The organism is Stenotrophomonas lactitubi, assembly GCF_002803515.1.
Lineage (GTDB): Bacteria > Pseudomonadota > Gammaproteobacteria > Xanthomonadales > Xanthomonadaceae > Stenotrophomonas > Stenotrophomonas lactitubi.
Genome location: NZ_PHQX01000001.1, coordinates 3407812 through 3860842 on the forward strand (window position 1 = coordinate 3407812; position 453031 = coordinate 3860842).

Consider the following 453031-nt stretch of genomic DNA (forward strand, 5'->3'; position numbering starts at 1 on the left):
GGCCGAGCATCAGGCCGACGCCGTCGAACTGTGCGAAGCGCTCCAGCCGCAGGGGATCCTGTGGCAGCCCCCAGCCGACCATCGCCATCGCTGCCAGGCAGTACGGCACGATCTGCCAGAACGCCCAGTGCCAGCCCACCTGCTCCACCCAGAACGCGGCCAGCGGGGTGCCCATGCTCGGCCCGAAGGTGGCAGTCAGTGCGTAGGCGGCCAGGCCGTACAGCTTGATGCCCGGCGGCAGGAAGCGCAGCGCCACGCTCATCAACAGCGGCGGCAACGCGCCACCGCACAGGCCCTGCAACGCGCGCAGCACCAGGAAGGTCTGCAGGTTGGGTGCCAGCGGGCACAGCACGCCCAGCACCATGAACCCGCCGATCATCGCCAACGCGAAGCGGCGCAGCGAGAAGGTGGCCGCGCACCACGGTGCGAATGCCATCGCGCTGACCGACATCGCGCTGTACAGCGCCACGATCCAGCTGCCGTCATCGACGCTGAAACCCATCGCCCCGCGGATGTCGGCCAGTGCGACCTTGGTGACGTTCTCGTTGAAGCCCGACACCAGCACCGCCAGCAGCACACCGCACAGCCCTACCAGGATGCGCCGGTCGAGCCCGGGTGCGGCGACGGGCCGGGGCGCTGCCGACGCCGGCAGCACGGCGGCGGGCGTGCTCACTGCCGGCCGCCGATCCGTGCAGTGCACGGCATATGTGGAGTCATTGGATTGCGCTCAGTGAAACTATCGGGAGCGCAGTCTAGAAAGGCCGTTGCCTGCGAAAAATGGCGTGTCCGGCATCGCAGGCGTGCGTCCGGCGCACGCCTGCAGGCGATCAGTGGCGGGCCGCCTCGACCGAATCGCACATCACCTTGATCGCCCGCCGCAGCCACTGGTGCGCCGGGTCGTTGTCCATGCGCGGGTGCCAGGCCTGCACCAGTGCCACGGTGCGTACCGGCACCGGCAGCGGGAACATGCGCAGCGGCAGGCCCATGTGGGTGATGCGGTCGAGCATCACGCTCGGCATCTGCGGCAGGACCAGGTCTGAATCAGCAGCAGCGAAGATCGCACCGTGGAAGGTGGGGATGACCACCGCCACCCGCCGCTGCAGGCCCAGCACGGCCAGTTCCTCGTCGATCGGGCCGTGCGCCAGCCCGCGCCGGGACACGGCGATATGGTCGCAGGCCGCGAAGCGCTCGGCACTGATGTCGCCGTCGAACAGCGGATGATCCTCGCGTGCAGCGCCCAGCAGCGAGGTGGTGAACAGGTGCTGCACCTTGGTTTCCGGGCTGTGCTTGCCCGCCGTACTGATGTACAGGTCGATCCGCCCCTGCACCATCGCATCGTCATCGGTATCGCCTTCGGGCACGAAGCGCAGCATGCAACGCGGTGCCTGCTGGCGGAACACCTCACGCAGGCGGCCGCCATAGCTGCCGATGAACACATCATTGGCGCGCACGCTGAACGTGCGTTCCAAGGTGGCCATGTCGACCTCGCGGCCGGCATTGAACACGCGGTGTGCCTGCTCGATCACATCGCGCACCTGCTCACGCAGTTCCAGCGCGCGGGGTGTGGGGGCAAGGCCACGGCCGGCGCGCACCAGCACCGGATCACCCAGCGCCACGCGCACCCGGCCGAGGGTACGGCTCATCGCCGGCGCACTGAGATTCATCCGCCGCGCGGCGGCGGCCACGCTGCATTCGTCGATCAGCACATCCAGTGCGAGCAACAGGTTCAGGTCCGGCAGGGGCATGGCAGTCTCCCGTAAATGCGATGACTCTACTGCAATCCAAACCAACCAGAGTTGCGTCCTGCGCACGCATTGACTGCGGCGCACGGCATGGGTGCGCGCGACGACATGCGCGACCATCACCGCCCTGCAAAGGAGCTTTTCATGTTCAACACCCTGCTGGTCGCACTTGATGGCGGCCCCCAGCACGACCGCGTGCTGGACCTGGCCGCCGCCATGGCCGGCCCTCGCAGCCGCCTGCACCTGCTGTGCGTTCTCGATCCCGAATTCGCGCTGGCAGCGGATGCCACTGATGCCGACCGCCGCGAATATCCCGCCGCCGCCCGGCAGCAGGCACATGCCGAAGCCGTGCTGGCCGACGCCCTGGCCGAGCTGCGCGAGCGCGGCGTGGACGCCATCGCACAACTACCGTCCGGCGACCCGGGCGAAGTGATCAGCGCGCAGGCGCGCCGCCTGCAGTGCGACCTGATCGTCATCGGCCACCGCCATCTGTCACGCCTGCAGCATCTATTCGAACCCTCGGTCGGGCAATGGACCATCGACCATGCGCCATGCCCGGTGCTGGTGGAAACCCGCGATCCGTAGGTACTCCCGGCATGGCCTCACGTTCCCCTGTATTTCCCACCCGCGTGAGTTATCGCGCCTTCGGCCGTCAGTTCAGTCGCGGCGAACAGGTCCTGCTGGCTGCACTGCGGCAACTGGGCGACCCTGCGCAGCAGGCCGAGGGCCTGCGGCAACTGGCCGCCCTGGGCCTGGATGCCGAAGGTTGCGACGCCTTCCGTGAACTGCTGCCATTGCTGGCCACGCCGCATGCACCGATCGAACTGCTGCCGGCCGGGTCGCCCTTCATTTCCGCCAGCGAACTGGACCTGCTGGTCTGTCTGCTGCGCATTGCGCAATGGCGGCACGCACGCCCACGCGAGGACGATGTGCTGGCGCCGCTGCGTCGCCAACTGGCATGTTGTGCGGCGGCGGTGCACGCCACGCCGTTGATATTGCGGCAACGGTCGCTGTCACCCGTGGGCCTGCGCCTGCTGGATCCGGCCGGGTGGCTGCGCCAACGCTGATCGGCCGCGCACCTTCCTGCCGCGGCGGTAGTCCAGGCGTGCTAACAGTCCAGCGTGTCGTGCGCGCCCCCGTGGTCGTCCAGCACGTGCGCGTGCAGGATCACCCGGTTACGGCCTGCACGCTTGGCCGCGTACAGGCCCGCATCGGCATCGGCCAGCAGCTGTTCGGCGCTGGCCAGCGCCGGCGGATGCAGGTAGCCCACACCCACGCTGATGCTGACCGGGCCTTCCGGCAGCGGCAATGCTTCCACCGCCTCGCGCAGGCGCTCGGCCAGTGCCAGCACACCCGACAGCGGGCTGCCGGGCACGATCACCGCGAACTCCTCACCGCCATAGCGCGCCACGCTGTCGGCCGCGCGCCCGGCGGTGGCCTGCAGCACCGCAGCCACCGCCTGCAGGCAGCGGTCGCCGGCGGGATGACCGTGCTGGTCGTTGAATGCCTTGAAATGGTCGATATCCACCAGCAGCAACGCCATTTCGCTGCCGCTGCGGCGCGCACGGTTCCATTCGGCCAGCAGCAGCGTATCGAACTGACGGCGATTGGCGACGCCGGTCAGGCCATCCTGCCGCGCCAGCTGATCAAGACCCGCCTGCCGTTCCAGCAGGTCGATCTGCAGCAGGGTGCTGCGCAGGCCGAAGCCCAGTGTCGCCACCACGAAGCCAGTCACGGCCAAAGGCCGCGCGTGATCCACCACCAGAGTGCCGACCACCAGCAGCAGCAAGGGCAGGATGATCGGCCCACCCGCCTGCACCAATCGCAGCAGGCGGGGATGCAGCACGAAGCCCGGCGCAGGTGCCTGACGCAGCGCCAGTACCGCCAACAGCAGGAACGGCAGGTCGATCAACAGATCGTTGTAGGCGCCGAACGACTGTTCGGAGGTGTAGTGATTGATGTAGAACGCCAGCAGCAGATATGACAATGCGTACAGCGCCAGCGCGCGGTAGAAGCTGCGCCGTTCAGGCGCGTCGCCGGCGACCCAGCGCACCACCGCGAAGCCGGCGATGCACAGGTTCTGGATGTCGAACATGCGCTGCATGTGGGCCATCGCCTGGTCATCGATGTCGATGCGGTCGGCGAAGGACTGGGTATGCACGAAGAACAGCACGCCCAGCAGCGCGGCCATCACGCCGTCGATCAGGCTGATCATCCGGCGTTCGCGACGGGCGCGGGCCAGGATGAACACCAGCGGCACGCCGTACAGCACATACAACAGCAGGCTGGCGCGCGGGGTGATGTCGGACCGTCCGGCCCCCAGTGCGTCGGCCATGTTGAAGGCCATGCCACCGGCCCAGAGCAGCAGCGCGATTGCAGTGGCCCGCCAGCCCAGTGCAGCGCGGTCGCGCTGGCCACGCCACAGGCAGGCCGCGGCGGCCAGCAGAGGCGCCGCGGTCAGGAACACGAACGATCCCCCACCGGCCGTACCCGGCCAGAACGCCACGACCACGCCATGGCAGATCACGAACATCAGCGCCAGCACAACCAGCATGCATCCCCCATGCGCAAGGCCGTATGGCGGCACGATAGCGCGCCGCCACGCCACAGCGGCGTGATCCGCGTTGGAAAAGACGGATACGCGACAGTGGCAGCCGTCTCGCGAAATGGTTGCCCGGCGACGCTCGCGGGCCAGCCGGGAAGCCGCCCGACAGCCGCGACCTGTAAAATGCGAAAATCCCTCCCCATCCTGGCGAGCGCCTCCGCGCCGGCCACCCCAGATATCCCGTGAAAACCCCCGAAGGACTGCGCGCGCTGATCGACGACGGCGTGATCGATGAAGTGCTACGCCCGCTCAAGAGCGGCAAGGAAGCGGCCGTGTACGTGGTACGCAGCGGCAACGAGGTGCGCTGCGCGAAGGTCTACAAGGACATGGCCCAGCGCAGCTTCCAGCAGCGCGTGCAGTACCAGGAAGGCCGCAAGGTGCGCGGCAGCCGTGAGGCGCGTGCGGTGGGCAAGGCCAGCAAGTACGGCCGCAAGCAGCAGGAAACGGCCTGGAAGAACACCGAGGTGGACTCGCTGTACCTGCTGCGTGATGCCGGCGTGCGCGTGCCCGAGCCATACGGCTACTTCCACGGCGTGCTGGTGATGGAGCTGGTCACCGATGCCGACGGTTTCTCCGCCGCCCGCCTGGGCGAAGTGGAACTGGAGCCCGAACAGGCCCGCCAGTTCCACCAGACCCTGGTCCGGCAGGTGGTGCGCATGCTGTGCTGCGGCCTGATCCATGGCGATCTCTCGCCGTACAACGTGCTGGTCGGTCCCGATGGCCCGGTGGTGATCGATTTCCCCCAGGTGGTCAGTGCAGGCGGCAACAACGCCGCGCGCAGCATGCTGCTGCGGGACGTCAACAACCTCACCGCCTACTTGGGCCGTTTCGCCCCTGAACTGCTGGACAGCTGGTATGGCGAGGAAATGTGGGCGCTGTTCGAGGCTGGCAGCCTGCTGCCGGACAGCGAGCTCACCGGCACCTTTGTGCACGATGAATCTACCGTCGACCTCGACAGCGTGCGCCACGCCATCAACGATGCGCGCGAAGAAGCCCTGATCCGCCAGCAGGGCCGTGAAGCGGCGGAAGAAGACGACGACGTATAAGCGCCACGCCATGTGTGGCGGCTCGACGCTACGGACAAGCCAGAGCAGCCGAGCGTGGGCTCGGCTACAGGGTCAGGCCTTCAGTGCGCGCGCGTGGTGGGCGATGTGCTCGCCGATGAAGCTGGCGATGAAGTAGTAGCTGTGGTCGTAGCCCGGCTGCAGGCGCAGGCTCAGCGGATGGCCGGCCGCTTGGCAGGCCTGCTGCAGGCGCTGCGGCTGCAGCTGGGTGTGCAGGAACTCATCGCCCTCGCCCTGGTCGACCAGCAGCGGCAGGCGCTCTCCGGCGTTGGCCACAAGCTGGCAGGCATCCCACTGCGACCAATCGGCCGGGTTGTCACCGAGGTAGGCGGTGAACGCCTTCTGTCCCCACGGCACGTGACTGGGCGCGACGATCGGCGAGAACGCCGACACGCTGCGGTAACGGCCCGGGTTGCGCAGCGCGATCACCAGTGCACCGTGGCCGCCCATCGAATGGCCGCTGATGCCCCGCGCATCGGTAGCCGGGAAGTTCGCTTCGATCAGCGCCGGCAGTTCCTGCGCGACGTAGTCGTGCATGCGGTAGTGCTTCGCCCACGGCGCACGGGTGGCGTTGAGATAGAAGCCCGCGCCCTTGCCGAGGTCATAGCCCTCGGCATCGGCCACGTCATCGCCGCGCGGACTGGTGTCCGGGGCGACGATGATCACGCCGTGCTCGGCCGCGTAGCGCTGAGCCCCAGCCTTGGTGATGAAATTCTGCTCGGTGCAGGTCAGCCCGCTCAGCCAGTACAGCACCGGCAGCTTCTGGCTGGCGGCCTGCGGCGGCAGGTATACGGCGAACTGCATGTCGCAGCCCAGCGTGGTGGAGTGATGGCGATAGACGTCCTGCCAACCGCCGGCACAGGCGCGGTGTTCGATGCGTTCCATGATGTTCTCCTGCGCGGCGCGTCAGCGCACGCGTGCTTCTGGTAGATGCCGACCTTGGTCGGCTTATCCACGCACGGCGTGGATGCCTTTGTTGATCAGTTCATCCAGCTGCGCCAGCAAGCGCAGCAACGGCTCGACGCCAGGCTGGCCATCAAGATTGCGATATGCCGCCGCTGCCACGTTGCTGCGCGGCGGCCACTGGCCATCAGCGCGGGCCTCGTGCAGACGCGGCAGGAATACCTGCCCCAGCCACTGCTCGAACGACATGCCATCGTCGCTGCCGAAGGCCGAGGTCACCGCACGCGGTAGCCCCACTTCACCCACGACCCAGCCCAGCGCGCGCAGCGCCTGCTCGATCGGGGCCACCAGAGCCGCGCGCGGGTCTTCCGCACGCGGCCGGCGCAGGGCATCCAGCCAGCCCATGACGCGCCTCAGTAATGGACCACCGAACGGATCGACTTGCCTTCATGCATCAGGTCGAAAGCTTCGTTGATCTTGTCCAGGTCCATGGTGTGGGTGACGAACGGCGCCAGCTCGATATCGCCCTTCATCGCGTCTTCGACCATGCCCGGCAGCTGGCTGCGACCCTTCACGCCGCCAAACGCGGTACCCATCCACTTGCGGCCGGTGACCAGCTGGAACGGACGGGTGGAGATCTCCTGGCCCGAACCGGCTACGCCGATCACCACGCTCTGGCCCCAGCCGCGGTGCGCGCATTCCAGCGCCGCACGCATCACGTTGACGTTGCCGATGCACTCGAAGCTGTGGTCCACGCCCCAGGTGGTCATTTCAACAATGACCTGCTGGATCGGCTTGTCATGATCCTTCGGGTTGATGCAGTCGGTGGCGCCGAATTCGCGGGCCAGATCAAACTTGGACGGATTGGTATCCACCGCGATGATGCGGCCGGCCTTGGCTTGGCGCGCGCCCTGGATCACGGCCAGGCCGATACCGCCCAGGCCGAACACGGCCACGCTGTCGCCTTCCTGCACCTTGGCGGTGTTGTGTACTGCACCTATGCCGGTGGTGACGCCACAGCCGAGCAGGCAGACATGCTCCGGGTTCGCATCCGGGTTGATCTTCGCCAGCGATACCTCGGCAACGACGGTGTATTCGCTGAAGGTCGAGCAGCCCATGTAGTGGTAGATCGGCTCGCCGTTGTAGCTGAATCGGCTGGTGCCATCGGGCATCACGCCCTTGCCCTGGGTGGCACGCACCGACACGCACAGGTTGGTCTTGCCGCTCTTGCAGAACAGGCATTCACCACACTCGGCGGTGTACAGCGGAATCACGTGGTCGCCCGGCTTCACGCTGGTCACGCCCTCGCCCACTTCCACCACGATGCCGGCACCTTCATGGCCCAGCACCACCGGGAACAGGCCTTCCGGATCATCGCCGGACAGGGTGAACGCATCGGTGTGGCAGACACCGGTGTGGGTGATCTTGACCAGCACTTCGCCCTGCTTCGGCGGGGCGACGTCGATCTCGACGATCTGCAGCGGCTGGCCGGGACCAAAGGCGACGGCGGCACGGGATTTCATGATGGCACTCTCCAAAAAGGCTTGCGGAAAACAGGATGCGCGGCGCTGTGTCGCGCCGTCGTTCATTTCAGGTACGAGCGGATCAACGCGCTCATGTCGCGCACGCGTTCGGCGCGTTGTTCATCGGACGCAGCGGGCTGGCCGAACTCCTCGCGCAGGTGCGCTTCCATCACTTCGGACATCAGGCCGTTGACCGCCCCGCGGATGGCGGCGATCTGCTGCAGCACCGGCCCGCAGTCGGCGCCGGCTTCCAGCGCGCGGTCCAGCGCATCGCACTGGCCGCGGATGCGGCGTACGCGGGCGAGAACCTTCTTTTTTTCTTCGGGGGAGTGCGGCATGGCAGGCCGGCCTCGGAACTATACTGGGGGATAGTATACAGAAGCCGATCCGTACCTCAATCGAAGACGCCCTCTGCGGCCAGTCGGCTCAGCTCCTCCACCACGTAACGCACCTTCGGCCGCAGGTGCCGCGTCTGTGGCCACAGCGCGTGAATGTCCACGTGGTGCTGCATGCAGTGATCGAGCACCGACTGCAGCGCGCCGGACTCGAGATGCCGGCGCACCAGCGATACCGGCATCTGGCAGATGCCCAGGCCAGCCAGCGCGCCTTCGATCACCGCATCGCCATCATTGAGCTGGTAGGTGCCGCTGGGAATGAACACCCCCTGGGTGCCCGCGTCTCCCATCCGCCAGGCCACGGGCTGTCCATGGCGGTAGCCGACGATGCTGCGGTGTGCATGTAGATCGTCAATGGTCCGTGGCGTGCCATGAACCTGCAGGTAGGCCGGCGCGGCGCAGGTCACCAGCCGCTGGCTGGCCAGCTTGCGCGCGACCAGGTGCTCGGCGTGATGCAGGCCGCCGAAGCGGATCAGCAGGTCGATGCCTTCCTCAAGTGGGTCGACGAAGTGATCGGTGAAGGTCATCGTCAACTGCAGGTCCGGATACTGCTGGCACATTTTCAGCAGCACCGGCAGCACCACCAGCCGCCCGAACGAGGACGGCATGTCGATGCGCAGGCGGCCGCTCGGCAGATGTGCCGCCGAGCCCAGGCAGGCTTCGGCTGCCGCGATTTCATCCAGCGCCGCCGCGCAGGAGGCGTAGTAGGCCTCGCCATCGGTGGTCAGCGCGATGCGACGCGTGGTGCGATGGAACAGGCGCACACCCAGCCGCGCTTCCAGCCGGGCAATGGCCTTGCCGACCGCCGAGCGCGAGATGCCCAGGGCATCGGCCGCTTCGGTGAAGGTGGCCGAGCGCGCCGTGGTGACGAAGGTCACCAGGCCATTCAACGATTCGACGGGGAGCATCGGCAGACTCGCTCATTGGGGAAAGATATTCCCGCTTGTCGGGAAATTTACCGCCTTTATGTGCCTTCATGTCAACTCCATCATGGTGCTGTCGCGCCGTTGGCGCCCCTCCCCGCACCGAGATGACTGACATGACCGCCCCCCTGTTCCGCCCGTTCGACCTCGCTGGACTGCCCCTGCACAACCGCATCGCGATGGCGCCGATGACCCGTGCCCGCAACCCCGGCGCCATCGCCAATGCACTGACCGCGCAGTACTACCGTCAGCGCGCCAGCGCCGGCCTGATCATCAGCGAAGGCACGCCAGTGTCGGCGCAGGGCCAGGGCTACATCGACGTGCCGGGCATCTGGTCCGCTGAACAGGTCGCCGGCTGGAAGCTTGTCACCGACGCCGTACACGCTGCGCAGGGCGCGATCTTCGCCCAGCTGTGGCACGTCGGACGCATGTCACACAGCTCGCTGCAGCCCGACGGCGGCCAGCCGGTGAGCGCCGGCACGCGACCGGTGGCGAGCGATCCGAAGAACACCTCGTTCGTGTATCTGGATGACGGCAGCCGTGGCCATGCCGATCCGACGCCGCCGCGCGCGCTGCGCACCGACGAAGTGCCGGGTATCGTCAGCGACTTCGTACGCGGCGCTGAAAATGCCATCGCTGCCGGCTTCGATGGCATCGAGCTGCATGCCGCCAACGGCTACCTGTTCGAGCAGTTCCTCAACCCGATCACCAATGATCGGCAGGATCTCTACGGTGGTTCACTGCGCAACCGCGCACGGCTGATCCTGGACACCGTGGATGCGATGGCGCAGCGGATCGGTGCACAGCGGATCGGCGTGCGCCTGGCGCCGAACAGCCAGACTTTCGACATGCCGGCCTATGCAGAGAACGAAGCCACCTATCTTTACTTGGCCGAAGAGCTTGGCAAGCGCGGGCTGGCGTATGTGCATCTGAACGACAACTACCTGCGCGGCGCGCCCGTCATCGGCGAGGCGTTCCTGAAGACTTTCAAGCAAACCTACGGCGGCACCGTGATTCTCGCCGGTGGGCTCACCCGTGAGCGTGCTCTGCGACTGGTCGAAGATGGCATCATCGACCTGGCCGCGTTCGGCCAGCCGTTCATCGCCAACCCGGATCTGGTCGAGCGCCTGCAGCGCGATGTGCCGCTGGCCGTACCCGATCGCAGCACCTATTACGGCGGTGGCAGCGAGGGCTACCTCGACTACCCGCTCGCACAGTAGATCCACGCCATGCGTGGATGCCGCGCCTTGATCCCGCCGGGCCACGAGTGCATCGTGGCCCGGTCCGGACTCGGTCCTGCCCCATGAACTGCTCAGCGGCCTCCTTCATCGTCAACCTCGACGTCCCCGATCTTGCAGCGGCCGAGGCGTTCTACACCGAAGCTTTCAGCCTGAGGATCGGCCGCCGCCTGGGCCCCGGCGCACTGGAACTGCTCGGCGGCCCCACGCCGCTATACCTGCTGCAGAACGACGCCGGCAGCGCAGCGACCGAAGACGGCGACGTGCGCGATTACGAGCGACATTGGACGCCCGTGCATCTGGACTGGGTGGTCGCCGATATCGACGCTGCGCTTGCCCGCGCCGTTGCAGCCGGCGCTTCTCTTGAACAGGCCGTGCGCGAACACCGCTGGGGAAGAATCGCCGTGCTGGCCGATCCCTTCGGCCATGGCTTCTGCCTGATCCAGTTCAGCGATGCAGGCTATGACGCCCTGCTGGAGTAGCACCCGAGTTCACCACGGCAGTGGCACCGCCTCGTCATTCGCGCGTTCTCCGTAGTACAGCGACGGCAGCAGCCGCGACAGGAAACTGAACTCGGTATAGCAGTGCTTGAGCAGTCCCAGGCCGATCGCATCGCTGGCGTCGCGCTGCGGATCTTTGCTGTCCAGGCCAAGCACGAAGCGACTGCGCAGCACGCAGCCGAACGGTGTATCGCGCGCGACGTGCAGCATCTGGCCATCGCAGGGATCACCGTGCGCGTCCAGACGAACGTGGTCACCAAAACCGATGCGCGCGGCGATCACCGCCGAGACATCGCCGGCATCCTGCGCCGCCTGCAGACGCTCGGGTGTGAGCAACGTGCGCGGATCGTGGAACTTCAGGCGTGCCGCCACCGGCGGGATGTCGGCCAGCGACTCGACGGCCTGGATGCTGGCGCCATGGTAGCTGCGCCCACGCTGCCAGGCCTCGTCCCAGCCACGGTGCTCGACGTGGTCCAGCGGGTGCCACCAGCGGATGTGCTGGGTGGTCTCGAAGAAGGTGAACCACCAGTCCAGCATGCGCCCCTTGCAGCCGTGAAGATCGGTGCGCACCGCGACCAGCAGGGTGCCGTCCGCGCGACGCTGGATGCCGGTCTCCAGGTGCATCGGTGCCGGATCAAGCAGGTCGTGGTGGTCCAGCCAGGCGTGAGCGTTGGCAACGGTTTCCATGGTGAATCCCTCGGGAGATGAGGATCGGACAATACGGAAACGCACATCGTTTCGCAATTATCGAAATGCGCTAGAATGTGCGCAATGACCGCTACCGCCCCGCCCGATCTGATCGCTCCGCCCCGTCGCCGCGGCCGTCCTGCACGCCCAGAGGCCGACGTCCGCCATGCCGTGCTGCAGGCGACGCTGGATCTGCTGCTGGCGCAGGGCTACGAAGCGACCACCATCGAAGGCGTCGCCGCGCATGCCGGCGTGGCCAAGAAGACGGTGTACCGGCATGCCGGAAATCGCGACGAACTGGTGGGCCTGGCAGTGCGCGAGTGGACCGATGGCTTCGCACCACAGCTGCAACGTGATGCCCGCCACGCCGAAGACGTGCTGCCACTGCTGCACGACATCCTGCAGGCGGTGTGCGCGCAGGCATTGTCAGCACAGGCGGTGCGGGTGTTCCGCCTGTTGACCACCGACTTCCCGGGCAAGGACGCGCTGCTGCGGGCCTACCTCGACAACGGCATCGGCCGCGGCCGTGCGCTGCTGGCGGACTGGCTGCGGCGGCAGCAGCAGCGTGGTCTGTTGCGCGCCGGTGATCCAGAACGGATGGCGCGCCTGGTGCTGGCCATGGCCGTGGCAGAACCTCTGCGCGAGCGCGCCATCGGCGTGGTTGCCGAAGACGCATCGGTGGATGCGCACCTGCGTGACTGCCTGCAGTTGATGGAGCCGATGCTGCAGGCTGCGTAGCGTGGCGTCATCCACGCATGGCGTGGATCTACTGCCAGAAGGTGGAGGCCGACCGTTGGTCGGCACTCATCCATCGCGCCGCAGGAAGGACCAGGCAGTAGAGCCACGCCATGCGTGGCTTGGTATCCATGCCGTGCACCCGCGCAGCTCAATCCCGTACGTACGGCATTCTGCTGTCCATCCGCTCAAAGCCGACCAGCGGCTTCAGCAATGCCTGTACGTCCTCTTCACTGATGCCACCGCCGGCAATGTCATCCACGCGCGCGAACAGCGCTTCCAGCGCAGCCACCTGATCCCCACGCAACCAACCGCGATGAGTGGACAGCCAGGCCTGCAGGTTCGCACCGATATCGCCTTCCGACAGCAGCGAATCATCTTCCTCCAGTTCAACCACCGCTTCGGCCATCTTGCGGAACAGGAAATCCTGGAGGTTCGCCGCCACCAGGTCGGCGCGATCATCGTCGTGCCAGACCAGCAGTACCGGCGGCTCAGCGAAGCCTGGTGCGTTGGTCCAGAAGCAATAGTTGTCGCCGGCGCCGGTGCGTGCGAACGGCAGCAGCTTCAGGTCTTCACGCAACGGGTTGTAGTGATCTTCGGCAGTCAGGTCTTCCCAGGCCGCGCGCAGTTCATTGGGCTCGATCGGTTCGTACTCGCTCGCGTACAGCAGCACTGGCGGCTGTGCCTGTACCTGTGGGAACACCTCACGGTACCAGCGCGGCCCCTGTTCGCCCCAGCTGAATTGGTTGCCTGCGACGAGCTGGTGGAACAGCGGCGGAAAGGCTTGGCTGGAGGCCTGTTCGAGATCGGCGAGCGTGCTCATGGACGTCCTTGTTGGATGAGGGTGGTTACCTTAGCGCGTGCCTGCGCCATCCACGCATGGCGTGGATCTACTGCGGAACGGCATCCACACATGGGGGGAGTCAAAATGGGCATGCGGCGATGGTCAGTAGATCCACGCCATGCGTGGATGCGGCCCACCCCAATTCATTCGCGCAACATATCCACGAACGCGCGCAACGCGCCGGGCATCTGCCGCTGCTTCGGGTAGTACAACGCGAACCCGGCAAACGGTTCGCTCCAGTCTTCCAGTACCGCCACCAGTCGCCCATCGTCCAGGTAAGGGCGCGCGGTGTCTTCCAGCACATAGGCCAGGCCGATGCCATCGAGCACCGCGCCAACCACGGTGCCCTGCTCGCACAGCGTCAGCCGCCCCGGTACGTCGATCTCCAGGGTCTGGCCCTCGCGCTCGAACTGCCACTTGTACAGATGGCCGCTGGCGAAGCGGAACCGCACGCACTCATGCGCGGCCAGGTCGCGCGGATGCTGCGGTGCCGGCCGGCGCCGCAGGTACTCGGGCGAGCCGACGATCAAGCCGCGCAGCGGCGGCCCCATCGGCACCGCCACCATGTCCTCGGGCACGAACTCGTGCAGGCGCACGCCCGCGTCGTAACCCTCGGCGACGATGTCGACCAGACCATCGTTCTCGGTCAGCTCCACCCGTACATCCGGATGCGCGTGCAGGAAACGCGCCAGCCGCGGCCCCAACTGGGTCGCCACCGCCGCCCGCGTCGCATTGATCCGCAGCAGGCCGGCCGGAACGGCGCGGAAGTGATTCATTTCTTCCAGCGCATCGTGCACCTGGCCCAGCGCCGGCTGCAGGCGCTCCAGCAGCCGTTGTCCGGCCTCGGTCAGGGCCACGCTGCGGGTGGTGCGGTGGAACAGGCCCACCCCCAGCCGTTCCTCCAGCGCGCGGATCGCATAGCTCACCGCCGAGGTCGACAGGGCCAGTTCGGCGCCGGCGCGGCGGAAGCTGCGGTGGCGGGCGACCGCGGCGAAGGCGGCCAGGTGGGACAGGTTGTCAGTGGCCATGATTGTGCAGTCTGCCTTGATGAATCATGCCGATATATGCGCTTCTTACCTTGCGGTACGGGGCGTATTGTAAAACGCCTTTCGACAAACCCGCCAAGGATTCCCCATGTCCCTCGCCCGTGGTTACGCCGCCCATACCCATACCGACCCGCTGGTACCCTTCGAGTTCGAGCGCCGCGCGGTCGGCCCGAACGATGTGCGCATCGAGATCCTGTACAGCGGCATCTGCCATTCCGACCTGCACCAGGCGCGCGACGACTGGGGTGGCTCGATCTACCCGATGGTGCCGGGCCACGAGATCATCGGCCGCGTTACCGAAGTCGGCAGCGAGGTCACCCGCTTCAAGGTCGGCGACCACGCCGGCGTCGGCTGCATGGTCGACTCCTGCCGCCACTGCGATGCCTGCGAACACGATCTGGAGCAGTACTGCGCCGAAGGTGCCACCTGGACCTACAACGGCCGTGAACGCGCCGTCGGTGCCCCGACCTACGGCGGCTATTCCGACCATGTGGTGGTCGAGCAGCGCTTCGTGGTCAAGGTCTCCGAAACGCTGGACCTGAAGGCCGCCGCGCCGCTGCTGTGCGCCGGCATCACCACCTGGTCGCCGCTGCGACACTGGAAGGTCGGCCCAGGCCAGAAGGTCGGCGTGATCGGCCTCGGCGGCCTCGGCCACATGGGCGTGAAGTTCGCCAAGGCACTCGGCGCGCACGTGGTGATGATCACCACCACCCCGGAAAAGGGTGCCGACGCCAAGCGCCTGGGCGCCGACGAAGTGCTGGTCTCGCGTGATGCCGCGCAGATGAAGGCACATGCCGGCAGCTTCGACTTCCTGCTCAACACCATCCCGGTCGGCCATGACACCAACCCGTACATGGGCCTGCTCAAGCGTGAGGCGACCATGTGCCTGGTCGGCGTGCTGACCGAACTGGACCCGCCGCTGACCGGTGGCAGCGTGATCTTCGGTCGCAAGCACCTGACCGGCTCGGCGATCGGCGGCATGGCTGAAACCCAGGAAATGATGGACTTCTGTGCCGAGCACGGCATCGTCAGCGATGTGGAGATGATCGACATCAAGAACGTCAACGAAGCCTGGGAACGCATGGCGAAGAATGATGTGCGCTACCGCTTCGTGATCGACATGGCGACGATGAAGAACGCTGCCTGATCCAAGTCGGTTGTGGAAACGAAAAACCCCGGCAATGCCGGGGTTTTTTTGGTAGTGCCGGCCGCTGGCTGGCTACCCCATGCATCTGCCGGCCAGCGGCCGGCACTACCGCAAGGCGGTCAGTAAGCAAACTCGCGGAACACCGGATCCACATCGCCGTGCCAGCGGCCATGGAACAGCGCCAGCTTGCGCTCGGCCGGAGTCAGGCCGGACTCGACGATTTCCTGCAGCACGTCCAGGAACTTGCTTTCATCCTGGCCATCGGCATTGCGCGCCGCACGGCGCTTGAGGCCTTCCACGGAAATCTTCACCGCTTCGCGCGCCAGGTCACGCACGGTGCCATTGCGGAACGGCAGGTTCATCGCATGCTTGGGCACCCCATCACGCAGCGCATGGCGTTCAACCAGGCTGAAGTCGCGCACCAGGTCCCACGCTGCATCCAGTGCGGTGTCGTCGTACAGCAGGCCCACCCAGAATGCCGGCAGCGCGCACAGGCGGCTCCACGGGCCGCCATCGGCACCGCGCATTTCCAGGTACTTCTTCAGCCGCACTTCCGGGAACGCGGTGGTGGTGTGGTCCGACCAGTCGCGCAGCGTCGGCAGCTGGCCCGGCAGCACCGGCAGCTTGCCCTGCATGAAATCGCGGAAGTTCTGCCCGCTGGCATCGTGGTAGATGCCGTCGCGGTAGGAGAAATACATCGGCACGTCGAGCAGGTAGTCGACATAACGTTCGTAACCGAAGCCATCCTCGAACACGAAGTCGAGCATGCCGGTACGGTCGGCGTCGGTGTCGGTCCAGATGTGCGAGCGGTAGCTGAGGTAGCCGTTCGGCTTGCCCTCGGTGAACGGCGAGTCGGCGAACAGGGCGGTGGCGATCGGCTGCAGCGCCAACGACACGCGGAACTTCTTCACCATGTCCGCTTCGCTGGCGTAATCCAGGTTCACCTGCACGGTGCAGGTGCGGGTCATCATGTCCAGGCCCAGCGAACCGACCTTGGGCATGTACGAACGCATGATCTTGTAGCGGCCCTTGGGCATCCACGGCATTTCATCGCGCGTCCACTTCGGCTGGAAACCCATGCCGAGGAAACCCAGCTGCAGCTCGCCGGCCACCTGTGCCACTTCATTGAGGTGGGTACCGGTTTCCACACAGGTCTGGTGGATGGTTTCCAGCGCCGCACCGGACAGCTCCAGCTGGCCCGCGGGCTCCAGCGTCACCGAGGCGCCATCACGCAGCAGGGCGATGGTATTGCCGTTTTCCTGCACCGGCGTCCAGCCGAAACGGACCAGGCCGTTGAGCAGTGCTTCGATGCCGCGATCGCCGTCGAAGGTCGGCGGACGCAGGTCATCCAGGCGGAACCCGAACTTCTCGTGCTCGGTACCGATGCGCCACTGCGAACGGGGCTTCTCGCCGGAGGCGATCTCCGCCACCAGTTGCGAGCGGTCGGTAATGGGCGTATCGGCGACGTGGCTGGGGCTCGACAAGGGGGTGGCTCGCTGGACGGTGGCAGGGGATGTGGGGCTGGGAGCCTTGCATCGCAAGGGCGCACTATAGCGTGGCGGCTCGTTACGTCATGCGACGGTGACGGGTTTCAGCATCCTACCGACACCCTCTTGACCCTCGTACACTCAGGGTCATGAGCCGCCATTCACGACATCCTGAACTGCATCGCGCCGATCGCGTCGGCTGGCTGCGTGCCGCCGTGCTGGGCGCCAACGATGGCATCGTCTCGGTGGCCGGCCTGGTGGTCGGTGTGGCCGCCAGCGGCGCCTCGGCCAGCACGATCCTGGCCACCGGTGTGGCCGGTACCGTGGCCGGTGCGATGTCGATGGCCGCCGGCGAGTATGTGTCGGTGCAGACCCAGGCCGATACCGAGAATGCCGATCTGGCGATGGAGAAGCGCGAGCTGCACGAAGACCCGCACAGCGAACTGGACGAGCTGACCGCGATCTATCGCCACCGCGGCCTGGAGCCGGCGCTGGCCCGCCAGGTCGCCGAGCAGCTGACCGCCCACGACGCGCTGGGCGCCCATGCGCGCGACGAACTGGGCATCACCGAGGAACTGCGCGCGCGACCGTTGCAGGCCGCACTGGCTTCGGCCGGCGCCTTCACCTGTGGTGCTGCCCTGCCGGTGCTGACCGCACTGCTGGCACCAGTACAGAACGTCGCCACCGCCACCACGGTAAGCACGCTGGCCGGCCTGTGCCTGACCGGCGCGATGGCGGCACGTGCCGGTGGCGCGTCACCGACGCGAGGTGCCCTGCGCGTGATGTTCTGGGGTGCGCTGGCGATGGCGGCTGCAGCTGCGGTCGGCCGCCTGCTGGGCGCGCACGTCGTATGACCGGCATGCCCCCCACCGCCACCGCCCTGCTGGCGGAGATGGCCAGCCTGGCCGGCTGCCAACGCGCCGAAGGCTACGCCTGCATCACCGCCCGCCGCGAGCATGGCGCCAGTTCGGTGGAGATACCGCAGCCGCAGTTCGCGATCCTGCTGGAAGGCCGCAAGCAGGTGCGTACCGCACACCAGTCACTGACCTTCGTCCCGGGCGACATCCTGCTGATCACCCAGCGCTGCCGCATCGACGTGGTCAACACACCCGACCCGCAGACCGGCCGCTACCTCAGCGCGATCGTGCCGCTGTGCACGGAAGTGCTGGCGGCGGCGCGCACGCTGTGGAGCGAAGCCTTGCCGACGGCCGGACCGGCGCTGGCACGGCAGGCGTTGAGCGATCACGCCACGGCGCTGCGCAGCTGGCGGCAGTCGTTGCAGGATGGCCGCTACAGCGAAGCACGGCTGGCGCTGGCCACGCTGGTGCTGGCGTGGTGCCGGCAGGGCCACGGCAACCTGTTGTTGCCGCACGCACCGACGCTGGGCGAACAGATCCGCGACCGCATCGCCGCCGAACCGGCACGTGACTGGCAGTCACGCGACGTTGAAGCACACTTCGCGCTGAGTGGCGCGACCCTGCGCCGGCGGTTGGCGGCTGAGGCCACCAGCCTGCGCCAGCTGCTGACTGAAGCGCGCCTGGCCCACGGCATGCAGTTGCTGTACACCACCGATCTGCCGCTGAAGACCGTGGCAGCGCGCGCGGGGTATCGCTCTGCAGCGAGCTTCAGCAAGCGCTTCGCCGAGCAGTACGGGCTGGCTCCCACCGATATTTGAGGGTTGTTCGGCAGGGCTGCGCCCTGCACCCGCAGAAGCAACGGCAACAGCCGAAGCAACAGCAACAGCGTGCATTCCGTGGGATGGCGGGGCGGTGTCGGAGTGCGGGGACGCCGCAAGTACGTCCCTGTAGGCTTGGCAGCCGCATCCATGCGGCTGACACCCCGCACTCCGACACCGCCCCACCCCTGACAGTTTCCCGGTGACCCAGTAGATCCACGCCATGCGTGGATGATTTCCTCCAATTCCATTCGATTCATTTCGATGATTCCGAATTGAATTCGAAGAGCATCCACCCATGGCGTGGATCCAAGGTCGACACCCACCAAGAGCAGGTCATGCCATTCCAACAGATCGCGGGAATCTGTCGAAGGCGGGGTGGGTCCGGTTGCGGGGGTGTCCGCGGCATGGATGCCGCGGCCAAGCCCCCATGGATGGGTTTACGGCGTCCCCCGCAACCGGACCCACCCCGCCATCCCACAGGAAACCCGGCTTTTGACGTTGACGTTGATGTTGATTCGGCGGGTGCAGGGCGCAGCCCTGCCGATAACCCCCCTTTGAGCATTCCGCGCAGTGGTTTGAGCGCCGCACGCACGCGCAACGCGGCACGCTGTGCGCACCGGGCCTGCCCATCACTCATCGAGAAGAACCGCCATGACCCTGCGCCACCTGCCGCTGCGCGCCGCCCTGCTGCTGGCCCTGTCCTCCCTGCCGCTGGCCGCGCTGGCCGAGGCCACCTCGCCCGCTCCCACCCAGCAGGTGCCGGGTGTGCAACACCAGCGCATCGGTGCGCTGCAGGTCACCGCCCTGTTCGACGGCGTGGTCGCGCTCGGCCGGCAGGAAGTGGTCGATGTGCCGCCAACGCTGGTCAGCCGCCTGCTCGAAGGCCGCTACGTGCCCGAAGACAAGAACGGCCTGCAGACCGCGATCAACGCCTTCCTGGTGCGCCAGGGCAAGCACCTGACCCTGGTCGATGCCGGCACCGCGCAGTGCTTCGGCCCTGACCAGGGCCAGGTGCTGGGCAACCTGCGCGCGGCAGGTGTGGACCCGGCCGAGATCGATGAGGTGCTGCTGACCCACGCCCATCCCGATCACCTGTGCGGCATCCTCGATGCCCACGGCAAGCCGGCCTATCCGAATGCGACGGTGTGGTTGTCCAAGGCCGATGCCCGCTACTGGCTCGACCCGGCCAGCGAAGCCACGGCGCCGCAAGGCGTACGCTTCGCCTTCGCGCTGGCACGCAATGCGGTGGCGCCGTACCAGGCGGCCGGTCGCCTGCAAACCTTCCAGCCTGGCGACGCCCTGCCGGGCCACGCGGTGGCGATGGATACCCACGGCCACACGCCGGGGCATGTGTCCTATCGCTTCGACAGCCAGGGCCAGTCACTGCTGGTGTGGGGCGACGTGCTGCATTTCCATGCAGTGCAGTTCGCGCACCCGGAAGCGGCATTCGAGGCCGATTCGGACCGCAAGGCGGCTACGGCCAGCCGTCGCAGCGTGTTGCAGGAAGCCACCGCCAAGGGCTGGTGGGTCGCCGGCGCGCACCTGCCCTTCCCCGGGCTGGGTCACGTGCGCAGCGAAGGCAAGGCCTATGCGTGGGTACCGGCGGAGTTCTCGCCGTTGAAATGACGCCGTGTAGAGCCGAGCCCATGCTCGGCCATCAGGGTCTCGCCGCGCTACGCGCGGCAGCCGAGCGTGGGCTCGGCTCTACAAAAGTGTCGCCGGGCAAGGCCCGGCGCCCTGTTTCTTATTCCAGCCCCAGCCAGCCGCCGATGATGCCGCGGGCTTCATCCACGCCGGTACGGGCGGCGCCGGAGAACACCTGCACGCTCACCGTATCGCCGAACGACGAATGAAGTTCCTTGCGCACTTTCTGCAGGGTCTGCATCTGCTGGCTGCGGCTCAGCTTGTCGGCCTTGGTCAGCAGCGCATGCGCCGGCAGGCCACGCTGCACGGCGTAGGCCAGCATCTGCCGGTCGTAGTCCTTCAGCGGATGGCGGATGTCCATCACCACCACCAGGCCCTTCAAGGCCTCGCGGGTGCGGAAGTAGCGGTCGATGAAGGCCTGCCAGTGCGCCTGCAGGTCCAGCGGCACCTTGGCGTAGCCGTAACCGGGCAGATCGACCAGATGGGCGTCCGGGGTGACCTGGAAGAACACCAGCTGCTGGGTCCGGCCAGGCGTCTTGGAGACCCGGGCCAGGCTGTTCTGGCGGGTCAGCGCGTTGAGCGCGCTGGACTTGCCGGCGTTGGAGCGACCCGCAAAGGCCACTTCGGACCCTTCATCGGGCGGCAGCTGCCCCATGTTGTGGGCAGAGAGGTGGTATTGGGCGCGTTCGATGAGCAATGACATGCGCATAGGATCGCATGTTGCGGCGCCGCGCGCCCGGCCCGCGGGCCTCCTGCGGGAAAATGCTGCACTGCTGCGTTGACCGTGTACGGAAACGGCGTTGATAATCCGGGCGATGCCGGCCGCCGCCGCCCGGCCGGTCCATACGGAGCTTCAGCATGCGCCACGCTCGCGTTCTTGCCGTATCCGCCCTTGCTACTGCCGTTGTTGCCGCTGCTGCCTTTGCGCAGACCACGCTGACCCCGCTGCCCGACAACGGCCCGATCAGGACCGCCTCGCTCGAGGTGGATTTCAGCAAGACCACCTGGGGCGATGCCAAGGCCGGCCAGACCAAAGCCACCGCGTGTGCCGCCTGCCATGGTGCCGATGGCAATTCCACGGTGGAGATGTATCCCAGCATCGCCGGCCAGAGCGAGCGCTACGTCGCCCAGCAGATGGCCCTGATCGCCAACGGCCAGCGCAGTTCCGGCGCTGCTGTGGCGATGGTGCCCTTCGTGCAGAACCTCACCCCGCAGGACATGCGCGATATCGGCGCGTTCTTCGCCACCCAGAAGGCCAACGCCGGCATCGCCGACGACACGCTGGTGGCCGAGGGCCCGTACAAGGGCATGAAGTTCTACCAGATCGGCCAGCAGCTCTACCGCGGCGGCGACGCCCAGCGCGGGCTGCCGGCCTGCATGGCCTGTCATGGCCCCAGCGGTGCCGGCAACCCGGGCCCGGCCTACCCGCACATCGGCGGCCAGCACGCCAGCTATGTCGCCCGGCGCCTGCAGGAATACCAGGCCGGGCAGACCAACGAGACCGACAAGGCGCACTTCCAGATCATGGCCACGGTGGCGCAGAAGCTGACCGAGCAGGAGGTACAGGCCCTTTCCAGCTACCTGCAGGGCCTGCACAACAAGGCCGACGACCTCGCCGCCGAGGGCGCTTCGACGCGACCGGCTGCCGCCCCCTGACCGCCACTGGTCGGCGCGGGTCGCCACGACGGCCCGCCGCTGCGGTATGTTTCCTTCACGCCGGCGGCTGCGCCGGCGTTGTCATTTTCAACGGAGATGCGTGTCGATGAGGTTGATTCCCCGCCTTCTGCTGTCCCTGCTGGTGCTGCTGCCGTTGGCGGCCTGCGCCGCCACCCCCGCCAACGCCCCGCTGGTCGAAGGCAAAGACTACGAGCGCATCGCCCAGCCTGGCCCGTTCCAACCGCTGGCCGGCAAGATCGAAGTGGTCGAGGTGTTCGGCTACACCTGCCCGCACTGCGCCCATTTCGAACCGCAGTTGGCCGCCTGGGCCGCCAAGCTGCCGGCCGACGTGCGCTTCACCCCGGTCCCGGCCGCCTTCGGCGGTGCCTGGGATTCCTGGGCCCTGGCCTACTACGCCGCCGACGAAGTGGGCGTGGCCAAGCGCAGCCACGCCGCCGTGTTCAAGGCTCTGCACGAAGACGGCACGCTGCCGATGCAGAACGTCTCGGCCGATGAGCTCGCCAGCTTCTACAAGGCCTACGGCGTGACCCCGGAGCGCTACACGCAGGCCCTGCGCGGCGAGGCGGTACAGAAGAAGGTCGATGCCGCCCGTGCCTTCGCCCAGCGCACCCAGGTGCCGGGCACCCCGGCCATCATCATCAATGGCCAGTACCTGGTCCGTGGCAAGAGCTTCGACGACCAGCTGCGCATCGCCTCGGCGCTGATCGCCCAGGCCCGCGCCGCCCGCGGCCGCTGAACCAACACACACCATCGACACGGCGCTGTCGCCGCCGCATGTCATCATTTCCCTCTGGCCGGCGCCTGACGCCGGCCCCACCTTTCCAGATGCTGGAGACGTTTCCATGAAGACCCGTTTCGCCGCCCTCGCCCTCGCAGCGCTGCTGCCGATCCTGGCGGCCTGCAAGGCCGACGATGGCACCGCCAACACCGCCGCCCCGGCAGAACCGGCCGCGACCCCGGCCAGCACCGAACCGGCCGCGCCGGTCGCAGGCAGCGAAGCCGCTGCACCGGCTGCCGAAGGTGACAAGACCGCCGCCAGCACCGCCCCTGCCCCGACCACCGCCGCGCTGACCGGCCCGGCCCCGGTGGAAGGCGCCGACTACCAGCTGATCCCGAACGGCCAGCCGTTCCAGCCGGCCGCCGGCAAGGTCGAAGTGGTCGAGATCTTCGGTTACGTCTGCCCGGCCTGCGCCGCGTTCCAGCCGCTGGTCGGCCCGTGGAAGGCCGGCCTGCCGAGCGATGTGAACTTCGTCTACGTGCCGGCCATGTTCGGCGGCACCTGGGACAACTACGCCCGTGCCTTCTACGCCGCACAGACCCTGGGCGTGCAGGAGAAGACCCACGAAGCGCTGTACTCGGCCATCCACTCGCAGAAGACCCTGAAGGGCGAGCGCGGTGCCGACTCGGTGGATGACATCGCCAAGTTCTACGGTGCCTACGGCGTCGATCCGAAGCAGTTCGCCGCCACCATGGGCAGCTTCGCGGTCAATGCCAAGACCAACTCGGCCAAGCAGTTCGCCCAGCGCAGCCAGATCAGCGGCACCCCGTCGATCATCGTCAACGGCAAGTACCTGGTGAAGGGCAAGAGCTTCCCGGACATGCTGCGCATTGCCGACCACCTGATCGCCCGCGAACGCGGTGCGGCCCAGGCTCACTGATCAAAGAGACGTTTTCCCGGCCGTGACTTCCCCCACAACACGGACCCTGCGTTTGCTGACGGCCAACATCCAGGCCGGCTCAAGTACCCGCCGCTACAGCGACTATGTGACCCGCAGCTGGTCACATGCGCTGCCGGCGGGTCGCAAGCGCAGCAGCCTTGACGCGATTGCCACTTTGGCGCGCGGTCATGACATCGTCGGCCTGCAGGAGGCCGACCCGGGCAGCCTGCGCTCGGGCTTCACCAACCAGACCCATTACCTGGCCCAGCGCGCCGGCTTCAATTACTGGAGCCACCAGCCGAACCGGCGCATGGGCGGCGTTGCCTCCAGTGCCAACGGCCTGCTGAGCAAGCTGGAACCGGTGGAAGTGCAGGACCACGCCCTGCCCGGCCGCATCGGCGGGCGCGGCGTGCTGCTGGCCAAGTTCGGCGATGGTCGCGATGGCCTGGCCGTTGCGGTGGCCCATCTGTCGCTGGGCGCAGGCTCGCGGATGGCCCAGCTCGGTTTCATCGCCGAGCTGTTGTCGGACCATCCCAATGCGGTGCTGATGGGCGACTTCAACTGCCTGGCCGAACGTCCGGAAATGCAGGTGCTGTACCAGAAGACCCGCCTGCAGCCGCCCGGCTGCATCGTGCCGACCTTCCCCAGCTGGCGCCCCGACCGTGCCATCGACCACATCCTGGTCAGCAGCGGTCTGCAGACCCGCAACGTGGAAGCGGTGCCGGCCGCGTTCTCCGACCATCTCGCCCTGGCGATGGCGATCGACGTCCCCGCCGACGCCCTGCGCTAACGCTTCTGGTAGGTGCCAACCTGGGTTGGCACGCTGATCCGGTGGGTGCGGACAGCTGCTCGTGTGGGTGCGGACCGTTGGTCCGCACGCTCTCTCCGCCGGGCATCGCCCGGCGCTACCCCGCCTGCGCCACCGGCACCTTCAACCGCCTTGCCGTCATCGTGCTGCCCACCGAGGCCAGCACCGTGCAGCCGATCGCCAGCCACTGCAGTCCATGCAGGTGCTCGTGCAGCAGCAGCATCGCCCACAGCGCGGCCACCGCCGGTTCCATGCTGATCAGGATCCCGAAGGTCTCCTTCGGCAGGCGCTTGAGCGCCATCATCTCCAGTGACATCGGGATCGCGCTGGATACCAGCGCCACCACCAGCCCGGCCAGCAGGATCTTCGGCTCCAGCAACGCCGCCCCCGCATGCACTACGCCCACCGGTACCACCACCAGCGACGCGGCCAGCAGCCCCAGTGACACCGAATGCCCGGCATGCAGGTGGCCGGCGCGCTTGCCGAACACGATGTACAGGCCCCAGCAGGCCGCCGCGCCCATGGCGTACAGCACGCCCACCGGGTCCAGTGCCGGGCCGCCGCCGATCGGCAGCAGCAACAGCAGCCCTACGGCCGCGCAGCCCACCCAGAGGAAATCGATCGGCCGCCGCGACGACAACATCGCCACCGTCAACGGGCCAGTGAATTCGATGGCCACCGCAATGCCGAACGGGATCGTGCGCAAGGCCATGTAGAACAACAGGTTCATCAGGCCCAGGGTGAGGCCGTAGCGCAGGATGGTGATCGCATCCACGCGGCTGGTCTTCCAACGCCATGGCCGCCAGAACAGCAGCAGCAACAGCGCCGAGAAGCCCACGCGCAGCGCGCTGGTGCCCTGCGCACCGATCAACGGGAACAGCTGCTTGGCGTAGGAGGTACCGATGGCCAGTGCGGTGACCGAGCCGAGCACCGCCAGCGCCGGCAACATCGGCGCGATTCGAGAAGTCTGCATGCCGCCAGTCTATTGCGCCGGCGGCGAGCACTTGGCTCAATTGACGGCCCGTCCGTGCAACTTCTGCTCACCATGGCCACCGCCCCCGTGCTGGACAGCTTCGACCGCGCCATCCTCGCCCTGCTGCAGCAGGACAACACCCTGCCGCAGCGGCAGATCGCCGAAGCCGTGCACCTGTCGACCCCGGCCGTGCAGCGGCGGATCAAGCGCCTGCAGGACAGCGGCGTGATCGCCGCCAATGTGGCGGTGATCGATGCCACGAAGATCGGCCGGCCGCTGACCATCATCGTCGAGGTGCGCGTGGTCAGCGAACAGCGCGAGAAGGTCGCCCCGTTCCGCCGCCGCGTGCAGGACGACCCTGCCGTGCAGCAGTGCTACTCGATCACCGGCGACGGCGACTTCCTGCTCCTGCTCTCGGCGGCATCGATGGAAGAGTACGAGGCGATCACCGAGCGCTTGTTCGGTGCGGATGACAACATCGAGCGCTTCCGCACGTCGGTGGCGCTGGGCACGTTGAAACGTGGCTTCGACGTACCGTTGGTAGCGCTTCTGTAGAGTCGAGCCATGCTCGACTGCTTTTCCCTCGCGTATCCCCAAGAACCGAAGCAGTCGAGCATGGCTCGACTCTACGTTCGGAGACCATGAATACATCGCACTCGCCCGCCCATCGCCTGCGCCGCTGGCTCCTGCGTGGCGCCATCCTGCTGATTTTGGTCATCGCGGCGATGGCCTTCTGGAACAGCCCATGGGCCGCCGCACCGAAGATGCTGTGGACGCTCTCGCGCATGCCGCCGGCCACGCAGCTGCCGGTGCCGGTGGAAGGCGTCCGCCCGCGCCAGATCGCCGATACCTTCGGAGCACCACGCGGGCGCGACCGCACGCACGCGGGCATCGACATCTTCGGCAAGCGCGGCACGCCGGTGCGCAGCGCTACCCCCGGCGTCATCGCCGACATCCGCGACAGCGGCCTCGGTGGCCGCCAGGTCTGGGTCATCGGCCCGGGACGCGAGCGCTATTACTACGCGCACCTGGAAGACTGGGCCGATGGCCTGGCGCGCGGACAGGTAGTGCAACCCGGCGACCTGCTCGGCCATGTCGGCGACAGCGGCAACGCCAAGGGCACGCCGCCCCATCTGCATTGGGGCATCTACGGCGCCGATGGTGCCCGCGACCCACTGCCGCTGCTGCAGGGGCAAGACATCCGCTGACTGCGGCGCGGGCCTCGCCTTGGATCCGCCCGTTCATTATTTGTAAATAGGAATAGTTCGTATTACCATTTCTTTCTTTCGTTTCCGGTGGTGCCAGGACGGCCTGCCCGCCCTTCCCCTACCCGTAGCGCCTCGCCTCCTGGATGCCGGCCGAACGCGCGTGCCCGTCCAGGAATCCCCCGATGATCCGTCCCGCCTTCCGTCCCCTGCAGCCGCAGCGGCTGTCCGCCGCCGTGTTCGCCGCACTCTGCGTGGCCGCCGCCCCGGCTGCCTTCGCCGAAACCGCCGCCGATCCGACCACCCTCGACAAGGTCGTGGTGAAGGGCGAGCGCGCCGAAGGCTATTCGGTGCGCCGCACCTCGGCCGGTACCCGCTTCGACCTGGCGCCGCGCGAAATCCCGCAGTCGGTCAGCATCATCAGCCACCAGCGCATCGAAGATCAGAAGCTGGATGACATCATCGACGTGCTGGGCAACACCACCGGCGTGACCAGCACGCAGTCGGACAGCGAGCGCACCGAGTTCTACGCGCGCGGCTTCTACATCGACAGCTACCAGTTCGATGGCCTGCCCACGCAGATGGTGCAGAACTGGAGCTACGGCGACTCCGGACTGGACCTAGCCCTGTACGACCGCGTGGAAGTGGTGCGCGGCGCCACCGGCCTGCTCAGTGGCGCCGGCAATCCGTCGGCATCGGTGAACCTGATCCGCAAGCACGCCGACAGCGCTGAGTTGACCGGCAGCGTGTCGGTGAACGTCGGCAGCTGGGGCCGCACCCGCACCACCGTGGACGTGGGCAGCGCGCTCAACGCCAGCGGCACTGTGCGCGGCCGTGTGATCGGCAGCTACCTGGACACCGACGCGCAGATGGACCGCTACAACCAGCGCAAGACGCTCGGCTATGCGGTGATCGATGCCGACCTGACCCCCGATACCCAGCTCAGCGTGGGCTACGACTACCAGCACAAGAAGGCCAGCGGCGCGACCTGGGGCGGCTTCCCCATGTGGTACGCGGACGGTAGTTCAACCCACTACCCGACGTCGTTCAACCCCTCGCCGGACTGGACCTACTGGGACACCACCAGCAAGCGCGCCTTCGCCACCCTGCAACACGCGTTCGGCAATGGCTGGAAGTTCAAGATCGGCGCCACGCATGATCGCACCCAGGCCGATGACAAGCTGTTCTATCCGTCCTACACCGCCTTCGACAAGACAACCGGCGCGGGCGTAACGCCGATGGCTGGCTTCTACAACACCGAGCGCAAGGTCGATGGCATCGACGGCTACATCGATGGTCCGTTCCAGCTGTTCGGTCGCGAGCACCAGTTCATGGCCGGCCTGAGCTACAACAAGCGCGAGTTCGCCAACTACGGCGATTTCCAGATGGGCGGCCCGGGCTGGAACCCGTTCGATACCTACCTCAACTGGACCGGCAACATCCCCCAGCCGAACTGGAATCCACTGGCACTGGCCAGCGAAGGCACCATCACCCAGAAGGCCGGCTACGTGGCCGCGCGGCTGTCACTGGCTGATCCGCTGAAGCTGATCGTCGGTGCGCGCTACACCGACTGGAAGAGCGAAGACGAAGGCAATGATCGCTCGCACAAGGTCACCACGCCGTACGCCGGCCTGGTCTACGACATCAACGACACCTACTCGGCGTACACCAGCTACACCGAAATCTTCCAGCCGCAGACGCTGCGCAACAAGCAGGGCAGCTACCTGGATCCGGTCGATGGCAAGAGCTACGAAGTGGGCGTCAAGGGTGCCTGGTTCGACAACCGCCTGAATGCCTCGCTGGCCGTGTTCCGCATCGAGCAGGACAACGTCGGCCAGGCCACCATGGACAAGGTGGACGGGCAGCAGAATGAAACGGCCTATGTCGCCGCACGCGGCACGGTCAGCCGTGGCTTCGAGTTCGAGTTGAACGGCGAACTGGCACCGGGCTGGAATGCCACGTTCGGTGCGTCGCGCTACGTGGCCAAGGACATCAACGACGCCGACATCAACACCAACCTGCCGCAGACCGCGCTGAAGCTGTTCACCAGCTACACCCCGCAGTCGCTGCAGGAACTGACCGTCGGTGGTGGTGCCAACTGGCAGAACCGCATCTACTACGCGGCGCCGGTGGTGGGTCGTTTCGAACAGGAAGGCTATGCGCTGGTCAGTGCGTTCGTGCGCTACCGCATCTCGCCGGAATTCAGCGTGCAGGCCAACCTCAACAACCTGCTGGACAAGAAGTACTACTCGCAGATCACCGGCTACGGTGCGTATGGCGATGGTCGCAACGGTTCGCTGACCTTCACCTGGTCGTTCTGAGCAGGCGCGGGGCACGATCGCCCCGCACCTGTAGAGCCGAGCCCATGCTCGGCTGCCTTTCGCAACGTTGTGGGCGATCGATCCGAGCATGGGCTCGGCTCTACATCCACATGGGGACGCCGGGCTGAGCCCGGCGCCGTCCCTTCATCAGAACCGCAGGTCCGCGCGCAGGTACCAGTAGCGGCCACGCGGAATGTCGTAGGTCGAGGCGTCATAGCCGTTCAACGAGCACGACAGGCAGATCGGCGGATCCTTGTCGAACACGTTGTTCAGGCCGGCCGTCAGCTGCAGCCCCTTCATCCAGTCGATCTTGTAGCCCACCTGCGCGTCATGGAAGGTGGTGGCCGACAGCGTGTTGGTGCCGGCGGCCTGGTTGCTGCACACCGGGAATGCCACGGCGTCACCGCAGTCTTCGGTCAGTTCGGAAATGTGGCGTACCGTCCAGTTGGCACTCCAGTTGTCCAGCGTCCACCCGATGCTGGCGTTGCTGGTCCATTCCGGAATCGAACTGTCAGCCACTTCCACGCCGGGCTTCTGCGGCTGCCGCTGGCCGGCCGCACCGGTGGCCTCATAGCGACCGACGAACGTGTTCTTCCATCCCAGCTTGAACTGGCCAATCGAACTCTGCGGCAGGGTCCAGAACAGGTCCACATCCCAGCCGTCGGTCTTGATCGAACCCAGGTTGGTCAGGCGGTTGTTGAAGCTGCTGACCGCACCGGTGCTGGCACGGGTGATGCCGTCGCAGTAGATCGGGTCCAGCGTATCCACGCACAGGTCCAGCTGGGTCTGCGCGTTGATCGCCTGGATCGCGCCATCGATGTTGTGGCGATAGAAGGTCACTTCCACGTCGAAGCGCTCCGACCACGTCGCATCGTTGCCGAACCAGGGGCTCCACACGAAGCCGGCACTGAAGCTGCGCGACCGCTCCGGTTCCAGCTCGCGGTTGCCGCCGGTGGTCACCGAGATCTGCGAGTTGGCCTGCTGGAAGCCGGTCGGCACGCCCAGCGAGGCACAGTTGGCCGCACTGCCGCGCGGCGGTGTGCCACCCAGGCCCACCGAGCAGGGATCGAACAACTGCAGGTCGGCGCGCGCAGCCGAACCGTACAGCTCACCGATCGACGGTGCGCGGAAGCCTTCGGCATAGGTGGTACGCAGCACGAAGTCATCGGTCACCTGCCAGCGCAGGCCGTACTTGGGCGTGAACTCACCGCCGAAGGTCGAGTAATCCGAGTAGCGGCCGGCCAGGCTCAGGTCCAGCTTCTTGCCCAGTGCCGAGTCGGCGAAGATCGGCACGCTCAGCTCCAGGTACGCTTCGTTGACGTCGTAGGAACCGGACGTCGGCTGCGACGGTACGCCGTTGTAGTGGCCGATCACCGTCAGCGGGTCAGGCTGGTACGAGCCTTTGTACTTGCGGTGTTCGAGGCCGGTGGCGAAGGACACCGGACCGGCCGGCAGGGTGAACAGATCGCTGGACAGGTTGGCGGTGAACAGGCTCAGTTCGTTCTGGCTGCGGTCGCGCACCACCGGCTGGATCCAGCGCAGCATGTCCGGGGTGATCGAGCCTGCGCCACCGAAAATGTTCAGCGGCACGCAGCCCGGCGTGGCCGCGCACACCGCCGGATCGCCCAGCGCCATGTTGACGTTGTAGATGTTGTAGCTGCCGTAGTTGGTCTGCTCGGCCTTGTTCTTGCTGTACATGCCGTTGACGTCCCAGTACCAGCTGCGGTCGGCCGCCTGGAAGTTGCCGACCAGGCCGGTGGCGAAGTACGTGGTATCCACCTGCTGCTCGAACACGCGCGCGCCACCTTCCACCGGGCGGCGACCGATCAGGCTCATGTTGCCCGATGACACCAGGTCGAAGCCGAACGGGTTGTACGGGTTCAGTGCCGAGACCACGATGTTGTCGGCCAGCGGATTGCCGGTGGCGCCATCGGGGCCGAAGAACAGCGGCTCCGGGCCGGCCTGGTTGGTCGACTCGCGGCGGTTGCCCAGTGCCTTGACGTACCACTGCACGTTGTCGGTGATGTCGAAACGGAACTGGCCAAACAGGCCCTTACGCTCCGATGGCGTCAGCACCATGTTGTATTCGGCGAAGTTGAAGCGGTCGGCGCTGGTGAAGCAGTGGTAGTCGTCGGTGCGGTTGCAGCCGGCGCTGCCGTCGTAACGCGGGCTGCTCACGCCGGTGTTGGGCACGATGTCCTGTTCGGCACCGGTGTTGGGATCGACGAAGGCAAAGCGCCCCTGCGGAATGCCGCCGCTGCCGAAGGCCAGGCCGGTGCCGGGGATCGGGAAGCGCGACTGCTCGCGGTCTTTCGCATACACCGGGTCCTGCTTGGTCCAGCTTGCCCCCAGGAACAGGCTGTAACGGTCGCCACTCTTGCCCCAGGCCAGGTCCACGCCCTTCTGCGTGCCATCGCCCTTGCCGTACTGGCCATAGTTCAACGTCACCTGGCCGCCATCGAAGTCGCGGCGGGTGATGATGTTGACCACACCCGCGATGGCATCGGAGCCATACAGCGACGACGCACCGTCCTCCAGCACCTCGATGCGCTCAACGATCGCCAGCGGAATGGTGTTGAGGTCGGTGGCCGAACCCACGCCCGAGGCCGAGGATTCGTTGACCCAGCGGATGCCATCGACCAGCACCAGTACACGCTTGGCACCCAGATGACGCAGGTCCACCTGCGCCGAACCCGCGCCGACGCCACTGCCGTCGGGCGGGAAGCCGAAGTTGCCCGACGAATTGAATTTGGCATTGAGCGCCGAGCCCGATCCGGTGAGCTGCTGCAGCACTTCACCGATCGAAGTCAGACCGGTGCGTTCAATATCGGCGCGATTGAGGGTCTGGACCGGCACCTGGCCTTCCACTTCAGCGCGCTTGATGCGGGTGCCGGTGACCTCGACGCGATCCAGGTCGGTGGTGGTCGATTGGGCGGCAACACCCATCGGTGCCAGGGCGGTCACGCACAGCGCGACGGCAACCGCCAAGGGGCGGTGGTGCAGGTAATTCATTCGCTCTCTCTCCAAAGGAATGTCGGGACATGGACTGCCGCGCTCCCCCCTGCATGGCGGCAGCGTCTCCTTTGTAAACAAGCGGTAAAGATCGCGGCGTGATGCCCGACACTCTTTCACGCAGATTTGACGATTCTGAAAGCAGATAACGTCATTTCGCTGCGTATTCACCGAAGGCCGCGCTGACCAACGGTGCCTTTGTAAGCGCCCCTGCGCGAGTGCGGCCCTCCATCAGGAAGGCCGCACCGGTGACTCGCTCACTGCACGAACGCGATGCGTTCCATGCCGGTGGCCTCGGCGGCGGCCAGGATCTTGGCCATGCCGTCGTACTCGGCCGACGGATCGGTGCTGATGCGCAGCTCCGGCAGGTTGCCGGCATGTTCGCTGGCCTGCGCCTGCAGGCGCGACTGCAGATCGCCGATGGCCATCGGCAGCCCGTCCCAGCTCAACTGGCTGGACGCATCCAGGCGCAGCTCGATCGGCGGCGGTGGCTCGGGGCGATCCACCACGCGATCGGTGGCCTGCGGCAGCTGCACGTTGATCGGCCGCGACAACATCGGCGCGGTCACGATGAAGATGATCAACAACACCAGCATCACATCCACCAGTGGCGTGACGTTGATGTCCGCCAGTGGGCCGCTTCTTCCTGCGCTACTGAATGCCATGTGCCGCTCCCTGCAGCAGGGCCGGTCGCCCCAGCCCAAACCTACGCCGGGCAGCCGCCCTCGCGGCAGTGCGGATCACATCATCATTCAGCTGTCGTTGTCCTCTGCTGCCGTGTACGCAATGAGAAACTGAATTCAGCCACTGCCCGCTATGCTGGTCGCCATGACCCGACGATCTTCGACCGCCCTGTCCCTGCTCCCGCTGGCCACCACGCTGCTGATCGGCTGCGCGAGTGCCCAGTCCCTCGATGCCCAGAACGCCCAGTTGAAGGCCGCCATCGCGGCCGCCGAACGGGGCCAGTTCGATCCCGGCCAGGCCGCTGCGCTCAGCCGCCATCCAGCGTATGGCTGGCTGGAATTCGCCAATCTGCGGCGCAACATCGACACCGTGGATACGGCGCAGGCACAGGCCTTCCTCAAGCGCTACCAGGGCCAGGCCGTGGCCAACAGCTTCCGCAGCGCCTGGCTGCCCTCTGTGGCGCGCCGGCAGGACTGGCCGACGCTGCTGGCCAACTGGGTGCCGACCGACAACCTCGGCCTGCGTTGTGCGCAGCTGACGGCGCGCCAAGCCACCGGCAAGGTGGACCCGCAGTGGATTGGCGAGGCACAGGATCTGTGGCGCAAGAACGGCAAGTCGCTTCCCGACGCCTGCGACGCCGTGTTTGCCGTGCTGCAGGCGCAGGGTGGCATGAGCGATGCCCTGCGCTGGGAGCGCATCGATGCCGCTGCCGATGCCCAGCAGCCGGCGGTGATGCGTTCGGCCGCACGTGGCCTGCAGGCGGGCGACCTCGCGCTGGCCAACACCTATGCCGCCTTCGTCGACAAGCCCAATGCCAGTGCCCTGAACTGGCCGCGCAACGAGCGCAGCCGGCGCATCGCCACCGATGGCCTGGCCAAGCTGGCCAAGGCCGACCCGGACGCCACCGAACAGCAGCTGCCGCAGTACGCGCAGGCGTTGGGCCTGAGCGCCGAACAGCAGGGTCAGGTGCGTTACCAGATCGCCCTGTGGACGGTGGCGTCCTACCTGCCCGACTCTGCCCGCCGCTTGAATGCCGTACCCGATGCGGCCTACGACGAACGCCTGCACGAATGGCGCGCACGCGAAGCGATGTCGCGCGGCGATTGGCCGGCGACGTTGGCAGCGATCCGCAAGATGGGCCCGACCCAGCGCAACGATTCGCGCTGGCGCTATTTCGAAGGCCGCATGCTGGAAAAGACCGGCCAGGCACAGCAGGCGCAGCCGCTGTTCCGCGAAGCCGCACGCGCGCCTACCTTCCATGGCTTCCTGGCGGCGGACAAGCTGCAGCAGCCCTACACCCTGTGCCCGTGGAAGCCCAACGACAGCGCGCAGGCGCAGGCCGTGGTGGCCCGCGATCCGGCCATCCAGCGCGCGATGGCGCTTTACCAGATCGACCGCGCCGGCTGGGCGGTGGCCGAATGGAACAACGCACTGTCGCGCTTCGATGACACCCAGCGTCGCCTCGCGGTGCGCGTGGCGCAGGACAACGGCTGGTTCGACCGCGCGGTGTTCTCGCTCGGCAAGCAGAAGCAGGAGCAGCGCCTGTACGACCTGCGCTTCCCGCTGCACCACGACGCCACGATCCGTCGCGAGTCGGCGCGCAATGCGCTGGACCCGGCCTGGGTGGCCGCTGAGATCCGTGCGGAAAGCGTGTTCAGCCCGCGCGCGCGTTCGCCTGCCAACGCCATGGGCCTGATGCAGGTGCTGCCGGCGACCGGTGCTGGTGTTGCCAGGTCCATCGGCCTGACCGGCTACGGCGGCGCTGACAGCCTGTACGACCCGGACACCAACATCGCCATCGGTACCGCGTACCTGCGGCAGTTGATGAACAAGTACGAGGGCCTGCCCTACGTGACCATCGCCGCGTACAACGCGGGCCCGACGCCGACCGCGCGATGGCAGACCCAGCGCCCGGGCTTCGATCCGGACCTGTGGATCGAGACCATCAGCTACAAGGAAACGCGCGAGTACGTTGCCCGCGTGCTGGCCTTCAGCGTGATCTACGACTGGCGACTCAATGGCGACGCACTGCCGCTGAGCGACCGCCTGATGGGCCGCCTGGTGGACAAGCGCAAGAGCTTCACCTGCGCCGCCGACGCCGACCAGGGCGGCGATTGATCGCACGAAGACGGTAGCGCCGGGCCATGCCCGGCGGACGCCGCGATGTATCCCGCCGGGCATGGCCCGGCGCTACCGTGCCATCATCCCCCACATGAAGATCTATCTTGTCGGCGGCGCCGTGCGCGACCGCCTGTTGCAGCGCCCTGCCGGCGACCGTGACTGGGTCGTCGTCGGCGCCACGCCCGCGCAGATGGAAGCGCAGGGCTTTACCGCCGTGGGCCGCGATTTCCCCGTCTTCCTGCACCCGAAGACCGGCGAGGAGTACGCGCTGGCGCGCACCGAACGCAAATCCGGTCGTGGCTACCGCGGCTTCGTGGTCGATGCCGATCCGGCGGTGACGCTGGAAGAAGACCTGCAGCGCCGCGACTTCACCATCAACGCCATCGCCTGCGATGAAGACAGCGGCGCGCTGGTCGATCCCTATGGCGGCGCGCGCGACATCGAGCAGCGCGTGCTGCGCCATGTCGGTCCCGCCTTCGTCGAAGACCCGCTGCGCGTGCTGCGCGCGGCGCGCTTCATGGCCCGCTTCGCCTCGCTCGGCTTCACCGTCGCGCCGGAAACCATGGAACTGATGCGCGAGATTGCCGCCAGCGGCGAGCTCGACGCACTGGTGCCGGAACGTGTGTGGCAGGAACTGCGCAAGGCACTGGTGTGTGAGCGCCCGTCCGCGTTCCTGCGCACCCTGCACGACGCGCACGCGCTGGGCCCGATACTGCCGGAACTCGAAGCGTTGTACGGCGTGCCGCAGCGCGCGGAATTCCATCCGGAAGTCGATACCGGCATCCACCAGGAAATGGTCAGCGACATGGCCGCGAAACTCGCACCCGGTGATGATCTGGTCGGCTTCGCCGCACTCACCCACGACCTCGGCAAGGGCCTGACCCCGCCCGAGGAATGGCCGCGCCACATCATGCACGAACAGCGCGGCATCAAGCCGCTGAAAGCACTGTGCGCGCGCCTGAAGATTCCGACCGAGCACCAGCATTTGGCCGAGGCCGTCTGTCGCGAGCACTTGAACGTGCATCGCATCGACGAACTGCGCGATGCCACCGTGCTGGAACTGTTGGGCCGCTGCGATGCACTGCGTCGACCGGAACGGGTGGCCCGCATCGCGCTGTGCTGCGAGGCCGACAAGCGCGGCCGGCTGGGTTACGAGGACAGCGACTACCCGCAGGGCGAAACGCTGAAGCGCCTGCACCGGGCAGCGCTGTCAGTGCAGGCGCGTGACCTGGACACCACGCACCTGAAGGGGCCGGCCATTGGCGAGGCGCTGGCCAAGGCGCGTGTACGGGCGATCGCCGCCGCCCGCTGAAGCATCTGGTAGTGCCGGCCGCTGGCCGGCAACCACAGCTTTATCAGTGCGCCATTCCACGCGTGATCGCCGCAGCACGTTCCTTCAGCTGCGCCACCGCGTCGGGGATCATCTCCATGCCCACGTCCAGGCCCGGGTTCAGCACCAGGCCGACGCCCTCGCCGATGCCCGACAGCAGCGCATGCACCGCGATGGGCATGGCATGGGCGAACTGCGGCAGCTGCTCGTGCCAGATTTCCGCGCGCTCGGGCGCAGTGAACACCGCGAACATCGGCTCGCCGCCTTCGCTGGTCAGCACCAGCGGCGAAATGCTCTCGTCCCAGGCGCCATCTTCACCGATGGCCTTGTCCAGCAGCACGAACACCGGCGCGGTCAGCAGGCCGTCGAGGAACTGCGAGGCCGTGAGGGTTCCATCCTGGGCCTGCAACAGGCGCACTTCCAGATCGTTGGCGGGTTCGAACGGCGTTTCGTGGTCCATGGTCGGTTCCGGTACGTGATTGCTGGCTGCAACTTTAGCAGGCCGCGTCCTCAACCACCGTGCCCTTGCCGCCACATCCACCCTGCCACTGCCAGCCCGGCCACCACCACCAGCATCACCGGCAGGCCGAAGCGGTGTCGCCACGGGATCGGCACCCCGCCCAGCTGCTGGTCCATGCTTTCGGTATCCAGCACCCAGCCGTGTTCGCAGCCGGTGCAGGCCAGCTCGTAACGACGCTGGTAGACGAAGCCGAACAGCAGGTCGATGCGCGCCATCTTGTAGCGCAGCTGCGGGGCAAATTCGGTTTCAGCCTGGCAGCGCAGGCAGTGGTGCGCTTCGGTGGGGCCGACAATCAGCACCCGTTCGTGTTGGCCAATCAGCAGCATGGTTCAGCCTTTCCTGCAGGCGGGCTGGGCCAGCAGCCAGGCTTCGGCCGTATCCACCGTGGCGGCATCGCCGACGGTGGCCTGGTCCGGTGCGATCTTCCGCCCGTCGCCATTTCCATTGCGATCGCGCATGACGCTGGTGGTCAGCACCAGCGCGCTGCCGTCCACCAGCCGGCGCACCACGTTGGCAGTCGATACGCCCGCCGTGGGCTGGCCGAAACTGCGGGTCTGCGCGCGGCCGCGGAACGCCAGAACGGTCGCCTCACCGGAACTGGCGGTGCGCGGGCCGGTCAAGACTGCCACCGGTGCGCCAACAAGGCTGGGTAGATAGCCGGGCTGGCCGAAATCCAGACGCGTCGCCTCGCCCATGCGCACGCCACTGGCGGTGGTCTGCCACCGTACCGGACCGTCGGCGGTCTCGAATGATCCCACGTCCTCGATGCCCATCGCCGAGGTGCGCAGCAGCGGCGCAACGCCCAGCAGCATCGGCCACATGTTGCCGCCGGTGTTGTCGCGCAGGTCGACGATCCAGCCACAGCGAGACGTGCTGTCCTTTTCACGGATGATGTTCTGCCAACGCACCGCACGCTGGATGTTCTGCTGCTGCAGCTGCTGCGGCGGCGCACTGGGGTCGGCCGCATAGCCCTCGATCAGCACCTGGCCGATACGCGGGTCACGTTGGTGCGTGGCGTCGCTTTCGCTGCGGGCGACGGCGCTGGCATTTTCCTTGGCGAAGCGCTGCACACGTTGCTGCTGTCGTTGCGGAGTCATCCAGGTGCCGTGACCGCCTGAACTGCGGCCGATGGCTTCGGCCAGCACGGTCCGAACCTTGGCGGAATCGCCCTGCGCGTCCTTCAACCGCGTGCGCGTGGCTGGCCAGTCGACCCTGCTTCGGTACAGCGCCTCGCGTTCGAGCATGTCCAGCAGCTGTGCCTGCGCGGCGGGTGATGGGATCTCGATGGTGTCGGCCGCAGTGGCAGCGGTCGCTGCCAGCAGCGCGGCGATCAAGGCGGCTCGTGCCGGCAGTCCCTTGCTGTTTCGCATCGACATCTCCCTGTCGTTGGATGAAGGCGAAGCATAACGCCTCGGCCGTCGCGCGACGTGTCGCATCAGGCACATCAGGATCGGGCTGCGATTTACAACTTTGCCCATGTCGGCGCGGCGGCAAACGCGCGAAGGTCGCTGTGCCAGCGCCACCTGCGCTGGCCGGGATTGGCGTCCCGAATCAATGAGCAAAGATGACCGATTGCCTCGCTGCAGGCACTCGCGACAATGCACCACCTGCCGGTCCATGGCGGGCGGTGCGTGGGGACCCTTGGGTCCGTCGGCTTCTTCTTTGCTCTTGACCGGCACGCCAACCCGCACCGCCCGCCACCTTGCATCCCGCAGGTGGCCTTGCCTTATGAGGTTGTTGCCATGACAACGCTCTACCCCACCTATCCGCGCCTGCACACATTGCTGGGCGATGCACTGCCCGACCTGCAGCTGTCCAACGCGACTGCCGAGGCGTTGGAAGACGCGCTGACCGAAGCCGAGGAAGCCGCTCCCACGCCGGCCTTTTTCAAGCGGTTACGCGACGTCACGCGCTGCCACGCCGCCGACGGCGAGCCGTGGACGGAACTGCGCATCACGCCGGCGCGTGCCCGCGATCTGGCCTGCACCACGCGCTGCCTGCTGGCGTTGTCGGCATTGGGTGGCGTGTTGCTGGCGACACAGACCGCGCGTGAACTGGACGACGCGGAGGCGCAATGCCCGCCGCTGACAGAGGAAGGGTTGCTGCATGCGGTGCAGCTGCTGGCCGATCACGCAGGTACGTTGCTGGGTCGATCGCCGTTGTGATGCAGGTGTGTGGGAATTGATTGACTGCTGCCAAGGCGTGCCGACCAAGGTCGACACCTACCAGGGCGGGTCATGACGCCGGTGAGATTCGTGTCGACCAAGGTCGACACCTACCAGAGCGGGTCATGGCGTCGGTTGGATTTGTGCCGACCGAGGTCGGCACCCACCAAAGCAGCCAAAGTGGCGGGCGTCACCAATCCGCGCGCAGGCCGATGTTGCCTTCGATGATGCGGCGCTTGCCGTTGTCGCTGCCACCCACCTCGCGGGTGTAATCGGCCACGGCATATGCGCTGATCGTGCGGTTGAAGCGCCCGACCACGCCGACACCGGCTTCCAGTGCGCGTGACCGCTGCGAATTGATGATCGCATCGCTGTCGAACAGGATGCGGTCCTCGCCCGAACGGCCGTGCCAGTAATTCAACTTGAAATATGGCTGCCAGCCGTTGTCAGCCAGTTGGTAATCACCCGCCAGGCGCAGGCCGACGCGGCCGGTCCAGGCGTTGTCGTTGTCGAAGGAAACGGTGGACACCAGATCGCGCTGGTCATCCAGCGAACTGCGCTGCCAGATCACCTGTAGTTGCGGCTCCAACCACCACGATGACTGCCCGACCTGCAGCAGTGGTTTGCCCGCTTCCAGCGACAGCGTGGTGCCATCGCCCTTGAGGTCGATGCCCAGCCCGCGCGACGAACGCGTGCGGCCGTCGTAGCGGCTCTGCATCGCCACCGCGTCGATGTAGCCGCCACTGCTGTCAGTCAACGTCCAGTACAGGCCTACGTGCTTGTCGTCCAACCGGCTCTGGCCGACCAGCACGTTGTCCCAGCCCACGGCCAGGCCGGTGATCCTGCCATCGGCGCGGGTGCGGCCGACGAACACGCCGATCTGGTTGCGATGGTTGTCGGCGGCAGCGGCCCATACGTCCAGGCCCGCCTGCACGCCCATCACGTCGCCATCGAAGCCGGGCCGTGCATCGCCCTTCCAGTGGATCTCGCTGCTCTGCCCCACCAGCCGCCCCCACGCGGTCCGGAACGCGCCCTGGCTGTACAGCAGGCGCTGTTCGCCCTGGCGCTCGTGGAAGGTACCCAGGCTGGCCAGCGAGGTCTCACGCAGCAGCGGGGGCACCACGGCGTAGGCAGCGGTCTCCAGGCGGTACAGCGGCACCAGGCCGTTCTCGTCCGGCGCGGCGGGTGTTGCTCCCGCACTGGGCGGCGGCGCACCGGTGCCGGGCAGGCTGCCCCCGGCCACCGGCACGTCCGGCACCGGTGGATCGCTGGGCGGCGCCACGGGCGGCGGTTCCGGCGGCGGCGGCGGTGGCGCGGTCTCACCGGCGGTCAGGTTCGGATCGATGGCACCTTCCGGTGGCGGTGGTGGTGCCGGGGGAATCGGCGGCGGCGGTGCGACCGGCGGTGTCGGCGGCGGCGGTGGAACCACTTCGCCGCCACCGTTCGGCGCGGGGGCCGGCCCGGCCGCAACTGTCGAACGCAGATACCAGTTCTCACCGGTACCGGCGCTGACGCCGCCCTTGAACAGGAAATACTCGTAGGCGCCGGCCGAGACCGGTGCGAACAACGAGAACGCACCGGGCGCCGTGGTGGCACCGTTCAGTGCCTGCACCACCAGGATGCCATCGACCAGCGTGGCTGCCCCGCTGCCGCCCGCGTTGAGGATGCCGATGCCGGTGCTGCCGGTGGCCGTGCCGCCATCGATCACCAGCCGGTCGCTGGTGGCGTTGTCCGCCGCCAGCACGGTACGCAGGTACAGCCCGCCGCCATCGCCACGGTAGTTGCCGCGCACGGTAAATACATCGCCCGGCGCGGAGCCGGTCAGATCGATGCGCCCGGCGTTGACCACATTGACCAACGCGCTGCCGCTGAATGGACGCACTGCATGCGTCCCGCTGCCTGCATAGATCGTGCTGGTGTCATCCAGGGTGAGTGAACCAGTACCGCTGACACTGTCACCGAGCACCAGATCACCATCGAAGGTGAGCTCGGTGCTGCTGGCCAGGCTGATCGCTTCCCAGTTCTGGAAACGCGCGACGCCGCTGCCTTTGACGTTGCTGAAGCTGAGACGATCATTGCCGCTGCCGCCGTCGAACAGCGGCACCGCGCCGATGTTGCCCTGGTTGAGGTTGCTCAGCGTGGCCACGTCGTCATCGGGGCCTGCGTCGATGGCGCCGTACACGATGCCGCCGCCGTTCCAGTTGAAGGTGTCGTTGCCGGTGCTCAACAGCACCTGGCCACGCACGGTGCCATCGGTGATGGTCACGCTGTCATTGCCGCCGCTGACACTGATGTTGCCGCCGATATAGGCGGTGCCGGAGATGATGATGGTGTCGGTGTCGAAGCCGGTAACCACGTTGCCGTCGACGGTGCCGCCGGACATGTCCCACAGGTTCTTGTCCAGCTTCATGTTGACGCGGCCAATGCGGCCGCCGGTCATCCACGCCTGGTCGCCGTCTTCGAACGCGCCGACGATGCGGCCGCCGCTCATGCGGAAGGTATCGATGTTGTCGCCCTGCTGCAGGGCACCGATGGTGCCGCCGGTCATGACGAAATCATCGCGGCCACTGCCCTGCGTCACCAGTCCGGTGATGGTGCCGCCGTTGACGGTCAGCTGGTCATCACCGCTGCCCTGGTCGAGGCTGTCGAGCGTGCCGCCGTTGAGCAGCAGCACGTCGTTGCCGTCGCCCTGCTGCACGGCGCCGGTGATGCTGCCGGCCAGCATCTGCAGGCGATCGTTGCCGGCACCGAACTGCACGCCGCCGGTGCCGCCGCTGATGGTGCCGCGGTTGACTACGCTGCTGTCGCCTGCACCTTTGAAGGCGATGCCCCAGCCAGCGGCAGCACCGATCTGGCCGTCGTTGACCACGCCGCTGCCCCCCTGCAGATACAGCGCGTACCCCTGTGCCGAGGAAATGCTGCCACTGGCGGCATTGTTGACCGTCACCATCGCATCGGCATTGATGCCACCGGCGGTGCCGCTGCCGACGGTGCCGCTGGCGGCGATGCTGCCCTGGTTGTTGATGGTGCCGCCGGCCGTAGGGGCGACGTAGAGGGCGTTGGCGTTGCTGGTACTCAACTGCGCACCGCTCTGTACATTCACGATAACGCCGCTGGCTCCAGCACCAAGGGTGACCGGCGTTGCATCGGGGTTGGGCGCGGCCGCGCTGCAGGTAACGGTCTGCCCGGCGACGGGGGCGGGGGCATCACATCCCGCCCAGACTGCCGGGGCGGCCAGGGCGAGCAGCGACGGCGCCGCCAGGATCTGTAGCAGGGAAACGGTCAAACGGCGCCGGCGGAACCCGGGCGGGACGACATGGAACATACGGCACTCCTGGGTCGTGGGATCAGGAACTGCGGAGGCTATGTACGGCGCTGCTGACGCAGTCTGCCCTGCCATGAATGGTTTCGATAGGTGAAATTGCAGGCAAGCGGTCACGTTTTTGATGTGAAATCGGGAAGTGCTCACGCGGCCCGCATATCGATGAATGCGTTCACCATCATTGCCCCGCCAAGAGCATCCACGCATGGCGTGGATCTACTGCAATCCTGGCCCAGTAGATCCACGCCATGCGTGGATGACCCCGCAAACCCAACAGCCCAGCAGATCCACGCCATGCATGTATGACCCCGCAGGCCCCACCAGCCCGGTAGATCCACGCCATGCGTGGATGGGCCGTTCGCTACGACCTTTGCGCGCTCAGATCTTCAGATAAATGCGACGTCGGTCCAGCCACCACGCCACGCCCCACCACAGCGCAACGAACACCAACGCCTGCAGCATCGAGGCCAGCTCCAGCGCCTGCGGCATCGCCACGGCCAGTTGCTGCCAGACCCATCCCCAGGCGCCGGTCGCCAGCAATATCACCGACATCACCGAAGCCCCCAGATAGGCGGTGATCGCATTGACGCCGAAGCGCCGGCCCAACGCCGGCCACCCCTTGCGGTCGATCAGCACGTGACCCAGCCACAACGCCAGCGCGGCCAGGCCCCCGGTCCACAGCACGTAGCTGGGCGTCCACAGCTGCTTGTTGAGCGGCAACACCGTCGTCAGCAGCAGGCCGAGCACGGCGGTGATCGCACCCAGCGCAGCCAATGCACCGGCGCGGCCACTGCGCAGCAGGCCGCCGGCCAGCAGGCCCAGCACGGTGCTGGCCAACGCGCCGAGGCTGCTCAGCAATCCTTCCGGGTCATGGCCCAGACCGGTATCGGCCTGCCATTGGTAGATCCATGGCGCGAACAAGGTGGTATCCAGACGGCTGGCCGGGTTGGTCCAGGGCGCAAGGTCACCCACGCCCAGCAGCAGCGCGGTGTAGCCGACCAGCAACGCGACCAGCACGGCCGCCTGCACGCGCGGACGCGCATACACCGCCAGCACGCCCACCACTGCCGCGCACAGTGCGATGCGCTGCAGCACACCCCATATGCGGAAGTGGTGCGTATGCAGTGCCCACCACACCAGCAGGTGCAGCAGCACGCCGGCAATGGCGATGCGCAGTGCGCGTTCCAGCACGCCACGTGCAAGTGCCGGCCATGCCCCTGGATCCAGCGCGCGCGGTGCGACGCTGAACGCCATCGACACACCCACCAGGAACAGGAAGAACGGGAACACCAGGTCGGTCGGTGTGCAGCCGTGCCATTCGGAATGGCGCAGCGGTGCAAACACCGCACTCCAGTCACCGGGGTTGTTGACCAGCAGCATCGCCGCCACGGTCATGCCGCGCAGGGCGTCGATCGAGCCCAACCGGCGTGGCGGCGTGCTGCTCATCGTCAAGCCGCCTCGTACTGGCCGGCGATCCACGTACCACGCACCTGCAGCGCATCGTCCAGCAGCACCAGGTCGGCCTGGTAGCCCTCGGCGATGTGACCCAGGCGGTCATCGACATTGAGGAACTGCGCCGGATAGGTCGAGGCCATGCGCGCTGCTTCAGCCAGCGGCTGGCGCAGCAGCTGCACGGTGTTGCGCACGGCGGTGGCCATGTCCAGCGCCGAACCGGCCAGCGAGCCGGCCGCGTTGCGCACTACGCCATCGATGGCAGTGATGGTTTCGCCATACAGCACGTAGCTGGGATCGTCGGCACCTACCGGCGGCATCGCATCGGTCACCAGCAGCAGGCGGCCACGCGGCTTGGCCGCCAGCGCCACGCGCAGGCTGGCCGGATGCACGTGCACGCCATCGACGATGATGCCGAGCCAGCTGTCGCGATCTTCCAGCGCCGCGCCGACCGCACCGGGCTCGCGCCCCTGCAGCGGCGACATCGCGTTGTACAGATGGGTGAAGCCACGCACGCCGGCATCAAGGCCGGCACGGATCTCTTCATAGGTACCGGCGGTGTGGCCAGCGGCGACGATCACCCCGCGTTCAATCAACGCGCGGATGGTCTCCAGCGGCACGCGCTCCGGCGCCAGGGTCAGCAGGGTTACGCCGTTGTCCAGCGACGACGCCAGTTCGATCTCTTCCGCGTCCGGCACGCGGAACTTGCTGGCATCGTGCGTGCCTTTGCGCGCCGGTGCGATGTACGGCCCTTCCAGGTGGATGCCGATCACGCCCGGCACGCCCTGTGCGATGGCCTCGCGCATCGCAGCGATCGCCTCGCGCATCACACCGAGGTCATCGCTGATCAGGGTCGGCAGCATCGCGGTGGTGCCGAAGCGGCGATGCGCACGCGCAATCGTGCGCAGCGACGCCACGTCGGGCGTGTTGTTGAACAGCGCGCCGCCACCACCATTGACCTGCACATCGATGAAGCCCGGCAGCAGCCAACCACCACCCAGGTCGACCTGCTCGTCGGCCGTGCCCAGCTGCGGCGCAGCGTCGGGCAGCAGCGCGCTGATGTGGCCGTCTTCGATGACCACCGCAAGATCGTCGCGAAACTCATCGCCGGCAAGAATGCGGGCATTGCGCAGCACGGTTGCCATCACACCGTCTCCGTAACCTTGTTCAGATGCGGCGGCAGGTCCGGGTTGAAGCCGCGGCGCAGCGCCAGCGCATTGATCGCGCGGTAGAAGCTCTGCACGGTCAGCAGCGGTGCGCACAACGGATGCGGCGCAGCGGCGACGGGCAGGTTGCCGCCGGCACCAGCCAGCCACACCTGGGCGCCACGTGCGGTGAATTCTTCAGCCACGGCGCGGGTACCGGCACCGGTTTCATCAGGCTGGGCGAAGGCCAGCACCGGGAAGCCGCGATCGACCAGCGCCATCGGCCCATGCTTGACCTCGGCCGAGCTGTAGGCCTCGGCGTGCAGGCTGCAGGTTTCCTTGAACTTCAGCGCGGCCTCCTGCGCCGCGCCGAGGCCCAGACCACGGCCGAGCACGAACAGGTTGTTGGCCTCCACCAGGCCATCGGTCACTGCGCTCCAGTCGCACTGCCAGGCCTCGCGCATGGCATCGGGCAGCAGGTCCAGGGCATTGCGCAATGCGCTGTCCTGCTTCCAGTACGCTGCCAGCTGCAGCAGCGCGGACAACGAGGCGAGGTAACTCTTGGTCGCCGCCACGCTTTTCTCCACACCGGCATGCAGCGGGATGACCGTGTCGGCAAGCTGTGCCAGCGGCGAATCCTCGACGTTGACCAGCGCCACCACACGAGCGCCAGCAGCCTTGGCAGCTTCGGCATTGCGCAGCAGGTCCGGGCTCTTGCCGGACTGCGAAATGACGATGAACAACGCACCGCGCAACTGCAACGGTGCGGCATAGACCGAACCCACCGACGGCGAGGCCGAGGCAACGACCAGGCCCAGCTGGGTTTCCAGCAGGTACTTGCCGTAGGTCGCGGCATGGTCGGAACTGCCCCGTGCGCAGGTCACCACGAACGGCGGCGGTGCAGCGCGCAGGCTGGCTGCCAGCGTTTCCATCACGGCATGGTTGCGGGCGAACTGGCGGGCAACGACGTCGGCCGCTTCGGCGGCCTCGGCGAACATCAGGGTGGCAGTAGGGTCGGACAGCGACATGGCAGGCTCAGGAAGGATCGGAAGGAAGGGGACGGGCGGCGGCAGGCCGCATCGGTGCGGTCGAGCCGCGCACCACCAGCTGCGGCACGAAGCCCTGGTTGTGCAGCGGCGCCGGCGCATCGTCGTAGGCGTCACTGCGCAGCTGCGCGATCAGCAGACGCGCGGCATGGCGGGCGATGTCTTCGGTGGCCTGCTTGGCGGTGGTCAGCGGCGGCCACGACTGGCGCGAGAACGGGCTGTCCTCGAAGCCGGCGATGGACAGGTCGTAAGGCACGTTCATGCCCGCCGACTTCGCTGCGGCCAGCACGCCGGCGGCGATTTCATCGTTGGAACCGAAGATGGCAGTGGGCGGTTCGCGCAGTGCCAGCAGGCGCCGCGCACCGCGGAAGCCGTCATCGAAGGTGTAGTCGCCCTGCACCACCAGATGCTTGTCCACGGTCATGCCGTAGTCTTTCAGCGCGGCCTCGTAACCGGCGTAGCGCTCGCCCGACGACCGGTGCGAGGTGCCACCCCAGAGGAAGCCGATGCGCTGGTGACCCAGCTGGATCAGGTGTTCGGTGATTTCGTAGGCGGCTTCGCGGTCGTCGACGAACACGCAGGCGCCGTCGGCCGGATCTTCAGTGGCCGCGATGATCCGCACCAGCTTGATGCCACGCGCAGTGAGCGCCTGGATCAGATCGCGACGTTCGGACATCGGTGCGGTCAGCACCAGCCCGGCCAGGCGCGAGCGCTGCACCCAGTCGGCCAGTTCATCGGCCAGCAGCGGCGAACTGGAATCGCACGGATGGATCTGCAGGCCGAAGCCGGTTTCACGGCAGGCGGCGAGCACGCCGTTCTGCACGCCGATGATGTGGTACGGGTTCGGGTTGTCGTACACCAGCCCGATCACGAAGGTGGTGCCGCTGCGCAGGTTGCGCGCGGAGGGATCGGGTTCGTAGTCGAGCTCGGCGATGGCACGCAGCACCCGCGCACGGGTGGCCTGCATCACCGAGGGCTCGTTGTTGATCACCCGCGACACCGTCTTCAGCGAGACCTTGGCCTTTTCGGCAACGTCCTTGATGGTCGCTCTGCGCATCGGCTTTTCCTGGGGTTGGCTGCCGTCCATCATCGCCGATCAGCCCTTGTCCTGCGGCAGGCCGACGCGATGGCCGACCACCGAGTAGAACAGGATGTACAGGTAGCACGGCACCATCAGCAGCAGGAACACCAGCTGGAAGTCGATGTGCTGCTTGAGCACGGCGAACAGCTGCGGAATGATCGCGCCGCCGGCGATGCCCATCACCAGCAACGCCGAACCGGTTTCGGTGAAGCGGCCCAGGCCACGGATCGCCAGCGGGAAGATCGCCGGCCACATCATCGCGTTGGCAAAGCCCAGCAGCGCCACGAAGGCGACCGACACATAGCCGTGGGTGAAGAAGGCGCCCAGGCAGAACACCACGCCCAGTACCGCGGAGACGGTCAGGTAGCGCGACTGCGAGACCACCTTCGGGATCAGCAGCAGGCCCACCACGTAGCCCACCAGCATCGCGCCCAGGGTGAGCGAGGTGAACATCTTGGTCTGGTCCAGCGGCAGGTCGAAGCCATGACCGTAGGTACCGATGGCATCACCGGCCATCACTTCCACGCCGACATAGACGAACAGGCACAGCACGCCCAGCCACAGATGCGGGAACTGGAAGATGCTGCTGCGCTCGGCCTTGCCCGGTGCGCCGGCCGGGGTGGCATTGGCCTCGGAGGCCTTGATTTCAGGCAGCGGCGAGAACAATACCGCCACCGCCAGCACCACCAGCAAGCCGGCCATGGCCAGGTACGGCGCGTGGATCTTGGCGGCGAATTCGTTCAGCAGCTGCGCCTTGGTCGCTTCATCGGCAGCGGCCACCGTGGCCGACAGATCGCCGATGCCATGCAGCACCACCGTGCCGATCAGCACCGGCGCCAGCATGCCGGCGATCTTGTTGCAGATGCCCATCATCGCGATGCGCCGTGCGGCGGTTTCAATCGGGCCGAGGATGGAGATGTACGGGTTGATCGCGGTCTGCAGCAAGGCAAGTCCACTACCGATCACGAACAGGCCACCGAGCGCGCCGGGATACCAGCGCTGGGTGGCGAATTCACCGAACAACGCCGCACCACCGGCCATCACCAGCAGGCTCAGGCTCAGGCCCTTTTTCATGCCGGTGCGGCGCAGGATCCACGAGGCCGGCAGGGCCAGGAAGAAGTAGGACAGGTAGAACACCATCAGCACCAGGAAGGCGCCGACCTCGCTGAGCTCGAAGGCGAGTTTGACGAAGGTGATCAACGGGCCGTTGAGCCAGGTGAAGAAGCCGATCAGGAAAAACAGCACGCCGACGATGGCGATGGACGAGGCCACGTTCGGGCGTGCGCTTGCAACGGGGACGGCTGACATCAGGAAGGCTCCTGCGGCGACGGCCGCAGAACACGGCGTCGGAGAGTGGCTGGGAACAACGTTGTCACATTCTTTCGGTGGACGACGACCGTTTGTCAACTTCCATGCACGGCCCACCACACCGGATGCTGCACTGCGCAAGCCCGCTGCACGGCCATCCGCTGAATGCGCTTCGCCCTTGAAGCCCCTTGCTGCAACGGTTCTGCCATGGATGCCGCACTCACGCCATGTAAACGTTTACGGCGATCTGCATTCGCTGCGGCGCAGCAACGAAAGTGTCACGAACTCGTTGACATCGTTGTCAACGCGGTTACAGACTCCGCCCCAATCGCCGGCTTCATCGTTGCCCTTCCCGGGGCCGGCCCCACCTGCTGCAGGAGCCCGCGTGACCGCCAGCCATCCCGCCCCGGCCCATGTCCTGTCCCGCGTCGCGCCCTCGTTCCTGGCTGCCGACGTTGGCGGCACCCATGTGCGTGTCGCCCGGGTCCAGGCCAGCGGCGACGATGCCCATCCGGTGCACGTGCTCGATTACCGCAAGTACCGCAACGCCGACCATGCCGGGCTCAGCGCGATCCTCGCCGACTTCCTGGCCGAAGGCCCGCGCCCGTCGCACTGCGTGGTCGCCACCGCTGGCTATGCCCGCGAAGACGGCACGGTGATCACCGCGAACGTGCCATGGCCGTTGTCGGCCCGGCAGATCGAGGCCGACGTCGGCCTGCAGCGGGTGCACATCGTCAATGACTTCGAAGCCGTGGCCTATGCAGCCGCGCAGGTCGATGCCAGTGGCGTGCTGCACCTGTGTGGCCCCGACAGTGCACCGCGCGGCCCGACCCTGGTGGTCGGCCCCGGCACCGGCCTGGGTGCAGCGTTGTGGATTCCCACGGTCAACGGCCCGGTGGTACTGGCCACCGAAGCCGGGCAGCCGACCCTGGCCGCCAGCACCGAACTGGAAATGGCGATCGTCCGCCACATGCAGCGCGACCGCGCGCATGTGTCGATCGAACATGCGATCTCCGGCCCCGGCCTGATGAACCTGTACCGCGCGATCTGCGCACTGCAGGACCAGGCACCGGCGCTGGCCAGCCCCGATGCGGTCACCGCTGCGGCGATGGCCGGTAGCGATCCGCTGGCTCGGCAGGCGCTGGATGTGTTCTGCGGCCTGCTCGGCAGCACCATCGGCGACATGGCCCTGTTCTATGGCGCCCACGGCGGGGTCTACCTGGCCGGTGGAATCCTGCCGCAGATCCGCGAGTACCTGCGTACCAGCACCTTCGTCGAACGCTACCTGCAGAAGGGGCCGATGGGCGAAGCGCTGGCACGCATCCCGGTGAAGGTGGTCGAACACGGACAGCTGGGCGTGATCGGCGCTGCCAGCTGGTACCTGCTCCACGCCGACGCCTGAACCTGCAAACGGCTTCAACGCAATCGCAGCACGCAGTACGTGGCACGCCAATGCCCGGGACATCGCCGCCGCCCCGCGCACGTCATCGCAACCGCAATCCCATATCGCCGCCGGCATCCAATCGAGTGATGAGGAGAGACATCATGAATACCCGCAAGACCTTGCTTTCGGCCGCCATCGTCAGCTGCATCGCCTTCAGTGCGCATGCGCAGCAGGCCGCCCAGACCGCCACCGATCTGGACACCGTCACCGTTACCGGTATCCGCGGTTCGATGGAAAAGTCGCTGGACACCAAGCGCGAAGCCAATGCGCGCGTGGAAGTGGTCACCGCCGAAGACGTGGGCAAGCTGCCGGCGCACAACGTTGCCGACACCCTGCAGCGCCTGCCGGGCGTCAACATCAGCTCGTCCAGCGCCGATGAAGGCGGCTTCGACGAAGCCGACCGTGTCAGCCTGCGCGGCACCAGCCCCAGCCTCACCCAGACCCTGATCAACGGCCACACCGTCGGTTCGGCCGACTGGTTCGTGCTCAGCCAGGGCAACAACGTCGGCCGCAGCGTCAGCTACTCGCTGCTGCCGTCGGAACTGGTCAGCTCGGTTGAAGTGAACAAGTCCTCGCAGGCCAAGCTGCAGGACGGTGGTACCACCGGTACCGTCAACATCATCACCCGCAAGCCGCTGGAATTCTCCAAGCAGTTCACTGCGGAAGGCTCGATCGGCATGGTGCGTTCGGACCAGGCCAAGTCGAACGACCCGCAGTACTCGGCATTGTTCAACTACAAGAACGATGAGGGCACCTTCGGCGTGATGGTGCAGGGCTTCAGCCAGAAGCGCGAACTGCGCCGTGAAGCGCAGGAAATTCCGGGTGGCTTCTTCCAGATCGGCGCCAAGGATCCAGTGGCGCTGACCAATCCGGACCTGATCGGCGTCAACGTTCCCGGCCTGCTGGGTTCGACCCTGTTCGAACAGACCCGTGAGCGCAAGGGTGGCCTGGTCTCGCTGCAGTTCAAGCCGACCGACACCCTTACCCTGGGCTTGAACGGTTTCAGCTCCGAGCTGGAGGCGAACAACTACAACCGCAACTTCATGATGTTCGGCAACAGCTTTGCCAAGGTGCAGGCGCCGAACCCGGGCTATGTGGTCAAGGATGGCGTGCTGACCAACGCCACCTATGCAGGCGTGCCGGGCACCAACTACGCGGTGTACGACATGATCTACCGCGAGTCGAAGGCCAAGTCGAGCTACGTCACCTTCGATGCCGACTGGCAGATCAGCGACAGCCTGACGGCCAAGTTCCAGGCCGGCAGCACCAAGGGCACCGGTGAGACTCCGCGCCAGTACATCGCCGAGGTCACCGTGGGCAGCGGCGGTGGCGCCAGTTGGGCCACGCACGGCAGCGGCTCGCCGATCGACTGGAACGTTGGCGGCGACCTCTCGCCCAACGGCGTGACCAGCTTCGGCACCTGGGGCAACCAGCAGGTCACCGCCGAAGACAAGGAGAAGTGGGCCACGCTCGACTTCAACCAGTACTTCAACGACGGCGGCGTGCTGAGCTCCATCGACTTCGGTCTGCGCTTTGCCGACCACAAGCGCGAAGCGCTGTCGCCGGAAGGGGCAACCCCAGGTGACATCTGGAGTGCGCTGAAGAACGGTGCCACCTCCAACTATCCGAACGGTTTCGCTGGTGATATCGGCGGCACCTTCCCGCGCAACATCTGGTACTTCACCCCGGGTGCGCTGAAGGATGCGGTGACCAACAACTCCACCTGGCTGGCGGGCAACGACGGCCCGACCGGTCGCCACAACTACGGTGCCGAGTGGCAGGTGAAGGAAAAGAACTTCGCCGGCTACGTGCAGGCCAACTTCCGTGGTGACTGGTGGAGCGGCAACCTGGGCCTGCGCTACGTCAACATCAAGCAGGACATCAATACCTACAACGCGGTCAGCAATGCCGCCGATGCGGACGTCAGCAGCCTGTTCGGCATGTGGGAACGCGTCGCCTTCCAGAACAAGCGCAACCGCGTGCTGCCCAGCGCCAACATCAAGTTCGACCTGGACGACAACCTCGTGCTGCGCGTCGCCGCTTCGCAGACCCAGACCCTGCCCGACTACTCGGCACTGGGTGCATCGTCCTACGGTTCGGATCTGAACCGGACCGGCGGTGGCGGCAACCCGAACCTCAAGCCGACGCTGTCCACCAACCTGGATGCGAACCTGGAGTGGTACTTCATGCCGCGCGGCCTGCTGTCGGTCGGCGCTTACCACATGGACCTGAAGGACTACATCGCCTTCGACGTGGTCTCGCGCCAGCTCTACAGCGAACTGACCAACCGGCTTGAGACCTACCAGATCTCCACCCCGATCAATGCCGACGGCAAGGTCACTGGTGTGGAAGTGGCCTACGAGCAGCCGATCGGCGAGTACTTTGGTGTCAACGCCAACTACACCTACGCCAACGGCACGACCGCCCACACTTGGTCGGACGGCTCGCACAACCTGCTGGGCACCTCGAAGAACACCTACAACGTGGGCGCATACTTCGAGAACGAGCGCTTTGGTGCACGGGTCAGCTACACCCACCGTTCCTCGTTCCTGATCAGCCTGTCGGGCACCAACCCGTACTACCAGGATGACTTCGGCACGCTGTCGGCGTCGCTGAGCTTCAAGGCCACCGACTGGCTGAGCATCAGCCTGGATGGCCTGAACCTCAACAACCCGACCTACAAGTACTACCAGACCGCGGCCATTCCGACCTCGTTCTACAGCAACGGTCGCCAGTACTACCTGAACTTCCGCTTCAAGTACTGATCCAGCGGCAGTTTCATCGCCGAGTCGTGCACGCACGCCGGGCCTGGGTCATTCCGGGCCCGGCGTTTTTCATGTATAGCGAACATCGCACCCGATCCAAGGAGTCCTTCCGATGACGAAGCCCACCCGCGCCAGGATGCGCAGCCTTCTGTTGCTGGGCAGCCTGCTGGCCGCCCTGCCCGTGCTGCCGGCACTGGCCGCCGATGCCCCGGCACTCGATACCGGCCCCGGCCCGCAGCTGCGCGCCGGCAGCCTGATGTTGATTCCCGCACCGGCCAACGTGCAGCGCGGCAACGGCGCGGGCATCACCGTTGGCGCGGGCACCGTGCTGCACGCCGAAGGCGAAGCCGCACAGCGTGTCGCTGCACAGTTCGCCGATCTGCTGGCGCGCAGTGGTGGGCCGCGCCTGGCGGTGGCCAACGGCAAGGCCGCCGCCAAGAGCGGCAGCATCCGCTTCCAGATCGTGCCGACCTTCCGCGACAGCGGCGAGGGCTACACGCTGGAAAGCACCGCGCAGGGCGTGGTGGTGCAGGCCGGCAACGAGACCGGCCTGTTCTACGGCGCCACCACCCTGGCCCAGCTCGCCACCGGCGGCAGCAACGGCGTGCTGCCGGCTGTGCAGATCCAGGATGCGCCGCGTTTCAGCTGGCGTGGCTTCATGCTCGACTCGGCGCGGCACTTCCAGAGCCTGGACGAGATCAAGCGCGTGCTCGATGCGATGGCCGCGCACAAGCTCAACACCTTCCACTGGCACCTGACCGACGACCAGGGCTGGCGCATGGAGATCAAGCGCTACCCGAAGCTGACCGAAGTCGGCAGTTGCCGCCTGCCAGCCGGTGACGGCGGCATAGATCCGATCAGCGGCAAGGAACATCCGTACTGCGGCTTCTACACGCAGGACCAGATCCGCGAAGTGATCGCGTACGCGGCCGCGCTGCATATCCAGGTGATTCCGGAGATCGATGTACCCGGCCACGCCACCGCTGCCATCGCTGCCTATCCGGAACTGGGCACGATCGATACGCCACTGAAGCCGTTGAGCGAATGGGGCGTGTTCCCGAACCTGTTCAACGTCGAGGACGACACCGTCACCTTCCTGGAAAACGTGCTGGAAGAAGTCATCGCCCTGTTCCCGGCCAAGTACGTGCACGTGGGTGGCGACGAGGCAGTGAAGGACCAGTGGGAGGCCTCAAAGCAGGTGCAGCAGCGCATGCGCGCGCTCGGCATCAAGGATGAGATGGCCATGCAGAGCCACATCATCAAGCGCCTGGAAACCTTCCTGGAAGAACACGACCGCCGCCTGATCGGCTGGGACGAAATCCTTGAAGGCGGCCTGCCGCCGCAGGCCACGGTGATGTCCTGGCGCGGTACCGAGGGTGGGCTGGCCGCGGCCAGCGCGGGCCACGATGTGGTGATGTCGCCGGTCAGCCACCTGTACCTGGATTACCTGCAGACCGCCTCGCCGAACGAGCCGCCGGGCCGGCCGACGCAGGTGAACCTGGCCAAGCTCTACAACTACGAACCGGTGCCGGCAGAACTGGCCGCCGACAAGCGCGGTCACATCCTCGGCCTGCAGGCGAACATGTTCACCGAGCACACGCGCACCTACGCGCGTCTGCAGCACAACCTGTTCCCGCGACTGGCCGCCGTGGCCGAGACCGGCTGGAGCACGCCGGAGCATCGTGATTTCCGCGACTTCCTGGCCCGTCTGCCCTCGCAGCTGCAGCGCTATCGGGCCTGGGGACTGGCGTATGCACAGACGCCGTTTGAAGTGGGCGTGGCTTACACCGATGACCGCGCGGCGAACACGGTGACCGTGTCGCTGGCCAATCCGCTGGGCTATGAAGTGCGCTACAGCAGCGACGGTCAGCCGGTGACCGCGCAGTCGCCGCTGTACCAGCAGCCGTTGACGTCCACGCTTCCCGCGACGGTGCAGGCGGCTGCGTTCTACCAGGGCCAGCCACTGGCTGCGAAGCCGACGGTGACGTCGTACACCGCGCAGTCGCTGCTGTCGCGGCACAGCGAAGAACTGCGCAGCTGCGTGGGCGAGAAGGGCCTGGTACTGCGCCTGGAAGACGATGGTCCGCGCGAAGGTGCGCGTGCGGTGTTCACCGTCGACATCTTCCAGCCGTGCTGGCGTTGGCCGCAGGCACAGCTCGATGGCATCGGCAGCGTGGAAGTGCGTGCGGGCCGCATTCCGTACTACTTCCAGCTGGCGCACGACGAGCCGAAGCGACGCTTCGAAAAGGCCCGGAGCGCGCACGGCGAAATGCTGATCCGCCGCGGTGACTGCACGGGCAAGGTACTGGCACAGGTGCCGCTGCCGGCGAAGACCGATGCCGATGGCTTCGTGACCCTGCGCGCAGCGCTGCCGAAGGGCACCTCGGGCAGGGGCGATCTGTGCATCAACTTCACCGGCGACACGCGCCCGGCGATGTGGGTGCTGGATGAGGTGACGCTCCGGTAGCTGCCAACCTTGGTTGGCGCTTTGCGGCCGGATCCACGCATGGCGTGGATCTACCGGTCGACGTCAACCTTGGTTGGCGATGGGGAGGTTAATCCACGCATGGCGTGGATCTACCGGTAGGTGCCAACCTTGGTTGGCACACCTTTACCCCCGCCAGCGCAGCAGGATGTCGCGCAGCGGGGTCAATGCGGTGGCCATCCCCGCCAACACGCCGATGGTGTTGGCCACCGCATCCATCGGATCGGCCATGCGGTTGCTGGTCAACGCGCCCTGCGCAAACTCGATGCCGATGCCCATCAGCACCAGGCCAGCCGCCACCCACAGCAGCGGACGGCCACGCCGGAACAGCTGCACCGCGCTGCCGGCCAGGATGAAATAGGCCAGGAAGTGCTCACCCTTGTCGCTGTTTTCCGGCAGCGGAATCGGCGGCGGCGGAATCAGGCAGACCACGATCACCGTCAGCACCGCCAACACCCACAGCGCGCTCCACAGGCGTGGCCGCCGCAGCGGCTTGATCACCGGCAACGCTGCACTCACAGGCGCCAGCTCAGGTCACCCAGTTCGAACGCCGGCTCGAAATCAACGTCACGCTGCAGGCCAATGACCTGGAAACGCTCGCCCATTTCGGTCGGCAGGGTCAGCTTCTTCACCTGGTCGCGCAATTGGATGCGGCCCACTTCATCGGTGCGCTCCTCGGCCAGGGTCAGCACCTGGTCCAGGCCGTTGCCGAGCAGGAAACTGGCCTGGCTGCAGTAACCGGCCAGTTCGAAACCGCCGTGCAGGCCGGCCTCGGCCATGGCGGTGAAATCGACCGATGCGGTGATGTCCTGCAGGCCCGGCCAACGATGGATCTCGTTGTGCACGTGGTGGCGGTAGAACGCGCGTACGGTGCCATCATCGCGCTCTTCCTGGTAGAACTCGCCCCGGTTGTAGCCGTAATCCACGAACAGCATCGCGCCACGGCGCAGGCCGCCGGCCACTGCCTGCAACCAGTACGGCAGCTGCGGCAGCACCTCGGAACGGTAGCCGTCGGCAAAGGGCTTTTCCAGGTAGCGTTCAAGATGGCGCACCGCGCCGTTGAGCAGCAGGTCGGCCGGCTGCGCGCCACGGATGAAGTTGCCCTGCCCGTCCAGTTCGACGGTCTCCTCGTACACCTCGCCATCCTTGATGAGGAAGCGCGGTGTCGGCAGCGCATCGATCACCTCGTTGGCGAACACCACGCCGTCCCAGTCGTCCTCGAACGGACGATCCAGCCATTCCACCCGGCCGGCCAGCTCGGGCGGCAGGTTCTGCTGCAGGCGTTCCTGCTGGCGCTGGCGCAGGTCCGCGCTGGGTTCGAGGATCGCGTAGCGGGCCGGCAATGCGTCCAGCTCGGCCAGGCGCAGCAGCACCGCCTCGGCGAAGGCGCCGGTGCCGCCACCCAGTTCCAGCATCCGCGCCTGTGCATCAAGCTGGCCGAACACCGGCGCCAGTGCATTGGCCACGCTGCCGGCGAACAGGCTGCCCAGCTCGGGTGCGGTGGTGAAATCGCCACTGCCGCCGAATTTGCTGGCACCGGCGCTGTAGTAACCCCAGCCCGGCGTGTACAGGCACAGCTCCATGAAGCGGGAGAACGGCATCGCCCCGCCCTGTGCGAGGATCTCGGCACGCAGGGCGGCGGCCAGCTGGTCGCTGTGGGCCAGGGCATCGGCTTCGGGCAGGGGGAAGGTAGGCTGCATGGCGTCTTCGAATGCGGTGACAATGGTGCACAGGATAGCCGAGCCTTGGAGGACCCTCGATGAGTGACACCGCCCCCGTGGCCCTGATCACCGGCAGCGCGCGCCGGATCGGCGCGGCCATCGCCCGCCAGTTCCACGCCTGTGGCTGGTCGGTGGTGCTGCACGCCCATACCTCCAGCGCCGAACTGCAGCAGGCCGCCTTCAACCTGGACAACGAGCGCCCCGGCAGCGTGCTGGCGTTGCAGGCCGACCTGCGCGACGCCGACGCCCTGGCCGATCTGGTCGAGCAGGCGGTGACCCACTTCGGCCGCCTCGATGCGCTGGTCAACAACGCCTCCAACTTCTTCCCTACCCCGCTCGGCCAGGTCACCGCCGAGGCGATGGACGAGCTGTACGCGGTCAACGCGCGCGCACCGCTGCTGCTGGCCCAGGCCGCCGCGCCGTACCTGCGCCGCCAGCACGGCTGCATCGTCAACCTGACCGACCTGCACGGCACCGACCCGATGCCCAACCACATCGCCTACACGATGGCCAAGGCGGCGCTGGAGATGGCGACCCGCTCGCTGGCGCTGGAACTAGCGCCGAAGGTGCGGGTGAATGCAGTGGCGCCCGGTGCGATCCTGTGGCCGGAACAGGGCAAGGACGATTTCGCCCGCGAGGCGCTGCTGGCGCGCACGCCGCTGGCGCGGATCGGCACGGTGGAGGAAATCGCCGAAGCGGTGTACTGGCTGGCGGCCGAGGCCAGCTTCGTCACCGGCCACACCCTGCGCGTGGATGGTGGGCGTACGGTGAGTTGATCGTTCAGCCACCCATGGGGTGGCTCTACAGTAGAGCCACCCCATGGGTGGCTGCGTCGGGTCAATCCAGCGCGTCGGGGTCCAGCTCGACCGTCTCGAACGCTTCGCCAAACTGCTTGTGCGCGCGCCACAGCGTGGCCAGGTCCAGGCCGCTGACCGGATCGATGAAACCCGGGGCGATATCGGCCAGCGGCTTCAGCACGAACGCATGCTTCAGTTCCGGGCGCGGAATGCGCAGATGGCCGGGGCCTTCCACCACCAGGTCGCCATAGAACACCACATCGACGTCCAGGGTCCGGTCGGAGAAACGCGGACCGCTGCGGTCACGACCGTGCGCATCTTCCAGTGCATGCAGCCAGTCATCCAGCTGCTGCAGCGGCAGGTCGGTCTCGATGGCAACGCCGTTGTTGAGGAAGGCCGGACCGTCGAAACCGACGGCGGCGGTGCGGTAGGCGGCAGACACCTGCAGCGCACCAAAGCGCTCGCGCAGGGCCGCCACCGCAGCGTGGAGGTAGCGGCGGGGGTGGACGTTGCTGCCCAGGCTCAGGAGCACGGTGGTCATGCGGTTCCGGTGACGGCAATCAGGTGGAGCGCGGGCATGCCATCGTCACAACGGCCTGCCTACAATCCGGGACGCATATGATAGGGCACCGACATGACCTATTGCGTTGGAATCGAGGTGGACGAGGGCCTGGTCTTCGCCGCCGACACCCGCACCAATGCCGCGCTGGACGATGTCCGCGTGCACCGCAAACTGCACGTGTTCGAATATCCCGGCCAGGCCGCCTACGTAGTGATGGCCGCCGGCAACCTGGCCACGACGCAGTTGCTGGTGTCGCGGCTGAAGCGCGATGCCGACGAGCGGCGCACGCCGAACCTGCGCGACATGGCCCATCTGTTCGAGGCCGCGGCCTACGTCGGCTCCCTGCTGGTGGACAGCCAGGTGCAGAGCCAGCACACCGAACACGGCCATGACGGGGTGAACACCCAGGCGACGCTGATCTTCGGCGGGCAGATTGCCGGCGAACAGCCTGGCCTGTACATGGTCTACCCGCTGGGCAACGCCATCGCTGCCTCGCCGGAAACGCCCTATCTGCAGATCGGTGAATCCAAGTACGGCAAGCCGATCCTGGACCGCATCCTGACCCCATCCACGCATCTGGAAGACGCCGCACGCACGGCAATCGTTTCGCTCGATTCGACCATCCGTTCCAATCTGTCGGTGGGCCTGCCAGTGGACCTGGCGCTGCTGCGCGCCGGCGAACTGCGGATCAGCCAGCAGCTGCGGCTGGGCGCCGATTCAGCGCTGTACGCCGACATCCATCAGAACTGGTCGCGGCGGCTGGAACAGGCGGTGGAAAGCCTGCCACGGTTTCCGTGGGAAACGACGGATCGCCCGGGCTGAAACGCCGCCGCTGCACACCTGTAGAGCCGAGCCCATGCTCGGCTGAGGCAGCCGATGCAGACAGCAGCCGAGCATGGGCTCGGCTCTACGGCGTTCCCTCGACGTCAGCCCAGCGCGTCGGCCACCGCGCGGAACACCTGCTGCATCTGCAGCGGCTTGCGCAGCAGGTGTACCTCGATGCCTGCAGGGAACACATCTGCCGGCATTTCCCCGGCAGCATCTTCCAGCACCAGCGCCGGGCCGCGGTAGCCGAGCGTGGCCATCTCGCCCAGCAGCTGGCTGGCCGACAACAGCTTGGAGCCGGCATCGGCAATCACCAGCGCCGGCATCGCTTCCTGCTGCATCCAGCGCAGCGCGGCCGGGCCATCGGAGGCCAGCTGCAGCTGGTAGCCCTGGCTGGACAGCGCATTGCCCAGCAGCGAAAGGCGCGTGGCTTCACCATCAACCACCAGGATCGACTGGCCACTGCCCAGCGCCACCAGTTGTTCGATCGGTTCGCCGCCCTCGGCGCTGGCATGCATCGGCAAGCGCAGCTCGAAGCAGGTGCCCTGCCCCAGCTCGCTGTTGACGTGGATGCTGCCACCGGCGCCTTCAACGATGCGCTTGCAGGAAATCAGGCCCAGCCCGGTGCCATCGGCCTTGGTGGTGAAGAACGGATTGAACAGATGCGACATCGTGTCCGCATCCATGCCGGTGCCTTCATCGACCACCGCGATGCGCAGCCAGTCCTCGCCATCGCGCTGGCCGCCATGGCTGGCGGTCAGGCTCAGGTTGCCGCCATCAGGCATCGCCTGGATCGCGTTGAGCGCCAGGTTCAACAACACCTGCTGCAGTTCGGTGTAGTTGGCATCGACCACCAGCCCCTCATCCTCGACCACAAGGTCCAGGCGGACGCCATCGGGCACGTTGCTGCGCAACAGCAGCGCCACGGCCTGGAACAGGTCATCGATGTGGATGCGCTCGCTGGCCTTGCGCGACCCGCGCACGAACGACAGCATCGATTCGGCCATCTCATGGCCACGGCGACCGCACTCGGCGATCACATCGGCCAGGTGGTGCAGTTGCGGATCCTGGGTACGCGCCTTAAGCAGGTCCGGCATGATCAGCAGCGGCTGCAGAATGTTGCGCAGATCGTGGCTCAGGCCTGCGGCCAGCAATGACAGGCTTTCCAGCCGCTGCGCGCGCATCAGCTCGGTTTCCACCCGCGAGCGCTCGATGGCGCTGCGTGCCTCACGCACCGCGCGCGCCACGGCGGACGGCAGGCGTGCCGGCTGATGCTTGATGATGTAATCGTTGGCGCCCTTCTGCAGGGCCGCCACCGCGTTCTCCTCACCCATGGTGCCGGAGACGAAGATGAAGGGCACCTCCGGCAACGCGTCGCGCACGATGCGCAGCGCGTCGTCGCCGGAGAAGCCAGGCATGCTCAGGTCGGACAGCACGATGTCCGGCTGGAAGCGCGCCAGCGCATGGCGCAGGTCGTCCGCACTCTCGACACGCTCGAACGTGGCCTCAAGGCCTGCATCGAGCATCTGTTCGGACATCAGTTCGGCATCCTCGGGGGAATCTTCCACCAGCAGGATGCGCAATGCGCCGAGTGCGGGACCGGTCAGGGGCATGGGCTTACTCGATCTCCGGAGCCTGGTTGATCAGTGCCCAGAACTTGCCCAGGGTCTGCACTGCGCCGAAGAACTGGTCCACGTCCACCGGCTTGACCACGTATGCGTTCACGCCCATGTCCCAGCTGCGGGCCAGGTCGCTTTCCTCGCGTGAGGAAGACAGGATCACCACCGGCAACCGCTTCAACTCGTCGTGTTCGCGGATCTGTCGCAGCACTTCCAGGCCATCCATGCGCGGCATCTTGATGTCCAGCAGCAGCACCGCCGGCAGGCCTTCTTCGCGGCTGGCGAAGGCGCCACGGCGCAGCAGGTAATCCATCACTTCCACGCCGTCTTCGACGTGCACGATGGGATTGGCGAGCCGCGCTTCCTGCAGCGCATCGATCGCCATTTCGGCGTCGGCCGGGCTGTCTTCGGCAAGGAGGATGGTGCGCAGCGTCGTCATGCGATGGGGCCCTGTTTGTCCGCGTCGAGCACGGGGGGAAGATAGAAGTGGAAGGTGGCGCCGGCATCTGGTGCGGCTTCGGCCCAGATGCGGCCGCCGTGGCGGGTCAGCACCCTGCGTACGCTGGCCAGGCCGATACCGGTGCCCGGATAGTCGCTGGCCTTGTGCAGGCGCTGGAAGACGCCGAACAACTTGCCGGCGTAGGCCATGTCAAAGCCTGCACCATTGTCGCTGACCGTGAACTGATGACCGCCATCGGGCTGCTGCTGGTAGTCCACGCGGACCTTCGCCGGCTCGCGGTTGGCCGAGTATTTCACCGCGTTGCCCAGCAGGTTCAGCCAGACCTGGCGCAGCATGTTTTCGTCGCCCACCACGATCGGCAGCGGCGCGATGCTCCACTCCACCTGATGCGCATGGCCGCTGCTCTCGGCTTCGCTCTGCACGTTCGCGTCGAGCATCGCGCGCGTATCGGCCACCAGCGATTGCATGTCCACGGTCTGTTGGCGCATCGCTGCGCGGCCCAGGCGCGAATAGACCAGCAGGTCATCAATCAACGTGGCCATGCGCCGCGCTGAACCGGAGATCACCCCCAGGTAGTGCTGGCTCTTCTCGTCGGCCGCCTCGCCCAGGTGGCGCGACAGCTTGTCCGAGAAACCGGCGACATGGCGCAGCGGCGCGCGCAGGTCGTGCGACACCGAGTAGCTGAACGCTTCCAGCTCGCGGTTGACCTCCGAGACCTGGGCAACCTTGCCTTCCAGCTGCCGGTTCAATTCTTCAACGCGTGTCTGCACCGCGCGCTGCACGGTCACATCGCTGACGGTCAGCAGCACCACTTCGTCGTCGGTGTCAGGCAGCGGCATGCGCCGCGCGTTGAGCAGCATGTAGCGGGACATGCCGTCGGCGCCGCGTTGTTCGTGTTCGAAATCCCACAGCTCGCGGCCGCGCAGCAACACATCGGCCAGCCGCTGGCGAACCACCGGGTCACGCCATGCGCCTTCGCCTACGTTCTCCAGCAGCAGGCCATCGGCGCGCTCATCCTGCAGCCCGTACAACTCGGAGAACGCGGGATTGTGCAGCTGCACGCGCAGCTCGCGATCCAGCAGCACGATCGGTTCGCGCACGGTCTGCAGCACCGACGCCGCACGCGCAGCGGCGCGCTGCGACTGTCGCTCAGCCTGCAGGCGGCGGCCAATCTGTCGTTGCAGCAGCCACAGCACCAGGCCGAGCAGCGCCAGCTGCACCAGCAGCGAGCTCCACGAGACGAAGTTGGTCTGCCGCTTCTGTCGCTCCGCCTGCGCGGCGCGCTGGGCCAGCAGCGCTTCCTCGCTGGCCTGCAGTTCTTCCACCAGGCCGCGGATCGGGTAGCGCGTGCTCAGGTCCTGCACCAGCTCGCGCTGATCGCTGTTGGGTTCAGACTTGGCCAGCTCACGCGCAACCCCCATACGGCCTTCCAGCATCGACTGGATGCGGCCGATGCGGATCAGCTGGTCGGGATTGTCGCGGGTCATCCGGCCCAGTTCGGCCAGCTGCTCGGGGATATCGTTGGCCTTGGCCATGCGCTCGCGCAGGCCCGGCGCATCCACGCCCTTGGACAGCGTCAACGCAGCCGATTCGATGTCACGCACGTCGGTCTGCAGCTGCTGCAGGGCCACAGTCACCTGCTGGGTATGGGTCACCCAGCCCATGGCCAGCTCGTTGTCCTGCTGCAGTTTGCGCAGGGTCAACCACGGGACCACGATGATGGCTGCCGCTGCCAATGCCAGAGCAGGCAGTCGCCAGCGATCCCAGATGTCATCACTGAAAACCAGCGCCATAGTTCCTCGTCAGCTCAACTGCGGGAGTGCGATCCGGACAGGATCGGCCGCAGCGGAACCGGCAATATAGCGCAGCCGGTCACATCTCTGGGGTAATCGGTCCATCAGGCGGGCCGCCCACCCGCACGCGTCGAGCAGGCCCGACGCTATAAAACAGGGGCGCCCCCGTGGGAGCGCCCCTGCTGGCAACCTGCGGTGTCGATCAACGCTTGGCGGCACTGACCTTCAGCGCGGCGGCATCAACGCGGGTCACGCCCTTGATGCCCTTGGCGGTGGCGATGGCCTTGTCATGCTCGGCCTTGGTGGCGACGGTGCCGCTCAGGCTGACCACGCCATTGACCGTCTCCACCTTCACTTCGGTACCCGGCACATTGCTGCTGGCGAGCAGATCGGCCTTGACCTTGGTGGTGATCCAGCTGTCGGTGACCGGCTCGTTGGAATCATGGCGGTCGGCATGGGTCATCGCCGAATGATCGGTTTTCGGCGGGCTCTTCGCTGCAGCATCCTGGGCGAAAGCGGCCGAGGAGGACAGCGCCAGGCCCAGGGTGAGGGCGGAAGCCAACAGCGTGCGGGTCGTGGTGCTCATCGTGTGGTTCTCCTACTGGTTGGTGCGCCCAGTGTCGCCAACTGCTTGTAGTGCAGGCGTGGCGCTGCGGTCATGCTCACGTGAATGGGCACACCTGGAGCGGGAATCGTTCAGCTTCCGGGCGCGTAGTCATCTCGTTTACCCTGAGGTTCCTGTCCTGCACTTCCCGATCCGCGCGGAGTCTTCCCATGCGCCCCGAGCTGCAACTGGCCCTGATCGGCTACGGCCTGGCCGGCCGCGTCTTCCACGCCCCGCTGATCCGGCACACGCCGGGGTTGGCCCTGCACAGCGTCGTCAGTTCGCAGCGCGATACGCTGCTGCGCACCTTCAGTGACGTCCACATACGCGCTACCGCGCAGGAGGTCTTCGATGACCCGGCGGTGGATGCGGTGGTCATCGCTACCCCGAACGAACAGCACGCGCCGTTGGCCATCGCCGCGCTGGCCGCCGGCAAGCACGTACTGGTCGACAAACCGTTCGCGGTGAACGTGGACGAAGCCGAGCAGGTGCTGGCTGCAGCGCGCAGCGCCGGACGCATCGCCACCGTGTTCCAGAACCGGCGCTTCGATGCGGACTTCCTGACCCTGCAGGCACTGCTTGCCGACGGCACGCTGGGTGACATCGCCGAATGCCACGCCCATTTCGACCGCTACCGCCCGCGGGTGCGCGAACGCTGGCGCGAGCAGGATGGGCCGGGCAGCGGCCTGTGGTACGACCTGGGGCCGCACCTGCTGGACCAGATGCTGGTGCTGTTCGGCTGTCCGCAGGCGATCGATGCGGATCTTGCCGTGCAGCGCGAAGGCGGCAGCGGCGTCGACTATTTCCATGCGGTACTGCATTACCCACGCCATCGCGCGATCGTGCATGCCGGTTCACTGGTCGCTGCGCCTGCCCCCCGTTTCGCCGTGCATGGCACGCGGGCCAGCTGGATCAAGCACGGCCTGGACGTGCAGGAAGCGCAGCTGCGTCGCGGCGTCGCGCCAGGCGCGCCGGGATGGGGCATCGATCCGCACCACGGCGAACTGCTGCACTGCGATGCGGAGGACAACGTGCAGCGCAGCACCGTGGACAACCTGCCGGGTGACTACCGGCGCCTGTATGCCGACTTCGCAGCGGCGATGCAGGGCGAGGGTGAGCCGACGGTCAGCGCGCAGCAGGCGTTGCAGGTGATGCGGTTGCTGCAGGCGGGGATGGACAGCGCGCGCGAAGGGCGGCGGGTGCGGGTGGGGTGATCGGCAGGGTTGCGCCCTGCACCTGCCGAGGCAACGGCAACGGCAACGGCAAAAGCTGGGCTGCTGAGGGATGGCGGGGTGGGTCCGGTTGCGGGGGACGCTGCAAGTACGTCCATGTAAGCTCGGTCGCCGCATCCATGCGGCTCACGCCCCCGCAACCGGACCCACCCCGCCTTCGACAGGTTCACGCGGCTGTTGGTGGGTGTCGATCTTGGTCGACACAGCATTGCCTGCTCTGGGTGGGTGTCGACCTTGGTCGACACGGCATTGCCTGCTCTGGGTGGGTGTCGACCTTGGTCGACACGGCATTGCCTGCTCTGGGTGGGTGTCGACCTTGGTCGACACGGCATTGCCTGCTCTGGGTGGGTGTCGACCTTGGTCGACACGGCATTGCCTGCTCTGGGTGGGTGTCGACCTTGGTCGACACGGCATTGCCTGCTCTGGGTGGGTGTCGACCTTGGTCGACACGGCATTGCCTGCTCTGGGTGGGTGTCGACCTTGGTCGACACGGCATTGCCTGCTCTGGGTGGGTGTCGACCTTGGTCGACACAGTAGATCCACGCCATGCGTGGATCTACGTCAAACCGGTACTTACGACTTCTTGATGGCGTGGCCGCCGAATTCGTTGCGCATTGCCGACAGCAGACGGTCGGTGAACGAGTTCGACTCGCGCGAACGCAGGCGTTCAAGCAGGGACAGGGTGATCACCGGCGCCGGTACGTCCAGCGCAATCGCTTCGGCGACGGTCCAGCGGCCTTCGCCGGAATCCTCCACGTACGGTGCGATGCCATCCAGCGAGGGGTTGCGCTTGAGGGCTTCGGTGCTCAGATCCAGCAGCCACGAACGCACCACACTGCCGTGGCGCCAGACTTCGGCCACCTGGGCCAGGTCCAGTTCCATCTCCTGCTTGCGCTCCATCAGCGCGAAGCCTTCGGCGTAGGCCTGCATCATTCCGTACTCGATGCCGTTGTGGACCATCTTGGTGAAGTGGCCTGCGCCGGACGGGCCGACGCGCGCCCAGCCGCGGTCCTCGGCCGGTGCTAGCGTGCGCAGCAGCGGTGCGATCTGTTCGACCACCGCTGCATCGCCACCCACCATCAGGCTGTAGCCTTCCTGCAGGCCCCACACGCCGCCGCTGGTGCCACAGTCCACGTAGCCCAGGTCATCTTCGGCCAGCGCCTTGGCGCGACGGATCGAGTCCTGGTAGTTGGAGTTGCCACCGTCGATGACGACGTCACCTTCGGCCAGGTGCGGGCTCAACTGGCCCAGTGTCTGGTCCACGGTCTCGCCGGCCGGCACCATCAGCCACACCACGCGCGGCACCGGCAGCGCGGCCACTGCGGCGGCCAGCGAATCCACCACCTCCAGGCCGGCCTCGGCGGCGCGCTGGCGGGCGCCCTCGCCCGGGTCGTAGCCGACCACGCGGTGGCCACCGCGGTGCAGGCGCTGGGCCATGTTGGCACCCATGCGGCCGAGGCCGATCATTGCAATATCCATTGTTTCACCTTCAGTTGGGGTCTAGGGTCAGGCTGCCTGGCCTGCCGGTGGCTGCGCAGTGGCGCAACTGCGCCTCGCGCCAACGCCGGTAGAGCGTGGTATGCAGATTGTGCAACGCCAGATCGATGGAAAACGGCGTACGCGGATTGCGGTCGAGCAGGCGGATGACGTGGTAGCCGACAGGACGTATACCGCGTGGGTGCGCGTAGATCACGAACTGCTGGTAGAACGCATCGTCCAGCAACTGATCCATCTGCTGCACGACGTCACGATAGCGCGGGGCCAGCTGCTCACGCAGCACCGGATCGCGCTCGTACAGCAGCCGCTCGAAATAGCGTTGACCGACGCGCGGAATGCCCTGCGCCAGCTGCCACAGGGCACGATTGCGCTGGTCGTACCAGGCCAGGCCGCCGTGCGCGGCCAGCGCCTGCGCGGCACCCTCGCCCACCTCCACCACGACGAAGTTCTCCGCCTGGTTGCTGAGATCGTCCAGCGTGCCTTTGTCGAATACGTGTTCGATGAAGCCAGGCAGTCCGGCGAATGCCTGCCGCCCCATCGCCGAGGTGCGCACGGCCTTGCCGTCGGCCAGGAACTGGCCGGCCTGCGCGCCCAGCAGGATGCTGTCGGTGTCGTGCAGGCCAAGGAAGGTGCCGATGGACAGTTCGTCCGCAGTGAACTCCGCATCGAAGGCCGCATCGCCGTACAGCTCGCGCTGCGTGGCCAGCTGCGCGACCTGACGGCCGACACCGCACTCGGCGCGCACGTGCCCGGTGTAGAACGCATCCAGTGCGCGGCTGTTGCTGGCAGCCGGTACATACCCACGACCGAAGCTGCGCACCCGCTGCCAACCCTGTGCCGGGGCGCCGCGTGCGCCAAAGCCGATCCAGCCCAGCTGCACACCGGTGAAGCGGAAGGATTCATTGTCCTGCAGTGCCTGCGTAGCGCGTTGCACGGCACCGCCCAGTTCAAAGGCGTAGGCACAGACCGTGGCCGGGTCGTCCAGCAGCTGCTGCAACAGAGCCTGCCGATCGGCGTCAGCCATCGTGTCCGGCCAACGCACGCGCAGATCACCGGCCGCCTGCGCCTCGGCCAGCGAGGTTCGCGTACAGACCGGCCCACCGTGTACCTGCGGCGCGGTGATCGCGGTGGTTTCAAAGCGCCACCCCAGCCGCTGCAGCAGGCCCTGGGTGCACTCGGCCGTAGCGGCCAGCGCGCTCAGGGGCCAACCCAGCAGCAGGGCCCATGCCATCACCCTGCCGCGCACGTTCAGCCCTGGTCCGTCGCTGCCGGCACTGGTTCGGGCTCGGGCCCGGCCGCAGGCTGCGGCGACGCGGCCGGTTGCGGTTGCGGCTCTGCTTTCGCTGTCGCCGGCAGGTACTGCTGCAGGCGCTGGAAGAAGCGCCGATAGAACTCGGCATCGGTGATCGTGCTGCTGGCCACTTTCACCAGCGAGTCGTCATTGCTGCCGAACGGCAACGACACCGAGCCCAACGCGCCCACGCCGACACTGGCCGAGGTCGGGCTCTTCTTCAGCGCATAGCGATCCTGCACGGCGCTGACGAACACCAGCGCCTGGCTGCCACGCGGCGCGCACGAGATACGCAGCACCAGTTGTTCGTGGTCATCCTCGCGCGGCTGGAAATTCTTGTTGCCTTCCACCTGCGCGTCGTCGGACCGTGCGATGGCATAGCCCTGGCTGAGCAGCGTGCGCCGTGCCGCCTCGCAGGCTTCGGCCGGACGCCCATCGACGGTGCGCGAGAACGTATCCCCCGAATCGAAAGACTCACGCAGCACTGTGCTGTCGGCGGCGCGACCACCACAGGCGGACAATGCCAGGGCACTGGTGGCGGCCAGCAGGGAAGCAGAAAGAAGGGAGGCCCGCATGGGTACTCCTGCGAAGACGGTAACCCTGAGGGTAGCCCCCTGCCCGTGTGCACCGGGTCGAAAACACCGGCCCCCTCCCCCACCGTTGTTCCCGGTTCATGCAAAAAGGGGACGGAGGGGATTAAGTCGTTTGTGCTACTAACGACTTAATCCCCTCCGTCCCCTTTTTCACTCAATCAGTCGGCCCAGCGGCCTGCGGCGGTGGACTGCGGCAGCACCTGTGCCGACAGCGGACGGTCGGCCTCCAGCAGGTTCACTGCGTCGGCCAGGATCGAGGCCGATTCACGCAGCAACGGGTCCGGGCGCTTCTCGGCGGCCTTCTCGCGGGCGGCATCCTTGACGATGTCGCGCTCGTTGCCGGTCAGGCCGTCATCGCTGCTGTCATCGGCCAGCGGGTCCAGGGCCAGGCCCAGTTCCTTGCGTACGATCTGGCGCTGCTTGCGCTGGGTGTCCTGGCGCTCGCGCTCGGCACGACGGGTTGCTTCATTCAGCGAGACGTACTTCTTCGCTGCTTCGGTACGGAACTGCTCCACGTCCTCGTTCCACCACTGGAACTCCTTGTCGGTGGCGATACGCGCGTCGTGGCGCGTTTCCAGCTTGGGCAGCAGCGGCGCGAAGTTGCCGTACTGGGTGTGCGGCACTGCGGCGATGCGGGTCCACGGCAACGCGTTGTCGTAGGTGCTCTCGCCGAACTCGGTGGCATCGACGCTGGCCGGGAACGCCAGGTCCGGCACCACACCCTTGTGCTGGGTGCTGCTGCCACTGATGCGGAAGAACTGGGCGATGGTCAGCTTCACCTGGCCAAAGCGCTGGGTTTCGCCGCTCGGCCAACGGTCCAGGTCGACGATGTTCTGTACGGTGCCCTTGCCGAAGCTGGTTTCACCGATGACCAGGCCGCGACCGTAGTCCTGGATGGCACCGGCAAAGATCTCCGACGCCGACGCCGAACCACGGTTGATCAGCACTGCCAGCGGGCCATCCCATGCCACGCCCTGGTTGCGGTCGCTGTTGACGGTGACGCGGCCACCGGATTCGCGCACCTGCACCACCGGACCCTGCTCGATGAACAGACCGGTCAGCTCGATGGCTTCATCCAGCGAACCACCACCGTTGTTGCGCAGGTCCAGCACCACGCCGTCCAGCTTGTCGGTCTTGAAACCAGCCAGCAGCTTGGCCACGTCGCGGGTGGCCGACGCATAGTCGGCGGCGTTGCGACGACGGCCTTCGAAGTCCTGGTAGAAGGTCGGCAGCTTGATCACGCCAACCTTGCGTGCCGGCTCGCCATTGGTGGCCGGGATGGTCATGGTCTCGCCCTTGGCGGCCTGTTCGGCCAGGCGCACCTTCTGCCGGGTCAGCACCAGGGTGTGGTGCTTGCCGTCGACGCCGGCTTCGGCCGGAATGAATTCCAGCTTGACGTCGGTGTCCTTGGCGCCACGGATCTTGGCCACCACATCATCGATGCGCCAGCCGATCACATCTTCCACCAGCCCGGACTTGCCCTGGCCGACACCGACGATGCGGTCACCCGGCTTCAGCGTGCCATCCACAGCCGCCGGGCCACCGGCGATGATCTCGCGGATCACCACCACATCGTCCTGGCGCTGCAGCTGCGCGCCGATGCCTTCCAGCGACAGCGACATCGCCTGGTTGAAGTTCTCGGCGGTACGCGGGGTGAAGTAATCGGTGTGCGGATCAACCGCGCTGGTGTAGGCGTTCATGAAGAACTGGAAGGTGTCTTCGCCCTTCAGTTCGTTGACCGACTTTTCCAGGGTGGCGTAGCGCTTGTCCAGCGTCTTGCGGATGTCATCGGACTTCTTGCCGGCCAGCTTCAGGCGCAGCCAGTCGTTCTTCACCGACTTGCGCCACAGCTCGTCGAGTTCGGCATTGGAAGCGGCCCACGGCACCTCCTTGCGGTCGTACTCGAAGCGCTCATCGGTGGTGAAATCCGGTTCCTGCTTCAGCAGCTTGCGCGCATAGGCCACACGCTCGCCGACGCGCTGCTTGTAGATCGCGAACACCTGGAAGGCCGGCTCCAGTTCGCCGCCGCGGATGGCATTGGCAATGCCGGCCTGGAACGGTGCGAAGCGGGTGATGTCGGCCTGGGTGAAGTACTGCTTGCCGCCGTCCAGCGTCTCCAGGTAGCGCTTGAACACATCCTTGGAGGTGGCTTCATCGAGCGCACGCGGGCGGTAGGCGTAGCGGCTGTCGGACAACAGGCCGTACACCAGCTTGGAGGTGGTCACCTGATCGGCGGTGGCGGCAGCCGGCAACGCCGGTGAGTCGGCCTTGGCCGCCAGCGCCAGCGGCGCGACCAGCGCCAGGGCCATCAGGAATGCGGGGGCTTTGAATTTCATTGACGTGCTCGAAGGCGCCTTGCCAAGGGGGAGACTGCAGGGTGTTCAGACACCGCGACAGTGCCGAAAGTTGCCGGGTTTGTCACCCGCCCACATTCGGTGGAAAACCAGCCTAGCGGGGCCGGTGTAGCAAATTGTGAATGCAGGCGAAGGCGTGCGGACCAACGGTCCGCACCCACCGTGGTGGTGGTGACACCCATCGGTAGCGCCGGGCCATGCCCGGCGGCAACCGCTTACTGGACGCCGGCGCCCTTGGCCTGCACGTCGGCGTGGTACGACGAGCGCACCATCGGGCCGGAGGCCACGTGGCTGAAGCCCAGCTCGTAACCGTAGACTTCCAGCGCCTTGTAGTCTTCCGGCGTCCAGTACTTCAGCACCGGATGGTGATGCGCGGTCGGCTGCAGGTACTGGCCGATGGTGATCATGTCCACGTTGTGCGCACGCAAGTCGCGCATGGTGGCCTTGATCTGTTCGAAGTCTTCGCCCAGGCCCAGCATGATGCCCGACTTGGTCGGCACGTCAGGGTGCTGCGCCTTGAAGTTCTTCAGCAGGTTCAACGACCACTGGTAATCGGCACCCGGGCGCACGTTGCGGTACAGGTCCGGCACGGTTTCGATGTTGTGGTTGAACACGTCCGGCGGATTCTGCGCAAGGATCTCCAGCGCGCGCTCCATGCGGCCCTTGCCGCGGAAGTCCGGGGTCAGCACTTCGATGCGGGTGCCCGGCGACTTCTCGCGGATGGCGGTGATGCAGTCGACGAAGTGCTGGGCACCGCCGTCGCGCAGGTCATCGCGGTCGACGCTGGTCACCACCACGTACTTCAGGCCCATGTCGGCCACGGTCTGGCCGAGGCTGGCCGGCTCGTTGGCATCGGGCGGCTTCGGCCGGCCGTGGGCCACGTCGCAGAACGAGCAGCGACGGGTGCAGACCTCGCCCAGGATCATGAAGGTGGCGGTGCCGTGGCCGAAGCATTCGTGGATGTTCGGGCAGCTGGCTTCTTCGCACACGGTCACCAGACGGTTCTCGCGCAGCTTCGCTTTCAGGTTCTGCACGGCATTGCCCGAAGGAATGCGCACGCGGATCCAGGAGGGCTTGCGCAGCACCGGCACGTCGGCGAACTGCACCGGCGAGCGGTTGATCTTGTCCCCACCCATCTGCTTGACCCCGGCCTGCAACGGCGCGGTGGACGGAAGCTCGGCCTGCACGATCTGCAGGGAAATGGTGCGGGCAGTGGTTTCAGTCATGGCGTTTCCGGGGGCGGTCAGGCGGCCGCAGAGAGATCAGGCAGTTCAGGCACGGGCTGCAGCAGCAGGCCGAACTGGCGGGCCAGGTGGTCCAGCAGCACCGGCTTGACGGCGTCCATCCCGGACGGTCCGCCCAAGTCTAGCACCGTGGTCACCTGCAACCCCTCGTAACCACAGGGGTTGATGCGGTGGAAAGGATCCAGGTCCATGGCCACGTTGAAGGCCAGGCCATGGAAGGTGCAGCCGCGACGCACGCGGATGCCGAGCGCGGCGATCTTGGCGCCGCCGACATAGACGCCCGGGGCGCCGTCGAGCCGTTCGGCACCGATGTTCCACTCGGCCAGCGTGTCGATGATGGCCTGTTCGATGCGGCACACGTAGTCGCGCACGCCGATGCCCAGCCGCGGCAGGCGCAGCAGCGGGTAGATCACGATCTGGCCGGGGCCGTGGTAGGTCACCTGGCCGCCGCGATCGACGTGGACCACCGGGATCTCGCCCGGCGCCAGCACGTGCTCGACCTTGCCGGCCTGGCCCAGGGTGAACACCGGATCGTGCTCGACCACCCACAGCTCGTCGAGCGTGTCGTCGTCGCGCTGGTCGGTGAAACGCTGCATGGCGTGCCAGACCGGTTCGTAGGGCTGGCGCCCCAGTTCACGGACCACCGCCGGGCGCGGCGGACGCGCCTCGGGGGCCGCCGCTTCGGCAGGGCAGCTGACGGCTACACCGTCCACTTCACTTCCGGGTGGTCGCGCAGGGCCTGGTGGGCCACGTCGTACTGTTCACGGTTCTCGGCCCGGAAGACCAGGCGCACCGAGACGTACTTGCCGTTGGACGAATGCTTCCAGCTGATGCGCTCGTTCACCACGTCAACGCCAGCAGCCAGCAGCAGGCGGGGGAGTTCATGCTCCAGGCCGCGGTTGGCCGGGCCCATCGCGCTGAGCTCGAACTGACCGGGGAACTGGAAGCCGTGTTCGGGATTGTCGGACTTGATTTCCATGCGCCCATTATCGGGCCGCAGGGCAACAAACCCAAGAGTATTCATATAGGCCGGCGGCACCGCAGGCGGGCCGCTGCGTTGCAGCTGAACATCCATTCAGGCCCGGACCCGGGTCTCAGGGCCCCCGCGCCCATCCGCGCAGCTGCCCCTGCGGTAACCAATTGTGTCGATCAGACAATGTTGTTTTCGGAACAGACAAGTGATCCCAGCGCGCTCGTTCCATCACATCGCCGGGAGTACCGTGTCGTTGCATAAAACGACAGACAAAAGCCCCCTTCCCCATGATCATCCCATCCATGCGCTACCTCGCATCCTTTGGATTGTCCGGCCTGCTGGCCACCGCCCTCCCCCTTTCCGCCTACGCAGCCGAGCAATGCGGCCCGGACGCGATGCGCGAGCATCCGCCGCAGGTCAATTTCCGCGTCGACAACGACCTGTTCGGCGGCCGCCACCAGGACCAGGGCTATACCAATGGCGCCCAGCTGACCCTGGTCTCGCCCAACCTGGTCGACTACACCGATGACCCCTGCCTGCCGCGCCTGGCGCGCTGGGTGAACAGCCACCTGGAAGCGCTGCACCCGGGCAAGTTCGAACAGCAGAACATGATCTTCAGCCTGGCCCAGGGCATCTTCACCCCCACCGACCCGACCCGCAGCGACCTGATCAAGGATGACCGGCCGTATGCCGGCGTGCTGCTGGTCAGCTTCGGCTTCAACGCGCGCAGCGGCGATCGCCTGCAGACCACCCAGCTGTCGCTGGGCGTGGTCGGGCCGTGGGCGCAGGGCAAGCAGGTGCAGGACGCCGTGCACAGCGTGCTGGGCGATGAGAAGTTCAAGGGCTGGGACAACCAGCTGCACAACGAACCGGTGTTCATGCTGACCCACGAGCGCATGCGCCGCTGGCCGGGCGATGCCAGCATCAATGCCGACGGCTGGGGCTGGGATGCGATCAGCCACTACGGCGGTTCGATCGGCAACCTGGAAACCAAGGCGAACCTCGGTGGCGAAGTGCGCTTCGGCTGGAAGCTGCCGGACGATTTCGGCAGCACGCCACTGCGCCCGGCGGGTGAGAACACCGCACCGACCCGCGGCGGCAAGCCGTCCGGCTGGTCATGGCACCTGTTTGCGACCACCGATGCAGCGTGGGTGATCCGCGATATCACCCTGGACGGCAACACCTTCCGCAACAGCCACAGCGTGGACAAGCGTCATGTGGTCGCCCAAGGCGGTTATGGCATCGCGGTGATGCGCGGCCGCTGGAAGTTCGCGATGGCGCGCTACCACAGCACCCGCGAATTCGATGGCCAGCGCCAGTCGCCGGTGTTCGGCAGTTTCACCGTCAGCCGCTCGCTGTAAGCAATCGGGCTGGTAGTGCCGGCGGGATTCATGCGGAGCCGGCATCCCGAAACAGAAAAGGCCGGCATTTGCCGGCCTTTTCCGTTCACCGCAGCACGCTGCAGATCATTCCGATTCCCACCACATCCAGAAGCTGTCCCACAGGCGCTTGAAGAAGCCGGCCTGCTCGACCGCAGCCACAGCCACCAGCGGCGCTTCGGCCACCAGCTTGCCATCCAGGGTGACCTTGACGGTGCCGATCTGCTGGCCAGCGGTGAACGGCGCTTCCAGGGTCTTGGGCACGTCGATGCTCGGCTTCAGGTCGTTGTAGCGACCGCGCGGCACGCTGACCAGCATCGGCTGGGCGACGCCCAGCTGCACCTTGTCGGTGGTGCCCTTCCATACCTTGTGCTCGGCCACGGCCTTGCCCGGCTCGTACAGGCGGTGGGTTTCGAAGAAGCGGAAGCCCCAGTTCAACAGGGCCAGGCTGTCATCGGCGCGCTGCTTTTCCGACTGGCCGCCCAGCACCACCGCGACCAGACGCTGGTCACCGCGCTGGGCCGAACTCATCAGGCAGTAGCCGGCCTCGGACGTGTGGCCGGTCTTGATGCCGTCCACGCTGCCATCGCGCCACAACAGCAGGTTGCGGTTCGGCTGCTTGATGGTGCCGACCTGGAATTCCTTGATCTTGTTGTACGCGTAGGTTTCCGGGTAATCGCGCACCATCGCGCGACCCAGCAGGGCCAGGTCGTAGGCGCTGCTGTGATGGCCCGGGGCGGTCAGGCCGTGGGCGTTCACGAAGTGCGAGTTCTTCATGCCGATCTTGGCAGCGTAGCTGTTCATCAGCGAAGCGAAGGCTTCTTCGCTGCCGGCCACGTGCTCGGCCAGGGCGATCGCGGCGTCATTGCCGGACTGGATCGCCATGCCCTTTTCCATGTCTTCCAGGCGTGCAGTCTGGTTGACCGGGAAGCCGCTGTAGCTGCCGTCGGTGCCGGCGCCACCTTCGCGCCAGGCGCGTTCGCTCATCATCACCTGGTCGTCCGGACGGACCTTGCCGTTCTTGACCTCGGCGGCGATCACGTAGGACGTCATCACCTTGGTGATGCTGGCCGGGGCCAGCTGTTCATTGACGTTCTCACCTGCCAGTACCTGGCCGGTGGCGTAGTCCATCAGCACCCAGGCCTTGGACACGCTGGGTGCGGGCGCCGGCGGCGTGGCCACGGTGGCGGGGGCAGCGGCGGCGGCAGGCGTCGGGGTGGCCGGGGTCGGCAGCGGCGTCTGGGCGGAGGCCAGGCCCACCACCAGGGTGGCGGCCAGGGCAGTGGCGGCGGAACGGAAATTCATGGGACAGCAGGCTCCAGGGGACGGCCGGAAAATGAAGGATGGGGCGAGGTGGCCATTGTAAGGCCGGGGTGGCAAGGGCCGGCAGCACCGGCCCGGGCGGAATCAGTCCTTGACGATCTGTGGCGAGCCAAAGCCCAGACCCGAGATGCGCCCGGCAAGTTCCGCCGCGCTGGCATGGTCGCTGGCGGGAACCCGCAGGCGCCACAGGGTACGACCACCGGCAGCGATGTCGCTGATGGTGGCACCGACGATACCGGCGGCGTTGAGCTGGCCCATCGCCCGGTTGGCATTGTCGCGGTTCGAGAAGCTGGCGACCTGCAGCATCACCGCGCCCACTACCTTCTGCGACAGGCTGGGGCTGCTGGTCGGGGCCGGGCTGCGCGGCATGGCGGTGGCCACGACCGGCGCGGCGGGACGCGGTGCGGGTGCGCTGGGCGGCAGACTGCTGACCGCCACCTCCGGCATCGTGCTGACGGCGGCCTGGGTGGTGGCCGGCTGGCCACGCGCCGGTGCCCCATCAGCAGGCAGGCGGTTGACCAGGCGATCGATGTCGCTGTCGGCAACCGCGCGTGCGGCAGGTGCGGGGCGTGCGCTGGCGACAGCAGCAGTGGCCGCCGCCGCTTCAGCAGCACGGCGTTCGCGGCGCGACGGCTTCTGCGCCATCAGGTTGGTTTCACCCGGCTGCACCGCGCGCACTTCCACGTTGCCGGTACCGCGCTGGGTGATGCCCAGGCGCACAGCGGCGGCATAGCTGAGATCGACCACGCGGCCATCGTGGAACGGACCACGATCATTGACGCGCACGATCACCGATTCGCCATTGTCCAGGTTGGTCACGCGGGCGAAGCTGGGCAGCGGCAGCGTCTTGTGCGCGGCGGTGAACTGGTACATGTCGTAGACCTCGCGGTTGGAGGTCAGGCGGCCGTGGAACTTGGCGCCGTAGTACGAAGCGGTGCCGCGTTCAACGTAGTTGCGGGTGTCGTCGAGCACCTTGTACTGCTTGCCCAGCACCACGTAGGGCGATTTGTTGCCGATCGCCGAGCGGTCTTCATTGGTGACCAGCGGCTCGGGAATGCAGGCCACGTTGGGCACGTAACTGGGCGTGGTGTCTTTCACGCCCGGCTTGTACAGGCCACCGGCGGTGTAGTTGCCACGGGTGGACATGTCCTCGGTGGCGGCCGCGTACGGCGAGCCCTCCGGACAATGCGCCGGACGCCCGCCCTTGCCCTGCACCACCGTGCCGGACGGCTTGCCACCATGGCCGGCGGTCGCCGGCTTTTTCGGCGCGCTGCTGCAGGCGGCCAGCGCGAGGACGATCAATCCAGGGACCAGCCATCTGATGTTCATGCCGGGGGCAGCTCCTGTCCGGCAATGGCCTGCGACAACTGGAACACGGCCATCGCGTACATCTTCGAGAGGTTGTAACGGGTGATCGCGTAATAGTTCTGGAAGCCCAGCCAGTACTGCTTGCCGGTGCTGCCTTCAAGCGTGATGGGGGTGGCGGTGGCGCCCGGCTGCACCGGTGCGCTTGGCTGGTAGCCACGCTGGGCCAGATCGGACAGCGACCAGGTGGGCATCCACTCGGTCGGGTTGAACTCTTCGTGGCCGGCAGCGAGCGTGGCAGGCACGGCAACGTGGCCGCCGCGCACCCAACCGCCCTTCTTCACGAAGTAGTTGGCGATGGACGAGAACACGTCGTCGTAGCTGGTGAACAGGTCACGGCGACCATCGCCGTTGCCGTCCACCGCGTAATCCAGATAGCTGGAGGGCATGAACTGGCCCATGCCCATCGCGCCGGCATAGCTGCCCTTGAGCGTGGTGATGTCCAGCTTTTCCTCGCGGCCGAGCTCGAACAGCTTGGCCAGCTCATCGCGGAAGAACAGCTCGCGGCGCACTTCGCGTTCCAGCTTGGCCGGGTCGCCACTGCGCGGGTAATAGAAGGCCAGCGTATACAGCGCATCGAGCACGCGATGGCTGCCGGCATTCTTGCCGTAGCTGGTTTCCACGCCGATGATCGCCACGATCACTTCAGCCGGTACGCCAGTGCGCTGCTGCACACGGTCCAGTTCAGCGCGATGCTGGGCAAGAAACGCCTTGCCGCCGTCGATGCGCGCCTTGCTGATGAACATCGGCCGGTATTCGTTCCACGGCTTGACCCGTTCTGCCGGCCGCGACATGGCGGCGATGATCGGCTGGCGCACCTGCGCCTGGTCGAGCACGTTGCGGATCTCGTCGGGCTTCAGGCCATAACGCTTGGCGGTGTCGGCAATGAATTTCGCGCGCGCGGTTTCGAACGGCACCGGGGTGAGATCGACCGGCGCAGCCGTGGCCGCCGTCGCTTCCGGCGCGGCTTCGGCCGGGCCGTGGGGCTTGGCCGCCGGGTGGCGCGGCGTACTGCTGGCCTGGGGCGAAGTCGGTGGGGACGTCGGCTGGGTCGCACAGGCGACCAGGCCGAGGGTGAGCATGCAGGCCAGAGAACGTCGAATCATCACCGCAGGTTAGCAGGTCATGGATGAATTAAAACCCCTAAGACCATGAATCACAACGATTTGCTCGCGTTCAGCGAGAAATGTGAAGACGTCGTGATTGACCTGCCCCATTCAGGCAGAGGTTGCCGGTTGCGTCCCCATCCCCGCAGACGCAACCGGCCGCCGGACCCGGTCGGTACCTGCGCGGCTGCCGCTCCCCAGTGGCAGTGCTCCGCGCTCCTTGTACCTGTTGGATCAGTACTGCTTTCCCATCCGACGCCCCTCGCGCTGCATCAAAGACGGCGCGCCATGCCGAACGGGCCGCCATTGTGCAGGCCGATTGCGACAAGTCCATTGATCAGGATCAACGCGGCGTCAAAATGTGAATTGGCGCCCACTTTTGATGGAACTTCGTCAGCGGCCATGCTGCTGTGCGGCGTTGTGGGAACGATTACAGAAATGCGCTTGCGCAGATTCATGCGTGCATCGGCGGCGAAGGTCGGCGAACGGCGCAGCCCCTCGTGGGTGGCCGCAAAGCGATTCATGGGGGGGCCGGGTAGATGGACTGCGCAGGGGCCGCTGCAAGTACGTCCCTGTAAGCTCGGTCGCCGCATCCATGCGGCTCACGCCCCTGCGCAGCCCATCTACCCGGCCACGGACACGTTCCTGTGGCGTCCACCCACGCAAAGAGAAAAGAAGAGCAAAGAGCAACAGCGGGTCGCTTCGCTCTGAGCCGGGTCGGCCACGCTGCTTTTGCTTTTGATCTTCTTTTTCTTTTCCGTGGGCTGGCCGTACTCGGGAACTGTCAGGGGCCGGGCGGGTGGGCTGCGCAGGGGTGTCTGCGGCATGGATGCCGCGGACAAGCCCCCATGGATGGGTTTACGGCGTCCCCTGCACAGCTCACCCGCCCGGCCCAATCGATGAATCGCATTGAGCGGCCCACCCGCGAGGGGCTGCGCCGTTGGCTGGAAAGCTACGCGTGTACCGGCCGGTACCCGCGCACCGCCATCACCAGACCGATGCCGGCCAGCAACGACACCGCCGAGGTGCCGCCGTAGCTGATCAGCGGCATCGGAATACCCACCACCGGCAGCAGGCCGGAAATCATCCCGCCGTTGACCAGCACGTACACGAAGAACGCCAGGCCCAGGCTGCCGGCCAACAGCCGCGCGTGCGTGTCGCGTGCCTGCACCGCGATCGACAGGCAGCGCCCGACCACGAACAGATACAAGGCGAACACCGTCACCACGCCGATCCAGCCGAATTCCTCGGCCAACACCGAGAACGCGAAATCGGTGGTGTACTCCGGCAGGAAATCCAATGTCGCCTGCGTACCGTGGCCCCAGCCACGCCCCTGCAGGCCACCGGAACCGATGGCGATGCGCGACTGCAGGATGTTCCAACCGGTGCCCAACGGATCAGCCGCCGGATCCAGGAAGGTCAGCACACGGTTCTTCTGGTACTGCCGCAGCAGCCCGAACCACGCCAGCGGCGCCGCCACCGACACCGCACTCAGGCCGGCCACCACCCAGCGCCACTGCAAGCCAGCCAGCAGCAATGCAAATACGCCACTGGCCGTCACCAGGGTAGCGGTACCGAGATTGGGCTGCATCAGGATCAGCACCGCTGGCACCCCGATCAATACTGCTGCCGTCAGCACCGTGCGCGGTGACGGCGGCAGCGGCTGACGGTGCAGATACCAGGCCATCATCAACGGCAGGCTGAGTTTGAGCAGCTCCGAGGGCTGCAGGTAGAACACGCCGAGGTTGAGCCAGCGTTGCCCGTATTTACCGGTACCGATCACATACACCGCCATCAACGGAAGCATCGACAGCGCATAGATGGCAGGTGTCCACGCGCGCAGGCGCAGCAGCGAGACCCGCGACAGCAGCCACATCGCTAGCAGACCCATCGCAAAGCGCATCGCCTGCCCTGCCACCGGTCCGTTCACGCTGTGCAGCACCGCAAGGCCCGCACCCATCAGGATCAACAACGCCACCAGCAACGGCAGATCGATCGTGCGCACTGCCTCACAGCAGCCGCCAAGCATTCGTTTCCATTTCACCCGTGGCACGGTAGCAACCGGCGCTTTCGCGAAGCTGTCAGCGCTGTTTGTCGCTATCGACACCGCGCGTGGCGGATGCCTTTGGCCTGCGGATTTTCCGGGTTTCAAACAATTCTGATTGGAGCCGCAAGGGCCCCGTGCACATCATGTAGTGCCACCGACAACGGGTGGCACGGGACTCCAATCCCGTTGACCCAAGTGTTGTTTACGCTTGCCAGCCGGCGTCGCTTTCTCCTTGTTGAGCGGCGTCGGCTGGCAATCCGTCCGTGCGTCTTTGGCGGACGGTGCGTGGAGGGCCTTGTGCCCGCCGGCGCTTTCACACTTGGTCACCGGTATTGGAGCCACGCATCGTCCGCCACCCTCGCATGCACGTGGGGTGGCCCTTGCCTACCGCACAAGGATGCCGCCATGTCCGCTTCCACCTACCCGTACCTGTTCGCGACCTTGGGCGAGGCCGCCCACCAGCTGCCGGACGACATCGCCCGCGCACTGGAAACCACGCTCACCGCCACGCAGGCCGCCAACAGTCCAGGCAACCCTACCCTGCTGGACTGCCTGCAGCGCATCCGTCAGGTTGAAGCGGCGGATGGTCAGCCGTGGCCACACAAGGGGCGAACGCAGGCGCAGTGCATGGCGATGGCACGCATCGACCGCGCCAATGCCGGGCTGACCTTCCTGCTGGAACTGCTGCACGCCAGCGAACGCGTGCGCGTGGACGGCGACGACACGCAGCACCTGGGTGACGACGCCCGCGAAGGGCTGCTGCTGGCCTGCCGAGGCCTGTCGGAATATGTGGATGTGCAGCTGCAGGCGGCGTGATGCGTGCATTCCTGAGCCGAGCATGGCTCGGCACTACAAAGAGCGAAGCGACCCGCTTCTGCTCTGCTTTATTTCTCTTTGCGTGGGTGGCCACCGCAGAAAACTGTCGGGGTCCGTGCCGGTGGGGGGCGCAGGGGTATCCGCGCCATGGATGGCGCGGCTAAGCCTACAAGGACGTATTCACGGCGTCCCCTGCGCCCCCCACCGGCACGGGCCAACGCATGAAGCCCGCCGTTGATCGGCCACCCACGAGGGGCTGCGCCGATGGCTGGAAACTACCCATACCCGCCATGCACCGGATTGTGACGACGCACCGCCATCACCAACCCGAACCCCGCCAGCAGCGACACCGCCGACGTACCGCCGTAACTGATCAACGGCATCGGCACACCCACCACCGGCAGCAGGCCCGAGATCATCCCGCCGTTCACCAGCACATAGACGAAGAACGCCAGCCCCGTTGCGCCGGCCAGCAACCGCGAGTACGAGTCGCGCGACTGGTTGGCGATCCACAGGCAGCGCCCGATCACCACCAGATACAGCGTCAGCACCAGCGCCACGCCGATCCAGCCGAACTCCTCGCTCAGCACCGAGAACGCGAAGTCCGTGGTCTGCTCGGGAATGAAATTCAGGTGCGACTGCGAGCCTTCGCCCCAGCCCTTGCCATCGAAACCGCCGGAACCAATGGCGATCTTCGACTGGATGATGTTCCAGCCCGCGCCCAGCGCATCCATCTCCGGGTCCAGGAACATCATGATGCGGTCCTTCTGGTACGGCCGCAGCAGCCAGAACCAGGCGACGGGTGCGACCGCGGCCACACCGCCCACGCCCAGCCCCACCCACCACCACGGCAGGCCGGCCAGCAGCAGCACGAACACACCACTGGCGGCGATCAGCACGCCGGTGCCGAAGTCCGGCTGCAGCATCACCAGCCCGGTCGGTACGCCGATGATCACCATCGCCACCAGCACCGTGTTGAAGCGCGGCGGCAGCGGCATCTTGTGCAGGTACCAGGCCACCATCATCGGCAGGCTGACCTTGAGCAGCTCGGCCGGCTGCAGGTAGAAGAACTTCAGGTCCAGCCACTGCCGGCCGTACTTGCCCGTGCCCAGCACGAACACCGCCAGCAACGGAATCATCGAGATGGCATAGATCAGCGGCGTCGCCGAGCGGATGCGCAGGATCGGCACCCGCGAGATGCCCCACATCGCTGCCAGGCCCACGGCAAAACGCACGCCCTGCGCCATCACCAGGCCATCGCCGCCAGCACTCTTCAACGTCGCCAGGCCGATCACCATCAGCGCGCCCAGGGCGAGGCACAGCAGCCAGTCGAGGCTGCTGAAGAACCGCTGCAGCATTTCGCCGGCCCAGCGCAGGAACTCCTTCATCGCGCAGCCTCCGCAGCAGCAGTCGGGCGCGTGCCGGCCGGCACGGTTGCCGCAGAAGGCGCACCGGGCGCAGGTGCCGGCACAGGCTCCGGCGCAGGAACACCGATCAGTACCGGATGCTCGGCCAACTGCGCGGCGGCGATATCGCCGGCCTGGCGTGCGCCCACGTCTTCATTGTCGAAGGCAGTCGCACCGATAGCAGTAGTGCCGCGCTCGCTGTCCAGCGGCTGCATGCCCTCAGGCATCTTGCCCAGCAGCCAGGCATCGAAGATCTTGCGCGCGATCGGTGCGGCCGCCGCGCCGCCATAACCGCCGCCTTCCACGGCGATGGCCAGCGCGATCACCGGCTGCTCGGCCGGCGCGAAGCCGACGAACAGCGCACGGTGGCGCAGGTGCATCGGCAGGCTTCTGGGATTGACCGCGGCGGTGCCCTTGCGGCTGACGACCTGCGCGGTACCGGTCTTGCCCGCCATCGTGTACGGCGCGCCGGCCGCCATGCGTGCGGCGCTGCCGCCGGGAAGCATGGTGGCCATCATGCCTTCGCGCACCGCCTGAAGATTGTTCGGGTTGGGGCTGACCGGCTTGCTCGGGCCGGGCTCTGTCGCCACCCAGTCGCTGTCGAAACCAGCACGCTGCTGCATCACCAGATGCGGCGTGCGCAGCTGGCCATTGGCCAGGCCGCTGACACCACGGGCCAGCTGCAGCGGGGTGACCTTCCAATCGCCCTGGCCGATGCTGATGTTCACCGTGTCGCCGGGATACCAGGCTTCCTTGCGGCTCTTCCGCTTGTAGGCCGGCGACGGCAGGATGCCGGAGATCTCGCCGGTCAGATCGATGCCGGTCGGCTGGCCGAAGCCGTAGTACTCCATGTAGTGGTCGAACCGCTCGATGCCCAGGTCCAATGCCAGCCGGTAGTAGTACGTATTGACCGACTGCGCGATGGACTTGCGCAGATCGGTCCAGCCGTGACCGCCACGGTGCGAATCGCCCCAGCCACGCGAGGTGCCGGGCAGGTAGAACATGCCGGTCGACAGCACCTTGTCCTCCGGACGGCGAACGCCCGAATCGAGGCCGGCCAGGCCGATCAACGGCTTCAGGGTGGAACCGGGAGCGACGCCGCCGAGTACCAGTCGATTGAACTGCGGGCGCGACGGGTTGTCGTTGAGCGCCTTGAAATCGGCATGCGAGATGCCGTTGACGAACAGGTTCGGGTCGTAGGACGGCAGGCTGACCATTGCCAGCACTTCACCGGTTCGCGGGTCCATCGCCACGGCCGAGCCTTCCTGATCGCCGAAGGCGGCCACCATCGCCCGCTGCAGGTCGGCGTCGATCGACAGACGCAGGTCGGCGCCGGACTGTGCGGCGACACGGCCGATGGTGCGGATCGCGCGGCCCTGCACGTTGGTCTCGACCTGCTCGTAGCCGACCTTGCCGCGCAGTTCCTGCTCGTAATAGCGCTCCAGGCCCGACTTGCCGATGTGGGTCAGCGCGGCATTGCCTTCGCCGAGGATCTCAAGATCCTTGTCGTCCACGCGGCCGACGTAACCGATGATGTGCGCGAACAGGTCGCCATAGGGATAGCGACGGGTCAGGTACGGTTCCAGCTCGACGCCGGGAAAGCGCCAGCGGTCCACGGCGAAGCGCGCCATTTCCTCATCGCTCATGCGCAGCTTCAGCGTGACCGGCAGGAACTTGCGGCGCGCCTTGCGCGACTTGTTGAACGCTTCCAGTTCTTCCGGGCTGATCTGGATGATCTTCGCCAGCCCTTCCAGGGTGGCATCCATGTCCTTGACCTTGTCCGGGGTGACATCCAGGCGGAACGCCGGCACGTTCTCGGCCAGCAGGCGGCCGTTGCGGTCATAGATCATGCCGCGCCCGGGCACCACCGGCCGCGGCTTGATGCGGTTGGCTTCGGATCGGGTGGCGTAGATGTCGTGGTCCAGCACCTGCAGCTTGAAGTACCAGCCGCCCAGGCCCAGCAGGCAGACCAGCACGCCGAAGAAGCCCAACGCCGCGCGGCGCCGGAACTGTTCGGCTTCGGCGTGCGGATTCTTGACCTGGCGGCGCGGCAGCATGGCTCAGCGCCCGCGCTTGCCGAAGCGCACCGCATCCAGCAGCACGAACACCAGCGGCCACAGGCCCATGCCGAGCAGCGGTGCCCACCAGTACGACCACGGCAGGGTGGGCTCGCCCACCATGATGTGGACCAGCGCGCTGACGATGCGGTCGTTGAACAGCAGGCCGCCGATGGCCAGCATCTGCTGCGACATCGGGAAGAAGCGGATGCGCGCGCGGAAGCGCTGCAGGATGAAGGCCAGCATCACCAGCCGCAGCGCCTGTTCGCCCAGCACGCCGCCATACAGCAGGTCGGCGACGACGCCGCTGGCGAAGGCGATACCGAGGCCGACGCGCTCGGGCGCTTCGATCACCCAGTAAGCCAGCACCAGGGCCAGCCAATACGGACGCAGCGGCTGCAGCAGCGCCGGCAACGGCAGCAGGCCCAGCAGCAGGGCCACCACCACGCTGGCCGGCAGCACCCAGCGGTTGTCGCGAAGGCGGCTCATCGTTGCGCCTCCGGTGTGGTCGGCTGAGGTTGAGTTTGCTGCGGTTGCCGGCCAGCGGCCGGCACTACCGTGGAGCCGGCTTGGGGAGAGCCCCCCTCTTGTTGAGGGACGCGCGCCGAAGGCGCGGGGGTGAGGTGGGATGCGGGGGCAGCCGGCCTCGTCGCAGACGAGGACGGTTGCTGGCCAGCGGCCGGCACTACCGGGGTGGGCTGCGTACCTGCAGGCGTGGTGCCGCTCGGCAGCGCGGTGGCATCGGCAGGGCCACCGGGAGCACCCTGTTCCATCTGCAGGCGCAGGTTCGGCGGAATGCGGATCGCAGCGCCGGGGCGCAGCAGCAGGACATCACGGCCGCGATCAAGCTGCGCGGCCGGCTTCAGTTCCCCCACCAGGAAGGCATGGGTATCGTCCGGGCGCAGCCCGGTGATGGTGCCGACCGGGAATCCCGCCGGGAAGCGACCGCCAAGGCCGGAGGTGACGATCTCATCGCCTACTTCCACGCCGGCGCTGAGCGGGATGTCGCGCAGTTCCAGCTTGTCGCCGCGGCCGTAGACGATCAGGCGCACGCCATTGCGGGCCACGGTCACCGGCACCGCGTGGTCGGGATCGGTCAGCAACAGCACGGTGGAGCTGCCCGCGGTCACGCTGATCACCTGGCCCATCAGGCCGCCGGAATCGATCACCGCCTGGCCGACGTGCACGCCTTCGCGGCTGCCGGCGTCCAGCACCAGGCGCTGTTTGACCGGGTCCAGGTCGATGTCCAGGATCGGCGCCAGCTGCACGTCCAAACCACTGCGCTCGGCCACGTTCAGCAGTTCGCGCAGCTGCGCGTTGTCCAGCGCGGCGGTCTGCAGACGGGTCAGGCGGGCGTTGGCCAGCAGCAGCTGGTTGCGCAGTTCGCGGTTCTCGGTCACCAGCTGGCCGTGGCTTGCGGCGGTATCCCGCACCTGCCCGCCGAGCTTGCCGGGCAGGCCGGCCAGGGCCCACACCGGCTGCACCAGGCTGTTGGCCTGCTCGCGCAGACGCGCCAGCCAGCCGGCCTGGTCGTCGAGGACGATCAAGGTGATTGCCAGTGCGAGATAGGCCAGCAGCCGTAGCGGGCTGGCGGCATCACCGGATCGGGAAGCGACGGGAGGTCCGGCGTAGGGCGGCACGGCAGCGATTCAACTGGCAGAAGGCGGAAGGGAAACACGCGGGCGCCCCGCCGGTGCCGACCCGCCGATGTGGCGGGCCGCACCCCGGAGGGGCGCTGCGGGCGCAGGCAGCCGGGACGGCTTATTCCGGCGCAAAGAACTCGTTGCCGTGCATGTCGACCAGTTCCAGCGCACGACCGCCACCGCGGGCCACGCAGGTCAGCGGGTCGTCAGCCACCTGCACGTGCAGACCGGTTTCCTCGGAAATCAGGCGGTCCATGTCGCGCAGCAGGGCGCCACCACCGGTCAGCACGATGCCGCGCTCGGCGACGTCGGCGCACAGTTCCGGCGGGGTCTGTTCCAGTGCCAGCTTGACCGCGCTGACAATGCCCGACAGCGGCTCGTGCAGCGCTTCAAGCACTTCGTTGGAGCTGATCTTGATCATCTTCGGCACGCCCTCGGCGAGGTTGCGGCCGGAGATTTCCATCTCGATCGCTTCCGCCTGCGGGTAGGCACAGCCCAGTTCGACCTTGATGCGCTCAGCGGTGGCTTCACCGATCAGCATGCCGTGGTTGCGGCGCACGTAATTGGTGATCGATTCGTCGAAGCGGTCACCACCGATGCGCACCGAAGCGGAATAGACGATGCCGTTGAGCGAGATCACCGCCACTTCGGTGGTGCCGCCACCGATGTCGATGACCATCGAGCCACGGGCCTCGGTGACCGGCATGCCGGCGCCGATCGCGGCCGCCATCGGCTCTTCGATCAGGAACACGTCACGGGCACCGGCCTCCTCGGCCGATTCCTTGATCGCGCGGCGCTCGACCTGGGTCGAGCCGGCCGGCACGCAGACCAGCACGCGCGGGCTCGGGCGCAGGAAGCGCGACTTGTGCACCTTCTTGATGAAGTGCTTGAGCATCGCCTCGGTGTAGGTGAAGTCGGCGATGACGCCGTCTTTCATCGGGCGGATGGTGGTGATGTGGCCCGGGGTACGGCCGAGCATCTGCTTGGCCTCGGCGCCAACGGCTGCCACCGACCGGGTACCACCAATGGCGCGATCCTGGCGCACCGCGACCACGGACGGCTCGTTCAGCACGATTCCCTGCCCACGCACATAGATGAGGGTGTTGGCCGTGCCCAGGTCGATGGACAGGTCATTGGAGAACATGCCGCGCAGTTTCTTGAACATCTGGGAGTTGATCCTGAGGGGTGTCGCGCCCAACGCGGGATGGCGAAAAAATGGGCAGAAATCGAGGTCGACAAGCCTAGCAACCTGCCTGCCGCCGAGCAAGGAGAAATCCAGCTGAACCCGCGCCTTCACAGGCTTTCGGCCTGATCGGGCATCACCCGGTTCTGGCCCTGAGCGGCACCAGCGGGTAACCTTTGCGCCGTCGGGCGCCCAAGGGCGCCGTTTGCTTGCCTGCCGAAGTGGGCCGGCCCATCCCAAAATTCACCGCATAGGCTTACATCGATGTCCGCTCTGATCTGTGGTTCTCTTGCCTTCGACACCATCATGGTGTTCCCGGACCAGTTCAAGAATCACATCCTGCCGGACAAGGTGCACATCCTGAACGTGTCGTTCCTGGTGCCGCGCATGCGCCGCGAGTTCGGCGGCTGCGCCGGCAACATCGCCTACAACCTGCACCTGCTGGGTGGCGATCCGATCCCGATGGGCACGGTGGGTTCGGACTTCGGCCCGTACCGCGAGCACTTCGATGCACTGGGCATCGACCTCACCCGCGTGCGCGTGATCGATGAGCTGTTTACCCCGCAGGCGTTCATCACCACCGACCACGACAACAACCAGATCACCGCCTTCCACCCGGGCGCGATGATGCGTTCCTACGAAAACCACGTGCGCGACGTGCCGGGCGTCAGCCTCGGCCTGGTCGGCCCGGACGGCCGCGAAGGCATGATCCAGAACGCACTGGAATTCCACGAAGACGGCGTGCCGTTCATCTTCGACCCGGGCCAGGCCATGCCGCTGTTCAATGGCCCGGAACTGCGCGAGTTCATCGAGCAGGCCGATTACGTGGTGGTCAACGACTATGAGTCGAACCTGCTGCAGGAACGCACCGGCTGGAACGAAAAAGAGATCGTCAGCCGGGTCAAGGCCTACATCACCACCCGCGGCCCGAAGGGCGCGGTGATCCACACCCCGGAAAAGAGCTACGACATCCCGCCGGCGCACGAGCGCCGCGTAGTCGATCCGACCGGCTGTGGCGACGCCTTCCGCGCCGGCCTGATCTACGGCATCCAGAAGGGCTTCGACTGGCTGACCATCGGCCGCATGGGCAACCTGATGGGCGCGCTGAAGGTCGAGCACCCGGGCACCCAGAACCAGCGCTTCACCTTCGATGAGTTCAACGAGCAGTTCAAGCAGCAGTTCGGTTACGCGCTGAGCGTGTAACCAAACTGCCCGCGCACCCGCTCGGTGGGTGTCGACCTTGGTCGACACGCTGCGCCCTGGTAGGTGTCGACCTTGGTCGACACTGCCGGCCAGCGGCCGGCACCGCTCTGGTAGCGCCGGGCCATGCCCGGCGGCTTTCCGACCAGACACCTTCGGCTCCGGATGCAGCCCGCGCTGCGCGCTCGCCGGGCATGGCCCGGCGCTACCCCCGGCTCAGGGCTTGGCCTTCTCCGGCAAGCGGTACAGCTCTTTTTCGTAGGCCAGCGTGCCCCACATCGCGTAGGCATGTGCACGCCTCGCCAGTTCCGGCCGCAGTGCCTGCGGCTGCAGCTGGTCGCTCGCAGGATCGTAGCGGAAGCCCTGCGCGGGCTTGTCCGGCTGCAGGATGGCCACATCGTTGCCCTCCATCCACGCCAGATTGCGGTCGTACTGCATCAGCGCGCGCCCCGGCTGCAGCCGCTGCAGGTCGGTCAGGTCCTGTCCCACCGTCGGGGTCGGATCGGCAATGCCCAGCAGGGACAGCAGCGTCGGCGGCAGATCAATCTGGCTGACGATGCGGGTATCGCGGCGCGCCTCGATGCCGCCGCCGAGGATCAACCCGGGAATATGGAAGTTGCCGATCGGCACCATGTTCTTGCCGAACACCCGCGAATCATGGTCGGCCACCACCAGGAACACGGTGTCCTCCCAGTACGGTGAGGCCATCGCCTTGCGGAAGAACTCGCCCAGCGCGTAGTCGGCGTATTTGGCGGCGTTGTCGCGGGTCTGTTTCGGCTGCTCGTACAGGTCGATGCGGCCGTCCGGGAACTCGAACGGATCGTGGTTGCTGGAGGTGAACACCAGGCCGAAGAACGGCTTGCCCTGCGCTTTCAGCTGCCGGAACTGCTGGTCGGCCTGGCCGAACAGGTCTTCATCCGACGCGCCCCAGGAACCGACGAATGCCGGCTTGCGGTAATCCTTGCGATCCACGATGCGGTTGAAGCCATTGGCGAGGAAGAACTCGCGCATGTTGTCGAAATGGCTTTCGCCGCCGTAATAGAAGCCGGTGTCGTAGCCATGCCGCCCCAGCACATCGGCCAGGGTGAAGAAGCGCTGGCGGCTGGCGGGCAGCTTGACCACCGATTCGGCCGGCGTCGGCGGGAACCCGGTCAGTACCGCCTCGATGCCGCGCACCGAACGCGTGCCGGTCGCATACAGACGCTCGAACGCCCAGCCCTGTGTGCTCAGGCGGTCGTAATTGGGCGACAACGGCCGTCCACCGAGACTGCCGATGAACTGCGCGCCCAGGCTTTCTTCCAGCACGATCACCAGATTGCGCGGCTTGCCCTGATACTGCGGCGGACGCAGCGCCAGGCTCGGCAATGCGTCGGAGACATACGCCGATGCCGGCAGGCCGCTGCTGGCGCGCAGTTCGCTGACCACCTCGGCCAGCGGCAGGTCACCGTAGACGCGCGAGGTTTCGCTGCGGGTCGCCAGCTGCCGCGCGGCATAGCCGACGGTGTACAGCGAATTCAGCGGCAAGGCATTGATGGTCGGGTCGGTCGAGAACGCCACCAGTGCCGGATTCAAGGGCCGATGACCCAGGCTGGAACGCACGCCCAGCGCCGCCAGCAGCAGCACCAGGAACGCCAACGGCAGCCGCCACAGCCATCCCGCTTCGACTGCGACCATCGGGCTGTTGCCGACCCAGCGCCGCGACCCGCGAAGCAATGCCCAGAACAGCACGACCACCGCGGCAACTTCGATCACCACGGCCAGCAGATGGCCGCGCAACAGCGTCATCCCGACTTCTTCGGGATAGATCAGATATTCCAGGAACAGGCGATTGGGGCGCAGGCCGTACTCGGCCATGAAGCTCGGCGTGGCCAGCTCCATGAACACCAGCAGCACGCTGGCCAGGATCAGCCACCACCGCAGCAGATGCCGCCACGCGCGGCCCACGCGTCCTTCCAGCGGCAACAGCAGCGCCAGCACCGCCGGGATGCCGTACAGCAGGCACAGGGTCGACACATCCACCCGCAGCCCCTGCAGGAACACCGTGGCCCAGCCGTCAGCAGCACTGACCCGCGCGGCGTGCCACAGCGCCAACCCCAGTCGCGACAACGACAGGGCGACCAGGCCAAACAGGAAGAAGGCGGCAATCGGACACAGACGCCGGTACAGCGACACCCACACAGCTCGGAGCATGAAAGGAATCCAGAAATGGAGCAAAGGACACCCACGCCCCATCCTTGGCAGCGGGCCACACCGGACAACGTGTTACCCGACACAACCACCAGCGCAGCGAAACCACTCGCCGGCACCTTCAACGCCTACTGCGGCTTCGACCAGGCCGCGGCAGTGAGCGGCGACGGTTCCCCAACCGCCTCCGCTTCACCCCCGGCCGGGCATTCGCAGAACGTCCAGCCGGCCTCGCACAATACACTGTGATGACAGTCGAGAGTTGACCGCCGTGGCGGGGCCCAGATTCCCGCCACAGCGCGTACAGGGCGCCGCGCTAGCCTCGCCAGCGCTCCAGCACCGCCGCGCAATCGGCCAGGTGCCAACAGGCCATGCCGGGCCACGGGTTGTCCGGGGCATTGACCAGCAGCGTGCGACTGCCCGCCGCGCGGCCGCATTCCAGATCGAAGCGGTAGTCGCCCACCATCACCACCTGCGAAGGTTCCACCTGCCAGCGCCGCAGGAAGTACTGCAGCCCGGCAGGTGAAGGCTTCGGTTCGGCCTCGTCGCGACCGATGATGTCGTCTTCGGCAAATACGTCGCCCAGCCCGATCGCCTGCAGGGTGACCTGCGCGAGGCTGCGCACGTTGCGGGTCAGGATGCCCAGACGGCAACCGGTGCCCTGCAGCGTGCGCACCAGCGCCACCGCCCCCGTCGCCGGCTGGGACGCAGCGGCCAACGCGCGCTCGTGCGCCAGCAGCCAGGCATGCTTGGCGCTGGCCTCCGCGGCTGGCAACCCGGCCAGGTGGGTGAGGATGTCATCCTCCTGCGGAATCGCCAGTTCGCGCTTGATCCGCGCGAAATCATGCACCGCCACGGTCAGCGTGCCATCCATGTCGAACACCCAGTGGCGGATCGTCGACAGCGCCGGCGCAGCCACCCGTGCATTCACGGTCAATGCCACCACGCCGGCATGCGGCTGGCATCCACGCCACCGGTCTCGAACACGGCCGTGCGCGTGCCACCGGCCTTGACCGGGAATTCGATGCTGATCGACTTGCCCTTGGCTGCCAGCTTCCACAGCGCCTTCTGGTCGGTGATGAACATGGCGATCGCCTCGTCGGTCTTCGGCCGCCATGCCGCCATGGAGATCGGCTTGCCACCGTCCACCGTGACCTTCACCGTGCACTGCGGGCAGCGGAAATCGCCGGCCTGCAGCACCAGGTAGGCATGACGCTTCCATTCGGGATGATCGCGGAACACCAGCTGCACCGGCTTGGCGCCGCTGCCATCCACATCCACCCGTTCCTTGCTGAAGATCTGTGCCGACACCTGGTTGCCCTTGCTGCCGACCGGAATCTGGTTGTACTGCCACAGCCCCTGCATGCGGCGCAGATCGCGCGCGGCATCACCCTTGGCCTTGACCTCGTCGAAGCCGGCGGCGATGCGCTCGGCGGCGGCGGTGTCCTTGTACTGGTCCAGCAGCGAGGCGCCATGCAGGCGCGCGCGCTCCCAGTCCTGCGCGGCCACGGCCATGTCGTACTGCTTGGCAACGTCTTCGGCCTTGGCTTCCTTCTGCGCCTGCACGGCGGCGGCGGCGGCCTCCTGCGCCTTGCGTTCTTCCTCGGGGTTGCTGCAGGCGGCCAGGGCCAGGGTGCAGGCGGTGAGCAGGATCAGTCGTTTCATGGCGGAGTCCTTTACGGGTGCATCCCGATTCTATCGGCAGCGAAAAGCGGATACAGCAACGGCGGGTTTCCCCGCCGTTGCTGGTGAAGCAGTGTCTGGGTTGCCGGCCAGCGACCGGCACTCCCGTTTACTTTGCTTCCGCCTTGGCCAGCATGTCCTGCACCGAGGCGGTGGTGATCGGGTGGTAGCCCGGCTTGGCCTTTTCGAACGCCTGCTTGGCCAGCTCCAGACCCTTCGGGGTCTTCACCAGTTCGGCGTAGATCGGCAGGATCAGCTTGCGACGACCGACACGCTCGATGAACGCAGCCGCCGCTTCATTGGCCTGCTCGTAACCGCTGCGGATGGTCAGCGGGTACCAGCGCATGGCGATCTCGCCATTCGGGGTGCCGGTGAAGTGGAACGCCTTGTCCAGCGTGGCCAGCTTGTCCAGCGGCTGGGTGGCGCCCAGGCCGTCGATGAAGCGGACCCACTCCTGGGTGCTCCACTCGGCGATCACCTGGCTGCTCGGCACGGTGCCGGCGCTGGCGAAGGCGATGCGCGCGGTATCCACGCTGCTGAAGTTGCGCGACTGCGCCTTGGCCGCGAACGCCGGAATGCCCGGCTCGTCCAGCCACGCCTTCAGTTCGGCTTCGGTGACCGCCGACGGATTCTTCGGCAGCAGGTTCTTCTTCAGGTACTCGACGAACTGGTCAGTGTTGGCGCTCTGGAAAGCGTGGTCATCGAACCAGCCGCGCAGGAACGGATCGAAGGTTTCGCGGCCGAAACGCTGTTCCAGGAATTCCAGGAACCACGAACCCTTGACGTAGGCCACCTGGCTCAGGGCTTCGTCCGGGTCACGCTCGTTCAGCGGCGGCAGCGCCAGCGCCTGGTCGGCCGGGCTCATGTCCTTCACTTCGGCCAGCAGATCGGTCTGGTCGATCTGCTTTTCCATCTCGGCCATCTCCTTGCCGTACAGGGCTTCGGTGATGCGGCCCTGGACGTAGGTGGTGAAGCCTTCGTTGAGCCAGATGTCCTTCCAGCTGGCGTTGGTCACCAGGTTGCCCGACCAGCTGTGTGCCAGTTCATGGGCGACCAGCGAGACCAGCGACTTGTCGCCGACGATCACGGTCGGAGTGGCGAAGGTCAGGCGCGGGTTTTCCATGCCACCGAACGGGAACGACGGCGGCAGCACCAGCATGTCGTAGCGGCCCCAGCGGTATTCGCCGTACAGCTTTTCGGCGGCACCGATCATCTTCTCGGTGTCTTCGAATTCCTTGGCGGCCTTGTTGACCATGGTCGGCTCGGCCCAGACGCCGGAACGGCCGGAGATCGGCTCGAACACCAGGTCGCCGGCGGCGATGGCCAGCAGGTAGGACGGAATCGGCTGCGGCATCTTGAAGGTGTAGTCACCGTCACGCGCGGCCTTGGGATCGTTGTCGGCGCTCATCAGCACCATCACGTCCGGGCGCGAGACCACGTGCGCGCTGTAGGTGAAGCGCACGCTCGGGGTGTCCTGCAGTGGCACCCAGGAACGGGCGTGGATCGCCTGCGACTGGCTGAACATGAAGGGCAGCTTCTTGCCCTCGGTCATCGACGGCGCCAGCCACTGCAGGCCCGACGCGGTCGGTGCGGTGTGGTAGGTCACCTCGACCTTGGCCGGCTGGTCCGGGGTTTCGATGGTCAGCTTGCTGCCGAACACCTTGTCCACCGGGGCCAGCACGAACTGCAGCGGGCTGCGCGCGCCGTCGGCGGCGATCGCTTCGACCTTGGCGATGCTCAGCTCGCGGGTGTCCAGCACCAGCTGCTTGGCATCCTTCTGCTTCCATTCCAGGGTGTAGGTGGCGGTGCCGCCGATCTGCTTCTGGTCGAAGTCCAGCTTCAGATCCAGCGCGATGTCCTTGACGACGACCTTGTCCGGCTCGGCGTACGAGCTTTCATCGTGGCTGCGGTTTTCGGCGTTCACGGGGGCGGCGGGAGCCTTCTGGGCAGTCGGAGCGGCGGCGGGTGCGGCCGCCTCCTGGGAGCAGCCGGCGGCCAGGGCCACGGCCAACGGAAGGAGCATCAGCGGATTGCGCATGAATCGGGACCGTTACGGGGATCAAACCCCAATGGTACCTCTCCCCCGGCCGGGAAGCGTTGCGCGGTGCGGGGTAATGGCGGCGGGCGCGCGGTGGGGGCCCATGCCGACCAAGGTCGGCATCTACAGGTAGGTGCCAACCTTGGTTGGCACGGATCCATCACCGCTCGCGGCGGGCGTGTGCCAACCAAGGTTGGCACCTACCAAAGCGAGGCTTACAGCTTGTAGCCGGAGTGGATCGAGACGATGCCGCCGGTCAGGTTCTTGTAGTGGCAGCGCTCGAAGCCCGCCTGCCCCATCATCGCCTTCAGCTCTTCCTGCGGCGGATGCTTGCGGATGCTCTCGGCCAGATACTGGTAGCTGTCCGAATCGTTGGCGAACAGCTTGCCCAGCTTCGGCAGGATCTTGAACGAGTGGAAGTCGTAGATCGGCTTGAACCAGTCCGCGGTGACTTCGGAGAACTCCAGCACACGGGCCTGGCCGCCCACCTTCAGCACGCGGAACATCTCGCGCAGGCCGGCGTCCTTGTCGGTCACGTTGCGCAGACCAAAGGCGATGGTCACCAGGTCGAAGCTGTTGTCCGGGAACGGCAGGGCTTCGGCGTTGCACTGTACGTAGTCCAAGCCGAGCACCAGGCCGCGGTTGGTCAGGCGGTCACGGCCGACCGACAGCATGCCGGCGTTGATGTCGCCCAGCACCACCGAACCCTCGGCACCGACCCGCTCCTTCAGCAGCGCGGCGATATCGCCGGTGCCACCGGCCAGGTCGAGCACGCGGTCACCCGGCTTCACCTGCGCGGTGGCTACGTAGTAGCGCTTCCATGCCCGGTGCACGCCCATGCTCATCAGGTCGTTCATCAGGTCGTAGTTGCGCGCGACCGACGTGAACACCTGGCCGACCAGCTTCTGCTTGTCCTTGGCGTCAACGTCGCGGAACCCGAAATGGGTGGTACCGGATTTGTAGGGGGATTCGCTCATGCCCCCGATTATCGCACCGCAGGGCCCCTGCGGGGAACGCTGGCCGTATCATGGCGCCCCACGACCTACCGGAGCCCCGCATGATCACCACGCCCGACTACCAGGCCCTGTTGCAGACCGCCATTGCCGAAGCCCGCCAGGGGTTGGCCGAAGGCGGCGTGCCGATCGGCGCGGCGCTGTACCACAACGACGGCCGCCTGCTCGGCTGCGGCCACAACCGCCGCGTGCAGGAAGGCGACCCGTCCGTGCATGGCGAGACCGATGCCTTCCGCAAGGCCGGCCGCCAGCGCCGCTACCAGGACACCATCATGGTCACCACCCTGGCTCCGTGCTGGTACTGCTCGGGCCTGGTGCGGCAGTTCAACATCGGCACGGTGGTGGTCGGCGAATCGCGCACTTTCCAGGGCGGCATCGACTGGCTGCGCGAAAACGGCGTCAACGTGATCGACCTGGACAGCCAGGAATGCGTGGACCTGTTGGGCGGTTTCATTGCGCAACATCCGGAAATCTGGAACGAAGACATCGGCGAATGAGCATCCGCCACGGCTGATGAGCCCGCCTTGATGAACGCTTCAGTGCCGGCACACCCTTGTGCCGGCAGCGTCTGCCTGCTTCAACGTGAACTGCTGCGCAGTCAGCTGCGTGCAGTGCACACGCGCCACTAACATCCTGCTGCGCTGCCACGTCTAGGGTGGAATGCAACCGGGGCCCCCGCCCCGGCTTGGAGCCGACCATGCAAGCGCATGCGGTACGTCCTCCCAGCGACCCGGCCCTGGCCGCGATCTGGGACCGACTGCAGCAGCAATACGCACTGCACCAGCGCAGTGCCCCGTTCTGGAGCGCCTACCAGGACATGCAGCAGGATCTGCTGCTCGATCATCCCCGCGACCTGGTGCGCCTGTGCAATGCGATGGCGGGCATGGCCGAACGCCTGGGTGCGGTTGAACACGCACAGCTGCTGCGCCATCGCCACGCTGGCTGCACATCGCGCTGACGCGGCATGCACCACCGTCCGGGCCAGACTGTAACGGGCCCCCACTCCCTTTCACCTTCAACCGATTGGATCGTCATGCACGCTGAAGTTCCCGCCATTCCCCCGGTCATCAATGTCGATGCGGAGCTGGATTACTGGCGCCGCCAGCACGCCGATGGCGCACTCGCGCACACTTCGTTCGGCACCTATGTGCCGTGGATCAAGTTCGCCTGTGATTCGCTGATCACCCAACCACGCGCCAGCAATGCGCAGCGCGATGAGCTGTTCCAGACCCAGTACGCCCTGCAGATCATGCCGCGCCTGACCGAAGCACAGGCCCGCGAATTCGTCGAACGCTGCTGGCAGCACGTCTACCTGGCCAGCCCGGTGCGCAGCCAGGAAGCACCGCGCCTGCGCGCCTGAGCCCACGCTCGACTGCACGGCACCTGCACGGCCACGTGCCGATGATCGTCGTCATTCCAGTGGAACGATGACGATGAGCGCAAGGAACCTGTTCAATACGATCGCCAAGAAGGCCGCGGCCGCCACCGGCTCGCCGTGGACCTTCCTGGCCGCGGTGGCGATCGTCGTGCTGTGGGGCATCAGCGGCCCGATATTCAAGTTCAACGATACCTGGCAGCTGGTGATCAACACCGGCACCACGATCATCACCTTCCTGATGGTGTTCCTGATCCAGCACACGCAGAACTCGGACACGGCGGCGATGCAGATCAAGCTGGATGAACTGATCCGCGCCACTGCCGAGGCCAACAACGAGCTGCTGGACCTGGAAGAACTGGACGAAGAGCGTCTGGAAGAGATCCGCGCCGAGTACGAGAAGATGGCGCGCGAAGCCGGCGACGCGCTGACGCGGGTACGCTCCTGCCGCACCGAGCGGCGGGATGACGAAGCGGTGTGACCGGTAGTGTCGGCCGCTGGCCGGCAACTGCACGATCTCCGATGATCCCGACCTTCGGGTAGCGCCGGGCCATGCCCGGCGAGCGCGAAGCGCGGTCTGCTTCAGACACCCTGAATGTCGGGCGGAAGAGCCACTGGGGAGGGCCCGGCGCTACCGGAGTGCCCACACACGGATGGCATCCCACCTGCGCGCAGACTGGACGATCCCCACAAGAATCAGTGGCGATTACCGATACGAGCAGACACGTTGTTCCCACAGACTGGCTTCATGTCCAGTCGTCATCTCGCCCGTGGCCGCGATTCCCGGGTCGATAGCTGCTATGTGCTCACCACTGTCGTACGGCAGCGGCGTCGGGTTTTCGAAGACCCCGACCATGCCGCATGCCTGCTGGAAGCGTTGCGGTTCGTGGAACGTGCAGGCATGAGCCACTCCTATGCCTGGGTCATCATGCCCGATCATCTCCACTGGCTGGTGCAACTGCGCAGTGGAACGCTTGCCCGACTGATGGGAACGGTGAAGTCACGCAGCAGCCGACAGTTGGGGCAACAGTTCGGCGTGGATACACCGCTTTGGCAGCCCAGCTACTTCGACCATGCGGTGCGTCATGAGAAAGCCTTGAGACGTCACGCTCTCTACATCCTGGGCAATCCCATCCGAGCGGGACTCACCGACCAGTTGGATGAGTATCCATTTGCGTGGTGCCGCTGGCCAATGCGGTAGCGCCAGGCCATGCCCGGCGAGCGCGCAGCGCGGTCTGCTTCAGGCGCCCTGAATATTGGGTGGAAGAGCCGCCGGGCATGGCCCGGCGCTACCGGAATCAGCGCGGCTTACCCGCGCTCGTGCCAGCCGCCGCCCAGCACCTTGTACAGCGTGATGCGGTTGGACTGCTGCGCCAGCTGCGTCTGCAGCTGTGTCTGCTGCGCGTTGTAGGCGGTACGACGTGCATCCAGCAGGGTGACGAAGCTGTCCAGGCCGGCGTCATAGCGTGCCTGCGACAGACGGTTGGCCTGCTCGGCCGCTTCCACCAGGCGCTGCTGCGAGGCGGCCTGCTCATCCAGGCTGACATTCAATGCGAGCGCATCGGCGGTTTCGCGGAAACCGCTCTGGATCGATTTTTCGTACTGCGCCAGCGCGATATCGCGATCGGCGTTGGCCACTGCCAGGTTCGCGCGCAGCTTGCCGCCCTGGAAGATCGGCAAGGTGATCTTCGGCAGGAAGCTCCACACCCGCGTGCCGCTGTCGAACAGGCCCGACAGTTCACCCGAACCACTGCCGATGCTGCCGGTCAGCGAGATGCTGGGGAAGAAGGCGGCGCGTGCGGCACCGATGTTGGCATTGGCGGCCAGCAGCTGATGTTCCGCCGCCATGATGTCAGGGCGCTGCAGCAGCACGTCGCTGGGCAGGCCGGCCGGCGGCGGTGCCAGTGCAAGCACCTGCGGCGCGATACTGTCCGGCAGCAGTGCCGGATCCAACTGGCCGCCGGCCAGCAGCGCCAGCGCGTTGCGGTCCTGGGCCAGCTGCCCGCGCAGACGCGCGGCATCGGTGCGCGCGGTCTCGACCAGGGTGCGGGTCTGGGTCAGTTCCAGCGCCGAACTGCCGCCACGCTCATGGCGTGCTTCGGCCAGACGCAGCGAATCTTCATAGGTCTTCACCGTTGCTTCGGCGATCGCCAGGCGCTGCTGGTCGGCACCGTAGGTCAACCACGCGGTGGCGGTCTCGGCCACCAGGCTCAGCTGTGCATTGCGACGGTTGGCGGCTACAGCGAAGTACTGCTGCAGCGCGGCTTCACTCAGGTTGCGCACGCGACCGAACAGGTCCAGTTCGAACTCGGCCACGCCGACGCCCGCGCTGAACTGCTCGGTCACCGGCACGTCGCCGCCGCGGCGGTCCATCTGCCCGGTCACGGCCACGCCCGGCACGCGGTCAGCGCGCTGCACGCGGTACTGGCCACGCGCCTTCTCGACGTTGAGCACGGCCACGCGCAGGTCGCGGTTGTTGTCCAGCGCCTGGCCGATCACCTGCTGCAGGCGCTCATCGGTGAAGAAGTCGCGCCAGCCGACCGCGGCCGCATCGGCCACTTCGCCCTGTGCGGCTTCCGCCGGCCACTGCGACGGAATGGCCGGGGCCACTGCGGTGTTCTTCGGCGCCAGGGTGCCGCACGCGCTGAGCGCCAGCGCGGTGGCGAGGGATACTGCAAGAGAAGAGAATTTCATAGCGACACCTTGGGGGTCACGGTGGTAGCGCCGGGCCGGGCCCGGCGACTATGCGGTGAGGCATTCGCCGGGCATGGCCCGGCGCTACCGGTTGTCATCACTCGGTGGCTTTGCGCTTCTTGAACACGCGCTGCACCACGACGAAGAACAGCGGTACGAAGAACACGCCGAGCACGGTGCCAACCACCATGCCGCCGAGCACGCCGGTGCCGATCGCCTGCTTGGCGCCGGAGCCGGCACCGCTGGAGATCGCCAGCGGCAGCACGCCCATGCCGAAGGCCAGCGAGGTCATGATGATCGGACGCAGACGGTCGCGGACCGCGTGCATCGTCGCTTCGATCAGCCCCGCGCCCTTCTCCAGATGCTCCTTGGCGAACTCGACGATCAGGATCGCGTTCTTGCTGGTCAGTCCCACCGTGGTCAGCATCGCCACCTGGAAATAGATGTCGCGCTCCATGCCACGGAAGGTATTGGCCAGCACCGCACCGAGGATGCCCAGCGGCGCCACCAGCAGCACTGAGGTCGGCACGCTCCAGCTTTCGTACAACGCGGCAAGACACAGGAACACGATCATCAGCGACAGCGTGTACAGCAGCGGCGTCTGCGAGCCCGCCTGGCGCTCCTGGTAGGACATCGCCGTCCACTCGACGCCGAAGCCCGCCGGCAACTGCTTGGCCAGCTGTTCGATCTCGGCCATGGCATCACCGGACGCCACGCCCGGGGCCGGTTCGCCCTGGATTTCGGTGGCCGACACGCCGTTGTAGCGTTCCAGGCGCGGCGAACCGTAGTCCCACTGCTTGCTGGCGAAGGCGCTGAACGGAACCATCTCACCCTTGTCGTTCTTCACCGACCAGAGATCGAAGTCCTCCGGCACCATGCGGAACGGCTGGTCAGCCTGCACGAACACGCGCTTGACGCGGCCGCGATCGATGAAGTCATCGATGTACGAGCTGCCCCACGCAGTGGCCAGGGTGGTGTTGATCTGGTCGATCGACAGGCCCAGCGAGCTGGCCTTGGCCACATCGATATCGATGCGGAACTGCGGAGTGTCTTCCTGGCCGTTCGGACGCACGTTGGCCAGCTTCTTGCTGCCGGCCGCCAGGCCGAGCAGCTGGTTTCGGGCCGCCAGCAATGCCTCATGGCCCTGGCCGCTGTTGTCCTTCAGGAAGAAGGTGTAGCCCGAAGCCGTACCCAGCTCCGGAATGGCCGGCGGCGGGAAGGCAAAGATGAAGGCATCCTTGATCTGCCCCAGTGCAGCCATCGCACGTCCGGTGATCGGCATCACGCCATTGTCGGCGTCACGATCCTTCCAGTCCTTCAACTTGACGAAGGCCATGCCCGCGTTCTGGCCCATGCCGGCGAAGCTGAAGCCCTGCACCGAGAACACCGATTCGACCGCACCCTTCTCGTTTTCCATGAAGTGCTTTTCGAGCGCGGCGATCGATTCCAGCGTGCGCTCCTGGGTTGCGCCCACCGGTGCCTGCACCAGCGCCATCAGCACGCCCTGGTCTTCATTGGGCAGGAACGAGCTGGGCAGGCGCACGAACAGCACGCCCATCAGCAGGAACAGCGCAGCGACGATGCCCATGAACCGCCACGGGCGATGCAGGATGCCGCGCACGCCGCGCTGGTAGCTTTCACTGGTACGGTCGAAGCCGCGGTTGAAGCCGTTGAAGAAGCGACCGGCGAAACCGCGATGGGCGACATGGTGCTCGCCCTTCTTCAGCGGCTTGAGCATGGTCGCGCACAGCGCCGGCGTCAGCACGATCGCCACCAGTACCGACAACGCCATCGCCGACACGATCGTCGCCGAGAACTGCCGGTAGATCACACCGGTGGAGCCACTCATGAAGGCCATCGGCACGAACACCGCCGACAGCACCAGGCCGATACCCACCAGCGCACCGGTGATCTGGCTCATCGACTTGCGGGTGGCTTCCAGCGGCGACAGGCCCTCTTCGGACATGATGCGCTCGACGTTCTCCACCACCACGATGGCATCGTCCACCAGCAGGCCGATGGCCAGCACCATCGCGAACATGGTCAGCATGTTCACCGAGAAGCCCAGCACCGACAGCACGCCGAAGGTACCCAGCAACACCACCGGTACGGCGATGGTCGGGATCAGGGTGGCGCGGAAGTTCTGCAGGAACAGGTACATCACCACGAACACCAGCACGATCGCTTCGAGCAGGGTCTGCACCACGCCCTTGATCGACACGCGCACGAACGGGGTGGTGTCGTACGGGATCTCGGCCTTCAGGCCGGCCGGGAAGAAGCCTTCCAGTTCCTTCAGGGTTTCATCGACACCGGCCGCGGTATCCAGCGCGTTGGCGCCGGTGGCCAGGGTGACCGCCAGGCCGCTGGCCGGCTGACCGTTGTAGCGGGTGACGAAGTCGTACGACTCGGCGCCCAGCTCGACGCGGGCAACGTCGCCCAGGCGCAGTTCGGCACCGTCCTGCGCGCCGCGCACGATGATGTTGCGGAACTGTTCCGGGGTCTGCAGGCGCGACTGCGCGTTGATGGTGGCGTTGAGCTGCTGGCCCTTCACCGACGGCGCACCACCCAGCTGGCCGATGGCCACCTGCGCGTTCTGTGCCTTCACCGCAGCAACCACTTCCGGCACCGACATGCCGTAGGTGTGCAGTTTGTTCGGGTCCAGCCAGATGCGCATGGCGTACTTGCCACCGAACACCTGGATGTTGCCCACGCCCGGCACGCGGCTGAGACGATCCACGACATTGGAACCGACGTAGTCGGCGATGTCGTTGGCGTCCATGCTGCCGTCTTCGGACACGAACGCGATGACGTTCAGGAAGCCCGAGCTGGACTTGGCCACGTTGATGCCCTGCCGCTGCACTTCCTGCGGCAGCAGTGGCATGGCCAGCTGCAGCTTGTTCTGCACCTGCACCTGGGCGATGTCGGGGTTGGTCCCGCTCTCGAAGGTCAGGGTGATGGTGGCCTGGCCGTTGGACGAGCTGTTGGAGGAGAAGTAGATCAGGCCATCAAGGCCCTTCATGTTCTGCTCGATGATCTGCGTCACCGAGTCTTCGACCACCTTGGCCGAAGCACCCGGGTAGCTGGCGCTGATTTCCACCGCCGGCGGTGCGACGTTGGGGTACATCGAGATCGGCAGCTTGAACAGGGCCAGGCCGCCGGCGAGCATGATGATGATCGCGATGACCCACGCGAAGATGGGTCGATCGATGAAGAAACGTGCCATGGGGTTCTCCGCTTACTTCGCGCCTGCGGCCGCAGCTGCAGGTTGGGCGGCGGCCGGCGTGGCCGGGGCGACGCCCTGTTCGGTGGCATTCACGGGCATGCCCGGGCCGATTTTCTGCAGGCCTTCGACGATGACCTTGTCACCGGCCTTCAGGCCGTCCTCGACCAGCCACTTGTCGCCGACGGTGCGGCTGACCTTGACCGGGCGCACTTCGACCTTGTTGTCCTTGCCGACCACCATCGCGCTGGTATCGCCCTTCGGATCGCGGGCGATGCCCTGCATCGGCACCAGCACCGCGTCGCTGCGCACACCGCCGCCGATCACCGCGCGCACGTACATGCCCGGCATCAGCAGGCCGTCGGGGTTGTCGACCTTGACCCGCAGGGCGAAGCTGCCGGTGGCCGGATCGACGCTGACTTCGGAGAACTCCAGCGTGCCCTTGTGTTCGAAGGTGCTGCCGTCTTCCATCAGGATGCTGACCGGCGTCTGCTGGTTGTCCTGCAGGCGGCCGGCGGCCAGTTCGCGGCGCAGCTGCAGCAGCTCGGCCGAGGACTGGGTGAGGTCGACGTAGATCGGGTCCAGCTGCTGCACGGTCGCCAGCGCAGTTGCCTGGCCGGCGCTGACCAGCGCGCCCTGGGTGACGCTGGACTTGCCGATGCGGCCGCTGATCGGCGCGGTGATGCGCGCATAACCGAGGGTCACGTTGGCGGCATCCAGTGATGCCTTGGCGGCGCCGACATCGGCCTCGGCCTGCTTCTGCGCGGCCACGGCGTTTTCCAGATCCTGCTGGCTGACCGCGTCGACCTTGGCCAGCTCGGTGATGCGCTTGGCACTCAGCCGCGCCGCATTGGCGGTGGCTTCGGCGCGGGCCAGCTGTGCACGCGCACTGTTGGCCTGGGCGCGATAGCTGGCGTCCTCGATCTGGTACAGCGGCTCGCCGGCCTTGACCATCCCACCCTCGGTGAACAGCCGCTTGGCGACGATGCCGTTGACCTGCGGGCGCACTTCGGCCACCAGGAAGGCATTGGTGCGGCCCGGCAGCTCACGGGTCAGGCCGACGGTTTCGGATTTCAGCGTGACCACGCTGACCTGGCCCGGCCCCTGTTCGGGCGCCTGGGGTTGGCCGCCGCAGGCAGCGACGGTGGCAGCGATCGCCAGCGACAACGCGAAGGGTCGGATTCGGCTCAGCAACATGATGGGAATGGCTCTTGAAGGGAGGGATCTCAGCAGGTGCTGATACGACGGACCCTCCCCTTGCAGGAGTGAAGACCGCGCGAACAGCGCCCACCCGGGTGGAGTGGGAGCCAGGACAGGCCTGCCACGCACACGACGGGAATGATGGGAAGGAAATATACATACATGCGTGTTTGTTTGTAAAGCGGTACAATTCAGCCACGTTTCACCTGCACCCGTACCCGCTCATGGCCCGCAAGACCAAAGAGGACACCCAGGCAACCCGCGAAGGCATCCTGGATGCCGCCGAAGCCTGTTTTCACGAACACGGCGTGGCCCGCACCACGTTGGAGATGATCGGTGCCCGCGCCGGTTACACCCGCGGCGCCGTGTACTGGCACTTCAAGAACAAGGGCGAGGTGCTGACCGCGATCGTCGAGCGGGTGCACCTGCCCTTCATGCAGGAGCTGGAGCGCACCTCCACCGACCAGCGCGACACGCCGGTGCATGACCTGCGCGCGGTGATGATCCATTCGTTCATCGAGCTGTCCGAGGACGAGCGCCTGCGCAAGACCATGGAGATCATGCTGCGCAGCGATGCCTCGGCCGACACCAGGGTGCTGACCGAACTGCAGCAGAGCGGTTTCCGCGACGCCCTGGACCGGATGGAACGTGCCCTGCGCCGTGCACAGGACCTGGGCCAGCTGCGCGACGGCGCCGATCCGAAGATCGCCGCGCGCATGCTGCACGCCACCGTGCTCGGCGTGCTGCATGGGGCGATGGTCGAGCCGGACCTGATGGACCTCAAGCGCGATGGCATGCTGGCGCTGGACATGACCCTGGCCGCCTACGTGAAGGAAGGCGTGTTCGTACCGGGTTCGGTGCCGGAGCCGCTGCCGGAGCGGTAGATGCCGACCTTGGTCGGCATGCCATTTGTATGCCGACCAAGGTCGGCGACTACCAGAGCAACGCACCTCAAAGAAAAGGCCGCCTTTCGGCGGCCTTTTCGCATTCCCGGTTACAGGATGTAACGGCTCAGGTCCGGATCCTGCACCAGCTCACCCAGGTGCGCATCGACATAGGCACTGTCGATGACCAGGGTTTCACCATCGCGATCCGGCGCTTCGTAGCTGAGCGAATCCAGCAGTCGCTCCAGCACGGTGTGCAGGCGACGCGCACCGATGTTCTCCTGGCGCTCGTTCACCTGGAACGCGATCTCGGCCAGGCGGTCGATGGCATCGGTGGTGAAGCTGACCTTGACGCCTTCGGTGGCCAACAGCGCTTCGTACTGTTTGGTCAGCGCAGCCTTCGGTTCGGTCAGGATGCGCACGAAATCCGCCTTGCTCAGCGCACCCAGCTCCACGCGGATCGGGAAGCGGCCCTGCAGCTCGGGGATCAGGTCGCTGGGCTTGGCCAGGTGGAACGCGCCCGATGCGATGAACAGGATGTGGTCGGTCTTGATCGTGCCGTACTTGGTGGACACGTTGGAACCTTCCACCAGCGGCAGCAGATCGCGCTGCACGCCTTCGCGCGAGACATCACCGCCAGACGAGCCTGCGTCACCCCGCTTGGCGACCTTGTCGATCTCGTCGATGAACACGATGCCGTGCTGTTCGCAGGCTTCGATCGCGGCGGTACGGATGTCGTCCTCGTTGACCAGCTTGCCGGCTTCTTCTTCCTGCAGCAGCGGGCGCGCGGCCTTGATGGTCAGCGTGCGCTTATGCGCCTTGGCGCCACCGCCGAGGTTGGCGAACATCGACTTCAGCTGCTGGCCCATTTCCTCCATGCCCGGCGGGGTCATGATGTCCATGCTGACGTTGGCGGTCAGGTCCAGCTCGATCTCGCGATCGTCCAGCTCGCCGTTGCGCAGCATCTTGCGGAACTTGATGCGGGTCTCGTTGTCCTGGGCCGACGGTTCGTTGCGCGCCGCCTCCGGGTCGAAGCCGATGCCACCGCTGCGGCGCGGCAGCAGCGCATCGAGGATGCGGTCTTCGGCGCGCTCTTCGGCCTGCGTGCGCACGCGCACCTTGGCCTGCTCGCGGTACAGCTTGACGGCGGTATCGGCGAGGTCGCGGATGATCTGCTCAACGTCCTTGCCGACGTAGCCGACTTCGGTGAAGCGGGTCGCTTCGACCTTGACGAACGGCGCGTTGGCCAGCGTGGCCAGGCGGCGCGCGATCTCGGTCTTGCCGACGCCGGTCGGGCCGATCATCAGGATGTTCTTGGGCATGACCTCGTTGCGCAGCTCGGGCTGCAGCTGCATGCGGCGCCAGCGGTTGCGCAGGGCGATGGCGACTGCGCGCTTGGCGTCATGCTGGCCGACGATGTGCCGGTCCAGTTCCTGCACGATCTCGCGCGGGGTCATGGTGGCGGAGGAAACTTCGATCTTGTGCGGCATGGGTGTGCTCACGAATTCGTTGTCGGTAGCGCCGGGCCATGCCCGGCGGATCGGGAATGCCTATGACGGTTCCCCGTCACAGCTCCTCGACCACCACGTTGCGGTTGGTGTAGATGCAGATGTCGCCGGCGATGTTGATCGCTTCACTGGCGATGGTGCGTGCGTCCAGTTCGGTGTGCGCCATCAGCGCGCGTGCAGCGGACAGTGCATACGAACCACCGGAACCGATGGCGATGATGCCGTCCTCCGGCTCGATCACATCGCCGGTGCCGCTGATGATCAGCGAGGTTTCCTTGTCGGCCACGGCCAGCAGGGCTTCAAGCTTGCCGAGGCGACGCTCGGTGCGCCAATCCTTGGCCAGCTCCACCGCAGCGCGCTGCAGCTGGCCGTGTTTTTCCAGCTTGGCTTCGAACAGCTCGAACAGGGTGAAGGCATCGGCGGCGGCACCGGCGAAGCCGGCCAGCACCTGGCCATCGCGGCCGAGGCGGCGGACCTTGCGTGCGTTGCCCTTCATCACCGTGTGGCCGAGGGTGACCTGGCCGTCGCCGGCAATGGCCACGTGCTCGCCGCGACGAACGCAGACGATGGTGGTGGCGTGGAAAACGGTGGGATTCTGACTGGGGTCCATGCGGCCTCCGATAGCTGTTCACGGGACATGGGGACAGCCGCCGAAGCGATCAAGCCCGTGCCGATAGCTGCCGTTCAGCGCTTGGCCTGCGAAGGGCGGTCCGGATTCGGCTCAATACCCCATGCCACGTACCAGTCTTCGCCCTGGGTTTCGATGGGGTGCTGGGTGCGGCCTGAGCCGTTGCCACAGGCCAGTGCGTCGGCGGCGCAGTAACGGTCGCAGCCCCAGCAGATGCGCTCGGGGTGCTTGGGACGCAGCGGAATGGGCTTTGCCATGGTCGGTATCGCTTCGTGGCCTGCGGCCACGATGCGCCGGTCGCCGCTACGCTGCCCTGATCCAGATCAAGCGGCGGCCGTTCCGGTAGCGCCGGGCGATGCCCGGCGGCTGTGCGGTCCATGTGTCGTGCATGCGACGCAGCCCGCGCTGCGCGCTCGCCGGGCATGGCCCGGCGCTACCCCCCCTTGTCTGGCGGGTCTTTGCGGCGCTTCGCGCGCGGATGCGCCGCATCGTAGACCTTGGCCAGGTGCTGGAAATCCAGGTGCGTGTAGATCTGCGTGGTGGCAATGTCGGCATGGCCGAGCAGTTCCTGCACACCGCGCAGGTCGCCGGAGGATTCCAGGATGTGGCTGGCGAAACTGTGCCGCAGCATGTGCGGGTGCACGTGCTTGAACAGGCCTTGGCGCTGCGCCAGCTGGCGGATGCGGATCTGCACCGCGCGCTGGCTGATCGGCCCGTTGCGGCCGGGGAAAACCGGTGTAGCGGCACCACCACCGCTTTCGCTGCGCCAGGCCAGCAGCGCCTCGCGTGCCGGCTTTCCGAAGGGAACGCGACGTTGCCGGTTGCCCTTGCCCATCACGTTGACCAGGCCACTGGCGAAATCCAGGTCGCGCCAGGTCAGCGCACAGACTTCGCTCAAGCGCAGGCCGGAGGAATAGAACAGTTCCAGCAGCGCGCGGTCACGACGGCCCAGCTCGCCTTCCGGTTCCAGCTCAACCAGCTGCACGGCTTCGTCGGCGTCGAGTACCTGCGGCAATCGTCTCGGTGCGCGCGGTGCCTTCAGCGTGGCTGCGGGGCTGGCCTCGATACGGCCATGCTTGAGCAGCCAAGCGTAAAAGCTGCGGCAGGCCGACAGCCTGCGCTGCAGGCTCTTGGCCGACAGGCCACGGCGGTGTTCGTCGGCAACGAACTGGCGCACCGCGTCGATATCCAGCGCCTCCACGGCCACGCCGCGGGGTTCGGCCCACACCGACAATGCGTCCAGGTCGCGGCGGTAGGCATCGAGCGTATGCGCTGACATCCGCCGCTCCACCTGCAGGTGCTGCAGGAACGCCTGCACCGCGCTCATCGTCGTCGTTTCCTGCTCAATCCGCGAAGCGCTTGAGCCCGGTCACCAGCGCCTCGCCCATCATCCGCAGGAACAGCGTGCCCATGCCGGGATAGAAACGGTTCGGATCGTGGCTGCCCACCGCGATCAGGCCAACGCCCGGCAGCGGCAGCAAGGCGGTGGTCTGCACTTCCTCACTGCGCGCGCCGTACAGCACCGCGTTCTTGTCGCTGTGCAGGCGGCCACAGATCGGCTCGCCATCCTTCAGGCAGTCGCGGAACGGGCCCAGCTGCGCATCATCGGCAGCCAGCACCTGCAGCCACTCGGCCTGCTCCAGCCCGGCTACCGGCGCATGCACGACCAGCCGCACCAGATCGCCGGCGAAGTCTTCCTGCAGTGATGCCGCCATCGCACGCAGCGTATCGGCGGCGTTGTCCTGCTTCATCAGGGCCAGGGTGAGCTGATGCGTGCGCACCGCCAGCCGCTCGTTGACCTGCGCGGTCGCGCCCAGGTCGGCCAACCGTCGCGCCAGCTCGCGGTTCTTCTCGCGCAGCACTTCCAGCTGGTAGCTGGCCAGCGATGCGGTCGGGCCGTCATCGCGTGGCACCACCAGGGTCAGCGCCAGGTCCGGGAACTGCTTGAGGAAGCCCGGATGACGCCGCAACCAGGCGGCGACTTCATGGGCACCGAGCTTGTCGACGGTCTCAGTCATGCGATCCACTCCCCTTCGAAGACGAATGCGGTCGGGCCCGCCATCACCACCGGCTGGCCATCGCCCGGCCACTGGATGCGCAGGTCGCCACCGGGCAGGCTGATGCGCGCATCGCGCTGCAGGCGGCCGCGATGCATCAGGGTCACCGCAGCCGCGCAGGCGCCACTGCCGCAGGCGAGGGTTTCACCCACGCCGCGCTCGAACACGCGCAGGCGCACATGTTCCGGGCCCATCACCTGCGCGAAGCCCACGTTCACCGACTTCGGGAACGAGGCATGCTGCTGCAGCAATCCGCCCACGCGCTCGACCGGTGCGGCGTCGACCAGGCCCACTTCGATCACCGCGTGTGGATTGCCCATCGACACCGCCGCGAAGCGCACGGTCTCACCCTGCAGTGGCAGCAGGTATTCCTCGCGCGGGTGGGCGAAGCCGATCAGCGGCACCTGCGCCGGTTCGAACAGCGGCACGCCCATCGCCACCGCGTACTGGCCATCGCCGAGGACATCCACGGCGTGGCTGGCCAGCGGGCTGTCGATCACGAAGCGATCGCCCTGCGCACTGCCCTCGCGTACCAGCCAGGCAGCGATGCAGCGCGCGCCGTTGCCGCACTGCTCGGAATTGGAACCATCGGCGTTCCAGATGCGGTATGAGGCGACCGAGCCTTCGGCGCGCGGCGGCTCGACGGTCAGGATCTGGTCGCAGCCGACGCCGGTATGGCGGTCGGCCAGGCGTGCGGCCAGTTCCGGGGTGGGCGGCGGGGTGCCGTCGCGCAGGTCGATCACTACGAAATCGTTGCCCGCGCCGTGCATCTTGCTGAAGCGCAGGCCGTTGCTACCGGCCTTACTCATTCCCGTCGTCCACCTTCTTGGCCGGGTCCGGGGTTACCGACGGACTGCCGTCACCGGTGCTCTGGGTGGCAGCGGGCGTGGTGTCGGCATCAGCGGCCGGTTCGACGGTTTCTTCCACCGGCACCGGCTTCTGCGGCAGCACCAGCGGGCCCTTGTTGCCGCATGCGGCGAGGAACAGCAGCGAGGCCGCTGCCAGCGGAATCAGGATGACATTGCGATGGGGGATGTTCATGCCCCGAGTATAGCCATTGGCGGCTGAGCGGTTGGTGCAGGGTGCCGCGCCACGCATCCGCCGGGCATGGCCCGGCGCTACCGCAATCCGGCACCCGTGGTAGCTCCGGGCCATGCCCGGCGGCAGAGATCAATCGGCCGGCGGCAGCGGACGGGTCCACAGCCAGATCGCCACCACGGTCATGCTGCCGATGGAGAACCACTTCACCCAGGCCACCGGCACGCACCACAGCATGATGCCGGCACACACCGCCATGGTGATCGTGGCCATCCATTTGCCGTAGCGGCTGACCGCACCATGTGCCTGCCAGTTGGCGATGGCCGGGCCGAAGCGCGGGTGCTGCAGCAGCCAGCCGTGCAGGCGCTCGGAGCCGCGCGAGGCGGCCCAGGCCGAGATCAGGATGAATACGGTGGTGGGCAGCCCCGGCACGAAGATGCCGACGATGCCGGTGCCCAGGCTGGCATAGGCCAGCAGCCACCACGCCCAACGGAACCGCACCGGCCGGGTGGGCGCTGGCAGGTTCTTGGTGGCGGGCGGTTCGGGCAGGCTCATCGCGCAAGGATACCCAGCGCAGGTGGCGGCGGCGATATCACCGCCGCCACGATGCGTCATTCCGTCGCAGCGCCGGCAACCGGCGTTTCGATGCCCAGCTGCTGCAGCACGAACGCATACGACTCGGACAATTCGCGGTAACGCTGGAAGCGCCCGGACTTGCCGCCGTGGCCGGCTTCCATGTTGGTGCGGAACAGGATCGGGAAGTGGCCGGTGTTGTCATCACGCAGCTTGGCCACCCACTTGGCCGGCTCCCAGTACTGCACCTGCGAATCCCACAGGCCGGTACCCACGAACAGCGACGGATAGGCCTGCTTTTTCACGTTGTCGTAGGGCGAGTAGGACAGCATGTACTCGTAGTACGGCTTCTGCTCGGGGTTGCCCCACTCGTCGTACTCGTTGGTGGTCAGCGGGATGGTCGGGTCGAGCATGGTGGTGACCACGTCCACGAACGGCACCTGCGCCACCAGCACGCGGTAGTCCTGTGGCGCCTGGTTGGCGATGGCGCCCATCAGCAGGCCACCGGCACTGCCACCAGACGCGGCGACACGATCCTTCGCCGCCCAGCCCTGTGCAACCAGGCCACGGGTGACGTCGATGAAGTCGTTGAAGGTGTTCTGCTTGTGCAGCAGCTTGCCGTTTTCGTACCAGTCGCGGCCCATTTCCTGGCCGCCGCGGATGTGGGCGATGGCATACACCACGCCACGGTCGAGCAGGCTCACCGCAGTCTGGTTGAAGTACGGGTCCATCGACATGCCGTAGCTGCCGTAGGCGTACTGGAACAGCGCGCCGGTGCCATCCTTCTTGTAGCCCTTGCGATAGACCAGCGACACCGGCACCTTCACCCCGTCGCGCGCGGTGATCCACACCCGGTCGGTCTCGTACTTCGAGGCGTCATAGCCGATCACCGGCTGCTGCTTCAGCTGGCGACGTTCGCCGTTGGTGGTGTTCAGTTCGTACACCGTGGTCGGCGTGGTCATCGACGTGTAGACGTAGCGCAGCCAAGTGGTGTCAGCCTCGGTGTTGTCGCCCAGGCCCATCGAATAGGCCGGTTCGTCAGCCTTCACGTAGTCGTTGCGACCGTCCTTGAACAGCAGGCGGATGCGCTCCAGGCCTTCGGAACGTTCGGCGATGGCGGTGTAGGTATCGAACAGTTCGAAGCCTTCGATGAACACCGCATCGTCATGGGCGATCCAGTCCTTCCACTGCGCGCGCGAGGTGGCATCGGTCGGTGCGGTGACCAGCTTGAAGTTCTTCGCACCATCGTTGGTGCGGATCACCCAGCGGCCGTCGTAGTGGTCGGCGTCGTACTCCACGTCGCGCTGGCGCGGGGCGAGCACGGTGAACGTGGCCGGGTCGCTGGCCGGCGCGTAGCGCTCTTCGGAGGACACGGTGCTGTGCACGCCGATGGTGATGAAGCGATCGTCTCGGGTGCGGCCGATGCCCATGTAGAAGCTGTCGTCCTTTTCTTCGTAGACGACGGTGTCGGCACTGGCCGGGGTGCCCAGCACGTGCTTCTTCACCCGCACGGTCAGCAGGGTTTCCGGATCGTTCTCGACATACAGCACGGTGCGGTTGTCGTCGGCCCAGACCAGGTCGCCGGAGGTGCCGGTGATCGTGTCCGGCAGCACCGCGCCGGTGCGCAGGTCCTTGAAGCGGATGACGTACTGGCGGCGGCCCACGTCATCATCGGCCCAGGCCAGCAGCTGGTTGTCCTGGCTGACCTCCATCGAGCCGACGCTGAAATAACCCTTGCCGGCAGCCATCGTGTTGACGTTGAGCAGGACTTCCTCCGGCGCGTCCATGCTGGCCTTGCGGCGCGCATGGATGGGATAGTCCTGGCCGGTTTCGTAGCGGCTGTAGTACCAGTAGCCGCGCTCGCGCGCCGGCACACTGGCATCGTCCTGCTTGATGCGGCCGACGATCTCGCCGTACAGCGCATCCTCCAGCGGCTTCAGCGGTGCCAGCAGCTGGTCGGCATAGGCGTTCTCGGCCTGCAGGTAGGCCAGCATGGCCTTGTCCTCGCGCTTGTCGTCGCGCAGCCAGTAATAGTCATCGTTGCGGGTCGCGCCGAACGGCGCCTTGACCACGTGCGGACGCTTCTCAACATCCGGCGGAACGGGCGGGGTGGCGGCGGTAGCGGTGCTGGTCATCAGGCTCGCAAGCAACAGGCAGAGAGTGGATTTCATGAAATAAGGCTCCTTGATCGGCAATGCAATGGCGTCCTTGCGCCTGAGTCTGGGTTGCAGGGGGGCTGCGGGCAACCCTGCGGATCGTCATGGTGCGCGCCGGTAGTGCCGGCCGCTGGCCGGCAACCGCAGCAGACTGTTCATCCCGAGGTTGCCGGCCAGCGGCCGGCACTACCTGGACCGGCGGCGTACCATGTGGCCATGAGTACCCTGCCCCACACGCCGGGCTACAGCCGGCGCAGCCACGAAATCGCTCCCTTCCATGTGATGTCCCTGCTGGCCCGCGCTCAGGCGCTGGAACAGGCCGGTCACGATGTGATCCATCTGGAGATTGGCGAACCGGACTTCACCACTGCCGAGCCGGTCGTGCGTGCCGGCCAGGCGGCGCTGGCCGCCGGCCACACCCGCTACACCGCCGCACGCGGGCTGCCCGCCCTGCGCCAGGCGATCAGCGGCTTCTATCGCAGCCACTACGGCCTGGATATCGACCCCGAACGCATCCTGGTCACGCCGGGCGGCTCCGGCGCGCTGCTGCTGGCCAGCAGCCTGCTGGTCGACCCGGGCCGCCACTGGCTGCTGGCCGATCCCGGCTATCCCTGCAACCGCCACTTCCTGCGACTGGTGGAAGGTGGCGCGCAGCTGGTGCCGGTGGGACCGGAAACGGCCTATCAGCTGACCCCTTCGCTGGTGCAGCAGCACTGGAACGCCGACAGCGTCGGCGCGCTGGTGGCATCACCGGCAAATCCCACCGGCACCGTGCTGTCAGCCGATGAACTGGCGGCACTGTCGGCGTCGCTGCATGCGCGCGGCGGCCACCTGGTGGTCGACGAGATCTATCACGGCCTGACCTATGGCCTGGATGCAGCGAGCGTGCTGCAGGTGGACGACAGCGCGTTCGTGCTGAACAGCTTCTCCAAATACTTCGGCATGACCGGCTGGCGACTGGGTTGGCTGGTGGCGCCGCCGGCGGCAGTACCCGACCTGGAGAAGCTGGCGCAGAACCTGTACATCAGCGCCTCGAGCATCGCCCAGCATGCAGCCCTTGCCTGTTTCAGCGAAGAGGCGATGGCGATCTTCGAGCAGCGCCGCCAGGCCTTCCAGCAGCGCCGCGACTTCCTGCTGCCGGCCCTGCGCGAACTGGGCTTCCGCATCGAAGTGGAGCCGCAGGGTGCGTTCTACCTGTACGCCGACGTCAGCGCGTTCACCGATGACGCGCAGGCGTTCTGTGCGCACTTCCTGGAGACCGAGCACGTGGCATTCACCCCGGGCCTGGATTTCGGTTTCCATCGATCGAACCAGCACGTGCGCCTGGCCTATACCCAGGAAGTGCCGCGGTTGCAGGACGCGGTGGACCGTATCGCGCGCGGGTTGAAACATTTCCGGTAGCGCCGGGCCATGCCCGGCGAGCGCGCAGCGCGGCAAGGGAGCCGCCGGGCATGGCTCGGCGCTACCGTGCAACGAATGCCCAACGAAAAACGCCGCCCGAGGGCGGCGTTTTTCATTTCATCATTTACCGCCCAACCGCTCCCACAGGAAGCTGTAGGCCAGTGCGGACATGTGCGCGGCCTGCGCGTTGTTGGCCGCACCGCCATGACCGCCTTCGATGTTCTCGTAGTAGGTCACGTCCTTGCCGGCATCGATCATCTTCGCGGCCATCTTGCGGGCGTGGCCCGGATGTACGCGGTCATCGCGGGTGGAGGTGGTGAACAGCACCGGCGGGTAGCTCTTCTTCGCGTCGAACAGGTGGTACGGCGAGAAGGTCTTGATGAACTCCCAGTCGCTGGTGTCCGGGTTGCCGTACTCGGCCATCCACGACGCGCCGGCCAGCAGGTGGCTGTAGCGCTTCATGTCCAGCAGCGGAACCTGCACCACCACCGCACCGAACAGCTCCGGGTACTGGGTCAGCATGTTGCCGGTGAGCAGGCCACCGTTGCTGCCGCCCTGCACGCCCAGGTGCTTGGCCGAAGTGATCTTGCGGGTGACCAGGTCCTGGGCAACGGCGGCCATGTCTTCATAGGCCTTGTGACGGTTCTGCTTCAGCGCCGCCTGGTGCCAGCGCGGGCCGTACTCGCCACCACCACGGATGTTGGCGACCACGTACACGCCGCCCTTCTCCAGCCAGGCGCGACCCATGCCACCGGAATACGCCGGGGTCAGCGAGATCTCGAAGCCACCGTAGCCGTAAAGCAGGGTCGGGTTGGAGCCATCGAGCTTCATCGCCTTGTCGTGCACCACGAAGTACGGCACGCGGGTGCCGTCCTTGCTGGTGGCGAAGTGCTGTTCGATGACCTTGCCGTCGGCATCGAAGAACGCCGGCATGGTCTTCAGCACTTCTGGCGCCTTGCCGATGTCGGCGATGGCCAGGGTGGTCGGGGTCAGGTAGTCGGTGGCGGTCAGCCACACTGCATCGCTGTCATTGCTGTCGACCGCACTGACGCCGAGGGTGCCGAAGGCCGGCGCACCGACGAAGTCGCTCTTCTGCCAGCCCTTGGCGGTCGGGGTCAGCACCGACAGGCGGTTCTTGACGTCGTCCAGCACGTTCAGCACCAGGTGGTTCCTGGTCCACGAGGCACTGGCCAGCGAGGTGGTCGCGGTCGGGGTGAACAGCACCTCGAAGTCGCGCTTGCCAGCCAGGAAATCATCCAGCTTGGTCACCAGCAGTGCGCCGGAGGCGTAGGTCTTGCCACCCACGGTCCACGGATCGCGCAGTTCCAGGGTCAACCACTGCTTGTGCAGGCCTTTCTCGGCCGAGTTCGGCGCGTCGATCCTGGTCAGCTTGCCATCGTCGCCGCGCAGGTAGATCTCGTTGTTGTAGAAGGCCAGCGTGCGGCTGACCAGGTTGCGCTCGAAGCCCGGGGTGTCATCGTGCATCGCCGCGATGTACATGTCTTCCGGCTTGCCTTCATAGACCAGGCTGGCCGTGGACATCGGCGTGCCACGCTTCCACAGCTTGGCCACGCGCGGGTAACCGGAGGTCGTCATCGAACCGGTACCGAAGTCGGTGTAGACGAACACGGTATCGCGGTCGATCCAGCTCAGGCCGCCCTTCGATTCGGGACGGAAGAAGCCGTCCTTGATCCAGCTCTTGCTGGCCAGGTCGAACTCGCGGGTGACATCGGCGTCGGCGCCGCCGCGCGACAGCGCGATCAGGCAACGGCTGTAGTCCGGACGCAGGCAGTCGGCGCCGTGCCAGACCCAGTTTTCGTTCTCGGCCTTGTTCAGCGCATCCAGGTCGAGCACGGTCTCCCAGGTCGGCGAGGCCTTGCGGTACTCGGCCAGGGTGGTACGGCGCCACAGGCCGCGCTCGTGCTGCTTGTCCTTCCAGAAGTTGTAGTAGTAATCACCGATCTTCTGCACGCCGGGAATCTTGGCGTCCGAGTCGAGCACCTCGCGGATGCTGGTCTCCATCTGCTTGAAGGCCGGGGTCTGCGCCAGGCGCGCCTCGGACTTGGCGTTCTGTTCCTTGACCCAGGACAACGGCTTGTCGCCGGTGACGTCCTCCAGCCAGGCGTAACGGTCGGTGTCTTCAGCGGCCACGGCGGTACCCACCGAGGCAGCGGTCATCATGCCGGCCAGCAGGCAGGCGGAAGCGAATCGTGACATTGCAGCTCCAGGCAGTCATTAGCCGTGGAACGCTAGCATGGATGACCGGGGCCGCCCCCGTGTCGAAGGTCAGGCCGTGGCGGTGTGCGCCTTGCGCGTACGTGGCTGGGAGCGGCGCCGGCCCTGCCCAGTGTCGCGTCGCAACCAGCGCAGCGCTGCCCGCGTGGGCAACGGGCAGCGCAGCAGGGCCCACCAGGCCGCCAACGGCATGCCGACCAGCCACAGCGGCAACCAACCCAGCCAGGCACTGCTGCCGCGCGCGGCCGGCCACACCAGCACCACGGCCAGCCCGGCCAAGGCGAGCTGCGGCACCACCCGCAGCAGTCGGGGATCGCTGCGTTCGCTGACGCGTTCAGCTGGAAGGCGGTGGCGGGGACGTGTGCGCATGCGGATTCTCCGGTGGTCGATGCGGGCCAGCTTGGCTGCGGAGCTTCTCACCGGCTGCGACACCATTGACGGATGGCGTGCACACAGTGACCATGCGCGGGCAAGCCCACTGGAGCCCGCTCCCGCATGACCTCGATCCGCCCGCTCTGCGCTGTGTTGCTGGCCCTGTCCCTGGGCGGTCCGGCAGTGGCTGCCAATTCCCCACCGCCATCCCGCAACAGCGCCGCGGAAGCCTCTGCAGACGGGGCGATCGACCTGCAGCGCTTCATGGGGACCTGGTACGTGATCGGCCGCGTGCCGAACTTCATCGAACGCGGCCACGTCGCCAGCGTCAACCAGTACGAGCTGCGCGAGGACCACAAGGTCGCCATCACCTATCGCTACCGCGATGGCTTCGGCGAGCCCCTGCAGGAAATCCGCGCGCGTGCCAGTGTCGATCCCGACAGTGGCAACCACGGCTGGCGCACCTGGTTCTACCGGGTCGTGCCGACCCATTCGCGGGTGCTGGAAGTGGCGCCGGATTATTCCTGGGCGCTGATCGGCTACCCGGGGCGCGAGATGGCCTGGATCTTCGCCCGCACGCCTGACATGGACAAGGCGCTGTACAAGGACCTGGCCGAACGCCTGCGCGACGAGTACGGGGTGAACACAGACAAGCTCAAGCGCGTGCCGCAGCACGCCGATCAGGTCGGCAAGCTGGGCTACGAAGTGCCGAACGTGCGTTGAGACGCCGCCGCCGGGCATGGCCCGGCGCTGCCGCGCGAACGTTCCGGTAGCGCCGGGCCATGCCCGGCGGAAGCCCCAGTTATCTGCGGCTGTAATGCGCGACCAGGCGGTCGCCCAGCATCTGCAGCAGCTGCACCAGCACCAGCAGCAGGACCACGGTGACCAGCGCCACGTCGGTATGCGAGCGCTGGTAGCCATCGCGGAACGCCAGGTCACCGAGGCCACCGGAACCGATCGCACCGCCCATCGCAGTGAAACCGATCAGGGCCACGGTGGTGACCGTCGCACCGGCAATCAGGCCCGGCCGTGCTTCAGGCAGCAGCACGCGGGTGACCAGCTGCCAGGTGGTGGCACCCATGGCCTGGGTCGCCTCGATCACGCCACGATCCACTTCACGCAGCGCGGTTTCCACCAGGCGCGCATAGAACGGCGCAGCGCCGATGACCAGCGGCACGATCGCGCCACGCACACCCAGCGAGGTACCCATCATGAACAGGGTCACCGGGATCAGCACGATCATCAGGATGATGAAGGGCACCGAGCGCAGCAGGTTCACCACCAGCGCGAGCACGCCGTAGGCGAACGGCCGGCGCTTCAGCTGTGGCGCACCGAACAGGTACAGCAGCACGCCCAGCGGCAGGCCGATGGCCAGGGTCAGTGGCAGCGAACCGGCCAGCATCAGCAGAGTGTCGATGGTGGCCTGGCCGATGTCGGCCCACTTGCCTGCATCCAGGTGGCGGAAGAAGCCGCCGGCAGTGGCGATGATCATCGACGCAGTTCCTCAACGTGCACGCCGGCAGCCACGAACGCGGCCTGCGCGGCGGACTGGTCACCGCCCACCAGGGCGACGATCAGCTGGCCATACGGGGTGTCCTTGATCCGGTCGATACGGCCGGAAAGGATGTTGTAGTCGACCCCGGTCTGCCGCGCGACGCTGCCGAGCAGGGGTTCGTAGGTGTCAGCGCCGAGGAAGGTCAGGCGTACGACACGACCACCGACAGCGTCGAAATCGCGGTGCAATGTGCCCTCGTCCACCTGCTCCGATTCGCTGACGAAACGGCGGGTGGTCGGGTGCTGCGGATGCAGGAACACCTTCGTCACCGGGCCGGTCTCGACCAGCTGGCCGGCATCGAGCACAGCCACGCGGTCGCAGACGCGACGGATCACGTCCATCTCATGGGTGATCAGCACGATGGTCAGGCCCAGTTCGCGGTTGATCTTCGACAGCAGCGCCAGCACCGAGGCGGTGGTCTGCGGATCGAGCGCGCTGGTGGCCTCATCGCACAGCAGGATCTGCGGGCGGGTGGCCAGTGCCCGAGCGATGCCCACACGCTGCTTCTGCCCGCCCGACAGCTGCGCCGGGTACTTGTCCGCATGCGCCTGCAGGCCGACGGTCTGCAGCAGTTCGGCCACGCGCGCATCGATCTCGGCCCTCGGCGTTCCGGCCAGTTCCAGCGGGAAGGCGACGTTGCCGGCCACCGTGCGCGAGGACAGCAGGTTGAAGTGCTGGAAGATCATGCCGATCCGGCGGCGCAGCGCGCGCAGGCCCTCCGGCTCCAGCGCGGTTACGTCTTCACCGGCGATCAGCAGACGACCACCGCTGGGCTCTTCCAGGCGGTTGATCATGCGGATCAGCGTCGATTTGCCCGCTCCGGAATGGCCGATGATGCCGAACACCTCACCAGCCTCGATGGTCAGGTCCAGCGGCTGCAGCGCGCTGACCGCGCGGCCGGCAACGGCATAGGATTTGTGCAGGCGCTGGAACTCGATCACGGGATCAGCTCACCGGGAGGGCGATGGAAGGGGGCGTGCAGCCTACCAGCGCCGGCGCTCGCGCGCCCGCGCCATGGGCCAGAATGTTATTCCTTTTAGTTCTAAGATTGCCGTGAACCCGCGCAACCGGTAGTGCCGGCCGCTGGCCGGCAACTGCAGCGGCCCTTCCGGCGCAGGGGTTGCCGGCCAGCGGCCGGCACTACCCCCGGTTCAGGGATGGTCCAGCGGTTTCGGCGGTTCCTGCCGGTTCACCCGCTCGCGGTGCAGCAGATACAGGCCCGAGGCGACGATGATCGCCGCGCCCGCCCAGGTGTAGCCATCCGGCAGCTGCCCCCAGAACGCCAGGTCCCAGCCGATCACCCAGACCAGGCCGCTGTACTCCAGCGGCGCGATCATCGAGGCCTCACCCAGCTGGAAGGCCTTGGTCAGCGCGATCTGGCCCAGCGCTCCGGCCAGGCCCATGCCGGCGATCAACGGCGCATGCGCCATCTGCAGCGGCACCCAGCCGGGAATCGCCAGCAGCCCGGCACCGATGGCCATGATGACCAGGAACCAGACCACCATCGACTGCGAGGTATCGGTGCGGGTCAGCAGGCTGACGGTGATCGCGGCGATGGCATAGGCAGTGGCAGCGGCCAGCACCATCAGGCCCGGCACCGAGATGAAACCACCCACGCCCGGCCGCAGCACCACCAGCACGCCGACCAGGCCGATACCGATGGCGACCCAGCGCCGCGGCCCGACCCGCTCGCCCAGCAGCGGCACCGACAAGGCAGCAATCAGCAGCGGCGCGACGAAATAGATGGTGTACGCGGTGGACAGCGGCAGGTCACGCAGGGCGAACACGAAGCAGCCGATCATCGCCATGCCCAGACCGCCGCGCAGCAGGTGCAGGCCCCAGCGACGCGGGATCAGTGAGCGTGGCCCGGCACTGGCCAGTACCCAGACCAGCACGAAGGGCAGCGACGCCACACCCCGCAGGAAGGTCACCTCCAGCGAGGGATAGCTGGCCGAGAGCTGCTTCATGCCGGCGTCCATCAGCGAGAAACAGGCGACGGCGGCGACCATCCAGGCCACGGCGCGCGAAGGGGAGCGTTGCAGGTTCATGGCTCATTATCACCGACCGCGGGCGTTGCCGCCGCGACCGGCACGATAGAATGACCGCCACTGATTTCTGCGGAGTAACGCCCATGCCTTCCTTCGACGTTGTGTCCGAAGTCGACACCCACGAACTGACCAATGCGCTCGACCAGGCCAACCGCGAGCTTGCCACCCGCTTCGACTTCAAGGGCGTGGACGCCAGATTCGAGCGCGAGGGCGAAGTGATCACCCAGTCCGCACCGAGCGAGTTCCAGCTCAAGCAGATGAACGACATCCTGCGCGCACGCCTGGCCGCCCGCAGCATCGACGTGCTCAGCCTGGAATATGGCGACGTGGAAACCAACCTGGCGCAGGCCCGGCAGAAGATCACCGTCAAGCAGGGCATCGAGCAGAAGATCGCCAAGAAGATCGCTGCGGCGCTGAAGGAAGCCAAGCTGAAAGTGGAAACCCAGATCAACGGCGACAAGCTGCGGGTGATGGGCAAGAAGCGCGACGACCTGCAGGACGCCATCGCCGTGCTGAAGGCCGGCAAGTTCGAACTGCCGCTGCAGTTCAACAATTTCCGCGATTGATCGACGCCGGGGTGTAGCGCCGGCCCCGGTTGCCGGCCTCACTCGCGCAGCAGTCTGTACAGCGTTGTCCGCGAGATTCCGAGTTGGCGTGCAGCGAGGCTGAGGTTGCCGTCGGCGGCACGTGCGGCGCGGCGCGCTGCATCGCGCTGCTGGTCACGCAGTGGCGCCGCCTGCACAGGCGCCGCGGCCGTAGCCGGCGAACGCGACCGTGCAGCGCGCGGTGCCTGCAGATGCTGCAGATGGACCGCACTGCCCTCGCCCAGCCGCACCCGATGCGCAGGACCGGGCTGCAGCAGTCGGCGGCGCTGTGCGGCGCTGGCGCCGGCAAACAGCGTGTCCAGCGAAAGCAGCGGCAGCGGCCCACGCCGTGGCAGTCCGAGCAGACGCCGGGCGACGCGGTTGGCGGCAAGCAACTGGCCGTCTTCCTGCACCGCCAACAGGCCCTGCAGCGGTGATGCCAGCCAGCGCGGATCATGCTGCACCGCCAGCAGGTGCACATCGCTGAGCGTGTGCATCAAACGGTTCTCGATGGCCAGCGCCGCCTGCCGGAAATAGCCCTGCAGCACTGCCGGATCGCGTTCCCCCAACCCGGTGATGTCGATCGCACCGCAGACCTGCCCCTGCAGGTCATGCAAAGGCTCACTCAAGCAGAACACGGGGGCGAACCGCTGCAGATAGTGTTCGTTGCCACGTACCAAGGCGGGCAGGTCGTCGGCCAGGCTGACCGCAGGCGCGGTGGTGCCGATCTCGGCCTCGCCCAGCCGCCGGCCCACCTGGATCGGCCGCAGCAGCGGTGCATCTTCCAGGCCATGGGCGCGATGCACGATCACCATGCCCTCGCGGTTGGCGCAGAACATCGTCCATCCCCGCGCACCGAACGCAGACCACAACTGCTCCAGCTCAGGCTGCACGCAACGCGCCAGGCGACGGTCGTCGCGGGATTCCAGGTGGTGGCCGTTGCCCTGCAATGGCGGGTAATACGGCTCCTGGCCGGGACGCACACCGGCCGCATGCGAACGCTGCCAGGACTGCTGCAACGGCAAGGGCAGCATCGCCAGCGACTGCACATCGCCCTCGGCAAAAGCGGCACGCGCCGCCACCAATTGCTGCTGCCCGACTGTCGTGGCCATCATGGACGCAGAGTACACCCGCGCACGCAATGCCCGCGTTACGTCCCGGCAACGGAGCGTTTCCGTTTTCGTCAGGCATTCATGTGTCGACCAAGGTCGACACCCACCAACAGCAGCGGAGATCTGTCGAAGGCGGGGTGGGTCCGGTTGCGGGGGTGTCCGCGGCATGGATGCCGCGGCCAAGCCCCCAGGGATGGGTTCACGGCGTCCCCCGCAACCGGACCCACCCCGCCATCCCACGGAATACCCGCTTTTGCCGTTGACGTTGACGTTGACGTTGATTCGGCGGGTGCAGGGCGCAGCCCTGCAAACCCAGCCCACCCCACCCTCACCTCACGCCGCGATCCGCAGAATCGGCTTCAGGGTAATGCCCCGCGTACTGTCCTCGGCCGCCTGGTTGATCTGCTCCAGTGGATAGAACTTCACCAGCCTGTCGAACGGGAAGCGCCCCTGCTGGTACAGCGTCACCAGCTGCGGAATGAACACCTGCGGCACGCTGTCGCCCTCGACGATGCCGCGGATGCTGCGACCACCCAGCAGCAGGTTGTTCACATCGAAGCTGGCGGTCGTGCCCAATTTCGGCGCGCCAACCACGCCCATCATGCCCAGCCCGCCCAGCGCCTCGATACCTGCGGAGAGAACCTCCGGACGACCGGTGGATTCCAGCGCGAAATCGGCGCCGCCACCAGTGATCGCACGCACGGCCTCGATCACATCGGTCTCGCGGCTGTTGACCACGTGGGTGGCACCCAGCTCCATGGCCAACTGCAACCGTGAGGGCACCACGTCGATGGCGATGATGGTGGTGGCACCAGCGACCTTGGCCGCCATCACCGCGCTCAGGCCGACCGCACCGGCGCCATAGCTGGCGAAGCTGCTGCCCGATCGCACCTGCAGCGAGTTGAGCACCGCACCGGCACCGGTCTGGATCCCGCAGCCCAGCGGGCCGAGCAGCTCCAGCGGCGCATCGTCAGGCACCTTGATCGCGTTGATCTCGCGCGCCAACGCAAACGTGGCAAACGACGACTGTGCGAAGAAGTGATCGTGCAGCGGCTGGCCCTGTGCATCGGTGATGGCGGTATGGCCGTGGCCATCAACGCCACCGAAGTTCAGCGCGAAGAAATCGCGGCAATACGCACCATGTCCACCACGACAGGGATTGCAGTGGCCGCACTGGCCGTAGGTCAGCACCACGTGGTCGCCGGCCTTCAGTTCACGCACGTTGGGGCCGACCGCCTCGACGATGCCCGCGCCCTCATGGCCCAGCACCGCCGGCAGCGGCACTGGATAGTACTGGTCACGCACGATCAGGTCGGTGTGGCACAGGCCGGTCGCCACGATCTTCACCAGCACTTCGTCGTCCTGCGGGCCGCGCAGGCGCGCCTGCTCGATGACGAAGGGCTGTTCCTTGCCGCGCACCACGGCGGCGGTGATGTCACGCGATCCACTGTTGCTGCTCATCGTTGCGTTCTCCTCGATCAGATCGGATAGGCCGGGGCTTCGCCCTTGACCGTCATCCATTGCCACTGGGTGAATTCCTCCACGTTGGCCGGGCCGCCGATGCTGGTGCCGTTGCCGGACGCCCCTACCCCGCCAAAGGGATTGATGACCTCATCGTTCACGGTCTGGTCGTTGATGTGCAGCAGGCCGGTACGCAGGCGCTCGCCCAGCTTCAGCGCGCGGCCGACATTGCGGGAAACGATCGCCATCGACAGGCCGTACTCGCTGTCATTGGCCAGGCGCACGGCTTCGTCGTCGTCATCGAACGGCACCACCACCGCCACCGGCGCGAAGATCTCTTCGTTGAACGCCGGATTGTCCGCGCTGACGTTGCCGAGCACGGTCGGTGCGAAGAACAGGTCCTGGTAGGTGCCGCCGGTTTCGAGGGACGCACCGGCCTTCACTGCGTCGTCGACCACACGCGCTGCATGGTCGCGCTGCGCGGCATTGATCAATGGCCCCAGCGCCACGTCCTCGCGTGCCGGGTCGCCCACCTTCAGCGACTTCGCCTTGGCCACCAGCTTCTGCAGGAACGCCTGATGGATGCTTCGCTGTACCAGCACACGGCCGGTGGCCATGCAGATCTGACCCTGGTGCAGGTACACGCCCCAGGCGGTGTTGGCCACGGCCAGATCCAGATCGGCATCGTCGAGGATGATCAGCGCGTTCTTGCCGCCCAGCTCCAGTGACACTTTTTTCAGATGCTTGCCGGCGGCTTCGCCGACCTTGCGTCCCGCCGCCGTCGAGCCGGTGAACTGGATCATCGCCACATGCGGATCACTGGTCAGCGCGGCACCGGCGGCGCCGTCGCCGGGCAACATGTGCAGCACACCCTGCGGAAGACCTGCTTGCTCGAACAGGCGTGCGATCACCGCACCACCGCACACCGCCGTGCGCGGATCAGGCTTGAGCACCACGGCATTGCCGAGAGCGATGGCCGGGGCCACCGCGCGCATCGCCAGGTACAGCGGGAAATTGAACGGTGAGATCACCCCCACCACGCCGAGGGGACGACGCCGCGCCAGATTCAGCCTGCCGGGCTCGGACGGCAGGATTTCCCCCACGCTGCGCGAAGGGAGTGCGGCGGCCTCATGCAGTGCCTTGATGGTCACCTTGGCCTCGAAGCCGGCCTTCAGGCGGGTGGAGCCGCTTTCGCGGACCATCCAGTCGACCAGCGTGTCGATGTTTTCCTCGGCCAGGCGCGCGGCCTTGCGCAGCACCTCGGCGCGCTGTTCGTATGGCGCCGCCGCCCATGCCTGTTGTGCCTGCGCCGCAGCGGCTGCAGAGCGCGCGACCTGCGCCGCGTCGGCCAGGCCGATCTCACCAAGCGACTGCCCGGTGGCGGGTTCGATCACCGGCTGGCGCTGTGCGGCAGCGCTCCATTGACCATCAAAGAAGGCGCCTGACCAGAGTGTGTCCGGCAGCCATGGGGAAGATGCAGTCATGTGAAGTCCTCCTGTGTCGTGCCGCCATTGCACGCCTGGCCCGCTGCGTCGGCAATCGGCCATTGGCGTGATATCGGCAAGGGATTGAATCGATGGGAATTTCCAGCATCGCCGTTGTCCAGTTCCTGCACAGTGAACGGCGCCCCCGCACCGGCACGCCTACAATGGCCACCCACGCCAGCCGATGCGCCCGCCATGACCGACACCCCCCTGCCCACCGATGACCCGATCGCCGCCACCCGCCTGTGGCTGGAGCGCATCGTCATCGGCCTGAACCTGTGCCCGTTCGCCAAGGCGGTGTACGTGAAAGACCAGGTCCGCATCGTGCTGAGCGACGCGACCACACCGGAAGCCCTGGTGGAAGAACTGGCCGAAGAACTGGTGCTGCTGCGCGACACGCCGGCCGAGCAGATCGATACCACCCTGATCGTGCACCCGCAGGTGCTGACCGACTTCCTCGACTACAACGACTTCCTCGACAACGCCGATGCGGCGATCGAGGCGCTGGACCTGCAGGGCATCCTGCAGGTGGCCAGCTTCCATCCGGACTACCAGTTCGATGGCGTTGCCGCCGATGACGCCAGCAACTACACCAACCGCGCGCCCTTCCCCACCCTGCACCTGCTGCGCGAAGACAGCGTGGAACGCGCGGTGGATGTCTACCCGGACCCGGACGTGATCGTCGAGCGCAACATCCAGACCCTGGACCGGATCGGTGTTGAGGGCTGGCACCGTCGCCTGCGCGGTGACGACCTGTCATGAGCACGGTACCGCCGATTGCCACCTGGCCGGTTGCGCCGCTGCACGGCAGGGTCGTGCTGGTCACCGGTGGTGCCAATGGCATCGGCCGCGGCATCGCCCAGGCGGTGCTCGGGGCCGGCGGCCGCGTGCTGATCGGCGATCTGGATGTGGAGGCAGGCCAGGCCTGCCTTGCCGAATGGCAGCGCGGCGATGATGCGGCGTTCCAGCGGCTGGACATCACCGACGAAACCAGTGTGCGCGGCTTCATCGCGGTGGCCCTGCAACGCTTCGGCCGCATCGATGGCCTGGTCAACAATGCGGGCATCGCCGGGCCGCACGGCACCCTGCTGCAGGACATGGACTGGGAAGAATGGCAACGTCGGCTTTCGTCGCTGCATGGTGCGTTCCTGTGCAGCAAGCATGCTTTGCCGGCGCTGTCGGTCGATGCAGGCGCGATCATCAACATCACATCGACCCGCGCCTGGCAGTCCGAACCGCACAGCGAAGGCTACGCAGCGGCCAAAGGCGGGCTGGTGGCCTTCACCCATGCGCTGGCGATCAGCGCCGGACCGGCGGTGCGGGTGAACAGCATCAGCCCCGGCTGGATCAGCACCGATGCCTGGCAGGCACCGTCGCGCCGGCACGACCCGCAGTATTCGGCCAGCGACCATGCCCAGCACCCGGTGGGTCGGGTCGGGCAACCGGAGGATATCGGCGCGCTGGCGGTATACCTGCTGTCCTCAATGTCCGGCTTCAGCACCGGCCAGGATTTCATCGTCGACGGCGGCATGACCCGGAAGATGATCTACGCCGAGTGATCCCGGGCCACGACACCCGGTAGATGCCAACCTTGGTTGGCATGGTTCCCGTGCCAACCAAGGTTGGCACCTACCAGGGCATCAGGCATCGATTTCCAGTAGATCCACGCCATGCGTGGATGACGGTAGCGTACTCACGCCATGCCGGAATGCCGCAGCAGCGCATCGATCTGCGGCGCACGGCCGCGGAACGCCTTGAAGTTCTCGGCGGCCGGACGACTGCCGCCACGCGACAGCACCTCGTCGCGGAAACGCGCGCCGGTTGCAGCCAGCGCCTGCGGCGCTTCCTCGAACGCGGCGTAGGCATCGGCGCTCAGCACTTCGGCCCACTTGTAGCTGTAGTAACCGGCAGCATAACCACCGGCGAAGATGTGGCTGAACTGATGCGGGAAGCGATTCCAGCTCGGCGGATGGTTCACCGCCACTTCCGCACGCACGCGCTCAAGCAGTGCCAGCACGCTGTCCTGCGCTGCTTCGAACTGACTGTGCAGCAGCATGTCGAACAGGCCGAACTCGAGCTGGCGCACGGTGGCCATGCCGCTGTGGAAATTGCGGGCGGCCAGCATGCGCTCGTACAGCGCGCGCGGCAGCGGCTCGCCGCTGTCCACATGCGCGGTCATGCCCTGCAGGTGCTCCCATTCCCAACAGAAGTTCTCCATGAACTGGCTGGGCAGTTCCACCGCATCCCACTCCACGCCGTTGATGCCGGCCACGCCCAGCTCGCCGATACGGGTCAGCAACTGATGCAGGCCGTGGCCCATCTCATGGAAAAGCGTGGTCACTTCGTTATGGCTGAAGGTTGCCGGCTTACCGTCGGCACCACGGCCGAAGTTGCACACCAGGTACACCAACGGCGTCTGCACGCTGCCATCGGCGCGCTCGCGGCGGTTGCGGCAGTCATCCATCCACGCGCCGCCACGCTTGCCTTCGCGGGCGTACAGGTCCAGGTAGAACTGGCCCACCAGAGTGCCCTGCGCGTCCACCAGGCGGAAGAAGCGCACGTCCTCGTGCCAGACCGGCGCGCTGTCTTCCTGCACGCGCAGGCCGTACAGCTGTTCGATCACCGAGAACAGGCCGCCCAGCACCTTGGGTTCGGTGAAGTACTGCTTCACTTCCTGCTCGGAATAGCTGTAACGCGCCTGCTTCAGCCGGTCGGCGGCGAACGCCAGATCCCAGGCCTGCAGGCTGTCGATACCGAGATGCTCGCGGGCGAACTGCTCCAGCTCGGCACGGTCCTTGGCCGCGAACGGCTTGGCGCGCGCAGCCAAGTCACGCAGGAAGCCCAGCACTTCGGCGGGGTCCTTGGCCATCTTGGTGGCTACCGAATAGTCGGCGTAGGAATCAAAGCCCAGCAACGCAGCCAACTCGGCACGCAGTGCAAGGATGCGATCGATGTTGCCGCCGTTGTCCAGTGCATCGTCGCCGAACTCGGAAGCGCGCTGCGCGCTGGCGCGGTACAGGATCTCGCGCAGGTCGCGGTCCTCGCCCCAGGTCTGCACCGGCAGGTAGCACGGCATCTGCAGGGTCAGCTTCCAGCCCGTCGTGCCGTCCTTCTCCGCTGCCGCGCGTGCAGCGGCCTTCACGTCGTCCGGCACGCCAGCCAGACGCGCGGGGTCTTCGACGATCAGCGACCACGCATCGGTGGCATCGAGCACGTTCTGCGAGAACTTCGCCGACAGCGCCGACAGTTCTTCCTTGATGGCGGCGAAACGCTGCTGCGCGTCCGCATCCAGCTCGGCACCGCCGAGGCGGAAATCACGCAGGGTGTTTTCCAGCACCTTGCGGCGCGCCTCGTCGAAACCGGCCGCTTCGGTGCTGGCAGCCAGCGCCTGGTACTGGCGGTACAGCGCCAGATTCTGGCCCAGCGCACTGGCAAAACGGGTCACCCGCGGCAGGTTGCTGTTGTAGGCCTCACGCAGCTCCGGCGTGTTGACCACGCCCTGCAGGTGGCCGACCAGGCCCCAGGCGCGCCAGAGGCGTTCGGTGGCGTCGTCCAGCGGGGTAACGAAGGTCTGCCAGCTGACCGGTTGCACCTGCTCGGCAGCGCTGACCGCCGCCTCGGCCTGCGCCAGCAGCACGTCCAGCGCCGGCGCCACATGCTCGGGGCGGATCGCCTCGAAGCGCGGCAGGCCGGAAAAATCGAGCAGGGGGTTGGCAACGGTCACGGCAGGTCTCCAGAGTACGGGCCCGAAGGTGCGGGCAGCCAGATCGATATGGCGCTTGCCGGGCTCGCAGACAAGGGGCGGCGGGCCATTGTTCACGTCGGCCTTACGGCCGTCGGCTGAAGCTTGTTGCGCGGGGGAGACCGCAGCGGAACGTGTCGAGGAGGCCCCACATGGAAGGTCTGGCTCCAGCTCCATCCGCAGTACGTTCATCATCGCTGGCGCTGTCGGCCAGCCCGACCGAACTGGCCTGGATCGCCGCGCTGTGCGATGCGGGCGACGATGCGCCGCGCCACCTGCAGCAGCTGCAGGCACTGCAACACCAGGGCGGCAGGTTCAGCGACGAGCAGGAGTGGTATCCGTTCGAGGTGATCGAACGCGGCGCAAGCCAGGTGCAGTCAGGGCACGAGCGCGAGTTCGTCATCTGCGTGCTGCTGTGGCTGCAGGCACTGGCGCAGGGCCGGGCCAGCATCCTGGACCCGCGCCTGCACCTGGACGACCGCGCCGTGGAGATCGAGGCCCTGCCCGATGCCCTGCGCGATGTGGTGCTGGATGCGTTCACTGCGGCCGGATATTGATCGGGGTGCGACTCACCGCCGCGCTCGCCGGACACGGCCCGGCGCTACCGGCTCGGCGTGACCGATAGCGCCGGGCCATGCCCGGCGGAAATGTCGGCCGGTTACAACGCTTCCAGGCTGCACCACGGCAATCCAGGCAGTCCCTGCCCGGCAGCTGCCGCCGCTACCTGCGCGTCGGCGGTTTCCACATCGATTCCCTGCCGCACATACCAGGCGGGGTCGTAATAGCTGTGCGCGTAGCGATCGCCGCTGTCGCACAGGATGCTGACGATGCTGCCCTTGCGGCCAGCCTCGCGCATCCACTGCGCGGCCTGCAGCACGCCGATGAAATTGGTACCGGTGGAGCCGCCGACGCGGCGCCCCAGCTGCCGGCTGACGTGGCGCATCGCAGCCAGGCTCAAGGCGTCGGGCACCTTCACCATGGCGTCGACACTGGTCGGAATGAAGCTCGACTCCACCCGCGGCCGGCCAATGCCTTCCACCCGCGAACCGCCGTTGCAGGTCATGCCGCGCCACTCGTTGCCACCGGCCAGGGCGGCCTGGTAGCCGTCGAAGAACACCGAGACTTCCGGGTCCGCACACAGGATGCGGGTGTCGTGCCGGCGATAGCTGACGTAGCGCCCGAGCGTTGCGGCAGTACCACCGGTGCCGGGGCTGCACACGATCCAGTCCGGAATCGGGCTGGGCTCCTCGGCCATCTGCTTGAAGATGGATTCGGCGATGTTGTTGTTGGCACGCCAGTCGGTGGCGCGCTCGGCATAGGTGAACTGGTCCATGAAGTGGCCGCCGGTTTCGCGGGCCAGCTTTTCCGAATCGCAGTTGAGGTCGCAGGCGCGCTCGACCAGATGGCAGCGGCCACCGTGGAACTCGATCGCCGCGATCTTCTCCGGCGACGTCGTGGCCGGCATCACCGCGATGAACGGCAGGCCCAGCAGTCGCGCGAAGTAGGCCTCGGACACGGCGGTGGAGCCGCTGGACGCTTCGATCACCGGCCGCCCTTCGCGCAGCCAGCCGTTGGCCAGCGCGTACAGGAACAGCGAGCGCGCCAGCCGATGCTTGAGGCTGCCGGTGGGATGGCTCGATTCATCCTTCAGGTACACCTCGATGCCATCGAACCCGGGCAAGGCCAGCGGGATCAGGTGGGTATCGGCGGAACGGTTGAAATCGGCTTCGATCTTGCGGATGGCGGCGGCCACCCATTCACGCTGCGACATGGCGGGCAATGGTCATCAGGACGGAACGGTGCGATCCGGCCATTGTACGTCGCGGTGCCGTCAGCTGCCGGCCCGTAGAATGACGCCCATCCGGCCGGCAACGGCCCTGTCTGAAGGACCTCCCCCATGACCATTCCCGCCCTGCGCGATGTCCCCGGCGTCGCCGCCCAGGCCCCGGCCGAAACCACCGGCTTCGTCTTCAACCACACCATGCTGCGGGTCAAGGACGCCACCGCCTCGCTGGACTTCTACACCCGCGTGCTCGGCTACCAGCTGATCGACAAGCGCGACTTCGCCGAAGCCCAGTTCAGCCTGTACTTCCTGGCCTACGTTCCGGCCGGCACCGTGGTGCCGGAAGATGACAACGCCCGCCGCCTGTGGATGGCCGGACTGCCGGGCGTGCTGGAACTGACCCACAACCACGGCACCGAGACCCAGGACGGCGCGGTCTACCACGACGGCAACAGCGACCCGCGCGGCTTCGGCCACATCTGCGTGTCGGTGCCGGACATCGAAGCGGCCTGCCAGCGCTTCGAAGACCTGGGCGTGACCTTCCAGAAGCGCCTGACCGACGGCCGCATGAAGAACCTCGCCTTCATCAAGGACCCGGACGGCTACTGGGTCGAGATCATCTCCAACGCCTGACCCAGAAAGGGGCACAATTCCGGTAGCGCCGGGCCATGCCCGGCGGCCTTGAGCAGGCCGCGCTGCGCGCTCGCCGGGCACGGCCCGGCGCTACCGACTCCGCCCCCTTTTTTGCGAGGTTCGTATGGAAACGATGGAACTGCACCGTGGCCGCCTGATCGACCACATCCAGCTGGTCGTGCGCGATCTGGCTGCCAGCCGCCGCTTCTATCAGGCGGTGTTCGACACGATCGGCATCCCGGTGGCCGGTGAAGGCGATGACTACTTCTGGGCCGACGAACTGTTCATTTCCAGCGCCAGCAGCGAGGCCGCCGCCGGCCAGTTGACCGGCCGCCACCACCTGGCGTTCCAGGCCCGCGATACCGCCACCGTCGATGCTTTCCACAGCGCTGCGCTGGCGGCTGGCGGGAAGGACAACGGCGCGCCCGGCGAGCGCCCTTACCATCCCGGCTACTACGGCGCCTTCGTGCTCGATCCAGATGGCAACAACATCGAGGTCGTCTACCACGGCCCGGCGAACTACAGCGCCGATTCGGTCAAGGTCAGTTTCTGATTCCTGCGCTACGCGCTCGCCGGGCATGGCCCGGCGCTACCAACGAAGAAGCCGGGCAATGCCCGGCTTCGTCTCATCGCACTGCGCAGGCCTCAGTGGGCCGCCATGTAGATGTCCTGCAGCACGGCCTTTTCCAGCTCCAGCTCGCCCAGCAGGTTCTTCACGATGTCACCCAGGCTGAGGATGCCGACCAGCGTGGCACCATCGGTAACCATCAGGTGGCGGCGACGCGAGTAGGTCATCAGGGACATGGCCTGCTTCAGCGTGGCGTCCGGCGCAATGCCTTCCAGGCCGGTGGACGGCAGGCTGGAAATCACCCGTCGGCCGGCCTGCGGACCATCATCGGCCAGGCTGCGGACGATGTCCTTTTCGGAAATGATGCCGACCGGGGCATCATCCTTCATCACTACCAGTGCAGCGATCCTGTTCGCGCTCATCTTGTGCGCGGCGGCACCGATCGTGTCTTCCGTGTCGATGGTGATGACAGCTTCTTTCTTGGATTGCAGGAGCTCGCGGACGTTCATTCTTGTTTCCTGGTGCAGGTCACTCAAGTCAAAAAAGTGTGCTCTGCCGATTCGCCCCCTCCCCGGGAACAGACCCTTCAGCGCACGTCTGGCGCACTTTGCCGGATCTGGCATTTCGCCAGCAGGCGGGCTAGGTGCTGCAACGCGAACGAGGCGGATTCAACGGCTCAACCCGGATCTCGGTCAACTTGATTCTACGACTGCGTCCATCGGTCACTAGCGGCATCGATGGGACAGATTGTCGTGGGAACCGGCCAACGATCCAGAGAATGGCACCGTGGGTGAAACCGCCGCTGAATGCTGCTTGCAAGGAGCCCTAAAGTTTGCCGATTGCCAACACCGGTCTTCACCCTGGGCGGACATGCTTCTTGCCACGAAGCATCAGACTGCCAGCCGCACAGGCAAGCATGGCAATGCCTGCCACAAGGAAGGCATCGCTGTAGGCCAACAGCAATGCCTCACGATGAACGATCCTGTCGAGGATCGCGAACGCCTGCTGCCGTTCCAGTGCATGTCCGTTGCCGAACAGAGCGGTGGCGCTGTCCATGGGGGCTTTGGCCAGCATCCTGACCAGCTCGACCACGCGCGCCTGGGTAGCTGGCGCGAAGGACGTGACCGATTCCCCGATGTGCAACGCATGCAGTCGCTCCCGGGTCACGATGAACTGACTGGCCACGGCGATACCGATCGCGCCACCCACATTGCGCACCATCGAGAACACGCCTGCCGCCGAGCCGAGCTCAGTGCGTTCCAGCCCTTCCACGGCCATCACACTGAGTGCGACCACGATCAGCGATTGGCCGATGCCACGCACGATCAACGACGGCACGATGACGTTGCTTGCCGCGTTGGCATCCAGGTGGATGTTCATCAGGCAGCCCACCGCCATGATGACGAAGCCCAGCACGATGACGGTCCGCACGCTGGTGCGCTTCATCAGCGGCGGCGTGGCGAAGGACATGATGAACTGCACGATGCCGTACGGAATCATGGTCAACCCGATCTGGCGCGCGTTGTAACCATGTACGTCGGCAAAGTAATTGGGAATGAGGAACACCACACCGAACACCACCGCGCCGAAGGTGAACTGCATCAGGCTGGCCAACCCGAAGTTGTAGCGGGAAAGCAGCCGCAGGTTGAGGAACGGCTCGCTGCGGCGCAGCTCGATGGCGACGAACGCGACCAGGCCAACTGTGGCGATGAGTGCTGCCTCGATGATGAACGTCGAAGAGAACCAGTCTTTGCGACCGCCCTCCTCCAGCATGATCTGCAGCGCGGACAAGCCCAGGGCCATGGCGATGATGCCGCCCCAGTCGCCGGTCCGGAACCTGTGCAGCGCCATCGGCTGCGGCCGGATCGACCAGCCGATGGCAGCCAGCAGCAGCAGGCCGGGCGGCACCTGCAGATAGAAGATCGCCCGCCACGAATAGACATCGGTCAACCAACCGCCAAGCGATGGCCCCGCCGCCTGCGCCACGTTGTTTGCTATGGCGAACAACGCCATGCCAAACGGATGTTTTGATGATGGCAGCTCGGTCACGATGAGCTGGAACGAGAGCGGTATCAGCACACCACCGAACGCGCCCTGCAGCGTGCGCGCCAGGATCATCGCGTTGATGTTGGGTGCGATCGAGCAGGCCATCGAGAAGAGCACGAAGCCTGCGGCCCCCACCATCAGCACGCGGCGCACGGTGAAGACCGATGCCAGCCAGGCCGCCAGCGGAATGACGATGATCTCCGCGACAAGATAGGCCGTGGTGATCCACGACCCTTCCTCGAAAGTGGCACCCAACGACCCGCGCACATCCGGCAGCGACGCATTGGTGACGTGCACGTTCATACCCGCCATGAAGCAGCCAACCACGCCACCGATCACCGCGACCCACGCACGCAGTGATACTGCATCCTCGGCAGGGGTTGCCATGGTGGCGCTCATGGCGCGCGATCCGTGCGTGTGTCGATGGCCGCCACCACCGACATCCCCGGCCGCAGGAACGACAGCTTCGCCTGGTCGGCATCCACGGTGATACGCACCGACATGCGCTGGACGATCTTGGTGAAGTTTCCGGTCGCGTTGTCGGGCGGCAACAGCGCGAACTGCGCGCCGGAGGCAGGGGCGAAGCTTTCCACGCGTCCCTTCAAGGCGCGTCCGCCGAGTGCATCGACCTCGATCTCCACAGGCTGGCCCGGCGCCACGCGCTCCAGCTGCACCTCTTTGTAGTTGGCGACGATGTAGATCTGGTCCGGCACGATCGCCATCAGCGGTGCGCCGGCACCCACGTAATCCCCCATCCGCAAGCTGCGTTGACCGACCGTTCCGGCCTGCGGTGCACGGATCACCGTGTGTTCCAGGTCAAGGGTGGCAAGGGCCAGACCTGCCTGAGCCTGCACCAATGCACCCTGCGCCTGGTCAAGCGCGGCGCTCGCGCGCTCACGCTCGGTCACCAGTACCCTGGTGTAAGCCGTGCTCGCAGCCACCGCAGCGCGCGCAGCATCCGTGTTCGCTGCAGTGCGCTGTGCGCTGGCATCTGCGGCTTCCAGGTGCTTCGCATCCGATGCCTGCTGGTCGGCAAGCAGACGTTCCCGGCGATAGGCCTGGGCGGCCTGACGGAGATCTGCCTGGTGCGCCCGCAGATCTGCGGCAGCAGCGGCAATCACGCTCTGCTGCCGCGTGCTCTGCGCGTCGAGGTTGGCGATGGCAGCCTGCTGCGCCCTTACCTGCGCCGTCGCCATTGCGACCGCGCCTTCGGCCTGGGCCACGCGCGAGCGATAGTCCCGATCGTCCAGCGTGGCCAGAATCTCACCCTCGGCCACGTGCTGGTTGTCACGTACCCGGACCGTGGCGATGTAGCCAGCGATTCGTGGATTGACCGTTACGATGTCGGCCCTGACGTAGGCGTTGTCGGTGCTGACCTGGAAGCGGCCTACCGTCCACCAGCGCAGGCCGGCACCGCTGCCGGCCAGGACGAGCAGCACGAGTGCGCCGATGACCATGGGCCTGCGCTTCATCCGCAGGAGGGAGCGGGGCGAACGGACGGGTGCGCCGCGTGGAATGTCTGTGTCTGTCATGTCGTCTGTCGGGGGAGTGCGGGGGAAAAGGGTGAATCAGCGCGCGGCGTCATCGCTGCGGGTGATGGTGGGGAGATGTACGGCAGGCGCCTGCTCCCAGCCGCCACCAAGCGACCGGAACAACGCAATCTGGTCGGCGGCGATCTCCGCCTCGGCGGAGGCGGCCATGGCCTGTGTCTCGACATCGCGGCGCTCCGCCTCGAGCACGTCCAGCTCGCTCGCCGCACCGGCGCGTCGGCCCACCTGCGCCAGTCGAAGTGCCTCACCGCTCTGCGCGGCAGCTGTCTTCAGCGCAGCGTGCTGACGCAGTGCTGCCTGGTAGGTCGCCAGCGCCTGTTTCACGTCCTTCAAGGCGGCCAGGATCACCGCATCGAAACGCGCAAGCGCGGCGTGCTCCTGCGCTTCGGCATCGGCGATCTGCGCGCGCGCCGCGCTGCTGTTCGGGAAGCGCCAGGACAAGGCCGGGCCCAGGTTCCAGGCGATCGACCCCTGATCGGTCAATCCGCCGGGCCTCGGCGCCGAACTGGCCACGGTGCCCAGAATGGAAACCGTGGGGTACAGGCTCGCGGTAGCCACGCCGATCCGCGCGGTGCTGGCTTCCAGCCGGCGCTGTGCCTCCCGGATGTCCGGCCGTCGCTGCAGCAGCGCGGAGACATCACCGATCGGAAGCGGAGTAGCAAGCTGCGGAACCGCGACGCAGCTGGCTGCGTCTGCGGGCAGGTCGTCCGGCGCCCTCCCGGTAAGCACAGCCAGTGCATACAGGGCATTCTGCCGACCGGCCTCCAGCGCGGGAATGGCAGCGCGGGTCTGCTCGACCAGCGCAGCGGCACGCGCGACATCCAGTGATGTCGCATCCCCCGCATCACGCTGGGCCGTCTTCAGTGCCAGGCTGCGACTGACCAGGGCAAGCGAGCGGCGGGCAATGTCGGCGCGCGAGGCGTAGCCACAACTGTCCACGTAGGCGCGCGTGGTTTCGGCGGCAACGACGACCCGCACGCTGTCTTCGGTGGCCTGGATCGCCTCGGCATCTGCCCGCGCCGCCTGGATGGATCGGGCAATCCGGCCAAACAGATCCAGGCTCCAACCGGTTGCGAATCCCGCGCCGTAACGTTGCCCGGTGCGGACTTCGGTCTGCTCCAGTGCGGCCGCGATCTGGTCGCTCATCGTGCTGCCATAGCCGACATCGCTGGACACCGCAGTGGTCGGCAGCCGATCGCCCTCGCGTTCGCGGAGCACCGCGTAGGCGGACCGCAGGTTGGCCGACGCAACCCGCAGATCGCGATTGTTCTCCAATGCCTGGATGACCAGCGCATCCAGCGTGGCGTCGCCATACAGGCGCCACCATCGGGGCACGGCGGGCGCGCCCGTGATCGCGTCGTTGTCGACGACAGTCATCGGCGGCAGGGCGAGGGTGGAACGCGGCGAACTGCTGGGACCGACCGCGCATCCACACAGTGCGGAAGAGACCAGAAAAGACAACAGCAAAGGACGGAAGACAATCATTGATGGGGTACTTGGGGTGGCATGTGCCCAGGACACACATCACATCACCCGCCACGCTGTCCTTCTCCCGCCTGCCGGACTACCATCGTCTAGATATGGACAGAAAACGCACAGTCAGGGCGTGCCACGCAACCGAGCGCCCCGTTGCGGCATTGGCCACCCGACATCCTCACGGCGAACACATTGCCGCGCACCGCCATGCGCGCGCGCAGTTGATCCACGCGCTGACCGGGGTGTTGACAGTCATCAGCGCAGAGGGAAGCTGGGTCGTGCCATCCGGCAGGGCCGTGTGGATGCCAGAGAACGTGGAGCATCGGATCCGCATTGCCGGAGATGTCGCGATGCGGACGATCTACGTTGCACCTGGGATACGGCCGGATCTTCCCACCGGTTGCGAGGTCATCGAGGTCTCCGCGCTGCTGCGCGAGGCCATCGTTGCTGCCACCGGCATACCGCTGGACTATCGCGATGGCGGGCGGGACCACCGCATCATGGAGCTGATCCTGGACGAGATTGAAGTGGCACCGCGGCTTGGGCTGCACGTTCCACTACCGCGCAACGCACATCTGCTGCGTCTGTGCGAATGGATGATCGCCGAGCCTGCCGAGCCTGTAACGCTGGACGATCTGGCCGCACGGATGCACGTCAGCGGGCGGACGGTGGCACGGCTGTTCCACCGCGAGGTCGGGATGAGCTTCGGCGACTGGCGGCGGCGGATGTGCCTGCTGCTCAGCCTGCCCCGCCTGGCCTCGGGGGCATCCATCCTGGAAGTGTCGCTGGAGCATGGCTATCTGAGCCCCAGTGCCTTCTCGGCGATGTTCCGCCGCTCGCTTGGAGTGTCACCCACCGAGTACCTGGTTTCCAAAGCATGAACCGCGCAGACTGATTCGACGTATTCCCTGCAGTGCGCACCGCCGAAGCGTCTGCTCTTGCCGGTGGCGTCCAGTCTGGCCGGTGTGGATGATGCGGGCCGCCGCCGTCTGCTCCAGTCGCCAGCCGTCCGGATTGTCAAGGCGATATCGAACCACTGCAGAAACGCAGAAGGGCGAGGGCAACCGCGCCCTCGCCCCTCGTTCTTGATCAGCACGTCGTGGAATACACCGTCGTTCAGGCGGCCTGAGGCTTGCCTACTCCATACAGCGAACACGTCGCGGGCAGCACATCACCCGCCAGCCACGTCCGGCCTTATTCCACCGTAACGCTCTTGGCCAGGTTGCGCGGCTTGTCCACGTCGGTGCCGCGTGCCAGTGCGGTGTGGTAGGCCAGCAGCTGCACCGGGATGGTGTGCACCACCGGGCTGAGCACGCCGGCATGGCGCGGGGTGCGGATCACGTGCACGCCTTCGGACTCGTTGAAGTTGCTGTCCTGGTCGGCGAACACGAACAGCTCACCGCCACGCGCACGCACTTCCTGCATGTTGGATTTGACCTTCTCCAGCAGGCTGTCGTTGGGCGCGATCACCACCACTGGCATGTCTTCGTCCACCAGCGCCAGCGGCCCGTGCTTGAGCTCACCGGCCGGGTAGGCTTCGGCGTGGATGTACGAGATTTCCTTCAGCTTGAGCGCGCCTTCCAGGGCGATCGGATAGTGCAGGCCACGGCCCAGGAACAGCGCGCTGCTCTTGCGTGCGAAGCGCTCGGCCCATGCGGCGATCTGCGGTTCCATGTTCAATGCGTGCTGCACGCTGCCCGGCAGGAAACGCAGCTGCTCCAGGTAGTCCGCTTCCTGTGCGGCATCAACGCGGCCATGCAGCTTGCCCAGCACCACGGTCAGCTGGAACAGCGCGGCCAGCTGGGTGGTGAAGGCCTTGGTCGAGGCCACGCCGATCTCGGCGCCGGCGCGGGTGTAGCAGACCAGTTCGCTGGCGCGCGGAATCGCGCTTTCCGGCACGTTGCAGATCGACAGCGTGTGCTTGTGGCCCAGCGACTTGGCGTACTTCAGCGCTTCCATCGTATCCAGCGTTTCGCCGGACTGGGAGATGGTCACGATCAGGTGCTTGGGATTGGCATACGCGGCGCGATAGCGGTACTCGCTGGCGATCTCCACGCTGCACGGCAGGCCGGCGATGGCCTCGATCCAGTAGCGCGCGGTCAGGCCCGAGTAGTAACTGGTACCGCAGGCCAGGATCTGCACGCCCTCGATGCCCGACAGCACCGCTTCGGCATTCTTGCCGAACAGTTCGGCCGGGAAGCCACCGGCGTCGATCGCCGCTTCGATGGTGTCGCCCAGGGCGCGCGGCTGCTCGTGGATTTCCTTCTGCATGAAGTGGCGGTACGGGCCCAGTTCCAGCGAGGCCAGCGAGACATCGGAGAGATGCACATCGCGCTCGATCGGCTGATCGTTGCCGTCGAAGATGCTCACCCCATCACGGCGGATCTCGGCGGTGTCACCCTCTTCCAGGAAGATCACCTTGCGTGTGGCCGACAGTACGGCCGACACATCGGACGCCACGAAGTTCTCGCCCTCGCCCAGACCCACCAGCAGCGGGCAGCCCATGCGCGCGCAGACGAAACGTTCCGGCTCGGCACGGCTGATCACGGCCAGTGCATAAGCACCGGTCAGTTCCTTGACCGTGTGCTGCAGCGCGACCAGCAGGTCATCGCCGTTCTTCAGATGGTGATGAATCAGGTGGGCGATCACTTCGGTGTCGGTCTGCGACTCGAAGGTGTAGCCCAGCGCGCGCAGCTTCTCGCGCTGTTCTTCATGGTTTTCGATGATGCCGTTGTGCACCAGCGCCACGCCATGGCTGATGTGCGGATGCGCGTTCGCCTCGGTGACACCGCCATGGGTGGCCCACCGCGTGTGGCCGATGCCCAGGCTGGCAGTGAAGCCTTCGGCCTCGGCAGCGGTGGCCATTTCAGAGACACGTCCGGTGCGGCGCACGCGGCGCACGTCAGCGCGCTCGGCATGGTCGATCACGGCGATACCGGAGGAATCGTAACCACGGTATTCCAGTCGCTTCAGTCCTTCGATCAGGACCGGCACCACATCCCGTTGGGCGATCGCACCTACGATTCCACACATGTCACGCATTTCCTTGAAGACGGTCGGCGCATTCTAGCCTGCGTGTCCGCCAGCCCCCCCTCCTGTCCGCTTAATGAAAGTGTCCGGAAAGGTGTCCGCGGACACCCGGACAGTAGTGACGCCTCTGCAAATCATTGATGGAAAAGGAAATAAAGTTGGCACGCTGTGTGCTTTGTGTAGGGCACCACTCTGGCACCACCGACAGGCACGAACCCGATGATCCGCGACACCTCCGCCCAGGACCAGATCGTTTCCTCCGCTGCGGCCAGTGCTCCCAAGGCCGCATGGCACCGTTACCGCTGGCCGGCGCTGGCCGGCATCGCCCTGCTCGCCGGCATCGGCTGGGCCGTGCATGCCTGGTCCAACGCCAGCCGCTCGTTCGACAGCAGCCGGGTGCGCGTGGCCGAAGTGCAGCGCGGCGACCTGGTGCGCGACATCGCCGCCGACGGCCGCGTGATCGCCGCCAACAGCCCGGTGCTGTATGCGATCTCGGGCGGCACCGTCGACCTGAAGGTGGTCGCCGGTGACGTGGTCAAGAAGGGCCAGGAGCTGGCGATCATCGACAGCCCCGAGCTGCGCAGCAAGCTCGCCCAGGAGGAGGCCACCCTGGCGGGTCTGGAAGCCGAGGCCAGCCGCGCCAACCTGGATGCCACCCTGGCCCGTGCCAAATCGCGCAAGGAAACCGATCAGGCCAGCATCGAGCGCCAGGCCGCCGACCGCGACCTGCAGCGCTACCAGCGCGGCTTCGATGGCGGTGCGGTGCCGCAGATCGATCTGGCCAAGGCCCAGGACACCCTGAAGAAGGCCGACATCAGCCTGGCCAATGCCACCACCGATGCGCGCCTGCAGAGCCAGGGCGCGGATCTGGACGCACGCAACAAGCGCTTGCTGGCCGACCGCCAGAAGGCCGTGGTGGCCGAAGTGCAGCGCCAGGTCGATGCGCTGACCCTGCGCGCACCGTTCGATGGCCAGGTCGGTCAGGTGCAGGCTGTGCAGTCCACCAACCTGGCCGCCAACGCGCCGGTGCTGGGCGTTGTCGACCTGTCCAAGTTCGAGGTCGAGATCAAGGTGCCGGAAAGCTTCGCGCGCGATCTGGCGATCGGCATGCCGGCGCAGCTGACCGGCGGTAATGGCCAGCCGTTCCCGGGCGAGATCAGTGCGGTGTCGCCGGAAGTGGTCAATGGCGAAGTCAACGCACGCGTCCGCTTTGCCGCGGCCCAGCCGGAAGGCCTGCGTCAGAGCCAGCGGATGTCGGTGCGGGTGCTGCTGGATACCCGCAGGAATGTCATGAAGGTCGAGCGCGGCCCGTTCGTGGAACAGGGCAACGGCGTGGCGTACGTGATGGATGGTCGCACCGCGGTGCGCCGTCCGATCGAACTGGGCGTCAGCAGCCTGGGCGAAGTGGAAATCAAGTCGGGTGTGCAGCCGGGGGACCGCATCGTGGTCTCGGGCAGCGACCTGTTCAAGGACGCCGAACGCGTCTCCGTCAACTGACAACCCATACATCCTGGAGAGAGGACACCCCATGTACATGCTCGAAATGCGTTCGGTCGCCAAGGTCTTCCGTACCGAACAGGTGGAAACCCACGCGCTGCGTTCACTGGAACTGCAGGTCAAGGAAGGCGAGTTCGTCGCCGTCACCGGTCCGTCCGGCTCCGGCAAGACCACTTTCCTCAACATCGCCGGCCTGCTGGAAACCTTCACCAGCGGCACCTACATGCTGGATGGCCAGGACGTCAGCAAGCTTGGCGATGATGCGCGCAGCCGCCTGCGCAACCAGAAGATCGGCTTCATCTTCCAGGGCTTCAACCTGATTCCGGACCTCAACCTGTTCGACAACGTGGACGTGCCGCTGCGCTACCGCAAGATGAGTGCCGGCGAGCGCCGCGAGCGCATCGAGAAGGCGCTGAGCCAGGTCGGCCTGGGCTCGCGCATGAAGCACTACCCGAACGAACTCTCCGGCGGCCAGCAGCAGCGCGCGGCGATTGCCCGTGCCCTGGCCGGCAGCCCGCGCCTGCTGCTGGCCGACGAACCGACCGGCAACCTGGACACGCAGATGGCGCGCGGGGTGATGGAGCTGCTGGAGGAGATCAACGCCGCCGGCACCACCATCGTGATGGTCACCCACGACCCGGAACTGGCCGCGCGCGCGCAGCGCAACGTGCATATCGTCGACGGCCAGGTCACCGACCTGGTGCGCGAGCCGGTGCTGGCCACCCCGCGTCGCATCGTCGCCGTCAACGAGTGAGGGCACGACCATGTTCGCCTACTACGCCCGACTGGCGGTGCGCAGCTTCCGCCGCAACAAGGTACTGACCGCGCTGATGGTGGTAGCCATCGCGCTGGGCATCGGTGCTTCGATGACCACCCTGACCGTGTTCCATGTGCTGTCCGGCGATCCGATCCCGGACAAGAGCGACCGCCTGTTCTACGTACAGGTCGATCCGCGCCCGCGTTCGGGTTACCTGACCGGCGAAGAGCCGGAGACCCAGATGACCCGTTTCGATGCCGAAACGCTGCTGCGCGAGAAGCGTGGTGAGCGCCAGGCGATGATGAGTGCCGGCGATGTGACCGTCGAGCCGGAAGGCAGCACGTTGAAGCCGTTCAACATCGATACGCGCTGGACCTCGTCCGATTTCTTCCCGATGTTCAACGTGCCGATGCTGTATGGCCGCGCCTGGACGGCCAGCGACGATGACGGTCGCGCTCGCGTGGTGGTGCTGTCCAAAGTGATCAATGACAAGCTGTTCCAGGGTGCGGACAGTGTCGGCCGCCAGGTCCGTGTCGATGGCCATTCGCTGCGCGTGATCGGCGTGATGGACACCTGGAATCCGGAACCGCACTTCTTCGACCTGACCGTGGGCAACTACGGCCGCGAAGAGGATCTGATGATGCCGCTGTCCACCGCGATGGACCTGAAGTTCGGCAGCAACGGCAACATGAACTGCTTCCGCGACGGCGCTCCCGGCGACGACAGCAATTCGATCAACGCACCGTGCACCTGGATCCAGTACTGGGTGGAACTTGATCCGTCCAAGGCCGAGGACTACCGCCGCTATCTGGTCAACTATTCCGACCAGCAGCGGGCTGCCGGCCGGTTCGAGCGTCCGGCCAACGTGCGCCTGCGCACCGTGATGGAGTGGCTGACCTTCAACAACGCGGTGCCCAGCGACGTTCGCCTGCAGATGTGGCTGGCCCTGGGTTTCCTCGGTGTGTGCCTGGTCAACACCGTCGGCCTGCTGCTGGCCAAGTTCCTGCGCCGCAGCGGTGAAATCGGTGTGCGTCGCGCACTGGGCGCCAGCCGCGGGCAGATCTTCCTGCAGTGCCTGGTCGAAGCGGGTGCGGTGGGCGTGGTCGGTGGCGTGCTCGGCATCGGGCTGGCGCTGCTGGGCCTGTACGCGGTACGCCAGCAGCCGGTGGACTACGCCAAGCTGGCCCATCTGGACGGCAGCATGCTGCTGCTCTCCCTCGGCCTGACCCTGCTCGCCAGCATCGCTGCCGGCTTCCTGCCCGCCTGGCGCGCGATGCAGGTCACCCCGGCCATCCAGCTCAAGTCGCAGTAAGCACGAGAACGAGGACTTCCCATGGACATCCGCCCCATCCTCAGCACCCTGCGCCGGCACAAGACCGCAGCCGCATTGATCGTGCTGGAAATTGCCCTGACCTGCGCCATCGTCTGCAATGCCCTGTTCCTGGTCACCCAGCGCGTGGAAAAGATCAGCCAGCCCAGCGGCCTGGTCGAGAACGAACTGGTGATGGTCCGGGTCAACGGCATCGGCAAGCAGACCAACGCCATGGCCCGCACCAACGAAGACCTCGCGTCGCTGCGCGCGATCCCCGGCGTGACCAACGTGACCAAGGTCAACCAGCTGCCGTTCCGCCGCAACTCGAGCAACACCAGCATCTCGCGCGAGCGTGACCAGGAACGCCCCACCGCCTTCGTTTCGCTGTACATGTTCAGCGAGAACGCTTTGCCGACGCTGGGCCTGCAGCTGGTCGCCGGCCGCGACTTCCTGCCCAGCGAGTACATCGACTACGAGGAGGCGCAGAAGAATCCCAAGCCTGACCGCGCCGCGCCGGTGATCATCAACCAGCAGGTCGCCGCCAAGATGTACCCGGACCAGAGCGCGCTGGGCAAGACGTTCTACATGGGCAACCAGGGCCTGCATGTGGTGGGCGTGGTCGCCCACCTGGCCACTCCGACCGACTACAACGACAACAGCACCCTGTCGATGATGCTGCCGGTGCGTACCGACTTCACCCGCGGGCCGTACATGCTGCGGACCTCGCCGGAGCGCCGCGATGAAGTGTTGAAGGGCGCGCTGGCTGCGTTGGAGCACAACGACCCCAATCGCCTGGTGCGCGAGAAGCTGACCTACCAGGAACAGCGCGCCGACTACTTCAAGAACGACCGCTCGATGGTCGGCCTGCTGGTCACCGTGTGCATCGCGCTGCTGGTGGTCACCGCACTGGGCATCGTCGGCCTGGCCAGCTTCTGGGTGCAGCAGCGCAGCAAGCAGATCGGCATCCGCCGCGCATTGGGCGCCACCCGTGGGCAGATCCTGCGCTACTTCCAGACCGAGAACTTCCTGCTGGCTACGTTGGGCATCGTGCTGGGCATGCTGGCGGCCTACGCCATCAACCTGGCGCTGATGAACATGTACGAACTGCCGCGCATGCCGCTGCTGTACCTGCCGCTGGGTGCGGTGCTGCTGTGGATGCTGGGCCAGATCGCGGTGTTCGGCCCGGCCCGCCGTGCCGCTGCCGTGCCGCCGGCCGTCGCCACGCGGGGGGCGTGAGATGCGCGCCGGCCTGCTGCTGGTGTTGTTGGCCCTGCCGCTGCCGGTGCTCGCCGGCAGCAGCAGCTCGCAGACCCTGCAGTGGCGCCAGGACGATGCGCGGCTGGCACTGCGCTCGACCGAGGGCGTGGTACGGGTGGATGCGGCCAGCCCGGAAGCGCGCTTCGGTGTGCGCAGCGGCGACCGCATCCTGCGCGTGAACGATTCGCCGGTGCGGCAGATCGAGCAGCTCGCCGACGCCATGCAGGCGGCATCGACGGCCACCGTCTACCTGCTGCTGCGTCGCGATGGCCGGATGCTCACCGTGCCGGTGAACGTGGCCCAGTGGCGCCCCGCGTTGGCCCCTCCACCACCGCCTCCGGCTCCCCCGCCGCCGCCCCCGCCACGGCGCTGAGGCCCGGCGGCCCCTGCGCCGCCATCGGTTTGGCTATGCTTGGTGGGTGGCGCCGAAAGCTCCGGCGCCATCCGCCCTTTTCCGTGCGCGGCGCCGACGCTTTCCGGCGCTTCCCTGCCCTCCCAGAAGCCGCCGAATGCCCGCGATCCTGATCATCGACGACAACGCCAGCGTGGGAACCGCGCTGGACGTGCTGTTCTCCCTGCACGACATCGACACCCTGCTGGCGCAGAGCCCGGCCGAAGGGCTGGCGCTGCTGGAGTCACAGGCGGTCGACCTGGTGATCCAGGACATGAACTTCAGCGAGGACACCACCTCTGGCGAGGAAGGCGAGGCACTGTTCGCGCAGATCCGCGAACGCCACCCCGACCTGCCGGTGATCCTGCTGACTGCGTGGACCCACCTGAGCAGTGCGGTGGACCTGGTCAAGGCCGGTGCCGCCGATTACCTGGCCAAACCCTGGGATGACCGCAAGCTGCTGACCACGGTCAACAACCTGCTGGAACTGTCCGAAGCGCGGCGCGAACTGGACCAGCGACGCCAGCGCGAGCAACGCCAGCGCCATGCACTGGAAGACAAGTACGCGTTGTGCGGCGCGGTGTTCGCCGACCCCGCCAGCGAACGGGTGATCGCCCTGGCCTGCCAGGTCGCGCGCTCGGAGCTGCCGGTGCTGATCACCGGCCCCAATGGCGCGGGCAAGGAGAAGATCGCGCAGATCATCCAGGCCAACTCGCTGGTGGCCAAGGGCCCGTTCGTTGCAGTGAACTGCGGCGCCCTGCCCTCCGAACTGATCGAGGCCGAGCTGTTCGGTGCCGAGGCCGGCGCCTATACCGGCGCCAACAAGGCGCGCGAAGGCAAGTTCGAGGCGGCCGATGGCGGCACGCTGTTCCTGGATGAAATCGGCAACCTGTCGCTGGGCGGGCAGATGAAGCTGCTGCGCGTGCTGGAGACCGGGCGCTTCGAACGCCTGGGCTCCAACCGCGAACGCCAGGTCAAGGTGCGCGTGGTCAGTGCGACCAATGCCGATCTGCCGGCGATGATCCGCGAGGGTACGTTCCGCGAAGACCTCTACTACCGGCTCAACACGGTGGAACTGACGCTGCCGCCACTGGCCGACCGCCCCGGCGACATCGTGCCGTTGGCCGAGCATTTCCTCAGCATCGGCAAGCCGCTGTCCAGCGCGGCGGCCAGTGCGCTGCAGCGGCATCTGTGGCCGGGCAACGTGCGCGAGCTGCGCAACGTGATCCAGCGTGCCGAACTGCTGGCCACCGGCAACCGCATCGAGGTAGCCGATCTCAACCTGCCGCGCGCGCCTGCTGCGCCGCGCCCGACGCCGAGCGCCGGCAATGATCCCGACCGCGCACGCATCGAAGAAGTGCTGGCGCGCAACCACGGGGTCATCGCGCAGGCGGCCAACGAGCTTGGACTGAGCCGGCAGGCGCTGTACCGGCGCATGGACCGTCACGGCATCCCACGCGAATGAAACGACGCTCCTTCACCTTCCGCCTGTTCCTGCGCCTGCTGCCGGTGCTGGCGTTGTCTGCTGCGCTGCCGTGGCTGCTGGCCTACTGGATGGACCATGGCTGGGTGGTGACCACGGTCTCCACGATCATCCTGCTGTCATTGATGTGGTGGACGCTGCGCCGCGCCACCGCACCGGTGCGCTCGTTGATGCGGGCGCTGTCCGGGACCACCAGCAGCTACCGCGACGGTGAGTACAACTTCGGCATCTACTGGCCCGGCAACGACGAACTGGGTGACCTGGTGCAGGCACACCGCGAACTGGGCGAGGTGCTGCGCGCACAGCGCCAGGGCCTGGTGCAGCGCGAACTGCTGCTGGACACCATGGTGCAGAACACACCGGTGGCAATGCTGCTGATCGCTGCCGGTGGCGATGGCATTTCCCGCGTGGTGTTCTCCAACCTGGCGGCGCGCAAGCTGCTGCACGGCGGCTGGAAGCTGGAAGGCCAGCGCATGGAAGACGTGCTTGAACAGTTGCCGGTTGAACTGCGCGATGCCATCGGCCGCGGCGGCGACAGCCTGTTCGCGGTGAAGTCGGAACACGAAGACGGCGTGGAGGGAGACGAGGACGACGAACAGGTCTATCACCTCTCGCGCCGCGCGTTCCAGCTCAACGGCCGTCCGCATGACCTGCTGCTGGTACGCCAGCTCACTGCCGAACTGCGCCGGCAGGAAGTGCAGACCTGGAAGAAGGTGATCCGGGTGATCAGCCACGAGCTCAACAACTCGCTGGCGCCGATCGCATCGCTGGCACACTCCGGCGGCGAACTGGTCAAGCGCGAACGCTTCGACCGGCTGCCGGAGATCTTCACCACCATTGAAGACCGCGCACGGCATCTGGAAGGCTTCATCCGGGGCTACGCACGTTTCGCCAAGCTGCCGCAGCCGCAGCTGCAGACCGTGCACTGGGCGCCGTTCCTGTCCAGCCTGTGCCAGCAGATTCCGTTCACGATGGAGCGTGAACTCGACGAGGAGCTGAGCAGCCGGATCGACATCGCCCAGTTCGGCCAGGCCCTGCTCAACCTGCTGAAGAACGCGCACGAGGCCTGCGCCGAAGCAGATCCGCCGAACGACGACGTGCAGGTGCAGCTGACCCGGCTGCCGCAGTGGTTGCGGCTGGATGTGCTGGACCGGGGCAAGGGCATGAACGAGCAGGTGCTGCAGAATGCGCTGATGCCGTTCTATTCGACCAAGCGCAATGGCACCGGGCTGGGGCTGGCACTCACCCGCGAGATCGTCGAGGCGCACGGCGGCAGGGTATCGCTGCAGAACCGCACCGACGGCGGGCTGTGCGTGTCGATCCTGTTGCCGGTGGGGTAGGTTTGTTCTTCCTTCTTCTGTTGATGGCTGAAGGTTGATCATTGTTCATGGGTGTCACTTTTCTTTTCGCGCGAAAAGAAAAGTAACCAAAAGAAACGCGCCGCCGGTCCGCGAGCCGTCGTGCTGCGCACGCCGGTACCCTGCGCTCCTCGGTCCGTCGAGGGACGGCGCGGGAACTCGCTTCGCTCAGACACCCGCGCCTCTTCGCCCTCGCCGGCCCTGCGGTGCTCGGCTCGCTTCAAGGCGGACTCGAGAAGCAAAGCAAAAGCATCCACGCATGGCGTGGATCTACTGGGTGCAGCTGTGGGGTTTGACTTGGGGCCGCCTTGAAGCGAGCCGAGCACCGCAGGGGAATCAGGGGCGAAGAGGTGCCGATGTCTGAGCGCAGCGAGTTCGGCACCGGCCCCTGATTCGCCGAGGAGCGCAGGGCACCGATGCGCAGCATCGGCTCGCGGCCGGCGGAACGTTTCTTTTGGTTACTTTTCTTTGCGTACAAAGAAAAGTGACACCCATGAAAGATGAGCAACCATCAGCAATCAACAGAAGAAGCAAAACTAAAGCACCCGTCGCATTGCCACCCGCAGGTGCATCGGGAATCCCAATGCGGCCTCCTCGGCCATCACCGCTCGCAAGCCCGCGCTCCACTCTGCCTCCGGCAGCACCTTGAATCCTTCGCTGGCATAGAAAGCCGCATTCCACGGAACATCGGACAACGTGGTCAGCACCGCCCCCGGATAGCCAAGCGCCTTGGCCTCGGCGAGTGCATGCCGCAGCAACGCTCGGCCATAACCACGCCGCGCGTGGCCGGGATCCACATCCATCTGCAGCACGTGGAAATCACCGTCGAGCGCACCGCCCAGCAGGTAGCCGGCGATGCTGCCATCGGCGCCGTCGATGACCCACAGCTGGTCACGCTGCAGTCCAGCCTGCAGCGTGAGCAGATCCAGTCCATGACCGGCGAACACCGGGTACGCCTCATGCCCGCGCAGCAGTTCGCCCGCACGCTGTTCGATGCGGGGCAATGCGTCGAGTTCGCCGACGCGCGGTGGCCTCGGCTCAGCTTTTCTTGATGGGACGCTGCCAGCCATCGATCGTTTCCTGGCGCGCACGGGCCACGGTCAGCTTGCCGTCCGGCGCAGTGCGGGTGATGACCGAACCTGCAGCGATCGTCGCCCCTTCACCGATCAGCACCGGCGCCACCAGCGAACTGTTGGAGCCGATGAAGGCGTTGTCACCGATGGTGGTGGTCGACTTGTTCACGCCGTCATAGTTGCAGGTGATGGTGCCCGCACCGATGTTGACCTTGCTGCCGATCACCGCATCGCCCAGGTAGGTCAGGTGGTTGGCCTTGCTGCCCACCCCCAGGGTGACTTTCTTGGTTTCCACGAAGTTGCCCACGTGCACGCCATCGGCCAGCACGGTACCGGGGCGCAGGCGCGCGAACGGGCCGATCTGTGCCGCCCCCTCGCTGACGACACCTTCGACATCGCAGTGCGCGCGCACCTCGGTGCCCGCGCCGAGCGTGACGTCCTTCAGCCGGGTGAACGGACCGATGGTGACGCCATCGCCGAGCACCACCTTGCCTTCCAGGATCACATCGACATCGATCATCACGTCGCTGCCGACGATCACTTCACCGCGGATGTCCACCCGCGCCGGATCCCGCACGCGCGCGCCCTGGATGCACAGCGCACGCACTGCGCGGCGTTGCCAGGCGCGTTCCAGCTGCGAGAGCTGCCATGGATCGTTCGCGCCTTCCGCGTCCTGCGCATCGGCCACCAGGGCCATCTCCGCCGGAGTGAACTCACGGGCGGCGAAGGCGAACACATCGGTCAGGTAATACTCGCCCTGTGCGTTGCTGTTGGACAGCTGTGACAGCCAACGGCGCAGCGCGGTCGACTCGGCAGTGATGATGCCGGTGTTGATGATGCGCACCCGGCGCTGTTCGTCATCGGCATCCTTCTGCTCGACGATCGCCCCCACCTTGCCTTCGGCATCGCGCAGCACGCGACCATAGCCGGTGGGATCCTCGACATCGGCGACCAGCACGGCCAGCCGGCCCGGTTGCGCCAGCAGATCGCGCAGGGTCTGCGCACGGATCAAGGGCACATCGCCGTACAACACCAGCACCTGCGCGGCATCGGGCACCTCCGGCATGGCCTGGGCAACGGCGTGGCCGGTACCCAGCTGCTGCGCTTGTTCAGCCCACAACAGGTCCGGCTGGTCAGCGAAGTAGTGTCGCACCTGGTCCCCACCGTGGCCGTACACCACGTGGATGGCAGCCGGCTGCAGTTCGCGCGCCGTGGCGATCACATGCGCCAGCATCGGCTGACCGGCAATCGGCTGCAGTACCTTGGGCAGCAACGACTTCATGCGCTTGCCGGCGCCAGCGGCGAGGATGATCACGTGCAGGGGTTGGGTCATGGAGAGGGGCCACGCAGCGGCGGCAATCTGAGGACTGGCTGATAGGATAGCCGAGCTCTTTCCCTGCCTGACGTGAACCGTGAATTCCTTGAAGGAACGACTTCTCAATCTGCTGCCCTGGATGGGCCCACTCCTGCTGCTCATCGGCCTGGCCATCACGCCACTGCTCAAGAGCCTGCCATCGGGTCGCTTCGGTGAACTGGTCGCACTGGGTCTGCTGACCTGCGCCTTGGCATGGCTGATGCGACGCCTGCGTGGCTGGTCCATGGCCAGCGGCCTGGCGGTGCTCTGGATACTTCTGCTCCCCCTGTTCACCGGGGTATTTCCGCTGCTGGCAACGGTCTTGCTGCTGCTGGTTGCGATCGTGATCGGTCAGGCGCTGTTCGTGCAGCGCCCGTTGGCCCTGCAGGCGATGGCTGGCCTGTTGGGACTTTCGGCAGTGCTGGGCTGGACCCTGCTGGTTCCGATCCATTTCCGCTGGGTCTATCTGCCGGTGGGCCTTGCCGTGGTGATCTGGCGCCGTTCGCTGCTGTGGTCATCGTTGCGGGCCGGCCTGGCGCAGTGGCGGCAGTCCGTGGCGGACGCGCCGCGCAGCGCCGCTTTCGCTGTGCTGGTGGTGGGCTTGGCCAGTACCGCCTGCTGGTTGCCGACCCTGCAGTACGACGACCTCACCTACCACCTGCGCTTGCCATGGCAGTTGCTGGAACAGGGCGTCTATCAACCGGCGCCCCAGCACCAGATCTGGGCGCTGGCGCCCTGGGCGACGGATATCATCCAGGCAGTACCGCAGGTAATCGCAGGGGCTGAATCACGCGGCCCGGTCAACGCGATCTGGCTGTTGCTGCTGGCCACGGGCGCCTGGCAGCTTGCGGCGCAGCTCGGCGCGAGCGTGCTGCTGCGCTGGCTGGCGGTTGCCATGGTAGCCAGCCTGCCGCTGACCGCCGGCCTGGCGGGTGGCATGCAGACCGAGCTGCCAACCGCTGCGGTGCTGCTCTGGATGTGTGCGCTGGCTGCCGCGCCCCGTGATGGCCGCTTGTCCAACTGGATGCTGCTGGCGGTGCTGGCCGGTGGACTGCTGGCGATGAAGTCGATGAGTGCGGTGATGGCACTCCCTGTCCTGGCCTGGGCACTGATCCGCCATCCGTGGCCGTCGTTGCCGCGCATCGGCCTGGTGCTGCTGGCAGGACTGCTGGTCGGTGGTGCCAACTATGTGTTCGCGCAGTGGATTGCTGGCAATCCGGTGCTGCCGCTGTTCAACGGCATCTTCCAGTCTCCCTACTTCGCTCCGACGAACTTCATCGACCTGAAGTACAAGATCGGCTTCGGTCCCGACCTGCCGTGGGCACTGACCTTCCATTCATCGCGCTACTTCGAATCGCACGATGGTGCGGCGGGCGTGGTCCTGATCGGCTTGGCCGGGCTGTGGCTGCTGGCCGTGCTGCGTCCGCCAACTCGCGCGGCGGCACTGGTGGCACCGGCCGTGCTGGCACTGCCGCTGTTGCCGATCCAGTACCTGCGCTACGCCTATCCTGGCATGGCATTGCTGTGCGTGGTCGCCGTGGCGTCGCTCGGCGCCGGTCCCCTGCGCCGGCCTCTCATTGGACTGCTGGTGGCGCTGTGCGTGCTCAATGTCAGCTTCCAATCCACCGGCTACTGGATGCTGCGTAGCGGAGCGTTGAAGGACACGCTGAAGGCGGCTGGCCGCGATGCTCCGTTGTTCCAGCGTTTTGCACCCGAACGCGCACTGGCCGCAGCCATCCGTGCGTCGGGTGAAGACGAGGGCACCGTGCTGCTGCTGGATCCGGATGACCCGTTCTTCGCCGAATTCGGTACCCGTGGGCGCACGATCAGCTGGTACTCGCCCAGCCTGCAGGCGGCCGCCGCCAACGCCGAGCTGGATCCCAGCGGCAAGCGCTGGCTCGCCATGCTGCAGCAACAGCAGGTCAGGCACGTCATCCTCCGCAGTGAAGCGCTCACACCCTCACAGAAACTCGCACTTGAGCTGGCAGGTGCCCACCTGCGCGAAGAAGCCGGCGGCCGCCAGTGGTGGAGCCTCCCGGCGCCTCCAGGAAAGCCATCGCGATGAACATCCCCCCTCCGACCAGCCCCACCACAGCGGTCCGGCCCGACGACTCGCCGCGCATTGCGGTGGTGATCCCGTGCTATCGCGTGCGCGCGCATATCCTGCAGGTCATCGCCGGCATCGGACCGGAAGTGGGCTGGATCATCGCCGTCGATGATGCCTGTCCCGAGGCAAGCGGCGCCTGGATTCGCGAACACTGCACCGATCCGCGCGTCATCGTGGTCCATCACGAGCAGAACCAGGGAGTGGGTGGTGCCACGCTGACCGGCTACCAGCACGCGCTGCAGACACCTGCCCATGTGGTGGTCAAGCTCGACGGCGACGGGCAGATGGATGCCGGCCTGCTTCCCCGCTTTGCCAGCCCACTTCTGTCCGGCCACGCGGACTACGCCAAGGGCAACCGCTTCCATCGCGTCGGCTTCGTGCGCGGCATGCCTTGGGTGCGCCTGGCTGGCAATGCGGCGCTTTCGTTCATGACCAAGCTGTCCAGCGGATACTGGCAGATCGCTGATCCGACCAACGGCTACACGGCGATCCGCAGTGAAGTACTGCAGGAGCTGGAGCTCGAGCGGATCGCAAAGCGCTACTTCTTCGAATCGGACCTGCTGTATCACCTCAACCAGGTGCGTGCCGTGGTGATCGATGTACCGATGCGCGCCCGCTATGAAGACGAAACCAGCAGCCTGAGCCCGTTACGCATCCTTGGCCCGTTCCTGCTGGGGCATCTGCGCAATACCCTGCGTCGCCTGCTTTACAGCTACGGCATACGCGGCTTCTCGCTGGCCAGCGTAGAACTGCTGCTTGGCAGCGTCCTACTGGCCGGCGGCGGCATATTTGGCCTTTGGCGGTGGTGCCTCTCAGCCGACAGTGGTGTACCGGCCACTGCGGGTACCGTGATGATCGCCGGCCTGCCCATCATCGTGGGCATGCAGATGCTGTTGTCCTGGCTCAATTTCGATGTAGCCAGCGAACCGCGGCAACCCGTGCATCGTCTGCTTGGCGTCGAACAGGCCCTGCGCAGCGTCATCGGGAAGCCTCGGCAATGACCCTCCTGCGCCAGGGCAGCGCATACATCGTCATCGGCCTGGTGCAGCTGCTGCTGGACTGGCTGGTGTTCGTGGGAAGCACCGCACTCGGGCTGCCGGTCGCTCCTGCCAACATCGTCGGCCGTTTGGCCGGCATGCTGCTCGGCTTCTGGCTCAATGGCCGCTATACCTTTGCTGCCGCCGGCCAACAGCGCCTGGGCTGGAAGCGCTTCGCGCGCTTCTTCCTGCTTTGGATTCTGCTCACCGCGGCCAGCACCCTGCTGGTGACGGCGGTCGACCATGCGGTGGGGCTGCAGTACACGTGGCTCGCCAAGCCGCTGGTGGAAGGTGGCCTGGCCCTGGTGACTTTCGTGCTGCTGCGGCACGTCGTGTACCGCTGACCGGATGGCGGCCTGCTCCGGGCATGCGGCAGCGGAAAACAAACAAAAACGCCGGCATGGCAGCCGGCGTTCCTGCACTCACCCATGCCTTGCAGGCAGAGGTGTCACCTCGGCACGGTTCAGTGCTTGAGGGTCTTGCGCAGGCGCTCCAGCGCCTGCAGCTGGACAACGGCTTCAGCCAGCTTCTGCTGGGCTTCGGCCACTTCCATCGCTTCGCCGCGGTTGGCCAGGATGCGCTCGGCTTCTTCCTTGGCCTTGCGGACCGAGGCTTCGTCGATGTCCTGTGCGCGGATCGCGGTGTCGGCCAGCACGGTCACCACCTGCGGCTGCACTTCCAGGATGCCGCCGGAAATGGCGAAATCCAGCTGCTCGCCACTCGGCGTGGTCACTACCACCTTGCCCGGCTTCAGGCGGGTGATCAGCGGTGCGTGCTTGGGCGCGATGCCCAGTTCGCCCAGCTCACCGGTGGCCACGACCAGGGTCGCTTCGCCACGGAAGATTTCCTGCTCGGCGCTGACGATGTCGCAACGGATGGTGCTCATGTAACTCTCTTCGCTAGGGGGCGGGTCGAACCCACCGCAGGGATTCCGCAGCGGTGGGCGCAGGCCCACCCCGTGTCACGGTCGGGACGGGCGTGTGCCCGTCCCTGCCGCATCAGGCCTTCTCGGCCATCTTCTTGGCCTTCTCGACCGCTTCTTCGATGCTGCCGACCATGTAGAACGCCTGCTCCGGCAGGTGGTCGTACTCGCCATCGACGATGGCCTTGAAGCCACGGATGGTGTCCTTCAGCGACACGTACTTGCCCGGCGAGCCGGTGAACACTTCGGCCACGTGGAATGGCTGGCTGAAGAAGCGCTCGATCTTGCGGGCGCGCGACACGGCCTGCTTGTCTTCTTCGGACAGTTCGTCCATGCCCAGGATGGCGATGATGTCCTTCAGTTCCTTGTACTTCTGCAAGGTCTGCTGGACGCGCTGGGCGGTGTCGTAGTGCTCGTGGCCGATGACCAGCGGGTCCATCTGGCGGCTGGTGGAATCCAGCGGATCGACCGCCGGGTAGATACCCAGCGAAGCGATCGAACGCGACAGGGTCACGGTCGAGTCAAGGTGGGCGAAGGTGGTCGCCGGCGACGGATCGGTCAAGTCATCGGCCGGCACGTAGACGGCCTGGATCGAGGTGATCGAACCATTCTTGGTCGAGGTGATGCGCTCCTGCAGGACGCCCATTTCCTCGGCCAGGGTCGGCTGGTAGCCCACTGCCGACGGCATACGACCCAGCAGTGCCGACACTTCGGTACCGGCCAGGGTGTAGCGGTAGATGTTGTCCACGAACAGCAGCACGTCCTTGCCCTTGCCGTTCTCGTCCTTCTCGTCGCGGAAGTACTCGGCCATGGTCAGGCCGGTCAGGGCGACGCGCAGACGGTTGCCCGGCGGCTCGTTCATCTGGCCGTACACCATCGCGACCTTGTCCAGGACGTTGGAGTCCTTCATCTCGTGGTAGAAGTCGTTGCCCTCACGGGTACGCTCACCCACGCCGGCGAACACGGACAGACCGCTGTGCGCCTTGGCGATGTTGTTGATCAGTTCCATCATGTTGACGGTCTTGCCGACGCCGGCGCCGCCGAACAGGCCGACCTTGCCGCCCTTGGCGAACGGGCACATCAGGTCGATGACCTTGATGCCGGTTTCCAGCAGCTCGGTGGCCGGGGACTGGTCTTCGTACGACGGAGCAGCACGGTGGATTTCCCAGGTGTCGCTGGCGGTAACCGGACCGGCTTCGTCGATCGGACGGCCGAGCACGTCCATGATGCGGCCCAGGGTGCCAGCGCCGACCGGCACGGAGATGCCGCGCTCGGTGTTGGTGGCCACCAGGTTGCGCTTCAGGCCATCGGTGGAGCCCAGCGCGATGCAGCGGACCACGCCGTCACCGAGCTGCTGCTGCACTTCCAGGGTGATTTCGGTGTTGTCCACCTTCAGCGCGTGGTACACCTTCGGCACCGACTCGCGGGGGAATTCGACGTCGACGACGGCGCCGATGATCTGAACGATCTTGCCCTGACTCATTGCTGCATCCTCTAAATGTGTGCTTTTAACGAACGCGGTCAGACTGCTGCCGCGCCGCCGACGATTTCGGAGATTTCCTGGGTGATCGCTGCCTGGCGGGCCTTGTTGTAGACCAGCTGCAGGGTTCCGATCAGCTTGTTGGCGTTGTCACTGGCCGACTTCATCGCCACCATGCGCGCGGCATGCTCGGAAGCGACGTTTTCCAGCAGCGCCTGGTACACCAGCGACTCGATGTAACGCGTCATCACGTGCTCGAGCACGGTCGCGGCATCGGGTTCGTACAGGTAGTCCCAGTCGTGGTGCGCAACCTGCTTCTCGGCGGCCGGCAGCGGCAGCAGCTGATCGAAGCTGGCCTTCTGCACCATCGTGTTGACGAAGCGGTTGTAGACCAGATACACGCGGTCGACCTTGCCTTCGGTGAAGGCGTCGAGCATGACCTTGATCACACCGATCAGCGATTCCAGCTTCGGCGTGTCGCCGATGTGGGTCACCGTGCCGACCATGTTCACCTTGACCCGGCGGAAGAAGGTCGATGCCTTCTGGCCGATGGTCACCAGGTCCACTTCGGCGCCCTTGTCCTGCCAGGCCTTGGCTTCGCCAAGCATCTTGCGGAACAGGTTGTTGTTGAGGCCGCCGGCCAGACCGCGATCGGAGGAGATCACGATGAAACCGACCCGCTTGACCTGCTCACGCTCGACCAGGAACGGATGCTGGTAGTCGGTGCTGGCCTGCGCCAGGTGGCCGATCACCTGCTTCATCGCCTGCGCGTACGGACGCGAGGTCTTCATCCGATCCTGCGCCTTGCGGATCTTGGAGGCCGAGACCATTTCCAGGGCGCGCGTCACCTTGCGGGTGTTCTGCACGCTCTTGATCTTGGTTTTGATTTCGCGTCCGCTTGCCATCTTTTATTCCCGTGGCGCGGGGCCTGGGCCCCGCGTTGTTCAACCGTTTGATCGTCTGGTCCAGCGGAGCATCGCTCCGCTCTACAGGACCTCGATTACCAGCTGCCGGTGGTCTTGAACTCGACGATGCCCTTCTTGAAGGCACCTTCGATGTCGTTGTCCCAACCGCCGGTGGCGTTGACCTTGCCGATCAGTTCGCCCTGGGTGTTGGCGAAGTGCGCGTGCAGGCCTTCTTCGAACGCCAGCAGCTTGCTGACCGGCACGTCGTCGAGGTAACCCTCGTTGACGGCGTAGATCGACAGCGCCTGGTTGGCGATCGACATCGGCGCGTACTGCTTCTGCTTCATCAGCTCGGTGACGCGCTGACCGCGCTCCAGCTGCTTGCGGGTGGCTTCGTCCAGGTCCGAGGCGAACTGCGCGAACGCAGCCAGCTCGCGGTACTGGGCCAGCGAGATACGGATACCGCCAGACAGCTTCTTGATGATCTTGGTCTGCGCCGAACCACCGACGCGCGACACCGAGATACCGGCGTTCACGGCCGGGCGGATGCCGGCGTTGAACAGATCGGTTTCCAGGAAGATCTGGCCGTCGGTGATCGAGATCACGTTGGTCGGAACGAACGCGGAGACGTCGCCGGCCTGGGTTTCGATGATCGGCAGCGCGGTCAGCGAACCGGTCTTGCCGGTGACCTTGCCTTCGGTGAACTTCTCGACATATTCCTCGGACACGCGGGCAGCGCGCTCGAGCAGACGGGAGTGCAGGTAGAACACGTCACCCGGGTAGGCTTCACGGCCCGGCGGGCGCTTCAGCAGCAGCGAGATCTGGCGGTAGGCCACGGCCTGCTTGGACAGATCGTCGTACACGATCAGCGCGTCTTCGCCGCGGTCCATGAAGTACTCGCCCATGGTGCAGCCCGAGTAGGCGCTGATGTACTGCATCGCGGCCGATTCGGACGCGGTGGCAGCCACCACGATGGTGTGCGCCAGGGCGCCGTTCTCTTCCAGCTTGCGCACGATGTTGGCAACGGTCGAGGCCTTCTGGCCGATCGCTACGTACACGCACTTGATGCCGGTGCCCTTCTGGTTGATCACCGCATCGATGGCCAGCGCGGTCTTGCCGGTCTGGCGGTCACCGATGACCAGCTCGCGCTGGCCACGGCCGATCGGGATCATCGAGTCGACCGACTTGTAACCGGTCTGCACCGGCTGGTCGACCGACTTGCGCCAGATCACGCCCGGCGCAACGCGCTCCACCGGAGCGGTCAGGTCGGTGCCCAGCGGGCCCTTGCCGTCGATCGGCTCGCCGAGTGCGTTGACGACGCGGCCCAGCAGTTCCGGACCGACCGGCACTTCCAGGATGCGGCCGGTGGTCTTGGCGACGTCACCTTCGCGCACTTTCTCGTAGCCACCCAGGACCACGGCGCCGACCGAGTCGCGCTCCAGGTTCAGGGCCAGGGCGAAGGTGTTGTTCGGCAGTTCGATCATTTCGCCCTGCATCACGTCGGCCAGACCGAAGATGCGCACGATGCCGTCGGACACGCTGGTCACGGTGCCTTCGTTGCGCGATTCCGCGGCCAGCTTGACCTTCTCGATGCGGTTCTTGATCAGTTCGCTGATTTCGGAGGGGTTGAGCGTGGTTGCCATCGTCAAGTCCTAGTGCCGGCAGCGGGGCCGGACGTTAAATGAATTCAGTTAGCGAGCGCGGTCTGCAGACGGGCCAGCTTGCCCTTCAGCGAACCATCGATGACCACGTCGCCGGCGTCGATCACAGCGCCGCCGATCAGCGAGGCGTCGACCGCGGTGGCCACTTCGACCTCGCGGTTGAAGCGCTTGCGCAGCGCGGCCTTGATCGCGTCCAGCTCGGCAACCGACAGCTCGGCCGCGGAGGTCACCGTGGCCTTGACCACGTGCTCGGCCTCGGCGCGCAGCGCGTCGAACATGCCAGCGATTTCCGGCAGCAGCGGCAGACGATGCGATTCGGCAAGCACAGCCAGGAAGCGCGAGTAGGTCTCGCCGCGGGACTCCGGCGCCAGCAGGGCGACGGCGTCATCGCGACCCAGCTCCGGGTTGGCGAGCAGGGCCGCCACGCGCGGGTCGGCGGCGACGTGGGCGGAGAACGCCAAAGCGTCCGACCACGGCGCGAACGCGCCTTCGTCACGCGCGGTCGCGAAGGCGGCGCGGGCGTACGGGCGGGCAAGCGTGAGGGCCTGGCTCATCCTTAAATCTCCGAGGCCAGCTCGTCGAGCAGCGCCTTGTGGGCGTTGGCGTCGATTTCGCGCTTGAGCAGCTTTTCGGCACCGGTCACGGCCAGCGCGGACACCTGCTTGCGCAGATCTTCACGGGCACGGTTGGCGGCGGCGTCGATTTCGGCCTGGGCCAGGTCCTTCTGACGGGTGGCTTCGGCAACAGCTTCGTTGCGGGCCGCGTCGACGATCTGGTTGGCACGCGCGTGGGCCTGGTCGATGATCTCGTTGGCCTTGGTGCGGGCTTCCTTCAGCGCTTCATTGACCTTGTCCTGCGCCTGGGCCAGATCTTTCTGGCTGCGGTCGGCAGCAGCGAGGCCTTCAGCGATCTTCTGCTGGCGCTCTTCGATCGCGTTCATCAGCGGCGGCCAGATCTTGGTCGCGATGAGCCAGATCAGGGCGGCAAAGGCCAGGGCCTGGGCGATGAGGGTAAAACCGATATCCATGGGGTTCGCTCAGTCGGTTGTGACGGGATGGACGCGCCGCCACATGGGCGGCGCCTCCGAACCTTCATCCGCGACCAGGCGCCTGCGGCGCCCGGTCGTTTCGCTTTCGCTGGATCAGCCAGCGATTGCCGGCAGGCGCGAGACGAACTCGCCGACCATCGGGTTGGCGAAGGCGAACAGCAGGCCCACGGCGACCGAGATGATGAAGGCGGCGTCGATCAGGCCGGCGGTGATGAACATGCGGACCTGCAGGACCGGGATCAGTTCCGGCTGGCGCGCGGCCGACTCCAGGAACTTACCGGCCATGATGGCCAGACCCAGACCGGCGCCCAGCGCGGCCAGGCCGATCATGATGCCGACGGCGAGGACGGTGGAGCTCTGAACTTGGGCGAGATTGGTCAGGACGGCGAAGTACATGGTTTTCTCCAGGAACTTGATTGCTAAGGGTTTAGAAACAAACGGATGAAGGGTGAAGCGAAACTCAGTGAGCGTCTTCCGACAGGCTCAGGTACACGATGGACAGCATCATGAAGATGAAGGCCTGCAGCGGAATCACCAGAAGGTGGAACAGCATCCAGCCGAAGCCGGCGAACGCGCCTGCAAACATGCCGGCGATACCTGCACCGCCCAGCACCCAGATCAGCAGGAACACGATTTCACCGCCGAACATGTTGCCGAACAGTCGCATCGCCAGCGAGATCGGCTTGCTCAGCCACTCGACGATGTTCAGGATCAGGTTGAACGGCATCATCCACTTGCCAAACGGTGCGGTCAGGAATTCCTTGGCGAAACCGCCAAAGCCCTTGGCGCGCAGCGCGAAGAACAGCATCAGGAAGAACACGCTGATCGACATGCCCAGGGTGGCATTGACGTCAGCGGTGGGGACCGGCTTCCAGTACGGCACGCCCATCAGTTCGAGCGGCTTGGCGATGAAGTCGGCCGGGATCATCTTGATGAGGTTCATCAGGAGGATCCAGAAGAAGATCGTGATCGCGATCGGGGTCACCAGCTTGCTGGTGCCGTGGTAGGTGTCCTTGGCCTGGCGGTCAACGAACTCCAGGCAGATCTCGACGAACGCCTGCCACTTGCCCGGCACGCCGGAGGTGGCCTTGCGGGTGCCGAGCCAGAAGGCGACGACCATCACCAGGCCCATCAGCAGCGAGGTCACCAGCGTGTCCACGTGGATTGCCCACGGAGAGCCATGACCTGCCGTCAGATTGTGCAGGTGATGCTGGATGTAGGAGGTGGGTGTAAGCGCCTCGCCTGCCATGTGTCCGGAACCTTAAGTTAAATGAATTCGATTAGCGCCTGGCCATGGCCAGGACCTGGAACATCAGCCCGACGGCGATACCGGCCAACAGCGCCAATGCAGGCAGCTTGAAGACCAGGAACCCCACCATCAGGACACCAAAAACGAGCGCCCACTTGGCCACGATCGCAACGATCAGGCGCGCCATGGCCGAACCGGCCCCCAGCGCACCACCACCCAATGCCATCCTCGCCGCCACCCAACCACCGGCCGAAACCGCCACGCCGGATGCCAGGGCACCAAGGGCATACTTCGGCCCTACCAGCAGGAAGGCCAGAGCCAGGACAGCCACTGCGGCCAGCGGGTAGACCGCGGCGCGCAGCATCAGTCGCCGACCCGTTTCTACGGAGTTCAGCACAGGACGTCCCGCGTGGTTACAAGTGGATGGCTGAGGCGACTACAGCAGGGGGGCCTCATCGAGCCGCCAAATTATAGCAATGGGACAATTTGCGAGACAACCGGTGCCTGTTCATATCGGAACAGCGCAAGTTGCGGTAAGGGCTGCGCTTCTACAGCCCACCACGGGGACAATGACATCTGCGCGATGTTGCGCCGCAACGTATTCAACTTTGGTCGCAGGCGGCGGAACTTTCCGCCGACGGCGATGGTCCGATCCTGCGACCTGCCTGCAGCTACCTCGTCGACGCTTCGCCTGCAGGTCCCCATGATGGCCCCGAAGCGCCGCTCCGGGGCCATCTTTTTCGCACGGCAGCGACAGCGCTGAACCGTCCACACCGCGTGGACCATACTTTCACGAATGGTGGACAGCGACGTCCGGCAAAGTGGCCTTCATTCCGATGAACCACTGCAAGGACTCTTTCGATGCGCTCCGTCCCCACCCTGCTCGCCCTCTCGCTTCTCGCCGCCGGCGCGTCGTTCGCCTCCGCCGCCCATGCCGCCGAAGGCGATGACCGCTTCGCCCTGCGCCTGGGTGCGATGAACATCGACTCGGACAACACCCTGCGCGGCAATACCAATGTCGCCGGCCAGGACATCGGCTTCTCCGAGGACTTCAAGCTGGGTGGCAAGGAATGGGAGCCGCGTATCGACGGCATGTTCCGCATCAGCAACCGCCAGCGCCTGCTGTTCAACTACTTCAAGTACGACAAGGACCGCCGCGAGACGCTCGGCCAGGATATTTCCTTCGGCAACGTCAACGTGCCGGCCGACAGCTTCGTCAAGGCAGAGCTGAAGTATCAGGTGGCCAGCCTGGTGTATGACTACTCGGTGGTGGACACCGAGAAGTTCGACCTCGGCCTGCAGCTGGGTGCCGAGTACGCGAAGGTCAGCACCAAGGGCTACGCCGACCTTGGCACGGTGTACGAAGGCCAGTTCCTGGACGAGAAGACCGACGGTGTTGCGCCGGTGGTCGGTGCACGCCTGAGCTTCACCCCGTCCGAAAAGTGGATGATCACGCTGCAGGGCCAGTACCTCAACACGCGCTGGGGCAGCTTCGACGACTACAAGGGTGACCTCAGCCGCGCCAACGCGATCGTCGATTACCGCTTCACCGACAACTTCGGCGTGTTCGCCGGCTACGACTGGTTCAAGCTGGATGCGGACAAGAAGGGCAGCGACGGCACCATCGGCCTGAAGCAGGAATTCAAGGGCCCGGTGGCCGGTATCAGCGTCACCTTCTAAGCCCTACGCCTCTTCCACAACGCTCTCTCCTGGCGCGGCCTCCGGAACATCGGGGGCCGCGTTTTTTGTGGGTTCCTGACAGAAGAGCAGAAGCGGGTTGGTCGAGCGCTGGAGGGAGAGGGGGCTGGGTGCGAATGTCCCCCGGCGCCAGCCTGCGGCCGTCACCTCCTCCTTTACTTCGCACCCAGCCCCCTCTCCCTCCGCGTATCAGGCATCCACGCTGCCTTTGTAGTGGCTGCTGCTCTACCTTCCGCAAGCCGAGCCGCTGCGCGGGCGGCAGGCGTTTCGACAAAGTAAAGGAGGAGGCGACCGCCGCAGGCGGGCGACGGGGGACATTTGTCGAAATGCCTGCCGCCCGCGCGGCGGCCCTACAGCTCGCAAAAATCCGGAGCGGAGAAACAAAAAAAACCCCGGCAATGCCGGGGCTTTTTGTTCGGAAAGGCGCGGGCGCCTTATTTCTTCTTCGGCATGTACAGATCGGTGATCGTGCCGTCGTAGATTTCCGAGGCCATCGCCACCGATTCGCTCAGCGTCGGGTGCGCGTGGATGGTGTGGCCGATATCTTCGGCTTCGGCACCCATTTCGATTGCCAGGCCGATCTCGGCCAGCAGATCACCAGCATGCACACCGACGATGGCACCACCGATGATGCGATGGCTGTCTTCGTCGAAGATCAGCTTGGTGAAGCCCTCGGTGCGACCGATGCCGATCGCGCGGCCGCTGGCGGCCCACGGGAACTTCGCCACGCCGACCTTCAGGCCCTTGGCCTTGGCTTCGGTCTCGGTCACGCCGACCCAGGCGATTTCCGGGTTGGTGTAGGCCACCGACGGAATCACACGGGCCACCCACTCCTTCTTGTGCCCGGCAGCCACTTCGGCCGCCAGCTTGCCCTCATGCGTGGCCTTGTGGGCCAGCATCGGGTTGCCGACGATATCGCCGATGGCAAAGATGTGCGGCACGTTGGTGCGCATCTGCCGGTCGACCGGAATGAAACCGCGGTCGGTGACCTGCACGCCGGCCTTGTCCGCGTCGATCTTCTTGCCGTTCGGCGAGCGGCCCACGGCCACCAGCACGCGGTCGAAGGTGCCCTGCGCCAATGCCGGCGTCTGCCCTTCCTCGGCGGCTTCGAAGGTCACGGTGATGCCCTTGGCATCGGCGGTCACGCCGGAGGCCTTGGTCTTCAGGTGAACCTCGATGCCCTGCTTCTTCAGGCGGTCGGCCAGCGGCTTGACCAGGTCCTTGTCGGCGCCCGGCATCAGCTGGTCCATGAACTCGACCACGGTCACCTTGCTGCCCAGCGCACCGTAAACGGTGGCCATTTCCAGGCCGATGATGCCGCCACCGACGACCAGCAGCGAACCGGGCACTTCAGCCAGTTCCAGAGCGTCGGTGGAGTCCATCACGCGCTTGTCGTCCCACGGGAAGTTCGGCAGCTTCACCGCCTGCGAACCGGCGGCGATGATGCACTTCTGGAAGCGCAGCAGCTGGGTGCTGCCGTCTTCAGCCGTGATCAGCAGTTCGTTGGCCGACACGAATTTGCCCACGCCCTGCACGTTGCGGACCTTGCGCTGCTTGGCCATGCCGGCCAGGCCCTTGGTCAGCTGGTTGACGACCTTTTCCTTGTACTGGCGCAGCTTGTCCAGGGTGATGGTCGGCTTGCCGAACTCGACGCCGAAATCACCGGCGTGGGCGACTTCGTCGATCACCGCTGCGGCATGCAGCAGTGCCTTGGACGGAATGCAGCCCACGTTGAGGCAGACGCCGCCGAGGCTGGCATAGCGCTCGACCAGCACCGTATCCAGGCCGACGTCGGCGGCGCGGAAGGCGGCGGTGTAGCCGCCCGGGCCCGAGCCCAGCACGACCATTTCGCATTCGATGTCGGCGGCCTTGCCACTGGCCAGCGCCGGCTTCGGTGCTGCCGGCTCGGCCGGGGCGCGGTGCGACGGGGTCACCGGCGGCTTGCTGGCCGGAGCGGCCGCAGCCGGGGCCGGCGCAGCAGCCTTGGCCGGCGCTTCAGCGGCGCCCTCGGACTCCAGCAGCACGACGACCGCGCCTTCGGACAGGCTGTCGCCCAGCTTGACCTTGATTTCCTTGACCACGCCGGCAGCCGAGGACGGCACTTCCAGGGTGGCCTTGTCCGACTCCAGGGTCACCAGACCCTGGTCTTTCTTCACCGTATCGCCAACGGCGACCAGCACTTCGATCACCGGTACATCGCTGTAATCGCCGATGTCGGGAACCTTGATTTCAATCGTGGCCATGGTGGGTTTTCCTCGTGCCCGACCGGCGTGGCCGGCGGGCTGTCACTGCGTTTCGACAGGCGGCCGCGCCAGGGGCAGCGGCCGCACGGTGGGGGCGAAGCGGTGCCTTACAGCAGCACGCGGCGCATGTCGGCCAGCACCTGCGAGAGGTACGTGGTGAAGCGTGCGGCCAGGGCGCCATCGATGACGCGGTGGTCGTAGCTCAGCGACAGCGGCAGCATCAGCTTCGGTGCGAATTCCTTGCCGTTCCAGACCGGCTGGATGGACGACTTGGAGACGCCGAGGATGGCCACTTCCGGTGCATTGACGATCGGGGTGAACGCGGTGCCGCCGATGCCGCCCAGCGAGCTGATCGAGAAGCAGCCGCCGCTCATGTCGGCCGGGCCCAGCTTGCCGTCGCGCGCCTTCTTGGCCAGTTCGCCGGTTTCCTGCGCGATCTGCACCACGCCCTTCTTGTCGACATCGCGGATGACCGGAACGACCAGGCCGTTCGGGGTATCGGCCGCGAAACCAATGTTGAAGTACTTCTTCAGGGTCAGGTTCTCGCCGCTGGCATCCAGCGAAGCGTTGAACTCCGGGAACTGCTTCAGCGCCGCAGCGCTGGCCTTGATCAGGAAGGCGAGCATGGTCAGCTTGATGCCGGCCTTCTCGTTCTCCTTGTTCAGCGCCACGCGCAGGCCTTCCAGGTCGGTGATGTCGGCCTGCTCGAACTGGGTGACGTGCGGGATCATCGCCCAGTTGCGGGCCAGGTTCGCACCGGAGATCTTCTTGATGCGCGACAGCGGCTGCACTTCAACGTCGCCGAACTTGCTGAAATCGACCTTCGGCCACGGCAGCAGGTTGAGGCCACCGCCGGCGGCCACGGTGCCACCGGCAGCCGCCGGAGCGCCGCCGCTGAGCGCGGCCTTGACGAATTTCTGCACGTCGGCCTTGGTGATGCGGCCGCCCTTCTCGCTGCCGCTGACCTGCAGCAGGTCGACACCCAGCTCACGGGCGAACACGCGTACCACCGGCGATGCGTAGGGCACCTTGGCCGGCAGCACGCCATCGGCGTTGAACTGCACCGGCGGACTGCTCGGCGCGCCGGCCGAGGGGGCGCTGGCGATCTCGCGGGCGGCCAGCTTGTCCGGCTGTGCCGGCACGGCGACCGGCTCGACCTTGGTGGCCGTCTCGGCGGCGGCCGGGGCGGCGGCAGCGGCGGCCTTGCTCGGGGCCGGGGCGGCAGCGCCTTCGGCTTCGATGATGGCGACTACGTTGCCCTGCGACAGATTGTCGCCGACCTTGACCTTGATCTCCTTGACCACGCCGGCGACCGACGACGGCACTTCCATGGTGGCCTTGTCGCTTTCCAGCGTGACCAGGCCCTGGTCCTTCTTCACCGTATCGCCCACGGCGACCAGCACTTCGATGACCGGAATACCGCTGTAGTCGCCGATATCCGGCACCAGCGCTTCAACCGCGCCGCCGCTGGCAGCGGGGGCGGCAGCGGCCGGAGCCGGGGCGGCAGCAGGAGCCGCTTGGGTGGCAGCGGCCGGAGCAGCGGCCTTGGCCGGCGCCGGCGCAGCGGCAGCAGCGGCCGGCTGGGCAGCCTCGCCGTCGGCCACTTCGATCAGCGCCACGACCTTGCCTTCGGACAGGCTGTCGCCCAGCTTGACCTTGATTTCCTTGACCACGCCGGCCACCGAGGACGGCACCTCCATGGTCGCTTTATCGCTTTCCAGCGTGACCAGGCCCTGGTCCTTCTTCACCGTATCGCCGACGGCAACAAGCACCTCGATTACCGGGATATCGCTGTAGTCACCGATATCGGGGACACGTGCTTCCTTGATTTCGGCCATGGGGAGAACTCCGGCAATCTGGTGTAGGGAAACGTCTATTGTGCGGCCAGCGGGGGCCTGCGCCAACCGTTACAGGTGTTTTCAGTACGCACGCAGCCGGGACACGCTGTTGCTCATGGCCTGCCGGCGCTTCCAGTCGGTAGCGTATTGTCCTGTCGATGTCCGCTTGATGTCGCCAGCGCGACGGCCACCGGCTGCCAGGCCTTGCGCAGGCGCGGCAACGACCATGCTGCATTGGCCGGACTGGTGGACGGCAGCGCCAGCACTGCCGGCGAGGCGGCCAGCTGCGGCTGCACCCAGCGCTGGAAGGCCTGCATCGCCGCGCCACCGTTGCAGCCGATCAGCTGCAGGTCAGGCAACGCGGCGATCAGTGCGGGAAGTGCATTGGCCACTTCCGTGCCACGCACGATGTCCGCATCCAGGCTGCCGCGCCGCTCGCAGCGGCCGATCACATCCCACAGGCCGACACCATTTGCTGCCAGCGCCTGCAGGCGCTGCGCATACGGCAACGACGGATCGAAGCTGCACAGATCGCCAAGCAACGGCCAGAAACGATTGCGCGGGTGCGCGTAGTAATGCTGTGCCTGCAACGACGCGATACCGGGCATTGAACCCAGCAGCAACACCCGGCAATCCGCGTTCACCTGCGCAGGCAGGCCGATGCACAACGTTGCGGCGCTCACATCTTCTCCAACTGCATGAATATTCCGGAAGGGCAGAAACCGCATGAAAACAAGCGTTTCGCGCTGTTCGCTGAACAATGCGAACTAATTTTTAACGCGCGTCGGATTCGATTCATGTTGGGGCGACTACGGTGTGCTCGCCCCGCAACCGGGGGCCCAAAACAAGAAACATTAGGAGATTCCCCCATGCGCTCCATCCGTATCCTGAGCCTCGCCCTGCTGACCTCCGCCGCGTTCGCACCGGCTGCCTTCGCGCAGGACAGCAGCACCACCGACACCGCCTCGGGCAAGCATTTTGCCGTGGTTGGCGGCGTCTCGCTGCTGCAGCCGAAGAATGACCCGATCGACGGCATCAAGAAGGTCGATGGCGGCCCGGCACCGACCGTCAGCTTCAGCTACTACATCAACGACAACTGGGCCGTTGAACTGTGGGGCGCTGCAGACAAGTTCGACCACAAGGTGAAGGGCCCGGGCAATGCCCGCCTCGGCAGCGTCGAGCAGCAGCCGGTCGCACTGAGCGGCCAGTACCACTTCGGCCAGGCCGACAACGTGTTCCGTCCGTTCGTGGGCGTGGGCTACTTCCAGTCGGCTTTCAGCAATGAAACGCTGGCCGACGGCAGCGACTCCGACATCCGCCTGAAGGATGCCAAGGGCGTGATCGGCACCGTCGGTGTGGACATGAACATCAACTCGACCTGGTTCGCCCGTGCCGACGCCCGCTACATGCGCTCGCGTCCGGACGTGAAGGTCGGCGGCGAGAAGATCGGCGAAGCGAAGATGGATCCGTGGACCGTCGGCTTCGGCATCGGCGCCCGCTTCTAAGCGCTTCTGCGTCATTGTTGTACCGCGACGGGCCCTTCGGGGCCCGTCGTCGTTTCCGTCACCCGCATTCCGCCTGTAGAGCCGAGCCCATGCTCGGCTGCTTTTTTGTAGAGTCAAGCTTGCCCGGCCACCCGGAAAGCAGCCGAGCATGGGCTCGGCTCTACATAAACAAGATGCGGAGGCGCGATGGACGAGGTCGACCTGCTGGTGATCGGCGGTGGCATCAACGGTGCAGGCATCGCCCGTGATGCCAGTGGCCGTGGCCTGAAGGTACTGCTGTGCGAACAGCACGACCTGGCAGCGCATACCTCCAGCGCCAGCAGCAAGCTGATCCATGGTGGCCTGCGCTACCTGGAGCAGAGCGAGTTCGGCCTGGTGCGCAAAGCGCTGGGCGAGCGCGAAGTGGTGCGCCGGCAGGCGCCGTTCCTGGTGCGGCCGCTGTGCTTCGTGCTTCCGTGGCAACCGCACCTGCGGCCTCGCTGGATGCTGCGCCTGGGGCTCTGGCTGTACGACCACCTGGGCCGGCGCAGCCCCGCCTTCCCTGCATCGCGCAGCATGGATCTGCACGACGATCCGCTCGGCGCGCTGCTGTCGCCACAGCTGCGGCAGGCCTTCAGCTACGCCGATGCGCAGGTGGACGATGCGCGGCTGGTCATCCTCAACGCGCTCGACGCTGCGCAACGGGGTGCACGCATCCTGACCGGCACGCGCTGCGTGGATCTGCGACGCGAGCACGGGCGTTGGCGCGTTGTTCTGGAAGACACGTCCGGCGATCAGCAGACCGTGCAGGCACGGGCGGTGGCCAACGCCGCAGGCCCCTGGGCGGGCGGCCTGCTGGAGCGCATGCACGCCCGCAGCGGCAGACCTGCGCTGCGCCTGGTGCAGGGCAGCCACATCGTGCTGCGCCGCCGCTGGCCCAACGACAGGGCCTGCCTGCTGCAGCAGCCCGACGGCCGCGTGGTGTTCCTGCTGCCCTTCCACGACCATCTGCTCGTCGGCACCACCGACACCGACTATCGCGGTGACCCCGCACGCTGCACGGTGCTGCCTTCGGAGGTGGACTACCTGTGCAGCGCTGCCAATGGCTACCTGCGCGATCCGATCGCAGCGGCCGAGGTGGTCTGGCAGTTTGCCGGCGTGCGCCCGTTGCTGGCCGACCCGGACCCGCGCGCGGCGAAACTGAGCCGTGACTACCGCCTGCACCTGGACACCGACGGTGCGCCCGCGCTGCACGTGCTCGGCGGCAAGCTGACCACCTATCGGGTGCTGGCCGAGGAAGCACTGGATCTGTTGCGCCCCCATCTGCCGCACGCAGGCCCGGCCTGGACGGCGGCAGGCGACCCGTTGCCCGGCAGCGACTGGGGTGATGCCGGGCAGGCACGGCAGCACCTGCAGCAGCAGGCCCCCTGGCTACCCGAGGCCATACTGCGGCGCTGGGCAAGCGCCTATGGCAGCCGCAGCGTTGATCTGCTGCACGGCGCGCACAGCCTGCTCGATCTGGGCGAAGACTTTGGCGCGGGCCTGCACGCACGCGAGGTCGCGTTCCTGTGCGACCACGAGTGGGCCCGCAGCGCCGAGGATGTACTGTGGCGACGGAGCAAGCTGGGGCTGCAGATGGATGCGGCGCAGGCGGCACGGCTACAGGCGTGGATGGATTCACATTGCCGGTAGTGCCAGGCGCGGCCCGGCGCCGCCGATGCTTTACGATTTCAACATCGCCACTGGAGACGCTGCATGACGCCCCGCTACGTGCTGGCCATCGACCAGGGAACCACCAGTTCGCGCGCGATCCTGTTCGATCGCACCGGCGACACCGTCGGCAGTGCGCAGCGCGAGTTCGCCCAGCTGTTTCCACAGCCGGGCTGGGTCGAGCATGACCCGCGCGAGATCCTGACCAGCGTCTACGCCACGATCACCGAACTGCTCAGCCGCGAACAGATCGATCCCCGCCATATCGCGGCGCTGGGCATCACCAACCAGCGCGAAACCACTGTGGTCTGGGACCGCGCCAGCGGCCAGCCGATCCACAACGCCATCGTCTGGCAGTCGCGGCAGAGCCAGGCCATCTGCGAGCGGCTGAAGTCCGGCGGCCACGAAGCGCTGATCCGCGAGCGCACCGGCCTGCTGATCGACGCCTATTTCTCGGCCACCAAGATCCGCTGGATCCTCGATCACGTCGAAGGCGCGCAGCAACGCGCCGAGCGTGGCGAGCTGCTGTTCGGCACCATCGACAGCTGGCTGGTGTGGAATCTCAGCGGCGGCCAGGCGCACGTGACCGACTACAGCAATGCCGCGCGCACGCTGCTGTTCAACATCCATACCCTGGAATGGGACGATGACCTGCTGGCACTGCTGGACATTCCGCGCGCGATGCTGCCGCAGGTGCGTGATTCCAGTTCGGTGTATGCGCACACGCGCCCGCAGTTCTTCTTCGACCATCCGATCCCGATTGCCGGCATCGCCGGCGACCAGCAGGCTGCGCTGTTCGGCCAGGCCTGCTTCCAGCCGGGCATGGTCAAGAACACCTATGGCACCGGCTGCTTCATGCTGATGCACACCGGCACGCAGGCCGTACGCTCGCGCAATGGCCTGCTGACCACCATTGCCTGGGGCCTGGATGGAAAAGTGGAATACGCGCTGGAAGGATCGATCTTCGTCGCCGGCTCGGTGGTGCAGTGGCTGCGCGATGGCCTGCGCATGATCGATCGTGCCGCCGACAGCCAGGCCTTGGCCGCACAGGTGCCGGACAGCGCGGGGGTGTATCTGGTGCCGGCCTTCGTCGGCCTGGGTGCACCCTATTGGCGCAGCGACGTGCGCGGCGCGATGTTCGGCCTGACCCGTGGCACCCGCAAGGCGCACTTCGTGCGGGCAGCACTGGAGGCGATGGCCTACCAGACCCGCGACGTACTGGACGCGATGCAGTCAGACGCAGGCATCTCGCTCAGTGAACTGCGCGCCGATGGCGGTGCGATCGGCAACGACTTCCTCGCCGGCTTCCAGGCCGACATCCTCGGCGTGCCGCTGCTGCGCCCGCGGCTGACCGAGACCACCGCGCTGGGTGCGGCCTACCTGGCGGGGCTGGCGGTCGGCTTCTGGGAAAGCCGCGAACAGATCGCGGCACAGTGGGGTCTGGATCGCCGCTTCGAACCGCAGATGGCGGTGGCCCGGCGCGAGAAGCTCTACGCAGGGTGGCAGCAGGCCGTGGCCGCCACCCTCGCCTTCCACGTCGATTGACATTGTAGAGCCGAGCCATGCTCGGCTGCCGTTGGTGGAATGCCGAAAACAGCAGAGCCGAGCGTGGGCTCGGCTCTACAGGAAGGGCAGTGTCGACCAAGGTCGACATCTACCTTTCAAATCAACAGATCAGCCGCAGTCAGAACGCCGGCAGCACCGCGCCCTTGTACTTGGTCTCGATGAAGGTCTTCACCTGCGGGCTGGTCAGCGCCTTGGCCAGCTTCTGCACGCGGGCGTCGTCCTTGTTGTCCGGGCGGGCAACCAGGAAGTTCACGTACGGCGAGTCCTTGCTCTCGATCGCCAGCGCGTCCTTGGTCGGGTTGAGGCCGGCATCCAGCGCATAGTTGGTGTTGATCAGGGCCAGATCGACCTGGTCCAGCACGCGCGGCAGCATGGCCGAATCCAGCTCGCGGAACTTCAGGTTCTTCGGGTTGGACACGATGTCGCGCTGCGTGGCCAGCGCATTGGTCGGGTCCTTCAGCTCGATCACGCCAGCCTTGTGCAGCAGGATCAGCGCACGGCTGTTGTTGCTCGGGTCGTTGGGGATCACCACATCGGCCCCTTCACGCAGCTCGGCCAGCGACTTGATCTTGCGCGAGTAAGCACCGAACGGCTCGATGTGCACGCCCACCACCTTGGTCAGGTCGGTCTTGCGATCGCGGTTGTAGGCGTCCAGGTACGGCTCGGTCTGGAAGTAGTTGGCATCCACCTGCTTCTGCACCAGCTGGTCGTTGGGCTGCACGTAGTCGTTGAACACGCGCACGTCCAGCTCCACGCCTTCCTGCTTGAGGATCGGCTTGACCACTTCCAGGATCTCGGCGTGCGGCACGGCAGTGGCGGCCACCACCAGCTTCTGCGAAGGCTCGCCGGACTTGCCGCAGGCGGTCAGTGCCAGCGCAGCGGCGAACAGGGGCAGCAACAGGGTCTTCTTCATGGGCGCAATCGATCTCGGGGGGAGGTGTCAGGATTTTTCGTAGTTGGTCAGGGCCAGTTCCAGCAACGCCTTGGCCTGCTCGCGCAGCATCATCGGCTCGACGATCTCGGCATCGGACCCGTAATGCAACACGTCCATCAACAGTTCGCGCGACACGCTGTAAGGCACCTTCAGTTCGTAACGGCCATCGGCGAGGAAGCGGCCCTGCTGCTTGGAGTGCCAGTGCTCATCGGCCACCCAGCGTGCGGCCTTGGCACTGAACAGGATGGTTGCCCAGCCCTTCGGCGCACCGGAGAAGATGCCGTAGCTGGCGCCCAGCTGCTCGTCCAGCTCGCTGTCGGCGACATCGCGGGCGGTGCTGTCGATCACCCGCGCCTTGTAGATGCGGTCCACCGCAAAGCTGCGCAGGGCCTCGCGATCATGGTCCCAGCCGTCCAGATACCAGTTGTCGCGGTAATGGGTCAGCCGCTGCGGCGATACCGTGCGCTTGGTCGCTTCGTCGGTCGAGCGGGCACGGTATTCAAAGCCCAGCTGCTTGCGCTCCAGCACTGCCGAGGCCACCGAACGGAAGCTGGCTTCATCGAACTTGCGGCCACGGTGCGGAATCACCCGGACCCGGTCCACCGGCCAGCTGGAAACACCTGCCTGGGCGGCCAGCAGGCTCTCGATGCGCTGCTGCAGTGGCGCCAGCACCGAAGACAGCACGCCGCCGCCGGTACGGGCCAGCAGGTGCTGCGAGGCCAGCAGGGCGTGCAGCTCTTCCGAGCTCAGCCACAGCCCGGGCAGCTCGAAGCGGTCGCTCTCGTCGGCCATGTAGCGGAAGCCGGCCTCGCCATCGCCCTCGATCGGCGCCATCAGCGCATCGCGCAGGAACGCCAGGTCGCGGTAGACGGTGGCCCGGGAGCAACCGAGCTTGTCCTGCAGGGTCGCCACCGTCACCGGATAGCGTGCGGACTTGAGCAGACGATGCAGGGCGGTGATGCGTTCGTATCGGTCCATGCCCCCGATTATGTCCGAGTCTCGGGCGTTGTGGCGGACGATTGGGCTATCGTGGGCGCCCCCTGCCCTGCGGAGCGCCCGATGCGCCGGTTGTCTGTCCTGCCCCTGCTGGCCTGCCTGCTGCTGGCCGCCTGCGACCGCGCACCGGCGCCCACCGATGCTGCAACGCCCGTCCCCGCTGCCGATCCGGCACAGGCGGTGCTGTCTGCCAGCCAAAGGTTTGCTGCCCTGCGCAGCTTCCACGCCGAGCTGGAGGTGCTGGGCGCGCAGCAGCCGGTGCGTACCGCGATGGACTTCGTCGCCCCGGATCGCTTCCGGGTGCAGACCCCTGCCGGACCGCAGGTGATCATCGGCGACACCATGTTCCTGCAGGCCGACGATGCGATCCGCCAGGTGCCGACCCCACCGGGGTTGCTGGAGCAATGGCGCAGCCCGCTGCCCGCCGATATCCCCGCCCAGGCCCTGCAGGCCGAAGACCTGGGCGAGCAGACGCTGGATGGGGTCAGCACGCGCCACTACCGCCTGCGCGGCGCCACCGCCGGTGAAGGCCTGGAGTACTGGGTGGATGCGCAGGGCCTGCCACGGCAGATCGTGCGCAGTGGCCACAACAACGGCAAACCGTTCCAGCTGCGGCTGCGCTACTCGCGCTTCAACGATCCGGCCCTGCAGGTCGATCTGCCCTGAATGGGGCGCACCGGCAACGCCTGCTGAAGCAGGCGGGACGGGCGATTCGGACGGTCATCACGCTTCCAGTATCATCACCGGCTGCCAATCGCTTCGGAGAAGCCTCGATGTCCCTGCGCGTGTCCCTGCTGGTCCCCTTGCTGCTCTGCGCCCCGCTGGCGTATGCGCAGGATGCCTCCGAACTGGCGGCGATGTCCTCGCCGTGGAGTGGCAGTGGTGGCGAACTCGGCTTCGCGTCGGCCCGTGGCAACAGCAGCACCGAGAGCTTCAACGGCCGCCTGCGCCTGCGCTATACCGATGGCGACTGGGTGCACAGCATGGACCTGTTCGGTCTGCGCTCCAGCTCCAAGGTGATCGAGACCAGCGACGACGGCACCACCACCCGCCGCAACAACACCACCGCCAACCGCTACACCGGCAGTGCTGGCAGCGCGCTGCAGCTGGGCGAACATCGCCAGCTGACCGCCACGGTACGTACCGAGCGTGATGATTTCGCCACCTACGATCGGCAGAGCTCGTTCGGTCTGGGTTACGGCACCCGGTTGTGGAACACCGAGCGCTTCTCGTTCGACGCGCAGATCGGCCCCGGTGTGCGCCGCACCCACAGCACCGAGGACGACCGCACCCGCACCGGCCTGATCGGTCGTGGCCTGTTCGACCTGAAGTACTCGCTGACCGACAACACCGACCTGATCAACACCCTGCTGGTCGAATCGGGTTCATACAACACCTTCGGCCAGAACGATTTCGGTGTCTCGGTGAGCATGAACGAGCACCTGGCGCTGAAGGCCGGCTGGCAGGCGCGTTACAACAGCGACGTCGCCGTGGACAAGCGCAAGACCGATACGCTGACCACGATGAACGTGGTCTACAAGTTCAAGTAAGCGAAACGGGCGCCAGGCGCCCGTTTTCTTTTCCGGTAGGTGCCCACCTTGGTGGGCACGATCCAGCGAACTCAGACGTTCAGCAGCTCGCCGGCACCCGCCTCCAGCAGCATCTTCGCCACGCGCTGGCCCAGCGCTTCCGGGTCACTGGCCGGGCCCACGGCGTCGGCACGCACCGCGCGGCCGTCACTGGCACTGCCGACCAGACCCTGCAGGTGCAGATCCTGCCCCTGCCACTGCGCGATCGCCGCCACCGGCACATGGCAGCTGCCGTGCAGCGCGCGGTTCATGGCCCGCTCCGCTTCCACACAGGCGCGCGTGGCGGCGTCATCCAGGCCTGCAAACAGCGCCATCAGCGCGGCGTTGCCGCCATCGCACTCCACCGCCACCGCGCCCTGCGCCGGTGCCGGCAACCACTGCGGCGGCTGCAGGCGGGCGACGATGCGCCCCCCCAGGCCCAACCGCTCCAGCCCAGCCACGGCCAGCACGATGGCGTCGTAGCCACCGTTGTCGAGCTTGGCCAGGCGGGTGTTGACGTTGCCGCGCAGGTCCAGCAGTTCCAGGTCCGGGCGCAGCGCGCGCAGCTGGGCCTGGCGGCGCAGTGACGAGGTACCGACGCGCGCACCGATCGGCAGCGCATCCAACGATGCGTACAGGTTGGAGACAAAGCCGTCTGCCGGATCGTGCCGGGTGAGCATCGCCGGCAGCGCGAACGGCGCATCCAGTTCCATCGGCACGTCTTTCAGCGAATGCACCGCGCAATCGGCCTCGCCCCGCAGCATGGCCAGTTCCAGTTCCTTGAGGAACAGGCCCTTGCCACCGATGGCTGCCAGCGAGCGATCAAGCACTTCATCGCCGCGGGTGCTCATCGGCACCAGTTCCACGTGCAGATCGGGATGTGCCTGGCGCAGGCGGTCGGCGACGTGTTCGCTCTGCCAAAGGGCGAGCGGGCTCTTGCGGGTGGCGATGCGGACGGTTTCCATCCGGTCATTATCGCGCCTATCGGCGGGATACGGCCAACGGCGGAGCCCCTCGTGGCTTGTGTGGTCGTGCAAGCAACAGCCGTGCTTGGCCGGGCGGGGTGGGTGCGCGGGGGACGCCGTAAACCCATCCCTGGGGGCTTGGCCGCGGCATCCATGCCGCGGACACCCCCGCGCACCCACCCCGCCCGGCCACTGACAGTTTCCGTGTGCGTCAGCCACGGAAGATCAAAAGAAAAGCAGAGCAAAAGCGGGTCGCTTCGCTCGGAGCCGAGCGTAGCTCGGCACTACATTTTTCTCCCCACCCGATAACAACAATGCCTTTGCCGTCCGACGCAGTGGACCGCGAGAGGGTTGGGCCGGGGTGGGGTGGCGGGACCGTTGGCGCCATGGATGGCGCCATCGAGCCCCCATGGATGGGTTTACGGCGTGTCCCGCCACCCCACCCCGGCCCAACCCAGCACGTAGAAACACCGAGCCATGACCCGCTGTTGCTGTTGCTGTTGCTGTCGAAGCAGTCGCGGCCGCAGGCCGCGCGGAACACTCACAGATGCCGCAATTCCTGCTTCAACGTCGCCACGCAGCGCCGACTCACTTCCAGCGGCTGCTTGCCATGCCGCAGCACCGCCTGCACCTGGCCTCCGCTGCCACGCCGCAGTTCCACCAGCTCATGGCGCGCCACCAGGCAGTTGCGATGGATGCGCACGAAGCGGCTGGCGAACTCTTCCTCCAGCGACTTCAACGATTCCTCGATCAGGTCCTCGCCACGTGCGTGATGCACCACCACGTACTTTTCTTCGGCCTGCAGGTAGTGGATGTCGTCCAGCGGAATCAATCGCAGGCTGCCACGCAGGCGGGCACACAGCATGCTGCGGGCCTGGCCGCCAGTGTGCTGGGGCTGGCCGTCACGGCCGGCAAGGAAAGTGCGGGCGCGGGCGATCGCCGCCGCCAGCCGCTCGGCGCGCACCGGCTTCATCAGGTAATCGATGGCCGCAGCCTCGAACGCCGACAGCGCGTGCGCATCGTAGGCGGTGCAGAACACCACGGCCGGCCTCGGCTCGAAACTGGCCAGATGGCGGGCCGCTTCCAGCCCGTCCAGGCCGGGCATGGCGATGTCCAGCAGGACCAGGTCCGGCTGCAGTTCGGCGCACGCGTGCAGGGCCTGCTCGCCGTTGCCGGCCTCGGCCACTACGTCCACCCCTTCCTGCGCGGCCAACAGGCTGCGCAGGCGCTCGCGCGCCAGCGGTTCGTCATCGGCGATGACTACCCTCACGATCGTCCCCTCACTGGATCGGCACTGTCACCTGGCAGGCATAGTAGCCCTCGCTCCAGCCAGCCGTCATCCGCGCGGCGCGGCCGAAGCGCCAGGTCAGGCGGTGGCCGATGCTGTGCTGGGCATGGCCCGCTCCCTGCGCCAGGGCCAGCCCGGGCACCTGCGGATCGGGCGCGGGATTGCGTACGCGGATCTGCAGCTCGCTGCCCACACAGGCCAGATGCAGCTCGATGGTGCCGCCTTCGGGCAGGCGCGAGATGCCATGCAGCACCGCGTTTTCCACCAGCGGCTGCAGCACCAGCCGCGGCATCGGCAGATCCCAGGGCAGGGGTTCATCGCGCTGCCAGTGCACCCGCAGGCGATCGCCCAGACGCAGCGATTCAATCGACAGATAGCGCTCGGCCAGTTCGCACTCATCGCGCAGGGTCGAATCGCCCTCGCCCGCCCCCAGCGCGGCGCGGAACAGATCGGACAGGTCGAGCACGGCACGCTCGGCCACCGCCGGGTCGCGATGCAGCAGGCTGGCGATCAGGTTCATGCTGTTGAACAGGAAGTGCGGGCGGATGCGGGCCTGCAGGGCGTCCGCCTGCGCGCGGGCATTGGCCTGCACCTGCGCCGCCCAGCGGTCGCTGACATAGAAGTAGCGCAGCGCCAATGCGGTGATCAGTGCCGTGGTGGCCGCGCTGCCCAGGGTGAAGCGCCAGAAGCCGATACCGCGCGCGAAGTTGTCGCCCAGCACGGCATACAGGGCATGGATGATGCCCGCACACAGGATGGCGATCAGCGCGGCCAGGCCGACAGCGGCGACCGCACCCAGCATTTCCGGCAGCTTCGACAGCGCCTGCCGCAGCAGGCACAGGCTGGCGGTGACCGCCAGCGCCAGCCACAGTGCGAAGCCGCTGGCCGAGGCCAGTTCACCCATCGTCCAATGCCGGCTGCCATCGGGCGCCAGCGCCAGCACCACCACCACCAGTTCGGCCAGGCCGAGCATGGCTGCCAACCGCGGCAGGCGGCACAGTTCCGGCATCCACGGGGTGGCAGCGCTCGCGGCCATGACTCAGGCGACGCCCAGGCGTGCCTGCAGCCAGTCGCCCAGCGCGTCGATTTCCTCGGCGCAGACCTGGTGGGCCATCGGGTAGCTGTGCCACTGCACGTCCAGCCCAAGCGCGCGCAGCTTCTCGGCGCTGTGCGCGGCCACTGCCTGCGGGATCACCGGATCGCTGCTGCCGTGGGCCATGAACACCGGCACGTCCACTGCGCCATCGACGCGCGACGCGCTTTCGGCATCCGGCAGATAGGTCGACAGTGCGATCAGGCCGGCCAACGGTGCAGTGCGTGCCAGCGCGGCACTGAGGATCACCGCCCCGCCCTGCGAGAAACCGGCCAGGAAGATGTGATCGGCGGCGACGCCGCGTTCGATCTCGCGGGCGATCAGGGCATCCAGCTGCACCACCGACTCCTGCACGCCGGTCATGTCGGCGCGCGAGCGGAAGTCCATGCCGACGATGTCGTACCAGCCGCGCATCGGCACGCCGTTGTTGATCGTGATCGGCCGCACCGGTGCGTGCGGGAACACGAAGCGCAGCGCCGGCCAGTGCGGGCGCACCAGTTCGGGCACGATCGGCGCGAAATCATGGCCGTCGGCACCGAGGCCGTGCAGCCAGATCACCGACCACTGCGGCGAGGCGCCGGTTTCCTGTTCCACCGTTTGCAGCATGTTGCGGCTCCTGTACGTTCGAGCCGCATTATGCCGCTGGCACGGTGCGATCAGTACAGCGGCGGTTGCTCGGCCGCTTCCCGGCGCAGCTGTGCGGCGCGCACCAGCACCGGCGGCGGGATGTTCTCTTCGGGGATGTCGAGCAGGCCGAGACGATGCAGGAAGGCACCCGGCCCGCGCAGCGAGGTCAGTGCCACCACCGGCACCGCCAGCACCATGCCGATCACCACCGGCGCCATCCAGGCCGCCAGCGAGGGCGACACCGCCCACGCCAGCACGCCCATGAAGGCGCCAAACACGCCCAGGCCGCCGTAGCCGCGCACCAGCGAAATCCACGAGATGCCACCGTCATCGCGCTGCTGGGCATCCCAGCCCGAGTCACGCCCGGACAGCACCTCGGCCACGCCGCGAGACTGCACGTACATCACCACCGGCGCCATCAGTGCGGCCAGCACGGTTTCCACCAGCATCGACAGGAATGCGCGGATCGCGCCACCGCAGCCACGGCGTTCGACCGGGTCGAGCAGCATTGCCAGGTATCCCAGCACCTTGGGCATCAGCAGTACCGCCATGGTGGCGGCGAACAGGCGCACCACCTGTTCTTCATCCTGCGCGCGCCAGTACACGCTGGGCGACAGGTGCAGCAGCGCATTGAAATCGATGCCTTCCTGGAACAACGGGATGGCGATGCCGATCAGCATCAGCATCGCCCACATCGGTGCGGTGAAGTAATGGCCGATGCCGATCAGCATGTGTACGCGGCTGATCCAGTGCAGGCCACGGCTGCCCACCACCTTGCCGTGCTGCAGGTTGCCCTGGCACCAGCGGCGATCGCGCACCAGCAGGTCGGTCAGCGTCGGCGGGCCTTCCTCGTAGCTGCCGCCCAGGTAGGGAACCATGTGTGCAGCCCAGCCACCACGGCGCATCAGCGCTGCTTCCACGAAATCATGGCTGAGCACGTGGCCGCCGAACGGCTTGCGCCCCGGCAGTTCCGGCAGGCCGGCGTGGTCGGCGAAGGCACGGGTGCGGATGATCGCGTTGTGCCCCCAGTAATTGCTTTCGGCACCGTGCCACCAGGCCACGCCACGGGCGATCACCGGGCCGTACACGCGCCCGCCGAACTGCTGCATGCGCGAGAACAGAGTGCGGCCGCCGATCACCGACGGCAGGGTCTGGATCAGGCCGACGTCGGCGTTGTGCTCCATGCCGGCCACCAGGCGCACGATGCTGTCACCGGTCATCAGGCTGTCGGCATCCAGGATCAGCATCTGCGGGTAGGCACCGCCGAAGCGGCGTACCCAGTCGGCGATATTGCCGGCCTTGCGCGCGCTGTTGTCACCACGGCGGCGATAGAACAGCCGCGCCTGGCCATCGGGCACCAGCTCGCGCAGCTCGGCGAACACCTGCTCTTCGGCACGCGCGATGTCCTCGCGACGGGTATCGCTGAGCACGAAGAAATCGAAACGCTGCAGCTGGCCGGTGGCCGCCACCGATTCGTAGATCGCGCGCAGGCCGGCCAGCAGCCGGCGCGGGTCTTCGTTGTAGGTGGGCATCAGCAGCGCGGTGCGGCTGTGCACGGTCGGCAACGGCTTGTCCGGATCGATGCCCAGGCGGTAGCCCCGGTCGAACACGGCCGTCAGGAAGCCGGCCACGGCACTGGCAAAGGACAACGCGATCCACGCGAACAGGCCGACGAACAGCACCAGCAGGCAGGCCTCCAGCACGCTGATGCCGTTGCCGGACAGCACCCGCCACATCATCCGGGTGGCCACGGCGGTCATCGCCACCGTGCCGCCGAGGATGTACAGGCGACGCAGCCCGATCATGCGCGGCGAGGTGCGATGGCGCCGGACTTTCAGCGCGCCTTCGCGCAGCGTCTGTTCGGGCATCACCAGCGGTGCTTCGGCCGGCAGCAGGGCCCAGCCCGCGTCAGGACCGGCCGTGACCGGTTCCGCGTCGATGGTTTCACTCCCCATGGCCGCCTACTCCCTGCAGGCCGCAGGACCGGCCGTCCCGGCCAGGCTGCATGCACCAAGGTTCCTGGCACGCATTCCCGGCGTCCGCACTTGTCCTGTCTGCCACGGCGTCATGCCGCGCAGTCGATGTCTGTCACTACCGGAACCCACACGATCTCCAACGGGGCGGAATCGAAAAATGCGGCTCAGTCTATGGCCCCGAATGTAAGCCGGGTGCGAAGGTCTACGCCGGGAAATCTCCCCATTCAGCAATCAGCAGGCGAACCGCGGCACGCGGCCAGGGAATGTCCATTCATCCCGAAAAGTACTGGATCGTAACAAACGAGAACGGTTATCATTCCGTTAACCAGGCAGGTCGCCGCGCTCCGCGCACCGGACCCACCCAGCTGCGCCGGACCTTCCGCGCGCCCGACGACCCAGGGAAGGGGTGGCTGCCTGCTGTCTGCGAGCGCCTGCTGCTTCCACCGGGTCTCTCCTCTCCCTTGGAAGCCGTCATGTCCCCTCTTCGTTCCGCGCGCCTGTCGCGCACCCGCCTGGCCAGTGCTCTGGCCGCCGCCTGCCTGCTGACCCTGCCCGCCCTCGCCGCCGCTGAAGCCAGCGCCGATGCCTCGACCAAGGACCTGGATACCGTGGTGGTCACCGCCTCGGGCAACCAGCAGTGGATCAAGGATGCCCCGGCCAGCATCAGCGTGATCAGCCGCGAAGACATCGAACGCCAGCCGGTGCACGACCTGGCCACCCTGCTCAGCCGCATTCCGGGCGTGACCGGTGGGCTCAGCGCCGCCGGTGAGCAGTCCAAGATCAAGCTGCGCGGCATGCCGTCCAACTACACGCTGGTGCTGGTGGACGGCAAGCGCATGGGCAGCTCGGCCTCGACCAACTATCGCCCCGACCTGGGCCGCCAGGACCTGAACTGGATTTCTCCGGACCAGATCGAGCGCATCGAAGTGGTGCGCGGCCCGATGTCCTCGCTGTATGGCTCGGACGCGATGGGCGGGGTGATCAACATCATCACCAAGCGCATCGGTGACAGCTGGAACGGCAGCGCCACCCACAGCTACACCCGGCCGCAGGATGGCGACCGTGGCGACACCCAGCAGATCGGCGCGACCTTCTCCGGCCCGCTGGGCGAGCGCTTCGGCCTGCGCATCGGTGCCAACAGCATGCGCCGCGATTCGGATCGCTCCAACGGCGGCGTGTATGGCAACGCCTACGCCGGCGAAAAGGACCGCAATGTCGACGCACTGCTGCAGTGGAAGCTGAGCGAGGCACAGGAAGTGTCGCTGGAAGCGGGCCATGGCGTGCAGCAGGCCTTCATCGCCCAGGCGCTGGAAAAGCAGGACGAGGGCGCATGGGGTGCCAGTGAGCTCAAGCGCAGTTCGCTGGCGTTGAACCATGACGGCAAGTGGGATTTCGGTACCTCCAAGCTCAGCGCGTACTGGACCGAGTACAAGAACGACATCGGCGCCACCGGTCGCTCCGAGGCAACCGATACGATCATCGAAGGCAGCCTGAGCACGCCCTTCACCCTGGGCGTGGACCACCAGTTCGCGGTGGGCGGCCAATGGAAGCGCCAGGAGCTGACCAACACCGACACCATCGGCCAGGCACCGATCGACTACGCCGGCAAACCGGTGATCGGCTCCACCCTGGAAGTGGATACCTGGGCGCTGTTCGTCGAAGACGAGCTGAAGCTGCACCGCACCCTGGCCCTGACCCTGGGCGCGCGCTTGGACCACCATGAACAGTTCGGCAGCCATGTCAGTCCACGTGCCTACCTGGTCTGGCACCCGAGCGAGCAGTGGACGATCCGTGGCGGCGTCTCCAAGGGCTTCCGCGCGCCGAGCCTGACCGAGAATTCGCCCAGCGCGGCGACCCAGTCCGGCGGCCGCGGCTGCACCTCGCTGATCCCGCTGGGCTATACCCGCGGCGGCTGCTACATGGCCGGCAATCCGGACCTGGACCCGGAAACCAGCACCAACCGTGAGATCGGCGTCAGCTTCGACAACGATCTGGTCGACGCCGGCCTGACCTACTTCCATACCGACTTCAAGAACAAGATCGAGTATGAAGCGCTGGGCAAGTTCAACGGCTATTGGTGGACGCGCATGAGCAACGTGCAGCGCGCGCGCACCAGCGGCATGGAAGGCAACCTCAACTTCCGCTTCGGCGATCACTGGCGCTGGCGCACCTCGGCGACCTGGATGAAGGAAGCCAAGAACCTGACCACCGGCCGCAACCTGATCGACACCCCGGAGTTCTCAGGCTATTCGTCGTTGGACTGGACGCCGAACACGGTGTTTTCCAGCAGCCTGTCGGCGCAGTACACCGGCAAGCAGACCGGCGTGGTCAGCACCTTCCTGAAGGCCTACACGCTGTATGACCTGACCGCTGCCTGGAACGTCAACGAGGTGCTGACCCTGCGTGGTGGCGTCAGCAACCTGGCCGACAAGAAGCTGTACGCCGACGGCTCCACCGACTACTTCGTCGCCGGCCGCAGCTACTTCCTCAGCATGACCGCGCGCTTCTGATGCGCACTGCGATCGCGCTGGCAACAGGCCAGCGCGATCGTGAGGGGCTTTTTCAGGCTCAGTCGTTTTCCAGCACAGCCGGTGCAGCGTCGCGGCTGGCCGCGATGCGTGCACGGTCCATCGCAACCGCCAGTTGCTGGCGGGCGAGCAGTTGTTGTGCCTGCACCACTTCGGGTGTCGGCAGGAGCACCGGTCCGGGTGCGTTTTCCGGTGTAGCTGGTGTGGTCATGCAACCTCCATGGACATACCGCTGTTACCCATAAAACACCGGGGTGGCAGCGGAACTGCGCACCCTATCCTAAAAACAAGGCGGATGGGTGACGGCGCGGCACCGGGACGCAAGCCCTTTGCCGTAGGAACGTCACATTTTTGACGCTCCAAGCTGGTTTGCTGAATGTGACTCACTTATCATGAAAACGTTTTCCTAACAGGGAAGTCCCTACTCACATGAACACCGTCGACCTCACCCGCTTCAGTCCGAAGTGGCAGTTCCGCTTCAACTTCTTCCAGCAGCACGGCGCCCCCAAGGAGCCCGGCTTCAAGCAGGCGTGGAAGGCGCTGTCCTTCGGCGACCGCCTGAAGATCAACCTGAACTTCTTCGCCTTCTTCTTCGGCGCGATCTATCTGTTCATCCTGGGCATGTGGCGCAAGGCGCTGGTGGTGATCGGCATCAACATCGTGCTGATCGCGGTCAGCCTGGTGCTGCCGGACATCGTGGCCCGTGCGCTGTTCATCGCGATGAACTTCCTGGTGGCGTCGAGCACCAACTACAGCTATTACCTGGAACAGGTGAAGGGCAACACCAGCTGGAACCCCTTCGAAGGCATGTTCTAAGCGGTTGCGTTCGCCGGGCATGGTCCGGCGACGCAGATTGGTTTGAAGATGCATCGACGCCCGGCCTTGGCCGGGCGTCTTCGTTCACGGCCTGGGTCAAGCTGCACGCAGCGATGCGTGCGGCCGGGCGTCAGCCTGCAGGCGGAAGCGTGACACCGCCACCGCCAGCTGCTCGGCCTGCTCTTCCATCGCCCGTGCCGCCGCCGTGGCTTCTTCCACCAGCGCAGCATTCTGCTGGGTGGTCTCGTCCATCTGCACCACGGTCTGGTTGACCTGTTCGATACCGGCCGACTGTTCGCGCGAGGCGGCCGAGATCTCGGCCATGATCTCGTTGACCCGGCCGACCTGGCCGACGATCTCCTGCATCGTGCGGCCGGCGCCATGCACCAGCTGCGCACCGGCACCGACATGGCCGACCGAGGCGTCGATCAGCTCCTTGATCTCCTTTGCCGCGCCCGCCGAGCGCTGCGCCAGCGCGCGCACTTCGCTGGCAACCACCGCGAAACCGCGGCCCTGCTCGCCCGCACGCGCCGCTTCCACCGCCGCGTTCAATGCCAGGATGTTGGTCTGGAAGGCGATGCCATCGATCACCGAGATGATCTCGGCGATGCGCTGCGAAGAGGTCTCGATCTGCTCCATGGTCTGCACCACCTGGCTGACCACCTGCCCGCCTTCGCTGGCAACGCCCGCGGCCGAGGCCGCGAGCTTGTTGGCCTGCAGGGCGTGATCGGCGTTCTGGCGCACGGTGGAGGTGAGTTCCTCCATGGACGCGGCGGTTTCTTCCAGGTTGGCCGCCTGCTGCTCGGTGCGGCGTGACAGGTCGCTGTTGCCGGAAGCGATCTCACCTGCGGCCAGGCGGATGCTGGAGGCGGACTGCTGGATCTGGCCGACGATCTGGGTCAACTGCTGCACGGTGCTGTTGGCATCATCGCGCATCACCGCGAACACCCCGTGGAAGTCACCCTCCATCCGTGTACTCAGGTCACCGGCGGCGATGGCGCGCAGCAGCGTCGACAGCGCGGCCAGGTTGTGGTCACTGACCTGCATCATGTTGTTCAGGGTTTCCACCATGCGGCGGAAGTCATGCTCGAAGCGCTGGGCATCGCCGCGCACCGCGAAATCGCCTGCCGCCGCCGCTGCGGCCAGCTGCTGGATCTGCTCGTTGATCGCCGCCAGATTGCTCTTGGTGGTTGCCATGGCAGCGGTGAATACCGCCTTTTCGCCCGGCAGTGCGTCCATGTCCACGCTCAGGTCGCCCACTGCATAGCGCTGCATCACTTCGACCAGACGTTGGGTGACTGCATTGCTGTCGGCCACCAGCTGATTGCTGTCGGCCACCATGCGGCCGTATTCGCCCGGGAACACCGAGGCATCCATGCGGTAGCTGATTTCACCGGCATCATGGCGGCGCGCCATCTCCGCCTGTGCGGCCATCACCGCCTGCAGCTGGCCACGCATGCCCTGCATCGCGTCCAGCAACCGGCCCACTTCATCGTTGCCCAGCGCCGGCATGGCGGTGTCCAGCTTGCCCGCAGCCACGTCGCCCGCGATGCGCACTGCCTGTGCCAGCGGTCGCACGGCCAGACGCTGCAGCAGCAGGTAGACACCGCCGCTGAGCACCAGCGCGGCCACCACACCCACCAGCAGGATGATCCACAGCAGCTCGCGGGCCTGCGCGATGATCACCGCGTGCGGCACCACCACACCCAACGCGAAGCGCTGCGGCGCGTCCCCCACTTGCAGCGGCACGTACAGGCGCACGTTGCCGGCAGCGTCGGGCTCGAACGCTTCGTACGTCTTGTCGGCGGCGATCTGCGCCAGCATGCCGAGGGTAGCGGCATCGGTACGCGGCTTGCCGATCTCGGCAGCGTTGGCCGAGGCCAGCACCACGCCCTTCGGCGACAGCAGTTCGACACGGCCGGCGCCCATCGGCGTCAACGTGGCCAGGTGCTTCTGCAACGCGTCCAGCGAGAAGTCGACGGTGAAGACGCCAAGGAAAGTGCCGTTCTCGACGATCGGCGTGCTCAGGGTGCTCATCAGCACCTGCTTGCCGCCGATATCGTAGGCGTAGGGCTCGCTGACCATCGGCAGCTTGTCGCGGCTGGGCACCATGTACCAGTTGCCCGAGCCGCTGGGGGTCTCGGTGTAGTCGGTCATCGTCGACTGCTGCGGCTTGCCGTCCTGCCAGGCCCAGTAGCTCATGTAGCGGCCGGTGGCGTCGTGCGCCTCGCTGTTGATGAATTCGGCGTCCTTGCCGTCGAAGGCATTGGCCTCCCACATGGTGCTCTTGCCCAGCCATTCCGGGTGCGCGTGCAGCTGCTCGCCGATGACGTTGGCCAGGCTGGCGCGATCAGGCGCATCACCGCGCGCACGCTGGGCCAGCACGGTTTCCACCATTGCATCGTTGCTGGCAAAGGCCGTGCCCAGGTCGGCAGCCACCTGGCGTGCCTCGGCACGGGCTTCGCTGGCCATGGTCTGCCGCGAGGACGACACCAGCGCCGAACTGGCCTGGTGATAGATCAGGAACGCGGTCGCGCCGAAGCACAGCAACGCGATCACCGCGGTGCCCAGCATCAGCTTGTGGGCGATGCTGCCGGGGCGACGGGCAGCGACGGAACGGGAAGAAGACATGGGAGGATCCGCAGGCAGTTCAGGTCGACCGGTGCCACCAGGGCACCGCGCAGATGCGCGATCCATCGCGCGGGCCGCCTGCCCTGCCGGATCGGAACCCGGCGCAGGAAAGCGCGCACCGGGTTAGCGGCCATGGCCGGGCGAGGTTGAGGCCCACCGCACGCACAAACCTGAACCTGCTCAGCTGCGGCCGTCGACAGCGGGCCGTGCTACTCGGCTACTCGGCCACGCGGTCGCGGATCCACTCCGCACGGGGCAGGACCTCGATGCTGCCCGCGGCGTACTGCTGCAGAACGTCCTCGGGACCGAAACGCGGCTGCCAGCCCAGCGCTGCGCGCATCCGGCTGCTGTCATAGACCCGGTCGATGCTGAGCGGCAACGGCCAGCCACGGCGCTCGAACTCGGCCAGCAGCTGCGGTGCGCGGCGCGCCAGCACCTGGCGCGGATCGGCCGCCAGCTGCAGGCAGTCCTCGCGGCGGAACGGCGTAGGGGCACAGGCGAGGTAGCGCTGGAAGGGCGCGCCTTCATCGTGAAGCAGCGCGGCATGCGCGCTGGCCACGTCGCGCGCGTCGATACCGCGGTGCAGGCGGAACATCGCCATGCGATCAGGCGGCTCGGGGAAGCAGCGTGCCATCCGCAGCACGCGCACGGTGAACGATGTGCTGGCCGCCGCTTCGGCAGCCGCTTCCGCCTGCAGCTTGGTGCGATGGTAGATGGTGCGTGGCAGCGGCTCGGTGTCCTCGTCGATCCAACGGCAGCCGCCGGACACCACGGCATGGCCGTACAACGCCGTGGTGCTGGTCAGCACGAAGCGCTGCACGCCAGCCTCGCGCGCAAGCTGCAGCAGGTTCGCGGTGGCCTCCACGTTGATCTGCTGGAACACCGCGTCGGGTACCAGGCCCACGTGGGGTGCGTGCAGTGCCGCGGTGTGGATCACGGCATCGACCCCCTGCACAGCGCGCTCCAGCGCCCGGCGGTCGGTGACATCGGCAATCACCCGCGTGGTGGCGAAGGGACTGCGATCCAGCCCCACCACCTCATTGGTACCCGCCAGCGCACCGAAGATCGCGCGCCCTATCCGCCCGGAACTTCCGGTCAACAGAATCTTCATTGAATCCATTCACTCGACAGCGCCCGGGACCTACCGGGATATACCGATTCTAGGCAAGCCCGATGGCATCGGCGATAGGAACCGATGACATTCTGCATGCCATCGCCGTCGGGTCGGCGGCGCTTGACCCGGCAACAGGCACTTACGCCTCCGAGCGGGCCGACACCAGCCGCAGGAAGGCTTCGTTCTGGTAGCGGCTCATGCGCAGCTGCTGGCCGTTCTCCAGGGTGAGTACGTGATGGCCGTTGAACCAGGGGTGGATCGTCCTGACCCGCGCTATGTTGACGATGGCCGAGCGATGCACCCGGGCGAAATGCCGGGGATCAAGCCGTTCAGCCAGGCTGTTCATTGTTTCGCGAAGCTCATGCACGCGATCGGCCAGATGCAGCTGCACCGTATTGCGATTGGCGCGGATCCAGAGGATGTCCTGCACCGCCACCAGCAGCACTGCCTCGCCATCACGTACGGCGATACGCTGCAGATGATCCTCGCGCCTGCGCAGCACATCCAGCGCCTGCAGCAGGCGCGTGTTGTCGGCTGCATTGGCGACCTGGGCCAGCCGGGACTTCGCGCGCAGCAACGTGGCCGCGAAACGCTCGCGGCTGAAGGGCTTTACGAGGTAATCCAGCGCGTTGGCCTCGAATGCACGTACCGCGTACTGCTCGTACGCGGTGACGAATACCGTGGCCGGCATCCGCGCGGCACCGATGGTAGCCAGCACGTCCAGACCGGTGATGCCAGGCATCTGCACATCCAGGAACACCAGGTCCGGCGACTGCGCGCGGATGGCTGCCACAGCAGACACTCCGTCACCGCACTCGGCCAGACTGTCGATGTCTGCATCACCGTGCAGCAGGCGCGTCACCGCGCGCCGGGCGATTGGCTCATCGTCCACCACCAGCACGCTCAGGCTCATGCGGCGCTGCCGTGCACGACAAACTCGGGAGCATCATCGGCATCGTCCAGCATCCGCAGTGGCAACCGGACCCGGCAGGCCACACCCTGCGGCCAGAGCAGGTCCAGGCACACCTCGGCCGCATCGCCATACAGCTCGCGCAGGCGCAGCCGCGTGTTGGACAGGCCGATACCATGGCCACCTGGCGCCCCGGGCTGCTGCAGCGTGCTGTTCTGGTTGCGCACCTCGATGCACAGCATGTCACCGTCGCGGCGGCCCTCGATCTCGATGGTGTCCTCGCCAAGGTTGCGGCCGATGCCATGGCGCAGCGCGTTTTCCACCAGCGGCTGCAGGATCAGGCTTGGAACCGCGCCATCAAGCAGTTCCGGTGCAACGTAGATGCGGCTGTGCAGGCGATCCTTGAAGCGCGTGCGCTGGATGCCCAGGTACAGCTCGATCAACTCCAGTTCCTGGCGCAGGCTGATTTCCTGGCCGTCGTAGTCTTCCAGAAAGGCACGCAGCAGCTCGCTCAGGCGCAGCAGCATGTCTTCGGCACTGGCCTTGTCTTCATCCAGCAGGGTGATGATTGCGTGCAGCGTATTGAACAGGAAATGTGGCTGCAGCTGCGACTTCAATGCCAGCAACCGCGACTGTGCCAGCTCGGTCGCCAGCCTGCTTGCCTCGACCTCGCGGCGCACCTTTTCCTGCTGGAAATGCAGCGCCTGCTGGATCGCGAAAAGGGCCCAATAGGTCAGCAGGCCCATCGCGAAATGCTGGGCAATGAAGTACCACAGCTGCTCGCCAAAGCTGCTGGGCTCGAACCAGGTGGACACCAGGGCTCCCACCACCATCGCCAGCCCGGTTACTCCCGCGCTGGCCAGCAGCTGCATGCCCATACCGGCCAGCCTTCGCTCGGGCCGCAGCGGATAGCGTTCGCCCAGGGCGAACACCAGCGGCGCCAGCGCCGCCCAGGTGAACCACTGGATCATCGACCAGCGCAGGTAGACCTCGAACGGAAATGACTGGCCCTGCAGGCTGTGGCTCAACACCCTCTGCAGGGTGAAGGCGAACGCAACCGCCAGCCACAGCAGCAGGTAACGCAGCACGTCGATCTGGGTATGGCCAAGGCGGATCTTCATTGCATGCGTCCCGGTGCCCGGAGCGGGCCAGCGCCATCTTAGGCACAGCATGGCCGGCAATGAAGCGCGGCGATGACCGATTGCGATTGGTCCTGCTGTCGCGACGATTCGTCCCGGATCGATTGCAGGCGCGTGGCCTCCACCGCCAGATGGCGATGTCCCCAACGGAGATCCCTCATGCACCTGCCCCGCACCCTGCTCGCTGCCAGCCTGTTGTGCATTGCCGCCAGCGCGCCTGCTGCGCCACTGCACTACCTGACCCTGATCAACCGCGCCCATGCAGCTGCCACGTCGGTGGAAGTCGCGGCGAGTGAAACCGACGCATTCCATGCCCTGGCATTGGCCGGGCCCATCGCGGGAGGTGGCGGCCAGGCGACAGTGGCACTGCGCGGAACCGGTTGCCGCGTCGATCTGCGCATCTCCTTCAACGATCGGCGCCGGATCCTGTACAGCAACACCGATGTCTGCCGCGGTGACCGGCTGCTGATCTCGGCGCTCCCTGCGCGATAACCGGTTGTCAAACGCATGCGCAGGACATGTGAGTCCAATGGGGCCGACGTCCACCTGCCGTTAGCCCGCGATGTGGAGCATGAAGCCGTCGCTGATGGCGGCATCCCATTCCACATCCGGAGACTGGCAATGGCCAACTCACATACTGGCAGCAGCAATCGTGGCTTCGCCTCGATGGACGAGGACAAACAGCGCGCGATCGCATCGAAAGGCGGACGCGCCGCACACGCATCCGGCAATGCGCACCAATTCAGCCCGGATGAGGCCCGCGTGGCGGGCCGCAAGGGAGGCGAAGTGATCAGCCAGGATCGCCAGCACATGGCCGCGATCGGGCGCGAAGGTGGCCATGCACGGCATGCCAGTGCCCGCCAGCAACAGCAGCTGCAACGGCAGGACATGCCCGGCAAGCCTGGCAGCGGTCAACAAGGCTGAGTTGTTGGGTCACTGCGCCACATACCGGCGATGCAGGGCAAAGGCTGTCAGCACCGCCAGCGCACCGGCCAGGGCCATTGCCCAGCCGAACCCACTGGCCATCGCCGCGCGGTAATAGCCCAGCAGGTGCGGTGAACTGGACGCCACCGCAGGTTCGAAGATGAGCAGCCGCGCTTGCAGCGCCACCTGCGGTTGGCCAGCGGCATGGGCAGCTGCAGCGAGGTGCTGCACGGCGCGCTGGCTCATCACGCTGCCGAGCAGCGCGATGCCTACGCTCATTCCCGCCTGGCGCAGTGCATTCATCGTTGCCGAAGCGATACCCGCGCGCTCCTGCGGCACGTGGCCCATCACGGCCATGCCCGTCGCGGGCACCGCCAGCCCCATGCCGGCCCCCAGCAGCAACAGCAGGAGCGTTGCATGTGCGCGCGTGCTGCTGGCATCGAGGCCTGGCATCGCACACAGGGCAATGCCGGCCAGTGCGTAGCCGGTCACCAGCGCTGCCGGCAAGCCAATCCGCCCGACAATGCGGCCAAACAGCAGCGAGACTCCACCCATCATCAGGAACTGTGGCACCAGTTGCAGCCCCGCGTCGGCGGCGCTGCCGCCCTGCACCTGCTGGAAGAACAGCGACAGGAAGAACAGGCTGGCGTAAGCGCTGAAGCCCAGCACGAAGGACGCAACGTTGAGCAGGCGAAAGCGATGATCGGCCAACAGGTCCAGAGGCAACAGCGGGCGCGCGACCCGTCGTTCCACACAGCCGAAGGCCACCAGGCCGGTGAGGGCAAGGGCCAGCGCCAGTACGGTTCGAGGCGCCGCCACTCCATGCTCGCCGATGCCGATCAGTCCATAGCTCAGCGCCGCCAACGCCACGATGCTCAGCAGTTGTCCCGCCGGATCCAGCGCGGCATGCTGCGGGTGCCGTCGCTCGGGAATGCCCCAGGCGCCGAGCGCGATCGCCAGCAACCCCAGTGGCAGGTTGATCAGGAAGATGCTCGGCCATCCTGCACGCTCCACCAGCACACCGCCCAGCAGCGGCCCCAGCACCAGCGCCAAGGCACTGAAGGCCGACCAGCCGCCGATCACCTTTGCCCGCTGCCGGGGATCGGGAAAGGCATGGCTGAGGATCGGCATTGCGCTGGGAATCAGCAGTGCACCCGCTACTCCCTGGATCGCACGTCCCATCACCAGCACCTGCAGACTGCCGGCACAGGCACATACCAGCGAGCCGGCGATGAAGGTGGCGACACTGACCAGCCACACCCGCCGCTGGCCATGTCGATCGCCCAGCGGACCGGCCGACAGCATGAACGCCGACAGTGCGATCGCGTAGGCGTTGATGACCCATTGCAGCCCGGCGATGTCGGTCCGCAGTGCGGTCTGCAGTGTCGGCAGTGCGACGTTGACGATGCTGATGTCCAACGACGCCAGGAAGGTACCGAGATAGGCCGCCAGCACCAGGGCTGGGCGTCGAAAGCGTTGCATGCCGGAAAACCCAGAAGGAACATCGACGCATACATTAATCATTGACTGACCGTCGGTCAATGACTGGCGGTCAGTCAATGCTGTCCGCGCCTTAGAATGGCGCCCACCCTCTTCCAGTCCGGATTGCCGCCGATGATTCCTCCGCACGCGTCAGCCAAGTCCCGCACCAAACCCGCAGAGATCCGCCTGGAGGAGCTGATGGACGCTGCCGAGGCGCTGTTCCTGTCGCGCGGCGTGGAAGCGACCACCATCAGCGACATCGTGGCTGCAGCCGACGTCGCCAAGGGAACGTTCTATACGTACTTCGCGTCCAAGGGCGAAATCCTGCAGGCGCTGGCAAAGCGCTATACCGAACGCTTCCTGGCTGAAGTGGAACTGGCAGTCGAGCAGCATCCGGCCACCGCCGGCGAGGCCCGCCTGCGCGCCTGGATCGAGGCCAATATCCGTATCTATGCGCGCACGCATGCGCTGCATGACGTGGTCTACGCCAATCACCATCACCACGAACGCGGCAACGCCGACCGCAACGCCATCCAGCAGCAGTTGTCGGCAATCCTCGACAGCGGTATCGACGCTGGGCTGTGGTCGTTGCCCGCGCCACGGGTCACCGCCTCGCTGATCTACGCCGGCGTGCATGGCGCCACGGACGATCTGATCGCTGCACCCGAACAGTCACCCGAGGCGTTCATCGCTGCGGTGGTCGCCGATTGCCTGCGCATGGTCGGCGTGGCGGCGGTACCTGCGAAAAAGCGCCGCTGAGTCGGGTACGCGCTGGCTAGACGTGGGCGAGGATGTTCAACAGGCGACCGAACGGGTCGCGCACGTAGAAGCGACGCACGCCCCATGGTTCTTCGGCCGGGCCATATTCAAGAGCGATGTTGGCGTGTCGCAGGCGTTCGAGTACATCATCCAGGTCGTCCACCTCGATCGAAAGATCCGGCACCGGCGTACCCGATCCGCCTTCGCTCGCGACGCTGAGCTGTGCCAGTGCGGTGCCCTGCCCGCCGTAGGTGACGATCCAGCCGTGGTCCATCACGATGTCCATGCCAAGGATGTCGCCGTAGAACGCGGCTGCCTGCGCAGGATCGGCACTGGCGATGTTGGCGACGACGCGTTTTACAGCCATGTGGTGGCTCCAGGCGATCACGACCGCGGTCCACGTGCTGCGGCCGGGTGGAAAGGGGCCCATGGATCGGGCCCCCCAATGCGAACGGTATGCAGGCCTCAGATGGCGCCGCACCTGTCCATGACACAGCGATCGTATTCGAACTGGCACTCCATGGCATCAGCACCGCCGGCCACGCAGGCCTGGTAGGCCTTCCAGCACGGCAGGTCACACGGCTGCACCGGACCGGCCACCGCCACCGAGCCGGTACACGCAAGTGCAAACACTGCAGCAACGATCACTTTCCTGATGGCTCGCATCGATATCACTCCCTGATAGGCCTGGTGACTCCAGGCCGCATCACCCTACCCGCGTGTGCGGGAGAGAAAGTGAAAGCGCCGGTTCAGCCTGCCAGCAGCTGCAGATGGCGCAGCTGCGCGCGCAGCTCCGCGATGTCGTGCCACGGCAGTATCGGTGAGTTTCCGCGCTCATCGGGAGGGTTGCCGGGAAGACCATCCGACCAGCCACCAGCGCCCACCAGCGGCAGCAACGGGCGCTTGTGCAACCAGGCCAGACACACCTCGGAAATTGTGCCTGCGCGCCCGCCGATGACGATGCAGGCATCGCCGGCCAAGGCCATGATCAGGTTGCGGGCATCGCCCATGCCACAGGGCACCACCACCGTTGCCGGCCAGTCCGCAGCGGGCATGCTGCCTTCCGGAATCACACTCAGCACCGTGCCACCGGCTGCGACTGCATGCTCGGCTGCCACCCGCGTGGCCGGGCTGCCGCAGCCGCTGACCAGGGTGATTCCACTTTCTGCGAGGAACCTCCCCGCCTGTGCAGCGAGGTCGAACGCCGGTGAGCCGGGATCGGCACTACCAAGGATCGCGATCTGGGGCTTGCGGAAGGATGGTGTCATGGAGCGACCTGGGCAATGGCAAGGAAAGCAGGGAGGCAGAGTCGATCCACACAGCGCGCTCGATTGCCCGAGGCGGGACAGTATCACGCTCATCCATCCCTTTCTGATGCTGGCTGCTCACTCCACGACCGTCGCAGCATCACCAGACCAACCAGGCTCAGCGATGGCAGCAGCAACCCATATGCCACCAGCGGCCAGACCGTGTCGCCCGGCAGCAGCAGCGTCGCGAGCGTGCCAAGCGTGGCCACGATCAGGCTCTGCACGGCGTAGTACAGCGCCACCGCCGTGCCGGAAGCATCGGCAAAATCGCGCAAGGCACCGTTGGCCGCAACCGCAACGACCATCACGATACCGATAGCGACCAACCACATCGGCAGCACGACACTGGCAAATGACGGCGGCAGCATTGCCGCCATCGCCATGACCAGCACGCCGCCGATCATCACCATCAATCCACGCAGGAAGCTGCCACCAATGCCCCATCGCCCGATGAACCACGCAGCGAAGCGGGAGATGACGAACATCACCAGCGCAACCGTCGCGAAGGCCAGGCTGAAGCCCATCGGCGAATAGCCTGCGCGCCCCATCAGCACTCGCGGGGCGATCGAGAAGAACACGAAGAACGTGCCCATCGCCGCACTGAATCCCACTGCGTGGACCCAGAACCCGGCATTGCCGAGGATGCGCGCGAAGGCTGGCGATGCGTGGTCGTGCTGCGGTGGCCGCGTCTCCTGCCAGTCCCTGCATGCACGCACGCCTGCCAGCAGCCCCAGCACGCCCAGCGCGATGAAAATGGCTCGCCAACCCAGCGCGTAGGCGATCAATGCGCCGAGGATCGGGCCGAGTGCCGGCACGAATGCCAGCATCGAGGCGAACAGACCGTACAGCGTGACACCCTCGGCCGTATCGGCATACACGTCGCGCACCGTCGCGAAGGTGGCGACCAAGGCCGCCGACGCACCGATCGCCTGCACGCCGCGCCAGGCCAGGAACCCCGCACCACCACTACACGCGGCGAGCGCGAACGACGCCAGCGTGAACAGCAGCGCGCCCATCAGCAGCACAGGCCGTCGCCCTATCCGGTCCGACAGTGGGCCGAAGATCAGCTGACCCAGCCCGAGTACGAGCATGTACAGACTCAGCGTCAACTGGATGATGGCAGGCGATGTGCCGAGTGCATCCGGCATGGCCGATACAACAGGCAGGTAGATATCCATGGCCAGCGAGGCCAGGAGGTCGAAGGGAGCCATCAACGCGATGGCGGCCGGCAGGGAATGGGCCCAGCGAGGGGCTTTTCGATCAGACATGGGGAAACATCCGCTCAGGAGGGAATCCGGCGGTGATCAACCCAGTGCGTGGAAATCGCAGGTAAAGACCACCGCAACAACGTGCGTATCGTTGTTGCGGCTCAGCGGACTGTCTGCGGACCGTTCCCGTTGTTCATCTGATGATCCGGTGGAAGATCGAATGCGGCCAGTGTAGCAAGGCAATTACGGGGTAACCGGCAACGGCGTCCGGCGCGGCGTCAGGGCAAGGGCAGCATGTCGATGCGCCGGGAGGGCGTGCACCGCACCTGCTCGATGAGCCGACGCACCACCGGCGACGTTTCCTGTTCACGGTACAGCGCAGCGATGGTCGAGGCGATGACCGGCCCCGCGATCGGCAGATAGACCACGCCCGGCAGCAGCAGCGTCCGCTGCAGCACCGACGGCACGATCGCCAGCGCGCCATCGCCCACCGCAACCTGCGCGAGTACGGCGGCAAGATGACCGGGACGGGAGCGGATGTCCGGCACGAATCCGCCACGGCGGGCGACTTCCAGCGTGCCTGCGGGCTGCTCCGGCATGATGAACGCCTCCTTCGCCAGCAGCTCCGGCTGCACCGGCAACGCCGCGCGGGCCAGCGGGTGCGATGCCGGCAACGCTACGCAGAACTGGTCTTCGATCAGGATGTGCGAACCGAGCGCATCGGGAATTTCCATAGGAAGCCTGCAGAACACCACATCGATGCGACCGTCCAGCAGCAGGTCCGACAGGTCGGCCATCGGCCATTCGCTGACCTGCAGAACCACATCGGGCGAGGCGCTGCGGAACCGCTGCAACTGCTCCTGCAGCGCGCCCGCATGGACCGCCGAACCCACGTAACCGATCTCGATCCTGCCGATCTCGCCACGACCGGCGCGGCGGCCCACGGCCTCTGCCTGCTCGAACTGGCGCAGCACGTTGCGCGCTTCGGCCAGGAAGATCGCGCCGGCCGAGGTCAGCGTGACCTCGCGTCGGCTGCGATCGAACAAGGGCGTACCCAGGCGACGCTCGATCTCCTGGATCTGCACGCTCAGCGTCGGCGTAGCGATGCCCAGGCGCAGCGCGGCGCGTCCGAAATGCAGCTCCTCGGCCAGTGCGACGTAGTACTGCAGATGTCGACGGTCCATGCGCGTCCGATCGTTAGCTTGGGCCTAACGTACTTCAAGAACACGGGCAATGAAACAAACGATCGAAGCTGCTTGAATGAGCGTTGTTCTCCCACCCGAGTCCCTGGTGCCCCTCTCTCCTCCCCGCCGCAGGCCCAACTGGATCCTGATCATCGCCTCGCTCGGTTGCACGATGACAGTGCTGGAAACCAACGCCGTGGCCGTAGCGCTACCGACCATCGCGCGGGATCTGCAGGCTGATTTCGCCGACATCGAATGGGTGATCAGCTGCTACATCCTGTCCTTCACCTCGCTGCTGCTGCCTGCCGGTGCCATTGCCGATCGCCATGGTCGCCGGCGCGTGCTGTTGATCGGCATCGCACTGTTCGCCATCTCATCGCTCACCTGTGCGCTGGCACCGACGGCCAGCGCCCTGTATCTGGCCCGCGCGTTCCAGGGCGTGGGTGCAGCCTTCCTGCTGGCGCCGTCACTGTCGGTGATCGGCCACGAGTTCCATGAGGGCAAGCAACGCGACGATGCCTGGGCCTTCTGGGGCACGGCAATGGGCATGATGATGGTGCTCTCGCCGTTGATCGGCGGACTGTTGTCCTCGCTGTGGGGATGGCGATCGGTGTTCATCGCGATCCTGCCCTTCCTCGCCTTCCTGGCCTACGGTGCGGTCCGCTGGGTACCCGACTCCGCCGACACGGTGGTACGCCCACTCGATCCACCCGGCATCATCACCTTCAGCCTGGCGATCTTCGGCATCGTGTTCTTCCTCGTGGAAGGGCTCGCGCAGGGATGGACATCGGTGGTGGCGCTGGCCGGCCTGGGCCTGGGCATCGCGATGGGTACGTTGTTTGCCTGCATCGAACTCAAGCGTCGGCATCCGATGGTCGACCTGCGGCTGCTTGCAAGCCCGCGTTTCGTCGGTGCACTCATCGCCATGATCGGCTACGCGGTCAGCGCGCAGGTGATGGCCTCGATGCTGCCGCAGTACCTGCAGAATGGCGTCGGCCTGAGTGCGCTGGCCACGGGCGCAGGCATGCTGCCGTTCGCCGCGGCAATGCTGTTGTTCCCAAGCGTTGGCAGGCGCCTCGGCCGACGGTTCTCGAGTGAGATGGTGCTGGCCATCGGCCTGTCGGTCACTGCCGCTGGCAACGCGCTGGCCGGTATCGGCGCGTGGCACCACATGCCGGCGCTGGCCCTGCTGGCGATGATCATCATCGGGGCGGGCGGTGGCATCCTCAACGGCGAAACCTCCAAGGCCATCATCGGCTCGGCACCTCGTGACCGCGCAGGCATGGCCTCGGGCATCAGCGCCACGACGCGCTTCGTCGGCATCCTGCTCGGCTTCACGGTGCTCTCCAGCGCCTTGACCGTCGGCATCCGCGCCGGACTGTCAGCCCGTGTTCCCGCAGACGACGTCATGCGCCTGGCCGACAGCATCGCCACGGGTGCGCTGACCAAGGGAGCCCCGGTCGATCTCGCACGGGCGATGTACAGCCAAGGCTTTGCCGCGTCCCTGTGGACCGCCGCGGCTGCGGCGACGCTGGCCAGCCTGGCCGTTGCCCTGCTCAGGAAACGCGCCTGAGCGCAGATGACAGGTGCAGAAACGGCCAGGGCAGCACGAAGCTGCCCTGGCCGTGGCGATGTGGGGGGCGATCGCCAGATGCGATCAGGCGGCCTTCATCGCATGTTTGCGAGCGCGCATCACCGAATGACATTCCTGCACTTCCGGCAGCCACTGGGTCACTTCCTGGCGCACTGCCGGCGGCAGGTCGTTGTCCTTCAGCACGTCGTTGAACGCGCCCAGGAGGCGATCCTCGGACTCTTCAAGTTCAGCCACGTAGCCGTAATTGGTGTCACCGAAGGCAGCGCGCACCTTGCCGTAGAACTGCTGCATGGAACCGACCATGGTGCCGTGCTCGGCCGGCTTGCCACCGGTGGCGGCCACCGAGCTGCTCAGGGAGGACACGATGCGGCCCTTCACCCCGGCGATGCGGACGAACAATGCCGACAGCTCGGCGTCCTTCACCTTGGTTGCGGCTTCCTCGTAGAAGGACTTGCCATCACGTGCGATCTCGATCAGGTCGTTGAGGCGATGCTCGATGGTGGACTGGGTGCTCATGTGTAGTCTCCTCGTTGGGGAAAGGACAACAGTGGTATCCGTTGCCTGCCGAACCAGATTGGCCGAACGCGCGTGGTTCGCGGGTGAGTACCGATTGATGCGGTAATCATGCTGCCGAACCGCACCCCACCGGCTCACGCGGGCGACGCGGCGTCTTCACTGGATCTGAATCCCAAGAGCGGTCACACGATCTTGCAGACAGGACGTCTAGTCCACCGCAACCCTCACCACATGGCTGATGCCACGATGGAACATCTTCGCGTAGGGACACACCCGCTCGGTGTTGCGCACCAGTTCGGCTGCACGTATCGGGTCCATGCCAGGCAGGAACACCACGATCTCGGCCGACAGCAGGTACAGACCGTCCACGGGATCGCGTGCGAACGTCACCGCTACTTCGATGCTGGGGTCGATCAGTTCCAGCCCCGCACGTGCAGCCACGAGCACCATCGCACCGTGGAAGCAGCCGGCGTAGCCCGCCGCCAGAAGCTGCTCGGGATTGGTACCGCCGCCGGGCCCACCCAGCTCAGCGGGCAATCGCAGATCCACCGACAGTGCGCCATCATCCGACCGCACCACGCCTGACGCGCGGCCGTGGCGGGCTGCGCCACCGCTGACCCGTACCCGTCCGGTATACAGCGGGCGCGCCGCATCACCATGGTACTTGTCGAGCACGCTGGTCGAAGGAGGCTTCAGCTCTGTCATTGCAGGCTCCTGCAGCGGAAGACACGCATGAAGCGCGCATCCACCGCGGATCAGGCCGGCTGGCCCTGCGCCAGCCCGGACTGCTGCAACCAACGCTCGAAGCCGATGGTGCCGAGCCATGCCTGTCCCACCGGCACCAGGGTGTCCTGCTGCAGCTGCGCACCGAAGTAGCGCGCCTTGGCATCGCCGATCACCTCGCGCGCATCACCGGTTGCCTGCAGGAAGCGATGGGCCAGCGCCGCCATCGATTCGCGCTCCGGCCCGGCGATCTCCACCATGCCATTGACCGGCGCCTGCTGCGCGATGCGCGCAACGGCATCGGCCACATCCTCGGCGGCGATCGGCTGCACTGCGGCGGTCGGCAGATGCAGGGTCCGGCCGTCACCGGCTGACTGGATGATGCCCGGCAGGAACTCGAAGAACTGCGTCGAGTGGATGATCGTGTACGCCAGGCCCGAATCACGGATCAGGCGTTCCTGGGCGATCTTGCCGCGGAAATAGCCGCTGGCGGCCAGCTTGTCGGTACCCACCACCGACAACGCAACATGGTGGCGCACGCCGGCCTGCACTGCGGCCGCCAGGATGTTGTGGCCGGCAGTCACGAAGAACGACAACACCGCGGCATCTTCGAACGAGGGCGAGTTGGCAAGGTCGACCACGACCTCGGTGCCTTCCATCGCAGCAGCCAGGCCCTCGCCGCTCAGCACATCGATGCCGGTGGAAGGTGCAGCGACGACGATCTGATGGCCGGCCGCATGCAGGCGATCAACCACCTTGCTGCCGATACGGCCGGTGCCACCGATGACGACAATCTTCATGACAGGTCTCCTGGAACGTGGACGGTGCGGATGTGGCTGCATGCTAGGAACGCGTTGGCCTGCGCAGTAGATCCGCAGCGGGCCACGCACTGTTGCCACATCGGCACCAATACGCTCATGCCCATGCCGCCGCATCGCGCTGTACCGCCGCCTGCTGCCGCACCTCCCAGTGCGAGAACACATCCAGATCCAGCGCACGTATGCGTTGGGTGCTGAAGTCGATGAATGCGCGGATCCGCTTGGGCAGCTGGCGTCGGCTGAGATAGCACAGGTAGTGGCCACGATCGTGGGGCGCGTAGCGGTCCAGGCAGGTCAATACAGCACCTGTGCGCAGCGCATCGCTTACCTGGTAGCTGGGCAGCTGGGCGATCCCCAGCCCGTCGATCACTGCCTGCAGGACAAGATCGGCATCATTGAACACCACCTCCGCCGGCGGTTGCAGATTCACGTCCTGGCCGTCCACGCGGAAATCCCAGCGTTGCAGGCGCCCGGCGGGCAGGCGTCGGCCGATGCACGCGTGGGCTGACACCGCCTCGACCTCCTCCGGCAGGCCGTGCGCCTGTGCATAGGCAGGCGACGCACAGACCACCAGCTGCATGGGCACCAGCTGTTTGGCGATGACCTGGCTGTCTTCCAGCACTCCATCGCGGAAGGCCACATCGATGCGGTCTGCAACCAGGTCCGGCACCTGCTCGTCCAGCAGCAGCTCCACCGAGACCTGCGGATGCTCTGCGCGGAAAGCAGACAGCAGCGGCGCGATCACCCGGCGTCCGAAGCCATGTGTCGCACTGACCCGCAGATACCCGCGCGGCGGCCCCTCGCGCAGATCGCGCATTTCGTCCAGCGCCTGCAGGATGCTCGCAACGCCCGGGCTGCAGCCTTCCAAAAACAGCTCGCCTTCGCGGGTCAATGTTGTCGAGCGCGTGGTACGCAGGAACAGGCGCACGCCCAGCTGCCCCTCCAGCTTCTGCACGCTGCGGCTGACCGCCGAACGACCGATGCCAAGGCGATCACCGGCGCGCGCGAAGCTGCCTTCAGCGGCTACCGCGATGAACGCCAGTACGCCGGCATAACTGGCGGAAAAGGACGCATTGAGGGAATCACGGCCGTCACTGGCCGTACAGGACTGCGGCATGACATTCATGGTGTTCCAGGCTCCAGGGAGTCGCGTCGGGCGAGCAGGTGGGCGCGTGCATGGTCCAAGCGCTGGCGGCATGTCGTCAGGTCCAGCCCCAGCAGCGGCACGATGTCTTCGACGCCCGCACCCAGCACGTCATGCAGCAACAGCACGGCCCGCATGTCCGGTGGCAGTTCGTGCAATGCGGCAAGGAAGGCCTGCCAGACCCGCTCGCTGGCGGGGCAGGCTGCTGCACGGTTCGGGGCAGATGGGGTGTCCATGCCCGGCAGACGGGTGAGCATCCGCCCCTGTGACAGTCCATTGGTGATTTCTGCACAACACCGCGCAGCCCTGCCCCCGCCTATCGGGCCTCCGGCAGCGGACGTAGCCTCGCTGCGTCCCTCAATTCCCTCCGGAACATCGCCATGAACCAACGCTTGGACTACGCCGCGCAGTCGCCCGAACTTTTCAGGAAGCTCGGTACCTTCTCCCATGCCGTGCACAACAGTTCGATCGAAGCGGCCATCATCGATCTGGTCAACATCCGCGCCTCGCAGCTCAACGGCTGCGGGTTCTGCCTGGACATGCACGTGAAGGAAGCAACGATCCGTGGCGAACGCCCACTGCGCCTGCACCATGTCGCGGCGTGGCGCGAATCGAACCTGTTCAGCGCGCGCGAACGTGCCTGCCTGGCGTGGACTGACGTGCTCACCCACCTGCCTGCGCAGGGCGTTCCCGACGACATGTACGAGCGCGTGCGCAGCCAGCTGTCCGAACAGGAAATCGTCGATCTGACCTACGCGGTGATGGCAATCAACGCCTGGAACCGCGCCAACGTAGCCTTCCGTACGAAGCCCGGCTCGCTGGACCAGACCTTTGGCCTGGACAGGGCCGGTCTGGCCTGAGCTTCGACTGCACACTTTCCTGCTGGAGACCTGCCATGCGTTCACTCCGTTCCCTCGCCCTGCTGGCCCTGATGCCGCTGACCAGCAATGCCGCCACACCCTCGCCGAGCGCCCCCGAGCCCATCGTGCGCGAGGTCATGACCCGTCCATTGCCGGAACAGCCGGGCAAGGAAGCACTGATCCTGACGGTGCAGTACCCACCCGGCGGCGCCGATCCCGTGCACCGGCACGATGCCCACGGCTTCGTCTATGTGCTGCAAGGCCGCATCGTGATGGGCGTGGCCGGCGGACGCGAGGTTACCCTCGGCCCCGGCGAAGCCTTCCATGAAGGTCCCGCCGATCTGCACACCGTGGGCCGCAATGCCAGCCAGACCGAACCTGCCACGTTCGTCGTGTTCCTGATCAAGGACATCGGCAAGCCGGCGGTGCTGCCGTCACACTGACCGCCTCCGGTCCGGCGCAGTACCAGCCACCTTCACAGGTCCGCCGATGTCACAATCGGCGGACCTGTCCCGTCTCTGCTGGCATGGACGACCCCACTGCACTGTTCACCCGCCTACGCCCGCGCCTGTTCGGCGTGGCCTACCGCATGCTCGGCTCCTCGCATGAGGCCGAGGATGTGGTGCAGGACGTGTGGCTGCGCTGGCATGGCGCCAACCAGCAGGACATCGAGAACGCCGAAGCCTGGCTGGTGGCTACCACCACCCGCCGCGCCATCGATGGCCTGCGCCTGGCCCGGCGCACCCGCGAGCACTATGTCGGCATGTGGCTGCCCGAGCCGTTGCTCACTGAAGACACCGGCACACCCGAGTACATGCTGGAAACGGCCAGCGACCTGTCGGTGGCCTTCCTCAATGTGCTGGAGCGGCTGGCGCCGGATGCACGTGCCGCGTTCCTGCTGCACGATGTGTTCGACCAGGATTACGACGTGGTGGCACGCACGCTGGACAAGACCGAAGCCGCCTGCCGGCAGATCGTGCACCGCGCACGCCTGCAGCTGCGGCAGGACCGCCCGCGTTACAACGTGCCGCAGGACGTGCACCAGAAACTGATGCGGCGTTTCGCCGAGGCCATCGCCAATGGCGACTTCAGGACGATGAAAGCCCTGATGGCCGAATCGGCAGTGCTGATCGGCGATGGCGGCGGCATCGTCACCAGCTTCCCGAAACCAATGGTCGGCGGCGCACGCATCGCGCAGCTGCTGTATGCCCCGCACCTGCGTCGCAAGGACCAACTGCGGATGGTCCCGAGCGTGATCAATGGACGACTCGGGCTGCTGCGTTACTTCGATGGCGTGCTGGAATCGGCAATGGCCTTCGATACCAACGGCGAGCAGATCGTGCAGATTCTGGTGCAGCGCAACCCGAACAAGCTGCAGAGCCTGAAACAGCCAGCCTCGATCCAGTAGATCCACGCCATGCATGGATGCGGTTGGCTTCACGCAAAGCACAGCCACGCATGGCGTGGCTCTACTGGCGGGCTCTCTGCCCTGCATGGATGCGGTTGGCTTCACGCACAGCACAGCCACGCATGACGTGGCCGTACCGCCCTTCTCGCGCCGCCTGCCTGAGGGCTGCGCCTGCTGTTACTTCTGCTGCAGGAACGCCAGCAGGTCCTGGTTGACCTTGTCCTTGTGGGTCTCGGTCAGGCCATGCGGCGCACCCGGGTAGACGATCAGCCTGGCACCTTTGATCAGCTTGGCCGACATCCGACCAGCCACGTCGATCGGCACGATCTGATCGTCGTCTCCGTGGATGACCAGGGTCGGCACATCGAACTTTTCCAGGTCACCGCGGAAGTCGGTCGCCGAGAACGCCGCGATCGAGTCGTAGGTGTTCTTCTGGCCACCAAGCATGCCCTGCGCCCACCACGCATCGACCATCGCCTGGTTGACCTTTGCACCCGGCCGGTTGAATCCATAGAACGGACCAGATGGAATGTCCCTGTACAGCTGCGAACGGTTCTCCCGCTGTGCCTTGCGGATACCGTCGAACACTTCGATCGGAACGCCACCGGGGTTGTCTGCGGTCTTCAGCATGAACGGCGGCACCGAACTGATCAGCACGGCCTTCTTCACCCGGCCTGTGCCATGGCGGCCGATGTAACGCGCCACTTCGCCACCGCCGGTGGAGAAACCCACCAGCGTGACGTCCTTCAGATCCAGCGTGTTGATCACCGTGGCCAGATCATCGGCATAGTGATCCATGTCATTGCCGTCCCACGGCTGGCTGGAACGACCGTGGCCGCGGCGGTCGTGGGCGACCACGCGGTAACCGTGGTCGGCCAGGAACATCATCTGCGATTCCCAGCTGTCCGAATCCAGCGGCCAGCCGTGGCTGAAGGTCACCACCGGCCCGTTCTTCGGCCCCCAGTCCTTGTAGTACAGCTGCACGCCATCGGCGGTGGTGATGATGCTGGCGGTGCGCGTGACGCCGCTGGTTGCGGACGGGTAAGCCGGCTCTGCAGCCTGGGCGGACAGGCCCACCTGCATCGACAGGGCCAGGGCAGTTGCGGTGAGCGTGCGGGAAACGGTGTTCATGGTGGACCTCCTGCGGATATGGATGGGTTTCGACAGGGGCTACTGTGCGCCCCTGACCGGGACCATTAGTGACATTAAGTCCAGAAAACTTGATCAAAAATCCCAGAACACCGGCACCCAGCGGAACGCCTGACCCTCGCGCGACACGCGACCCACCGACGGGAACGGCAGGTGCGTGGCCACCAGCATCTCGCCGGTACCGGCCAGCGCGTCGAGCAGTTCGATGCGCACGCGCGCCGCTTCTTCCGGGTCGTGCTCGAAGCCGTTGTGCCAGTTCGGTTGATCGAAACCGACCGCGAACACCGCATCACCCGCAAAGGTCAGCGCTTGGCCACCCGACGCAACGCGTACCACGCAGTGGCCCGGCGTGTGGCCACCAGTGCGGCGCGCGACTACACCCGGTGCGATCTCCTGCTCATCCTCGAAGGTATGCACGAAGCTGCCGTACTCGGCCCAGAAATGCGTGGCGGTCGCCCGCAGCGCGTCCGGGAACCCGTGCGGCATGTTGGTGCGGGTGAAGTCGGGCGATTTCCAGAACGCCACTTCCGATGCCGCGACGTGGATCTTCAGGTCCGGCCGCAGCTGCGCTTTCACACCGTCCACCAGCAGGCCGCCGATGTGATCCATGTGCATGTGGGTGATCACCACATCGGTGATCTCGCCCAGGTCGATGCCGGCGGCGCCGAGGCGACGGATCAACTGGCCAGCGCGCGGCAGCTGCAGGTCCGGGTCCATGCCCAGGCCGGCATCGATCAGGATGGTGCGCTCACCGCTGTGCACCACCATCACGTTCAACGCCCAGTCGAAAGCATCCTGTGGCAGGTACATCTCGTCGAACCATTCGGCACGCTCGGATGCCTGCACGTTATGGCCGAGCATCTGCGTCGGCAACGGCAGCACGCCGTCGCTGACCACGAGCACGTCGATGTCACCGACTTTCAGTGCATAGCGCGAGGGAACAAGCTCGTCGAGTGCGGGTGCGGCGTGGGTAGTGGTGTTTTCCAGGCTGAACATGAGGCGGTCTCCACGAAGGTTGGCTGGCAGGCAAACAGGCAGGCAGGGCTGGCTGGCATTTCCGGGCCAAGCCTTCGCGCGGCGCAGGGCAAGGCACTGCCGGGGCAGCAATGCCCCGCAGCACAGCACCGCGTGGTTCGATTGAAGGCGACGTCCACGAACTGTCGTGGGCCCGGAGCACGGCAAGGGCCGTGTGGGATCAGCGTAGGCAACGCAGGGAGTGCGCAGTAGACCCCCAGGCGGGCTCGCGATGTTGCCTTCCGGGAAGCAGTGGGCACGTTGCCCGCTTCGGCAGGCGGCGGCCGCTCACTCAGTCAGGGCGCAAGCAGCGCCACGATGGCCTTTGGCAGAAACAATGCTGCGGCAACAGCCACCGACAGGATCAGCACAACCTTGACTGTCAGCGGGCGACGACGCGGGTTGCTGAAGTGCAGGCGTAGATCGCGCAACTCCGCTTCCAGAGCGCGACGTTCACTCGCCCCGCGCTGCTGTGGGGCGGACAACTGCCGCTCCACCTCGCGCAGGCGCTTCATCAGCTCCCGCGCAGGTGTTGTCCGCAGTATCTGCTGGTCAATTGCCTGCAAGCGCAGCGACAGCGGCATCAGCGCCTCCGCGAACTGCTCCGCAGGCAGCTGCCTGGCAGCAAGTCGGGCCGCTTCGAGATTGATCTCGGCTTGCAGCGCAGCACGCTGGGCATGCAGCCGTTCAAGCCGGTTTCCACGCAGACCCATTGTTGCTCCTTGACTCAGCCGTCCTTGCCCATCATCCAACGAATTGCCTGCGGAAACGAGGTCTTCCAGTCGTCCGGATAGAAATGGCCACCGCCATGCGTACGCGAACGTAGTTCGTTGCCATCGCTGAACAGCGCGCGGAAGTCCGCACTCATCTTCTGGTTGGCCGGCCCTTCCTGTTCGCCGTTGATGACGAACACCCGCTTGCCGCGTGCACTGCTCTGCGTAGGCACCGCCTGGCGCCAACCGCCCGGCGACACCAGCAATGCACCGGAGTAGTCATCCGGGTGCTGCGCCAGCAGCGCACCCGCATGCTGTGAACCCTGCGAGAAACCCATCAGATAAACCTGCTTGCGGTCGATGCACTGGCGTGCGGCCAGTTCATCCAGCCCCTTCTGCACCACCTTGTGCGTGCCTTCATAGGGGCCGGTCCAACTGAAGCTGTCGAACGACTCGCGCATCTCCGTACCGTTGATGCCCAGCAGCACCACACCAGCGTCCGCCAGCGGCTGCTTGCTGCTGTCCAGGCGGCCGTTGATGCCGTAGCCGTGCAGCCACACCAGTACCGGCGCACAGGCCGTCATCGCAACACTCTTGGAAGGTTGCAGTACCGAGATGGCGCCCACCTTGCCTGCAGATACCTGCGCATAGCGCGCCTGCGTGTTGCCCAGCACCCGCTTGAAGAATGACGTTGCGCGCAGGTGCTCGAAGTCATCGTTGTCGGCCAGCGCGGGCGCGAACCACATGCCACGCTCGTCGGCTTCACGAAGATAGCGCTCGGCAAGCGCATCGTCACCGCGGCGAGCGAACAATGCCGCTGCACGGTACGGCGCCAATGCCAACGTTGCGTCTTCGCGGCTTGCCGCCAGATAGAGCGCCAGTGACTGCAGCAGCGTGGCGTCGTCCTCTTCAGCCTTTTCCATCAATTCCTGCGCATCATCGGCATTGATCAAGGCATTCAGCACAGGGCTGATCGACTTGAACGCGATGGTCGACGCGCTGTCCTGTTCGTTGGCAAGTGCGGTTGGTGCACACGCAGCGAGCGCCATGAAAACAGCGAGAGCAGACAGCTTTGGCATGGACATCTTCCGTGATTGCGGCGACGCGCGGGGCGCGCAGTCTAGCAACCTCGGGGCCGATCAGATCAACGTGCGCTCAACCGTAGGCAGGATGGCTGCCGGTAAGCACGCCCATCGAGAACGCGTAGCCCGCTTCTTCCAGCAACAGCCGCATGCGCAGCTCAGCGCGGCGCGGAACGCAGAGCCCGCTGGGTGCGTACAACGCATAGACGAAGCCGGCACCCTCCACATGCTCGCGCCGGACCGAACAGTTGTTGGTCTCTGCGGCATCGGACCACACGGCCCGCAGCTTCTCCGGGCCGATGGACTGGCCGTTGCGCAGGCGGAATGTCAGCCAGCGCACGCCCAGCGGCGGATGATAGGTCAGGTTAGCCATTGCGCACCTTCAATACGGCAGCGGAGCTGGTTCAGGACGCAAGGTCGCTGAAAAGACATGACGCTCGCTTCCATTGGGATTCGAGCATACGCCTGCGCAATGTCACTCCAGACTGCGACCCGCCAGTGCGGTCTCCTCGATCCGTTTCGCGCAGACGAAGACAAACGCCTCGTCCTGCTGCACCTTCAGGAACGAATCCAGCCAGCGCGCAGCGGCGCCGCGGTTGCCGATCACACCGCCCAGTTCCTCAGTGAGGCAACGGGCACACTCCATGCCACCCGGACTGGGTGCCTGGCAGGCGCGGCATCGCGCCATCGTCGTCGTCCTTGCCGGTCGGCACTGGTACATGATCTTCGTCATCAGGCTTACCGCGCGGGCATGGGATGGCATCAGCGCTCTTCCAGAACGTTGGACAGAGGAAAGCCGCGCAACGCGCGGCCTTTTCTTTGCTTACTGCTCAGCGACGGGCGTCGCGGCCCGGCTCGCTCTTCTGTTCCTGTCCGGACTTCTGCGGGCCACCTGGCTGGTCGTCCTGCTGCTGTTCCTGCTGGCCCGTTTTGCCATCCTGCTTCTGCTCGCCACCCAGTTCGTTGCCATCGGTCTGCCCCTGCTGGGCGGCCTGCCGGGTATCGGTCGAGGCGTTGTTGCGGTCGGTCTGGCCTTGCGTGTTGTTGTTCATGTCTTGCTCCACCGCAGCCATCTGCTGCAACGCCACTGTGTGCTTCGGCCGGTTACGCAGCTGCATCGGATCGTGCGAATAATGAACAGCCGCCATGAACGGACCGGCAGCACCAACACAGGGTGCTGACACGCGGAGGTATACGTTGGCGTTCCAACAGGAGAAGTCTCATGGAACGCACCACCAACAAGGACTTCGTTGACGTCGAACGCGAGCTGCAGCACTGGCAGGCCGCATTCCAGACGGGCGATCTGCCCGCCATCAACTTCCGCCACGAGGTTGCACCGGTCATCCGCCTGGCGTGCGATATCTACGTCCGCAACCCACACGGCACGCGCACGGCGTGGCTCACCGACCTGCAGTCACGGCTCGCACTGCGCACCAGCCTGCGTGGCCACCCGGGGTCGGCGGAAATGGCGATGGGCTGCTGGGCCCGCCTGTCCGGGCCGGCGCTGCTTCCGCAAGCGGGCTGACAGACTCTGCGGGCAGATCACTCCTGTCCGGCAAGCAGGTTGCCTTCCTGCATCAGTTGATCGTTCAGGTTGTTCACCAGCGCAATGACAGCATCGGCCAGGGCACGCGCATCGGCGATGGAGCCATGGAAGGCGATGCGGGTGCCCTCCACCTTCACTTCCGCCAATGAAAGCTGCGACGCCAGCGTGGCGCTTTGCTGCAGGAAGCGATCAGTCCACTGCTCATCGGGCGCCTGGTCCAGCAGCGCAGTGATCGCTTCATCGGCAGCCGAATCCACCTGCTGGTGAAGCCGAGGCACGTCGAACCCAACGATCCGCGGCAGTCTGGACGTGCTCACGTACTTCCCCAAGGGTGTGCAGAAGACCAGTATCGCGTCACCACGCACCCCGTGCGAACCGCCCGACGTGAACCGTTCATCCTGGCGGCCTTGGCTTGCCTGCTCGGAAAGTACCTGTGTCGATTTCAGGGTTCCTTGCACGTCAATGAAAGGAAGGCCGGCCAAGCAGGTGGGCTATCGCCGATGGACAACCCGATGACCCCGATCCTGACCGCATTCAAGCATTCCCCGGACCGTGGGCAGGGTCTGGCCCGCGACATGCGCGTGCGCTGGGCGCTGGAGGAGCTGGGCGTGGCGTACGACGTCCATCTGCTCTCCTTCGAGGAGATGAAGCAGCCGGCACACCTGGCGCGGCATCCCTTCGGGCAGATTCCCACCTACGAGGATGACGAGCTTGTGCTGTTTGAGTCAGGCGCGATTGTCCTGCACCTGGCCGAACAGCATACCGGGTTGCTGCCCGCCGATGCGAGCGCACGCATGCGTGCGATCACCTGGATGTTCGCCGCACTGAACACCGTGGAGCCGCCGATCGTCGAACGCTCGATGGCGTGGGTGCTGGAACGCGAGCAGCCCTGGTATGCGCAGCGGCTGGTGATGCTCGACGAACGCGTGCGCAGGCGGCTGGGCGAGTTGTCCGCGCGACTGGGTGATGCGCAGTGGCTGGACGGAGACTTCAGCGCCGGCGACCTGTTGATGGTGTCGGTACTGCTGCGGCTGCAGAGCAGCGGCATCGTCGATGAGTATCCCGTGTTGGCCGCCTACATCGTCCGCGCGACGGAGCGGCCGGCGTACCAGCGCGCGTTCGCCGCGCAGCTGGCCGTGTTCCAGAACCAGTAGCTCCACGCCATGCGTGGAGAACGCCATCTGCACACTGCAACCATTCCCCAGCGAATGGTGAACACCCAGTAAAACGTGCATCCCGCGGCATATCCATCGTCATGCACCATCGCCTACGCTCCGGTTTCGCCACTGCCCGGAACCGGATCATGCCCCTGATTGCCGTCGCACTTGCCTCCGCACTCTCCGCCCTGCCCGACATTGCCTGGGAACGCGAGCGATCCGAAGATGCGCACCAGCTCACGCTGTGCCAGATCCACCGCGATCAACTGATGGATCGTGCAGAGAACATGGACACGCACCAGCAGGCCAAAGCGGTCTGCGATCTGCTGGCACGCGAATACAGGCAGAAGTGGGACTTCGACGCGCACGATGCGCTCGCAGCACAGGCGGTGGATATCGACGAGCTGGTGCGGCGCGGAGATGCGGTCGAAGTGCCCCCGGGCAAAGCGGATTACGTTTTTGATTGATGCCGACGGCACCACCAGCACCAACACCGGCCAATGCTTATTCCCTGAAGAGGCCTGCAAAGGTCTGGATCACGATCTTGCCATCGCGGACGATGAGCGTATCGGTCGCCATGATTGCGTTCTTCGCGCGCCAGCGGATGTAGGCGGTCTCACCATGGACTGCCAGCTCATCGATGGTGATGTTGCGCGTGCCGTCCGGGAAGTAGTCGCGGTAGACCTGCACGAAGGTCTCGTGGATTTCTGCATGCCCTTTGATCACAGACCCCGTCCCATTGATGATGATGGCGTCCGTCGCGTAGTCCGCCAGGGTCCGGTCCACATCGCCCAGACGGAAGGCCTCCAGATGCCGGTCCAGCACCATGCGGGTTTGTGACGACTGCTCGGTGAGATTCTGCGGAAGCGTTTGCGTGGTCATGGCATATCCAGAATGGGGAGAGGCGCCGCCTGTCTGGCGGCACGGCTAGGATCGGGGCGCCTGCCGTTTCCCGGTAGTCATCAATCGGTTGAATCACTTGTGATGATTGATTGAGAATGCCCCCATGGAGACCTTGTCCAACCTTGAGTGTTTTGCCCGCGCGGCGGCCACGGGAAGCTTCTCCTCGGCCGCAAAGCAGCTGGGGCTGACACCTTCAGCGGTCAGCCGCAATGTCGCGATGCTTGAGCGGAATCTTGCGGTCCGGCTCTTTCACCGGACCACCCGCAAGCTGACACTGACCGAAGCCGGGGAGCGCTTGGCGGACTCGATCCGGTCCAACCTCGAGGGCCTGCAGGATGCGATTGCCGAAGCCTCGGACCAGCAGCAGGAGCCCTCGGGTGTCCTCAAGGTCAGCATGGCGAGCGTGTTCGGCATGGATTACGTCCTGCCCCTCCTGCCTGGCTTCCTCGCGGCGTACCCGAAGATCAGGATCGACTGGCAGCTGGACAACCGGCATGTCGACCTGGTTGCTGAAGGTTACGACGCGGCGATAGGGCGAGGCTCTGAGCTCACTCCGGGCACCATCTCCAGGACGCTCGCCCGCGTGCGCATCGTGGCAGTCGCATCGCCCGCCTACATGAAGGCACGGCGCCCTCCAGCGTCGCCACAGGACCTCGCCGGACTCGACCTGATCGACATGCGCTCGACGCGCACGGGGCGACTCGTGCAATGGATGCTGCGGGACGAACACGGCAACGAAGCCGTGTCCCCTGTTGGTGAGCGGATCATCTTCGACGACCCCGGCGGCCTGTGCAAAGCAGCCGCGCTCGGCCTTGGCGCCGCCTTCGTGGCGACCTCGCATGCCCTGCCCTACCTGCAGCGCGGCGAGCTGATTCAACTGCTGCCGAACTGGTCAGCCGACGGCGGACCGATCTCCATCTACTACGCCAATCGCCGCTACCTGCCGCCGAAGACGCGGGTCTTTATCGACTACGTTGCCGGCGCATTCCGGGATCAGGATCTGGCGGGGAGATTCTGAGGGATTTCGCCTGGGAGTATTCTTGAATCTGCCGCGGTCGCTGAAGTGCACAGGCGCGGGCGCGGCGGGGCGCTTCAAGCACGGCTCGGCGCCGCTCGTCCCTGTCCTGGCGATCCAGTGCAGTGCGGCGCGGTCAGGTGGTAGCATGCGGCCCCACATGGAGCGCGAAGAATGGGCACGCAGCAACGAATGGACTCGCTACAGTGCCTGCGCGGCGTGGCAGCGCTTGCCGTAGTTCTGTTCCATCTCCGCGGTGTCGAAATCAAATACCTGCAAGGCCCGGCGATGCTCGACGCGGTGGCAAGGTATGCCGATGCCGGGGTCGATCTGTTCTTCGTGGTGTCTGGCTTCGTGATGACCACCATCGCCGCCGGTCGTTATACGAAGGCGGGCGCGAGTGCGCAGTTCCTGGTCAAGCGTGCCTGGCGTGTGCTGCCGATGTACTGGATCTTCACCACCCTCGTCGTGGCGCTGATGGCAGTGGTTCCCTCAATGGTGAACAGTTCGTATGCCGGCCAGAGCGTGCTGGCCTCCTATCTGCTGATTCCTCACGCCCAGTTGCCCGTACTGACGGTGGGCTGGACGCTGGTGCATGAGGCCTACTTCTATCTGGTGTTCGCCGGTGTCATCGCGTTTGTACCGGAGCGCTTCGTGCCGGCCTTTCTGTTGCTCTGGGCAGCAGCCATCGGCGTTGCGCCATGGTTGCCGCCAGGTCCGACTACGCCGGCCCACGTTCTTGTCACCAACCCGCTGACCTATGAATTCATCGCCGGTGCCCTGCTCGGGCTTTACTGGCGTCATATCCCGGCACGGCTGGGATTGCCGTTGGTCGTCGCTGGCGTCGCAGTCGCCGTGTCTGCAGCGGTGGCGCTACCTGAGGCAGGACCAGCGACAATGGCCGTCGGCACTCGGGTCGCATGCTTTGGCAGTGCTGCTGTGCTTCTGCTGGCTGGCGCTGTTGTCTGGGAAGCCAGGGGCGGGTTGCAGGCGCCGCGCTGGCTGACTCTGCTGGGCGATTCGTCCTATTCGCTGTACTTGACCCACATCTTTGTCATATCAGCCATGGGGCGCGCCTGGGCAATGCTCTCGCCGGCGCCTGGCTGGGCCGGGCACTTGATGTTCGTGGTGGTAAGCGCGTTCGCTTGCTGCGTCGCAGGCTACATCGTGCACGCTCTGCTTGAGCGTCCTCTGCTTGCGCTACCCAAGCGCTGGGGCGCGGCGCGGAGACAGCAGGCAAGCTAGCCGCCTGGGCGATCAGGCCAAAGATGAGCCGCCCGCAGGCGGCTTGTCGGAGGCGCGGAGTTCGTTACAGGCTGGGCAGTCCAGATCGGGCTACGTCGAAGTAGTCACCGGTCATCTCGATGTCGGCATGTCCAGCGCTTGGCAACGCTTCAGTCGCATGGCGATGAGCGAGAGAGTAATCGCCGAGGATGAGCGGTTCTCGATGCACGGTCGAAAGCACCGGGAAATTACCGACACCGAGGGCAACCGTGGCGACAAGCAGGATGCGGCCGGGCACAAATCGCCAACCACTACGGGTCGCTACGATCACGACGTGCCAGTCGTGAAACCACCGCGCGAGCGCCGATTCTTCCCGGCAATTTTCCCTGCGGCACAAAAAAGGCACCTGGGCAGAAGCCTAAGTGCCTTTTTTGGTGGGCCCACCAGGATTCGAACCTGGAACCAAGGGATTATGAGGCCTCTATAAGGCTTCCACGCGCTTCCATAGGCGTCCCGACTTTAAGCTAAGTCGTTGATTTTCTCAGGCTGTGCGACCACCTGCGCCCATCATCGTCCACCTCTTTCCACGGACAAACGGTCACCGAGCGGTCACCAATGGGCGCAATGAAAGGAATGCTTACAGCGAAGGGGCTTGCCGCATTGCCGGTAGGCGAATGGGCCTCTGATCCTGCTCCGCGCGGCACCGGCTGCTTGGACGTGCGGAAGCTCGCCGGTGGGCAGCTGCGCTACTACTACAGGTACACCAAGGCCAACGGCCAACGCGACCGGCTGCTGATCGGCACGGGCCTGGCTCTGTCCGCGGCGCGCGAAGCGGCGGCGGCATTGTCCCGCCGGTACCAGGCCGGCGACCGGGATCTGCGAGATGCGATAGCGGCCGAGGCAGCTGCAGCGGAAAGCGCGAAGGCAGACGCTCTGGCCGAATCGACGCGCCGATCAGGTGCAACTCTGGGTGCGCTGATGACGGCCTATGCCCAGAGCCTGGAGGATGCCGGCAAGGTGTCTGCTGCGGCCACCCGCGCGTCCATCAAACGCCACATCGAAGAACCGTGGCCTGCCCTGTGGACCCGCCCCGCATCCGAGCTCGAACTGGACGACCTGCTCCCGATCCTGTCGCGCATGGTGCGCGCCAAGAAACTGCGTGAGGGCGGGAAGATCCGGTCGTACTTGCGTGCGGCCTACGCGGCGGCGATCGCGGCGAAGCAGGACGCTGCCGCTCCCGATGCTCTGCGCGCGCTCAACGTGTCTAGGAACCCGGCGCGCGACCTGGCTACGCTCGACAGCGGTCAGCCGCGCGACCGCGTGCTCTCGGTGGCAGAGTTGCGTGCCTACTGGCGCAGGATCGAGGCCATGCCTGGACGGCACGGGGCGCTTCTGCGCTTCCACCTGCTGACAGGCGGCCAGCGCATTGCGCAGCTGATGCGGCTGAAGTGGTCAGATCACGATCACGACGCGGACACCGGTACCGGGTCCGTCCGCTTGCTCGACATCAAAGGCCGTCGCCGCTTGCCGCGCGTGCATCTGGTGCCACTGCTCCCGCGAATGGCTGCGGATCTCGCCACCTTGCGCGGCGACGATGATGACGAAGGCGACGCCAGGCCACACCTATTCTCGCTTACAGGCGGGAAGGCACCGGCCACCTATGACGAGTTCCGAGGGATCATGGATCCGGTGGTGGCCAACATGGTGGCTGCTGAAGAACTGGCATCGCCGTTCACGCCGGGCGACCTGCGCCGCACAGTAGAAACGCGGCTCGCAGCGCTTGGCCTTTCCGAAGAAGTCCGCGGGCATCTGCAATCCCACGGACTGAGCGGCGTTCAGAAGCGGCATTACAACTTCTTCGAGTACGACGCGGAGAAGCGTGCTGCGGTGGAGGCGCTGCTCGAACTTCTCACCGGTGCTGGTGCAACGGTGGTGCAGATGCGCAAGGGCCTGAGCCGCTAGAACGGAAGGTCTTCGGGCAGGTCCAGGCCTGCCAAGCGGCTGGCGGCTCGCTGATGACCGCTGGCTGCAGCCCGCAGCAGTTGGGCGCTGTGCCGGCGGCGAGCACGAGACCTCCAGCTTCCCGAGGAATCCCGTTCGAGTTCCGATGCCTGCAGCAGCTTGGCCGCAGCCTGGGCCTCCAATGAGGCCTGATCCTTTTGCCAGTTCGCCATTGCTGCAGCATGACCGCCTATCGTCGCGGAGGCCGCGACTGGCGCAACGGCAGTAGAACGCGTTCATCAATCCGCGTACGGCAATTCACTACCGGCAGTTAGTAATTGTACTAACATTCGCCACGTCTCGACTTGTGAGACATGCCGCTTCCAGAGTACGCCCATGCAGTCCCTCCCCTTCCCCCACACCTTGGCCAAGCCCATCGGCCCCGCGCTGATCGACGGCCCGGTGCAGTTCGTGCCCCTGGCCGCAGCGCGCGCCCGGCTAGGCTTCCCGTCGCCGGCCGACGACTTCATGGACGATGCGATCGACCTGCATCGCCTGTTGGTGCGCAACCCCGCCGCCACCTTCCTCTACCGAGCCGATGGCTGGTCCATGAGCGGCGCGGGCGTCAGCGACGGGGACATCTTGGTGGTGGACCGGTCAGTCACGCCGCAGGCCGGCGACCTGGTCATTGCCATCTGGGACGGGAACCAGCCCTCCTGCAAGGTGCTGCAGCTGTTCGAGAGCCACATGGAGCTGCACTCGGCCAACCCCGACTTCCCACCGATCGTGCTGGAGCAGGCCACCGAGGTGGAGGTGTTCGCCGTGGTGGGGGTCGTCCGCCAGATCAAGCGCCGGGGCGGCCATGTTCGGGCTCGTTGACGGGAACAACTTCTATGCTAGCTGCGAGCGCGTGTTCCAGCCGGCGCTGCGCGGCGTGCCGCTGGTGGTACTGAGCAACAATGACGGCTGCGCCATCGCGCGCTCGGCCGAAGCCAAGGCCCTGGGCATCAAGATGGGCCAGCCGGCCCACGAGCTGAAGTACCTGGTGCGCCGCCACGGGCTGCAGATGCGCTCGGCCAACTTCGGTCTGTACGGTGACATGAGCGCCCGGGTTGTAACCATCCTGAGAGAAGCAGCGCCGAGGGTGGAGGTGTATAGCATCGATGAGAGCTTCATCGACCTGAAAGGGGTGCGGGATCGCTATCGGTTCGCGCGCGATCTGCGGCAGCGTGTGCATCGGTGGACCGGCATTCCCAACTGCATCGGCATCGGCCCCACCAAGACGCTGGCCAAGCTGGCCAACAAGGTGGCCAAGAGCGCCGACGGCGTGATCGACCTCGGGGATACGGCCTACCGGGATTCGGTGTTGCATACCTTCCCCGTCGGGGATCTATGGGGCGTCGGCCGCAGGCTGGCACCGCGGCTCGAGGCCATGGGCATCAGCACCGCCGCTGCCCTGCGCGACGCGCCGGCGGACGACATCCTGGCCGCCTTCGGGGTCACGCTGGCGCGCACCCAGCGCGAGCTGCAGGGGCATCCTTGCATGGAGCTGGAGGAAGTTGAACCTGATCGCCAGCAGATCATGGTCAGCCGATCTTTCGCAGACCGGGTGGAGGACCACGAAGCGATTGCCCAGGCGCTGGCCACCTTCGCCGTGCGCGCATGCGAGAAGCTGCGTGCCCGAGGCTTGGTCACCGCCGGCATCTGGGTGTTCGCCCATTCCGACGTATTCCGGCCAGAGCTGCGGCAGCACAACGCGAGTAGGACGGTGAGCCTGCCCACGTCGACCGCGGACACCACCGTTGTGCTGGGCATCGTGCGCAAGCTGCTGCGCGGCCTGCTCCGGGACGGCATTGGATACAAGAAGGCAGGTGTGGCGCTGCTCGACCTGGCTCGGCCGGATGAGCTGCAGGCTGATCTGTTCGGTCCAACGGTGGTCGGCAACGACAGGCTGATGGACACCATGGACCGGATCAACCAGAAGTTCGGGCGCGGCACGGCCGGCATTGGCGCATCTGGTTGGCACGCGCGGCCAGCGTGGGGCATGCGGCAGCACATGCTCTCGCCGAACTACACGACCTCCGTGCACGAGATCCCGCCGGCCAGGTGCTGACTCCGGCGTAGCTGTGATTACTGATGATCCAAAAGGTCGACCCCGTTGTCTTGTACTTCGGGTTTACCCACAAACAAATACTTAGTCTTGCCGTCTCCAACTTGAGTAGTTCGAACCCGGACCGTGGAGCGTTTATGCAAAGCCTCGTGCACTGTCTCCAGCTCACCAACAGAACGGTCAACTTTGCCGCGTATTACCTCAGAGTTCGGGAGACGAAACTCGAGAGTTCTCGTTACAGGGAGCACGCCAATCAGAATGCCTGAAAGAGTCTGCTCGTCCTCTAGGATGTTGGCATCCTCAAGTCGGGCCACACTCCTTACAACTTCAAGGCTGTTAGAGAAACTAAAAGTTTTATGTACAGTAGAGACCGTGCACAACGCTCCATGCTGATGCAGAAGTTCCGCAAAGGCCCTAACAGTGGCAATGGCACGTCGATCAAGGTCTACGACTGCTTCCGCAAGGGCGTCATCTTCTTCCTGCGATGCAGCCTCCAGTAGAATTTGCGCACGCTCGACAGCCTCTGATACGGCACCACCTTCTACCAGCTCACGATTTCGGCTCTCCAGCTCGAATCCAAAAGATCCAACAGCTGTCCCCGTTATCAGCATTTCAAAATCAGGGCGATCGGGTAGTGGCCCCCGCGCCGCAAGCACCCCCCTCAAGGAGGCACCGACGGCGGATACGGCGTCTGAAAACGCCACCATCGCTTTGGCACCAAACGAAGCAGAGATTCCGTAACTACCAACAACCGGCGAACCTTTGAAGGTAACACGCGACTGAAAGTGATTTCCTGGATCTTCATCCTGCTGTGTCGTGAGCTCCTTAAGTCTGCGCTCCAACCCTATCCGTGTGAACACATCCTTGGGACCTGCAAGGCGCAACAACCTTGAAACTTCCGCGATTTCACTATTGAGAGAGTTCTTTTCAAATGTTCTCATTGGGCCACCTCGGCTGCCTGCAGCATGTCCCTTGCGAGCCCATCGAATTCCGGGTCAAGACTCACTTGCAAAAAGCCCTTCCAAGTACCACTCCTAGTGTGCCCCCATACGCTCGACCAATACGCAGAGTTTGCGATCAAGTACTCCGGCGTGGCGCCATTCAATTCAACAAAATACGCGTCACAGGAGTACGCCTCTCTCGGCTGCAAGAAAAGCTCAGGCTTAGCTACGAACGCCGCCTCGTGATCCAGATCCGGGGGCGTATCAAGGAACGTCACAAGGTCGATATCGCCAGGCGCTCTTCCTTCAAGCGTCTCCAGGTCAGTACAAAAACTTCCATCCACCCATTGGAAACCAGAGGTAAACCCAAGCGCGTGAAGGTCCGCCCTATAACGGAGAAATCCGTCAGCAATTGCGCAGCGCTGAGGCGTTGTAGACAGCTTAGCGATGATGTCTGCAACCGTGACCACATAGGGCGAGCGCTGCCGAGAGACCGGGCTATCTACATCATAGGGAGGGAGTAGGCCTGCCGCGTTCCATTCTGGCACAGTCATTAGGGACGTCCGGTGTCAAATTCTGTGAAACGCGAACGTTAAGGCATGACGTGGTCGACGGCAAACCCTCTTGTTAGCATTAATACTAATTGAAGGAATTCTCACTAGCTGAGATGCCCCCTTCCTCCAGATACAGCCAGATAGTCGCTGAGTCAGGCCGCCAGCCGGTGCTCGTAGAACGGGTGCCGTTTGTCGTCAAAGATCCGATACAGCGCGGCCAGGTCGGCGGGATCCGGGTTCAACCAAGCATCGACGTGCTCGGGCTTGATGTTGATGATGGTCCGGTCGTGGCCGGCGGCAGCCACCTCGGGTTCCGGGTCGTCCGTGATGGCGGCAAACGACAGCAGAGCCGGTTCCTTGCCGGCTGGGTCCACCCAGTGCGACCACAGGCAGGCCACCAGCATCGGTTCCCCCGTGCGCGGGGTGAACTGCACCACCTGGTTCTTCCCGTCCGGCCCCTCCACGTTCTCGTAGAAGGTGTCGACGACCATCAAGCCGTGGGTATGGCCGAAGGCCGGCGCCCAGAACTTCTCCAGGCTATCGCGGCGGGCGTTGTACGTGCCCGGGAAGCGCTGATCGTAGTTGGCCGGTTTCCCGGCCAGCCGACACTGGTAGCGCATCGGCTTGATCGTCAGCTTGCCGCCCTCTGAGACGATCACCGGGGCGTAGACTCCGGGAAAGATCCGGCTGTCCCGGTCCTTGCCTTCGGACCGCTTCAGGTCGCCCAGCTTGCCCATGGCGCGCTCGATCTTGTTGCCGGCGATGCGCACGTCTTCCCGGGCCTTCTTCGTCTCCTTGGCCTGCAGCGATCGCTCCGCATCGGCCAAGCGCTTCCGGTTGGCGAAAAGCTCCTGCTCAAGGATGGCGGCCTCGGCCTGGTTCCACTGTTGGATCTCCGCCCACACTGCCCGCTCTGCCGAGCTTGTGCCGGCACGGAACGCATCATCCATCGCCTTCGGGGTCTTGGGCCGCTTCTTGCCCGGGTCATGGGCGTAGAGGGCCGCAAACTCCTGCAGCGACACGGTGGCGCCGGTCATGCGGACCAGCTTCTGGTAGGCGGCTTCGATCTGGGCGGAATAGCACATGGCCGCAATCTGGCCGCAGGCCGCGTTGTGGCGGCGTGATGGCACCGCCTTCAGCCGAACCCCAACGGCACCTCGGTCAGGTCCACGATGAAGATCGAGGCGTTCTGAGGCCCCATCGTTACGCCGCCAACCGGGAAGGTGTTGGTGATCAGCGTCTGTTGGGAAACCTGCAATCTTGAAATGAAGATTCGGTTGTCGCCGGTCATGTGGAAATGGTCGGCCGTCATGGTGCATCGGTCCTGCGATACCGAGTTGTAGTAGAACCGCGGTGACGGGATTGCAATTCCGATCTTTGTGCCTGGAAAGAACTGACCGATTTCAACGGGAGGTCCGGGCACCGTTGGCAGCGGCACCACCTGGAGAACGCGCAGTCCCTTTCGCCTTGAGTCGTAGAACACCGTGCCGTTCTCGCCGCGCATGCGCAACCCAACCGGCCCTGTCGCTGCGCGCTCGGCGGCGCTGAACGTGTAGTACTCGAGCACCTTGTTCGGTGCCGCGTTGGAAGCGTACACGTTGCACGTAACCCCGCTCTGAACTAGCGTAAATCCAGTGTTAGTTGACACAGCATCATTGATGTATCGGCAGACGTGGAGGTTCGTCGTTCCGTTCGTTGATGCAAGAACACCACCCGGCGACCACGAACCAAACGGCGGCGATCCACCGGTCGCGCCTCCGGAGAAAGCTCCTGTGTTGAGCGTCCCCGATTTGGCCAGCTGCAGGTTGCGATAGCCGAGGCCGATCTGGATCTGCCCGGTGCCCTGATTCCGTACGCGCAGTCCGACAGCCATCAGCTGTATACCCCGTAGTGAAGCGTGATGCCGCCGACCGTGTTCGATGTCGGCTGGCTTGGGAACATCTCCATCCTGACGTGGTAGTTCACCACGTCAGGCTCCCAGGTCCAGACGATGCTGTTGCCCGATATCGTCACCGAAGGAACCAACATCCCATAGGTGGACTTCTGGCCTTCGCAAGTAAAGTAGTAGAAGGGCTCGCCGCCAAGAAAGTCGTTGACGACGAGCCCTCCATTTGCCTCAGGCGGGGCGACCCATTTGTTGTTGGAGTTCACCGGGTTGTAGAGCGGGAACGTGTACGACCCGATCATCTTCGACAGCTTCGTGGTGACCGAAGTCTCCACATACCCGCTCTCGTTCCGGACCCGCAAACCAACGTCGGCCATTACAGCAGCACTCCAAGTTCAACGGCCGGGGTGCCGTTCGGGTAGTAGACGTACACGCCCTGGTTGGTGATGTTCAGGCGGTATCCACCGGCCACGGTGCCATTGAACTCGAACCCACCGCCAGCAGCCTTGTTGATCCGCCAGCCGGTCTGACCCTGCGCGTAGTCGTCAGACTGGATCACCCCACTGATCTTCGCGTTGGTGATGGCGGCGTCGGCAATGTTCGCGTTGGTGATCCACGCGACACCGATCAGCGCCTGGCTGATGAACGTCTGCCCCCCTTGAATCACGAAGGGCGTAGTCACTTGGCCGTTGATCATGTTGATCAGGGCCAGGCGATCAGCCTGGAACAGGATCTGGCTCTGGTAGCTTCCGTCGGGCTGGTTTTCGATGCCGATGCCCATTCCGGCGACGTAGTACTGGCCATTGGCCGCAATCTGCAGCTTCAGATTCCACGACGCACTGATCTTGCCGTCCATGTCGACCACGGCTTGCGAGGTTTGCTGCACGATCGCCTGGGTGTCGCCAACTTTGGCTTCCACAGTGTCGGTCCGCTTGGCCATGGCGTAGTCATCCATCGCCGCCACCGCCTGCACCGACATAACACCGGCATAGGCCGTGGCGTCACCTGCACCACCATCCGTGTCGCCGGCGCCCCGGGCATCTACCTGCGCGAAGATACCGTCGATTCGCTTCCCTTGGGCCAAAACCTTCCCATCCAGTTCGCCGATATCCATCTCGACCTGGTTCATGCGCCCAACCAACGCACCAGACTCGGCGATCGCGTCGCCCACGTTGGTCCACTTCGTGCCTGGAGGCCGCTCGTTTCCGTTGCCGGGCCCATTCCACAGCCAGATTCGGCCGTTGTAGACCACGGTTTGCCCTGGCTCGTAGGTGGCGCCTTCGGCCCAGATCAACGGCACCAGCCCGCTGGTGCTCTCGATCTTCGCGAGCAAGTCCTGCCCGAGCGAGCTCTCCACGATCTTGCCGCGGAAGTACTCCTCGTACTCGCTCAGGTCGGTGCTGGCCTGGCCCATGACGCCGGCGCCAGTCGGATACCACGGGCCGATGTTCCCGCTGCGATCTACCAGACGTGCCCAGAAGAAGAACCGCGCGCCAGCGGCCAGCCCATCCAGCTGCAACCGATTTTGCGGATACGCGTAGTCGCCCAGCTTTGTGGCCGTCTCGCGGTTGGGGCCGGGGCTGCGCCAGATCTCGGTGCGCTGGGTGTCGGTGGCGCCTGGAGGGAAGGCCCAAGCGAGCTGGATGCCGAACACGATGGACGTCGTGGTCAGCGAGGTCACTGCCGGCGGCGGCTCGGTCTTGCCGCGGATGTCGGTCAGCATGCTTGTCGCCGGGATCGACACGGAGTTGAGCGCATTCACTGCTCGTACGCGCGCGAGGTATTTGCCGGCGTATATGCCTGGCACTTCGACGCTGGCCGTCGTTACCCGGCCGGCACGAACCCAGTTCAGGTCATCGCGCCTCCATTCCACGTCGTACGCGATTGCCTTGTCGGCGGCGTTCCACTGGATGGTCAGCGTCGGGGTGGCGATGCCCTGCTCGATCACCACGTGCGACGACAGGGTCACGTTGGTCGGGGGCGGCTGAACGCTCGGCGGTATGATGCTGATGGGCGGCAGCTCCAGACGCGTGCCGTCGTCGATCGCAGCGTACTTCCCGGGCACGTGCTTCAGGGCAGTGATGTTGTAGGTGAGGTCTTCACCCTCTGCCACACCAACCACCCGGAACAGCTGCAGCGCCAGTTCGCTGGACTCGGTCGCCCAGACCGATTGCTCCACGGGAACGGCGGACCACGGCACAGCCACCTTGACCACGCCTGCGACACGATCGATACCGGTGATGCTCCGCCCTTCAACCTTCCCGCTCGGCAGTGTCGCGTGCAGGAGGTCGCCGGCCGCCATCTCATCCGGGATGCGGTCGAGCGTCAGGGTATCTTCCGTAGCTGCACGGATGCGGCCGGCGTTGCGGCGGCCGGCACGGTTCGGGTCTGCAATCTGGATCACATCACCAGGCATGCAGTTCAGCGCGTCCATGCCTACCGAAAAGCCCACCGTCTCGGTTTCGAGGTTTTCGGTGTACAGGATGTGGTTGCCGACACGCTGGGCCTGCGCACGCGAATGGCAACCGATGGCCGTCACCTCAGTCTGATTGACGCCGTAGCGCGCGATGCCTTCCAGGTGCTGAACCGGCTCGACCTTCTGCCGCCCGAAGTCGTCAGGATCGGTCCACGACACCAGCGCAACCGTATGCCGTGCCTTGCGGCCGCTGCCTTCGTATCGGAATCGGCCACCGACAACGTTGGCCTGGCTGAACGTCGCGCCCGGATCCTTCGGCATATCGGCCGAGGCCATGACCTGGCCTGCCGCATAGAAGCTGATGCCGCGGAACATGCTGGCCATATCCTGCAGCACGCGGTACGCATCCGCCCTGCTCTGCAGGTAGAGACTGCAGGTGAATCGAGGCTCCTTCCCGCCGAGGCCATCGCTCACCAGCTGATCGCAGTACTGGGCGATCTGATACAGGCGCCACTTGTCCACCCAGTCCAGCGGGATGCGGTTGCCCAGTCCGAAGCGATCGTTGGTCACGATGTCGAAGAAGGCCCAGGCCGGATTGTTGGTCCACGCCGATTTGAAGGAGCCGTCCCAGGCGCCGCTGGTGGTGCCCGGCCCGCTGGTCGAGTAGATCCGGCTGATCGGATCGTAGTTGGCCGGCACGCGCACGACACGCCCCCAGATGCGGTAGGAACGCGATGGGATGCTCTGAAACGCACTGGCGTCCACCTGCACTGCTGCCAAGGCGCAGTTCGGGTAGCGAAGTTTCACGTCGATGATCTCGGTCATCGATAGCACGTTGACCGTGTCCGAGATCAGCGAGTTGTTCCGGTTCGGCGTGATGCGCCGGATGCGCACTTGCCACTGCGATCCCGGCGGCAGGTCAATGCGACGGCTGCGCTCATACTGCGAGGTCGTCTTCCCGGTGATGGCTTCGGTCAGCACCGTAGTGAAGGCGCCACCGTCAACGGCCAGATCCACCGCGTAGGTGATCGAGTAGCCCTTCCGGTCCCCGTTCTCGCCGTCCACCTCCTGCAGCGCTGGCACGGCCAACCTGATGCGGACGGCGGACAGGTCCGGCCCACTAACAGTTCGAACTACCGGCTCACCGCCGCGCAGCTCGACATTGACCGCAACTTCATTCTCGACCGACGGGAAGCCTGGGATGTAGGACTGGTCCTGCGTGCCCGAGCGGGTTTCTACCGTCACTCCCGAGAAGTTCGCCGTTCCGTCGGGGTTCTGGATCGGCACTTGGTTGAGGTAGATAGACTGGTTCCCGGCAACCAGCCCCCGGATCTCGCCCTCGCCCACCAGGTCCACGATGCGGGCCACAGCCATGGAGTGAAGGCTATCCGGCGTCTCAACGGGGGTGCGGGCATTGGATCCGCTCTTGCCGCCTGCGCCGGCCAGGCGGACAGCCTGCCCCACCCCATAGGCCAACGGTGCGTTTACTGTCGGCAGGTTCACAGCTGGTCCTCCGCCTGGATGCCACCACTGATCACGGCAGAGCCCACCAGCATGCCCTTGGTGTCGTGCCCACCGTAGGGCACCGGCACCGGGTTGCCCTGGGCCTGTGTGTTGACGGTGCCGTTCATGCTGTAGTTCGGCCGATTCTCGGCACTGTCTTGGGAGCCGAGGCCCTTGGGCTGCGGTCCCAGCATCTGCACGACGCCGCCGATCACCATCACGGCACCCTGGACGACCAGATTGAAGTTGGTGGTATAGACGCCCACAACGATCAGCACGACCCCGAGGATGATGTTCAGCACGCCGCCGCGCTTGCTGCCCAGCAGCACTGGGGCGATGCGAATGTCCTCGCCACCGGGGGGATCCTGCAGCTGATCCTTGGTGATGTTCTGTTTGCCGATGAACACGGCAAACGCCATACCCTGCTCCTTCGCACGGGCCAGATACTGCTGGAAGCCCGGCACGATCGCGCACAGCGCGCGGACGGCTTCCGCCGGGCTGTTCACGGCCAATCGGAACTTGCGCCCGAACCGGCTGCCCAGCTGGCCATACAGGCGGATGGTGCGCATGCGCTCAGCCATGACGTGCCTCCTTATGGCGAACGATGTAGCGGGTCCGCTCGGTCCACATGCCGCCGTAGGGCACGACCTCCGAAAGCCGGCCGTGCAGATGATGCAGCATCTGGCCATCACCCAAGTGGATGCCGGCGTGGTTCGGTACGGTGGAGCGGATCTGCATCAGGATCATGTCGCCGCGGCGAGGCTCGTCCTCGATCTGCTCGAAGCCCTCAGCCCGGAGCCGATCCAAGCTGTAGAGATCCTGCCCCTTCTCCCACCAGTCGTCCTCTCGTTCGTACTGACTGAGGTGGATGCCGAGCTCCCGCGCGTGGAAGTCGCGCACCAGCGTGTAGCAGTCGAGGATGCCGTGAGCGAACTGCCGGCCCACCAGCGGCGCGATGAAGCCGCTGGGCTGGATGGTCTGCAGGTCACCACATTCGGGTTCGGCACCAGTGACTTGGCCAACGCTGACGATGTGCCACGGCAGGCCGCTGGCCTCGCACATGACGCGATCGGCATCCGACGCGGTCGCAGGCGCGTTCGGGTGGCTGTGCACGACGGCCAGCACCTCGCCCACGTCCTCGGCATCGGCATAGTCCTCTGCCGGCAGCCGGAAGTGCTCGCTGGGCGTCATCGCCACATTACGGCAGGCAACGTAGGCCTCACCGCCGGCCGTAGCCACAATCAATCCGCAGCACTCGCGCGGGTACTCGGCCACGGCATGTGCCTGTATAGCCTGCAGGGTGCTCAGTTCCATGGTTTGCTCATAGAAAAGCCCGCACACGGCGGGCTGTGGAAACGGGGATGAAGGGGTGCGTCAGGTGCGCAGCAGGCCGGCGGCCGGGAATCCGCCATAGGGCAGCGGCTTGTCTGCGCCGAAGCGCAGCTTGCAGCTACCCACCCTACCCCCGCATTGGTCGCGCGACGGGTCAGTGGTCGGCACGTCGTTGGCATCGGCCACGGCCGGCCCGTTGTAACCGCAGTAGGGGCCGCGATATCCACCCCGGATCAGCCAGCCGCACACGCCGGCGATGACCTGCCGGCCGGGCAGCTGCTCGCCGTTGAGGTCGATGGCGGTGGTCAGCTCGAACTCGACGGCCTCCCTCTCTTCGCCAACTTTGCGCTCGATGAACCAGATCTCATCCAGGAAGTGCTCGTTCGGGTCGGCGGTGGGATTTCGATCAGCGCTGGGGTCGGCCGATGTCATCGTGAACGGGCTGGCGACCGGGCCATCCTCAACCTGCATACCCAGCAGCGTCACGTTCTGACCGATAGCCGAAGGATGTGGGCCGAAGCCATACGACGGAGCACCGTTCCCGGCTTCCGAGTACGTAACGACCACCACCAGCTTCCTCAGACCATTGCCGAGATCCTTGTACTCAAGAATCTGTGCCTGGCCTGCAGTGAATGGCAGGTTCACAGTGGGCCATGTGTCCGTAGCTCGCCCCCAAATGAAACAGTCACGCACACCGGCCACGGTTGGGTTGGTGTAATGCAGCCGGAAGGCTCCTGAAGTGCCGAACCTGAAATAGACCGTGGTTGTGACCTGCTTGTTCACTGTCACTGCAGGTGTGTTCCACATCCCTGCAACGCGCCGCGGGTAGCCACCGGATACGGTACTCGCCACAAGGGAGGGAGCTTTAAACGTAATGCCATCGACTGAGATAGGCGCCACCGGGGTCGCGCTGGTGCCAAGGCTGCTCCACGTTGCCGCCATCGCGTCTGCACTGTTGCGAACCCGGTTGGTGATTGCGGGGAAGTTGACCGCGTCCAGGTACTTCACCAGCGTCTGTCGGCGGATGACCCTCGCGCCGACCAGGTCATCGAACATGAGGCACAGCGCTGTGATGCGCCCATCGATGTTGCTCACCTTCAGGCGTGGGTTCGGCGGTTGGTCACTGGTGCGCGCGAAGCCGGTGGCCTCGATCGGCCACGGCCCGTACTCCTGGCCCTGCCACCAGATCACCCCCGTCTGCAGGTGCTGGTGGAAGAACAGCTGATCAGCACCGAAGCTACTCGCGTCCAGTTCGTACAAGGTCACCCGGCCACCGGGCTCCAGCTGCTGGGCATCGGCAGTGATCATTCCAGCACCGCCGATTCACCCGTGCCCAGCGGCAGCGAAATCTCGCTCGGCCAATTGAAGACCTCCGGCTGGGGCAAAAGCGCCTGGACCTGCTCCCACGTCTCGATCCCGGCCGGTGGATTCGTGACCAACTGCTCCAGCGCGAGGTTCACGGCATCACGCCACGCAACCATCGCTCGCGCTTCCAGTCGATAGCGTTCAACGCCGCTGTTGTAATAGCCAACGCAGGTTTCAACGCTGTCGTACCGGCGGTCAACAACGTAGGCAGTCATCCATCCCCATGCAGCAGAGCGAATCGCCTGGTAGTGCTGGGGACTATGGAGTTCGTATGGCAATGCTGCCGGCGCCGGATTGTTTCCTTCCTCAAGCCAGACTTCATAGAGTTCCCAAAGGCGGTGGCCCTTCGGGATGACCTCACCGGTGGAGATCAACTGAATCTCGTCTGGCGATTTCGTGAATCGGTACATGGTCAAAGCTCCGCGTCTGCGGTGAATGCACCACCGCGCAGGTTGTAGGAAAGGCCTTGGACGACCGATCCGGTGAACCCGGTCACATCGCCGCGGAACCCGTTGATGCTGGCGCCCGCAAGCACGATGGTGTTTGTACTTCCTGTTTGCCCATTACCCACCCACGTCGGATAGGCAACGGTGGCGAGCGCCGGTGCTGCTCTCTTGGCCACAGAGAAATTGCACCCGAACATGATGTCCGCGGCATTGAACGTAGCACCGGCAATCTCTGTCCCGTCAACCCGTTCGAAGTAGCGCCTGCAAAGGGCGAGCTCTTGCGCCACTGGCCGGGCATCGAATGCCGTGGCCGCGCTGCCGCGCTCCAGCTGCGGACGGCTGTAGGTGACACCGGTCGCGGTCAGCTGCACCGTCATGTTGCCGCTGCCAGACGGGGTGAGGGTTACACCTCGCCGGCCGCTCCCAGAGGTGATCGTTCCAGTGGCTCCGCCCACACTTACGGTGATGCTGCCGCTGGGGTTCTCTACGCTGATGGTGAGCGGCTGGCCCCATGCCAGCAACGGGGCCTCCACGATCTGCTGCAGCGGCCCGCTCGAATGGGTGAAGACACCGGTAGTGGTATTGATGGCGACGTTGCAGCCACCGGCGCCGGCCTTCCAGCGATCGTAGCCATAGACCCCCGCAGCCAGAGCGCCACCGGCGAATCCGCGCTGGTTGATCGGGCTGCCGCAGTTGATGAGCATGTTCCGGCCGCCAACCGCAATCGCTGCTGCGATTGCGGCATACAGCTCGGTGAAGTTGTCGTTGCACTTCCCGAAAGCAACTGGGAAAAGATCGCCAACCCAGGTGGGGTGCTGGGTAAGAAGATCAATGATTTTCTGGGCCATGTTGGCTCCTATGGCTGGAACGTCTGTTCAAAGGTGCAGCTGATGCGCAGGTAGCCCTCAAGCTCGTCCACGGCGGTCAGCTTTGTGCAGCGGAAAAGCCCTTGCGGTTCGTTGGGTGGTGTCCAGAGAAAGGACTCACCTTGCCGCCGTCGGAGCCGCAGGAACGCCTTGGCCGCGCCCATCTGCTCCTGCTCTCGGTGCCCCCAGAGCTCGAGGTTCCAGATCTGCCTCTCGTTGTTGATGCCGTCGGGCGCTTCCTGTGAGTAGCCGTCCCCGAACGCGACTGCGCGGGTAACAGCCTCGTATTCCACGCTCGGCGGCGCGCTATACACGCACCAGACGAAGATCTCTTTCATGCTCGATATCCCGCGCCGTAGAGGAGCCCACCAGGCCGGAGGTTCTTGACCGCCCACTCGTTAATTGCGCCGGTGAAGCTGTCCCGGATCTGCTTGTCGGTGACCTCGGGCTGGTCGCTCTCCTGCTCGGTGGCGTTGATGTTCAGGTTTCCCTGGATGATCAGCCCACCTGCTCGCCCAGCGCCCGCTGTGGAAGTGCTGACGGCGCCGCCGGTGTCGTACCCCTTCAAGCCCTTGCGCATCGCCTCGACCACATCGACGCCACCAGCGCGCGCAACGTCCTTCTGAGACCACACCACCTCGCCCTTGTGCACGACACCAGCTGGCTCTGTCACTCCTCCATCGCCGGTGTAGCCACCGGTGGAGTAGCCGCCGCCCAGCTTCATGTTCTGGAACAGCTGGTTGTTGATGCTGCTGGTACCGGCGTTGACGGCCTGATTGCCAGCGGCGGTGACGCCACCACCACCCCAGGCGCTGGCAACCGCGTTCACGATGCCCATGATGGCCTGGCGCGCCGCGATCCTTGCCAGGTCAGCAAGGATGGCCTTCGTCATGTCTGAGAAGCTGGCCTTGCCCGTCGTCGTGAACTGCACCCAGGCGTCTTCGAAGCTCCCGATGACAGTGTTGACGACGCCTCCCATCTGTTGAGCGGCGTTACCCGCCTGCTGCTGGTAGTTCGCCCAGGCCGCGCTGGCACCGGCCAGCCAGTTGCCCTCGGCCTGGCGGAGTTCTTCATAGCCATTCCGTATCAGTTGCAGGCGGTCGAGCGTCTTGGCGTGGAGCAATGCCCGCTCTTCTTCGAACGTCACCTGGTCTATCTGGTCCGCGTTCCGCTGCAGGCTCAGCTCCCGAAGCTTGTCCGCCTCAGCGGCGATTGCCTCGTTGATACGCTGCTGAATCTCGTACTCGCGATCTCCCATTCCCACGCGCTGGGCTTGGGTCGTCAGCTGCCGCTGCAACGCTTCATTGCTGGCATCCAGAGCGCTGGCGTAGGCTTTGACCGCGTTCTCACGCGCTTTTGCGGCCGATTCTTCCTCCTTCTTCAGCACTTCCAGCGCACCGGCGCCCTCAATGCGCAGCTTTGCCAGCCGGGCCTCGAGCTCGCCAATCTGACGATTTACGTTGATAGCATCCTTGCCGCTGACGCCCTGCTTCTGCAGGAACTCGATCTGTTGCTGGAGTGACCGGGACTGTGCATCGGTACTCTGTTGCTGGAGATCACGCAGGCGGCTGTAGTACTCGCTGGCCGTAATCTCCCTGGCCGAGTACTGGGCACGTAGCATCTGAGTGCCGGCGGTGATCTGCGCCTGCTCGGCGATCAAATCGTCTTTGTAGCCCTGTAGCCCAGCTGCCCGCGAAGCGGATCCGGTACCGGCTGTTGGTTTCTCGCGGTACTTCTTCTCAATAGCTGCGACTGCTGCGGCTCTGCGCTCTTCGATCACCCGCACTTCTTCCACGAGTCCCGCCGCTGCGGCTTTGCGTCGCACAACGTCCGCTTGCCCATTGATACGTGCGATCTCGTCTTTCTTCTTCTGCTCCTTTGATGCCTGGGAAGCAATGATAGTGTCCTGCTGCTGCACGTATTCGGCGCTTGCATCCTGCGCGGCCTTGACCTCGGCGTCCTTACGTTCCTTGATCAGGTCTACGGCCAGAACCTTGATCTTCTCCGAGCGCTCCTTGATGGACTTCTCCATCGCCGCCAGCGCGATGGGATTCCTGGCCAAGGGCAAACCCCGCTGGTTGCCCGACGCCAGATCGTTCAACTTCGCCAGCTCTCTCTGGTTCTCCGCGACCAGCTGCTGCATCTGAGCGGCCGCGGGCCCGAGGCCGACATTGGCCTGCATCGCCGACCACGCCTTCGTCGCCTCGACCCACAGATCCTTGAAGCCACGGATCACCGGATTCTGGCTGGCGCGGACACGGGCAAGTGCCATCACAGTTTCATCGGCCGCCGCACGGGTGATGACGGTTACAGCGTCCTGGTTGCGGCCCTGCTCCTGCAGCGCCTTGACTTGCTCGTAGAGCGCCACGGTCATGAAGTTGACCTGCTCATTGAGCTTCTGCGAGTTCTTGATCGGGTCTTCGGCAAGCTTTCCATACAGGGCGACCGTATCCTCGATCGCTTGCCCGGTGACTTCCTTCATCGCCACCGCTGCAGCAGCCACCGCCTGCATGTTCTGCGCCGCAATGCGGCCATTCGCACCAACGGCCTGGGCCACCTCCGCACCGGCACCGGCAGTGACGTCCAGCGCGTCGCTGGTGCGCTGCGCGAGGGTCACCAAGGTGAGGGTCGTAGCGGCGGCCTCATTGCGCGATAGCACCAGTGCCTTGGTGTAGGCCTGGGCCTGCTGCTCGGCGTCGTACCAAGCGTAGACCATTAGCCCAACAGCGGCGGCCGACACCGTGACCGGGGTGACCATGCCCAGCACTGCGGATGACACACCCTTCAGCGCTGGCTCAACACCGCCGAAGCTGTCCTTGATCTGCCCGCCCTGCTGCACCAGCACCGTGAAGAAGGGCATACCACCCTGCAGGCTGGTGAAGATGTCGGTGAACTGGGCCGGCAGCTGACGCATGGCCTGCGCCGTCTGGCCCGCAGACACACCGAGGTCGGTGATGCCATTCTTCGCCGGCAATGGCCGGGCCGCCTCGCTGCGCACTTCGCGCAGTTGCCGGGTGAGCACACCCAGACCCTGCCTGATGTCGGCCAGGTCCGCACTGATGCGGACACGCAGATTCGCTGAAGGCTCAGCCATGGGTCATCTTCCCTTGTGTCTGCCCCACCGGGGCGTGGCCACGAAGTGCGGCCAGATACATCTGCCAATCGGCTGCGGGTGCAGCCATGGCCATGCGAGTGGCCACCGCGAATTCCGCGATGCGATCGCGGTCGTCCTGGGCGGCAGCTGCGGTGAAAGCCCGAAGCTGCGCCAAGGTGTATGTCATCACGTCGCGCCGCGAATGCCCGTGGGCGATCAGGTACTGGACGAGGTCGGCGAGGCCGTACTCTCTGCCGCCGGCGGCTTGGCCATCAGCAGCAGCCGCTGCAGCCGGCGGGCAAAAAAATCCCGGTTCAATCCCACCACGGCCTCCAGCAGATCGGCGACTTCATCCAACGTCCCTGCGGCGATCCAGTCCGGCTCGCGGTCGACCGCCACAGCCAAGGCAGCGGCGATCTCCTGCCCGTCCTGCTCGAGCAGATCGAGCATGATTGCGCCAATGGCGGCCGGCTCCGCCGCTTCAACAGCGCCGGCCATCATCGCCACGCGGGCGATGATGGTGCGGCTGGCGGTGATGAACGGGCCGACCTGCTGCAGCCGCAGCGGCCCTACGGCGATCTTCTCGCCACGGAAGGTGACCGTGCGTGTCGGCGGAGTAATGATGTCTTCGTCGGTCACGGCTTACTTCTCCTGCTGCCAGTAGAAATAGGGAGAGATGTCCTGCCCATTAGCCTTTGCGCTGTCCTTCAGCAGCGCGCCCGGCACGCTTCCAGCGCCAAACTCGTTTCCGATCAGGCCCATGCTTTCGATAACGCCGCCGGTGACCTTGTGCGCCACCATGCGCACCATCTTGCCGCCACGGGCCTCGTTGGCACCGTAGAACTGCATCTCGTAGAACTTCTGCGAGGTGACAGCGGCCTCCACGTGGCCCAGGTCAGCGTTCTTGTAGGTGACCTTGACGTTGGGCGTGCCGGCCGGATTGGCCGGGGTGATGACAGAGTCCGCCGGAATGAACAGCATGCCGCGTTCCAAGCGGTAATCCTTTCCCGCCTCGTAGGTGGCAGTGCCGGTTGCAGGCTTGACCGTGGTGATTTCACTGGCCAGGCGAACCAACGGCGCATAGCTGCCCTTCGTCGCCACCACCAGTTCATCGGTCACGGTTCCCGCAGCGATACTGCTGACCTTGCCGCGAGTCGCACGTGCGAAGTTCTCGGGCTTGAAATCGTGGAAGGTGTAGTTGAGGTTGTAGCCGGTCACGCGATCAACGCGGTTGGCGGTGCCGCCGCCCGGGTTCTGGTAGTCGGCCAGCTCGATCGTGCTGGTCTGCGGCGCCAGGGTGTACGCGGAAACGTTGCCGACCTCGAGGAACGGGTCGCTGGTGTTCCACTCGCGGATCAGGACGATGCCTGCGCCCAGGTAGCTGTAATCTTCGGCCATGATGGCTCTCCAGTTGGGTTGCCGCTGAGCGGCGGGTCATTTCTTGGGGATGTGGGTCTGGTAGGTAATCAGGGCGCCGACCCAGCCGGCGCTGGCCTTCTCCGGCATCAGCGGTTCCATGCCGACGTAAACCGGCACCTGGATGCCATCGGGGAAATTGCGCGCCGTCTCGCGGCTGTCCATGGCCGCCTCGATGTCAGTCACCAGGTCGTCCAGCTTTTCCTGGTATGCCGCAGTGTCGGAGGGCACCTTGGCGATGACGCTGACAGTGGTCAGGCGGTGGCTGATCACCTTGGAGGGCGTCTCTGCCCGCTGCTGCTTCTCGATCACGGCGGTGAGCACGGCCAGGCTGTCCTGATCACCCGGAGCAGGTTCCAGCGTCCAGCCGGCGCCGGCGTCAGTCAGGTATCCGTTGGCGATGCTGATCCGCTGCAGGCTCAGACCCATGGCCTCCAGCAGCTGACGTCGCGGGCTGGTGCGTGGCTCAGACACTGGCCACCTCCCACTGCTCTGCAGATGCGTCAGCGCGCAGCTTCTTGACCAGCTTCAGCCTTCGGCCGGCGCTGTCGATGTGCACAACGCCCCCACCCTGCGGCTTGACCTCGCTCAACTGCAGCGTGATCCGGTCGAAGGACGTGGCCACCGGCGCAAGGTCGTCATCGGTGAACTGTTGGACGTCCTCATCCAGCAGCACAGTGCACGGCCATTCCTGGCCATCAGGTGCCACGTAGCGCGCCGTGTCGGCTACGCCCGCGGCTCGGAACGCGTCAAACGCAAGGGCGTCAAAGCCCTGCAGAAAAGCTCTCTGGTTCAAGGCAGCGGCCTCGCGGTTTCCATCGCCTTCTCCAGCTCGCGCTTCAGGAAGAACGGCATCAGCCGCTTCCAGGTGTCCTCGGCCATGCCGTAGATGTCGTAGCGCGGGCTGTAGCCAGCGGTGTTGGTGAAGATGAAGATCGAGCGGACGCCCGAGCCGCGTCCGATGCGCTCGTAGATGCCAGGCCGCAATGCGCCGCGCCGCTTGGTGATCACGAAGTACTCGCCATCACGGTTGTTGCGCTTGCCTCGCCGCCGCTTCCGACTGACGTCTGTCTGGTTCTGGTATCGATCATGCTGGGCGCCCAGCTGCGACAGGATCTTGGTTACCTGCCCAGCCGGCACGTTGCCGAACTGGTTTGACTGGGCACCCCGCCCCATCACTGCAAACTGGGTCGGCGACAACAGACCACGGCTCTGCAGCAGCCGCTCGAAACCTTTCCGACGGCGTTGGCCACCCTCGACTTCCGCCAGCAGGTACTTCGCCGGCGGTGTGCCCTTGAAGGCTTCGTCGCGGATGTAGATCTCGGCATACGGTTGGGCTTTGGTGGCCTTGCGGTACATCGCCGCATTGGTGGTCAGCGGCGTCGGGCGATCGAACACGCGGTGCGCCTGACGCTTCCACCGCTCGCGGATCTCGTAGGCCACCTTGTTGGCGGCCTGCGAGGCGGCGAACGGCAACTGCGACTGCTCCAGCTCCGTGAGCTGCCGGCCGAATACGTTGTCGGGGTCGACCCCGATCCTGATCTGGGCCATATGACCTCCTGCCTGGCCCGCCGAAGCGGGCCAGGCACTACTGGCTTACTTCGCGCCAGCCTTCAGGCGGATTACCGCGTCCGGTCGGGTGTTGATGTTCAGCGGGTTGGACTGGCTTTCCAGCTCGATGCCCTTGTCCATACGCAACTTGGCGGTCTTGGTGTAGTACGGCAGACCCTTGGTGCGAACAGTTTCCAGGTAGTCCGCCGGCGCGAATCGGGTCAGGAACATGTCCGGCACGCCCAGCGGGAACGCGATGGCTTCGCCGTCATTGAGCGCGAGCTTTCCACCGGTGCTGCCCTGCAGCTCTTCGAAGGTGATGTCACCGAAGACGAAGCCCTTGCGCAGGTCGCCGCGCAGCGCTGCACCATCCTGCCAGCGCTTGTAGGCTTCCTCGACGTCAGGGTGGTCGATCAGCGCATCGAAGAAGCCAGCACTGCAGAACACATGGATGCCGGTGTAGGGCACCCCGCCCAGCTTTTCCTCGATCGCACGCTTGATCGACACCACTTTCGAACGGACCTTGGTGTCGGGCTTATTCAGCTCCATGCCGATGGTGGCCTGCTGGACACCGAATTCATCGTAGAAGTCCACGATGACCGATCCGTCGGCGTCCAGCAGCTTTCCGCGAAGGGCGCCCATGCGGTGGTACTCGATGGTGTAGTCCAGGTCGCGCTTGTGGATGACCTGGAGACCGTTCACCAGCGACGCAACGTTGGTGCCTTCCGGGTCGGCCGGATCCCACACACCCAGCAGCTGATCGGCCATGACGGTGGAACGCTGCGGAAGATGGGTGGTTTCCAGGATCTTCACTTTGCCGCGGTCCAGGCCCTTGGGCTGACCGGGCGAACCGCGCGGCACGTTGGGCACCAGCACCAGCTTGTTGTCCTTGATGCCGATCTTGACGAGGGTAGTGCCGACCAGGCCATCTTCCTGGAACAGGCCCATCTCGGAAATCCGCGTGTTGATGCGCGGCAGGTTGTTGATGTGGGCGTTCAGGGCATCGAAGCTCAGCACGCCCAGCGCCAGAAGGGTCTGCAGATCCATGGTTATTTCTCTCTCGAAAGGGGATACAAAAAAGCCCCGCCGAAGCGGGGCCTGTAGTCAGCTGGTTGTGGTGTAGTCGGCGATCAGCCGCCGGCTGCCGCGATGGTGATGGTGTCGGTGGTCGCCTCGTCCAGATCGGTCGCGGTCACCTTCAGCGTGTAGTCGCCAGCGGCGCTCAGAGTGGCCGCGTCCCAGGTGATGACACCGCCCACTGCAGCCTTGGCACCGCCGCCGGCCAGGTTGCCAGCACCGGTGGCCTTGGCCAGGGTGGCGCTGATGGTGCTGCCGGTGACCAGAGCGCCGAATATGTCCTTCACGTGCGCAACGATCGGCGGCAGAGCTTCGCCGACGGTGCCGGTAAGCGGAGTGGAGACGAACACCAGGTGATCAGCAGCATTCGATGCGATGGGCTGCTGGGTCCAACGGGTGATGATCCCCGACTCGGCCAGGCTCAGCGCGGCCAGCAGCTTCTGGTCATCGGTGACGCCGCTGGCCCAGATCAGCTTCTCGCCGAATACCTCGGCATCGCGCGCGATCGCCGCGCCCTTGACGGCCAGACCGTCGGATTCGGTACCGGTGTCGACCGCGCCATACAGCACCTTCACTGCTGCGGCGCCGTTGGTGGCCACGGTGTTGTCGGCCTTGAGCAGCGTGCCGGCGGCCAGCACGCCCTGCCCGGCAGGGAGGCGGATCAATTCACGGCTGCGCTCGCCGCCTGCTTCGGACAGCAGGAATTCACCGGTGCGGGTGCCGGCCAGGGAGATTTCCATCGTCAGTTACCTCGTTGCTTGTAGATGTGATTGGGGTTCAGCTGCGCCTTGATCTCGGCGGCTCGTTGGTCGGCTTTCGGGGCCGGGTGTGCGGTGACGACCTGGGTGCTACGGCCTTCCTCCGCCTTCATCGACAGCAGCTGTGCACGCACCGTGTCGAGGTCGGTGTTCTTCTCGATGAAACTGGCAGCCAGGCTGTCGTCACCGCGCAGCGTGGCTGCGCATGCGTCCTGTACTGCCGTCGCATATTCGATGGCGCTTGCTGCAGCCTCGTCCTGCTGCAGCGGCCGACGCAGTACCGCCATCGCCAGCACCGCTGGCAGATCACTTGCAGCCACAGCGGCGGCCAATTCCGCCGCCTGAACCGCAGGGCCGGTTGCTGCTGGCACCACCGGGGCCTGAACCGCAGCCGGAACCGCAGCCGGAACCGGAGGCAGCTGCACAACTGCGGCCTCGGGGTCATCGTCGGGCGCGTCGTCGCCCTCGCTGAAGGGATCAGGCGCTCCGCCGGCACCAAGATGTGCAATCAGGTCATGCCAGGTGCCAAGGCGGGTGGCAAAACCCACATCGACTGCGGCTTGGCCGCGGTAGCAGGCCGCCTCGGTGGCGTGTACCGCCGCGGCATCCATCCCGAGGTTCCGCGCCACGGTGTCCACGAACATGCTCCGCATGCCCTCCAGATCAGCCATGGCCGCCGCATGGGCTTCCTCACTGAGCGGGAAGTTTGGGTTGAAGTCGACCTTGCGCGCCCCGGCAAAGAGCGGGGTCACCTTCAATCCGATCTGGGCGTTGTTGCCGCTCCAGTCGTGGTGGTAGCAGACCACGCCTACCGATCCGACACCGCCCGTGCGACTGACCCAGATCTCGTCGCAGGCCGACGCCAGCGCAAAGCCGGCGGAGTACGCATGGTCGTCCACCAGTGCGTACACCGGTTTGCGGCCTCGGGCCTCGAAGATGTGGTCGACCAGGTCGAAGCATCCCGAGGCCATGCCGCCCGGCGTGTCCAGGCGAAGGATGATCGAGGTGACCGCATCGTCCTCGAGCAGTTCGTCGAACGTATCGCGCACTGCCGCGTAGCTGACCGGCCCAGGCCCACTGGCACCGGGCATCGGGCGGTTCACCATTGCGCCGGACAGGTTGATCACGCCGATCACATTCTGGGCGACGCCAACGGCCTGACCATCCGACCCGCTGGCTTCAAACCGGTCAGCTTTGAGCACGCTGTCAGCGCTGGTGATCTTTCCTTCCAGGTAGCCGCCGACCAGCGCCTCGCCGATAGCGGGCTGCACCAGCAGCGGCTGATTGAGGACCGCGGCAGCGAGCGATGCCACCACGGGTGCGCGGCTGCCACGACCCAGAATTCGGGCCAACAGGCCTGGCTTACTCGTCATCGTCATTCCCTTCATCGTTGTTGGTGCCAGAAGCACCGGGTTCTTCGTCTTGCCGCGCACCAGATGCGTTCGTTCGCCTCGGGTCGCTGTCGTAGCGCAGCCCTGCGGCGTCGGCGCGCTCGTTGTCCTGAGCCTGCTCGGCATCGACCTGTTCGGGATCCTCACCGGCGCTCAGCACGACCTTGCTGCGCGACTTGAAGCCGGCGCGCACGGCCTTGAGCTCGGAGGTCACGTCTTGCACCGGATGGCTCCAAGGCCACCCCTCGGGCACCCACAGCGTTTCGGTGACGTCATCGCGCAGCGCTGCATATCGCGGCACCTTCAGCAGGCCGGTCAACACGGCCTGATCGAAGAAGGCATCCCGAACCCGCTGGCAGAACATGGGGATCATGTACAGCCACTGGTCCTGCTCGATGACGCGGCGGAACTCGTTGAGGATCAACCGCAGCGCGCGGTCGGACACGTTGCGTAGGTCGCCAGTTAGTACCTCGTAGGGCACGTCCTGGCTCGCGCAGATGGCGAGCAAGTGGCCACGCAGGAACTCGGCGTAATCCGAGCCCGCGCTCGGTGGGTCAGCAAAGTCGATCTTGCGTCCCGGCGGCAGCTCCTGCAGCGTGCCAGGCTCCAGCCCGCCGATTGCGGTGCCGTCCGGATCTTCGCCCGTGATCAGGTCACCGACGGCCTCACCCTCTTCGCCTTCACTGTTGGCTTCGGTGGTGATGAATCCGGCGAACAGGTTGGCCAACGCCTGGCGTTCCAGCACCGCGTCATCGAGACGGTCCAGGTTGAACATGCGCAGCAGCGCTGGGGCCGAGCCCGGCACACCGCGTATTGCACCTGCCCGGTTGGGCCGGTACAGATGGAGCACCTGCTCGGCCGGCACGCGGACCAGCTCGTTGCCGTTGACGGTCATCTGCAAGTCGCCCGGGTGTTCCCGGTACATCCAGTAGGCGACACGGCGGCCGATGCGGTCGACCTCAATGCCCTGCCGGATCACGTTGCCATTGCTGGCTACTCCGTTGTAATGCTGCGGACACTGCTCCGACTCGATCAGCTGCACCTGCAGGGGGACAGGCAGTCCATCCTCAGGCAGGCGGAACCGAATGCGGGCAAACACCTCTCCCGCCTCCTTCCATTCGCGCCAGCCCAGCGCCTGCAATCCACTCCAGTCCAGCACACCATCGGCATCGGCGTACTTCGCCCAGCGCAGCCACAGCTTGGTGACCTTCTTCTTGTGCTCCTTGGTGCCCCAGATCGGCTTGGCCTGGATTCCGGTGGCGATACCGTTGGAGACGCTCTTGTTGAGCGCACTGACCATCCACGGGTCATTCCGGGCCAGGTGCCGGGCACGCGCCAACAGCGTGGGCAGACCCAGCAACGCGGCATTCGGGCCCAAAGAGGTGGGGCGGAATGTCCGCAGGCGGCGGCCGTTACCGGCCGCACGGTAGGTGCTCTCGGAGATATCAGACATTGCCGGTCCCCGACTGGTAGAGGCGCACGATCCGGGGGCGACGGCGCGCCCCCGCAGGTCCGCCCAACTCTTCGCGCATCTGCTTCAGCAGCTTCCGCATTTCGGACAGGCTCTGGTACGTCACGGTGCGGTCGGCGTATCGGACGCTCAGCACGCCAGCCGCGATCGCGCCCTCCAGCTTGGCGACCTGCTCTTTGGTGAATGCCATATCAACGTCCCAGGTACTTGCTTCGAATGACGGGACGGCGGCGAGCACGCGGCGGTGGCGCCGGCGTCACATCGTCTGCCCTCACGTCGGGGTTGTCGTCCCACGCCGCGGCCCACGCCGGTGGCGTGTCCCACTTGATGGCCGGCACCTTCAACCAGAGAGCCAGGCCCTCGGCATAGCCGGTAAGGTCGAATGCCTCGTTTCGGCGGCCGGCCAAGTTCTTCCAGCCGTTGACGGTCCGCGACTCTGCTGTCAGCTCGGCGTAGAACGCCTCTGGCAGCCAGTCGGGGAAGTGATAGAAGCCGGGCCCAGGTTCTGCGCGCTTCACGTTGGCGTCGACGGTGTCCTTCAGCCGGTCCACGTTGAGCAGCAGCTGCGGCACATCGCCCTTTGACCCGGATTTTCGGTCACGGCGTTTGCTGCTGTCGGGGAACGTCTCGCGGAACAGGCCGGCCTCGCGCCGCGCTTCACCCTTGATCAGACGCACTCTGGCATGCAGCTTCCGCTCCTTCAGCGATCGCCAGAATTCCAACGCGCGCACCGACGTGCCTGACTTGCCGCCCCAGTCGATGCCGACAGCACGCACCGGCATGCTGCGGCCGGTGTCGTCTGCCAGCGTGTAGCGCCTGCTGATTACTTTGTCGACCAAGCGTTCCCAGTCCTCCAGGTACTTCGGCGGATCCAGCGGCAGGAAACCGCCCGACCCGTCTTCGCGCTTGGAGGTGCGAAGGGTGAAGGAATCCACCACCCAACGCTCAAGCTGGCCTGATTCACCGATTCCGAACCCCAGCACCAGCACCACGAAGCGGTTGGCCTGAACGTCGACAGTGCCAATCAGAAAGCGCACGCCGGGAGGAACCGTCCCGGTCGGCCAAACCTCTGCCCGCTCCTGCATCTCGCCCGGATCACTGGCCGACCGCGCAGCCATGGGCACGTAGTTGATTGCGCCATCGACGTTGTGCGTCGTCTTCAGCGGCCGCTCTTCACCCGTGGTAGCGAATGTTCGCAGCGCCTGAAAGTAGCGCTCGACCAGCGATTCCCACGACTGATACGCCGCCGCCACACCGCCCAGCCAGTAGCTGGCGATGCGCGCCTCAGGCCGGTCGCCGGTAACAGTGCCATCAGCGTGGACGATCTGGCCCTCGGCTGCCCAGACGCCGGCCCGATTCATACCGTCCTTCCAGCGATGCTTCAGGCCAACCCCACAGTGGGGGCAATGCAGCATCGAGTAGTGGCGCGCCATCTTCTGCACGTCATCCAGCACGACCCGCTCGAGGAGTTCGTCCATCGGAGGAAGCGCAAAGCCTTCATAGCCTGGCGCCGCCTGGAAGCGCTCGCCGCACTCCGGGCACGGCCAGTACCAACGGCGTCGGTCTCCACGCGCATACAGCGCGGCGATGCCGGCGGCCGGTGGCCCTTGATGCGGGTTCTGCGGTTTCCACGCACCATCGGTGTAATCGGTCGCCGGACTCGACTCGGCCACCACCATGCCGGCAGACATGTAGGTCTGCGTGCGCTTCAGCGCCAAGCCGAAGCACTCGTCGATGGCCAGATCGCCGGTGTAGTTGTCCACGTCCGTCATCAGGACGTCATGGATGTCCTTGCCCGAGAGCACCGACACCGACGGCCAGCCCATGCGCAGCGACATACCCGACCGAAAGAACTTCAGCAGAATGTTGTCGTCGTGCGCCCTGGGGCTGAGCCGCGAGCGCAGCTCGGGACTGGCCGAGATGCTGCGGGAGATTCGCGTCTTGCTGTAATCCTCGGCCGCATCCTTGGACATCTGCACAACCATGGCATCGGCCGGGTTGCAGGTGATCAAATATGCCAGGCGCGCATCGATCAGGGAAATCGTCTTGCCAGACCGTGCTGGGCCGACGAACACCACCGCCTCGTAATGGCGACTGCCGGTCGTATCGAGCGGCTCGACCATGTAGGGCGTGGTGTCCGGATCCCAGCCGCCAGCGGCGCCGGCGGCATTGGCCACCTGCAGCACCCGTGCGCCCTCGCTTACCCGGATTCGGCGCGGCGGCCGGATCATCTCGGCAACGCCGAGGCGCACGCTACGCGCTGTCGCGTACGTCGTCATCGGTGATGCCCTCATACATGGATTGCCGGACGCGATCGCACTCGTCCTGGACCTTCACCACCTGCTCTGGCGTGAGCCCTGCTTTGCGCTCGAGCACGTCAGGCAGCGTGTCGAAGAACTGCACGACCTTCTTCACCAGCTCGGCGTAGTCGGCCTCGACCTCGGCCGCCGGCACCAGCTGCCCAATGGTCGACTCGACCTTCAGGCGTTCGTTTTCCGACTGGTAGAACGCGCGCCGCTCCATGGGTGGAAGGTCGCGAGGATCGACCACACCCTCAGCGCCGAACGCCGCGGTGCTTGGATTGACGAGCGCGGCCGCCGCGTCGGCCAGGCGGTAGACGTCATGCCCGGCTCGCTTGGTCAGCGGCGGAACGCCGGCCTCTTTCAGGCGCTTGCCGGCCGTTCGGCGGTCCATGCCGAACTCATCCGCGAGGCGGGCCACGGACCAGCCTTGGGTGAATTCGCGGATGTCAGCCATGTCCTACCCGATGTACAGCCTATTCAGCCCTGAAAATGCGGTTTCTCCCGGGAAAATCCGCCAAATACGTGACCTGTGGTGGAGCACCATAGAGGCCGAAAAACTGTCAATTACCGGGGTCCGAATTCCCCCTGGTTGCTGTGGATAACCTCAGGGGCCCCCGCTCTCGTGGAACATCGACCGTGAAACGCCGCTCCCGCAAGAATCCTCACGGGTTCAGTTACCCGTCTCCGCAGCCGGCTTGCCCTGCACCTGGTTGATCGCATCGAACTGCGCCTCGTATTGCACCAAGCAACGCTTGCGGCCGTTGCTTACATCGAACACCGCCGAGGGCTTGCCGTCCCGCACCCAGCTGCAGCGCTTGGTCAGCGCGGCATCGATGGGGACATAGGTGGCCACCGGCACTTTGATGACGGCCGGCGCAGGTGCGTTGGACTTGGCAGGTACGCCCTGACATGCGGCCAGCAACGCAGCTGTGACAACCACGATGGTGCGCATGTCAGTACCCCTTCAATGCTGGGCAGGCGGAATCAAGCAATTCCAGCGCCGCCTTGCAGGTGTCGGGCCGCTGCTCGTACCGACCACGCCAGGTGGACGCCTCCTTCTCGGACGCCTCGATCTTTCCGGCCAGGGCCTGCAGCGCCGCAGCGCTCTCCGCCTTGAGGGCTTCCAGCTTCTCGGCCTCTGCCCGCAGTGCAACGGCGACCTCGGCGAGCCGCTGATCGCGGGTATCCACGTCGGCCTGCAGTCGGGCGGCATCAGCCTTCCAGTCGGACCGGACCTTGACCACCTGGGCGCTCAGGTCGCGGATCTTCTGCTCTTTCTCCCAAGCTGTCAGGCCGGACACCATGCAGCCAAAGGCCAGCACGGCACATACCAGCTTGACCTTGCTCCCGGGCTTCCTGAGCCACTGCAGCGCGTCAGCGGCGGCGCCGATGACCAGCTCCCACGCCGCACGCAGGAATCGAATTAGCACGCTCATGGCTTATCGCCTCCGATGGCGCCGGTGGCTTTCTCCACCATGCGCACGTAGCCGGGCAGCAGCCGGCGGATCAGGACGCCCGACAGGCCGGCCAGCGGCAGCTGCGGCGCACCAGCAAGAGCAGGCCAGATCGACGCAGCAACGGCGATGACCCATGCGGCCACAATCGCGTACGCCACCACCGCCACCGCCAAGGCAGCCCAGCGCGCGGCCGTCTGTAGGAACCGGTGGCCGCGGCGGCGATTGGCGTCAGCGGCTACTCGCTCGGCGTCCTTCTCCGGCAGCAGCAGGACGCCGATCAATGCACCGGCCATTGCCACCAGCAGCACCGACTGCGGCACGCCCAGGATGATTCGCTCGGCTTCGCGCAATGCGTCTGCCGTCGCCGGCGCCACCACCGCAGCGGTGAACGTCCCAACGAACGTTTTCAAGGTACTCATCGGCTCGGTCACGGCGCCACTGCCCCGCCAGCCTTGCGGTAGGCAGCCAGCAGCTTATCCAAGGCGTGCTCAGGCTGGCCGTAGCCTGCGCCCGGCAGGCTTGCCCAGATATTCCGCACCTTCGCGATGGCTTCCACGATCCGGCCCGACTGGATCAGTGGCACTGCGCGGCGCTCGCGGATCAGCTGGATGGCCCAGAGATCCTGCGACAGCGGCCCGAAGTCCTGCAGCTTCAGCAGCTCGCGGTAGTGGGCATAGTCCTTCAGCATGAACTGGTAGCGGCCAGATGCGTTCGAGGTCAGGCCCTTGCTGTTGATGGCCTTCGACTTCCGTCCTCGGGAGAACGGGTGCACCGAGTAGTCGGTGAAGATCTCCGGCACACGATCGGCACCGGTCACGATCACGTCGTAACCCTGGTTCTTCGTAGCCGGGCTGGTGCTGGTGCCCTCGGACCAGGCCAGCATGTCCAAGAAGGCGACGACGTTGGTGCCGCCTGCCTGTTGCGCGGTGATCTTGGCCATCAGGGGTTCCTGCAGAAGGGTGCCCGCCCCGCTGCCGGCTGGGCGCGAGGGTTGATCCGGTCGGGGAACGGGCAAAGAGAACGCCGAGCCGTGGCCCAGCTACGTGGTGTAGATCAGCTCAGTGCGTGCTACCCCAGCACCGCCGCCGACCGTGTATCGAATAGGGACACTGACGCGATGGAATCGATCGAACAGCGCGCGCATCTGTGGATGGTCGTTGATGGTGAGGATCGCCCTACCCTTCAACGCGCCGATCACGGCAGCCAGCTGCTCGTACTCTTCCAGCGGGAATGCCTGGCCATAGCCGGTAGTCTGCCAGTACGGCGGGTCCAGGAAGAAGAGCGTCTCGGGCCGGTCGTACTTTTCAATGCACCGCTGCCAGGACAGCTGCTCGATCACCACGCCATGCAGCCGCATGTGGGCGTCGCTCAGATCCTGTTCCAGCCGGAGCAGGTTGATGCGCTTGGCGCCAGTCGGGCCCACCCCGAGTGTTTGGCCTTCCACCTTCCCGCCAAAGCTGAGCTTCTGCAGATAGTAGAACCGGGCAGCGCGCTGGATGTCGGTCAGCGTGTCGACGTTCTGCAGCTGTGCCCACCGGTACATCTCACGACTGGTCAGGGACCAGCGGAAGTGCCGAACGAACTCGTCCAGGTGGTTCGCCACAACGCGGTACAGCCGTACCAGTTCGCCATGCGTGTCGTTGAGCACCTCGATCTTCGCCGGCGAGCGTTCGAACAGCATCGCAGCACTGCCGGCGAAGGCTTCAACGTAGCAGGTGTGGTCCCGCTGGTTGATAAGGGGCAGCAGGTGTTTCACCAGGCGCGTTTTACCGCCCGGCCAAGGGAATAGGGTCTTTGTGTTCAAGTCTCAGCTGTTGCGACATTTGTTAAGCAAACTGCACGCGCTCTCCGGAGAGCGGCAGGGCTTAGGCCAATGGCACGCGGCTGAAACGCGTGTACTGCGGCGACGCCCCGGTGCTGGCAGGCATCGGGGCGTCGCTCTGTTTGATGGTCGGGCTTCGCACCTCAGAAACGACGAACCGCAGGTCACTGGACCTCCCGAGTCCAGGCCTGCGGCCGTTGAGTGCGGGTTGATTGGAACCTCGCCCACGGTACTGATTGAACAACAATCCTGGTTCCCGCTGCAACTGCGGTAAGGTTCCTTACCGCAGTCGACCGAATGCGGTAAGTTTCGGGTCGAATGCGGTAATGTTGCTTAATTCAATCTCGGCATTAACAGGGGGTGTTTGTGGTGGGCTTCACGATCAATTTTACGAATGTCACAGTCGTTGCCGACGAAATCTCTCACTTTGAACTCAATGAGAACGTGTATCGCCTCGATGTGTACCTGAAGAACGGAAAGGAACTTTCTTTCCCTCACAAGAACTTGGACGAGGCCAGGGCCGCATTCAACTCATTGAAGGCTGGTATGGCGTTTGCTGGGTACGATGGGCACATGGTCGGCTGAAGGTCTGCGATTCCTCAGAGTGGTTCTAGCTTGAACCACTCTGAGGCCCGTTGAACACTCTGCCACTGAATTCCTTCCGCCCATCTTCCAGTGCCTGGCGCAGCGTTGTCGCAGCGATCCCGTACACGCGCAGGTAGTCGCCCTTCCGCATCTTTGCCGCCTTGGCCGCATCCTGTGCTGCGATCTTCGCTTCGGGCCACACCAGGTCGTTTATCGCGTCCTGCAGCACCAGCCTCATGCGCCAGCGGTCAGCCGGGTCATCCATTCGCAGCGCTGGCTTTGCGCTGCTGTGCCGCTGCCACTGAATCTGCCGCATCACCCTCCTGGCCAGTGAACGCCCCAGCGACGACAGAGACACTCCCTGTCCGCGCAGAGCGACTGCCAGCACTGCCTGTTTGGCCACTGAGTCGCGCATCATGCCGACCGCCCCAGCGATGTCGGCGGCGGTCAGCGGCGGCATGGTTGATCTGCCATTCGATGGCTCGCGGAAGCTTCCGCCGACCAGCATGCGCGCGACCAGCTCAAGCGGGTCACGCTGCAGGGTGGGTTCTGGCACCGGCACTCGGCCGCGCACCACCTTCGCGGCTGGCGGTGCCGGAGGCACGTGGAGTTTGTGCCCCCACGCCTTGGCCGCCTGAACTTCCGCATCTGCGCCGACGCACAGCTCACCCTGGGCGCTGCAGCGCGCGCATACGACCTGCGCGGTGCGGCGGCTGCCGGCGTTGCCCCGCACGCGCATGCGCACTTTGTCGCTGCCGCAGTTGCCGCAAGGCGTCAGGGCTACCGCGGGCGCGCCCACTGCCGACATCAGGCCACCTCGCAGGCGCTGACCCAGCGGGACCGGCCGTCGAGCCAGACCTCCCACAGGTTGCCGTCGACCTTGCACCTGATGGGGCCCTCCTTTCCTTCCAGGTACAGGTGGTGGGTTGCCTCGTCCAGGCTGAGGAATTGAGGAATCATCGGGAGGTCTCCATGGTTGTCACGTTCGTTGTTTCCAGGGCCACGCCCTGCTGTTGAAGGAACTGCTGGGCCAGCGCGCGTAGCTGGTTCTCGCCAACGTCCAGGCGCTCCACCAAGTGTTCACCGGGGCTGCGCACACCTTCGATCTGCTCCCGCTTCACCCCGAGCACGTCCGACACAATCGGGTCGCTGCCACTGTCGGACAGCAGGAAGTAGGCCATGACCGGCTCGGTCTGGCCGTCGCGGTGCACGCGGCCGATGCACTGCTCGTGCACGCCGGGCGACCAGTCCAGCTCGCCGAACACCACGGTGCTGCACACGTGCTGCAGCCCGTCGATGCCAGCACCAGAGCGGAGGCTTATCAGCATCACCTGACTGTCCCCGGCGATGAATGCCTCCTTTGCCGCCTGCTTCTGGCTCGGCGACTCGCTGCCGGTGTACATGACAGGGTTGTAGGCAGCCAGCTTCTCCTGCCAGATGCTGTAGACCTCGCGGTGCCACCCGAATAGCAGCACCTTCTGGCCGCTCTCCAGCAGCAGCCTGACGAACTCGGCCACGTAGGGTGCCTTGGCCACGCCGGTCGCCTGCCGCAGCAGCCGGTCAAACTCACCAGCGGCCTGCATCTTCTCGCCACGGTACTGCTCGTTGGCCCGGAGGATGATCCGCGCCAGCGCAGCGGCGTCACCGGTGATGGCGTCCAGCGCCTTGGCGTCGGCCTCGACCTCGTGCGGGATCTTCGACAGCGCGGGCAGCTCGCGCCCCACTTCCTTTCGCGTGCGGCGCAGCATGATCCCTTGGCGCCGCAGATACTGGCCGAACTGCTCAGCGTCCTGCAGCTTGGCCTTCTCCCCCGGGGCGGAGATGCACCATTCCCGGAGGAACTCGTCATAGGTGCCCAGGCAGCCCGGCAGCAGCGGATCGACCACGTGGAAGAACTCGCACCCGTAGTTGTAGATAGGGGTGGCGGTCAGGCCCATGCGTAGGCGTGCCCGGCTGGCCAGATGGCGGCAGGCCCTGTGGATGCTGCTGTCCGGGCTGCGCAGCTGCTGGCATTCTTCGAACACCACGTACTGCGCGATCTCCCCCAGCGTCTCGGCCCAGCCACGAAGCTTGTGGTAGCTGACCAGGATCACGTCTGGCAGCGTGTCCCAAAGATCCTGGATGCGCTGTTTAGGCTGTCGTACCAGCGGATACGGTGATCCCTTGCGGATGTGGTGCACGCGCAGCTGGGGCGCGAACTCGGCCAGCTTCTCCGGCCAGTGATTCGGCAGCGCCGCCGGATACACAACAACGGCGGGCAAGTTGCCCGGCGTGGCCATCGGGCAGATGCCGGTGACCGTCTTGCCGAGGCCAAGATCGTCGGCCAGCAGCAGCCCGCCACGGATGGACAGCTGAGCCCCCGCCACGCGCTGATACTCGCGCGGCGGCTTGGCCAAGGTGAATTTTGGGATCTGCACGCGGCCGGCCAGCAGTTCGCCCAGGCTGCGCTCCATGTCCACATGCTCGTCGGCCAGCTGCTGCAGCGCGCGCTGTGTGTCGGCATCCATCGACAGCGGATAGCGCTGCGTGAACCACTGCAACTCCCGGCTGTTCTCTGGCGTGGCCGACAGGTCGATGTGCTCGGCTGCGTGCTGCCGCACCCGAGGGAACACGCGCTTCATCCGCGCGCGCACCTGCGGCTCGCAGATCACCCGCCAGGTGCTGCCGGCGGCGCTGTACAGGAGGGTTCCATAGGTCGTCTGCATCACAGTGCCTGCCTCTTCAGGCGAATGATGTTGAAAGGCTTGCCCTGCCAGGCCGGCCGGGCCACGAGAGGGCGTTCGCCCCAGCGTTCGGTGGTGGCCAGCAGCACCCCGCGCACTTGCGGCAGGTTGATGTAGCGCCCCACCTGCCGCAGGGCATCGGCGAGGGAGCCAGCCACCTTCACCTCGATCACCATGCCGTCCAGCCAGAAGTCAGCGCGGTTGCTGGCGTCCAGCCGGTACTCGCGCACGTGCGCATGGCCAGCCTTGTCCAGAACGTTGGCCAGAACCTCGTGCAGCTGGACCTCCGACCCGTAGCGATACCCGAACCCCGCGAGCAGGCGACCGATGCCTTTCAGCTGCAGCTGCTCTTCCTGGGCCGTGCCCGGCTTCACCGACGCAACTGCCGGCCGATTTATGATCACCCCGCCCATCACGGCACCTCCGGGCGCACAGCCAGCGCAGCCGCCCACGCATCCTGCGGTTCGCAATCATCAATCGCCCGCACCTTGCTGAACCATGCCTCCGCGAAGGCCACCGCCATGTCCTCGGTCATCACCTCCGGCACCAGCACGTAGCCCGTAGGTGGCGCGAGGGCTGCAGTGATCACCTCGATGGCATCGGCGCCTGTGAGGCGAACATCGGCGGGACGCTGCTCCAGAATCTGCGCGCCAAACTCGCCGGCCCAGCCGCGCAAACGCAGCATGTTGGCGATCATGCCTATCGCTCGCTTCTCAGATGCGTCCATCAGGCCGCCTCCGCGTCGTCGTCGTCGTCCACGTAGCACAGCAAGTGCGCATCCCATGCTTCTGCCAGGTCCTCCCCTGCAGCGTGGGACCAGCCGGCATCCACTGGCCACATCGGCCAATAGTCAACCTTCACCATCTGCGAGCCATCGAAGTATCGACCGAAGGTGATGTGCGGCTTCGAAATTCCCATACCTCTGATTGGCTTCAAGCTCATGGGCATGCCTCGGAGACCAGCTGCAATCCGGTCGCCGCATCGGCCTGCGCCCAGGTCATCTGGCCGCGATCGATGCTCTCTGCCAGGCGCGACAGGCCCTTGGCGGTCACCAGCACCTGTTCGTGCACGCGCTCCTGATCGCCCTCGCCCCGCTGCACACAGGCCTTGTGCACCAGCACGCCCTGCTGCAACCGGTTTTGGTAGGCCAGCCAGTTCTTGCTGCCGGCGCGACGGTAGATCCAGCTGTGCTCGGACAGCCAGGCGAACAGCTGCCGCGGTTGGACCTGCAGCATCTTGGCCGCGGTGCTGATGTTGAATGCGCCGTCGGCCTGCGTCAGCCGCAGCAGCGCGCGGACCTGCGGTTCCTGGTACTGCACGCGCGCCTCGAGGATCTCTGCCTTCTCGCTGTAGGACAGCAGCAGCGCGCGCAGGGTCGCAGGGTCAGTAAGCGCCTGCATGGGGTCGGGCGCCGGTGCGCCGGCGGCCAGCGCGTCGTAGGCGCGGATTACCTGCAGGCTGAAGCTCGGGCTGATCCACATGGCATATGCGTAGACCAACTCCCGCACCACGTAGCTGCCGCCGTAACGCCCCGCCACCGAGTGGACCGGGTAAACCCGGGATTCCCCGGAGTTAGCCAGCTCGGTGATCAGCTCCTCGGTCTGCTTCAGCCGCTGCCAGTCGCTGGGCTGGTGCCGCTTCGCGCCACCGGCAGCCTGGTGCAGATCGTTCAGGCAGAACCTGCCCACGTCGTCGCGGCGCACGGTGGCACCGCCAATCATCATTGCGTTCAAGCGAACACCTCCGTTTTCCAGCCGCCATCGGTGGCGCGCTGGACTGCCAGGAATCGGAATGGGTACATCTCGGCGGCCACCTTCACCTTCACGCGGGCGTCTTCTTCCCAGTAGCCCTTGACCTCGTGGGCTTCCAGTTCGCCGGCGGTCGTCATCACAAAGAAGTCGATGGTGAGATGGGTCTTGTTGGCCAACTTCAGCTTCACCGACTCGAAACGGAACCAGGCGATCGCGCCCGCATGCAGCTGCTGCTGCAGGTACTCGGCATAGGCGGCCTCGGTCTTGTTCATTTCCCCAGGCACATGACGCGGCCGGCCGCGCGCCACTTTGCCGGCGGCGTTGCCGCTGCTTTCGGACTTCGCCACTGCCGCTGGCCGATAGGCGCGCGCGGGTGCCGGCGGTTCAAGAGCGGACGCGGGGACCTTCTCGAACAGCCTGCGCATGCCTTCTGGCATGTCCTGCGGGGTGGCGTAGCGCAGCGCGCGCCGTGGGCTCGACTTCGGAGGCATCAGACCGACGCCTCTGATGCGCCCCAAACGCGCATCGCGCGCTGGCGGAACGCTTCGAACTCCTGCCGGGCGCGCCGCTGCGCCGCCTGGTGCTCCCGGTCCATCTGCTCGAGCATGCAATCGAACTCCACGTTGAGCAGTCCCATCAGCTGCTCCATCGACAGGCCGCCGCGTGTGCGCTGGCCGGGCACGGGACCCAGCATCGGCATGGCCAGCTGCTGCTGGCCCGATGGCGGCAGTGGAGCCCGCTCAATGCGACCAGCGTCAGTGGCTGCCCACGTGGCCACCGGCCGACCGTCGCGGACGCTATCGCGGTTCTCGCATCGGCGTACCAGGCCTTCGCCATCCAGTTCCCGCAACAGGCCAGCGGCCGCCGCCGTGCTCAGCAGCATCGCCTCGCGCGGGGCACCGGCTTCCAGCGCGGCATTACCCATCAGCTCCAACGCCTCGGCTGCTGTGCTCTCGCCATGGATGCCCAGGCAGAAAAGGATCAGCTGCCGCTGGTAGGCCCGAATGTCAGCCGGCTCCATGCATGCCCCCAAAACCCAGCTCAGCAGCCGCCTGCGCCATGGCGCTGCGCGCCGCATCGCGATCGCGCACCACCTGCGGCTCGGGTTTCGGCGCGGGCAGTGCGGCCGCCGGCGCAGGCACGGCGCCGCCGTCCATGACGTGCTTCACCGCGCGCTCGTAGGCGTTGGCAAGCATGCGCTGTTGCAGCGCGCCGCTCTCGGCCGTGGCGTAGGCGTGCAGGTCCAGCTTCGACCGCACCAGCACGGTAAAGCCGCTGTGGGCTTGGCCGGGCCGCATCTGGCCGTCGACCTCGGCGAGGGCTGGAACGCCGAGGCACATCGCACGGAACTGCCCGGGGTTCGGCGGCCACTGCAGCGCGCTGCGCAGGCAGTTGGCCAAGCCGTCCGCCACCTGCCGTGGGGTGATCCCTGTCATCACCTGGAACCACAATTCACCGGCGGTGGTCAGGCTGCCGGCGTTGTTCACCGGGGCAGAGCCGTTCTCGCGTACCCACTTGCCGGGGAACATGCCGGCCATGCGTTCCCAGACCGTCCACAATGCACTCACCGCTCGCTGGTCCGGCTCAGTGGTGGACGGGTTCGAACTCGACGTCGATGACATCGCCGCCTGATCCGCCCAAGCCGCCAGCTGCCGCGCGTTGTTCGTGGAGTCGTCGCTGCTCTGCGACCTGGTCGGCAGAACTGAGCTGAGGGTTTGCATTTGTGCCTCCGGTGGTCTTGGGGATTGCTGGCATTGCGCCGGCCGCGTGGCGATTGCGGGCGGTCTTGATCGCCCAGGGGAACGGGTTCGTGACCGGTGGCGATCGCGCTAGCCCTTCAGCGACCGTGTGCCCCAGCGTCTCTGGCATCACGCCCTCATTCAGGGCTGCCAGCAGGTCGGGATGGCTTGGGTTGGTGGAATGGCACCCTGCCTGCCGCATCAGCAGGCACGCACGCCCCGCATCAGTCACACCCCCTAGAGATCCTTGAGTGTGCAGTGATGTATCTGGAGTAATAGATATGGGGTCTGGGGTCTGGTTACCCGTGTTCACACCTGTTTTCACACCCGCAGTCACGCGTGACTGGCGCGACATGTCACGGTCGGTCACGCGTGACATTGCGGCATTTGTCACGCTTTCGTTGTGCGTGACATGCGTGACATGTAGGGCCTTGAGCTCAGCCATCGTTACCAGGCCATCCGGCACAACGCCGACGGCCCGCAAGTCTTCGAACAGCGTCGTTCTGCGTGCGCGGGTCCGCGCCTGTCGCTCGGTTTCATTGCTCTTTCGTGCGTCGCGACGCCCCTGGCCCTCGGCGATGCGGCCCTGGGCTTTGGCGATCTGCTCGTCGCAGCGCTTGCTGTGCCGTAGGCCGTCCTCGGCCACAGGGAAATAGCGCTCGGCAACCTTCTTCACTGCTGCCTTATCAGCCGTCGTGATGGCACTGGCGATGACGTACAGCTCAGCCAGGCTCTCCGGCAGCGCCTGTTCTTCCGAGTAATAGGCGAGCATCAGCTTGAAGTAGACGCCGTGGTCCGTCAGGGACAGACGCGTGGTGTCCTTGAGGTAGTCGCCGGGGTACATCTCGAAGTAGATCATCGCCCTGCCCCGTCCGCTTGCCCGGCGCGAGCCTTCGCCCCGGGCTTGCCGATCCGGGCAATCTCATGCTCGTTCGGCGGCAGGGTCTCCAGGCAGTACGTCTGGGCCAAGTAGCCGCGCCACCGGTACGCAGTTGCACGGCTCACTTCGAAGCGCCGGACAATTGCTTCCACGGTCGGGAACTCTTCGCGCTCGACTGCCCACCGCATGAACTCCATGACGATGCGGGTGGTGTTGTAGCCGCTGAGCGCGTGCGCCGGCGCGTTGGCACGGCGTGTTGGATGCAACACCGGTTCCGGCTCGCGGGCAGGCACAGACTCGGCACGTGCCCACGTACAGCGCGATCCCAAGGAAGGGGCCAAGATCATGGCGTGCCCCCGGTCGAGGCCGAGACCGGTAGTTCGCGTGCCAAGGCGGTGCTCAGCGGACGCAAGCCCGGCACTCGCCGACGCGCAGCCGCTGGATCATGTACGTCATGCAGCGCCGTCAGCCATCGATATGCGGTGGCGCGCGAAAGGCCGAACCGTGCCTGCAACTTTTCCGCTTGAATCGGCTGCGCCTGTTCTTTGGCCCAGAGCACGACCTCCACCATGGGCAGAAGCGAAACAACGTTCTCGGGGATACGCCGGCCGGCGTTGTCGAACTCGCCGACGACCGCGATGGCCCAGCTGACCATGGCCGCAGAGCTCATGCTTGAGCTCCCTGCACCGCGCGCGGTGCCAGGTCATGAAGGTGGCCCGATACATACCGCTTGGCAGTGATCAGCTCGGCTTCCAGCTGCCCGATCTCGTCCAGCGCGCGGCGCAGTTCCGGAATGTCCTTCGGGCAGATGCGGCCGTCGGCCAGGACGTTGGTGATTGCTTCCAGGGTGTGGCCGAACTCGACCGACAAGCGGGCCACAGCCAGGACGCCGGCATGCGGCTCCATCAGAGGGATTCGCGCACCGAGAAAGCCATAGCGCTGCACCAGTTCACGGGAGCACGCATCCCGCCAATGCGGCGGCAGCGCGCGGACCCACGATTCTTCAAGATCTACCGGCATCTTGACCGTGCCGTTGCGGATGCGGCCCACCAGCTGGGCGTTCGCCTTCAGCGCGCGCTCAACGCTGTCGGCATCGTCGCCCGCGTGGAACTGGACGATGCGCTCGCCCGGCGCCACGTCCGCCATGTATTGCTCGGCGATGGCCTGGGCCAAGCTGCTATCGGTGTGGCCGCTGTTTCGGATGGCGTCGGTCGTGTGGCGGAACACCACAGAGGACCTGGGTTCTTGGTACTGAGGATCAGGCTTCATTTACGCACCTCGGGAGGCGATGCAAAGTGGTCGCCATGGACAGGACGACCGGAATTCAGGGATTTGGAGCCACCCTCCTTGCGCTAGGCTGGCGTTTCCACACGAACAGCCCGCAAGGAAGGCGACATGGACCAGGAACAGGTGGCGAGGCTGGAAGACAGCCTCGCGGCATCAATCGGGCACGCAAAGGCATTGGAGTACGCTGTCCGGATGCTCATCGCTTCGCATCCTCAACCGGAGCGATTCGAAGCCGCTTGGCAAGCGCTGCTACCGGAAATCGCAGCCACCCATACAGCCCTGCCCTGCAACGACTTGCCGCACTTCCGGCAAGCACTGCAGCAGGGACTTTCTCTGGTGAGCCAGACATCTCGGATTGCCGTTCAAGGCAGGACCGCATAACGGCCCTGTTAAGCCTTTCGGGGCTCACACCTTCGCTCAGGGCTTCAGAAGCCGTAACCCCGAGGCAAACCATCCTGCCGCTCGGCAACTGGACGATCCTCAGCGTTGGCACCGCCACCGAATGCGCATCGCTCAGCTGCCGGGCAAGGTGCCCCTGCTGTTGGCACTCCAGCAGCCGGCGATGGATCCCCAGTCGTCGCTTCAGTGCGCGCATCTCAGGCCACCTCGACTGGACCGATGCGGCCGGAGTCGTTGGCGTGGCCGAGCGGTTGATAAGCTGGGGTTTCCACGCCTCCAGCCATCAACCGCAACGGACCACAAGGAACGAAGACATGGAAATCACCCGCATCAACGACGGCCTGTACAAGGCCGTTGGCCAGGACAAGTCCATATTTCTGATCGTTGCGCCCATCAGCGGGGATGCACGCAAAGGCCCTCTCGCTGAAGCTGAGCGCCTGGCGAAGCTGCTTGAGCTTCAAGTGAAATTGAATGACGACTGGAGCATGAGCGTCGTCATGCCCACCACCGGCCTGACCACTAAGCGCGAGATCAGGAAGCCCGTCGATGAGGCACCAGACGGGGCCATCGTGGTCATTCTGTGCAAGAACGCCGGCATCCACCGGGCAGCCATCCGTCTTGTAGAGGCAGGTCATGCGACCCAGTGAAGCTGTCGTCTGTACGAGGCCCCGCCAATCGTTAGGAAGCATCTCAGGCCACCTCAACTGGAACGATGCGGTCGGAGTCGGGGTCGGCGCAGGCAGCTGCAGGCGGATCGAAAATGTCGGGCCGCAGCTCGCTCCGGGAGACCTGTCCCCCGCTCTGCTCATCCAGACGCCGAGCGAGCGCGCCATCAAAGCGAGTGCGCTTGCTCAGTGCCTTTCGCAGGTAACCAATCGTCGTCCCAGCGTTCGCGGCGAAAACCGCCTGCTCGTCTGGTGCCAAAGTGCCGAGGTAGGTGCGAAGTGTGTCCATGGGCGCTGACTTTACCAGAAGGTAAAGACATTGCAACACCATTTGGTCAATTACCAGTAGGTAACGGAAACTGACGTTATGAGCACCGATGACACCCCTACCGTCGCCGCCCGCCGTCTGCGCCTTCAGCAATGGATCGCTGAGAATCATGGCGGCAGCCAGGCGTCTTTCGCCGCCGCCACCGGCGTCAACCAAGGCGAACTGTCTGGATTGCTAAAACGTAAGTCGTTCGGTGAGAAGCGCGCGGCCTCATTGGAGGAAGCGGCTGGCATGCCTGCCGGTTTCCTGACCTACCCGCTGGGAGCTACAGTCAACCAATCCCCTGTCTCACGCGTCGCAGAGACTGCGACAGCCTATGGCTATGTTCACGTCCAACAACTGGACGGAGAGGCAGCAATGGGAGATGGACGGATCAACGACGATTTCCCAGAGGTGATCCGATCGATGGATTTCACATCGAGCTACATCCGGTCGATCGTGGGATTTGTCCCGCCACCTGGCCGCTTGGTCCTTGTCACAGGCCGGGGCGACTCGATGATCCCAATCATCCAGCCTGGCGAGTCGCTACTTGTCGACTCGGGCATCCAATCGTTCGACGGGGACGGGATCTACCTGATCAACACTGGAAGCGGTCAGCAGGTTAAAGGACTCCAGGACAGAGGAGATTCTGTCTACATCGTGAGCGCAAACTCCACTCTGTACCCTGCCTTCCCGCTTCCGAGCGGAGCCATGATCGGCGGCAAGGTCTACCTGCGAAATCGCATCGACCGCTTCAATTGAGAAGCTGCAGGAGACTTACGGGTCGACGCCCCACTTAGCCTTGTAGTTGCTTCGGATCTGCTCGCAGACCTGCGCATAAGCTCGCAATTCCGCCGGTGTGTATTGCCGATCTGAGTTCATCTGGGCGTATCGATTCTCGCAGTCTTTGACTGCCAGCAGTACGTTGGTCTGCTCCTCGGACTTCCGCTTGGCCTCGATCTCCGCTGGCGAGCGCGCTGCCGGCCCAGAAGAGGCCATTCGCCACAATAGCGATACGGCCACTACGGATAGAAGAATCAGCGACACCCATAGGAAGGGCCTGAATTCCGAATGTGCAGCCCGCGCAGCTGCGGCTGGCAACTCGGTTGATTGCTTGGAGGCGACGCTATCAGGAGCCTGCACAGGTGCCGGTGTCGGCGCCCCGCAACCAACACATGCCACCGACTTGTCGCTGATCTCCCGACCGCACTCTTCACACGCTACAAGCGCCATCTCACTCCTCCTCAACATCCAAGACTCCGTATCACTTTCATATTAACAATGTCGGGCACCTGGCCCGCTCCACAGCTTGCGCGGCCCGCAACAGCAAAAATAATTTACCTTTTGGTATTGCTTTAACTTTACCTTTTGGTAATCTGCACCCGTTCCCAGCGACGGATGCAGATATGCCCCTGACCAATTCCACGAAACGCACCGCCCGAATCGGCTTGGCCGCACTGGCGTGCTTCATCCTCCTGGGCGTGGTCGCCTGGGCCAGCCCGGCCGACGCTCCGGCAGCGACCGCTGACGACACACCGGAAGGGCTGGTGATCACCAGCCCGCGCATCTGCGCCGCCCTTGCCGTGTACGAGCTCGCCGCCGCCGACGACTGGGGCCTGCGCGCCACGGTCGCCAACACTTCCCTCAATGCCTTTCGCGATGCGAGCCGAGTACCGGACTGCGCTGCAGGAGTTACTGAAGCCCTCTCCCATCATTTCGAGCCTGCCCGTTGGCAACTGGCCCTCGACGCAGTCGATGCGGTGCTGAGCGGCTCCTATCAGGTCTCCCCGGCGGCATGCGTCCGGGCCAATACGGTTGTCCCCCTATCGGCCGCAGACGGCAAAGAGCCGAGCGCCTCACCGGTGCTGGTCCGGGCGCAGTGCGTCATGCATGAACTGGCTTTCGTGGAGGTGGCGCCGTGATCACCGGCCTCCGTACTGAGCCGCGCGCCGCCATGATCGGCGCACAACGCCTGCCGCTCAGCCCGACCGAGTCGAAGGTGCTGCAGCTGATCATCAACGCGGGTGACACCCCGATCAGCCGCTCGGCGCTGGAAGACCAGCTCTATGGCGGCGCTGGTCGGAAGTCGAACACGGTGGAAGTGACCATCTGCCGCCTGCGCCAGAAGCTGCAGCAGCACGGTTACCGCATCAACGCCACGCGCAGCCGCGGCTACACCATCAGCCAAGGTGGTGCAGCGTGATCGCCTCCATCAGTTACCCGCTCGCCCAGCGCGCGGCCAGCGCTGCGAAGGCAGCCGCCACCGCGGCCACCGGCATGGGCTTCCCACCCCGCCTCGTCGCGGCCGCCGCAGACGTCGCAGCGCGCGCCGTGCTGGATCGTCGCTCCAGTGCCGGCCGAGCCATCGCCGATGTGCGCAAGAGCCTGCGCCGCATGTTGCGAGCACAAGGTGGTGCTGCATGAGTGCCGCCGCCACCCCGAGCTTCGCCATCATCGAAGTGCCAGGCTACGGCATGCGCCTGCGCGCTATGAAGGATGAAGGCGGCTGGAGCATTTCTGGCTGGCGACGCACCCAAGGCAGAAAGGCCATGGTCATGTTCGCTGCCACAGATGCCGCGCCGACCTTCAGCGAGACCGCAGGCCAGCACTGCGTTGTCGCCGGCCGCACCTACATTTCTCTGCCGACCGCGAGCCAGAAGAAGCTGCAGGCATTCATTGCCTCCACCGAGGGCACCAGCGCCCAAGGCGGTGCTGAATGAGGGCGTCTGCAATCAAGCTACCAGCGCCCGAGCTGACAGCGGATCAGCGCGCCGCCCTGGAGCGGGCGAAACGTCCCCGACGTCACCCCTACCGCGTGTACTGCATGCATCAGGCGAGCGCACAGCGCCAGCGTGAGGCGGAAGAACAGCGCCAGCGCGTCGCGTCGAACCTGCACAGGTTGGTGCGGTGATGGCCTGCCTGCACCTTCTGGGCAGCGGCGTCGACGCCGTGATCGCCAGCACCATCCAGCCCACCCCCGAGCAGCGGCTGCAGCGCTACCAGGTGGCGCTCGCACTGCACCCAGATCGCTTCCACGCGCTGCGCGTGCAGTTCGGCGAGCAGCACCAACGCGTGCTGAAAGCTGGCCTGCGCATCCGGTACGCCGAATGGCAGAAGCGAATGCCAGCGCTGTGGCCCCGCATTCGCTCCAACTGAAACAGCGAGCCGGCGCCACACATGGACCACCGGAACCAGCTCGACATCTTCGACCACGACCCAGCCCGCCTGGCTAAAGCCAACCGCGCCGCCGCCGAGCACGCCCTAACTGATCCGTTCTTCTCCGCACAGGTCCGACAGGACCGGCACGACTACTACATCACCGAAGCCGAGCGCCTCGAACGCCTGGCAGCCATGGCCGAGAAGCCGGCCACCACCGCAGCCTGAGATCTCCCGATGAAACAGCCTCAGACCAGCACCAACCTTGCACCTGCCGGTGCGCCAATTCCAGACAGCGCGATCGAAGCGTTCCGCGCCGCCTACGCCACTCACGGTACGCAGAAGGGCTACGCCGAGGCCATCCGTGCCGGCCTGGCCGCTGCAGCACCGCAGATCAGCCAGGACGCCATGCTCACGCTGGATCAGGACGCACACAACTACCTGGTGCAGCAGCTGGACGTGGCGCTGAATGGTGTATCCAACGCGGCGCGCGCGCCGGCGCTGCCCGACCTGCTGAGCCAGTGCCAAGCCGAAGCCCGTCGCAGGAACGGTCCGGTGCTGACGACACTGCCCATCAGCGCCCAGCACCATTTACGGCAGGTGTTCAAAGACATGGCTGACAGCGCCCGCAGCCTGAGCGACAGCGCGGTGCGCGAAGTGGTGCTGATGGGCACGGCGGAGGTGCGCGCATGACCACCGACAAGACCCCCGCCACCCTGGCTGTCGATGTGCTGGCGGTGATGGATCAGGCGATAGAGCGCGAGAAGGACGCAGGGCAGGCCTACGTCGCGCAGGTAGCAGCCCGCGCCGCAGTCGCCGAGCTGATCGAGGCGGCACAGGCCGTCGAGAACAGCTGCGTGCGGCACGACGCCAACGACGCCAACCTTTTCCGACGTCTGGATGCCGCCCTCGCCCGCGTCAAAGGAGAGTCAGCATGAGCAACGACAAGACCCTGGCGACCGTGAAGCACGGCGGATGCGTGCAGTTGACCCGAAAGCCCTGCACCACTGCTTCTCCGGTCAACCCCGGCGACTGGATCGCCGATGAGCCGGGTATGACCCATCCCGAAATCGCGAGAGTTAAAGAAGTGTTCTGGGATGACATCGCCGGCGAGTGGGTGGCCAACATCACCATGTATTCGCCCGATGGTCAGCGCGGGCGCTTCGAGCCTGCCGTCCCTATGGAAAGCTGGCGCCGCATCCAGCGGCCGGACTTCCCGCTGACACTTGATCGAACCGGCTACCGCTGCTGGGGATCCAGCCTTGAGTACCTGCCGGAGGTGGGTGCGGAAAACAAGGCGGTGACTTCATGAGCGCCTCGGCAAATGTCACGGATGCGATGGTTCATGCCTTCGAGGACGCCTACTGCAAGAACTGGGAAGCGCAAAGATGCGCACCAGAGGGCACCCAGGAACTGGGCACGTTCTTTGCCACCCGCGCAGGTCTCTCCGCCGCCCTCTCCGCCCAGCCCTCCCCGGGTGGTCAGGATGCGCTGCTGGCATCGCTGGTCGCCCGGTGGCGCAAGGACGCCGACGAGGTCGGAGCCAGCGACAACACGATGTGCCAGAAGATCGCGAACTGCACCATGCGTCACGCGGCCGAACTGCAAGCCGTCATCGCCGCCCGCCAGCCGGTGGGGGCGCCGGTGTGCAGCGGCGGATTTTTGATTTCCAACGGCAGCGGCGAGAAGTACATGGCGTGGGGACAGGTTGGCCCCGAGTGGACCGCAGACAAGTCCGCCGCACTGTGGCTGGTTCGTCGCGCCGATGCCGAAGCACTGGCAGCGGAGAACGAGGACGCATGGTCCATCCTGCCGGTCGAGCGTTGCGCGCTGCCGCCGAACGGCTGGGCGTGCACTTTGGCAGACGGCCATGAGGGGCCGTGTCCGACTATCGCCGCCCCGCCCGCGCAGGCAGCCGATAGCCAGCCGGTGGGGGCAGCCGTAAAGGATTCCTTGACCGTTGGCGGTGGGCTGCCGGTGGCCGAGATTTTCGCCGCTTTCCGTCCCGACGGCTCGATTGCCGGTACTGCGTTCTCTGCTGAAGAAGCCGGGTACTGGCAAGGGTGCAAGGTGGTTCGCTACACCACTCCGTCCGCGCAGGCCGTGGACCTGCCCTATTCGCTCGACGCCGATCCGGCAGGCATCCGTGCCCGCGTCGCCGACGTAATCACCGGCACGCTGATGGTTGGCGCGCAGGGCCATACACCGCCACCAGCGGGCCACTGGGCCGAGCCGTTCTGGCAGGCAGCACGAGCCGATGCGAAAGCGCAGGCCGTGGACCTCGATCCGATCAACGTGTTCGTGCAGGACTACGAGCTGGGCCGTGGCCGCATCGTGGTGACCTGCTACGGACAGGCGTGGTGCGGGTTCTGGGGTGCTATGGGCGAGCGCACGGTGATGCAATTCGTAGCTGCATGCGACGCGGACTATGTGGCCGGCAACATGCTCAGCGGCCGGCATGAGCACGTGAAGAAGCATGAGCGCGTCTACGTGGAGCGTATCGCCGCCGAGGTCATCGCCGAGTTTCGCGCCCTGATCGACAACCAGGCGGTGGGCAATGGCTAAGCCGACCATCCGCACGTCCACATCCGCACTGGTGCAGGTCACCGTGGAGGTCCACGCCGGTTCATGGGGCGAGGGCTGCCAGTTGGACCAAGTGTATCGGCAAGCGGCCGAAAGCGCACTCGGCAAGTTGCACGGCGCCCTGGACAAGCTCGGCATTCGCATCGTTGGCGTGGCGTCCGTCAAGGCGATCACCACCGACACGGCGGTGCGCAATGGCTGATCGCCCCATGATCGCGGTGTGGTTCTCCTGCGGGGCTGCAAGCGCCGTGGCCGCGAAGCTGACCATCGAACGCTATGGCGCTACCCACGATATCCGTGTCGTGAACAACCCCGTCGCCGAGGAAGATCCCGACAACCTTCGCTTTGCCGATGACGTAGCGACCTGGCTCGGCGTGGAGATCGAACGGGCCATCAATCCCAAGTGGCCAACCTGCTCCTGCGAAGACGTTTGGGAGAAGGAGCGCTTCATGGCCGGCGTGTCCGGAGCGCCCTGCACTCGCGCCCTCAAGAAGCGTGCGCGCCAGCATTGGGAGACCGAGAACACCGCCGATTTCCACGTGCTCGGCTTCACTGTCGAGGAGCAGGCGCGGCATGACCGCTTCGTGCTCACCGAGCGGCCGAACGTGCTACCGGTGCTGATCGAGGCCGGCATGACAAAGACCGACTGCGCGGCCACGTTGATGGCCGAGGGCATCGCCCTGCCGGCGATCTACCTGCGCGGCTATCCCAATGCGAACTGCATCGGTTGCGTGAAATCGCAGTCGCCGACCTACTGGAACCACGTGCGTGAGAAAGACCCGGAAGTGTTCCGGCGGCGAGCAGAACAGTCCCGGCGGATCGGCGCCAAGCTGGTGAAGATCCGAGGCAAGCGCGTGTTCCTTGACGAACTCAAGGTTACCGACAAGGGCGGCCCTATGAAGTCCCTCAACTTCGATTGCGGGATTTTCTGCGAGGAGCCTGCGCATGGCTGACCAGCTTCTCAGCAACCCGGCCCAGGCATCGGTGCCCTATTCCGACGGCCCGATCTGGAACGCGTTTGGCCTCACCTATGCCGCATACCTGGTGGTGCCTCGTCGCACCCTGCAGTCAATGCCAAAGGAATGGCAGGAACGCTTCGTCGCCCTGATGGCCGAGGCGTACGAGCGCCTTCCCGACTGCGCATTCCCCGAGTACAGCGTGCAGCGGAAGGAAAACGGTCGATTCATCGAAGACCCGCTCCGTGACTACCGACACACCGGCCCCATCGCACCCAAGGATTCCACCAATGGCTGACGGCTCCCGCTCCTTCAACTTCCCCGCCCCGCAGCGCTCCCGCCTGCGCCCGCGCGAAATCGTGGTGGATCTGTTCGCCGGCGGCGGCGGTGCATCGGAAGGCCTCAAGCAGGCGCTGGGCATCGATCCCGCACTGGCCTACAACCATGACGAGCTCGCCATCGGCATGCACGCTGCGAACCACCCACTGACCCAGCACCACCGCGAGGATATCTGGCACGCCGACCCGCGCGTGGACGTGGCCGGCCGCCCCATCGGCTGGTTCCATGCCTCCCCGGATTGCACGCACTTCAGCCAGGCCAAGGGCGGTCAGCCGCGCAGCAGGAAGACCCGCGCCCTTTCGTGGGTGGTCCTGAAGTGGGTTGGCCAGCTGAGGCGCGCAGACCAAGCCAACGGGACCAACACCGCTCCGCGCATCATCTCCATGGAGAACGTTTGGCAGATCCTGACCTGGGGTCCGCTGGTCGCCAAGCGCTGCAGCAAGACCGGCCGCGTCGTCACCCTGGACCTGATCCAGGCCGTCGATGAGGGCACCGGGAAGCCCGTATTCCGCAGGGGCAAGCCGGTGATGACCAATCGAATTGCCGACAAGGGCGAGCGCGTTCCCGTCGAGCGCCAGGCACTTGTGCCTGACAAGCGCCACATCGGACGCACCTGGCGCCAGTTCGTTGCCGCCCTTCGTGCGCTCGGCTACGTGGTCGAGTGGCGCAAGCTGGTGGCCAGCGACTACGGCGCCGGCACCAGCCGCGAACGCCTGTTCTTGCTCGGCCGCCGCGACGGCGAGCCCATCGTGTGGCCCGCTGCCAGCCACGGCCCCAATCCGGGCCAGACGCCGCGCGTAACTGCTGCCGACTGCCTGGACTTCTCCATCCCCTGCCCCTCCATCTTCACCCGCGCCCGCCCGCTGGCCGACGCCACCATGCGCCGCATCGCCAAGGGCGTCATGCGCCACGTCATCAACTCGGCCGATCCGTTCATTGTCCCCGTGACGCACCAGGGCGGCGACCGCGTGCATGACGTGCGCGAGCCCATGCGCACGATCACTGCCGCCAACCGCGGCGAGTTGATGCTGGCCGCGCCGGAACTGGCACCGTTCCTCACTGAGCACGCCAACGCCAGCACGCAACGCACGATGGCCGCGAACGAACCGCTTCGCACCATGTGCGCCGAGGTGAAGGGAGGCCATTTTTCGGTGGTATCGCCCATCTTGGCAGGCGTCGGCGGCCGTGCTGGTCAGTCCGAGCCACGTTCGGGCGGCGAACCGCTCTACACGATGACCACCAAGGCAGATACCGCACTGGTGGCGCCGACGCTGGTGCAAACCGGTTACGGCGAGCGCGTTGGCCAGGCGCCGCGCGCGCTCGACCTGCAGCAGCCGCTTGGCACTGTCGTCGCCGGCGCCGTAAAGCACGCTGTGGCTGCTCCTCACCTGGTGAAATTCAGGGGTGACAGCATCGGAACGCCAGCCACCGAGCCGGTGCCGACGATTACCTCTGGAGCGGGGGCAGCGCGGCCAGCGGGCGCAGCGCATGCCCTTGGCGTAGCTACTGCGTTCCTTGAGCAGGCCAACGGCGGCTTCTACCAAGGCGCAGGCAACGATGCGCGCGACCCAGTGAGCACCATCACCGCCAGCGGCAGCCAGCAGCGCCTGGTCGCTGCACACCTGACGGCGATGGCGCAGAACGTGGTGGGGAACGATCTGCGCGTGCCTCTGCCGACCGTGCTCGCCGGTGCAACGCGCTTCGCCGAAGTGGAATGCACCCTGAGCCCCGAACAGGAAGCGGGCGCCCTGCGCGTCGCCGCCTTCCTGGTGAAGTACTACGGAACCGGTGCCAATGTGCCGAGCCTTTCGGATCCGGTCGACACCATCACCACCAAGGATCGGCTGGCGCTGGTCACGGTGGTGATCAAGGGCACGCCGTACGTCATCGTGGATATCGGCCTGCGTATGCTCAAGCCGCACGAGCTGTACCGCGCGCAGGGTTTCCCAACCGGGTACATCATCGATCGCACTGCCAACGGAACGCCGCTCACCACCAGCGCGGCCGTCCGCATGGTGGGCAACAGCGTCAGCCCGCCACCGCTGCGCGCCCTGGCCGAGGCCAATCTGGACCGGGTGCCGGCCGACATGGCGGTGGCGGCGTGACCGGCGCCGCTCTGGCCAAGCACGTCGCACGAGTGCTGCTGACGGAATGCCGGGCACGCCGGCACGGCCTAGGGTTCTGGTTCGCCTTCAACGCTGCACAGCGCGCGCGCTCTCGTGCCACGCCACAGCGACTGCGACCGGCACTCCCGCCACTGCCCACCCAACTGGACCTGTTCGCATGAGCCCCGGCCGCAACGCCGCATCAATCCGAGCAGCCCTACGTGGCCGTGCCCCTTCCCACGTGTCGGCGCGCGACATGATCCGCCGGCACTGCCGAGAGCACGGCAAGCAGCTGGCCTGCCTTGCACCTGCCTGGGGCTGTAAAGAATTCAGCGTGTGGCGTGCTTTCGGACGAACCACGCGCCCGCTGCAGCCGCACCAGGTGGAAGGCGCGATCTCCGCCCTGCAACTGGACGAGTTCGATGCCAACGAACTGCGCCTGCGCGCAGCGCGCGAAGCCGGCTGGAAGATCGACCCGTCGATGCTGCTGGAGGAAGCTTGAGCACGAACACCAGCATTGAGCAGGCCCCCGTTAAAGGCGCCCCCCTCGTGAGCGACGCGCTGCGGTTCATGCGTGACGCGGCACGGGCGGGTGAGCCTGTCGCTGCGGCAATCGTGGCCGAGTGGTTCCTGACTATTCGCAACCAACTGTTCGCTGAGCAGCGTCCGGTAAGGTTGGAGGAACTGGGCAAGGGAACGCCCTACTGGATTCAGATCGACGAGCGGCAGTGGCACCTCGCGCGAAAGCGCGGCAGACCGGTGCGGGCTCTATACGTTCACCCGCTGCTGGGCGAACGCTCAACAAGCCGCCGTGACCACAAGTGGTCAGCCGACCGCACCCATTGCGTCGTTTGCAATGACCCTTTCGACTGGGCCGAGGCGTACTGCAATCCGCCCCGAGCGCCACAGCCGATCCCCATCAAAACCCAGCCGTTCAACCCCTGCTGGTTCCTACCTGCCCTTGAACGACTAGAGCAGGCGCTGAAGCGCGAGAGCAAGCAGGAGCGGGACAAATGGACCCGTGAGATTGCCCAGCTGCGTAAGTCGATCGAACAGCACACGAAGGAGGCATAGCCTTGAACACCCATCACCATGAAGCGGCAGACCTGCGCCCCCTTGCTCACCAGCATAGAGCCGCCATCGACGTGGCGGCCGCACTGGAGACTGCTTTGACCAGCACTGGTCCGGCATGCGGCCACAGCCACGCGCTGACCTTCACCTTTGTTGGTGATCAGCAGCTGCAGGCCGCGTGCGACGCCTGGCGCGTCTATGCACTGGCATCGATCGATGTGCCCGCGCCGGTGGCCGCGACAGCCGCGCACCGCGCTACCGTTCAGATCGGCCTGGCTCTGTTTGATGACCCAACGTTGGATCTACTGCAGATCGCACACCTGGTGACCACAGCGCGCGCAGGATCATCGGCCGCTCTTCTCTTGGAACACGCACCTGAAGCAACGGAGGCCCGCCATGGGCGCAGCTGAAAGCTCCCCCGAAGTCCTGCTGAAGCTCGAGCAGGTCGAAGCCCAGACCGGGATGAAGAAGAGCTACATCTATCGCGAGATGGTGAAAGGGACGTTCCCGCCAAGGCACAAAATCGGGGGCGGCACCCGCTGGTTCCAAAGCGACGTTCAGCGCTGGATCGCGGCCCGCAGCAATGCCCCTCGATGGCAGCCTGACAACGCGGCAATGCCGGCGGCGGACTGCGACACTACCAGGCATTGAACGGTCACCGAGCGGTCACCGGACGGGGCTGCCTTGACGAGGAAGGCACGGCGGATGATCCTAAGTGCCTGATTCGATGGTGGGCCCATCAGGATTCGAACCTGAAACCAAGGGATTATGAGTCCCCTGCTCTAACCGTTGAGCTATAGGCCCTGCGCAGCGTCACAGTGTAGTGGAGCACGGGCGGAGTCGGCTACTCAGTCCGCAGTAGCGAGCACCTGAGCAACATGCTGCAACCGCTTCTCGGCTATCCCAGCGAGCCGCTCCATCTCCTGCAGATGCGCTTGGAACAGCGCCACTGCCCTCATGGCCCCCTCCAGTCCCTTCTGATTGCCGCTACCGAAGCCTTCGATCAATCCTGCGCCAGACTGCGTCAGCAGCGCGAACGTCGCGCGCCTGGCAAACCCCAGCCGATCCTCCCGTTCGTCCTGCATCACTTCATTCCAATCCAGTAGGGGCGGGAAGTCACACGTATCTGCACGGACCCGGTCGCCAGCGCTCCTGCCGGCTGTGGCTTTCTGTCTCATCTTGGATCTCCTACGATTCGTCGAACCTCCTACGCCTCCTGTTGAGAGAGGCGGCCGGGTGCTTCAACACGGTCGTAGGGCCGCCCGCAGCTTTTCCCCTTGCGGGGTCTTGTATGACTGCGCGCCACCCGGCCAGAAACCTTTCGGCTCGCTTGGGTGGCGAGTGATGCGGCTTGACCCTCGATTGCCTGCTGTTAGGCAGACAGCCCTCCTACGACGGTGTGTTGAGCACCTGCGGGGACTGTGTGGAAGAGAAGGTAGTGGCTTCAATTGTTGATTGCGACAGGGCTTGCGGGAGCCATGGCTGCTCAAACAGCTCGACGTACTGGGGCACTTGAGGATCGACCTGGCCAACTCCTTCCCGTCGCTCGGAGTCGCGCGTTATTGCTCAACAATGCTCAAGCCGGTTGCGTCAAAAGGCGCGAATTTTGGCGATTGGAGACGACGAAGAATTGGCCAAAACGTCATCGTGGGAGAGCAGCCGAGCATGGGCTCGGCTCTACAGAAGGCACCCTCGCCATCCGGCGCCCAGCCCAAAGAAAAACCCCGCCGAAGCGGGGTTTTTCCAGACAGAAGCAGTTGCCGAGCATGGCTCGGCACTACCTGGAAATCAATCGATATCCAGGAAGCTGCGCAGCTGCTCCGAACGGCTCGGGTGACGCAGCTTGCGCAGGGCCTTCGCTTCGATCTGGCGGATACGCTCGCGGGTCACGTCGAACTGCTTGCCGACTTCCTCAAGGGTGTGGTCGGTGTTCATGTCGATGCCGAAGCGCATGCGCAGCACCTTGGCTTCCCTCGGGGTGAGGCCAGCCAGCACGTCGCGCACGGTTTCAGACAGGTTGATGTTGGTGGTGTTCTCGATCGGGGACTCCACATTGGTGTCCTCGATGAAGTCGCCCAGATGGGAATCCTCGTCGTCGCCGATCGGGGTTTCCATCGAGATCGGCTCCTTGGCGATCTTCATCACCTTGCGGATCTTGTCTTCCGGCATGTCCATTTCCTTGGCCAGCTCCTCCGGCGTAGCCTCGCGGCCGTACTGCTGGAGCATCTGGCGGGAAATGCGGTTCAACTTGTTGATCGTTTCGATCATGTGCACCGGAATACGGATGGTGCGCGCCTGGTCGGCGATCGAACGGGTGATGGCCTGGCGGATCCACCAGGTCGCATACGTGGAGAACTTGTAGCCGCGACGGTACTCGAACTTGTCCACGGCCTTCATCAGGCCGATGTTGCCTTCCTGGATCAGGTCGAGGAACTGCAGGCCGCGGTTGGTGTACTTCTTGGCGATGGAGATCACCAGGCGCAGGTTGGCCTCGACCATTTCCTTCTTGGCCTTGCGCGCCTTGGCTTCGCCGTAGGCCATGGCACGGCTGAGTTCCTTCAGCTCGTCCAGGTCCAGCAGGGTGACCTTCTCGATGTCGATGGTGGCCTGCTGCTCGGACACGATCTGGTCCTTCACTTCACGCAGCGCCGAAGACCACTTCTGCTTGCGCTTCAGTGCGTCTTCCACCCATTCCAGGTTGGTCTGGTTGCCTTCCCAGGAACGGATGAAGTCCTTGCGCGGCATGCGGGCAGTGACGGTGGCCAGGTTCAGCACGCGGCGCTCGTGGGCCTTGACGCTGCCCATGGTGTCGCGCAGCTGCTTGGTCAGCACGTCGGTCAGCGGCAGCGGCAGCTTCAGGGTGACGAACACCGCCGACATCTCCTCACGGAGCTTCAGCAGGTTCTTCTTGTCGCCCTTGGCAACGGCCTTCTTGAAGGCGTTGAGGGCATCGCTCAGCGCCTGCATGCGCGCGGCGACTTCCTCCGGATCCGGACCGGTCGGCGCGGCTTCTTCATCGGCGCCGTCGACATCATCTTCTTCCTCGTCGGCGTCGTCATCGCTGTCATCCGAGTCGTCGGCCACGGCAGCAGCCGGGGCCGGCACTTCGTCGGACAGGTCATTGAAGCCGACGATCACTTCGGCAAGGCGCTTGCGGCCTTCCTTGTGCGCTTCGTAATCGGTCAGCAGCGATTCGACCGACACCGGGAACTGGCCGAGTGCGGCCTGGACCTGGGACAGGCCTTCTTCGATGCGCTTTGCAATGGCGATTTCGCCTTCGCGGGTCAGCAGCTCGACGGTACCCATTTCGCGCATGTACATGCGCACCGGGTCGGTGGTACGGCCACCTTCGGTGTCGAGCGCGCTCAGCGCGGCGGCAGCCTCTTCGGCTGCGGTGTCGTCGACCTCACGGTTGCCCGTGTTGCCGTCGTTGAGAAGCAGGGTTTCCACATCCGGAGCAACTTCATGGACATCAATGCCCATGCCGTTGATCATGCCGATGATGTCTTCGATCTGTTCCGGGTCGACCATGTCGTCCGGCAGATGGTCATTGACTTCGGCATAGGTCAGGTAGCCCTGTTCCAGGCCCTTGCTGATCAGTTGCTTGATTTCGGATTGGGCAGGACGTTCGTTGGCCATGTAGTGCTCGCGCCACCGGCTAGGGGGAAATAGGGAACGTAGCATTATACCAGCCCGGGGCCCGGCCTGCCGGGCGGTGGTCCCGGTGGCCTAGGGCCTGAGGAGGAAGGTCACGGGACCGTCATTGACCAGGCTGACGACCATATGGGCACCAAAGCGGCCCGTTTCCACCCCTGGTGCGTGATTTTCACGACAGATCCCGACAAATCGATTGAACCCGCGTTCAGCCTCCTCCGGCGGTGCCGCGCTGGTGAAGCTCGGCCGCATGCCGGAACGGGTGTCCGCGGCCAGGGTGAACTGGCTGACCAGCAGCAGGCCGCCGCCGGTATCACGCAGCGAGCGGTTCATTTTGCCCGCCTCATCTGCAAACACACGGTAGCCGAGCACGCGTTCGGCCATCCGCTGCAGCTGGGCCTCGGTATCGCCCGGCTCCATGCCGACCAGGGCCAGCAGGCCGGGGCCGATCTGCCCTACCGCCTCACCTTCCACATGCACGGCGGCCTGGCTGACACGTTGAATCAGGACGAGCATTGGCGGGCTTCCAGGCAAGGGCCGGCCACGATAGCAGCGCCCTTGGCTAAACTGGGGGAGATGAATCCACACCGCAAAGCCCGGCTGGTCTACCGCGCCACCACCCTGTTCGCCCGCCTGCCCTGGCCACTGCTGCGCGGGTTCGCGCACGCCCTGGCCTGGATGTGGGTGCGCCTCGATGCCCGCGAAAGCCGCGTCACCCGCCGCAACCTGGAGCTGGCCTACCCCGAGCTGGACGCCCCGGCACGCGAACGCCTGCAGCGCGACCTGCTGCGCTCCACCGCCCTGCAGGCCATCGAGACCCTGCGCCTGTGGAGCCGGAAGCCCGAAGACAACCTGCGCCTGTACCTGAAGGAGCGCCACGGCCAGGCGCTGTACGACGCGGCCTTGGCCAGCGGCAAGGGCGTGATCGTGGCGGCCCCGCACTACGGCAACTGGGAGCTGCTGAACCAGTGGCTGGCCTCGCGCGGGCAGATCGCCATCGTCTACAAGCCACCGGAGGACGAGGCCAGCGATGCCTTCCTGCAGATCGTGCGCGGCGGCCACAACGTGCAGCAGGTGCGCGCCGAGGGCCCGGCCGTGCGCCAGCTGTTCAAGGTACTCAAGGACGGCGGTGCCACCGGCATCCTGCCAGACCAGCAGCCCAAGGCCGGCGACGGGGTGTTCGTGCCGTTCTTCGGCGTGCAGGCACTGACCATGACCCTGGTCAACCGCCTGGCCGAGCGCACCGGCGCGACGGTGCTGTATGGCTGGTGCGAGCGCATCGGCCCGGACATGGAATTCGCCCTGCACATCGAGCCGACCGACCCGGCCGTGGCCGACCCGGACCCGCAGGTCGCCGCCACCGCGCTCAACGCGGGTATCGAACGCATCGCCCGCCGCGACCCGGCGCAGTACCAGTGGACCTACAAGCGCTATACGCTGCGGCCACCGGGCAGCGGCGAGGAAGACCCGTACGCGACCGACGAGCATCCGCACTGAAAGCCGCTCCACCCGGCCTGCGACACACCGCCGCAGCACGTTGAATACGACGCTGGCGCCCCCATAGAGACACCGATGTCCGCCTCCCCCGGTCCTGCCATGTCTGCTTCCTCCCTGTTCGGTGATCCGGCGGCGATCCGCTGCGAGCGCGCGGTCGCCGAACTGCGCGCCGGTCGCCCGGTCCTGCTTCACGATGGCCAGGGCCAGCGCCTGGCGGTGATCGCGCTGGACAGCGCCACCGCCAGCAGCTTTGCCGCCTTCGCCAGCGCCGCGCGCGAGCGCCATTACCTGTACCTGACCGCCACCCGCGCCCGCGTGCTCGGCGTGGAGGCACCCGAGGGCGCGCGCCTGCCACTGGCCGGCGTTGCGTTCGATGCCCTGCCCTCGCTGGGTTACCTGCGCGAACCAGGGCCGATGCCCGCGGCCTGGAGCGCAGGCGATGCGTTCGATGCCGGCGCGGTGGAACTGGCCCGGTTGGGCCTGCTGCTGCCGGCGATGGTGGCCGTGCGCCTTGAGGCGGCCGACAACACCTTCGATGGCGCCGCCGACGTCGGCCTGTGCGATCTGGCCGAGGGCGCTGCGCATGCCGCACATGATTACGAACTGGTGGCGCGTTCTCCGGTGCCGCTGCGTGATGTCGGCATGACCACGTTCGCAGTGTTCCGCGGCGGCGTCGCCCAGCGCGACCAGGTGGCGATCATCGTCGGCGAACCGGACCTTTCCGCCGTGGTGCCGGTACGCGTGCATTCGTCCTGCCTCACCGGCGACCTGTTCGGTTCGCTCAAGTGCGACTGCGGCGACCAGCTGCGCCGTGGCCTGCGCAAGCTGAAGGAGCTGGGCGGCGGCGTGCTGCTGTACCTGGACCAGGAAGGCCGCGGTACCGGCATCGCCGCGAAGATGCGCGCCTACGGCTACCAGCATGACGGGCTGGATACCATCGACGCCGATGCGCAGCTGGGCTTCGGTGCCGACGAGCGCCGCTATGGCAGCGCGGTGGCGATGCTGCGCGGCCTGGGTGTGTCCCGTGTCGCCCTGCTCAGCAACAACCCGACCAAGGCACAACGCCTGCGCAATGCCGGCATCGAAGTGCTGGACTGCATTCCGGTCACCGGCGAGATCACCGCCGAGAACGAGCACTACCTGCGCACCAAGGCCGACCGCGCCGGGCACCTGCTGGATGTCGACGCGCTGATCCAGGCCGCCCAGTAACGCGGGCGACCTGCTAACGTCTGCGCGGTGCGGCCATCACCGCGCCTGCCCGCCCTGCTGCCCGACGGACGCCCGCGTGACCGAACTTCCTTTGCCTGTTGCTGCCGCCGAAATGCCCCTCGACCACTGGCAACCCCTGCCGCGGCGCGCTGCCCGGTTGGCGGCGCTGGAGGGCGCCTTCGGCGGCCTGTTCATCCCCGGCGCACCGCTGGCGGCCGTCTGGTGGTTCTTCGATCTTCCCGGTGGCCTGTGGGCTGCGTCGCTGGGCCTGCTGGTCGGCCTCGCCTTCGGTGGCTGGATCGGCCATCGCCGCCTGACCCGCACCCGCTGGCGGCTGGATGCACAGGGCCTGGGCCTGCGCCGCGACCTGATGTGGCAGCTGGAGACCCGCATTCCCATTTCGCGCGTACAGCACCTGGACCTGCGGCGCGGGCCGCTGGAGCGGCGCGCAGGCCTGGCCACGCTGATTGTGCACACCGCCGGCACCCGCCTGAGTGCAGTCACCGTCAACGGCCTGGACGAAGCCGATGCCGAGCGCCTGCGTGACACCCTGGCCCATCAGCTCGACCAGGACGCCGACGCCCTGTGAGCCTGCCGCCGCCCCTGCCGCCGTCGCTGCCCAGTGGTGGCGAAGAGCATCGCCTGCACCCGTGGTCGTGGCTGTTCGTGCTGTTGATGCAGCTGCGCCACTATTTCCTGCCGCTGATCGCATTGCTGGTGTTCGGCCAACGTGGCGACCGCGATCCGATGTGGGCACAGTTGATCCCGTTGAGCGCCATCGCCGCACTGGTGCTGGTCTCGGTACTGCAGTACCTCAGTTACCGCTACCGCATCGGCAACGATGCGATCACCGTGCGCAGCGGCCTGCTGGCGCGCAACCGGCGCGAGATTCCCTTCGCCCGCATCCACAACGTGGAAGTGCGGCAGAACCCGTTGCATCGGTTGTTCGGGGTTGCCGAGCTGCGCCTGGAGTCGGCCGGCGGCGTGCGCCCGGAAGCGGAGATGCGGGTGCTGCGGCTGGACCAGGCGTTGGCCCTGGAACAGCTGGTGCGCCAGCGTGGACAGGCGCCCCAGCCGACGCCGGGCGACGCGCCGGCTGCCAGTATCGTGCCGTCCGACGACGAGCAGGTCCTGCTGCGCCTGTCGAGCTGGGATGTGCTGCGCATGGGCCTGCTGTCCAACCGGGGCTGGGCACTGGCGATCGCCGCCTTCGGTGTTCTGTTCCAGACCGTACCGCGCCCGGTGATGGACGATGCCATCCAGCGTGGCGGGCGCGAGGCCTTCGGCTACGCCAGCCATCTGCATGCAGGAGTGACCGGCGGGCTGGTGCTGTTGGCGGCCGCATTGCTGCTGGGCTGGCTGTTGTTGCGGGTGCTGTCGGTGGTATTGACGCTGCTGCGCTACCACGGCTTCACCCTCAGCGAGCGCGAGCGGCGCCTGACCGTCTCCACCGGCCTGCTCAGCCGCACCCGCAGCAGCGTCGCGCGCCGCCGCATCCAGGCCTGGACGCTGGGCGAGAGCACCCTGCAGCGCTGGTTCGGGTTGCGCCAGCTGCGTATCGACAGCGCCGCCGGTGGCCCCGCGCGCGATGACGATCGCGCGCTGCGCGAACTGGCACCGCTGGCCGGCGCCAGCGCCTGCGACAGGCTGGTGCGCCACCTGCTGCCGCAGCTGCAATGGCCACCACAGCAGTGGCAGCCGATACCGCAACGCGGATGGTGGCGATTGTCGCTGTCCACGTTGCTGACGGTGCCGTTGCTGACCGCCGCGCTGTACTGGCGCTGGGGCCTGCCGGCCCTGGCGCTGCTGGCCTGGCTGCCGGTCAGCCTGTTGATCGCGCACCGGCAGATGGCACGGATGGGCTGGCACCTCGATGGCCAGTTCGTGGCGGTGCGCGGCGGCTGGTGGAAGCGCTGGTGGCGCTGGGCCGAGCTGGACAAGGTGCAGGGCCTGCGCCTGCAGCGCTCACCTCTGGACAAACTGCTGGGCACGGCCAGCCTGCAGCTGGACACCGCCGGTGCGCATGGCGATGTGGCGCTGGCGCTGCGCTACCTGCCGCAGGCGCGTGCGCATGCGTTGATGGAAGAACTGGCGACGGCGCTGGCGCGGCGCAAGCTGCGCTGGTAAGCGGCCGAGCGTTGAACTGACCATCCACGCATGGCGTGGATCTACCGTAGAGCCGAGCCCATGCTCGGCTTGCCGCAGCCGAGCATGGGCTCGGCTCTACAGGACCTACGTCACCGCTGCGACGGCCCCCAGTAGCCCAGGTCCTTGCGGATCTGCAGGTCACGCACCCAGCTGCCAAACGGTTTGCGACGCAGCGCACCCATCTCGCCGGACAGGAAATCCTCGGTGGCGGCGATCACCCGCTCGCTGGACAGGCCATCGCGGTAGGGGTGGATCGCATCGGCGTAGCGCACGATCTCCGCCTGCAACGCCGCATCCGGATGCAGCGCGCGCGCCAGCATGGCCGGCAGCTGCTGCGGATCGTCGAAATCGATCATGTGCGGCTTCGGCACGCGGTTGCGGAAGGTCACCACCGGCTTGTGCTGGACGATGAACTCGGAAACGATCGATGAGGTGTCCGATACCAGCACGTCGGCGGCGCGCTGGGCAGCCATCACCTGTTCCGGTTCGATGAAGCGCGCATTGGCGCCGGCCAGCGCGCGGTAGCGTTCGAACAGGTCCGGCGGGCACTTCGGGTGCAGGGTCAGCAGCCAGTAGTGCTGCCCGGCGGCGATGTCGGCCGCGATCTGCGCATGCAGGTGCGGGGCGGCACTCAAGCGTTCGGTGAAGGTTGAACCGAACAGGATCACTGGGCGGCCACCGGCCGCACTACGCAGCGCGGCACTGTCGCCGCCGTCATCGCGGAACAGCGGGTCCAGTTTCGGCCAGCCGGTTTCCGCCACGGCGAAATGGCCCTGCACTGCCGCGATCTCGCGGAACGGCGCGGTGGTGGCAGGGCCCTGCGTGCAGTAAAGGTCGAACATGCCGCGCACCCGGAAGTGACCACGCGCACTGTCGCGCTTTTCCACGTTGAAGCCGTGGAACAGCTGCACCTTGGCCCCCGACAGGAAAGTCGGCACCCAGTTGGCCGCGCTGAACACCGCCCGCGGACGCATCGCCAGGGCCTGCTTCAGGCCGATGTTGGGCACGCCGGGCAGCTGGCTGCCAGCCGCACCATCTTCGAACCAGGCCGCCACTTCCTGGCCGGAAGCGTGCAAGGCCTGCACCAACGGGGCGAGAATAGGCAGCGCATAGCGCTCCGTCGCAAACAACAGGTACCCGGCCATCATGTCCTCCACGACCGCTCCCATCGAACGGCCTCGCATCTCGGCCTGCATTATCGCGTTCAACGAGGCCGGGCGCATCGGCGACTGCCTGGCCTCGCTGGCCTTCTGCGACGAGATCGTGGTGGTGGACTCCCTGTCCACCGATGCCACGGTAGCCATCGCCGAGGCGGCCGGCGCCCGCGTGCTGCAGCGCCCGTTCGATGGCTTCCGCAGCCAGAAGGCGTTCTGCGTCGAGCAGGCCCGCCACGACTGGGTACTGTGCCTGGACGCCGACGAGCGCGTCAGCCCGGAACTGCGCACGGCCATCGAGCAAGCCCGCGACGGCGGTTTTGCAGGTCATGCGGGTTACCGCTTCGCCCGCCTGTCGGAGTACTTCGGCAGATTCCTGCGCCACGGCAATGCCTATCCGGACCGGGTGCTGCGCCTGTTCGACCGCCGCCACGGCGGCTGGCGCGGCAAGCGCGAGATCCACGAGGCGGCCAGCGTCGATGGCGCCGTCGGCACCCTGCACGGGGACCTCATCCACTTCCCTTACCGCTCGCTGCAGCAGCAGCTGGCCAAGACCGAGAAGTACGCGCGGATGATGGCCGAGCACGAGTTCGCGCGCGGCAAGCGGGCCACCCTCGGCAAGCTGGTGCTGGCCCCTGCCTGGCGGTTCTGGCGCGGCTTCCTGTTCCGTGGCGGCTTCCGCGACGGCTGGCATGGCCTGGTGTATGCCTATGTGCGCGCCAACTACGTGCGGCAGAAGACCATCATGCTGTGGATGCTGGGCAACGGCCAGGCCGTGTCCGACCCACCCAACCGCTGAACGGGGAATCGGCCTGGGCTGGACGCTATCGGGCGTTCCTTGCCCGGTGTCGCGCACCTTCCACGATCGACAGGCCGGTCAGCAGGCCGACGATGGTGACGTAGAAGCTGGCGGTCATCTGGTGCGCGAACATCGACTGGGTCAGTCCGCACAGGATGTAGGACACCACCACCATCACGCCGGCGGCAGCCGGGCCACGGAAGGTGGTGTGCCCGCTGCGCCGGTGCAGGCGCACGAACACCCACAGGGGCACGCCATACACGGCCAGCAGCAGCAACACGCCCGGCAGGCCCTGGGTAGCCGCCCACTCGGCGACATCGTTGTGAGCATGGCCCAGATGGCAGCGCTGTTCCTGCGGATCCTCACGACAGATCGGAACCCGCTGCATGGCGTTGTCGAAGTGGCCCACGCCCACCCCGATCAGCGGGTGATCGAGGAAGGTATCCCATGCCACCTGCAGGCGCTCGACCCGGGCCCCTGCCGATGAGTCGCTGTCGCCCTGCTCCATGCGCTGCACATCGCTGTGTAGTTCCGTCAGGCGCACCTGGTGGCGCAGTTCGGGTACCGACAGCAGCAGGGTTGCAGCGATGGCCAGCATGCCGGCAAGCACCGACAGGCGCGCCACGCCGGTGCGCCAGCGCAGGCTGAGGGCCAGCACCACCAGCAACGCCAGCAGCGCTGCGAACACACCACGGCTGCCGGTGAGGATGATGGTTCCACACCCGGCGGCCATGCCGACGATCACCAGCGACCAGCGTCGCGAGGGCCGGCAGAACACCAGCAGCACCATCAGCATCACCACGATGTCGGCAAGCACGATCGCGTTGGTGGACAGTTCCGCGCGCGGCGCGCCTCCCAGTACCTGCAACAGCGCCAGCGCGAAGGTACCCAGCAGGCCGGCGAACGCACCACGCCACAACCAGCGCATGTCCGGCCGCAACGCGCAGACCCACACCGCGATCCACGGGATCACCAGGAATCGCGAGCGGTTGTCCACGTTGCGCAGGCCATGCTCGAACACGACCATCGAGAGCACGCCCAGGGCCAGCACCGCCAGCGTCAGCCAGGTCAGCACCCTGATCGGCTGGGCATCCATGTGCCGCGCACGCCACAGCAGTTCCGGCGCCATCAGCGTCGTGACCAGCAACACCAGGCCATACGGCAGCAGGTTGATGGGAATGGTCAGCACCAGCGCCGGCATGCAGAACAGGCCGATCTGCGCCAACCAGTGCGCAGTGCGCGGGCGCCCCCCAACGGGTACGCCCAGCGGATCGCCGGCCGTGGATTCCAGGTTGTGCTGTGAAACTGCCACGTCGAAAAGTTTCGCTGCGATCCTGCGGAATGAACGGGATCGCCGGCACGGCCGATCCCACGTTGACGTTTTACTGCCTTTGTCGCTGCTTGGGCAGTCTGGACAAGCACAGGCCAGAGTGGTTACTCCTCGCGCTGCAGTCGCTGCTCGCGTTCGCGCTCCTCGGCGCTGGCCACGCACCGGCCCTGCACCGCAGCGCCCGGCACCAGCCACCAGCGGCGGCGATTGGCGATTCCCGCCAGTTCGGCACGGCTGCGGTCGATACAGGTCAGCAGCGCGTCTTCGTGGACCAGCAACCAGCGCCGCTGCGGCGCCAACTGCTGCCATTCCACGGCCGTGGCCAGCTGTGCATCCCAAGGCTCGTTGAAACCGAAGGTTGCCGCCGGGCGGTCGGCCATCAACAGATTCTGCTCTTTCCAGGCCACCAGTCCCAACTCGGCATCGGCGCCGATGCGCTGGCCGGTGTGCCGCATCAGGCCACGGGCGGAACTTGAATCATTCAGCACCGGATAGCCGATCAGGCTGTACAGCACCCAGACGACAGTGAGCGTCGAGACCAGCGCCAACTGGCGGCGGCCGCGCCCGAACAGCAGCAGGCTGGCCACACCCCAGCCGCCCATCGCCATCGCCGCCCAGGCCAATGCGTTCATCTCGCCATTGCCGATGCCCCGCGTCTGCATCAGCCGCGTTTCGAAGCCGGGCTTGCCCAGCAGGGCAGCCAGCCCGGCGGCCAACGTGCCCAGCGACAGCAGCAGGGTGAACGCGCCCAACAGCCATTGCACATCCCGCCGCCGCAGCAGCCCCGGCAGCAGTGGCGCCAGCGCAAGGCAGAACATCGGCAGCGCCGGCAGGATGTAGACGTCGCGCTTGCCATTGGGAATCGAGAAGAACAGCACGATCAGCGCCCACCAGCCCAGCAGCAACAGATAGCGCGCGTCCCGACGCTGCAGCCGGCGCCGCCAGGCAGGGATCGCCCACGGCACTGCCAGGAAGGCGGGAATCCACATCGACGGCATGGTGCCCAGGAAGTACCACCAGGGCTGGTGGTGGTCCCATGATTGCGCATAGCGCTTGGCGGTCTGCCGGAACAGGATGTCGTCCATGTAGGCCAGGTACTCGCCGGAGCGGGTCGCCAGTGCGGTCATCACCATCGGCACCAGCCACAGCGCGATGGCCAGCACGAACGCCAGCGGCGCCAGCCAGAAGCGCAGGTCGCGCGCATGCAGCCGCACCCGCGGCCAGTGCAGCGCCGAACCTATCACCGCTGGCACGATCATCAGCAGCGCGATAACGCCCACGCCCTTGGTGATCACCCCGATGCCGGCAAAGAACCAGCCCAGCCACCACCAGCGCCACGCGGGTCCCAGCAACAGGTGGCGCAGCAGACCGTAGTTGGCCAGGGTGATGAACAACACCACCAGCGGGTCGATCTGCGCCTTCTTCGCCTGGAAGGTGAACTGCAGGGCGAACAGCAGCGCCCAACCGGCGTACAGGCCAACCTGGCGTGTCCACAGGCGCCGGCCCAGATCGACCACGCACCACAGCGTGCCGAGTGCGGCGATCAACGAGGGCAGCAGGAACGCCACACGCCAGTTGCCGACCACGCTGTACAGCGTGGCCTGCCACCACATCAGCATCGGCGGTTTGTCCGAGTACAGCTCCAGCCCACGGTGCGGGAACAGCCAGTCGCCGCTGTCCACCATCTGCTTGGCAACCAGGGCGAAGCGCGGTTCGTCCGAGGGCCAGGGATCGCGTAGTCCCAGGCCGGCACCCAACACCAGCAGGGCCATCACAACGAACAGCCACGTCTGGCGTGATGCACGGGTTTTCAGCATGGGGGCTCGGACAGCGGTTGGGTCAGCCCTTTTTTAGCAGACGCGCGTAGAAAAATCCGTCAGCATCGTTTTCACCGGGCAGGCGCTGGCGTGCGATACCGTCACAGTCCAGACCAAATGCGTCACCCAGCGCGACCGCTTCCGCATCCGCGTGCCACTTCAGGAAGCCCTTTACCTGATCGACGTTTTCCGCGCGCAGGATCGAGCAGGTGGCATACAGCAGCACACCGCCGGGGCGCAGCATCGACCAGCAGGCCTCCAGCAACCGGGCCTGGATGCCAACCAGCGCATCGATGTCTTCCGCGCGGCGATGGAACATCACGTCCGGCTGCCGACGGATGACGCCGGTGGCCGAGCACGGTGCATCCAGCAGGATCGCATCGAACGGAACGCCGTCCCACCATGCCCCCGGATCGCTGGCGTCGGCCACCATGACCTCGGCGCCTTCGCCCACCCCGGTACGGGCGAACGTATCCTTGGCGCGCGCCAGGCGACGGGCGTCGATATCCAGCGCCAGCAATCGCAGGCTGGGGTCGCGCTCAAGCAGGTGCGCGGCCTTGCCACCCGGGGCGGCACACGCGTCGAGCACACGGCTGCCGGTCGGCGGTGCCAGCGCGTCGGCGGCGCATTGCGCAGACAGATCCTGCACCGACAACAGGCCTTCGCCGAAGCCAGGCAACTGGTTCACCGGAACCGGCGCGGCCAGTCGCAACGCATCGGCGCTCAGCGGGCTGGCTTCGGCGGCAATGCCCGCCTCGGCCAGGGCCGCCATCATCTTGTCGCGCCCGCCCTGCTGGCGGTTGGCACGCAGCCACAACGGCGCCGGCTGCAGGCTGGCAGCGAAGATCGCCTCGGCCTGTGCCGGCCAGTCGCGTTCGACGGCCTCGGCCAGCCAGAGCGGAAATGCGTCGCGTGCCGGCTGCTCGGGGAAGCCCTCGCGCTGGGCCCGGCGCAGGATCGCGTTGACCAGGCCCGCCTGGCGTTCACGGCCAAGTGCGCGTGCAGCATCGACCGTGGCCGAAAGCGCCGCATGGGCCGGCAGTTCCAGCACATCCAGCTGGGCGAAGCCCACCATCAGCAGCGTGCGCAGGTCGGCATCGCGTGCGGACAGCGGCTTCTGCATCCATCCCTGCAGGGCGGCGTCATAGGTGCTGCGACGGCGCAGCACCGCAAAGCACAACGCTTCAAGCAGCGCACGGTCGCGGGTGTCGGCCAGTTTGGGCAGCGCCCAGGCCAGCTCCGCCTTGAGCGAACGGCCGCGGGTGAACACCTGCGCCAGCACGCGCGCCGCCAGCATGCGGGTGGCTGCGCCCGGCGCCGCCTTGGCGATGGAAAAATCGTTTGCCTTGCTCACCCGTCAAACCCCCACGCGCAGGTCACGGCGGGCATTGAGGTAGTCGGCGGCGGTGATTGCCTTGCCGCCTTCCCGCTGCAGCACGCGCAGGCGCAGCGCGCCCTGCCCGCAAGCGATGTCGATGCCCTCGCGGCCAGCGGCCAGCACCGTGCCCGGTGCCTGGCCATGCGCCACATCCAGCGCCACCGCGCCGTGGATGCGCACGCGCTCAGCGGCCAACAGTGCCTCGGCAATCGGCCACGGATTGAACGCACGCACCGTGCGCGCCAGCGCTTCTGCGTCCTGCGCCCAGTCCAGTTTTGCCTCGGCCTTGTCCAGCTTGTGCGCGTAGGTCACGCCCTGCTCCGGCTGCGGCCGTGCGATCGGCTTGATGCCGGCACGCAGCAGGCCCAGCCCATCGGACAGCACCTGCGCGCCGAGCTCGGCCAGCTTGTCGTGCAGCTGGCCACCGGTATCGGTGGCGGCGATCGGCAGCTCCTGGTGCAGCAGCACCGGGCCCGTATCCAGGCCTGCTTCCATCTGCATCAGGCAGATGCCGGTCTTCTCGTCACCGGCCTGGATGGCACGCTGGATCGGTGCGGCGCCGCGCCAGCGCGGCAGCAGCGAACCATGCACGTTCCAGCAACCGTGGGTCGGGATGGTCAGCACCGCCTTGGGCAGGATCAGGCCATAGGCCACCACCACCATCAGGTCCGGCTGCAGGTCACGCAACTGCTGCTGGGCCGCCTCGTCCTTCAGCGTTTCCGGCTGGTACACGGGAATGCCGCGGGCGACCGCTTCCAGCTTGACCGGCGAAGGCGCCAGTCCACGGCCGCGACCGGCCGGGCGATCAGGCTGCGTATAGACAGCCACCACCTCGTGATGACGCGCGGCCGCGCGCAGCGACGACACCGCGAATTCCGGCGTACCGGCAAAGACAATCCTCATGGCAACCCCACTTGCAGGATGAAATCGTGCAGGAAAAAAAACGGCGCCGTCGACCGGCGCCAGACAGCCCGCGCGTCACGCACAGGCGCGAGCCACCCCGAAAGGGCGGCCCGCAACAACCATCACGCCACGTGCTTGCGCTGTTTGGCCAGCTTCTTGCGGACCATCTCGCGCTTCAGCGGCGACAGGTAATCGATGAACAGCTTGCCGTCCAGATGGTCCATCTCGTGCTGCACGCAGACCGCCAGCAGGCCATCGGTGGTCAGTTCCTGCGGCTGCCCCTGGCGGTCCAGGAACTTGACGGTGATGGTGTCGGCACGGGTCACGTCAGCGAAAATGCCGGGCACCGACAGGCAGCCTTCCTGGTACACCTGGCCCCCGTCCTTGGCGACGATTTCCGGGTTGATGAACACGCGCGGCTCGTTCTTTTCTTCGCTCACGTCGATGACCATGAAGCGCTGGTGCACGTCCACCTGACTGGCAGCCAGGCCGATGCCGGGGGCGTCGTACATGGTCTCGAACATGTTGTCGAGCAGCTCCTGGAACGCCGGCGTGGTCACTTCGGCGGCATCGATCAACGCAGCCTTGGTACGCAGGCGCGGATCGGGGAACTCAAGGATGGGGAGTAAAGCCATGGCAGTTTCCGGGGTTGGGGCCGGGTTACGCCGGCATACGTCGCAGATTCTAGCTCCAACGCTTGCCTTGCGCCCCGGTTTCTGGACTATAGTGCGCGGACCTGTTGGGGAATCAGGGCTTCACACCTATGTTGCTTCGTTTTCGTACGGTCGTCGCCGCGGCGATGCTGACCGTGGCTGCCTATGCTACCGCCGTGGAAGTGAATGGCGGGCACCCGGACACCTATGTGGTCCGCAAAGGGGACACCCTGTGGGACATCGCAGGACGTTTCCTGCAGAAACCATGGCTGTGGCCGGAGATCTGGCAGGCCAATCCGCAGGTCGCCAATCCACACCTGATCTATCCCGGTGACGTCCTCAGCCTGGCCTACCTGGACCGTGTGACGGCCCAGCCCGGCCCGCGCCAGGAAGCCCCGGTGACCGGCGTGCCGCTGGCCCAGGTCGAGCCGTTCCTGAAGCAGCTCAGCGTGGTCGACAGCATCGAACAGCTGCCGTACGTGGCTGGCCTGGAAGACAACCGCCTGCGCGCCACCGGTGGGCAGACCGCCTATGTGCGCCTGGCCGACGCCCAGGTCGGGCAGCGCTGGGCCGTAGTCCGCCCGACCGTGCGCTACGCCCAGCCCAAGCCAACCGAGGACCTGACCGCCAACGGCGATGTCACCCCGGGCAGCGGCAATCTCTGGAAGGCCTTCAGCGCCCCCAACCACCGCCGTGGCGTACTGGGTTACGAGCTGGCACAGGTCGGCACCGGCACCATCACCAAGGTGGCCGGCGGCAAGACCGAAGCGTCGACCCTGGTACTGGACAACGCCAGCGGCGGCCGTGAAGTGCGTGCCGGCGACCGCTTGGTACCGGTCGAGGCCACGCCGTACGACCTGCAGTTCTTCCCGCATGTGCCCGCAGCAGGTGTGGAAGGCGTCGATGTGCGCGTACTGGCGGTCACCGACATGTTCAACGCCGGCGGCCCGCGCGATGTGATCGCGATTTCCGCTGGCCGCGCCCAGGGCGTGGACAACGGCACCGTGTTCTCGCTGTGGCGCCAGGGCAGCCACGTGGCGCACCGGATGAAGTTCCCGGGGTCCTCGCGCATGGACGACTCGACCAGCACGGGCGCCGGCCGGGTCAGCCTGCCGGATGAGTACGCCGCGCATGCCATGGTCTTCCGCACCTTCGACAACGTCAGCTATGCGTTGGTGATGCAGGGCGTGAAGCCGGTGCGTGTGGGCTACAGCGCGCTGCATCCGGACGCGAAATAATCCGGCGCCGGGCCCCGCCCGGCCTCGGCAGATGGCGCCGGCCGCATCGGCCGGCACTCCGGGATACCCTGACAGCAATACGCGAAGGCGCCCTAGGGCGCCTTTGTTGTGTGGGGCCGATAGTCGGGGGATGACTGAGCATGGACATGAGGCGCTGCTGCGCCTGTTGATCGCCGGTGGTTCCCTGGCACCCAGGCGCGCGCTGTTGCAGACCACCGGCAATGCGGATGCAGCGTTGGCACTGGGCGTTGCAGGCTGGCGTGCCCACGGCTGCACGCCGGAACAATGCGCTGCGCTGGAGCGTCCCGACACCCGCGCCCTCGCGCTTGCGCAGCGCTGGCTGCAGCAGCCGGATCATCATCTGCTGGCCTGCAACGATCCGGCCTTCCCGCCCCTCCTGCTCGATGCACCCAATCCGCCCCTGGCGCTGTTCGTTGCCGGGGATCCGGCCATCGCCTGGCGTCCCGCGGTAGCCCTGGTCGGCAGCCGTTCACCCACTCCCGCCGGGCGTGCCCTCGCCGCCCGGTTTGCCACCTGCTTCGTCGAGGCCGGGTTGGCCGTGACCAGTGGATTGGCGGCAGGTATCGATGCCGCCGCCCACCAGGCGGCGCTGGACGCAGGCGGCTGCACGCTCGCGGTGATAGGCACCGGCCCGGACCGCGCCTATCCCACCAGCCACACCCGTCTGCAGGCAAGAATCGCCGCCGAAGGTGTGGTGCTCAGCGAATACCTGCCAGGCACGCCCGCACGGCCGGGCCACTTCCCCGCGCGCAACCGGCTGGTGGCCGGGCTGGCCCTGGCCACGGTGGTGGTCGAGGCCGCGCAACGCTCGGGCGCCCTGATCACCGCCCGGCTGGCGGCTGAAGCGGGCCGTGAGGTCTGTGCGATACCCGGCTCGGTGCTCAATCCGCGCGCAGCCGGCTGCCACCGGCTCATCCGTGAAGGGGTCGCCCTGGTCGAACGCCCCGAGGAAGTGCTGGAACTGCTGGCCCCGGCATTGCGCCTCCAGCTTCCGGGCTTGCAAACCCGGCTTGCCACCCCCACTGAACAGGCAGCGCCGGCGGACCTGCCGGCATGCTGGGCGAACGACGCTGACTACCAGAGCTTGTGGCGGGCACTGGAGTACGACCCCATCAGTATGGATTCACTGATCACGCAGTGTGGATTGACGGCGTCGGAGGTGTCCTCCATGCTGCTGGCCATGGAACTTGCGGGGATCGTGGTGTGCGTACACGGCCGCTACTGTCGACGTCCCTAGTTTCTTCACCTCCACAGCGTCGCGCGACGCAGGCCGAGGGGCAATGAAAGAGAGCATCCTGGATGTACTGTTGTACCTGTTTGAACACTATTTCAGCGAAGATGCGGACCTGATCCGTGACCGCGACTCACTGCAGAATGGCCTGATCCAGGCCGGTTTCAGCCCCACTGAGATCAACAAGGCATTCGAATGGCTCGATGCCCTGGCAGCGCAGCGCCCAAGCGCGGCCCAGGCCCGGGTCGATGGCCCGGTGCGCATCTATCACGGCCCGGAGCTGGACAAGCTTGATGTGGAATGCCGTGGTTTCCTGCTGTACCTGGAACAGCACGGCATCCTGGATGCCGGCCAGCGCGAGCTGGTGCTGGACCGGGCAATGGCCCTGGATCAGGACGAACTGGACCTGGACGACCTGAAATGGGTGGTGCTGATGGTGCTGTTCAACCAGCCCGGCGCCGAGGCGGCTTACGCCTGGATGGAAACGCAGATGTTCGTGGACGAGCCAGAACCCCTGCACTGACCGTACACTTGGGGGCCGTGCGCATTCAGGAGCGTCCCCCGTGAGTGAGTGGTTCCATGCCGAAGGCAACCGCCAGCAAGGCCCGTTGCCCTCGGAACAGTTGATCGAGCTGTTCCGTAGCAACCAGATCACCCTGGACACCCTGGTATGGCGCGACGGCTTGCCGCAATGGAAGCCGTTGCGCAATGTGGTCGACGAACTGGGCCTGATCGTGCCCGCCGTTGATGCACCCGTCACTGCGGCACCGCCGCCGCCTGCCGCTCCTCTGCCGCCGACCCTGCCGCCTGCCTCTCCGTACGCGACCACGCCGATGGACGCTGCACCGGCCACGAAGAAGGGCCTGTCCGGCTGCGCGTTGACCGCCATCATCGGCGGCGTTGCCCTGCTGGTGGTGGTGCCGATCCTGGCCATCCTGGCGGCCATCGCGCTGCCGGCCTACAACGATTACACGATCAAGGCCAAGGTCGCCGGCGCGATCACCGCGCTGCAGCCGCTGAAGGACAAGGTGCAGCATTTCGCCGATGACCAGGGCCGTTGCCCGGGCGCCAACGACGCCGGTTTCCCGGCCGTGGACGAATTCGCGGGCCAAGGCCTGTCGGCCGTGCATATCGGCCGCTTCAACAATGGCCACTGCGGTATCGAAGCGACGCTGGCGTTTCCGGGCAAGAGCCAGGATGGCGACCTGCTGTGGCTCGAGTACGACCGCGACAGCGGACGCTGGGAATGCAGCGGCGAAAGCGACGACAAGTATCTGCCCACGCAATGCCGCGGCTGAGCCGCGCATCGGGCAACCCACCAAGGACGACCCAACAGGGGACATGCAATGACTGAGTGGTACTACGCTGAAGGACAGCAACGCCAGGGACCGCTGGAGGTCACCGAGATCCGCCAGCGTTTCCAGCGCGGCCAGTTGACCCTGGACACGCTGGTCTGGCGCGAAGGCATGGGACAGTGGGCACCGCTGCGGCAGATGGTGGACGAACTGGGCCTGCAGACCCTGGCCGATGCCAGCACCTCCACCGCGACCGGTGGCTTCGACCTGCGCAACGACTACGCCGCGATCGACAACGGCACCGCGCCACTGCCGGGCACCGGCGCCCTCAGCAGCTCGCCGTACACTGCGCCCGGTGCAGGCGGCGGTGACTATTCGCAGCCGGTGCAGGGCGGCGAAGTGGTCTATGCGGGCTTCTGGAAGCGCTTTGCCGCCTACCTGATCGACTATTTCGTCCTGCTGATTCCCAGCGGCGTGGTCGGTGGCGTGCTGGGCTTCGTGCTCGGCGCCGGCATGGGGGCGACCGGCAGCGGCGAAACAGCAGTGGAAGTGGTTACCCAGCTGATCAGTGGCCTGGCTGGCCTGTTCATCGCCGCCGCCTACTACGGCTGGTTCCATGCCTCCCGTGGCGGCGCCACCCTCGGCAAGATGGCCATCGGCATCAAGGTCGTGCGCGGCAACGGTGATCGCCTGACCCTGGGCCGCAGCATCGGCCGCTATTTCGCCACCATCCTCAGTGGCCTGACCCTGTGCATCGGCTACCTGATGGCCGCCTTCACCGAGCGCAAGCAGGGCCTGCATGACCTCATCTGCGACACCGTGGTGGTCGACCGCTGGGCCTACACCGACCAGCCGCAGCTGCAGCGTCGCGAGCTGGGCACGGTGACCATCGTGATCCTGGTGCTGGGCGGCCTGCTGATGCTGGCCGGTTTCGCCGCGATCATCATCGCCGTCGGCGTCATCGCCAACATGGCGTCCTGATCGGGGATCGAGGGCCAATGCGCCGTCGCAGACGGCCATCCTCACGCCTCCCTGCTTGACAATGGCAGGCCGGGCGTGATTCCTCTAATAAGGTGAAACCTGAACGCCCGGCACAGTCCCGGGCGTTCAGTTTATTGATTTGCCCGTGGCCGCTTCACTAATGCGGCCGTTTGCTCCACCCTAGCGGCCCTTCCCCGCGGCTTACCCACAGACCCTGCTGCCATGCCCAAGCACCTGCTCATCGTTGAATCGCCGGCCAAAGCCAAGACGATCAACAAATACCTCGGCAAGGACTACACGGTCCTGGCCTCGTATGGGCACGTGCGTGACCTGATCCCGAAGGAAGGCGCGGTTGACCCGGACAACGGGTTCGCCATGCATTACGACGTGATCGAGAAGAACGAAAAGCATGTCGATGCGATCGCCAAGGCCGCAAAGGGCGCCGACGACATCCTGCTGGCGACCGATCCGGATCGCGAGGGTGAAGCGATCAGCTGGCATATCGCCGAGATCCTGAAGGAGCGCGGGCTGGTCGGGGACAAGCCGATGCAGCGCGTGGTCTTCACCGAGATCACGCCGCGCGCGATCAAGGAAGCCATCAGCCAGCCGCGCGAGATCGCCAGCGACCTGGTCGATGCCCAGCAGGCGCGCCGCGCACTGGACTACCTGGTCGGCTTCAACCTGTCGCCGGTGCTGTGGCGCAAGGTCCAGCGCGGCCTGTCCGCAGGCCGCGTGCAGAGCCCGGCGCTGCGCATGATCGTCGAGCGCGAGGAAGAGATCGAAGCCTTCATCGCCCGCGAGTACTGGTCGATCGCCGCCGAGTGCGCGCACCCCTCGCAGCACTTCAACGCCAAGCTGATCAAGCTGGACGGGCAGAAATTCGAGCAGTTCACCGTCACCGACGGCGACACCGCCGAGGCTGCCCGCCTGCGCATCCAGCAGGCGGCACAGGGCGCCCTGCACGTCACCGACGTGGCCAGCAAGGAGCGCAAGCGTCGCCCCGCGCCGCCGTTCACCACCTCCACGCTGCAGCAGGAAGCCTCGCGCAAGCTGGGTTTCACCACCCGCAAGACCATGCAGGTCGCGCAGAAGCTGTACGAAGGCATGGACATCGGCGGCGAAGAAGGCACGGTCGGCCTGATCTCGTACATGCGTACCGACTCGGTGAACCTGTCGCAGGACGCGCTGGCCGAAATCCGCGACGTGATCGCCCGTGACTACGGCATCGCCTCGCTGCCCGACCAGCCCAACACCTACCAGACCAAGTCCAAGAACGCCCAGGAAGCGCACGAAGCGGTGCGTCCGACCTCGGCACTGCGTACCCCGGCCCAGGTCGCGCGGTTCCTGACCGACGACGAGCGCAAGCTGTACGAGCTGATCTGGAAGCGTGCAGTGGCCTGCCAGATGATTCCGGCCACGCTCAACACCGTCAGCGTGGATCTGTCGGCCGGCAGCGAGCACGTGTTCCGCGCCAGCGGCACCACCGTGGTCGTGCCCGGCTTCCTGGCTGTGTACGAGGAAGGCAAGGACAGCAAGAGCGCCGAGGATGACGACGAAGGCCGCAAGCTGCCGGCGATGAAGCCGGGCGACCGCGTGCCGCTGGAACGCATCGTGGCCGACCAGCATTTCACCCAGCCGCCGCCGCGCTTCACCGAAGCGGCGCTGGTGAAGGCGTTGGAAGAATATGGCATCGGCCGTCCTTCGACCTACGCCTCGATCATCCAGACCCTGCTGTTCCGCAAGTACGTGGAAATGGAAGGCCGCAGCTTCCGCCCGTCCGATGTCGGCCGTGCGGTATCCAAGTTCCTGTCCAGCCACTTCACCCAGTACGTCGACTACGACTTCACCGCCAAGCTGGAAGACGAGCTCGATGCCGTCTCGCGCGGCGAGGAAGAGTGGATTCCGCTGATGTCGCGTTTCTGGGGACCGTTCAAGGAACTGGTCGAAGACAAGAAGGAATCGGTCGACCGCGCCGAGGCCAGTGGTGCGCGCGAGCTCGGCACCGACCCCAAGACCGGCAAGCCGGTCAGCGTGCGCCTGGGCCGGTTCGGGCCTTACGCAGCCATCGGCAGCACGGCCGAGGATGCCGAGGACAAGCCCAAGTTCGCTTCGCTGCGGCCGGGCCAGTCGATGCACACCATTTCCCTGGAAGACGCGCTGGAGCTGTTCCTGATGCCGCGCGCGCTGGGTGAGGACAAGGGCGAGGACGTCAGCGTCGGCATCGGCCGCTTCGGCCCGTTCGCCAAGCGCGGCAGCACCTATGCCTCGCTGAAGAAGGAAGACGACCCGTACACCATCGACCTGGCGCGCGCCGTGTTCCTGATCGAAGAGAAGGAAGAAATCGCGCGCAACCGGATCATCAAGGAGTTCGAGGGCAGCGACATCCAGGTGCTGAACGGTCGTTTCGGCCCGTACATCAGCGACGGCAAGATGAACGGCAAGATTCCCAAGGATCGTGAGCCGGCATCGCTGACCCTGGCCGAAGTGCAGCAGTTGATGGAAGAAACCGGCAAGCCGGTGCGCAAGGGCTTCGGTGCCAAGAAGGCCGCCGCGAAGAAGGCCCCGGCCAAGAAAGCGGCAGTGAAGAAGGAAGCCGCGCCGAAGAAGGCAGCTGCCAAGAAGGCGCCGGCAAAGAAGGCGGCTGCGAAGAAGGCACCGGCGAAGAAGGCCGTGGCCAAGAAGGCACCGGCAAAGAAGGCCGTCAAGAAGGCTGCCAAGTAGATCCACGCCATGCGTGGATGATCTGCCAAGGTGTGCGGACCAACGGTCCGCACCCACTGCTCCACCCGTTGTGCACGCAGCGGGGGGATAATGAAGGCCCACGCCGGGCCCGGTCGCCGCCATGAAAGAACTCACGCTGGACACCGCAGTCGCCACGCTTCGCAGTGGCGGGGTGATCGCCTACCCGACCGAAGCAGTCTGGGGCCTGGGGTGCGACCCTTCGCATGAGGCAGCGGTGCACCTGCTGCTGCGGCTGAAGCAGCGCCCGATCGAGAAAGGCATGATCCTGGTGGCTGCGGAACTGTCGCAGTTGCAGGGCTGGGTGCGCCTGCAGGCGCTGCCCGATGCACGCCAGCGCGCGGTGCTTGCCAGCTGGCCCGGCGCCAACACCTGGATCCTGCCCGCGGGCGCGCGCGCGCCCGGCTGGATCACCGGCGAACACAACGGCATCGCGGTACGGATCAGCGCCCACCCGCTGGTCGCAGCACTGTGCCAGGCCTGGGGAGGTCCGCTGGTCTCCACCAGCGCCAACCTCGCAGGCGAGCCCCCCGCGCGCAGCCGCGAAGAGCTGGACCCGCGCCTGCTGCGCCTGCTCGACGGCATCCTCGATGGGCAGACCGGCGGCCTGGCCCAACCCACGCCGATCCGCGACGCGCTCAGTGGCAACGTACTGCGCTCCTGACAGGCTGATTGCGCCGGCGTTGCCGATCGCGCACGCTGCGCCCATGACCCTGCTGCGCCCTGTCCTGTGCCTGGCCCTGCTGCTGCCGTTGCCGGCACTTGCCGCTGACGACGTGCGGGTCTACCGCTGCGTCGGCAGCAATGGCGCCGTCGCCCTGCAGGACAAGCCCTGCACGGCCGGCCGCCAGGAAGTGCGCGACCTGCAACGTCCACGCGATCCGCCGCCGCGAGTGGTCAGCACCGATGCCGCAGTGCCCGCACCGGCGCAGACATCGCCGATGCGCGAGCGCGAGGTGCGCCATGTCTACATCCAGCCGCCACAGCCGATGTACGAATGCGTGAGTGAAGACGGCGACCGCTACACCAGCGACAACAACGAAGGGAATCCGCGCTGGGTACCGCTGTGGACGACCGTCTGGTATCCGCATGGTCATCCTGGCGGCGGGCGACCCGGGCCGCATCCAGGGCCGCGCCCGGCCGGTAGCGGCAGCACCATCGGTGCCCCCATCGGCGGCGGGCCGCCGGTGTATCGCCCGCCGTCAGTGGGCGTCGGCGTCAACGTGCCTGCCGGCAACATCCTGGTTCGCGATACCTGCCACGCCCTGCCGCCGCAGGAAGTGTGCGCACGCCTGCGTGACCGTCGCTGGGAACTGGACCGGCGCTACAACAGCGCACTGCAGAGCGAGCGCACCGCGATCAGCAACGAGCAGCGCGGCATCGATGCACGGCTGGCGCAGGACTGCGGCGGCTGAGCCCTGCGCCGGAGCCTGTGCCGCGCGCTTTGGTAGACGCCCACCTTGGTGGGCACTGGCAGACAGCAGTGCCAACCAAGGTTGGCAACTACCAAGGCATGTGAGCCCTGCGATGAGGGCTGTGCCCCGCGCTTCGGTAGAGGCCCACCTTGGTGGGCGCTGGCAGACAGCGGTGCCAACCAAGGTTGGCAACTACCAAGGGGTGTGAGCCCTGCGCTGAGGGCTGTGCCCCGCTTTGGTAGACGCCCACCTTGGTGGGCGCTGGCAGACAGCGGTGGCAACAAAGGTTGGCAACTACCAAGGCGTGTGAGCCCTGCGCTGAGGGTGCCGCGCTTTGGTAGAGGCCCACCTTGGTGGGCGCTGGCAGACAGCAGTGCCAACCAAGGCTGGCAACTACCAGGGCATGTGAGCCCTGCGATGAGGGCTGTGCCCCGCGCTTTGGTAGAGGCCCACCTTGGTGGGCGCTGGCAGACAGCGGTGCCAACCAAGGTTGGCAACTACCAGGGCATGGGCCACGGCTGTAGGCTGCTCGCATGAGAAGACTGATCTGGCTGGCCATCGGCCTGTTGCCCGGCAACGCGTTGGCCGATGACATGGTGATCTACCGCTGCACCTCGGCCAGCGACGTGCAGACCATCCAGCGCATGCCCTGTCCCGACGGCAGCACGCAGCGCGTGCAGCGGGTGGCCGATCCGGCTCGGACGGCGCCCGTCGCTGCCACACCGGAAGTTCCGCCACCCACTCCCCGGGGCTTGCCTGCTTCGCCCCCCACCTCAACGCCCAGCGTGCCCACTGCCGCGTCGGCCAGCCCGCGCGCCGGCGAGGAACGTCCGATCATGGAAGCCCGCATGGTCGACAGCGCAGAGGGAGACACCATCCTCGACAGCGCGACGCTGCACCAACGCGGTGATGGCGCTGCAACGGACAAGGACGCGCCAGCAAAGCCTCCGTTACCGGCGATCTTCCAGTGCGTTGACACGCAGGGCGCTTCCTACCTGCATGAGTACGAGGCTGCGCCAGGTCGCTGCGAACTGTTGAACATACAGGGCCTGGGCGGGGCAACACCGGTCAACGCCGCCAGTTGCGAGGTGGTCAGCGACCGCTGCACGGAAGTGGCCGAAGCACAGCGCTGCGGCAGCTGGCAACAGCGCTTCCGCGATGCACGCGGTCGCGAGCGGTTCGTCGCACCGGAGAATCAGCAGACGGCGCGCGGCGAACGCGAGCGCCTGCAGGCCGTGCTGGAAGCCAGCAATTGCCCAGTGCCCGAGTGAGGCATCCACGCATGGCATGGATCCCTCATCCGCGGTGATCGGCTGCGATCAGAACCCGTAACGCAGGAAGCCGCCATCCACCGCGATGCATTCGCCGGTGACATAGCTCGATGCCGGCAGGCACAGGAAGCCCACCGCCGAGGCCACTTCTTCCGGCTCACCGATGCGCCGCATCGGCGTGCGCCCGATCACTTCTTCGTAGTAGTCGGTATCGGACAGCGGGCCGGAGGTGCGACGGGTGCGGATGTACCACGGCGCCACGGCATTGACCCGGATGCCATCCTCGGCCCACTCCACCGCGAGGTTGCGGGTCATCTGGTGCATCGCCGCCTTGGTCATGCCATAGACCACGCCACTGCGCACATGGGTCAGGCCGGACACGCTGCCGACGTTGACGATGGCCGATGACGCGTGGCGCGCGAGCAACGGATGCGCATAGCGCGACAGTTCGAACGCCGAGAACAGATTGGTTTCGAAAATGCCACGCCACTCGTCTTCGGAGTACTCCGTGGCGGGCTTGGTGATGTTGCCACCGGCATTGTTGACCAGGATGTGCAGGCCATCGGCGTGGTCCTCGACCCAGTCCAGGATCTGCCGGCGGTCTTCGTCGTCGGACACATCGGCGGCCAACGCGTGAACCTGGTGCTGCGGATACACATCCAGCAGTTCGTCGCGGGCACTCTCCAGCATATCCAGGTCGCGGCCGACGATCATCAGATCGGCGCCGAGACCGGCCAGTTCATGCGCGATCGCCAGGCCGATACCGGCGCTGGCACCGGTGATCAGGGCCGTCTGCCCATCCAGGCGCCACCGTTGCTGGGTCATATGTCCTCCGGGGCCGCGCCCACTGTGTTTCGATGCGGCAAGGATACGCGCTCACGACCGCCCCCCGTCCGTGATGCGACACTGGCCCCACATCCCTCGTGGAGAGCTGCCATGCGCGTCCTGATTCCCGTCCTGCTGTCGGCCGCCGTGCTGGCCGGGTGCCAGCGCCCTGCACCGCCGAATCCGGAACGACCGCCGGAACCGCAGGCATTGGCCAAGGCAGTCAAGCAACCACTGGACCGTGCCAAAGGCGTGCAGAAGACCATGGACGAGGCGGCCGAACGCGAGCGCAAGGCAGAGGCCGACGCGCAGTAGATCCCCGCATGCAACAACGCCCGGCCAAGGCCGGGCGTTGTGCGTTCAGTAGATCCACGCCATGCGTGGACATCGCTGATCGGGAATCAGAACCCGCAGAAGCAATACGCCAGCGACTTCACCGGTGCACCGTTGCCCTTCTCGCGGGCCGCGTTCTCAACGAAGCGCAGCTGCGTATCGATTTCCGGCATCGTGCGCGCCAGCATCATCCGGCCCACGCCGGAATCGGCCAGCATCCAGGCGCCGGCGTGGCTGCCAGCGAAGCCGCTGACGAACTGCGCGAACGGCGTCGCCGCCTTCTCGATGTAACGCACACGGTACTTGTCGGTCGCACCCAGCTTGGCCCGACCGGCAGCGTCAGCCACGGCGTCCTTCAGGCCACCGAAGGCATCGACCAGACCGCGCTCCTTGGCCTGCGCACCGCTCCAGACACGCCCGCGAGCCACTTCGTCGATCGCCTCGACCGGCTTCTTGCGGGCCTCGGCGACACGGCCGGTGAAATCGGCATAACCCTTGTTGATCACCGACTGGATGACCTGGCCCACCGCCGGATCCATCGGCCGGGTGACATCGAAGGCACCGGCGAAACGGGTGGTGCCGACGCCATCGGTGTGCACGCCGAACTTGTCCAGCGCACGGCTGAAGTTCGGGATCATGCCGAAGATGCCGATCGAACCGGTGATGGTCGACGGATCGGCATAGATGCGATCGGCGTTCATGCTGATCCAGTAACCACCGGACGCAGCGAGGTCGCCCATGGACACCACCACCGGCTTGCCCGCAGCCTGCAGGGCCACCACTTCGCGACGGATCTGCTCGGAGGCGTAGACTTCGCCACCGGGCGAATCCACACGCAGCACCACGGCCTTGACGTCGTCATCGTCGCGCGCCGCACGCAGCAGCGCCGAGGTCGATTCACCACCGATGCGGCCGGCCGGCAGATCACCGCCGCTGATTTCACCGGAGGCCACGATGACCGCGACCTGCGGGCGCGAATCAACCGGGTTGCGGCGCGCATCGAGCTGGGCCATGTAGGTGCCGAAATCGATGTTGCGGAAACCACCGTCGGCGTCTTCATCGGCCACGCCGCGCTCGATCATCAGATCCTCGAATTCCTCGCGGGTCTTCAGCGCGGTCACCAGCTTCTGCTGCAGGGCGAACTTGGCCAGGTCGCCACCAGCGGCAGCCACACCTTCAGGCAGGGTATCGATGCCGGCCGCCAGCTGCGCCGGATCCAGGCGGCGGGCCTTGGCGATGTCGCCGAGGTAGCGCTGCCACACATCGTTCATCCAGAACAGATCGGCTTCCTTGGAGGCCGGCGACGCCGCGTCGAGCACGTACGGCTCGGCGGCCGACTTGTACTCGCCCACCTTGAACAGGTGCACGTCCACGCCCAGCTTGTCCTGCAGGCCGGTACGGAAGTACTGGCGGTAGCGGCCCAGGCCTTCCAGCACCACCGACCCCATCGGGTCCAGGTAGACCTCGTCGGCCTGTGCGGCCAGCAGGTACTGCGACTGCCCCATGCTCTCGCTGAAGGCGACCAGCTGCTTGCCCGAAGCGCGCAGTTCCTGCAGCGCAGCGGACACTTCGCGCAGCGAGGCGAAACCGGACGGCTGCAGCTTGTCCAGTTCCAGCACCACGCGCTCGATCTTCTTGTCATCGCGCGCGTTCTCGATCACCCGGATCAGATCGCGCAGCTGCACTTCCTCGGCACCGTTGTCACCAACGGCCTTGGCCAGCGCGCGGCTGACCGGATCGGCGCTGTACTGCTCGACCAGGCGGCCTTCCGGCGCGATCACCAGGGTGGTGCGGTCCTGCAGCGCCTTGCTGGCGCCAGCGCCCATGCCCGCAGCGACGATGAACATCACCAGCACCAGCAGCAACAGGCCGAAGAACACCAGGTTGAGGATCAACCGGCGGGTGAAATTCATCACGTCCCACAGCCCGATGAAGAAGCTGGCGACAGGATTGCGGTTCGCCGGGGGCAGCGGCGGCACGGGTTGGTTCATGGAGCACTCCGGATGGCTTCTTGCCGTGGTAACAGCATAGCCGGTGCCGCGTGAGGCGGCATCGGACACAAGTCAGGGGATCGCCAGTCACGGTTGCCCATGACAGGGGGGGGTATCAGGCCAGCGTGGACTGGCCCAGGCGTTTGCTGCTGCGGTTCAGGCGCCAGCCCATCAGGATTGCTGCGGCGGTCAGGCCGACGATCAGGCCGATCCACATGCCCTGCGGGCCCATGCCCAGGCCGAGGCCGAGCCCGGCGCCCAGCGGCATGCCCAGGCCCCAATAGGCGAACATGGCGATGAACATCGGCACGCGGGTGTCCTTCAGTCCGCGCAGCGCACCGGCCGACAGCACCTGTATGCCATCGGGGAACTGGAAGGTGGCCGCGTACAGCAGCAGGGTCGAGGCCAGACCGGCCACGGCCAGGTCGTTGGTGTAGACGCCGACGATGGCGTCGTGGCCGAACAGCAGCGCCGCCGCCGACAGCGTCTGCGTACCCATGATGATCGCGTAGCCGGCCCACGCCGCACGGCGCACGCCGAAGCCATCGCCACGGCCGACCGCATGGCCGACCCGCACGGTGGTCGCCTCGGCCACGCCCATCGGGATCATGAAGCACAGCTGCGCCACGTTGATCGCGATCTGGTGCGCGGCCGCTTCATTGGCACCCAGGCGACCGATCAACAGTGCGGTGACGATGAACAGGCCACCTTCCATCAACACGGTGATGCCGATCGGCAGGCCGGTGCGCAGCAGGTCCCAGATCGCTGACCAGCGCGGTCCCTCGAAATGCGAGAACAGCTGCAGGTGGGCAAAGCGCTTGGTGAACCACAGGTAGGTACCGAAGGCGATCGCCTGCAGCCACATCATCACCGCCGAGGCGATGCCCAGGCCTTCGGCGCCCATTTCCGGGAAGCCCAGCTTGCCGTTGGCCAGCACGTAGCCCATCGGCGCCAGCACCAGCAGGCCGCCAAAACCGAGCAGCATGGTCGGCAGCGTCCAATGCATGCCTTCACTGAGATAGCGCATGCAGAAGTACAGGGTCAGCGCCGGGCCACCCCAGCGCACCGCATGCAGGAACGCCGTTGCGCCCGGCACGATGTCCGGAGCGATGCCGAAGGCCGGCAGCAGCGGCGGCACCACGGTGAGGAAGGTGAACATGATCAGGCCCAGGCCCAGCGCCAGCCACAGTGCCTGCCGGAACAACGGGCCGATCTCGCGCTCACGGCCGGCGCCATGCAGCTGCGACACCGAGGCGGTGAGTGAGATCAGCGTGCCGATCGGGATCAGCATCGGCAGCCACAGCAGCGCGGTGCCGATGGTCACCGCGGCCAGGGTGGATGTCGCATGGTGGCCGGCAATCACGTTGTCGACGAAGGAGATCAGACCGGTGGAGACGTGCCCGAGCACAAGCGGCAGGGCAAGCAGACCGGTGGCGCCGACTTCCTTGCTGAAGCGCGGCGTGGAGGTTGCAGTAGACATAAGGTGCTTGACGCGAACTACGGTTGCGCGCGAAGGGCACAGGCACCGGGTTGCGGCCGGCCATCTTACGCGCGCTGGGCGGCCATTCCCATGACTGCCCCATAAAGGGGACGGAGGGAATTAAGTCGTATCCGGCACAGTCGGGCCTGAAATGACTTGATTCCCTCCGTCCCCTTTTTGCTTACTGCCCGGCCTGGCGCTTGAGCCAGGTGTCGCGTTCGGCGGCGGGGACGGTGAGGAATGCGCTGCGTACGCTGTCGCGTTCCTGCGGCGGCGTGCGCTGCGCGACCAGGGCCAACTGTGCCAACTGCGCAGGGCTCAGCTGGCGCAGCACGGCAAGGACCGCGTCGCGCTGTTGCGGCGGCACGAAACCGAACAGGCCGTGCAGCTTGGGGAACTCGGCGCCCAGTTGCGGGCCCAGACGCCAGCCTTCGCGGAAGGCCTGGTCCTGTGCCAGGAACTGCGTGCGCAGGCGCTGCTGCTGATCGGCCGGCAAAGCGGCGAAACGGCTGGCGGCCTGACGGATGCGTTCGCGCTCACCCTCTGGCAGGGCCCGCCACGCGGCGTAGTCGCTGCGACGCTGACGTTGCTGGGCGGGATCGAGTTGTGCGAATGCCGCCGCTGCGGTGGGCGCGACCGCCGACGGTGTTGCCGAGGGTGCGGGCAGCGGCACGTTCAACGATTGCGGAGCAGCCGCCAGCGACAGCGGCAAGGCCAGCAGCAGGCCGGCGAAGAGGAGCTTATTCATCGGCAGCAGAGGTTTCCAGCGCTGCGCCGACCGGTTCCGGGCGGGTCGGCTTGGGTTGTGACTCGTCCACCGGCAACGGGCCACCGGCAGCACTCCAGGCATGCATGTCGGCCTCGGCCAGCAGCGGGTAGTCGCGGTCGGCCAGCATGGCGGCATCTTCGCTGGCCTGCGCATCGCCGCCTGCAGCGGGGCGGACATCGCTGGCGGGCAGTGCCTCGACGGTGACCGGCCCGGCCTCACCCACCACGCCCTCGGGCAAGGGGCCATCGGCAGTCAACGCGCGGCCCTGCCAATGGCGCCAGCCCAACGCAGCCAGCAGCAACACCGCCACGGTGATCAACAGGATCACCGGGCCACGCCAGCGCGGCTTGGCATTGGGGCGACGACGCTTGCCGCTGGCAGGCGCGCGTTCGTCGCGCGGCGGCGCACGCCAACTGGAGGCCGGCGCCTGGTTGTTGGCCGCTGGCGCGGACGGTTGCGCCAGCTGCTGCAGGCGCTTGGCCGGCAGGTCGCGGATACGCAGCTGCACCTGTTCGGCCAGCGTCCGCCATGCGGCGGCATCGGGCTGGCCATTGGCATCGCGTGGGCAGGCCGTGGCCAACAGGCGTTGATAACCCTCCTCGTCGACATCCAGAACGCGGGTGGCGATGCCCTCGTCCAGGCTGCCGCCTACCCGCAGCAACAGAGCCAGCCGCGGCAGGGGGGCCATGTCGCCCAGCGCGGCCAGCGACGGCGGCCACTGACCGGTGGTCGGCTCGCGCAGCGCCTGGCGCTGGCCCAGCAGGGTCCAGAAGCGGCCGGGCCACTGCGCCATCGGCAGGTCGCTGGCGACGGCGGCGAAGGCGCGCATCACCGCCACCAGCGTTTGTTCGGCACGGGCGGGGTCGCCGCACTGCAGTTCGGCCACGACCAGGGCACGGCGTTCGACGCCACGCAGAAATGCCGACAGCGCGCCGGCCGCGGTCGAGGAAACAGGGGCGGGCACAGCCGTCATCGGTCACTCCAAAGGTCTATCGGCATGATAGCGGCAGCCCATCGCTGCCCGGCAGGCTTGCGATTCCAGACACTTCATGCTGCAGGTTGTGCACAGCATCACGCGGGAACCGGGCGATTCCTCGATGAATGGCTGAATTCACCCTGTTTCAGCAATGTTTCACACTTAAGTTATTGATTTACATATAATTTAAAGTGTGGCTATTTTTTGACCAACCCAAGCGTGAGGCCGTCGCCATCGGCCTCATGCGGCGCCACGAGCCGCTAACGCACAGACTTATCCACAGAAGATGTGGATAAGACTGAATCTCCAATAGACACCGATATTTAGGTGACATTTATGATTCGCCGACGGGCGTGTCAGTCGCATTTACCTCTGCCATGCGCCCTCGCAGGGGCCGTTACACTGACCCGATGCTCGTCCCCGATTCCGGCCCCGTCCCGACCCTGCAGGTCGCCCTGCCCGTCCCCCTGCCGCGCCTGTTCGATTACCTGCCGCCGCAGGGCGAAGGTCCGACGGTGGCGGTCGGCTGCCGGCTGAAGGTGCCGTTCGGCAACCGCGAACTGATCGGCGTGGTGGCCGGCCACGGGCAGGCCGAGGACAGCCAGGGCCTGCGCCAGGCGCTGGCCTGGTGTGACACCGCGCCGCTGCTGCAGGGCGAGCTGTGGCAGAGCCTGCAGTGGCTGGCCCGCTATACCCACGCCCCCCTGGGCGAGGTGCTGAGCACCGCCCTGCCCGGCCCGCTGCGGCACGGCGAACCGCTGCCCGATACCCATCACTGGGGCTGGCAGCTGACACCGGAGGGCCGCGCCCAGCGCGAAAAGCTGCGCGCCGGCAGCCGACCACGGCAATTGGCCGAGCTGCTGGCCGACGCGGTGGTGGACGAGGATGTCCTGTCCGCGCGCATGCAGGACTGGCGGGTGGCCGCACGCAGCCTGGGCAAGCGCGACCTGGCCGAGCGCATCGCCCTGACCGTGGCGCCGCAGCACGCTCAGCCCCTGCCCGGCCCCACCCTCAATGCGGAGCAGGCCGAGGCCGTGGCCGCGATCACCGCCGCCGAAAGCTTCCAGGCCTTCCTGCTGGACGGGGTGACCGGCAGCGGCAAGACCGAGGTCTACCTGCAGGCAATCATCCATTGCCTGGCGCAGGGCAGGCAGGCGCTGGTGCTGGTGCCCGAGATCGGCCTGACCCCGCAGACCCTGGCGCGCTTCCGCGGCCGTCTCGGCATTGCCGTGCACGCGCTGCACTCGGGGCTGACCGACAACGAACGCGCGCGGGTCTGGGCCGCGGCCTCACGCGGCGAAGCGCGGGTGATCGTCGGTACGCGGTCAGCGGTGTTCATCCCGCTGCCGCAGCCCGGCCTGTTGATCGTCGACGAAGAGCATGACGGCAGCTACAAGCAGCAGGACGGCATCCGCTACCACGCGCGCGATTTCGCCCTGGTGCGGGCCAAGGCGCAGGGCGTTCCGGTACTGCTGGGCAGCGCCACGCCCTCATTGGAAACCCTGCACAACGCCTACGCCGGCCGTTATGCGCACCTGCGCCTGAAGCAACGTGCCGGTGATGCCCGACCGCCGCGCGTGCGCATCCTCGATGTCCGCAAGCGTCCGCTGCGCGATGGCCTTTCCGCCGACGTACTGGCCGGCATCGGCGAACACCTGCAACGTGGCCAGCAGGTGCTGGTGTTCAAGAACCGGCGCGGCTATGCGCCGGTGCTGCTGTGCCACGACTGCGGCTGGACCGCGCCCTGCAACCGCTGCGACGCACCGATGACCGTGCATGGCGGTGGCCGTCGCCTGCAATGCCATCACTGCGGTGCGCGGCAGCCGGCACCACTGGCCTGCCCCGCCTGTGGCAGCCTGGCGCTGCAGCCACAGGGCATCGGCACCGAGCGGCTGGAAGAACACCTGGTCAGTGCCTTCGCCGATTTCCCGGTGGTGCGCATCGACCGCGGCACCACCGCACGTCGCGATGCGCTGGAGCAGCAGCTGGCCAAGCTGGGCAACGAACCCGGCATCCTGGTCGGCACGCAGATCCTGGCCAAGGGTCACGACCTGCCCAAGCTGACGCTGGTGGTGGTGGTGGGCATCGACGAAGGCCTGTTCTCGGCTGATTTCCGCGCCAGCGAAAAACTGGCGCAGCAGCTGATCCAGGTGGCCGGCCGCGCCGGTCGCGCGCGCGATCCGGGCGAAGTGTGGTTGCAGACCCATCATCCGGGTCATCCGCTGCTGGAGACGCTGGTGAACGGTGGCTACCACCCGTTCGCGCAAGCTGAATTGAACCAGCGCGGGGCGGCGGGTTTTCCACCGTTCGCGCACCTGGCGCTGATGCGCGCCGAAGCGCAGCAGCTGGAGCATGCCAATGCATTCCTGCTGGCCGCGCGGAAACTGCTGGGCGAGCAGAACGTGGTTGAGGCCTATGGGCCGATGCCGGCGCCGATGCCACGCCGTGCCGGCTATCAGCGCACGCAGTTGTTGTTGTCGGCAGCGCAGCGGCCACCGCTGCACGGGGTGCTGGCACAGCTGGTGCCGCAGCTGTACGCGCTGCCGGAGGCACGCAAGGTGCGCTGGTCGCTGGATGTGGATCCCACCGACCTGTATTGATCGGCAGAGCGCTGCCGAGCATGGCTCGGCACTACAGGTACCACCTTGGATCCACCGTTACGTCATCGGTGACATCACGCCGCGCTGGTACGCCGGGCGCTCGCGCAGGCGTGCGTACCAATCGGCCAGGTGCGGCAGATCCGGGCGCTGGATCGGCAGCTCGAACCAGGCGTAGATCAACGAGCCCAGGGCGATGTCACCCATGGCGAATTTTTCGCCTGACAACCACGGCTGCGTGGCCAAGGTCGCATTGGGCAGCGCCAGGAAATCACCGGCGCGCACGATCGCCGCATTGATGCGCGCCTCATCGCGGTCAGCCGGCGCGGTGCGCATGATGCCCCAGATCAGTTCGGAGTACAGCGGCGCCATCCGCGAGGTGCTCCAGTCCATCCACTTCTCGGCCTGCGCACGCTCCATCGCGTCTTCCGCGTACAGCGTGCCCAGCGAATAGCGCGCACTGAGATAGCGCACGATGGTGTTCGACTCCCACAGCGGCAGGCCGTGGTCTTCGATCACCGGCACCAGCCCGTTCGGGTTCATCGCCACGTACTCCGGCGACTGCGTGCCACCGTGGCTGCCACCCACCTCGATGGACTCGTACGGCAGGCCGATTTCCTCGGCACACCACAGCACCTTGCGGACGTTGCTGGAATTGCGGCGACCCCAGATCTTCAACATGCGGATTTCCTTGCGTGCAGCGCTGCGCCAAGAGGGCGCGGAGACGTTACGATACGCCGATCCACAAGGAGAAACGGCATGACCGCATGGGATGCAGTGAATTACGTTCTGCTGGCAGCAGGGCTGGTGGCGCTGGTGCTGGGGTACCGCCGATCCAACCGCAACATGCTGCTGTGTGCCGGGCTGTTGTTGCTGGCATTCAACGGAGTTGAGGATTTCGCCGATGGATTCGCTGCGGGCTACGCAGGGTCCGATGCACACGCTCTATAGCGCACACGAACAGCAGCCGAGCGTGGCTCGGCTCTACTCTGCACCAGCGTTTTCCGGCGTTACCGGTTCTTCTTCGGCAGCGCGCGCACGTAGGAGGATTTACCGTCCTTCTTCAGCTCGAACAGACCGATTGCGGCCAGCAGGTCACTGAGCTTCCCGTACCCGTAGTTGCGCGGATCGAACGAGGCCTGGTTGCCGATCTGGCTGCCGACCGGGCCCAGGTGCGACCAGCCATCCTCGCCTTCTGCCGAGGACACCGCACGGCGCAGCATCTTCACCAGGCGCGTGTCGCTGCGCATTTCCGCGCCGCTCTTGCGCGGGCGCGCATCGTCGCTGCTCGCCTGTTCGCTGGGCGCCTGTTCGTTCGATGATGGTTCGTTCGATGCCTGCTCCACATCCTGCACGCTGGCGTGGGTCTGGCCCAACGCTTCGAGATAGGTGAACTTCGAGCACGCGTTGACGAAGGGTTCCGGGGTCTTCTTTTCGCCGAAGCCATAGACCTTCACGCCATCGGTCAGCAGGCGCATCACCATCGGCGTGAAGTCGGCATCGCTGGACACGATCGCGAACCCATCGAGGTTGCGCGCGTACAGCAGGTCCATCGCATCGATCACCATCGCCATGTCCGACGCGTTCTTGCCCTTGCTGTAGGCGAACTGCTGGATCGGCCGGATCGCGTATTCGTGCAGCACCGCCTCCCAGCCCTTCAGCCGCGGGCTCTTCCAGTTGCCATAGGCACGGCGCACGTTGGCCACGCCATAACGGGCAACCTCGGCCAGGACTTCGTCGATCTTCGAGGCCGGTGCATTGTCGGCGTCGATCAACAGGGCGATGCGCTTTTCCGGTTCGCTCATGGACTCCTCACGGGCAATTGCCTGAACCCGAGTATCGCCGATCCGGATGCACGCTGACGTGACAAGGACCGGCCGTGCGAAGATGCCAGGCACTTCCCCCATGCCCCCCTGGAGTGAGTCGATGAGTCGTGATCGCGTCCCCCACCTGGTCGTTGTCGGCGGCGGTTTCGCCGGCCTGTGGGCCACCCGTGCGCTGGCCCGCGAACGCATACGCATCACCCTGGTCGACCGTCGCAACCATCACCTGTTCCAGCCGCTGCTTTACCAGGTAGCCACCGCGGGACTATCGGCTCCGGATATCGCCGCACCGCTGCGCCACATCCTCGGCCACCAGCGCAACGTGGAGGTGCGGCTGGGCGAAGTGGTGGCCATCGACAAGGAAGCCCACCAGGTGCGCATGGCCGATGGCAGCACGCTGGACTACGACAGCCTGCTGCTGGCCACCGGCGCCACCCACGCCTACTTCGGCCACGACGAATGGGCCGACGATGCGCCTGGCCTGAAGACACTGGACGATGCCATCGCCCTGCGCCGCAAGCTGCTGCTGGCGTTCGAGCGCGCCGAGGCCGAGCCGGACCCGGCGAAGAAGGCCGCATGGCTGAGCTTCGCGGTGGTGGGTGGTGGCCCGACCGGCGTCGAGCTGGCTGGCACCCTGGCTGAAATCGCCCGGCATACGCTGCGCAATGAGTTCCGCCACATCGATCCAGCCAGCGCCAAGGTGCGGCTGGTCGAGGCCGGTCCGCGCGTGTTGTCCACCTTCCCGGAAGTGCTTTCGCTGAAGGCACGCCGGCAGCTGGAAAAGCTGGGCGTGGAAGTGATGACGGGCACGCCAGTCAGCCACATCGATGGACAGGGCTTCAAACTGGGCGATCAGTTCGTGCCCGCACGCACCGTGGTCTGGGCCGCCGGCGTGGCTGCCTCGCCGCTGGCGCGCACGCTGGACGTGCCGCTGGACCGCGCAGGACGCGTGCAGGTGCAGCCCGACTTGACCCTGCCCGGCCATCCCGAACTGTTCGTGGCGGGCGACCTGGCCGCGCTGAGCCAGGCCAACGGCAAGCCGGTACCGGGCGTGGCCCCGGCCGCCAAGCAGATGGGCAAGTACGTGGCCGAGACCCTCCGCGCACGCCTGCACGACAAGCCGGCACCGGGGCCGTTCAAGTACGCCGACTTCGGCAACCTGGCCACCATCGGTCGCATGGCTGCGATCGTGCACTTGGGCAAGCTGCAGCTGTCGGGCGTGCTGGCCTGGTGGTTCTGGCTGGCCGCGCACGTATTCTTCCTGATCGGTTTCCGCAACCGCGTCGTGGTGCTGCTGAACTGGGCGGTGGCGTACTGGAGCTACCAGCGCAGCGCGCGGATCATTTTTGGCGACGACCGCGAAGACCGCCGGCCGAAGCGGTAGGTACTGCCGTGGGTGACCTCTCGACCGACACAGTAGATCCACGCCATTCGTGGATGGATTTCTGTGCAGGCTGCATGGAGCGTAGCCACGCGTGGCGTGGCTCTACTGCTTCATCGGGCCGCTGGACACCCGCTCATGTCCGGCAGAAATCTTCGCGATAGGTAGTGCCGTGGGCGCGTCCTCGACCGGCACAGTAGATCCACGCCATGCGTGGATGAGCTTCTGTGCAGGCCGCATGGAGCGCAGCCACGCATGGGGGGCCCTACTTCGGCTTCGGGTACCACAACGCGTTGACGATGACCCAGCGCTGCTCGAAGCGGCCCATGTGGAAGTAGTCGACGAACCACGGCGTTTCCAGCCGCACCGAGGCCGCGTTTCCGGTCACGTCCAGCACCGTGCAGCGGCGGTCCCATTGATCCTTCGGTGTCTTCAACGCGCCCAGCTTGGTCAACGCAACCAGTTCTTCCTTCGACATCCGGCGCAGGCCGAGGCGTTCGTCGGGTGTATCACCGAGCACCGCGCGCTTGGCCAGGTCTGGATGCAGGGAACGGGCGACGCGCTGCGGATCGCCTTCCAGCTGGCCGTCGACGTAGTCGTGGCAGGTCGCCTCGATGGCGGCGATCGTGGTGGCGTCGGCGGCGGGGCTTGCCGCTGCGGAAAGCGCGAACAACAGGGCAACGGTGGACATCCGGGTCTCCAGCGCTGAGGGCTGGGCGATCATGGCATGGCCGGATGTGCCCCATCCACGCATGGCGTGGATCTACCGGCGAAGTTGTAGAGCCGAGCCCATGCTCGGCTGATGCTCGTCGCCGAGTGCAGCAGCCGAGCATGGGCTCGGCTCTACAGAACAGCCACGGCCGGCGCCTGCAGCCAGGCCAGCTTGCGTTCGCGCGGCTGCTGCTTGAGCTCCCATTCGGCGCGTGAGGCCGTTGCCCTGTCCGGGTATTCGCGTACCGCCAGCACCCGCAGCGGCGGCCGCGATCGGGTGTAACGGGCTCCCTTGCCGGCCTGGTGGGCGGCAAAACGGGCCTGCACGTCGGTGCTGATGCCGGCGTAATAGCTGCCGTCGCGGCATTCGAGCAGGTACAGGAACCACGGGCGGGAAGGGGAAACCATGGCCGGATTATGCCGTGCTGCACTGCAGCGGATATACTGGCGACCGAATGCAGGAGAGAGGCGCCGCGCTGGCGCCCGCCGAAGGCGCAGGCTCCCATGATCGCTCAGGCCGGTGGGCTGGAATCCCACCAACCATGCATTCGACTCGCCGAGCTGGAGAGAGGTCACCGGGCATGCCCGGGACGATCCGCCGAAGGGGCACGCGGTTCACGCCGCTGAACTCTCAGGCAAAAGGACAGCGGGAGCGGCACCGGTCATCGTCATCCCGTCGTTGCGCAGGCAACGGCGGTGGTCGCGCATGGCCGGCCCCACCGCGCCCGGAGCCTGTCCCATGCTGCTGTCCATCATCTACCTGATCGCCATTTCCGCCGAAGCCATGACCGGCGCCCTGTCTGCGGGCCGCCGCCGCATGGACCTGTTCGGCGTGGTCATGATCGCCTGTGTCACCGCCCTCGGTGGCGGCTCGCTGCGCGACATCCTGCTCGGCCACTATCCACTGGGCTGGGTGAAGCATCCTGAGTACCTGGGCTTCACCGTGTGCGCGGCGCTGATCGCCACCTGGGTGGCGCGCTGGATGCATCACTTCCGCCGCACCTTCCTGGTGCTGGACGGGCTGGGCCTGATCGCCTTCACCCTGATCGGCTGCTCGATCGCGCGCGAGGCTGGCCATGCGCTGCCGATCGTGCTGATCGCCGGCATGCTCACCGGCGCCTTCGGCGGCGTGCTGCGCGACATCCTCTGCAACGAGGTACCGCTGATTTTCCAGAAAGAGCTGTACGCGATCATCTCGCTGCTGACCGGTGCGGTGTATCTGCTGTTGCTGCACTGGGGCGTGGCCGATGCCACGGCGATCCTGTGCTGCCTGGGCGGAGGGTTCGCCGTGCGCCTGCTGGCGATCCACTACCGCTGGGAAATGCCGAAGTTCGTGTACCACGACGAAGTGCATTGATCGTTTGACGGTGATGCCGGCCGTCAGTCGGCATTTCCGGCTGCGTTGCATGACCAAGGTCACGCGGCGACGGCCCGCGTAAACCGCTACCATTGGCGCCCCGTCGCACGCGCGACGGCATCCAGCCACGCCGCGTCCGCGGCCCCGCCAGACAATCCCCCTCCCCGCTGCCCGTGGCCCTTCGTGGCGCCGACGGGCCCGCATGACCCTGCGTGCGCGCAGGGCGCAGGATGCCCCATGTCTGTCGCCGAAAACTCCCGCTTCCGCCGTGCCCGTCCGCTGCTGGTCGTTGCCGGTCTTGCCCTTGTCGCTGGCCTGGCGTGGTGGCTGTGGCCGCATGCCGAGGCGGACGGTGGCAAAGAAGCCGGTGGCGGCAAGGCAGTGCCGGTACGCATCGCCAGCGCCAGCGCCGAACCACTGGTGCTGCGGATGAAGGCCGTCGGTACGGTCACCCCGCTGCACAGCGTGGTGGTGCGCAGCCGCGTGGATGGCGAGCTGATGCGCCTGCATTTCCAGGAAGGTCAGCAGGTCAAGGCCGGTGACCTGCTCGCACAGATCGATCCCCGCCCCTACCAGGTGAAGCTCGCGCACGCACAGGGTACGCAGCAGCAGAACCTGGCCGAGCTGGAGAACGCCGAGCGCCAGCTGCAGCGCTACCGCGAACTGCAGCGCCAGAACTACGTGTCCGCGCAGGAACTGAGCGACCAGCAGAGCAAGGTGCGGCAGCTGCAGGGGCGTCGCCTCAGCGACCAGGCTTCCGTGGACGAAGCACGACTGCAGCTGCAGTACACGCGCATCGTCGCCCCGGTCAGCGGCCGAGTTGGCCTGCGTCGATTGGACGTAGGCAACCTGGTGCACGCCAGCGATACCGAAGGCCTGGTCACGCTGGCGCAGACCGCGCCGATCAGTGTGTTGTTCACCGTGCCCGAGCCGGAGCTTCCCGCGCTGCTCGACGCCGTACAGGCGCAGCCGGCGCTGGCGGTGGAAAGCTGGGACCGCGAAGAACGCCGGCAGCTCGCCAGCGGCACCCTGTCCAGCGTCGACAACCGCATCGATACCGCCACCGGCACGCTGAAGCTGCGCGCGCAGTTCGACAACGCCGATCAGGCGCTGTTCCCCAACCAGTTCGTCAATGTGCGCCTGCAGCTGGGTGAGCACCCCGCGCTGCTGGTTCCCGACGCCGCCGTGCAGTTCGGCAGCCAAGGCAACTACGTGCACATCATCGACAAGGACAACAAGGCACAACGGCGCCCAGTGGTACTCGGCCCGGCCGATGACGGTCGCGTTGCGGTGCGGTCCGGTCTGGTGGCCGGTGACAAGGTGGTGATCGAAGGCATCGACGGGCTGGAAGACGGCACCGCGGTGGAGATCATCACCGAGGAGGCATCGACCAAGGCCGGCGCATGAACCTCTCGCGCGCCTTCATCCTGCGCCCGGTCGCCACCACGTTGCTGATGGTGGCGCTGCTGCTGTCCGGGGTACTGGCCTATCGCCTGCTGCCGGTGGCGGCGCTGCCGCAGGTCGACTACCCGATCATCCAGATCACCACGCTGTACCCCGGTGCCAGCCCCGAGCTGACCACGCGCACCATCACTGCGCCGCTGGAGCGCCAGCTCGGGCAGATTCCCGGCCTGAAACAGCTGTCGTCCACCAGTTCCGGCGGCGCCTCGGTGATCACCCTGCAGTTCGGCCTGGAGGTGTCGCTGGGCGTGGCCGAACAGGATGTGCAGGCGGCGATCAACGCGGCCGGCAGCTTCCTGCCCGGTGATCTGCCGGTGCCGCCGGTGTACCGCAAGGTCAATCCGGCCGATACACCGATCCTGACCCTGGCGGTGACTTCGCAGGGCCTGTCGCTGCCGCAGGTGCACGATCTGGTCGACACCCGCATCGCGCAGCGGGTGGCACAGCTGCCGGGTGTGGGCCTGGTCAGCCTGGCCGGTGGCCAGCGCCCGGCCGTGCGCATCCAGGTCAATCCGGGCGCACTGGCCGCCAACAACCTTGGCATGGACCACATCCGCACCGCGATCGCTGCGGCCAACGTCAATCTGCCCAAGGGCAGCTTCGATGGTCCGATCCGCGCGGTGATGCTCGATGCCAACGACCAGATGCGCAGCGTTGCCGAGTACCGCGCGCTGGTGCTGGCCTGGCGTGAGGGCGCACCGCTGCGTCTGGGCGATGTGGCGACCATCACCGACGGTGCCGAGAACCGCCAGCTGGCGGCATGGAGCGGCACCACCCCGGCGGTACTGGTGAACATCCAGCGCCAACCCGGCGCCAACGTCATCGCCGTGGTCGAACAGGTGCGTGCGTTGCTGCCGCAGTTGCAGGCCACGCTGCCGGCCGGCGTGCAGATGACCGTGCTCAGCGACCGCACCGAATCGATCCGTGCGTCCGTGCGCGGCGTACAGAAGGAACTGGTGCTGGCCATCGCGCTGGTGGTGCTGGTGACCTGGGTGTTCCTGCGCAACCTGCCGGCCACGCTGATTCCCAGCGTGGCGGTGCCGCTGTCGCTGATCGGCACGTTCGCGGTGATGCTGCTGGCCGGCTATTCGCTCAACAACCTCACGCTGATGGCGCTGACCATTGCCACCGGTTTCGTGGTGGACGATGCGATCGTGATGCTGGAAAACATCGCCCGCCACCTGGAAGACGGCGAAAGCCCGCGCGAGGCGGCGTTGAAGGGTGCCAGCGAGATTGGCTTCACCCTGGTGTCGCTGACGGTCTCGCTGATCGCCGTGCTGATCCCGTTGCTGTTCATGGCCGACCTGGTGGGCGCGCTGTTCCATGAGTTCGCGGTGACGCTGGCGGTGGCCATCGGCATTTCGCTGCTGGTGTCGCTGACCTTGACGCCGATGTTGTGCGCGCGCTTTCTGAAGCCGCAAGCCAAGGGGTCAGAGCCCCAAGGGGATCTGACCCTGGCGGGGTCGGATCCCGTCAGGGCTCCGACCCCAAAGCCCGACGTCTTCGATCGCATCATCACCCTCTACGACCGCCAGTTACGCTGGGTACTGCAGCGCCAGCCGCTGATGCTGCTGGCGACGGTGGCCACGCTTGCGCTCACCGTGGCGCTGTATTTCGCCGTGCCCAAGGGCTTCTTCCCGGTGCAGGATGCCGGCCTGGTCCAGGGCATCAGCGAAGCCCCGCAGGCGATCTCGTTCCAGGCCATGCGCGAGCGCCAGCTTGCACTGGCCACGGCCATCGAACAGGACCCGGCCGTGGCCAGCCTGTCCTCCTACATCGGCGTGGACGGCAATAATGCCGCCCTCAATACCGGCCGCCTGCTGATCGAACTGAAGCCGCATGGAGAGCGCGAGAGCGCCGACGTGGTGATGGCGCGGCTGCAGCAGCGCGTGGCCAGGATTCCCGGCATCACACTGTACCTGCAACCGGTGCAGGAGCTGGGCATCGAAGATCGCATCAGCCGCAACCAGTACCAGTTCACCCTGACCACGCCGGACCTGCAGACGCTGGAAACCTGGACACCGAAGCTGTTGCAGGCGCTGCGCCAGTCGCCCGCGCTGCGCGATGTGGCCAGCGACCTGCAGATGCAGGGCCGACAGGCCAAGGTGAGCATCGACCGCGATGCCGCCGCGCGCCTGGGCGTGAGTGTGGAAGCGGTGGCCGACGCACTGTACGACGCCTACGGGCAACGGCAGATCTCCACCATCTTCACCCAGGCCAGCCAGTACCGGGTGGTGCTGGAGGCCGATCCGGCGCGGCAAGCGGGGCCGGAGGCGATCACCGGCCTGCGCGTGCGCAACAGCAACGGCCAGACCGTGCCGCTGGGGGCGGTGGCGCGCGTCGAACAGGGGCCGACGGCGCTGCTGCGCAACCATGTCGGCCAGTTCCCGGCGGCCACGCTGTCGTTCAACCTTGCGCCCGGTGCATCGCTGGGCGAAGCAGTGGATGCGGTGCATGCCGCGCAGGCGCAGGTGGCATTGCCGCAGAGCATCGAGCTGCGCCTGCAGGGCGCGGCAGCGGCCTTCAGCAGCTCGCTGTCGAGCACGCTGTGGCTGATCCTTGCCGCCGTGGTGGTGATGTACATCGTGCTGGGCGTGCTCTACGAGAGCTTCATCCACCCCATCACCATCCTCTCCACCCTGCCCTCGGCGACCGTGGGCGCTCTGGCCGCGTTGTGGGTGAGCGGACGCAGCCTGGACCTGATCGCAGTGATCGGCATCGTGCTGCTGATCGGCCTGGTGAAAAAGAACGCGATCATGATGATCGACTTCGCGCTGGACGCGCAGCGCACGCGCGGCATGAGCCCGCGTGAAGCGATCCACCAGGCAGCGCTGCTGCGCTTCCGGCCGATCCTGATGACCACGCTGGCTGCGTTGTTCGGCGCGGTACCGCTGATGCTGGCCAGCGGCTCGGGCGCCGAGCTGCGGCAGCCGCTGGGCTGGGTGATGGTGGGTGGCCTGATGGTCAGCCAGGTGTTGACCCTGTTCACCACGCCGGTGATCTACCTGGCCTTCGATCGTCTGCAGCGTCGCCGCGCTTCGGCACCGGCAACAGCAGACGAGGCCGGCGCATGAACCCTGTCGCACGCCTGGCACAGGCCTGCGTGCAGCGTCCGGTGGCGACCATCCTGTTGGCGGTGGCGCTGGTACTGGCCGGCCTGCTGGCGCTGCGCCTGCTGCCGGTGGCACCGCTGCCCCAGGTCGACTATCCGGCCATTGAAGTCAGTGCCAGCCTGCCCGGCGCCTCGCCCGAATCGATGGCGGCCACCGTCGCCACGCCGCTGGAACGTGCGCTGGGCAGCCTGCCTGGCATTTCGCGCATCGATTCGGCCAGTACCCAGGGGCAGACCGAGATCGAATTGAAATTCGTGCTCGGCCGCGATATCGACGAGGCCGCGCGCGAAGTGCAGGCGGCGATCAACCTCGCCCGCGGCCAGCTGCCCAGTGGCATGCCCGGCATGCCGCAGTACCGCAAGGTCAATCCTTCGCAGGCACCGATACTTGCGTTGGCACTGACCTCCGACACGCTCTCGCCGGGCCAGCTGTACGACCTCGGTTCGACCGTACTGGCGCAGAAGCTGTCGCAGGTACCGGGCGTGGGCGAAGTGCAGGTGGGCGGCAGCGCGCTGCCCGCGGTACGCGTGTCGCTGGATCCGAACGCGCTCAATCACGCGGGCCTGGCACTGGAAGACGTGGCACGGGCGATCAGCCGCGCCAATGCAGTGCGGCCATTGGGTGCGGTCGCAGGCGCGCAGCAGCACTGGCAACTGGAAGCACCGCTGCAGCTGCGCCAGGCCGCGCAGTACCGGGAACTGGCGTTGAAGGCCAGCGATGATCGCCTGCTGCGGCTCGGCGATGTCGCCGCCGTCGCCGATGGCGTGGAAGACCGCTATGCCAGTGGCTTCCACAACGAACGCCCGGCCGTGCTGCTGATCGTCAGCCGCCAGCCCGGCGCCAACATCATCGCCACCGTCGATGCGATCCAGGCGCAGCTGCCGCAGCTGCACGCCCTGCTGCCGAGCACGGTGGACATGCGGCTGGTGATGGACCGCTCGCCGGTGATCCGCGCGACCCTGCACGAAGCAGAAGTGACCCTGCTGCTGGCGATTGCGCTGGTGGTGCTGGTGGTGCTCGGCTTCCTTGGCCACTGGCGTGCGGCACTGGTACCCAGCGTGGCGATTCCGGTGGTGCTGTTCGGCACGCTGGCGTTGATCGCGCTCATGGGCTTCTCGCTCAATACGCTCTCGCTGATGGCCCTGATCGTGGCGGCGGTGCTGGTGGTGGACGACGCCATCGTGGTGCTGGAAAACATCGCGCGCCATCGCGAACTGGGCGCCGACCGCTGGCAGGCGGCGGTGCGCGGTGCATCGGAAGTGGGCGCTACGTTGCTGTCGATGAACCTGGCGCTGGCCGTGGTGTTTGTTTCGATCCTGTTTCTGGACGATTTCGTCGAGCGCCTGTTCCGCGAATTCTCGCTGACTCTGGTGGCGGCGATGACGGTGTCGGTGCTGGTGGCACTCAGCCTGGTGCCGATGCTGTGCGCGCGCCTGTTCGTCGATGACGCACAACAGCCCTCGCGCTGGCAGCGCGGCAGCAATGCGCTGTTCGAGCGCGTGCGTGGCGCCTATCTGCGCACCCTGCAGGCCAGCCTGCGGCAACTGCGCTGGCCATTGCTGGCCTTCGTGGCGGTTATCGCACTCAATGCCTGGCTGTTCCAGCAGGTACCCAAGGGCATCGTTCCGCAGCAGGACACCGCACAGCTGCGCGGCTTCGCGCGTGGCGATGACGGCCTGTCCTTCCAGGCGATGCAGCCGAAGATCGATGCCTACCGCAAACTGCTGCTGTCCGACCCGGCCATCGAGGACATCATCGGGTATATCGGTGGCAGCAACGGGGTCAACAACGCCTTCATCATGATCAAGATGAAGCCGCTGGCCGAACGCGGCGTCTCCAGCCAGCAGGTGATCGACCGCCTGCGCGCGCGCCTGCCCAAGTTGCCTGGGGGCAACCTCTATCTGTGGGTGGACCAGGACATCCGCCTGGAAGGCGCCGGCAGCAGCGGCAAGTACGAGTTCCAGTTGCTGTCGGCCGATAGCGCGCCATTGCGCCAATGGGCACCGAAGGTCGCTGCTGCGCTGCGCGGCCTGCCGGAACTGGTGGACGTGGAAGCGCAGGGCGAGGCCGGCATGCGCCAGGTGATGCTGGACATCGACCGCGAGGCCGCCGCGCGCCACGGCGTGGACCTGCGCACCGTGGCCAACATGCTCAACAACTCCTTCAGCCAGCGCCAGGTCGCCACGTTGTACGACAGCCTCAACCAGTACCGGGTGGTGATGGAGCTGGACCCGAAGCACACCCAGGACCCGGGCACGCTGGCGCGGTTGCAGGTGATCGATGGCGGCGGCCAGCGCATTCCGCTGTCGAGCATCGCCAGCTGGCGCTACGGCATGGCGCCGGACCGCGTGTACCACAGCGAGCAGTTCGCCTCGATCTGGATCGAGTTCGCGCTGGCGCCGGGCGTGGGCCTGGAGCAGGCCACGCAGGCCATTGATGCTGCGATGGCCAAACTGATGCTGCCTCGCTCCGTGCAGGCCAAGCTGTCCGGCGAGGCCGGCGGCCTGGAGCAGCTGCGGTCGCGCCAGTTGTGGCTGGTGCTGGGTGCCACCCTGGCGGTGTACCTGGTGCTGGGCATCCTCTACGAGAGCTTCCTGCAGCCCTTGGTGATCCTGTCCACGCTGCCGTCGGCCGGTATCGGCGCGCTGCTTGCGCTGTGGCTGTTCGGCAACGAACTGAACCTGATCGCGTTGCTGGGTCTGTTCCTGCTGGTGGGTGTGGTGATGAAGAACACCATCCTGCTGGTCGACTTCGCATTGGCCGGCGAACGCCGCGGGCTGAGTGCGCGCGACGCGGTGATGGAAGCGGCACGATTGCGCCTGCGGCCGATCCTGATGACCTCGCTGGCGGCACTGCTGGGCACGTTGCCGCTGATGCTGGCCAACGGCGAAGGCTGGGAGCTGCGGCAGCCGCTGGGCATCGCCATTGTCGGCGGGTTGCTGGTCAGCCAGTGGCTGACGTTGTACACGACACCGGCGATGTATCTGGCGCTGGCGAGGATGCGGGCGAGGCGTTGAGCGGGGCGGTTTCATCCACGCATGGCGTGGATCTACTGTCCAGACGACACCGGCGATGTATCTGGCGTTGGCGAGGATGCGGGCGGGGCGTTGAGCGGGGCGGCTTCATCCACGCGTGGCGTGGATCTACATAACCGGGTCGGGGTTCACACCACCCCGGCGATGTACCTGGCGCTGTCGTACATACGCAGCGCCAGGCGCATCGCCGGTGCAGACGGGCCGGTCTCCAACTCCGACCGGCCCTGATCGCGGCCGCACCCCCGCAGGCGCTGGCCGCCATCCACACACGTGCCGCCGTCAGGCGGCTTCGGACACCTTCACTTCGCGACGGGCGCGCACGGCCGCAGCCAGCCGCTCCAGCACCGTCACGGTGGTGTCCCAGTCGATGCAGCCATCGGTGATGCTCTGGCCGTAGACCAGCGGCTGGCCTTCGACCAGCTCCTGACGGCCACCGACCAGATGGCTTTCAACCATCACGCCGACGATGCGCTGCTCGCCGTCTTCCAGCTGGGTGGCGATGTCTTCGATCACCTTCGGCTGGTTCTCATGGTTCTTCAGGCTGTTGGCGTGGCTGGCGTCGATCATCAGGCGCGTCGGCAGCTTGGCCTTGGCCAGCGCCTGGCAGGCTTCGGCGACGCTGCCCGCATCGTAGTTCGGCTGCTTGCCACCACGCAGGATCACATGGCAGTCCGGATTGCCGGTGGTGGAGACGATGGCCGTGCCGCCCTGCTTGGTGACCGACAGGAAGTGATGCGGGTTCGAAGCTGCACCCACGGCATCGGCGGCGATCTTGACGTTGCCGTCCGTGCCGTTCTTGAAGCCGACCGGGCACGACAACCCCGACGCAAGCTCGCGATGCACCTGGCTTTCGGTGGTGCGTGCACCGATCGCGCCCCATGCCACCAGGTCGGCGATGTACTGCGGCGAGATCACATCGAGGAACTCGACACCGGCCGGCAGGCCGAGCTTGTTGATGTCGCGCAGCAGGCCACGGGCGATGCGCAGGCCCTTGTCGATCTTGAAGCTGCCATCCAGGTCCGGATCGTTGATCAGGCCCTTCCAGCCCACCGTGGTACGCGGCTTTTCGAAGTACACGCGCATGACGATTTCCAGTTCACCGGCCAGTGCATCGCGCAGCGGCTTCAGGCGCTGGGCGTATTCGATGGCGGCTTTCGGGTCGTGGATCGAGCATGGCCCGACCACCACGGCCAAGCGGTCGTCGCGGCCGTGCAGGATCTGGTGCAGGGCCGCGCGCGAGGCGCTGACGGTGTCGGAGGCTTCGTCATCGCAGGGCAGCATCGCCAGCAGCTGGGCAGGCGGTGTCAGCGGTTCGATGGTGCGGATACGCAGGTCGTCGGTGTGCGGGGGCATGGTGGGGGTCTCTACGGAACGTTGGGGGGTCCGCAGCGTGGCGACATGAAAAAAGCCGCCAGGTTCGCTGGCGGCTTTCGGGAATGCGTCTGAAGCTTTCTTCAGGGTGAGCGCAATCCTTCCTCCGCCGGGGGCTTCGGAAAGTAATACCAATAAAAGCTGGCGTGGGCTGCGTTCATGGGATCTATTGATAACACAGGGTTTTGGCAGGTGCCAACTGTTTCATCCGCAACTGCGGGCGCGGTTCAGCGGACTATCGGCTGCCATGCACTTCCACGTCCAGCAACAGCGTCTCGTGGATGTCCACCCAGCGCTCCACAACGCGGTCCAGTTCCTGCCTGGCCTCATCCAGCTGTTCGGGGTTGAGCATGGATCGGGCCGTATACAGATCGGACACCAGCTGCCGCAGGGTGGCTTCCTGGATGGCGACCACCGGCCCTTCCAGGCCGGGTACCTGCAGCGCAGGACTGCTGCCCAGCGCTCCGTACAACGTCACCTGGATCTTGCTCTGCATGCTCGACTTCCCTGCGGATGGATACGGCCGAGCGCCATCTTTACCCGGAATGGATGACACGCGCATGTGCCACCGCAGGCCGCATTACAGCGCTGCGAGGTCCGCCAGGTGCTGGGCCATCGCATCCACTGCGCCCACGGCATTGGTGGTGGCGAAGCAGTCATGCCAGCCGGTGGCACTGATGGCGTCCATCAAGGCATCGGCATCTGCACGGCTGGCGCACCGCCAGACGGCGTAGTACTGCTCGGCGCTGGCATGTGGCACCTCGCTGGCCACGCGGCCCATCGCCAACGGTGCGACGCATGCAGGGTCGAGTTGCTGCATGCCGGCGCCGATACGGGTGAAGAAGGTGTTCCGCTGTTCGGCGGACAACGCTTTCCAGGTCGGCGTTGCGGTGTACAGCTCGATGAGGAGGTGGGACATGGGGCCTTCCTTGAGGGTCATGGGCTTGCCGGCCAGCGGCCGGCACTACCGGGAAACGGGCGTGACATGGGTTGCCTGCCAGCGGCCGGCACTACCGGGGAACGGGCGTGACATGAGTTGCCGGCCAGCCGCCGGCATCAGCGGGAAACGGGTGAACGGTGCGGGGTTACAGCGAGCGCAGCGCACGCTTGCGGATGTACGCGTTGGCGACGCTGTCGCGGGTTGACTGCCACTGCGTGCACACGGCGCGCACCCAATCGGGTTGGCTCTTGCCAGCGTCGTTCAACCAGTTGCCAACCGAGTCCTGAACGTAGCGCTCTGGATCATCGGCCAGTACTTCCAGCAAGGGCAGCACGTGCTCGGGCTGCTGCTTGAGCAGCGCAATATGCGTGGCCCAGACACCGCGAGGACGCAGCGCCTCACAGGCGAAGCGGCGCAGATGCGGCGAAGGCTGCTGCGCCCAGGATCGCAGCAGGGCGAGCGCCTCAAGTGGTGCGTCGACGATATCGCTGCGCAGCGCCAACCATGCCCATTCGCGCACACCGAAGTGCGGATCATCTGCCAGCGGATGCATCGCCTGCAGCTTGTCGGACAATGCCGCCTGCGTGTCGCCGCCAATCAGATAGCACGCCCAACCCCGCACGGTGTCGGAGGGATGCGCCTGCCAGTGCTGCACCTCGCCCTGCCCTGCCTCGCGCAAAAGCGCTGCGGCCAAGGCCATGCGCTGGGTGATTCCTTTGCCTGCGGCGGCGTGCATGCGCTGTATCGCGGACGGTGGCAAGGTCGGTGCCACCGCCAGCAGCAACGCAGCGAAGTCCACCGCCAGGCACTCGGCCAGATGCGTGCTGGCGGTGCTGCCTGCGTTGAGTGCAAGCAGGCGTGTCGTGGCGATGGTAGTGCTCATGCACCTGCTTCCTGACCTGCGTCGGTGTGTCGCCAGACTTTTTCGAGCAGCAGCGACAACTGCGCCTGTTCGCCGACATCCAGTCCATTGAACAGGCCACCGATCCATTGCGTGTGCTGGTCGAACAGATCGCCGGCCAGGCGCTTGCCGCGCGCCGTCAGCACGATCTGCAGACGTCGACCATCTTCGGCATCGCTGCGCCGCTGCAGCAGGCCGTCACGCTGCAGGCCATCGAGCAATCCGCTGATGGTGGCGCGGGTGACACCGGCCTGCTCGGCCAGCTCGTGCGGCGGCAGCGTGCCACCTGCGCCGTGCAGCAGGAACAGCACGACGAAGCGGCCTTCGCTGAGGCCGTACGGCGCGAGGCGTGTGGCGCAGTCACGGTCGATCGCACCGGACAGGGCGAGCAGCTGAAAGCACAGGCGCAGCTGCGCGACATTGGCGTGACCACGCCGCTGCGCTTCCTCGACGAGGGCTTGGTGCTTCAACTCAATCATATTGAATCCATACATGATTAGGCGACTAATCATAATCCGTGAGACAAGAACTGCAAGCCTCCCGCCGCCGCCGGCAGGGCCCGCAGCTCATCAATCGCGGAAATGCATCGCTACCATTCCATCACCCGCGACGCTGGGCCGGGATGCGACGGAAACAACGGCAGCACCTCTTCGGCCAGTTCCTGCAGCACATCGGCAGCTGGGCGCTGCGAGAACTGGATGCCGAGCGCGGCATGGTTTACCCCAGCGCGCTGCCAGGCTTCCAGCAGCGCGATCAGCCCCTTGCGCCCGGTGCGCAGGCAGTAGCCACCCTGCAGCGGCACGCGCGGATGGTCCGGGTCATCCACCAGATCCAGCCATTCATTGGTCATGTGCGGTCGGAAGCCGCCGTCGGGAATCTGCGCCCGCCATGCGCGGATCTTCGCCGCCAGCCGCTGTGGTCCTGCCGTGTCATGGGTCGCGTCGGGATAGGTCAGCCAGCCGTCGGCGTGTTCGCCGATCCATTCCAACGGCTGCCGGGCACCACCGGTAACGATCAGCGGAATGCGATCACTGACCGGCGGCGGCAGCAGCTGCACACCCTGTGCGGCCCAGGGGTGGCCGGCGAGCGCCCCGTCGGCGGGCTGCAACCATTTCCGGAAGGCCACCACGGCGTCGGCGAACCGTTCACCACGTTGGGCGTGGTCGAGGCCATAGGCGGGAAACTCAAGCGGTCGATCACCCGAGGCGATGCCCATCACCAGCCGCCCTGCGGACAACTGATCGATCGACGCGGCAGCCTTGGCCAGGTCGATGGGATGCCGCAGTGGCATCACCACGCTGCCTGTCGCCAACGCGACGCGATGGGTGCGCGCAGCCAGCCATGCGAGATACGTGAACGGATCGAACACCTGTCCGGCATCACCGAACTGGGGATCGAACAGTGGAACATCGCGCACCCAGACCGCAGCGAAGCCATGGCGGTCGATGGCTTCCACCAGCGCGGTCTGTCCCTGCAGTACCGCCATGTCGCCCTGGTAGAAGCGCAGCGGCAGGAAGATGCCCAAGGTCAGCGCATCGGCGCGGAACATGCGCTGGTAGCCTGCATGGCCGGCGAAGGTTGCTGCCGAAGCACCGTGGATCGAAAGGGAGGTTGTCATCGCAGGGATCTCCTCAAGGCCCGGTCGCGGGCTCAGGCAGCAGCACGCCACGCTGGACCGCGGGCCGCGCGGCTACGCGCTGGTACCACGCCGAAAGATGGCGATGGCGCGAGAAGTCGATGTCGATCACGCGGAGCACATGCAGCCAACCGAAGTGGGCGATGTCGGCGATCGAGTAGTCATCGCCGGCCAACCAGGGACGCGCGGCCAAGCGTGCATCGAGGATCGCGAAGATATCTTCGGAAAGGTGCCGGTAGCGCTCGATCGCCGGCAGATAGCGCTCCGGCGCGAAGTGTTCGAAATGCACGCGCTGGCCGAAGATGGGACCGACGCTGGAGGCATGGAACATCAGCCAGGTGATGGCGTCCCAGCGCGCGGCCGGTGCCTGTGGCAACAATGCCCCGCCCTGCTCGGCGAGGTACAGCAGGATCGCCGCCGATTCGAACAGCACGATGCCCCTGGAGCGGTCTTCGAGGACCGGAATGCGACCGTGCGGATTGAGCCGCAGGAAATCGGGATGGCGATGTTCACCCTGCTCGATGCGCACATGGTGCAAGCGATAGGGCAGGCCCAGCTCCTCCAGCGCGATGGTGGCCTTGTAGCCATTGGGTGAGCTGTCGGTATGCAGGTGCAGCGAGGGTTCGGTCACGGCAACGTCCTGGAGGCAGAAATCGGGTGCACACGCGCTGCCCGCCCACACCATGGGCAGGGCGAAGCGATGTGGAAAGGGCGCTGCAGCGACCGTGCAACCAGTCTAGGAACCGGGCATGCAGGTGGGAAACGATGTCTGCTGACGTTGCAGTTGAGCCCAGCTCAACACCGCGCGCACCGGCGCGACAGCCATCGACCCGGCCGATATGCTGTGCCTTGCGCTGGCCGGTGAACGTGCCGACGGCTCGCCAGCATCGTCACGGGAGAATGGAAGATGGGTGCGGTACTGCCCTTGCTGGCCCTGCGGGCCTTCGTTGAAACCAGCCGCCACGGCAGCCTGACAGCGGCCGCCGAGGTGATGGGCGTGACACCCGGTGCCGTCAGCCAGCAGCTGCGGCAGTTGCAGGAACGGCTCGGCGTCAGCCTGTTCGATCGAACCCGCCATGGGGTGGTGCTCAGCGCGGCCGGCAGCCGCGTCTATCCGGAACTGCGTCAGGCCTTCGATCAGATCGCCAGCAGCCTGCACGCACTGGAAGCGTGGCAAGGCAGGTCATCGTTGCGGATCAGCGCCGCGCCCAGTTTCGCCGCGCACTGGCTGGCGCCGCGACTGGCCGATTTCAGCGCGCGGCATCCAGGAATCGACGTGCAGTTGGATGCCAGCCCCGCGCTGGTGGACCTGCGCCGTGATGGCGTGGACATCGCGATCCGGCATGGCCTGGGCCAGTATCCGGGGCTGCATGCAGAGCACCTGTTGGCACCGGCGTTGCTGCCGGTGGCAAGCCCCACGCTGCTGGCAACCGTGCCAGCGATCACCCGCGCGGAGCACTGCCTGCGGCTGCCGCTGCTGCAGGACAGCGAACGCAGTGACTGGCGTCTGTGGTTCCAGGCCCTGGGCCTGCCGCAGGATGCGCGCCTGCAGCGCGGCCCCGCCTTCGACGACGATCTGTTGTTGATACGTGCGGCGGCAGCCGGCCAGGGCATCGCGCTGGTGCGCGACATCCACGTGGCCGACGAAGTGGCCAGCGGTCGCCTGCAGGTGGTCCTGCAGCAGCCGTGGCCACAGTCCTTCGCCTACTACGCGGTGACCCGGCCTGGCAGCGATGGCAGCGACCGACCGATGGTGGCAGCGTTCCTGGCGTGGCTGCAGGACAACATGCCGGCAGCACGCGCAGCGTAGCGACGGGTAATCCCGCACCGCGCCCGTAGATCCACCCCACGCGTGGATGCAGGCCAAAAAAAACCCCGCCTTCCGGCGGGGTTTTTCATTGCAGCAGGGAAGCGTGCCGACCTGGGTCGGCCGCTACCGGTGCAGCGGGACTTAGAAGTCCATGCCGCCCATGCCACCCATGCCGCCCATGCCACCAGCGCCACCCATGGCCGGCTCGTCCTTCTTCGGAGCGTCGGCAACCATGGCTTCGGTGGTGATCATCAGGCCAGCGATCGAGGCTGCGTTCTGCAGCGCCGAACGGGTCACCTTGGTCGGGTCCAGGATGCCGAACTGCAGCATGTCACCGAACTCGCCGGTGGCGGCGTTGTAGCCGAAGCTGCCGGTGCCTTCCTTGACCTTGTTGACGATGACCGACGGCTCTTCGCCGGCGTTGGCGACGATTTCGCGCAGCGGGGCTTCCATCGCGCGCAGGGCGATCTGGATGCCGTGGTTCTGGTCTTCGTTGGCACCCTTCAGGCCAGCCAGCGCGGAAACCGCACGGACCAGGGCAACGCCGCCGCCCGGAACCACGCCTTCTTCAACGGCTGCACGGGTAGCGTGCAGGGCGTCGTCGACGCGATCCTTCTTTTCCTTCATTTCGATTTCGGTCGACGCGCCGACCTTGATCACTGCAACGCCACCGGCCAGCTTGGCCACGCGCTCCTGCAGCTTCTCGCGGTCGTAGTCCGAGGAGGTGTCTTCGATCTGGGTCTTGATCTGCGCAACGCGCGAATCGACCGCAGCCTTGTCACCCACGCCATCGATGATGGTGGTGTTTTCCTTGGAAACCTGCACCTTCTTGGCGCGGCCCAGGTCCTTGATGGTGGCCTTTTCCAGCGACAGGCCGACTTCCTCGGAGATCACGGTGCCGCCGGTCAGCACGGCCATGTCTTCCAGCATCGCCTTGCGACGGTCGCCGAAGCCCGGAGCCTTGACGGCCACGACCTTGACGATGCCGCGGATGGTGTTGACCACCAGGGTCGCCAGCGCTTCGCCTTCGACTTCCTCGGCAACGATCAGCAGCGGCTTGCCGGCCTTGGCGACGCCTTCCAGCACCGGCAGCAGGTCACGGACGTTGGAGATCTTCTTGTCGTGCAGCAGGATGTACGGGTCATCCAGGTCAGCGGTCTGCGACTGCTGGTTGTTGATGAAGTACGGGGACAGGTAGCCGCGGTCGAACTGCATGCCCTTGACCACGTCCAGCTCGTTGTCCAGGCCCGAGCCTTCTTCAACGGTGATCACGCCTTCCTTGCCGACTTCCTTCATCGCGTTGGCGATGATCTGGCCGATCGACTCGTCCGAGTTGGCCGAGATCGTGCCGACCTGGGCAATGGCCTTGTCGTCAGCGGTCGGCTTGGAGATGTTCTTCAGCTCGGCGACGGCGGCCACGACGGCCTTGTCGATACCGCGCTTGAGGTCCATCGGGTTCATGCCGGCAGCAACAGCCTTGGCGCCTTCGCGGATCAGGGCCTGGGCCAGCACGGTGGCGGTGGTGGTGCCGTCGCCGGCGTCGTCGTTGGTACGCGACGCGACTTCCTTCACCATCTGCGCGCCCATGTTCTCGAACTTGTCAGCCAGTTCGATTTCCTTGGCGACGGACACGCCGTCCTTGGTGATGGTCGGGGCGCCGAAGCTCTTCTCGAGCACGACGTTGCGGCCCTTCGGGCCCAGGGTGGCCTTGACGGCATTGGCGAGAACGTTGACGCCGCGCACCATGCGCGAACGGGCGTCTTCACCGAAACGAATATCCTTGGCAGCCATTGCAGTTACCTCATTGGTAGCGCCGGGCCATGCCCGGCAGCTGGGTGTTTGGAATCAGGGTATGAAGCAGGTCGCGCCGACGCTCAGCCGATGACGGCGAGCACGTCGTCTTCGCGCAGGACCTTGTATTCGACGCCTTCGCTCTTGTACGAGCTGCCGGCGTACTGGCCGTAGATGACCTTGTCACCGACCTTCAGCGACGGAGCGCGCACGGTGCCGTTGTCCAGCGGCTTGCCCGGGCCCACGGCCACGACTTCACCCTTGGTGGACTTTTCCTTGGCGGAGTCCGGGATCAGGATGCCACCGGCGGAAACTTCGTCGGCTTCGATCGGCTTGACCACAACGCGGTCGTGCAGCGGCTTGATGCTCATGTGGGACCTCTTAAGTTATTGATTGGTCTGAAAAAGTCCGGCGATGTTAGCACTCACACCAGGTGACTGCCAGCAACGCGCGTGAAAAAGCCCGACAGGTCGGGAGCACGACAGAGATGGAGACCCCCGGGGACCTTTCAAGGCCCGGCCGGCAAATTTTTATCGATGCGCCGCGACAGCTCGATGTCCGCGGATCCGGTATTTTGGTGATGGGCGTCTCACTGTCAGATATCTGGCGTTCATTTACGACAAAGTGTCACCAGATCGGCTTTAGGGTGGCCCGGCATTCCCAATCACAAGGAGTAGTCGATGCGATTGCTGTCCCCGCTCGCCGCCGCCTGCCTGCTGGCACTGGCCGCCGCGCCGGCCCAGGCCGAGGTCTTCATCAACGAACTGCACTACGACGACAGCACCGCTGCCGGTGACGTCGGCGAAGCCATCGAAGTGGTCGCCACCGCCGGCGAGGACCTGTCCGGCTACCGCCTGTACCTCTACAACGGCAGCAATCCGTCGGCCGCCACGGTCTACGCCAACAACGCAGTACCGGCGGGAACCGCGGCCAGCTGCGGCAGCGCCACCCTGGCCGTGGTCACCTACCCCACCAACGGCCTGCAGAACGGCCCCAACGACGGCATCGCCCTGGTCGACGCCAGCGGCAAGGTGGTCCAGTTCCTCAGCTACGAGGGCGCGATCACCGCTTCCGGTGGCCCCGCCGCCGGCATGACCAGCCAGAACATTCCGGTTGCCGAAACCAACAGCACCGCGGCGGGCACCTCGCTGCAGCTGACCGGCAGCGGCAGCCAGTACGCGCACTTCACCTGGGCCGAATCGGCCAGGCAGACCTTCGGCAGCTGCAACAACAACCAGACCTTCAGCGGCGGTGGCACCCCGGGCCCGAACACGCCGCCTTCGGTGTCCACCACCACGCCCGCACAGGGCAGCAGCACCTTCCCGGCCGCCGCCGACCTGGAAGTGGTGTTCAGCGAGACGGTCAACCTCGCCAGCGGCGCCTTCGCACTGACCTGCGGCACCTCCGGCAGCGTACCGCTGACCTGGCCGGCCAGCGGCAAGAGCGTGAAGCTGTCGACCAATACCGCGCTGGTCGCCGGGGAAGCCTGCCGCTTCGACATCCGTGCCGCACGCATCACCGATGCGCAGGGTGCCCGCCCGGCGACCGACAGCCGCATCGCCTTCACCGTGGCCACCACCACCGGCAACCCGGACCCGGGCAATCCCGGCGGCCCGGCGGGCTATTACTCGAAGGTCAACACCAGCAGCCCCAGCCAGCTGCGCTGCTCGCTGCATGCCACCATCAAGGGCCACACCGCGTATCCGTACAGCGGCTCGGGCACCAGCACCTGGACCATCCTGGAGATCGCCGACGAAGATCCCAACAGCAGTGGCAAGATCCTCGATGCCTACCGCAACCGAAGCTACACCAAGGTGAGCGACCGTGCCGGCAGTGGCGGTGGCCTGAAGTACAACCGCGAGCACACCTGGCCCAATTCGCTGGGCTTTGCCAGCACCACCGGCGACAAGGGCCTGCCGTACGCGCCCTACACCGACACCCACATGCTGTACCTGACCGACGCACAGTGGAACGCCGACCGCGGCAACAAGCCGTTCGGCAAGTGCGACGCCAACTGCGGCGAGCGTGCCACCGAGGCCAACAACGGCCAGGGCGGCGGCAGCGGCGGCTACCCGGGCAATTCGAACTGGGTACGCACGCCGGATGGCAACGCTGGCACCTTCGAAGTGTGGGGTGCGCGCAAGGGCGACATGGCACGCGCGGTGATGTACATGGCCATCCGCTATGAAGGGGGCAAGGATGCGGCCACCGGCCAGTCCGAACCGGACCTGGAACTGACCGACGACCGCAGCAAGATCGTCAAGACCAGCAGCTCGCCGGCCTACATGGGCCTGCTGTCGACCCTGATCGACTGGCATCTTGCTGATCCGCCGAGCGCTGCAGAACGTGCCCGCAATGACGTGATCTACAGCTTCCAGGGCAACCGCAACCCGTTCATCGACCACCCCGAGTGGGCCACCCCGGGCCTGTTCACCTCGGCCAAGCCGGCCACCTGCCAGCTGGCCAACTGACCGCGCAACGCTGCGGTCCACTGCCGTCGCCGGGCCCTGCCCCGGCGACGGCCCTATACTCGACGGTCATGTCGACCGTCGATCCCGTCCTGCTGCTGTTGACCACCTGCCCGGACCGGGCCAGTGCCGAGCGCATCGCGCACGCGCTGGTCGCCGAGCACCTGGCTGCATGCGTGACCCGCCTGGACGGCGCACAGTCGACGTACCGCTGGCAGGGCGAGGTCACCACCGACGCCGAACTGCAGCTGCTGGTGAAGACCACCGCAAGCCGTGTCGATGAAGCCATCGCCCGGATCGTCGAACTGCATCCGTATGAACTCCCGGAGTGCATCGCGGTCGAAACCCGGGCCGGCCTGCCGGCGTATCTGGACTGGATCCGGGCACAGACCCGGGAGGACACTGATTGAAGACTCTGTTTGCGCGTGGCGCCGCCTTGTGCGCTCTGTTGTGGCTTTCATTGCCGGCCTTCGCGCTGGATGAAAAAGATCTGCTGCCGGTGGACCAGGCGTTCGCGCTGACCGCCAGCGCGCCCGAACGTGGCCAGATCCAACTGCAGTTCAAGATCGCCCCCGGCTACTACCTGTATCGCCACCGCACCACGGTGAAGGCCGATCCTGCCTTCAATGCCGCTGCGCTGCAGATGCCCGCAGGCAAGAAGCACCACGACGATTTCTTCGGTGAGGTGGAGACCTACCGCGAGCGCCTGCAGGCCACCCTGCCCGGCGCGCCCACCGATGCCGCCGGCACCATCAGCCTGGAAGTGCGTTACCAGGGCTGCGCCGATGCCGGTGTGTGCTACCCGCCGCAGAAGCGCGTGGTGCAGGTGACCCTGCCCGGCGCGGGCGGTGCGGCTGCCACGCTGCCGACCGCACGCGCCACCGGCGCCAGTGCGTTCAACAACCCGCTGGCTGGCGCCGGTAGTGGCGGTGGCCTGCGGCTGCCGGGCACCAGCAACAGCCAGGCGCTGCCGCTGCCGTCGGAACAGGCGTTCGGCTTCGATGCCATCGCCAGCGATGGCAACACGCTGCTGCTGCGCTTCAGCCCGGCACCGGGCTACTACCTCTATCGCGACCGCACCTCGCTGAAGCTCGAAGGCAGCCCCGGGGTACTGGCCGACAAGCCGCGTTGGCCGGCGGCGCAGTCGCACCGCGACGAGCACTTCGGTGACGTGGCGGTCTATTTCAACCAGGTGGAGGTGCCGGTGCCGCTGCGCCGCAGCCGCGCCGAGGCCGTCGACAGCACGCTGGTGGTGACCTTCCAGGGCTGCCAGACCGATGGCATCTGCTACCCGCCGATGACCCGCCGGGTGAAGTTGTCGATCCCCGCCGGCAAGACCAACGCCACCAGTGATGCACCTGCTGCACGCGACGAAGTGATCCGTTCGCTGCCCGCTTCGGCCGCTGCCAGCACCCGCGAGGCCGCCAACGGCACGCCGCTGCGCCTGCTTCCGACCGTACCCAACGACGCGTCGGCCGCCACGGGTGGTGCCGACGCCAGCAACGGCGCACGCGATGCCTTCGCCGCCGACGCGCAGCAGGACAATGCGCTGCGTACCAAGGCCCCCAGCCGCGTGCCGAAAACCGACAGCTCGTTGCTGTGGGTACTGCTGCTGGCGCTGGGCGGTGGCCTGGTGCTGAATCTGATGCCCTGCGTGCTGCCGATCCTGTCGCTGAAAGTGCTGAGCCTGGCGCAGAGCGGCGAAAGCCCCGAACGCGCCCGCAGCCATGCCATGTGGTACACGCTGGGCGTGCTGGTTGCCTTCGCGGTGATCGGCGCGCTGATGGTCGGCCTGCGCATGCTTGGCAACGCGGTCGGCATCGGTTTCCAGCTGCAGCATCCCGGCGTGGTCGCGGCGTTGGCCTACATCATGTTCGCGGTGGGCCTGAGCCTGTCCGGCGTATTCACGATGGGCGGCGGCATCGGCAACTTCGGCCAGTCGCTGGCGCGACGCAGTGGCCCGGCCGGCGACTTCTTCACCGGCGTGCTGGCCTGCGTGGTCGGAAGTGCCTGCGTGGGTCCGTTCTTCGGCCCGGCGGTGGCCTATGCCTTCGTTGCACCGCCAGTGGCGGCGATGCTGGTGTTCCTGTTCCTCGGCCTGGGCCTGGCCCTGCCGTTCCTGCTGATCGGTTTCGTGCCGGCGCTGGCCCGTCGCCTGCCCAAGCCGGGCCAGTGGATGGAAACCCTCAAGCACGTGCTGGCCTTCCCGATGTACGCCGCCGCGTTGTGGCTGCTGTGGGTGCTGGGCAAGCAGCGCGGCGTGGATGGCATGGCGCTGGCGCTGGGTGGCCTGCTGCTGCTCACCGGTGGCCTGTGGCTGTTCGAGCGCAGCCGCTGGCGCAGCCAGCGCGCGGCCGGGCTGCTGGGCGTGCTGCTGGTGATCGCGGCGCTGGTGCCGGTGTGGGCCGTGACCCAGCTGGCACCGCCGGCACGTGCCGCGCAGGCGAGCAGCGAGAACGTGGTGGAGTATTCGCCGCAGATGCTGGACCGCCTGCGCGCTGACAACCGCGTGGTGTTCGTCAACATGACCGCCGACTGGTGCGTGAGCTGCAAGGCCAACGAACGCGCGGTGCTGTCGCGCCCGGAGTTCAAGGAACTGCTCAAGCGCACCAACGCGGTGTACATGCGCGGCGACTACACCAATGTGGACCCGCAGATCACCGCGTTCCTGGATGAGCACAAGGCCGTGGGCGTGCCGCTGTACGTGGTGTACGGCCCCGGCGCGCCGCCGACGGTGCTGCCCACCCTGCTGACCCAGGCGCTGGTGGAAGAAGCGCTGCTGCGCACCGCACGATGAAGTGGCAACGGCCAGCACTGCTGTGGACAGCGGTGCTGGCTGCCGGGGTTGGCCTGTGGGCCGGCAATCGGCTGGCGCCGCCGCCGGTGGCGCAAACCGCAGCGCCTGTTGCCGTATCGCCGCCGGCGTTGCCGGTGCTGCGCCCTGGTGATCCGCTGCCGGCGCTGGTCCTGCCCGATGCAGACGGCAACGCGCTGGATATCCGCGAGCGCTTCAAGGGCCAGCCATTGCTGGTCAATGTCTGGGCCAGCTGGTGCGGCCCGTGCGTGGAAGAAATGCCCGAGCTGGCCCGCTTTGCCGAGGGCCAGGGCACGCGCGGTGTGCAGGTGTTGGGCCTGGCGCTGGATACGCCGGACGGCGTGCGCGATTTCCTGCAGCGGGTTCCGGTGAACTATCCCATCGTCCTGGATACCCCCGGCCCACGCGATGCCAGCGTGCAGTTGGGCAATGCGCAGGGCCTGCTGCCGTACAGCGTGCTGTTCGATGCGCAGGGCCGGATGGTGAAGGCCAAGCTCGGCCCGTTCGCGCACGGCGAGATCGAAGGCTGGGCGAAGTAAGGTCGGCAGGGCTGCGCCCTGCACCTGCAGAGGCCGAAGCAACAGCAACAGCCGAAGCAACGGCAACAGCGGGCTTCCGTGGGATGGCGGGGCGGTGTCGGATTGCGGGGGCGCCGCAAGTACGTCCTTGTAGGCTTGGCAGCCGCATCCATGCGGCTGACACCCCGCAATCCGACACCGCCCCACCTCTGACAGATTTCCGGCGTCTGATGGATCCACCTCATGCGTGGATGAATCTCCATCGGAATCGAATATTTCGACAATTGAACGAAGAGCATCCACGCATGGCGTGGATCTACGTGTCGACCAAGGTCGACACCCACCAACAGCCGCGGAAATCTGTCGAAGGCGGGGTGGGTCCGGTTGCGGGGGCGTGAGCGCCATGGATGGCGCGACCGAGCTTACAGGGACGTACTTGCAGCGTCCCCCGCAACCGGACCCACCCCGCCATCCCACGGAATGCACGCTTCTGCCGTTGCTTCGGCTGTTGCCGTTGAGGTTGCCGGCCAGCGGCCGGCACTACCGCTTCGGCGGGTGCAGGGCGCAGCCCTGCCGGCAACCCCTCCTTGACCGCAGCGGCCCGGGACCCGGAGAATTACGAGATTAATTCTCATTTGCTGTTGCGCAGGATGCGGGCGGCAGCCTCGACGGCCCTCGATCCCGATGTTCAAGAACGTCCTGTTCCAACTGCACTGGCTGCTGGGCATCAGCGCGGGTGCCATCCTGGCCGTGATGGGCCTGAGCGGTGCGGTCCTGTCGTTCGAGGATGAGCTGCTGCGTGCGGCCAATCCCGGTTTCGCCGCCATCGCCGAACACCATGCCGACAACCAGCAACCGCTCGCCTTGAGTGAACTGGTGCCGTTGCTGCAGGCGGGCAGCGAACGGCCGCTGCAGCGCCTGCGGGTGGATGCCAGCGGCCAGCGCCCATCGGTCGCACGCTTTGCCGGTGGCAAGGACCACTGGGTGTATTTCGATCCCTACAGCGGCGAGCGCTTCAGCGCGCTGCGCGGACAGGCGTTCTTCGATTTCGTCGAGGACCTGCACCGCCATATGGTTGCCGGAGAGCGTGGCTCGTGGATCACCGGCAGCTGCGCGATCGCCCTGCTGTTCTTCACTTTGTCCGGGTTGTACCTGCGCTGGCCACGTCGCTGGTGGCACTGGCGCAGCTGGCTCGCGGTGGAGTGGGCGCGCAAGGGGCGCGGCTTCCTGTGGAGCCTGCATTCGGTGATCGGCACCTGGGTGCTGCTGATCTACCTGATGAGCGCGCTGACCGGGTTGTGGTGGTCGTTCGACTGGTACCGCAACGGGCTGACCCAGCTGCTGGGCGTCGCGCCGCCCGCCAAGCACAGACTCGCCACGGATCTTCCCCTGGATCTGCACAATGTCGAGGCCACGCTGTATGCGCTGCCCGGTGTGCGCCAGGGCTTCATCGACCTGCGCCTGCCGGAGAAGCCCGGTCAAGCACTCAATGTGCGGGTGATGTCGGCGGATCCCGCGCAGCGCGGCGGCCACCATGATCGTGCGCACGACCTGCTGCAGCTCGACCCGGCCACCGGCGCGGTTCTCGACGCGCGCCCGTACGCACGCCAGGGTGCCGGCGGCCAGCTCACCACCAGCATGTTCGCCCTGCACTCGGGCAGCTTCTTCGGCATGCCCGGACGCATCGTGGTGATGCTCAGCAGCCTGGGCATGTGTCTGTTCTTCGTCACCGGTTGGCTGCTGTACCTGGACCGCCGCCGCAGCCAGCGCGCCGCGCGCGCGCTGCGGCAGACCGTTCCGGCAGCAGCACTCCACGCCGGGGGCATACCGTGGCTGGTGGTGCATGCCAGCCAGAGCGGCCTGGCCGAACAGTTGGCCTGGCGTGCGGCGGCACAGCTGCAGGCGGCCGGCCACGGGGTGCAGGTACTGCCGCTTGCGCGCGTGACGGCCACGCAGCTGCAAGCCACCACACAGGCGCTGTTCGTGCTCAGCACCTTCGGTGATGGCGAGCCACCGGACAACGCACGGCGCAGCGCGCGCCAACTGCTGGCACAGCTGCCGGCGCTTTCCAGCCTGCGCTACGGCATGCTCGCACTGGGTGACCATCAGTACGATCAATTCTGCGGATTCGGCATGCAGATGGATGACTGGCTGGCCCGCGCGGGCGCACAGCCGTTGTTCGCGCGAATCGATGTCGATGCTGCTTCGGTGACGGCGCTGCGGAAGTGGCAGCTGCAGCTGACCGGGCTGACCGGCATCGACACCGATGACAGCGTGCTGCCAGCCGCCACGGTGATGCATGACTGGCGTCTGCTCGGCCGCACCCTGCTCAACGCCGGCAGCGTCGGTGGCCAGATCTGGAAGATCCGCCTGGCACCACCGGCTGATGTCGATTGGCAGGCCGGCGACATCCTGCATATCGCACCACGCCACGATGCGGGGCATGTGCACACGGTGCTTCGAGCGCATGGCCTGGATCCCCTGCAACCGCTGCTGATCGACGGTGCTGCGAAAACGCTGTTGGAACTGGCCAGCGAACGCGTGCTGCCCGAAGCCGGCAGTGCATTGCGGGTACAGGATGCAGGCCTATGGTTGTCAGGCCTGCCGTCGCTGCCCGGGCGTGAATACTCCATCGCCTCATGCGCCGCCGATGGCGAGGTGGAACTGGTGGTCCGGCTGGTCCACGACGCAGCAGGTCGCGCGGGGCTGGGCTCGGGCTGGTTGGCGCTGCATGCGCCGTTGAAGGGTGCGGTTGCGGCCCGCGTGCATCGCAACCCTGGCTTCCATCGGCAGCCAGGCACGCCGATGGTACTGATCGGCAACGGCACCGGCATCGCCGGCCTGCGCAGCCTGCTGCGCGAAGCTGCGCATCACGGTGAGCACGGTCATTGGCTGCTGTTCGGCGAGCGCCAGCGCGCGCACGACTTCCTGTTCGCCGAGGAAATCATCCGATGGCAGGCTGACGCGCACCTGCTGCGGTTGGATCAGGCGTACTCGCGTGATATCGACGATGGCAGCTACGTGCAGCATCGCCTGCGCGCTGCGGCGGATGAACTGCACACGTGGCTGGCACGCGGCGCAGTGATCCATGTATGTGGATCGCTGCACGGCATGGCCGAAGGCGTGGACCAGGTGCTGCGCGAGGCACTGGGCGATGAAGCGGTGGAACTGCTGCTGGAGAACGGACGTTACCGGCGCGACGTGTATTGAGTCCGTTCGCCGGGCATGGCCCGGCGTTACCCGTCATGGGTTTCAACGGTAGCGCCGGGCCATGCCTGGCGAAGGCGATCACGCGGCCGCGCGCGGGCGTCGCTCGGGCAGTAGTCGGAACGCTGCCACCGCTTCGGCCAGCGCCTGCACCTGGGCCTGCATCTGCGCGGTCGATGCGCCGGCCTCTTCCACCAGGCTCGCATTGCGCTGCGTGCTGGCCTCCATCTGCACGACGGTCTGGTTCACCTGGGCGATGCCCGCATGTTGCTCGTGCGACGCACTGCGGATACCCGCCAGCAACCCGGCCAACTGCTGCACGCTGCTGACGATCTCGTCCATCGTGGCGCCCGCCTGCTCGGCCTGCGTACTGCCCTGGCCTACCCGCGCCACCGAGTCCTCGATCAGTCCCTTGATCTGCTTGGCCGCGTCCGCACTACGCTGGGCCAGCAAGCGCACTTCGGCGGCCACCACCGCGAAGCTGCGACCCTGCTCGCCTGCACGCGCTGCCTCCACCGCCGCGTTGAGGGCCAGGATATTGGTCTGGAAGGCGATGCCATCGATCAGCTGGATGATGTCGCCGATGCGACGCGACGACGCGCTGATGCCCTGCATGGTCGCCACGACCTGGCCGACCGCGGTGCCGCCGCGCTCGGCAACCTTGGCGGCGTCACGTACCAGTCCGTCAGCACGCCCCGCGGCGTCGGCGTTGCGGCCGACGGTGTCGGTCAGCTCATGCATGGATGCCGCGGTTTCTTCCAGGTTGGCCGCCTGCTGCTCGGTGCGCTGGGACAGATCGTGATGACCGGCGACGATCTCGCTGACACCCACATCCAGGCGCACAGTGGCCTGCTGGATACGGGTGACGATGTGGCCCAGCTGCGCGACAGTGGCGTTGGCATCGTCACGCATGCGGGCGAACACGCCCTGCAGGTCGCCCTCCATGCGCACGCTCAGGTCGCCGCGTGCCAGTGCGGCCAGCAGCGCCTGCAGGTCGCCCAGGTTGGTCTCGAAAGTGGACAGCAGGCGATTGATGCTGGTCGACAGCGTGCGTACGAACCCCTGCTTGCCCTCCAGCGCGATGCGCCCCTGCAGCTCGCCATGCGCTGCCGCGTCGACCAATGCCGCCACTTCAGTTTCCAGCAGCGTTTCCAGCGCGCGGCTGCGCCATTCCACCGCGACACCAAGGAAGTGGTCGTCCTCGACGACGGCATTGGCGATCAACTGATACCGGGTACCGGCGTGGCCGATCTCACGCTCTTCGCGCTGACGGACACCGATCAGTCCCGCCAGCGCCGGATGCAGGCGGACCGCGTCGCTGCCGAGCAATGTCTCTGCGGGAAGCGCCAGCAGCTGCAGCAGCGCCGGGTTGGCGTAGGCCACCTGCCCTTCCGCATCAACCACCATCAAGCCGGTCTGGGCACTGTCCAGCGCCTGCCGCACGCGCGTGTTGCCGCGTGCCACCGCGCGTTCGGTCTCGGTGCGCGCACGCAGGCGCTGCTGCATGTCGACCAGGCGCTGCGCGAGCTGGCCGATCTCATCGTTGGCGTTGTGCACGCGCAGCGTGGTGTCGAGCCGGTCATCCGCGATATCGCCTGCAAAGCGCAGGGTGTCCTGGATCGGTCGACGCACCGCGCGTACCACCAGTACCAGGCTGGTGATCAGCACGCCGGCCACCAGCATCAGGGTGGCCACGAACAGCACGCTGGCCATCCTTGCGCCCGATCGCTGACGCAGCTGTGCCTGTTCCAATGCCGCAACCTGAGCCTGCTGGAAGGCGGCCAATGCCGGGCCGACGGCTGCCGCGGTTTCGAGCAGCGACTGTGCCTCCACGTCCAGGCCGACGCGTGCAGCGGTATAGCCAAGCAACGCGGCCTGGTAGGCTTCCATGCCGTTGCGCACGCGTTCCTGCACGTCAGCTGGCAGGCCGGCCAACGCCAGATCGAAGGGCAGCTTTTCTTCGCTGGCACGATCGGCGTGGGTGGAATCGCCATCGAGCAGCAGCAACGCTTCCTGGCGCCGCATCCGCTGCACATGCAGGGACAGCGCAGGGCGCTCCAGCGCATCCACCTGCGCCTGCAGCGCGTCGGCGGCCTGCTGCAGCTGCGCGGCCAGACCAGCGTCGCCGCGTCCCATCTCATCTACCCGCTCGAACAACGCGGCGATGCCCTGTGAGAATGCATCGACGGCCTCGGTCATCGCCTGCAGCACCTTGCGCCGGCCCGCGTCCATCGGCATGCCCCGCAACGCCTGCAGGTCCTGCTTCAACATCTGCTGCGTGGCCAGCAACTGGCTGCGGTCCACATCATCGAAACTGCGCGCATACTGGGTCTGCAGGCGCCGGGCCTCGGCCACCCGGGCGGCCAGCGAAGCAACGCGGTCACTGCCGTGCTGGTAGCTGGCCTGATCGCGGGCCGCCTGCGTGCTCGCATGACTGGTCCAGGCGTGGACGGCGGCGATGGCCACCAGTCCCAGGCTGCAGACCAGCAGGGTCGCCTTGAGCTTGTCGGCGACGCTGAGCCGATGTGGCTGCAGCCAGCGCAGCAGGCCTGGGAAACGGGAACGCAACCCGACAACGCGGCTACGCAGGGACCGAAGGTGGGGAACGACGGCCGACATGACAGACTCCAGGCGGAAGGACGCACCTGTATCGACCGATCTCAGTGGAACTTTAGCGTCCGACTGAGTCCTGCCGCGGGCAGTACCCAGTCGTCGCTGTTGTACCGGCCGCAGGCGACGAGGGGATGACACCGGCGAGGCACACTTGACCTCAACCCCGGTTGCGGTAGCACAGTGGAGCCCCCCGCCCGTGGTGCCTGCCATGTCCATCGACGTCCCCCGCTACCTGCAGCGCCTGCAGCTGGATGCCCCGCCACCGCTCACGCTGGCCGGGCTGACCCTGCTGCAGCAGCGCCACAACGCCCTGCTGCCGTTCGAGACCCTTACCAGCCTGCTGCGCGATGCGGTCGCCATCGACCTGGACAGCGTCCAGCACAAGCTGCTGCACGCGCAGCGCGGCGGCTACTGCTTCGAACTCAATGGCGCGTTCCTGGCCCTGCTGCAGGCCCTGGGCTTCGATGCGCAGCCGCTGAGCGCACGGGTGCTGCTGTCGGCTGCAGAGGGCGAACTGACCGCGCGTACGCATCTGCTCCTGCGGGTGCGTCTGCAGGAAGCGGACTGGTTGGTCGATACCGGCTTCGGCAGCCTGACCCCGACCGTGCCACTGCGCCTGCATGAGAGCGCAGTGCAGGACACACCGCATGAGCGCTACCGCGTGCGGCGGCTGGACGATGGCGACTTCATGCTTGCCGCCGAAGCAGGGGATGACTGGCGGGCGCTGTACCGCTTCGACCTGCAGCCACCGGCGCCGATCGATAACGAAGTGGGCAACTGGTACGTGTGTACGCATCCGCAGTCGAGCTTCCCTGGCCAACTGCGTGCATCACTGACCGGGCCGGATTGGCGACGCACCATCGGCAGCGGCAACTACACCGAATATCGCCCGGGCCAGGTACCGGCCAAGCGCCCGCTGCGCGATGTGCAGGACGTGCGCGAGGTGCTGCAGCAGGGCTTCGGCATGCGCCTTCCGGACGATCCGCGATTGGATCCAGCCATTGCCGACTGGCTGCAGCGATCGCGCGCCGCGTCCGTGTAGAGCCACGCGATGTTCGGCTGCTGACCGGAGGGCTATGGGGTGACGGGCGCCTGCAGGGCGATCCGGTTGCCTTCGCTGTCGCGGATCTCGGCCACCCGCCAGTCACCGGCCACGTCCGGGCCAAAGCACAGCACCGCGCCAGCCTGAAGGGCACGCTGCAGGCTGTCATCCAGATCGTCCACGCCCAGGTAGATGCGCGGTCCCTGCTCCGAGGGCAGGTAGTCAGCACCGTGCACCAGCGCCATGCTGGCACCCGCGTCCCTATCGTTGAATGGCAGGTACGCCATCCGGCAGTCATGCACGTTGATCGGGGTAGCGATGTCCACCTGCAGCCATTGCCGATAGAACGCCATGGCACGGTCCAGGTCGGCAACGGGAACTTCAACGTGCAGGATGGGATTCATGGTGATCATGGCTGGGCGTGCAGGCGGATGAAACACAGGATCGCAGCTCTGCACACCACACGATACGGCCACAGGTGGCATGCTGGCAGCCCGACACCGAGCTGGAACTGCGCATGTCCCTGACCGATCACCGTCATGCGTTGGCCCCACTGGGCTACCTGCGCGTTGCCATCAACCTCGGCAACCCGGTGCTGGCCCAGGGCGACGCCGATGCACCACGCGGGCCATCGGTGGAACTGGCCACCGCGCTGGCACAGCGGCTGGATGTGCAGGCCCGCTTCAGTTGCCACGACGCGGCCGCATCGGTGGTGGCAGCTGCGAGCGACGATGCGTGGGACCTGGCCTTCCTGGCGGTGGACCCGGCACGCGCCGACCGCATTGCCTTCAGTGCACCGTATGTGGAGATCGAAGGAACCTACCTGGTGCGCGATGACAGCCCAGCACGGCAGGTTGCAGATCTCGATCGCGACGGGCTGCGCATCGCAGTGGGTCGCGGCGCCGCCTACGATCTGTTCCTCAGCCGCGAGCTGCAGCAGGCAACGATTGAGCGTGCCGACACCTCGGCCGCCGCCATTACTCTTTTCGACCAGCAGCGGCTGGATGCAGCGGCCGGCGTACGCCAACCCCTGCAGGCCTGGGCACAGGCGCATGCCGGCCATCGCGTGCTGGCAGATCGCTTCACCGTGATCCAGCAGGCGGTCGCAGCGCCTGTTGCTAGACCCGCAGCGGCGTTGCAGGCACTGTTCGCGGAAGTAGAGGCCATCAAGGCCGGACCGCTGCTGGGCGAAGCCTTCGCACGTGCCGGGCAGGCAGTCACGCTGGTGCGCTGACGCACACTCCCCGTCACTACGCTCGCCTGGCGCTATCCCGCGTCGGCGGCCTGCATGTGCCGCACATGCTCGGCTGCCTGCGCGTGCAGCCATTCGCGGAAGGCCAGGAAACCACGGTGGCGTATCGAGCGCTGCGGGTACACCAGCCAATGCGGCCATGCGGTTTTCAGGCGCAGGTCCGACAACGCAACCAACTGGCCGGAATCCAGCAGCAGCCGCGCCCGGGTGACCCGTCCCAGCGCAACACCAACGCCGTCCAGTGCGGCGCGATGGTGGGCCTCGGAATCATCCAGCACCGCCACGAACCGCGCCGGTGGGCGCTGTCCGACCAGCGCGAACCATGCGCCCCACGCACCGTCTGGGTCTCCCAGCAGCGGCCACTGCGCCAACGGTAGGTGGCCGATGCCGCCCATGCGCTCGATCAGTGCCGGGCTGGCCATCGGCAGCAGCCATTCGTCGAACAACGGTTCCACCACCAGCCCCGGCCATTGTCCGCTGCCCAGCCGCAGCGCCGCATCGAACTGCAGTTGCCGGTCGAAGTCGATCAGTCGTTCGCTCGATTGCAGATTGATTTCGATCTGTGGATGCGCCGCCACGAAATTGCCCAGCCGTGGCACCAGCCATGCGCTGGCCATCGACGGCACGGCACTGAGGGTGAGCACATGTTCGGGGCGCGCGGCGTAGGGCTGGAAGGCTTCGTTGATCGCATCCAGATGGGGCCCGACCTGATCCAGCAGGCGCTGCCCTTCCAGGGTCAAGGCCACACCGCGTGCCTGCCGGATCAGCAGCGGCTGGCCCAGGCGTTCCTCGAGCTGTCGCATCTGATGGCTGAGCGCACTGACCGTCAGGTTCATCGATGCGGCGGCGCGGGACAGGTTGCCCAGGCGTGCGGCAGCGACGAAGCCCTGCAGGGCATGTAGCGGTGGGCGGGACATAAGCCTTGAATTCCTCTCAAGTCGACCTTGCGGAAATGTCGCTTTTTGCGCACCCATGCTGCCCGTATCGTGCATTCCACTCAAGTGGAGGCACGATCATGAACATCTTCAGCGGTCTGTTGTTCCTGCAGGGTCATGTGACCAACGTTGCCCTGGCTCAGCGCCTGGCCGAACCGGTTCCCGCAGCGCCCGATGCGCGTCAGGCATCGCGGCCGGCCAGCGTCCCGGCCACCTCGGGAAGTGTCACCACCCGCGCTGCAGGTACTCCGGCAACCACGGCTCCGGATCGATAGCGAGCGCGCGATACGCATCGATGGCTTCGCGAAGTGCGGCCACACCGACCGGCGTGCGCAGGCTTTCCTCTTCCGGCACCTGCGCTGCGGCCCAGTCATGCAGCCGGTCCAGACGCTGGACCATCGCCGCCCGCAGCCACGGCCGCAGCGGATACGTGTGATAGCCCTGCTGTGCCAGCGCACGTACCGCCTCGGCCAGTGCGGCGTTGGCCCCGCGCACCCATTCGGTGCGCCCACCGGCCTTGTCCTGCACCGTCATCGGTGCCGGCGCACGATGCAGCTTGAAGGGCCGGCGCAACTGCAGTTCCAGGTCACGCGCATCCCGCTCGGACTCCGCCTCGACCAGCGCGCCCGCTTCCAGATCGAAGAACTCGAACCAGCGCCGATGCAGCGCACAGATCCGGCCCAGCGGATCGCGCGAGAAACCAATCTTCGCGTAGTCCTCCCAGGCACAGGGAAAGACATAAGCGAACACGCGGCCATCAATGCGGATATCGGAGTCCATCGGCGCACGATGACGATGCCCGCATGTGCGGAACGTGCAGGCGTCGTGCAGACGGGCGCGCGGCAGGTCAACGTCGCTGCAGCGCTTCCTGTATCGCCGCGGCCACATCGGTGTTGTCGATGTAGCTGCCATCGTTCAAGCGCACATGCTGGCGATAGCCGTTGTCGACACCGCGCACGCGTTTACCCAGCAGCTCGGCGCCGTTGCCCTTGGCCCACAGTGGCACCAGGCCGTTTGAATGGTTGCCGGTGGGGCGGAAGCTCATGCCCGGCATGCGCCCCCGGCCGTGGTTGCGCACCGGTTCGAAGGCCACCTGCTGTGCGTTCGGCCCCATCGGCATGCTGTTGTCGTGGTCGGTGGTGACAATCAGCAGATTGCGCTCCCAGCCACCGTTCTCCTCGATCCACGCCATGACCGCCGACACGGCATCGTTGAACTCGACGGTCTCTTCGATCAGACGGCCAAACTGCGGCTGCCCGGTGCAGGCGCCGTAGTGCCATTCACTGCCGCAGGCGCTGGTATGCGCTGCCCAGTCGGTGGCACCGCCTTCAACCATCAGGAACAGGCCCTTGGTTGAGCGCTGCTGCAGGAACTGCAGCGCGCCACGGGTCATCGTCGCCAGGTCCGGCACGCTGTCGATCTTCTTCACCCCCGATGGTGTGCTCGCGTCTTCGCCCAGTACCTGCAGCTGCCGCGCCTGCTGCAGGGTGTTGGCCACGCGCGGTACACCGATCAGCGGCCGGTCGGAGGGCACCAGGCCCTGCGCCAGTGCAACGAACTCGGCCTTGCTGCGGATCAACCGCCACGGCCCCGATGGATTTCCGGCAATGGCCGTGCCCGCCTCAAGCTGCTGCCAATCCTGCTGCGACACCCACTCCCAGGGGTTCCCGCAGCCCTCGGCCACCGGGCCCTGCGGCCCGTCGACGCAGGCTTGTCCATTGACGCTGTATCCGGGTCCGCCGGTGCCCATCACCAGATCCATGTGGCCCTGGGCCAGCATCTGATGGGCGATCTGGTGATAGCTGTTGCGTGATTCGGCCTGCGCAGCGAATGCAGCCGGCGTGGCATGCGCGAACGGCACCGAGGTCACCACGCCGGTGGCCATGCCCAGGCGTTTGGCACGCAGCGTGTTGAACTCCACCGGTACACCGTCGTTGTCGACGTTGATGGCGTTGTTGTAGGTCTTCACCCCCGAGGACAGCGCCGTGCCGGCCGCCGCGCTGTCGGTGGCCACCGCCGCCAGGTACTGATACCCAGCGAAGGGCAGATCCGCCGCAGGCACGGGCGTGGCGTCCCATGCCTTCTGCGCGTCGTAGCCGAGCGTCTGCGCCGCATCGTGCGTAGGCTGGCTGCTGGCGTTGAGCGGGAACGTTGTCACCGCCAGCCGCTGCGGGAAGTCGGCATAGGGGGCGCCTTCGCGGCTGCCGTATTGCCAGTAGGCGGCGGCGTCCCAGGTGCCCCAGCCGGCGCCATCGTTGATCATCACGATGACGTTGTGCGGCCGTCCCTGCGCCGGTTCCGGCCTGTCGGTGCGTACGTCGTGGTGGCAACCGGTGATGGCAACCAGCGCTGTCAGGATGGCCGGCCGCAACCAGCCCCCGAGGTTCGTTTTTTTCATCAGCAGTCCCAGCAGCAAGCGAAGTGATCCGGCCTCATTTGCGACGTTATATCATTTCAATATTTCAGAAACAGTCATCCAGCGCGGGCGCGCGCCGTTACGCTGTCGCCGTATGCCCTCCATGACTTCTTCCCGTTCCCCTGTGTCATCGATCACGATCGATGCCCTCTCCCTCGAGATCCTCCAGCAGCAGCGCGCGGAACTGCAACGACCGCCGGCCTCGCTGACCAAGCTGATGACGGCCTACACCGCGTACGACCTGCTCGCGCAGTCGGGCGGTTCGTGGTCGGACACGATCGCCATCGATCCGTGCGACGTACACGAGGTGGCCGACGATGAAACGCGGATGGGCCTGGTGCCCGGCGAACGCATCGCCCTCGGCAGACTGCTGGAGGGCCTGATGGTGGTTTCCGGCAACGATGCCGCGCTCGCCCTGGCCCGTCACCTGGCCGGATCGCAGGCGGCGTTCGCGCAGCACATGAACGACCACGCGCGGGCGCTGGGCCTGCACGATACGCACTTCATCTCCGCGTCCGGCATCACCACCCCGGGCCATCTGTCGACCGCGCGCGACATGGCGATGCTGGCCGCCCACCTGCTTGCCCGCTACCCCGATCTGCTGGCAATCACCGCACAGCGCAGCTTCGCGCACCGCACGCTGCAGAAGGCGAACCAGAACGCCCTGCTCGGCGAAAACGGTGTGGATGGCTTGAAGACCGGTTACACCCAGGCTGCGGGCTTCTGCCTGGCGGCCACCGCCCGTCGCAGGTGCGCTGGACACGCCCTGCCGCTGCGCCTGATCAACGTGGTGCTGGGCGCTGATTCCCGTGCGTCGCGCGATGAGCAGGTGCGGGCGCAGCTTGATGCGGGCTTTGCCATTGCCGCGGCGGCCGAGGCCCAGCGTGTGTGACGGGCAGACCAGGCAGACACCACAGGCAATGCGCTCTATAGTCCAGCGCCCAAAGGAGTACCCCATCGATGGATCGACGGCTCTTGTGCTGGATGCTTGCGCTGTTCTGCACGTTCTCCGCGGCACTCACCCATGCCGGTGAACTCACTCCTGCCGAGAGCGACGCGCTGCAGAAGGATGTGCGATCGCTGCTGTCCACGTTCGCCCGCGGCGACACCGATGCCATGATTGCGCGCACGCATCCCAGCGTGAAGCGGTTTGCCGGCGGCGATGCGGCCTATGTGAAGGCCGCACGCGATGCGATGAAGACACTCGACGACATGGGCGTGAAGGTCATCAGCGATGATGTCGGTGAACCGACCCGCACCTATGCTGCCGGCGACGAAGAAGTCTGCTTCGTGCCACGGACCACGGTGTTCACCGTCGAAGCGCAGACGGTGAGAAGCCTCGCCTTCATGGTCGCCATCCGGCACGTCGGTGAAACGCAGTGGCGCTACATCGATGGTGCCGCGATGCAGGCGATGCCGGAGCTGCTGCGACAGCTGTTGCCGGACCTGCAGCCTGACGTATCACTGCCCCCGGTCAGCGTCGAGCAACTCCAGGTCGCTCCGCGCACATGATTCAGGTGCTGCGCTTGACGATGGCGACGATCACGCGCTCCAGCTCGGCCTCGGCTGCCGCATGTTCCACCGCATCGGCCGCAACCGCTTCAGACAGGGTTTCGGCGGCACCAAGGATTGCCCAGAGGCCACTGGCCGGTACGACTTCTCCCGCTGCGAACGGTCCCAGCCACTGCGCGCACTTGTCGATGAAATCCTGCTGATAGCAACGGCGCACCGCCCGCAGTTCCGGCGATCCCGCCAAGGCGGCGAGGATGTCCTGGATCTCGCTGCCCTGCGACAGCACGCAATCGATGTAGCCCGACGCGATCGCATGCGCACGCTCCTTCAGCCGCGCTTTCGCGCTGCCGATACGCTCATCGAAGACCACAGTCTGCCTCTGGTCGTAGTCGGCATACAGCGCGGCCAGCAAACCGTTGCGGGTTTCGAAGTGGTCGTAGGCCAGCGGCTTGGCGACACCTGCCGCCTCCGCCAGACGACCCAACGTCAGCGCATCGGTGCCTTCTTCGCCGACCAGCGCCCATGCCACGTCCAGCAGCTGGCGGGCACGCTGTTCGCGGGTCAGGCGACGACGGGGCTCAGGCACGGCAGGGCTGGAAGACAAGGGTGATCGTCAGAGTGCAGGGGTTCCGATCTTACGTCCGATGTCCACCGCCGTCTGCAGATGCGTTTCGGCCATGCCGCTGTCGGCATCCAGCAGCAGCGTGGATGACAGCACCGGCGCTCCGCAGTAATCGAAGATGCCCTGGTCGATCTGGGTCTTCATCGCCTCGCCATAGCCACGCCGGTCGATCATCTGCTGGCCGGCGCCGCCCAGTCCGACCAGATGCACCTGCAGCCGCTGCAGCTTCTTTTCCACCTTGCCATCGGCACCTTCGTCATAGGCCCAGCCCTGGGTGAACACGCGATCGATCCAGCCCTTCAGCAGCGCCGGGAACGACCACCAGTAGAGCGGATAGACCAGCACGAGCGTGTCGGCCGCATCCAGCCGTGCGTGCTCGGCAGCCACATCGGCCGGCAGCGCTGTGGTCCTGCGGAAGAACGCGTGGTCCTGCGCGTTGAAGCGTGGATCGAAACCTTCCGCCATCAGATCCACGGTGGTGACCGTGTTGCCGGCGTCGGCGTTGACGATGGCCTCGCCGATCCGCGCCGCTACGGCGTGGGTGAGCGAGGAAGGTTCGGGGTGCGCGACAACGATATGGGTGTGCATGACAGCAGCTCTCGGATTCATTAGTTACCAATAGTAACTATCGGGCGGGCTAGCAACAGCATCACCGATAGGACGCTGTCGCGCGGCTCATGTGAGGCCCCTGCATGCGTGGGAACCCATGCCCTCCATGCAGCGTTCACCGTACCTGCGCCGGACTGCAACGGGCGCCCACGTAAGGTCACCACTCTCCCCCAGCATAGGTGTCGACGCATGGCCATCAAGACCGCAGAAGACCTGTTCATCCACGAACTGTCCGATATCTACAGCGCCGAGAAGCAGCTGACCAAGGCTCTGCCGCGGCTGGCCCGCGCAGCAGAAAATCCCGAACTGGCCACCGCCTTCGAGACCCACCTGGAAGAAACCCAGGGCCAGATCGAACGCATCGACCGGGTTGTCGAGCTGCTGGGCATCCGCCTCAAGCGGATCAAGTGCGCGGCAATGGAAGGCCTGGTAGAGGAAGGAAAGGAAGTGATCGATACCATCGACGAAGGGCCGGTGCGCGACGCCGCCTTGATCGGTGGTGCACAGAAGGTCGAGCACTACGAGATCGCCTCCTACGGCACCATCGCCGCCCTGGCCAAGCAGCTGGGCTACAAAGAGGCGCTGCCGCTGCTGCTGGAAACGTTGGAAGAAGAAAAGGCCACTGACGAGAAACTGACGTTGCTGGCCAAGAGCGGCGGTAACGCGCGGGCTGCTCAGGCCGCCTGATTCCATGGCAGACGCATAGCCGATGCCGCCAGGGAGGGCGGCCACGGCCAGCAGCAGAGCACGCAGATCACAGTTGCGCCTTCGCGCCGAAAGCACACCAGGCAGCCATGGCCTTGATGCTGGAAAGCAGAAACTTTACGCACCACCGCAGCATTCGCACGACAACACACCATGCAAAGCAGCAATGAACGACCCACGCCGCTACCGCGCCTGCTCCTTGTGGAAGACCAGCTCGATCTGGCTGATCTGATGGAACAGGCCCTGACCGACGAAGGCAATGAGATCGCCCACGCCAACAGTGTCTTCGAGGCATTGGGCATGCTCGACAGTGGCCACTTCGATGGCGCCGTTCTGGACGTGGAACTTCGCGACGGCGTGGTGTTTCCCGTTGCCGATCGGCTGCTCGAGCTCGGCATTCCTTACCTTTTCGCTTCGGCGGTATATGACCAGCTGGTGCCGGTCAGGCATCGGCGTGCGCCGTTCCTGGCCAAGCCGTTCCATGTGCAGGGACTGCAGCGCGCGGTACGCGAAGCGCTCGGCAGGATGCCCCCCTCGCCGGCACCGCCCCACTAGCCCGCACGCGCTTACGGCTTGAACAAGCCGTTGAGCTCGGCACCTGACGGGGTGCCCGGCAGCGCGTCGAATGAACCGGTGGCAAGCATCTGCTCCGATGCTCTGAGGAAGCCTGCCCACGCACTGCGGGCCAGCGCTCCGCCGACGCTGACCCGGCGCACGCCCAGACTGGCCGCCTGCAGCAGCGTCATCTGCCCGGGCGAAGCGATCAGCAGGTTGACCGGCTTGCCACCGGCGGCTTCCACCACGGCGCGGATCTGCTCTGCGCTGCGGATGCCAGGCGCATACAGGCAATCGGCACCCGCCTGCGCATAGGCGCGGATGCGGGCCAACGTATCGTCCAGATTGGGGCGCCCGACAAAGAAGTTTTCCGCGCGCCCCACCAGCATCACCTCGTGCCCGCTTTCGTCGATGGCACGGCGCGCTGCGCTGAGGCGGGCCACGCTGTCTTCGATGCTGCGCAGCGGATGCTCTGCATCGCCGGTGGAATCCTCGATCGACAGGCCGGCCACGCCGGTGTCGATCGCCATCGACACACTCTCGTGCACCGCCTCCGGGCTGCTGCCGAAACCATCTTCGAAGTCGGCGTTCACCGGCAGATCGGTCGCCGCCACCATCGTCCGCAGATGGGCGAGGATTTCATTGCGACCCATCGCCCCGTCAGGCTGCCCGTGGGCCCAGGCATGGCCGGAGCTGGTGGTGGCCAGTGCCTGCGCACCCAGCCGCGCCAGCGCCACGGCACTGCCAACATCCCATGGGTTGGGCAGCAGGAAGCAACCGGATGCATGAAGTGCCCTGAAGGCAGCCCGGCGGTTCTGGATCGCGTCGACACTCATCACGGACTCCTGGTTCATACGCCTTCCCAAGCTGCCAACAGGGCAACGGTCACTTGGCAGCGCGCTTCACGGCGCCGCCGCCCGGTGCCGCTGTCGTCTGCAACGGCAGCCCCTGCAACACCGCCTTGTCCAGCTTCGCCGCCACGCCAACACTGCGCCCGGCCAGGTTGGCCACCTGGTACTGCACCGCCACGCCCAGCACCTGGGTCGCCTCGGACAACGTCAATCCATAGGCCTGGCGCAGCCACTGCAGCATGCCCGAGGTGGCGATGCGCAGCGCATCGTCGCTGGAGCCGCCCTGGCCCAGGGTCATGACCTGCGTTGCCGATTCCACCCGCGGCGTTGCGATCGCATGCTGCTTCAGCAGCTCGACCTTCACCTCCACATCGAGCGACGTCTCCAGCGCCCACTGCGTGGTTTCGCCGTCGCCCTGGAGCGCGTGGCCGTCACCCAGGTACATCAGCGCGCCAGGCTGCTGCACGGGCAGGTAGACCGTATTGCCTTCGACCACGGCGTTGAAATCCATGTTGCCGCCGAAGTCGGCGGTATCGCCGGTGGAGAAGGGTGGATAGCCGAAGCCCGGCGCCAGCGCCAGGCCGCCGAGCATCGGCTTCACCGGCACTTCGAAATGCCTCAGGCCACCACTTGCGCCCTGCGGACGGGCGACGCCCCTGCTGCGGTCCAGTTGCCAGCGCACGGGCTTGCCCAGCCCGCTGGCTTCGGCGGCCACCCGCGGTGTCTTCAAGCGTCCCACCAAGCCATCCAGGCTGTCGGCATGGTCGCGGTTGAGCTTCAGCGAGGTCAGCGTGATCGCCAGCGTATCGCCCGGTTCGGCACCGACCACGAAGAACGGCCCCACCTGCGGATTGCCGAACAGCGCACGGGTAACGCCGTTCTCGTCCACGCCGCCAGAGTCCAGCGTGCGGGTCTGCACCGAGTCTCCCGGCCAGATCACCAGCACCGGCGCGCGGTCGGCGCTGAAGGTATTGGAATAGTCGGTAGGCGTGAACACATGGCGCTGCGGTGCGGTCGAGGCCCGCGCCGGTACCTTCCACGCGCTGAAGGCGTGGACGGCACGCACTTCGCGGTTGTTGGTGTCCGGCTGATCGCTCTGTCCCTGCATCCGCGCGCCGTCAATGCGCCCATCGAACTGGTAGCGCTGGCCCTGGCTGTCCGTTGCGGTAAACACCATCTGTCCGGCGCTCAGGGTGCCGGTGACCGGATCGGCATCCAGCCGACCGGCGATACGCCCGCCCTGCACGTCCAGATGCAGGGTCTGGTAGTTCCTGTTGCCCCACAGGTCGGTGGCAACGATCCATTGTTCGGCAGCCAGCGCATTCAAAGGCAGCATTGCCAGCAGAAGTGCGGGCAATCGCAGGGAGATAGGCAAGGCGGGCATCCATGAACGCCGACATGGCGGGTAAGCGCAGTGTAGGAATGCCATGGCAACCTCCGCAGTGTCGAACGTAATGCGGCCCGGCGGCGGCGGCCCTGCATGGGGGATGGTCGGCGCGCGCAATTTCCACTATCTATAGAAAGCCTTCCCGCGCCCGTCCACCACGCAACCACGCGGACGAAGGCATTTTTCAAACAGATGTTTTAAACACCACTAATTTCGCCGAACTGGACAGCATCCTCAGCTTCCGCCAGACTGCCGCCCTTTCCCGTCAATCGGATCCCATGGCGAAGCTGCTGGTCCTGCATGGCCCCAACCTCAACCTGCTCGGCACCCGCGAGCCGGAGGTCTACGGCCACACCACGCTGGCGGACATCGACCAGGCGCTGGTCGCCCAGGCCGCTGCCGCAGGTCATGCGCTGGAGAGCCTGCAGTCCAACGCCGAGCACGTGCTGGTGGATCGTGTGCAGGCCGCACGCAACGACGGAACCGCCTTCATCCTGATCAACCCGGCCGCCTTCACGCATACCTCGGTTGCCCTGCGCGATGCGCTGGCGGCGGTGGCGGTGCCGTTCATCGAGATCCACCTGTCCAACCCGCATACCCGCGAGCCCTTCCGCCAGCACAGCTATTTCAGCGACAAGGCGGTTGGCGTGGTGTGTGGCTTCGGTGCCGACAGCTACCGCTATGCGATGGACGCGGCATTGGCACGCGTGCAGGCTGCTGCCGCGTCATGAGCCTGTCGCGCGTCCTCGCCAGCGTTGTGCTGTGGGCCGGCCTGTGCGGCGCTGCCGCCGCGTCCGACCGTGAGGCCGAAGGCATCGACTGCGCGCACCCGACCACCACGATGGAGAGCGACCTGTGCGCCTCGGACGTGGCAGCGGCCGCCGACGTCGAACTCAATGCCGTCTACGCCCAGGCGCGCAGGCAGCTGCGCACGCCGGCCAACGGTGGCAGCTGCAGCTACTGCGGCAACGCCGAACAGGAACTGGTGCTGGCCCAGCGCGCATGGATGCAGCTGCGCGACCACGACTGCCAAGCGGTGTACGCCCTCAATTCCGACGGCACCGCGCGCAATGGCGCACAGATGCGCTGCCTGATCACCCTCGCGCGCGACCGCACCCGGCAGCTGCGCGACTTCTACGAACTGCTTTGACCCGAGCGCAACGCGCTTCCCACCACACTGACATCAAAGAGCAAAGAGGCCACCATGGATCTCCGCAAAATCAAGAAGCTGATCGACCTGCTGGAAGAGTCGAACCTGGCTGAAATCGAAATCAAGGAAGGCGAAGAGTCGGTGCGCCTGTCGCGCGCTCCGGTGTCCGGCTACGGCATGATGCAGGCCCCGCCGCAGATGATGATGGCCGCCCCGGTCGCCGCCCAACCGGCTACCCCGGCAATGCCGATGCAGTCGCCGACCGAAGCCTCCACCGGCGGCACCGCCAAGCCGGGCAACGCGCTGCCGGAAGGCCACGTGCTGCGCTCGCCGATGGTCGGCACCTTCTACGCCTCGTCCTCACCGGACAAGCCGGCGTTCGTCAGCATCGGCCAGCAGGTCAAGGCCGGCGAGACCCTGGCCATCATCGAAGCGATGAAGATGTTCAACCCGATCGAAGCCGATGCGTCGGGCACCATCGTCGCCATCCTCGGCGAGAACGGCCAGCCGGTGGAATTCGACCAGCCGCTGTTCGTGATCGGCTAAGGGGCGGCTGCCATGCTCGACAAAGTCGTCATCGCCAACCGAGGGGAAATCGCGCTGCGCATCCTGCGCGCGTGCAATACCCTGGGCATCCGCACGGTGGCCGTGCACTCCACGGTCGACCGCAACCTCAAGCACGTGGCCATGGCCGATGAATCGGTCTGCATCGGTCCGGCGTCGTCGGCGGAAAGCTACCTCAACATCCCGGCGTTGATCGCTGCGGCCGAGGTCACCGACGCCCAGGCCATCCACCCGGGGTATGGCTTCCTGTCCGAGAACGCCAACTTCGCCGAGCGCGTGGAAGAGTCCGGCTTCATCTTCATCGGCCCGAAGGCAGACACCATCCGCCTGATGGGCGACAAGGTCGAAGCGATCCGCGCCATGAAGTCCGCCGGTGTGCCGTGCGTACCCGGCTCGGGCGGCCCGCTGGGCGAGGACATCGTCGCCAACACCAAGATCGCCCGTGAGATCGGCTACCCGGTCATCATCAAGGCGGCCGGCGGCGGCGGTGGCCGCGGCATGCGCGTGGTGCACGCCGAAGCCTCGCTGAAGACCTCCATCGAAACCACCAAGAGCGAGGCCAAGGCCGCGTTCGGCAATGGCGAGGTCTACATGGAGAAGTTCCTGGAGAATCCGCGCCACGTGGAGATCCAGGTGCTGGCCGACGGCCAGGGCAATGCCATCCACCTCGGCGAGCGCGACTGCTCGATGCAGCGTCGCCACCAGAAGGTGGTCGAGGAAGCACCGGCACCGGGCATCACCACCGAGCAGCGCGAGCAGATCGGCAAGGTGTGCGTGGAAGCCTGCATCCGTATCGGTTACCGCGGCGCCGGCACCTTCGAGTTCCTGTACGAAGACGGCCGTTTCTACTTCATCGAGATGAACACCCGCATCCAGGTGGAGCATCCGGTCACCGAGATGGTCACCGGCATCGACCTGGTCGCCGAACAGCTGAAGATCGCTGCCGGCCAGAAGCTGTCGATCAAGCAGAGCGACGTGGTGCTGACCGGCCATGCGATCGAGTGCCGCATCAACGCCGAAGACGCCGAAACCTTCGTGCCGAGCCCGGGCACCATCACCGGCTTCCACGCACCGGGCGGCCCCGGCGTGCGCGTCGATACCCACATCTACAGTGGCTACCGCGTACCGTCGAACTACGACTCGATGATCGGCAAGCTGATCGTGCACGGTCCGGACCGCGAGACCGCCATCGCCCGCATGCGGGTGGCGCTGAGCGAGATGGTGGTCGATGGCATCAAGACCAACATCGCCCTGCAGCAGCGCATCATGCGTGACAAGGGCTTCCAGGCCGGTGGCCAGAACATCCACTATCTGGAAAAGCGCCTTGCCGAGCGCAAGAGCAAGCCGATCGCGTTGACCTGATCGGCAGCTGCTGTCGCTGCACACGAAAAGGGCGGGGATTTCCCCGCCCTTTTCTGTTTACCGTCCGGTAGCGCGCCGGGCCATGCCCGGCGCTACCTTCAACGCTTGTCGGCAACTTCCGCAGGAATCTGCGAGTTCGCCAAAGGACGCACGCCGTTCGGCGAGGTCGGATCGACGATCACCATGGTCTCGCTGGAGCCATCCGGCCACACCACCTGGAAGGTGCTGCCAGCCGGCAACGACGAGAACGGCACGCCACTCTGCGCGCGGTAAACAGCGGCAACCTGGCTGGCGCCTGCACGGCGCACATCTTCCTGTGTCTTCACCGAGGTCAGTTCCACCTTCGACAGACGCCGGTAGCGGTCCTCGTAGGTGTCGATCATCAGCAGGCCTACCGCACCGGCCGAATACGCCACAAACAACACCACCCAGAACCAGAACTTGGCCCCATGCAGGAATCGACGGTAATTCATCGTCCGTCCCTCGTTCCAATCAATCGCTTGATCCATTCCTTCATTTTCCCCGCACCTTGCCGCGAAACCGCGGCGTCATACACAAAATCACGGAAGTCCTGCGTTCCATCCGGCGAACAGATCCCTCCATTCGCACAAAAGCTGTTGACCAGCACGCTGTCGGCTCCACAGGGAAGACCGAGTTCGCAGGCCGCAACCCGCCATGCCAGTTCACTGAGCTGTTCTCCGGCGACCATGCCGACGAGCGCCTTGTCGCCGGCCGCGCGCAACCCCATGCCCGGCGCGATCGCCATATAGGCTTCCGGATCGCGCGAGGTACGCACGCGCTCGACCAGGTCACGACGGTACTGCTCGTTGTCGTGCAGCGGCTCACCTTCGGCAAACAGCGCCGCTTCGGCAGCGAGGTTGCCCTGCTGGGCCGCACGACGCCGCTCGCCGAGCACCAGCGCCGGCCCCAGCTTGTCGCCGGGCACGAAGCCACCGCAGCGCTGCGCCACCCGCTCGCGCGCCTCCACCATCTCCGGTGCAGCACTCAGGCCAAGGCCGGACAGCACGTTGTTGTCCAGGCGGTAGCCACCCGGATCAACGGCGTACTGCGCGCAGTAGTCATAGACCCGGCTGAGCATCCAGCGCGCCTCGTGGTTGCCCTGGTCGGCCTGCACGCGCAAGCGCTGCGCGTAGGCGTACAGATCGGTGGCACCTTCGATGTCGGCGCGGATATCCAGCGGCAGGCCCGAAGGCAGCGCGGTGCCACGTTCAAAAGCGGCGAGGCGGCGTGCCAGGGCTTCCGGCATCACCGGTGCCAGCGTCCCCTGCGCATCGCTGGCCTGGGCAGCCAGCGGCACATCGACGCGCGCGACCATGTCCCGGCTGTGGCCATTGGCCCGATAACCGGCCACGCCCAGCACGGCCACGGCCGGCAGGACGAGCAACCAGGTTTTCAGGGTCGGGGCGAAAGCCATCGGCAACGGTCGGTGGTACGGCACACAGGAAAGCGCCGAGTTTAGCAAGGCCCGTGAGGCCTGTCTGAATCGGCTTCGTTCATCTCAAGGCATACGGAGACGCCCTGATGGTCTAGCATGGCCCCCTTTCCCGCGATTGCCCTCACCGCCATGCCGTTTCTGGAACTGACCCTGCGTTGCACCGAAGCCACCCAGCCCCGCTATGAGAATGCGCTGGAGGACGTCGGCGCGCTGGCGGTGACCCTGCTTGATGCCGAAGCCGACACCAGCAACGAGCAGGCCATCCTGGAACCCGGCGTGGGTGAGACTCCGCTGTGGGACACCCTGGTGCTCAGCGCGCTGTTCCCGGCCGACAGCAACGCCCTGCTGCTGCTGGCCGCGCTGGAAGCGTTCGACCCGGAGCTGGACTGGAGCAGCGGCAGCTTCCGCGCCGTGGAAGACCAGGACTGGGAGCGCGCGTGGCTGGACCAGTTCCAGCCGATGGACTTCGGCAGCCGCACCTGGATCGTGCCGTGGAACCATGAGCTGCCGGAGGCCGCGCAGGCCGCCGATGCCGCCATCGTGCGCCTCGACCCGGGCCTGGCCTTCGGCTCTGGCACCCACCCGACCACCGCGCTGTGCCTGCGCTGGCTGGACCAGTTGGCCGTCGATGGCCAGCTGCAGGGTCAGCGCGTGCTCGACTTCGGCTGTGGCTCGGGCATTCTCGCCCTGGCCGCGTTGAAGCTTGGTGCCGCCCAGGCCATCGGCGTGGACAACGACCCGCAGGCGCTGATCGCCACCGCCGACAATGCCGAACGCAATGGCGAACAGGCACGCATGCAGGTGTACCTGCCGCAGGACGAGCCGGTTGCCACCTATCCGATCGTGGTCGCCAACATCCTGGCCTCCGCATTGGATGCACTGGCTGAACTGCTGGCCGCCCGTGTCGCCACCGGTGGTCGCATTGCCCTGTCGGGCATCCTGCATGGCCAGGAAGACGAACTGCTGCAGCGCTATGCGGCGTGGTTCGACGACCTGCAGGCCACCCAGGATGGCGACTGGATGCGTATCACCGGCGTACGCCGCGCCTGATCGTGGTTGAATGACCGCTGGATCCGAGCCCGCGCCCTGAGCATGTCCGAGCCGAACCCACCGCGCCGTCCCCTGGCCACGTTCCTGCGCACCGCGCAGGAACGCGATGCCACGCCTGAAGCCACCGGACCGCGCGAACCGGTGGCGACCGATGCAGCGCCGGTGATCGACGACATCGACCCGGCAACGGACATCGTGGCGGCAACAGAAGCAGAATCGCTGGTTGCCGATGATCCAATAATCGAACCGGCCTTCACTGCCACACCCGGCATCGTTGCCACCGTCGCCGATGCGCCCAGCTTCCTCGGCGCGCGCCCACGGGCGCAGCCAACCCCTCGCTGGCATTGGCTGCTGGTGGCCGCATTGGCGCTGCTGCTGTTGCTGCAGAGCGTGCTTGCCGATCGTGCACGGCTGGCCGCCGATGCCGGCACCCGGCCGTGGATCGGCGCGCTGTGCAACGTGCTGCGCTGCACGCTGCCCGCCTGGCGCGAGCCCACTGCATTCACCATGACCAGCCGTGAAATCCGCCCGCTGCCGGCCCAGGCGGGCGTCCTGCAGATCCAGGCCAGCATCCGCAACGACGCGCGCTGGCCGCAGGCATGGCCGGATCTGCGCCTGTCGCTGTCCGATGCCGATGGTCGTGTGATCGGCACCGGCGTGTTCACACCGGCGCAGTACCTCGGTGAAAACCCCGGGGCGGCCCCGCTTGAACCGGGTCAAAGCGCACGCATCGCCTTCCGCGTGCAGGAGCCTGCCGCATCCACGGTCGCATTCACCTTCGAGTTCCTTTGACCTTGGTCGGACCGTCCGGCCGTGGCAGGTCGGGCACGCTCGCGCTAGACTGACCGCCATCACCTCATCCGGTCCGGCGCCCCGCGTGCATGGACCAACCAGATCGGGAACCCCCTTGAACGCTGTCCTTTCTCGTCCTGACAACAGTCGTGGCGCTGCCCGGCCACCGCTGCGCGAACACGTGGCCCAGTCCGTGCGCCGTTACCTGCGCGACCTCGATGGCTGCGATGCGGACGATGTCTACGAGATCGTGCTGCGCGAGATGGAGATTCCACTGTTCGTGGAAGTGCTCAACCACTGCGAAGGCAACCAGAGCCGCGCGGCCGCGATGCTGGGCATCCACCGCGCCACCCTGCGCAAGAAGCTGAAGGAATACGGCATCAGCGCGTAAGCGCAGCACGCCGGGCATGGCCCGGCGCTACCGATTCCGGGTCCGCCTGGTTCAGGTAGATCCACGCCATGCGTGGATGGAAGCCCGCCGGATCACCCACCGCCGCCCGCCTTCCAGTAGTAACGCACCACGTGGAAGAACACCGGCGCGGCGAAGCATACTGAATCCAGCCGATCGAGCATGCCGCCATGGCCCTCGATCATGTTGCCCCAGTCCTTGATGCCGCGGTCGCGCTTGATCGCCGACATCACCAGGCCGCCCCAGAACCCCATCAGGTTGATCAGCAGCGACAGGCCGAACGCCTGCAGCGGCGTGAACGGGGTGATCCACCAGAGCGCGGCACCCAGCGCGCTGGCACAGAGCACGCCGCCGACGAAGCCCTCCACCGTCTTCGACGGCGACAGCTTCGGCGCGATCAGGTGCTTGCCCAGCAGCTTGCCCCAGATGTACTGCAGCACGTCCGACGACTGCACCACGATCACCAGGAAGGCGAACAGCAGCACGTTGCGCGCCGGATCGTAGCCGGGCACGCGCAGGTTCAACAGCAGCGGCACGTGCGAGATGCAGAACACGCAGATCATCAAACCCCACTGCACCTTCGACGTGCGCTCGAGGTAGTGGGTGGTATCACCGCCGATGGTAGCCAGGATCGGCAGGAACAGGAACGCATATACCGGAATCAACAGCGTGTACATGCCGTACCAGTCGATCCACACCAGGTAGTACTGCCACGGCAGCACGATGTAGAACGCGGCCAGCAACGCGTAGTAATCGCCTGATCGTGTCGGCGCCAGGGTGATGAACTCGCGCAGTGCGAACAGCGAGATGATCGCGAACAGCACGATCACGCCGGCGCGTCCGAAGAACAACGCCAGCCCCACCACGATGGCCATTACCCACCACGCGCGGATACGCGAGACCAGGTTGGCGATCACCGCGCTGGGCTTGCCGCGCTGGCGCCAGCGCAGGGTTTCTGACACCAGCGTGGCAAGCACCAGCACCGCACCCACACCGGCGAACAGCAGGCCGGTCTGCTGACCCACACTGCGTGCGGCCAGATCACCGGACATATCGATCATGAAGCTCATGCGCGACCTCCGTTCGGGGCCAGGGCCAGCAGCGCCTGCCGGCTGCGTGCCAGGAACGCGGCCTTGTCCTCATCGGCCTGCAGGCGCAGCGGCGTACCGAAGGTCGCCGTGCACAGCAGCGGCAGCGGCAGGAAACGCCCCTTCGGCATCACCCGCTTGAGGTTGTCGATCCACACCGGCACGAACTCGAGTTCCGGGCGTTGCCGGGCCAGGTGGTAGATGCCGCTCTTGAACGGCAGCAGCGGCTCATCGCCGATGTTGCGCGTGCCCTCCGGAAACAGGATCAGCGAACAGCCCTCATCCACCGCATCACGCAGCACCTGCAGCGGATCCTGATGGCGGTTGCCCGCCTCACGTTCCACCAGCACACCATTGAACACCGCGTCGATCAGATAGCGACGCAGACCATCGCGCTGCCAGTACTCGGCGGCGGCGACCGGGCGCACCTGACGCCGCAGTGCCGGCGGCATCGACGACCAGATCAGCACGAAATCACCATGACTGGCATGGTTGCCGTAGTAGACGCGGTGCTCGCTGGACGGCGCGCAGCCGACCCACAGCGCGCGTGCGCCGGTCACTACATGGATGGCCGCACTACAGGCGCGGGCGATCAGTTCAGCGAACATCGGCACCTCCCATCAGGTCTGCGGCCACAGCACGGCCAGCAGCAGGGCAGCGAACTGCAGCAGCGTGGCGGCGTACTGGCGCATCAGCAGGCGACGCATGCCGGTCCAGCGCGTATCCCAGCCACGCGTCGGCGCCTGTGCGTCCAGCCTGCGCAGGCCGGCCGTATGCAGTGCCTGGTCCACCCGTTGTGCCGCGTCTTCGCCCTGCAGGCCCTCCTGCTGCAGCAAGCGCAACAGGCTGGCATCCAACTGCACCCGCACCGCGTAATACGCCTGCACAGCGCCTGCAACCAGGCTCAGCAGCAGCAACCCAGCGGCGAACATCGCCAGGCCCGGCTCGATGCCCAGCAGCAACAGGGCCACCAGCAGCAGTCCCAGCGACAACGCGGCAGGCAAACGTCCCTGTCGCAGCAGCAGATGCATCATCGGCAGATCGGGCACAGCGCTCATGCAGCGGTCTCCTGCGCGGCAGCGGCCGCGATCACCTGTAGATGAACCTCATGCAGCACGATGCTCGGCCGCGCGGAGCGTACAATCGCCACCGCTTCGGCCACATCGCGCGCACGGCCGCTGCGCAGCAACCAGGTCGCCACGCTGGCCGCGCTGCGCGAATAGCCCAGTGCACAGCAGACCAGCACGGGGCCATGATCGCGCAGGCGTTCGATGGCGTCCGCCGCGGCACGCAGCTGCGCCGCCGATGGCACCACCAGGTCCAGCATCGGCACGCTGGCATACGCTGCCCCTGGCGCACGACAGGAAAGCTCGGCACAGGTGTCGACCACCCCTACCAGCGGCGCCGGCAGTGCGGCAGCCGGCAGACGACCCAGCCAGACCGCATCGATGACCGGCACGGGCTGCGGCGCGCGGCGCGTCCACAACCGCGAGTTGATCCACGCCGCACCCAGGTACGGTGCCAGCAGCCAGCGCGCGGCCATCGTCAACCGGCCATCGGCGCGCTTCTGGAACACCGCCGTGCCCAGCCCCGCATAGGCCATCGACACCAGCAGCAACGACACCATCGGCCACAGCAGCCACAACGCGGTGCCACGCAGCATCACCACCGGCACCAGCAGCAGGCCGGCAGCGAGCGCATACAACGCCGCCAGCCGCCAACGTTTCGGGTCACCCGTGGCCTGCCATGCACGCAGCGGCGGCGTGCCCTGCTCCGGCCACAGCCACACGCACAGCCAGCCGGCCAGCAGCCCGGTGGGAATGTCGATGAAGTGGTGCTGGAACGTTGTCAGCACCGAAATGCCGATCAGCAGCGCCCATACGTGCAGCAGCAGCCGCCAGACCCCGTGCAGGTATTGCGCGAACTTCACCCACAGCACGATCAGTAGCACGATGTGCAGCGACGGCGCCTGGTTGAAGGGCTTGTCGAAGCCCAGCAGCACATCGAACAACCAGCCGAACACACCGCCGATTTCCGGCCGTTCGAAGCTGAAGCGCAATGGCCACAACAGGAAGCACGCCACCGCGATCACCTGCGCGCTGAGCAGGCGCAACGCGTGCCGGTCCAGCTCCAGCCGACGCCGGCACAGGAAGAACGAAATCGCATAGAACAGGTCGATCGACCAGTACGGCACGATCGTCCACGGTACGAACGGAATCTGCGTCTCCCAGGCGAACGCCAGCACCGGCAATTCGGCGTGGCGGCCCGCCATCCAGTTGGCAAAGCCATAGCTGGCGAAGAAGAACGGCCCCAGCAAGACCAGCCATAGCAGGGCGCGCCGCCACGGACGCGCCTCGCTGGGTGATGCGGTTGCCACCAGCGTCGCCATCACGCGATCCGGCGTGCCAGCGATACGCTGAAGATGCCGAAGTCATCGATGCGCTGGGCCACCTTCTGGAAGCCGGCCAGGCGCACCAGTTCGTCCATCTCCTGCTGGGTACGGCGGCGCATCACCCACGCCGCGCCACCACGGTGGCTGGTCAATGCACGCGCGATGAACTCCAGCTGCGGATGCCACGGCTGCCCGGTATAGGCCAGGTAACCGCCCACCGGCACCGTCGCGGCAATGCCCTGCAGCGAACGCAGCACCGCATCGTTGTCCGGGAACAGTTCGTACAGGCCGGACACCACCGCCAGCGTCGGCGCCGGGTCCACTGCCGCCAGCTGCGCCGGATCGAACGCATCGCCCTGTTCGAAGCGAGCGATGTCGGCCGCGCCAAGGCGCTCGATCAAGGCCTTGCCCTGGGTCACGTTCAGATCGCTGAAATCGCGCAGCACGATGCGGTCGGCACGCTGCTCGCCCTGGCCGAGTGCTTCCAGCACGTAACGGCCATGGCCGGCAGCCACGTCCAGCACGCGCACCGGCGCGCCCTGCCCGCGCAGTCGCTGGGCGGCATCGCGCAGCAGTTCCTGCAGATGCTTGCCGCGCACGCGGATGCCGCGCCAACCGATCGCATCCAGATAATTGCGGTCGACCATCCGGCCCAGCGGGCCCTTGCCCCGCGCTTCATCACGGTAGATGTAGTCCAGCGTGCTGCCCGAGTCAAAACCAGTCTGCAGGCCCAGCGCGATGCCTTCGGACAGCGTGCCACCGAAGCGCAGGCCACCGCGCACCACGCGCCAGCGCAGGTCGGCCAGGCTGTTGCGCTCCGGCGGCCACGACAGGATCTCCGACTCTTCGAAGGTCGGGCCGTGCCGATGCGCATCGCGCCGCGACAGTTCCTGCAGCGGTTCGGCAAAGCGCGCCTGGATGAAGCTGCGGACGCGAGCCAGCGCCGGTGCACGGTCGCGCTCGCCCAGGGTGTCGTGGAAGAAGCCCGGCAGGTGCACGCGCTCCTTGATAGGGCTGGACAGGCGTTCGTAGAAGCGATCCTGCGGGCCGCGATGCACCACGAAGTCCGAACCAGACACCAGCAACTGCACCGGCACGCTGATCGCCTGCGCGTCGGCCACGATGCGGTCGGCGGCTTCGTACAGGCCCAGCAGCACGCGCACCGAGATCGGCCGGGTGATCAGCGGGTCGGTGCGGTAGCTTTCCACCCGTGCCGGGTCGTGGGTCAGCCATTGCGGCTTGACGTAACTGTTGACGAAGAAGTTGCCGCGCAGCTTCTGCATCAGCGCCAGCCCAGCGCGTGCGAACGGCACGTACAGCTTCACCTTGAAGGCCGGCGAAGCCATTACCAGCGCGCGCAACCGCGGCGCATAGTCATGCACCCAGGTGGCGGCAACCACCGCGCCCACGCTCTGCGCGATCACCACGATGTCCTCGATCGCGATGCCGTGCTCGGCACCGATGTGGGCGATGAAACTGTCCAGGTCGCGTACCAGCGCCGGGAACCCCGGTGCGTCGCCGCGAGTGCCGGGCGAGCGGCCGTTGCCGCGCGCATCCCATGCAAAGAAAGCCGTGTCGGGCAGGGCCAGTTCATCGACCAGATGGGTGACCCGGCCAGAGTGTTCATGGCCGCGATGCAGCAGCACGATGGCCTTGGCCGGCGTGGTTGCCGTGGTGCTCGGCCAGTACCGGTAGAACAGCGGTACCTGGTCGAAGCTGTGGAATTCCCGTTCCTGCGCCTGACGCATGCAATCTCCGTATTGGAATGGCGTGAAGTCTTGTTGTGTTTACCGCTGCGGTGTCGCTGCGGCTTCCTTCAATCCCTGGCGTACGCGGCCGGCCATCGTCAGCACGCACAGCAGCGCAGCCAGTGCCGCGACTGCGCTGACCACGGTCGCACCTGCCCAGCCAAACGCCAGCAGCAGGCCCAGCACGCCAATCACGAACGCGCGGTCGCTCTTGCCCATCGGGCCGTCATAGCGGCGGCTCGCTCCGACCATCAAACCCAGTACGCCGGCGTACTCGCTCAGCGCGGCGGCCCAGGCCAGCAGCCACAGTGCCTCCGCACGCACGCCCGGTACGCTGAGCAGGCTCAGGTACAGCGCCGCGTCGGCGATCACATCGCACAACTCATTCAGATAGGCGCCCAGCCGCGATTGCTGGCCGAACTCGCGGGCCAGCATGCCGTCGACGGCGTTGAGGGCCATGCGCAGCAGCATCCACAGCGGCAGCGCCAGATACAGCAGCGGCTGGGCGGGGGCGCAGTACCACACGGCGGCAGCCACCAGCAGCGAGACCACGGCCGCAGCCACGGTCACCGCGTTGGCGGTGACGCCCATGCGGTACAGGCCGTGTACGGCCGGACGCAGCAGGTCCTGGAAACGTCCTTTCAATGCATAGATCGACACGATCTGAACCCGCTAATCCTTGGCAGTGCGGGCACAGCCTACCTGATTGCGACAGCGCCACGTATCGAATTGCTCCCAATGCCGGCCCATGCGGGCGCTGCCGAGCGGACCTCGACAGGGGCCTGCACCGGCCAATTTCCCCCACCAGCGCCCGCCACCGGCCCCCACCGCCTACAATATCGGCCCCGCTCCGCTGCCGATTGCCCTGTCCCCATGACTGCTGATCTGTTGCCCGTCCGTCGGGCCCTCCTCTCCGTTTCCGACAAGACCGGCCTGGTCGAGCTGGCCACCGCGCTGGCTGCACGCGGCGTGGAGCTGCTGTCCACCGGCGGTACCGCCAAGGCGATCCGCGATGCCGGCCTGGCCGTGAAGGACGTTGCCGAGGTCACCGGCTTCCCGGAAATGATGGACGGCCGGGTCAAGACCCTGCATCCGATGGTGCACGGCGGCCTGCTGGGCCGTTCCGGCCTGGACGACGCCGTGATGGCCGAGCACGGCATCGGCGCCATCGACCTGCTGGTGCTGAACCTGTATCCGTTCGAAGCGGTCACCGCCAAGGCCGACTGCTCGCTGGCCGATGCGGTGGAGAACATCGACATCGGCGGCCCGGCGATGCTGCGCTCGGCGGCCAAGAACTTCGCCCGCGTGGCGGTGGCCACCGATCCGTCGCAGTACGCCGAACTGCTGGCCTCGCTCGACGCCAACGACGGTCAGCTGTCGGCCGGCACCCGTTTCGCGTTCTCGGTAGCCGCGTTCAACCGCGTCGCCCAGTACGACGCGGCGATCAGCAACTACCTGTCGGCGGTCACCGCCACCGACGCTGCCGTGCCGGCGCGGGCCGAGTACCCGGCGCAGATGAATTCCACCTTCGTGAAGGTGATGGACCTGCGCTACGGCGAAAACCCGCACCAGAGCGGCGCGTTCTACCGCGACCTGCATCCGGTGCCGGGCACGCTGGCCACCTTCCAGCAGCTGCAGGGCAAGGAGCTGAGCTACAACAATCTGGCCGATGCCGATGCGGCATGGGAATGCGTGCGTCAGTTCGATGCGCCGGCCTGCGTCATCGTCAAGCATGCCAACCCGTGCGGCGTGGCCGTTGGTGCCGGCAATGGTGATGCCTACGAACTGGCCTACGCCACCGACCCGACCAGCGCCTTCGGCGGCATCATCGCCTTCAACAAGCCGCTCGATGCAGCTACCGCGCAGGTGATCCTGGATCGCCAGTTCGTTGAAGTGCTGATCGCCCCGGATTACGAACCGGCCGCGCTGGAATACGCGCAGAAGAAGGCCAACGTGCGCGTGCTGCGCATCCCGCACGGCGATGGCCTGAACAACTTCGACAACAAGCGCGTGGGCTCCGGCCTGCTGCTGCAGTCGTCGGACAACCGCGGCATGACCCGCGACGAACTGAAGGTGGTCAGCAAGCTGGCGCCGACCGACAAGCAGTTCACCGACCTGCTGTTCGCCTGGAAGGTCGCCAAGTTCGTGAAGTCCAACGCGATCGTCTATGCCAAGGACAACCGCACCATCGGTGTCGGTGCCGGCCAGATGAGCCGCGTGTACTCCGCGCGCATCGCCGGCATCAAGGCGGCCGATGCGAACCTGGTGGTGGAGGGCTCGGTGATGGCCTCCGATGCATTCTTCCCGTTCCGCGATGGCATCGACGCTGCAGCCGCGGCCGGCATCAAGGCGGTGATCCAGCCGGGCGGCTCGATGCGCGATGCCGAAGTCATCGCCGCCGCCGACGAGCACGGCCTGGCCATGGTGTTCACCGGCGTCCGCCACTTCCGCCACTGATTACTGGAGCGACACGGATGTCTGCAGTCTCTTTGAAACCGCTCGCCGTGCTCGCCTTCGTTGGCACGGCGCTGCTGGCCGGCTGCAAGCCGGCCGCCGAACCCACCGCTGGCCCGCAGGCAGAGCCTGCAAAGGCGGCCACCACCGAGCCCACTGCCCATATCAGCCGCACCGCGCGGCTGCAGGCGTTCCTGACCGAACGCTACGGCAAGGACGCCAAGCTGTCAGGTGAGTGGCGCGGCACCTGGACCCAGGAAGGCGAAACCCGTCCCGTGGACTGGCAGGTCTGTGCCGAGCAGCCGGTGGTGACCGGCGACAGCTGGCAGCAGCTGCTGGCAGTGTGCGGCGCGCTGGCCGATGGCGCGCACATCGACCCGGGAACCATCGACTTCTTCGTGCTGCATCCCAAGGGCGAAGGCTTCGAAGTGGCGAGCGAACTGACCGGCGAGCGCTTCGGCAGCGGCGGTCAGCCCGGCAGCGCCAGCATCATCCGCGCTGGCAGCGACTTTTACGGCTTCCGCGTCGAAGATGGCTGGTTCGGCCAGGGCTTCTCGCTGCTCTCGCAGTCACTGATCCTGCCGGGGCCGAAGGGATTGGTCGCCACCGGCAACGTGCGCAGCCACATCGACAACGACGCCCAGTACGAATGCGACACCGTCGACGCCAGTACCGACGCTGACACTGTCGAGGACTGCCGGACCCGCCGCTTCAGCATCGACTTCGCGCTGCGTTTCGACGACAGCGACCGCAGCGCGCGCGTCTGGCCGCTGTTGATCGAGGAAACCGGCAACACCTGCGGCGGCAAGCGGGTGCGGCAGGAGCACCGCTTCACCCTGGACCCGAAGTCCTGGACCTATTCCTTCCCCGAATCACTGCGACGCGAAGGCTGCGAGTGAGGCACATCGACCGGCCATGAACAGTCCCCTCGGCGAACTGATCCTCTACCGCACCGACGACGGCCGGACGGAAGTCCATCTGCGCGCTACGGAGGGGACGGTGTGGATGACCCAGGGCGAGATGGCCGCGCTGTTTGATACGACCAAGCAGAACATCAGTCTTCACATCCGGAACGTCCTGCAGGATGGCGAGCTGAAAGCCGAGGGAACCGTCAAGGATTACTTGACAGTTCAAACCGAGGGCAAGCGCACGATCAATCGTTCCGTTCAGCTGTATCGATTGGAGATGATTCTGGCGGTCGGATTCCGCGTCCGGTCACCTCGCGGGAGCCAGTTCCGTCGATGGGCCAGCGACACCCTGTCCGAGTATCTGGTCAAAGGCTTCGTACTGGATGACGAGCGGCTCAAGGATGCCGAGCGTGCGGACTATTTCAAGGAACTGCTGCACCGCATCCGCGATATCCGCAGTTCTGAAAAGCGCTTCTATCAAACCCTGCGCGAACTGTTCAAAGTCAGCAGCTCCGACTACGACGGTAGCGCAGCCACCGCCAAGACGTTCTTTGCCACCATCCAGAACAAGCTGGTCTACGCTGTCACCGGCCGCACAGCGGCACAGCTGATTGTGGAACGCGCTGATTCCAACGCACCGCACATGGGCCTGACCAACTGGACCGGCGACAAACCCCGCAAGTCCGATGCAGTCGTCTCCAAGAATTACCTGCTTCAGCAGGAGCTTGAACAGCTCAACCGCCTGGTCTCCATGTTCCTGGATTTTGCTGAAGATCGCGCCGAGCGACGCGTAGAAACCCATATGCTGGACTGGATCAGGCAGACCGATCGCTTCCTTGACTTCAACGAGCGCGCCATTCTCGATGGCCCCGGCCGCGTGTCCAACCAGCAGATGGAAGCCATCATCACGGAGCGCTACGCAGAATTCGACGCGGCACGACGTGCGTCTGCAAGGATCGCGTCCGAACGCGAAGCCGAGCTTGATCTTGCGAGTCTCAACGCCGAGGCAAAACGCTTGGCGTCCAGCAGAAAGCCCATCTGACTGATTTCTCCGATCCCATCCACTTCTGTCCCCCAGGATCTCCACGCAATGAAAATCCTCGTCATCGGCTCTGGCGGCCGCGAACACGCCCTGGCATGGAAGCTGGCCCAGTCCTCCCGTGTCACTGAAGTGCTCGTAGCGCCCGGCAATGCCGGCACCGCCAACGAAGACAAGTGCCGCAACGTCGCGGTGAAGGTCACCGACATCGATGGCCTGCTCGCCCTGGCCCAGGCCGAAGGCGTGGCGCTGACCGTGGTCGGCCCGGAAGTGCCGCTGGTAGCCGGCGTGGTCGACCGCTTCCGCGCCGCCGGCCTGCGCATCTTCGGGCCGACGGCTGCCGCCGCGCAGCTGGAAGGCAGCAAGGCCTACGCCAAGGATTTCCTGGCACGCCACAACATCCCCACCGCGTTCTATTCCGTGCACACCGAGGTGGACGCGGCACTGGCCTACCTGCGCGAGAAGGGCGCGCCGATCGTGGTCAAGGCCGACGGCCTGGCCGCCGGCAAGGGCGTGATCGTGGCGATGACCCTGGCCGAAGCCGAAGACGCGGTGCGTGACATGCTTTCGGGCAACGCCTTCGGCGATGCCGGCGCGCGCGTGGTGATCGAGGAATTCCTCGACGGCGAGGAAGCCAGCTTCATTTCGATGGTCGACGGCGTGCACGCACTGCCGATGGCCACCTCGCAGGATCACAAGCGCGTCGGCGACGGCGACACCGGCCCGAACACCGGCGGCATGGGTGCGTACTCGCCGGCCCCGGTGGTCACGCCCGAGGTGCATGCACGTGTGATGCGCGAGGTGGTCAACCCGACCGTGCAGGGCATGATCGCCGACGGCATTCCGTTCACCGGCTTCCTCTACGCGGGCCTGATGATCGATGCCAGCGGCGCGCCGAAGGTGATCGAGTTCAACGTGCGTTTCGGCGACCCGGAAACGCAGCCGGTGATGCTGCGCCTGCAGTCGGACCTGGTGGAGCTGGTGGAAGCGGCGATCGATGGCCGCCTGGACCAGGTCGACGCGCAGTGGGATCCGCGCCCGTCACTGGGCGTGGTGCTGGCAGCCAAGCCATACCCGGAAGCGCCCATCACCGGTGAGGTGATCTCCGGCCTGGATGAGGTGCCGGCAACGGCCAAGGTGTTCCATGCAGGTACGACGCTGGATGCGCAGGGCCAGGTGCTCAGCGCCGGCGGCCGCGTGCTGTGCGTGGCTGCACTGGGTGACAGCGTGCGCGACGCGCAGGCGAACGCGTATGCAGGCGTGGCAAAGGTGAGCTGGGCCAATGAGTTCCACCGCAATGACATTGGTTGGCGCGCGATCGCACGCGAGGGGTGAGGTCCACGCGGCATCAGGACATCCACGCATGGCGTGGATCTACTGGATCTTGCCGCATCCACACATGGGGTGGATCTACGGTGCGATTCGTTCATGCAGGGTGTGGGCCCGTAGTAGATCCACGCCATGCGTGGATGAAGCCACCGCCGAAAGGAAAAGGCCCGGCATTGCCGGGCCTTTTCGTCAATCAAGCGCGTCACCACCTTACGCGGTGAACAGCGCCTTCATCTTCTTCAACGCGTTCGCTTCAACCTGGCGGATACGCTCGGCGGACACGCCGTACTCGTCTGCCAGCTCCTGCAGCGTCACCTTGCTGTCCGCATCCAGCCAGCGGCGGCGGATGATGTCGCGCGAACGCGCATCCAGTTCCGCCAGGCCTTCGCGCAGCAGCTGCATCTGGTTGTCTTCGCTGTCCTCGCGCTCGTAGGCCATCGACGGATCTTCGTCATTGGCCACCAGATACGCAGCCGGCGACGGCGGCGCGTGGTCGTTGTCTTCGTCGGTCGGCGCATCGAAACCGATATCGCGGCCGGACAGGCGCGATTCCATTTCCAGCACTTCGCGCTCGGAAACGTTCAGGTCCTTGGCCACCGCGGTGACTTCAGCCGCGTTCATCCAGCCCAGGCGCTTCTTCGACTTGCGCAGGTTGAAGAACAACTTGCGCTGCGCCTTGGTCGTGGCGACCTTGACGATGCGCCAGTTCTTCAGGATGAACTCGTGCATCTCGGCACGAATCCAATGCACGGCGAAGGACACCAGGCGCACGCCCATGTCGGGGTCGAAGCGCTTGACCGCCTTCATCAGGCCGATGTTGCCTTCCTGGATCAGGTCGCCCAGCGCAAGGCCGTAGCCGTTGTAGCCGCGGGCCACGTGCACCACGAAGCGCAGGTGCGAATGCACCAGCTCACGGGCAGCGTCCAGATCATTGCCGTCGCGGAAGCGACGGGCCAGGTCCTGTTCGTTATCGACCGACAGCACCGGGATCTGGTGCACGGCACCGATATAGGCGTCCAGCGAACCGAGCGCACTGGGAATCGGCAGATTGTTTGCCACAAGGGCAGTAGAGGTGTTCTGGCTCATAGGCACCCATCTTAGCAGTCGGGGAATTGGACTGCTAAAGGAGGAAAAAGTTCCAGCATTCCACTGATGAAACACTGGTCCCAAACAGAGCCCTACCGTAACGCGATTTGATGACAGTGGCGAGCGCGCTTTTCGGGATACACAATCCCTTGGAATTCAACCCACTAGCCTGGAAAACACGGCCATTCCGGGTCAAAGGGAGCTGAACAGGCGGCGGTTTCGCCCTTCAATCACCGGGCGGCGTTGCCCGCCGTTCAGCCCGATGGCGCCAGCGACGCCCGCGGCGGCAGCGACCAGTCGATCGGGGCCTGCCCACGGCGCTGCAGGTACTCGTTGGCCATCGAGAAATGACGGCAGCCAAGGAAGCCACGGTGGGCCGACAGCGGCGAGGGATGCGGCGATTTCAGCACGCGGTGGCGACCGCCATCGATCACCTTGCCCTTCTGCTGCGCGTAGGCGCCCCAGAGCATGAACACCAGGCCCTCGCGCTCGCGGTTGAGCACATCCACCACGTGATCGGTGAAGCCTTCCCAGCCGCGCCCCTGGTGGGCACCGGCCTTGCCCTCTTCCACCGTCAGCACGGCGTTGAGCAGCAGCACGCCGCGCTGTGCCCAGGGAATCAGGCAGCCGTGGTCGGGGCGCGGGATGGCGAGGTCACCCTCGATCTCCTTGTAGATGTTCAACAGCGACGGCGGCACCGGCACACCCGGCTGCACCGAGAAACTCAGGCCATGGGCCTGTCCACGACCGTGGTACGGGTCCTGGCCGAGGATGACCACTTTCACCTGATCGAACGGGGTGGCATCGAACGCGGCGAAGATCTGCGGGCCGGGCGGAAACACCGCCGCGCCGCTGGCCTTGCGCTGCCGCAGGAAGCTGGACAGCTCGCGCATCTGCGGCTGCAGCAGGTAATCGCCTACACGCTGTTTCCAGCTCGGTTCCAGCTGGATCGCTGGGGTGTCCACTACTTCATCGATCATCGCAACACGTCATCGCAACAGGGGTCCATCATTCAACCGGGCCAGCCGCAGCTGGAACAGCACCTTGGTGATCAACAGACGCTCTTCGATCGGCTTCAGCACCAGGTCGTTGGCGCCAGCCTGCAGCAGGCCGGTCTGGTTGTGCGGATTGCCATCGCCGGTCATCACCAGCACCGGCAGGCGGCGCTTGCCGTAGCCGAAGTCCACGCGCACGCGCTGCACCACGTCGCGGCCGCTCAGCTCTCCCTTCAGGGTCACATCGGTCAGCACCAGGTCGATGCGATGGCGGCTGCGCCCCAGCGATTCGGCGGTCAGCAGGGTGAACGCTTCTTCGGCGCTGACCACATGCATCACGTTGAGCTGCTGGCGCTCGAGCATGCGCTTGGTCGCCTCGGCCACCACCCGGCTGTCCTCGATATAAAGGATGGTCGCGCCGGGAATGGTCTGCGGCTGCACGTAGCCGCGCACGAACGTCGCCAGAGCCTCGTGGCCCAGCGATTTGTCGAAGTAGTCGGTGACGTACTCGGTGAAACGGCGTTGCTCCAGGTGCTGCTGGGCATCGCCGGAGACCACGATCACCGGCACATAGGCCTGGCCGGCGGCTTCACGCACCGTCCGTGCCAGCGCCAGCCCGTCGCCATCGCGCAGGGTCAGCGAGGTGGTGACCAGATCGACCGGGCCCTGCGCCAGCGCATGCTGGGCGTCCTCGATGCTGTCGCAGCCGATCACCTCCACGCCCGGCAGATCGCGCTGCAGCACGTCGGCGATCAGCTTGCGCACCAGCTTGGAACCGTCAACCACCATCACCCGCGTCGCGGGCCCTTCAAGGTGCTTCAGCGCTTGCGGTTGCATGCCGGTCTCAGGTGTCGGTCGGGCGGGTCTGGCGGAGGAAGTGACCGGTCACCAGCCACGCACCCAGCCAGCCCAGCAGCAAGGTGCCGAGCAGCACCAGGCTGCCATGCAGCAGGTCCAGGCCATGCAGCACGAACGGGCTGCCATAGCTGCGCGACAGTTCGGCCAGGGGTGCGCGCAGGGCGGCACCGGCAATGCCGATCAGGCCCAGCGCAACCGCGCCGGCGCCCAGGCCATACCAGGCGCCCAGGTACAGGAACGGGCGGCGGATGAAGCCATCGCTGGCGCCGAGCAGCTGCAGTACGCCGATTTCCTCGCGGCGGGCCTGGATGTCCAGGCGCACGGTGTTGCCGACCACCAGCGCGGCGCCGACGCCGAGCAGCACCGACAGTACCTGCACCAGCCGCGCGCCGAACGCGAGCCATGCATCCAGGCGCTGGCGCCACAACGCGTCGTGCTGCACCAGGTCCGCCCCGGGCAGGCTTTCCAGCGCGCGCGCCAGCCGAGCATCGTCCTGGCCCTGACCGGGGGTGATCACCAGCAGCGAGGGCAGCGGGTTGTCGTTGAGTGCGTCGATGGCCTCGCCGAGACCGGCCTGGCGCAGTTCCTCCAGGCCCTGTTCCGGCGTGCGCACGGTGACACTGCCCACATCGGGACGATCGCGTAGTTCACCAGCCAGGCGCAACGCACCGGGGCCGTCGACGTCGGCCTTCAGGAAGACGTTGATGTCGCGCGACTGCTGCACGCTGCCGGCGAACTGCTTGAGGTTGTCCAGCGCGATCGACAGGCCCAGCGGCAGCGCCAGGGCCAGCGCCATGACCATCACGGTCAGCAGCGTTGCCCACGGTTTGCGGCAGGCGCGGCCGAGGCTGAACACCACGCTGTGCACGTGATGCTGGAACCACACGCCCAGGCGCGACGGCGCAGCGGCTTCGGTGTTTTCGTTCTTGGCCATGGTTACTCCGCCAGATCCTGCGGCGAGATGTCGTCCACCAGCCGGCCGTGGTCGAGGATCAGCACCCGCTTGCGCATGTGGCGCAGCAGCGGCAGGTCATGACTGACCACCAGCACGCTGGTGCCGCGCGCGGGCAGCTCGGCGAACAGGGACATGATTTCCGCGGCCAGGGTCGGGTCGAGGTTGCCGGTCGGCTCGTCGGCCACCAGCAGCTTGGGTTCGCCGACGATCGCACGGGCGATGCCGACGCGCTGCTGCTCACCAGCCGACAGCTGCGAGGGCAGCGCCTTCTCGCGGTGCCCCAGGCCCATGCGCTCGAGCACCGAACGCACGCGCTTGTTGATGTCGCCACGGCGGGTGCCGCGCAGGATCAGCGGCAGGGCCACGTTCTCGGCGATGGAGCGGTCCATCAGCAGGCGGTGGTCCTGGTAGACCGCGCCGACCGCGCGTCGATGCCGCGGCACATCGCCGCCGCGCACCTTCAGCAGGTTGCGCTCGTCGAACATCACCGCGCCGCGGCTGGGCCGCTCGTCGAGGTGGATCAACTTGAGCAGGGTGCTCTTGCCCGCCCCGGAGTGACCGGTGACGAACAGCATTTCGCCCGGCGCGACCTCGAAGCTGACATCGGTCAGGGCTTCGTGGCCACCGGCGTACTGTTTGCTGACATTGTCGAAGCGCAGGACACTCATGCCCCGATTATGCAGGACCGGCGCGACAGATCGGTAGCGCCGGGCCGCATGGTGGGTGCCGACCGTTGGTCGGCACACCCTTGATACCACCCGACCAACGGTCGGGTGCTACCGGATCAGTTGCCCGACAGCATCCGGCGGATCTTGCGGCCGATACGGGTCAGGAACGAGTCGCCGGCATCGGCGCTGGTACGCACCGGCTTGGCCACCACCTGCACCGGTTTGACCGGAGCGGCACCGTTGCCGTCGCTCGCCACGCCCTCGGCACCCTCGACCGGACGGCCGTGGCGACGACGACGACGCTTGCGCGGCTTGCGCTCGCCGTCCACCGCACCTTCCGGCGCCACCTCAGCGCGCGGCGGACGCGGGGCCTGCACGGCAGCGGCTTCGGCCGTCACCGCGCCCTCGACTGCTGCGGCGGCAACCTGCTCGCCTTCCACACGCGGCTTGCGCGGACCACGCGGACGGCGTTCGCCGCTGCGCTCGCCGTCGCGGCCACCACGCCCGGCGCCAGCACCGCTGCCGGAACGACCGCCACTGCGGCCGCCGCCACGACGCTCTTCCTCGGCGGCACGCGCTTCGCGTGCTTCGCGGAAGATCTGGCCGACGCTTTCGTTCTCGTCGCCTTCCTCACCCGGTGCCGGGGCGGCACGCTCCGGGCGCGGCAGCGAGGTCAGGATCTCGCTGGTGACCGCTTCAACCGGGATCTTCTGCTCGATGTAGGCCTCGATGTCCGGCAGGCCCATCGCGTAGCGCTCGCAGGCGAAGCTGATGGCATCGCCTTCCTCGCCCAGGCGGGCGGTACGGCCGATGCGGTGCACGTAGTCTTCGGCGTCGAACGGCAGGTCGTAGTTGTAGACGTACTTGATGCCGTCGATGTGCAGGCCGCGGGCGGCCACATCGGTGGCCACCAGGATTTCCAGCTGACCCTTCTGGAAGCGGTTGAGCAGGCTCTCACGCTTCTTCTGCGGCACGTCGCCGGACAGCACGCCGACGCGGTAACCAGCACGTTCCAGCGAGCGCGCCACGCGCTCGACGAACACCTTGGTGTTGACGAAGACCATGGTGCGCGCGCCTTCGCTGCGCGACAGCAGGCCCAGCAGCAGCGGGATCTTCTCTTCGTCGGCCGGGAAGTAGATGCGCTGGCGCACGCGCGCGGCGGTGATGGTCTCGGCTTCAACCACCAGCTTCTGCGGCTCGTTCATGTGCTCATAGGCCAGCTCGAGCACGCGGTGGCTCAAGGTGGCGCTGAACAGCAGGGTCTGGCGGGTGGAGCGCTCCGGCATGCGGCGCAGCAGGAAGCGGATGTCCTTGATGAAGCCCAGGTCGAACATGCGGTCGGCTTCGTCCAGCACGCAGATCTCGCAGGCGTGCAGCGAGACCACCTTGTGCTGCTTGACGTAGTCGATCAGGCGGCCGGGGGTGGCGATGATCACGTCCACGCCCTGCTGCAGGATCTCGCGCTGCTTGTCGTAATCCACGCCGCCGTACACCAGGGCGAAACGCAGGCCGAGGTCGGAACCGAACTTGACCGCATCCTTGTGGATCTGGATGGCCAGTTCGCGGGTCGGGGCCAGGATCAGCGCGCGCGGATCTTCCGGCTTGCGATCGGCCAGCGCCGGACGCGTCAGCAGGCGGTTCACGACAGCGACCAGGAAGGCCAGCGTCTTGCCGGTGCCGGTCTGGGCCTGGCCGGCGACGTCGCCACCGGGCAGCGCGACCGGCAGGGTCAGCGCCTGGATGGGCGTGCAGCGGGTGAATCCGGCTCCTTCAAGACCGGCCTGCAGGGCCGGATGCAGATCGAAGGAGGAAAAAGTCAAATCGGTCAGCGGTTTGTCGCTCATGTGTCCGTCTTGGTATGGCCACGCGCCTGCGGGCGGCGGCACTGAAATCTGTCTGGGGCTCCGTCGCAAACTGCGGCCCCTGCGGCGGGTCGGGCTGGCCGGGACCCCTCGGGTCCGCGCGCCGCACAATGCCCCAGTTTACCGCACTCGGGCCGGCAAACCGGAATCAGGCGTCTCAGAGCTTACGGAGACGCACCTCTTCACCCCGCAGTACCGCGCTTGAACAGCGGCGCATGCGCCCATGGCCTACCGCGCCAGCACCCCCATTTCAGCCATGGACAGTGAAATCGGACACATACCGTGCTCAACCCCGATCACGATACGCTGGGTTCCAGCCAGCATCTGTCCGCGCCCTGCGATAGGGGTACACTGCCGGCCGTGAGCGTCCAGGCATCCCGCCGAACGCACCGTGGCAGTCCGCCGCGAGGCAACGACGAGGGTCACGCCACCGGGCATGGCCCAGTTCACCCACCTCCGGCCTGGCCGGGTGCAATCCAAGACGAGAAACCAAGATGAGCGACAAGGTTGTACACGTCGGCGATGCCGACTTTGATAGCGCCGTACTGAATTCCAAGGAACCGGTGCTGGTCGATTTCTGGGCCGAATGGTGTGGCCCCTGCAAGATGATCGCCCCGGCACTGGACGAACTGGCTGATGCCTACCAGGGCCGCGCCAAGATCGCCAAGGTCAACGTGGACAACAACCGCGCGCTGGCCGCCAAGTACCACGTGCGTTCGATTCCCTACCTGGTCGTCTTCAAGGATGGCGAGAAGGTCGGCGAGCAGATTGGTGCCGTTGGCAAGGCCCAGCTGGCCGGCCTGCTGGACAAGGCCCTGGCCTGATCCTGCGGGTGACCGGCAGCCGTTTTCCACGGCTGCCGGGCGGGCGCCCCGGCGCCTGACTGAATACCGTATCCGGCGACCCTTGCGTGGCGCCGCGGGCCGATGATAGTGTCGGCATATCCGGCCGCGTTCGCGTGCCGCATCTTCTGGACGCAGTTTCTTCCAGACCCATTCCCAATGTTCGCCGCCCCAGCCGGGCGCTCGCACCTTCAAGCGAGGAATAACGCTCTTGTCCGATAACACTTCCGAAACCGGTAGCGCTGATGCGCCCGCCGAAAAGCGCGTGCGCAAAGCCCGCGTAACCAAGGCTGCCGCTCCGGCCGCCGCCGAAACCAGCGCCCCGGCGCAGCCTGCCCTGCCGCTGGCAGCCGCGCCCGAAGCGCCGGCACCGGCCGCAGCGCCTTCCGCGCCGAGCGCACCCGCCGCCGAGGCCCCTGCCAGCAGTGGCGGTGGCGAAGGTGGTGAGGGCCGCGAATCCGGCCAGCCGCGGCAGTCGCAGCAGAACAACCAGGGCGGCGGCCAGAACCAGAACCCCTACAACCAGGGCGGCCAGCAGGGCCAGCAGGGCCAGGGCAACCGCCGTGACCGTTTCCGCAACCGCCGCGACCGTGATCGCAATGGCGGCGGCGGCGGTGGTGGCGGCAACGGCGGTCGCTTCCGCGACGACGGCATGCCCAACGACAACGGTGAACAGCAGCCGTTCGTACCGCGTCCGCACGCCAACGTGCCCGAAGGCTTCCCGGTCTATTCGCTGAGCGACCTCAAGCGCATGCCGGCCCAGAAGCTGCTGGATATCGCCGAGCAGCTGCAGATTTCCGAAGGCGTGGCCCGTGCCCGCAAGCAGGACGTGATCTTCGCGCTGCTGAAGGTGCTGACCCGCCACGGTGACGGCGTGGCCGCCGACGGTGTGCTGGAAATCCTGCCGGACGGCTTCGGCTTCCTGCGCGCGGCCGAAGCCAGCTACCTGGCCGGCCCGGACGATACCTACATCTCGCCCAGCCAGATCCGCCGCTTCAACCTGCGTACCGGCGACCACCTGTCCGGCCGCATCCGCTTCCCGAAGGACGGCGAGCGCTACTTCGCGCTGTCGATCGTGGACACCATCAACGGTGAGCCGCTGGAAGCGTCGAAGAACAAGGTGCTGTTCGAGAACCTGACCCCCCTGTTCCCGCGTCGCCGCTTCACCCTGGAGCGCGGCAACGGTTCCTCGGAAGACATCACCGGTCGCATCCTCGACCTGATGGCACCGCAGGGCAAGGGCCAGCGTTCGCTCATCGTTTCCCAGCCGAAGGCCGGCAAGACGATGATGATGCAGCAGGTCGCCACGGCCATCACCACCAACCATCCGGACGTGCACCTGATCGTGCTGCTGATCGATGAGCGCCCGGAAGAAGTGACCGAAATGCAGCGCACCGTGCGCGGCGAAGTCATCAGCTCGACCTTCGACGAACCGGCTGCGCGCCACGTGCAGGTCGCCGAAATGGTGATCGAGCGCGCCAAGCGCCTGGTCGAGCACAAGAAGGACGTGGTGATCCTGCTCGACTCGATCACCCGCCTGGCACGTGCCTACAACAACGTGGTGCCGAGCTCCGGCAAGGTGCTGACCGGTGGTGTGGACGCCAACGCCCTGCACCGTCCGAAGCGCTTCTTCGGTGCCGCACGCAACGTGGAAGAAGGCGGCAGCCTGACCATCATCGCCACCGCGCTGGTCGATACCGGCTCGAAGATGGACGAGGTGATCTACGAAGAGTTCAAGGGCACCGGCAACAGCGAAGTGCACCTGAGCCGCCGCATCTCTGAAAAGCGCGTGTTCCCGGCCATCGACATCAACCGCTCGGGCACCCGTCGCGAAGACCTGCTGATCGAACCGGAACTGCTGCAGAAGATCTGGATCCTGCGCAAGCTGCTGCATCCGATGGATGAAATGACGGCGATGGAATTCCTGCTCGACAAGATGAAGAACACCAAGTCCAACGACGAGTTCTTCGGTTCGATGAAGCGCTGATCGCGCGGCATTGATGCACTACGAAAAGGCCCCGCGATGCGGGGCTTTTTCTTTGGAAGGCGGCAGGACAGACGGCTTCACTTCGCGGCCCGGCGTTTTGGCGATAATCTGCGGGACAAATGCCTGACTCTCCGCCCCGACCGTGCTGGCCGGGCCGCCGATTCCCGCTGTTGCCCCATCCGGAGGATCCGGCGGGTCCAGCCCTGCCCGATCCTTCAACCGCATGCGCACACTGTCCCCCCGGCTCAACCTGGGCAAGCTGATCCTTGCCCTGGCACTGCTCAGCGCCGTCATCGCCCTGGCCAATACGCTGCTTGCCAGCTATCGCGTGCAGCGCGACCAGCTGGTGGGCAACACCCTGGAAGCCAACCGTGTGTATGCCACCAAGCTGGCCGAGACCACGCAGAACTTCCTGCTGGCCGCGCAGCAGCAGCTGGCCTATGCCGCAACCCGGCTTGGCAACAGCGACATGGATCCTGCCCAGGCGCAGGATGAGGCCAGCCGCCTGCAGCTGCAGTCCAGCAGCTTCAACTCCTCGCTGGTGGTGGCCAGCGATGGGCGGGTGATCGCGACCTCGCCGCAGAGCCTGCAGCTGCAGGGCGAGATCCTGCGCAGCGCCGGCAGCAAGGCGGCACTCGATCGGCGCGAGCCGATGATCAGCGACCCCTACCAGTCGGCCACCGGCAAGCTGCTGATCTCGATATCGCACCCGGTATTCGACCGCAGCGGCCAGTACCGCGGCTATGTCAGCGGCACCCTGTACCTGCGCCAGCGCAGTGCGCTCAACACCCTGCTGGGTACGCACTACTACCGCGATGGTTCCTACCTGTACGTGGTGGACCGCCATGGACGTCTGATCTATCACAACAACGCCAAGGAAGTGGGCACCTACGCGTTGAACAACCCGGCGGTGAAAGAGGTGATGCGCGGCCAGCGCGGTGCGCAGCAGGTGCTCAACAACCACAAGGTGGCGATGCTGGCCGGTTACGCGCCCGTCGCGGCAACCGGCTGGGGCATCGTCGCGCAGCGCCCGACCGAGGCGACGCTGCAACCGCTGTCACGGCTGATGTCGGCGGTGATCTGGAATGCCATTCCGCTGGGCGTGTTGTCGCTGTTGATCACCTGGTGGTTCGCACGGCGCATTTCGCTGCCGCTGTGGCAGCTGGCGCGCAACGTGCAGGACGGCGAAGACACCGGCAACGCGATCAGTCACGTCAATGGCATCCAAGCCTGGTACTTCGAAGTAGCGCAGCTGAAACAGGCCGTGCTGTACAGCTTCAATGCGCTGCAGGACCGGATCGGCACCCTCAACCGGGCCAGCCGCACCGATCCGCTGACCGGTCTGCTCAACCGTCGCGGGCTGCAGCAGGCGCTCGACGCACTGCAGGTGCAGGGCCTGCCGTTTGCGATCCTGACGCTGGATATCGACCGCTTCAAGTCGATCAACGACAGCCACGGTCACGACGTCGGTGATGCGGCCATCGTGCATATCGCCGAACAGATGCGCCGTCATTCGCGCGAGACCGACGTGCTGTGCCGCGCCGGTGGCGAGGAGTTCCTGGTGCTGCTGCCGGGCGTTGGCGTCGAAGCGGCCCGGCAGACCGGCGAGCGCCTGCGCCAGGCCATCGCCGACGAACCCTTCGCGCCGGTGGGCACGATCACCGTATCGCTGGGTGTCGCCCACTTCCCCAGTTTCCACACCGATCCGGAACAGGCACTGCGCTTGGCCGACAAGGCCCTGTACCTGGCCAAGGAACAGGGCCGCAACCGGGTCGTGGTGTACCCGCACGCCGATTGAGCACATCGATTGAAGCGGGATGTGCCGGGACAGGCCCGGTGCATCCCGCAATGACGCATCAGCCCAACGGGGTGAGCAGGCGTGGGCCTTCCTGCGCGCGTCCGACCATGTACACACCGCCTTCGGGCAGCAGGTCGGTCCCGGCGACCAAGGCTTCCTCGCCGGTCTTCCACGGCGCCCGCTGGCGCGGGCCTGGAATGTAGGCAGCCCAGCGACCGTAGCGCTCGCTCTGTTTGTCGAAGAAATAATTGACCGGTACGCGCACGGTCCAGAAGTCCCGATCCTTGTCCTCGCCGGTCGTGGGCGGGTTGAAGGTCCAGTCGCGGGCGCTCCTGACGCTGGCCTTGGCCAGCACATCGCGCAGTTGGTTCATCGTGCGCTCGGGGCCGACCACGGTCAGGTTGGTCTGCTCGGCGATCACGTCTGCGACCTTGCCATCCCGCCCGACCCTGACCAGCAGCAGCACAGTGCCCTGGCCGCGGATCGATGCCGCCTGCGGTGGATAGGCCGGTGCGCGCATCTTCGCCCCGGTGACGTCATCGGTACTCGGCTGCCTGGAGTCGCTGAGCTTGCCGAAACGGGCATCAGCCACCCGTACCTGCATGCTGTCGGCTTCCATGTTGCCGGCAATCAGCCGCAGGCGGACGGTGGTACGGGCCAGTACCGGCTTGCCGTCAACCAGCGTTGGCTCGAAACGCCAGCCCTGCACCGCCTTGTCGACAAAGCCCGCCACGCTGGCGTCGACCTTCTCGCGGTGATCGAGCTGGAACCCCTCAACCTGGCCTTCGCGGCCGATGTCGATGACGCCGCTGAGGGTCATGCTGGCCTCGGCCTGCTTGCGAACCTCGCGCGCGGTCTGCGCAGCGGCGGTATCGACCAGGGCGGCGCCACCACCCACGGCAAGGGTCAACGCCAGGAAAAGAGAAGAACGCATCACACCTGCTCCTTGTGTATGTACGAGTGGCCGACCCTAGCGCATCTCTGAAGACGGTTCACGCCAAGGCAGGCCATGCGTCATGGTCTGATTCAGCCTTGCCCGAGCGGCGTCAACAGACGCAGGCCCCGGTGTGCAGCATCGACCATGTACACGCCGCCGGCGGGCAACAGGTCACTGCCGACCTGCGCGGCATCGTCGGTGGTGCGCCACGGCGCCTGCTGGCGCGGGCCGGGAATGTAGGCCTGCCAGCGCCCGTAGGGGCTGGGCGGTTGCCTGCTGCCCTTTTCGCTCAGCGCGAAGGTGACCGGCACGCGCACGGTCCAGAACGCCAGGCCCTTGTCCTCACCGGAGGTCGGCGGGGTGAACGTCCACTTGCGGGCCTCGCTGATGCTGGCCTTGGCCAGCATGTCGCGCATCTTCTTCATTGCGTGTTCGGGTGCGACCACGCCCATGTTCACCTGTTCGGCGACGACATCGGCAACCGCGCCGTCACGCTCGACCTTGACCAGCAGCATCACCTCGCCCTGTGCACCGACGCGGAAAGCCGCTTCCGGATAGCGCGGAGGCCGCATCTGCTCGGCAGTCACCGCGTCGGTGGCCTTGTCGTCGTACTCGCTGAAGTCCACGCTGGTCATGCGCACTTCGGTGTTGCCGTCGGCCCCGGGCCGGCCCAGCAGACGCACGCGCAACGGTGCATGTTTCGCCACGGGCTTGCCGTCCACCAGGGTGGGCTCGAACTGCCACTTGCGGATCGTGCCGTCCACGAACGCAGCGATGGCAGGCGCTATCGACGCTCGCTGGTCGAGCACCAGGCCGGTGACCGCGCCATCTGCGGCGACATCGATGTTGCCGGTCAAGACCATGCTGGCTTCAGCGGTGGCCCGCACTGCGCGCGTACTCTGCGCTGCGGCATCGGTGCTGAGCAGGGAGCCAGCGGTGCCGATCGCCAGCGCGAAGGCGAGAAACAGCGGAGAACGCATCATGACCCGATCCTTGGTGATGAAAGTACCGAGATTACCCCAGTTGCCCGCCGTCGGCGCAGCCGATCACGCCAACCGCTGCACAGCCGAATACGGAGGTGTGTCCGGATAATCACCCGCCGCAAAGCGCGCCTGCAGCCCCTGCCACCAGGCGGGATCGAACAGATGCCGATAGTGCTCGCGCACCGCTGCCAGCTCCTGCGCCGGCAAGCCCATGAACGGCCCGAACCGCTCCGGGAACACATCGCGCGGGCCGACATGGAACCAGGGCTCATCAGCCATCGCTTCTTCGGCGGAGCTTGGCTTGGGCCAGGCGCGGAATACGCAGTCGCTGACCAGGCACAACTCGTCGTAGTCGTAGAACACGGCACGGCCGTGGCGCGACACGCCGAAGTTCTTCGGCAGCATGTCGCCGGGGAAGATGTTGTTGCGCGCCATGTCGGTGATCGCCTGCGCATAGTCGAGTACGGCTGCACGCACGGCCTCGCCAGCCTGCTCGCGCAGGTAGAGGTTCAGTGGCCGGAAGCGACGCTGCACGTAGCACAACGCGATCTCCACTTCGTCGCCATCCACGCGCACGCTCTGCGCGCACTGCTGCAGCAGCTCGTCCAGCAACGCCGGGGCAAAGCGTTCGCGCGGGAAACGCAGATGCCGGTAGGGCTGTGCATCGAGCAGGCGGCCAACACGATCGAGGTTGAACACCAGCGCGTACTTTTCCTCCACCTGCTGGCGCGACATCGCCTTGGGCCAGGCGAAGCGGTCGCGGATGAGCTTGAACACCAGCGGATAGCTGGGCAGGGTGAACACCGCCATGACCATGCCCGGCGTGCCTTCGGCATGCGCCAGGCGCTCGTTCGGGTGTTCATTGAAGTGGCGGAAGAACGTCCGGTAGCGCTCGGTCTTGCCCTGCTTGGCGCGTCCGAGAACGGTGTAGATCTCGTCGATCGGCTTGCCCGGCAGCAGGCTGCGCAGGAACACCACGGCATCGCCAACGGTGCCCAGGTCGGCCTGGAAATAGCTGCGTGACACGCCGAACAGGTGGGCCACATCGCGACGCCGGGTCAGCACGGCATCGGCACGCAGGCCCTGATCATCGTTGACCAGCGCGATCACGCACGGCGAGAAACGGTGTTCGCCGAACACGCGGCCGACCAGATAGGCGCGACGCTCGCGGTAGAACACGGTATCGAGCAGTTCGATGCTGCGTACTGGCGTGTCGCCCCAGTGCGCCAGATCGTCCTGCAGGCGCACGGCGATGGCGGCGGCACAGCGCAGCTGGTGCGCATAGGGAACATCAAAGCGGTAGTCGGCCAGCACCCGCTGCAGCGCCTCCACCGGCCGCGTCGGCGAAATGGCATAGGTATGCCGCGCCACCGGATGCGTGATTGCATCGGAGGGCTCGACATCGAAGGCGATGAATTCCACTTCCGGATCCACGCCACGGATGGCGAACAGCCGCCGCGACAGGGTGTTGTAGAAGGTCTTGTACAGCTCTGCGTCGATCAGATCCTGCAGCAGGGCGCTGTAGTGCGCGTGCACCTGCAGCCACAGCGCGCGTTCGCTGATGGCGTCACCGGCCAGCCGTCGCAGCGCATCCATCTGCTCGGCGATGCACTGGTCGTAGAGGGCGATGCGCTCCACCGCATCGTGGCGCGCCGCTGCCCAGTCGCGCTGCTGGAAACGCACGCGGGCACGCGCCGAGATCGCGGCGAATCGCGCGTGGTAGTCCTCAAAGCCATCACGGATGGCCTCGGCGATGCGCGGTGCCAGTTCGGTTGCAGTGACAGGATCGGACATGCACGACGTATCCGGGGGAACCGACCTCACCATACGCTGGCGTGGGGTAGCTTGTGTAGAGCCGAGCCGCGCTCGGTTGCTTCTGCCTGGTAGAACCAGACAAACGCAACCATTCCTACAGACCCGGCGCCCCCCTGCTGCTTACCATTTCAGGCCAAGTAACGGCAAAAGGTGACGCATGCAGCAAATGACCCTGATCCCACGCATGGAGGAAGGCAATGTAATCCCGCAGCGCGCCCGCGACGGCTACATCAGCGCGACAGCGCTCTGCCAGTCCGTCGGCAAGCGCTGGTCCGACTACCGCGCATTGAAATCGACCGGCGAGTTCATCGAGGAGCTGACCACGCAGACCGGGCTTGCGGAGGACCAGCTCATCCACGTGGTGTCCGGGGGCAATGCGGCGATGCAGGGCACCTGGATCCACCCCTACCTGGCCATCAATCTAGGCCAGTGGCTGTCGCGCAAGTTCGCGGTGAAGGTATCGCAGTGGGTGGTGGAGTGGCAGCAGGGCCGTGCGAACGCGGTCATGCCCGCCCACATCGAGCGCTACATGCAGAACCGCTCGAAGGTGCCTTATACGCACTTCTCGATGTTGAACGAGCTGACCCTGAACCTGATCGCGCCGCTCGAACAGGCCGGCTACACCCTGCCGCAGGAGCTGGTGCCGGACATCTCCGAGGGCCGGTTGTTCTGCAGGTGGCTGCGCGATCACAAGGGCATCGAGCCCAACACCTTCGACACCTATGAGCACAGCTATCCAGACGGCCGCAACGTGCAGGCAAAGCTCTATCCGAACGAGCTCTACGAAGACTTCCGCCGGCACTTCAACGAAACCTGGCTTCCCCTGCACGCGCCCAGATACTTTGCTGCGCGCGACAAGCAGGCGCTGACGTTCGTACGTACGCTCCTGCTGCCTTCGACGTGACATCGCACCGGAACGATCCCTGGCTTGCCGTGCAGCAGCCAGGGATCGACGCCATCGAGCCGGTTCAGATCGCCAGTTCGGCCTCCACGTCCTGCACCTTGCGCCGCGCCAGGGCGAGGTTGGACTTGGTCCGGTCCAGCACGATGTAGAAGAACAGACCCTTCTTCTTCGCCACCGGGCGCATGATGTGGTACGCCTTTCCGAGCGAGATCAGGATGTCCTCGATGCCATCGTTGAGGTTGAGCGAGGCGGCGGTTTTCATCTTCGCGCGGATCACTTCGGTATTGCCGGCGGCAGCCACTTCCATGTCCATGCCCGAACCGGCCTCGCCCAGCAGCATGCCGCTCTCGTAGTCGACCAGCGCCACGGCCTGCGCGCCATCGATGCCCATCAGTGCAGTCAACGAATCATTCAATCCAGCCACGTTGCACCCCTCTCAATGTTGGTTCGAGCCCCTCGTTCCCCTGCGGCCGGGCTCACGATCCGCTGAGTTCGGCCAGGATCGCCTGGCCACATTCCCTGCTCTGCCACAGCACCTGGCCGATCACGCTGCGCTGGTCGCAGGCAGCCATCAGCAGCAGCGGTGCTCGACCTTCGGCCTGGATGGCAAGCATCAGCACCTTGCCGCCGGCAGCCTCCAGCATCAGCGTCTGCAGATCGCCCAGTGCCAGCTCGCGCCCCACCGCCGCAGCCAGGGCCAGCATTGCGCTGGTCATCGCCGCCAGTCGCTCGCCGCGCCCCTCCGCACCGGCGCTGACCAGGGCAAAGCCATCGACACTGGCCAGCACCACGGTCCGCACTCCTTCCACCCGCTGCTGCAGGTCCTGCAGCAACGGCTGCAGGCGCTCGCGCTGCTGCACGTCCGGCAACGGCGCGCCTTGTCCATCAGCCATGTGCGGCCACCAGTGCATACGCTTCCATTTCGCTCATCAGTACGTCCATCAGCAGCAGTCCTTGTTCGCGATCACGGGCATCCACGGCCAGCAACGGCAGCGGCTGGCCATCGAGCCGGGCGCTATCGGCCCAGTCATCCAGTGCCGCTGCCGGCACCTGGTCAAGATGGGTCACCGCCACCACCAGGGCCAATGCCGGACCGAACGGGCGCAGCACCTGCAGGTAAGCGTCCAGCTCAGCGGCCACCCCGGCCCGACGCGCGTCGAGCAGCAGCACGGCACCGCGCGCGCCCTGCAGCAGGATCGGCCACAGGAAATCGAAGCGCTGCTGGCCAGGCGTGCCGTAGAGACGCAGGCGCTCGCCGTTGGGCAGGTCGATATCGGCGTAGTCCAGCGCCACCGTGGTCGACGCCTTGTCCGCACCCGCGCGGTCGCTGTTGGCTACATCGGTGTCGACCACCGCGCCGGCGGCGATGCTGCGTACCAAGGTCGATTTGCCGCTGCCCATGCCACCGAGCACCACCACCTTGTGCTCACGCATCGCGATCACTCCCGCGCAGCGTCCGCCACAGGCGTGCGAGCAGGCCGGTGTCGGCAGTGCTGGCACGTGCGCCCGACAGCGGTGCGGCAGGCGCGACCTGCAGCTGTGCATAACCGCACAGGTAGGCGGCGTGGATGAAATCGCGCACGGCGGCGGCGGGAAGATCCAGCAGCATCGCGCATTCGTCCACCGTGCAGGCACGCTTGAGCAGCAGCGAACACAGACGGAAGCCATCGTGATCGTGGCCGAGCACGCGGAAATCCGGCCAGCGCAGCAGCTTCACCGACGCCCCGCGCAGGCGCTCATCCAACGCCTGCCAATGGCGGCTGCGCTGCGCCCATTGCCACAGCAGCGGACGCAGCGGCAGGCGCGTGCGGTCACCCGCCAGTGCCTGCAGCTGCGCCGGCAGCAGCGCATCCAGATACAGATGCTCGAAGCCCTGTGCCAGCCGTTCCACCAGTACCGTGGCCGGTTCGTGCAGCAATACCGCCTGGTCCTGTTCCAGATCCAGCAGCAACAGCGGCTCTGCGCCCTCGCCCAACAGCGCCTGGCCCTGCCGCAAGGGCAGCCGCTCGCGCAATAGACGGGTGATCGCGTGCGCGCCGTCCGCCAGGCGGATCGGTGTCGCTGCGGCACCGGCCTGCATTCCGCGTAGTGCGCGTCCTATCGCGCCATCATCCAATACGTCCTGGCCACCATCGCCTTCGCGCAACTGGCCACCGAGGTCTTCGATCCAGCAGTGCAGCCGCGGGCGTTGCTGGCGCATGCGCAGTGCCGCGTTGCGCAGCGCTGGCGTATCGCGGATCACCAGCAGGTCGCAGTCGTCCAGGTCCTGGCTGCGGCGGATCTGCCCGTCGGGCAACGCCGAGGCCAGCCGCAGCCGTTGCAGCAGGGCCTGTTCGCCCTGGATATCGGTTCCCACTACGAGCACGCGTGCCATCCGTGTTCCCCGTGCGACCACCTCCCCGGCGGTCTCGCATCGCCAAGGCTAGGCCATGGCTTGCCGCCATCGTCGTGATCGACTGCTCATATTGGTGGCAGTAGTGAACACGCACGCGTCCGTTCTGCGACGGCCATCGCGGGCAAGTTTCATGCCGTGTTGACGGCATTCCGACAGCCGACGGATTTCACGGTTCTGGGCCCGAGTAGATCCACGCCATGCGTGGATGCGCGGCCTTTGGGCAGAGCCCTCTGCGGTGCAGAGGGATCCGACACCAGGCTCGCAGAAAAAAAAACCCGCGCCGAAGCGCGGGTTTCGAGGTCACAACCGGGCAGCGATGGATCAGCCGCGCAGCTGCTCCAGCGCGGCGTTGAAGGTGGCGCTCGGACGCATCGCGGCAGCGGCCTTGGCCACGTCCGGACGGTAGTAGCCACCGATGTCCACGGCCTTGCCCTGCACCGCGATCAGCTCGTCGACGATCTTCTGCTCGTTGTCGGCCAGTGCCTTGGCCAGCGGAGCGAAGCGTGCCTGCAGTGCAGCGTCTTCGTTCTGCGCAGCCAGCGCCTGGGCCCAGTACAGGGCGATGTAGAAGTGGCTGCCACGGTTGTCGATGCCACCGAGCTTGCGCGACGGCGACTTGTCGTTGTCCAGGAACTGGCCGTTGGCCTCGTCCAGCGCCTTGGCCAGCACGCGGGCAGCGGCGTTGTCGTAACGATTGCCGAGGTGCTCCAGCGACGCAGCCAGGGCCAGGAATTCACCCAGCGAATCCCAACGCAGGTAGTCCTCTTCGACGAACTGCTGCACGTGCTTCGGGGCCGAACCACCGGCACCGGTCTCGAACAGGCCGCCGCCGGCCATCAGCGGCACGATCGACAGCATCTTGGCGCTGGTGCCCAGTTCCATGATCGGGAACAGGTCGGTGAGGTAATCGCGCAGCACGTTGCCGGTCACCGAAATGGTGTCCTCACCCTTGCGGATGCGGGCCAGCGAGAACGCGGTCGCTTCCACCGGCGGCAGGATGCGGATGTCCAGGCCGTTGGTGTCATGGTCCTTCAGGTACGTCTCGACCTTGGCGATGACCTGTGCGTCGTGGGCGCGGGCGGCGTCCAGCCAGAACACGGCCGGGGTGCTGCTCAGGCGGGCGCGTTCGACGGCCAGCTTGACCCAGTCCTGGATCGGCGCGTCCTTGGTCTGGCACATGCGCCAGATGTCGCCGGCTTCCACGGCGTGTTCGAACACCACGTTGCCGGCGTCGTCGGTGACCTTGACCACGCCGTCGGCAGCGATCTGGAAGGTCTTGTCGTGCGAGCCGTACTCTTCAGCCTTCTGCGCCATCAGGCCGACGTTGGGCACCGAGCCCATGGTGGCCGGGTTGAAGGCACCGTTGCTGCGGCAGTCGTCGATGACGGCCTGGTACACGCCGGCATAGCAGCGGTCCGGAATGACCGCCTTGGTGTCCTGCAGCTTGCCTTCGGCGTTCCACATCTTGCCGGAATCGCGGATCATCGCCGGCATCGAGGCGTCGACGATCACATCGCTCGGCACGTGCAGGTTGGTGATGCCCTTGTCCGAGTTGACCATGGCCACGCCCGGACGCTGTGCGTACTCGGCAGCCAGGTCGGCTTCGATGGCGGTGCGGGTCGCTTCGGGCAGCGACGGCAGGCGCGCGGCCAGGTCACCGATGCCGTTGTTGGCATCGAAGCCGGCCTGCTTGAGCACGTCGGCGTGCTTGGCGAGCACGTCCTTGTAGAACTCGTTGACCGCCACGCCGAACATGATCGGGTCGGAGACCTTCATCATGGTCGCCTTCAGGTGCAGCGAGAACAGCACGCCCTGGGCCTTGGCATCGGCGATCTGCTCGCCGATGAAAGCGGCCAGTGCCTTGCGGCTCATCACCGCGGCGTCGACGATCTCGCCGGCCTTGACCGCGGTCTTTTCCTTCAGCACGACCGTGCTGCCGTCCTTGCCGTGGAAGGTGATCTTCAGCGAACCGGCGTTGGCCAGCGTGGCCGACTTCTCGCTGCCGTAGAAATCACCGGCGGCCATGTGCGCGACGTGCGACTTCGAATCGGACGCCCAGGCACCCATGCGGTGCGGATGCTTGCGGGCGTAGTTCTTCACCGACAGCGGCGCGCGCCGATCGGAGTTGCCTTCGCGCAGCACCGGATTCACCGCACTGCCCTTGACCTTGTCGTAGCGCGCCTTGTAGTCGCGCTGCTGGTCGTCGGCCGGGGTTTCCGGGTAATCCGGCAGCGGATAACCCTGGTCCTGCAGTTCCTTGATGGCAGCCTTCAGCTGCGGCACCGAGGCGGAGATGTTCGGCAGCTTGATGATGTTGGCGTCGGGGGTGGTCGCCAGCTGGCCCAGCTCGGCCAGGTCATCGTTGACCTTCTGCGCATCGCTCAGCAGTTCCGGGAACAGCGACAGGATGCGGCCGGACAGCGAGATGTCACGGGTTTCCACCGCGATGCCGGCGGTGGAGGTGTAGGCGTCGACGATCGGCAGCAGCGACTGGGTGGCCAGGAACGGTGCTTCGTCGGTCAGCGTGTAGAGGATCTTGGACATGGGGGACTTGGACTCTGTAGCAGTGCTCAGGGGAAGGCCGGCGCCAGCGCCGGGCCACGTGCAACCGTGTCGCTTTCCTCCGCCGCCGTCAGGGTGGGCGCGCGCCGGGGAAACCCCTGCATTGTCGCGTTTTCAGCCGCGCGGGGCAAAGCCGCGCCATACGCGGCGGTACTGCACCCCGGCAACGCTGTGATCCATCCACGCATGGCGTGGATCTACGGAAACACCGACGTGCCCAGCGCAGGTAGATCCACGCCATGCGTGGATGGGGCCTTCCCGCAAAAGCCACAAACAAAAAAGGACGCAGCCTCGCGGCTGCGTCCATCGTGAGTCCAACCGGGAGAGAGTCGGCGGGACTTACTTGACCTCGAACTCCTGCGGCGTTCCGGCCGCCTTACCATCGACAATGACTTCGGCGCGGTACTTGCCGGCCGGCCAGCCATTGGCATTCTTGAAGGTGATGTTGGTGGTCTCTGCACCGCTGGTGTTCAGGGTCGCGTTCTGCTCACCGGCCACCTGGCCATCCTGGTAGGTCAGCTTGGCGCCGACGGTGACATTGTTGGCCGCGCCATCGGTCTTCACCGAAACGATGACCTCGTCCTTCGGCGCGAACAGGGCGGCAGTGGTCACCGACTTGTCAGCAGCGGCAGACTTGCCGACGGTGACGGCCGACACCGCTACGGCCGATGCAGCCATCGGCGGCGGCGCGCCGGTCATCGGCGCGGGCGCTTCGGCCGGCGTGGTCGCTGCCGGAGCCGCGTTGTTGTCTGCGGTTTCTTCCTTCTTCTTGCAGCCCACCAGGGCGACACTGCCCAGCAGCGCGGCCAGCAGGGCATTCTGAAGCGGGGTCGTCTTGATCATTCGGGGTTCCTCACAGGGATTGTCGGACGGCGATTGGATCGCCGGCATTACTTCGGCGGCAGTTTCAGGGTCTGGCCCGGGAAGATCTTGTCCGGGTCGTCGAGCACATCGCGGTTGGCTTCGAAGATCTTCTTCCAGGCGTTGGCATCGCCCAGGTGCTGCTTGGCGATCTTCGACAGCGAATCACCCTTCTGCACGGTGTAGGTGCCACCGCTGACCACCTCGGCGGTACTGTCCACCGAGGCACTGACGCCGGAGAAGTCCGCCTTGGGGACCTGCTGGGCGGTACTGTCGACGCTGCCACTGACGCCGGAGAAATCGGCTTTCTTCTCGGTACTCATCCACACACTCCCGTCTGTATGACTACATGGCTGGCACGGTGTCATAGAGGTTGTTAAATGGGGATGGTGCCGATGTGAAGCCGCCCCCCGGGGCGGCTGAACAATCGAGGCGGAACGCCCCCGATGGGCTCGCCGGGCATGGCCCGGCGCTACCCGTCACAGGGCGGCCCGACGGTAGTGCCGGCCGCTGGCCGGCGGCTCTGGATCAGGCCGCTGCGCTCGCCGGGCATGGCCCGGCGCTACCAGTAACCGCCTGCGGCGGTTACTGGCGCAGTTCGCGGTAGGTCGCGGCCGGGGCGGCGATGCCGTGGCTGGCGCGCCACGGGTTGATGTCCAGGCCACCGCGGCGGGTATAGCGGGCCTCCACTTCCAGCCACTGCGGCCGGCAGCGCGCCGACACTTCGCTGAAGATGCGCTCGACGCACTGCTCGTGGAACTCGGCGTGTTCGCGGTAGCTGACCAGGTAGCGCAGCAGACCGGCACGATCGATCTGCGGGCCGCGATAGCGCAGGCTGACGGTAGCCCAGTCCGGCTGACCGGTGACCGGGCAGTTGGACTTCAGCAGGGCGGAGACCAGGGTCTCCTCCACCAGCGCATCGGCGTTGGCCGACAGGTAATCCGCCTGCGGCGGGCCATAGCAGTCGATATCCACATCAAGGCCATCGATCAACTCGCCCAGCGGCGACTCGCGCAGCGCCGGCAGCCCGAACGTGACCTGGACCGGGGCACCGGCGCAGGCCGACAGGTCGGCGACGAGACGCTCACGCAGGGCTTCGACACTGTCCAGGCGGGTGCTGTTGAGCGAGTTCAGGTACAGCTTGAACGACTTCGACTCGATCAGCCGCGGCGAAGTGCACGGCACCTGCACGGTGGCGACGGCGACCTGCGGTTTGCCACGCGGGTCGAGCCAGCTCAGCTCGAAGGCGTGCCAGCGGTCGTGGCCGACGAACGGCAGCGCGGCCTCGTCGAGACCGATCTCGGCGCGGGCGCCGACGCGGGGGATGGGAAACAGCAGGCCGGGATCGTACTGCGACGGGTAACTGACCTCGCGACCGAGGCTGGAATCCTGTGGGGTGTTCATGGTGCTTATTGTATCGCGCGCAGGGCGGGCCTTCGGCCGGGTCGGCCAACGGCGGAGCCCCTCCGTGGTGGGTGGGTTGGTCGCGTACAGCCGGGATTCTGGGTTTGGCCGGGCGGGGAGGCTGGGCAGGGGGCGCTGCAAGTACGTCCATGTAAGCTCGGTCGCCGCATCCATGCGGCTCACGCCCCTGCCCAGCCTCCCCGCCCGGCCTCTGACAGTTTCCTGCGCGCGGCCGCCACCACGGGAAAGATCAGGAAAATCAAAATCAAAAGCCGATGCTTCAGACGTTCATGACGTCCGCCGTGTCGACCAAGGTCGACACCTACCAAAGCAGGATGTCGTTCCGACAGCAGCAGGAAACTGTCGAAGGCGGGGGGGGTCCGGTGGCAGGGGCGTGAGCGCCATGGATGGCGCGACCGAGGCTACAGGGACGTACTTGCGCCGTCCCCTGCCACCGGACCCACCCCGCCATCCCACGGATAGCCAGCTTTTGCCGTTGCTCCGGCTGTTGCCGTTGCCTCGGCGGGTGCAGGGCTGCAAGCCCTGCCGGTAACCCTCAACCAGCCGGGGTGCCGCCGCCGTGCAGGTAATCCAGACTCACCTGCAGCAACGCACGGAATCCGACATCCAGCGCTTTCTCATCCAGCAGGAACTTCGGCGAATGATTGGCCGGCGCCGTCGCCGGGTCGATGCCCACGCTGGTGGAGCCGACGAAGAAGAACATGCCCGGCACTTCCTTGGCGTACAGCGAGAAATCCTCCGCGCCCATCTGCAGCGGCGGCTCGTACACGTTGTCCTTGCCCACCACCGCCTGCAGGCTTGGCAGCATCTTCGCGGTCAACGCCGGGTCGTTCACCGTGGCCGGGTTGCCTTCCGATTCGTAGATGTCGGTCACCGCCTTGGCCCCGTGCGCGGCAGCCGTGTGATCGGCCACGTTGCGCAGGTCGGCGAAGATCTGCTGGCGCATGCCTTCGTCGAAGGTGCGGATGGTGCCGACCATCTCCACTTCATCGGGAATGATGTTGTAGCGGATGCCGCCGTTGATCGCGCCGAAGGTCAGCACCGCCGGCTGCTTGGAGAGGTTGGCGCGGCGGCTGACGATGGTCTGTGCGGTGCCGATCAGATCGGCAGTGGCCACAATCGGGTCGACGCCGTTCCACGGTGCCGAGCCATGCGTCTGCCGGCCGATCACCTTGATGCCGAAACGATCGGACGCGGCCATCAGCGGGCCACCGCGCACCGCGATCTGCCCTGCCTGCACGCTGGAGAACACATGCAGGCCGAATACGGCTTCCGGCTTGAAGTCGGCAAACAGGCCTTCCTTCAGCATCAGCGCTGCACCGCCCTCTTCCGGCGGCGGCGCACCTTCCTCGGACGGCTGGAAGATCAGCATCACCTGGCCCGGCAGGTCCTTCTTCATCGCCACCAGCGCTTCGGCCACGCCCAGCAGGGTGGCGGTGTGCGCGTCATGGCCACAGGCGTGCATCACGCCTACGGTCTGCCCTCGGTACTGCGCGGTGGCCTTGGAGGCGAACGGCAGACCGGTCTGCTCAGTCACCGGCAGTGCGTCCATGTCCGCACGCAGGGCGATCTTCGGGCCGGGCTTGCCGCCTTCAATGATCGCCACCACGCCGTGGTGGGCGATGCCGGTCTTCGGCTTCAGGCCCATCGCACGCAGGCGCTTGGCGACCTCGGCGGAGGTGCGCTCCTCGCGGTTGGACAGTTCCGGGTGCTGATGGAAATCGCGTCGCCATTCAACCACTTTGGCCTGCAGGCGCTGCGCGGCGGCGGTCACTTCCGGGCGCTGGGCGTCCTCGGCATGGGCAAGGGCCGGCAGGGCCAGCAGCAGGGCGGACAGCAGCAACGAACGGCGCATCTCGATCTCCACGGAAGGGGTCTGCACCTGAATGTAGGGCAACCTCGCCGCTACGGGAACCTCCACCGTCGCCCACCGGTCTGAGCGCCCGTCCCATCCGTCATGCAGGAAACCCGGTGGGCCACAGGTATGCTTTGCGCATTGCCACCCGGGGTGCCACCCCGTCCAGCCCTCTTGGAGTCTTGAATGTCACGTGTTTGGAAGATCGTGCTGCTGGTCGTGGCGGTACTGGTGCTGGCCGTGGTCGGCCTGCGCGTACTCGGTGGCGGCAAGGACAAGGCCGCGGGGCAGGAAGCAGGCGCCCGTGAGGGTGGTGAAGATCCCGATGCCGGCCCGGTGCCGGTAACCGTGGTCGATGCCGTACGCCAGGACGTGCCGGTGTATGCCAGCGCGCTGGGCACGGTAACCGCGATGAACACCGTGACCGTCAGCCCGCAGGTGGGCGGCCAGCTGATGAGCCTCAATTTCCGCGAAGGCCAGGAAGTGAAGAAGGGCGACGTGCTGGCGGTGATCGACCCGCGCACCGCCCAGGCCAGCTATGACCAGGCCGTCGCTTCCAAGCGCCAGAACGAGGCCCTGCTGGCCACCGCGCGCTCGAACTACCAGCGCTCGAACGCGCCGGAGTACCGCCAGTTCGTGGCCAAGACCGATCTGGATACACAACGAAACCAGGTGGCACAGTACGAAAGCGCGGTGGCCGCCAATGAAGCGAGCATGCGTTCGGCGCAGGTGCAACTGCAGTACACCCGGGTCACCGCACCGATCACCGGTATCGCCGGCATCCGCGCGGTCGACGCCGGCAATGTGGTCAACGCCGGCACCGCACTGGTCACCCTGACCCAGATCCATCCGATCCACGTGCTGTTCAACCTGCCCGAGCGCCAGCTCGGCGACGTGCGCCAGGCGCAGGCTGCCGGCAGCGTGCCGGTCGCCGCGCTGGACCGCGCCGATTCGCACGTGCTCAGCGGCGACGGCAAGCTGGATGTGGTCGACAACCTGATCAGCGCCGACAGCGGTACTTTCAAGGCGCGCGCGGTGTTCGACAACACCGACAACGGCCTGTGGCCGGGCCAGTTCGTCAATGTGCGCATGCAGTTGCGCACCATCGGCGGCGGCGTGGTGATCCCGACCCAGGCGGTACTGCGTGGCCCGGACGGCGAGTACGTCTATGTCGTGCAGGGCGACAACACGGTGAAGATGCAGACCGTGCGCAGTGGCGTGGAAGTGGGCGACAGCCAGGTGCAGGTCGCCGAAGGCCTGAAAGGCGGCGAGCGCGTGGTCAGCGAAGGCCAGTTCCGCCTGAAGCCGGGCAGCAAGGTGACCGCGCTGAAGCCGGGCGAAACGCCGGCCGCACCGACCGAGGCCGAACTGAAGGCCGCCGAACAGAAGAGTGGCGGCGGCCGCCGCGGTGGTGGCCCGCGCTGAGCGCAGGCCCCTGCTCTTCCCCGCGCCGGCGATCCCGCCGGCGCTGCCATTGATGTGCCAGCAAGGATCAGTCCGTGGGCTTTTCGACGATCTTCATCCGCCGCCCGATTGCCACCTCGCTGTTGATGGCGGGCTTGTTGCTCCTGGGCATCCTCGGTTACCGCAAGCTGCCGGTGTCGGCGCTGCCGGAAATCGATGCGCCCAGCCTGGTGGTGACCACCCAGTACCCCGGTGCCAACGCCACCACCATGGCCTCGCTGGTGACCACGCCGCTGGAGCGCCAGTTCGGGCAGATCTCCGGGCTGGAACTGATGACCTCCGATTCCTCGGCGGGGTTGTCCACGATCATCCTGCAGTTCTCGATGGACCGCGACATCGACATCGCCGCACAGGACGTGCAGGCGGCGATCCGCCAGGCCACCCTGCCCTCGTCGCTGCCGTACCAGCCGGTCTACAACCGGGTGAACCCGGCCGACGCGGCCATCGTCACCCTCAAGCTGACCTCCGATACGCGGCCGCTGCGCGACGTCAACAACTACGCTGACTCGATCCTCGCCCAGCGCCTGTCGCAGGTGCAGGGCGTGGGCCTGGTGTCGATCGCCGGCAACGTGCGTCCGGCCGTGCGCATCCAGGTCAACCCGGCGCAGCTGTCCAACATGGGCCTGACCCTGGAAGAGCTGCGCAGCGCGCTCACCCAGGCCAACGTCAATGCGCCGAAGGGCTCGTTGAACGGCAAGACCCAGTCCTACAGCATCGGCACCAACGACCAGCTGGCCAGCGCCGCCGAGTACCGCGACACCATCATCAGCTACAAGAACGGCCGCCCGGTGCGACTGTCCGACGTGGCCGAAGTGATCGATGGCGTGGAGAATGACCAGCTGGCCGCGTGGGCCGATGGCAAGCCGGCGGTGCTGCTGGAAGTGCGCCGCCAGCCCGGCGCCAACATCGTGCAGACCGTCGAGCGCATCCGCGCGCTGCTGCCGCAGCTGCAGGGCGTGCTGCCGGCCGACGTGCACCTGGAAGTGTTCTCCGACCGCACCGAAACCATCCGCGCGTCGGTGCATGAGGTGCAGTTCACCCTGATCCTGACCATCGGTCTGGTGGTGGCGGTGATCTTCGTGTTCCTGCGCCGGTTCTGGGCCACGATCATTCCCTCGGTGGCGGTGCCGTTGTCGCTGGCCGGCACCTTCGCGGTGATGGCCTTCACCGGCATGTCGCTGGACAACCTCTCGCTGATGGCGCTGGTGGTGGCCACCGGCTTCGTGGTCGACGATGCGATCGTGATGATCGAGAACATCGTGCGCTACATCGAACAAGGCAAGAGTGGCAAGGAAGCGGCCGAGATCGGTGCGCGCCAGATCGGCTTCACCGTGCTGTCGCTGACGGTTTCGCTGGTAGCGGTGTTCCTGCCGCTGCTGCTGATGCCCGGCGTCACCGGCCGCCTGTTCCACGAGTTCGCCTGGGTGCTGAGCATCGCGGTGGTGCTGTCGATGCTGATCTCGCTGACGCTCACCCCGATGATGTGTGCCTACCTGCTCAAGCCCGATGCGCTGCCCGAGGGCGAGGACGCGCACGAGCGTGCCGCCGCAGCCGGCAAGCAGAACCTGTGGACGCGCACCGTCGGCCTGTACGAGCGCAGCCTGGACTGGGTGCTGGAACACCAGCCCCTCACCCTGGCCGTGGCCGCTGCCGCGCTGGTACTGACCGTGCTGCTGTACGTGCTGATCCCCAAGGGCCTGCTGCCCGAACAGGACACCGGCCTGATCACCGCCGTGGTCCAGGCCGACCAGAACATCGCGTTCCCGCAGATGGAGCAGCGCACCAAGCAGGTTGCCGAGGCGCTGCGCAAGGACGCGGACGTGACCGGCGTGTCAGCCTTCATCGGCGCCGGCAGCATGAATCCCACGCTCAACCAGGGCCAGCTGTCGATCGTGCTGAAAGAGCGCGGCGAGCGCGATGGACTGGATGACATCCTGCCGCGCCTGCAGAAGTCCGTCGCCGGCATTCCCGGCGTGGCGCTGTACCTGAAGCCGGTACAGGACGTGACCCTGGATACCCGCGTGGCCGCCACCGAATACCAGTACTCGCTGTCGGACGTGGACAGCGCCGAAGTTGCACTGCAGGCCAACCGCCTGACCCAGGCACTGCGCCAGCGCCCGGAACTGGCCGACGTCGACAACAACCTGTCCAACCAGGGCCGCGCACTGGAACTGAACATCGACCGCGACAAGGCCAGCGTGCTGGGCGTGCCGATGCAGACCATCGACGACACGCTCTACGATGCGTTCGGCCAGCGCCAGATCTCGACCATCTTCACCGAGCTCAACCAGTACCGCGTGGTACTGGAAGTGGCACCGCAGTTCCGCACCAGCACCGCGCTGATGGAACAGCTCGCCGTTGCCTCCAATGGCGCCGGCGCACTGACCGGCACCAACGCCACCAGCTTCGGCCAGGTCACTTCGTCCAACTCGTCCACCGCCACCGGTATCGGTGCGCAGAACACCGGCATCACCGTCGGTGCGGGCAGTATCATCCCGCTGTCGGCGCTGGCCGAGGCCAAGGTGTCCAGCGCGCCGCTGCTGGTCAGCCACCAGCAGCAGCTGCCTGCGGTGACGGTGTCGTTCAACGTCGCCCCGGGTTATTCGCTGTCCGATGCGGTCAAGGCCATCGAAGAGACCAAGGCCAGCCTGGACATGCCGGCGCACGTGCATGCGCAGTTCATCGGCAAGGCCGCCGAATTCACCGGCAGCCAGACCGACGTGGTGTGGCTGCTGCTGGCGTCGCTGGTGGTGATCTACATCGTGCTGGGCGTGCTCTACGAGAGCTACATCCACCCGATCACGATCATCTCGACCCTGCCGCCGGCCGGCGTCGGTGCGCTGCTGGCACTGATGGTCTGTGGCCTGAGCCTGTCGGTGGACGGCATCGTCGGCATCGTGCTGCTGATCGGCATCGTCAAGAAGAACGGCATCATGATGGTCGACTTCGCCATCGAGGCGCGGCGCACCGGCGCCAACGCGCGCGAGGCCATCCGCCGCGCCTGCCTGCTGCGCTTCCGCCCGATCATGATGACCACCGCAGCGGCCATGCTCGGCGCGTTGCCGCTGGCGCTGGGCACCGGCATCGGCTCGGAACTGCGTCGCCCGCTGGGCATCGCCATCGTCGGCGGCCTGCTGTTGTCGCAGCTGGTGACGCTGTACACCACGCCGGTGATCTACCTGTACATGGAGCGCTTCTCGGAATGGCTTGCACGTCGCCGTGAACAGCGCGCGCTGCGCGATGGCACGGTGCAGGAGCCGCAGGCATGACCCTGGCCCCGCACCTCCGGCGGGCCGCACGATGAATCTGTCCGGCCCCTTCATCCGCCGTCCGATCGGCACTGCCCTGCTGGCCATCGGCTTGTTCATGGTCGGCGTGATCTGTTACCTGCGGCTCGGCGTGTCGGCGCTGCCGAACATCGAGATCCCGGTGATCTTCGTGCACGCCAGCCAGTCCGGCGCGGACGCGGCAACCATGGCCTCCACGGTGACCGCGCCGCTGGAGCGCCACCTCGGCCAGCTGCCGGGCATCGACCGCATGCGCTCGTCGAGTTCGGAAGGCAGCTCGCTGGTGTTCATGATCTTCCAGAGCGACCGCGACATCGATTCAGCCGCGCTGGACGTACAGACGGCGATCAATTCGGCGCAGGCCGACCTGCCCTCGGGCATGGGCTCGCCGATGTACCAGAAGGCGAACCCGAACGACGACCCGGTGATCGCCATCGCGCTGACGTCACAGACGCAGTCCGCCGATGAGCTGTACAACGTCGCCGACTCGCTGCTGGCCCAGCGCATCCGCCAGATCGGCGGCGTCGCCTCGGTGGATATCGCCGGTGCCTCGACGCCGGCGGTGCGGGTGGACGTCAACCTTCGCCTGATGAACGCGCTGGGACTGACCGCCGACGACCTGCGCAATGCCGTGCGTGCGGCCAACGTGACCTCGCCCACCGGCTTCCTCAGCGATGGCAACACCACCACGGCGATCATCGCCAACGATTCGGTCGCACGCGCGGCCGACTTCGCCGATCTGGTGGTCAAGACCCAGGGCGATGGCCGGGTGATCCGCCTTAAGGACATCGCCAACGTCTACGACGGCCAGCAGGATGCCTACCAGGCCGCGTGGTTCGACCACAAACCGGCCGTGGTGATGTATGTGTTCACCCGTGCCGGCGCCAACATCGTCGAGACCGTGGACCGGGTGAAAGCGCAGATTCCCGCCTTGCGCGATTACCTGCAGCCGGGCACCACGATGACGCCCTACTTCGACCGCACCCCGACCATCCGTTCGTCGCTGCATGAAGTGCAGATCACCCTGCTGATCAGCCTGGCGATGGTGGTGCTGACGATGGCGCTGTTCCTGCGCCGGTTGGCGCCGACGTTGATCGCTGCGGTCACCGTGCCGCTGTCACTGGCCGGTGCCGCGCTGGTGATGTACGTGATGGGTTTCACCCTGAACAACCTGAGCCTGCTGGCGCTGGTGATCGCGATCGGCTTCGTGGTCGACGATGCGATCGTGGTGATCGAGAACATCATGCGCCACCTCGACGAGGGCATGCCGCGGATGCAGGCGGCCTTCGCCGGTGCGCGCGAAATCGGCTTCACCATCGTCTCGATCACCGCCTCGCTGGTGGCGGTGTTCATCCCGCTGCTGTTCGCCAGCGGCATGATGGGCGCGTTCTTCCGCGAGTTCACCGTGACCCTGGTGGCGGCGATCGTGGTTTCGATGGTCGTTTCGCTGACGCTGACCCCGGCGCTGTGCAGCCGCTTCCTCAGCGCACACGACCACAAGGCGGCACCATCGCGCTTCGGCCGCTGGCTTGATGCCGGTCACGAGCGGATGCTGCGCATCTACACCGTGTTCCTTGATTTCTCGCTGCGCCATGCGCTGCTGCTGTCGTTGACGCCGTTGATCCTGATCGGCGTCACCATCTTCCTGTTCGGTGCGGTGAAGAAGGGCGCGTTCCCGCCGCAGGACACCGGCCTGATCTGGGGCCGCGCCAACTCCAGTGCAACGGTGTCCTTCGAGGACATGGTCAGCCGCCAGCGGCGCATCACCGACATGCTGATGGCCGACCCGGCGGTGAAGACCGTGGGCGTACGCCTGGGCAGTGGCCGCCAGGGCTCCAGCGCACAGTTCAACGTCGAACTGAAGTCGCGCAAGGAAGGCCGCCGCGAAACCACCGCACACGCACTGGCACGGCTGAGTGCGAAGGCCGACCGTTACCCGGACCTGCAGCTGCGCCTGCGCGCGATCCAGGACCTGCCCAGCAATGATGGTGGTGGCAACAGCCAGGGCGCGCAGTACCGCGTCTCGCTGCAGGGAAACGACCTGGCCGCACTGCAGGAATGGCTGCCCAAGCTGCAGGCAGCGTTGAAGAAGAATCCGAAGCTGCGCGATGTCGGCACCGACGTCGACAACGCCGGGCTGCGCCAGAACATCGAGATCGACCGTGCCAAGGCCGCGCGCCTGGGCATCTCGGTCGGCGCCATCGACGGTGCGCTGTACGGCGCGTTCGGCCAGCGCCAGATTTCCACCATCTACTCGGACATCAACCAGTACAGCGTGGTGGTCAACGCGCTGCCGTCGCAGACTGCCACGCCCTCGGCGCTGGATGAAGTGCATGTGCGCGCACGCAACGGCGAGATGGTGCCGATCACCGCGGTGGCCAGACAGGCGCCGGGCCTGGCGCCCTCGCAGATCACCCATGAAAACCAGTACACGACGATGGACCTGAGCTACAACCTCGCCCCCGGCGTCAGCATGGGCGAGGCCAAGGCCATCATCGACAGCACCGTGGCCGGCATGCGCATGCCCGGCGACATCCGCCTGGCCGATGACGCGGGCTTCGGCTTCAATTCCGACCCCAGCGACATGCTGATCCTCGTGCTGGCGGCGATCCTCACCGTCTATCTGGTGCTGGGCATCCTGTACGAAAGCCTGATCCACCCGGTGACGATCCTGTCCACGCTGCCGGCAGCCGGCGTGGGTGCATTGCTGGCGTTGTTCGGCACCAACACCGAGCTGTCGGTGATCTCGATGATCGCGCTGGTGCTGCTGATCGGCATCGTCAAGAAGAACGCGATCATGATGATCGACTTCGCCCTGGTGGCGCAGCGCGAACATGGGCTGACCCCGCGCGAGGCGGCACGCGAAGCCAGCATCGTGCGTTTCCGCCCGATCATGATGACCACGATGGTGGCGATCCTGGCGGCGGTGCCGCTGGCGATCGGCCTGGGTGAAGGTTCGGAACTGCGTCGCCCGCTGGGCATCGCGATGATCGGCGGTCTGCTGTTCTCGCAGAGCCTGACCCTGCTCAGCACGCCGGCGCTGTACGTGATCTTCTCGTGCCTGGCCGAGCGCTGGAAGGCGCGGCGTGCGCGCAGGCGTGAGGCAAAGCTGCTGAGGCGTGCGCAGCGGGCGTAGCAAGACCCATCCACGCATGGCGTGGATCTACTGCAACACCTGCCTCTGGTGGGTGCGGACCGTTGGTCCGCACCCCGATGGCATTTGACGCGCTGTAACGAAAAGAGAACAATTCTCATCCAGCCATGGTCCTGCGCCCCCTTGCGGCGCCCCGCTGCCGTTGCCGGCACGCCTGTGTGATCCCAGCCACCGACCTTTCCCCCCTGCATGGGCGGATGGCCCGTGGCCGCCCGCCGAGGATCTCCATCGATGTTGCCCATCCGCTCCCCCCGCCTGGCCGTGCTGGCCGTAGCGCTGTCCGCCGCCTGCACTGCACACGCCGAAGCCCCCGCCGACGCCCGTAGTGCCACCGATCTGGACGCGGTCAAGGTCATCGCCGAACGTACCCACACCGAGGCCGGCGCCCTGGGCGACCGCGCCCTGCGTGATACCCCGTTTGCGATCACCGCCGTCGGCCGTGAGCAGATCGAACAGCGCCAGGCCGTGTCGCTGGGCGAAGCCTTCCTGCTCGACCCCTCGGTCACCACGCAGGTAAGCGCCTATGCCAGCGGCTGGAGCTCTCCGATCCGCAACCGCGGCATCGACCTGAATTTCGACAGCTACCGGGTCAACGGCCTGCAGGTCTCGTCCTGGGGCACCGAATGGCCGCTGGAAGTGATGGAACAGGTCGACCTGCTGAAGGGCCCCGGCGGGTTCCTGTACGGCTTCGGCGCACCGGGCGGCATCGTCAACTACATCACCAAGAAGCCGACCGACGTACCGACCTTCTCCGCCCAGCTCGGCTGGCGCGAGCAGGGCATCGTCAGCGGCGGCATCGACGTCGGTGGCCGCTTCGGCAACGAGCAGATGTTCGGCTACCGCTTCAACGCGTACCAGGAGAAGGGCGAAACCTTCAACGGCGGCCATGTCGATCGCAAGGTCGGCGCGTTGTCGCTGGACGCGCGCCTGAGCGATGCGCTCACCTGGACCTTCGACGGCGTATTCCAGTCGCGCGACCTGCGCGAGGAATCACCGCAGTACTACTTCCGTGGCCTGACGTCGCTGCCGCGACCGATCGCCGGCGATGTCGACAACAGTGTGCCTGGCACCTACTACGACACCCGTTCCAGCCTGCTGTCCACCGCACTGAACTGGCAGATCAACAGCGACTGGAAGGCCAGCCTGAGCTATGGCGTCACCACCTCATGGAACGACGTCAACAAGATCTTTGCCTACATCGATGACCTCAACGGCGACTACGACGTCAACGTCTACGAGCTCGGCGGCAAGAGCGAGTGGAAGCTGGCGCAGGCACTGGTGCAGGGCAGCTTCGGCACCGGTCCGCTGCAGCACCAGCTGGTGGCCGGTGTCAGCCACCAGACCGGGCTGGGCTGGGACCGTCCTTACGAGTTCAACCTGATCGGCCGTGCCAACCTGTACCAGCGCCATGACATCCGCCACGATGCAGTCGGTTCGCGGGTGATGAGCCGTGGCAGCGAAACCGTGCAGAAGGCCGTGTTCGTCAGCGATACCGTCGACCTCGGCCATGGCTGGTCGGTGCTGGCCGGTTGGCGCTACAACGATTTCGAGACCAAGGGCGCGTACCACACCTATCCGGTCACCCCGACCTATGCGGTGATGTTCAAGCCCAGCGAGGCCGTCACCCTGTATGCCAGCTACATCGAGTCGCTGGAAGCCGGCGGCCGCGTCGGCAACAGCTACGTCAATGCCGGCGATGTGCTCGCCCCCACCATCAGCAAGCAGTACGAGATCGGCGCCAAGGTTGAAGCGGATCGCTGGAACGCGAACGTCGCTGCCTTCCGCCTGGAGCGCGGCGCCAACATCGATCAGCTGACCGATGCAGGCAAGCGCCTGGTGCAGGATGGCATCACCCTGTACGAAGGCATCGAAGCCAGCGCCGACCTGCACCTGACCGATGCGCTGACCGTCGGCGGTGGCGTGACCTGGCTGGACCCGACCTACGACAAGCTGTCCCCGGGCAGCGCGGCGCAGGAAGGCAACCGCACCGTCGGTGCAGCACGCTGGAGCGGCGTGCTGCATGCCACCTACCAGCTGCCGTGGGTGGAAGGGCTGGAGACCTATGCCGCCGTGCGCTACTACGGCGATGTCTGGTATGACGCCGACAACACCCTGAAGCTGCCCGACTACACGCTCGTCAATGCCGGCATCGGCTACCGCCTGCTGGCCTCCGGCCACCCGGTGACCCTGCGTGCCAGCGTGGAGAACCTGGCCAACCGCAGGTACTGGTCCAATGCGGGCGTCGGCCTGCCGCGCACCTTCGCGCTGAGCGTGCGGTTCGACATGTAAGCAACCGGCAAACGGTAGTGCCGGCCGCTGGCCGGCACTACCGGGTATCGAGCGGAAAATCATCCACGCATGGCGTGGATCTACCATTTCACGCGCGGCCCGCAATAATGGAGGTCGATCCTTCCGCCGAGCCTGCATGTCCGCACGCGAATCCCGCCTCAGCCGCCTGTGGGCCCACGAGAAGGCCAGCTATGGCCTGCGGGTGTTCATTGCCCTGACAGCGGCCCTGGCCGTGTGCTGGCACCTGGATGCGCTGACCGCGCTGCCCGGCGTGTTCCTGGGCATCATCGCCAGCGCGATTGCCGAGACCGATGACAACTGGTGGGGCCGGACCAAGGCCGTGCTGCTGTCGCTGCTGTGCTTCTGCCTGGCGGCGGCCTCGGTGATCTGGCTGTTCCCCTGGCCGTGGATCTTCATCACGGCCCTGGCGCTGTCCACGTTCGGCCTGACACTGCTCGGCGCACTCGGCGAGCGCTACGCGTCCATCGCCCAGGCCACCGTCACCCTGGCCATCTACACCATGATCGGCCTGGAACAGCATGGTGCCCATGACCTGCACAGCGCGCTGGACGCGGTCAGCCACCTGCTGGCGGGTGCGGTCTGGTACGGGCTGCTGTCGATTCTGTGGACCACGCTGTTCGCCAACCGGCCGGTGCGCGAGCGCGTGGCACGCCTGTACGTGGAGCTGGGCCGTTACCTGCAGCTCAAGGCCGCTCTGTTCGAACCCGTGCGTGAGGCGGACCTGCAGCGCCGCCAGCTCGACCTGGCCGAACAGAACCGCCGCGTAGTCGGTGCGCTGAACGAGGCGAAGACGGCGATCCTGGCGCGCTTTGGCCGCTCCGGCCGGCCCGGCGTCAACTCCGGCCTGTACCTTCGCCTGTACTACATGGCACAGGATTTCCATGAGCGCGCCAGCTCCTCCCACTATCCGTACGGCGCGCTGGTCGATGCGTTCTTCCACAGCGACGTGCTGTACCGCTGCCAGCGCCTGCTCGACCTGCAGGGCCAGGCCTGTGCACGGCTGGGCGAAGCGATCCGGCTGCGCCGCCCGTTCGTCTACGGCGAGAGCAACCAGCAGGCCGGGCGCGACCTGGCCGATGCGCTGACCTACCTGCGCGACCAGCAACGTCCGCAGTGGCAGCGTCTGCTCGGCTCGCTGGACCTGCTGGTGCACAACCTGCGCAGCATCGAGCGCCGCCTGCTCGATGCCGAACGTTCCGAAGCCAGCCTGGACAACGTCGACACCCGCCTGCGCGACAGCAACCCGCACACCCTGCGCGAAATGGGCGTGCGCCTGCGCCAGCAGCTCACCCCGGGCTCGGTGCTGTTCCGCCATGGCCTGCGCATGGCGCTGGCACTGATCGCCGGTTTCGTTGCCATCCGCCTGTTCAATGCCCAGAACGGCTCGTGGGTGCTGCTGACCATCGTGTTCGTGTGCCGGCCCAGTTTCGGCGCCACCCGCCAGCGCCTGGCCCAGCGCATCGTCGGTACGCTGGCCGGCCTGGTGCTGACCTGGGCGCTGCTGCAGCTGTTCCCCCGGCTGGAGATCCAGCTGCTGATCGCGCTGCTGTCAGCACTGCTGTTCTTCTTCACCCGTTCCGACCGCTATCTGGTCGCCTCGGCCGCCATCACGGTGATGGCGCTGACCTGCTTCAACCTGATCGGCGACGGCTTCGTACTGATCGTGCCGCGCATGGTCGATACGATCCTCGGCTGCGCGATCGCAGCCGCCGCCGCGTTCCTGATCCTGCCGGACTGGCAGGGCCGACAGTTGCACCGCGTGCTGGCGCGGGTGCTGGATACCGCCGCCCGTTATCTGGAATCGGTGCTGGGTCAGTACCGCAGCGGCATGCGCGACGATCTGGCCTACCGCATCGCCCGCCGCGACATGCACAACGCCGATGCCGCACTGTCCACCGCTTTGTCGAACATGCTGCGCGAACCGGGCCATGTGCGTCGCAACCTCGATTCGGGTTTCCACTTCCTGGCGTTGTCCAACACCCTGCTTGGGCACCTGTCGGCGCTGGGTGCGCACCGCGACCAGGTCGACAGCTATGCGGGTGATCCACTGGCGCTGGCCGCTGGCGAGCGGGTGCGCAAAGCGCTGCAGCAGCTGGCGGCGGCATTGACTGCGCAGCAACCGGTGTCGGAGGAGGACAACGACGCCGATCGTGCGGTGGCTGCGGAACTGGAACAGCTCGATGAGACGATGCCGCCGAAACTGCAGCTGATCCGCACGCAGATGGCGCTGGTGCTGCGGATGCTGCCGAAGGTGAGAGCGGCGGCGAATGGCGCGGTGCGTGGTTTGAGCTGACGGCATCCACGCATGGCGTGGATCTACGGGTGCGGCTGACGGCCGTGCAACATCGTGTTGCGTCCACGAGGGCATTCCGATCACGCCCCGGCGCCGATACTGCCGTGTCGCCCACGCAGGATCTCCCCCATGAAGATCGAACTCAACGACCGCACCGCGCTGGTCACCGCCTCCACCGCTGGCATCGGCCACGCCATCGCACAGGGGCTCGCCGCCGCCGGCGCGCAGGTCATCCTCAACGGCCGCAGCGCCGACAGCGTGGAACGCGCGCGCCAGCGCCTGCTGGCTGCCCTTCCCAAGGCCAACGTGCTGGGCGTGGCCGCCGACCTGTCCGACGCCAGCGGTGTCGACACCCTGCTGGCCGGCCTGCCGGGGAAGGTCGACATCCTGGTCAACAATGCCGGCATCTTCGGCCCGCAGGACTTCTTCGAGACCGACGATGCCACCTGGGAGCAGTACTGGCAGACCAACGTCATGTCCGGCGTGCGCCTGTCGCGCGCCCTGCTGCCGGCGATGGTCGACGCCGGCTGGGGCCGCGTACTGTTCATCTCCTCCGAATCAGCACGCAACATTCCGGCCGACATGATCCATTACGGCGTCAGCAAGACCGCGCAGCTGTCGCTGTCACGCGGCCTGGCCAAGCGCGTGGCCGGCAGCGGCGTCACCGTCAATGCGGTGCTGCCCGGCCCGACGTTGTCGGACGGCTTCGCAACGATGTTCGAAGAAGAACGCGCGCGTACCGGCAAGCCGCTGGAACAGATCGGCCGTGAGTTCGTGATGGCCCATCGTCCTGCGTCGGTGATACAGCGCGCGGCCACGGTCGAAGAAGTGGCCAACATGGTGGTCTACCTCGCCTCGCCGCAGGCGTCGGCCACCTCCGGCGCAGCGTTGCGGGTCGACGGCGGCGTGGTCGACGATATCGTCTGAGGTTCTCAGATGTGCGGACCAACGGTCCGCACCCACCGTCCGTACCCAGGGGGTCTGAGTAGATCCACGCCATGCGTGGATGCATGCCGCCACGGTCCCGACAGATGGGCAGGAATGCTAGGCTGCGCCGGTCCAAGGAGGTTCCATGTCCGGTCACAACCAGTTCGCCCTGCTGCGCCAGCGCCGTTTCCTGCCGTTCTTCATCGTGCAGGGGTTGGGTGCCTTCAACGACAACGTGTACCGGCAGGCGATCATCGGCCTGCTGTTCTACCTCGGCGTTGCCGAGAGCGAGCGCACGCTCTACACCAACCTGGCGCCGGCGCTGTTCATCCTGCCCTACTTCCTGTTCTCCGCCCTGGCCGGGCAGATCGCGGAAAAGCTGGAGAAATCGCGACTGATCGTGATCACCACCACCATGGAGATCGTGATCATGACGCTGGCCGCGGTGGGCTTTCTCACCGAGAGCCTGCCGGTGCTGCTGGTGGCCCTGTTCTGCACGGGCCTGCAATCCACCCTGTTCGGTCCGGTGAAGTACTCGGTGCTGCCCTCGGTACTGCGGCCGGAAGAACTGACCGGTGGCAATGGCCTGGTCGAGATGGGCACGTCGATGTCGATCCTGACCGGCATGATCGTCGGCGGCCTGGTGTTCACCCTGGCCGGCACCCATGGCCCGATCGTAGCCGCCACGGCGGTCATCGCGCTGGCGATCTGCGGCAACCTGGCCGCGCGCATGATCCCCAAGGTCGATGCCGGCGCCCCTGACCTGAAGATCAACTGGAACCCGATCCCCGAATCGCTGGCCGTGCTGCGCATGGCCAGGAAACAGAAATCGGTACGCAACGCCATCCTCGGCGTGTCCTGGTTCTGGTTCGTCGGCACCATCCTCACCGCGCAGCTGCCGTCCTATGCGGTCACCAACCTCGGTGGCGAGCCCACCCTGTACATCTTCGCGCTGGCGCTGTTTTCAGTAGGCACCGGCGTCGGTTCGCTGCTGTGCGAAAAGCTGTCGGCGCGCACCGTGGAGATCGGCCTGGTGCCACTGGGCGCGTTCGGCATGACCGCGTTTCTGCTGGACCTGTACTTCGCACGCGCCGGTGAAGCCACCGCGCAGGGCCTGTCGGTCACCCAGTTCGTGCACCAGGCCGGCAGCATCCGCATCATCGTCGACCTGCTCGGCATCGGCCTGTTCACCGGCTTCTTCGTGGTGCCGCTGTTTGCATTGATCCAGAGCCGCACGCCGAAATCGGAGATGTCGCGCGTGTTCGCCGCGCTGAACATCCAGAACTCCGGCTTCATCGTCGCTGCGGCGGTACTTGGCCTGCTCACCCAGCGCCTGCTCGGCTGGACCATCCCGCAGCTGTTCCTGGCATTGGCCATCGCCAACGCCGTGGTGGCGATCTACATCTTCACCATCGTCCCCGAATTCCTGATGCGTTTCCTCAGCTGGGTGATGGTGCGCACGCTGTATCGCCTGCGCCCGCATGGCATCGAGGGCAATGTGCCCGATGAAGGCGCCGCACTGCTGGTCTGCAACCACGTCAGCTACATGGACGCACTGATCCTGTCGGCGACGATTCCGCGCCCGGTGCGATTCGTCATGTACTACAAGATCTTCAACATCCCGGTGATGCGCTGGATTTTCCGCACCGCCAAGGCGATTCCTATCGCCGGTGCGCGCGAAGATCCTGCGCTGATGCAGCGTGCGTTCGATGAAGTCGATGCCGCACTCGCCGAGGGCGAGCTGGTGTGCATCTTCCCGGAAGGCGCATTGACCCGCGACGGTACGATGGCACCGTTCAAATCCGGCGTGGAGAAGATCCTCGAACGCCGCCCGGTACCGGTGGTACCGATGGCCCTGCGCGGCATGTGGTCGAGCATGTGGAGCCGCCGCGATACCCGGCTGGGCCGCATGCGCGTGCCGCGCCGGTTCCGGGCGACCGTAGAGGTGGTCGCGGCACCGGCAGTGGATGGCCATTCGACCGATGCCGCCGCCCTGGAAGCCCAGGTCCGCACCCTGCGCGGCGACCTCGCCTGAGGGGGGCCGATCGCGCCGCAGCGTGCTCTGAAAGCCGGCGCCAAGCGCCGGCTTTTTCTTGTCCCGTCAAGCGCCGAAGGCGTCGGGATCTGGCTGTAACCGCATACATGCGTCGCAGGTTGCGGTAGATTACGCACCCACAGGGGGGAGGTTCGGCCCGTTCACACGGCCGGCCACCAAGGAATGGAGTCTTGCTTTGAATCAACCGCCACCGCTCAGCCGTCCGGTCTACATCCCCAACCATCTGGTCTGGGCGATCCTGACGACGCTGTTCTGCTGCCTGCCGTTGGGCGTGGTGTCGATCGTGTATGCCGCCCAGGTCGATGGTCGCCGCGCGGCCGGTGACCTGCCGGGGGCCTACAGCGCGTCGCGCAAGGCGGGCTGGTGGGCGGTGGCTTCGGCCGTTGCCCTGCCGGTCCTGTTGCTGTTGTGGTTCGGGCTGTTCGGCGGCTTGGCCGTGCTGGGCGCTCTATCCGACCTTTGATTCACCACCACCACCCATCGAGGAGCTTGAACCATGAACACCAGTACCCCGCAGGTCCCCAACAATCTGGTCTGGGCCATCCTGTCCACCCTGTTCTGCTGCCTGCCGGCCGGCATCGTGTCGATCGTCTACGCCGCCCAGGTCAACGGCAAGCTGGCTGCTGGCGACGTCGCCGGTGCCCGTGATTCGGCCGACAAGGCCAAGAAGTGGGCCATGTGGTCGGCCATCGCCGCCGTCGTCGTCATGGTGCTGTACTTCATCGTGATCATGGCCGTTGGCGGCCTGGGCGCCCTGAGCGGCGGCAACGGCAGCTACTGATGCCCGCGACGGGGTCCGGCCACGCGCCGGATCCCGCTCCTGCATGTCCGCACTTCCCGCTCGTTCCCGCCTGGCCCGCTGGGCCCCGCTGCTGGCCGCTTCCGGTCTGGCTGCGGGTGCCGCCGTGGTCCTGCGCCACGTCAATCCGTATGTCTCCGGCAATCCGCTGCCGGGCTGCCCGCTGTATGCACTGACCGGCTTCTACTGCCCCGGCTGCGGCAGCACGCGCTGCCTGTATTCACTGGTCCACTTCGACCTGCCCGGCGCGATGGCGATGAACCCGTTGCTGGTCATCAGCCTGCCCTTCCTGTTCCTGATGCTGCTCAACATGGCTGGCGTGCGCCCGCGCGTGCTCGATCCGCTGATGCGGGTACTGGCCAGTCCCACGTTCTGGCTGTGGCTGCTGCCGGGCTATGCCGTGCTGCGCAACCTGCCGTGGGCGCCTTTTACCGCGCTGGCTCCGGTGTAGTTTCCAGCCAACGGCGCAGCCCCTCGTGGTGGTCGTTGAAGGCAGAAGCCGTTGGGGTTGGCCGGGCGGGTGGGCTGCGCAGGGGGCGCCGTAAACCCATCCATGGGGGCTCGGGCGCGCCATCCATGGCGCTTACGCCCCTGCGCAACCCACCCGCCCGGCCACGGACAATTTCCGTGCGCGTCCACCACGGAAAAGAAAGAAAAGATCAAAAGCGGAAGCGGATCGCTTCGCTCTGCATCCACGCATGGCGTGGATCTACCGTGTCGACCAAGGTCGACACCTACCAACAGCCGCCGGAACCTGTCGGGGGTGGGGCGGTGTGGGGCTGCAGGACCGTTGGCGCCATGGATGGCGCCATCGAGCCCCCATGGATGGGTTCACGGCGTGTACTGCAGCCCCACACCGCCCCGCCAGACCCTCAGCAACCCAGAGCCGCTTTGGCTTTGGCTTTGGCTTTGGCTTTGGCTTTGGCTTTGGCCTCTGCAGGTGCAGGGCTGCAAGCCCTGCAAAGCAACTAGGTCACCCAGCCCGCGATTACCAGCACGGCAAGCGCCGCCAGCCACAGCAGCAGCATCCGCCACACCAGGCTCATCGCATCACGCAGCTCGGGTAGCCGCTGCCACACCGGCAGCAGGCCGGCTTCGGTGTAATCGTGTGCATCTTCGCGCAGTTCGGCATTGACGCTGGCACGCGCCACCGCGCCCAGGAAACCAATGTCGCCGGCCAAGCGCTCACCATGCGCCTGGCGCCATGCCTTCCAGGCCGTGTCGAAGTTGCCGACCAGGGCCATCGAGAGCGCCATCAGCTGGGCCACCGGCCACTCGATCCAGCCCAGCAGCCGCTGCGCCAGCGCCAGCGGTTCCACCGGCACGCGCGCACGCATCGGGCTTTCCGCCATCAATGCCAGCAGGCGATAACCGAGCGCACCCACCGGGCCCAGCAGCAGGAACCAGAACAGCACCGCGAACCAGCGCCGCAGTGCGTTGAGCACGGTCGCCTCGACCAGTGAAGGAACATCCTCGCGCAGGCTGCCACCAGCCGACTGCAGGTTGCGTACCGCCGCCTGCCGGGTCGGCGCGTCGTCGGCATCGATGATTGCTTCGATGTCGCGGTCCAGATCCCGCGGGCCCCAGCACCAGGCCAGCACGGCCACGCCCAGCAGCAGCGCCGGCAGGCCGAACAGCACCCCGCGCAGCAGCCAGGCGACCAGTGCCATCAGCAGCAGTGGCGGTACGATCGCCAGCGCCACGCCGGCGGCCCCCTGCCAGGCCCGACCACCGTGCGCGTCCAGCCAGCCCAGCCAGCGCCGGAAGCCGTCGAAACGGCGCAGCGACGCGGCAGCGGCCGGGGCGACATGGCCAAGGGCCAGTGCCACCAACACGGCGACCAGGGTGGTGAACATGGCAGGTCTCCCTACGAGCAAGCGTTCGGCGTCGCTACCTTACCTGTCGCAGCGCCGCCGTCAGCGGTGAACCGTACTGTAACCGGCAGCGTGTTCAGGTGGCGGCAATGCTGGCGCCGCCGGACGCCGGTTGCTGGCGGTACCAATGCTCGATCAGGCCCCGCGAAATGGAGATCGGCGGCGACAGACGGATGCCTTCACCATCGTCCTCGACGTCACGTGCGAGGGCAGCTCCCACCTCTTCGGCGCTGAACCAGCGCGCGTCTTCCAGCTCGCCATCCACGGTCGGCACGTCGTCCTGTGCCTGCGCCCGGAAACCGACCATCAATGCACCGGGGAACGGCCAGGGCTGCGAGCCCAGGTACTGGCAGGCGGTCACCCGCACCTTGCTCTCTTCGTGCACTTCGCGCGCTACGGTCTGTTCGAAGGTCTCGCCCGGCTCGACAAAGCCGGCCAACACCGAATAGCGGCGCGGCGCCCAGTTGGACTGGCGGCCCAGCAGCAGCCGTCCCTGGTTCTCCACCGCGACGATCACTGCCGGATCAACGCGCGGATAGTGCTCGGTCGCGCACTGCGGGCAGCGGCCGACGAAGCCGCCACGGGCGAACGTCACGGCCGTGCCGCAGACGCCGCAGAAGCGGGTGCGCGACTGCCAGTAGGACATGCCGCGGGCATAGCTGAAGGCGGTCGCATCGGCTACGGTCCACAGCAGTGCGGCCTGGCGCAGATCGAGCCGGCGTGGCGCGGTGACCGTCACGCTGGCAGCTTCCACCGAGAACCACGCCTGCTCGCCACGCAGGCCGAGGAAGATCGCGACACCGGGCCCGCCACCGACATCAGCGCCGGTCAGCGCCAACGGCTGGTCGTCATCACCGGTGAAGGCGGTGCCGTCCTGGTCCAGGACAAGAATGCGCGCATCGGGCCACAGGCGCGCCAGAGCATCGGCATCTTCGCGCATGGCATCGGCGCGCTCCAACGGTTCACCCACGAAGGCAAAACCGGAAAGCGGCGAAGGAGAAGTGAGCATCCAGCTAGCCTGCCGCCAATCGATGCGGGTGGCAAGGTCGGCACTGTGCGCAATCTGCTGTTGTGGTTGCAGGACAGGCCATCCACGCATGGCGTGGATCTACCGAAGGCACCGCGCGGGGCGCATGCCCCACGCCCTGCAATTACATGCTGAAACTGCTGCCGCAGCCGCAGGTGGTCTTGGCGTTCGGATTGCGGATCACGAACTGCGCACCGGTCAGGCTCTCGGTGTAATCCACCTCGGCGCCCATCAGGTACTGCAGGCTGAGCGGATCGACCAGCAGGGTGACCCCGCTGGTCTGCACCGCCAGGTCATCGCCGGCACGGTTCTCGTCGAACTCGAACCCGTACTGGAAGCCCGAACAGCCGCCACCCTCGATGTACACGCGCAACGACAGGTCGGGGTTGCCCTCGTCCTGGATCAGTTCCTTGACCTTGGCCGCAGCGGCCTCGGTGAAGTTCAGCGGCCGATCCAGCGACTGGTAGTCGGGCGCGGCGGCCGGCGTGGCGCCGGGGAGGGAGACGAGCGTGTTCATGGGCTCAGCATGGGGGCGCAGGCGGTGGCTTTCAAGCCATCGCCTCGGCCAGCTTGCGGCGCGCGGCGGTGTCGCCCTTGCCGTCACCGGCGTCCTGGCTCTCCGGCGCTGGCAGGGCCTGCATCGGGGCGCTGGCATGGATCAGCCGGCCGTTCAGCTGGGCGCCCGCATTCATTTCCACTACCTGGTAATGAACGTTGCCGTTGACCCGGGCACTCGGGGTCAGTTCGACCTTCTCGGTGGCATGCACGTCACCGTCCAGGCGGCCACTGATGACCACCACCTGGGCGCGGATCTCACCCTCGATGACGCCATGCTCGGCGAGGGTCAGGGTCGCCGCGCTGGCGCCCTCCTGGGCAATCACCTTGCCGTGGATGCGACCTTCCACGTACAGGCCACCACTGAATTCCACATCGCCACGGATCACCACCTGGTTGCCGATCAGGGCATCCACCACCAGTTGGCCATCACGGCTGGATTTGCTGCTTCCGAACATCTGCCTACTCCCCTTTGCTGGCCGGTGCGCCGGCCTGTTTCCAGTCGAATACCTGCGTGGTGCCCCCCGCACCACTCCCCAATGTCACCTTCACCCGTTGCGGGGTGAAGTCAGCCGGCAGCATCACGCTGCCGGTGAGCTGCTGGAAGTACCGGAACGAGTAATCCTGTCCCGGCACCTTGCTGCGCTGGTGCAGCTCGTCCCAGCTGATGGTGGCCAGCTTGCCGTTCTTCACGCCTTCCACCGTGAAACGCATCTGCCCCTGGCTGATCGCCCCGCGGTTGAGGTTCTGGGTCAGCACCACGCTGTACTGCCAGGTGCCGGCCGATTCCGGGCTGAATTCAATCGAATGGGTGTTCAGGCCCTTGCGCTGGCTGGTCGAACCCACCAGGCGTTCGTAGAAGGCGACGTCAGCGCGCAGGCCGGCGATCTCTTCATCGCGCTCGGCCAGCGAAGACTGCACTTCGTTGTTGGCGGCGCGGCTGATGCGGTCCGACGCTTCCAGCGTGGCCTGCTTCTGCTGCAGCTCGGTCAGCTGGGTCTGCAGGGTATCGGCGCGCTTCTCGGCAACCTGCACGCGCTGGCCCTGTTCACCGCGCGGCGCACCCAGCCAGCAGCCACCCAGCACCGCAAGCACCAGGCTCAGCAGCCAGATGCCCGCGATCACCAGCAGGCGACGGCGGTCGGCAGGTGGTTGCGGGGCACCGGGAAGGCGGACCTGCACACGCATGGGAGGGCGGTTGTTCATGGGTAGTCTCCGTGGCATCGCAGTGGCGACGCCAGTACGGCCCCTGGGGCAAACGACGGGCTAGTGTATGACAGGAACGGCAGGTTTCCCCCGTGCCGGCCGGCACCGGGCGGTGGCATTCAGCCACTCCATCGTCGATAGTGTGGCACCCCGCACAGTTCCGCCGCCGGAGCCCGCCATGACCGAAGCCCACCTGTTCGTGATCGGCATCCTGCTGGCCTGGCTGGCCGGCATCCGCGTCTACCTCACCGTATTCGGCGTCGGCATCGCCGGCCTGCTCGGCTGGGTCGACCTGCCACCGGCACTGCAGGCCACCGAATCGTGGTGGGTGCTGGGCACGTCGGCGGTGCTGGCCATCGCCGAATTCTTCGCGGACAAGATTCCCGGCGTCGATTCAGCCTGGGACCTGGTGCAGACCCTGGCGCGCGTACCCGCCGGTGCCTTCCTCGCAGCAGCGACATTGTCACCCGATGGCGACCTGGGCACCGGTGCACTGGTGGCCGGCGCGGGCGTTGCGCTGGCCAGCCACGGCCTGAAGGCCGGCACCCGCGCCCTGCTCAACACATCGCCGGAGCCGGCCAGCAACTGGGTCGCCTCGGCGGCCGAAGATACCGTGGTGATCGGCGGGCTGGCGCTCGCGCTGGCGCATCCATGGATCGCGCTGGTGGTGGTGCTGGCCTGCAGCCTGGCCGGTGCATTGCTGGTCTGGCTGGTCTGGCGCACCCTGTGGAAAAGCGTGCGCTGGTTGGCACGTGGCGGCAGCGACGACGGACAACGGCAACCCGGTACCGGCTGATCGGCGGGCTTGTCGCATAATGGCCGCGAACACCAGGAGCATCGATGGCCGCAAACGAATCCGCCGCGGGCCCCCGCCCGGGACGCGCTGAAACCCCTCCGGCCGATCATTGGCAACGTTGGGCCGCCCCCTTGGCTGCGGCCACGCCTGCCGAGGCACCGCCGTCAGCGACCGTGCAGATGCCGGCCTCGTCAGCACCCAGCGACGGTACCCGACTGACTGCTCCGCCGCCGCTGCCCTCCGCCGCCGCACTGCCAGAGGCGGGCAACAATGACGTGGCGCCTGTCGACGCCGACTCGCCCTACCGCGTGCTGATCGTCGAAGACGACCGTGCCCAGGCGCTGTTCGCGCAGAGCGTGCTGCATGGCGCTGGCATGCAGGCGATCGTGCTCGGCGACGCCGATGGCGTGCAGCAGGCCATCCGCGAGCAACGCCCGGACCTGATCCTGATGGATCTGCACCTGCCCGGGCTGGATGGCATGCGGCTGACCGCGATGATCCGCCAGCAGCCCGGCATGCAGCTGCTGCCGATCGTATTCCTCAGCGGCGACCCGGACCCGGAGCGCCAGTTCGAAGTGCTCGACTGCGGTGCCGACGATTACCTGAGCAAGCCGATCCGGCCACGCCACCTGATCGCTGCGGTGGCCAACCGTATCCGCCGCGCACGCGCGCAGGCCGCGACCCTGCCGGGTGCCAACGGCGCACCGGCGACCAGCAACCCGGAAACCGGGCTGCCCACGCGCCACCACGTGCTGCAGCAGCTCAACGCAACGCTTGCCCAGCACGAACGCGGTGGCGTGTTCTTCGTGGAAATCTCCAGCGCGCTGGGCCTGCGCGAGCGCTACGGCTACGCGGCCTTCGAGCGGCTGATGGTGCAGGCCGGGCAACGCCTTGCCGAAGCTGGCCATCCGCACCTGTTGGCGCGCCTGAACGACAACAGCTTCCTGCTGCTGGCACGCAACACCGATGAGGAGAGCCTGGAAGCGATTGCCGGCACCCTGCGCGAGCAGCTGTCCGCGCGCGCCTTCGTGATCCGCGACGACGAATCGGTGCACCTGCGTGGTGTGGTCGGCTACGCGCCGCTGTCGCCGGGTTTCGACGATGCCAGCAGCGCCCTGGAAGCGGTCGAACGCACCACCCTGCAGGCACGCCTGCTCAGCGCCGGCGTGGCGGGCCACGTGCACCGCCAGGTGACCACCGAGCAGGAGCATCTGGCGTTGCTGGAAGGCCAGCTGGAGCTCGCTTACCAGCCGATCGTCGCCGTCGCCGGCGGCAGCAGCGCGCAGTACCAGCTGCTGCTGCGCCTGCGCCGGGCCGATGGCAGCGTGCTGACCGCCGGCCAGGTGATTCCGGCGGCCGAAGCTGCCGGCCGCATCGCCGACCTCGACCAGCAGGTGCTGGAGCATGCGATGGGCCTGCTCGACCTGTATCGCCACGCCACCCAGCCGCTGAACCTGTTCGTCTCGCAGTCGCTGCGTACCCTGCAGCGCGATGCGTTCGCTGACTGGCTGCTGGAATCGCTGCAGCAACGTCGCCTGCCCGGCAGCGCGCTGGTGATCGACGTGCGCCTGCCCGATGCGCTGATCCACACCGTGCCGTTGCAGCAGTTCTGCCAGCGCATGGCCAGCGTCGGCGTGCGCTTCTGCCTGAGCCAGTTCGAACCGGGCAGCGAAGCCCTTGCCCTGCTCACCCAGCTGCCGCTGTCGTTCGTGCGCATGGCCGCACGCTTTTCCAGCAGCCACTCCAACCCGGATACGCGCGAAGAACTGCGCCGATCGATCGAGCAGGCGCATGCAGCCGGCCTGCAGATCATCGGCCAGCAGATCGAGGATCCGCAGGCAGCGGCCGCGATGTGGGTCGGCGGTGTCGATTACATCCAGGGCAACATGGTGCAGTCGGCCGGCAGCGACCTGAACTTCGACTTCCACAACGCGGTGCTCTGAGTGTCATCGACGGTCGCGCTGCTGGCGGTGCTGGCCCTGGCCATCATCGCCCTGCTGGTACTGGGCCTGCGATTGCGTTCGCGCAGTCACGCGCTGGCGGCACTGCAGCGCGACCGCATCACCCTGATCAGCGAGCGCGACCAGCTGCGGCGCACCACCGAGCGCCAGGGCCAGCTGGAACATCAGCTGCTGCAGGCCAAGCAGGCGGCCGAAGCGGCGGTGCTGGCCAAGGGCGAGTTCCTGGCCACCATGAGCCATGAGATCCGCACGCCGCTCAACGGCATCCTGCCGATGCTGGAGCTGATCGCCCGTGGTCCGCTCGGCGAGGACCAGCGGCAGATGCTGGCCACTGCCTCGGCCAGCTCGCAGCAGCTGCTGCGCATCGTCGATGACATCCTCGATTACTCGCGACTGGAAGCGCAGGCACTGGAACTGGAGATCACCAGCTTCAACCTGCGCGAACTGCTCGACGGCGTGGTGCAGCTGCTGCAGCGCGCCGCCGAAGCCAAGGGCCTGACGCTGAGCCTGCAACTGGATCCGGCCGTGCGCCTGCCGGTACGCGGCGACCCGGTGCGCCTGCGCCAGGTACTGGGCAACCTGCTGGCCAATGCCATCAAGTTCACCGCACGCGGCCAGGTGCAGCTGCGCGTGCAGCGGCTGGGCGAAGGCCCCGCCCAGCACCAGCTGCGTTTCGAAGTGGTCGACACCGGCATCGGCATCGATGAGGCCCAGCAGGCGCGGCTGTTCCAGTCCTTCAGCCAGGCCGACGCGTCCACCACACGCATCTACGGTGGCACCGGCCTGGGCCTGGCCATCTGCAAGCGCATCACCGACCTGATGCATGGCGACATCGGCGTGCGGTCCACCCCGGGACAGGGGGCAACCTTCTGGTTCGAAATACCGCTGCTGAAGGTCCCCGGCGATCTGCCGGCGCTGGCACGCTCGCCGGCAGCGCTGCTGCTGTACACCGCCGATACGCAGCTGCAGCTACGCGTCGAACGCATCGCCGCGCACCACGGCCTGCAGGTGCAGCTGCTGGCCAGCATCGATGAGGCGATGGAACGCCTGCGTGCAGCGCCACGTCCGGGCCAGAGCACACCGGCATGGCTGCTGATCGACGCGCGCCAACGCCGCAACGGCGAGGCGGCCCTGCAGCGGGCCCTGGCCGAGCGCGGTGCCGACGACACGCTGCAGGTGCTGTGGCTGCAGGACGATCCGGTCACGCTGCGGCCGCGCCAGCAGCAGCTGCACAGCACATTCAACGATGCCGCCCTGCACGCGCTGCTGGCGCAGCCAACCGCCACCGCGCGTCCGGCAGCGCTGCTGGCCAACGCCGAAGATGCACAGCCGGCCGCTACGCTGCCGTCATTGGATCTGCGTGTCCTGCTGGTCGAGGACAATACGGTCAACCGGATGGTGGCCGAGCACCTGCTGCGGGTCTTCCAGTGCCAGGTGCGCAACGCCGCCGACGGCGAGCAGGCCCTCGCACTGTTGCGCGAAGGTGGAATCGACGTCGTGCTGATGGACTGCCAGATGCCGGTGCTCGACGGCTACAGCGCAACACAGCACTGGCGCAGGGAAGAAGCCGATGCGGGGCGCACGCGGTTGCCGATCATCGCGATGACTGCGAATGCCATGGCGGGTGATCGCGAACGCTGCCTGCAGGCAGGCATGGACGACTATCTGTCCAAGCCGATCGCACGGGAGGCGCTGCATGCGTTGCTGCAACGTTGGGGCCGGGCATCCGCGGATCGCGCACATGCAGCGCTGCCGGAACCCGTGCAATTGCCCGCAGCGCCGAGCGCGCCCGACGGTGAAGGCCCGCGCGATGAACGAGCACGCTCGATCCCGATTCCACAGCCGGTGCTTGATCGCAGCGTGCTGGATGAACTGCATGCGGTGATCGGCGATGCCGCTGCGCAGATCGTGACGGTATTCCTGGAAGACGCACCGCAGCTGGTGCAGCAGTTGCAGCAGGCCGCGCAGGGCAACGACATCGAACGCCTGCAGGCGCTGTCGCACAGCCTGAAATCCTCCAGCGCCAACGTTGGTGCGCTGTCGCTGTCAGCAGTGGCGCGGCGGATCGAACACGAAGCCCGCAGTGGCAGCCTGCAGCGCCCTGCCGTGGCAGTGGCGCTGCTGGTGGCGGAGTTCGCCCGCGCACGCGTGGCGCTGACCGGCTATCTCGCCGGCCAGGCCCGCTGAATCACTCTTCGAGCTTGCTCAGCAGGTACTTGGGCTCACCGATGCGCTCGATCAGCTCCAGCTGGGTTTCCAGCCAGTCGATGTGCTCTTCCTCGGAGTCGAGGATCTTCACGAACAGCTGGCGGCTGACGTAGTCGCCGACCGAATCGGCGTAGGCCACGGCCTCGCGCAGGGTGACCACGCCATCGCGTTCCAGCGACAGATCGCACTGCAGGATCTCGGTAGGGTTCTCACCGATGCGCAGCTTGCCCAGCGCCTGGAAGTTCGGCAGGCCTTCGAGGAACAGGATGCGATCGGCGAGCATGTCGGCATGCTTCATTTCCTCGATCGATTCCTTGTACTCGTGTTCGGCCAGCTCCTTGATACCCCAGTTCTTCAGCATCTTGGCGTGCAGGAAGTACTGGTTGATCGCGGTCAGCTCGTTGTAGAGGACCTTGTTGAGGAATTCGATGACCTTGGTGTCGCCCTTCATGGGGATGCTCCTGCACGCTGAAATCGCGGGCACTGTAACGCCTTGCGCGCGCACGTGAAGGAACGCGAATCGTGCGCATTGGCCAGTGCGGCCCGCAATGAAGATCAGGAGAACGCAGCGTCAACGCGCTGCGAGACGACTCAGGCGACCTGCGCCAGGCCCAGTACCGGCAACGGCAGATCGTGGGTGGCACGTGCCTTGGCCAGCAGATCACCGGCCATGTCCAGGCAGGAACCGCAGGTAGCGCCGCATCCGGTACGCATGGTCAGCTCGGCCACCGACGTGACGCCATGGCTGGCGGCTTCGCGGATCTGATGGTCGGTAACACCGTTGCAGATGCAGACGTACACGGGCGGGAACCAGGGCAACAGGCCAGTAGCGGCCTGGTCGCTATTCCAATGGAAACGAGAATGGTTGTCAATCAGAGACCTGAACCATTCTCGATACCGTTCAGCCCGTCAGGTGACCGGCCCCTCGCCCTGCGCCTTCTTCGGCCAGTACCCGTGGCTGCGGGGCCGCTTTCGCGGCCGGTCATGGCCAGCGGCATGGCCTGGCATCCAGGCCTCGGCAGCGCTCTTGGGCATGGCACTGATGCCCTGCCCCGCCACCCCCTGGGCCAACGGCGCCAGATGTCGCAGGGCGCGCGCATAGACACCGCGCTTGAACACCACCACATGCTCCACCGGGTACCAGAAGTCGACCCAGCGCCAATGATCGAACTCGGGCGAGTCGGTATGGTCCAGGCTGACGTGGGCCTCGTCACCGGTCAGGCGCAGCAGGAACCAGACCTGCTTCTGGCCGATGCAGACCTGGCGTTCATTGCGGCGGATGGCACGCGCCGGCAGCTTGTAGCGCAGCCAGCCCGGTGTCGCCCCGAGCACTTCAACGTGCTCCGGCAACAGCCCGGTCTCTTCCTGCAGTTCACGATACATGGCCTCGACAGGCGTCTCGTCGGTGTTCATGCCACCCTGCGGGAACTGCCAGCCATCCCGGCGCACACGTCGTGCCCAGAACACCTGCCCGTCCTGCCGCATCAGCACGATGCCGACGTTCGGTCGATAGCCGTCCGGATCGATCACGATGCGGACTCCTAAGAAAATCTACTGGTTGGGACTATCCCATGCCGTCTGTCGGGCCACAAGCTCGATACAAAGGTGTTGACAGTCCTTGTACACATCAGCAGAATAGCGGGCTCACCAAGGCTATGTAGCTCAGCCGGTTAGAGCACAGCACTCATAATGCTGGGGTCGGTGGTTCGAGTCCACCCATAGCCACCACACTGAAAATCAAGTTGTTTTTCAGCGTGAAGAGTGAGAAAATAGTTACACGTTACATTGCCCCTTAGCCAAGCGGTAAGGCACCTGACTCTGACTCAGGCATCGGTGGTTCGAATCCATCAGGGGCAGCCAAATTAAACGCAAAAGGCCAGATCGAAAGATCTGGCCTTTTGCGTTTAATCTGGTCACGCATTCCACGCCCCACCTTCGCCCGCCGCGCGCACCTGGAACAGGGAGTGCCAGCCGCTGGCCGGCAACCTCGAAATGCACACCCCCAGAACGACAAAAGCCCGGCCGAAGCCGGGCTTTTGCTTTTCCAACCAGCGGGCTCCCGAAGGAGCCCAGCCAGGCGCGGTAAATCAGCGCTTGGAGAACTGGGTGGCGCGGCGGGCCTTGTGCAGACCGACCTTCTTACGTTCGACTTCGCGGGCATCGCGGGTCATGAAGCCGGCCTTGCGCAGCTCGGACTTCAGGGTTTCGTCGTACTCGACCAGAGCACGGGCGATGCCCAGACGGATCGCACCGGCCTGGCCGGTGGTGCCGCCGCCAGCGGCGGTGACCAGGATGTCGAAGCTCTCGGTGTTCTTGGTCAGCTCGAGCGGCTGGCGCACGATCATGCGAGCGGTCTCACGGCCGAAGAACTCGTCCAGCGGACGGCCATTGACGGTGATGTTGCCCGAACCCTTGCGCAGGAACACGCGAGCGGTGGAGGACTTGCGGCGGCCAGTGCCGTAGTTTTGAGTGATAGCCATGATTAGATATCCAGAACCTGCGGCTGCTGTGCGGCGTGCGGATGCTCAGTGCCGGCGTAGACCTTGAGCTTGCGGTACATCTGGCGACCCAGCGTGCCCTTCGGCAGCATGCCCTTGACGGCGGTCTCGATCACGCGCTCCGGGTGGCGCTCAAGCGCCTGGGCGAGGGATTCGGTCTTCAGGTTGCCGATGTAACCGGTGAAACGGTGATACATCTTGTCCTGCAGCTTCTTGCCGGTGACGACAATCTTTTCTGCATTGATGACGACCAGGTAGTCGCCGGTATCAACGTGCGGGGTGTAGACCGGCTTGTGCTTGCCACGCAGACGGCGGGCCAGCTCGGTGCAGAGACGGCCCAGGGTCTTGCCCTCGGCGTCGACGAGGTACCAGTCGCGCTGGACGGTCTCGTTCTTGGCAGTGAAAGTGCTCATGAAGAACTCTTGGTTAGGTCGGGCTCATTGCGGCGAAGGACTCGCCGGAACTCTGCCACGCGTTGTGAAAGGTGGAGCGTAAGGGGCGGCATTGTACGCAGCTTGGCTGGCGGGTGCAACCCGGCTTCCGCCTCGGGTTGGCAGGGGGCCGGGGCCGGGCGAGAATCGGGCCTCCCCCGCTCCACGCCGTGCCGCCATGACCGTGCTTCGCCAGACCACTCCGCTGGACCACCTACTGACCGAGGCGCAGCGCGCCCTGGACACGGTGTTCGGCAACCCACCGGCCAGCCGCCCCTACCCGGCCACGGACACCGGCGAACCCGGCATGGACAGCGCGCAGCGTCGCCACGCGGCCGGGCTGATGCGCATCAACCATGTCGGCGAGGTCTGCGCCCAGGGCCTGTACTTCGGCCAGGCCGCGGTGGCGCGCGATCCGGCGACCCGCGAGCATCTGCTGGAAGCGGCCCAGGAAGAGACCGATCACCTGGCGTGGTGCGCCACCCGCCTGGGCGAGCTGGACAGCCGCCCGAGCCTGTTCAATCCGCTCTGGTACGCCGGCAGCTACACCATCGGCACCCTGGCCGGGCTGCGTGGCGATGGCTGGAACCTGGGTTTCGTGGTCGAGACCGAGCGCCAGGTGGAAGCCCATCTGGACGAACACCTGGTCGACCTGCCGGCCGGCGACCTGCGCAGCCGCGCGGTCATCCGGGTGATGAAGGAAGACGAGGCCCGGCATGCCGAGCACGCCGAGCAGGCCGGCGCCCGCCGCCTGCCGTTCCCGATTCCCGGCGCGATGGCGCTGGCCTCCAAGGTGATGAAGACCATTGCCTACCGCATTTGAGGGGGAGCCCCCACCAACGGTGGGGGCCTACCAAACCACACGGTGGGGCCCGACCGTTGGTCGGGCCACCTTTCAGTTGGGCGACACCAGCTTCAGGCCGATCACACCGGCCACGATCAGGCCCACGCAGGCCAGGCGTGCCGGCGAGGCGCTGTCGTTGAACAGATAGATGCCCAGCACCGTCACGCCCATGGCGCCGATGCCGGTCCAGATCGCATAAGCCGTGCCCACTGGAATGTTCTTCATCGCCTGGCTCATCAGGTACAGGCTGATCAGGGCCGACACCACCGTCAGGGCGGTCGGCACGGGCTTGCTGAAACCTTCGGAGTACTTCATTCCAAGGGCGAATCCGATCTCGAACAGACCGGCCAGCAGCAGATAGATCCAGGGCATGGGTGGGGGCTCCTTACCTTTTTTGAGAAAAACGAAACGGCCCGGTGTTTTCACACCGGGCCGTAGGTCGGTACATCGCCGTGGAACTGAAGATTGCGCCAAGCGCAGGCTCCACGGGGCGGGGCGTCCCGCCTGGGTGGCGATGCCTGACGGCATCGCGCATGGGTCACTCAGCCAGGTTGCGGCCGTGGAACAGCTCTTCGATCTCACGACGCAGCAGCGCCTCGATCTTCATGCGTTCCTTGAACGAGATGTTCTTGGCCTTCTCCTCGAACAGGTACTGGTCCAGGTCGAAGTCCTTCAGGTGCATCTTCGTGTGGAAGATGTTTTCCTGGTAGACGTTGACGTCGAACATCTCGTAACGCGACTTGATGTTCTTGGCCAGGAAGTTCTGGATCGAGTTGATCTTGTGATCGATGTAGTGCTTCTTGCCCTTCACATCACGCGTGAAGCCACGGACACGGTAGTCCATGATCACGATGTCCGATTCCAGGCTCTCGATCAGGTAGTTCAGTGCCTTCAACGGCGAAATGACGCCGCAGGTAGCCACGTCGATATCGGCGCGGAAGGTGGCAATGCCTTCCTGCGGGTGCGTTTCCGGATAGGTGTGCACGGTGATGTGCGACTTGTCCATGTGCGCGACCACGGCATCGGAAATCAACTCCTTGCCGGCCTGCTTCTTGTCGATCACCGGCTCTTCGGAGATCAGGATCGTCACCGAGGCACCCTGCGGATCGTAATCCTGGCGCGCCACGTTGAGGATGTTGGCGCCGATGATCTCAGCGACATCGGTCAAGATTTGAGTAAGCCTGTCGGCGTTGTACTCTTCATCGATGTATTCAATGTAACGCTGACGCTCCTCTTCGGTGCGCGCGTAACACACGTCATAGATGTTGAAGCTCAGCGCCTTGGTGAGGTTGTTGAAACCCTGCAACCTCAGGCGAGGCAACGGCTTGACCACGGCGGTCGATTCCTGTGTAAGAAGGGAAAGGGTGAATTATGCGGCATAAGTGTCTCCAGGGGGAACGTGAAGACGCTCAGCTTCTGGCACACTGTTTGCCCTTAACAATTGCGCTGGTTAAGCTCCGCTATCGACCCCGTGAATCCGTTCATGCGCAGAGGGAGCGCCCCTATCGTGTCAACCGTGCGCCTAGCTAGCAGCCCATTGGCCTTGGACATCGCAACAATCGACCGCTTTCTGGCCCACAGCCACAGGCGGCGCTATCCCACCCGTACCGACGTCTTCCGACCCGGTGACCCGGCTGGCACCCTGTATTACGTCATCAGCGGCTCGGTTTCGATCATGGCCGAGGAGGAGGAGGACCGTGAGCTGGTACTGGGCTATTTCGGCGCCGGCGAGTTCGTCGGCGAGATGGGCCTGTTCGTGGAGTCGGACCGCCGCGAGGTGATCCTGCGCACCCGCACAGCCTGTGAGCTGGCCGAAATCAGCTACGAGCGCCTGCATCAGCTGTTCCTCGGCCCGCTGTCGGCCGATGCCCCGCGCCTGCTGTACGCGCTGGGCCAGCAGATCTCCAAGCGCCTGCTGGACACCAGCCGCAAGGCCAGCCGTCTGGCATTCCTGGATGTCACCGACCGTATCGTGCGCACCCTGCACGATCTGGCGCAGGAGCCGGAGTCGATGACTCACCCGCAGGGCAGCCAGCTGCGCGTCTCACGCCAGGAACTGGCCCGTCTGGTCGGCTGCTCGCGCGAAATGGCCGGCCGGGTGTTGAAGAAGCTGCAGACCGACGGCCTGCTGCACGCCCGCGGCAAGACCGTGGTGCTGTACGGCACCCGTTGATCGACAGATGTCCGCCGGGCATGGCCCGGCGCTACCCCAAGGTCTCCACCACGGTAGCGCCGGGTCATGCCCGGCGGATTGTCGTAGGTGCGACACGCCATCGCATGTCGCGCACACCCGCATCCGCTAGGCTCGATCCATGGAGCTGAGCAGCGAATTCTGGTGGTTCATCCTCATCGGCCTTGGCGCACAGCTGGTTGATGGCGCGCTGGGCATGGCATTCGGGCTGGTTTCTTCATCAGTGCTGCTCAGCATGGGGCTGCCTCCCGCACAGGTCAGCGCCAGCGTGCATACCGCTGAAGTGTTCACCACCGGAGCCTCCGGTGTGTCGCATCTGGTCGCCGGCAATGTCGACAAACGCCTGTTCTTCCGCCTCGCCCTGCCCGGCGCACTGGGCGGTGCACTCGGCGCGTACGTGCTGACACAGGTCCCTGGCGACCTGATCCGCCCGCTGATCTACCTGTACCTGCTGGTGCTGGCCATCATCATCCTGGCCCGCGCGGCCGGCCGCTGGATGCCCAAGGGCGAGATCCGCCGGGTGCCGGTGCTGGGTTTCTTCGCCGGCCTGCTCGATGCCAGCGGCGGCGGCGGCTGGGGCCCGGTGGCCACCTCCACCCTGCTCGCCCGCGGCGGTCAGGCCAGGACCACGATCGGCACCGTCAACGCAGCCGAGTTCGTGGTCACCTTGACCATTTCGGCCACGTTCCTGCTGTCGATGGGCGTGCAGCACCTGCAGATCGTCGCCGGCCTGCTGATCGGCGGCATGATGGCCGCGCCGGTGGCGGCGGTGCTGGTGAAGCGGGTGAAGGAACGCTGGGTACTGGTCGCAGTGGGCGTGCTGGTGCTGGGCATCAGCCTGTTCCAGGTGGGCCATGCGCTGTTCGGGTATCTGTACCGCTGACCGCTCGCCGGGCATGGCCCGGCGCTACCCGGGTGGGATCCGGTGGTGCCGGCCGCTGGCCGGCAACTTCATGGCCTGCGGAAACCCGTGCACGGTTGCCGGCCAGCGGCCGGCACTACCGGGTCCTTGCCCCACGCCCGGCGGGCAGGCGGGATCGATTACGCCTTGTCGCCGCCCCGGTCCACACAGCCCCAGTTGAGGATGCGGGTGCCGGCCGGCAGCACGCGGCGGAAGAATTCCACCTTGGCAGGCTTTGGGTTGACCACCACCGGCGCTTTCGCCGCAAGCAGCAGCGGCAGGTCGGCGGTGCTGTCGGAGTAGGCGATATCGATGTCGCCGTAGCCGCGCTCGCGCAGCATGCGCATCTTCTCTTCGTTGTGGCAGTGACGGGTCGGCCCTACCCCGCCCAGCCGCGGCCCCACTTCGGTGCCGATCACCGGCACGTCCTGGTGGGCGACGAAGGCCAGGATCGCGCGGGCCAGCTCCGGCGGTGCGCCGGTGGCCACCACCACGCGATCGCCCTTGGCACGGTGCGCGGCGAATACGTCCAGCGCCTGTGGCAACAGCTTGGCGCGCATCTGCGCTTCATTGCGCAGCACGTAGGCATCGATCACCTTGTTGAACTCGCGCGCGCGGTGCAGGCCGAAGCTGCCGATCCAGACGTAGACCGAAATGCCGGCACGGCGGGTCGGCAGCATCGCCACCATCGGTCCGGCAATCGGGGTGACCAGCAGCGCCGCCAGCATCCGCAGCGGGTTGCGCTTGATCAGCGAGGCGAACAGGTGGGTACCCGAATCGCCGTCATACAGGGTGTGGTCGAAGTCGAAGACCACCAGCGGCGCATCCTCGCGCGGCGTTGGATAGTACGTTTTCATGCTGCGAAGAATAGCTGACGCAGACCCTCGCCCGGCTCTTCCACGCGCATGAAGGCCTCGCCGACCAGGAACGAGTGGATGCCGGCATCGCGCATCAGCGCCACATCCTGCGGGCCGAGAATGCCACTCTCGGTGACCAGCAGGCGGTCGCGCGGCACGGCCAGGCGCATGTCCAGGGTGGTCTGCAGCGACACCTCGAAGGTGCGCAGGTTGCGGTTGTTGATGCCGATCATCGGCGCCGGCACCTGCAGTGCACGCTCCAGCTCGTCGATGTCGTGCACTTCCACCAGCACGTCCATGCCCAGCGACATCGCCAGTTCGGACAGCGTGGCCAGCTGCGTATCGTCCAGCGCGGCGACGATCAGCAGGATGCAGTCGGCGCCGAGCACGCGCGCCTCGACCACCTGGTAGGCGTCGATCACGAAGTCCTTGCGCAGCACCGGCAGCGTGCAGGCTTCGCGCGCCTGCTGCAGGTAGGCATCGGCACCCTGGAAGAAATCGACATCGGTCAGCACCGACAGGCAGCTGGCGCCACCGAACTCGTAGCTGACCGCGATGTCGGCCGGGCGGAAGTCGGGGCGGATGACGCCCTTGGACGGGCTGGCCTTCTTCACTTCGGCAATCACCGCTGGATCGCCATTGGCGACGGCGGCCTGCAACGCGCGCACGAAGCCGCGCACCGGTGGCGCATCGGCCAGCGCCGCCTGCAGCTCCTCAAGCGGTCGCTGGGCGCGGCGCTGGGCTACTTCTTCGGCCTTGCGGGCCAGGATCGTCTGCAGGATATCGCTCATCGTCGTCGGGTCGGTGCTGGGGCGGTGAGGACGACCATTATCGGCCATCGGGTGGGTCAGGCTGAACCGCGCGCTCAGGCAACCAGCGCGCGGGTGGTATCGACATACTGCTGCAGGCGGGCACGGGCGCTGCCATCGGCGATGACCGCGCGGGCGCGGGCCAGGCCGTCGCCGATATCGCTGGCCACGCCGGCCACGTACAACGCCGCGCCCGCATTCAGGGCAACGATGTCCAGCGCCGGACCCGGCTCGTTGTCGAGCACCGCGCACAGCATGGCGATGGACTGCTCAGGGCCATCCACGCGCAGGTTGCGGCTGGCCGACATGGCGATGCCGAAGTCTTCCGGATGGATCTCGTACTCGCGCACCTTGCCGTCGCGCAGCTCACCCACCAGGGTACCGGCGCCCAGCGAGATCTCGTCCATGTTGTCGCGGCCCCACACCACCATCGCGCGCTCGGCGCCCAGTTCGCGCAGCACGCGCGCCTGGATGCCCACCAGATCGGGATGGAACACGCCCATCAGCACCGACGGCGCATTGGCCGGGTTGGTCAGCGGACCGAGGATGTTGAAGATGGTGCGCACCCCCATCTCGCGACGCACCGGCGCCACCACCTTCATCGACGGGTGGTGGATCGGCGCGAACATGAAGCCGATGCCGGTCCGTTCGATGGCCGCGGCCACCTGCGCAGGCTGCAGCTCGATCGCCGCGCCCAGTGCTTCGACCGCATCGGCACTGCCGGATTTGGACGACACGCTGCGGTTGCCATGCTTGGCCACGCGCGCGCCGGCGGCAGCGGCAACGAACATCGCGCAGGTGGAGATGTTGAAGGTATGCGAGCCATCGCCACCGGTGCCGACGATGTCGACCAGGTGGGTGGTATCGGCGACCGGCACGGCCAGCGCGAATTCGCGCATCACCGTTGCGGCGGCGGCGATCTCGTCGATGGTTTCCTTCTTCACGCGCAGGCCGGTGAGGATGGCGGCGGTCATCATCGGCGAGACGTCGCCGCGCATGATCTGCCGCATCAGGTCGACCATTTCGTCGAAGAAGATCTCGCGATGCTCGATGGTGCGTTGCAGGGCTTCCTGGGGGGAGAAGCTCATCGGAATACTCCTTGGATCAGGCAGCCGGGCGCTGCAGGAAATTGCGCAGCAGCGCGTGACCATGCTCGGTGAGGATCGATTCGGGGTGGAACTGCACGCCTTCGACCGGGAACTGGCGGTGGCGCAGGCCCATGATCTCTTCGATCGAGCCATCCTCGTTCTCGGTCCACGCGGTCACTTCCAGCGCGTCGGGCAGGCTGGTCTTGTCCACCACCAGCGAGTGGTAGCGGGTGGCCTGGTAACCGTCCGGCAGGCCAGCGAATACGCCCTTGCCTTCGTGCCGGATCGGCGAGGTCTTGCCGTGCATGATGTTGCCAGCACGGATGACCGTACCGCCGTAGACCTGGCCGATACCCTGGTGGCCCAGGCACACGCCGAGGATCGGCGTGGTCGGCCCCAGGCGCTGGATCAGCTCCAGCGACACACCCGCTTCGTTGGGTGTGCACGGGCCGGGCGAGATGACGATGCGCTCGGGTTTCTGCGCGGCGATCTCGTCCACGCTCATCGCATCGTTGCGCACCACCTTCACCTCGGCACCCAGCGTCTGCAGGTACTGCACGAGGTTGTAGGTGAAGCTGTCGTAGTTGTCGATCATCCACAACATGGTCAGGTTCCGTCGCTTATCAGGAAAATGGCGTACACGTTTTCGGTGTAGGTGATGGGGCCGGCTTCGATCGATTCGCGCGCGCGCGAGCCGGTTGTCTCGATGCTGGTCGGTGCCGGAGCCGGCGGGCTGGGCGGCGTGACCATGTCACCGCTGCGGGGCCAGTTGCCTGCCTGCACGCCGTAGGCGAAGTTCGGGGCCACGTCGGAGATGCTGTAGAGGCCGGTGATGCGCGCGCCATAGGCCGTGGCAAGGTGCTTGGCGGAGGCACGTGTCTGCGTTGCCGCTTCGGCCTTGAGTTCGCCACGCAGTGCGGCTTCCTTCGAGTAGCCAGGCCGCATGCTGCTGATCTGCAGGTCATCGCTGGCATCGACCGCGCGCAGGAAGGCCTGCAGGTCGCCGGTGGTGCCGAAGCTGCCTTTCAGGCGCCGGCTCACCCGCGTCCCCAGGTATTCCTGCTTGCCCTGCACGCTGTAGCGGTAGTCCGGCTGGATGGTCAGGTTGTCTGCCACCACGCTTGCCGGCAGTGCATGGTTGCGCTTGAACGCACCCAGCACCGCATCGACATTGCCCTGCACGCGCGAGCGCGCTGCATCCGGCTGAAGGTCGGTGGACTTGACCAGCAGTTCGACGGTGAACCGGTCCGGCATCACCGTTCGCGCGCCCTCGCCCTTCACCAGCAGATGCGGCTGCGAGGGAATGGTGTTGGCCTGTGCCCACGCATCCGGGGCCATCGTGGCCAGCAGCGACGACCACAGCAGAACGCTCAGCAGCTTCATGCGGTACTCCTTGTCTTGAATGGAAACAGCGAAGGGTGCTGCGGCTCAGGCCACAGCACAGGGAAACTCACAGGCCCTTGGCGGCCTGGGCGACGGCGCGGAACAGCGCACGGCCCTTGTTCATCGTCTCGTCCCATTCCTTGTCCGGGTCAGAGTCGTAGACGATGCCGGCGCCAGCCTGCACATACAGGCGACCGTCCTTGATCACCGCGGTGCGGATCGCGATCGCAGTATCGGCATCGCCGTGCCAGCCGATGTAGCCGATGCTGCCGGCGTAGACATTGCGCTTGATCGGTTCCAGCTCGCGGATCACTTCCAGCGCGCGGATCTTCGGCGCACCGCTGACCGTACCCGCCGGGAAGGTGGCGCGCAGCACGTCGGCATAGCTCAGGCCCGGCTGCAGCTGCCCGGTCACTTCGCTGACGATGTGCATGACGTGGCTGTAGCGTTCGATCACGAACTGCTCGCCCACTTCGACGGTGCCGGCCTTGGACACGCGGCCGGCGTCATTGCGGCCCAGGTCGATCAGCATCAGGTGCTCGGCGCGTTCCTTTGGATCGGCCAGCAGCTCGACCTCCAGCGCCTGGTCCAGCTCCGGCGTGGCGCCGCGCGGGCGGGTGCCGGCGATCGGGCGCACGGTCACTTCACCGTCCTGCAGACGCACCAGGATTTCCGGCGAGGAGCCGACCACCTGCAGGTCGCCGACATCGAGGAAATACATGTACGGCGACGGGTTCAGTGCACGCAGCGCGCGATACACATCCACCGGGCGCGCCTTGAACGGCACGCTCAGGCGCTGGCTGAGCACCACTTGGAAGATGTCGCCAGCACGGATGTACTCCTTGCTGCGCTGGACCGCGTCGACGAAGCCTTCGCGGGTGAAACCGGAAACGAAATCGGACTCGTCCAGCACGTCGCTGGTCAGCGGCGCCGGATAGCCAGCACCCGGCGCGCGCAGCTTGGCGGTCAGCGCATCCAGGCGGGCCTGGGCCTGCTCGAAGGCGCCTTCGACACGCGGGTCGGCATGCACGATCAGGTACAGCCGGCCCTTCAGGTTGTCGAACACTGCCAGCTCATCGGAGTGCAGCAGCAGGATGTCCGGCGTACCCAGTTCGTCACGGCCGGCCGGCGAGGCCAGGCGCGGCTCGATGTAGCCGATGCATTCGAAGCCGAACCAGCCGACCAGGCCACCGGTGAAGCCCGGCAGGCCTTCCAGCTTGGGCACCGAGTGGGCGCTGCGCAGTGCCTCGACCTCGGCGAACGGGTCGGCCACCTCACGGGTTTCCACCACATCGCCGTGCTCGCGTACGGTCAGGGTGTGGCCGTGGAAGGCGTACACGCGGCGTGCCGGCAGGCCGATGATCGAGTAACGACCAAAGCGCTCGCCGCCTTCGACGGATTCAAACAGGTAGGTATTGGGGGCGTCGGCGAGCTTCAGATAGACCGAAAGCGGCGTGTCCAGGTCGGACAGCACTTCGCGGACAACGGGAATATGGGTGTGGCCTTCAGCGGCCTGCTGCTGAAACTGAGCGTGCGAGATCAAGACGACTTTCCTTCCGGGACACAGCGTTATGGGGACGGACGACGGCAACAGGCCACCATCGCCACCAACGGCGTGCGGAAGAAAGGGTATGCGGGGTCGTCAGGCTGGACACCCAATGACTGTATCGCAGCTTTGGCCGCAGGGAAACCCTTTGGCGACGGGCGGTTTGTCTTTGCCCTAGCCCATCCGCCGCGCCTGTTCCTGGGTCTCCTGCACCTGCTGCTGGGCCAGCGACACCCCCTGCACCTGCTCGCGACTGGCATTGATCGCGTCGATCTGGGTGGTGCTCGCGCTCAGCGGCTGGGCCATGCCCGCCGCCACATCAACGTGGGCATGGCGGCGGTGCGCGGCGTTCAGATCGGGCGTATCCACCGCGAAGGCGCGGCTGTGATCGTCGCTGAGCACCACGTGGGAAATGGACTCCAGCCCCTCGCGTTTGGCCTGCACGGCCAGTGCACCGGCGAGCTGGTCGCTCTGCAGGTTCGGCACACGGTTGTGTGCGGCATCCAGGGCGTGCACGCCGGTCTGTGCGCCATTGAACAACCGGTAATCGGCGTGGCCAGGGTCATTGATGCCGGGCCCGCGCGCAGCGGGCTCTGCTGCCACGCCGGCGCGGCGGCCATCCTCCGGATGCTGTATGCGCTGGTGCTGCTCGACCAGCTTGCGGGCGGCGGCTTCCTGCTTGATCAGTTCCGAATCCAGGCTGGGGATGACGGTCGGATCCATGCCATGGCGGGCAGTCGCCTCGCTGAAGGCCGGCATCATGCCGCGGATGACACGTTCGGACTTGTCGAGGTTGTGCAGCTTCATTGCGTCCAACGGCAGGTTGCCGGTCGGCAGGTGGGTGGCGGCGGCAGCCCCGATGCCCACCGCGGCACCACCCAGCGTGGACAGGGTGATCGGCGCCTTGGCGGTGATGCCCTTCACTTGCGACGCCACCAGGTCATAGCCACGATCGACATGGGCGCCGGCGGTGGCGAACCCGTTCTGCAGCTTGCCGGCCACCCATTGGCCGTCGTGGCTGATGGCAGCGGCCACGCGTTCACCCGCCGCGCGTGTGCCTGCGGCGTCGGCGACGGCCTGTTTCGTCGCGTGCTGCGCATGCTGCTCACCGTGGTCACGGGCAGCTTCGGCCTGCTTGGCAAGCCGGCCGGCGACGTTGTCCGCGCCCACCCGGTCAGCCACCCACGACAGGGCGGACAGGCCATGGGAGCGGGTCTGCGATTCGACGCGGTGCAGGGTGGCTTCGATGCTGCCGGTCAGTTCACGCCCCGAAGCAATCACCGTACTGGTCGCCCGGGTGCTCACCTGCAGGCTGGTGGACCCCATGTTCACCACCTGGCCGATGACCATGCCTTCGGTCTTCAGTACGCGCTCGACACCATCGCCCACCTTGTCCAGCGCATGGGCAGTGGCGGCGCCGGCCCGTTCAACCTGCTCGCCGGCCAGGCGACCGCCGCGCATGCCGTACGCCGTGGCGTGCAGCACGGAGGACAGCGGGCCCGCCAGCTCCGCCACCTGGCTGGGCGGCGCCACATGCGGGCGATCGACGAGTGCCCCGTGCGCGTCGCGGGTCTTGGGCTCAAGCAACAATTCGAGGCGCCCTGCCGCGAGCGGAATATCGCGCAGCGCCTGCTGACCCGGCTGGCTCGCCAGTTGTTCGATGAACTGTGCAGCGGAGGTCTGCGCGCCCGGAGGCAGCATCTCGCGCAGCTTTTCGCCGACGACCTTCTGCATGGCCGGATCCTTCAGCACCATGCCCAGTTCGTTGGCAAGTACACCGTAGCCACGACGCTGATGCTCGCTCAGGCGGTGCATGCCGTTCTGCACATCGTTCAGCACCTCACCGGTGGTCTGGTAGGTGTGCACGGACTGCTGCGTGTCGAAGGTCGGCAGGCCGTTGTCCTTGGCATAACGCGCCGGGGTTGCCGGATGCAGGCCGGCGGCGTTGAACGTGGTGGCACGTGCGCCGGTGACTGCGGACGCGGCGGAAGCCATGCCTCCACCGAGGGAGTGACCGGCGATTTCGAAGCCGCCCGGGCGTTCCTGATTGACGATCGAGGCAAGACGCATGGCGCGATCGTAGTAATCGCTGCGCATGCCGATGCCCTGCTGGCCGTTGTTGAGGAAATCCTCGCCGCCGGATTCTCGTTTTCCATTGGGCGCCAGCGGGTCAAGAATCTCACCCGTGGACCCTTTGTAGACCACGACAGGTTTCGCATCCTCACCAAAGACGCGCTTGTCGGGGATGTAGATTTCGGCGCGGAATCCCGATTCAGGCGGCTGTAACAAGTCGCGCACGGTTGCGTCCGACAGTTCGAAGCCCGCCGCACGCAACGCGGCAGGATCAGTGCTTGCGCGAGTCCAGCCCGCCGGCGGCTCGCCAGCATGCTTCGCTGACTGATACACATCGGAGGCGAGTCCAGACATCTCACGTGCGTGGTATGTCTCCTGCAAGCGCTCTGCATCTTCGGTGTGGCCGCTTGCGCGCAACTGCTCCACAAGCTCGCGCTGCTCCTGGACTGCGCGTGCCCGCGCGTCAATGTCGTGATCCGTCATGGCAAGCTCCATTCACCTTGAGGGGACATGCCCCCGCGACACATATCGATTATCAGATCCGTTTGCTAATGTCACGTCTCGAGCACCGTTGCGGAATCAACATGCCCATTCATGTTTTTGAAAGTGTGAAACGGATGTTCCCGATAGTGGTCTGCGCCATCTTTCTGATGGTAAGCGGATGCGCCCTTTCGTCGAGCCATGGCGCCGAACAGTACTTCGACGGAAAAAACCTTGAGCTTGCGATAGCAACCGAGCATGGCGATTCGGACACCGTTCGGCACCTGATAAAGGACGAAGGAGTCGATCCCGACAAGGTCTTCGCTCGTGACGCTGGAATCCCCCTGGTGGCGTGGCCTCTTCGGGCGAAGAATCTTGATGGATTACGCGCTCTCCTGGACAACGGCGCAGATCCGAATGCACGCGCATACAAGACGGTGGATGGACGCAGGCTTGGTTACAACAATGCGATGGTCTACGCGGCAAAGATGGACGACCCTCGCTTCCTTGAGCTGCTGCTGAAGCACGGCGGAGACCCCAACACCCGCAACTCGGCCAACGAGACTCTACTGCTGCAGGCATTCCTCAGCGGAAATCAGTGGAAGAACATCCAGGTCCTGATTACGAACGGGGCCAACATCAATGAATCAAGCCTGGACCTGGGCGACGACACGGTCCTGAGCTGGTACACCACGCGAGGCGGCTTCGATTACGCATACTGGCTGCTGGAACATGGTGCTGATCCCGCGATTGCAAAGCCGGAAGGGTCAAGCCAGCCTGGCCGGCAGAAGATGGTCGAAGACATCTACTGGGAAATCACCACGCCGGACAACCTGCCGTGGCAGAAAAAGTGCCAGCAATGGTTGGCTGAGCGCAACATCCCCCGCCCGCCGATGCCCGAACACATCCGCAGGAAGCGCGAGGCCTTCAAATTCCCGAGCAAGGAAGAAGACATTCCGCTGCTGTAAGGAGATCAGACATGGACGTTCACCTCCGACGCTTCTTTGTGCATTACGCCCTTCTGGCAGCAGCGCTGCTCCTGCTTTCGGGCTGCACGCCACAGTCAACGCATGGTGCCAGCGATTACTTCAAGGGAAGGGCACTTGAGCTGGCCGTTGCCAGCGAGCAAGGGGATGCCGAGACGATCACGCACCTGATAAAGGACGAAGGAGTCGATCCGGACAAGGTCTTCGCTCGTGATGCTGGAATCCCCCTGGTGGCGTGGCCTCTTCGGGCGAAGAATCTTGATGGGCTACGCGCCCTCCTGGACAACGGCGCAGATCCAAATGCCCGCGCCTACAAGGTCGTGGATGGCCGCAGACTTGGCTACAACAACGCCATGGTCTATGCCGCAAAGCTGGACGACCCGCGATACCTGCAATTGCTGCTTCAGCACGGTGGAGACCCCAACACGCGGAACTCAGCGGGCGAAACGTTGCTGTTTCAAGCCTTCATTGCGGGCAATCAGTGGGAAAACGTGAAACTGCTGATTGAGAATGGAGCGAACATCAATGAATCCAATCGCGGCACCGCCGACACAGTACTGAGCTGGTACACCACCCGGGGTGGATTCGAGCATGCCTATTGGCTGCTGGAACACGGGGCAGACCCTACGGTACTGCTGAAATCCTCCGTCGGCGCCCCCGACAGAATGCTGATCGCCGAGCACATCTTCTGGGGCATCACTACACCCGATCTTCTACCATGGCAGAGGAAGTGCCAGCAGTGGCTCGTCACACGCGACATCCCTCGTCCCCCGATGCCGAAAGGCATCCGCGACAAACGTGAAGCCTTCGGCTTCCCCACGAAGGAAGAAGACATTCCCCTGCTCTGATTCCTGTATCAGCGGCCGGAAAGCAGCACACAATCCTCCGGCAGGTGCATCCGCACCCTGCCCGCCACGCATTCGATGCGGAAGCTGCGTGCCTGCACCGGTTCGCCGTCCAGGTTCAATGTCAGCGGCTTCGGGGCGTCGATCTGCAACCACGGCAGCTGCGCGCGCGTGGCGACACGTTCAAGCGCCGCCTCCTTGCCGCCGGTCAGCATCTGTCCAAGGGTAGCGGCGACTTCACCGTCCAGTTCCGGCACCACGGTGACGTCCAGCAGGCCATCATCGATCAGCGCCTGCGGGCACAGCTGCTGACCACCACCGGCCTGGCGGCCGTTGCCGATACCCAGCGCGATGAACCCACCCTCCCACTGGAAATCCGGCCCGCTCAGGCGCGCGGTGATCGGTTCGATGCGACCGAGCTTGGCGATGCCGGTGATGACATAGGCCAGGCCGCCGAGCATCTTCTTCAAGCCCGCATCGGTTTCCACCGTGACCTGGGTACCGAAGCCGCCGCTGGCGAGGTTGGCGCACCACCATGGCTTGCCGTCGGCATCAACGCGCAGCAGGTCCATCGGACGCGGCGTGCCGCCGGCAATCAGTGCGAAGGCCTCCTGCGGCTCCACCGGAATGCCCGCAGCGGTTGCGAAATCGTTGGCGGTGCCCATCGGCACCAGCGCCAGCGACGGCAGCGCATCAGCCGGCTCGTCACGATGCGCCAGCGTCTCGGCCACCGCGCTGAGCGTGCCGTCGCCACCAGCCGCCACGATCACGTCCACACCATGGTCGATGGCCTCGGCCACGTAGCGCTCGGCGTCACCGTCTTCCCAGGTCACCCGCACTTCCAGCTGCACGCCACGGTCACGCCAGTGGCCCACGGCATCGCGCAGATCGTCGTTGCCTGCGGACTTGCCGTTGAGGATCAGGCGCCAGCGCGGTGTACTCATGCAGTTCTTCCAGGGAAAGGCGGCACAGGCTAGCAATCGGGCGTTCGTGGCCAGTGAAAGACGCTGGCAACCGTTCAGGTCAGATGGTTGGGCTCGCCAATGCAGGATGTCATGCAGATGTCATCGCCGGCCCGGAGAATGGAAGGCCATAGCAGGGACGACGGATGGAGGCAGGATCAGCCTCCCACGCATGCAGCAAGGCCACGCCAGTATTTGGCGTGGCTTTTTTTTGCCTGCCATGCGTGGATGCATTCCGCCTCAACCGTTGGCGAAATCGTGCAGCGCCTCACCTTCCAGCCGGTACACCGTCCACTCGTCCTGCGGCTTGGCGCCGGCTGCGGTGTAGAAGTCGATGGCCGGCGTGTTCCAGTCCAGCACCGACCACTCGAAGCGGCCGCAACCTTCAGCCACCGCCTGGCGGGCGATGTACTTCAGCAGCGCCTTGCCCGCACCGGAGCCGCGCTTTTCCGGGCTCACGTACAGGTCTTCGAGGTAGATGCCCTTGCGGCCCAGCCAGGTGGAATAGTTGTAGAAATACACCGCGTAGCCGATGGCGTCGCCGTTCGCCTCGCAGATCAGCGCGCGGGCGGTGGCGTCAGCGCCGAACAGGCTTTCGGCGATGCCGATTTCATCGGTCTGCACCGAATGCTCGGCCTTCTCGTAGATCGCCAGTTCACGGATGAAGCGCAGGATCAGGCCAGCGTCGGCGACGGTGGCCGGGCGGATGTTCAACACGGCCACCGTGCTCATGGCTCAGCCCCGTGCCGCGGCGACGTTGGCGCGCATCTGCGCGATCACGTCCTGGTAGCTGGTCTTGGCGTTGAAGATGGCCGAGCCGGCGACAAAGGTATCGGCACCAGCGGCGGCGATCTCACCGATGTTGTCGGCCTTCACGCCACCGTCGATCTCCAGGCGGATGTCACGGCCGCTGGCATCGATCTTCTGCCGCACCACGCGCAGCTTGTCCAAGGCCGAAGGAATGAACGCCTGGCCACCGAAGCCCGGGTTGACCGACATCAGCAGCACCAGATCGAGGTCGTCCAGCACCCAGTCGAGGATGTCCACCGGGGTGGCCGGGTTCAGCACGATGCCCGGCTTGCAGCCCAGCGAGCGGATCAGCTGGATGGTGCGGTGCACGTGGCGGCTGGCCTCCGGGTGGAAGCTGATGTAGGTGGCACCGGCCTCCGCGAAGTCCGGGATGATGCGGTCCACCGGCTCGACCATCAGGTGCACGTCGATCGGTGCGGTGACGCCGTGCTTGCGCAGCGCCTGGCAGACCATCGGGCCGATGGTCAGGTTGGGCACGTAGTGGTTGTCCATCACGTCGAAATGGACCCAATCGGCGCCAGCGGCCAGGACGTTGTCGACTTCTTCGCCCAGGCGGGCGAAGTTGGCCGAGAGGATGGAAGGAGCGATGAGGCAGTTGGACATGGCCGGGGCCTTCGGAACGGGGAAAGGGGTCTCCCGCCCGCAGGCGGGATTGTGGGGTCAGCGCTTGCGCAGAGTCTTGATGCGGTCGTAGGCGGCGTTGATGCGCCGCGACTTCTGCTCGGCCTGCTGCTGCAGCTCGGGGGCGGCGCCGCCCAGCTTGTCGGGGTGGTACTGGGAGATCAGCTTGCGGTAGGCGCGCTCGACCTCGGCATCGGTGGCCTCGGAGGTCAGTCCCAGCTCCCGGTACGGGTTTTCCTTGTTCAGGCGGAACCAGTCGCTGTCAAAGGCATGCCCCAGCAACAGGCCGACCACCGCGCCGAACAGCGGATTGGGCCGGAACAGCAGGGCCCCGGCGATGAATCCGAGCAGTTTTCCGTACCAGCGCATGGCGCTCCGGGGTCGGCCGACGAAATGGACGCTCATTTTACGTCACAGCGGGCCCGGACCGCTTTACACTAGGCCGCCCGCTGGTCAGCGGGCCCGCCGGGTCCGTTGGGCAGCCGTATCGACGAAGCCCCAGGAGTGCCCGTGCCAACCACGCTGTTGCAATCCGATCTCCCCGGCCTGCCCTTGCGCCACCGCGGCAAGGTGCGTGATGTGTTCGATATCCCGCGCGAGCGGCTGCCGGCCGGTACCCCGCCGGGGGACTACCTTTTGATGGTCGCCACCGATCGCCTGTCGGCGTTCGACGTGGTCCTGCCCGACCCGATCCCGGGCAAGGGCGAGATGCTCTGCCAGGTGTCCAACTTCTGGTTCGCCAAGACCGCGCACCTGATGCCCAATCACCTGACCGGCATCGACGTGGCCAGCGTGCTGCCCGAGGGCGTGGACGCGGCCCTGTACGCCAAGCGCGCGGTGGTCACGCGCAAGCTGAAGCCGGTACCGGTGGAAGCGATCGCCCGTGGCTACCTGATCGGCAGCGGCTGGAAGGACTACCAGCGCACCGGCAAGGTCAGCGGCATCGACCTGCCCGACGGCCTGCGCCAGGCCGAGCAGCTGCCCGAGCCGATCTTCACTCCCTCGACCAAGGCCGCCGTGGGCGACCATGACGAGAACATCGACTTCGACGCGATGGTGAAGACGGTCGGTGCGGAGATGGCCGAGCGCGTGCGCGACGCCACGCTGCGCATCTACAAGTTCGCGGCCGATTACGCGCGCGAGCGCGGCATCATCCTGGCCGACACCAAGTTCGAGTTCGGTACCGACGCCGATGGCCGCCTGTACATCATGGACGAGATGCTGACGCCGGATTCCTCACGCTACTGGCCTGCCGACGAGTACGAAGTGGGCACCAGCCCGCCGAGCTACGACAAGCAGTTCGTGCGCGACTACCTGGAGACGCTGGACTGGGGCAAGACCGCCCCGGGCCCGACCATCCCGGCCGAGATCATCGAGCGCACCCGCGCCAAGTACGCCGAGGCGCTGCAGCGCCTGGCCGGAATCAGCGTCGACTGATTCCCCTGCGCCCCCGGCCGGTCTGGCTGGGGGCGTTTCCTGCGCCCCCCGGCAGCCAGGCATGGCCTGGCTCTACTGTCGGTTTCCCGGGGTAGTGCCGGCCGCTGGCCGGCAACCTCGGCCAACCTGCCGCCAGGCAGGGCCTGGCTCTACTGGCGGCCCCGGCCGGGGTATGCTGGCCGCATGCAGACCACCACCCAGCTTGCGCGTCCGATCGACCGCTATTTCGCCAGCTACTCCGACGACCACCGCAATGTGGTCAACCAGCGCATCCACGTGGTCGCGGTGCCGGCGATCCTGTGGTCGGTGGTGGCCCTGCTGTGGTGCGTGCCGCCGCTGATCACCTGGTTCCAGTACGGCATCTGGTCGGCGTTCGCGATGTTCAGCGCCTGGTGCTTCTACAACAAACTGTCGCGCCCGCTGGGCATCGGCATGCTCATCCAGTTCTTCGTGTTCGGCTGCCTGTGCCGGCTGCTGGAAGCGGAAATCGGCCTGCACAATCTGCGCTCGCTGGCCATCGGCGTCTTCGTCGTCGCCTGGATCGCGCAGTTCATCGGCCACAAGTTCGAAGGCCGCAAGCCCAGCTTCCTGACCGACCTGACCTACCTGCTGATCGGCCCGGCCTGGGTGATGGCCAAGGCCTATCGCAAGCTCGACTGGCGCTACTGACCAGCGTCGCCGCATCGACGCGTTCGTTTCCTGAACGGGCAGATGCCATCACCCACGCTGCACGGCGCGCCTGCCAGCCTGCCGCGGTGACCTCCTCTCCTCGCCCCACCCGACGGCGGCGGTCCCTGTGCGACAGGGGCTGCGGTCTCCCTGCGTGGGCGTAGGGTGGACCCGTCAGCCAGGTCCTGACGGGTCATCCACGCGGCATGCTGCATCGCAGAAAAAATGAATCAGCGCACGTTACATGCAATTGATCGCTGTTCAATGGGTTTCGGCGACATTTGGCAGCCTGTTATGCTCCCTGACCTGCTCGTGAATCATGGATTCCCTGCATGCTCCCCAGCCTGCCCCTGCTGCTGGCCCTGCCGTTCCTCATGGCAGTGGCTGTCGCAGCCTTCCCCCGTAGTTCGCGCTCGACTGCTGCCTGGCTGGCGGCGCTGGCGCCGTTGGGCGGGCTGGCGATCCTCGCCTGGCTGACCCCATCGGTCATCGATGGCCAGGTGGTGCGCACGATGGTGCCGTGGCTGCCGCAGATCGGCCTGGACTTCACCCTGCGCCTGGATGGCCTGGCCTGGATGTTCGCGGGGCTGGTACTGGGCATCGGCGCACTGGTGGTGCTGTATGCGCGCTACTACCTGAGCTCGCAGGACAGCGCGCACCGCTTCTACACCTACCTGTTGCTGTTCATGGGCGCCATGCTGGGCATGGTGCTGTCGGGCAACCTGTTGCTGCTGATGATCTTCTGGGAAATGACCAGCATCAGCTCGTTCCTGCTGATCGGTTTCTGGTCGCATCGCCAGGACGCCCGCGAGGGCGCGCGGATGGCGCTGGTGATCACCGGCGGCGGCGGCCTGGCCCTGCTGGCCGGCGTGCTGCTGATCGGCCGCATCGTCGGCAGCTTCGATCTGGACGTGGTGCTGGCTGCCGGCGAGCAGATCCGCGCCAGCGCGCTGTACCCCTACGCGTTGTTCCTGATACTGGCGGGCATCTTCACCAAGAGCGCGCAGTTCCCGTTCCACTTCTGGCTGCCGCACGCGATGGCCGCGCCCACCCCGGTGTCGGCCTATCTGCACTCTGCCACCATGGTGAAGGCCGGCGTATTCCTGCTGGCGCGCCTGCATCCGGCGTTGGCCGGCAGCGATCTGTTCTTCTACACGGTCAGCGGCATTGGTGCGATCACCCTGCTGATCGGCGCCTGGAACGCGATCTTCCAGCATGACCTGAAGGGCCTGCTGGCCTATTCGACGATCTCGCACCTGGGCCTGATCACCCTGCTGTTCGGCCTGTCCACGCCGATGGCGGTGGTCGCCGGCGTGTTCCACATCCTCAACCACGCCACCTTCAAGGCCTCGCTGTTCATGGCCGCCGGCATCATCGACCACGAGACCGGCACCCGTGACATGCGCAAGCTGGGTGGCCTGCGCAGGCTGATGCCGTTCACCAGCGCGCTGGCGATCATCGCCTCGCTGGCGATGGCCGGCATCCCGCTGCTCAACGGCTTCCTGTCCAAGGAAATGCTGTTCGCCGAAGCGCTCTCGGCCGGCGGCACCGACACCATGCGCACGGCGGTGTCGATCGCTGCGCTGCTGGCGGGTGTGTTCGGCGTGGCCTACAGCCTGCGCTTCGTGCACGACACCTTCTTCGGCAAGGGCCCGCATGGCCTCGACCGCGTGCCGCATGAGCCACCGCGCTGGATGAAGGTGCCGGTGGAGATCCTGGTGGTGATCTGCGTGGCGGTGGGTATCGCCCCGGCACTGACGGTGGCGCCGGTACTGCACGCGGCAGCTGCCTCGATCCTCGGCAGCGCGATGCCCGAGTACAACCTGTCGATCTGGCATGGCTTCAACCTGCCGCTGGCGATGAGCGCCGCGGGCGTGGTCGGTGGCGTGGCCCTCTACTTCGGCCTGCGCAAGCTGATCGACCTGCATGGGGTGACCAACACCACGCCGGGGCGCAACGTCTTCCACCACCAACTGGACCTGCTGTCGGCCGGTGCGCAGCGGTTGACTGCCGGCATCGCCAACGGCAGCCTGCAGCGCATGCTGCTGGGCCTGGTGCTGGTGGCGATCGTGGTTGCCGCCGCGCCCTACATCGCCAACCCGGCCTCGCCGAACTGGACCAAGCCGCAGCCGATACCGCTGCTGGGCTGGGCACTGTGGCTGGTGATGATGTCCTGCGCGGTGGCGACGCTGCGCATGTACAAGCAGCGCCTGCTGGCGGTGCTGCTGGTCGGCGGCGTCGGCCTGATGGTGGCGCTGACCTTCGTGTTCCTGTCCGCACCAGACCTGGCACTGACCCAGTTGCTGGTGGAGATGGTGACCTTGGTGCTGATGCTGCTGGGCATGAACTACCTGCCCGCACAATCGGGTCCGGAGCGGCCGCGCTGGCGCAAGCGCCGTGATGCGCTGATCGCGATCGTGGCCGGTGCCGGCCTCGGCGCGCTGGCCTACAGCGCGATGACGCTGCCGCCGAACACCATGGCCGGCGAACTGCTTGCCCGCGCACTGCCCGAGGCGTACGGCCAGAACGTGGTCAACGTGATCCTGGTCGACTTCCGAGGTTTCGATACCTTCGGCGAGATCACCGTGTTCGGCATCGCCGCACTGGTCGTGCATGCGCTGCTGCGCCGTACGCGGATGGCGCCGGAGCAGATCATGCCCGGCCCGCCGATCAAGCTGCCGGTACCGGCCGATCTGGCCCAGATCATGTTCCCGCTGACCCTGACGGTCTCCATCTTCCTGTTCCTGCGCGGCCACAACGCGCCGGGCGGCGGCTTCATCGCCGGCCTGGTGCTGGCCGTGCCGCTGCTGATCCAGTACGTGATCCAGGGCACCGCATCGGTGGAGTCGCGCTTCGGCTTCGACTACATCCGCTGCATCGGCACCGGCCTGCTGATCGCTATCCTCAGCGGTGCCGCCTCGATGCTGTTCGGCGTGCCGTTCCTGACCAGTGGCCACCTGGACCTGCACCTGCCGTTGATCGGCGATGTACCGCTGGCCAGCGCGATTGGTTTTGATATCGGCGTGTACCTGGTGGTGTTCGGTGGCGCGATGCTGATGCTGTCGATGATGGCCACCGTCAAACCCTCGCGGACGCGCACCGCGCGCAAGGGCGAGATCGACCTGCAACGCCGCTCGGCACGAACGGGGGAGATGCACTGATGGAACTGGCCCTGGCCTCTGCGATCGGCGTACTGACCGCCATCGCCATCTACCTGCTGCTGCGCGCGCGCAGCTTCGATGTGATCCTCGGCATGACCTTTCTGTCCTACGCCACCAACCTGCTGATCTTCGCCGGTGGCCGCGTGGTGCAGGGCAAGGCGCCGGTGCTGCAGGAAGGCGTGGAGAGCCACCTCGGCAACTACACCGATCCGCTGCCGCAAGCACTGGTGCTGACCGCCATCGTGATCGCGTTTGCGATGACCGCCGTCAGCATCGTGCTGGCCATGCGCAGCCGCAGCGACAACCACAGTGACCATGTGGACGCGCACGAGCCGGACGACGATGCACCGCCGCGCCGGGGCGAGGACCGCGCATGAATCATCTGGTGATCCTGCCGATCCTGGTACCGCTGCTCGGCGCTGCGCTGTCGCTGTTCGTCGAACACCGCCGCTATGGACCGAAGGTGCAGCGTGCCGTGGCATGGACATCGCTGGGCGCGCTGGCGGTGGTGGTCGGCCTGTTGTTTGCCGACACCGCAGGCGGCGACATCCGCGTGTACCTGCTGGGCGACTGGCCGTCGCGGCTGGGCATCGCGCTGGTCGCCGACCAGCTGTCCGCATGGATGCTGCTGACCACCCTGCTGCTGGCCATTCCCTGCCTGCTGCATGCGTGTTCGGGGTGGGACCGGCGCGCACCGCACTTCCATGCGCTGTTCCAGTTCCAGCTGGTGGGCCTCAACGGCGCCTTCCTGACCGGCGACATTTTCAACCTGTTCGTGTTCTTCGAGGTGATGCTGATCGCCTCCTACGGCCTGCTGCTCAGTGGCGGCCGTGGCCTGCGCATGCGCATCGGCCTGCACTACGTGGTGTTCAACGTCACTGCCTCGACCCTGTTCCTGATCGCACTGGGCCTGCTGTACGCCTCGCTGGGGTCGTTGAACATGGCCGAGCTGTCGCAGCGCATTGCCGAAGTGCCGCCGGCGCAGCTGACCCTGGTGAAGGCGACGATGGGCCTGTTGCTGCTGGTGTTCTGTGCCAAGGCCGCGCTGATGCCGCTGTACCTGTGGCTGCCCGAATCGTATGCGCGTGCACCGGCGGCGGTAGCGGCGCTGTTCGCGATCATGACCAAGGTGGGCCTGTATGCCGTGCTGCGCATCCAGATGCTGTGGTTCGGCGAGGATGCGGGTGCGATGGCCGGCTACGGCCGCGACTGGCTGCTGTGGGCCGGCGTAGCGACGCTGGTGCTGGGCGGCCTGGGTGCGTTGGCCGCAGCGCGCCTGCGCGTGCTGATTTCGTATCTGGTGATCGTCTCGGCAGCGACGCTGTTCATCGCGTTCTCTGTCGGCACGCCGAAGGTGCTGTCTGCCGGCCTGTACTACCTGCCGCACAGCAGCTTCGTCGCCGCCGCACTGTTCCTGGTCGCCGACCTGATCCGACGCCGCCGTGGCGGCGCCAGCGACCGCAAGGAAGTGATCGCGCCGATGCCCGGCAAGGAGACGCCCGCCGTGCTGTTCCTGATTGCGGCGGTGTCGGTGGCCGGTCTGCCGCCACTGTCAGGCTTCCTGGCCAAGGCCGCGCTGTTGGCCGGCATGCCCGCGCAGTACACCGGCGCGGTGTGGACGGCAGTGCTGGTCAGCAGCCTGCTGGTCATCATGGGCCTGACCCGCGGCGGCATCCGCCTGTTCTGGCGCGTGCCGCTGCCTGATCCCGATGCACCGCCACCGCGCAAGGCACCACTGCGCCGTGTCGAGCTGTTTGCCGCTTGCATCCTGCTGGCGTACGGCATCGGCATGACGCTGTTCGCTGCCCCGCTGATGCAGCACACCGACGCCATCGCCACCCAGCTGCTGCAGCCGGGCGATTACGTGCAGCAGTTGCGCGCGACCACGCCGGAGATCCGCCAGCCATGACCGCCAAGCGTTCCCCGATCCGCCGCCTGCTGCCCTCGCCCGCGCTGAGCGTGATGGTGGTGGTGTTCTGGCTGCTGATGTCCGACAGCTTCACGCTCGGCCAGTTCCTGCTGGGCCTGCTGCTGGGCGTGGTCATTCCGCTGTTCGCTGCGCGCCTGGACCGCGAGTTCGCCCGCATCGGCACCCTGCGGCCGTTGCCGAAGCTGCTGTTCGTGACCCTGTGGGACATCCTGATGTCCAACATCCGCGTGGCCATCCAGGTGCTGGGCCCGGAAAAGAACATCCACCCCGGTTTCATCTGGCTGCCGCTGGACATCGCCAACATCCACGGCATCGCCGCGCTGACCAGCATGATCACGCTGACTCCCGGCACGGTGTCGGCCGCACTCAGCGACGACCGCAAGTTCCTGCTGGTGCACGTGCTGCACCTGGAAGACCCGCAGGAGCTGATCGACACGATCAAGCGCCGTTACGAAGCCCCGTTGATGGAGATCTTCCCATGACTGGATTCCAGATCATCCAGACCACCCTGGTGGTATGCATGCACGTGGTCGGCCTGGCCATGCTGCTGGCCACCTGGCGCCTGCTGCGCGGGCCGACCGTGCCCGACCGCATCCTTGCACTGGATACGCTGTCGGTGACCGCCATCGCCGAGCTGATGCTGTTCGGCATGTACCTCAATTCGGCGATCTACTTCGAGGCGGCGTTGATCATCGCCATGCTCGGCTTCGGCAGCACCGTGGTGCTGAGCAAGTTCGTGCTGCGCCGGGACATCGTCGAATGATCACCTTCATCCAGATCGCGCTGTCGATCCTGCTGCTGTTCGGCTGCTTCTTCATCCTGGTCGGCGCACTGGGCCTGGTGAAGCTGTCCACCTTCTTCAAGCGCCTGCACGCACCGACCAAGGCCAGCACGCTGGGCGTGGGCTGCGTGCTGGTGTGTTCGGTGTGTTACCACATCTTCCTGGGCCAGGACCCGCAGCCGCGCGAGCTGCTGATCACCGTGTTCCTGTTCATCACCGCGCCGATCAGCGCACACCTGATGGCCAAGGCCGCGCTGTCGCTGCTGATGGAAACGCGCCCCACTCTGCCGGGCAACGAGCGTGCGGAAGAAGAACAGCTGCCGCCGCCGGAACCGGAGCGGGAAGAGGAAACCACCGTGCGTTGACCGTGGGTGCCGACCGTTGGTCGGCACTACCCCGGATAACCGCCAGTAGAGCCAGGCCATGCCTGGCTGCGAGTTCGCCGAGGTTGCCGGCCAGCGGCCGGCACTACCGGGTCCACGCGCGGGGTGGATCCATCGCAGCGGTCAGACCGGTGTGACCAGCGCGATTTCCAGCCCCAACCAGGCCACGAACGCCCCCAGCAATACTGCACCTTCGATGCGGCTGATGCGCAGGTCGCCGCGCAGCATCGGGTACAGCACCAGCGCGAACGCCAGCAGCGCCGGCAGTTCGAGGCGTACGAACGAGGCCGGCAGCGCCAGTGGCTGCATCAACCCCATCGCACCGATCACCAGCATCAGGTTGACCACGCTGGAACCGAGCACGTGGCCCAGCACCATGTCGCCGTGACCACGGCGCGCTGCCGCGACGGCGGCTGCCACCTCCGGCAACGCGGTGCCGATCGCCACCGGCAGCAGACCGACCAGCAGCGGCGTCCAGCCCAGCGCAGCACCAAAATCAGCAGCAGCACCGACCACCAGGCGCGCGCCCCAGTACAACGCCAATGCGGCAATCAGCACGCGCAGCACATTCAAGGGCAGGCTGGTGCGGCTCAGTGCCGACTCGGCGATGATCGCCTGTACCTCGGCGCTCTCATGGCGCCCGCGTCGCAGCAGCAGGAACTGCACCACCACGAACCCGGCCACCAGCACGCCAGCCTCCCAGCGCACCAAGCGGCCATCGAGCCCGAACACGATCAGCAGCAGACCCGCGGCCAGCAACGCCCACCACAGCACGACCTGCAGACGCGCGCGCAGCAGCAGCGGGGCGACCATCGCCGCCACCGCCAGAGTCAGGCCGAGGTTGACCACGCTGCTGCCGACGGCGTTGCCCAAGGCCAGCTCCGGCTGGCCCACCACCAGCGCGCGGGCGTTGACCGCCAGCTCCGGCAGCGAAGTAGTGATGCCCAGCAACAGCAGGCCGGCGGTGAATGCACTGGCACCGAAGCGCTGCGCCAGGCCGGAAACGGCTTTGACGATGGAGTCCCCGCCCAGGGCCAGCAACAGCAGGCCGAGCAGGAACCAGGCAATGGCAATGGCGATCATCGAGCACTCCCCAGCGGTCGTGGCGCGATTCTACGCTCGGCCCACCCGTTGCGGGTGAGCCGAGGAGGGTGGATCAGCCGCAGCCTTCGGCGTAGTCCACCTGCGGGGTCCTGCCAACCCGCCAGGCGCCGACCTTGCCGTCAGCGCCGAGGGCGAAATCGATGATCGCCGCGCCCTCCTGCGCCGGGCGCACGCGCAGGTGCTGGGCCTTGTCGTCGTACTTGTCCGGGCCGACGTCGGCGCGCTCGGGATAGAGCACCTGCAGCTCGCCCAGGGTCATGCCGACACGACCACCACCGGGGGCGACAATGGACGGGCTGCGTACGTCGTAGCGGACCAGCTTGCGCGCCTCGAACATCAGGCGCGGGTCTTCGGCGTCCTGCGGGCGCAGGAAGTAACAGCCTTCATTGGCATCGTCGGCAGGCAGCGGCTTGCCAGCGGCATCGGTACCCAGGCCCTGCAACGGCGTGCCGAAGCCACTGCGGACCTCGGCGATGCCGGCGCCCAGCGTGGCGCCGCCGAAGCCATCCAGGCGTGCCGGGCTGTCGCGGCGCGGGTCCACCGGCGATGCGGTGGCCAGATCGGCGTCGGCGGGAACGGAGGCGTCTTTCGCCGGTGCGGTTGCGGCGGCAGGCGCGTCCGGCGCGGCGGTTTCGGGACTACGGTTGCAGGCGGCCAGCGACAACAGCAGCAGGCCGGCAATCGGGAGGTGCTTCATCGGTGCGGATCCTTGGCACAGGGTGGGTGCACGCTACCCCAGTGCGCGTGCAGGCGCTGCATTGTCATCGCGGTTTCATCGCCCTCATTCAGGCTGGGCGAGCACCGACTTGGCTGTCCACCCCATGCAACCGCGCAAGACCGACCTCGCCCGAACCGCGCTGCAGGCCCACCGCGCGCCGCTGGACATGCGCCAGCGACGGCTGCTGATCCTGTGCGATGGCCAGCGCAGCATCGCCGAGCTGACCGCACTGCTGGGGCAGGACGCGGCAGCGATGGTGATCCAGCTGATCCAGGCCGGATATCTGGTGACCGGCGCGGACGCCGCCGTTTCCACGCAACCTGCGCCGAGTGTGGCTGCTGCCACTCTGGCGCCGTCAGCCGCCGCAGCGTCCGCCGCGCCAGTCGAGCGACGCCGCTCGCTGGTCGCCGCGCGCATCTATGTGCTGGGAATCCTGGAGATGCAGCGGCATCCCAACGCAGCGGCGTTGTTCCGCGACCTGCAGCAGGCGCGCGCCGAAGGCGAGGTCCTGCGGGTGATGCAATCGGCGCTGCAGGTGCTGCCGGCGCTGACCTCGGAAGGCTACTGCCAGCGCGTGCGGCAGCGGCTGATGGAGGCGCTGCCGGTGGAGCATTGCAGCGCGTTCGCCGAGGTGGCCTGAAAAAAAGGGGACGGAGGGAATTAAGTCGTTTTGGGCACAAACGACTTAATTCCCTCCGTCCCCTTTTTCATCAACGGAAGTTGTTGCGCAGGCCGTTCCAGCACTGCTGGTAATCGCCCTGCCGGTGGCCTGCGGCCAGCGCCTGCGCGGTCGGGCGGATCACCCCACGGGTCTCGAACATGAAAGCCATGGTGTCCTTGATCACGTCCGGCTTGGACAGATCGGCACTGGAGGCCTTGTCGAAGGTCGGCGCGTCCGGACCGTGGCCACTCATGCAGTTGTGCAACGACGCACCGCCCGGCACGAAGCCTTCGGCCTTGGCGTCGTAGGCACCATGCACCAGGCCCATGAACTCGCTGGCGATGTTGCGGTGGAACCACGGCGGGCGGAACGTGTTCTGCGCCACCAGCCAGCGCGGCGGGAAGATCGCGAAATCCATGTTGCTGGTGCCCGCGGTGTCGCTGGGCGAGTGCAGCACCAGGAAGATCGACGGATCCGGGTGGTCGTGGCTGATCGAGCCGATGGTGTTGAAGCGGCGCAGGTCGTAGCGGTACGGCGCGTAGTTGCCGTGCCAGGCGACCACGTCCAGCGGCGAATGGTCGATCGGGGCACGCCACAGGCGGCCGTCGAACTTGGCGATCAGTTCGAAATCACCGTCGATGTCTTCGAACGCGGCATGCGGGGTCTCGAAGTCGCGCGGATTGGCCAGGCCGTTGGAGCCGATCGGGCCAAGGTCGGGCAGCTTCAGCAGTGCGCCGAAGTTCTCGCAGATGTAGCCACGGCTCGGGCCGTCAGGCAGCTCGACGCGGAAGCGCACGCCGCGCGGAATCACCGCGATCTGCTGCGGTTCGATCTCGATCACGCCCAGCTCGGTCAGCAGCCGCAGGCTGCCCAGCTGCGGCACGATCAGCAGCTCGCCGTCGGCGTCGTAGAAGTAGCGGCCGACCATGTCACGGTTGGCCGCGTACAGATGGATACCAACACCGGCATGCGCGTCGGGCGAACCGTTACCGCCCATCGTGTACAGACCTTCGACGAAATCGGTCGGCAGCTCCGGCAGCGGCAGCGGGCTCCAGCGCAGCTGGTTCGGCGAGGCTGGCTGCGCGCCGAAATCGCACTGCAGCTGCGATTGCGCGAACGGAGTGAACTCGCCGTGGGTCACCGCCGGGCGGATCCGGTACAGCCAGCTGCGGCGGTTGCTGCCGCGCGGTGCGGTGAACGCGGTGCCGGTCAGCTGCTCGGCGTACAGGCCATGGGCCACCTTCTGCGGCGAGTTCTGGCCGACCGGCAGTGCACCGGGCACGGCCTCGCTGGCGAACTCGTTGCCGAAACCGGACTGGTAGCCGCGGGCGGTGATGGCGCTGGACATGGGGGGCTCCTGGGTACGGCGGGACCGGAACGGAAAGCAGCCGAGCATGGCTCGGCTCTACAGATGGGCAGGCGCCGGGACTGGCCCGGCGCTACCGAAGACCTTACAGCACGCCGCGACGGATCTGGTCGCGTTCGATGCTCTCGAACAGCGCGGTGAAGTTGCCTTCGCCGAAGCCTTCGTTGCCCTTGCGCTGGATGATCTCGAAGAAGATCGGGCCGATGCAGTTCTGGGTGAAGATCTGCAGCAGCTTGCGCTGGTGGGTTTCCGGGTCGGCGTCGATCAGGATCTTGTTCTTCGCCAGGCGGGCGACGTCCTCACCGTGGTTCGGCACGCGCTGGTCGATCACGTCGAAATAGGTCTCCGGCGTGTCGAGGAAATCCACACCCTGCGCGCGCATCGCTTCGACCGTGTCGTAGATGTTCTCGGTGAAGCAGGCGATGTGCTGGATGCCCTCGCCCTTGTACGCGTCCAGATACTCGTTGATCTGGCTCTTCGGGTCGGACGACTCGTTCAGCGGAATGCGTACGATGCCGTCCGGCGCGGTCATCGCCTTGGACACCAGGCCGGTCTTCAGGCCCTTGATGTCGAAGTAGCGGATCTCGCGGAAGTTGAACAGGCGCTCGTAGTAGTCCGACCACTGCTGCATGTTGCCGAAGTACAGGTTGTGGGTCAGGTGGTCGATGAAGGTCAGACCGAAGCCCTTCGGGCGCAGCTCGGCGCCGGCGATCAGCTCGTAGTCGCCATCGAAGATGCTGCCGGCATCTCCGTAGCGATCCACCAGGTACAGCATGCAGTCGCCGATGCCCTTGATGATCGGCGCGTTGACCGCCTTGCTCTCCGGCTTGAAGGCGATGGCTTCGGCGCCATTGCCCAGCGCGGTCTGGTAGACCTCCGCGCCCGGCTTCTTGAAGCGGATGGCGAAGCCGCAGGCGCACGGGCCATGCTTTTCAGCGAAGTCGGCGGCGAACGAATCGGGGTCTTCATTGACCAGGAAGTTGACGTCGCCCTGACGATAGACGGTAATCGGACGCTGCTTGTGCTTGAGCACCGCGCTGAAGCCCATCTTGCGGAAGTACTCGTGCAGCTCGGCGCCACGGCCGGCCGGTGCGGCGAATTCGACGAACTCGAAGCCGTCGATGCCCATCGGGTTTTCGAAGGTGGTGACCTGCATGCCGGGGTTGGGATGCGAGGCGGACGGGACTGCGGTATTCATGGCGTGGCTCCGAATCGGTGCCGCATCGGCACAAACCAGGTGCGGGCGGGGTTGGACCCGGCGAGAATGCAGGGTACGGACCCAACACTTATAGTTACACTTGAAACCACCAGCAAGGTGCACCGCAACATGAGCCCCGCCGATCCCGCTTCCACCCGCCTGCGTGCCTCCCACGTCCTGCTCGACCTGGAACAGTTCCTGCCGTACCGGCTGAGCGTGCTGTCCAACCGGGTCAGCGGCAATATCGCCAAGCTGTACGGCGACCGTTATGGCCTGGCCATCCCGGAGTGGCGGGTGATCACCATCCTGGCGCTGTATCCCGGGTCGTCGGCCAGCGAGGTCTCCGACCGCACGGCGATGGACAAGGTGGCGGTCAGCCGCGCGGTGGCGCGCCTGCTGGAACGCGGTTTCATCAAGCGTGAGACGCATGGTGATGACCGCCGCCGCTCGGTGCTGGCGCTGTCGGCGGCGGGGTTCGAGGTGTACGAGACGATCGCACCGATGGTGATCGAGATCACCCGCAAGCTGATGTCGGTGCTGAGCGAGGAAGAGGAGCAGGTGCTGGAGAAGCTGATCCTGCGCCTGGCCGGGGATGGCCTGGAGCGGATGGGCGAAGGGGTCTGAACCCTTCGGGGCGGCGCCCCCCCCCCCGCCGCCCTTGGCAGGTGTCGACCTTGGTCGACACATGGACCCACGCCAGGCGTGGATGATGTCGCGGGCTGCGCTGTGAGGGATCCGGCGCGCTCCATCGATGACGTGCAACGCGCGGTGCTCATTGCGCGCCGACGAACGGTCTTTCGGCCGGATTCGACTCGACGTGTCGCGTTTACCACCTGATGTTTCGGCATCGGGCCGGTAGAGTCCTGATCGACAGAGCGGCTGTATCGAAATTCGCGCATCGAATGGCATTGCCTATTGGACGGCCGATCCCATCGGCCCGAGGGTAGGCGCGCAGCGGAGCACCGCTGCCGGGGTTGAAAGCCCGTCCATCAAACGCGTAACGACGCTGCACCAATGGTGCCCATCTGACGGTGGGCGCCATTCTGCAGCCGGGTCTGCCTTATGGCGGGCGGTGCGTGGGGCCTGGTGCCCACCGTTTTCGCGTTTGAGCGGTCTTTCAACCACGCATCGCCTGCCGCCTTTCCGGCGGCCTCTCCCCGGAGCTTCGCCATGACACGCCCCAATCACCCCACTGCCGACCCCATCGACCGCGAAGCCGACCTGCAGCGCATCGATGAGGCCTTGGCCACGTTGGAAACCGTCACCCAGGCGTGGTTCGAACATCAGCGCCTGAAGGCCTGCCAGCCGGGCCTGCTGCTGTCGTTGAACCGGCTGCTCGACCTGACCAGTCTCGCCAAGGGCTATGCCAGTGCGCTGAGGGTGATTGCCGAGCCCTGACCCTGCTGGAAGGCACCTCATGGATGACACACCGCCCCTCACCCTGCCGCAGACCCACGATCTGCTGGCTGATATCCGGGAACTGATATCCACGGCCCGCGCCGGGATGGTGAGGACCGTCAATGCCGAACTGACGCTGCTGTACTGGCGCATAGGACGTCGCATCCATGTCGATCAGATGGATGGACGCCGGGCACGCTATGGAGAGGTCCTGTTCAAGCGCATCGCCAGGACACTGTCTGCCGAGTTCGGCGGTTCGTTTGGTGAAAAGAGCCTGCGCAGGATGGTGCAGTTCTCCATCGCATTTGCCGACGAGCAGATTGTCGTATCACTGCTACGACAATTGAGCTGGACCCATTTCATCGCGCTGATCCCGCTGTCTGATCCGCTCAAGCGTGACTTCTACGCCCAGATGGCCAGCACGGAAGGCTGGAGTGTCCGCATGTTGCGCCAGCGCATCGACTCGATGCTGTACGAACGCACGGCACTTTCCAGCCAGCCCGAGCAGACCATTGCCAATGAGCTGTCGGCGTTGCGCAGAAACCAGCAGCTCTCCCCGGGCCTGGTCCTGCGCGACCCGTACGTACTTGATTTTCTCGGGCTGAAGGAGTGCTGGGACGAGCAGGAACTGGAAGGCGCCATCCTGCGTGAAATGCAGGGATTCCTGCTTGAACTCGGGGCAGGCTTCAGCTTCGTCGCCCGCCAGAAACGCATCCAGATCGACGACGACGACTTCCATCTCGACCTGCTGTTCTACAACCGCCGCCTGCGCAGGCTGGTAGCCGTCGAACTGAAGATCGGTGACTTCAAGCCAGCGTACAAAGGCCAGATGGAGCTCTATCTGCGTTGGCTGGATCGATACGAGCGAGAGGAAGGTGAAGAGGCACCGCTGGGCATCATCCTTTGCACAGGCAAGAAGGCAGGCCAGATCGAGCTGCTGGAGCTGGACCGCTCAGGCATCCATGTGGCGGAGTACCTGACATCCCTTCCCTCCCGGGAAGTCCTCAAGCAACGTCTGCAGGCCGCCACGGAGCGTGCGCGGCAACGCATGGAGTTCACTGCTGCAGAGATCGACCGTTAGGGCGTCAACAGATCCACACCACGCGCAGATGGCCCACGCACTCAGCTCAGATGCTTGCGCCGTGCATGGATCCACGGCACCGCAAGCGCGCCGATGGCGCCGCCGGCAAAGCCCAGCGAGGCGGCAACGGTGGCCGCTTCAACCGCCCCGGGCAACGCCAGCGCGGCAGTGACCAGCAGCAGCGACGGCAGGCCAACAAACGTACCGAGGAAGAATGGCCAGCGCGGCGACCAGGTGTTCAGCTGCAGCAGGCTGACCGGCTGCCATGCCTCGGACGAGGCGTCTTCGGCGATCTTGGCGACCACTCTGCCCAGATCCACTTCCGGTAGCAGCTTTCCCGGACGCGCGGCGGCAATCGCTTCGGCCACGGTTTCAACGGGCGGGAAGCTGCCCGGCCATGCCACCGGTGCGGGCACGCCATAGGCGGTCAGCAGGGGCACGCTCAGCCACGGCGCCACCAGCGGGCGCAGCCTGCGCCGACCATGCACGCACCAGATCTGGGACTGGCCGTGCGCGGTCACGCTGTACAGCGCCAGCTCGCTCGGCGGCGGATAACCCAGCATGGTCACCCGCGCCGCCAGGCTGTCCTGGTCCATCGCACGCAGGAAGCCGGGGCGGCTGCGCCCTTCCTGCATCCACGCCAAGCCAAGCGCGCCGACCAGATAGGCCTCGGCAACATCCTTGCTGCCCGCGTTGGCGCGGTCGTCGCTGGCCAGGTACCAGGCCAGTGACTTCGGTTCGGGTACATCGGCCAGGCCCCAGCGGCTGTCATCGCCCAGCACATGGCGCACCGGCAGGCGGGCCGGTGCGGTTTCACCGCGCTCGCCGGGCTGCAGGAACGGCAGCACGCCCTGCACGAAACTGGACAGGTCGATCGCGCGCACGCCGTTGCCGTGCCATTCCGGCGGCAGCAGACCGGCCAGCTGCCCTTCGGCGGCCAGTCGATCCAGCCGCGCCTTCTGTTCCACCAGCTTCTGCACCGCGCCCTTCAGCACCACGTTGTCGGGCAAGGCGATCTGCGGCAAACGGTGCCGCGGCGGTGCGAGTTCAAGCGTTGCTGCGCCAGTGCCGGCGTCATCCAGCAGGGCTTCCTGCGGTGGCAGGGTCACGCCGTCGCCTGCTCCGCCTTCGGCCAGTTCAGTGGCAGGTTCGTGCAGACGTTCGGCGTGGTCGCTGTGCATGGGCGTTCCGGTAGGTTGCATCGACGGGTCGTCGACTGAAGTCCTTGCCGGTAACGGCGTGCACACGCTGAAGTTGAGATGTGGAGTCGGAGAGTGTGACGGCGCGCGCAGTAGATCCACGCCATGCGCGGATGGCCGGGCAGCGGAGAGGCTGCCGGGCAGGCCCTGTGCTACCGGTCAGGCGCCCACTGCTTGAGGAACGCCATCACGCGTGCGGTCTGCACGGTCTTGCCCTTGTGCATCGCTTCGCTGGGCTGTGGCGCCAGCAGCGTGCCGTCGGCATCGATCACCAGCAGGTGCGGATGCTCGCCTTGCAGCGGCGGGAACTGGCCCAGGAAGGCCGCGTTCGGATTCTCGGCACTGTCGTTGACCTTGACCCACACATAGTGGGCATCACGGAAGCGGCGCAGATCGCCATTGCCTTCCACGGCTTCATCCAGCGCATGGCAGGGCTCGCAGGCGGCGTTGCCCACTTCCAGGATGATCCGCTTGTTGCCGCGCTGGGCTTCGACCTTGGCCGTTTCCAGGTCGGCAACGGGATTGCGGGCCGGGTCGAACTGCGCGCCAAGCCCGGCGATGGCGGCGATATCGGCCGCCGCCGGGGTGTTGCCCGAGGCCACCGGTTCGCTGGGGTCAGCGACCGGTGGCTCGGTGGGGCGGGTATCGAGGGGCTGCGTGGGTTCGGGGGCAGCGGGAGGTTGAGGCTGCGAACAGGCGCCGATCAGCGCCGCACACACCACTGCCACCACTGCACCACCGAACGTTGTACGCATGCCCACTACCCTCTCATTACTTCACGCCGTGCATCAGCTTGTTGATCAGCGGCGCGACCAGGAACAGGACCACACCCGAACCGATCAAGGCCCAGAACCCGAAGGTATACCCCTTCAGTGCAGATTCGACCGTCATGCCGCCTTCACCACTGACCGCGCCGGCGAAGATGCCCGACAGGTTGTTGCCGATGCCCGTGGACAGGAACCAGCCGCCCATGCCGAAGCCGACCAGGCGCACCGGTGCCAGCTTGGTCACCATCGACAGGCCGATCGGCGACAGGCACAGCTCACCGACCGACTGGATGACATAGACCATGAACAGGGTCCAGAACGGGATCTTGCCGTCCACAACCATGGTCGACAGGGCGAACATCAGCAGTGCGAAGGCCGCGCCGTTGAACAGCAGGCCGAGGCCGAACTTGCGCGGGATGGACGGATTGGCGCGGCCCAGGGCCACCCAGATCCAGGCGATGATCGGCGCCAGGGTGATGATCGCCACCGAGTTGACCGACTGGAACCATGCGGTCGGGAAGGTCCACTCACCCAGCTGGCGGTTGACGATGTTCTCGGCCAGGAAGGTGAAGGAGCTGCCGGCCTGTTCGAAGAACATCCAGAACATGACGTTGAAGGCGAAGATGATCAGCATGGCGATCACGCGGTCGCGCTGCACCTTGCCCTCGCGGATGCCTTCCACCAGCAGCAGCACGGCCAGGGCGGCAAACATCACGCCGAGGATCCAGGCCAGCGCGGTGGCGCCGGTGGCGAGCAGGAAGTAAGCCACCGGAATGGCGAACAGCGAACCGACCAGCACCATGATGATGCGGCCGAAACCTTCAGCACCAGCCGGCGGTGCACCGATGCCCTTCAGGCCGGCACGACCGATGTAGAACCACACCAGCGAGATCAGCATGCCCACGCCGGAGGCAATGAACACGACCTTGTAGGAGGGCATTTCCGAGGTGCCGAAGACCTTGCGGGCCAGGTACTCGGTCAGCACCGGGGCGATCATCGCGCCGATGTTGATGCCCATGTAGAAGATGGTGAAGCCCGAGTCGCGGCGTTCGTCCTTCAGGCCGTACAGCTTGCCGACCATGGTCGAGATGTTGGGCTTGAACAGACCGTTGCCGACGATGATCGTGGCCAGGCCGAGCTTGAAGATGTGCTCCTGCGGCAGCGAGATCATGAACAGGCCGACGGCCATGATGATCGCGCCGGTCAGGATCGAGCGCTGGTAACCCAGTACCCGGTCGGCCACGTAGCCGCCGAAGATCGCGGCGGCATACACCAGCGCCAGGTAGGCACCGTAGATGCGGCTGGCGTCGCCTTCACCGGCGGCGTTGCCGTTGTAGAACTGGGCAACGATGTACAGCACCAAGGCCCAGCGGATGCCGTAGAACGCAAAGCGCTCCCAGAACTCGGTCATGAACAGCATCCACAACGGGCGCGGGTGGCCCATCGTGGTGTTGAAGTCCGGCAGCGCCGGCTCTGGGGTGTTCGCAGTGGCGTTTACGCTCATGCGGAATTCCTGGTTCGGTGGATGGAGGCACGTCCGATGTGCGGTGAAGCAACGCGCGAGGATCACCGACTTCTGGCGTTCACGTCAAATACACGCCGTTTGAGGCAGGTCGCTGCCTGCTCGCTGAACTTGCATCTGAAACGATCCAGCCAGCCGCGGGCGGCCAAGCTGAATGGGGATCAGGCCAGATCCGGCGGGGGCGCGACCTGCAGCGTGGTACGCACCTGGAACAATTCAGGGAAGAAGGTCAGCTCCAGCGCCTTGGCCA

At 66.2% G+C, this 453031-nt stretch carries 444 protein-coding genes, 3 tRNA genes, 1 pseudogene and 2 riboswitches (2 of these 450 running past the window's edge); of the genes and pseudogenes, 179 read left to right on the plus strand and 269 right to left on the minus strand.

Features of this window, described 5'->3' with window-relative positions:
- Both CR156_RS15910 and CR156_RS15915 read right to left on the minus strand, forming a co-directional pair.
- Positions 1–673, minus strand: the start of a protein-coding gene (locus CR156_RS15910; RefSeq protein WP_100553529.1) for an MFS transporter. 857 nt of this gene lie to the left of the window's left edge; the window shows 673 of its 1530 coding nt (coding positions 1–673); it begins with the start codon at positions 671–673; its stop codon lies beyond the left edge, outside the window.
- A gap of 154 nt (positions 674–827) precedes the next feature.
- Positions 828–1745, minus strand: coding sequence for a LysR family transcriptional regulator (locus CR156_RS15915; protein ID WP_100462647.1), 918 nt, complete (start codon positions 1743–1745; stop codon positions 828–830).
- 141 nt (positions 1746–1886) lie between these two features.
- On the opposite strand from CR156_RS15915, the gene CR156_RS15920 reads away from it, so the two are divergent.
- Both CR156_RS15920 and CR156_RS15925 read left to right on the plus strand, forming a co-directional pair.
- Positions 1887–2327, plus strand: coding sequence for a universal stress protein (locus CR156_RS15920; RefSeq protein ID WP_100554205.1), 441 nt, complete (start codon positions 1887–1889; stop codon positions 2325–2327).
- Between the two features lie 11 nt (positions 2328–2338).
- Positions 2339–2809, plus strand: coding sequence for a hypothetical protein (locus tag CR156_RS15925; RefSeq protein ID WP_100553530.1), 471 nt, complete (start codon positions 2339–2341; stop codon positions 2807–2809).
- Between the two features lie 41 nt (positions 2810–2850).
- Here the strand turns inward: CR156_RS15925 and CR156_RS15930 are convergent, their stop codons facing one another.
- Entirely contained in the window at positions 2851–4296 is a 1446-nt protein-coding gene (locus CR156_RS15930; protein WP_100553531.1) for a GGDEF domain-containing protein, read from the minus strand.
- Positions 4297–4529: 233 nt separating this feature from the next.
- Here CR156_RS15930 and CR156_RS15935 point away from each other — a divergent pair, with 233 nt between their 5' ends.
- Positions 4530–5393 carry a PA4780 family RIO1-like protein kinase gene (locus tag CR156_RS15935; RefSeq protein ID WP_099820969.1) on the plus strand — a complete coding sequence of 288 codons (864 nt, stop codon included), beginning with the start codon at positions 4530–4532 and terminating at the stop codon, positions 5391–5393.
- 72 nt (positions 5394–5465) lie between these two features.
- Here CR156_RS15935 and fghA read toward each other — a convergent pair whose 3' ends face one another.
- The 5 genes from fghA to CR156_RS15960 all read right to left on the minus strand — a co-directional run bounded on the left by fghA (position 5466) and on the right by CR156_RS15960 (position 9140).
- Entirely contained in the window at positions 5466–6296 is an 831-nt protein-coding gene (fghA, locus tag CR156_RS15940; protein ID WP_100553532.1) for an S-formylglutathione hydrolase, read from the minus strand.
- Positions 6297–6359: 63 nt separating this feature from the next.
- Positions 6360–6719: a YqcC family protein gene (locus tag CR156_RS15945; RefSeq protein WP_100553533.1), complete on the minus strand. Its 360-nt coding sequence runs from the start codon at positions 6717–6719 to the stop codon at positions 6360–6362.
- Positions 6720–6727: 8 nt separating this feature from the next.
- The gene (locus tag CR156_RS15950) at positions 6728–7837 is read right to left on the minus strand and encodes an S-(hydroxymethyl)glutathione dehydrogenase/class III alcohol dehydrogenase (protein WP_100554206.1); all 1110 of its coding nucleotides are present in this window, start codon (positions 7835–7837) and stop codon (positions 6728–6730) included.
- 62 nt (positions 7838–7899) lie between these two features.
- Positions 7900–8175 (minus strand): formaldehyde-responsive transcriptional repressor FrmR, encoded by a 276-nt coding sequence (frmR, locus tag CR156_RS15955; protein WP_005411009.1) that lies wholly within the window; start codon positions 8173–8175, stop codon positions 7900–7902.
- A gap of 56 nt (positions 8176–8231) precedes the next feature.
- Positions 8232–9140: a LysR family transcriptional regulator gene (locus CR156_RS15960; protein ID WP_100553534.1), complete on the minus strand. Its 909-nt coding sequence runs from the start codon at positions 9138–9140 to the stop codon at positions 8232–8234.
- Positions 9141–9271: 131 nt separating this feature from the next.
- Between CR156_RS15960 and CR156_RS15965 the strand changes: the two genes are divergently transcribed.
- Complete coding sequence (locus CR156_RS15965) at positions 9272–10375, plus strand: alkene reductase (RefSeq protein WP_100553535.1); 1104 nt, start codon at positions 9272–9274, stop codon at positions 10373–10375.
- A gap of 83 nt (positions 10376–10458) precedes the next feature.
- The gene (locus CR156_RS15970; protein ID WP_100553536.1) at positions 10459–10875 is read left to right on the plus strand and encodes a VOC family protein; all 417 of its coding nucleotides are present in this window, start codon (positions 10459–10461) and stop codon (positions 10873–10875) included.
- A 9-nt stretch (positions 10876–10884) separates the two neighbouring features.
- Here the strand turns inward: CR156_RS15970 and CR156_RS15975 are convergent, their stop codons facing one another.
- Positions 10885–11580: a DAPG hydrolase family protein gene (locus CR156_RS15975; RefSeq protein WP_100553537.1), complete on the minus strand. Its 696-nt coding sequence runs from the start codon at positions 11578–11580 to the stop codon at positions 10885–10887.
- A gap of 75 nt (positions 11581–11655) precedes the next feature.
- On the opposite strand from CR156_RS15975, the gene CR156_RS15980 reads away from it, so the two are divergent.
- Entirely contained in the window at positions 11656–12318 is a 663-nt protein-coding gene (locus tag CR156_RS15980) for a TetR/AcrR family transcriptional regulator (protein ID WP_409349557.1), read from the plus strand.
- 148 nt (positions 12319–12466) lie between these two features.
- Here the strand turns inward: CR156_RS15980 and CR156_RS15985 are convergent, their stop codons facing one another.
- A complete protein-coding gene (locus CR156_RS15985) occupies positions 12467–13138 on the minus strand; it encodes an SMI1/KNR4 family protein (RefSeq protein ID WP_100553539.1) in 672 nt (223 codons plus the stop codon).
- 164 nt (positions 13139–13302) lie between these two features.
- A complete protein-coding gene (locus CR156_RS15990) occupies positions 13303–14187 on the minus strand; it encodes a LysR family transcriptional regulator (protein WP_100462607.1) in 885 nt (294 codons plus the stop codon).
- 106 nt (positions 14188–14293) lie between these two features.
- Between CR156_RS15990 and CR156_RS15995 the strand changes: the two genes are divergently transcribed.
- Positions 14294–15352 (plus strand): NAD(P)-dependent alcohol dehydrogenase, encoded by a 1059-nt coding sequence (locus CR156_RS15995; protein WP_100553540.1) that lies wholly within the window; start codon positions 14294–14296, stop codon positions 15350–15352.
- Between the two features lie 119 nt (positions 15353–15471).
- On the opposite strand, the gene CR156_RS16000 is transcribed toward CR156_RS15995, so the two are convergent.
- Complete coding sequence (locus CR156_RS16000) at positions 15472–16836, minus strand: glutamate--cysteine ligase (RefSeq protein WP_100553541.1); 1365 nt, start codon at positions 16834–16836, stop codon at positions 15472–15474.
- 152 nt (positions 16837–16988) lie between these two features.
- Here CR156_RS16000 and CR156_RS16005 point away from each other — a divergent pair, with 152 nt between their 5' ends.
- The 3 genes from CR156_RS16005 to CR156_RS16020 all read left to right on the plus strand — a co-directional run bounded on the left by CR156_RS16005 (position 16989) and on the right by CR156_RS16020 (position 20143).
- Complete coding sequence (locus tag CR156_RS16005; protein WP_089236851.1) at positions 16989–17693, plus strand: VIT1/CCC1 transporter family protein; 705 nt, start codon at positions 16989–16991, stop codon at positions 17691–17693.
- The gene (locus tag CR156_RS16010; RefSeq protein WP_100462601.1) at positions 17690–18514 is read left to right on the plus strand and encodes a helix-turn-helix transcriptional regulator; all 825 of its coding nucleotides are present in this window, start codon (positions 17690–17692) and stop codon (positions 18512–18514) included. Before CR156_RS16005 ends, CR156_RS16010 begins: the two co-directional genes overlap by 4 nt.
- 654 nt (positions 18515–19168) lie before the next feature.
- Positions 19169–20143: an MBL fold metallo-hydrolase gene (locus tag CR156_RS16020; protein ID WP_100553542.1), complete on the plus strand. Its 975-nt coding sequence runs from the start codon at positions 19169–19171 to the stop codon at positions 20141–20143.
- 118 nt (positions 20144–20261) lie between these two features.
- Here CR156_RS16020 and yihA read toward each other — a convergent pair whose 3' ends face one another.
- Positions 20262–20864: a ribosome biogenesis GTP-binding protein YihA/YsxC gene (gene yihA / locus CR156_RS16025; RefSeq protein WP_100462756.1), complete on the minus strand. Its 603-nt coding sequence runs from the start codon at positions 20862–20864 to the stop codon at positions 20262–20264.
- 155 nt (positions 20865–21019) lie between these two features.
- Between yihA and CR156_RS16030 the strand changes: the two genes are divergently transcribed.
- From CR156_RS16030 to CR156_RS16045, 4 genes are all read left to right on the plus strand, one after another.
- Entirely contained in the window at positions 21020–21817 is a 798-nt protein-coding gene (locus CR156_RS16030; RefSeq protein WP_099820952.1) for a c-type cytochrome, read from the plus strand.
- Positions 21818–21923: 106 nt separating this feature from the next.
- Complete coding sequence (locus tag CR156_RS16035) at positions 21924–22574, plus strand: thiol:disulfide interchange protein DsbA/DsbL (protein WP_100553543.1); 651 nt, start codon at positions 21924–21926, stop codon at positions 22572–22574.
- Between the two features lie 106 nt (positions 22575–22680).
- The gene (locus CR156_RS16040; RefSeq protein ID WP_100553544.1) at positions 22681–23496 is read left to right on the plus strand and encodes a thiol:disulfide interchange protein DsbA/DsbL; all 816 of its coding nucleotides are present in this window, start codon (positions 22681–22683) and stop codon (positions 23494–23496) included.
- Positions 23497–23518: 22 nt separating this feature from the next.
- Positions 23519–24286, plus strand: coding sequence for an endonuclease/exonuclease/phosphatase family protein (locus tag CR156_RS16045; protein ID WP_089236863.1), 768 nt, complete (start codon positions 23519–23521; stop codon positions 24284–24286).
- A 115-nt stretch (positions 24287–24401) separates the two neighbouring features.
- On the opposite strand, the gene CR156_RS16050 is transcribed toward CR156_RS16045, so the two are convergent.
- Positions 24402–25277 carry an EamA family transporter gene (locus CR156_RS16050; RefSeq protein WP_089236864.1) on the minus strand — a complete coding sequence of 292 codons (876 nt, stop codon included), beginning with the start codon at positions 25275–25277 and terminating at the stop codon, positions 24402–24404.
- 72 nt (positions 25278–25349) lie between these two features.
- Between CR156_RS16050 and CR156_RS16055 the strand changes: the two genes are divergently transcribed.
- The 3 genes from CR156_RS16055 (at position 25350) to fhuE (ending at position 28803) form a co-directional block, all read left to right on the plus strand.
- Positions 25350–25832: an Lrp/AsnC family transcriptional regulator gene (locus CR156_RS16055; RefSeq protein WP_100553545.1), complete on the plus strand. Its 483-nt coding sequence runs from the start codon at positions 25350–25352 to the stop codon at positions 25830–25832.
- An 86-nt stretch (positions 25833–25918) separates the two neighbouring features.
- A complete protein-coding gene (locus tag CR156_RS16060; protein WP_100553546.1) occupies positions 25919–26485 on the plus strand; it encodes a M23 family metallopeptidase in 567 nt (188 codons plus the stop codon).
- A gap of 182 nt (positions 26486–26667) precedes the next feature.
- Positions 26668–28803 carry a ferric-rhodotorulic acid/ferric-coprogen receptor FhuE gene (gene fhuE / locus CR156_RS16065; protein WP_100553547.1) on the plus strand — a complete coding sequence of 712 codons (2136 nt, stop codon included), beginning with the start codon at positions 26668–26670 and terminating at the stop codon, positions 28801–28803.
- Between the two features lie 147 nt (positions 28804–28950).
- On the opposite strand, the gene CR156_RS16070 is transcribed toward fhuE, so the two are convergent.
- Positions 28951–31749, minus strand: a complete 2799-nt coding sequence (locus CR156_RS16070) for a TonB-dependent receptor (RefSeq protein ID WP_409349573.1) — start codon at positions 31747–31749, stop codon at positions 28951–28953.
- 323 nt (positions 31750–32072) lie between these two features.
- Entirely contained in the window at positions 32073–32480 is a 408-nt protein-coding gene (locus tag CR156_RS16075; RefSeq protein ID WP_100553549.1) for an ExbD/TolR family protein, read from the minus strand.
- A gap of 151 nt (positions 32481–32631) precedes the next feature.
- On the opposite strand from CR156_RS16075, the gene CR156_RS16080 reads away from it, so the two are divergent.
- Positions 32632–34617 carry a transglycosylase SLT domain-containing protein gene (locus CR156_RS16080; protein WP_100553550.1) on the plus strand — a complete coding sequence of 662 codons (1986 nt, stop codon included), beginning with the start codon at positions 32632–32634 and terminating at the stop codon, positions 34615–34617.
- Positions 34618–34711: 94 nt separating this feature from the next.
- On the plus strand, positions 34712–35932 hold the full coding sequence (locus tag CR156_RS16085; RefSeq protein ID WP_100553551.1) for a multifunctional CCA addition/repair protein: 1221 nt from the start codon (positions 34712–34714) through the stop codon (positions 35930–35932).
- Between the two features lie 43 nt (positions 35933–35975).
- Here the strand turns inward: CR156_RS16085 and CR156_RS16090 are convergent, their stop codons facing one another.
- Genes CR156_RS16090 through CR156_RS16100 form a run of 3 tightly spaced genes read right to left on the minus strand, consistent with a single transcriptional unit; the run spans position 35976 to position 37840 of the window.
- The gene (locus CR156_RS16090) at positions 35976–36410 is read right to left on the minus strand and encodes an SseB family protein (protein ID WP_049467432.1); all 435 of its coding nucleotides are present in this window, start codon (positions 36408–36410) and stop codon (positions 35976–35978) included.
- A 50-nt stretch (positions 36411–36460) separates the two neighbouring features.
- The gene (locus CR156_RS16095) at positions 36461–36796 is read right to left on the minus strand and encodes a hypothetical protein (protein WP_100553552.1); all 336 of its coding nucleotides are present in this window, start codon (positions 36794–36796) and stop codon (positions 36461–36463) included.
- 3 nt (positions 36797–36799) lie between these two features.
- The gene (locus CR156_RS16100; protein ID WP_100554207.1) at positions 36800–37840 is read right to left on the minus strand and encodes a S41 family peptidase; all 1041 of its coding nucleotides are present in this window, start codon (positions 37838–37840) and stop codon (positions 36800–36802) included.
- 372 nt (positions 37841–38212) lie between these two features.
- On the opposite strand from CR156_RS16100, the gene CR156_RS16105 reads away from it, so the two are divergent.
- Positions 38213–38635: a hypothetical protein gene (locus tag CR156_RS16105; protein WP_100553553.1), complete on the plus strand. Its 423-nt coding sequence runs from the start codon at positions 38213–38215 to the stop codon at positions 38633–38635.
- Between the two features lie 190 nt (positions 38636–38825).
- Here the strand turns inward: CR156_RS16105 and CR156_RS16110 are convergent, their stop codons facing one another.
- The 6 genes from CR156_RS16110 to CR156_RS16135 form a co-directional block, all read right to left on the minus strand.
- Positions 38826–41960: an autotransporter family protein gene (locus CR156_RS16110; RefSeq protein WP_100553554.1), complete on the minus strand. Its 3135-nt coding sequence runs from the start codon at positions 41958–41960 to the stop codon at positions 38826–38828.
- Between the two features lie 375 nt (positions 41961–42335).
- Positions 42336–43403, minus strand: a complete 1068-nt coding sequence (locus CR156_RS16115; RefSeq protein ID WP_100553555.1) for an acyltransferase family protein — start codon at positions 43401–43403, stop codon at positions 42336–42338.
- Between the two features lie 2 nt (positions 43404–43405).
- Positions 43406–44554, minus strand: a complete 1149-nt coding sequence (nagA, locus tag CR156_RS16120; RefSeq protein ID WP_100553556.1) for an N-acetylglucosamine-6-phosphate deacetylase — start codon at positions 44552–44554, stop codon at positions 43406–43408.
- Entirely contained in the window at positions 44554–45582 is a 1029-nt protein-coding gene (locus tag CR156_RS16125; protein WP_100553557.1) for an SIS domain-containing protein, read from the minus strand. Before CR156_RS16125 ends, nagA begins: the two co-directional genes overlap by 1 nt.
- A 7-nt stretch (positions 45583–45589) precedes the next feature.
- Positions 45590–46657, minus strand: coding sequence for a LacI family DNA-binding transcriptional regulator (locus tag CR156_RS16130; protein WP_099821016.1), 1068 nt, complete (start codon positions 46655–46657; stop codon positions 45590–45592).
- Between the two features lie 39 nt (positions 46658–46696).
- Positions 46697–47989, minus strand: a complete 1293-nt coding sequence (locus CR156_RS16135) for a sugar MFS transporter (protein WP_100553558.1) — start codon at positions 47987–47989, stop codon at positions 46697–46699.
- Positions 47990–48374: 385 nt separating this feature from the next.
- On the opposite strand from CR156_RS16135, the gene CR156_RS16140 reads away from it, so the two are divergent.
- From CR156_RS16140 to CR156_RS16150, 3 genes are all read left to right on the plus strand, one after another.
- The gene (locus CR156_RS16140) at positions 48375–49391 is read left to right on the plus strand and encodes a glucokinase family protein (protein WP_100553559.1); all 1017 of its coding nucleotides are present in this window, start codon (positions 48375–48377) and stop codon (positions 49389–49391) included.
- Between the two features lie 143 nt (positions 49392–49534).
- Positions 49535–52198: a TonB-dependent receptor gene (locus CR156_RS16145; protein WP_100553560.1), complete on the plus strand. Its 2664-nt coding sequence runs from the start codon at positions 49535–49537 to the stop codon at positions 52196–52198.
- 112 nt (positions 52199–52310) lie between these two features.
- Entirely contained in the window at positions 52311–54665 is a 2355-nt protein-coding gene (locus CR156_RS16150; protein ID WP_100553561.1) for a beta-N-acetylhexosaminidase, read from the plus strand.
- 144 nt (positions 54666–54809) lie between these two features.
- Here CR156_RS16150 and CR156_RS16155 read toward each other — a convergent pair whose 3' ends face one another.
- Together CR156_RS16155 and CR156_RS16160 are read right to left on the minus strand one after the other, a co-directional pair.
- Positions 54810–55202 carry a VanZ family protein gene (locus CR156_RS16155; protein ID WP_100553562.1) on the minus strand — a complete coding sequence of 131 codons (393 nt, stop codon included), beginning with the start codon at positions 55200–55202 and terminating at the stop codon, positions 54810–54812.
- Positions 55199–56383 carry a class I SAM-dependent methyltransferase gene (locus CR156_RS16160; protein WP_100553563.1) on the minus strand — a complete coding sequence of 395 codons (1185 nt, stop codon included), beginning with the start codon at positions 56381–56383 and terminating at the stop codon, positions 55199–55201. Before CR156_RS16160 ends, CR156_RS16155 begins: the two co-directional genes overlap by 4 nt.
- A 59-nt stretch (positions 56384–56442) precedes the next feature.
- Between CR156_RS16160 and CR156_RS16165 the strand changes: the two genes are divergently transcribed.
- Positions 56443–57180, plus strand: coding sequence for a pteridine reductase (locus CR156_RS16165; protein WP_099820925.1), 738 nt, complete (start codon positions 56443–56445; stop codon positions 57178–57180).
- Positions 57181–57241: 61 nt separating this feature from the next.
- Here CR156_RS16165 and folK read toward each other — a convergent pair whose 3' ends face one another.
- Positions 57242–57742, minus strand: coding sequence for a 2-amino-4-hydroxy-6-hydroxymethyldihydropteridine diphosphokinase (folK, locus tag CR156_RS16170; protein ID WP_100553564.1), 501 nt, complete (start codon positions 57740–57742; stop codon positions 57242–57244).
- A gap of 93 nt (positions 57743–57835) precedes the next feature.
- Between folK and CR156_RS16175 the strand changes: the two genes are divergently transcribed.
- The gene (locus CR156_RS16175; protein ID WP_100553565.1) at positions 57836–58585 is read left to right on the plus strand and encodes a 20S proteasome subunit A/B; all 750 of its coding nucleotides are present in this window, start codon (positions 57836–57838) and stop codon (positions 58583–58585) included.
- 104 nt (positions 58586–58689) lie between these two features.
- On the opposite strand, the gene CR156_RS16180 is transcribed toward CR156_RS16175, so the two are convergent.
- The 4 genes and pseudogenes from CR156_RS16180 to CR156_RS23415 all read right to left on the minus strand — a co-directional run.
- Positions 58690–60201, minus strand: a complete 1512-nt coding sequence (locus CR156_RS16180; protein ID WP_100553566.1) for an ATP-binding response regulator — start codon at positions 60199–60201, stop codon at positions 58690–58692.
- 4 nt (positions 60202–60205) lie between these two features.
- A complete protein-coding gene (locus tag CR156_RS16185) occupies positions 60206–60646 on the minus strand; it encodes a response regulator (protein ID WP_025878695.1) in 441 nt (146 codons plus the stop codon).
- A complete protein-coding gene (locus tag CR156_RS16190; RefSeq protein ID WP_100553567.1) occupies positions 60643–62460 on the minus strand; it encodes a sensor histidine kinase in 1818 nt (605 codons plus the stop codon). Before CR156_RS16190 ends, CR156_RS16185 begins: the two co-directional genes overlap by 4 nt.
- Before the next feature lie 202 nt (positions 62461–62662).
- Positions 62663–62899 (minus strand): annotated as a pseudogene (locus CR156_RS23415) (BON domain-containing protein); the annotation flags it as partial.
- A gap of 335 nt (positions 62900–63234) precedes the next feature.
- Between CR156_RS23415 and CR156_RS16200 the strand changes: the two are divergent.
- Positions 63235–64278, plus strand: a complete 1044-nt coding sequence (locus CR156_RS16200; RefSeq protein WP_100553568.1) for an oxidoreductase — start codon at positions 63235–63237, stop codon at positions 64276–64278.
- 591 nt (positions 64279–64869) lie between these two features.
- Here the strand turns inward: CR156_RS16200 and gnd are convergent.
- The 7 genes from gnd to CR156_RS16240 form a co-directional block, all read right to left on the minus strand.
- Positions 64870–65775, minus strand: a complete 906-nt coding sequence (gnd, locus tag CR156_RS16210) for a phosphogluconate dehydrogenase (NAD(+)-dependent, decarboxylating) (protein ID WP_100553570.1) — start codon at positions 65773–65775, stop codon at positions 64870–64872.
- 10 nt (positions 65776–65785) lie between these two features.
- A complete protein-coding gene (locus CR156_RS16215) occupies positions 65786–67024 on the minus strand; it encodes a hypothetical protein (RefSeq protein WP_100553571.1) in 1239 nt (412 codons plus the stop codon).
- A 17-nt stretch (positions 67025–67041) separates the two neighbouring features.
- Entirely contained in the window at positions 67042–67659 is a 618-nt protein-coding gene (locus CR156_RS16220; protein WP_100553572.1) for a DUF2242 domain-containing protein, read from the minus strand.
- Between the two features lie 176 nt (positions 67660–67835).
- Positions 67836–70013, minus strand: a complete 2178-nt coding sequence (locus CR156_RS16225) for a carboxy terminal-processing peptidase (RefSeq protein WP_100553573.1) — start codon at positions 70011–70013, stop codon at positions 67836–67838.
- 233 nt (positions 70014–70246) lie between these two features.
- On the minus strand, positions 70247–71257 hold the full coding sequence (lipA, locus tag CR156_RS16230) for a lipoyl synthase (RefSeq protein WP_100553574.1): 1011 nt from the start codon (positions 71255–71257) through the stop codon (positions 70247–70249).
- A gap of 17 nt (positions 71258–71274) precedes the next feature.
- Complete coding sequence (gene lipB, locus CR156_RS16235; RefSeq protein ID WP_243382003.1) at positions 71275–71919, minus strand: lipoyl(octanoyl) transferase LipB; 645 nt, start codon at positions 71917–71919, stop codon at positions 71275–71277.
- 56 nt (positions 71920–71975) lie between these two features.
- On the minus strand, positions 71976–72254 hold the full coding sequence (locus CR156_RS16240) for a YbeD family protein (RefSeq protein WP_032975372.1): 279 nt from the start codon (positions 72252–72254) through the stop codon (positions 71976–71978).
- Between the two features lie 296 nt (positions 72255–72550).
- Here CR156_RS16240 and CR156_RS16245 point away from each other — a divergent pair, with 296 nt between their 5' ends.
- Positions 72551–73609 carry a lipid A deacylase LpxR family protein gene (locus CR156_RS16245; protein WP_409349558.1) on the plus strand — a complete coding sequence of 353 codons (1059 nt, stop codon included), beginning with the start codon at positions 72551–72553 and terminating at the stop codon, positions 73607–73609.
- A 105-nt stretch (positions 73610–73714) separates the two neighbouring features.
- Here the strand turns inward: CR156_RS16245 and CR156_RS16250 are convergent, their stop codons facing one another.
- The 5 genes from CR156_RS16250 to rodA (CR156_RS16270) form a co-directional block, all read right to left on the minus strand.
- On the minus strand, positions 73715–74932 hold the full coding sequence (locus CR156_RS16250; RefSeq protein ID WP_100553577.1) for a D-alanyl-D-alanine carboxypeptidase family protein: 1218 nt from the start codon (positions 74930–74932) through the stop codon (positions 73715–73717).
- Positions 74933–75034: 102 nt separating this feature from the next.
- Entirely contained in the window at positions 75035–76279 is a 1245-nt protein-coding gene (locus CR156_RS16255; RefSeq protein WP_100553578.1) for a septal ring lytic transglycosylase RlpA family protein, read from the minus strand.
- Positions 76276–77421, minus strand: coding sequence for a lytic murein transglycosylase B (gene mltB, locus CR156_RS16260; RefSeq protein WP_100553579.1), 1146 nt, complete (start codon positions 77419–77421; stop codon positions 76276–76278). Before mltB ends, CR156_RS16255 begins: the two co-directional genes overlap by 4 nt.
- A gap of 272 nt (positions 77422–77693) precedes the next feature.
- The gene (locus CR156_RS16265; protein WP_100553580.1) at positions 77694–77945 is read right to left on the minus strand and encodes a hypothetical protein; all 252 of its coding nucleotides are present in this window, start codon (positions 77943–77945) and stop codon (positions 77694–77696) included.
- A gap of 428 nt (positions 77946–78373) precedes the next feature.
- Positions 78374–79450 carry a rod shape-determining protein RodA gene (gene rodA, locus CR156_RS16270; protein WP_207764220.1) on the minus strand — a complete coding sequence of 359 codons (1077 nt, stop codon included), beginning with the start codon at positions 79448–79450 and terminating at the stop codon, positions 78374–78376.
- A 423-nt stretch (positions 79451–79873) separates the two neighbouring features.
- On the opposite strand from rodA (CR156_RS16270), the gene CR156_RS16275 reads away from it, so the two are divergent.
- The gene (locus CR156_RS16275; RefSeq protein WP_100553581.1) at positions 79874–80284 is read left to right on the plus strand and encodes a hypothetical protein; all 411 of its coding nucleotides are present in this window, start codon (positions 79874–79876) and stop codon (positions 80282–80284) included.
- A gap of 275 nt (positions 80285–80559) precedes the next feature.
- Here CR156_RS16275 and rodA (CR156_RS16280) read toward each other — a convergent pair whose 3' ends face one another.
- The 5 genes from rodA (CR156_RS16280) to CR156_RS16300 form a co-directional block, all read right to left on the minus strand.
- On the minus strand, positions 80560–81672 hold the full coding sequence (gene rodA / locus CR156_RS16280; RefSeq protein ID WP_100553582.1) for a rod shape-determining protein RodA: 1113 nt from the start codon (positions 81670–81672) through the stop codon (positions 80560–80562).
- Positions 81669–83747 carry a penicillin-binding protein 2 gene (mrdA, locus tag CR156_RS16285; protein WP_100553583.1) on the minus strand — a complete coding sequence of 693 codons (2079 nt, stop codon included), beginning with the start codon at positions 83745–83747 and terminating at the stop codon, positions 81669–81671. The genes rodA (CR156_RS16280) and mrdA overlap by 4 nt, the downstream gene beginning before the upstream one ends.
- A gap of 3 nt (positions 83748–83750) precedes the next feature.
- Positions 83751–84236, minus strand: coding sequence for a rod shape-determining protein MreD (gene mreD, locus CR156_RS16290; RefSeq protein ID WP_099820622.1), 486 nt, complete (start codon positions 84234–84236; stop codon positions 83751–83753).
- Positions 84233–85387 (minus strand): rod shape-determining protein MreC, encoded by a 1155-nt coding sequence (gene mreC / locus CR156_RS16295; protein WP_100553584.1) that lies wholly within the window; start codon positions 85385–85387, stop codon positions 84233–84235. The genes mreD and mreC overlap by 4 nt, the downstream gene beginning before the upstream one ends.
- Before the next feature lie 121 nt (positions 85388–85508).
- Complete coding sequence (locus CR156_RS16300; RefSeq protein WP_025877255.1) at positions 85509–86555, minus strand: rod shape-determining protein; 1047 nt, start codon at positions 86553–86555, stop codon at positions 85509–85511.
- Positions 86556–86837: 282 nt separating this feature from the next.
- Here CR156_RS16300 and CR156_RS16305 point away from each other — a divergent pair, with 282 nt between their 5' ends.
- The gene (locus tag CR156_RS16305; RefSeq protein WP_049463859.1) at positions 86838–87776 is read left to right on the plus strand and encodes a carbohydrate kinase family protein; all 939 of its coding nucleotides are present in this window, start codon (positions 86838–86840) and stop codon (positions 87774–87776) included.
- Between the two features lie 213 nt (positions 87777–87989).
- On the opposite strand, the gene CR156_RS16310 is transcribed toward CR156_RS16305, so the two are convergent.
- The 5 genes from CR156_RS16310 to ubiE all read right to left on the minus strand — a co-directional run bounded on the left by CR156_RS16310 (position 87990) and on the right by ubiE (position 94655).
- Complete coding sequence (locus CR156_RS16310; protein ID WP_100553585.1) at positions 87990–89963, minus strand: LTA synthase family protein; 1974 nt, start codon at positions 89961–89963, stop codon at positions 87990–87992.
- Between the two features lie 310 nt (positions 89964–90273).
- Positions 90274–90903, minus strand: a complete 630-nt coding sequence (locus CR156_RS16315) for an HAD family hydrolase (protein ID WP_409349559.1) — start codon at positions 90901–90903, stop codon at positions 90274–90276.
- Complete coding sequence (locus tag CR156_RS16320) at positions 90891–91622, minus strand: hypothetical protein (protein ID WP_100553586.1); 732 nt, start codon at positions 91620–91622, stop codon at positions 90891–90893. The genes CR156_RS16315 and CR156_RS16320 overlap by 13 nt, the downstream gene beginning before the upstream one ends.
- Before the next feature lie 127 nt (positions 91623–91749).
- On the minus strand, positions 91750–93678 hold the full coding sequence (locus CR156_RS16325) for a M1 family metallopeptidase (protein ID WP_100553587.1): 1929 nt from the start codon (positions 93676–93678) through the stop codon (positions 91750–91752).
- 215 nt (positions 93679–93893) lie between these two features.
- Positions 93894–94655 (minus strand): bifunctional demethylmenaquinone methyltransferase/2-methoxy-6-polyprenyl-1,4-benzoquinol methylase UbiE, encoded by a 762-nt coding sequence (gene ubiE, locus CR156_RS16330; protein WP_025877269.1) that lies wholly within the window; start codon positions 94653–94655, stop codon positions 93894–93896.
- A gap of 80 nt (positions 94656–94735) precedes the next feature.
- On the opposite strand from ubiE, the gene CR156_RS16335 reads away from it, so the two are divergent.
- The 5 genes from CR156_RS16335 (at position 94736) to CR156_RS16355 (ending at position 97267) form a co-directional block, all read left to right on the plus strand.
- Entirely contained in the window at positions 94736–95188 is a 453-nt protein-coding gene (locus tag CR156_RS16335) for a nucleoside deaminase (protein WP_005411083.1), read from the plus strand.
- A 200-nt stretch (positions 95189–95388) separates the two neighbouring features.
- Positions 95389–95649, plus strand: a complete 261-nt coding sequence (locus CR156_RS16340) for a hypothetical protein (RefSeq protein WP_089238112.1) — start codon at positions 95389–95391, stop codon at positions 95647–95649.
- A 75-nt stretch (positions 95650–95724) separates the two neighbouring features.
- Positions 95725–96051 (plus strand): hypothetical protein, encoded by a 327-nt coding sequence (locus CR156_RS16345; RefSeq protein WP_089236961.1) that lies wholly within the window; start codon positions 95725–95727, stop codon positions 96049–96051.
- A gap of 73 nt (positions 96052–96124) precedes the next feature.
- Positions 96125–96547, plus strand: coding sequence for a low affinity iron permease family protein (locus CR156_RS16350; protein WP_100553588.1), 423 nt, complete (start codon positions 96125–96127; stop codon positions 96545–96547).
- A gap of 267 nt (positions 96548–96814) precedes the next feature.
- On the plus strand, positions 96815–97267 hold the full coding sequence (locus CR156_RS16355; RefSeq protein ID WP_100554210.1) for an REP-associated tyrosine transposase: 453 nt from the start codon (positions 96815–96817) through the stop codon (positions 97265–97267).
- A 107-nt stretch (positions 97268–97374) separates the two neighbouring features.
- Here CR156_RS16355 and smeF read toward each other — a convergent pair whose 3' ends face one another.
- From smeF to smeD, 3 genes are all read right to left on the minus strand, one after another.
- Entirely contained in the window at positions 97375–98760 is a 1386-nt protein-coding gene (gene smeF, locus CR156_RS16360) for a multidrug efflux RND transporter outer membrane subunit SmeF (RefSeq protein WP_100553589.1), read from the minus strand.
- Positions 98761–98857: 97 nt separating this feature from the next.
- Positions 98858–101983 (minus strand): multidrug efflux RND transporter permease subunit SmeE, encoded by a 3126-nt coding sequence (gene smeE / locus CR156_RS16365; RefSeq protein ID WP_100553590.1) that lies wholly within the window; start codon positions 101981–101983, stop codon positions 98858–98860.
- Positions 101984–101995: 12 nt separating this feature from the next.
- A complete protein-coding gene (smeD, locus tag CR156_RS16370; RefSeq protein WP_100553591.1) occupies positions 101996–103177 on the minus strand; it encodes a multidrug efflux RND transporter periplasmic adaptor subunit SmeD in 1182 nt (393 codons plus the stop codon).
- A 227-nt stretch (positions 103178–103404) separates the two neighbouring features.
- On the opposite strand from smeD, the gene smeT reads away from it, so the two are divergent.
- Positions 103405–104064: an efflux transporter SmeDEF transcriptional repressor SmeT gene (gene smeT / locus CR156_RS16375; RefSeq protein WP_100553592.1), complete on the plus strand. Its 660-nt coding sequence runs from the start codon at positions 103405–103407 to the stop codon at positions 104062–104064.
- 110 nt (positions 104065–104174) lie between these two features.
- Here the strand turns inward: smeT and hslU are convergent, their stop codons facing one another.
- The 9 genes from hslU to CR156_RS16420 form a co-directional block, all read right to left on the minus strand.
- Positions 104175–105554, minus strand: coding sequence for an ATP-dependent protease ATPase subunit HslU (hslU, locus tag CR156_RS16380; RefSeq protein WP_100553593.1), 1380 nt, complete (start codon positions 105552–105554; stop codon positions 104175–104177).
- 76 nt (positions 105555–105630) lie between these two features.
- Positions 105631–106182: an ATP-dependent protease subunit HslV gene (gene hslV, locus CR156_RS16385; protein WP_025877284.1), complete on the minus strand. Its 552-nt coding sequence runs from the start codon at positions 106180–106182 to the stop codon at positions 105631–105633.
- 74 nt (positions 106183–106256) lie between these two features.
- Complete coding sequence (locus tag CR156_RS16390) at positions 106257–106457, minus strand: DUF3079 domain-containing protein (RefSeq protein ID WP_032976581.1); 201 nt, start codon at positions 106455–106457, stop codon at positions 106257–106259.
- 176 nt (positions 106458–106633) lie between these two features.
- Positions 106634–107527, minus strand: coding sequence for a tyrosine recombinase XerC (gene xerC, locus CR156_RS16395; RefSeq protein WP_100553594.1), 894 nt, complete (start codon positions 107525–107527; stop codon positions 106634–106636).
- Between the two features lie 16 nt (positions 107528–107543).
- Positions 107544–108218: a DUF484 family protein gene (locus tag CR156_RS16400; RefSeq protein ID WP_025877290.1), complete on the minus strand. Its 675-nt coding sequence runs from the start codon at positions 108216–108218 to the stop codon at positions 107544–107546.
- Complete coding sequence (gene dapF / locus CR156_RS16405; RefSeq protein WP_100553595.1) at positions 108215–109066, minus strand: diaminopimelate epimerase; 852 nt, start codon at positions 109064–109066, stop codon at positions 108215–108217. Before dapF ends, CR156_RS16400 begins: the two co-directional genes overlap by 4 nt.
- Complete coding sequence (gene lptM / locus CR156_RS16410) at positions 109059–109298, minus strand: LPS translocon maturation chaperone LptM (protein ID WP_100553596.1); 240 nt, start codon at positions 109296–109298, stop codon at positions 109059–109061. Before lptM ends, dapF begins: the two co-directional genes overlap by 8 nt.
- Before the next feature lie 129 nt (positions 109299–109427).
- Entirely contained in the window at positions 109428–109850 is a 423-nt protein-coding gene (locus CR156_RS16415; RefSeq protein WP_100553597.1) for a YbaN family protein, read from the minus strand.
- Between the two features lie 56 nt (positions 109851–109906).
- Positions 109907–112039: a S9 family peptidase gene (locus CR156_RS16420; protein WP_100553598.1), complete on the minus strand. Its 2133-nt coding sequence runs from the start codon at positions 112037–112039 to the stop codon at positions 109907–109909.
- A 201-nt stretch (positions 112040–112240) separates the two neighbouring features.
- On the opposite strand from CR156_RS16420, the gene CR156_RS16425 reads away from it, so the two are divergent.
- On the plus strand, positions 112241–113425 hold the full coding sequence (locus tag CR156_RS16425; protein ID WP_100553599.1) for a pyridoxal phosphate-dependent aminotransferase: 1185 nt from the start codon (positions 112241–112243) through the stop codon (positions 113423–113425).
- A 120-nt stretch (positions 113426–113545) separates the two neighbouring features.
- On the opposite strand, the gene CR156_RS16430 is transcribed toward CR156_RS16425, so the two are convergent.
- Both CR156_RS16430 and CR156_RS16435 read right to left on the minus strand, forming a co-directional pair.
- Complete coding sequence (locus CR156_RS16430) at positions 113546–115642, minus strand: prolyl oligopeptidase family serine peptidase (RefSeq protein WP_100553600.1); 2097 nt, start codon at positions 115640–115642, stop codon at positions 113546–113548.
- 69 nt (positions 115643–115711) lie between these two features.
- A complete protein-coding gene (locus CR156_RS16435) occupies positions 115712–116029 on the minus strand; it encodes a hypothetical protein (protein ID WP_100553601.1) in 318 nt (105 codons plus the stop codon).
- Between the two features lie 126 nt (positions 116030–116155).
- Here CR156_RS16435 and CR156_RS16440 point away from each other — a divergent pair, with 126 nt between their 5' ends.
- Entirely contained in the window at positions 116156–116755 is a 600-nt protein-coding gene (locus CR156_RS16440; protein ID WP_100553602.1) for a lipocalin family protein, read from the plus strand.
- Between the two features lie 79 nt (positions 116756–116834).
- On the opposite strand, the gene CR156_RS16445 is transcribed toward CR156_RS16440, so the two are convergent.
- The 3 genes from CR156_RS16445 to CR156_RS16455 form a co-directional block, all read right to left on the minus strand.
- The gene (locus CR156_RS16445) at positions 116835–117524 is read right to left on the minus strand and encodes a methionine ABC transporter permease (protein ID WP_100553603.1); all 690 of its coding nucleotides are present in this window, start codon (positions 117522–117524) and stop codon (positions 116835–116837) included.
- Positions 117521–118528, minus strand: a complete 1008-nt coding sequence (locus CR156_RS16450) for a methionine ABC transporter ATP-binding protein (RefSeq protein WP_089236990.1) — start codon at positions 118526–118528, stop codon at positions 117521–117523. Before CR156_RS16450 ends, CR156_RS16445 begins: the two co-directional genes overlap by 4 nt.
- Before the next feature lie 210 nt (positions 118529–118738).
- Positions 118739–119635, minus strand: a complete 897-nt coding sequence (locus CR156_RS16455; protein ID WP_089236991.1) for a DMT family transporter — start codon at positions 119633–119635, stop codon at positions 118739–118741.
- An 83-nt stretch (positions 119636–119718) separates the two neighbouring features.
- Here CR156_RS16455 and CR156_RS16460 point away from each other — a divergent pair, with 83 nt between their 5' ends.
- On the plus strand, positions 119719–120201 hold the full coding sequence (locus CR156_RS16460; RefSeq protein ID WP_089236993.1) for a YajQ family cyclic di-GMP-binding protein: 483 nt from the start codon (positions 119719–119721) through the stop codon (positions 120199–120201).
- A gap of 38 nt (positions 120202–120239) precedes the next feature.
- Here the strand turns inward: CR156_RS16460 and CR156_RS16465 are convergent, their stop codons facing one another.
- The 3 genes from CR156_RS16465 to CR156_RS16480 all read right to left on the minus strand — a co-directional run bounded on the left by CR156_RS16465 (position 120240) and on the right by CR156_RS16480 (position 124276).
- Positions 120240–121334, minus strand: a complete 1095-nt coding sequence (locus CR156_RS16465; protein WP_100553604.1) for a helix-turn-helix domain-containing protein — start codon at positions 121332–121334, stop codon at positions 120240–120242.
- 330 nt (positions 121335–121664) lie between these two features.
- A complete protein-coding gene (locus CR156_RS16475; protein WP_100553605.1) occupies positions 121665–122792 on the minus strand; it encodes an NAD(P)-dependent alcohol dehydrogenase in 1128 nt (375 codons plus the stop codon).
- 17 nt (positions 122793–122809) lie between these two features.
- A complete protein-coding gene (locus CR156_RS16480; RefSeq protein WP_100553606.1) occupies positions 122810–124276 on the minus strand; it encodes a benzaldehyde dehydrogenase in 1467 nt (488 codons plus the stop codon).
- 195 nt (positions 124277–124471) lie between these two features.
- Here CR156_RS16480 and CR156_RS16485 point away from each other — a divergent pair, with 195 nt between their 5' ends.
- Together CR156_RS16485 and CR156_RS16490 are read left to right on the plus strand one after the other, a co-directional pair.
- Positions 124472–125038: a DUF1415 domain-containing protein gene (locus tag CR156_RS16485; protein ID WP_100553607.1), complete on the plus strand. Its 567-nt coding sequence runs from the start codon at positions 124472–124474 to the stop codon at positions 125036–125038.
- Positions 125035–125835 carry an SDR family oxidoreductase gene (locus CR156_RS16490; RefSeq protein ID WP_100553608.1) on the plus strand — a complete coding sequence of 267 codons (801 nt, stop codon included), beginning with the start codon at positions 125035–125037 and terminating at the stop codon, positions 125833–125835. Before CR156_RS16485 ends, CR156_RS16490 begins: the two co-directional genes overlap by 4 nt.
- 134 nt (positions 125836–125969) lie before the next feature.
- On the opposite strand, the gene CR156_RS16495 is transcribed toward CR156_RS16490, so the two are convergent.
- Complete coding sequence (locus tag CR156_RS16495; RefSeq protein WP_100553609.1) at positions 125970–128000, minus strand: M3 family metallopeptidase; 2031 nt, start codon at positions 127998–128000, stop codon at positions 125970–125972.
- 170 nt (positions 128001–128170) lie between these two features.
- Here CR156_RS16495 and CR156_RS16500 point away from each other — a divergent pair, with 170 nt between their 5' ends.
- Positions 128171–128575: a hypothetical protein gene (locus CR156_RS16500; protein ID WP_100553610.1), complete on the plus strand. Its 405-nt coding sequence runs from the start codon at positions 128171–128173 to the stop codon at positions 128573–128575.
- A gap of 101 nt (positions 128576–128676) precedes the next feature.
- Here the strand turns inward: CR156_RS16500 and CR156_RS16505 are convergent, their stop codons facing one another.
- Positions 128677–129789, minus strand: a complete 1113-nt coding sequence (locus CR156_RS16505) for a PLP-dependent cysteine synthase family protein (protein WP_100553611.1) — start codon at positions 129787–129789, stop codon at positions 128677–128679.
- A gap of 126 nt (positions 129790–129915) precedes the next feature.
- On the opposite strand from CR156_RS16505, the gene gloA reads away from it, so the two are divergent.
- Together gloA and CR156_RS16515 are read left to right on the plus strand one after the other, a co-directional pair.
- The gene (gene gloA / locus CR156_RS16510) at positions 129916–130434 is read left to right on the plus strand and encodes a lactoylglutathione lyase (RefSeq protein ID WP_100553612.1); all 519 of its coding nucleotides are present in this window, start codon (positions 129916–129918) and stop codon (positions 130432–130434) included.
- A gap of 124 nt (positions 130435–130558) precedes the next feature.
- Positions 130559–130987: a VOC family protein gene (locus CR156_RS16515; RefSeq protein WP_025877330.1), complete on the plus strand. Its 429-nt coding sequence runs from the start codon at positions 130559–130561 to the stop codon at positions 130985–130987.
- 92 nt (positions 130988–131079) lie between these two features.
- Here CR156_RS16515 and CR156_RS16520 read toward each other — a convergent pair whose 3' ends face one another.
- From CR156_RS16520 to CR156_RS16535, 4 genes are all read right to left on the minus strand, one after another.
- A complete protein-coding gene (locus tag CR156_RS16520; protein ID WP_089237013.1) occupies positions 131080–131511 on the minus strand; it encodes a CBS domain-containing protein in 432 nt (143 codons plus the stop codon).
- A gap of 346 nt (positions 131512–131857) precedes the next feature.
- Positions 131858–133435 carry a DHA2 family efflux MFS transporter permease subunit gene (locus tag CR156_RS16525; protein WP_207764204.1) on the minus strand — a complete coding sequence of 526 codons (1578 nt, stop codon included), beginning with the start codon at positions 133433–133435 and terminating at the stop codon, positions 131858–131860.
- 8 nt (positions 133436–133443) lie between these two features.
- Entirely contained in the window at positions 133444–134505 is a 1062-nt protein-coding gene (locus CR156_RS16530; protein ID WP_207764205.1) for an HlyD family secretion protein, read from the minus strand.
- Between the two features lie 111 nt (positions 134506–134616).
- Positions 134617–136083: an efflux transporter outer membrane subunit gene (locus CR156_RS16535; protein WP_100553615.1), complete on the minus strand. Its 1467-nt coding sequence runs from the start codon at positions 136081–136083 to the stop codon at positions 134617–134619.
- A gap of 152 nt (positions 136084–136235) precedes the next feature.
- Here CR156_RS16535 and CR156_RS16540 point away from each other — a divergent pair, with 152 nt between their 5' ends.
- A complete protein-coding gene (locus CR156_RS16540) occupies positions 136236–136955 on the plus strand; it encodes an AraC family transcriptional regulator (RefSeq protein ID WP_207764206.1) in 720 nt (239 codons plus the stop codon).
- A 313-nt stretch (positions 136956–137268) separates the two neighbouring features.
- Here CR156_RS16540 and glmS read toward each other — a convergent pair whose 3' ends face one another.
- Positions 137269–139107, minus strand: a complete 1839-nt coding sequence (gene glmS / locus CR156_RS16545) for a glutamine--fructose-6-phosphate transaminase (isomerizing) (RefSeq protein WP_100553616.1) — start codon at positions 139105–139107, stop codon at positions 137269–137271.
- Positions 139108–139323: 216 nt separating this feature from the next.
- Between glmS and CR156_RS16550 the strand changes: the two genes are divergently transcribed.
- The 7 genes from CR156_RS16550 to CR156_RS16580 all read left to right on the plus strand — a co-directional run bounded on the left by CR156_RS16550 (position 139324) and on the right by CR156_RS16580 (position 147141).
- The gene (locus tag CR156_RS16550) at positions 139324–140601 is read left to right on the plus strand and encodes an efflux RND transporter periplasmic adaptor subunit (protein WP_100553617.1); all 1278 of its coding nucleotides are present in this window, start codon (positions 139324–139326) and stop codon (positions 140599–140601) included.
- 31 nt (positions 140602–140632) lie between these two features.
- Entirely contained in the window at positions 140633–141355 is a 723-nt protein-coding gene (locus tag CR156_RS16555; RefSeq protein ID WP_032976565.1) for an ABC transporter ATP-binding protein, read from the plus strand.
- Positions 141356–141365: 10 nt separating this feature from the next.
- Positions 141366–142670, plus strand: coding sequence for an ABC transporter permease (locus tag CR156_RS16560; RefSeq protein WP_100553618.1), 1305 nt, complete (start codon positions 141366–141368; stop codon positions 142668–142670).
- 21 nt (positions 142671–142691) lie between these two features.
- Positions 142692–143906: an ABC transporter permease gene (locus CR156_RS16565; RefSeq protein WP_100553619.1), complete on the plus strand. Its 1215-nt coding sequence runs from the start codon at positions 142692–142694 to the stop codon at positions 143904–143906.
- Between the two features lies 1 nt (position 143907).
- On the plus strand, positions 143908–144300 hold the full coding sequence (locus CR156_RS16570) for a PDZ domain-containing protein (RefSeq protein WP_100553620.1): 393 nt from the start codon (positions 143908–143910) through the stop codon (positions 144298–144300).
- Between the two features lie 136 nt (positions 144301–144436).
- On the plus strand, positions 144437–145783 hold the full coding sequence (locus tag CR156_RS16575) for a sigma-54-dependent transcriptional regulator (protein ID WP_100553621.1): 1347 nt from the start codon (positions 144437–144439) through the stop codon (positions 145781–145783).
- The gene (locus CR156_RS16580; protein WP_100553622.1) at positions 145780–147141 is read left to right on the plus strand and encodes a sensor histidine kinase; all 1362 of its coding nucleotides are present in this window, start codon (positions 145780–145782) and stop codon (positions 147139–147141) included. Before CR156_RS16575 ends, CR156_RS16580 begins: the two co-directional genes overlap by 4 nt.
- Before the next feature lie 554 nt (positions 147142–147695).
- On the opposite strand, the gene CR156_RS16585 is transcribed toward CR156_RS16580, so the two are convergent.
- Both CR156_RS16585 and glmU read right to left on the minus strand, forming a co-directional pair.
- The gene (locus CR156_RS16585) at positions 147696–148229 is read right to left on the minus strand and encodes a GNAT family N-acetyltransferase (protein WP_100553623.1); all 534 of its coding nucleotides are present in this window, start codon (positions 148227–148229) and stop codon (positions 147696–147698) included.
- The gene (gene glmU / locus CR156_RS16590) at positions 148198–149565 is read right to left on the minus strand and encodes a bifunctional UDP-N-acetylglucosamine diphosphorylase/glucosamine-1-phosphate N-acetyltransferase GlmU (RefSeq protein WP_100553624.1); all 1368 of its coding nucleotides are present in this window, start codon (positions 149563–149565) and stop codon (positions 148198–148200) included. Before glmU ends, CR156_RS16585 begins: the two co-directional genes overlap by 32 nt.
- Before the next feature lie 121 nt (positions 149566–149686).
- On the opposite strand from glmU, the gene CR156_RS16595 reads away from it, so the two are divergent.
- Genes CR156_RS16595 through CR156_RS16605 form a run of 3 tightly spaced genes read left to right on the plus strand, consistent with a single transcriptional unit; the run spans position 149687 to position 153074 of the window.
- On the plus strand, positions 149687–151651 hold the full coding sequence (locus tag CR156_RS16595; protein WP_100553625.1) for a hypothetical protein: 1965 nt from the start codon (positions 149687–149689) through the stop codon (positions 151649–151651).
- The gene (locus CR156_RS16600; RefSeq protein ID WP_100553626.1) at positions 151648–152694 is read left to right on the plus strand and encodes a glycosyltransferase family 2 protein; all 1047 of its coding nucleotides are present in this window, start codon (positions 151648–151650) and stop codon (positions 152692–152694) included. Before CR156_RS16595 ends, CR156_RS16600 begins: the two co-directional genes overlap by 4 nt.
- Complete coding sequence (locus tag CR156_RS16605) at positions 152691–153074, plus strand: GtrA family protein (protein ID WP_100553627.1); 384 nt, start codon at positions 152691–152693, stop codon at positions 153072–153074. Before CR156_RS16600 ends, CR156_RS16605 begins: the two co-directional genes overlap by 4 nt.
- A 119-nt stretch (positions 153075–153193) precedes the next feature.
- On the opposite strand, the gene CR156_RS16610 is transcribed toward CR156_RS16605, so the two are convergent.
- From CR156_RS16610 to CR156_RS16650, 9 genes are all read right to left on the minus strand, one after another.
- The gene (locus CR156_RS16610) at positions 153194–153616 is read right to left on the minus strand and encodes a F0F1 ATP synthase subunit epsilon (protein WP_025877355.1); all 423 of its coding nucleotides are present in this window, start codon (positions 153614–153616) and stop codon (positions 153194–153196) included.
- A gap of 112 nt (positions 153617–153728) precedes the next feature.
- On the minus strand, positions 153729–155135 hold the full coding sequence (gene atpD, locus CR156_RS16615) for a F0F1 ATP synthase subunit beta (protein WP_100553628.1): 1407 nt from the start codon (positions 155133–155135) through the stop codon (positions 153729–153731).
- Positions 155136–155173: 38 nt separating this feature from the next.
- Positions 155174–156037, minus strand: a complete 864-nt coding sequence (atpG, locus tag CR156_RS16620) for a F0F1 ATP synthase subunit gamma (protein ID WP_089237047.1) — start codon at positions 156035–156037, stop codon at positions 155174–155176.
- A gap of 95 nt (positions 156038–156132) precedes the next feature.
- Positions 156133–157680, minus strand: coding sequence for a F0F1 ATP synthase subunit alpha (atpA, locus tag CR156_RS16625; protein ID WP_089237049.1), 1548 nt, complete (start codon positions 157678–157680; stop codon positions 156133–156135).
- 44 nt (positions 157681–157724) lie between these two features.
- A complete protein-coding gene (locus CR156_RS16630; RefSeq protein WP_089237051.1) occupies positions 157725–158252 on the minus strand; it encodes a F0F1 ATP synthase subunit delta in 528 nt (175 codons plus the stop codon).
- 2 nt (positions 158253–158254) lie between these two features.
- On the minus strand, positions 158255–158725 hold the full coding sequence (locus CR156_RS16635; RefSeq protein WP_025877365.1) for a F0F1 ATP synthase subunit B: 471 nt from the start codon (positions 158723–158725) through the stop codon (positions 158255–158257).
- Positions 158726–158839: 114 nt separating this feature from the next.
- Positions 158840–159142, minus strand: coding sequence for a F0F1 ATP synthase subunit C (atpE, locus tag CR156_RS16640; protein ID WP_089237053.1), 303 nt, complete (start codon positions 159140–159142; stop codon positions 158840–158842).
- A gap of 64 nt (positions 159143–159206) precedes the next feature.
- On the minus strand, positions 159207–159995 hold the full coding sequence (gene atpB / locus CR156_RS16645) for a F0F1 ATP synthase subunit A (protein ID WP_089237055.1): 789 nt from the start codon (positions 159993–159995) through the stop codon (positions 159207–159209).
- Positions 159996–160026: 31 nt separating this feature from the next.
- Positions 160027–160359, minus strand: a complete 333-nt coding sequence (locus CR156_RS16650) for a hypothetical protein (RefSeq protein WP_032952006.1) — start codon at positions 160357–160359, stop codon at positions 160027–160029.
- Between the two features lie 497 nt (positions 160360–160856).
- On the opposite strand from CR156_RS16650, the gene CR156_RS16655 reads away from it, so the two are divergent.
- Positions 160857–161675: a hypothetical protein gene (locus tag CR156_RS16655; RefSeq protein WP_089237057.1), complete on the plus strand. Its 819-nt coding sequence runs from the start codon at positions 160857–160859 to the stop codon at positions 161673–161675.
- A 452-nt stretch (positions 161676–162127) separates the two neighbouring features.
- On the opposite strand, the gene lpdA is transcribed toward CR156_RS16655, so the two are convergent.
- The 3 genes from lpdA to CR156_RS16670 form a co-directional block, all read right to left on the minus strand.
- Positions 162128–163936: a dihydrolipoyl dehydrogenase gene (gene lpdA / locus CR156_RS16660; protein ID WP_100553629.1), complete on the minus strand. Its 1809-nt coding sequence runs from the start codon at positions 163934–163936 to the stop codon at positions 162128–162130.
- 107 nt (positions 163937–164043) lie between these two features.
- Positions 164044–165774, minus strand: a complete 1731-nt coding sequence (gene aceF / locus CR156_RS16665; protein WP_100553630.1) for a dihydrolipoyllysine-residue acetyltransferase — start codon at positions 165772–165774, stop codon at positions 164044–164046.
- 113 nt (positions 165775–165887) lie between these two features.
- The gene (locus tag CR156_RS16670; protein ID WP_100553631.1) at positions 165888–166457 is read right to left on the minus strand and encodes a DNA-deoxyinosine glycosylase; all 570 of its coding nucleotides are present in this window, start codon (positions 166455–166457) and stop codon (positions 165888–165890) included.
- A gap of 186 nt (positions 166458–166643) precedes the next feature.
- On the opposite strand from CR156_RS16670, the gene CR156_RS16675 reads away from it, so the two are divergent.
- The 3 genes from CR156_RS16675 to glpK all read left to right on the plus strand — a co-directional run bounded on the left by CR156_RS16675 (position 166644) and on the right by glpK (position 170513).
- Positions 166644–167279 (plus strand): OmpW/AlkL family protein, encoded by a 636-nt coding sequence (locus CR156_RS16675; protein WP_049464294.1) that lies wholly within the window; start codon positions 166644–166646, stop codon positions 167277–167279.
- Positions 167280–167465: 186 nt separating this feature from the next.
- Positions 167466–168950 (plus strand): glycerol-3-phosphate dehydrogenase, encoded by a 1485-nt coding sequence (glpD, locus tag CR156_RS16680; RefSeq protein WP_100553632.1) that lies wholly within the window; start codon positions 167466–167468, stop codon positions 168948–168950.
- Positions 168951–169013: 63 nt separating this feature from the next.
- Entirely contained in the window at positions 169014–170513 is a 1500-nt protein-coding gene (gene glpK / locus CR156_RS16685) for a glycerol kinase GlpK (protein ID WP_100553633.1), read from the plus strand.
- Positions 170514–170652: 139 nt separating this feature from the next.
- Here glpK and CR156_RS16690 read toward each other — a convergent pair whose 3' ends face one another.
- Together CR156_RS16690 and CR156_RS16695 are read right to left on the minus strand one after the other, a co-directional pair.
- Complete coding sequence (locus tag CR156_RS16690; RefSeq protein ID WP_025877387.1) at positions 170653–171447, minus strand: MetQ/NlpA family ABC transporter substrate-binding protein; 795 nt, start codon at positions 171445–171447, stop codon at positions 170653–170655.
- Between the two features lie 27 nt (positions 171448–171474).
- Complete coding sequence (locus tag CR156_RS16695) at positions 171475–172446, minus strand: helix-turn-helix transcriptional regulator (RefSeq protein WP_089237071.1); 972 nt, start codon at positions 172444–172446, stop codon at positions 171475–171477.
- Positions 172447–172527: 81 nt separating this feature from the next.
- On the opposite strand from CR156_RS16695, the gene CR156_RS16700 reads away from it, so the two are divergent.
- On the plus strand, positions 172528–173130 hold the full coding sequence (locus CR156_RS16700; RefSeq protein WP_100553634.1) for a LolA family protein: 603 nt from the start codon (positions 172528–172530) through the stop codon (positions 173128–173130).
- 107 nt (positions 173131–173237) lie between these two features.
- On the plus strand, positions 173238–174014 hold the full coding sequence (locus tag CR156_RS16705) for a DUF481 domain-containing protein (RefSeq protein WP_089237075.1): 777 nt from the start codon (positions 173238–173240) through the stop codon (positions 174012–174014).
- Positions 174015–174085: 71 nt separating this feature from the next.
- Here CR156_RS16705 and hemC read toward each other — a convergent pair whose 3' ends face one another.
- From hemC to mdoH, 5 genes are all read right to left on the minus strand, one after another.
- Positions 174086–174997: a hydroxymethylbilane synthase gene (gene hemC / locus CR156_RS16710; protein WP_100553635.1), complete on the minus strand. Its 912-nt coding sequence runs from the start codon at positions 174995–174997 to the stop codon at positions 174086–174088.
- 541 nt (positions 174998–175538) lie between these two features.
- On the minus strand, positions 175539–176267 hold the full coding sequence (locus CR156_RS16715; RefSeq protein WP_025879008.1) for a LytR/AlgR family response regulator transcription factor: 729 nt from the start codon (positions 176265–176267) through the stop codon (positions 175539–175541).
- Between the two features lie 10 nt (positions 176268–176277).
- Positions 176278–177294 (minus strand): sensor histidine kinase, encoded by a 1017-nt coding sequence (locus tag CR156_RS16720; protein ID WP_100554212.1) that lies wholly within the window; start codon positions 177292–177294, stop codon positions 176278–176280.
- A 30-nt stretch (positions 177295–177324) separates the two neighbouring features.
- Positions 177325–177984, minus strand: coding sequence for an alpha/beta hydrolase (locus CR156_RS16725; protein ID WP_100553636.1), 660 nt, complete (start codon positions 177982–177984; stop codon positions 177325–177327).
- A gap of 50 nt (positions 177985–178034) precedes the next feature.
- The gene (gene mdoH / locus CR156_RS16730; RefSeq protein WP_100553637.1) at positions 178035–179960 is read right to left on the minus strand and encodes a glucans biosynthesis glucosyltransferase MdoH; all 1926 of its coding nucleotides are present in this window, start codon (positions 179958–179960) and stop codon (positions 178035–178037) included.
- A gap of 494 nt (positions 179961–180454) precedes the next feature.
- Here mdoH and CR156_RS16740 point away from each other — a divergent pair, with 494 nt between their 5' ends.
- On the plus strand, positions 180455–182491 hold the full coding sequence (locus CR156_RS16740; RefSeq protein ID WP_100553638.1) for a TonB-dependent receptor domain-containing protein: 2037 nt from the start codon (positions 180455–180457) through the stop codon (positions 182489–182491).
- Positions 182492–182549: 58 nt separating this feature from the next.
- On the opposite strand, the gene CR156_RS22990 is transcribed toward CR156_RS16740, so the two are convergent.
- Complete coding sequence (locus tag CR156_RS22990; protein ID WP_162887695.1) at positions 182550–182720, minus strand: hypothetical protein; 171 nt, start codon at positions 182718–182720, stop codon at positions 182550–182552.
- Between the two features lie 218 nt (positions 182721–182938).
- Between CR156_RS22990 and CR156_RS16745 the strand changes: the two genes are divergently transcribed.
- A complete protein-coding gene (locus CR156_RS16745; protein ID WP_025879013.1) occupies positions 182939–183325 on the plus strand; it encodes a DUF2628 domain-containing protein in 387 nt (128 codons plus the stop codon).
- A gap of 96 nt (positions 183326–183421) precedes the next feature.
- Here the strand turns inward: CR156_RS16745 and CR156_RS23315 are convergent, their stop codons facing one another.
- From CR156_RS23315 to CR156_RS16765, 4 genes are all read right to left on the minus strand, one after another.
- Positions 183422–185956 (minus strand): methyl-accepting chemotaxis protein, encoded by a 2535-nt coding sequence (locus CR156_RS23315; RefSeq protein ID WP_100553639.1) that lies wholly within the window; start codon positions 185954–185956, stop codon positions 183422–183424.
- Positions 185957–186173: 217 nt separating this feature from the next.
- A complete protein-coding gene (locus CR156_RS16755; protein ID WP_100553640.1) occupies positions 186174–187067 on the minus strand; it encodes an NAD-dependent epimerase/dehydratase family protein in 894 nt (297 codons plus the stop codon).
- Positions 187068–187209: 142 nt separating this feature from the next.
- A complete protein-coding gene (locus tag CR156_RS16760; RefSeq protein WP_100553641.1) occupies positions 187210–187983 on the minus strand; it encodes a LytR/AlgR family response regulator transcription factor in 774 nt (257 codons plus the stop codon).
- A complete protein-coding gene (locus CR156_RS16765) occupies positions 187980–189101 on the minus strand; it encodes a sensor histidine kinase (protein WP_100553642.1) in 1122 nt (373 codons plus the stop codon). Before CR156_RS16765 ends, CR156_RS16760 begins: the two co-directional genes overlap by 4 nt.
- Positions 189102–189278: 177 nt before the next feature.
- Between CR156_RS16765 and CR156_RS16770 the strand changes: the two genes are divergently transcribed.
- Positions 189279–189611, plus strand: coding sequence for a hypothetical protein (locus CR156_RS16770; RefSeq protein ID WP_100553643.1), 333 nt, complete (start codon positions 189279–189281; stop codon positions 189609–189611).
- Between the two features lie 129 nt (positions 189612–189740).
- Positions 189741–190043 carry a KGG domain-containing protein gene (locus tag CR156_RS16775; protein ID WP_100553644.1) on the plus strand — a complete coding sequence of 101 codons (303 nt, stop codon included), beginning with the start codon at positions 189741–189743 and terminating at the stop codon, positions 190041–190043.
- Positions 190044–190052: 9 nt separating this feature from the next.
- On the opposite strand, the gene CR156_RS16780 is transcribed toward CR156_RS16775, so the two are convergent.
- Positions 190053–191525: an MFS transporter gene (locus CR156_RS16780; protein ID WP_100553645.1), complete on the minus strand. Its 1473-nt coding sequence runs from the start codon at positions 191523–191525 to the stop codon at positions 190053–190055.
- A gap of 198 nt (positions 191526–191723) precedes the next feature.
- Between CR156_RS16780 and CR156_RS16785 the strand changes: the two genes are divergently transcribed.
- A complete protein-coding gene (locus CR156_RS16785; RefSeq protein WP_243381846.1) occupies positions 191724–192284 on the plus strand; it encodes a TetR/AcrR family transcriptional regulator in 561 nt (186 codons plus the stop codon).
- Positions 192285–192300: 16 nt separating this feature from the next.
- Here CR156_RS16785 and CR156_RS16790 read toward each other — a convergent pair whose 3' ends face one another.
- The 5 genes from CR156_RS16790 to CR156_RS16810 form a co-directional block, all read right to left on the minus strand.
- Positions 192301–192651, minus strand: coding sequence for a VOC family protein (locus CR156_RS16790; RefSeq protein WP_100553647.1), 351 nt, complete (start codon positions 192649–192651; stop codon positions 192301–192303).
- A gap of 98 nt (positions 192652–192749) precedes the next feature.
- The gene (locus CR156_RS16795) at positions 192750–192950 is read right to left on the minus strand and encodes a hypothetical protein (protein ID WP_089237099.1); all 201 of its coding nucleotides are present in this window, start codon (positions 192948–192950) and stop codon (positions 192750–192752) included.
- A gap of 83 nt (positions 192951–193033) precedes the next feature.
- Positions 193034–193552: an SLOG cluster 4 domain-containing protein gene (locus CR156_RS16800; RefSeq protein WP_100462308.1), complete on the minus strand. Its 519-nt coding sequence runs from the start codon at positions 193550–193552 to the stop codon at positions 193034–193036.
- 89 nt (positions 193553–193641) lie between these two features.
- Entirely contained in the window at positions 193642–194859 is a 1218-nt protein-coding gene (cml, locus tag CR156_RS16805; RefSeq protein ID WP_100553648.1) for a CmlA/FloR family chloramphenicol efflux MFS transporter, read from the minus strand.
- Positions 194860–195077: 218 nt separating this feature from the next.
- Entirely contained in the window at positions 195078–195983 is a 906-nt protein-coding gene (locus CR156_RS16810; protein WP_100553649.1) for a LysR substrate-binding domain-containing protein, read from the minus strand.
- 76 nt (positions 195984–196059) lie between these two features.
- Here CR156_RS16810 and CR156_RS16815 point away from each other — a divergent pair, with 76 nt between their 5' ends.
- Positions 196060–197556, plus strand: coding sequence for an MFS transporter (locus tag CR156_RS16815; RefSeq protein WP_243381848.1), 1497 nt, complete (start codon positions 196060–196062; stop codon positions 197554–197556).
- Between the two features lie 84 nt (positions 197557–197640).
- Here the strand turns inward: CR156_RS16815 and CR156_RS16820 are convergent, their stop codons facing one another.
- From CR156_RS16820 to CR156_RS16840, 5 genes are all read right to left on the minus strand, one after another.
- Positions 197641–198093 carry a PA2169 family four-helix-bundle protein gene (locus CR156_RS16820; protein WP_089237109.1) on the minus strand — a complete coding sequence of 151 codons (453 nt, stop codon included), beginning with the start codon at positions 198091–198093 and terminating at the stop codon, positions 197641–197643.
- 207 nt (positions 198094–198300) lie between these two features.
- Positions 198301–198798 (minus strand): Ohr family peroxiredoxin, encoded by a 498-nt coding sequence (locus CR156_RS16825; RefSeq protein ID WP_100553651.1) that lies wholly within the window; start codon positions 198796–198798, stop codon positions 198301–198303.
- A 50-nt stretch (positions 198799–198848) separates the two neighbouring features.
- The gene (locus CR156_RS16830; RefSeq protein ID WP_100553652.1) at positions 198849–199616 is read right to left on the minus strand and encodes an SDR family oxidoreductase; all 768 of its coding nucleotides are present in this window, start codon (positions 199614–199616) and stop codon (positions 198849–198851) included.
- Positions 199617–199731: 115 nt separating this feature from the next.
- Complete coding sequence (locus tag CR156_RS16835; protein ID WP_165781002.1) at positions 199732–200760, minus strand: LysR family transcriptional regulator; 1029 nt, start codon at positions 200758–200760, stop codon at positions 199732–199734.
- The gene (locus CR156_RS16840; protein WP_100553653.1) at positions 200757–201035 is read right to left on the minus strand and encodes a sigma factor-like helix-turn-helix DNA-binding protein; all 279 of its coding nucleotides are present in this window, start codon (positions 201033–201035) and stop codon (positions 200757–200759) included. The genes CR156_RS16835 and CR156_RS16840 overlap by 4 nt, the downstream gene beginning before the upstream one ends.
- 123 nt (positions 201036–201158) lie before the next feature.
- Between CR156_RS16840 and CR156_RS16845 the strand changes: the two genes are divergently transcribed.
- The 3 genes from CR156_RS16845 to CR156_RS16855 all read left to right on the plus strand — a co-directional run bounded on the left by CR156_RS16845 (position 201159) and on the right by CR156_RS16855 (position 203046).
- Positions 201159–201638, plus strand: coding sequence for a carboxymuconolactone decarboxylase family protein (locus CR156_RS16845; RefSeq protein WP_100553654.1), 480 nt, complete (start codon positions 201159–201161; stop codon positions 201636–201638).
- Positions 201639–201673: 35 nt separating this feature from the next.
- On the plus strand, positions 201674–202081 hold the full coding sequence (locus CR156_RS16850; protein ID WP_100553655.1) for a cupin domain-containing protein: 408 nt from the start codon (positions 201674–201676) through the stop codon (positions 202079–202081).
- An 83-nt stretch (positions 202082–202164) separates the two neighbouring features.
- Complete coding sequence (locus CR156_RS16855) at positions 202165–203046, plus strand: RNA polymerase sigma-70 factor (RefSeq protein WP_100553656.1); 882 nt, start codon at positions 202165–202167, stop codon at positions 203044–203046.
- Positions 203047–203223: 177 nt separating this feature from the next.
- Here the strand turns inward: CR156_RS16855 and CR156_RS16860 are convergent, their stop codons facing one another.
- The 7 genes from CR156_RS16860 to CR156_RS16890 all read right to left on the minus strand — a co-directional run bounded on the left by CR156_RS16860 (position 203224) and on the right by CR156_RS16890 (position 208056).
- Positions 203224–204177, minus strand: a complete 954-nt coding sequence (locus tag CR156_RS16860) for an alpha/beta fold hydrolase (RefSeq protein ID WP_100553657.1) — start codon at positions 204175–204177, stop codon at positions 203224–203226.
- A 93-nt stretch (positions 204178–204270) separates the two neighbouring features.
- Positions 204271–205191, minus strand: a complete 921-nt coding sequence (locus CR156_RS16865) for an MBL fold metallo-hydrolase (RefSeq protein WP_100553658.1) — start codon at positions 205189–205191, stop codon at positions 204271–204273.
- Between the two features lie 314 nt (positions 205192–205505).
- Positions 205506–205922 carry a hypothetical protein gene (locus CR156_RS16870; protein ID WP_100553659.1) on the minus strand — a complete coding sequence of 139 codons (417 nt, stop codon included), beginning with the start codon at positions 205920–205922 and terminating at the stop codon, positions 205506–205508.
- Positions 205923–205936: 14 nt separating this feature from the next.
- Positions 205937–207001 carry an alpha/beta hydrolase gene (locus CR156_RS16875; protein WP_165781003.1) on the minus strand — a complete coding sequence of 355 codons (1065 nt, stop codon included), beginning with the start codon at positions 206999–207001 and terminating at the stop codon, positions 205937–205939.
- 76 nt (positions 207002–207077) lie between these two features.
- Positions 207078–207377 carry a hypothetical protein gene (locus CR156_RS16880; protein WP_025879032.1) on the minus strand — a complete coding sequence of 100 codons (300 nt, stop codon included), beginning with the start codon at positions 207375–207377 and terminating at the stop codon, positions 207078–207080.
- Between the two features lie 102 nt (positions 207378–207479).
- A complete protein-coding gene (locus CR156_RS16885) occupies positions 207480–207692 on the minus strand; it encodes a hypothetical protein (RefSeq protein WP_223879982.1) in 213 nt (70 codons plus the stop codon).
- A gap of 142 nt (positions 207693–207834) precedes the next feature.
- A complete protein-coding gene (locus CR156_RS16890; RefSeq protein ID WP_133120099.1) occupies positions 207835–208056 on the minus strand; it encodes a hypothetical protein in 222 nt (73 codons plus the stop codon).
- Between the two features lie 170 nt (positions 208057–208226).
- Between CR156_RS16890 and CR156_RS16895 the strand changes: the two genes are divergently transcribed.
- A complete protein-coding gene (locus tag CR156_RS16895; RefSeq protein WP_100553663.1) occupies positions 208227–208529 on the plus strand; it encodes a hypothetical protein in 303 nt (100 codons plus the stop codon).
- Positions 208530–208546: 17 nt separating this feature from the next.
- On the opposite strand, the gene CR156_RS16900 is transcribed toward CR156_RS16895, so the two are convergent.
- Positions 208547–209032 carry a hypothetical protein gene (locus tag CR156_RS16900; protein WP_243381850.1) on the minus strand — a complete coding sequence of 162 codons (486 nt, stop codon included), beginning with the start codon at positions 209030–209032 and terminating at the stop codon, positions 208547–208549.
- A gap of 30 nt (positions 209033–209062) precedes the next feature.
- On the opposite strand from CR156_RS16900, the gene CR156_RS16905 reads away from it, so the two are divergent.
- Positions 209063–209704, plus strand: coding sequence for a glutathione S-transferase family protein (locus tag CR156_RS16905; RefSeq protein ID WP_100554215.1), 642 nt, complete (start codon positions 209063–209065; stop codon positions 209702–209704).
- Positions 209705–209853: 149 nt separating this feature from the next.
- Positions 209854–210174, plus strand: coding sequence for a hypothetical protein (locus CR156_RS16910; RefSeq protein WP_100553664.1), 321 nt, complete (start codon positions 209854–209856; stop codon positions 210172–210174).
- A 37-nt stretch (positions 210175–210211) separates the two neighbouring features.
- Here the strand turns inward: CR156_RS16910 and CR156_RS16915 are convergent, their stop codons facing one another.
- Positions 210212–210589 carry a nuclear transport factor 2 family protein gene (locus CR156_RS16915; RefSeq protein WP_100553665.1) on the minus strand — a complete coding sequence of 126 codons (378 nt, stop codon included), beginning with the start codon at positions 210587–210589 and terminating at the stop codon, positions 210212–210214.
- Between the two features lie 124 nt (positions 210590–210713).
- On the opposite strand from CR156_RS16915, the gene CR156_RS16920 reads away from it, so the two are divergent.
- A complete protein-coding gene (locus CR156_RS16920) occupies positions 210714–211628 on the plus strand; it encodes a LysR family transcriptional regulator (RefSeq protein ID WP_100553666.1) in 915 nt (304 codons plus the stop codon).
- A gap of 171 nt (positions 211629–211799) precedes the next feature.
- Complete coding sequence (locus CR156_RS16925; RefSeq protein ID WP_100553667.1) at positions 211800–212870, plus strand: acyltransferase family protein; 1071 nt, start codon at positions 211800–211802, stop codon at positions 212868–212870.
- Between the two features lie 64 nt (positions 212871–212934).
- On the opposite strand, the gene CR156_RS22995 is transcribed toward CR156_RS16925, so the two are convergent.
- Positions 212935–213180, minus strand: a complete 246-nt coding sequence (locus CR156_RS22995; protein ID WP_165781004.1) for a hypothetical protein — start codon at positions 213178–213180, stop codon at positions 212935–212937.
- Positions 213181–213473: 293 nt separating this feature from the next.
- On the opposite strand from CR156_RS22995, the gene CR156_RS16935 reads away from it, so the two are divergent.
- The 3 genes from CR156_RS16935 (at position 213474) to CR156_RS16950 (ending at position 216903) form a co-directional block, all read left to right on the plus strand.
- Positions 213474–214811 (plus strand): site-specific integrase, encoded by a 1338-nt coding sequence (locus CR156_RS16935; protein WP_133120100.1) that lies wholly within the window; start codon positions 213474–213476, stop codon positions 214809–214811.
- 375 nt (positions 214812–215186) lie between these two features.
- Positions 215187–215669: a LexA family protein gene (locus CR156_RS16945; protein WP_100553670.1), complete on the plus strand. Its 483-nt coding sequence runs from the start codon at positions 215187–215189 to the stop codon at positions 215667–215669.
- Positions 215653–216903 carry a Y-family DNA polymerase gene (locus CR156_RS16950; RefSeq protein WP_100553671.1) on the plus strand — a complete coding sequence of 417 codons (1251 nt, stop codon included), beginning with the start codon at positions 215653–215655 and terminating at the stop codon, positions 216901–216903. Before CR156_RS16945 ends, CR156_RS16950 begins: the two co-directional genes overlap by 17 nt.
- 17 nt (positions 216904–216920) lie before the next feature.
- On the opposite strand, the gene CR156_RS22770 is transcribed toward CR156_RS16950, so the two are convergent.
- From CR156_RS22770 to CR156_RS17180, 45 genes are all read right to left on the minus strand, one after another.
- On the minus strand, positions 216921–217841 hold the full coding sequence (locus tag CR156_RS22770) for a hypothetical protein (protein ID WP_133120101.1): 921 nt from the start codon (positions 217839–217841) through the stop codon (positions 216921–216923).
- Positions 217838–218395 carry a DUF6932 family protein gene (locus CR156_RS23420; protein WP_409349560.1) on the minus strand — a complete coding sequence of 186 codons (558 nt, stop codon included), beginning with the start codon at positions 218393–218395 and terminating at the stop codon, positions 217838–217840. Before CR156_RS23420 ends, CR156_RS22770 begins: the two co-directional genes overlap by 4 nt.
- A gap of 152 nt (positions 218396–218547) precedes the next feature.
- Positions 218548–219480, minus strand: a complete 933-nt coding sequence (locus CR156_RS16965; protein ID WP_100553674.1) for an SOS response-associated peptidase family protein — start codon at positions 219478–219480, stop codon at positions 218548–218550.
- A 50-nt stretch (positions 219481–219530) separates the two neighbouring features.
- Positions 219531–220268 (minus strand): hypothetical protein, encoded by a 738-nt coding sequence (locus CR156_RS22775; RefSeq protein WP_133120102.1) that lies wholly within the window; start codon positions 220266–220268, stop codon positions 219531–219533.
- Positions 220268–220657 carry a hypothetical protein gene (locus tag CR156_RS16975; RefSeq protein WP_100553676.1) on the minus strand — a complete coding sequence of 130 codons (390 nt, stop codon included), beginning with the start codon at positions 220655–220657 and terminating at the stop codon, positions 220268–220270. The genes CR156_RS22775 and CR156_RS16975 overlap by 1 nt, the downstream gene beginning before the upstream one ends.
- Positions 220657–224199, minus strand: coding sequence for a TipJ family phage tail tip protein (locus tag CR156_RS16980; protein ID WP_243381852.1), 3543 nt, complete (start codon positions 224197–224199; stop codon positions 220657–220659). The genes CR156_RS16975 and CR156_RS16980 overlap by 1 nt, the downstream gene beginning before the upstream one ends.
- Entirely contained in the window at positions 224196–224780 is a 585-nt protein-coding gene (locus tag CR156_RS16985; RefSeq protein ID WP_100553678.1) for a tail assembly protein, read from the minus strand. Before CR156_RS16985 ends, CR156_RS16980 begins: the two co-directional genes overlap by 4 nt.
- Entirely contained in the window at positions 224773–225513 is a 741-nt protein-coding gene (locus tag CR156_RS16990) for a C40 family peptidase (protein ID WP_100553679.1), read from the minus strand. Before CR156_RS16990 ends, CR156_RS16985 begins: the two co-directional genes overlap by 8 nt.
- 60 nt (positions 225514–225573) lie before the next feature.
- A complete protein-coding gene (locus CR156_RS23220; RefSeq protein WP_243381855.1) occupies positions 225574–226839 on the minus strand; it encodes a phage minor tail protein L in 1266 nt (421 codons plus the stop codon).
- A complete protein-coding gene (locus tag CR156_RS22780; RefSeq protein ID WP_133120103.1) occupies positions 226836–227306 on the minus strand; it encodes a hypothetical protein in 471 nt (156 codons plus the stop codon). Before CR156_RS22780 ends, CR156_RS23220 begins: the two co-directional genes overlap by 4 nt.
- 2 nt (positions 227307–227308) lie before the next feature.
- Complete coding sequence (locus CR156_RS17010) at positions 227309–228190, minus strand: hypothetical protein (RefSeq protein WP_100553681.1); 882 nt, start codon at positions 228188–228190, stop codon at positions 227309–227311.
- Positions 228191–228198: 8 nt separating this feature from the next.
- Positions 228199–228546, minus strand: a complete 348-nt coding sequence (locus CR156_RS17015; protein WP_100553682.1) for a phage tail protein — start codon at positions 228544–228546, stop codon at positions 228199–228201.
- A complete protein-coding gene (locus CR156_RS17020; RefSeq protein WP_100553683.1) occupies positions 228543–231302 on the minus strand; it encodes a phage tail tape measure protein in 2760 nt (919 codons plus the stop codon). Before CR156_RS17020 ends, CR156_RS17015 begins: the two co-directional genes overlap by 4 nt.
- Complete coding sequence (locus tag CR156_RS17025; RefSeq protein ID WP_100553684.1) at positions 231295–231489, minus strand: hypothetical protein; 195 nt, start codon at positions 231487–231489, stop codon at positions 231295–231297. Before CR156_RS17025 ends, CR156_RS17020 begins: the two co-directional genes overlap by 8 nt.
- A gap of 29 nt (positions 231490–231518) precedes the next feature.
- Positions 231519–231941, minus strand: a complete 423-nt coding sequence (locus CR156_RS17030; RefSeq protein ID WP_100553685.1) for a hypothetical protein — start codon at positions 231939–231941, stop codon at positions 231519–231521.
- Positions 231942–231944: 3 nt separating this feature from the next.
- Positions 231945–232700: a phage tail tube protein gene (locus CR156_RS17035; RefSeq protein ID WP_100553686.1), complete on the minus strand. Its 756-nt coding sequence runs from the start codon at positions 232698–232700 to the stop codon at positions 231945–231947.
- 36 nt (positions 232701–232736) lie between these two features.
- Positions 232737–233192, minus strand: a complete 456-nt coding sequence (locus CR156_RS17040; RefSeq protein WP_243381857.1) for a hypothetical protein — start codon at positions 233190–233192, stop codon at positions 232737–232739.
- Positions 233185–233427 carry a hypothetical protein gene (locus CR156_RS17045; RefSeq protein WP_243381859.1) on the minus strand — a complete coding sequence of 81 codons (243 nt, stop codon included), beginning with the start codon at positions 233425–233427 and terminating at the stop codon, positions 233185–233187. The genes CR156_RS17040 and CR156_RS17045 overlap by 8 nt, the downstream gene beginning before the upstream one ends.
- 83 nt (positions 233428–233510) lie before the next feature.
- Entirely contained in the window at positions 233511–234269 is a 759-nt protein-coding gene (locus CR156_RS17050) for a hypothetical protein (RefSeq protein WP_100553689.1), read from the minus strand.
- Positions 234270–234314: 45 nt separating this feature from the next.
- On the minus strand, positions 234315–235316 hold the full coding sequence (locus CR156_RS17055; protein WP_100553690.1) for a major capsid protein: 1002 nt from the start codon (positions 235314–235316) through the stop codon (positions 234315–234317).
- A gap of 83 nt (positions 235317–235399) precedes the next feature.
- On the minus strand, positions 235400–236086 hold the full coding sequence (locus CR156_RS17060) for a head decoration protein (RefSeq protein ID WP_100553691.1): 687 nt from the start codon (positions 236084–236086) through the stop codon (positions 235400–235402).
- Between the two features lie 2 nt (positions 236087–236088).
- Positions 236089–237537: a S49 family peptidase gene (locus CR156_RS17065; RefSeq protein WP_243381861.1), complete on the minus strand. Its 1449-nt coding sequence runs from the start codon at positions 237535–237537 to the stop codon at positions 236089–236091.
- Entirely contained in the window at positions 237467–238948 is a 1482-nt protein-coding gene (locus tag CR156_RS17070; RefSeq protein WP_100553692.1) for a phage portal protein, read from the minus strand. The genes CR156_RS17065 and CR156_RS17070 overlap by 71 nt, the downstream gene beginning before the upstream one ends.
- Positions 238941–239156 (minus strand): phage head-tail joining protein, encoded by a 216-nt coding sequence (locus CR156_RS17075; RefSeq protein ID WP_049468117.1) that lies wholly within the window; start codon positions 239154–239156, stop codon positions 238941–238943. The genes CR156_RS17070 and CR156_RS17075 overlap by 8 nt, the downstream gene beginning before the upstream one ends.
- Before the next feature lies 1 nt (position 239157).
- Positions 239158–241245 (minus strand): terminase gpA endonuclease subunit, encoded by a 2088-nt coding sequence (locus tag CR156_RS17080; protein ID WP_243381863.1) that lies wholly within the window; start codon positions 241243–241245, stop codon positions 239158–239160.
- The gene (locus CR156_RS17085) at positions 241220–241723 is read right to left on the minus strand and encodes a DUF1441 family protein (RefSeq protein ID WP_100553694.1); all 504 of its coding nucleotides are present in this window, start codon (positions 241721–241723) and stop codon (positions 241220–241222) included. The genes CR156_RS17080 and CR156_RS17085 overlap by 26 nt, the downstream gene beginning before the upstream one ends.
- A gap of 216 nt (positions 241724–241939) precedes the next feature.
- The gene (locus tag CR156_RS17090; protein WP_100553695.1) at positions 241940–242221 is read right to left on the minus strand and encodes a hypothetical protein; all 282 of its coding nucleotides are present in this window, start codon (positions 242219–242221) and stop codon (positions 241940–241942) included.
- A gap of 1 nt (position 242222) precedes the next feature.
- Positions 242223–242705 (minus strand): hypothetical protein, encoded by a 483-nt coding sequence (locus tag CR156_RS17095; protein WP_100553696.1) that lies wholly within the window; start codon positions 242703–242705, stop codon positions 242223–242225.
- On the minus strand, positions 242702–243157 hold the full coding sequence (locus CR156_RS17100; protein ID WP_100553697.1) for a hypothetical protein: 456 nt from the start codon (positions 243155–243157) through the stop codon (positions 242702–242704). Before CR156_RS17100 ends, CR156_RS17095 begins: the two co-directional genes overlap by 4 nt.
- Positions 243154–243666 (minus strand): glycoside hydrolase family 24 protein, encoded by a 513-nt coding sequence (locus tag CR156_RS17105; protein ID WP_100553698.1) that lies wholly within the window; start codon positions 243664–243666, stop codon positions 243154–243156. Before CR156_RS17105 ends, CR156_RS17100 begins: the two co-directional genes overlap by 4 nt.
- Positions 243667–243765: 99 nt before the next feature.
- A complete protein-coding gene (locus CR156_RS17110; protein ID WP_100553699.1) occupies positions 243766–244530 on the minus strand; it encodes a DNA adenine methylase in 765 nt (254 codons plus the stop codon).
- 628 nt (positions 244531–245158) lie between these two features.
- Positions 245159–245941 (minus strand): hypothetical protein, encoded by a 783-nt coding sequence (locus CR156_RS17120; RefSeq protein ID WP_100553701.1) that lies wholly within the window; start codon positions 245939–245941, stop codon positions 245159–245161.
- Positions 245941–246093, minus strand: coding sequence for a hypothetical protein (locus CR156_RS23000; RefSeq protein WP_165781005.1), 153 nt, complete (start codon positions 246091–246093; stop codon positions 245941–245943). The genes CR156_RS17120 and CR156_RS23000 overlap by 1 nt, the downstream gene beginning before the upstream one ends.
- On the minus strand, positions 246090–247838 hold the full coding sequence (locus CR156_RS17125) for an SNF2-related protein (protein ID WP_100553702.1): 1749 nt from the start codon (positions 247836–247838) through the stop codon (positions 246090–246092). Before CR156_RS17125 ends, CR156_RS23000 begins: the two co-directional genes overlap by 4 nt.
- Positions 247838–248269 carry a hypothetical protein gene (locus CR156_RS17130; RefSeq protein ID WP_100553703.1) on the minus strand — a complete coding sequence of 144 codons (432 nt, stop codon included), beginning with the start codon at positions 248267–248269 and terminating at the stop codon, positions 247838–247840. The genes CR156_RS17125 and CR156_RS17130 overlap by 1 nt, the downstream gene beginning before the upstream one ends.
- Positions 248269–248583 carry a hypothetical protein gene (locus tag CR156_RS17135; protein ID WP_133120104.1) on the minus strand — a complete coding sequence of 105 codons (315 nt, stop codon included), beginning with the start codon at positions 248581–248583 and terminating at the stop codon, positions 248269–248271. The genes CR156_RS17130 and CR156_RS17135 overlap by 1 nt, the downstream gene beginning before the upstream one ends.
- Positions 248583–248774, minus strand: a complete 192-nt coding sequence (locus CR156_RS17140) for a hypothetical protein (RefSeq protein WP_100553705.1) — start codon at positions 248772–248774, stop codon at positions 248583–248585. Before CR156_RS17140 ends, CR156_RS17135 begins: the two co-directional genes overlap by 1 nt.
- Before the next feature lie 20 nt (positions 248775–248794).
- Positions 248795–249580: a phage antirepressor KilAC domain-containing protein gene (locus CR156_RS17145; protein WP_243382008.1), complete on the minus strand. Its 786-nt coding sequence runs from the start codon at positions 249578–249580 to the stop codon at positions 248795–248797.
- Between the two features lie 5 nt (positions 249581–249585).
- Entirely contained in the window at positions 249586–250098 is a 513-nt protein-coding gene (locus tag CR156_RS23225; RefSeq protein WP_243381868.1) for a hypothetical protein, read from the minus strand.
- A complete protein-coding gene (locus tag CR156_RS17155) occupies positions 250098–250628 on the minus strand; it encodes a hypothetical protein (RefSeq protein WP_100553707.1) in 531 nt (176 codons plus the stop codon). The genes CR156_RS23225 and CR156_RS17155 overlap by 1 nt, the downstream gene beginning before the upstream one ends.
- Entirely contained in the window at positions 250615–251175 is a 561-nt protein-coding gene (locus CR156_RS17160; protein ID WP_243381870.1) for a hypothetical protein, read from the minus strand. Before CR156_RS17160 ends, CR156_RS17155 begins: the two co-directional genes overlap by 14 nt.
- A gap of 16 nt (positions 251176–251191) precedes the next feature.
- Positions 251192–252205 carry a YdaU family protein gene (locus tag CR156_RS17165; RefSeq protein ID WP_100553709.1) on the minus strand — a complete coding sequence of 338 codons (1014 nt, stop codon included), beginning with the start codon at positions 252203–252205 and terminating at the stop codon, positions 251192–251194.
- On the minus strand, positions 252202–252519 hold the full coding sequence (locus CR156_RS17170) for a hypothetical protein (protein ID WP_133120105.1): 318 nt from the start codon (positions 252517–252519) through the stop codon (positions 252202–252204). Before CR156_RS17170 ends, CR156_RS17165 begins: the two co-directional genes overlap by 4 nt.
- A gap of 50 nt (positions 252520–252569) precedes the next feature.
- Positions 252570–252896: a hypothetical protein gene (locus tag CR156_RS17175; RefSeq protein ID WP_133120106.1), complete on the minus strand. Its 327-nt coding sequence runs from the start codon at positions 252894–252896 to the stop codon at positions 252570–252572.
- Positions 252893–253453, minus strand: a complete 561-nt coding sequence (locus CR156_RS17180) for a hypothetical protein (protein WP_243381872.1) — start codon at positions 253451–253453, stop codon at positions 252893–252895. Before CR156_RS17180 ends, CR156_RS17175 begins: the two co-directional genes overlap by 4 nt.
- Positions 253454–253621: 168 nt before the next feature.
- Here CR156_RS17180 and CR156_RS17185 point away from each other — a divergent pair, with 168 nt between their 5' ends.
- Together CR156_RS17185 and CR156_RS17190 are read left to right on the plus strand one after the other, a co-directional pair.
- Positions 253622–253894, plus strand: a complete 273-nt coding sequence (locus tag CR156_RS17185; RefSeq protein WP_100553713.1) for a hypothetical protein — start codon at positions 253622–253624, stop codon at positions 253892–253894.
- Positions 253895–254226: 332 nt separating this feature from the next.
- On the plus strand, positions 254227–254559 hold the full coding sequence (locus CR156_RS17190; RefSeq protein ID WP_100553714.1) for a hypothetical protein: 333 nt from the start codon (positions 254227–254229) through the stop codon (positions 254557–254559).
- A 43-nt stretch (positions 254560–254602) separates the two neighbouring features.
- On the opposite strand, the gene CR156_RS17195 is transcribed toward CR156_RS17190, so the two are convergent.
- Positions 254603–254866: a helix-turn-helix domain-containing protein gene (locus CR156_RS17195; protein WP_100554218.1), complete on the minus strand. Its 264-nt coding sequence runs from the start codon at positions 254864–254866 to the stop codon at positions 254603–254605.
- 78 nt (positions 254867–254944) lie between these two features.
- On the opposite strand from CR156_RS17195, the gene CR156_RS17200 reads away from it, so the two are divergent.
- On the plus strand, positions 254945–255646 hold the full coding sequence (locus tag CR156_RS17200) for a S24 family peptidase (RefSeq protein WP_100553715.1): 702 nt from the start codon (positions 254945–254947) through the stop codon (positions 255644–255646).
- Positions 255647–255661: 15 nt separating this feature from the next.
- Here the strand turns inward: CR156_RS17200 and CR156_RS23070 are convergent, their stop codons facing one another.
- Positions 255662–256117: a hypothetical protein gene (locus CR156_RS23070; protein WP_207764207.1), complete on the minus strand. Its 456-nt coding sequence runs from the start codon at positions 256115–256117 to the stop codon at positions 255662–255664.
- Between the two features lie 173 nt (positions 256118–256290).
- Between CR156_RS23070 and CR156_RS17210 the strand changes: the two genes are divergently transcribed.
- The 18 genes from CR156_RS17210 to CR156_RS17300 all read left to right on the plus strand — a co-directional run bounded on the left by CR156_RS17210 (position 256291) and on the right by CR156_RS17300 (position 265745).
- Positions 256291–256806, plus strand: a complete 516-nt coding sequence (locus CR156_RS17210) for a hypothetical protein (protein ID WP_243381874.1) — start codon at positions 256291–256293, stop codon at positions 256804–256806.
- The gene (locus CR156_RS17215) at positions 256803–257087 is read left to right on the plus strand and encodes a helix-turn-helix domain-containing protein (RefSeq protein ID WP_100553716.1); all 285 of its coding nucleotides are present in this window, start codon (positions 256803–256805) and stop codon (positions 257085–257087) included. Before CR156_RS17210 ends, CR156_RS17215 begins: the two co-directional genes overlap by 4 nt.
- Positions 257084–257308, plus strand: a complete 225-nt coding sequence (locus CR156_RS17220; RefSeq protein WP_100553717.1) for a hypothetical protein — start codon at positions 257084–257086, stop codon at positions 257306–257308. Before CR156_RS17215 ends, CR156_RS17220 begins: the two co-directional genes overlap by 4 nt.
- The gene (locus tag CR156_RS17225; protein ID WP_243381877.1) at positions 257305–257604 is read left to right on the plus strand and encodes a hypothetical protein; all 300 of its coding nucleotides are present in this window, start codon (positions 257305–257307) and stop codon (positions 257602–257604) included. Before CR156_RS17220 ends, CR156_RS17225 begins: the two co-directional genes overlap by 4 nt.
- A gap of 190 nt (positions 257605–257794) precedes the next feature.
- Positions 257795–258040, plus strand: a complete 246-nt coding sequence (locus CR156_RS17235) for a hypothetical protein (protein WP_100553719.1) — start codon at positions 257795–257797, stop codon at positions 258038–258040.
- 21 nt (positions 258041–258061) lie between these two features.
- On the plus strand, positions 258062–258268 hold the full coding sequence (locus CR156_RS17240) for a hypothetical protein (RefSeq protein ID WP_100553720.1): 207 nt from the start codon (positions 258062–258064) through the stop codon (positions 258266–258268).
- Positions 258269–258277: 9 nt separating this feature from the next.
- Complete coding sequence (locus tag CR156_RS17245) at positions 258278–258733, plus strand: hypothetical protein (protein ID WP_100553721.1); 456 nt, start codon at positions 258278–258280, stop codon at positions 258731–258733.
- Positions 258730–258978: a hypothetical protein gene (locus tag CR156_RS17250; protein WP_100553722.1), complete on the plus strand. Its 249-nt coding sequence runs from the start codon at positions 258730–258732 to the stop codon at positions 258976–258978. Before CR156_RS17245 ends, CR156_RS17250 begins: the two co-directional genes overlap by 4 nt.
- Positions 258975–259352: a hypothetical protein gene (locus CR156_RS17255; protein ID WP_243381880.1), complete on the plus strand. Its 378-nt coding sequence runs from the start codon at positions 258975–258977 to the stop codon at positions 259350–259352. The genes CR156_RS17250 and CR156_RS17255 overlap by 4 nt, the downstream gene beginning before the upstream one ends.
- Complete coding sequence (locus CR156_RS17260) at positions 259349–260605, plus strand: hypothetical protein (protein ID WP_100553723.1); 1257 nt, start codon at positions 259349–259351, stop codon at positions 260603–260605. The genes CR156_RS17255 and CR156_RS17260 overlap by 4 nt, the downstream gene beginning before the upstream one ends.
- Complete coding sequence (locus CR156_RS17265; protein WP_100553724.1) at positions 260598–260825, plus strand: hypothetical protein; 228 nt, start codon at positions 260598–260600, stop codon at positions 260823–260825. The genes CR156_RS17260 and CR156_RS17265 overlap by 8 nt, the downstream gene beginning before the upstream one ends.
- Entirely contained in the window at positions 260818–261576 is a 759-nt protein-coding gene (locus CR156_RS17270) for a hypothetical protein (protein ID WP_100553725.1), read from the plus strand. Before CR156_RS17265 ends, CR156_RS17270 begins: the two co-directional genes overlap by 8 nt.
- Positions 261569–261877, plus strand: coding sequence for a hypothetical protein (locus CR156_RS17275; RefSeq protein ID WP_207764208.1), 309 nt, complete (start codon positions 261569–261571; stop codon positions 261875–261877). Before CR156_RS17270 ends, CR156_RS17275 begins: the two co-directional genes overlap by 8 nt.
- Positions 261870–264023 (plus strand): DNA cytosine methyltransferase, encoded by a 2154-nt coding sequence (locus CR156_RS17280; RefSeq protein WP_100553726.1) that lies wholly within the window; start codon positions 261870–261872, stop codon positions 264021–264023. The genes CR156_RS17275 and CR156_RS17280 overlap by 8 nt, the downstream gene beginning before the upstream one ends.
- 334 nt (positions 264024–264357) lie before the next feature.
- Positions 264358–264525: a hypothetical protein gene (locus CR156_RS17285; RefSeq protein ID WP_243381883.1), complete on the plus strand. Its 168-nt coding sequence runs from the start codon at positions 264358–264360 to the stop codon at positions 264523–264525.
- Positions 264522–265097 (plus strand): hypothetical protein, encoded by a 576-nt coding sequence (locus tag CR156_RS17290; protein ID WP_100553727.1) that lies wholly within the window; start codon positions 264522–264524, stop codon positions 265095–265097. The genes CR156_RS17285 and CR156_RS17290 overlap by 4 nt, the downstream gene beginning before the upstream one ends.
- A 2-nt stretch (positions 265098–265099) precedes the next feature.
- Positions 265100–265504 (plus strand): hypothetical protein, encoded by a 405-nt coding sequence (locus CR156_RS17295; RefSeq protein WP_133120107.1) that lies wholly within the window; start codon positions 265100–265102, stop codon positions 265502–265504.
- Positions 265491–265745, plus strand: a complete 255-nt coding sequence (locus tag CR156_RS17300; protein WP_100553729.1) for a helix-turn-helix transcriptional regulator — start codon at positions 265491–265493, stop codon at positions 265743–265745. Before CR156_RS17295 ends, CR156_RS17300 begins: the two co-directional genes overlap by 14 nt.
- Before the next feature lie 77 nt (positions 265746–265822).
- Here the strand turns inward: CR156_RS17300 and CR156_RS17305 are convergent.
- From CR156_RS17305 to dtd, 4 genes are all read right to left on the minus strand, one after another.
- A tRNA-Ile gene (locus CR156_RS17305) sits at positions 265823–265898 on the minus strand.
- Positions 265899–265942: 44 nt separating this feature from the next.
- The gene (locus tag CR156_RS17310; RefSeq protein ID WP_100553730.1) at positions 265943–266272 is read right to left on the minus strand and encodes a hypothetical protein; all 330 of its coding nucleotides are present in this window, start codon (positions 266270–266272) and stop codon (positions 265943–265945) included.
- 610 nt (positions 266273–266882) lie between these two features.
- Positions 266883–268733, minus strand: coding sequence for an RNA polymerase sigma factor RpoD (gene rpoD / locus CR156_RS17315; RefSeq protein WP_100553731.1), 1851 nt, complete (start codon positions 268731–268733; stop codon positions 266883–266885).
- Positions 268734–268823: 90 nt separating this feature from the next.
- On the minus strand, positions 268824–269264 hold the full coding sequence (dtd, locus tag CR156_RS17320; protein WP_089237155.1) for a D-aminoacyl-tRNA deacylase: 441 nt from the start codon (positions 269262–269264) through the stop codon (positions 268824–268826).
- A gap of 60 nt (positions 269265–269324) precedes the next feature.
- Here dtd and CR156_RS17325 point away from each other — a divergent pair, with 60 nt between their 5' ends.
- The 4 genes from CR156_RS17325 (at position 269325) to CR156_RS17340 (ending at position 273581) form a co-directional block, all read left to right on the plus strand.
- Positions 269325–270245, plus strand: coding sequence for a lauroyl acyltransferase (locus CR156_RS17325; RefSeq protein ID WP_100553732.1), 921 nt, complete (start codon positions 269325–269327; stop codon positions 270243–270245).
- Between the two features lie 75 nt (positions 270246–270320).
- Positions 270321–271454: a GTP cyclohydrolase II RibA gene (gene ribA, locus CR156_RS17330; protein WP_049468205.1), complete on the plus strand. Its 1134-nt coding sequence runs from the start codon at positions 270321–270323 to the stop codon at positions 271452–271454.
- 112 nt (positions 271455–271566) lie between these two features.
- Positions 271567–272043, plus strand: coding sequence for a PH domain-containing protein (locus tag CR156_RS17335; RefSeq protein WP_100554223.1), 477 nt, complete (start codon positions 271567–271569; stop codon positions 272041–272043).
- Positions 272040–273581, plus strand: a complete 1542-nt coding sequence (locus CR156_RS17340) for a PH domain-containing protein (RefSeq protein WP_100553733.1) — start codon at positions 272040–272042, stop codon at positions 273579–273581. Before CR156_RS17335 ends, CR156_RS17340 begins: the two co-directional genes overlap by 4 nt.
- 110 nt (positions 273582–273691) lie before the next feature.
- Here the strand turns inward: CR156_RS17340 and CR156_RS17345 are convergent, their stop codons facing one another.
- Complete coding sequence (locus CR156_RS17345; protein WP_100553734.1) at positions 273692–274750, minus strand: CDP-glycerol glycerophosphotransferase family protein; 1059 nt, start codon at positions 274748–274750, stop codon at positions 273692–273694.
- Here CR156_RS17345 and CR156_RS17350 point away from each other — a divergent pair.
- Positions 274749–275555, plus strand: coding sequence for a glycosyltransferase family 2 protein (locus CR156_RS17350; RefSeq protein WP_100553735.1), 807 nt, complete (start codon positions 274749–274751; stop codon positions 275553–275555). The genes CR156_RS17345 and CR156_RS17350 overlap by 2 nt on opposite strands.
- Before the next feature lie 25 nt (positions 275556–275580).
- Here CR156_RS17350 and CR156_RS17355 read toward each other — a convergent pair whose 3' ends face one another.
- The 5 genes from CR156_RS17355 to def all read right to left on the minus strand — a co-directional run bounded on the left by CR156_RS17355 (position 275581) and on the right by def (position 281618).
- Positions 275581–276756, minus strand: coding sequence for an O-antigen ligase family protein (locus CR156_RS17355; RefSeq protein ID WP_223879992.1), 1176 nt, complete (start codon positions 276754–276756; stop codon positions 275581–275583).
- Between the two features lie 233 nt (positions 276757–276989).
- Complete coding sequence (locus CR156_RS17360) at positions 276990–278702, minus strand: ArnT family glycosyltransferase (RefSeq protein WP_100553736.1); 1713 nt, start codon at positions 278700–278702, stop codon at positions 276990–276992.
- Between the two features lie 22 nt (positions 278703–278724).
- A complete protein-coding gene (rsmB, locus tag CR156_RS17365; protein ID WP_100553737.1) occupies positions 278725–280056 on the minus strand; it encodes a 16S rRNA (cytosine(967)-C(5))-methyltransferase RsmB in 1332 nt (443 codons plus the stop codon).
- 3 nt (positions 280057–280059) lie between these two features.
- Positions 280060–280983, minus strand: coding sequence for a methionyl-tRNA formyltransferase (gene fmt / locus CR156_RS17370; protein ID WP_089237173.1), 924 nt, complete (start codon positions 280981–280983; stop codon positions 280060–280062).
- A 122-nt stretch (positions 280984–281105) separates the two neighbouring features.
- On the minus strand, positions 281106–281618 hold the full coding sequence (gene def / locus CR156_RS17375) for a peptide deformylase (protein ID WP_025879059.1): 513 nt from the start codon (positions 281616–281618) through the stop codon (positions 281106–281108).
- Positions 281619–281746: 128 nt separating this feature from the next.
- On the opposite strand from def, the gene CR156_RS17380 reads away from it, so the two are divergent.
- The 9 genes from CR156_RS17380 (at position 281747) to CR156_RS17420 (ending at position 291827) form a co-directional block, all read left to right on the plus strand.
- A complete protein-coding gene (locus CR156_RS17380; RefSeq protein ID WP_100553738.1) occupies positions 281747–282874 on the plus strand; it encodes a LysM peptidoglycan-binding domain-containing protein in 1128 nt (375 codons plus the stop codon).
- 130 nt (positions 282875–283004) lie between these two features.
- Entirely contained in the window at positions 283005–284132 is a 1128-nt protein-coding gene (gene dprA / locus CR156_RS17385; RefSeq protein ID WP_100553739.1) for a DNA-processing protein DprA, read from the plus strand.
- 43 nt (positions 284133–284175) lie between these two features.
- Positions 284176–284649: a DUF494 family protein gene (locus tag CR156_RS17390; RefSeq protein ID WP_025879062.1), complete on the plus strand. Its 474-nt coding sequence runs from the start codon at positions 284176–284178 to the stop codon at positions 284647–284649.
- Positions 284650–284689: 40 nt separating this feature from the next.
- Positions 284690–285424 (plus strand): GYF domain-containing protein, encoded by a 735-nt coding sequence (locus tag CR156_RS17395; protein ID WP_100553740.1) that lies wholly within the window; start codon positions 284690–284692, stop codon positions 285422–285424.
- 48 nt (positions 285425–285472) lie between these two features.
- Complete coding sequence (locus CR156_RS17400) at positions 285473–286402, plus strand: RDD family protein (protein WP_100553741.1); 930 nt, start codon at positions 285473–285475, stop codon at positions 286400–286402.
- Positions 286403–286624: 222 nt separating this feature from the next.
- A complete protein-coding gene (locus CR156_RS17405) occupies positions 286625–289123 on the plus strand; it encodes a DNA topoisomerase I (RefSeq protein ID WP_100553742.1) in 2499 nt (832 codons plus the stop codon).
- Positions 289124–289244: 121 nt separating this feature from the next.
- Positions 289245–289805 carry a Sua5/YciO/YrdC/YwlC family protein gene (locus tag CR156_RS17410; protein ID WP_089237186.1) on the plus strand — a complete coding sequence of 187 codons (561 nt, stop codon included), beginning with the start codon at positions 289245–289247 and terminating at the stop codon, positions 289803–289805.
- Between the two features lie 43 nt (positions 289806–289848).
- Positions 289849–290556 (plus strand): hypothetical protein, encoded by a 708-nt coding sequence (locus CR156_RS17415; RefSeq protein ID WP_100553743.1) that lies wholly within the window; start codon positions 289849–289851, stop codon positions 290554–290556.
- A gap of 533 nt (positions 290557–291089) precedes the next feature.
- On the plus strand, positions 291090–291827 hold the full coding sequence (locus tag CR156_RS17420) for a hypothetical protein (RefSeq protein ID WP_100553744.1): 738 nt from the start codon (positions 291090–291092) through the stop codon (positions 291825–291827).
- Positions 291828–291875: 48 nt separating this feature from the next.
- On the opposite strand, the gene CR156_RS17425 is transcribed toward CR156_RS17420, so the two are convergent.
- Complete coding sequence (locus tag CR156_RS17425; protein WP_025879399.1) at positions 291876–292652, minus strand: SDR family oxidoreductase; 777 nt, start codon at positions 292650–292652, stop codon at positions 291876–291878.
- A 111-nt stretch (positions 292653–292763) separates the two neighbouring features.
- Here CR156_RS17425 and CR156_RS17430 point away from each other — a divergent pair, with 111 nt between their 5' ends.
- Positions 292764–292967 (plus strand): hypothetical protein, encoded by a 204-nt coding sequence (locus CR156_RS17430; protein ID WP_100553745.1) that lies wholly within the window; start codon positions 292764–292766, stop codon positions 292965–292967.
- 86 nt (positions 292968–293053) lie between these two features.
- Here CR156_RS17430 and sppA read toward each other — a convergent pair whose 3' ends face one another.
- The 4 genes from sppA to CR156_RS17450 form a co-directional block, all read right to left on the minus strand.
- Positions 293054–294976 carry a signal peptide peptidase SppA gene (gene sppA / locus CR156_RS17435; protein WP_100553746.1) on the minus strand — a complete coding sequence of 641 codons (1923 nt, stop codon included), beginning with the start codon at positions 294974–294976 and terminating at the stop codon, positions 293054–293056.
- Between the two features lie 115 nt (positions 294977–295091).
- Positions 295092–296456 carry an MATE family efflux transporter gene (locus CR156_RS17440; protein WP_089237194.1) on the minus strand — a complete coding sequence of 455 codons (1365 nt, stop codon included), beginning with the start codon at positions 296454–296456 and terminating at the stop codon, positions 295092–295094.
- 181 nt (positions 296457–296637) lie between these two features.
- The gene (locus CR156_RS17445; RefSeq protein WP_100462253.1) at positions 296638–297204 is read right to left on the minus strand and encodes a DUF3106 domain-containing protein; all 567 of its coding nucleotides are present in this window, start codon (positions 297202–297204) and stop codon (positions 296638–296640) included.
- Entirely contained in the window at positions 297197–298198 is a 1002-nt protein-coding gene (locus CR156_RS17450) for a hypothetical protein (RefSeq protein WP_100553747.1), read from the minus strand. Before CR156_RS17450 ends, CR156_RS17445 begins: the two co-directional genes overlap by 8 nt.
- Before the next feature lie 413 nt (positions 298199–298611).
- Between CR156_RS17450 and CR156_RS17455 the strand changes: the two genes are divergently transcribed.
- Positions 298612–300801, plus strand: a complete 2190-nt coding sequence (locus tag CR156_RS17455; protein ID WP_165781006.1) for a primosomal protein N' — start codon at positions 298612–298614, stop codon at positions 300799–300801.
- A gap of 57 nt (positions 300802–300858) precedes the next feature.
- On the opposite strand, the gene CR156_RS17460 is transcribed toward CR156_RS17455, so the two are convergent.
- Complete coding sequence (locus CR156_RS17460) at positions 300859–301479, minus strand: glutathione S-transferase family protein (RefSeq protein WP_089238140.1); 621 nt, start codon at positions 301477–301479, stop codon at positions 300859–300861.
- Positions 301480–301557: 78 nt separating this feature from the next.
- Here CR156_RS17460 and CR156_RS17465 point away from each other — a divergent pair, with 78 nt between their 5' ends.
- Positions 301558–301749, plus strand: coding sequence for a hypothetical protein (locus CR156_RS17465; protein ID WP_100553749.1), 192 nt, complete (start codon positions 301558–301560; stop codon positions 301747–301749).
- A 59-nt stretch (positions 301750–301808) separates the two neighbouring features.
- Here CR156_RS17465 and CR156_RS17470 read toward each other — a convergent pair whose 3' ends face one another.
- Complete coding sequence (locus tag CR156_RS17470) at positions 301809–302603, minus strand: NYN domain-containing protein (RefSeq protein ID WP_100553750.1); 795 nt, start codon at positions 302601–302603, stop codon at positions 301809–301811.
- A 121-nt stretch (positions 302604–302724) separates the two neighbouring features.
- On the opposite strand from CR156_RS17470, the gene CR156_RS17475 reads away from it, so the two are divergent.
- Complete coding sequence (locus tag CR156_RS17475) at positions 302725–304005, plus strand: NAD(P)/FAD-dependent oxidoreductase (RefSeq protein ID WP_100553751.1); 1281 nt, start codon at positions 302725–302727, stop codon at positions 304003–304005.
- A gap of 262 nt (positions 304006–304267) precedes the next feature.
- Here CR156_RS17475 and CR156_RS17480 read toward each other — a convergent pair whose 3' ends face one another.
- Positions 304268–304693 (minus strand): nuclear transport factor 2 family protein, encoded by a 426-nt coding sequence (locus CR156_RS17480; RefSeq protein ID WP_100553752.1) that lies wholly within the window; start codon positions 304691–304693, stop codon positions 304268–304270.
- Positions 304694–304845: 152 nt separating this feature from the next.
- Positions 304846–305121, minus strand: a complete 276-nt coding sequence (locus tag CR156_RS17485; protein ID WP_100553753.1) for a GIY-YIG nuclease family protein — start codon at positions 305119–305121, stop codon at positions 304846–304848.
- Between the two features lie 40 nt (positions 305122–305161).
- Positions 305162–305251: riboswitch (glycine riboswitch) on the plus strand.
- Between the two features lie 13 nt (positions 305252–305264).
- Positions 305265–305370: riboswitch (glycine riboswitch) on the plus strand.
- A gap of 82 nt (positions 305371–305452) precedes the next feature.
- On the opposite strand from CR156_RS17485, the gene CR156_RS17490 reads away from it, so the two are divergent.
- The 4 genes from CR156_RS17490 (at position 305453) to CR156_RS17505 (ending at position 313661) form a co-directional block, all read left to right on the plus strand.
- Entirely contained in the window at positions 305453–306070 is a 618-nt protein-coding gene (locus tag CR156_RS17490) for a trimeric intracellular cation channel family protein (protein ID WP_032952083.1), read from the plus strand.
- Positions 306071–306307: 237 nt separating this feature from the next.
- On the plus strand, positions 306308–307477 hold the full coding sequence (locus CR156_RS17495) for an MdtA/MuxA family multidrug efflux RND transporter periplasmic adaptor subunit (RefSeq protein WP_100553754.1): 1170 nt from the start codon (positions 306308–306310) through the stop codon (positions 307475–307477).
- Positions 307474–310605 carry a multidrug efflux RND transporter permease subunit gene (locus tag CR156_RS17500; RefSeq protein WP_100553755.1) on the plus strand — a complete coding sequence of 1044 codons (3132 nt, stop codon included), beginning with the start codon at positions 307474–307476 and terminating at the stop codon, positions 310603–310605. Before CR156_RS17495 ends, CR156_RS17500 begins: the two co-directional genes overlap by 4 nt.
- Positions 310602–313661: an efflux RND transporter permease subunit gene (locus tag CR156_RS17505; RefSeq protein ID WP_100553756.1), complete on the plus strand. Its 3060-nt coding sequence runs from the start codon at positions 310602–310604 to the stop codon at positions 313659–313661. The genes CR156_RS17500 and CR156_RS17505 overlap by 4 nt, the downstream gene beginning before the upstream one ends.
- A 297-nt stretch (positions 313662–313958) precedes the next feature.
- Here the strand turns inward: CR156_RS17505 and CR156_RS17510 are convergent, their stop codons facing one another.
- The 7 genes from CR156_RS17510 to CR156_RS17540 form a co-directional block, all read right to left on the minus strand.
- Positions 313959–315032, minus strand: a complete 1074-nt coding sequence (locus tag CR156_RS17510; RefSeq protein ID WP_100553757.1) for a 3-deoxy-7-phosphoheptulonate synthase — start codon at positions 315030–315032, stop codon at positions 313959–313961.
- A 253-nt stretch (positions 315033–315285) separates the two neighbouring features.
- On the minus strand, positions 315286–315546 hold the full coding sequence (locus CR156_RS17515; protein WP_089237217.1) for a hypothetical protein: 261 nt from the start codon (positions 315544–315546) through the stop codon (positions 315286–315288).
- 84 nt (positions 315547–315630) lie between these two features.
- Positions 315631–315969, minus strand: coding sequence for a DUF6616 family protein (locus tag CR156_RS17520; RefSeq protein ID WP_100553758.1), 339 nt, complete (start codon positions 315967–315969; stop codon positions 315631–315633).
- A gap of 166 nt (positions 315970–316135) precedes the next feature.
- Positions 316136–316873 (minus strand): HEAT repeat domain-containing protein, encoded by a 738-nt coding sequence (locus CR156_RS17525; RefSeq protein ID WP_100553759.1) that lies wholly within the window; start codon positions 316871–316873, stop codon positions 316136–316138.
- Positions 316870–317370 (minus strand): MarR family winged helix-turn-helix transcriptional regulator, encoded by a 501-nt coding sequence (locus tag CR156_RS17530; RefSeq protein ID WP_100553760.1) that lies wholly within the window; start codon positions 317368–317370, stop codon positions 316870–316872. The genes CR156_RS17525 and CR156_RS17530 overlap by 4 nt, the downstream gene beginning before the upstream one ends.
- A gap of 110 nt (positions 317371–317480) precedes the next feature.
- Complete coding sequence (locus CR156_RS17535; protein ID WP_100553761.1) at positions 317481–318509, minus strand: LLM class oxidoreductase; 1029 nt, start codon at positions 318507–318509, stop codon at positions 317481–317483.
- Positions 318510–318522: 13 nt separating this feature from the next.
- Positions 318523–319158, minus strand: coding sequence for a glutathione S-transferase family protein (locus tag CR156_RS17540; protein WP_100554225.1), 636 nt, complete (start codon positions 319156–319158; stop codon positions 318523–318525).
- Positions 319159–319434: 276 nt separating this feature from the next.
- Between CR156_RS17540 and CR156_RS17545 the strand changes: the two genes are divergently transcribed.
- On the plus strand, positions 319435–320337 hold the full coding sequence (locus tag CR156_RS17545) for a LysR substrate-binding domain-containing protein (RefSeq protein WP_100553762.1): 903 nt from the start codon (positions 319435–319437) through the stop codon (positions 320335–320337).
- A 141-nt stretch (positions 320338–320478) separates the two neighbouring features.
- On the opposite strand, the gene groL is transcribed toward CR156_RS17545, so the two are convergent.
- Complete coding sequence (gene groL / locus CR156_RS17555) at positions 320479–322128, minus strand: chaperonin GroEL (RefSeq protein ID WP_025878650.1); 1650 nt, start codon at positions 322126–322128, stop codon at positions 320479–320481.
- Between the two features lie 83 nt (positions 322129–322211).
- On the minus strand, positions 322212–322499 hold the full coding sequence (locus CR156_RS17560) for a co-chaperone GroES (protein ID WP_089237231.1): 288 nt from the start codon (positions 322497–322499) through the stop codon (positions 322212–322214).
- Between the two features lie 309 nt (positions 322500–322808).
- Between CR156_RS17560 and CR156_RS17565 the strand changes: the two genes are divergently transcribed.
- From CR156_RS17565 to CR156_RS17590, 5 genes are all read left to right on the plus strand, one after another.
- A complete protein-coding gene (locus CR156_RS17565) occupies positions 322809–324599 on the plus strand; it encodes an endonuclease (protein ID WP_100553764.1) in 1791 nt (596 codons plus the stop codon).
- A 68-nt stretch (positions 324600–324667) separates the two neighbouring features.
- Positions 324668–325006, plus strand: a complete 339-nt coding sequence (gene cutA, locus CR156_RS17570; protein ID WP_025878647.1) for a divalent-cation tolerance protein CutA — start codon at positions 324668–324670, stop codon at positions 325004–325006.
- Positions 325003–327393, plus strand: a complete 2391-nt coding sequence (locus tag CR156_RS17575; protein WP_100553765.1) for a protein-disulfide reductase DsbD domain-containing protein — start codon at positions 325003–325005, stop codon at positions 327391–327393. The genes cutA and CR156_RS17575 overlap by 4 nt, the downstream gene beginning before the upstream one ends.
- Entirely contained in the window at positions 327390–327950 is a 561-nt protein-coding gene (locus CR156_RS17580; protein WP_100553766.1) for a TlpA family protein disulfide reductase, read from the plus strand. Before CR156_RS17575 ends, CR156_RS17580 begins: the two co-directional genes overlap by 4 nt.
- A gap of 663 nt (positions 327951–328613) precedes the next feature.
- Positions 328614–331139 carry a PepSY domain-containing protein gene (locus CR156_RS17590; RefSeq protein WP_100553768.1) on the plus strand — a complete coding sequence of 842 codons (2526 nt, stop codon included), beginning with the start codon at positions 328614–328616 and terminating at the stop codon, positions 331137–331139.
- Between the two features lie 78 nt (positions 331140–331217).
- Here CR156_RS17590 and CR156_RS17595 read toward each other — a convergent pair whose 3' ends face one another.
- Positions 331218–333755, minus strand: a complete 2538-nt coding sequence (locus tag CR156_RS17595; RefSeq protein ID WP_100553769.1) for a methyl-accepting chemotaxis protein — start codon at positions 333753–333755, stop codon at positions 331218–331220.
- Between the two features lie 202 nt (positions 333756–333957).
- Between CR156_RS17595 and CR156_RS17600 the strand changes: the two genes are divergently transcribed.
- Positions 333958–334791 carry an arylamine N-acetyltransferase family protein gene (locus tag CR156_RS17600; protein WP_100553770.1) on the plus strand — a complete coding sequence of 278 codons (834 nt, stop codon included), beginning with the start codon at positions 333958–333960 and terminating at the stop codon, positions 334789–334791.
- 32 nt (positions 334792–334823) lie between these two features.
- On the opposite strand, the gene CR156_RS17605 is transcribed toward CR156_RS17600, so the two are convergent.
- Positions 334824–335195 carry a VOC family protein gene (locus tag CR156_RS17605; protein WP_100554226.1) on the minus strand — a complete coding sequence of 124 codons (372 nt, stop codon included), beginning with the start codon at positions 335193–335195 and terminating at the stop codon, positions 334824–334826.
- 113 nt (positions 335196–335308) lie between these two features.
- On the opposite strand from CR156_RS17605, the gene CR156_RS17610 reads away from it, so the two are divergent.
- Positions 335309–336025 (plus strand): transporter substrate-binding domain-containing protein, encoded by a 717-nt coding sequence (locus CR156_RS17610; protein WP_100554227.1) that lies wholly within the window; start codon positions 335309–335311, stop codon positions 336023–336025.
- A 32-nt stretch (positions 336026–336057) separates the two neighbouring features.
- Here CR156_RS17610 and CR156_RS17615 read toward each other — a convergent pair whose 3' ends face one another.
- The 3 genes from CR156_RS17615 to CR156_RS17630 form a co-directional block, all read right to left on the minus strand.
- On the minus strand, positions 336058–336960 hold the full coding sequence (locus tag CR156_RS17615) for a LysR substrate-binding domain-containing protein (RefSeq protein WP_100553771.1): 903 nt from the start codon (positions 336958–336960) through the stop codon (positions 336058–336060).
- A 243-nt stretch (positions 336961–337203) separates the two neighbouring features.
- Positions 337204–337758: a GIY-YIG nuclease family protein gene (locus tag CR156_RS17625; protein WP_100553773.1), complete on the minus strand. Its 555-nt coding sequence runs from the start codon at positions 337756–337758 to the stop codon at positions 337204–337206.
- 67 nt (positions 337759–337825) lie between these two features.
- Complete coding sequence (locus CR156_RS17630; RefSeq protein ID WP_100554228.1) at positions 337826–339376, minus strand: alkaline phosphatase; 1551 nt, start codon at positions 339374–339376, stop codon at positions 337826–337828.
- A gap of 112 nt (positions 339377–339488) precedes the next feature.
- On the opposite strand from CR156_RS17630, the gene CR156_RS17635 reads away from it, so the two are divergent.
- A complete protein-coding gene (locus CR156_RS17635) occupies positions 339489–340286 on the plus strand; it encodes a D-alanyl-D-alanine carboxypeptidase family protein (protein ID WP_100553774.1) in 798 nt (265 codons plus the stop codon).
- Positions 340287–340354: 68 nt separating this feature from the next.
- Complete coding sequence (locus CR156_RS17640; RefSeq protein ID WP_100553775.1) at positions 340355–340906, plus strand: hypothetical protein; 552 nt, start codon at positions 340355–340357, stop codon at positions 340904–340906.
- A 1-nt stretch (position 340907) separates the two neighbouring features.
- Here CR156_RS17640 and CR156_RS17645 read toward each other — a convergent pair whose 3' ends face one another.
- Complete coding sequence (locus CR156_RS17645; RefSeq protein WP_100554229.1) at positions 340908–341471, minus strand: TetR/AcrR family transcriptional regulator; 564 nt, start codon at positions 341469–341471, stop codon at positions 340908–340910.
- Between the two features lie 48 nt (positions 341472–341519).
- The gene (locus tag CR156_RS17650; RefSeq protein ID WP_100553776.1) at positions 341520–342116 is read right to left on the minus strand and encodes an NAD(P)H-dependent oxidoreductase; all 597 of its coding nucleotides are present in this window, start codon (positions 342114–342116) and stop codon (positions 341520–341522) included.
- A gap of 210 nt (positions 342117–342326) precedes the next feature.
- On the opposite strand from CR156_RS17650, the gene CR156_RS17655 reads away from it, so the two are divergent.
- On the plus strand, positions 342327–342824 hold the full coding sequence (locus tag CR156_RS17655; protein ID WP_100553777.1) for a YciE/YciF ferroxidase family protein: 498 nt from the start codon (positions 342327–342329) through the stop codon (positions 342822–342824).
- A gap of 171 nt (positions 342825–342995) precedes the next feature.
- Positions 342996–343397 carry a response regulator gene (locus tag CR156_RS17660; protein WP_100462214.1) on the plus strand — a complete coding sequence of 134 codons (402 nt, stop codon included), beginning with the start codon at positions 342996–342998 and terminating at the stop codon, positions 343395–343397.
- An 11-nt stretch (positions 343398–343408) separates the two neighbouring features.
- On the opposite strand, the gene CR156_RS17665 is transcribed toward CR156_RS17660, so the two are convergent.
- Positions 343409–344236, minus strand: a complete 828-nt coding sequence (locus CR156_RS17665) for an isocitrate lyase/PEP mutase family protein (protein ID WP_207764222.1) — start codon at positions 344234–344236, stop codon at positions 343409–343411.
- 46 nt (positions 344237–344282) lie between these two features.
- Positions 344283–345623, minus strand: a complete 1341-nt coding sequence (locus CR156_RS17670) for an acetamidase/formamidase family protein (RefSeq protein WP_207764209.1) — start codon at positions 345621–345623, stop codon at positions 344283–344285.
- A 290-nt stretch (positions 345624–345913) separates the two neighbouring features.
- On the opposite strand from CR156_RS17670, the gene aroQ reads away from it, so the two are divergent.
- Genes aroQ through accC form a run of 4 tightly spaced genes read left to right on the plus strand, consistent with a single transcriptional unit; the run spans position 345914 to position 348711 of the window.
- Complete coding sequence (gene aroQ, locus CR156_RS17675; RefSeq protein ID WP_100462212.1) at positions 345914–346366, plus strand: type II 3-dehydroquinate dehydratase; 453 nt, start codon at positions 345914–345916, stop codon at positions 346364–346366.
- Positions 346363–346785, plus strand: coding sequence for a lysozyme inhibitor LprI family protein (locus tag CR156_RS17680; RefSeq protein WP_089237270.1), 423 nt, complete (start codon positions 346363–346365; stop codon positions 346783–346785). Before aroQ ends, CR156_RS17680 begins: the two co-directional genes overlap by 4 nt.
- 54 nt (positions 346786–346839) lie before the next feature.
- The gene (gene accB / locus CR156_RS17685; RefSeq protein ID WP_100553780.1) at positions 346840–347331 is read left to right on the plus strand and encodes an acetyl-CoA carboxylase biotin carboxyl carrier protein; all 492 of its coding nucleotides are present in this window, start codon (positions 346840–346842) and stop codon (positions 347329–347331) included.
- Between the two features lie 12 nt (positions 347332–347343).
- Positions 347344–348711, plus strand: coding sequence for an acetyl-CoA carboxylase biotin carboxylase subunit (gene accC / locus CR156_RS17690; RefSeq protein ID WP_089237274.1), 1368 nt, complete (start codon positions 347344–347346; stop codon positions 348709–348711).
- A 98-nt stretch (positions 348712–348809) separates the two neighbouring features.
- Here accC and CR156_RS17695 read toward each other — a convergent pair whose 3' ends face one another.
- Both CR156_RS17695 and CR156_RS17700 read right to left on the minus strand, forming a co-directional pair.
- Complete coding sequence (locus CR156_RS17695) at positions 348810–349184, minus strand: hypothetical protein (RefSeq protein WP_100462209.1); 375 nt, start codon at positions 349182–349184, stop codon at positions 348810–348812.
- Positions 349181–350146 (minus strand): hypothetical protein, encoded by a 966-nt coding sequence (locus CR156_RS17700; RefSeq protein WP_100553781.1) that lies wholly within the window; start codon positions 350144–350146, stop codon positions 349181–349183. Before CR156_RS17700 ends, CR156_RS17695 begins: the two co-directional genes overlap by 4 nt.
- Before the next feature lie 150 nt (positions 350147–350296).
- Between CR156_RS17700 and prmA the strand changes: the two genes are divergently transcribed.
- The 3 genes from prmA (at position 350297) to fis (ending at position 352400) form a co-directional block, all read left to right on the plus strand.
- Positions 350297–351217, plus strand: a complete 921-nt coding sequence (prmA, locus tag CR156_RS17705) for a 50S ribosomal protein L11 methyltransferase (protein WP_100554230.1) — start codon at positions 350297–350299, stop codon at positions 351215–351217.
- 42 nt (positions 351218–351259) lie between these two features.
- On the plus strand, positions 351260–352009 hold the full coding sequence (locus CR156_RS17710; RefSeq protein ID WP_100553782.1) for a DUF3426 domain-containing protein: 750 nt from the start codon (positions 351260–351262) through the stop codon (positions 352007–352009).
- 115 nt (positions 352010–352124) lie between these two features.
- Complete coding sequence (fis, locus tag CR156_RS17715) at positions 352125–352400, plus strand: DNA-binding transcriptional regulator Fis (RefSeq protein WP_006397198.1); 276 nt, start codon at positions 352125–352127, stop codon at positions 352398–352400.
- A gap of 92 nt (positions 352401–352492) precedes the next feature.
- Here the strand turns inward: fis and CR156_RS17720 are convergent, their stop codons facing one another.
- The 6 genes from CR156_RS17720 to CR156_RS17745 are packed head-to-tail and all read right to left on the minus strand — an operon-like array spanning position 352493 to position 358306.
- Positions 352493–353488: a phosphatidate cytidylyltransferase gene (locus tag CR156_RS17720; RefSeq protein ID WP_100553783.1), complete on the minus strand. Its 996-nt coding sequence runs from the start codon at positions 353486–353488 to the stop codon at positions 352493–352495.
- Positions 353485–354114, minus strand: coding sequence for a lysophospholipid acyltransferase family protein (locus CR156_RS17725; protein ID WP_025878621.1), 630 nt, complete (start codon positions 354112–354114; stop codon positions 353485–353487). The genes CR156_RS17720 and CR156_RS17725 overlap by 4 nt, the downstream gene beginning before the upstream one ends.
- Positions 354115–354126: 12 nt before the next feature.
- Positions 354127–354564, minus strand: coding sequence for a hypothetical protein (locus CR156_RS17730; protein ID WP_100553784.1), 438 nt, complete (start codon positions 354562–354564; stop codon positions 354127–354129).
- On the minus strand, positions 354561–355895 hold the full coding sequence (locus CR156_RS17735) for a phosphatase PAP2/dual specificity phosphatase family protein (RefSeq protein WP_100553785.1): 1335 nt from the start codon (positions 355893–355895) through the stop codon (positions 354561–354563). Before CR156_RS17735 ends, CR156_RS17730 begins: the two co-directional genes overlap by 4 nt.
- A complete protein-coding gene (locus tag CR156_RS17740; protein WP_100553786.1) occupies positions 355895–357646 on the minus strand; it encodes a bifunctional alpha/beta hydrolase/class I SAM-dependent methyltransferase in 1752 nt (583 codons plus the stop codon). The genes CR156_RS17735 and CR156_RS17740 overlap by 1 nt, the downstream gene beginning before the upstream one ends.
- Before the next feature lie 39 nt (positions 357647–357685).
- On the minus strand, positions 357686–358306 hold the full coding sequence (locus tag CR156_RS17745) for a CDP-alcohol phosphatidyltransferase family protein (RefSeq protein ID WP_100553787.1): 621 nt from the start codon (positions 358304–358306) through the stop codon (positions 357686–357688).
- Between the two features lie 213 nt (positions 358307–358519).
- Here CR156_RS17745 and purH point away from each other — a divergent pair, with 213 nt between their 5' ends.
- The 4 genes from purH to purD are packed head-to-tail and all read left to right on the plus strand — an operon-like array spanning position 358520 to position 363382.
- The gene (gene purH, locus CR156_RS17750) at positions 358520–360103 is read left to right on the plus strand and encodes a bifunctional phosphoribosylaminoimidazolecarboxamide formyltransferase/IMP cyclohydrolase (protein WP_100553788.1); all 1584 of its coding nucleotides are present in this window, start codon (positions 358520–358522) and stop codon (positions 360101–360103) included.
- 17 nt (positions 360104–360120) lie between these two features.
- Positions 360121–360999: a hypothetical protein gene (locus tag CR156_RS17755; RefSeq protein WP_100553789.1), complete on the plus strand. Its 879-nt coding sequence runs from the start codon at positions 360121–360123 to the stop codon at positions 360997–360999.
- A gap of 16 nt (positions 361000–361015) precedes the next feature.
- On the plus strand, positions 361016–362050 hold the full coding sequence (locus CR156_RS17760) for a virulence RhuM family protein (RefSeq protein ID WP_100553790.1): 1035 nt from the start codon (positions 361016–361018) through the stop codon (positions 362048–362050).
- A gap of 48 nt (positions 362051–362098) precedes the next feature.
- Complete coding sequence (purD, locus tag CR156_RS17765) at positions 362099–363382, plus strand: phosphoribosylamine--glycine ligase (protein ID WP_100553791.1); 1284 nt, start codon at positions 362099–362101, stop codon at positions 363380–363382.
- A 204-nt stretch (positions 363383–363586) separates the two neighbouring features.
- Here the strand turns inward: purD and rpoH are convergent, their stop codons facing one another.
- The 6 genes from rpoH to rhlB all read right to left on the minus strand — a co-directional run bounded on the left by rpoH (position 363587) and on the right by rhlB (position 369782).
- Positions 363587–364462, minus strand: a complete 876-nt coding sequence (gene rpoH / locus CR156_RS17770; protein ID WP_100462199.1) for an RNA polymerase sigma factor RpoH — start codon at positions 364460–364462, stop codon at positions 363587–363589.
- A gap of 254 nt (positions 364463–364716) precedes the next feature.
- Positions 364717–365442 carry a uracil-DNA glycosylase gene (gene ung / locus CR156_RS17775; RefSeq protein ID WP_100553792.1) on the minus strand — a complete coding sequence of 242 codons (726 nt, stop codon included), beginning with the start codon at positions 365440–365442 and terminating at the stop codon, positions 364717–364719.
- A 9-nt stretch (positions 365443–365451) separates the two neighbouring features.
- Positions 365452–366294, minus strand: a complete 843-nt coding sequence (locus CR156_RS17780; RefSeq protein ID WP_100553793.1) for a response regulator — start codon at positions 366292–366294, stop codon at positions 365452–365454.
- 7 nt (positions 366295–366301) lie between these two features.
- A complete protein-coding gene (gene ftsX, locus CR156_RS17785) occupies positions 366302–367249 on the minus strand; it encodes a permease-like cell division protein FtsX (RefSeq protein ID WP_100553794.1) in 948 nt (315 codons plus the stop codon).
- A 2-nt stretch (positions 367250–367251) separates the two neighbouring features.
- Complete coding sequence (gene ftsE / locus CR156_RS17790) at positions 367252–367938, minus strand: cell division ATP-binding protein FtsE (protein ID WP_025878609.1); 687 nt, start codon at positions 367936–367938, stop codon at positions 367252–367254.
- Positions 367939–368054: 116 nt separating this feature from the next.
- Positions 368055–369782, minus strand: coding sequence for an ATP-dependent RNA helicase RhlB (rhlB, locus tag CR156_RS17795; protein WP_100553795.1), 1728 nt, complete (start codon positions 369780–369782; stop codon positions 368055–368057).
- 512 nt (positions 369783–370294) lie between these two features.
- Here rhlB and trxA point away from each other — a divergent pair.
- The 3 genes from trxA (at position 370295) to CR156_RS17810 (ending at position 374427) form a co-directional block, all read left to right on the plus strand.
- Entirely contained in the window at positions 370295–370624 is a 330-nt protein-coding gene (gene trxA, locus CR156_RS17800; RefSeq protein ID WP_025878607.1) for a thioredoxin, read from the plus strand.
- A gap of 229 nt (positions 370625–370853) precedes the next feature.
- Entirely contained in the window at positions 370854–372629 is a 1776-nt protein-coding gene (rho, locus tag CR156_RS17805) for a transcription termination factor Rho (protein WP_100553796.1), read from the plus strand.
- A 223-nt stretch (positions 372630–372852) separates the two neighbouring features.
- Positions 372853–374427: a sensor domain-containing diguanylate cyclase gene (locus CR156_RS17810; protein WP_089237308.1), complete on the plus strand. Its 1575-nt coding sequence runs from the start codon at positions 372853–372855 to the stop codon at positions 374425–374427.
- 58 nt (positions 374428–374485) lie between these two features.
- Here CR156_RS17810 and CR156_RS17815 read toward each other — a convergent pair whose 3' ends face one another.
- The 3 genes from CR156_RS17815 to aceK form a co-directional block, all read right to left on the minus strand.
- Positions 374486–375361: an energy transducer TonB gene (locus CR156_RS17815; RefSeq protein ID WP_341476977.1), complete on the minus strand. Its 876-nt coding sequence runs from the start codon at positions 375359–375361 to the stop codon at positions 374486–374488.
- 92 nt (positions 375362–375453) lie between these two features.
- Positions 375454–376347, minus strand: a complete 894-nt coding sequence (locus tag CR156_RS17820; RefSeq protein WP_100553798.1) for an energy transducer TonB — start codon at positions 376345–376347, stop codon at positions 375454–375456.
- A gap of 63 nt (positions 376348–376410) precedes the next feature.
- Complete coding sequence (gene aceK, locus CR156_RS17825; protein ID WP_100553799.1) at positions 376411–378141, minus strand: bifunctional isocitrate dehydrogenase kinase/phosphatase; 1731 nt, start codon at positions 378139–378141, stop codon at positions 376411–376413.
- Between the two features lie 187 nt (positions 378142–378328).
- Between aceK and CR156_RS17830 the strand changes: the two genes are divergently transcribed.
- Positions 378329–379066, plus strand: coding sequence for a KilA-N domain-containing protein (locus CR156_RS17830; protein ID WP_243381895.1), 738 nt, complete (start codon positions 378329–378331; stop codon positions 379064–379066).
- Between the two features lie 64 nt (positions 379067–379130).
- Here the strand turns inward: CR156_RS17830 and CR156_RS17835 are convergent, their stop codons facing one another.
- The 9 genes from CR156_RS17835 to CR156_RS17875 all read right to left on the minus strand — a co-directional run bounded on the left by CR156_RS17835 (position 379131) and on the right by CR156_RS17875 (position 388164).
- The gene (locus tag CR156_RS17835; protein ID WP_025878601.1) at positions 379131–379490 is read right to left on the minus strand and encodes a hypothetical protein; all 360 of its coding nucleotides are present in this window, start codon (positions 379488–379490) and stop codon (positions 379131–379133) included.
- Between the two features lie 52 nt (positions 379491–379542).
- Positions 379543–379959: a roadblock/LC7 domain-containing protein gene (locus CR156_RS17840; protein WP_100553801.1), complete on the minus strand. Its 417-nt coding sequence runs from the start codon at positions 379957–379959 to the stop codon at positions 379543–379545.
- On the minus strand, positions 379952–380500 hold the full coding sequence (locus tag CR156_RS17845; RefSeq protein WP_100553802.1) for a GTP-binding protein: 549 nt from the start codon (positions 380498–380500) through the stop codon (positions 379952–379954). The genes CR156_RS17840 and CR156_RS17845 overlap by 8 nt, the downstream gene beginning before the upstream one ends.
- Complete coding sequence (locus CR156_RS17850; protein WP_100553803.1) at positions 380493–381440, minus strand: hypothetical protein; 948 nt, start codon at positions 381438–381440, stop codon at positions 380493–380495. The genes CR156_RS17845 and CR156_RS17850 overlap by 8 nt, the downstream gene beginning before the upstream one ends.
- Positions 381441–381782: 342 nt before the next feature.
- Positions 381783–384005, minus strand: coding sequence for an NADP-dependent isocitrate dehydrogenase (locus tag CR156_RS17855; RefSeq protein WP_100553804.1), 2223 nt, complete (start codon positions 384003–384005; stop codon positions 381783–381785).
- Positions 384006–384362: 357 nt separating this feature from the next.
- Entirely contained in the window at positions 384363–384866 is a 504-nt protein-coding gene (locus CR156_RS17860; RefSeq protein WP_100553805.1) for a hypothetical protein, read from the minus strand.
- A gap of 47 nt (positions 384867–384913) precedes the next feature.
- Complete coding sequence (locus tag CR156_RS17865) at positions 384914–385207, minus strand: LysM peptidoglycan-binding domain-containing protein (protein ID WP_025878595.1); 294 nt, start codon at positions 385205–385207, stop codon at positions 384914–384916.
- A 262-nt stretch (positions 385208–385469) separates the two neighbouring features.
- Positions 385470–386288: an NADPH-dependent 7-cyano-7-deazaguanine reductase QueF gene (queF, locus tag CR156_RS17870; RefSeq protein WP_100553806.1), complete on the minus strand. Its 819-nt coding sequence runs from the start codon at positions 386286–386288 to the stop codon at positions 385470–385472.
- Positions 386289–386844: 556 nt separating this feature from the next.
- A complete protein-coding gene (locus CR156_RS17875; RefSeq protein WP_100553807.1) occupies positions 386845–388164 on the minus strand; it encodes a M20 family metallopeptidase in 1320 nt (439 codons plus the stop codon).
- A 186-nt stretch (positions 388165–388350) separates the two neighbouring features.
- On the opposite strand from CR156_RS17875, the gene CR156_RS17880 reads away from it, so the two are divergent.
- The 10 genes from CR156_RS17880 to CR156_RS17925 all read left to right on the plus strand — a co-directional run bounded on the left by CR156_RS17880 (position 388351) and on the right by CR156_RS17925 (position 404905).
- Positions 388351–389589: an efflux RND transporter periplasmic adaptor subunit gene (locus CR156_RS17880; protein WP_089237326.1), complete on the plus strand. Its 1239-nt coding sequence runs from the start codon at positions 388351–388353 to the stop codon at positions 389587–389589.
- A 74-nt stretch (positions 389590–389663) separates the two neighbouring features.
- Positions 389664–392897: an efflux RND transporter permease subunit gene (locus CR156_RS17885; protein WP_100553808.1), complete on the plus strand. Its 3234-nt coding sequence runs from the start codon at positions 389664–389666 to the stop codon at positions 392895–392897.
- A 31-nt stretch (positions 392898–392928) separates the two neighbouring features.
- Complete coding sequence (locus tag CR156_RS17890) at positions 392929–396051, plus strand: efflux RND transporter permease subunit (protein ID WP_100553809.1); 3123 nt, start codon at positions 392929–392931, stop codon at positions 396049–396051.
- A 249-nt stretch (positions 396052–396300) separates the two neighbouring features.
- The gene (locus tag CR156_RS17895; RefSeq protein ID WP_100553810.1) at positions 396301–398358 is read left to right on the plus strand and encodes a TonB-dependent siderophore receptor; all 2058 of its coding nucleotides are present in this window, start codon (positions 396301–396303) and stop codon (positions 398356–398358) included.
- Between the two features lie 136 nt (positions 398359–398494).
- Positions 398495–400672 (plus strand): YccS family putative transporter, encoded by a 2178-nt coding sequence (gene yccS, locus CR156_RS17900; RefSeq protein WP_100553811.1) that lies wholly within the window; start codon positions 398495–398497, stop codon positions 400670–400672.
- 129 nt (positions 400673–400801) lie between these two features.
- Positions 400802–401599 carry an SDR family NAD(P)-dependent oxidoreductase gene (locus CR156_RS17905; RefSeq protein WP_100553812.1) on the plus strand — a complete coding sequence of 266 codons (798 nt, stop codon included), beginning with the start codon at positions 400802–400804 and terminating at the stop codon, positions 401597–401599.
- A 145-nt stretch (positions 401600–401744) separates the two neighbouring features.
- On the plus strand, positions 401745–403634 hold the full coding sequence (locus CR156_RS17910; RefSeq protein ID WP_100553813.1) for an MFS transporter: 1890 nt from the start codon (positions 401745–401747) through the stop codon (positions 403632–403634).
- Positions 403635–403830: 196 nt separating this feature from the next.
- Positions 403831–404118 carry a CD225/dispanin family protein gene (locus CR156_RS17915; protein WP_089237339.1) on the plus strand — a complete coding sequence of 96 codons (288 nt, stop codon included), beginning with the start codon at positions 403831–403833 and terminating at the stop codon, positions 404116–404118.
- Between the two features lie 33 nt (positions 404119–404151).
- A complete protein-coding gene (locus tag CR156_RS17920) occupies positions 404152–404436 on the plus strand; it encodes a CD225/dispanin family protein (RefSeq protein ID WP_100462178.1) in 285 nt (94 codons plus the stop codon).
- A gap of 43 nt (positions 404437–404479) precedes the next feature.
- On the plus strand, positions 404480–404905 hold the full coding sequence (locus tag CR156_RS17925) for a DUF2752 domain-containing protein (RefSeq protein ID WP_089237343.1): 426 nt from the start codon (positions 404480–404482) through the stop codon (positions 404903–404905).
- Positions 404906–405422: 517 nt separating this feature from the next.
- On the opposite strand, the gene ampE is transcribed toward CR156_RS17925, so the two are convergent.
- The 5 genes from ampE to CR156_RS17950 all read right to left on the minus strand — a co-directional run bounded on the left by ampE (position 405423) and on the right by CR156_RS17950 (position 409116).
- Positions 405423–406310 carry a regulatory signaling modulator protein AmpE gene (gene ampE / locus CR156_RS17930; protein WP_100553814.1) on the minus strand — a complete coding sequence of 296 codons (888 nt, stop codon included), beginning with the start codon at positions 406308–406310 and terminating at the stop codon, positions 405423–405425.
- A 94-nt stretch (positions 406311–406404) separates the two neighbouring features.
- A complete protein-coding gene (nudC, locus tag CR156_RS17935) occupies positions 406405–407337 on the minus strand; it encodes an NAD(+) diphosphatase (RefSeq protein ID WP_089237348.1) in 933 nt (310 codons plus the stop codon).
- Positions 407338–407479: 142 nt separating this feature from the next.
- Entirely contained in the window at positions 407480–407872 is a 393-nt protein-coding gene (gene erpA, locus CR156_RS17940) for an iron-sulfur cluster insertion protein ErpA (protein ID WP_025874631.1), read from the minus strand.
- Between the two features lie 31 nt (positions 407873–407903).
- Positions 407904–408368, minus strand: coding sequence for a bactofilin family protein (locus tag CR156_RS17945; RefSeq protein WP_089237350.1), 465 nt, complete (start codon positions 408366–408368; stop codon positions 407904–407906).
- 4 nt (positions 408369–408372) lie between these two features.
- Positions 408373–409116 (minus strand): DUF6776 family protein, encoded by a 744-nt coding sequence (locus CR156_RS17950; RefSeq protein WP_089237352.1) that lies wholly within the window; start codon positions 409114–409116, stop codon positions 408373–408375.
- Between the two features lie 178 nt (positions 409117–409294).
- Between CR156_RS17950 and CR156_RS17955 the strand changes: the two genes are divergently transcribed.
- Genes CR156_RS17955 through CR156_RS17965 form a run of 3 tightly spaced genes read left to right on the plus strand, consistent with a single transcriptional unit; the run spans position 409295 to position 414060 of the window.
- Positions 409295–409912, plus strand: coding sequence for a DUF4126 domain-containing protein (locus tag CR156_RS17955; RefSeq protein WP_100553815.1), 618 nt, complete (start codon positions 409295–409297; stop codon positions 409910–409912).
- Between the two features lie 44 nt (positions 409913–409956).
- Positions 409957–411855, plus strand: coding sequence for an EAL domain-containing protein (locus CR156_RS17960; protein ID WP_100553816.1), 1899 nt, complete (start codon positions 409957–409959; stop codon positions 411853–411855).
- Positions 411856–414060 carry a hybrid sensor histidine kinase/response regulator gene (locus CR156_RS17965; RefSeq protein ID WP_100553817.1) on the plus strand — a complete coding sequence of 735 codons (2205 nt, stop codon included), beginning with the start codon at positions 411856–411858 and terminating at the stop codon, positions 414058–414060. It abuts the gene before it with no gap.
- A 1-nt stretch (position 414061) separates the two neighbouring features.
- On the opposite strand, the gene bfr is transcribed toward CR156_RS17965, so the two are convergent.
- The 3 genes from bfr to CR156_RS17980 all read right to left on the minus strand — a co-directional run bounded on the left by bfr (position 414062) and on the right by CR156_RS17980 (position 415611).
- A complete protein-coding gene (gene bfr, locus CR156_RS17970) occupies positions 414062–414532 on the minus strand; it encodes a bacterioferritin (RefSeq protein ID WP_025874625.1) in 471 nt (156 codons plus the stop codon).
- A 140-nt stretch (positions 414533–414672) separates the two neighbouring features.
- A complete protein-coding gene (locus tag CR156_RS17975; protein ID WP_089237360.1) occupies positions 414673–414882 on the minus strand; it encodes a (2Fe-2S)-binding protein in 210 nt (69 codons plus the stop codon).
- Positions 414883–414990: 108 nt separating this feature from the next.
- Positions 414991–415611 (minus strand): RNA pyrophosphohydrolase, encoded by a 621-nt coding sequence (locus CR156_RS17980; protein ID WP_100553818.1) that lies wholly within the window; start codon positions 415609–415611, stop codon positions 414991–414993.
- A gap of 121 nt (positions 415612–415732) precedes the next feature.
- Here CR156_RS17980 and CR156_RS17985 point away from each other — a divergent pair.
- A tRNA-Met gene (locus CR156_RS17985) sits at positions 415733–415809 on the plus strand.
- A gap of 58 nt (positions 415810–415867) precedes the next feature.
- A tRNA-Gln gene (locus tag CR156_RS17990) sits at positions 415868–415941 on the plus strand.
- Between the two features lie 227 nt (positions 415942–416168).
- Here the strand turns inward: CR156_RS17990 and rpsI are convergent.
- Positions 416169–416561 (minus strand): 30S ribosomal protein S9, encoded by a 393-nt coding sequence (rpsI, locus tag CR156_RS17995; RefSeq protein ID WP_005411311.1) that lies wholly within the window; start codon positions 416559–416561, stop codon positions 416169–416171.
- A gap of 2 nt (positions 416562–416563) precedes the next feature.
- Complete coding sequence (gene rplM / locus CR156_RS18000; RefSeq protein WP_025874623.1) at positions 416564–416992, minus strand: 50S ribosomal protein L13; 429 nt, start codon at positions 416990–416992, stop codon at positions 416564–416566.
- A gap of 196 nt (positions 416993–417188) precedes the next feature.
- Between rplM and coq7 the strand changes: the two genes are divergently transcribed.
- On the plus strand, positions 417189–417833 hold the full coding sequence (gene coq7, locus CR156_RS18005) for a 2-polyprenyl-3-methyl-6-methoxy-1,4-benzoquinone monooxygenase (RefSeq protein ID WP_100462173.1): 645 nt from the start codon (positions 417189–417191) through the stop codon (positions 417831–417833).
- Between the two features lie 72 nt (positions 417834–417905).
- Here coq7 and CR156_RS18010 read toward each other — a convergent pair whose 3' ends face one another.
- Positions 417906–418226: a DMT family transporter gene (locus CR156_RS18010; protein ID WP_025874621.1), complete on the minus strand. Its 321-nt coding sequence runs from the start codon at positions 418224–418226 to the stop codon at positions 417906–417908.
- A 166-nt stretch (positions 418227–418392) separates the two neighbouring features.
- Positions 418393–419187, minus strand: coding sequence for an adenosylmethionine decarboxylase (gene speD, locus CR156_RS18015; protein WP_025874620.1), 795 nt, complete (start codon positions 419185–419187; stop codon positions 418393–418395).
- Between the two features lie 150 nt (positions 419188–419337).
- On the opposite strand from speD, the gene crp reads away from it, so the two are divergent.
- On the plus strand, positions 419338–420027 hold the full coding sequence (gene crp, locus CR156_RS18020; protein ID WP_089238148.1) for a cAMP-activated global transcriptional regulator CRP: 690 nt from the start codon (positions 419338–419340) through the stop codon (positions 420025–420027).
- A 139-nt stretch (positions 420028–420166) separates the two neighbouring features.
- Positions 420167–420928, plus strand: coding sequence for a sulfite exporter TauE/SafE family protein (locus CR156_RS18025; protein WP_100553819.1), 762 nt, complete (start codon positions 420167–420169; stop codon positions 420926–420928).
- Positions 420929–421086: 158 nt separating this feature from the next.
- Here CR156_RS18025 and CR156_RS18030 read toward each other — a convergent pair whose 3' ends face one another.
- From CR156_RS18030 to CR156_RS18060, 7 genes are all read right to left on the minus strand, one after another.
- On the minus strand, positions 421087–421803 hold the full coding sequence (locus CR156_RS18030) for a haloacid dehalogenase-like hydrolase (RefSeq protein ID WP_100553820.1): 717 nt from the start codon (positions 421801–421803) through the stop codon (positions 421087–421089).
- Positions 421800–422594 (minus strand): indole-3-glycerol phosphate synthase TrpC, encoded by a 795-nt coding sequence (trpC, locus tag CR156_RS18035; RefSeq protein WP_033832398.1) that lies wholly within the window; start codon positions 422592–422594, stop codon positions 421800–421802. The genes CR156_RS18030 and trpC overlap by 4 nt, the downstream gene beginning before the upstream one ends.
- Before the next feature lie 74 nt (positions 422595–422668).
- The gene (trpD, locus tag CR156_RS18040) at positions 422669–423700 is read right to left on the minus strand and encodes an anthranilate phosphoribosyltransferase (RefSeq protein ID WP_100553821.1); all 1032 of its coding nucleotides are present in this window, start codon (positions 423698–423700) and stop codon (positions 422669–422671) included.
- Positions 423701–423716: 16 nt separating this feature from the next.
- Positions 423717–424304, minus strand: coding sequence for an anthranilate synthase component II (locus CR156_RS18045; RefSeq protein WP_100553822.1), 588 nt, complete (start codon positions 424302–424304; stop codon positions 423717–423719).
- Between the two features lie 2 nt (positions 424305–424306).
- Positions 424307–425083: an SIMPL domain-containing protein gene (locus CR156_RS18050; RefSeq protein ID WP_100553823.1), complete on the minus strand. Its 777-nt coding sequence runs from the start codon at positions 425081–425083 to the stop codon at positions 424307–424309.
- Between the two features lie 67 nt (positions 425084–425150).
- Positions 425151–426626: an anthranilate synthase component I gene (gene trpE, locus CR156_RS18055; RefSeq protein ID WP_100553824.1), complete on the minus strand. Its 1476-nt coding sequence runs from the start codon at positions 426624–426626 to the stop codon at positions 425151–425153.
- A gap of 177 nt (positions 426627–426803) precedes the next feature.
- Complete coding sequence (locus CR156_RS18060; RefSeq protein ID WP_243381899.1) at positions 426804–428927, minus strand: XVIPCD domain-containing protein; 2124 nt, start codon at positions 428925–428927, stop codon at positions 426804–426806.
- Positions 428928–429286: 359 nt separating this feature from the next.
- Here CR156_RS18060 and CR156_RS18065 point away from each other — a divergent pair, with 359 nt between their 5' ends.
- Together CR156_RS18065 and CR156_RS18070 are read left to right on the plus strand one after the other, a co-directional pair.
- The gene (locus tag CR156_RS18065) at positions 429287–430150 is read left to right on the plus strand and encodes an ankyrin repeat domain-containing protein (RefSeq protein ID WP_243381902.1); all 864 of its coding nucleotides are present in this window, start codon (positions 429287–429289) and stop codon (positions 430148–430150) included.
- Between the two features lie 11 nt (positions 430151–430161).
- Positions 430162–431016, plus strand: coding sequence for an ankyrin repeat domain-containing protein (locus tag CR156_RS18070; RefSeq protein WP_100553827.1), 855 nt, complete (start codon positions 430162–430164; stop codon positions 431014–431016).
- A gap of 8 nt (positions 431017–431024) precedes the next feature.
- Here the strand turns inward: CR156_RS18070 and yegS are convergent, their stop codons facing one another.
- The 4 genes from yegS to CR156_RS18090 all read right to left on the minus strand — a co-directional run bounded on the left by yegS (position 431025) and on the right by CR156_RS18090 (position 433775).
- The gene (gene yegS / locus CR156_RS18075; protein WP_100553828.1) at positions 431025–431957 is read right to left on the minus strand and encodes a lipid kinase YegS; all 933 of its coding nucleotides are present in this window, start codon (positions 431955–431957) and stop codon (positions 431025–431027) included.
- A 258-nt stretch (positions 431958–432215) separates the two neighbouring features.
- The gene (locus CR156_RS18080) at positions 432216–432698 is read right to left on the minus strand and encodes a GNAT family N-acetyltransferase (protein ID WP_100462742.1); all 483 of its coding nucleotides are present in this window, start codon (positions 432696–432698) and stop codon (positions 432216–432218) included.
- A gap of 12 nt (positions 432699–432710) precedes the next feature.
- Complete coding sequence (gene rpe, locus CR156_RS18085) at positions 432711–433388, minus strand: ribulose-phosphate 3-epimerase (RefSeq protein WP_046983681.1); 678 nt, start codon at positions 433386–433388, stop codon at positions 432711–432713.
- Between the two features lie 57 nt (positions 433389–433445).
- A complete protein-coding gene (locus tag CR156_RS18090) occupies positions 433446–433775 on the minus strand; it encodes a J domain-containing protein (protein WP_025874605.1) in 330 nt (109 codons plus the stop codon).
- 141 nt (positions 433776–433916) lie between these two features.
- Here CR156_RS18090 and CR156_RS18095 point away from each other — a divergent pair, with 141 nt between their 5' ends.
- From CR156_RS18095 to CR156_RS18130, 8 genes are all read left to right on the plus strand, one after another.
- Complete coding sequence (locus CR156_RS18095; RefSeq protein WP_165781007.1) at positions 433917–434843, plus strand: phosphoribosylaminoimidazolesuccinocarboxamide synthase; 927 nt, start codon at positions 433917–433919, stop codon at positions 434841–434843.
- Positions 434844–435026: 183 nt separating this feature from the next.
- Positions 435027–435512, plus strand: coding sequence for an Mpo1 family 2-hydroxy fatty acid dioxygenase (locus tag CR156_RS18100; RefSeq protein WP_049467559.1), 486 nt, complete (start codon positions 435027–435029; stop codon positions 435510–435512).
- Positions 435513–435844: 332 nt separating this feature from the next.
- Entirely contained in the window at positions 435845–438673 is a 2829-nt protein-coding gene (locus tag CR156_RS18105; protein ID WP_100553829.1) for a monovalent cation/H+ antiporter subunit A, read from the plus strand.
- Entirely contained in the window at positions 438673–439050 is a 378-nt protein-coding gene (locus CR156_RS18110) for a Na+/H+ antiporter subunit C (protein ID WP_100553830.1), read from the plus strand. Before CR156_RS18105 ends, CR156_RS18110 begins: the two co-directional genes overlap by 1 nt.
- A complete protein-coding gene (locus CR156_RS18115; RefSeq protein ID WP_089237390.1) occupies positions 439047–440582 on the plus strand; it encodes a monovalent cation/H+ antiporter subunit D in 1536 nt (511 codons plus the stop codon). The genes CR156_RS18110 and CR156_RS18115 overlap by 4 nt, the downstream gene beginning before the upstream one ends.
- Positions 440579–441085 carry a Na+/H+ antiporter subunit E gene (locus CR156_RS18120; protein WP_025874599.1) on the plus strand — a complete coding sequence of 169 codons (507 nt, stop codon included), beginning with the start codon at positions 440579–440581 and terminating at the stop codon, positions 441083–441085. The genes CR156_RS18115 and CR156_RS18120 overlap by 4 nt, the downstream gene beginning before the upstream one ends.
- Positions 441082–441366 carry a K+/H+ antiporter subunit F gene (locus CR156_RS18125; RefSeq protein WP_025874598.1) on the plus strand — a complete coding sequence of 95 codons (285 nt, stop codon included), beginning with the start codon at positions 441082–441084 and terminating at the stop codon, positions 441364–441366. The genes CR156_RS18120 and CR156_RS18125 overlap by 4 nt, the downstream gene beginning before the upstream one ends.
- Positions 441363–441749, plus strand: coding sequence for a Na+/H+ antiporter subunit G (locus CR156_RS18130; protein ID WP_100553831.1), 387 nt, complete (start codon positions 441363–441365; stop codon positions 441747–441749). Before CR156_RS18125 ends, CR156_RS18130 begins: the two co-directional genes overlap by 4 nt.
- Before the next feature lie 141 nt (positions 441750–441890).
- Here the strand turns inward: CR156_RS18130 and CR156_RS18135 are convergent, their stop codons facing one another.
- Both CR156_RS18135 and CR156_RS18140 read right to left on the minus strand, forming a co-directional pair.
- Positions 441891–442850: a sodium:calcium antiporter gene (locus tag CR156_RS18135; protein WP_100553832.1), complete on the minus strand. Its 960-nt coding sequence runs from the start codon at positions 442848–442850 to the stop codon at positions 441891–441893.
- 73 nt (positions 442851–442923) lie between these two features.
- Positions 442924–443568 (minus strand): hypothetical protein, encoded by a 645-nt coding sequence (locus CR156_RS18140; RefSeq protein WP_100553833.1) that lies wholly within the window; start codon positions 443566–443568, stop codon positions 442924–442926.
- A gap of 124 nt (positions 443569–443692) precedes the next feature.
- Between CR156_RS18140 and CR156_RS18145 the strand changes: the two genes are divergently transcribed.
- Entirely contained in the window at positions 443693–444229 is a 537-nt protein-coding gene (locus CR156_RS18145; protein ID WP_100553834.1) for a hypothetical protein, read from the plus strand.
- Between the two features lie 70 nt (positions 444230–444299).
- On the opposite strand, the gene hmgA is transcribed toward CR156_RS18145, so the two are convergent.
- Entirely contained in the window at positions 444300–445598 is a 1299-nt protein-coding gene (gene hmgA / locus CR156_RS18150) for a homogentisate 1,2-dioxygenase (RefSeq protein WP_100553835.1), read from the minus strand.
- A gap of 103 nt (positions 445599–445701) precedes the next feature.
- The gene (gene hppD / locus CR156_RS18155; protein ID WP_181393117.1) at positions 445702–446814 is read right to left on the minus strand and encodes a 4-hydroxyphenylpyruvate dioxygenase; all 1113 of its coding nucleotides are present in this window, start codon (positions 446812–446814) and stop codon (positions 445702–445704) included.
- 129 nt (positions 446815–446943) lie between these two features.
- On the opposite strand from hppD, the gene CR156_RS18160 reads away from it, so the two are divergent.
- The 3 genes from CR156_RS18160 (at position 446944) to CR156_RS18170 (ending at position 449293) form a co-directional block, all read left to right on the plus strand.
- The gene (locus CR156_RS18160) at positions 446944–447438 is read left to right on the plus strand and encodes a MarR family winged helix-turn-helix transcriptional regulator (RefSeq protein ID WP_050815698.1); all 495 of its coding nucleotides are present in this window, start codon (positions 446944–446946) and stop codon (positions 447436–447438) included.
- Positions 447439–447984: 546 nt separating this feature from the next.
- The gene (locus tag CR156_RS18165) at positions 447985–448212 is read left to right on the plus strand and encodes a hypothetical protein (RefSeq protein WP_100553836.1); all 228 of its coding nucleotides are present in this window, start codon (positions 447985–447987) and stop codon (positions 448210–448212) included.
- A gap of 19 nt (positions 448213–448231) precedes the next feature.
- Positions 448232–449293: a PDDEXK nuclease domain-containing protein gene (locus CR156_RS18170; RefSeq protein ID WP_100553837.1), complete on the plus strand. Its 1062-nt coding sequence runs from the start codon at positions 448232–448234 to the stop codon at positions 449291–449293.
- Positions 449294–449334: 41 nt separating this feature from the next.
- Here CR156_RS18170 and CR156_RS18175 read toward each other — a convergent pair whose 3' ends face one another.
- The 4 genes from CR156_RS18175 to CR156_RS18190 all read right to left on the minus strand — a co-directional run.
- Positions 449335–450474, minus strand: coding sequence for a hypothetical protein (locus tag CR156_RS18175; RefSeq protein WP_100553838.1), 1140 nt, complete (start codon positions 450472–450474; stop codon positions 449335–449337).
- Positions 450475–450644: 170 nt separating this feature from the next.
- Positions 450645–451247, minus strand: a complete 603-nt coding sequence (locus tag CR156_RS18180; RefSeq protein ID WP_100462741.1) for a thioredoxin family protein — start codon at positions 451245–451247, stop codon at positions 450645–450647.
- Positions 451248–451263: 16 nt separating this feature from the next.
- On the minus strand, positions 451264–452763 hold the full coding sequence (locus CR156_RS18185; RefSeq protein WP_100553839.1) for a peptide MFS transporter: 1500 nt from the start codon (positions 452761–452763) through the stop codon (positions 451264–451266).
- Positions 452764–452942: 179 nt separating this feature from the next.
- A protein-coding gene (locus tag CR156_RS18190; RefSeq protein ID WP_099819712.1) for a tryptophan 2,3-dioxygenase crosses the window boundary here: on the minus strand, positions 452943–453031 show its end. It continues 787 nt past the right edge of the window; 89 of the gene's 876 nt are visible here — the last part of the coding sequence; the start codon falls outside the window, past its right edge — the gene reads right to left on this strand; the stop codon is at positions 452943–452945.

Coding starts and splice junctions, on each gene's coding strand:
- CR156_RS16720 (WP_100554212.1), bottom strand. CDS start 177,294: ATGCCGGAACTGTGCCGCCTGCCGCGGTTGGCAGCCATGCTCGGCCTG.
- yccS (WP_100553811.1), top strand. CDS start 398,495: ATGTCCGCACGCGAATCCCGCCTCAGCCGCCTGTGGGCCCACGAGAAG.
- CR156_RS17860 (WP_100553805.1), bottom strand. CDS start 384,866: ATGATCAAGACGACCCCGCTTCAGAATGCCCTGCTGGCCGCGCTGCTG.
- CR156_RS16765 (WP_100553642.1), bottom strand. CDS start 189,101: ATGAAGATCCGCCTTGGCCATACCCAGATCGACGTGCTGCGTTACCTG.
- CR156_RS17680 (WP_089237270.1), top strand. CDS start 346,363: ATGAGCCTGTCGCGCGTCCTCGCCAGCGTTGTGCTGTGGGCCGGCCTG.
- CR156_RS17265 (WP_100553724.1), top strand. CDS start 260,598: ATGGCTAAGCCGACCATCCGCACGTCCACATCCGCACTGGTGCAGGTC.
- CR156_RS17235 (WP_100553719.1), top strand. CDS start 257,795: ATGGCCTGCCTGCACCTTCTGGGCAGCGGCGTCGACGCCGTGATCGCC.
- rpoD (WP_100553731.1), bottom strand. CDS start 268,733: ATGGCCAACGAACGTCCTGCCCAATCCGAAATCAAGCAACTGATCAGC.
- CR156_RS17020 (WP_100553683.1), bottom strand. CDS start 231,302: ATGGCTGAGCCTTCAGCGAATCTGCGTGTCCGCATCAGTGCGGACCTG.
- CR156_RS16465 (WP_100553604.1), bottom strand. CDS start 121,334: ATGATGGCCACGACAGTCGGGCAGCAGCAATTGGTGGCGGCGCGTGCC.
- CR156_RS17210 (WP_243381874.1), top strand. CDS start 256,291: ATGCCCCTGACCAATTCCACGAAACGCACCGCCCGAATCGGCTTGGCC.
- CR156_RS16585 (WP_100553623.1), bottom strand. CDS start 148,229: ATGGCTGGCAGCGTCCCATCAAGAAAAGCTGAGCCGAGGCCACCGCGC.
- CR156_RS16020 (WP_100553542.1), top strand. CDS start 19,169: ATGACCCTGCGCCACCTGCCGCTGCGCGCCGCCCTGCTGCTGGCCCTG.
- CR156_RS15980 (WP_409349557.1), top strand. CDS start 11,656: ATGTGCGCAATGACCGCTACCGCCCCGCCCGATCTGATCGCTCCGCCC.
- CR156_RS16105 (WP_100553553.1), top strand. CDS start 38,213: ATGACAACGCTCTACCCCACCTATCCGCGCCTGCACACATTGCTGGGC.
- CR156_RS16265 (WP_100553580.1), bottom strand. CDS start 77,945: ATGAATCGCTTTGCGGCCACCCACGAGGGGCTGCGCCGTTCGCCGACC.
- CR156_RS16555 (WP_032976565.1), top strand. CDS start 140,633: ATGTACATGCTCGAAATGCGTTCGGTCGCCAAGGTCTTCCGTACCGAA.
- CR156_RS16820 (WP_089237109.1), bottom strand. CDS start 198,093: ATGAGCACCCAGTCCACCATCGAGCATCGCCTCAACGACCTGATCGAG.
- CR156_RS16415 (WP_100553597.1), bottom strand. CDS start 109,850: ATGAGCCTGCCCGAACCGCCCGCCACCAAGAACCTGCCAGCGCCCACC.
- CR156_RS16145 (WP_100553560.1), top strand. CDS start 49,535: ATGAATACCCGCAAGACCTTGCTTTCGGCCGCCATCGTCAGCTGCATC.
- prmA (WP_100554230.1), top strand. CDS start 350,297: ATGCCGTTTCTGGAACTGACCCTGCGTTGCACCGAAGCCACCCAGCCC.
- CR156_RS16800 (WP_100462308.1), bottom strand. CDS start 193,552: ATGACACCATCCTTCCGCAAGCCCCAGATCGCGATCCTTGGTAGTGCC.
- CR156_RS16565 (WP_100553619.1), top strand. CDS start 142,692: ATGGACATCCGCCCCATCCTCAGCACCCTGCGCCGGCACAAGACCGCA.
- CR156_RS17660 (WP_100462214.1), top strand. CDS start 342,996: ATGCAAAGCAGCAATGAACGACCCACGCCGCTACCGCGCCTGCTCCTT.
- purH (WP_100553788.1), top strand. CDS start 358,520: ATGACTGCTGATCTGTTGCCCGTCCGTCGGGCCCTCCTCTCCGTTTCC.
- fmt (WP_089237173.1), bottom strand. CDS start 280,983: ATGAGGATTGTCTTTGCCGGTACGCCGGAATTCGCGGTGTCGTCGCTG.
- CR156_RS16875 (WP_165781003.1), bottom strand. CDS start 207,001: ATGCCAAAGCTGTCTGCTCTCGCTGTTTTCATGGCGCTCGCTGCGTGT.
- glpD (WP_100553632.1), top strand. CDS start 167,466: ATGGACGAGGTCGACCTGCTGGTGATCGGCGGTGGCATCAACGGTGCA.
- CR156_RS17270 (WP_100553725.1), top strand. CDS start 260,818: ATGGCTGATCGCCCCATGATCGCGGTGTGGTTCTCCTGCGGGGCTGCA.
- nagA (WP_100553556.1), bottom strand. CDS start 44,554: ATGGCAACCGTGCTGCGCAATGCCCGCATTCTTGCCGGCGATGAGTTT.
- CR156_RS16985 (WP_100553678.1), bottom strand. CDS start 224,780: ATGGCTGAGCGCATGCGCACCATCCGCCTGTATGGCCAGCTGGGCAGC.
- CR156_RS17960 (WP_100553816.1), top strand. CDS start 409,957: ATGGCCGCAAACGAATCCGCCGCGGGCCCCCGCCCGGGACGCGCTGAA.
- rpoH (WP_100462199.1), bottom strand. CDS start 364,462: ATGAGCCAGAACACCTCTACTGCCCTTGTGGCAAACAATCTGCCGATT.
- CR156_RS16110 (WP_100553554.1), bottom strand. CDS start 41,960: ATGTTCCATGTCGTCCCGCCCGGGTTCCGCCGGCGCCGTTTGACCGTT.
- CR156_RS17605 (WP_100554226.1), bottom strand. CDS start 335,195: ATGAATCCCATCCTGCACGTTGAAGTTCCCGTTGCCGACCTGGACCGT.
- CR156_RS16005 (WP_089236851.1), top strand. CDS start 16,989: ATGAGCCGCCATTCACGACATCCTGAACTGCATCGCGCCGATCGCGTC.
- CR156_RS16865 (WP_100553658.1), bottom strand. CDS start 205,191: ATGTTCAGCCTGGAAAACACCACTACCCACGCCGCACCCGCACTCGAC.
- rodA (WP_207764220.1), bottom strand. CDS start 79,450: ATGCTTGGCGGCTGCTGTGAGGCAGTGCGCACGATCGATCTGCCGTTG.
- CR156_RS16040 (WP_100553544.1), top strand. CDS start 22,681: ATGAAGACCCGTTTCGCCGCCCTCGCCCTCGCAGCGCTGCTGCCGATC.
- CR156_RS16575 (WP_100553621.1), top strand. CDS start 144,437: ATGCCCGCGATCCTGATCATCGACGACAACGCCAGCGTGGGAACCGCG.
- CR156_RS17865 (WP_025878595.1), bottom strand. CDS start 385,207: ATGAGTACCGAGAAGAAAGCCGATTTCTCCGGCGTCAGTGGCAGCGTC.
- CR156_RS17300 (WP_100553729.1), top strand. CDS start 265,491: ATGGGCGCAGCTGAAAGCTCCCCCGAAGTCCTGCTGAAGCTCGAGCAG.
- sppA (WP_100553746.1), bottom strand. CDS start 294,976: ATGAACCAACCCGTGCCGCCGCTGCCCCCGGCGAACCGCAATCCTGTC.
- CR156_RS16895 (WP_100553663.1), top strand. CDS start 208,227: ATGGAACGCACCACCAACAAGGACTTCGTTGACGTCGAACGCGAGCTG.
- CR156_RS17095 (WP_100553696.1), bottom strand. CDS start 242,705: ATGAGCGTGCTAATTCGATTCCTGCGTGCGGCGTGGGAGCTGGTCATC.
- CR156_RS16915 (WP_100553665.1), bottom strand. CDS start 210,589: ATGACCACGCAAACGCTTCCGCAGAATCTCACCGAGCAGTCGTCACAA.
- CR156_RS15915 (WP_100462647.1), bottom strand. CDS start 1,745: ATGCCCCTGCCGGACCTGAACCTGTTGCTCGCACTGGATGTGCTGATC.
- aceK (WP_100553799.1), bottom strand. CDS start 378,141: ATGTCCGATCCTGTCACTGCAACCGAACTGGCACCGCGCATCGCCGAG.
- glpK (WP_100553633.1), top strand. CDS start 169,014: ATGACGCCCCGCTACGTGCTGGCCATCGACCAGGGAACCACCAGTTCG.
- CR156_RS18050 (WP_100553823.1), bottom strand. CDS start 425,083: ATGAAGCTGCTGAGCGTTCTGCTGTGGTCGTCGCTGCTGGCCACGATG.
- CR156_RS17850 (WP_100553803.1), bottom strand. CDS start 381,440: ATGGCACGCGTGCTCGTAGTGGGAACCGATATCCAGGGCGAACAGGCC.
- aroQ (WP_100462212.1), top strand. CDS start 345,914: ATGGCGAAGCTGCTGGTCCTGCATGGCCCCAACCTCAACCTGCTCGGC.
- bfr (WP_025874625.1), bottom strand. CDS start 414,532: ATGAAGGGCGACACCAAGGTCATCGAATTCCTCAACAAGGTCCTCTAC.
- CR156_RS17380 (WP_100553738.1), top strand. CDS start 281,747: ATGTTGCTTCGTTTTCGTACGGTCGTCGCCGCGGCGATGCTGACCGTG.
- CR156_RS17650 (WP_100553776.1), bottom strand. CDS start 342,116: ATGCACACCCATATCGTTGTCGCGCACCCCGAACCTTCCTCGCTCACC.
- cml (WP_100553648.1), bottom strand. CDS start 194,859: ATGTCTGATCGAAAAGCCCCTCGCTGGGCCCATTCCCTGCCGGCCGCC.
- CR156_RS17055 (WP_100553690.1), bottom strand. CDS start 235,316: ATGGATCTGCAGACCCTTCTGGCGCTGGGCGTGCTGAGCTTCGATGCC.
- CR156_RS17175 (WP_133120106.1), bottom strand. CDS start 252,896: ATGAGCTCTGCGGCCATGGTCAGCTGGGCCATCGCGGTCGTCGGCGAG.
- CR156_RS16560 (WP_100553618.1), top strand. CDS start 141,366: ATGTTCGCCTACTACGCCCGACTGGCGGTGCGCAGCTTCCGCCGCAAC.
- CR156_RS17820 (WP_100553798.1), bottom strand. CDS start 376,347: ATGATGCGTTCTCCGCTGTTTCTCGCCTTCGCGCTGGCGATCGGCACC.
- CR156_RS17360 (WP_100553736.1), bottom strand. CDS start 278,702: ATGCTGAAAACCCGTGCATCACGCCAGACGTGGCTGTTCGTTGTGATG.
- CR156_RS16440 (WP_100553602.1), top strand. CDS start 116,156: ATGACCTCGATCCGCCCGCTCTGCGCTGTGTTGCTGGCCCTGTCCCTG.
- CR156_RS17125 (WP_100553702.1), bottom strand. CDS start 247,838: ATGCAGACGACCTATGGAACCCTCCTGTACAGCGCCGCCGGCAGCACC.
- CR156_RS16135 (WP_100553558.1), bottom strand. CDS start 47,989: ATGTCAGCCGTCCCCGTTGCAAGCGCACGCCCGAACGTGGCCTCGTCC.
- CR156_RS16790 (WP_100553647.1), bottom strand. CDS start 192,651: ATGGCTGTAAAACGCGTCGTCGCCAACATCGCCAGTGCCGATCCTGCG.
- CR156_RS17410 (WP_089237186.1), top strand. CDS start 289,245: ATGAAAGAACTCACGCTGGACACCGCAGTCGCCACGCTTCGCAGTGGC.
- CR156_RS17565 (WP_100553764.1), top strand. CDS start 322,809: ATGCGATTGCTGTCCCCGCTCGCCGCCGCCTGCCTGCTGGCACTGGCC.
- smeE (WP_100553590.1), bottom strand. CDS start 101,983: ATGGCACGTTTCTTCATCGATCGACCCATCTTCGCGTGGGTCATCGCG.
- CR156_RS16220 (WP_100553572.1), bottom strand. CDS start 67,659: ATGCGGGCCTCCCTTCTTTCTGCTTCCCTGCTGGCCGCCACCAGTGCC.
- CR156_RS17735 (WP_100553785.1), bottom strand. CDS start 355,895: ATGGCGACGCTGGTGGCAACCGCATCACCCAGCGAGGCGCGTCCGTGG.
- mltB (WP_100553579.1), bottom strand. CDS start 77,421: ATGATTCGACGTTCTCTGGCCTGCATGCTCACCCTCGGCCTGGTCGCC.
- CR156_RS23420 (WP_409349560.1), bottom strand. CDS start 218,395: ATGACTGTGCCAGAATGGAACGCGGCAGGCCTACTCCCTCCCTATGAT.
- accB (WP_100553780.1), top strand. CDS start 346,840: ATGGATCTCCGCAAAATCAAGAAGCTGATCGACCTGCTGGAAGAGTCG.
- CR156_RS17925 (WP_089237343.1), top strand. CDS start 404,480: ATGTCCGCACTTCCCGCTCGTTCCCGCCTGGCCCGCTGGGCCCCGCTG.
- CR156_RS17085 (WP_100553694.1), bottom strand. CDS start 241,723: ATGGCTGACATCCGCGAATTCACCCAAGGCTGGTCCGTGGCCCGCCTC.
- CR156_RS17390 (WP_025879062.1), top strand. CDS start 284,176: ATGAAAGAGAGCATCCTGGATGTACTGTTGTACCTGTTTGAACACTAT.
- CR156_RS17535 (WP_100553761.1), bottom strand. CDS start 318,509: ATGACAACCTCCCTTTCGATCCACGGTGCTTCGGCAGCAACCTTCGCC.
- CR156_RS17195 (WP_100554218.1), bottom strand. CDS start 254,866: ATGGACACACTTCGCACCTACCTCGGCACTTTGGCACCAGACGAGCAG.
- CR156_RS16920 (WP_100553666.1), top strand. CDS start 210,714: ATGGAGACCTTGTCCAACCTTGAGTGTTTTGCCCGCGCGGCGGCCACG.
- CR156_RS18160 (WP_050815698.1), top strand. CDS start 446,944: ATGAGCCCCGCCGATCCCGCTTCCACCCGCCTGCGTGCCTCCCACGTC.
- CR156_RS15950 (WP_100554206.1), bottom strand. CDS start 7,837: ATGAAATCCCGTGCCGCCGTCGCCTTTGGTCCCGGCCAGCCGCTGCAG.
- CR156_RS17595 (WP_100553769.1), bottom strand. CDS start 333,755: ATGTCGGCCGTCGTTCCCCACCTTCGGTCCCTGCGTAGCCGCGTTGTC.
- CR156_RS17225 (WP_243381877.1), top strand. CDS start 257,305: ATGAGTGCCGCCGCCACCCCGAGCTTCGCCATCATCGAAGTGCCAGGC.
- CR156_RS17590 (WP_100553768.1), top strand. CDS start 328,614: ATGTTCAAGAACGTCCTGTTCCAACTGCACTGGCTGCTGGGCATCAGC.
- CR156_RS16075 (WP_100553549.1), bottom strand. CDS start 32,480: ATGGCATTCAGTAGCGCAGGAAGAAGCGGCCCACTGGCGGACATCAAC.
- CR156_RS15930 (WP_100553531.1), bottom strand. CDS start 4,296: ATGCTGGTTGTGCTGGCGCTGATGTTCGTGATCTGCCATGGCGTGGTC.
- CR156_RS16080 (WP_100553550.1), top strand. CDS start 32,632: ATGCTGGTCGCCATGACCCGACGATCTTCGACCGCCCTGTCCCTGCTC.
- CR156_RS16725 (WP_100553636.1), bottom strand. CDS start 177,984: ATGCTGCAAACGGTGGAACAGGAAACCGGCGCCTCGCCGCAGTGGTCG.
- CR156_RS16165 (WP_099820925.1), top strand. CDS start 56,443: ATGAGTGACACCGCCCCCGTGGCCCTGATCACCGGCAGCGCGCGCCGG.
- CR156_RS17470 (WP_100553750.1), bottom strand. CDS start 302,603: ATGAGCGAACCGGAAAAGCGCATCGCCCTGTTGATCGACGCCGACAAT.
- CR156_RS17740 (WP_100553786.1), bottom strand. CDS start 357,646: ATGCGTCAGGCGCAGGAACGGGAATTCCACAGCTTCGACCAGGTACCG.
- CR156_RS16430 (WP_100553600.1), bottom strand. CDS start 115,642: ATGTCACGATTCGCTTCCGCCTGCCTGCTGGCCGGCATGATGACCGCT.
- CR156_RS23225 (WP_243381868.1), bottom strand. CDS start 250,098: ATGCCTCCGAAGTCGAGCCCACGGCGCGCGCTGCGCTACGCCACCCCG.
- CR156_RS16580 (WP_100553622.1), top strand. CDS start 145,780: ATGAAACGACGCTCCTTCACCTTCCGCCTGTTCCTGCGCCTGCTGCCG.
- CR156_RS17250 (WP_100553722.1), top strand. CDS start 258,730: ATGACCACCGACAAGACCCCCGCCACCCTGGCTGTCGATGTGCTGGCG.
- CR156_RS22780 (WP_133120103.1), bottom strand. CDS start 227,306: ATGTACCGATTCACGAAATCGCCAGACGAGATTCAGTTGATCTCCACC.
- CR156_RS16095 (WP_100553552.1), bottom strand. CDS start 36,796: ATGCTGCTGATTGGCCAACACGAACGGGTGCTGATTGTCGGCCCCACC.
- CR156_RS16475 (WP_100553605.1), bottom strand. CDS start 122,792: ATGAGCAGCAACAGTGGATCGCGTGACATCACCGCCGCCGTGGTGCGC.
- crp (WP_089238148.1), top strand. CDS start 419,338: ATGCGCAGAGGGAGCGCCCCTATCGTGTCAACCGTGCGCCTAGCTAGC.
- CR156_RS17015 (WP_100553682.1), bottom strand. CDS start 228,546: ATGAAAGAGATCTTCGTCTGGTGCGTGTATAGCGCGCCGCCGAGCGTG.
- CR156_RS18110 (WP_100553830.1), top strand. CDS start 438,673: ATGGAACTGGCCCTGGCCTCTGCGATCGGCGTACTGACCGCCATCGCC.
- CR156_RS16835 (WP_165781002.1), bottom strand. CDS start 200,760: ATGAATGTCATGCCGCAGTCCTGTACGGCCAGTGACGGCCGTGATTCC.
- CR156_RS16505 (WP_100553611.1), bottom strand. CDS start 129,789: ATGTCGCAGCGTGAATGGGTGGCCGCCGCCATCCGCAAGATCGAAGCC.
- CR156_RS17450 (WP_100553747.1), bottom strand. CDS start 298,198: ATGACGGCTGTGCCCGCCCCTGTTTCCTCGACCGCGGCCGGCGCGCTG.
- CR156_RS15985 (WP_100553539.1), bottom strand. CDS start 13,138: ATGAGCACGCTCGCCGATCTCGAACAGGCCTCCAGCCAAGCCTTTCCG.
- CR156_RS17830 (WP_243381895.1), top strand. CDS start 378,329: ATGACCCTGATCCCACGCATGGAGGAAGGCAATGTAATCCCGCAGCGC.
- CR156_RS16085 (WP_100553551.1), top strand. CDS start 34,712: ATGAAGATCTATCTTGTCGGCGGCGCCGTGCGCGACCGCCTGTTGCAG.
- CR156_RS17755 (WP_100553789.1), top strand. CDS start 360,121: ATGTCTGCAGTCTCTTTGAAACCGCTCGCCGTGCTCGCCTTCGTTGGC.
- CR156_RS17625 (WP_100553773.1), bottom strand. CDS start 337,758: ATGGACTCCGATATCCGCATTGATGGCCGCGTGTTCGCTTATGTCTTT.
- groL (WP_025878650.1), bottom strand. CDS start 322,128: ATGGCTGCCAAGGATATTCGTTTCGGTGAAGACGCCCGTTCGCGCATG.
- CR156_RS16655 (WP_089237057.1), top strand. CDS start 160,857: ATGCGCTCCGTCCCCACCCTGCTCGCCCTCTCGCTTCTCGCCGCCGGC.
- trpD (WP_100553821.1), bottom strand. CDS start 423,700: ATGAGCTTCTCCCCCCAGGAAGCCCTGCAACGCACCATCGAGCATCGC.
- CR156_RS18025 (WP_100553819.1), top strand. CDS start 420,167: ATGGAGCTGAGCAGCGAATTCTGGTGGTTCATCCTCATCGGCCTTGGC.
- CR156_RS16190 (WP_100553567.1), bottom strand. CDS start 62,460: ATGGCGCTGGTTTTCAGTGATGACATCTGGGATCGCTGGCGACTGCCT.
- CR156_RS17490 (WP_032952083.1), top strand. CDS start 305,453: ATGCTGCTGTCCATCATCTACCTGATCGCCATTTCCGCCGAAGCCATG.
- CR156_RS16860 (WP_100553657.1), bottom strand. CDS start 204,177: ATGAACACCGTTTCCCGCACGCTCACCGCAACTGCCCTGGCCCTGTCG.
- CR156_RS18165 (WP_100553836.1), top strand. CDS start 447,985: ATGACACGCCCCAATCACCCCACTGCCGACCCCATCGACCGCGAAGCC.
- rplM (WP_025874623.1), bottom strand. CDS start 416,992: ATGAGCACTTTCACTGCCAAGAACGAGACCGTCCAGCGCGACTGGTAC.
- CR156_RS16245 (WP_409349558.1), top strand. CDS start 72,551: ATGCGCTACCTCGCATCCTTTGGATTGTCCGGCCTGCTGGCCACCGCC.
- CR156_RS17425 (WP_025879399.1), bottom strand. CDS start 292,652: ATGACCCAGCAACGGTGGCGCCTGGATGGGCAGACGGCCCTGATCACC.
- CR156_RS16485 (WP_100553607.1), top strand. CDS start 124,472: ATGACCGACACCCCCCTGCCCACCGATGACCCGATCGCCGCCACCCGC.
- lptM (WP_100553596.1), bottom strand. CDS start 109,298: ATGAACATCCCCCATCGCAATGTCATCCTGATTCCGCTGGCAGCGGCC.
- CR156_RS17890 (WP_100553809.1), top strand. CDS start 392,929: ATGAATCTGTCCGGCCCCTTCATCCGCCGTCCGATCGGCACTGCCCTG.
- CR156_RS15960 (WP_100553534.1), bottom strand. CDS start 9,140: ATGCTCCCCGTCGAATCGTTGAATGGCCTGGTGACCTTCGTCACCACG.
- CR156_RS17155 (WP_100553707.1), bottom strand. CDS start 250,628: ATGGAGCCGGCTGACATTCGGGCCTACCAGCGGCAGCTGATCCTTTTC.
- CR156_RS17700 (WP_100553781.1), bottom strand. CDS start 350,146: ATGGCTTTCGCCCCGACCCTGAAAACCTGGTTGCTCGTCCTGCCGGCC.
- gnd (WP_100553570.1), bottom strand. CDS start 65,775: ATGGATATTGCAATGATCGGCCTCGGCCGCATGGGTGCCAACATGGCC.
- CR156_RS16490 (WP_100553608.1), top strand. CDS start 125,035: ATGAGCACGGTACCGCCGATTGCCACCTGGCCGGTTGCGCCGCTGCAC.
- CR156_RS16705 (WP_089237075.1), top strand. CDS start 173,238: ATGTCCCTGCGCGTGTCCCTGCTGGTCCCCTTGCTGCTCTGCGCCCCG.
- CR156_RS17600 (WP_100553770.1), top strand. CDS start 333,958: ATGTCCATCGACGTCCCCCGCTACCTGCAGCGCCTGCAGCTGGATGCC.
- CR156_RS17710 (WP_100553782.1), top strand. CDS start 351,260: ATGTCCGAGCCGAACCCACCGCGCCGTCCCCTGGCCACGTTCCTGCGC.
- CR156_RS16445 (WP_100553603.1), bottom strand. CDS start 117,524: ATGATCATCGCCACTGCCGGCGGCTTCTTCCGCCACCTGGATGCAGGC.
- CR156_RS16780 (WP_100553645.1), bottom strand. CDS start 191,525: ATGCAACGCTTTCGACGCCCAGCCCTGGTGCTGGCGGCCTATCTCGGT.
- CR156_RS17505 (WP_100553756.1), top strand. CDS start 310,602: ATGAACCCTGTCGCACGCCTGGCACAGGCCTGCGTGCAGCGTCCGGTG.
- CR156_RS16100 (WP_100554207.1), bottom strand. CDS start 37,840: ATGCGAAACAGCAAGGGACTGCCGGCACGAGCCGCCTTGATCGCCGCG.
- CR156_RS16785 (WP_243381846.1), top strand. CDS start 191,724: ATGGACGCTGCCGAGGCGCTGTTCCTGTCGCGCGGCGTGGAAGCGACC.
- CR156_RS18045 (WP_100553822.1), bottom strand. CDS start 424,304: ATGTTGTGGATGATCGACAACTACGACAGCTTCACCTACAACCTCGTG.
- mrdA (WP_100553583.1), bottom strand. CDS start 83,747: ATGCTGCCGCGCCGCCAGGTCAAGAATCCGCACGCCGAAGCCGAACAG.
- CR156_RS17495 (WP_100553754.1), top strand. CDS start 306,308: ATGTCTGTCGCCGAAAACTCCCGCTTCCGCCGTGCCCGTCCGCTGCTG.
- CR156_RS18090 (WP_025874605.1), bottom strand. CDS start 433,775: ATGCGCTGGTACGGAAAACTGCTCGGATTCATCGCCGGGGCCCTGCTG.
- CR156_RS16870 (WP_100553659.1), bottom strand. CDS start 205,922: ATGGGTCTGCGTGGAAACCGGCTTGAACGGCTGCATGCCCAGCGTGCT.
- CR156_RS17445 (WP_100462253.1), bottom strand. CDS start 297,204: ATGAATAAGCTCCTCTTCGCCGGCCTGCTGCTGGCCTTGCCGCTGTCG.
- CR156_RS16345 (WP_089236961.1), top strand. CDS start 95,725: ATGCACGCTGAAGTTCCCGCCATTCCCCCGGTCATCAATGTCGATGCG.
- CR156_RS16745 (WP_025879013.1), top strand. CDS start 182,939: ATGAACACCGTCGACCTCACCCGCTTCAGTCCGAAGTGGCAGTTCCGC.
- fhuE (WP_100553547.1), top strand. CDS start 26,668: ATGATCCGTCCCGCCTTCCGTCCCCTGCAGCCGCAGCGGCTGTCCGCC.
- CR156_RS17010 (WP_100553681.1), bottom strand. CDS start 228,190: ATGGCCCAGAAAATCATTGATCTTCTTACCCAGCACCCCACCTGGGTT.
- CR156_RS17875 (WP_100553807.1), bottom strand. CDS start 388,164: ATGCGCCGTTCGTTGCTGCTGTCCGCCCTGCTGCTGGCCCTGCCGGCC.
- CR156_RS16535 (WP_100553615.1), bottom strand. CDS start 136,083: ATGATTGTCTTCCGTCCTTTGCTGTTGTCTTTTCTGGTCTCTTCCGCA.
- CR156_RS15990 (WP_100462607.1), bottom strand. CDS start 14,187: ATGGCCACTGACAACCTGTCCCACCTGGCCGCCTTCGCCGCGGTCGCC.
- CR156_RS17780 (WP_100553793.1), bottom strand. CDS start 366,294: ATGCAACCGCAAGCGCTGAAGCACCTTGAAGGGCCCGCGACGCGGGTG.
- CR156_RS17190 (WP_100553714.1), top strand. CDS start 254,227: ATGGAAATCACCCGCATCAACGACGGCCTGTACAAGGCCGTTGGCCAG.
- CR156_RS17730 (WP_100553784.1), bottom strand. CDS start 354,564: ATGAGCGCTGTGCCCGATCTGCCGATGATGCATCTGCTGCTGCGACAG.
- dprA (WP_100553739.1), top strand. CDS start 283,005: ATGACTGAGCATGGACATGAGGCGCTGCTGCGCCTGTTGATCGCCGGT.
- CR156_RS17440 (WP_089237194.1), bottom strand. CDS start 296,456: ATGTCTACTGCAACCTCCACGCCGCGCTTCAGCAAGGAAGTCGGCGCC.
- CR156_RS18180 (WP_100462741.1), bottom strand. CDS start 451,247: ATGCGTACAACGTTCGGTGGTGCAGTGGTGGCAGTGGTGTGTGCGGCG.
- CR156_RS18135 (WP_100553832.1), bottom strand. CDS start 442,850: ATGATCGCCATTGCCATTGCCTGGTTCCTGCTCGGCCTGCTGTTGCTG.
- CR156_RS16030 (WP_099820952.1), top strand. CDS start 21,020: ATGCGCCACGCTCGCGTTCTTGCCGTATCCGCCCTTGCTACTGCCGTT.
- CR156_RS18100 (WP_049467559.1), top strand. CDS start 435,027: ATGCAGACCACCACCCAGCTTGCGCGTCCGATCGACCGCTATTTCGCC.
- CR156_RS15925 (WP_100553530.1), top strand. CDS start 2,339: ATGGCCTCACGTTCCCCTGTATTTCCCACCCGCGTGAGTTATCGCGCC.
- CR156_RS16310 (WP_100553585.1), bottom strand. CDS start 89,963: ATGCTCCGAGCTGTGTGGGTGTCGCTGTACCGGCGTCTGTGTCCGATT.
- rodA (WP_100553582.1), bottom strand. CDS start 81,672: ATGAAGGAGTTCCTGCGCTGGGCCGGCGAAATGCTGCAGCGGTTCTTC.
- ampE (WP_100553814.1), bottom strand. CDS start 406,310: ATGTTCACCACCCTGGTCGCCGTGTTGGTGGCACTGGCCCTTGGCCAT.
- atpB (WP_089237055.1), bottom strand. CDS start 159,995: ATGGCAGGCGAGGCGCTTACACCCACCTCCTACATCCAGCATCACCTG.
- CR156_RS16335 (WP_005411083.1), top strand. CDS start 94,736: ATGATCACCACGCCCGACTACCAGGCCCTGTTGCAGACCGCCATTGCC.
- CR156_RS17840 (WP_100553801.1), bottom strand. CDS start 379,959: ATGGCTGATGGACAAGGCGCGCCGTTGCCGGACGTGCAGCAGCGCGAG.
- CR156_RS18030 (WP_100553820.1), bottom strand. CDS start 421,803: ATGAAAACGTACTATCCAACGCCGCGCGAGGATGCGCCGCTGGTGGTC.
- CR156_RS15945 (WP_100553533.1), bottom strand. CDS start 6,719: ATGGGCTGGCTGGATGCCCTGCGCCGGCCGCGTGCGGAAGACCCGCGC.
- CR156_RS17905 (WP_100553812.1), top strand. CDS start 400,802: ATGAAGATCGAACTCAACGACCGCACCGCGCTGGTCACCGCCTCCACC.
- CR156_RS16300 (WP_025877255.1), bottom strand. CDS start 86,555: ATGTTCAAGAAACTGCGCGGCATGTTCTCCAATGACCTGTCCATCGAC.
- CR156_RS17200 (WP_100553715.1), top strand. CDS start 254,945: ATGAGCACCGATGACACCCCTACCGTCGCCGCCCGCCGTCTGCGCCTT.
- CR156_RS17810 (WP_089237308.1), top strand. CDS start 372,853: ATGCGCACACTGTCCCCCCGGCTCAACCTGGGCAAGCTGATCCTTGCC.
- CR156_RS17545 (WP_100553762.1), top strand. CDS start 319,435: ATGGGTGCGGTACTGCCCTTGCTGGCCCTGCGGGCCTTCGTTGAAACC.
- CR156_RS16605 (WP_100553627.1), top strand. CDS start 152,691: ATGACCCTCCTGCGCCAGGGCAGCGCATACATCGTCATCGGCCTGGTG.
- hslV (WP_025877284.1), bottom strand. CDS start 106,182: ATGGACCCCAGTCAGAATCCCACCGTTTTCCACGCCACCACCATCGTC.
- CR156_RS17080 (WP_243381863.1), bottom strand. CDS start 241,245: ATGACGACGTACGCGACAGCGCGTAGCGTGCGCCTCGGCGTTGCCGAG.
- frmR (WP_005411009.1), bottom strand. CDS start 8,175: ATGCCGCACTCCCCCGAAGAAAAAAAGAAGGTTCTCGCCCGCGTACGC.
- CR156_RS16060 (WP_100553546.1), top strand. CDS start 25,919: ATGAATACATCGCACTCGCCCGCCCATCGCCTGCGCCGCTGGCTCCTG.
- CR156_RS16975 (WP_100553676.1), bottom strand. CDS start 220,657: ATGGCCGACGTTGGTTTGCGGGTCCGGAACGAGAGCGGGTATGTGGAG.
- ftsX (WP_100553794.1), bottom strand. CDS start 367,249: ATGGCCAAGAACGAAAACACCGAAGCCGCTGCGCCGTCGCGCCTGGGC.
- CR156_RS17950 (WP_089237352.1), bottom strand. CDS start 409,116: ATGAACAACCGCCCTCCCATGCGTGTGCAGGTCCGCCTTCCCGGTGCC.
- CR156_RS23070 (WP_207764207.1), bottom strand. CDS start 256,117: ATGGCGCTTGTAGCGTGTGAAGAGTGCGGTCGGGAGATCAGCGACAAG.
- CR156_RS17515 (WP_089237217.1), bottom strand. CDS start 315,546: ATGCAGAGCAAGATCCAGGTGACGTTGTACGGAGCGCTGGGCAGCAGT.
- CR156_RS16400 (WP_025877290.1), bottom strand. CDS start 108,218: ATGACTGAGACCGTCGACAAGCTCGGTGCCCATGAAGTCGCCGCCTGG.
- smeT (WP_100553592.1), top strand. CDS start 103,405: ATGGCCCGCAAGACCAAAGAGGACACCCAGGCAACCCGCGAAGGCATC.
- CR156_RS23315 (WP_100553639.1), bottom strand. CDS start 185,956: ATGTCTTCTTCCCGTTCCGTCGCTGCCCGTCGCCCCGGCAGCATCGCC.
- CR156_RS16525 (WP_207764204.1), bottom strand. CDS start 133,435: ATGGCAACCCCTGCCGAGGATGCAGTATCACTGCGTGCGTGGGTCGCG.
- CR156_RS17405 (WP_100553742.1), top strand. CDS start 286,625: ATGCCCAAGCACCTGCTCATCGTTGAATCGCCGGCCAAAGCCAAGACG.
- CR156_RS17275 (WP_207764208.1), top strand. CDS start 261,569: ATGGCTGACCAGCTTCTCAGCAACCCGGCCCAGGCATCGGTGCCCTAT.
- hemC (WP_100553635.1), bottom strand. CDS start 174,997: ATGGAAACCGTCCGCATCGCCACCCGCAAGAGCCCGCTCGCCCTTTGG.
- CR156_RS16850 (WP_100553655.1), top strand. CDS start 201,674: ATGCGTTCACTCCGTTCCCTCGCCCTGCTGGCCCTGATGCCGCTGACC.
- CR156_RS16390 (WP_032976581.1), bottom strand. CDS start 106,457: ATGGCAAAGCCCATTCCGCTGCGTCCCAAGCACCCCGAGCGCATCTGC.
- CR156_RS16885 (WP_223879982.1), bottom strand. CDS start 207,692: ATGGCGCGATGCCGCGCCTGCCAGGCACCCAGTCCGGGTGGCATGGAG.
- CR156_RS16305 (WP_049463859.1), top strand. CDS start 86,838: ATGTCCGCTCTGATCTGTGGTTCTCTTGCCTTCGACACCATCATGGTG.
- CR156_RS16320 (WP_100553586.1), bottom strand. CDS start 91,622: ATGAAACGACTGATCCTGCTCACCGCCTGCACCCTGGCCCTGGCCGCC.
- ung (WP_100553792.1), bottom strand. CDS start 365,442: ATGATCGATGAAGTAGTGGACACCCCAGCGATCCAGCTGGAACCGAGC.
- fghA (WP_100553532.1), bottom strand. CDS start 6,296: ATGGAACGCATCGAACACCGCGCCTGTGCCGGCGGTTGGCAGGACGTC.
- CR156_RS16435 (WP_100553601.1), bottom strand. CDS start 116,029: ATGCGCACACGTCCCCGCCACCGCCTTCCAGCTGAACGCGTCAGCGAA.
- CR156_RS16795 (WP_089237099.1), bottom strand. CDS start 192,950: ATGCGAGCCATCAGGAAAGTGATCGTTGCTGCAGTGTTTGCACTTGCG.
- CR156_RS16275 (WP_100553581.1), top strand. CDS start 79,874: ATGTCCGCTTCCACCTACCCGTACCTGTTCGCGACCTTGGGCGAGGCC.
- CR156_RS15920 (WP_100554205.1), top strand. CDS start 1,887: ATGTTCAACACCCTGCTGGTCGCACTTGATGGCGGCCCCCAGCACGAC.
- CR156_RS17260 (WP_100553723.1), top strand. CDS start 259,349: ATGAGCGCCTCGGCAAATGTCACGGATGCGATGGTTCATGCCTTCGAG.
- CR156_RS15970 (WP_100553536.1), top strand. CDS start 10,459: ATGAACTGCTCAGCGGCCTCCTTCATCGTCAACCTCGACGTCCCCGAT.
- rpsI (WP_005411311.1), bottom strand. CDS start 416,561: ATGGCTATCACTCAAAACTACGGCACTGGCCGCCGCAAGTCCTCCACC.
- CR156_RS16350 (WP_100553588.1), top strand. CDS start 96,125: ATGAGCGCAAGGAACCTGTTCAATACGATCGCCAAGAAGGCCGCGGCC.
- CR156_RS16700 (WP_100553634.1), top strand. CDS start 172,528: ATGCGCCGGTTGTCTGTCCTGCCCCTGCTGGCCTGCCTGCTGCTGGCC.
- CR156_RS17240 (WP_100553720.1), top strand. CDS start 258,062: ATGGACCACCGGAACCAGCTCGACATCTTCGACCACGACCCAGCCCGC.
- nudC (WP_089237348.1), bottom strand. CDS start 407,337: ATGCTCACTTCTCCTTCGCCGCTTTCCGGTTTTGCCTTCGTGGGTGAA.
- CR156_RS16880 (WP_025879032.1), bottom strand. CDS start 207,377: ATGGCTAACCTGACCTATCATCCGCCGCTGGGCGTGCGCTGGCTGACA.
- CR156_RS17720 (WP_100553783.1), bottom strand. CDS start 353,488: ATGAGCTTCATGATCGATATGTCCGGTGATCTGGCCGCACGCAGTGTG.
- lipA (WP_100553574.1), bottom strand. CDS start 71,257: ATGACTGAAACCACTGCCCGCACCATTTCCCTGCAGATCGTGCAGGCC.
- CR156_RS17430 (WP_100553745.1), top strand. CDS start 292,764: ATGCGCGTCCTGATTCCCGTCCTGCTGTCGGCCGCCGTGCTGGCCGGG.
- CR156_RS17420 (WP_100553744.1), top strand. CDS start 291,090: ATGAGAAGACTGATCTGGCTGGCCATCGGCCTGTTGCCCGGCAACGCG.
- CR156_RS22990 (WP_162887695.1), bottom strand. CDS start 182,720: ATGACCACACCAGCTACACCGGAAAACGCACCCGGACCGGTGCTCCTG.
- CR156_RS16050 (WP_089236864.1), bottom strand. CDS start 25,277: ATGCAGACTTCTCGAATCGCGCCGATGTTGCCGGCGCTGGCGGTGCTC.
- trpC (WP_033832398.1), bottom strand. CDS start 422,594: ATGAGCGATATCCTGCAGACGATCCTGGCCCGCAAGGCCGAAGAAGTA.
- CR156_RS16830 (WP_100553652.1), bottom strand. CDS start 199,616: ATGAAGATTGTCGTCATCGGTGGCACCGGCCGTATCGGCAGCAAGGTG.
- coq7 (WP_100462173.1), top strand. CDS start 417,189: ATGACCGTGCTTCGCCAGACCACTCCGCTGGACCACCTACTGACCGAG.
- CR156_RS16810 (WP_100553649.1), bottom strand. CDS start 195,983: ATGGACCGTCGACATCTGCAGTACTACGTCGCACTGGCCGAGGAGCTG.
- CR156_RS16770 (WP_100553643.1), top strand. CDS start 189,279: ATGCACCTGCCCCGCACCCTGCTCGCTGCCAGCCTGTTGTGCATTGCC.
- yegS (WP_100553828.1), bottom strand. CDS start 431,957: ATGAGTACACCGCGCTGGCGCCTGATCCTCAACGGCAAGTCCGCAGGC.
- yihA (WP_100462756.1), bottom strand. CDS start 20,864: ATGTCATTGCTCATCGAACGCGCCCAATACCACCTCTCTGCCCACAAC.
- CR156_RS17245 (WP_100553721.1), top strand. CDS start 258,278: ATGAAACAGCCTCAGACCAGCACCAACCTTGCACCTGCCGGTGCGCCA.
- CR156_RS18130 (WP_100553831.1), top strand. CDS start 441,363: ATGATCACCTTCATCCAGATCGCGCTGTCGATCCTGCTGCTGTTCGGC.
- CR156_RS16775 (WP_100553644.1), top strand. CDS start 189,741: ATGGCCAACTCACATACTGGCAGCAGCAATCGTGGCTTCGCCTCGATG.
- smeF (WP_100553589.1), bottom strand. CDS start 98,760: ATGAAATTCTCTTCTCTTGCAGTATCCCTCGCCACCGCGCTGGCGCTC.
- CR156_RS17475 (WP_100553751.1), top strand. CDS start 302,725: ATGAGTCGTGATCGCGTCCCCCACCTGGTCGTTGTCGGCGGCGGTTTC.
- atpD (WP_100553628.1), bottom strand. CDS start 155,135: ATGAGTCAGGGCAAGATCGTTCAGATCATCGGCGCCGTCGTCGACGTC.
- dapF (WP_100553595.1), bottom strand. CDS start 109,066: ATGAGTAAGGCCGGTAGCAACGGCCTGCGCTTCAGCAAGATGCACGGC.
- CR156_RS17615 (WP_100553771.1), bottom strand. CDS start 336,960: ATGTCCCGCCCACCGCTACATGCCCTGCAGGGCTTCGTCGCTGCCGCA.
- CR156_RS17695 (WP_100462209.1), bottom strand. CDS start 349,184: ATGAATTACCGTCGATTCCTGCATGGGGCCAAGTTCTGGTTCTGGGTG.
- CR156_RS16760 (WP_100553641.1), bottom strand. CDS start 187,983: ATGAGCCTGAGCGTGCTGGTGGTGGACGATGAGCCAATCGCCCGGCGC.
- ubiE (WP_025877269.1), bottom strand. CDS start 94,655: ATGAGCGAATCCCCCTACAAATCCGGTACCACCCATTTCGGGTTCCGC.
- CR156_RS16160 (WP_100553563.1), bottom strand. CDS start 56,383: ATGCAGCCTACCTTCCCCCTGCCCGAAGCCGATGCCCTGGCCCACAGC.
- CR156_RS16215 (WP_100553571.1), bottom strand. CDS start 67,024: ATGGCATGGGCCCTGCTGCTGGGTTGGCCCCTGAGCGCGCTGGCCGCT.
- CR156_RS17920 (WP_100462178.1), top strand. CDS start 404,152: ATGAACACCAGTACCCCGCAGGTCCCCAACAATCTGGTCTGGGCCATC.
- CR156_RS16935 (WP_133120100.1), top strand. CDS start 213,474: ATGAAAGGAATGCTTACAGCGAAGGGGCTTGCCGCATTGCCGGTAGGC.
- CR156_RS17525 (WP_100553759.1), bottom strand. CDS start 316,873: ATGAGCACTACCATCGCCACGACACGCCTGCTTGCACTCAACGCAGGC.
- CR156_RS17185 (WP_100553713.1), top strand. CDS start 253,622: ATGGACCAGGAACAGGTGGCGAGGCTGGAAGACAGCCTCGCGGCATCA.
- CR156_RS16520 (WP_089237013.1), bottom strand. CDS start 131,511: ATGAACGTCCGCGAGCTCCTGCAATCCAAGAAAGAAGCTGTCATCACC.
- CR156_RS16455 (WP_089236991.1), bottom strand. CDS start 119,635: ATGAACCTGCAACGCTCCCCTTCGCGCGCCGTGGCCTGGATGGTCGCC.
- trxA (WP_025878607.1), top strand. CDS start 370,295: ATGAGCGACAAGGTTGTACACGTCGGCGATGCCGACTTTGATAGCGCC.
- def (WP_025879059.1), bottom strand. CDS start 281,618: ATGGCTTTACTCCCCATCCTTGAGTTCCCCGATCCGCGCCTGCGTACC.
- rpe (WP_046983681.1), bottom strand. CDS start 433,388: ATGTCCAACTGCCTCATCGCTCCTTCCATCCTCTCGGCCAACTTCGCC.
- CR156_RS17895 (WP_100553810.1), top strand. CDS start 396,301: ATGTTGCCCATCCGCTCCCCCCGCCTGGCCGTGCTGGCCGTAGCGCTG.
- CR156_RS16125 (WP_100553557.1), bottom strand. CDS start 45,582: ATGTCGCTGTCCGACCCTACTGCCACCCTGATGTTCGCCGAGGCCGCC.
- CR156_RS18120 (WP_025874599.1), top strand. CDS start 440,579: ATGACCGCCAAGCGTTCCCCGATCCGCCGCCTGCTGCCCTCGCCCGCG.
- CR156_RS22775 (WP_133120102.1), bottom strand. CDS start 220,268: ATGGCTGTCGGACTGCGCGTACGGAATCAGGGCACCGGGCAGATCCAG.
- accC (WP_089237274.1), top strand. CDS start 347,344: ATGCTCGACAAAGTCGTCATCGCCAACCGAGGGGAAATCGCGCTGCGC.
- CR156_RS17145 (WP_243382008.1), bottom strand. CDS start 249,580: ATGATGATTGGCGGTGCCACCGTGCGCCGCGACGACGTGGGCAGGTTC.
- CR156_RS18125 (WP_025874598.1), top strand. CDS start 441,082: ATGACTGGATTCCAGATCATCCAGACCACCCTGGTGGTATGCATGCAC.
- CR156_RS17070 (WP_100553692.1), bottom strand. CDS start 238,948: ATGTCTGATATCTCCGAGAGCACCTACCGTGCGGCCGGTAACGGCCGC.
- CR156_RS16855 (WP_100553656.1), top strand. CDS start 202,165: ATGGACGACCCCACTGCACTGTTCACCCGCCTACGCCCGCGCCTGTTC.
- CR156_RS16695 (WP_089237071.1), bottom strand. CDS start 172,446: ATGGACCGATACGAACGCATCACCGCCCTGCATCGTCTGCTCAAGTCC.
- CR156_RS16355 (WP_100554210.1), top strand. CDS start 96,815: ATGTCCAGTCGTCATCTCGCCCGTGGCCGCGATTCCCGGGTCGATAGC.
- dtd (WP_089237155.1), bottom strand. CDS start 269,264: ATGCTCGTCCTGATTCAACGTGTCAGCCAGGCCGCCGTGCATGTGGAA.
- CR156_RS16055 (WP_100553545.1), top strand. CDS start 25,350: ATGGCCACCGCCCCCGTGCTGGACAGCTTCGACCGCGCCATCCTCGCC.
- CR156_RS23220 (WP_243381855.1), bottom strand. CDS start 226,839: ATGATCACTGCCGATGCCCAGCAGCTGGAGCCCGGTGGCCGGGTGACC.
- CR156_RS17855 (WP_100553804.1), bottom strand. CDS start 384,005: ATGTCCAAGATCCTCTACACGCTGACCGACGAAGCACCGTTCCTGGCC.
- CR156_RS17075 (WP_049468117.1), bottom strand. CDS start 239,156: ATGGCATTCACCAAAGAGCAGGTCGCCAAGCTGGAGGGCGCGATCGCG.
- glmU (WP_100553624.1), bottom strand. CDS start 149,565: ATGACCCAACCCCTGCACGTGATCATCCTCGCCGCTGGCGCCGGCAAG.
- smeD (WP_100553591.1), bottom strand. CDS start 103,177: ATGTTGCTGAGCCGAATCCGACCCTTCGCGTTGTCGCTGGCGATCGCT.
- CR156_RS17945 (WP_089237350.1), bottom strand. CDS start 408,368: ATGTTCGGAAGCAGCAAATCCAGCCGTGATGGCCAACTGGTGGTGGAT.
- CR156_RS16420 (WP_100553598.1), bottom strand. CDS start 112,039: ATGAAATCCACTCTCTGCCTGTTGCTTGCGAGCCTGATGACCAGCACC.
- CR156_RS17560 (WP_089237231.1), bottom strand. CDS start 322,499: ATGAGCATCAAGCCGCTGCACGACCGCGTTGTGGTCAAGCCGATCGAA.
- CR156_RS18145 (WP_100553834.1), top strand. CDS start 443,693: ATGCAACCGCGCAAGACCGACCTCGCCCGAACCGCGCTGCAGGCCCAC.
- CR156_RS16010 (WP_100462601.1), top strand. CDS start 17,690: ATGACCGGCATGCCCCCCACCGCCACCGCCCTGCTGGCGGAGATGGCC.
- CR156_RS16690 (WP_025877387.1), bottom strand. CDS start 171,447: ATGAAGAAGACCCTGTTGCTGCCCCTGTTCGCCGCTGCGCTGGCACTG.
- CR156_RS17415 (WP_100553743.1), top strand. CDS start 289,849: ATGACCCTGCTGCGCCCTGTCCTGTGCCTGGCCCTGCTGCTGCCGTTG.
- CR156_RS16325 (WP_100553587.1), bottom strand. CDS start 93,678: ATGCGCAATCCGCTGATGCTCCTTCCGTTGGCCGTGGCCCTGGCCGCC.
- purD (WP_100553791.1), top strand. CDS start 362,099: ATGAAAATCCTCGTCATCGGCTCTGGCGGCCGCGAACACGCCCTGGCA.
- CR156_RS18115 (WP_089237390.1), top strand. CDS start 439,047: ATGAATCATCTGGTGATCCTGCCGATCCTGGTACCGCTGCTCGGCGCT.
- CR156_RS16845 (WP_100553654.1), top strand. CDS start 201,159: ATGAACCAACGCTTGGACTACGCCGCGCAGTCGCCCGAACTTTTCAGG.
- atpA (WP_089237049.1), bottom strand. CDS start 157,680: ATGGCAACCACGCTCAACCCCTCCGAAATCAGCGAACTGATCAAGAAC.
- CR156_RS16115 (WP_100553555.1), bottom strand. CDS start 43,403: ATGAGCAGCACGCCGCCACGCCGGTTGGGCTCGATCGACGCCCTGCGC.
- CR156_RS17350 (WP_100553735.1), top strand. CDS start 274,749: ATGTCCTCCACGACCGCTCCCATCGAACGGCCTCGCATCTCGGCCTGC.
- CR156_RS17760 (WP_100553790.1), top strand. CDS start 361,016: ATGAACAGTCCCCTCGGCGAACTGATCCTCTACCGCACCGACGACGGC.
- xerC (WP_100553594.1), bottom strand. CDS start 107,527: ATGAGCGCGGTGCAGGCGTTCCTGCAGCACCTGCAGGTGGAGCGGCGG.
- CR156_RS16240 (WP_032975372.1), bottom strand. CDS start 72,254: ATGGAAATCAAGTCCGACAATCCCGAACACGGCTTCCAGTTCCCCGGT.
- CR156_RS16675 (WP_049464294.1), top strand. CDS start 166,644: ATGCGCTCCATCCGTATCCTGAGCCTCGCCCTGCTGACCTCCGCCGCG.
- CR156_RS17325 (WP_100553732.1), top strand. CDS start 269,325: ATGAATCCACACCGCAAAGCCCGGCTGGTCTACCGCGCCACCACCCTG.
- CR156_RS17120 (WP_100553701.1), bottom strand. CDS start 245,941: ATGTCGGCAGTGGGCGCGCCCGCGGTAGCCCTGACGCCTTGCGGCAAC.
- CR156_RS16500 (WP_100553610.1), top strand. CDS start 128,171: ATGGAAGGTCTGGCTCCAGCTCCATCCGCAGTACGTTCATCATCGCTG.
- erpA (WP_025874631.1), bottom strand. CDS start 407,872: ATGAACACGCTCGTCTCCCTCCCCGGCGCCACGCCGGCCGCCGCGCCC.
- CR156_RS16890 (WP_133120099.1), bottom strand. CDS start 208,056: ATGAACAACAACACGCAAGGCCAGACCGACCGCAACAACGCCTCGACC.
- CR156_RS22770 (WP_133120101.1), bottom strand. CDS start 217,841: ATGAGAACATTTGAAAAGAACTCTCTCAATAGTGAAATCGCGGAAGTT.
- CR156_RS23000 (WP_165781005.1), bottom strand. CDS start 246,093: ATGATTCCTCAATTCCTCAGCCTGGACGAGGCAACCCACCACCTGTAC.
- cutA (WP_025878647.1), top strand. CDS start 324,668: ATGTCGACCGTCGATCCCGTCCTGCTGCTGTTGACCACCTGCCCGGAC.
- CR156_RS18170 (WP_100553837.1), top strand. CDS start 448,232: ATGGATGACACACCGCCCCTCACCCTGCCGCAGACCCACGATCTGCTG.
- CR156_RS17955 (WP_100553815.1), top strand. CDS start 409,295: ATGACCGAAGCCCACCTGTTCGTGATCGGCATCCTGCTGGCCTGGCTG.
- aceF (WP_100553630.1), bottom strand. CDS start 165,774: ATGGCCGAAATCAAGGAAGCACGTGTCCCCGATATCGGTGACTACAGC.
- hslU (WP_100553593.1), bottom strand. CDS start 105,554: ATGCCGCACAAGATCGAAGTTTCCTCCGCCACCATGACCCCGCGCGAG.
- CR156_RS16840 (WP_100553653.1), bottom strand. CDS start 201,035: ATGCTCACCCGTCTGCCGGGCATGGACACCCCATCTGCCCCGAACCGT.
- CR156_RS17630 (WP_100554228.1), bottom strand. CDS start 339,376: ATGAAAAAAACGAACCTCGGGGGCTGGTTGCGGCCGGCCATCCTGACA.
- CR156_RS16185 (WP_025878695.1), bottom strand. CDS start 60,646: ATGACGACGCTGCGCACCATCCTCCTTGCCGAAGACAGCCCGGCCGAC.
- CR156_RS16630 (WP_089237051.1), bottom strand. CDS start 158,252: ATGAGCCAGGCCCTCACGCTTGCCCGCCCGTACGCCCGCGCCGCCTTC.
- CR156_RS16635 (WP_025877365.1), bottom strand. CDS start 158,725: ATGGATATCGGTTTTACCCTCATCGCCCAGGCCCTGGCCTTTGCCGCC.
- CR156_RS15995 (WP_100553540.1), top strand. CDS start 14,294: ATGTCCCTCGCCCGTGGTTACGCCGCCCATACCCATACCGACCCGCTG.
- CR156_RS16150 (WP_100553561.1), top strand. CDS start 52,311: ATGACGAAGCCCACCCGCGCCAGGATGCGCAGCCTTCTGTTGCTGGGC.
- CR156_RS16250 (WP_100553577.1), bottom strand. CDS start 74,932: ATGAATTTCCGTTCCGCCGCCACTGCCCTGGCCGCCACCCTGGTGGTG.
- CR156_RS16180 (WP_100553566.1), bottom strand. CDS start 60,201: ATGCCCCTGACCGGTCCCGCACTCGGCGCATTGCGCATCCTGCTGGTG.
- CR156_RS18070 (WP_100553827.1), top strand. CDS start 430,162: ATGGACGTTCACCTCCGACGCTTCTTTGTGCATTACGCCCTTCTGGCA.
- CR156_RS15965 (WP_100553535.1), top strand. CDS start 9,272: ATGACCGCCCCCCTGTTCCGCCCGTTCGACCTCGCTGGACTGCCCCTG.
- CR156_RS17280 (WP_100553726.1), top strand. CDS start 261,870: ATGGCTGACGGCTCCCGCTCCTTCAACTTCCCCGCCCCGCAGCGCTCC.
- mdoH (WP_100553637.1), bottom strand. CDS start 179,960: ATGGGGAGTGAAACCATCGACGCGGAACCGGTCACGGCCGGTCCTGAC.
- CR156_RS17460 (WP_089238140.1), bottom strand. CDS start 301,479: ATGTTGAAGATCTGGGGTCGCCGCAATTCCAGCAACGTCCGCAAGGTG.
- CR156_RS16530 (WP_207764205.1), bottom strand. CDS start 134,505: ATGGTCATCGGCGCACTCGTGCTGCTCGTCCTGGCCGGCAGCGGTGCC.
- glmS (WP_100553616.1), bottom strand. CDS start 139,107: ATGTGTGGAATCGTAGGTGCGATCGCCCAACGGGATGTGGTGCCGGTC.
- CR156_RS17480 (WP_100553752.1), bottom strand. CDS start 304,693: ATGTCCACCGTTGCCCTGTTGTTCGCGCTTTCCGCAGCGGCAAGCCCC.
- CR156_RS17510 (WP_100553757.1), bottom strand. CDS start 315,032: ATGCCCCCGCACACCGACGACCTGCGTATCCGCACCATCGAACCGCTG.
- CR156_RS16175 (WP_100553565.1), top strand. CDS start 57,836: ATGACCTATTGCGTTGGAATCGAGGTGGACGAGGGCCTGGTCTTCGCC.
- CR156_RS17725 (WP_025878621.1), bottom strand. CDS start 354,114: ATGTTCGCTGAACTGATCGCCCGCGCCTGTAGTGCGGCCATCCATGTA.
- CR156_RS16925 (WP_100553667.1), top strand. CDS start 211,800: ATGGGCACGCAGCAACGAATGGACTCGCTACAGTGCCTGCGCGGCGTG.
- CR156_RS17845 (WP_100553802.1), bottom strand. CDS start 380,500: ATGCGTGAGCACAAGGTGGTGGTGCTCGGTGGCATGGGCAGCGGCAAA.
- CR156_RS18185 (WP_100553839.1), bottom strand. CDS start 452,763: ATGAGCGTAAACGCCACTGCGAACACCCCAGAGCCGGCGCTGCCGGAC.
- CR156_RS17335 (WP_100554223.1), top strand. CDS start 271,567: ATGCCCCTCGACCACTGGCAACCCCTGCCGCGGCGCGCTGCCCGGTTG.
- ftsE (WP_025878609.1), bottom strand. CDS start 367,938: ATGAGTGTCCTGCGCTTCGACAATGTCAGCAAACAGTACGCCGGTGGC.
- CR156_RS17655 (WP_100553777.1), top strand. CDS start 342,327: ATGGCCATCAAGACCGCAGAAGACCTGTTCATCCACGAACTGTCCGAT.
- CR156_RS16035 (WP_100553543.1), top strand. CDS start 21,924: ATGAGGTTGATTCCCCGCCTTCTGCTGTCCCTGCTGGTGCTGCTGCCG.
- CR156_RS15975 (WP_100553537.1), bottom strand. CDS start 11,580: ATGGAAACCGTTGCCAACGCTCACGCCTGGCTGGACCACCACGACCTG.
- CR156_RS17165 (WP_100553709.1), bottom strand. CDS start 252,205: ATGATCTACTTCGAGATGTACCCCGGCGACTACCTCAAGGACACCACG.
- CR156_RS17090 (WP_100553695.1), bottom strand. CDS start 242,221: ATGCGCACCATCGTGGTTGTCACAGCTGCGTTGCTGGCCGCATGTCAG.
- CR156_RS17610 (WP_100554227.1), top strand. CDS start 335,309: ATGTCCCTGACCGATCACCGTCATGCGTTGGCCCCACTGGGCTACCTG.
- CR156_RS16425 (WP_100553599.1), top strand. CDS start 112,241: ATGAGTACCCTGCCCCACACGCCGGGCTACAGCCGGCGCAGCCACGAA.
- CR156_RS16965 (WP_100553674.1), bottom strand. CDS start 219,480: ATGTGCTATTCCGCCCAGATCGAAGCCGCCTACCAGAAGCTGGTCCGC.
- CR156_RS16480 (WP_100553606.1), bottom strand. CDS start 124,276: ATGACTGCATCTTCCCCATGGCTGCCGGACACACTCTGGTCAGGCGCC.
- CR156_RS17640 (WP_100553775.1), top strand. CDS start 340,355: ATGGATCGACGGCTCTTGTGCTGGATGCTTGCGCTGTTCTGCACGTTC.
- CR156_RS16550 (WP_100553617.1), top strand. CDS start 139,324: ATGATCCGCGACACCTCCGCCCAGGACCAGATCGTTTCCTCCGCTGCG.
- CR156_RS17500 (WP_100553755.1), top strand. CDS start 307,474: ATGAACCTCTCGCGCGCCTTCATCCTGCGCCCGGTCGCCACCACGTTG.
- CR156_RS17635 (WP_100553774.1), top strand. CDS start 339,489: ATGCCCTCCATGACTTCTTCCCGTTCCCCTGTGTCATCGATCACGATC.
- CR156_RS16905 (WP_100554215.1), top strand. CDS start 209,063: ATGACCCCGATCCTGACCGCATTCAAGCATTCCCCGGACCGTGGGCAG.
- CR156_RS17910 (WP_100553813.1), top strand. CDS start 401,745: ATGTCCGGTCACAACCAGTTCGCCCTGCTGCGCCAGCGCCGTTTCCTG.
- CR156_RS16600 (WP_100553626.1), top strand. CDS start 151,648: ATGAACATCCCCCCTCCGACCAGCCCCACCACAGCGGTCCGGCCCGAC.
- CR156_RS18175 (WP_100553838.1), bottom strand. CDS start 450,474: ATGCACAGCGACCACGCCGAACGTCTGCACGAACCTGCCACTGAACTG.
- queF (WP_100553806.1), bottom strand. CDS start 386,288: ATGAACACCCCACAGGATTCCAGCCTCGGTCGCGAGGTCAGTTACCCG.
- CR156_RS16755 (WP_100553640.1), bottom strand. CDS start 187,067: ATGAAGATTCTGTTGACCGGAAGTTCCGGGCGGATAGGGCGCGCGATC.
- CR156_RS16200 (WP_100553568.1), top strand. CDS start 63,235: ATGCGCCCCGAGCTGCAACTGGCCCTGATCGGCTACGGCCTGGCCGGC.
- lpdA (WP_100553629.1), bottom strand. CDS start 163,936: ATGGCCACGATTGAAATCAAGGTTCCCGACATCGGCGATTACAGCGAT.
- CR156_RS17345 (WP_100553734.1), bottom strand. CDS start 274,750: ATGATGGCCGGGTACCTGTTGTTTGCGACGGAGCGCTATGCGCTGCCT.
- gloA (WP_100553612.1), top strand. CDS start 129,916: ATGACCATTCCCGCCCTGCGCGATGTCCCCGGCGTCGCCGCCCAGGCC.
- mreD (WP_099820622.1), bottom strand. CDS start 84,236: ATGAGCCGCCTTCGCGACAACCGCTGGGTGCTGCCGGCCAGCGTGGTG.
- CR156_RS16650 (WP_032952006.1), bottom strand. CDS start 160,359: ATGCTGCGCGCCGCGGTCTACCCGCTGGCCGCAGTGGCTGTCCTGGCT.
- CR156_RS16740 (WP_100553638.1), top strand. CDS start 180,455: ATGTCCCCTCTTCGTTCCGCGCGCCTGTCGCGCACCCGCCTGGCCAGT.
- CR156_RS17310 (WP_100553730.1), bottom strand. CDS start 266,272: ATGAGACAGAAAGCCACAGCCGGCAGGAGCGCTGGCGACCGGGTCCGT.
- CR156_RS17050 (WP_100553689.1), bottom strand. CDS start 234,269: ATGGCCCAGATCAGGATCGGGGTCGACCCCGACAACGTATTCGGCCGG.
- CR156_RS16595 (WP_100553625.1), top strand. CDS start 149,687: ATGGGCCCACTCCTGCTGCTCATCGGCCTGGCCATCACGCCACTGCTC.
- CR156_RS18105 (WP_100553829.1), top strand. CDS start 435,845: ATGCTCCCCAGCCTGCCCCTGCTGCTGGCCCTGCCGTTCCTCATGGCA.
- CR156_RS17135 (WP_133120104.1), bottom strand. CDS start 248,583: ATGGACGCATCTGAGAAGCGAGCGATAGGCATGATCGCCAACATGCTG.
- CR156_RS16610 (WP_025877355.1), bottom strand. CDS start 153,616: ATGAGCACCATCCGTTGCGACATCGTCAGCGCCGAGCAGGAAATCTTC.
- CR156_RS17465 (WP_100553749.1), top strand. CDS start 301,558: ATGACCGCATGGGATGCAGTGAATTACGTTCTGCTGGCAGCAGGGCTG.
- CR156_RS16090 (WP_049467432.1), bottom strand. CDS start 36,410: ATGGACCACGAAACGCCGTTCGAACCCGCCAACGATCTGGAAGTGCGC.
- CR156_RS16910 (WP_100553664.1), top strand. CDS start 209,854: ATGCCCCTGATTGCCGTCGCACTTGCCTCCGCACTCTCCGCCCTGCCC.
- CR156_RS17815 (WP_341476977.1), bottom strand. CDS start 375,361: ATGCGTTCTTCTCTTTTCCTGGCGTTGACCCTTGCCGTGGGTGGTGGC.
- ribA (WP_049468205.1), top strand. CDS start 270,321: ATGTCCGCCTCCCCCGGTCCTGCCATGTCTGCTTCCTCCCTGTTCGGT.
- CR156_RS16130 (WP_099821016.1), bottom strand. CDS start 46,657: ATGCGCAGAGCGACCATCAAGGACGTTGCCGAAAAGGCCAAGGTCTCG.
- CR156_RS17455 (WP_165781006.1), top strand. CDS start 298,612: ATGCTCGTCCCCGATTCCGGCCCCGTCCCGACCCTGCAGGTCGCCCTG.
- CR156_RS17530 (WP_100553760.1), bottom strand. CDS start 317,370: ATGATTGAGTTGAAGCACCAAGCCCTCGTCGAGGAAGCGCAGCGGCGT.
- CR156_RS17130 (WP_100553703.1), bottom strand. CDS start 248,269: ATGGGCGGGGTGATCATAAATCGGCCGGCAGTTGCGTCGGTGAAGCCG.
- CR156_RS16570 (WP_100553620.1), top strand. CDS start 143,908: ATGCGCGCCGGCCTGCTGCTGGTGTTGTTGGCCCTGCCGCTGCCGGTG.
- CR156_RS18010 (WP_025874621.1), bottom strand. CDS start 418,226: ATGCCCTGGATCTATCTGCTGCTGGCCGGTCTGTTCGAGATCGGATTC.
- CR156_RS17520 (WP_100553758.1), bottom strand. CDS start 315,969: ATGTCCCACCTCCTCATCGAGCTGTACACCGCAACGCCGACCTGGAAA.
- CR156_RS17060 (WP_100553691.1), bottom strand. CDS start 236,086: ATGGAAATCTCCCTGGCCGGCACCCGCACCGGTGAATTCCTGCTGTCC.
- CR156_RS17880 (WP_089237326.1), top strand. CDS start 388,351: ATGTCACGTGTTTGGAAGATCGTGCTGCTGGTCGTGGCGGTACTGGTG.
- atpG (WP_089237047.1), bottom strand. CDS start 156,037: ATGGCAAGCGGACGCGAAATCAAAACCAAGATCAAGAGCGTGCAGAAC.
- CR156_RS18065 (WP_243381902.1), top strand. CDS start 429,287: ATGCCCATTCATGTTTTTGAAAGTGTGAAACGGATGTTCCCGATAGTG.
- CR156_RS17105 (WP_100553698.1), bottom strand. CDS start 243,666: ATGGCCAAGATCACCGCGCAACAGGCAGGCGGCACCAACGTCGTCGCC.
- CR156_RS17355 (WP_223879992.1), bottom strand. CDS start 276,756: ATGCCGGCGCTGGTGCTGACCATTCCCATCAACCTGCTGCCGTATGGC.
- CR156_RS17580 (WP_100553766.1), top strand. CDS start 327,390: ATGAAGTGGCAACGGCCAGCACTGCTGTGGACAGCGGTGCTGGCTGCC.
- CR156_RS16990 (WP_100553679.1), bottom strand. CDS start 225,513: ATGGAACTGAGCACCCTGCAGGCTATACAGGCACATGCCGTGGCCGAG.
- folK (WP_100553564.1), bottom strand. CDS start 57,742: ATGACCACCGTGCTCCTGAGCCTGGGCAGCAACGTCCACCCCCGCCGC.
- CR156_RS17035 (WP_100553686.1), bottom strand. CDS start 232,700: ATGGCCGAAGATTACAGCTACCTGGGCGCAGGCATCGTCCTGATCCGC.
- CR156_RS16825 (WP_100553651.1), bottom strand. CDS start 198,798: ATGACAGAGCTGAAGCCTCCTTCGACCAGCGTGCTCGACAAGTACCAT.
- CR156_RS16460 (WP_089236993.1), top strand. CDS start 119,719: ATGCCTTCCTTCGACGTTGTGTCCGAAGTCGACACCCACGAACTGACC.
- atpE (WP_089237053.1), bottom strand. CDS start 159,142: ATGTACTTCGCCGTCCTGACCAATCTCGCCCAAGTTCAGAGCTCCACC.
- CR156_RS17400 (WP_100553741.1), top strand. CDS start 285,473: ATGACTGAGTGGTACTACGCTGAAGGACAGCAACGCCAGGGACCGCTG.
- CR156_RS16950 (WP_100553671.1), top strand. CDS start 215,653: ATGTTCGGGCTCGTTGACGGGAACAACTTCTATGCTAGCTGCGAGCGC.
- CR156_RS17255 (WP_243381880.1), top strand. CDS start 258,975: ATGAGCAACGACAAGACCCTGGCGACCGTGAAGCACGGCGGATGCGTG.
- CR156_RS16225 (WP_100553573.1), bottom strand. CDS start 70,013: ATGAAATTCAAAGCCCCCGCATTCCTGATGGCCCTGGCGCTGGTCGCG.
- CR156_RS17140 (WP_100553705.1), bottom strand. CDS start 248,774: ATGGGAATTTCGAAGCCGCACATCACCTTCGGTCGATACTTCGATGGC.
- CR156_RS16815 (WP_243381848.1), top strand. CDS start 196,060: ATGAGCGTTGTTCTCCCACCCGAGTCCCTGGTGCCCCTCTCTCCTCCC.
- hppD (WP_181393117.1), bottom strand. CDS start 446,814: ATGAATACCGCAGTCCCGTCCGCCTCGCATCCCAACCCCGGCATGCAG.
- CR156_RS16340 (WP_089238112.1), top strand. CDS start 95,389: ATGCAAGCGCATGCGGTACGTCCTCCCAGCGACCCGGCCCTGGCCGCG.
- CR156_RS18140 (WP_100553833.1), bottom strand. CDS start 443,568: ATGAAGCACCTCCCGATTGCCGGCCTGCTGCTGTTGTCGCTGGCCGCC.
- CR156_RS17485 (WP_100553753.1), bottom strand. CDS start 305,121: ATGGTTTCCCCTTCCCGCCCGTGGTTCCTGTACCTGCTCGAATGCCGC.
- CR156_RS16255 (WP_100553578.1), bottom strand. CDS start 76,279: ATGAACATCAGATGGCTGGTCCCTGGATTGATCGTCCTCGCGCTGGCC.
- CR156_RS16070 (WP_409349573.1), bottom strand. CDS start 31,749: ATGGGTGTTGCCGCCCAATCGACCACCACCGACCTGGATCGCGTCGAG.
- hmgA (WP_100553835.1), bottom strand. CDS start 445,598: ATGTCCAGCGCCATCACCGCCCGCGGCTACCAGTCCGGTTTCGGCAAC.
- CR156_RS16515 (WP_025877330.1), top strand. CDS start 130,559: ATGGAAACGATGGAACTGCACCGTGGCCGCCTGATCGACCACATCCAG.
- rhlB (WP_100553795.1), bottom strand. CDS start 369,782: ATGAGCGACAAACCGCTGACCGATTTGACTTTTTCCTCCTTCGATCTG.
- CR156_RS17025 (WP_100553684.1), bottom strand. CDS start 231,489: ATGACATACACCTTGGCGCAGCTTCGGGCTTTCACCGCAGCTGCCGCC.
- CR156_RS16945 (WP_100553670.1), top strand. CDS start 215,187: ATGCAGTCCCTCCCCTTCCCCCACACCTTGGCCAAGCCCATCGGCCCC.